We start from the raw sequence: 447,302 nt of genomic DNA, 5'->3' as shown, positions 1-447,302 counted from the left end.
ACGGTGGGCCGTCGTCGAGCACGATCGAGAGCACCCCGAATTCGGCGGTGCCACCGCCGATGGCCACGACGAGCCTGCCCCCACCGATCCCGCCGCAGTTCCAGGGCGCACCGGAGACCGTGTACTCCTACGCGATCACCCGCACGTCCGGCTGAACCCTGGCGGCCGCCGGAGCCCGGGGTCAGCGAGCGTGGCTGGCCGCGTTCAACGCGTCCGCGACGTTCGCCACCTCCAGCACCCGGATCCCCGCCGGCGGCTTCCCCGAATCCGGCGGCACCAAGGCGTGCGTGAAGCCCAGCCGCGCCGCCTCCGCGAGCCGGCGGGTCACGCTCGGCACCCGGCGGATCTCCCCCGCCAGCCCGACTTCGCCCACCGACACCAGCCGTGGCGACAAAGCGACGTCGCCGAACGAAGACGTCAGCGCCAGCACCACCGCCAGGTCGATGCCCGGCTCGGTGATCTTCATGCCGCCGACCGTGGCCGTGTAGACGTCCTTGTCGCCCAGCTTCAGCCCGCCGCGCTTCTCCAGCACCGCGAGGACCATCGCCACCCGCGCCGAATCGAGGCCGCTGACCGCGCGCCGCGGCTGGGGTGCCGATGTCGACGACACCAGCGCCTGGACCTCGCCCAGCAGCGGCCGCTTGCCCTCCATGGACACCGTGATCGCCGTGCCCGCGACCGGCTCCGCCGTGTGGCTGAGGAACAGCCCCGACGGGTCCGGGACGCCGACGATGCCCTCTTCCTGCAGCTCGAAGCAGCCGATCTCGTCGGAGGCGCCGAAGCGGTTCTTGATGCCGCGGAGCATCCGCAGCGTCGAATGCTTGTCGCCCTCGAACTGCAGCACCACGTCCACCAGGTGCTCCAGCACGCGCGGGCCGGCCACCGAGCCGTCTTTCGTGACGTGCCCCACCAGCACCACCGGCAGCCCGCGCTCCTTGGCTACCGCGACCAGCCCGGACGTCACCGCCCGGACCTGCGTCACGCCCCCTGGCGAGCCTTCGACCTGCGGCGAAGCCATGGTCTGCACCGAGTCGACGATCAGCACGCCCGGCTTGACGTCGTCGATGTGCCCGAGGATGGCCGAAAGGTCGCTTTCCGCGGCGAGGTACATCCGGTCGTGGATGTTGCCCGTGCGCTCGGCGCGCAACCGGACCTGGCCCGCGGACTCCTCGCCCGTGACGTACAAGGAGCGGTCGACCGTCTTCGCCCACTGGTAGGCGACCTCGAGGAGCAGCGTCGACTTGCCGACGCCCGGCTCACCCGCGAGCAGCACCACCGCGCCCGGCACCAGGCCGCCGCCCAGCACCCGGTCGAGTTCCGAGACGCCGGTCTTGCGGGCTCGCGCGGCTTCGACGTCGACTTCGCCGATCGGCCGCGCGGGTGCGCTGGGCGCCCCGGCCGCGACGCGCTGGATGGCCGGCCTGGCCGGCACCCCGCGTTCCTCGAACGAGCCCCATTCCTGGCACTCCGGACAACGGCCGAGCCACTTGGCCGCTTCGTACCCGCAGCTCCCGCAGCGGTAGGTGGTCCCTTTCTTCACCCCGCGAGGCTAGCGGCGACCACCGACAAAACCGGGGACCTACTCCTTGGCGTGCGCCGGGGCCGCCACGGGCAGCTCGACGGTGACCGGCCCGGCGTTCTTGAAGACGAACGTGACCTTGAGGACCTGGCCCGGCCACAGCGGCTGCTTCAGCGCGGGCAGGGTGACGGTGGCCTGGCCGACCTTCTCCGGCGCGGTCGGCGTCGCGGCCGGGCCGGACGACGGGACCTCGGAGGTGGCGGTCGCGGTCAGGTTGCCCGGGCTGGCGGTCGCCGAGCTGCTGCCGGTCGCGGTCGACGTCGACGAAGACGGCGCTCCCGACGAGGACGGCGCGGCCGGGGCCGAGGTCTGCACCTCGTCGGTCGATTCGACGGCGTCGTCCGGGCCGATGACGAGCGAGTGCGCCGCGACGACGTCCTTGGAGCCGCCGATGGTGGCCTGGGTGCCGTCTTCGGTCGTGACCGAGACGAGCGAGTCGTCCTGGGTGCCCTGGTTCACGATCGTCAGCGTCAGCGCCGGGGTCGCGCCCACCGGGTAACCGGGACCGGACTTCGGGTACTGGACCGCGGCGTCGCGCAGGACAAGGGTCTTGACCTGGGCGTGCGTGCCGTTGACGGCGGGCTGCTGCGTGTCGGTCTGGGTGATCTGGCCTGCCCCGCACCCGGCGAGCACGAGCGCGGCACCGAGCGCCAGCACGCCCGCGCCGAGCACGCGACGATTCTGCAGCCTCACGTCGCAGTCCTTCCCTTTTCACGGCCTCGTCCCCGCGAAGACTAGCCGGGGTCGATCTCCGGCACCGAACCGGTCCGCGTTGCGCCCAAGATCAACCGTCCAAAATGGATTTCGTGATGCCCCCCGAAACGCTTCCCCGCTACCTGCGTGAGCACGGGGGTCCGACGTTTGTCAACCCCCGCTCAGGGCGCTGACCTGCGAGGACGAGTCCGGCCCGCTAGGTGGGCACTGGCGGCCCGTGCTAGGATGGAGTCAGCGAAAGGGGCAGAGGACACATGGTTTTCAAGGTCGGAGAGACCGTCGTCTACCCGCACCACGGTGCCGCACTCATCGAAGCCATCGAGACCCGCGTGATCAAGGGCGAGGAAAAGAAGTACCTCGTCCTCAAGGTCGCGCAAGGGGATCTCACGGTTCGCGTGCCCGCTGACAACGCCGAGATCGTAGGCGTACGCGATGTCGTCGGGCAAGAAGGACTGGACAAGGTCTTCGACGTTCTGCGTGCTCCGCACACCGAAGAGCCAACCAACTGGTCTCGTCGGTACAAGGCCAACCTCGAGAAGCTCGCCTCCGGCGATGTGAACAAGGTGGCCGAAGTGGTGCGCGACCTCTGGCGGCGAGAGAAGGACCGCGGACTTTCAGCCGGCGAGAAGCGCATGCTGGCGAAGGCGCGGCAAATTCTGGTCAGCGAGCTCGCGCTCGCGGAGGGCACCGACGAGGACAAGGCTGAGGTCCTCCTCGACGAAGTTCTGGAAACCGCGACGGTCTGAGCCCAAGGCAGTCCGCTGGTGGCTGCCTCTACGATCGCGAACCGATGAACGTCGTCGTGATCGTGACCGTCGCACACCATGCCTCCGACTGGGAGCTCGCTCTCACGCCGGTCCATGGTGAGGCGCTACTCACGCACACCGTGCGGGGGCTGCTCGACGTACCGGAGATTTCTACGGTGCTCGTGGTGGCCCCCCAGCGGTGTGCGAAGTCGTATTCCGAAGCCCTCGAAGGGCTTTCGTGCCGGGTCGTCCCCGGCTCGCTCCGGCAGGCCTTCGCCGTCGTCGAGCCCGAAGTTCCCCGTGACTCAGTTGTACTCCTCCATGACGCTCTGCGTGCCTTCATTCCTGCGCAAACCGTGCGTGACGTGATCAACGCCGTCGGTGACGCCGAAGTGGTCGTCCCGGTGCTGCCGATGGCCGACACGGTGAAGGTGACCGACGACGCATCGCTGATCGTCGGCACGGAGGACCGTTCCCGCCTGCGCACGGCCCAGACGCCGATCGGCTTCACGCTCGACGCGTTCCTCGCGGCCGGCTTCACGACGGCGGTCCCCCCGGGCGCGGCGACCGTGCCGGGCCACCCGGACGCGATGCGCGTCACGACCGATTTCGAACTTTCCCTGGCCGAGGCGATCGCGGCGGCACCGAAGAACGAGGAGACGCTGTGAGGATCGGCAACGGGGTCGACGTCCACCCGATCGAACCGGGCCGCGAGTGCTGGATGGCCGGGCTGCTCTGGCCGGAGGCCGACGGCTGCGCCGGCCACTCGGACGGCGACGTCGCCTCCCACGCGCTCTGCGACGCCCTGCTGTCCGCAGCGGGCCTCGGCGACCTGGGCGCGGTCTTCGGCACGGGCGACCCCCGCATGGACGGCGCCCACGGCGCGGACATGCTCACCGAGGTCAGGGGCCTGCTCGAGGCCGCGGGCTGGCGCGTCGCCAACGCGACGGTCCAGATCGTCGGCAACGCCCCTCGGGTGGGCAAGCGACGCGAGGAAGCGCAGAAGGTCCTGTCGGAGGCGGTGGGCGGCCCGGTGAGCGTCTCGGGCACGACATCGGACGGCTTGGGCCTGACGGGCCGCGGCGAGGGCATCGCGGCCTTCGCGACGGCGCTGCTGCTGGCGGCGGACTAGCGCCCCCGCTCCGCACCGGTTCCGCCCACGCCCGGCTCTGCCGGCCCGACTCCACCCGCCCCGGCCCAGCGCCGCCCTCGGCTCCACGCGGCCAGCCCACCCAGCGCCGACCTGCCCCGCTGCTCTCGGCTCCACGCGGCCGGCCAGCGCCGCCCGGCCCGCCGCCGCGCACTCGCGCAGTCCGTCCACACCCGGCGCCGCCCCGCCGCACCCGGCACCGCCGCTCCGGCCTTCACGACCCGAGCCCCGCCCCGCCCGTCGCGAATGACTCATTCCCGGCCTCCGAGGTACCGGATGAGTCATTCGCGCCCTCGGCCGAGCCCGCCCCACCAGGAACCAGAGAGAACCAGCGGCGGAATAGGTCCCCGCCCGCGCCGGTTCGGCGTGATATGTCCCTCACCCTCCCGGCCGCCGTCCGCGCGCTGGTCGATGGCAAGAACTTCGCCACCGTCGCCACCCTCGATCCCGACGGCAGCCCGCAGACCTCCGTCGTCTGGGTCGGGCTCGACGACGGCGACCTCAGTCTTCAGCGCGACCGAGGACCGGCGCAAGGTCCGCAACCTGCGGCGCGACCCCCGCCTCGGCGTCTCGATCACCGACGCCGAAAACCCGTACCGGCACACCCAGCTGCGCGGCACCGCCGAGCTCACCCCCGACCCCGGCAAGGCGCTCCCCAAGGCGCTGAGCCACAAGTACCTCGCCCAGGACCCGCCGCCCGAGGGCCCCGAGGTCGAACGCGTGGTCGTGCGGCTGAAAGTCGACCGCATCGCGGGCAACGTGAAATAGGGTCCGGACCATGGGTGTGACATTCAACGAGGCCACCAAGGCCCTGCTCGACGGCCGGAACTACCCGGTCGTCGCCACCACCAACGCCGACGGCTCGCCGCAGAGCTCCGTCGTCTGGGCCAAGCGGGACGGCGACACCGTGCTCTTCGTGACCGTCCAAGGCCGGCGGAAGGAACGCAACATCCGCCGCGACCCGCGGGTGTCGCTCTCCGTCTTCGACCTGGCCGACCCCGAGAACTACGTCGAGATCCGCGGCCGCGCCGAGGTCACCGCCGAGGGCGGCCCCGAGCTGAACGACGAGCTGGCCCGCAAGTACACCGGCGACGTCTTCCCGCCCGAGCCGCCGGAGGTCGTGCGCGTGCTGGTCCGCGTCGTGCCCGAACACATCACAGGGCATTCGGCCTGACCCTCCCGTTAGGCTGGAAACCATGACGATCAGGGCGGTTTTGTTCGACTACTCCGGCACGCTTTTCCGGCTGGAACAGGACGAGTCCTGGCTCGCCGACATCACCGGCCACACCGGCTCGCCGCTCGACCTCGAAGCGCAGACCGAGCTGATGCGCCGGATGACCGCCCCGGTCGGCGAGGTCGTCGAGCTCGACGCCGAGCACCTGCACGCCTGGCAGCACCGCGACCGCGACCCCGGGCTGCACCGGAAGGTCTACCTCGAGGTGCTCAAGAAGTCGGGCGTCCCGCGGCGCGAGGAGGCCGTCGCGCTGTACGAGCGGCTCATCGATCCCAGCCAGTGGACGCCGTACCCGGACACCGAGGCCGTGCTGAAAGCCGCGTCCGAGCGGGGGCTCAAGGTGGGCGTGCTCAGCAACATCGCCTTCGACATCCGGCCCGCGTTCACCGCCCGCGGGTGGGACGCCTACGTCGACGAATTCGTGCTGTCCTTCGAGGTCGGAGCGGTCAAGCCGGAGCTGGAGATCTTCCGCAAGGCCGTCGAGGGTCTCGGCGTCCCGGCCACCGAAACCCTGATGGTCGGCGACAGCGAAGAGGCCGATGGCGGCGCCCGCGCGCTCGGCTGCGAGTTCGCGCTGGTCGACCCGCTGCCGACCGCCGAACGGCCGGACGCCCTGCTCACGGCGCTGCGCGCGCACGGCGTCGCCTGAGGGGCAGAGAGGTCCCTCACGCCCGACCCCGTACCCTTTCAGGGTGGCCCTACACCTTTTCGACACAGCGACCCGGAGCGTGCGGGAGTTCCACCCCGTCCGTAGCGGAACGGCGTCGATCTACGTGTGTGGTGCCACCGTGCAGGGCGTCCCCCACATCGGGCACGTCCGCGGCGCGCTGAACTACGACGTCCTGCGCCGCTGGCTCGTCCACAGTGGACTGGACGTGCGGCTGGTCCGCAACGTCACCGACATCGACGACAAGATCCTCGCCAAGGCCACCGACGCCGGCCGGCCGTGGTGGGAGTGGGCGGCGACGCACGAGCGCGCCTTCGAGCAGGCCTACGACCAGCTCGGCTGCCTCCCGCCGTCGATCAACCCGCGCGCGACCGGGCACATCACCCAGATGGTCGAGCTGATGCAGCGCCTGATCGACCAGGGCCACGCCTACGCGACCGAGGGCGACGTCTACTTCTCGGTGAAGTCGTTCGACCACTACGGCGAGCTGTCGCGCCAGGGCCTCGACGACGTCCAGCAGGGCGAGACGCCGACCCGCGGCAAGCAGGACCCCCGCGACTTCACGCTGTGGAAGAGCGCCAAGCCGGGTGAGCCGTCGTGGCCGACGCCGTGGGGCGACGGCCGGCCGGGCTGGCACCTCGAGTGCTCGGCCATGGCCACGGCCTACCTCGGCGCGGAGTTCGACATCCACGGTGGCGGGATCGACCTGATCTTCCCGCACCACGAAAACGAGCGCGCGCAGTCGAACGCCGTCGGCGACCCGTTCGCCCGCTACTGGCTGCACAACGCGTGGGTGACCATGTCCGGCGAAAAGATGTCGAAGTCGCTGGGCAACACCGTGACGATCCCCGCGATGCTGGAGCGCTACCGGGCGGTCGAGCTGCGCTACTACCTGGTGCAGCCGCACTACCGGTCCAACATCGAGTACTCCGACGCCGCGGTCTCCGAGGCCGCGCAGGGCTACCGGCGGATCGAGACGTTCCTGCGCCGCGCGGCCGGGGCCGGCGAAGTCACCACCGGCACGCTGCCCGCGGAGTTCGCGAACGCGCTCGACGACGACCTCGCCACCCCGCAGGCGTTCGCCGTGGTGCACACCACGGTGCGGGACGGTAACGCCGCTCTCGACGCGGGCGACACACCGAAGGCACTCGAACTCGCCGCGGCCGTCCGCGCGATGACCGACGTGCTCGGCCTCGACCCGCTGTCCGCGCGCTGGTCCGAGGCGGGCGGTTCCGACACGCCCACCAAGGAGGCGCTGGGCTCCCTCGTCGAAGGGCTGCTGGCCGAGCGCCAGCAGGCCAGGGCCGAGAAGGACTTCGCCCGCGCGGACGCCGCCCGTGACCGCCTCCAGCAGGCGGGCATCGTGGTGGAGGACACCCCCAACGGTCCGCAGTGGACAGTCAAGTCCGACTGAGCAACGCAAGGAAACTTTCACCATGGCAGGCAATTCGCGGCGCCAGGGCGCGATCCGCAAGACGGGCACCAAGAAGGGTGCCGTCGTCGGCTCGGGCGGTCAGCGCCGCAAGGCCCTCGAAGGCAAGGGGCCGACCCCGAAGGCGGAAGACCGCCCCGGGCACAAGGCGTACCGCCAGTCCAACGCGGCGGCCAAGCGCGACCAGGCCCGGCAGAAGAAGGCCGACAAGCCGGAGCTGATCGCCGGGCGCAACCCGGTGGTCGAGGCGCTGCGCGCGGGCGTCCCCGCGACCGCGCTGTACGTCGCGCTGAACATCGAGATCGACGACCGCGTGAACGACGCCGTCCGGCTGGCCGGCGACAAGGGCATCTCGATCCTGGAGATCCCGCGCGAGGAGCTGGACCGCAAGACGAACCGGGCCGTGCACCAGGGCCTGGGCCTGCAGGTCCCGCCGTTCGAGTACGCCCACCCGGACGACCTGATGGCGGTGGCTCGCAACTCGGGCGAGGTGCCCCTGTTCGTCGCGCTCGACGGCGTCACCGACCCGCGGAACCTGGGCGCGGTGATCCGCTCGGCGGCCGCGTTCGGCGCCCACGGCGTGCTGCTGCCGGAGCGGCGCAGCGCGGGCATGACGGCGGTGGCGTGGCGAACGAGCGCGGGCACGGCGGCGAAGCTGCCGATCGCAGTGGCGACGAACCTCACCCGCCAGCTCAAGTCGTGGGCGAACGACGGCCTGATGCTGGTCGGCCTCGACGCGGACGGCTCGGTCGGCATCGACGAGCTCGAGCTGGCGGCCGACCCGCTGGTCATCGTGCTCGGCTCGGAGGGCCGGGGCCTGTCCCGCTTGGTCCGCGAGACGTGCGACGCGACGGTGTCGATCCCGATGGCGGCGGGCGTGGAGTCCCTGAACGCTTCGGTGGCGGCCGGCGTGCTGCTCGCCGAGGTGGCGCGACGGCGGCGTCTCGCCGGTCGGGTCTGACCCCACCACCCGGTCGGGTTAAGGTCACCGTCGGATAAAACCGAGGGGACCCGATGTCGTTCGTATCGCCACTTTTCTTGTGGTACTTCCTGCCGGCGGTGCTCATCGCCGTGCTGGTGTGCCCGCGGAGCTGGCGCAACGGCATCATCGCGGTCGGCAGCCTGCTGTTCTACACGATCGGCGCCGGCGGCTTCGTGTTCCTGCTGCTGGGCTGCATGGTCGTGAACTTCATGGCCGGCCCGCTGCTGGCCCCGAGCCCGTGGGACGTCCAGGGCGTCCGGCGGCGCCGCATCCTCATCGCGGTGGTGTCGCTGGACGTCGCGGTCCTGCTGGTCTGGAAGTACGCGGGTTTCGCGACCCAGCAGATCGCGGCGGTGGCGCACTGGTTCGGCGGCAGCGTGCCGGTCGCGAGCCTCGTGGTCCCGATCGGCATCTCGTTCTACACGTTCCACCACATCTCGTACGTGGTAGACATCTACCGCGGCGAGCGCCCGGCCCTGCGCAACCCGGTGTCGTTCGCCGCGTACATCGCGATGTTCCCGCAGCTGGTGGCCGGCCCGATCGTCCGGTACCGGGAGATCGCCGACCAGCTCCCCCAGCCGCGGTCCCACCGCCTCGACGACATCGCGGCGGGCTTCCCGCGCTTCGCACTGGGCCTGTGCAAGAAGACGATCATCGCGGACTCGCTCAGCCCGTTGGTGGAAGCGTGCTTCAAGGTCCCCCCGGACCAGATGACGTTCGCGACGGCGTGGCTGGGCGCGATCGGCTACACCCTCCAGCTGTTCTTCGACTTCTCGGGTTATTCGGACATGGCGATCGGCCTCGGCCGCATGCTGGGATTCCGGTTGCCGGAGAACTTCGCGCGGCCGTACTCGTCGGTGACGATCACGGAGTTCTGGCGCCGCTGGCACATGAGCCTGAGCCGCTGGTTCCGCGACTACGTGTACATCCCCCTGGGCGGCAACCGCAACGGTGCGGCCCAGACGTACCGCAACCTCTGCATAGTGTTCGTCCTGACGGGTTTCTGGCACGGCGCCCAGTGGACGTTCCTGGTGTGGGGCTGCTACCACGGAGCCCTCCTGGTGATCGAGCGCCGCTTCGGACTGGACCTGGACCCGGCGGTCCCGTGGAAGCGCTACCTGCGCCGAGCCCTGACGATGCTGCTGGTGGTGTTCGGCTGGGTCTTCTTCCGCTCACCGGACCTGGGCCACGCGTTGTCGATGATCGGCCACATGCTCCTCCCCGACTTCGAGGGCATCGGAGCGGGCGTGGAGCAGGCGTTCACGAACCAGCGCCTGGTCCTGCTGCTGGCGGCACTGGCGGTCTTCCTCCTGCCGGCCCACCCGGTGACCGGCCCCCTGCTGGAGTCGTCCCGCAGCCGCCCGGCGACGGCGTTGCGCATCGGCGTGATGACGGTGGGCCTGCTGTACGCGGCCATCCTGATCGCGACGGGGACGTTCAGCCCGTTCTTGTACTACCAGTTCTGACGACCGCTCCTGGACGGGTGGCGCTTCGATAGCTTGAAGTGCCTTCTACCTGCGGCTTTACGTCTCGCGAGTTCTCCGGACTTCTCGCCGGTGCCCGTCGTCAGACGGCCTGGAGACGGCCTAAGTGGCCTCGACCACTCCTCCCTCATCGTCCGATAAGCAGCCATCCTCAGCGGCCGTCGCGCCGGGTCAAGGCACGCTTCCCAGCCTTGACCCGGTGCGACGGCCGTTGGACGATCCGGCGCTCGGGTCGGTGGGGCTGGTGACGGACGTCGAGTAGCCGGCCATCTGCCCGAGCTGGCCTCTTGGAGCTGAGGTAGACCTCTCGGCGGCGCGCTGTGCCCGGCTACGCTCGGCGGGCTCGGCCCGCGACCGGCGGCCGGAGCGGAGCGGCAGGCCGTCCGTGTCGCACGGGGCCGGAGCCCGCCAACGCAAGGTGACCAGCGCGCCGCCGCCGGCGGCGCGCCTTGATCCCATAGAGCCAAGTTCGGCAACGCGCTTACAAGCCAACCTGGCGGTTCCAGTCGCCCACGTACATTTCGAGTCTGGCGAACTCAGGGTCTGAGAGCATGCGATTATGGGCAACAAAGTTACGTGCTCGTTCCAGTTCGTCAAACCGCTGCTTTAGCCAATGCTGCGACGGGATTAGGTCTTCGAACTCAGGCCAGTTGCCCAGAATGATCGATGACAGTCCGCTGAAGTCAACAAATCCAAGAATGTCCGAAGCCGCGCCCTCCAGCCAAGAATTTTCGTCCGTATCCTTTTTTCTGGTTTCTGCGTTCTTTCGAATATTTCCTGGTACGCATTCGTCCCACCAATTGGAATCTTTCTCGGTTAGGCGAGACTTAATTAACTCTCGAACTGAATTCTCGAAGCAGTAGATCAGGGAATACAGTCGAGACATTCGCATTGATTCATTACGAGTTGCAAGAGGGAAAGGTGCAAGTGCCTCATTCAGAAGACTTCGCTCGGATTCGGTTTCGTCAACTCCTACTCGCACTCCGGCCTGCCTGAAGGTTTCCGCCTCTGCCTCGAACATCATGCTTCGAAATAGCCACGTTCGCAGGTAGTCAACCTCGCTCATGTTAAAAGATTCTCTCGTAGCGACCTGAATATTGCGTTGAAAACTTCAATGTCCTTGGTTGCAGGTAAGTGGACCTGAATGTTGTAGTGAAGCTGCGTGGCCAGCGGCTGCTTGTTCTCCTGCTTTTGCTCACCCTGTCCGTCGTTGCCGGTCGGCTCGTCGTCATCAGCCTTAGGTGCGTCAGGAGGCCTAACTGGAACTTGCGGCGTTGCGTTCAGGTCGGCGTGTTGAAGCAGGGCAAGGAAAGTCATAGCCTGCAGCTGTGCGACTCTGTCGCTAGAGTTCTGCTTGGACTTGAAGAGACCTTCGATTGCGGGGCGGTCGGCGTTTGTCGGCTGCTCGCGAATGTGAAATACGTCTCCATATGACTCCCGTAGCGCTTCCGCCATTACCGCTTTAGAGCGGGACCTGTCTCGAAATTCGTGGTAGCGGGGCAGCGGTGTGCCGTCGGGTGCTAGAAATTTCAGTTCTTTCAAAAGAGGAATTATGCCCCGATCATTGCTTCCCCTGAAGCCGATGCCGGCCAAGTGCTCAATATTGAACTTATCCGGCGCTGCTCCGACCTTGATCTTCTCCAGGATACTGTCGACATTCTTAATAGATGTCAAGTAGCGATTAGTTAGCATGTAGCAAGTCCTTGTGGTATGTGATTTGTTATTCACCTATGTCGATCAAACGATAAGGATGTTACGTACGCGAATGAAATTTCGCTCGTTAGGGGCAATTTGGACTCGCTCGCACTTTCGAATGCTGCCACTCAGCGTGAGATGTCGGGAGTGATCTCTGGCGCTGATAGCCTGCGCGCTCGCCGAACACCTCGGCCACAGCGACCCCGGGTTCACGCTGCGGACGTACACGCACCTGATGCCGTCGAGCAAGGGATCGGACCCGCCGGGCCGTCGACAACGTGCTCGGCTTCCGGCCTGAACCCCCGGCACGGCCTGATGACGGCCTGGCGGCATGATCTAGGTCATGAACCGCAGGTCAAGCGCGGTTCCATACCTTGTACTACCAGTTCTAGCGACCGCCCCTGGCTTCCCGTCCGCCGATGGGACAATCCACCCCATGACCGACCCCGTCGACCTGGCCAAGGTGCCCGGCGTGATCCCGTACGTCGACAACCACACCGGCCCCCGCCGCCTCCTCACCCTGGAGATCCCGCACCTGGGCCACACGGTCCGCGCGTACGCCCCGATCGCCAGCATCGACGGCCGCCAGTACGTCGTCTCCTGGGGCTCGGTCACGTTCGAAATCCCCGCCGATCGCAACGTCCACGTGAGCGCCCACCTCCACACGAACAGCGGACACGAGCACACGATCACGCCGTTCGCCTCGATGGTCCTGGTCCCGCACCCGGCCCCGATCAGGCTGAAGGCCCAGTTCGTCCCCACCCACGGCCCCGAAGGCACCCTCATCCCCGTGGGCTGAGGCGCGCCATCAGCGCAGCAGCAGGACGACGAGTACCACCACCACGGCCGAGAGGTTCATGGCGACCATGACCGCCAGGAGCCGCAGTTCCAGCGGTGCCTGCCGCCACGCCGTCGTCTGGCGGGTTTGCGGCACCGGCTGAGTGAGCCGCATCCTGGCGCCCACTTCGTCGACCGGCAGACCCCAAGCATTGAGCACCGCACGCACGAGCCGACGTCCGATGGCTGTGGCTTTCTGCATTGTCTCAACGAAACTGCCCGTAGTGCGGAACCTGACGCCCGACACCTTGAACCCCGGCCCCGCGACCTCAGCGATCACTCCGTTGAATGCCGTGACCAAGCTGCTCGCAACGACACGAAGACCGCCGTCCTTCGTGAGCCGGCTCCAGTCGAGTCGCAGGCCGCCGCGGCGTGTTACCCGGCCCGGCCGCGAGATCGGGACGTGAAAGCCTGAGACCGTGTTGACCACGCGGTACCTGTTCCTCACCCGGCACGGCGAAGCGACCCCAAGCGGCGAACTCACCGAAGCCGGCCGGCGGCAAGCAGTCCTCCTCGGGCGGCGGCTGCGAGACGTCCCGGTCACCGCGATCCACCACGGCCCCCTCCCGCGCGCCGCGCAAACCGCCGACCTGATCGCCGCCCAGCTCCCCGGCGTCCCCCGCAACGAGAACGAAGCCGCCGGCGACTTCGTCCCCTACATACCCCAGCGCGAGGAACTCCCCGAAACCGCGGCCGGCGTCCTCCTCGCCTTCGCCCGCAGCCTCCCCCCGGCCGACGAAGACCTCGCCGCCGAAGCCGAACGCAGGTTCACCGGTCCCGTGCCCGGGACCGAACCGAGGTACGAAGTCCTCGTCACGCACAACTTCCTCGTCGGCTGGCTCGTCCGCGCCTCCCAAGACGCCCCGCCGTGGCGGTGGCTCGCGCTCAACCACGCCAACGCCGCCCTCACCGTCATCCGGTACTCGCCCGCCCGCCCCGCCGCGCTGCTGACCTACAACGACCAGAGCCACCTGCCCGCCGAACTGTGCTGGACCGGGTTCCCGCCCGACTTCTACGTTCCGTAATCGGCAGGTGCGGAGCGTGTCCGCCGCGGAAAACACGTCTCGCCCGAATGGCCGCACCTGTCAGGATGGCCGGATGAGTCCCGGTCCCTCACCCACCTCCGATCGGCTCAGCGACTACCTCGTCGCCGACGCCGTCGTCGATCACCGGCACCCGCTGATCCGGGCGCGGGCCGACGCTTTGCGCGCCACCGGAGAAGATCCCGTCGAAGCCACCTTCCGGTTCGTGCGGGACGACGTCGAACACGTCATCGACGCCGCGGACCCGCGCGTCACCTGGCGCGCTTCCGACGTGCTCCGCGAGCGCGTCGGGATTTGCCACGCGAAGGCGCACCTGCTCACCGCTTTGCTGCGGGCACAAGGGATTCCGGCCGGGTTCTGCTACCAGGAGCTCTCCGCGCTGCACGGGCTGAATGCCGTGTACCTGCACGGCAAGTGGTCGCGCCTCGACGCCCGCGGCAACCGCACGGGCGCGCGCGGGGAGTTTTCGCTCGACGAGGAGAAACTGGCCTGGCCGGTCGACACCGCGCGCGGCGAACGCGATCTCCCGGAGATCCACCCGGCACCCGCACCGGTCGTCGTGGATTTCCTGATGACCGCCCGACCCGGCCCCGGCTGGTACGAAAACGGCCTCCCGGCCACGCTCTGACCCTGGGTTCCCGGCGTTTTCGGGAAACCAGGAGATCTGGTTAATTATTGCCCAGAGTGACGTCCGGCGGCCCGCGCTGTCCCCCGAACTTCTTATTTCGCACCTCCCGTCAGGCGCGTAAAGTGACTCCGCGCACTCGAACAGACACGATTTGCATACGTCCGTTCGGGTGGTTCGAGGGAGGTGAAGCAAGTGGCCGCGGATGGCGGATCCCGCCGCCGTACCCCACTGCAGGAGATCTTCTGGACCAGGACGAGCTTGCTCCTCACGGTGCTCGTCGTCGTCGCCGGCCTCAGCCTGTGGCTCGCCGGCCTGATGGACCCCGGCACCGGGAAGAACCTGGTGACGTCGCTGGGCACCGGCACCCTGATCTCCGCGATCGTGGGGTTCGGCACCACGCTGATCACCGCCAGCGCTTCACAGAAGGCGCTGGTGACCCCGGTGATCGAAGAGAGCAGGCGCGCGCTGGAAGACCTCAGCGCCGAATACCGCGCCCTGAACAAGGAGTTCTTCCCCACCGACGTGTTCGAGGCGACCACCGAGCCCGACCCCGCGTTCAACCGCGGGCTGATGGCCGACCTCGACCACACCCGGCAGTACTTCTTCCGCGGCTTCTCCGGGCGGCACGCCGCCGCCCGCCTCTTGCTTTCCCGCACCGAACGCGAACTGCGCGCCGTCATCGCCGATCCGCGCGACGCCACCTCGATCAGCGGGCGCGCCCGCTACCTGTTGCGCCGCGAAGCGGGCGACGTCGACTACGAACAGATCCAGACCCGGCTCGACGAAGAGATCCGGATCGGGCTCGTCGGCCTCTTCCTGGCGCGCAGCCGCTGCGCGTCGGTCGACATCACCGTGGTCGCCGACCCGCCGCTGGACCGGCTCGAGCTGTTCGACGACAGCGTGTGGGTGTCGCTCTACAGCGACGTCCGCGGCGCCACGAAGCTGTACCCGCGGTCACTGCGGTTCACCGAGGGTTCCTTCCTCTACAACATGGAGCGCGCCGAATTCGTGCGCGTCTCGCAGTCCCGGACCGGCCGCCACTTCCGCATCACGTCCGCGACGACGCGGACGGATTTCCTGGCGCTGTTCGAAAAGATCACCGGATCCCCGTTGTCCGAGGAGCAGTTCCGCGAGCTGGAGGCGAAGTTCCACGCCTTCCGCGCGGAGTTCTCCGAAGTCGCCGAGCTAGGGAGCTGACCTTGCTCACCCGCCTGTCCCCCCTCACCGAACTGGCCACGCGCCTGCGCACGGCCGGGTTCCCGCTCGCCGTGGACTGGCGCGCGGTCGACGGCTGGTTCCGGCCGTGGGCCACGCAAACCGGCCTCCGCGAAGAGCTGCGGACCCAGCTGCGCACGCTGTCCGGCGCCCAGGCCGCGAAGGTGCTGCGCTCGTCCAGAGAAACGACCACGCACTTCGCCTGGTGCCTGCTGGATTCGCCGTCCGACCCGTTTTCCTTCTGGCTGCACGAATACAAGGCCCAGGAGGACTGGCGGGAAGGCTACGCGGATTCGGTGCACAACCACAGGTACCACTTCTGCACCACCATTCTCCGTGGTGACTACCTTCACGAGCGGTACGAAACGACGATCGACCACGACACCGGGCTGATCGCGGCCGCGCGGCTGCGCCGCCGGACGTTGTGCCAGGCCGGCTCCTGCGCCACCATGCTGGCCGACGAATTCCACCGGATCCCCGAAGCGGCCGCCGGGACGATGACTTTCCTCGTCAAATCACGCCCCGTGAGCAGTTTCAGCCTTTCTTTCGACCCGGCCCGCGGAATCGGCCATCGTCACGTTCCGGTCGAGAGCCGATTGGGGGAATTGGCGGACCGCATCTAGCTACACACCGGCGTCAGCGGCGCTTACCATTGCTCCACCCGTCTGAACACCACGGCCGGGATGGGAGAGGTGTATGCGCACGCAGGAAAGCACGATCGACCACGTGATCGTCGACGCCGTCGAAGGCCGGGTCCGCCGGCTTTGCCGCCAGTACGCCGAGCGGCTGCAGTTCCACGGCTGGCACCACGTCAGTTTCGTCCGCGCGAAGGCAGGCGGCTTCGCCCGCCACAACGGGGCCGACCCCGCGGTGGTCGAAGTCGCCGCGCTGGTGCACGACGTCAACTACCTGGTGCTCCGGAACTCGCCCGCGTCCGCGGGCCGGAACCTGCGCCTGGAAATCCTCGCCGAATGCGGGGTGCCGCCGCACGTTTCGCGGTGGATCGACGAGATCGTCGACGAAGCGGAAATGGCCACGCGCGGCCGCGACATTTCGCTGGAGGCGCAGGCGTTGAGCGACGCGGACACGTTGTTCAAGGCGCTGCCGGTGACGCCGGTGGTGCTGGCCCACCGGTACCTGCGCGAAAACGGGCTGAGCCTGCGCGAGCTGGCGAACAAGATCGTCGGCGAGCAGTGCGACGTCCATGACGAGGGTTATTACTTCTACAACCCGGAGGCGGCCGCGACGTATTCGCGCTGGGCGACGGCGAACCTCCAGCTGTGGCAGTGCATCAAGGAGGCGGTCGACGACCCGACGGTGGTCGAGCTGCTGGACGCGGTGCACGCCGTGGACGCGCTGGCTTCGTAGTCAGCCCTGTCCGTAGCCGCGCAGCCGGTCGACCACCTTCGCCACCTCGGGCGGCGGGAGCAGGCTCGGCCGGCCGGCGCTCTGCGCGAGCAGCCACACGCGGCACGCCCACTCGAGCTGCTGCGCCCGCTGGTAGGCGGCTTCGAGGCCGTCGCCGTAGGTGAGGGTGCCGTGGTTGGCCATGAGGCAGCCCCGCCGCCCGTCGAGGGCTTCGAGCACGGCGCTGGCCAGCTCGGGCGTGCCGTAGGTGGCGTAGCGCGCGACGCGCACCGAGGGCCCGATGGTGGCGACGATGTAGTGGACCGGCGGCAGCTCCCGCACGAGCGTCGAGGCGGCGGTGGCGTGCGGCGAGTGCGTGTGGACGACGGCGGTCACGGGCTCGCCGTCGGGATCGCGCACGTCCCAGTAGACGGACAGGTGCATCGGGAGTTCACTGGTCGGCTTGAGCGACCCGTCGACCACCTGCCCGCCGAGATCGACGACGGCGACGTCGCCCGGGGTCATGCTCGCGTAGGGAACCCCGGTCGGCGTGACGGCGACGAGGTCACCGGCCCGCACGGAGACGTTCCCGGAGGTACCGACCACGAGGCCGTCACCGACCATCCGGCGGGCGTATGCGCAGACTGCGGCCCGCTCGGTCTCGAGGATCATGCGCACCACTCTGGTCTAGACACGCCCCCGCCCCTCCCTTGGGGGGCGGCCCCTGTCCAGTCTATCGGCTCTCACCTGCAAAAACGGTGCTTCCGGAAATCTGTGGACAACTCAGAGCGATGTGGATAAGTGGGCCCGGCGTCTCGACGAGACGCCGGGCCGGGTCGCGAAGTTCCGTGGGTCGCGTGCGCAGCTCAGCCCTTCGCCGCCGGAGCCGGAGCCTTCGAAGCGGCCGACGCAGGAGCGGGAGCAGGAGCCGGCTTGCGGTCCCCGCCAGCCGGAGTCTCCTCCACCGGCGCCAGCAACCGCATCGCTTCCTGGACCGCCACGTCCGTAGCCGCGATGCGTTCCGCGACCTTCTTCCGCAGGTCCAACGCCAGCTTCCGGTTCTGGTCCGCCTCCGCCTGCTGGGCCCGGGCCGAAGTCAACGCCGACTCCGTCTCCTGCTTCTTCCGCGACACCTCGTCATCGAACGCCTTCTTCTTCCGCGCCAGCTCCTCCGAAGCCACCCGGTCGGCCTCCTGCCGCGCGGCCGCCGCCGCGGCTTCGGCCTTCGCGTCCGCTTCCTTGCGGGCTCGCTCCGCCGCCGCGGCCTGCTCGACTCGCTTCGCGCCCGCTGCCGCGTTCAGCTTCTCGATCTCGCCCCTCGCCTCCGACAGCATCCGGGCGCGGTCCTCCTCCGCGTCCTTCGCCAGCTTGTCGGCCGTGCGGCGGGTCTCGTGCGCGTACTTGTCCGCCTGGTCGCGGGTCGACGCCGCGTCCGCCTCCGCCGCCGCGCGCAGGTCCGCGATCTCCTCCTCCGCGAGCTGCATCATCATGCGGACGCGCTCGGCCATCGCGCCGACGCCGGACGGGCTCGAGCTCATCCGGGCGAGGGCGGCCTTCGTCTCGGCCAGCTCCTTCTGCGCGTACGAGAGGGCTTTCGTGAGGTCCGAGGACGTCGCGACGGCTTCGTCGCGGCTGCGCGACGTTTCGCGCATCTCCTTGGTCAGCTCGGCGAGACGCTCGTCGACCTGGCGCTGGTTGTAGCCGCGGACACCGACCGCGAACTGGGTGGTCTTCGGGGCGGACTGGGGCTTCTCAGGCGCGACCATCGGCACACCTTAGTGAGCCGGGGACCGTCCGCACGTACCGCCAAACGGATGCATCACGGATATTGGAACCCCCGGTGACACCTGGCATCCTGAGCCTGTTGACCAGCGGTTGACGGCGAGGAGGCCATTGTGGACGTACTCGCCGACATCGGCGCGCACTGGCACGTCTACGCCACCATGCCGCTCATCGCCGCCTTGATCGGCTACCTGACCAAGCGGGTGGCCATCGAGATGATGTTCCGGCCTCTGGAGTTCGTCGGCGTCAAACCCTTTGGCTGGCAGGGCGTCATCCCGGCGAACGCGCGGCGGATGGCCACCACCGCCGTCGACCTGCTGACCCGCAACCTCGTCGACCCGCAGGAGATCTTCAGCAGGCTCGATCCGGAAGAAATGGTCAAAGAGCTCGAACCGCCGCTGCTCAAGGCCGTCGAAGAAGTCACCCGCGAAGTCATGGAGACCTACCAGCCACGTCTCTGGGAACTGCTGCCGACGCCGGCGCAGCGGCTGCTCGTCGAGCAGGTCCAGGCGCAGGCGCCGGCCGTCGTCAAACGGCTCGTGCGGGACGTCTCGGCCAACATCGACGACGTCCTCGACGTCGACGACATGCTGATCAGCGCCATGGTCCGCGACAAGTCGCTGACCTGCCGGCTGATCCGCGAGGTCGCCGCGCCCGAGTTCAAGTTCATCGCGCGGTCCGGGATCGGGTTCGGCTTCGTGATCGGGCTCGTCCAGTTCGTCGCGTGGGCGCTGACCAAGGAGCCGCTGATCATGCCGATCTTCGGTTTCGTCACGGGCTTCGTCACGGACTGGCTCGCCCTCAAGATGATCTTCTACCCGCGTGAGCCGCGCGGCTTCGGCTTCTTCCGCTGGCAGGGCATGTTCCAGAAGCGGCGCCAGGAGGTCGCCGCCGACTACGGCGCGCTGATCGCCGACGAGGTGCTCACCGTGCGGAACGTGCTGGAGGCCGTGCTCACCGGGCCGCGCGCCGACAAGCTGTTCGCGATGATCACGCGCGAGGTCCAGCGCACGGTCGACCGGCAGGCGAGCGTCGCCAAGCCGCTGGTCGCGCTCACCATCGGCGGCCGGCAGTACCAGGAGATGAAGCGCGCGGCGGCGGCGAAGGTCATCGCCTACCTCCCCGAAACGGTGAAGCACGTCGAGAGCTACGCCACCGACGCCCTCGACGTCCGGAACACGATCGTCGGGAAGATGCGGCAGCTGACGCCGATCGAGTTCGAGGGGATCCTGCGGCCGGCCTTCAAGCAGGACGAATGGAAGCTGATCGCCGTCGGCGCGGTCATCGGTGGCCTGGTGGGTGAACTCCAGGTGCTGCTCCTGCTGCACTGATCACGGGCCGATAGCGTGCTCGGGTGGACTTCGGCACGCACTGGCAGGTGTACGTCACCATGCCGTTCATCGCAGCGCTGATCGGCTACGTCACCAAGCGCGTCGCCATCGAGATGATGTTCCGGCCCCTCGAGTTCGTCGGCGTCAAACCCTTCGGCTGGCAGGGCGTGCTGCCGGCCAACGCCGAGCGGATGGCGGCCACCGCCACCGAGATGCTGACGACGAACCTCGTCGACCCCAAGGAGATCTTCGCGCGGCTGGACCCGGCGCAGGTGGCGAAGGAGATCGAGCAGCCGCTGCTGCGGGTCGTCGAGGACGTCACCCGGGACGTGATGGAGACCTACCAGCCCCGGCTGTGGGAGGTGCTGCCGAACGGCGCGCAGCAGCTGCTGCTCAAGCGCGTCCAGGCCGAGGCGCCGAAGGCGATCACGAAGATCATGCGGGAGATCGCCGACAACATCGAGGACGTCCTCGACCTCAAGCACATGGTCGTGACGAACCTGGTCCGCGACAAAGCGCTGCTGAACCGGCTGATCCGCGACATCTCGCGGCCGGAGATGCGGTTCATCGCGCGCTCGGGGATCTGGTTCGGGTTCATCCTCGGCTGCGTGCAGCTGGTCGTCTGGGCGCTGACGAAGTCGCCGATCGTGCTGCCGCTGTTCGGCCTCGGCATCGGCTGGCTCACCGACTGGCTCGCCCTGAAGATGATCTTCCTGCCGCGCGAGCCGCGCCGGTTCCTCGGCCTCTACACCTGGCAGGGCATCTTCCAGAAGCGCCGCGACCAGGTCGCCGCCGACTACGGCGACATGATCGCGCGCGAGATCATCACCATTCCCCACCTGCTGGAAGCCGTGCTGCGCGGGCCGAAGTCCGACAAGCTGTTCGCGATGATCACCCGCGAAGTGCAGAAGACGATCGACGCGCAGGCCAGCGTCGTCAAGCCGTTCGTCGCCATCGCCGTCGGGACGAAAAAGTTCCAGGAGATGAAGCAGACGGCGGCGGCGAAGGCCGCGGAGCGCGTCCCGGAGACGATCCGGTACGCCGAAAACTACGCGATCAACGCGCTCGACGTGCGCAACACGATCGTCGACCGGATGAAGAAGCTGAGCGCGCTCGAGTTCGAGCAGCTGCTGCGCCCGGCGTTCCGGCAGGACGAGTGGAAGCTGATCGCCGTCGGCGCGGTGATCGGCGGGCTCGTCGGCGAGCTGCAGGTGCTCGCGCTGCTCGGGTAGCCGGTACGGTTTCGCTCTCGGCATGAGGAGGTCGGATTGGACGCTGTCCTGAACGACCTCGCCGCGCACTGGCCGGTCTACGCGGCGATGCCGTTCATCGCGGCGCTGATCGGGTACGTCACCAAGCGCGTCGCCATCGAGATGATGTTCCGGCCCCTCGACTTCGTCGGGATCCCGCCGCTGCTCGGCTGGCAGGGCGTCGTCCCGAAGCACGGCGGCCGGATGGCGGCGGTCGCTACCGAGCTGCTGACCGAGAACCTCCTCGACCTGCGCGAGGTGCTCGACCGGATCGACCCGGTGATCATCACGACCGAGCTGGAGCAGCCGCTGCTGCGCGCGGTCGACCACATCGCGCGCGAGGTGCTCGCCGAACACCACCCGCGGCTGTGGGAGGTCCTGCCGACGCTCGCCCAGGAAATGCTGATCAAGCAGGTCCAGGCGTCGGCGCCGAGGATGGTGCGGGAGTTCCTCGACGACGTCCGCGAGAACCTCGACGAGGTGCTCGACGTCCAGCACATGACGGTCCAGCGGCTGACGCGCGACAAAGCGCTGCTGGTCCGGCTGATCCGCGAGACGTCCCGCCCGGAGATGGCGTTCATCGCGCGGATGGGGATCTACTTCGGCTTCGGGCTGGGCCTGGTCCAGACGATCGTGTGGGCGCTGACGCGCGAGCCGTGGGTGCTGCCGGTCTTCGGCGGCGCGATCGGGCTGTTCACCGACTGGCTGGCGATCAAGCTGATCTTCGTCCCCCGCGAGCCGGTCCGCGTCGGCCGGGTGATCTTCCAGGGCAAGTTCCAGCGCCGGCGCGCGGAGGTGGCGCGCCAGTACGGCGAGCTGATCGCGACCGAGGTCCTGACGGTCCAGAACCTGCTGGACGCGGTCCTGCGGGGCCCGCGCGCCGACCGCCTGGCGGCGTTGGTGGAGCACCTGGTCTCGGAGGCGGTCGACAAGCAGATGCCCCTGTCCCGGACGCTGGGCGGCACGCGCCTGAAGGACATGAAGCACGCGGCGACGGTGAAGGCGCTGGAGCAGCTGCCCGACACGGCCCGGTACGCCGAGGGCTACCTGACCGAGGCGATGGACGTCGCGAAGGTGATCGAGCAGCGGATGCTGGCGTTGACGCCACTGGAGTTCGAGGGGTTGCTACGGCCGGCGTTCCGGCAGGACGAGTGGAAACTCATCGCCGTCGGCGGGGTGATCGGGTTCGTGGTGGGCGAGCTGCAGGTCCTGCTGATGCTCGGCTGACGCCGGCACTGACCCCGCTGCCCTTCGGCGGGCTGCTGCGGCCCGTGTGGCGGCAAGACGAAGGGAAACTCATCGCGGTGGGCGAGTCGTCGGGGAGCTGCAAGCCCTGCGGATGCTGGCGTTGACGCCACTGGAGTTCGAGGGGTTGCTGCGGCCGGCGTTCCGGCAGGACGAGTGGAAACTCATCGCCGTCGGCGGGGTGATCGGGTTCGTGGTGGGCGAGCTGCAGGTCCTGCTGATGCTCGGCTGACCGGGTGACCGCGGCGACGCGCCTAAACCCGGCGCCGGGGTTCGCGCGTGTCCTGTGCGGCCAGCCGGCCGATCAGGGCAAGCAGAGGGGAACTCATGAAACGGTTCGTCACCGCGGTCGTTCTTTCGCTCACCGGCCTGTTCGCGGGTGCGGGTGTCGCGTCCGCCGACGTCATCGTGCCCCCGGAGCAGTTCGGGCACGTGTGCAGCGGCTACCAATACCTGAAAAACGACCGCACGCGGTACTGGCAGGCCTGCGCCTGGGCGGACAACAACGAGGTGTACTTCACCGTCGCCCTCGGGAACGCCGGCGACATCACCTGGGCGCCGGGCGAGGTCAACATCGGCTTCTACAAGTCCGGTGTCTACACCTTCTGCAAATCCGTCACCAGCGTCCGGATCTCACCCCATTCGGTCGGGCACACGGCGAGCAACGAGTGCGTCCGGCCCCGGGTCCGGGCCGCCTACCAGGCCATTGGTTACCCGAACTCGGACAGCACCGCGAAGAGCGACACGCTCCAGGTGCAGTAGCTCAAGCCGCGACGAGGTCCGGGGCCGGGTCCACCGTGCGGACCCGGCTCCGGCGGTCGCGCTGCCAGGCGATGACCCGGCACACGACGTAGATCAGGAACGAAATCGCCGTCACGAACGCGCTCACCGGCAGGCCCGGGGCCAGGGACAGCACGATCCCGCCGATCGCCGCCACCTCCGCGAACACCACCGAAAGCACCGTGGCCTTCCACGGCGACGCCGTCACGCGCGCGGCCGCCGCGGCCGGGGTCACCATCAACGCGACCACCAGCAGCGATCCGACGACCTTCACGCTCAGCGCCGTCGAAACGCCCACCAGCAGCGCGAACACCACGGTCAGCGTCTTCACCGGCACCCCGCGCGCCACCGCCACGTTCCGGTCCACCGAAGCGAACAGCAACGGCCGGTACACCAAAGCCAGCACGGCGAGCACGACCACCGAAGACACCACGAACAACGTCAGGTTCGTCGAATCGATCGTGATGATCTGCCCGGTCAAGATGCCGAACTTGTTCCCGGACCGTCCTTTGTAGAACGACAGGAACAGCACGCCCATGCCGAGGCCGAACGACAGGATCACGCCGATCACCGAGTCGCGGTCCGCGTCGCGCGCGCCCAGGATGCCCAGCAGCAGTGCCGCCGCCACCGCGCCGATCAGCGCCCCGTACTCGACGCCGATGCCGAGCAGCAGGGCCGCCGCGCCGCCGGTGAAGGCCAGTTCGGACGTGCCGTGCACCGCGAACGACATGCGCCGCATCACGATCAGGGGGCCCATCACGCCGGCCACCAGGCCGAGGATCACCGCCGCCACCAGTGCGGTCTGCACCCCGGACAGCTCGGTGATCAGCTCCCAGGTCTTGCCGAAGTCGAACAGATCCAAGACTCAGCCCACTTGCTCTTCGACGTCGTGTTCGTGGTGGTGCGGCTCCTCCTCGCACAACGCGCTCTGCGCGCCCGCGATGTGGATCTGCCCGCCCACCTTCAGCACCTCGACGCGGGTCCCGTACAGCTCGGACAGGGTGGCCGTGGTCATGACCTCGTCCGGCTTGCCGATCCGGAACGAGCCGTTGACCAGGTACAGCACGCGGTCGACGAACGGCAGCACCGGGTTGATCTCGTGCGTCACGAACAGCACCGCGGTGTCGGCCGTGCGCCGGCGGCGGTCGATCAGCTCGCTGATCGCGCGCTGGTGCGCCAGGTCGAGCGACAGCAGCGGCTCGTCGCAGAGCAGCACCTCGGGGTCGCCGACCAGGGCCTGCGCCACCCGCAGCCGCTGCTGCTCACCGCCGGACAGGCGCCCGACCGGCTGCTTCGCGTACCGGGTCGCGCCCACCGCGTCGATCGCTTCGGCCACAAGTCGGCGCCGGGCCGCCATGCCGAACAGGCCGGGGCCCCAGCGGTGGCCGTCGAGGCCCAGCCCGACCAGGTCGACGCCGCGCAGCGTCAGCGACTCGTCGATCGCGCGCTGCTGCGGGATGTAGCCGATCTTGCGGTTCGCGCCGCCCGGGCGGCCGCCGGCGATCTCGACCGTGCCCGCCGAGAGGTCCTGCATGCCGAGCAGCGCCTTCAGCAGGCTGCTCTTGCCGGACCCGTTCGGGCCGAGGACGGCGAGGAACTCGCCCGGCTCGACGACCAGGTCCAGGCCCGACCAGAGGGTCCGGGGGCCGAACGCCAGACCCGCCCCGCGGACCCGGACCGCGGGGCGTACGTCGTCGGAGACAGGAGACATGGCTACTTCAACGCTCCTGCCAGCGCATCCACTTCCCCGGTCATCCAGCCAATGTAGTCCGTCACACCTTGCGGCAGCGTCTCGGTCACGTCCACGACGCCGATCCCGGCGGCCTTCGCCCGCCCGACGACGTCCTGGGTCAGCGGGGTGACCGTCTGCGCGTTGTTGATCAGCGCCTTGACCTGCTTGGTGGCGATGAGCTGCTGGTACTCGTTCACCGCGCCGGCCGGGACGTCGGTGTCGTTCTCCACCGCGTCCGAGAACGCCTTGGGCGTCGCGTCGGTCAGCTTCGCGCTCTCGAGCAGGTAGTGCGCGACCGGCTCGGTGACGACGACCTTCGTGCCCGGGTGCGACGCACCCAGCTCGCCGAGGCGCTTCTCCAGCGCGCCGACCTTCGCCTTGAACGCGGCCGCGTTGTCGGTGAACGCCTGCTTCGACGCCGGCTGGAGCTCGCCGAGCTGCGCCGCGAGCTGGTCGGCGACCTTGCCGACGCCCGGCAGGTCGTACCAGACGTGCTCGTTCTCGTCGCCGGTCGCGGCGATGTCGTACGCGACGAGCTTCTTGGCGTCCCCGGCCTGGCCGGTGAGCTTGTCGAAGAACTCGTCGTACCCGCCGCCGTTGGACAGGAGCAGCTTCGCGTCCTTCGCCGCGAGGGCGTCGTCGGCGGTGGTCTCGTAGGAGTGCGGGTCGGCCGACGGGTCGTGGATGACCGACTTGACCTCGACCTTGTCGCCGCCGACGGCGCTGACGACGCTGCCCCAGACGTCCGTCGAGGCGACGACCTTGATCTTTTCGGAGCCACCGGACTGCGCGCCGCCGTCGGAACCGGATGTCCCGCCGGAGCACGCGGCCAGCGCGAAGAGGGACAGGGCTGAAGCGGCGGCGAGCACGTTCCTGGTGCGGCGGGAACTCATGCGGAACTCCTGGAGACGCTAATGGAAACCGTTGTCAGATTCACCTTACCCCATCCGGATGACTTCCTGGCCATCCGATCCCGGTTTGGTGTATGCGTCTTCGTGCATGCGGATCGAGACATCGACCACGCGGGGTGTCTCTTCATGAATTCGATCTGAACCGTTACGGTTTGCTGATGGGACGTCCTATTCGCACCCGGAGGCAGGCGACGCTGGCGTCGCTCGCGGCGGAGCTCGGTGTGTCCAGGACCACGGTGTCCAACGCCTACAACCGGCCGGACCAGCTGTCCCCCGAACTGCGCCGCCGGGTCCTCGAGACCGCGCGGCGCCTCGGCTACCCCGGTCCCGACCCGGTCGCCCGCTCCCTGCGCACCCGCCGGGCCGGCGCCGTCGGGCTGCTGCTCACCGAGAACCTCTCCTACGCCTTCCGCGACCCCGCCGCCGTCGGCGTGCTCGAAGGACTGGCCCTGGCCTGCGAAGATGCCGGTGTCGGCCTCCACCTGGTGCCGGCGAGCCCGGGCCGCGAGGACGTCGCCGCGGTGCACCGCGCGGGCGTCGACGGCTTCGTCGTCTACTCCGTGCCCGACGACGACCCGAGCCTGGCCGCCGTGCTGGAGCGCCCGGTGCCGACGGTGATCATCGACCAGCCGAGCATCGAGGGCATCGACCGCGTCGGCCCGGACGACGCCGCCGCCGTCGGCAAGATCGCCGAGCACCTGGTCGGCCTCGGCCACCGGCAGGTCGGCGTCATCTGCATGCGGCTGGCCCGCGAGCGCAACGACGACTTCGTGTCCCCGGCGCGCCAGAGCGGCGCGCACTTCCACGTCCAGCGCACCCGCCTGGAAGCCCTGGCCGTGGCGTTCTCGGCGGCCGGCGTCGACTGGGCCGGCGTCCCGGTGGTCGAGCGCTTCGACCACACGGTGGACGACGGCGCTTCGGCGGCCCGCCAGCTGCTGGACGCGTACCCGCAGATCACGGCCGTGATCTGCACCTCGGACATCCTCGCGCTCGGCGCCATGGCCGAGGCCGAACGGCGGGGGCTGCGCGTACCGCAGGACCTGACCGTCACCGGCTTCGACGGCATCGCCGAAGCCGAGCGGATCGGGCTCACCACGGTCCACCAGCCGGTGCTCGAGAAGGGCAAGACGGCCGGGCGCCTGCTGCTCGGTTCCGCCGAGCGCAGCGCGCCGAAGGTGATCACGCTGCCCACCGAACTGCGCGTCGGGCGCACGTCGGGGCCGCCGCGGACGGTCGAGGAGCCCTGGTTCGGCGGGTAGAAACCCGTGACATTGCTCGTACTGCATTGCTCGATCGCGCACCGCCCGGTCCAATGGGGTGGACAAGCCCGCGCCGCGGGGCCACTGGCCGGAAGGTGACCGATGACCTCGATCGACGTACTGCTCAAGCGCAACCAGGAACTCGGCGAGGTGACGCCCGGTGACCGGTCGTCCCCCAAGCCCTCGCTCCAGGTGGCCATCCTGACCTGCATGGACGCCCGGATCCGGGTGTTCGAGCTGTTCGGCCTCCTGCAGGGCGAGTCGCACGTCCTCCGCAACGCGGGCGGCGTCGTGACCGACGACATGATCCGTTCGCTGGCTCTCTCGCAGCGCAAGCTCGGCACCCGCGAGGTGCTGGTCGTGCAGCACACCGAGTGCGGCCTCTCGATGGTCACCGAGGACGACTTCAAGGACGAGCTGGAGACCGACACCGGCCTGCGCCCGACGTGGTCGGTCGAGGCGTTCCGCAACGTCGAGAACAGCGTCCGGACGTCCGTGGAGCGGGTGCGGCGCAGCGCGTACCTGCCGCACACGGAGAACGTGCGCGGGTTCGTCTACGACGTGAAGACCGGGAAGCTCACCGAGGTCCAGTAGGCCTTGCGAGTCCTTTTCGCCGGTCTGGCGTCGGCCGGCCACACGTACCCGATGGTCCCGCTCGCGATCGCGGCGCGGGACGTCGGGCACGAAGTCCACTTCGCCGCCGGCGAGCACGTCCACGCGCCGCTGCGCCGGCTCGGGCTCGGCCCCTTCCGGCCCGCGGACGCGTTCTACGAGATCTACGCCGAAGACCTGGCGCCTGACCTGGCGCGGCTGCGGCCGGACCTGGTCGTGCACGGGTGGGGTGTCCCGGAAGCGGGCGTCGCCGCGCGGCGCGCCGGGATCCCGGCGCTCTGGCACGGCTTCGGCAGGCTGGTGCCCGAGGGCATCGGGTTCGAGCGCCCATCCGGTGGCGTGCACGTCGACATCTGCCCGCCTTCGCTGCAAGATGCGGGCTTCCTCGCGACCGCCGAGCGGATCGCCCTGCGCCCGGTCCCCTTCTCGGAGCCGGCGCCGCCCGTGGCCGGCGGACCGCTGATCTTCCTGACGCTCGGCACCGCGTTCGGCACCCCGGAGGTGCTCACCACGGCGATCCGCGGCCTGGCCGCGCTCGGCGAGCACGTGGTCGTCGCCACCGGCCGGGTGCCGCCGGCAGACCTCGGCGAGGTGCCGGGCAACGTCACCGTCCGGGCGTGGGTGGAGCAGACCGAGGTCGTGCCGCACGCGGACCTCGTCGTGCACCACGGCGGCAGCGGCACCACCCTCGGCGCGCTCGCCGCCGGTGTCCCGCAGCTGGTCCTGCCCCAGGGCGCCGACCAGTTCGCCAACGCCGAAGCGCTCCTCGCCGCCGGTGCCGCGGTGCGTCTCCTGCCCGGCGAGCTGAGCGCGGACGCCGTCACCGAGCAAGCCCGGAAGGCGGCCGCCTGCCGCGGCGCCGCCCAAGCACTGGCTGAGGAGATCGCCGGGATGCCGTCGCCCGCCGAGGTCGCTCGCGAGCTGCCGAAGCAGGCGAAGTAGCCTCCCGGCGTGGCTGTGGACGCTGACGTACTGCTCGACTGGTTCTCCGCGCACGGCCGGGACCTGCCCTGGCGCGAGCCGGACTGCTCGGCCTGGGGTGTGCTGGTCAGCGAAATCATGCTGCAGCAGACCCCCGTCGTCCGGGTGCAGCCGATCTGGCACGAGTGGCTGGCGCGCTGGCCGGTGCCCTCGGCGCTGGCCGCGTCGTCGCAGGGCGAAGTCGTGCGGGCCTGGGGCAAGCTCGGCTACCCGCGCCGCGCGCTGCGGCTGCACGAAGCCGCCGGCGTGATCGCGCGCGACCACGGCGACGTCGTCCCGTCCGATGTGGACACCCTGCTCGCGCTGCCCGGGATCGGCGCCTACACCGCCCGGGCGGTCGCCGCGTTCGCCTACGGGCGGCGGGCGCCCGTCGTCGACACCAACGTGCGGCGGGTCGTCGCGCGGGCCGTGCACGGGGCCGGGGACGCCGGGCCCGCGTCGAACACCCGGGACATGAACGACGTCGAGGCGCTGCTGCCGGCCGAGGACGCGCCCGCCGCGAAGTTCTCCGCCGCGATCATGGAGCTCGGCGCGCTGATCTGCACCGCGCGCTCCCCGAAGTGCGCCGACTGCCCGATCTACGACGAATGCGCGTGGCAGCTGGCCGGGCGCCCGGAGTACGCCGGGCCGGCCAAGCCCGTGCAGAAGTTCGCCGGCACCGACCGGCAGGTCCGCGGGCGGCTGCTGGACGTCCTGCGCGGCAGCGAAGGGCCGGTCGAGAAGGCGAGGCTGGACCTCGTCTGGCACGACGCCGGGCAGCGCGACCGCTGCCTGGATTCCCTGCTGACGGACGGTCTCCTCGAACAAACCCGCGACGGTCTCTTCGCACTACCGGGTGAACACTGACGCACTACGACCAAAGTTGGTCAATAGTTGTCATCGGCGCGATGCGGAGTTACCTTTCTCCGCATGGTCACTGTTGACCGCCGGACCCTGCTCAAAGCGGGGGTGACCGCGACCGCGGCCGGCGCACTGGGGATGACGACCACCGGGACGGCTGCGGCGGCCGTGCCGACACCGACGATCCACCCGACGTCCGAGTGGGGCGCGCGGCCGGCGAGCGGCGCGATCGTGGTGGAGAACCACAGGCCGACGTACATCGTCGTGCACCACACGGTGGACCCGGGCAACAACACCGACTACTCGCTGGCGCACGCCCTCCAGATTTCGCGCGACATCCAGAACTTCCACATGGACACGCGCGGCTGGATCGACACCGGCCAGCAGTTCACGAACAGCCGCGGCGGCTACGTCACCGAGGGCCGCCACCGCAGCCTCGAAATCCTGCGCGGCGGCACCCAGCACGTCCAGGGCGCCAACGTCGGCAACCACAACAGCGAGTGCATCGGCATCGAGAACGAAGGCCTCTACAGCACGGTCGACGTCACGACGGCGCTGTGGAACTCGCTGGTCGGGCTGGTCGCCTACATCGCGCACCAGTACTCGATCACGCCCGAGTTCATCAAGGGCCACCGCGACTTCAACTCGACCGAGTGCTGCGGCCAGGTGCTCTACGACCGGCTGCCGGAGCTGCGGACCGCGGTCGGCCGCGTCCTCGGCGTCTCGGTCGCGCGCACCGAGGCGGAGTGGCCGCTGCTCAAGCCGGGTGCTACCGGCAAGAAGGTGCAGCTGGCGCAGCAGTTCCTGCGGTCGTCGGGCTTCGACGTGCCGACCGACGGCGTCTTCGGGAAGTCCACGACGGACGCCGTGGCCGCGCTGTCCGCCCGGGCCGGCCTCGAGCAGGACACCTGCACCGCGGCGAAGGCGGCGGACGAAACCGGCTTCCTCGGCGCCGACGTCTGGCCGCTGATCGTCCCCGCCGACCGTTCGACCGCCGCTTGGCGGGCAGACCTGTCCCGCACTTAAAGCGCACTTTCCCTATGAAAGCTCCGCTTTGTGGCGCAAAGTGGAGCTTTCGTAGGGAAAGTGGCGTTTCAGCGGGCGAGGACGCTGCTCAGGAAGGCCTCGACCGCGCCGCGGTAGGTCTCCGGTGCCTCGTCGTGCGGTAGGTGCGCGGACCCGGGCACGACGAGGTGCTTCGCGCCCGGCACGCGCGCCGCGACGGCGGCCTGCTGGCCGGGCGGCATCGCCGTGTGCTCGCCCTCGACCAGCAGCAGCGGGCAGCGGATGGCGTCGACGACGTCCCAGTAGTCGCGGCGGCCCCACTCGGCCGCGATGACGTAGAGGTCCTCCAGGTCGGCGACCAGGTGGTAGCCGTCTTCACGCTCCTCGACGCAGTCGGCGAAGTACTCGCCCGCGTCGCCGAAGAACTCGCGGACGTGGTCGAGCGACTTGAACGGCACGGGCCAGCTCTCGAAGTACCCGCGCCAGGTCTCGACGGTCCGGCCGCGCTGGTCCGGCGCGAAGTCCTCGGACACGACCGCGCGCACCAGCTCCGGGTAGCGCGCGGCGGTCGTCCACGCGTGCAGGCCGCCCATCGAATGCCCGATGAGCACGGCCGGGCCCGCGTCGAGGGTCCGGAGCGCTTCGGCGACGTCGTCGGTGAAGCGCTCGGTCGTCCACGGGCCGACGCGCGGGGCGCTGCCGTGGCCGCGCGCGTCGAGGCCGTACACCGCGCCGTAGGGGCGAAGCCATTCCGCGACCCGCCGCCACGTTCGCGCGCGGCCCATCAATCCGTGGAGCAGAACGATCGGCACGCCGGTGCCGCCGAAACAGAGCACGCGGCCACCTAACCACAAAAGGCCTGGTGCGGAACGTGACCGAGTGATCGCTTTCCATCACCTATGGTGTTCGTATGCGCCGCCGACTCGCTGCCCTCGCCGTCTGCGCCGCGGTGATCCTCGCCGCGGCCTGCGGCGGTGACGCCGTCCCCGGCGTGCCCCAGCCGCCGCCGATGCACCCCTTCCCGGGTGCGGCCGGCGCCGGTGATCCGTATTACCCGGACGACGGCAACGGCGGCTACGACGCACTCGGCTACCAGGTGGGCGTCACGTACGACCCGCCGAGCGGCCACCTCGACGGCGACACGACGGTCACCGCGAAGGCCACCCAGGACCTCAGCCGCTTCGACCTCGACCTGCGCGGGCTGACCGTGCGGGGCGTCGAGGTCGACGGCCAGCCGGCCCGCTTCAGCCGGGAGAAGGCGCACGAGCTGGTGATCACGCCGTCGTCGCCGATCCGCGCGGGCGCGACGTTCCGCACGCGGGTGATGTACGGCGGCGAGCCGGCGAGGACCCCGCACGAGGGCGGCAGCGAGAACGGCTGGCAGCGCTCGGCCGACGGCGGCGCGTTCATGGTCGGCGAGCCGCACTCGGCGGCGTTCTGGTACCCGGTCAACGAGACCCCGCGAGACAAGGCCACCTTCACGCTCACGGCGCACGTCCCGGCCGGCTGGACGGTGATTTCGAACGGCCGCGAGGGCCCGCCGGGCACCTGGACCGAGCCGAACCCGGTGGCGAGCTACCTGACGACGATCGCGATCGGCAAGTTCAGCGTCGACAAGTCGACCCTGTCCGACGGCACCCCGGTGGTGTCGGCGTACGCCCCGGGCGCCGAGGCCCACCGCGCGATCGGCGACCGCCTGCCCGAGGTGCTCGGTTTCCTGACCGCCGAGTTCGGCCCGTACCCGCAGTCGGCGGCGGGCGGCGTCTTCCTGAACGAGGACGTCCACTTTTCGCTGGAGACGCAGACGCGGCCGACGTACGCGAAGTGGGCGGACCTGCCGACGCTGGTGCACGAGAACGCCCACGAGTGGTTCGGCGACTCGGTGTCGCTGCGCGATTGGTCCGACATCTGCCTGAACGAGTGCTTCGCGTCGTACGCGCAGTGGCTGTGGGCCGAGCGCGAGGGCCAGAGCCTGGACGACCGCTACCGCGCGGCGATCGAAATCACCCGCGGCAGCACGGACTTCTGGTCGCAGAAGCTGGTCGGGATGGGGCAGGGCCACGAGTTCGAGGGTGTCTACAACAAGGGAATCCTGGCGCTGCACGCGTTGCGCCGCGAAATCGGCGACCCGGCGTTCGGCCGGCTGCTGAAGGAGTGGCCGGCCCGCTTCCGCCACGCGAACGCGACGTGGCCGGACTTCGAGGCGATGGCGGCGAAGGTGAGCGGCAAGGACCTGCACCAGTTCTTCACGGCGTGGTTCCACGGCACGACACTCCCCGCGGACGCCGACCTCTTCCCCGGCTCACTGCGCAGCTGAGCTGCCCAGCAACGACCGCGTCAGTGCACTCCGCGCGTCCTGCATCTCCCGCAACGCCGTCGTCAGCTCCTCGTCCCCGACCACCACTTCCTCGTCCGGACGCGCGGCCAGCGACAGCAACGAAGCCCGACGCAACAGTTCCTTCGCGAACGACGCCGTAACCCCTTCCGTCGCCTCGACGATCGGCGCGAGATCCGCCGTCAACCGCAAACCGCGGCCGTACAAGCGAAGCAGCGCTTCACGGCCCACCGCGTCCGGCAGCGGGATCTCCACCGCCAGGTCGACCCGGCCCGGGCGGTCCGCAAGCGCTTTCTCCAGCTCGCTCGCCCGGTTGGTCGTCAGCAGGAACGTCACGTCCGCGTCGCCGCCCACGCCGTCCATCGCGTCGAGCAGGGTGAACAGCAGCGGCTGCACCTGCGGGCCGTAGCTGCGGTCCTGGGCGATCAGGTCGACGTCCTCGAGCACGACCACGCTCGGCTGCAGGCGGCGGGCCAGCTCGGCGGCCTTGCCGACGAAGCGCATCGCCGTGCCGGTCAGGATGATCACCGTGGTGGCCGGGAGGCGGCCCATCAGGTAGCGGACCGTGTGCGTCTTGCCGGTGCCGGGCGGGCCGTGCAGCAGCAGGCCGCGTTTGAGGTGCTGCCCCGCTGCCAGCAGCCGCCCGCCGTGTTCGGCGATGCCGACCGTGTGGCGCTCGATCGCGTCGAGCACGCCCTCCGGCAGCACGACCTCCTCGTCGGTCAGGGTGGGCCGCGGGAGGAACGTGAGCAGTTCGTTGGCGCGGTGCTCGCTGGTGCCGAAGGCCAGCACCTGCCCGCGCAGGAGGTCGTGCTCGGCCATCAGCCGCTCGACGCGGTCGCGCACTTCGGTGGCGGTCGCCCGTGACGTCGAGAGGACCTCCAGCCGGCACTGCTCGAGGCCCCACTGCGGGGTCGCGCCGCGGATGGCCACCAGCACCGGCTCGCCGCCCGGCGCGCTCGTGCCGACCAGCCCCAGCTGGACGGCTTCGGTCGCGTCGTGCGGGCCGGTCGCCGTGGTGGTGTAGTCCACCGAGCCCAGCTCGTACATCCCTTTGCTGCGCGCGGTGGCGAGCATCCCGATCAGGTCCTCGTGCGTGCGCTGGCCGCCCGCGATGCCGAACCAGCCGACGGCCGTGCCGTGCTCGGCGAGGTAGGCGTCGACGCCGCGCTGGATGTTGGCGTGCTCCCACATCGGCCAGTTGCGCGTCACGACCACCACTTCCGGCAGCGGCGCCCCCAGGTGGCCGGTCACGCGGTCGATCAGCTCGTTGCCCGCGCCGCCCGCCACCTCGTCGGCGGTGGCGCGGACGATCCGGGCGATGTCGGTGGCCAGGTCCCGCTCGGTGCTCCCCATGACCCCAACAGTGGCACGGGTCACACCGCGGAGCCAACTACGCTGGGGCCATGAGTGTCGTGAAGATCAACGCTATCGAGGTCCCCGAAGGTGCCGGCCCCGAACTGGAGAAGCGCTTCGGCGCCCGCATGCACGCGGTCGACCAGCAGCCCGGGTTCCTCGGGTTCGAGCTGCTGCGCCCGGTCTCCGGTGAGACGCGCTACTTCGTGTACACGAAGTGGGAGACCGAAGAGGCCTACCAGGCGTGGGCGAAGGGCGGCCCGGCCGCGGCGGCGCACTCCGGCGAGCGCGCCAAGCCCGTTTCCACCGGCGCGAACCTGCTGGAATTCGAGGTCGTCCTCGGTTCGAAGCCGGGTGAGTGAGCTCGCTCGCGCGGCGGAGCTGCTCGACGGCGCCGGCGCACTCCTGATCTGCGCCGGCGCCGGCATGGGCGTCGACTCCGGCCTGCCGGACTTCCGCGGCGGCGAAGGGTTTTGGCGCGCGTACCCGCCGTACGCCCGGCTCGGGCTGCGGTTCGAAGAACTCGCCGACCCGCGGCACTTCGCCGATGATCCCGAGCTGGCTTGGGGTTTCTACGGGCACCGGCTGGCGCTGTACCGCGAAACCGTGCCGCACGAAGGTTTCCGGCTGCTCCTCGACATCGGCGAGAAGCTGCCCGGCGGCACCCGGGTGTTCACGTCCAATGTGGACGGACAGTTCCAGGCAGCGGGTTTCGCGCACGTCGCCGAGGCGCACGGCTCGATCCACCACCTGCAGTGCCTTTCCGGGTGCACCTCCGAGATCCGGCCCGCGGCCGGCCTCGACGTCGCCATCGACGAAGAGACCATGCGCGCGGTGCCGCCACTCCCGTCGTGCCCCCGCTGCGGCGGGCTCGCCCGCCCCAACATCCTGATGTTCGGCGACTACGACTGGGTCCCGGACCGCAGCCAGGCCCAGCTCGACGAGCTGACGGCGTGGCGGCGCACCGCGCACGACCTCGTGGTGGTGGAACTGGGCGCGGGCCAGGCGGTCCCGACGGTCCGCCGCTACAGCGAACTGGCCAGCGCGGCGACCGGCGGGTTGATCCGGATCAACCCGCGCGAACCGCAGATCCGCCACAACCGCGGCGTCTCCATCGCGGCCGGCGCACTGGAAACCCTGCAAGCCCTCGTGAGCGGGAAGCAAAGCTAGTTGACCGAGCCCACCGAGGTAGCGATCGTGACCGATTTGACAGCAGCCCTGACCTAGCCACAAGTAGGACTGCTTCGCGTGATCGCCGAGCCGGCCTTCTCCAGACGAGTTCGCCCCAAGTGGCGCTACGTCGAAACGGAAATGCGCCGGCTCGGGTACCGCGGCCCCGAAGTCGTCAAGACCCTGCCGGTTGCAGGGGCCCGGCAGATAGTCGGCCCAGAGCTACAGCACCGTGTGGTACGACCGCCACAACCTTCAGCCACAGAGCGAAGTGTTCTTGACCATGGCTGCCACGCTTCACCTGCCGGAGTACAGCGATGCGGGCGTCGGCTTCATGTCCTTCCTGCGAGCGTGCGCCAGGAAGATCCACGAGGCGCCGAATGCCCCTGTCGAACGCTCTTCTTCCGATGATCTTGCAGCACGAGCCCTGCAACATCGCCACCAGGGTCGAAATTCCCACCGAATCGTCGAACTGGGCTATCGCCATCGACCAGCACGTCCTCGACTACGAAGACATGACCGAGCTGCGCCAGTACGTCGAACACGTAACCGAAACCATCGATCGAGAAACCAGCTACCTGGATTTCTCGGGACCGATCTACGCGGGGTCGAACTTCATCGGAGTCGCAGCGCAAGAGTCGACCACTGCAGAAGTCGACACGAAGCCTGACAGCTCCAACAACTATGTGAGCAGCCGCTTCACCGAATCACTCAAGGCGAAAAGTGAAGCCAGTTCATTCGACCTCGACAAGCTTTTGCGGCTCACAAGCGAGCTGAACCAGAACTTCGCCCAACGGAACCCGTACGCCTGCCACGCGCTGCTTCGAACCATCCTCGATCACATCCCCCGATTTTCGGTCAGCGGAATTTCGATGCGGTGGCCGCGAACCACAGCTGGTCGAGGAGCGACAAGAAGTACATCAAGTTCCTCGCCGAGTTCAGGGGACAGGCGGACGATGTGCTGCACCGGCAGATCGGCAGCTCACCCAGCTTCATCGAGATGGAAGACCTTCCGCCGAGGGCTCGCGTAAATGCCCTGATGGCCGAGGTCCTCCGTCTCCTTTGACGGCGTGGGCCGTCGGCGCCGGCGCACTGGAAACCCGCGAGCCCTCCTGACCTAAGGCAGGCGCACCTCGGCGAACACCGCCCGATGGTCGCTGCCTGGGACGTCGAACACGCGGTAGTCCTGCACCGCCGCGCGGTTGTCGACCACGACGTGGTCGATCGTCACCACCGGCAGCGGCGAGGGCCACGTCGGGGTCAGCGCCGAGCCGTGCTCCTCCGCCGCGTCGTTGTAGCCGCGGGACAGCACCGTGCGGAACGCCGCGTGGTCCAGCGTCGCGTTGAAGTCGCCGGCCAGGATGCGCAGGCCGTGCTCGCCCGCCGCCCGGGACAGGTCCTTCATCTCGCGCTCCCACTGCGGGGTGTCGACGTCCGGGGAGATCGGGTGGACCGCGACGATCTCCGCCGTCACGCCGTCGCCGAGGTCGGCCTGCGCGCCCGGCTGCTTGGCCGCCGAGTCGCCGGTCAGGTTGACCTCGCTCAGCGGGAAGCGCGACACGATCCCCGAGCCGAACGCGCCCGGGGCCGGGTGCAGCACCTTGTACGGCAGGAGCTGGAACAGCCCGGCCGCGGTCAGCCCGTCGACCACCCGCGGCGTCATCTCGACCAGGTTCAGCACGTCGATCCGCTGCTCGCGCACCAGGTCGACGATCGCCTTCGGGTCCGCCTGGCCGTAGAGCAGGTTCGACGAGAGCACGCGCAGTGTCTTGCCGTGCACTTCACGTTGCTCGCTCGCCGACAGGCGCGGGACCACGAGCACGGCCAGCGCGATCGCCAGCACCAGCGCGACCCCGCCGACCCACCAGCGCCGGCAGGCCAGCGCCAGCCCGCCGGCGAGCACGCCCGCGGCCGCCGCGTACGGCGTCAGCGACAGCGCGACCAGGGTGTACCAGTCGCCGTCGAAGCCGATCAGGCGCAGCGCCGCCAACCCGGCCAACGGCACCACCGGTACCACCAGCAGGGCCGTGACCAGCGGATTCTTCCGCCGCGACCGCGTCTCTTCCGCAACCACCATGCCGCCGAGTATGCCCAGCCCCGGCGCGGACGGCTCGGGCACCGGCAACTCCTCCACAAGATCTCCACCAGCGGCTGCCAGCGCCTGCCAGCGCGCTGTGCGCGGCCTGCCAGCGCCGCCGTCCACAGTGGTGCCAGAACCCGCGACGAGCGAAGGAGGACGCCCATGTCGCACGCGATCCAGGCCGAGGGCCTGGTCAAACACTTCGGGGAAACCAAGGCGCTGGACGGGGTGGACCTCGAAGTCCCGTTCGGCAAGGTCGTCGGGGTGCTGGGGCCGAACGGCGCCGGCAAGACGACCGCCGTCCGGATCCTGGCGACCCTGATGAAACCCGACGGCGGGAGAGCCACCGTGGGGGGCTACGACGTCGTCAAGGACCCGGTCCGGGTCCGCGGCCTGATCGGCCTGACCGGGCAGTACGCGTCGGTCGACGAGGACCTGAACGGCACCGAGAACCTGGTCCTCATCGGACGGCTCTACGGGATGCCCCGCGCGCACGCCAAGAAGCGGGCCGCCGAGCTGATCGAGCGGTTCGAGCTGACCAAGGCGGCCAAGCGGCCGGTCCGGACGTACTCGGGCGGAATGCGGCGGCGGATCGACCTGGCCGCGAGCCTGGTCGGCGGCCCGGAGGTGCTCTACCTCGACGAGCCGACCACCGGGCTCGACCCGCACGCCCGCAACGAGGTCTGGGACGTCGTCCGCGGCCTCGTCGCCGAGGGCGCCACGGTGCTGCTGACCACGCAGTACCTCGAAGAAGCCGACCAGCTGGCCGACAAGATCACCGTGTTCGACCACGGCCGCGTCGTCGCCGACGGCCGCGCCGACGAGCTGAAGCGCCGCGTCGGCGGGCAGACGCTGCAGGTGCGCCCGACGCAGCTGTCCGACATGGACGCCGTCGACCGGATCCTCGCCGACCTCAGCGGGGTACGGCCGTCCCGCGACACCGGGACCGGGCTTCTCACCGCGCCGGTCAGCGATCCGGTGCTGCTGTCCACCCTGGTCCGCAAGCTGGACGAAGCCGGGATCACCGCGGATGAGCTGGCGCTGCGGCTGCCCAGCCTCGACGAGGTGTTCCTCGCGCTGACCGGACACGCGGCCGAACCGTCCGCTGAGGACACCACCCGCGACCTCGAAGGGAGCCTGGCATGACAACGCTGGCGCTCGACCGCCCGGCCCCGCCGCGGCACATCAGCCCCGTCAAGGGACTCCAGCACTCGCTTTCGCTGGCCTGGCGCGGCATCCTGAAGATCCGCAAGAACCCCGAGCAGCTCGCCGACGTCACGTTGATGCCGATCGTCTTCCTGGTCATCTTCGTCTACCTGTTCGGCGGCGCGCTCTCCGGCTCGACCGACGCCTACCTGCAGATGGTCGTGCCCGGCATCATCGTGATGAACATCCTGCAGGCCTGCCTGACCGTCGGCGTGCAGCTCAACACCGACGTCACCAAGGGCGTGTTCGACCGCTTCCGCAGCATGCCGATCGCCCGCTCGGCACCATTGGTCGGCGCCGTGCTCGCCGACGTCGTGCGCTACCTGGTCTGCCTGGTGGTGCTGATGGTCGTGGCGACGCTGATGGGCTACCGGATCGCGACCAGCCCCGGCGAGTTCGCCGTGGCCATCCTGCTCGCGCTGGCGTTCGGCCTCTGCTTCTGCTGGGGCTCGGTGTTCGTCGGCATGCTGATGAAGACGCCGGGTTCGGCGCAGGCGCTGATGTTCGTCTTCATCATGCCGCTGACGTTCGGCAGCAACGTGTTCGTGCAGACGTCCACGATGCCGGGCTGGCTGCGGGCGTGGGCCGACATCAGCCCGGTCAGCCTGATGGCGAACGCGTTGCGCGGCTTGATGAACGGCGGCGCCGTCGCCGGTCCGCTGGCCGGCGCGCTGGCCTGGATGGCCGGTGCCGTCGTGGTGTTCTTCCCGCTGGCCACGTGGGCCTACCGCCGGCGGGTGTGAGGGCGCGGAGACACGGGGGTGTTCCGCACCAGGGGAAGGTCGTGAGTGGTCAGGCGGGTTCTAACCCGCCTGACCACTCACGACCGGTTTCAGTCCAGTTCGGCCAGGAGCCAGGCGATCGTGTCCTTTTTGGACACGGCCCTGGCTTCTTCGTACTTCGCGTCGTAGTCGGGCAGCACCGCACGCAGGTCGTCGATGAGCGCGCGGACCTCGGGGCTGCCGAGGTCGAGCCGCCCGCGGATGACGGCGGACGCGGCGAGCACCCGGGCCGCCGTCTCGTGCTCGCCCTGCTGCTCGCGGATCATCGCCAGCAGTTCGACCGCGCCGGCCATGTCCGGCATGTCACCGCGTTTGCTCGTCGCCCGGACCGCGGCGACGGCGTGCGGTTCCGCCTCGTCGGCCCGGCCCTCGGCCAGCAGGATCCGCGCCTCGAAGGCGTGCACGAACTCGTCGCCGATGCCGCCGGGGAACCAGTCGTCGCCGCCCATCGCGGTGACGCGGTCGAGCAGCGCCCGCGCTTCGACCAGCTCGCCCGTGCGCAGCAGCAGTTCGAGCCGCCCGAACATCAGGATCGCCCGGTGCTGCAGGTTCGTGATGCCTTCGCCGTAGCGCTCCGCGGCTTCCTGGTCGCGCCAGGCCCCTTCGAAGTCGCCGGTGCGCGCCCGCTCGACGGCCAGCCGCCACCAGTGCTGCACGGCGTCTTCGAACGACCGCAGCTCGATCGAGAGCGCCAGGCCCTCCTGGTAGGTCTCGATGGCCTTCGCGCTGTCGCCGTCCTGGGACAGCGCGTACGCCTTGAAGCTCAACGTCATCGCGGTGCCCCAGCGGTCGCCGACCTCGGCGAACCCGGTGTGCGCCAGATCGCGCGCCCGGTCCGCGCCCGCGACGTCGCCCGCGTCGTCGAGGAGGAAGCTCTCCACCCAGTGGCCCCCGGCACGCGTCCAGGTGTCCCCGCTCGCCTGGGCCCGGCGCACCTCGCGGATCGCGATTTCGCGGTCGCCACCGAGGAAAGCGAGCATCGGCAGCGCCACCGCCAGCCCGGGGTACCGCTCCACCGCGTTCGTGCGCACGCACTCGTCGACCAGCCGGAGGATCTCGCTCTGCTCGGACCGGACCGGGATCGCGTCCATGAGGTAGAAGAGCGCCCGGTAGGCCGCCCCGACCGCGGGCGGCAACCGGTCGCCGAAGTCGAGGGTCTCGCGGATCAGGCCGCCGACCCGGTGGCCCTGGCCGAGGATGGTCAGGTACCAGAACATCCCGTCCAGCAACGCGACCGCGTTGTCCACATCGGACATCTCGATCGCACCGCGCAGGGCGTCGATCATGTTCGCGTTCTCGGCCTCGTACTGGTCGATCGCGCGCAGCTGCTCGGCGGTGCGCAGCGTCGGCTCCAGCCGCTGCGCGAGCTCGGCGTAGCAGGAGGCCATCGCGCGGCGCGTCCGGTCGCGCTCGCCCGACTCGACCAGCCGCTCGGTGGCGTAGGCGCGCAACGTCTCCAGCATCCGGTACCGCGGCTCGCCGAACCCACCGTCCACGGTGTCCACAATGGACTTTTCGACCAGGCTACCGAGCACGTACGGGACGTCGGCCGCGGGCAGCAGCTCGTCCGCGCAGACGGCTTCCACCGGACCCAGCTCGGCCCCGCCGGCGAACACCGAAAGCCGCCGGGCCAGCACCAGCTCGGCCTCGGTCAGCAGGTCCCAGCTCCATTCGACCACCGCGCGCAGCGTCCGCTGCCGGGGCAGCGCCGTCCGGCTGCCCGAGGTGAGCAGCCGGAACCGGTCGCCGAGCCGCCCGGCGATCTGGGCCACGGTCATCGACCGCAGCCGGGCCGCGGCCAGCTCCAGCGCCAGCGGCATCCCGTCGAGCCGCCGGCAGATCTCGCCGACCTGGTCCACAGTGGACTCGTCGAGCACGAAGTCGGGGCGGACGGCCGCGGCCCGGTCGAGGAACAACCGCGTCGAGTCCAGCTCGGCGGCTTCGGCGGGCGCGGCGCGTTCGGCGGGCACCGGCAACGGGCCGAGCGGGCACAGCGCTTCCCCGGTGATGGCGAGCGGCTCGCGGCTGGTGGCCAGGATCCGCAGCCGCGGCGCGCGCTGCAGCAGCTCGTCGGCCAGCCTCGCGGCGGCGTCCACGACGTGCTCGCAGTTGTCCAGCACCAGCAGCGCTTCCGCGCCGCCGAGCACCTCGAGGGCCTGGTCGAGCGGGTCCAGCGGGCGGCGCATCTCGGTGTCGGTGCTGCGGATGTCGCGGATCTCCAGCGCGCCCAGCAGCGCGCCGCCGAGGTCGTCCGGGTCGCGCACGCCGGCCAGCGCGGCGAACCACACGCGGCCGCGCTGCTGCGCCGGGTGCCGTGACGCCGCTTCGGTGGCCAGCCGCGTCTTGCCCGCCCCGCCCGGCCCGGTCAAGGTGACCAGCCGGGCGCCGCCGAGCAGTTCGGCCAGCAGCTTGAGCTCGTCGTCGCGGCCGATGAACGTCGTCAGCCGGGTCGGCAGCCGGTCGGCCACCGGGGCCGGCGGCGCGAGCTCGCCCCGCAGCGCGGCGACGTGGATCTCCTGCAGCTCGGCCGACGGGTCGACGCCGAGCTGGTCGGCCAGCGTGCGGCGGATCCCGGTGTAGACCGACAGCGCCTCCGACTGCCGCCCGGCCGCGCAGAGCGCCCGCATCCGCAGCCCGGCGAGCCGTTCGCGCAGCGGGTCGGCCTCGGCCGCGGCGGTCAGGTCGGCCAGGACCCGGGCGTGCTCACCGAGCCGGATCAGGGCTTCGAACCGGTCCTCGGCGGCCTCGGTCCGCAGCCCGGTGAGCCGCCGCGCGGGAGCGTGGGCGAAAGGCGCGTCGAGGACGTCGGCGAGCGCGTCGCCGTGCCAGAGACCGAGTGCCTCGGCGAGCAGCTCCGCCGCGTAGGCGTCCCGGCCCGCGGCCAGCTCGCGGCGGCCGTCGGCGGCGAGCCGTTCGAACCGTTCCGCGTCGACCTCTTCGCGCGAGACCGCCAGCCGGTAGCCGCCCGGCCCGGATTCGACCGCCACCGGCAGGGCTTTCCGCAGCCGCGAGACCAGCGACTGCAGGGCGTTGGCCGCGTCGGACGGCGGTTCGCCGCCCCACAGGCCGTCGACGAGCGCGTCCGCCGGCACCGCGCGCCCGGCGTCCAGGGCGAGCCTGGCCAGGAGCATGCGGAGGCGGGCACCGCCGATGTCGATCGGGGTGCCGTCGTCTTCCGCCGCACGCAGCGGGCCCAGCAGGGCGACGCGCATGCGTCCAGCTTTCCAGACGGCGGCACGGCACCGGGGCGGGCGGGGCCGGACGGGCCGACGTAAGTGCTGATTATCCGGACAAATGCGACGCGAGCCCCCCAGTGCCCACGTTCGTGGCGATACGTTGCGGGCGAGGTCCACCTGACACCGACAGGAGCGTTCATGAGGGTGAAGAAACCGGTCGTGGTCGCGGCCGCCGTGGTCGCGAGCCTCTGCCTGGGCACCGGCGTCGCCGCGGCCGGCGACGGCTGGGGCGCGAAGCCCGGCAGCGACGGCGCCGGGGACAGCTACTACCCGCAGGACGGCAACGGCGGCTACAACGTCGCGGACTACAACCTCAAGGTCACCTACGACCCGGCGTCGCACCAGCTCACCGGGAACCAGGACATCACCGCGCGGGCGACCCAGTCGCTCAGCTCGTTCGACCTGGACTTCAAGGGCCTGACCGTCGACTCGGTGAAGGTCGACGGCCGGGACGCGAAGTTCAGCCGGACCGGCGACCACGAACTGGTCGTCACGCCGGCGCGGGCGCTGTGGCGCGGCCAGAACTTCAAGGTCAAGATCGCCTACCACGGTGTGCCCGCGCCGATCAGCGACCCGGCGCTCGGCGACAACGGCTGGCAGTACGCCAAGGCGGGCGGCGCGTTCGTCGCCGGCGAGCCGCGGTCGGCGACCACCTGGTACCCGGTCAACGACACCCCGCTCGACAAGGCCACGTTCCACCTGGCGATCACCGTGCCGGACGAGTGGGGCGTGATCGCCAACGGCCGCGAGAAGCCGTCCTTCAAGGCGCCGGGCGGCACCACGCACGTCTGGGCCGAAGAGACGCCGATCGTGCCGTACATGACGACGGTCGCGATCGACAAGTGGACCTTCGACCGCCAGACCCGCAAGGACGGCACGCCGATCGTCAGCGCGTTCGCCCCCGGCGTGCCCGACACGACGAAGCAGGCCGAAGGGCGGCTGCCGGAGATCCTCGACTTCCTCGAGTCGAAGTTCGGCAAGTACCCGATCGACGCCGCCGGCGGCATCTTCCTCAACGAGCAGATCGGCTTCTCGCTGGAGACGATGAGCCGGCCGATCTACTCCGCGGGCTGGGCCGGCACGGTGCCGACGATCGTCCACGAGAACGCCCACCAGTGGTACGGCGACTCGGTGGCGGTCGAGCACTGGAAGGACGTCTGCCTCAACGAGTGCTTCGCCTCCTACGCCACGTGGCTGTGGGACGAGGGCAAGGAAGGCGTCGACCTGAACAAGCAGTACGCGGACGACGTCAAGAAGGCGTCGACGGCGTTCTGGAACGGCAAGCTCTACGACATGGGACAGGGCAACGAGTTCACGTACGTGTACTCGAAGGGCCCGGTGATGCTGCACGCGCTGCGCAACTACGTCGGTGAGCAGGCGTTCTCCCGGGTCCTGAAGACCTGGCCGTCGCTGCACCGCGACGGGAACGCGAACATGCAGCAGTTCCAGCGGTACACCGAAGCCGTCTCGCACAAGAACCTCCAGGGGTTCTTCGACGCGTGGGTGTACGGCACCGGCAAGCCCGCCGACCAGTACCTGTACCCGGGCGGCCTCAAGCCCACCGCCTGACCCGCGTTCCGTGAAGGCCACCTCGGGGAACGTAAGGTTCCCGGAGGTGGCCTTCACGGCGTTTCGGAGGTGGCATGGCCAAGGTGCTGATGACGGGGTTCGCGCCGTTCGGCGGTGAGCCGGTGAACCCCTCGTGGCAGGCGGTTTCGCGGCTCGGCGGGCGCCGGGACGACGTCGCCGCGGTCGAGCTGCCGTGCGAGTTCGCGGCGTCGCTGCCCGCCCTGCGCGCCGCGGTCGAGGAGCACCGGCCGTCGCTCGTGGTGTGCGTCGGCCAGGCCGGCGGGCGGTCCGACGTCACGCCGGAGCGGGTCGCGATCAACCTGGTCGACGCCCGCATCCCCGACAACGCGGGCGCGCAGCCGGTCGACGTCCCGGTGGTCCCGGACGGCCCGGCGGCCTACTTCTCGACGCTGCCGGTGAAGGCCTGCGTGGCGGCGATCCGCGCGGCCGGCGTGCCGGCGTCGGTGTCCCACACCGCCGGGACGTACGTGTGCAACCAGGTCTTCTACGGCCTCATGCACCTGCTGGCGACGGAGTTCCCCGGTGTGCGCGGCGGGTTCGTGCACGTGCCGTTCAGCCCCGGGCAGGTCGCCGCTTCGGGCAAGCAGGCGCCGTCGCTCGGCGTGGACCGGATCGCCGACGCGCTGGACGTCCTGGCGGACACGGCGTTGAAGACGACCGTCGACCTGGTGGTCAGCGCGGGCGCGGAGCACTAACCGCCGCGGCCGGTCAGCTCCACGAACGCCGCCGGGCCCGGGACGTTGTGGTGCACCGTCAGGTCCGCCACCCGGTCGCCGCTCCACGCCGGCGTGAAGCTGACCACCAGCGTGCACCGGCGGCCCGGGGCGATGTCCCGGTCCACGCAGCCGCGCGCGTCCACCGCGAAGTCGGTGCTGTCCAGCTCGATCCCGCTCACCCGCAACGCGCTGGCGCCGACGCTGCGGACCGCCACCGTGCACGTCGTCGTGGTGCGCACCGGGGTCGTGCCGCAGGCGACCGACTCCGGCACGACGACTTTCGCCTCCGCGGCCGCGTCCGGCACCACCGGGAACGTCGCCGGCTTGCCGCGCACGAGGTCAAGTACGGTCACCCCGGTCACCGTCAGCACCAGCGCACCCGCGGCCAGCAGCACGATCGCGATCGCCTTGATGCCGCGGGCGGCGCCGTCCTTGGCGGTGAACCCGCCGGCCGCCAGCACGGTGACCACCAGCGTCGAAACCAGCGTCGCGCTCGGGCCGGCGCCGATCGCGGCCGGGACGAGCGTGCCGAGCAGCGACGCCGCGACCGTGACGGCGAACCCGGTCCAGGAGAAGCGTTTCGCCTCGCGCAGCTGCCTCCGCACGGTCGGCGGCCGGGGCTTCGTCGCGGTGCTCATGCAGGTAAGAGCGCCGAGCACCCCGCGCACGGACGAGGTTCCCCCGTTCGGCGGTACGGCGGGCCGTTCGTGATCTGGGGCACACCGCCGTCGAATCCCCCAGCCGGGCGAGCGAACGGTGTTTACATGTCCCGATGATCGGATTCGAAACCGACCTGCAGGACCTGCGGGATTCGGCCGGTGCTCTGCAGGGCGCGGCCGACGCCGCGGAAGCCGCCTCGAACGGCCTGCGTGGCACCGACGTCCCCGTCTCCTCCGGTGGTGACGGCTTCTTCGGGGGCATCGCCGGGAGGCTCCCCGTGGCCAACGCCTTCGGCCGCACGCTCGGCATGCCGGCCGTCGCGAAGGCCTACAACGACCACCTGGTGAAGATCCAGAAGCTGGTCGCGCAGCTGCACCAGACGACCGCCGACACCAGCCACGCGCTGCTGCGGGTCGCGGAGCTGTACGAAACGGCCGACGAGGACTCGAAGCAGCGCGTCAACCGCGCGGCGGCCGGCCTGGAGGGGAACTGACGTGGACGGCTACTTCGACTCCGGGCTCGACGCCCAGCGGATGTCGAACGGCGACGACCGCCGCGCGGAACTGCTCGTGGGCATTTCGGAGGACCTGGAGGAAGGCGCGAACGACGCCCTCGACGCGCTCGAGATCCTGCGGGTGACCGACTGGATCTTCGGCATGGGCAGCGACGACTCCGGGTTCAAGCAGATGCAGGACGAGACCGCGGGCGTCTACCGCGAGTTCTCCGACGCCGACATCGACCACGAGTCGGCCGAGGGCCTGCAGAGCCTGATCATGAAGCACGACGCCGTCTGGAAGGCGCTGCAGCGCGATTCGAAGCCGAAGCTCGACGACGCCCGGCAGTTCCTCGACGTCTGGCGCGGCTCCGCGGCGAACGCCGTCAAGGCGTACCTGAACGAGCTCGCCGACGCTTTCACCGAGGTCGAAACCAAGATCACGGTGCTGGAGAGCGACATCGTCGCGGCGCGCGAAGCGATCGCTTCGGCCCGGCAGGACCTGAACAACCTCGGCTCGACGTTCAAGCAGACGGCCGAGGACTACCAGAAGTCGCAGGAGCGCAAGCGCGAAGCGGCGATGTCGAAGGTGCTGGCGGCGACGTTCGCGGGCGCGGTCACCGGTTTGCTGACCGTGGCGACCGCCGGCGCGGGCGCGGTGGCGGGCGCGTCGATGTTCACCGCCGCCAACGGGGCGCTGATCGCCGGGAACGCCGCCGGCGGCGCGATCACCGCCGTCGTGGCCAACCAGGCGGAGATCACCGGCGACAACGCGTTCGACCTGTACCAGAGCTTCGCCGAAAGCGCGGGCAAGATCCGCGGCGGCGCCGAAGACGCGGCTCGGACGTTGGCCGACCGCATCGGTGACGAGGCCGTCGACCTGCCGAAGATCCCGGACGCGCCGGACGTCAGCCCGGGTGCGAACTTCGACCCGTCGAACTTCGAGACCGACCACACTTCGCGGCAGACGGAGAAGAACGTCCGCGACGCGAACGTCGACATCGCGCCCGACGGCCAGGTGTCCAGCGGCGCCACGCACGCCGGGAGGCTGGGTGGCTGACGGCCCGGACCGCGATGCCCTGCTGGCCGAGCTGTCCGCGCTCTCGGCGACGGCGACGTCCGACGACGGCGCGGTTTCGCTGGCGGTCAACACCGACGGCGTGCTGACCCGGCTGCGGCTGAGCGACGCCGTCTCGGGGATGTCGCCCGCCGAGATCGCGGACGCCGTCCTGCGGACGTACGTCGAAGCGCAGCGCGAGTCGGCGAAGCGGACCGGGCAGCTGCTGGCGCCGCTGGGCAGCGGCGGCTACCTGATGGACCGGCTGCGCTGGCGGGTGCAGTTCGAGCCGGCGCCGGTTCCGGTCGCGCCGCCCGCTGTTCCCCGTGCGGCGGACAGCACCGTGCTCAAGGACCGGTCGTCGGAAGCGCCGGCCGCGGCACCCCCGCCGTCCGGGCCGGTGCCGGACGACGACTACTACGGCAAGGGCATGCGGTTCGAGCAAGCCTGGTGAAGCTCCACTGTGGACTGGTCACCGCGACCACCATCGTTTGCGCGGCGGTTCCGGTTGTGGCGCGTACCGCGGCGGTGGCCGGAGGGCTTGCTGCTGCCACGGCTGGGGCCGCGGCAGCGGCACCGGCGGCCGGACGGGCGCGAACGCGGGCACGGTGAGGTCCGACGTGTCGAGCGGAACGTGGTGCAGCCCGAAGGCGACGGCCGTCTCGGGCCGGTCCTGCGTGGTCGGCGTGACCCCGAGCTGCCGCCCGAGCAGCGTTGCCAGCAACGGCATCCGACTCGGCCCGCCGACGAGGTGGATCCCGGCGAGCTGCCCGGGGCTCAGCCCGGCGCGGCGGATCGTCGTCCCGAGCAGTTCGGCGCTGCGCAGCAGGCTGGGCCGCACGAGCGCTTCGAGCTCGTCCCGGCTGACGAGGACGTCCCCGAACGGCTCGGGCATGGGGACGTGGGTCTGCGCGTGCCGGGAGAGGCTTTCCTTGGCGTCGCGGACGTCTTGCAGGAGCGCCCGCCGCGCCCGCCGGTCGGCGGTGGTCTGCGGCCGCAGCAGCCGTTGCCACTGCGCGGGATCGGCGTGCGACACCGCGCGTCCGATGTGCACGAGCAGCGCCTGGTCGATGTCGAGGCTCCCGAGATCCGGCAGCCCGTCCTCGGCGAGCACGGCGAACCCCTGGCGGTTCACCCCGACGACGGCGCAGTCGAAGGTCCCGGCCCCGAGGTCGTAGACCCCGATCGGCCCGTTCCCGGATTGCCCGAGACTCGCGTAGTGCGCGGCGGCGGCGACGGGTTCGGGAATGAGCCGCACATCGGCGAGCCCGGCTTTACCCGCGGCGGTGCGAATGGCCTCCTGCCGCGCGGCCCCCCACCCGGCGGGGTGCGAGATCCGCGTCTGCCCGGCGGGCCGCTGCAGGAGCCGTTCGGCTTCTTCCCGCATCCGCCGCAGAACGGCGGCGAAGGCGTCGGTGACCGGGACATCGGTGTCGCCGAGCCTCAGCGAGCCTTCGTCGATGCGGCGCTTGGGATTGGCTTCGAACCGGCTGGGATCCAGCCGCGCCCGCCGCTCGGCTTCCCGGCCGACGACGAGCAGCCCGTCATCGTTGAGGAAAACAGCGGAGGCCATGGTGGCGGCCCCATCGACCTCGACGGCCCGCGGCCCGTGCCCGGCGCCGGAGAGCACTCCGACGGTGCTGGAAGTCCCGAAGTCGATCGCCAGCACGTCCACGCGGATTCCCCTCCCAAGGCCCGCGGGCATCGTCTCACGGGCGGAGGAAGCGGCTCAGGCCCCGGCCTCGGGAGCGGAGACGGTGACGTCGTGGTCGTCGAAGTCCGCGACCACGCGCAGCCGGCCGCCGAGAGCCGAGATGTAGCGCCGCAGGGTGTCCAGCTCCATCTGCCCGGGGTCCCCTGCCCGAGCTGACTGATCCTCGGCTGGCTGACGCCCATGCGCTTGGCGAGCTCGGTCTGGCTGAGGCCGGCGTCCTCGCGGAGCTGAGCCAGGCGGAACCCGAGCACGAACGCCTCGGTGGCTTCGCGCGCGGCGGCCCGAGCACCCCCGACGTCCCGGCCGGCGTCCCGGTCGATGGCGGCCTTGTCCGCCTTCACGTCCTTCCAGGATCGGCTCATCGCGTCAGCCCTCCGCTCTGTGACTCAGGTGTTCGCGAAACCGCAGCTCCGCGACGGGGATGTTCCGGTCGTACCAACCCTTCCAGTTCCCGGCCTTGTCGCCGGCGGAGCCCGGCCCCAGCTCCTTCGAGTTCTGCAGCCTCGAACCGTGAACCGGTCGACCAGCGGCTGTCCCGAGACCAGGACCCTCCCGGGCGAGCACACAAGAAAGGGCGGCTCCCCCCTCAAGGGGAACCGCCCTTCCTACGTCGTAGCTAAAGCCCGATCACTCGGCTTCGGCTTCGCCGCTCTGCTCCTCGTGGCCCGCGCCGATGCTGACCGGCGGGGCGTCCGGGATCGAGGACGGCCGGCGCTCACCGCGGAAGGTGAACTTGGCCTGGTCGTCCTTGTCCTCCGGGTTGCCGCTCCAGCCTTCGACGTCGACCAGGATGATCTGGCCCGCCTCGACCTCGCCGAACAGGATCTTCTCCGACAGCTGGTCCTCGATCTCGCGCTGGATCGTGCGGCGCAGCGGCCGGGCGCCCAGCACCGGGTCGAAGCCGCGCTTGGCCAGGAGGGACTTGGCCTTCTCGGTCAGCTCCAGCTCCATGTCCTTGGCGCGCAGCTGCGTCTCCACGCGGCCGATCATCAGGTCGACCATCATGATGATCTGTTCCTGCGTCAGCTGGTGGAACACGATGATGTCATCGATCCGGTTCAGGAACTCCGGGCGGAAATGCTTCTTCATTTCCTCGTTGACCTTCTGCTTCATCTTCTCGTACCGGTTCGTGGTGTCGTTGGCACCGGCGAACCCGAGGGAGACGGACTTCGAGATGTCCGACGTGCCCAGGTTGGACGTGAAGATGAGGACCGTGTTCTTGAAGTCGACCGTGCGACCCTGACCGTCGGTCAGGCGGCCGTCTTCCAGCACCTGCAGGAGCGTGTTGTAGATCTCCTGGTGCGCCTTCTCGATCTCGTCGAACAGGACCACCGAGAACGGCTTGCGACGCACCTTCTCCGTCAGCTGGCCGCCCTCTTCGTAGCCCACGTAGCCCGGAGGGGCACCGAAGAGCCGCGAAGCGGTGTAGCGGTCGTGGAACTCGCCCATGTCGATCTGGATGAGCGCGTCGTCCTCGCCGAACAGGAACGCCGCCAGCGCCTTCGAAAGCTCGGTCTTACCCACACCGGACGGGCCGGCGAAGATGAACGAGCCCGACGGGCGCTTCGGGTCCTTCAGACCGGCACGCGTACGGCGGATCGCCTGCGAGACGGCCTTGACCGCGTCCTCCTGGCCGATGATGCGCTTGTGGAGTTCGTCCTCCATGCGCAGCAGCCGGGTGGTCTCCTCCTCGGTCAGCTTGAACACCGGGATGCCGGTCCAGTTGGCCAGCACCTCCGCGATCTGCTCGTCGTCGACCTCGGCGACGACGTCGAGGTCGCCGTCCTTCCACTGCTTCTCCCGCTCGCCCTTCTGGCCGAGGAGGGTCTTCTCCTCGTCACGCAGGCGGGCGGCCCGCTCGAAGTCCTGCGCGTCGATCGCGGACTCCTTGTCGCGGCGGACGTTCGCGATCTTCTCGTCGAACTCGCGCAGGTCCGGCGGCGCGGTCATCCGGCGGATGCGCATCCGGGCGCCGGCCTCGTCGATCAGGTCGATCGCCTTGTCCGGGAGGAACCGGTCGTTGATGTACCGGTCCGCCAGGGTCGCGGCGGCGACCAGCGCCGAGTCGGTGATCGAGACGCGGTGGTGCGCCTCGTACCGGTCACGCAGGCCCTTGAGGATCTCGATCGTGTGCTCCAGCGACGGCTCGCCGACCTGGATCGGCTGGAACCGGCGCTCGAGGGCGGCGTCCTTCTCGATGTACTTGCGGTACTCCTCGAGGGTGGTCGCGCCGATCGTCTGCAGCTCACCGCGGGCGAGCATCGGCTTCAGGATCGAAGCCGCGTCGATCGCGCCCTCGGCGGCACCCGCCCCGACCAGCGTGTGCAGCTCGTCGATGAACAGGATGATGTCGCCGCGGGTCTTGATCTCCTTGAGCACCTTCTTCAGGCGCTCTTCGAAGTCACCGCGGTAGCGGGAGCCGGCGACCAGGGAGCCCAGGTCCAGCGTGTAGAGCTGCTTGTCCTTGAGTGTCTCGGGCACCTCGCCCTTGACGATGCTCTGCGCGAGGCCTTCGACGACGGCGGTCTTGCCGACGCCGGGCTCGCCGATGAGCACCGGGTTGTTCTTGGTCCGGCGGGACAGCACCTGCATGACCCGCTCGATCTCCTTGCCGCGCCCGATGACCGGGTCGAGCTTGCCCTCGCGGGCGAGCACGGTCATGTTGCGGCCGAACTGGTCGAGGACCAGCGACGACGACGGGGTGCCCTCACCGCGGCCGGAACCGGTTTCGGTGGACTCCTTGCCGCCCTGGTAGCCCGAGAGCAGCTGCAGCACCTGCTGGCGGACCCGGTTGAGGTCCGCACCCAGCTTGACCAGCACCTGCGCGGCGACGCCTTCGCCCTCGCGGATCAGGCCCAGCAGGATGTGCTCGGTGCCGATGTAGTTGTGGCCGAGCTGCAGCGCTTCGCGCAGCGACAGCTCCAGCACCTTCTTGGCGCGCGGCGTGAACGGGATGTGCCCGCTCGGCGCCTGCTGGCCCTGGCCGATGATCTCTTCGACCTGCTGGCGCACGCCCTCCAGGGCGATGCCCAGCGACTCCAGCGCCTTGGCGGCGACACCCTCACCCTCGTGGATCAGACCCAGGAGGATGTGCTCGGTGCCGATGTAGTTGTGGTTGAGCATCCTGGCTTCTTCTTGAGCCAGAACGACCACCCGCCTCGCGCGGTCGGTGAACCTCTCAAACATGTGCACTCCCTCGACTGCTGCGCCGGCGGCCCGTTTCCATCGTGCTTTCACCGCGATGGATTCAGCACCGTGAGACCACTCTAGTAGCCAAGTCGTCGCGCTGGCGTACCACTACGGCTGACAGTGGCCTTTTCCGCACCCGGACGTGGCATCTCCCGGGCACTTCCATCTTCGTGCTGCCCTGCACCTTTACGTCAAGCCCAACGTGCGGAGGGCCATCCGGATTCCGCCATCCGCGCGGTGTCCGCTCACCGCGAACAGTCCGCAACCTGGGAGTGCCGGATCACCCCGCCACCCGATTGGCGCAGCCGCCGTCTGCCTGTAAGGTTAGGCACGCCTAATCCACTACGCCTGCGAGGAGGGCCGCGGTTGAACCACCAGCGGTCCTTCCGTGACGCACGCGAGGTCGGAGACGGCCTCGCGTCGTCGTTGCGGCGGGTCTCCGGCCGCCAGGAGCGCACCGAACTGCGCCGGGACGTCCCGGCGGGCTGGATCCGCTGCTCGGAGCTGCTGGAGACCCCCGCGTACTTCGCCGAGTGGCGCGGCCTCCTCGGCGACTGGCTGCTGCGCGAGCACGACGCGACCCCGCCGCGGACCACGGCCAGCTGGGTCATGACGTGGTACCTGCACGTGCCGGCCTACGTCGGCGCGCTGCTGCTGCACCACGAGCGGCGGGTGCCGTCGCTGAAGCCGGCGGAGCTGGCGTTCCGGCTGGCCGACGACCGCCCGCACCCCGACGGCATGGCCGTGCTGGGTGACGCGTTCCACTGCCTGCCCACCGACCCCGGTTCCGCCCGCCCGGAGGCCACCGTGGTGCGCGACGAGCGCGCGCTGGCGGCCGTCCTGCGAGCGCGTTACCTGGCTCACGCCGCCCAGTTCGTCCAGGCGTACGCGCCGGTCAGCAGGCTCGGCAAGCGGATGCTCTGGGCGGCGGCGACCGACGCGCTGGAGAACTCGCTGTGGTGGGCGGGCCGACAGGGCGGGACCGCGGAAGCGGAGGGCGCGGGCGTCGCCGACGCGGCACTGGTCCTCGACGCGCGCTACCCGCCGCTGACGTCGGCGTCGACGTTGCGCCTGGCGGAGGGCCCGGACGGCCACCGCGAGTGGACGCGGCGCCGCGAGAGCTGCTGCTTCTCCTACCTGCTCCCGGCCGAGCCGGAGTGCGACGGGTGCCCGCGCACCTGCTCGCCGCGGGCTCAGGGCGTCCAGGACGGGTCGCGGCCCGACGCACCCAGTGCCCGGGCGAACGCCGGCGCGGCCGCCGGCACCTCGACCTCGGGCCCGTAGACGCCCATCGAGCGCGCCTGCGCACCCATCAGCACCGCGGACTCGTACACCGCTGTCGCCGCTTCAGGCGCGACAGCGAGCTCCTGGCCGCTCGCCCGGGCCAGGTCCCAGCCGTGCAGCACGAACTCGCCCAGCACCATGTCGCCGACCACCGAGGCGGGCAGCCGCGTCGTCCCGAGCGCCGTCACGCCGGTCCACGCCGACGGCGTGCCGAAGACGTCGACGAGCGTCTCGGCCTGCTTCTCCAGCGCCGCGCGCCAGTCTTCGCCGACCAGCGCCGCCTCCGCCTCGGCGCCGCCGGGAGGCGGGTCCTCGCGGCGCCCCGCGGCCAGCAGCCACGGGCCCCAGAACAAGAGGTGGTTCAGCAGCCCGCGCACGGCGTACCCGGCGCACGGCGTCGGCGCGGTCAAGTCGGTCACGGCGGTGGCGACCCGGAGGAATTCGCTCGCGGCGGGCCGCAGCAGCTCGGCAGTCATGCCGGAGAGCCAAGCGGGTGCCCGCTTCCCCGTCTTGGACGAACGCGACAGCTACCGTGGTGACCGTGGCGCACCGGATCCCGCGCGGCATCGTGGCCGAGGCCACCGCGCGCACGATGTTCACGCTGACGAGACACCCGCCCGCCCCGGAGCTGGCGGATTTCGTCGAATACCACTGGGTCCTGCGCTGGGACCGGCGCGGTGAACCACCCCACGAGCAGCGGGTATTGCCCAACCTCTCGGTGCACGTGACGTTCTTCCCCGGCGCGTCCGGCGTGTACGGCCCGTCGCGCGACGTCTTTTCGCACCGCTTGTCGGGACGCGTGCAGGGCTTGGGCGTGCGTTTCCGGCCCGGCTGCTTCCGCGTGTTCCTCGACGGCCCGGTGAGTGACATCGCCGACCGATCCGTCCCGCTCACGGACGTTTTCGGGCCGGCGGCGATCCCGGCCGCGGAATCGGTGCGCGCGGCGGCCGGCGACGCACAAATGGTCCGTGCGATCGACAACTTGCTGATCGCAAATCCGGTACGCCTGTCCCCGGCCGCGCGACAGGCGGCCGAGGCGGTGGAATCAATCGCGCGTGATCCGGGAATTACCCGGGTGGTGCAACTGTGCGCGGATACTGGACTAACCACCCGGTCCATCCAGCGGTTGTTCGCCGAACACGTCGGCTGCCCGCCCAAGTGGGCGATCCGGATATACCGGCTCAACGACGCTGCGCAGCGGTTGGTCACGGAAGGAGAGCCGGATTACGCCGGACTGGCGGTTCGACTGGGCTATAGCGACCAGTCGCACTTCATCCGCGATTTCCGGACCGTGACCGGCCAGTCGCCCGCCGACTACGCCCGAACGGCTCGCGCGCCCGAACCGGACAGAGATCGGACATGAAGAAAGCCGCCGGGCGAATTCGCCCGGCGGCCACCGCTGGAAAGCCCGCTTCGAGGGATTCCGTCGAACCGGCGCGGGGGTCACCGCTGGTCAGCGACCCGCGACCACCCGCACCGGTGTGAACGTTCCTCAGTTCTTCTTGTGGTAGGCCTCGACGACCTCGGAGGGGATCCGGCCCCGGTCCGAAACCGCGTAACCGTTCTTGCGCGCCCAAGCACGAATGGCCTGGTTCTGCTCGCGGTCGACCGCGGCCGGGCGCGCCGATCCCTTGCCGGAGACCGGACGCACGGTGGCGCGCTTGCGGCCACCCGCGCGCCGCGCGTGCTCGACGTACTGGGCGAGTGCGTCCCGCAGCTCCTCGGCGTTTTCCGAGGAGAGATCGATCTGGTAGCTGACGCCGTCCAAACCGAACTCGACGGTCTCTTCGGCCTCGCTGCCGTCCAGGTCGTCCACCAGCGAGACGAGCACCTTCTGCGCCATCTGTTTCCTCCTGCGGGGCTTACTCAATGATCTGGTGACGGGGCGAGCCCCGGGGACAGAAGACTTTGTCTAGAACATTAGTACCCGCTCCGGGAGTGCAGCGCAAATCTCTATGCGATAACCGACCGCTATCCTCACACGGGCGGGTTATTCAGGTCGCACGAGCGGGAAGAGGATCGTCTCCCGGATACCCAGACCGGTCAGCGCCATGAGGAGCCGGTCGATCCCCATTCCGACGCCGCCGCTCGGCGGCATTCCGTACTCCAGGGCCCGCAGGAAATCCTCGTCCAGCCGCATGGCTTCGCTATCACCCTGCGCGGCCAGCAGCGACTGTTCGGTGAGCCGTTCCCGTTCGACGACCGGATCGACCAGCTCGGAGTATCCGGTGGCGAGTTCGAATCCGCGCACGTAGAGGTCCCACTTCTCGGCGACACCGGCCCGCGAGCGGTGCTGCCTCGTCAATGGCGACGTCTCCAGCGGAAAATCACGGACAAACGTCGGTGCGTGCAGGTGATCTCCGACGAGGTGTTCCCACAGTTCCTCGACGAGCTTCCCGTGCCCGAGCTTCGGGTCCACTTCGAGGCCCCTGGCCTGCGCGAATCCGTGCAGTTTGGCGGCGGGTGTCTCCGGCGTCACCTCTTCGCCGAGTGAATCGGACAACGACTCGTACATTCCGAGTGTGGTCCATTCGCCGGAGAGGTCGTACTCCGAACCGTCGGGCAGCGTGACGACCTGGCTGTCCAGCACGGCCTGCGCGGCCTCCTGGATCAGCTCCCGCGTCATCACGGCGTTCGTGTCGTAAGTCGCGTAGGCCTCGTAGTACTCGAGCATCGCGAACTCCGGCGAGTGCGAAGAGTCGCTGCCCTCGTTCCGGAAGTTGCGGTTGATCTCGAAGACCTTTTCGATGCCGCCGACGACGCAGCGCTTGAGGTAGAGCTCCGGCGCGATGCGCAGGAACAGCTCCATGTCGAAGGCGTTCGACCGGGTGACGAACGGGCGGGCCGCGGCGCCGCCGTGCAGCGTCTGCAGCATCGGCGTCTCGACCTCGGTGAACCCGCGGCGGTGGAACGACTCCCGCAGCGACCGGACCACGCCGGCGCGGGTGCGCACGACGTCCCGCGCGCGCGGGCGCATGATGAGGTCGACGTAGCGCTGGCGGATCCGCGTTTCCTCGGCGAGTTCCTTGTGCGCGTTGGGCAGCGGGCGCAGCGCCTTCGACGTGAGGCGCCAGCCGTCGGCCATCACGGAGAGCTCGCCGCGCTTGGAGGTGATGACCTCACCCTGCACGAACACGTGGTCGCCGAGGTCGACGTCGGCCTTCCACGCGGCCAGCGCGTCTTCGCCGACCTTCGCCAGGCTGATCATCGCCTGCAGCTCGGTGCCGTCGCCCTCGCGGAGGCTGGCGAAGCACAGTTTGCCCGTGTTGCGCAGGAACATGACCCGGCCGGTGACGCCGACCTGCTGCCCGGTGGCGGTGTCGACGGGCAGCCCGGAATGCGCCGCGCGCACTTCGGCGAGCGAGTGCGTGCGGGGTACCTCGACCGGGTAGGGATCGATGCCTTCGGCGAGGATCCGGTCGCGCTTCTCCCGGCGCACCCGCATCTGCTCCGGCAGTTCGTCTTCGGCGGGGTCGCTGGTGGAAGCGGGGTTTTCGGTCATGGCCCATAGGGTACGAACCCCGCCGCGCGCTACGCCAACCGGATTACCTTTACTTTCCCTCCATTAACCTGGCCCGGTGAGTGATCCCACACGCGCCCGCCGGGCTTCTTCCTTCGGCAGCCGAGCGGCCGCGTACGCCGAGCACCGGCCCGATTACCCGCGGGCAGCGATCGAGTGGGGCCTTTCCGGCGCCACCGGAACCCCGCGGCGGGTGCTCGATCTCGGCGCCGGAACGGGCAAACTCACCCTCGGCCTCACCGAGCTCGGCCTCGACGTCACCGCGGTCGAACCCGACCCGGAAATGCGCGCGGAACTGGCGCGCCGGGTGCCGTCGGCGACGTCACTGGCCGGCCGGGCGGAACGGATCCCGGTACCCGACGCCGAGGTCGACGCGGTATTCGTCGGCCAGGCGTTCCATTGGTTCGACGTACCGGCGGCGATGACCGAGATCGGCCGCGTGCTGCGTCCCGGTGGCGTGCTGGTGCCGATGTGGAACTACGAAGACGAATCGGTGCCGTGGGTGGCCGAGTTCACCGAACTGGGCCGCGACGGCGCCCGCAAGCCGGCGTCGACCGACGATTTGCGCGCGGTGGCGCACCCGGCCTTCGAGCCGTTCGACGACGAACGGTTTCACCATGTGCAACGGCGGACCGCAGAGAGCCTCGTGGAAACGATCGCGACCTATTCCCTCGTGATCGTCTCGGACCCGGCGGAGTCGTCAGCGCTCCTGACGCGCCTTCGCGAGTTCCTCGCCGCGAACCCGGCGACGGCGAATGGTGAGTTCGACCTCCCGCTGGTCACGTGGGGCCTGCGCGCCCGCCGCCGCTAGCTTTCCGGCGTGCTAGCTTCGGAAGTGGCCCCCGCACCCGCGGCCGGCCCCGGACGAGCGCGTCGTACCCGGTGCGGACAAGACGGCGCAGTGGTTCCCCACACTGCGAAAGGCTCGTCATGTCTTGGCTCGTCCTTGTCCTGTCCGGCGTGTTCGAAACGATCTGGGCGGCCGCGCTCGGCGCGTCCAAGGGGTTCTCCCGCCCGGTTCCCACGGTGGTGTTCGCCCTCGCGCTCGCACTGAGCATGGGCGGCCTGGCGTACGCACTGCGCGAAATCCCGCTGGGCACGGGTTACGCGATCTGGGTCGGCATCGGCACGCTCGGCACGGCGGCGTACGGCATGCTCGCCCTCGGCGACCCGGCGACGACGGCGCGGATCACCTGCCTGGCGCTGATCGTGGCGGGCGTGGTCGGGCTGAAACTGCTGCATTGACCTCGATCAAGCTGGAGGTTCGATACTGGCGGGATGAGCAGGAAATCGTTGGGGCGAGCCCTGATCTCGCTGACCTCACTGGTGACGGCGGTGGGCCCGTACCGCGCCGACTGGAACGAGACCCACGTGTACAACCCGGCTTGGCCACCGCACGCGAAGTTCCACAACGGGCAGACGATGAGCCTGGGACTGGCGCTGGGCGCCACCAGCCTGTGGCAGCTGTGGCGGCCGTCGTCGGCTCGGGCCGGGCTCGACGCGGGAGCCGCGCTGGCGTCGTTGTACTGGCTGACGCAGATCTCGGCGCTGGCGTATCCCGGGTCTCGGGCCGTGGACCCGCCGGGCACGGCCCGGTTCCCGCAGGGGAAGGTGGCGATTCCGGCACTGGCGGTGACGGCGCTGGGGTACGTGCTGGAGCGACGCAGGCTGACCCGCGGCTGACGGCTGTCTTCAGGTCCGCAGCGAGGTCGCGGCCGAACGTTCGCGCGGGATCGCGACCGGACTGGACTCGGCGCCGACGCGGTGAAGCCGGCTTCCGCAGGAACCTCTGGCTGCGCCGGGCCGGCAAGTGTGTCACGCGTTCGGGTGGGCCCACCCAGGCGAAGGTTTCGCGGGGGCGGTCGTTGAGCCCGGCCACCTCCGGCCACAAGCCGGGAAAGCGCGACTGCAGCCCGGTTGTCCACAGCCCACCCGAGTTGTGGACAACCGCGCGTCAGGGGCGGATGTTCCGCTCGTAAACCAGCCGCAGCCCGAGCAAAGTCAGGTCCGGCACGTGGTCCGTGATCGTCTCCGACTCCTCGAGCACCAGCGGTGCCAGCCCGCCCGTCGCCAGCACCGCCACCGGTTCCGCGCCGCCGGGCGAAAGCTCGCGCACGATCCGCTTCACCAGGCCGTCCACCTGCCCCGCGAACCCGTACAGGATGCCCGACTGCAGGCACTCCACGGTGTTCTTCCCGATCACCGACCGCGGCGGCACCAGCTCGACCTTCCGCAGCGCCGCCGCGCGCAACGCCAGTGCGTCCACCGAAATCTCGATGCCCGGCGCGAACGCGCCGCCCAGGAACTCGCCGCGCGCGGAAATCGCGTCCACGTTGGTCGACGTGCCGAAGTCGACCACCACGCACGCCGTGCCGCTGTGGAGGTGGTGCGCGGCCAGCGTGTTCGCCAGCCGGTCCGCGCCCACCTCCTTCGGGTTGTCCACCAGCAGCGGGACACCCGTGCGGACACCCGGCTCCACCACGATCTTCGGCACGCCGGCGTAGTACCGCGAAAGCATCACGCGCAGTTCGCGCAGCACCGCGGGCACCGTCGACAGCGCGCTGATGCCCGTCACCGCATCCGCGTGCGGGCCCAGCAGGCCGCGCACCGTCAACGCCAGCTCGTCGGCCGTCATGCGCGCGTCCGTGCGCATGCGCCAGTCGCCCACGAGCGACTGACCGGACCAAAGCCCCAGGACGATGTTCGTGTTGCCGACGTCGACGGTGAGCAGCAAGCGGGTCAGCTTTCCGCGTGCAGCAACGCGTCGAGGCGGCGGGCGTCCGCCGTCTCCGCGACCGGGAAGATCGCCGTCTCGTCGTCCGGCAGCGTCACCGTGCCGGACAGCAGGCCCGAACCCTCCGGCGCGTAGCCGGGGTCGCTGTGCCGGTGGACGATCCGGTTGTCCGCGTCCACGAACACCACGCGCGGTTCGTACGTCGCGGCCTCGGCGTTGTCCATCTGGCCGTACGAGATGAGGATGACCAGGTCACCCGGGTGCACCAGGTGCGCCGCGGCGCCGTTGATGCCGAGCACGCCGCTGCCGCGTTCGCCCTTGATGACGTAGGTCTCCAGCCGGGCGCCGTTGGTGACGTCCACAATGGACACCTGTTCGCCCGGCAGCAGGTCCGCGGCCTCCATCAGGTCTTCGTCGACCGTCACCGAACCGACGTAGTGCAGGTCGGCCTGGGTCACGGTGACGCGGTGGATCTTCGACTTGAGCATCGTGCGGTACATCGTGGACTCCTATTCCCCTGCGTCCAGCCGCTCCGGGTGCTCGACAGCCGCGCCGAGCAGCACCGGAACGTTGTCGATCAGCCGGGTACTCCCCACCCGGGCCGCGATCAACAGTCGTGCCTCACCGTCGACGGGCGCGGGCCCGAGGTCGGTTCCCCTCAACTCCAGGTAATCCACCTCGACCGCCGGCCGCGCGGCGAGGGTCTTCCACGCGGTCTCGAGGACCGCGTCGGCCCCGTCCCGGCCGACGAACGCCCCCGCGGTGAGGGCGGCCGACAGGACGATGGCGTCTTCGCGCTGCTCGGGCGTCAGGTAGACGTTGCGCGACGACAGCGCCAGCCCGTCACGTTCCCGCACGGTCGGCACGCCGATGACGCGCGTGTCGATGTTCAGGTCCCGGACCATCCGCTTGATCAGCACCAGCTGCTGGTAGTCCTTCTCCCCGAAGAACGCGTAGTCCGGGCGCACCAGGTTGAACAGCTTCGCGACGACGGTCAGCACGCCGGCGAAGTGGCCGGGCCGCACTACGCCCTCGAGCTCGTCGCCGAGCGGGCCCGGGTGCACGGTCACGGCGGCGCCCTCGGCGTACAGGGCGTCGGCGCTCGGGGTGAACGCGATTTCGACGCCGTCCTCGCGCAGCACCGACAGGTCGGCCTCGAGCGGCCGCGGGTACGCCTCGAAGTCCTCGCCCTCGCCGAACTGCAGCGGGTTGACGAAGATCGAGGTGGCCACGACGGTGTTCGGCAGCCGCTTCGCGCGGCGGATCAGCTCGCGGTGCCCGGCGTGCAGCGCGCCCATGGTGGGCACGAGCGCGAGCTTGCGGCTGACGCCGTGCAAGGCCCGGCTGACCTGGTTCATCTGCTCGGGCGAGGCGAACGCGTTCAGGGTGCCGCGGCTGAATTTCGGTGTGGTCACTGGTCTTGGTGCCCTTCGGCGGGATCGTCGAGGAGTTCGGTGAGGTCTTTGGCGGCCGCGGTGTCCAGCAGCCCGGCAGCCGCGGAACGCGCTGCCGTGCGCTTGGCCAGCGCCCGGTAGGCCGGCGCCACGTCCGGCGCCCGGTCCGCGAGCACCGCGAGGTGCTTGCGGACGGTGCCGAGATCGCCACGCGCGACCGGGCCGGTGAGCGCGCGGTCGCCGTGTCGGAGCACATTATCCAACGCCGCCGAAAGCAGTGGTGCCACCAGGCGTTCGGAATGCCCGATTCCCGCTTCCCGCAAGACTTCCGTGCAATCGGCGACCAGCGTCATCAGGTGGTTCGCGCCGTGGGTCAACGCAGCGTGGTAGAGCGCTCGCGCGGAGTCGGGGATGCGCACCGGCTCGGCACCCATCTCGACCGCCAGCGCCTCGCCGACGTTCCAGGCCGCCTCGTCGTCGGCGGCCGCGGTGACGCCGATGCTGCACGCCGCCAGCCGTTCGAGGTCCTCTTCGCGGCCGGTGAACGTCATCACCGGGTGCAGCGCGAGCGGCAGCGCCCCGGCTTCGGCCGCGGGGGTCAGCACGTCGATGCCCTGCGCGCCGGAGGTGTGCACGACGATCTGCCCCGGCCGCAGCGACCCCGTGGCGACGAGCCCGCGGACCATCCCGGCCAGCGCGTCGTCGGGCAGGGCGAGCAGCACCAGGTCGGCCCGGCCGACGGTCTCGTCGGGCGGCAGGATGGGCACGTCGGGGAGGAGGCGTTCGGCCCTGGCCAGCGACGCGGCGGACAGGCCGGACGCGGCCACCACGGTGTGCCCCGCCCGGGCCAGCGCGGCGCCGAGCACACTGCCCACCCGGCCGGCGGACACGACGCCGACCGCGAGGCGGGCGGGCCTCATCATGGCGTGCGCCTGTGGAGGCTCATGGCTGGCAGACTCCCTCTGCTCTCGTTCCAGTCCCGCTCCGGGTACCGGACGAACGGCGCGAGACTAACTCGATTGAGCGCGCCGCGTTGAACCCGGGTGACCAGCTTCACCCGGACCGGGTCACCCGCGGGCGGCCTCGTCGGCGAGGCGCGTCGCCTCCGCGCGAGCGGACTTCAACGTGCGCAGCAGCTCGCGCTGGCGCTGCCGGTCGGCGTCGCTGCGCAGCTCACGCCGGTCGAGGAAGGCGAGCTCGGTGACGCTCGCCTGGTAGACGGCGACGGCCCTCGCGGCTTGCTTCCCGGACTGCCGCTTCGCCTGCCGCCGCCAAGCCCGGCGGCCGGGCAGGCTGGCCAGCAGATCGACCTCCGACGGCGCGATCCAGCGCGCCGACGCCATGTGCGGCAGCGCGGTGGCGATGATCCGCTGCTCCCGCCGTCGCTGCAGGACGACCAGGTAGACCACGCCGAGGAACAGCGGCAGCATGATCAGGAAGTAGACGGTGAGGAACTTCGACCCGCCGAGCAGCGCGGCGCTGTTCCACAGCGCGTGCAGGCAGACGGCGGCCAGGTAGCCGGCGACCGGCGCGATGACCTTGAGCGCCTTGGTGGTCGTCCGCGCGGCGATACCGATCCCGATGCCGGTGAGCACCGCGAACAGCGGGTGCGTGAACGGCGCGAGCACGCCACGCAGGAAGAACGCCGTGATGACGCCCTGGCTGTGCCCGTCACCGAAGCCGTAGTCGGCGAACGCGCGGCCGAAGTAGTAGATGTTCTCGGTGAAGGCGAACCCGGCGGCGCTGAACCCGGCGTAGACGACCCCGTCCACGACGCCGTCGAACTCGCTGGAGCGGCGCCAGGCGATGAGCACGACGAAGAGCGCCTTGGCGGCCTCCTCGACGACGGGGGCCGAGACGAGCGCGGCGAGCGTGTTGCCGTTGCCGGACCCGAGCAGCTCGTCCCCGACCGCCTCGGCGGTGGTGTTGATGAGCAGCGCGGTGATGGTGGCGATGCAGGCGCCCCAGGCGAAGGCGAGCAGCAGGAACTTCGCGGGCTCGGGCTCCCACCGGTCCACCCAGAGGAACCCGGCGACGACCCCGGCGACCGGCACGAGCGCGGCCAGCACCCCGATGGTGACGGCGAGCGGCCCGACCCGCGCGGTGGCCAAGCCGAACAGGAACAGGCCGCACAAGGCCACCACGATCAGTCCGAACACCGGCAGCAGCACGGTGATCCGGCGAGGCCGCCGTCCGCGATCAAGTCCCGTCGCGGGCGAGAGGGTTCCGCTCACAGGCGGTCACCCTACGCAGACCGGACACGAGACGGAACGCCACCTCGCCCCACGGCGTGCCGCTCCTGCTCCGCCTGCGCGCTCCGATGTGGCCTTGGTGCGCTTGGAGCCTGGCTCAGTCCTCCGCGCGTCGGCGGCGGCGCGGGGTCGAGCCCGTTCCGCCGTTCGCCGCCAGCAGCTCGCTCACCGAGCGGCCGGCCGCGTGCGAACCGCTGCCCGGCTGTGGCTCCGCGGACCGGTGGCCGTTGCGCCCGTTGCCGTTGTGGCCGTTGCCGTTCTGCTGCTCGACGTCCGCCGGGTCGACCGGGGCCATGTTGCGCCGGGACATCGACGCGCGCTCGGCGACCATGCCCTCCCACGCCGGGGGCTCGCCGTCCGGACGACGGCGGCGGCCGCCTCCCGTGGGCTCCGGGGCGGGGACGGGCGGCATCTGCTGCGACTCGTCCGGCTTGCGGCGGCGCCCGCCGGACCCGCCCTGGAAGTTGCGGACCGACTCCGGGAGCGTCGGGTTCGCCATCGGCGCCTCGCCCTGGGCGGCCGCCGCCGGCGCGCGGTGCGAACCGCTGTGCCGCGACGACGGCTCGTCGAGGATCGGCGACATGTCGGCCCGCGAGAACTGCTCCAGCCGCGACGGGCGGCGGCCGTCGGCGGCCGGGACCGGGGTCGTCGGCGGGACCACCGGCGGTAGGTCCGTGCGCGACGGCTGCTGCCGCGACGAGGGGCCGGTGCTCGGCACCGGCGTCGTCGGCGGGACGACCGGGAGGTCGGTGCGCGACGCGGCGGCGTCCCTGTTCATCGGCGGGGCCTGCTTCGGCTCGGGCGGCTTCGGCCGGTTCGGGCGCTGCCGCTCGGCGAAGTCGTCGCGGTTCTGGAAGGCCGCGCTGAGGTCCTTGACCGGCCGGATGTCCGACCGCGACATCTCGGACGGCTTGGGCGGCGCCGCCGCGGGGCGGCCCGGCGCCGGACGCGGCGGCTCGGGCGCCTTGCGCCGCTCGGGCCGGGCACCGTTCGGCTTGGGGTTGACGCGCGGCAGGTCCGGCCGCGACATCTCCACCCGGGGGATGTCCGGGCGCGACATCTCCACCCGCGGGATGTCGGGACGCGACATCTCGACGCGCGGGATGTCCGGGCGCGACATCTCGACGCGCGGGATGTCGGGGCGCGACATCTCGACCCGCGGGATGTCCGAGCGGGACACCTCGGCGGGCCGCATCGCCGGGCGCGACAGCTCCGCGCGGCGCGCGGGCGGCGGCTCGGGACGGCGGATCTCGGTCTTCGGCTCCGGCGCCCGCCGGATCTCGGTCTTGGGCTCGGGCCGCGGGACCTGGCGCGTCGGCTCGGCGGCGGCTTCCGGACGTCGCTCAGGCTGCTTCGCGACCTCTTCGGGCTTCGGGAGCCGCATCGGCTGCGACTCGGCCTGGCGGCGCGCGGCTTCGGCCCGCAGCTCGGCGGCCTTCATCTCGCGCTGCGCGGCGTTCAAGGCCGGGTCGACGGCCGGCACCGGCGGGCGGCGGTCGCTCAGCGGCTTCGGCCGCGCCATCTGCTGGGTGCTCTGCACCGAGACGTTCGCGGGGGTCTTCGGAACGGCCTTGCCGCCGAAGCCCTTGCCCAGGCCCTTGCCGTTCGCGGGCTTGCCGTTCGACGCCTTGCGGCGGCGCTCGTCGAGGACGCGGTCGATCAGCTCGGTCGGCCGCTCGCCGCCCTCGGGCATCGGCTTCTTCGCGGCCATCAGCTGAGCGGGCCTCTTCTTCGGCGCGCTGTCCGGGATCATCCGGTTCTCGTCGGAAAGCTTGCGCATCCGGGTCGCCTGCGCGGTCAGCGCGACGCGTTCGAGCAGCACCTCGCCACCGAACAGCGACTGGAGGCTGTCGCGCAGCGCCGACACCTCGGCCCGCAGCGCCTCCAGCTCCTCGCGCCCGCGGGAGTCGGCGGCGGTGCGGTTGTCCGCCTCCATCTCCAGCTCGTACTCACGCCGGGCCGCGATCTCGCGTTCCAGCTCCAACTCGTACACAGCCTGCGCCTCGGCGACCGCGTCCTCGCTCTGTGCCGCGTGCTTGCGGTACTTCACGGCGAGGAAAGCGCCGATCAGGGCAGCCCAGAGGGCCGCGACGATCCCCAGGCGGAGATAACGGAGATCGTCGCTGAGCACCAGTGCGAGGGTGGCTCCGATGGCGAGGACGAATCCGACGACTAGCCACGGCCTGCCCAGAAGGCGGCCGCGCGAGTCGTCACCCACGCCGGTCATGACTGACACCGTACCTGCTCGTAATCCGAACGAGACCTACTCGGTCCAGCGAGCGGTGGGATTCCAGCGCTAACCGGTCGTCCCGCGGGTGTGCTCCCGGTCTTGGTCGCGCGGGGTCCGGCAGCAGTGTTCGAGCCACAAACCCGCTGCTACCAGGGCCGCGGCGGAGGCGACGCCGACGACCGCCGCCCGGGTGTCGAGAACGGCGGCGACGAGTTCGTCACGTCGCGGGAAAAGGTAGGCGAGCGCGGCCAGCCAGGCACCGGCCATGAACGCTCCGGCGAGTGACGAAGCCTTGGCCAAGGCCACCGATCGGGCGATCCCGATCGCGGCAACGACCCGGCCGTTCTTGATCCGCGACCGGATGGAGAAGGCGAGCACGCCCTCGATCACGGCCAGGACGGCGAGGGTGACGCCGGCGAGCAGCGGCAGCTGGGGCAGCGAGCCGTAGGCGATCTGGAACAGCAGGTAGCCGACGGCCAGGCCGAGCAGCCCGGCGACGACCAGGTCACGGGACCGCGTGAAGTGCATGACCCAACCGTACCGAGCTGTGACAGCCGGGGCTGCGCCCCGGGCCGGGGGCTCCGCCACCCGGAACCCCCGAAGTAGTCTTGACTCTCCCCCGACTGGAGACTTCACCATGCGTCTAGTGGGCACCACCGCGACATTCACCATCGGCGAGCTGGCCAAGCGGACGGGCCTGCCGGTCAAGACCATCCGCTTCTACTCGGACGAAGGCCTGTTGCCGCCGACCGAGCGGACGGACGCCGGCTACCGCCTCTACGACGCGGCGGCGATGGCCCGTCTGGAACTGGTCCGCACGCTGCGGGAGCTGGGCCTCGGCCTAGCCGACGTCTCCGCGGCGTTGGCGAGGCCGGCGACGGTCGGCGAGCTGGCGACCCGGCACGTCGAGGCCCTGGACGAGCAGATCCGGCGGCTGCGGCTGCGCCGGGCGGTGCTGCGCGCGGTGGCGAAGCGCAATTCCGAACTGGAGGAAGTGAACCTGATGAACCGTCTCGCGTCGATGTCGGACGAGGAGCGCAAGCGGCTGGTGGACGAGTTTTGGGACGAGATGGTCGCCGGGCTCGAGGTGAACGAGGAGTTCTACGAGCGGATGCGCGCGGGCAAGCCGGAGCTGCCGGACGACCCGTCGCCGGAGCAGCTGGAAGCGTGGATCGAGTTCGCGGAGCTGGTGCAGGACCCGTCGTTCCGCGCCCTGATCAGGGGCATGAGCGAGCAGCAGTCCCAGCAGATCAAGGCGGGCGAGTTCGAGCAGCCGGCCGAGGCGTGGCAGCAGAACTGGCCCGGCTGGGTTTCCCGCGCGGAAGCCGCACTGGAGGCGGGCGATTCGCCGACGTCGGAGGCAGGGCAAACGCTTGCGTCCGAGATCGCGACGGCGACGGCCCGCCCGGACCAGGACCCGGCGTCACGGGAGTTCCGCACGGAGATGGCGGACCGCTTCGAGACGAGCGGCGACCCGCGAGCGGAGCGCTACTGGCAGTTGCTCGCGACGATCAACGGGTGGCCCCCGGTCCCGACGGCCCAGCCGGCGGTCCGTTTCATGGTCGCGGCCCTGCGAGGCTGACAGCATCCTGTCACCGACCGCCAGCCACAGCTCGGCGATCGATGGCCGGGCGGGGCTTGACTTGCTCGGCGCGCCTGCGCTGGTCGGTCGTGAGTGAGAAACAGGGTTAGAACACTGTTTCTCACTCACGACCGGCGGCGTGGGGCGGAGATGGTCGACGCTGCTGAGGGCGGTCGCGCCGGCCGCGGCGGCGCCCGGCGGGCGGGGTGGCAAGGGCCGGCTCAGCCGAGGCGGGCGGGGCGGAGTTGGCCGGCGCCGCCGAGGCGGCGGGCAGGCCGAGCGCGCGCCGGGCGGGCGGAGTTAGCCAGCTCGGCCAAGTCGGCGGCTAGGCCGTGGTGGCGCCCGGTGGGCGGAGTCAGCCAGCTCAGCCAAGTCGGGCGGCACGGAGTTGGCCGGCGCTGCCCAGGCGGCGGGCAGGCCGGGCGCGCGCCGGGTGGGACGGAGTAGCCAGCTCCGCCAAGCCGGCGGCAGGCCGTGGCGGCGCCCGGTGGGCGAGGCCGGAATTAGCCGGCTTACCCAAGCCAGCGGGCAGGTCGTGGCGGCGCCCGGTGGGAGGAGTTGGCCGGCGGTGCCGAGGCGGCTGGGCGGCTCAGGCGAGTTCGAGCGTCGTCCGGCGGACCGTTGCCACCTCGGCCGGGGGGCGGGCGGCCAGCAGGTCCGTGATCGGGCCGTGGCCTGGCAGCACCGCCTCCGGGGCGATCTCCGCCCACGGGACCAGCACGCTGGCTCGGTCCGGGGTTCCCGGGTGCGGGAGCAGCAGCTCGGGGTCGTCGGACGTCACGCCGTCCACCGTGACCACGTCGACGTCCAGGGTTCGCGGGCCCCAACGGAGCTCGCGGACCCGGCCCGCTGCCCGCTCTGCCGCCTGGCCCGTGCGCAGCCAGGCCCAGTGGTCGCGGGCCGGGTCGTCGACCACGCAGACCGCGTTCAGGAAGTCCGGCTGGTCTTCGACGCCCCAGGCCTTGGTCTCGTACACGCTCGACACCGCGACCAGCGCCGGGCGGACCGCGGCCAGGGCCAGCTTCAGGTAGCCAAGCCGGTCGCCCAGGTTCGAGCCGAGGGACAGGACCGCGCGGGTCACCGGGCGCGCCGGACCGTCACCGCGACGTCGTCGAACGTCAGCGGGATCGGGGCCGACGGCTTGTGGACCGTCACCTCGATCGCGCTCAGGCGCTCGTCGCGCATGACCTCGTCGGCGATCTTGCCCGCGACGCTCTCGATGAGGTCGTACGGCTCGCCCGCGACGATGCCCGCCGCCAGCTCGGCCAGCTCGCCGTAGTGCAGGGTCTTGGTCAGGTCGTCCGACGCGGCGGCGGGCCCGAGGTCGAGCCACGCCGTGACGTCGATGACGAACTCCTGGCCGTCGCGCTTCTCGTGCTCGAACACGCCGTGGCGGCCGAACACGCGCAGGCCGGTCAGCGTGATCCGGTCAGACATCCGGCGAACCCTTTCCCCACGCCGCGGCCACCGCGACCGCGTCCAGCGAAGCTCCGACCTCGTGCACCCGCACGCCCCAGGCGCCGGCCGCGGCGGCGAGGGCGGAAATCGCCGCCGTCGCGTCTTCGCGGCCGTCCGGGGGCCTCGGCGTTCCGTCCTTTTCGGACAGCAGGCGGCCGAGAAAACGTTTTCGGGAGGCGCCGACGAGCACCGGGAAGCCCAGGGACAGCACCGAGTCCAGGCCGCGCAGCAACGCCCAGTCGTGCTCGGCGTCCTTCGCGAACCCGAGCCCGGGATCCAGCACGATCGCGCTCTCGGCCACGCCGGCCGCCAGCGCTTCGTCCACCCGGGACAGCAGCTCGGACCGGACGTCGGCGACGACGTCGGAGTAGGACGCCAGTGCCTGCATGTCCTTGCTGTGCCCGCGCCAGTGCATCAGCACCCACGGCACCCCGGTTTCGGCCGCGACCCGGGCCATGTCCGGGTCGGCCAGGCCACCCGAGACGTCGTTGATCACGTGCGCGCCGGCTTCGAGCGCCGCGGCGGCGACGGACGCCCGCGTGGTGTCGACCGACAGCGCGACGCCTTCGCCGGCCAGCGTCCGGATCACCGGCAGGATGCGGTCCCGCTCGGTTCCGGCGTCCACCCGGGCCGCACCCGGGCGCGTCGACTCGCCGCCGACGTCGATCAGGTCGGCGCCGCGCGCCCACATCGCGCGGGCGTGCTCCAGTGCCTGGTCGAGCCCGAGGTAGCGGCCACCGTCGGAAAACGAATCGGGCGTCACGTTCAGCACACCCATCACGACGCACCGGCCGGGAGCGGGAAGCCCCACGCTCACCGGCGCGCCTTGATCAGGTCGAGCGCCTCCGCCCGCGACGACGGCGAGGTCTTCAGCTGCCCCCGCACCGCCGAGGTGGTGGTGCGGGCGCCGGGCTTGCGGATGCCGCGCATGGCCATGCAGAGGTGCTCGGCCTCGATCACGACGATCACCCCGCGCGGCTCGAGCTTCCGCACGATCGCGTCGGCGACCTGGGAAGTCAGCCGCTCCTGCACCTGCGGGCGCTTCGAGTAGAGGTCGACGAGCCGGGCCAGTTTGGACAGCCCGGTCACCTTCCCGGCGGCGTTCGGGATGTACCCGACGTGCGCGACGCCGTGGAAGGGGACCAGGTGGTGTTCGCACTGGCTGAACATCGGGATGTCCGTGACCAGCACCAGCTCTTCGTGGGACTCGTCGAAGGTGCGGTCCAGCACCGAGTCGGGCTCGGTGTACAGGCCGGCGAACATCTCGTGGTACGCGCGGGCGACCCGGGCCGGGGTGTCCTTCAGGCCATCCCGTTCCGGGTCTTCGCCGCACGCCAAGAGGAGTTCGCGGATCGCCTTCTCCGCCCGGTCTTGGTCGAAGACCGGGCGGTCGGCGTCACTGGGGCTTGTCCGGTCCATCCACGTCACGTCGTTCTCCCTCGTTCTGCTGGTTGCCCGCCTGATCGGCGAACCAGCCGTGCTCACGAGGGCGTTCTTCACCACCGGGCCGCCACGACTGGCCCGGCTGACCGCCGGGGGAGGTCGCGGGGGTCCAGCCCGGAGGGGCACCGTAGTTCGGCGGGCCGCTCTGGCCACCGGCCGGGCCGCCCGGGTAGCTGCCGGGCTGCTGGCCGCCGCCGTAGGACTGCGGCCAGTGCGCCGTGCCGTTGGGGCCACCGTTCGGGCCGCCGTAGGGACGGCCGCCGTTCGGGTAGGCGCCCGGCTGCGGTGGGGCGTACGGGTTGGCGTTCGGGTCCGCCGGCGTCGGCGACGGGTACGGCGGGCCGCCGGGCAGGTCGCCCGCGCCCGGGGCCGTGCCGACCGGGGTCGGCTCCGGCTTCAGGGCCGGCTTCGGCTCCTTCTCCGGCGGCGGCCACGGCTCGCCGCGCTCCATCGCCAGCTCGCCCGGGGTCTTGATCGGCGGCTTGTCCGACGGCGTGCGCTCGCCGAACTCGTTGAAGACGGTGATGTGCGGGCGCTTCTCGACGGTCGCGAAGATCCGCTCGAGGTCCTTGCGCTGCAGCGTCTCCTTCTCCAGGAGCTCGATGACCAGCTCGTCGAGAACGTCGCGGTAGGTGTTCAGCACGTGCCACGCCTCGGTGTGCGCCGTCTCGATGAGCTTGCGCACCTCCTCGTCGATCTCGTGCGCCACCTCGAGCGAGTAGTCCGCCTGCCGCCCGGCCGACCGGCCGAGGAACGGGTCGCCCTGCTCCTGGCCGTACTTGACCGCGCCGAGGCGGGCGCTCATGCCGTACTCCATGACCATCGCGCGGGCGATCTTCGTCGCCTGCTCGATGTCCGCGGACGCGCCGGTGGTGGGCTCGTGGAAGACGAGTTCCTCCGCCGTGCGGCCGCCCATCGCGAAGACCAGCCGGCCGATCATCTCCGAGCGGGTCATCAACTCCTTGTCGTCCTCCGGGACGATCAAGGCGTGCCCGCCGGTGCGGCCGCGCGGCAGGATGGTCAGCTTGTAGACCGGTTCGATGTCCGGCATCGCCCACGCGGCGAGCGCGTGCCCGCCCTCGTGGTAGGCCGTGATCTTCTTCTCCTTCTCGGAGATGATCCGGCTCTTGCGGGCGGGGCCGCCGACAACGCGGTCGACCGACTCCTCCAGCGCGACGTCGGTGATCACGTGCCCGTTCTGGCGGGCGGTGAGCAGCGCGGCCTCGTTCAGCACGTTGGCCAGGTCCGCGCCGGACATGCCGACGGTCCGCTTGGCCAGGCTGCCCAGGTCGGTGCCCTGCGCGATCGGCTTGCCCTTGGCGTGCACCTCGAGGATCGCCTTGCGGCCGCGCAGGTCGGGCGCGGACACCGGGATCTGCCGGTCGAACCGGCCCGGGCGCAGCAGCGCCGGGTCCAGGATGTCCGGCCGGTTGGTGGCCGCGATCAGGATGATGCCGCCGCGGGCGTCGAAGCCGTCCATCTCGACGAGCAGCTGGTTCAGCGTCTGCTCGCGCTCGTCGTGCCCGCCGCCGAGGCCGGCGCCGCGCTGGCGGCCGACCGCGTCGATCTCGTCGACGAAGATGATGCACGGCGCGTTCTGCTTGGCCTGTTCGAACAGGTCACGCACTCGCGAGGCACCGACACCGACGAACATCTCGACGAAGTCCGAGCCGGAGATCGTGTAGAACGGCACGCCCGCCTCGCCGGCGACGGCTCGCGCGAGCAGCGTCTTGCCGGTGCCGGGCGGCCCGTAGAGCAGCACGCCCTTCGGGATCTTCGCGCCGAGCGCCTGATATCGCGCCGGGTTCTGCAGGAAGTCCTTGATCTCGTACAGCTCTTCGACGGCCTCGTCGGCACCCGCGACGTCCCCGAAGGTCGTCTTGGGCATGTCCTTGTTCAGCTGCTTGGCCTTGGACTTGCCGAAGTTGAGGACGCGGTTCCCGCCACCCTGGGCGTTGTTCATCATCCACATCAGCAGGCCCAGGACGAGGGCCAGCGGGATGGCGAAGATGAGGATCTGCGTCAGCACGCCCTGCTGAGTCACCTTGGTGGTGAACTTGATCGGCTGGCCGCCGGTCTTCGCCGCGATCAACGAGTCGTAGATCGGGCGGGTGGCATCCGCCGGGTACTGCGAAATGATCTGGGTGACCTGCTGGCCGTCCACGTCCACGGGCTTCGAAAGCAGCAGCTTGAGCTGCTGTTCCTTGTCCTCGAGGCTGGCTTCCTTGACGTTGTTCGAGGAGATCTGGGAGTTCGCCACCGAGATGGGTGCCTGGGTGTACCCACGATCACTGTCGAAGATCGTGTTGTACGCGAACAACGCCAGCAACCCCGCGACGATCCACAGCAGTGGGTTCCTGAGCACGCTCTTCCGGTTCATACGACTCGGCCCTGGTGGCCTCGACCCTCCCTGGTTGGGCGGCTCCTGTGATACCCGCCATCACGATCTTGACAAACGCGTGGTGCCTGGACACCCGTCCCATCAGGGTACCGTCCGCTGCCGCGTTCATCCCCTGTGAGCCTCTCGCAGGTCAACGGGCGATACCGCGCCCGGGTTCCCGCCCCGCGTCCTCGGTGGTCACGCTATCGCGTGCCGTCCGACACACTGCTCACCATCTCGCCCAGCCGGGTCCGCAAAGTCTTCTGGTCGGCGGGGGCCACCGTGACCCACTCCCGACCGTCCGTACCTGCGCGGGAGAGGCTCAGGTAGCGGCCGCTGGCGGTGTCGAACCAGGCCAGGACGCGGGACCGCTGCTTGGCCCCGACCTGCGAACGGCTGTTCGCTGCCAGCTGACCGCCGCGCTGCCGCGGCTGCCCGGCGAGCCGGCCGTACGCCTCCCGCGGGTCGGCGGTGACGCGCTCGCTCAGCGGGGTCCGGCGGGCCTTGCCCCGGCGCTTGTCTTCTTCCTCACCCGCCGACGGCAGCGACACGGGCACCCGGATCGGGGCCGTGCGCAGGGCGTCGTCCAGCGGGAGTGTGACCGACGCCTCGCTGCCGCGGGGGCCGGCGGGCAGCACGTCGACGACCGCGGAGACCAGCGCGTCCGGTGGGACGTCCCGCAGCCAGATGCCGTCGGCGTCCTGGACCGCGAGCACGCCCTTGGTGTCGTCGGCCGCCGCGAGCACGCCGACCGTCGGCGCCTCGAACTGCGGGATGTGCAGCGCGTCGATGGTCAGCGGGGCGAAGGCGAGCAGGTGGAGCGCGTCTTCGATCGGGGGCGCCAGCCTGCCGCGCGACTCGCGGATGCCGCGCGCCTTCAGCTCGACGTCGACGCGGTGGCGCAGCGAAACGCGCTCGTCCTCGGTCGCGCCGTGCGACCGGACTCGCAGCGGGTACGGCAGCTCCCCGACCTGCGCCGACTCCCAGAGGAAGTCGAACGCCAGTGGCGAGAAGAACTCTTGCATCATTACTCTCCCGGATCGGACTCTCGCTCAGCGTAGCCCGCACCACCGACAAAAAGTGATCGTCGGACGGGGCACCTTCGAAGAAGCCGGAGCCCGATCTTGGCAGAGGTGACGCTGGTGCCCGAAGGAGGGATCAGACGGGCGCGGTCGAGTTCGCCGCCGTCGCCAGCATCTCGCCGATGCGGTGGCGCAGCGTCGCCGCGTCCGCCGGGGCGATCGTGATCCAGTCGCGGCCGTCGCGGCCCTGCGTCGCCTGGGTGAAGTAGCGGCCCGTCTCGGTGTCGAACCAGCTCAGCACCGGGGTCCGGGTCCGGCCGCCGACGCGCGAGCGGGCGTTGGCCGCGATCTGGCCGCCACGCAGGCGCGGCTGGGCGTGCAGCCGGGCCAGCGCCTTGCGGTCCTCGTCCGCCGACGAACGCTCGTCGCCGGTGCCCCGCCGCTGCAGGAAGTCGACGCCGTGCGCGCCGACCAGCTGCTCCAGCGGGACCGTGATCGACTTCTCGGTGCCGCGCGGCGCACCCGGCAGCAGCGAGACGATCGCACTGGCCAGGCCGTCCGCCGGGCACGGGTTCAGGTGCAGGCCGCGGCGGTCCTGCACGGCCAAGAGGCCCTGGCCGCCCAGCACGCCGGCGATCGCGAGCAGCGGCTCGGCGTCCGGGGCGATCAGCTGGACGGCGTCGAGGCTCAGCTCGGCGCCCGCGAGCACGCCGAAGTAGTCCTCGACGTGCGGTTCGGGCCGCCCGCGGCCGTCGGCCAGCCCGCGCGCGACGAGCCCTTCCAGCGTGCGGCGGCGCAGCAGCGACCGCTCGTCGACGGTCTCGCCGTGCGAGCGGATGCGCAGCGGGTACGGCAGCTCGCCCAGCCCGGCGGACTCCCACAGGAAGTCCACCTCGACCGGGGTGAGCAGCTCAGCGTTCGGCATCGAGCCACCCCCAAGAGAAACCGGGCCGGGCACACCGTCGGCGTGCCCGGCCCGAAAGGATCAGCGGTCTTCGTCGTCCTCGGACCACGCGCCGATGACCGGCGGCGGGGTCGCCTGGTTCGCACCGAAGGCCTCGTCCGGGTCCGCCTCGATGAGGAAGGACGCGTGCGTGTGCTCCTCGTCCTGCTCGCCCTGGGCACCCTGCGGGGCCATGCCGCCCATGCCGGCCGGGTTCATCGGCGGCGGGGCCTGCTGCCCACCGATGGTGCCCGCGGGCGAGACGACGCCCTGCTGCGGGGCCTGGGCCGAAGCGGCGCTCTGGCCCTCGGCCGACGCCAGCGTCGTGTCGTTCTCGGCCTTCGAGCCGGACTTGGTGCCCGCGCCGAGCGCCCGCGAAGCCAGCGCGCCCAGGCCACCGGCGACGCCGCCGATGCCGAGGCCCATGCCGATCTTGCCGAGCGGGCTGGTGCCCCCGGCCCCCGCGCCGCCCGGGGCGACCTGGCCGGCGCCGGTCACGGAGCCGGCACCGGTACCCGTGCCCGGGACCGAACCGCCGGGTGCGTCGCTGCCGAGCGAAGCCGCGTCGGCCCCGAAGCCACCGGGCACGCCGTGGCTCGCCCCGGTCACGCCGGCCGCGTGCTGCGCGCCGAACGCGCCGTTGGCGCCGAAACCGGAGGTACTGGAGGCGAAGATCGCGTCACCCGCGCCACCGGGGAGCCCCTGGACCGGGCCGGTGCTGCCGACGGAGTTGACCGCGTTGAACGAGATCGAGTTGTGCGAGCCCGTCGGCTTCATGCCGAGCGACTCCGGGCCGAAGCTCGGGGTCGAGCTGTCGACCTCGCTCATCGACTTGGTGTAGGCGTTGAAGAACGCGACCTGCTGCGCCTTGACGTCGTTGGCCGCGTCCGCCTGCGCCTTCTGGTCGGCGATCAGCGCCGCCGGGCCGCCGGCCAGCGCCGCCGCCATGGACTGCTTGGGGTCGTAGTCCTTGGGGGCCGGCATCTTCTTGACCTCGGCGGCCGCCGCGGCCTGCCGGGCGAGCCGGTCGGACATCGTGTGCGCGGCCTCGGAAGCCTGCGAACCGGAGTTGGCGATGGCCACCAGCGCGCCCTGCGCACCGCCGGCACCCTGGCCGACCCACGCGTTGCCGAGCTCGGCGATCGCGTTGTACAGGTGGTCGGACGCCTGCTTCAGCTCGGTGCCGTGGTGCGCCCAGGCGTGCCCGGTCGCCTCGGCCGTGCCGGGGTCGTTGTTGTTGACCGCGCCGGCGTAGAGCTGCTGGCTTTCCTGCGCGTTCCAGTTCGGCGGGTTCGCGATCGCGCGGTCGCTGCCCATGTCGAAGCCGTCGGAACGGCCACGGGCGGTGTCGACGATGTTCTGCGACGACGAGTTGTCCCCGAGCGGGACGAGCGAGCCCGGGTCGGTCGAGCCCCCGGTGGTCGACGAAGGCTGGTCGCTGCGGTTCGGAGCCATGACTGCGAAATCCCCCTCGGACTCAGGCGTTGCGGAACGGTTCGGCGGCGGCGTTGTCGATCTCGTGGTAGCGGGACATCGCCGTGACGATGCCCTCCTCCGCGGCCGAGTACTGGTCGAGCAGGTTCTGCAGCGCGGCGGCGTAGGAGTCGCCCCCGCCGTCCGCGCGCTGCACGAACTTCGCGGCCATCGCGTTGCCGACCGGGTTGTCGCCGAGCTTCGGCGGCTGGGCGAGCGTGCCCGCGCCGCTGAGCAGGGCTTCGACCGCGTCCTTGCCGGTGCGGATCTTGTTCAGCACGGTCTGCGCGGCGTCCGGGTCGATCCCGACCTGGCCCGCCGCGGCCGCGGCCTTGAAGGCGTTCGCGTCGGCAGCGCTGCTGTTCCCCATCAGAACTCTCTCCCGTTCCCCCGACCCGGTCACCGCGGGCACGAATGGTCTTCGCATAGGTTAACGCACGTGATCAGAGCCTATGACGCAAACTTCGCCACCGGGGTTCCGCGAATCCGGTAGTTGCGGTGAACGGTCGGTGAACTCCGCCGGCGCACTACGCGGTGTAGACCTTCGGGTCCAGCGTCCCGATGTAGGGCAGGTCCCGGTAGCGCTCGGCGTAGTCGAGGCCGTAACCGACGACGAACTCGTTCGGGATGTCGAAGCCGATGTACTTGACCGGCACGTCCACCTTGACCGCTTCGGGCTTGCGCAGCAGCGAAACGACCTCGAGCGACGCGGGGTTGCGGCTGGCGAGGTTCTTCAGCAGCCACGACAGCGTGAGGCCGGAGTCGACGATGTCTTCGACGATCAGGACGTCCCGGCCCGCGATGTCGCGGTCGAGGTCCTTGAGGATCCGCACGACACCGGACGACGACGTCGCCGAGCCGTACGAGGAGACGGCCATGAATTCCAGCTGCGTCGGCAGCGGCAGCGCGCGGGCGAAGTCGGTCATGAACATGACCGCACCCTTCAGGACACCCACCAGCAGGAGTTCACCCTGCCCGTTGGCCGGATAGTCGGCGGCGATCTGCTCCGACAGTTCCGTGATCTTGTCCTTGATCTGCTGCTCGGTGACGAGCACGGAGGCGATTTCGCCCTCGTACACGGGTCATTCCCCTCGTGTGGTGGGTTGGGAGCTGACGCAGAGCCTGCCATGCGCCCGCCGCGCCTCCAAGTTGCCGGGCAACCAGACACCACCCTGACCACGCCACCGGGCGACCAGCCGGTCGACCGCACGGAGGTGCGCGTCGGTGAGCTCGCGCACACCCGATTGCAGCAACCACCTGCGAAGAACCCGCCGCCGCAGTGCCGCGGGCTCGGCCTCGATGAGTCCGACATCCAGCCCTTCGGCGCCGCCCGCGCGGGTGAAGATCACGTCCGCCATTGTGTCCAGCGCCTCATTGTCTTCACGCAGCTGCGCGGCCGTGCGGGCCAGCGCGCCCGCCACCCCGCCGTTGAGGACGTCTTCCAGGAGCGGCAGCACTTCGGTGCGCAACCGGACGCGGGTGAAGCGCGGTTCGGCGTTGTGCGGGTCGTCCCACGGCTCGACGCCGAGCTCGGCGCACGCGGCGCGGGTGGTGGCGCGCGCGACGGCCAGCAGCGGCCGTCCCCACGGCGGGTCGTGCGGCCGCATCCCGGCGACGCTGCGCGGGCCCGAGCCGCGGCCGAGGCCGAGCAGGACGGTTTCGGCCTGGTCGTCGAGGGTGTGGCCGAGCAGGACGAGCCCGTGCCCGGCCAGCGCCCGGTAGCGGGCCTTGCGGGCGGCGGCTTCCGGGCCGCCGGCGCCGGTCACGTCGACCCGGCGCACCTCGGCTTCGTCGACGCCGAGCGCCTTCGCCGCGGCCGCCGCGTCCCGCGCGATCTTCGCCGAGCCGTCCTGCAGGCCGTGGTCGACGACCAGCGCGCGGACGACGTGCCCGGCGCGGTGCGCGGTGTACGCGGTGGCTTCGGCCAGCGCGAGGGAGTCGGCGCCGCCGGAGACCGCGACGCAGATCTCGGGTGGCGCCTCGACGACGTCCAGGAAGGCACGGACGGCCCGGCGGACGGCCGCGACCGCCGGCCCGGTCATCCGTGCAGGCGCCGGACCCACGCCGCCGGATCGGCGATCTCGGCGCGCGACGGCAGGGTGTTCGGCGAGCGCCAGACGGCGTTGAAGCCGTCCATGCCGACGGCGTCCACGACGTGTTTCGTGAACTTCGCGCCTTCTTCGTACTGGCGGATCTTCGCGTCGACGCCGAGCAGCGCGCGCAGCAGCCGGTCGAAGACGCCGCCGCCCTTGCGCCGCGAGGTGAACCGCTCGCGGATCGTGTCGACGCTCGGGACGACCTGCGGCCCGACGGCGTCCATCACGTAGTCGGCGTGGCCTTCGAGCAGCGTCGAGAGTGCCAGCAGCCGGTCGAACACCGCGCGCTCCTTCGGCGACTGGAGCAGCTCCGCGAGGTTCAGCTTCGGCCCCTGCTTGATCGCCTCGGGCAGCCGGCCGAACAGGTCGGACAGGCTGTCGCTGCCACCGCCCGCGAGGCCCGAGACGAGCCGCTCGACCTCGTCGGCGAAGTAGTCGCGCAGCCACCGGACCGCGGTGAACTGCAGCCGGTGGGTGCATTCGTGCAGGCAGACCCAGAGCCGGAAGTCGTGGCCCGGCACGTTCATCGCCTGTTCGGCGGCGACGACGTTCGGCGCGACGAGCAGCAGCTGCCCGTCCCGCTCCGGGCCGCCGAAGGGGTCGTACTGGCCGAGCACGCGGCTGGCGAGGAACGCGAGCACCAAGCCGGTCTGGACGCCGGCGCCCCCGGCGAGGATCGGCCCGAGCGGACCGCCCTGCTGCGGCAGCGCGCGCCCGGTCAGCGCGCCGAGCCCGGCGGCGGCGGACCGCACCCAGCCGGGCCGGTCGACGACTTCGCCGGGCAGCAGCGGCAGGTCGAGGCCCAGGTTCGTCAGCTGCCGGACGTGCCCCTCGGCCTCCATCGTCAGCTCGCGGAGGTCGGTGACGGCTGCTTCGGCTTCTTCGCGCGGGACCTGCGGGCCGCCGCGCACGAGCAGCGCGCCGGTCTGCGCGGCGATCGCCCAGTCGACCATGGGCCGGGTCTCGGTTTCCTGACTCACCCTTCCGACGCTACCTGGCCCGGGCCGGTTTCCGGCCACGATCTCCGCACGCTTCGCACACGGAGAGGTACGCGGTGCGGCAAGCTGGCGTCCGTGATCGACGACGACGCCAAGGCGTACCTGCACGACGAGCTGCGCTGGATCCGCGAAGCGCTGCTCGCGAAGCTCGACGGACTCGGCGAACACGACGTCCGCCGCCCGCTGACCGCGACCGGGACCAACCTGCTCGGCCTGGTCAAGCACCTGTCGACCTGGGAAGCCCGCTACTTCGGCGAGGTCTTCGGCCGGCCGTTCCCCGAGCCGCTGCCCGAGCGCGGCACCGACCTGTGGGCGACCGAGGACGAGACCCGCGCGGAGATCGCCGGCCGCTACCGGCGGGTGTGGGCGCACACCGACGCCACGATCGGCGAGCTCGCCCTCCACGCGCCGGGCCACGTGCCGTGGTGGCCGTCCCCCGACGTGACCCTCTTCAAGGTCCTCGTCACCTTCCTGACCGAGATCAACCGGCACGCCGGGCACGCCGACATCCTGCGCGAGCAGCTCGACGGCACGACCGGGCTCGACGCGGAAGCCATGGCGCGGGAACCCGACGCCGTCGCGCGGGAAGCGCGCCGGGCCGAGATCGAACGGGTCGCCGAGGCGGCCCGGCGCTAGGCGCACTGCCCTGTGAGGTTGTTGACTCGGGTGATGGGTGGCCTTCCGCCGAGTGAGGTGTGGGCTCGGTGGTGGTTGTAGCGGTGCAGGAACTCGGCTAGTGCTTCGGCGCGGTGGTGTGAGCTGGTGAAGGGTTGGGCGTAGGCCCATTCTTCGGCGAGGGTGCGGTTGAAGCGTTCGGCTTTTCCGTTGGTTTGAGGTCGGTAGCGGCGGGTGAAGCGGGCTTGGGCGCCGAGGTCGGCGAGGGCGGTGGTGGCGCGGCGGCGAATCCATTTGTGGCCGGTCGCGCGGGAGATTCCCAGCTCAGCGGCGACGTGGGCAACCGGGCGTCCAGCGGTGACACGGTCGATCAGCAGCCTGCGTCCGTGCAGGGTCAACCGGGCATCAACGGTGGGACACGAAGGCCTCCGTTGTGATCGGTGATGGCGTCAGACACCAGCACCACACACGGAGGTCTTCGCTCTGATCAACCCGACGCGCCGCTCAACCGTCAACAACGTCCATGGTCACTACAGCTAGGCGCACCCGCACTTGCGGAGGCTGGTGGCCAGCACGTCGATGGCGTCCCGGCCGGGATCGGTGTCCGAGCCGTTGGACATGAACGCGAACACGAGCACCCGGCCGTCCTGGTCGAGCACCAGCCCGGCCAGGGTGTTCACCCCGGTCAGCGTGCCCGTCTTCGCCCGCACCCAGCCGCGGCCCGCCTGCGACGCCGGGGTGTCGAACCGCTTGTCGGCGAGGGTGCCGGAGCCGCCCGCCACCGGCAGGCCCGCCAGCACCGGGCGCAGCTTGCCGGTGCCCGGGTTCTTGCCCTCCGGTGCCGCCGCGGCCGCGAGGAGCTGGGTCAGCAGCCGCGCCGGGATGCGGTTGAGCGACGAGATGCCGCTGCCGTCGGAGAGGTCGACGCCCGAGACGTCGAACCCGTGGTCCTTCAGCACCTTGATGGTCGCCTTCGCACCGCCCGCGTAGCTCGCTTCCTCGCCGTTCGCCAGCGCCACCTGACGGGCGATGGCCTCGGCGAGGACGTCGTCGGAGAGCACCATCAGGTCGGACACCAGCTCGGTCAGCGGGGCCGACTTGACCTCGCCGAGCACCTTCGCGTCCTTCGGCGCGGTCGCCTGGCCGGCGGCCGACGCACCCAGCTTCGACGCGATCGACGAGGCCAGCGCGCTGCCCGCGTTCGCCGTGCGCTGCGAGTTGTTGTCCTTGGGGCTGATCCGGCCGCCGTCGGCCATCACGGGGGCCATCTGCGTCGCGTACGTCGACGGCGCGTCGCCCGCTTCCCAGCCCGGCGCGGTCGTCGCGCCCTTGAACAGGGTCAGGTCGACCTGCACCTTCTTGACGCCGGGCGCGGCCTTCTTGACCTGCGCGACGAGGTCGTCGACGTGCGCGCCGGCCGGGTACAGCGGCGAGTCCGTGCCGAGCGGCAGGTTGGTGATCGTCGTGTCGCCGCCGCCGACCAGGATGACCGTGCCCGGGTCCGCGCCCTGGACGATCTTCGTCGACAACCGCAGGTTGTGGTCCAGCGAGAGCAGCGCGGCCGCCGACGTGAGCACCTTCGTCGTCGACGCGGGCGTCACCGGCGTCGAGGAGCTGCGGTCCCAGAGCACGGTGCCGCTCACCGGGTCGATCACGCTGCCGGTGAGCTGGCCGAGCGCGCCGTTCCCGGCCGCCGAGGCCAGCACGGACTTGACGCCGTTGGCGGTCGGCGCCGTCCCGGCGGTGTCGGGCCCCTGCAGCTGGCGCGTGGCGGCGACCGGGTCCGGGCTGTCGCCCTTCGGCGCGTTGGGCGCCCACGGCAGGCCCAGCCGGTTCGACACCTTCGGCATCGCCGCGGCGACCCCGCCCCCGGCCAGCACCAGCAGGACGACCACGACGAGCGCGATCAGCTTGCCCTTCTTCCGCTTCTTCGGCGGCTCCTCTGAGGGCGGCGCTTCGGCGGCGGGCGGCGGCTCGGACGGCGGCCGCTGCTCGGGCCGCGGCGGCTCGTTCCGCGGCTGGGGCTGCTGCTGGAAGGCGGCGGGGAACTGGGTGGGCCGCTCGATCCCGACGGTCGCCTCGGCGTCGAACCGCTGCCCGTCCGGCTCGATCCGCTGGGGCCGGGCGAGGGAGCCGGCGGACGCCGACGGCACGACCCCGCGCGGCGGCTCCGGCGGCAGGCTGGGCCGGCGCTCACCCGGTTCGGCCGGGCGGTCGCCGCCGCGGTTCTCCCGCAGCTCGATGCGCTGGGCCCAGGGCTGCTGGGGCTCTTCCGGGCGCTGCGGCTCGTCACGGCGCTGGTCGTCCGCGCGCTTCAGCTGCTCTTCGCGGCGCTGCTGCTCGTCGCGCCACAGCTGCAGTTCCTCACGCCACTGCTGCTGCGGTTCCTCGCGGCGTTCCGGCTGGTCGGCGGGCCAGACGTCGCGCTCGACCGGCACGACCGGCGTCCGCTCGGACTGCTTCACCTCGATGAACTGGGTGCTCTCGGCGACCGGCGGCTCGGCCTGGATGTACTCGGTGCCCGCCTCGGCCGGCCGCTTCGGCTCGCGGCTGCCGAGCCGGTCGGCCAGGTCCTGCTTGGCCGGGGGCGGCGGGGACGGCGGCTCCTCGGCCGGCGCGCTGAGGCCGGGGACCGGCTCGGGCGCGACGTTCGGCGCGAACCAGGACCCCTTCGGGGCTTCGCTGCTTGTGACCTTCGGCACGCCGGACTCCCCCGGCGCGCCCGGCGGCGGGTCGGGCAGCGACATCGGGGTGGTCTTCCGCGCGCCCGACGACGAGCGGTCTTCGTCCGACGAAGGCCACATCGGCTGGTCGTTTTCCGGCACCCACCACTCCTTCTCACCTGCCCCGGAAGGGGCCAAGGTCACATGCCGCGTGGCCGACATCGATGCGGACCCGCGGCAGGCCGTAGTCCACACTAGGAGACGTCAAGACAGTCATGAAGGTTGCCGCCCGCGAGCCGCGGGCACGCCCGGATCTATAAAGAAGCAGCGAGGACGCCGTGGAGTTCGACGTCACGATCGAAATCCCCAAAGGGGAGCGCAACAAGTACGAGGTCGACCACAAGACCGGCCGCATCAAGCTGGACCGGACCCTGTTCACGGCCACGCAGTACCCGGCCGACTACGGCTTCATCGACGACACCCTCGGCCAGGACGGCGACCCCCTGGACGTGATGGTGCTCGTGCAGGAGCCCACCTTCCCGGGCTGCCTGATCCGCTGCCGCGCGATCGGCATGTTCCGGATGACCGACGAGAAGGGCCCGGACGACAAGGTCATCGCCGTTCCGTCGAACGACCCGCGCCTCGAGCACCTGCGCGACATCCACCACATGAACGAGTTCCACCGCCTGGAGATCCAGCACTTCTTCGAGGTCTACAAGGACCTCGAGCCCGGCAAGAGCGTCGAAGGCTCGTCCTGGGTCGGCCGCACCGAGGCCGAGGCGGAGATCGCCCGGTCGTACGAGCGCGAGACCGACCGGCTGGCCAAGGAGAAGGCCAACGGCGGCGCCGACCACTGACGGCACGCGGAAGAGGCCCCTCGGATTCCGAGGGGCCTCTTCGTGTTCCAGCGGGTCAGTGCGCCAGTGCCAGGGCCGGGGCGGCCTCCGCCTCGGCGTCCGCGCGCTGCTCCATCGCCGACTTGTCCGAGAGCGGCTTCTCCTTGAGGAACCACACCAGGGCGAACCCGACGGTCAGCACGATCCCGCCGACCAGGAACACCGTGCTCATCGACTCGGCGAAGCCCTGCAGGATCGGCCGGGCCAGCGTCGGGTCGAGCGAGGACAGGAACGACGTGTCGTTGACGTCCAGCCCGCCGCTCTTCAGCTGCTGCGCGAACGCGGGGTTCTGGGCCAGTGCCGACACGTAGGCCGGGCTCGTCATCGCCGAGCGGATGGCGTTCGCGATCCGGTCGCCGACCGTGCCGAACAGGATCGACAGGAACACCGCGGTGCCCGCCGTGCCGCCGATCTGCCGGAAGAACGTCGCCGCCGAGGTGGCGACACCGATGTCCTGCGGGCGGACGTCGTTGGTCGCGGCCAGCACCAGCGTCTGCATCGAGGCGCCGAGGCCGAGGCCGATCACGAAGGCGATCACCATGACCAGCGCCAGCGAGCTGTCGACGGTGATCGTCGAGAGCGCGAACAGCGCCGCCGCCATCAGGCCGATCCCGGCCACGGCGAACATCTTGTAGCGCCCGGTCTTGGCGATCAGGCGGCCGCTGGTCAGGCTGGCGACCATGATGCCGAGCGTCAGCGGCAGCATCTGCAGGCCGGCCTGGGTCGGCGTCGCGCCCTTGACGATCTGCAGGTAGAGCGGCAGCGACATCATCGCGCCGAACATCCCGGCGCCCTGCACGACGGTGACCAGCGTGGCCATCCGGAACACCGGCCGCTTGAACAGCCGCAGCGGCAGCAGGGCGGCGTCGCCCATCCGGCGTTCGATCCAGACGAACGCGGCCACGCCCAGGCCGCCGACGACGTACATGGCGATCGAGGCGGCGGAACCCCAGCCCCACTCGCGGCCCTGCTCGGCGACGATCAGCAGCGGCACCAGCCCGGTGGCCAGCGCGACGGCACCCCAGTAGTCGACCTTCTGGTCCACGCGGGTGTGCGGGAGGTTCAGCACCTTGGTGACGACGACGAGCGCGGCCAGCGCGATCGGGACGTTGACGAGGAAGACCCAGCGCCAGCCGGTGATGCCCGCGAAGGTGTCGATCCCGGCGAAGAACCCGCCGACGACCGGCCCGGCGACGCTCGAGATGCCGAAGACGGCCATGAAGTAGCCCTGGTACTTGCTGCGCTCACGCGGCGCGGTGATGTCGGTGATGATCGCGAGCGCGAGCGACATCAGACCACCGGCGCCCAGCCCTTGGAAGGCGCGGAACGCGGCGAGCTCGTACATCGACGTGGCCATGCCGCTGGCCAGCGAGCCGATCAGGAACAGCGAGATCGCCGTCAGGTACATGGGCTTGCGGCCGTAGAGGTCGGACAGCTTGCCGTACAGCGGCGTGGAGAGCGTCGCGGTGATCAGGTAGGCGGTGGTGGCCCAGGCCTGCAGGGACAGGCCGTGCAGCTCGTCGGCGATGGTCCGCATCGAGCTGGAGACGATGGTCTGGTCGAGTGCGGCCAGGAACATGCCGAGCATCAGGCCGGACAGGACGGTGAGGATCTGGCGGTGGCTCAGTTTGCCGTTCGTAGCGGCTGCTCCTTCCGCCGTGGAGGTGTCGCTCATGGTGGTCTCCCTCGGTTCGCGTAGTTGCTTGTACCGCTCAACTACTTGTCTCGACCAAGTATTCCCCGGAAGCTTGTATGGTGCAATCAACTTTTTTGTGAGCCCGGTCTCCCGGCTCGCTTGACGGCCCTCGCGACGACGGTGACCTCGGCGGAGGGGACGTCGAGGCCGATCACGAAGGTGTAGAGGTCGCCGAGGTCCCGGCACCAGACGGCGGCCATCAGGTTGGTGACGCCCGTCGTGGCGAGGGTGCCGTGGACCATCGGGTGCCGCCCCAGCCCCCGTCCCACCTCGTCGAGCCGCCCCGGCGGAACGGTCATCCAGACGTTGGCGTCGACTCCCAGACCGAGCGCCGCGACGTCGACGTTCGCGTAGGTCCGGATCCGCCCGGCCGCGGCCAGCCGGTCGATCCGCCGCCGGACGGTCGACTCCGGCGCCTCCGCGTCCAGTTCGCCGGGCCCGAGCCGCGCGTCGACGGCCAGCCGGTCCAGCAGCCGGCGGTCGAGGTCGTCCAGGGTCACGTCTTCGCCGGGCGGAGGCGGGGTGAGCGCGGCGACTTCGGCGTCGGTGAGCAGGCCGGTGCGCCACTGCGTCGCGTCGGAGAAGACGTGCAGGACCGAGTGCGCGCGCAGCTCGGTGACGGCCGAGGTCGACGGCAGTGCGTCGTGCACGAGCCGGCCGTCGAGCCCGCCGAGCGCGACGGCGCTGATCTCCTCACCGCCCGCGAGGATGTCCACGAAGAGGACGTCGTCGCGGGCGGCGAGGGCGTCGGCGATCACCGGCGTCCGGCCGCGGAGGACCCTGACCCGCAGCAGCATCGCGCCGCGCAGGCCGTGCGCGGGGTCGGGGACGCAGACGACCTTCAGCCGGCCGTCGGCGCGCAGCCGGGCGATGGCACGGGCGACCGTGCGCGGCGAGAGGCCGAGCACTTCGGCGATCCGGCCGGGCCCGGAGCGGCCGTCGAGCTGAAGAGCGGAGACGACCCGCTGTTCGATTTCGTTCATCAGCTGCACCACGCAGTCCAGTTTCGCTCATCGCGGCGCGCTGGAGTACCTCGAACAGCCGGCCTGGCTCGATCCTGGGCGCATGCGGAAATCAGTGATCGACATCGTGGAAACCCTGGCGACCGGCGTGCGGCGGCCGGCGCACCCGCCGACCTCGCTCGACGAGCTCGCCACCACCTTCTCGGCCGTCGACGGTCCCCTGGGCGTGAGCCTGCGCGCGGCGCTCGCGGAGATCCGGCCGGCCGCGGGCTGGGTCGGCGAGTTCGAAGACGTGCCCGACGGTGAGGTCTGGGTGGTCGACGCGCTCGACGGCGCCGTCCAACTGCTGCAGGGCCTGCCGCAGTACTGCCTCACCGTGACGTTGCTGCGGGACGGCGAACCGGAGCTGGCCGTGTTGCACGCGCCGCGGCTCGGCGAGACCTATTCGGCAGAGCGCGGCGCGGGCGCGTGGCGCAACGGCGTGCCGATCTCGCCTTTACGCAAGACATCCCTGGACGCGGTCGTCGCGGCCACCAGCCAGCCGCCGTTCGTCGCCGGACAGCCGGGCGTCGCCGAAGCCGCCGGGCGGTCGCTGACCGCCGTGCTCACCGAGGTCGCCGCCGTGCGGAACCTCGGGCCGACGTCGTGGCAGGTCGCCGATGTCGCCGCGGGACGGCTGGACCTGTTCTGGCAGTACGGCCGTGACGCGACCAACCTCGCCGGCGCGGCACTGGTCGCGCGCGAGGCCGGTGCGGTGGTCACCACCGCCGACGGCGCCCCGTGGACGCCGTCGGCCGGCAGCTTCCTCGCCGCCGCGCCCGGCCTGCACGCGGCGGCGGCGAAAATCCTGCGTCAGGCGGAGTAGCCCGGGATCGGGAACGGCGCCAGGAACTCGCGGATCTCCGCCGCGATCGCGTCGAGAGTGGATTCGTTGGCCGCGGCCGCCGCGGTGATCGTGCGGTCGATCCAGTCCGCCACCTGGGCCTGGTGCTCCGGCCGCAGGCCGCGGGTGGTGATCGCGGACGTGCCGAGCCGGATGCCGGACGGGTCGAACGGCTTGCGGGGGTCGAACGGGACCGTGTTGTAGTTCAGCTCGATGCCCGCGCGGTCCAGCGCCTTCGCCGCCGGCTTGCCCGCGACCGCCTTGTTCGTCAGGTCGATCAGCAGCAGGTGGTTGTCCGTGCCGCCGGAAACCAGGTCGTAGCCCTTCGCCAGCAAGGCGTCCGCCAGCGCGCGGGAGTTCGCGACGATCGTGTGCGCGTACTCGCTGAACGACGGCTGCTGCGCCTCGCCGAGCGCGACCGCGATGGCCGCCGTCGTGTGGTCGTGCGGGCCGCCCTGCAGGCCGGGGAACACCGCCTTGTCGACGGCTTTCGCGTGCTCGGCGTCGGACAGGATCATCGCGCCGCGCGGTCCGCGCAGGGTCTTGTGCGTGGTCGTCGTGATGACCTGCGCGTGCCCGACCGGCGACGGGTGCGCGCCGCCCGCGACGAGGCCGGCGATGTGCGCGATGTCGGCGACGAGCACCGCACCGACCTCCGCGGCGATCTCCGCGAACGCCGGGAAGTCGATCGTGCGCGGGATCGCCGTGCCACCGCAGAAGATCAGCTTCGGCCGGTGCTCGCGGGCCAGGTCGCGGACCTGGTCGAGGTCGACGCGGCCGGTCTCCTTGGTGACGCCGTAGCGCACCGGGGTGAACCACTTGCCGGTCGCGGACACGCCCCAGCCGTGCGTGAGGTGGCCGCCGTCGGGCAGCCCCATGCCCAGCACGGTGTCGCCGGGCTCGGCGAAGGCGAGGTAGACCGCGAGGTTCGCCGGCGAGCCGGAGTACGGCTGGACGTTCGCGTGGTCGGCGCCGAACACGGCCTTCGCGCGGTCGATGGCGAGTTGCTCGACCTGGTCGATGAACTGCTGGCCCTCGTAGTACCGCTTGCCCGCGTAGCCCTCGGAGTACTTGTTGGTGAGCACGCTGCCGGTCGCCTCGAGGACGGCCTGCGAGACGTAGTTCTCCGAGGCGATCAGGCGGATCTTGTCGTGCTGGCGCTTCGCTTCGTCCTCGACCAGCCCGGCGATCTGCGGGTCGGCGGCGGTGAGCGCGTTCAGTTTCGGCTGGTGGGTCATGGCGTGCTCCGGCTCTGGAGTGGCCTTCACCCAGGCGCGCGGTGCGGGCCTCGTCGTCGCTTCCCGGTGGTGCTCCACCTCGATGGCGCCAGTCGCTGCTGCGGGGAAGAGCCTAGTCCACCCAGCCAGTGCCCCGGCGGTGCTCGGCGCACCACTTGCGGGTGCAGCCCGACGTCCGGTCGCAGAACGGCCGCGCGCAGGTGGCACAGCGCTTCAGCCGCCGCCAGCCGCCGACGGCGACGAGTTCGGCCAGCCCGGCCGCGCCCGCGGCCAGCTCGCCGGTGCCCGCGTACGGCGTCACGTAACCGATCCGCCACGCCGTCCCGGTCGCGACGAGCCGCGGCCGCGCACCCGCCTCCGCCAGGACGGCGTTGAGGCGGCGGGCGGCCGCGGATTCGTCGGGCAGCCGCGCGACGATCGCGCTCAGCTGCGGATTTCCCTGACGCAGCAACCGTTCCGCGACCCCGAGCTCGGGGTCCAGCGCGTGGAACGGCGGCACCACCGCGTGCTTGCGCACGTCAGTCCACGACCACGACGCCCATGGAGCGCGCCGTGCCCGCGATCGTGCGCATCGCCGCTTCGACGTCGGAGGTGTTCAGGTCCGGCAGCTTGCGCTCGGCGATCCCGCGCAGCTGGTCGGTCGTGAGCTTGCCGGCGACCTCGTGCCCCGGCCGCGCGGAACCCTTGTCCCCCAACGCCTTCTTGATGAGGAACGACGTCGGCGGCGTCTTGAGCCGCAGCGCGAACGAGCGGTCCTCGAACACCGAGACGACGACCGGCACGACGTCGCCGCGCTGGGCCGCCGTCGAAGCGTCGTACGCCTTCTTGATCTCGACGAGGTTGACCCCGGTCTGCCCCAGCATCTTGCCGAGGTCGACGACCGGGGCGTTGCCCGCGGTGAGCTCGAGGGTGACCTGGTGGGTGAGTTTCTTCGGAGCCATGCCCCGAAGCTAGGGTCTCCAGTTACTGGAGGGTCAACTTCAATCGATCGGCTTGGTCCCGGCGCGGTGCCGGCGGGCCAGCTCCTGGTAGATCGCCGCGTTGTGCTCGACCCACATGCGCGCGGAGTCGGTCAGCGGCACGAACTTCTTCGCCGGGCTGCCCATCGCGATGACCTCGTCCGGCACTTCCGTCGCCGGCGTGACGGTGGCCCCGGCCGCGACCAGCGCCCGCGCGCCGATCTTCGCCTTATCGAGCACCGTCGAGCCGTTGCCGATCAGCGCCTGCTCCCCGATCGTGCAGTCGTGCACGAGGCACTGGTGGCCCACGGTGACGTTCTTGCCGACCTCGCAGACGCCGTCGTTGACGTGGATCACCGAGTTGTCCTGGATGTTGGCGCCCTCCCGGATGACGATCCGGCCGAAGTCGGCCCGGATCACCGCGCCGAACCAGATCGAGGCGTCCTTTTCGACGACGACGTCGCCGATCAGGGTGGCGGTGGGGGCGATCCAGGCGTCCGGGTGGACCTGCGGGCTGAGCCCTTCGAACGAGAACAGAGGCATGCCCGCACCCTAAACCGCGAGGGCCTCCTTCCCCGGTCCACGGGGAAGGAGGCCATTCGCGCGCCGCGTACCTGGCCGCTGGGGGTCAGCCGGTGATCGCGGCGTTGATGATGATGTCCACGGCCTGGTCGTTGCGGGTCGTCTGCGGCACGATCTGGGTGTCGCGCGGGTAGAAGCCCGGGCTGCTGCCCTTCGGGTACATCTCGAAGGTGAAGCTCCAGATCTTGTGCTGCGCCCACATCCAGTCGTTGACACTGCCGTCGGTGATGTAGAGGTCACTGGACTGCTGCGGCGTGTAGCCGTTGGTCGCGGCCATCTGCCTGCCGAGCGACTGGAACTTCTGCGCCTCGGCCGCGGTCAGGCCCGGCGCGGTGTCGGCGTAGGTGTAGCCGAACGGCCAGAGCACCAGCTCGGAGTAGGTGTGGAAGTCGATGTGCGTCTTGATCTGCTGGACGCCGCCGACCACCCGCGAGTTCACCCAGTTCGACAGCGACCGGGTCTCGGGCGCGGAGAACGCCGCCGTGCCGCGGTAGGTCTCGCTGGACGTCGAGCCCGACGAGCCGCCGCAGCAGCCCCACTTGTAACCCCAGTTGCGGTTGGTGTCGGTGCCGGGACCCTGGCGGTTCTTGCGCCAGCTGTGGAACGTGCCGCCGGAGATGTCGTACTCGGAGCCGTCCGGGTTGACGCTCGGGACCACCCAGATCTCGGCGCCGTCGACGAGCCGCTTGATCGCGGGATCGGTGGCGTACCCGCTGGTCAGCCGCTGCACGATGCGCAGGCACATCTCGGTCGTGAGGTGCTCGCGCGCGTGCTGGTTGCAGGTGAAGAGGACCTCGGGCTCGTTCTCGTCGGTGCCGGCGTTGTCGCTGATCTTGAGCGCCGACAGCGCGCGGCCTTCGTACGACGTGCCGACGCTGCTCAGCTTCGCGAGCGACGGGTAGTTCGCGACGGCCTTCTGCAGCTCCGTCTGCGTTTCGGCGTAGGTGTGGTAGCCGGTGTAGCCGGCCGGGAAGTCCTCGACGGTCGCGGTGCCCTGCGGGCGGTTCACCTTGCCGACCGCCTTGACGCCGAAGCCGAGCGCGCGCAGCCGGGCGACCTCGCCGGGGTTGGCGATGATCGTCGTCGTCGCGCCTTCGACGTCGAGGATGTCGGCGCCGGTCCGCGCGACCTCGGTGCGCTGCTGGGCGGTGCCGGTGCCGCTGACCTCGTAAACCTGCGGTCCGTCGGGCTGGGCGGCACCGGCCTGGCCGCCGACGGTGAGCACCAAGAGGACGGCCGCGGCCGCTGCCATGCACGTTCGTGTGCGCATCACGTCTCCTGCTCTCGGGGGTTCCTCGACCTTGGCCGGAGCCGGACGTACCGCACAATCCGTACCTCTACGGATCTATTGGGTGTTACTGGCCGTAGTTCGCGAAGCAGAGCGCCTCGATGTCGGCACGCAGCGTGGCGAACGGCCGAGGGCGCACCCGCTGCTGGACGACGGTGCCCAGCAGGTACGACAGCAGCGCCCGGGCGCGGGCCCGAGGGTCGTCGACGTCGAGCGGCGCGAGGAGCTCGGCGAGCAGTTCCGTGAGCGACGTGAGCATGACGTCGATGGCCTGCGGGTGCTGCGCGCGCCCGGCGGCGATCCAGTACTCGAACCACAGGAAGGCGGCGTTCGGGTTGGCGGCGAAGACGCGCAGGTACTCCTCGAGGACGGCGAAGAGCCGCCGGCGGGGTTCGTCGTGCTTCGCGGCCACCTCGCGCAGCCCCGCCGCGAAGGCGGTGATGTGGGCGGCCATCGCGCGGTCGATGAGGACGTCGATGTCGGCGAAGTAGTAGTGGATCGCGCTCTTGGTGAGCGGTCCGGCGTCGGCGATGGCCCGCACGGTGCACCCGGCGAGGCCGTCGCGGGCGAGGACCACGCGCGCGGCTTCGACGATCTGCTCCTGCTTGGCCAGCTGGTTGGGAGAGAGCCGGTCGCTGCGACCGGGGACTGCGCTCACGGTGATTCTCGTTACCTTCTTACTGGACGGCAGCCCCGAATCCTAGGGCAGACGTCCCGCGGATGACCTTCGGGTGAAAAACCGGATTGGCCACCCCGGTCCGCGCAGCGGACAATGCGCGCATGGTGATCTCAGGGGACAAGGGGCTCAGCCCGGCTGCGCGCAGCCAGCTGGAGAAGGAAATCGCGAACTTGCGCGCACAGCGGGAGGCCCTCGCGCCGCAACCCGGCGAGCAGGAGCGCACCGGCGACGCGGCGGACCAGGCGGACGTGATCGACCGCGCCGAAGCGGCCGCCCGGCTCGACCGCCAGATCGCCGACCTGGCCGCGAAGATGGAACACGGCGGCTACGGCAACTCCCAGCTCCCGGACGGCACAACGGTGACCCTCCGCTTCTCGGACGGCGACGAAGAGACGTTCCAGGTGGTGACGGTCCCCGGCGAGGACGCCGACGCGATCACCTCCGACAGCCCCCTGGGCCTGGCCCTGGTAGGCGCCAAAGCGGGCGACGAGATCACCTACCGAACCCCCCGCGGCGACGCCAAGGCAACGGTCGTGAAGGTGGTCGCCCCGAAGTAGTTCGTGCTCCCCGAAGGCCCCCGGCTCATGGCTGGGGGCCTTCGCCATCTCCAACTTGACCCGTAAGAGTGGTTCCCCCGAACAAAGTTTCGCGCACCCTCCGGCGCCGGACTCGGCAACGCAACCACGACGGGGGCCGGGGCAGAGCCCCGGACGGGGCGTGGGGCGAAGCCCCACAAGACACGCGAGGCCAAGAAAAAAAGGCCCCTGCCCTCGAGGGGCAGAGGCCTTCCACTTGGACGAGCCGCCTAGGGGAATCGAACCCCTGACCTATTCATTACGAGTGAATCGCTCTGGCCGACTGAGCTAAGGCGGCATGTCTCCGGCTCGCGCTGGCGACGGGAGTAAGTGTAGCGGAAGCTCGTGCCGTCACTTTCCGGGGGGACCGTCGTTAGGGCCCTATGACGCCGGTCTCACTCACCGGTCGACCTATCTGGAGGCTCTGGCACATGCGGCGAAGACTGCCCCGTTCGGTGGCCCTGCCGGCGGCCGCGGCGTTGTTGCTGTTCAGCGCGGCGCCGGCGAACGCCGACCCGACCTATCCGACGACTCCGATTCCGCAGCCGGCGAGTTCCGGGCAGGCGCCGATCTCGGCGCCGATCGGGCCGCAGCCGCTGGGGCAGGCCATCGGGGATGCCGGGACCGCGCTCGGGATCGTCCGGTTGCTGCCCAACGCCGTGCCGACGAAGACGATCCTGCCCGGGTTCGGCGACACCCTGCCGAAGCAGTCGGCGCTCGAGGCCGGTATGGGTCTGTCCAGCGCGTTGGCGAACTCGGACGCCTACCTGAGCTACGAGAAGTCGATCGCGCAGGCGTCGCCGTTCGGGCTGTCGGTGGGCGGGAACGCGCCGCAGACGCCGGGCAGCGTCGTGCAGACCGCCTTGCCCGACAACCCGCAGCCGATCAGCGGTGGGCTCAACGGGCCGGCCAACCCGCTGCTCAACGTCGGGGTGCTCAACGGGAGCGCGCACGCGCGGTGGAGTCAGACGCTCGGGCCGTGCGTCGACACCATCGCCGACGCCAGCACGTCGGTGGCGAGCCTGTCGCTGCTGAACGTCATCCCGTCGATGCCGAACCTCGGGCTGGACGCGCTCAAGCCGAAGCTCGACCCGGGCTCGCTCGCGAGCGGGTTCGACCTGACCAAGGGCCTGCAGAGCCTCGGCGGCCTGCTGCAGGGCGGCGGCCAGACCGCGGCGAACGGCACCGGCTCGCTGCTGAGCCTGCCGAACACGCTGTCGTCGCGCTCGCAGGTCAAGCTGGTCGACATCCCGGGCTCGAAGAACAAGGCCGTGCAGTCGACGTCGACGCTGCAGGGCGCGGACATCGAGATCCTCAAGGGGACGCCGCTGGCGCTGAGCATCAAGGTGGCCAGCCAGCCGACGCTCAAGGTGACCTCCACCGGTGACGCCAAGACGTCCAAAGTGGACTACACCGCGCCGGTGCTGACCATCGCGGCCGGCGGCAAGACGCTCTACACCCTGGACGCCGCGCACCCGACCAAGGACATCCCGATCGGGCTGCCGCTGAAGGGCCTGAGCGACCAGTTCGGGCAGCTGAACGACATCCCGGTCGTCGGCGGGCTGGTCTCCACGCTCTCCCAGGGCGTCCAGCAGGTCGGCAGCACCGCGGGCACCGTCCTCGACCTCGGCGTGCTGCGGCTGAGCATCGCCGGGCTGGACCAGAAGTCCGCGAACATGACCACGCCGTTCAAGGGCTTCCAGCTGGGCGCGTCGGCGCGCCTGTTCGACCTGCAGCTGCTGCCGACGACCAAGCTCAAGGGCCTGCTGCCGGACGACCAGGCCAAGAACCTGCCGTCCTCGCTGGCCCAGCTCTCGCTCGGCGAGCAGGTCGCTCGTGCCTACGCGCCGACCGGCGGGGTGGTCTGCGGGTCGACGTCGACGCCGCCGCCCGCGGGCGGTCAGGCGCCGAAGGGGCCGGTCAAGAACCTCGCCTACACCGGGGGCGCGTACGACACCGTGCCGCTGTTCTGGTGGGGCACCGCGATGCTGCTGCTGGGCGTCGTGATGGTGGCCGCGATGCCGGGCGGCCGCCGTCGTCCGCTGGCCGTCGCCGTGGAAGAGAAGCCGTTCAAGCCGTCACCGCGACCGCGCGAGTGACACGAGGGCTGTGAAGGAACCCCGCCGGGAGCTTCCCGGCGGGGTTCTTCGCGTTTCAGCCCTGGCGAAGCGTCGTGACCATCGCCTCGACGGCGATGCGCGGCTTGACGTTCAGGTCGATCGCCTCGCGGCACTCCAGCACCGCTTCGAGCCGGCGGAGCGTCGATTCCGGCGTCCACGACGAAGCCGCTTCGCGGATCTGGTCGGCGTGGTCCGGGTGGTTGAGCGTGACGCCGGAGCGGGTCACCGTCACCAGGACGTCGCGGTAGAAGCCGACGAGGTCGACCAGCGCCAGGTCGAGCGTGTCGCGCTGGGTCCGGGTGGCGCGGGATTTCTGCTTCTTCTCGAGCTGCTTGACCGCGGCTTCGGCGGCCCGCTTGGCCCCGGCAACGCCCTTGCCGATGCCGTCGCCGCCCATCGCCGTACGCAGTTCGTTGCGTTCGTCCTCGTCGCGGGACTTGCTCGCCTCGCCCGCGTCCGCCTCGGCCGCGCTGATCAGCTGGTCGGCGCACGTGAAGACGTCACTGGGCCGGCGCAGTCCCAGCGGGATCCGCAGCACGGTGGCCCGGCGCTGCCGGGCGGCCTCGTCGGTGGCGAGCCGGCGCGCGCGGCCGACGTGCCCGCCGCAGACCGAAGCCGCCCAGTGCGCCCGCTCCGGGTCGACGTGGTCGCGGCGCACCAGGACGTCGGCGATCGCCTCCGGCGGCGGCGTCCGCAGCGTCACCAGGCGGCAGCGCGAGCGGATCGTCACCGAGACGTCCTCGGGGTGGTCGGACGGCGCGCAGAGCAGGAAGACCGTGCGGTCCGGCGGCTCCTCGACGGCCTTCAGCAGGGCGTTCGACGCGCCTTCGGTGAGCCGGTCGGCGTCCTCGATGACGACGACCTGCCACTTGCCGGTGGTCGGGCGGCGCGCGGCGGCCTGGACCAGCGACCGCATCTCGGCGACCGAGATCGACAGGCCTTCCGGCACCACGAGCCGGACGTCGGCGTGCGTGCCCGCCATCGTCGTGTGGCAGCCGGGGCAGGCGTCGCAGCCGGTACCGGTGCTGCACTGCAGGGCCGCCGCGAACGTCCGCGCGGCCACCGAACGACCGGAACCGGGCGGACCGGTGAGCAGCCACGCGTGCGTCATCGCCCCGGGCGGGGCGGGCTCGCCGGCGACGATCTTCGCGGCGGCCGAAGCGGCCGCGGTCAGCGTTTCGACCGCGGCTTCCTGGCCGACCACCTGGTTCCAGACACCGATGCGTTCGGTCGTCGTCACTTCGCCTCCACGCGAGGCTCTTCCGGGGTCTCGACGGGCAGGGGTTCGTCGATGTCCATCGGCAGCGTCACCGGCTTCTCGGTCGTCGGCGCGAGCGCGGACAGGCGGCCGACGAACACGGCGCGCAGCGCGGTGCGGATGCGCTCGGCGACCTCGGCGTCGGTGCCGTCGGCGTCGATCACGACGTACCGGTCCGGGTCGGCCGCGGCCATCTCGGTGAGCAGGTGCTGGACGCGCCACTGGTCGTTCATGGCGGTCGACTTGTCGCGCGGGACGCCGTTCGGGGCGGAGTCGAGCAGCACGGTGAGGTCCGGGCGCAGCCGCCCGGTCGCCCAGTCGGCGAGGCCCTCGAGCTCGTCGCTGTCCAGGCCCGCGACAGCGGACAGGTGCGCGAGCGGCGAGTCGACGAACCGCTCCATCACGACCACCGAACCGGCGTCCAGCGCCGGCTGGACGTGCCGCTCGACGATGTCGGCCCGCACCGCGGCGGCGGCCAGCGCCTGGGCGCGCGCCCCGGTCAGCGAGGCGCCGGAGACCAGCGCGGTGAGCCGCTGGTCGTCGAGCGCGGGGTCGGCGGCGACCACGACCGGGCGGGTGCCGCCGCGCATCCAGTCGGCCAGGTTGACGGCCTGGATCGCGGTGTTGATCGCGGTGGTGCCCTCGACGGCGATGAGGAAGCCGTTGACGCGCCGCGGGGTGCGGCGCAGCGCGTTGCGCAGATCGGACAGGATCGGCTCGGTGCGCTTGTCGTCCATCTGCCGGTAGGCGAAGAGGCCGGCGACCAGCGCGATCGCGGCGCCGCCGAGCATGACCGGGCGGGTGCCGTCGATGGTGAGCGGGCTGCCCCAGACGGTGACCGTGTGCCGCTGCACGAGCCCGACCAGCACCGGCACCGTGACCGTGGTGCCGAACAGGACCAGCTTCATCATCAGCTGGTAGATGGCGTTGATCCGGCCGCGGATGGCGTCCTCGACGCGCGAGCCGATGATCGTGACGCCGGTGAGGAACGCCGTCCCGGCCCAGACGCCGACGGAACACACGGCGATCAGCGCGACCGCCAGGTGCGGCGACAGCGCCACCACCAGCAACGAGAGCGCGGCGGCGATGATGGAGATGCCGAACAGCCGGTCGTGCGCCAGGCGCCGGGCGAGCTTCGGCGCGAAGGCCATGCCGGTGGCCAAGCCGAGGAAGACGGCCAGCACCAGCAGGTTGAACGCCGAGTCGCCGGCCAGCAGGCTCGAGGAGTACGGCTTGGCCGAGCCGATCACGGCCCCGCCGGCGGCGAACGCGCCGAAGGCCCCGACGAGCAGGCCGCGCACGAGCGGCGTGCTGCGGATGAACCGGAAGCCGTCGGCGATCATCTGGCCGATGCCGAACTTCTCTTCGTCGGCCGGCTTGACCTTCTGCTCCGGCAGCTCGTGGACGTTGCGCAGCGAAAGCTCGGGGATCCGGGTGGCGATGAGGATCGCGCTGGCCAGGTAGAGCAGGCCGGTGATGATGACGACGAGCTTCGCGATGTTGAGGCTCGGGTCGCCGGGGAACAGGTGGAACGTCGTGTTGACGCCGGTGATGGCCGCGTTGGCGCCGGCCGCGGTGATGACGGCGAGGCCGTAGGTCATCACCATGCCGAGCTGGTTGGCCGTCTCGACCTGGTCGGGGCGGCGGAGCAGGTTGGGGACCGCGGCCTCTTTCGAGGGGATCCACATGCTCGACGCGCAGCCGACGAGGAAGTTCCCGGCGAGCAGCCACCAGGGTGCGCTGACGATCGCGATGGACAGCAGGAAGCCGCACCGCAGCAGGTCGGCGACCACCATCACCTTGCGGCGGTCGAACCGGTCCGCGAGCAGGCCGCCGATCGGGGCGAACAGCAGCCCCGGCGCCAGTCCGGTCAGCACCACGCCGACGAACGCGAAGTTCTGGGCGAAGTAGTTGTCCGTCAGCTTCGTGGCCAGGCCGGTGAGGGCGAGGATGTTCAGCCAGTCGGCCACGCTGCACAGGTACGTGACGCCCCAGAGCCGCCGGAACGGTTTGATCGCCAGTACCCGCCGGACCCGGTTGATCGTGGACGCCTCGGCACCCGACGACGCACCCGGGCCGGACCCGGGCACCGATCGCAAGCCCTCGCTGATACGCCCACCCCACTAGTCACCGCGGTGCCGGACGCCCTGGTGGGGTCGCCCGACCGTGAAGCCAGGGTAGCCCGATCGGCCCTTGCCTCGCGGACGACCCCGAGGTGCCGGTGGGGTGGGGAACAGCGAGCGAACGCTAGTCGAACAGTCCGGTCACGCTGCTGACCAGGCTGGAGACCATCTCGATGGCGACGAAACCGAACACGATCAGCAACGCCACGGCGAGCATCACGCCCGCCGCGCTCGACGACGGCCGGTTGAACGCCGGCATCGACACCGCCGGCATCTTCGGCAGCTTTCGCCGCTTGACCGGCACGACGTCGACGTCGTCGAGGTCTTCGTCCGGCAGCGCCTCCTGCCGCACGGGCCGGAGCAGCTGCGGCGGCCTGGTCGGCCACGTCCGCTGCCGGTTCCGCTGCCGTGGCAGCACCCCGAGCGGCGGGGTTTCCCCGTTCGCCGCCAAGGTGCCCGCCGGCGGGATCGTCTCCGGGGCCCTGGCCCCGATTTCGCCCTCCTCGCGGAGTGTCTCCTCGACCATCCGGCGCACGACCTCTTCGTCGGGTTGCACCGGCCCGGCCACCGGGAAGGCGGCGGGCTCGTGGCCGTCCGGAGCCGCGGCGCGCGGCTCCGGCGCCGCGGTGACCAGTCCGGAGACCGGGTCCGCGAACGTCTCGCCTGGTGCTTGGGACAGAGTGCCGTCGCGCTGAGTGAGCTCGGGGGCATTGAAGAAGGGAGCCTCACCGTTCGCGCTCATGGTGACCACCTCACTACTGAATGTCCTCGCCTTTCCAGGGTAGCGACGATGGCGGATAACGCATCCGCCCAATGGCTCTGTCTGCTGTGGAGGGTCGGTCACGCAGCGCAAGCCCGCACCCGAACCCCCTGCAGTGTCCAGCCCGCCGGTGGCCCGGTCGACCGCCGTTGGTGACAGATCGTAGTGAGTCCGATCACACGGGCCTTGAAACGGCCCCGCGGAACAGGCCACACCCTGGGTGTCAAGATGGCCAGTTTCGCGGACGGCGATCGTGCCCGGATGGAGTACCGGTCAGGGCACCTCCTCCTGTCCGAGGTCGATCATCTTCCGGCACCAGTCGCGGAGCATCCCGCGGCTGAACGGGCTCAGGACGAGCTGGCGCCGCCCGTCGCCCCGATCCAGGGCCGCCAGCGCGAAGCGGCCCAAATCGGTGTCGACGAGGACGAAGCCGTGGTCGGGGAACTCCGCACACAGCCCGCCGAACGCGAGCATGTCGAGCACCGCCGTGCCCGAGCGCGGCCGGGCCAGCAGCTCCCGCATCGCCCAGAGGTCGGCGTCCTGGCCGTCGTGGACCAGGCCGTCGGCGTCCACCGACAGCCAGATCGCCCGCGGCGAGGCCCCGAACGGGACCTCCGGCAGCTCCGCGATGAGCATCTCCGGCAGCTCTTCGAAGTCGGCGAGGTGGATCGCCGTCCGGCCCGGCAGCGAGCCCATCATGAACGCCCGCTCGCCGTCGGCGTAGCACCGGATGTCCGCGATCTCGGGCCCTTCGTCAAAGACGCCGCACAGCGCCGCCCGCACCGAACCCCGCAGCATCAGCGAGACGACCTCGAAGCCGAGTTCGTTGAGCTCCCCTTCCTCCCCGAAGGGTGTGCCGTCGATCCAGGCGGCCCAGGACATGTGGCGTTCGACCTCGTCGATCAGGTCCGCGGGGTCGTCGGAGACCGGGCCGTGGACGAGGATTTCGTGGTCGCTGACGTCCGGGTTGTAGAGCCGGTCGACGGGCTCCCGGTCCGGCATCGCCGCCAGCACCGGCCCGGCGGCGAGCTCCAGCAGCTCGCGCGCCGCCGTGCGCTCAGCCATGGCCCTGCACCTCCTTCTCCGTCTCGTCTTCGGTCTCGTCACCGGCAGTTCCGCTACGAGGGATCGGAACGTCGCTGATCAGCTCGGCCGCCGCCAGGATCGCGTCACGGACCGTGAGGCCCATGAGCGCCGGCTCGAGCGCTTCCCCGCGGGCCGGCGGGTTCGCCGCGGGCTCACGCATGGCTCTGGACCGCCTCGACGATCCACTGCTCGGCGGTGCTCCTCGACGCTGGACCCCACGTCACCGTCCAGCGGCCGGTGCGATCCACCGCCGCGCTGAACTGGTAGCGGCCGAGGTCGTTGTCGACCAGCCCGAACGCTCCGTGCGGGTATTCCGCCAGGATCGCGTTGCGGACCGCCAGGTCCACCAGCACCGTGCCCAGCCGCGGGCGGGCCGCGCACTCGCGGATCAGCTCGACCGCCCGCTCGCAGCCGCCCGGGATCAGGCCGCGCTCGTCCGTCTCGATCCGCACGGCCCGGCCCGGCCCCGGCGGCCGGTCCGGCAGGCCGTCGAACACCCAGCCCGGCAGCTCACTGAGGAAGCCCGACCGCAGCCGCGCGCGGTTGCCCAGCTTGTGCAGCACCGTGGTGTAGTCCTCGTCGCCGAAGAACCGGACCTCCCACGGCTCGTCACGGGCCGGGAAGACCCCGGTGACCACGCCGCGAATGAAGCCGCCGCGCAGCGCCCGGTACAGCCCGACCGCCTCGGCCGTGACCTCGCCGCCCGGGGCGAGGCCGATCGCGGCCATCCCGGCGACGAACCGGGTGTACTGCTCCACCTCGTCGGCCAGGCTCAACGGCGGCGAGGGACGACGACCCGGGAGCGGTCCGGTGTCCGCGAGCACCGGCGGGATCTCGAACTCGGGGTCGTAGAACTCCATCACCGACGGCCGCCGCGGCACCTCGGCCGACAGCGGGGCGATGACCTCGTCGATGACGTCGAAGACGGCGACTGACTTGTTCACCCCTTGATTGAACACCCTGGCACCGACAATTTCTCGCACAGGTGTTCGACCGGGTGACATCGGTCGGCGAGCGGTCGGCGAGCGGCTCAGGCATGCGCCGGTACCCGCCCTTCGACGACCTCGGCCAGGCCGTCGACGCTCCCCGGCAGCCACCAGAGCCGGCGGCCACCGCCCCGGCGCCGGCCCAGGACCGCCAGGTGCCGGCCGCGGTCGTCGTCGACGAACGCCACCGCCTCCCACGGCCGCCGCGAACCGCGGGCGATGTCCACCTGGACCGTGCCGAGCCGAGGTCTTCGGAGGTCCTCCAGCAGGTCGAAGACCAGGCACTCCTGCTCGGGCTCCAGCACCCCGCGCTCGTCGGCGTCCAGGTACAGCCCCCGGCCCGGCACCGGCGCCCGCACCGGCAACCGCGCGAAGGCCAGGCCGAGGAGTTCGGCGATCGAGCCGGACGACGGCCCGGACCGCCGCAGCCCGTCACCGGCGACGCCGAACCGCGTGCCGTCGTCGAAGAAGGCCGACGTCCACGGCTCGTCGAACAACGCGACGGCCACGCCGCAGACGCCGTCACCGGCGAAGCCGGGGAGCGAGTCGTGCAGGTCCAGCGCGGAGGGACTGCCCGCGGCCGCGGCGCGGACGGGCTTGAGGATCTTGGCGAGCACCGTGTGCACGGTGCGTGGTGTTGTGGTCACGCGTCCAGCAAACCCGGGACCACCGACAATTTCCCGAACATCCGTTCGAGGTGTCACCCGAAAGTGTGGCCGAACGCCGTGAAGGCCTCCTCACCGGGCACAACCGCCGGCGAGGAGGCCTTCACGGCTTCCTGAGGTGCTACTTCGTCTTCGTCGCGGTGGACCTCTTGGCCGCGGTGGCCTTCTTGGTCGTGCCCGCCTTGACCGTCTTCGCCGTGGTCGAGGCCGGCTTCCGCGCGGGCGCCTTCCGCTTCGGCGCCGGCCCCTTCGCCCGCTTCTCGGCCAGCAGCTCGGACGCGCGCTCCGCGGTCAGCGACTCGATCTCGTCGCCCTTCCGCAGGGTCGCGTTGTACTCGCCGTCGGTCACGTACGGGCCGAACCGACCGTCCTTGACCACCATCGGCTTCTTCGACACCGGGTCTTCGCCGAGCTCCTTGAGCGGCGGCTTCGCGGTCGCCGACCGGCCACGCTGCTTCGGCTCCGAGTAGATCTTCAGCGCTTCTTCGACAGTGATCGAGAACAGCTGGTCCTCGGTCGAGAGCGACCGCGAGTCCGTGCCCTTCTTCAGGTACGGCCCGTAACGCCCGTTCTGCGCCGTGATCTCCTCGCCGGACTCCGGGTCCTTGCCGACCACGCGCGGCAGCGAGAGCAGCTTCAGCGCGTCGTCCAGGTCGATGGTCTCGATGTCCATCGACTTGAACAGCGAGCCCGTGCGCGGCTTCGGCGCCTTCGCCTTCGCGGCCTTCTTCTGCGCGGCCGTGGCGTCCTCGGGGATCTCCACTTCCGGCAGCAGCTCGGTGACGTACGGCCCGAAGCGGCCTTCCTTGGCGACGATCTCGTGGCCGCTCACCGGGTCGGTGCCCAGCGAACGCCCCTCCTGCGGCGTCGCGAACAGCTTCTCCGCGATCTCCCGCGAGAGCTCGTCCGGCGGCAGGTCCTCGGGTAGGTTCGCGCGCTGCGAGTTGCCGTCGACCTCGCGCTCCAGGTACGGCCCGTAGCGGCCGACGCGGACCACGACGGTGTGCCCGTTCTCGTCGCTGAACAGCGGGATCGAGTTGATCTCGCGCGCGTCGATGTCCTCGACGCTGCCCTCGACCAGCTTCTTCAGCCCGCCCAGCCGGCCGATCGAGCCGTCGACGCCCATGTCGCCGCCGAAGTAGAACTTCGACAGCCACTGCGCGCGCTGCTCGTTGCCCGACGCGATGCGGTCGAGCTCGTCCTCCATGCCGGCGGTGAAGTCGTAGTCGACCAGCCGCTCGAAGTGCCGTTCCATCAGGCCGATCACGGCGAACGCGACCCACGACGGGACGAGCGCGGAGCCCTTCTTCCAGACGTAGCCGCGGTCCTGGATGGTCTTGATGATCGACGCGTACGTCGACGGGCGGCCGATGCCCAGCTCTTCCAGCTTGCTGACCAGGCTCGGCTCCGAGTACCGCGCCGGCGGCGAGGTGGTGTGGCCGTCCGGGTTCAGGTCCGACGCGGTGAGCGCCTGGTCCTTCTCCAGCACCGGCAGGCGGCTCTGCTTGTCGTCGGCCTCGCCACCGGTCTCGGTGTCGACCGCCTCGACGTACGCCTTCAGGAAGCCCGCGAAGGTGATCGTGCGGCCCGAAGCCGCGAAGGTGCACTCCTCGCCCGAGGTCGCGTTGCCGACGATGCGCACGGACATCGTGGTGCCCTTGGCGTCCGCCATCTGCGACGCGATCGTGCGCTGCCAGATCATCTCGTAGAGGCGGTACTCGTCGGTGTCCAGCTCGCTCGCGACCTGGCCCGGCGTGCGGAAGACCTCCCCCGACGGCCGGATCGCCTCGTGCGCTTCCTGCGCGTTCTTGACCTTGCGCGTGTACTGGCGCGGCGACGGCGAGACGTACTCCTTGCCGTACAGCTGCGTGGCCTGGCTGCGCGCGGCCGAGATCGCCGACTCCGACAACGTCGTGGAGTCGGTACGCATATAAGTGATGTAACCGTTCTCGTACAGCTTCTGCGCGATCCGCATGGTGCGCTCGGAGGTGAACCGCATCTTGCGGCCCGCCTCCTGCTGCAGCGTCGAGGTCATGAACGGCGCGTACGGCTTCCGCGTGTACGGCTTCTCTTCGACGCTCGAGACCTTGAAGTCACGCTGCTTCAGCGCTTCGGCCAGACGCCGCGCGTCGGCCTCGACCAGCACGCGGACCTCGTTGTTCGACGCCTTGAGCTGCCCGTCCGAGCCGAAGTCGCGGCCGGTGGCCAGGCGCGCGCCGTCGACGGCGACGAGCCGGGCCGAGAAGTTCCGCGGCGAAGCTTCCTCACCGGCGTCCATGGTCGCCGAGATGTCCCAGTACGACGCCGAGGTGAAGCGCATCCGCTCGCGCTCCCGCTCGACCACGATCCGGGTCGCCACGGACTGCACGCGGCCCGCCGAAAGCTTCGGCATGACCTTCTTCCACAGCACCGGCGAGACCTCGTAGCCGTACAGGCGGTCGAGGATGCGGCGGGTCTCCTGGGCGTCGACGAGGTCGGCGTCCAGCTCACGGGTCGAGTCGGCGGCCGCGAGGATGGCCTGCTCGGTGACCTCGTGGAAGACCATCCGGCGGACCGGGACCTTGGGCTTCAGCGTCTCGAGCAGGTGCCACGCGATGGCTTCGCCCTCGCGGTCGGGGTCCGTCGCGAGGTAGAGCTCGTCGACGTCCTTGAGCAGGCTCTTGAGCTCGGTGACCTTGGACTTCTTGTCCGGGGTCACCACGTAGAGGGCCTTGAAGTCGTTGTCGACGTCGACGCCGAGGCGTGCCCAGGACTCACCCTTGTACTGGGCGGGGACGTCGGCAGCGCCCCGCGGCAGGTCGCGGATGTGCCCGACGGAGGACTCGACGACGTAACCGCCGCCCAGGTAGGGGGCGATCTTGCGGGCCTTCGTCGGCGACTCGACGATGACCAGCCGCCGGTGCCCGGCGCCGTTGTCCGCCGAGGCTCCGTTCTTCTTCGTCCGTGCTCCTGCCACGCTGTCCTGCTCTCCGCTCATCTCGTCCCGCGACCGGGACCAGGCCCTGCCCTGGGGCGTCGGGCCCGCGTCTTCGACCTGCCAGTGTGCACGCTCTCCCGGGCCGGACGGCGCGGAGGTGACCCAACACGCCGCCGTTCCCGTGTCCAGCGCATCGCCGCTGACCTCGGCGATGTTTCCCCAACGTACCTGCCACGTGATTTCGGCCACGTCCCGCGCAGCCTAGCGCGTGACCGTGCGGATACCCTCCGTTCGACGGTGGTGGGCGCGGGGACGTGACCGCTTCACTGGTTTCCCCGCTCAGCCGAAAGGATCCGCCATGACCCGACGCCTCCTCGGCGCCCTGCTCACCGCCGCGACCGCCACAGTATTACTGGGGACCACTCCGGCGAGCGCGGCCGCGGCGAACTTCGCCGGCACGGTAGCCCTCTCCAACTGCTCGGGCTCGGTGGTGAAGCCGGCGGCGACGCCGGACACCGCACCCGCGCTCGTCATGTCCAACGGCCACTGCCTCGAGACCGGCTTCCCGGCTCCCGGGCAGGTCATCACCAACCGCTCGTCCAGCCGGACGTTCACGCTGCTCAACGCCAGTGGCGGCAACACCGCGACGCTGCGCGCCAAGAAGATCGTCTACGGCACGATGACCGACACCGACGTGTCGCTCTACCAGCTCACCACGACCTACGCGCAGATCAAGTCCAGCTACGGGATCTCGCCGCTCGAGCTGTCCAACGCCCACCCGTCGGCGGGCGCGGCGATCGACGTCGTCTCCGGCTACTGGAAGCGCATCTACTCCTGCAACGTCGACGGGTTCGTCTACCGGCTGAAGGAGGGCAGCTGGACCTGGAAGGACTCGATCCGCTACACCTCCGCCTGCCAGACCATCGGCGGCACGTCGGGCTCGCCGATCGTCTCCGGCGGCAAGGTCATCGGCGTGAACAACACCGGCAACGAGGACGGCGCGCGCTGCACGGACAACAACCCGTGCGAAGTCGACCAGGCCGGCAACGTCACCGTGCACTACAAGACGAACTACGGCCAGGAGACCTACGGCATCCCCGCCTGCCTGACCCCGGCCAACGAAATCGCCCTCACCCAGGCCGGCTGCACGCTGCCCCGGCCCTGACGCTGCTCCCGCACCCGGTCAGGCCGTGCTCGTCGCGGCCGCCGGGTGCGGGACCGGCAGCGGCTCCGCGCCCGGCCACGCCGCTTCGGCGCCCGGCGGCGGCTCCCCGATCAGTTCCAGCAGCGCCTCCAGACGGCGTTTCCCGGTGACCTTGACGGCCGGGACCTCGGCCTTCGGGCCGGTCAGCTTCGCCGCGACTCCCAACGGCGTCAGCGCCTCGACCAGCCGCTCGTGCATGGTCGGCGCGAGCGGGTCGACACCCAGCAGGTAGCCCTGCGTACCGGGGCGGCCACTGGCCAGCGCCCACATCCGCAGCATCGCGCCGCTCAGCCGGAAGCCGTCCGGCACCGCCTTGCCCGAGTCGTCCTCGACCGGCCCCGCGCAGCCCTCACGCAGCCACCGCAGCGCCAGCGGGAGCAGGTCGACCCGGAACGACGTGCGCACCTGCGGACGGCCGCAGTCGGCCTTGGAGACCTGCGCGTCCGCGCCGCGGCAGCGGAACTCGCGCGCCAGGATGTGCGCTCGCCACGGCTCCTCGACGACCACGGACAGCCGGGCGGCGGTGCGCCCGAAGCCGGTGATCTGGCCGTGGCAGCACAACAGGCCGGCCAGGTCGCCCAGGCCCGGCCCGCTGGCCTCGGCGGAGAAGAGCGAGATCGTCCGATCCACCGCGCCATACTAGAACACAAGTTCGATTAACGGCAGACCTCGGCGCGATCTTCAGCCAGGCGGTTGATCCAGCTGGCGGCAGGACGGGGCGCGCTGCTCCGCCGCCGTCAACGCCGGGGCGTCCTTGAGGCCCTTGAGGTAGTCGAGCGCGTCGATGCGGTCGAGCGTCGCCCTGGCTTCGCCCAAGGCGGCCTTCGTCGCCGTGGCGTCGCCGCGGACGGCGTCGATGCGCTGACGCGCCTGCTCGGCCTGTGCGCGGATCTCGGTGAACTGCCCGATGACGTCCGCGCGGCCGCCGTCTCCCGACGGCACCGGGGGCGCGCCGAGCGCGTTCAGCCCGGCCAGGCTCTGGTTCAGCCCGCCGACCACAGACGAGAGCAGGTCACTGGACGTCCGGGACGCCTGCTGCGGCGTGCTCGGGTCGACGGTGGGCAACTCCGCCAGCGCGCGGACCAGGTGGGTCACCGCGGCGCAGTAGCCCTCCGCCCATCTCGCCGCCGGATCGGCCTGCGGCACCACGGTCGTCACCGACAGACCCTGGTCCCGCGCCGGGGACTGCGTGGCGGCTTGCCCGCACCCGGCGAGGCCGATCGTGATCGTCGCGGTCAGCAATCCGGCCGAAAGCAGGCGGACACGGTCCGCAGCCGATCTGCACGGCGCAATGGTCTTCCGCCGTGGCTGCCGTCGGATTGATGACCAACGGCACAGTAGGGCGGCGAAAACGGTTGACCGCGGCCGCACCTGTGCACCTCCTGCTCGACGACGTCCCGGAAGGGCCGACGGTACCGACTCGGTGCCGCTTCGCAAGTCGCCGAGCCTGTGTGGGATGCCCCGGGCCCGGCACGCGACGCTGCGTGCCGGGCCCGGGAACGAGTGCGCGTCAGGCCTTGATTTCCGTCGGGGTGTCGGAAAGAACCGTTCCCCGGCGCTTCGAGACCACGATCGCCGCCACGATCACGGCGACCGCGACGAGCGAGATGATGATGCGGACCGCGGCGTTCTCGTCCGGACCGATCGAGAACTGGACGACGGCGGGCGCGATCAGGACCGAGACCAGGTTCATGACCTTGATCAGCGGGTTGATCGCCGGGCCGGCGGTGTCCTTGAACGGGTCACCGACGGTGTCACCGATGATGGTGGCCTCGTGCGCGGACGAGCCCTTGCCACCGTGGTTGCCGTCCTCGACGAGCTTCTTCGCGTTGTCCCACGCGCCACCGGAGTTGGCGAGGAAGATCGCCATCAGGGTGCCGCAGGCGATCGCGCCGGCCAGGTACCCGGCGAGCGCGCCGGTGCCCAGGCCGAAGCCGACCGCGATCGGGGCGAAGACCGCCAGCAGACCCGGCGTCGTCAGCTCACGCAGCGAGTCGCGCGTGACGATGTCGACGACCTTGCCGTACTCGGGGCGGGTGGTGCCCTCCATGATGCCCGGGATGTCGCGGAACTGGCGGCGGACTTCGTAGACCACCGCGCCGGCCGCGCGGGAGACCGCGTTGACGGCGAGACCCGAGAACATGAACACCACGGCCGCACCGATGATCACGCCGACCAGGGTCGCCGGACCGACGATGTTGGCGACGAAGTCGGCGCCGTCGCCGATGGCCTTGGTGATCGCGTCCGAGTAAGAACCGAAGAGCGCGGTTGCCGCGAGGACCGCCGTCGCGATCGCGATGCCCTTGGTGATGGCCTTGGTGGTGTTGCCCACCGCGTCCAGCTCGGTGAGGATCTGCGCGGCCTTCTCGTCGACGTCGCCCGACATCTCGGCGATGCCCTGCGCGTTGTCCGAAACCGGGCCGAACGTGTCCATCGCGACGATGACGCCGACGGTGGTCAGCAGACCGGTACCGGCCAGCGCCACGGCGAACAGCGCGACACCGCCGCCCACCAGGTATGCGCCGAACACTGCTGCGCCGATCACCAACGCGGTGTACACAGCGGACTCGAAGCCGACCGAGATGCCCGACAGGATCACCGTCGCGCCACCGGTCTCCGACGTCTGCGCGACGTCCTTGACCGGCTTGTACTCGGTACCGGTGTAGTAGCCGGTGAGCTTCAGGATGATCGCGGCGAGCACGATGCCGATGATCACCGCGACGGTCGCGATGACCGCGGGGTTGCCCGCAGTCTTCTCGAAGCCCGCGCCGAAGTCGGAGAACCTGCTCGGCAGGTACACGAACGCCGCGATCGCCGACAGGACGGCGGAGATGACCGCGGAGATGTAGAACGAGCGGTTGATCGTGACCAGACCGCCTTCGCCGGCGCGCGCCTTGGTGATGTAGACACCGATGACGGCGGTGATGACACCGATGGCCGGGACGATCAGCGGGAAGATCAGGCCGTGCACGCCGAAGGCGGTGCTGCCCAGGATCAGCGCGGCGACGAGCATGACGGCGTAGGACTCGAAGAGGTCCGCGGCCATACCCGCGCAGTCACCGACGTTGTCGCCCACGTTGTCCGCGATGGTCGCGGCGTTGCGCGGGTCGTCCTCCGGGATGCCCTGCTCGACCTTGCCGACCAGGTCCGCGCCGACGTCGGCGGCCTTGGTGAAGATGCCGCCGCCGACACGCATGAACATCGCGATCAGCGCGGCGCCGAAACCGAAGCCCTCCAGGACCTTCGGCGCCTGACCGGTGTAGACCAGCACGACGACCGCGGCACCGAACAGGCCGAGGCCGACGGTGATCATGCCGACCACGCCACCGGTGCGGAAGGCCACGCGCATCGCGATCTCGCGGCCGCCTTCCTCGCGCGACGCGGCGGCCACGCGCAGGTTCGCCTGCGTGGCCAGCCACATGCCGAGGTAACCGATCGCGAACGAGAACGCCGCACCGACCAGGAAGAAGATCGAACGACCGATCTTCTCGTTCCAGTCGTCGGCGGGAAGTGCGAAGAGCAGGAGGAACACGATCACGCCGAAAATCGCGAGGGTGTTCCGCTGCCGCTTGAGGTAAGCGGCCGCGCCTTCCTGCACCGCCTTGGCGATGTCCTGCATCTTGGCGGTGCCCTGGCCTGCGGCCAGCACCTCCTTGAGCAGGACGTAGCCGATGACGAGTGCGGCAAGCGCGACCACGGCGACTACACCGACAATCGTGTAGCCAGCTCCGGAGAGCGTGATGGAACCGCCCTCCGCGAGGAACTGCCGTGACATTCGTCCTCCAGGAGACGTCGCCGATCGCCAGCGTCGACGGCAAGCCGAGGGTTCGACACGGCCGACGCTGGCATGGACCCTGTACCGAGCGACACGCTAGCCGGGACGCAATGCACGTCTCACATGACGCTCACCACAGAGGGTGTGGATTGCGGGAGTGTATTGGTATCGCAACCAGCGTCTTCACGCCGTCCCGGTGACGGCACATTCCGTTACCTTGTGAGCCTCCTCACTTGATCGATCACCCTTTCGCCGATCCGTTGGCGCAGTTGGGGATGCGAGAACTGTCGGACCCCTGTGCCAAGCTCGCCTGGTGGACGACTCACGAGGGCGGCGGCTGCTGGGGCGGGTGACCGCCGGCATCCCGTCGCGCGAGGACCCGGTCACCCACGTCGCGGACTTGCCGGGCCGCGAAGCGGGTTACGCAGAGTGGCCGTCGTGGGTGGATCCGGCGGTCGTCGCTGCGCTGCGTGACTGCGGTGTCTCGGCCCCTTGGGCGCACCAAGCCGAGGCGGCTTCGCACGCGTACGAGGGTCGGCACGTCGTGGTTTCGACCGGCACGGCGTCGGGCAAGTCGCTGGCCTACCAGCTGCCGGTGCTGTCGCGGCTGGCCGCGGGCGAGAAGGCGAACGCGCTCTACCTGTCGCCGACCAAGGCGCTGGGCGCCGACCAGCTGCGGTCGGTGTCCTCTTTGGACGTTCCCGGCGTGCGGGCGGCGGCGTTCGACGGGGACACCCCGATGGCCGAGCGCGACTGGGTGCGCGCGCACGCGAACTGGGTGTTCACGAACCCGGACATGCTGCACCGCGGCATCCTCTCGGCGCACGGGCGGTGGGCGTCGTTCTTCCGGCGGCTCAGCTGCGTGGTGGTCGACGAGTGCCACAGCTACCGCGGCGTGTTCGGCTCGCACGTGGCCTTGTTGCTGCGCCGGCTGCGGCGGGTGGCCGAGCACTACGGCGCTTCGCCGGTGTTCGTGCTCGCTTCGGCGACAACGGCTTCGCCTGCTTCGTTCGCTTCGCGGTTGACTGGAGTGCCTTGCGTCGCCGTGACGGACGACGCTTCTCCGCGCGGTTCCCGCACGGTGGTGCTGTGGGAGCCGCCGCTGCTGGAGGAGCTGACCGGCGAAAACGGCGCACCGGTCCGGCGTTCGGCCGGTGCGGAGACGTCGCGGATCCTCGCCGACCTCGTCGTCGAAGGGGCGCGGTCGCTGGCGTTCATCCGCTCGCGGCGGGGCGCGGAGCTGGCCGCGCTGGGTGCACGTCGCATTCTGTCCGAAGTGGACCCCGCGTTGGCGGAAACCGTTGCGGCGTACCGGTCCGGCTACCTCCCGGAGGAGCGGCGCGCACTCGAGGCCGCGTTGCTGTCGGGGCGGTTGCTGGGCGTCGCGACGACGAACGCGCTGGAGCTGGGCGTCGACATCGCGGGACTGGACGCGGTCGTGCTGGCCGGCTACCCGGGCACGCTCGCTTCGTTCTGGCAGCAGGCCGGGCGCGCCGGCCGCTCCGGTGATTCCGCGCTGGTGGTGTTCGTCGCGCGGGACGACCCGCTCGACACGTACCTGGTGCACCACCCGGCCGCCCTGCTCGAGCGGCCGGTGGAGACGGCGGTGCTCGACCCAGCGAACCCGTACGTGCTGGCGCCGCAGCTCGCGTGCGCCGTGGCCGAGTTGCCGCTGACGCTTTCCGAGCTCGAGGTGTTCGGCGGTGCGGCGGCGCTGGAGGTGCTGACCGAACTGGCGGAGCAGAAGCTGCTGCGGCGCCGGTCGAGCGGCTGGTACTGGACTTCGCGGGACCGGCCGCACGCCGAGGTCGGGATCCGCGGGACGGGCGGCGAGCAGATCGCGGTCGTCGAATCGGACTCCGGCCGGATGCTGGGGACGGTCGACCCGGGCTCGGCGTGCTTCGCCGTCCACCCGGGCGCGGTGTACCTGCACCAGGGGTCGTCGTACGTCGTCGACGAGCTGGACCTGGAGACCGGGCTGGCGCTGGTGCACGCGGAAAACCCCGACTGGACGACGACACCGCGCGAAGTCGTGGACATCTCGGTGCTGAGCACCCAGGAGAAGCAGGACTTCGGCGGGGTGAGCGTCTGCCTCGGCGAGGTGGCCGTGACGTCGCAGGTCGTCGGGTACCTGCGACGCCGGCCGTCCGGGGAGGTACTGGACCACACGCCGCTCGACCTGCCGGAGCAGAGCCTGCGCACGCGGGCGGTCTGGTACACGGTTTCCGCCGAGCTGCTCGGCGGCACTTCGGCCGATGGCGAGGCGGGGACCGGGGGCCATCGGGTGGGGACCGAATCTGCGGGGCCGGTGGGGACCGGGGAGGAAACCCTGGCAAGCGGTCGGGGGCCCGCTCACGAGGGTGGCAGGGCACCGGGGGGTGCCGGATTGGTTCCGGCACGGGTCCCCGGTGCCCTGCATGCCGCCGAGCACGCGGCGATCGGCCTGCTACCGCTGTTCGCTACGTGCGACCGATGGGACATCGGCGGGGTGAGTACCGCGTGGCACGAAGACACCGGGGAGGCGACGGTGTTCGTGCATGACGGCCATCCCGGGGGTGCGGGATTCGCCGAACGCGGTTATGCCGCGATTGTCCCGTGGCTGGTCGCTACGCGGGAGGCGATCGTCTCCTGCGAGTGCCCGACGGGATGCCCGTCCTGCGTTCAGTCGCCGAAGTGCGGGAACGGCAACGATCCGCTGGACAAGGCGGGTGCGATGGCTGTTCTGGAAACCGTGCTCGGGGCATTGCGTCAACACGGGAACTAGAACGGCCACTGGTGGTTCATGGAGTTGTGTCCTGCTCCGCCGCGGCCGGGCTGGGACCGGCCGCGGGCGGTGGTTCGGGTGGCTCAGGCCGCGGTGGTCTGGACCAGCTGCGGGGCTTCGGCACCGGCCAGCGCACGGACGAGCACGTCGTGCACCTCGGCGGCGTCCGGCAGCTGCCAGCCGCAGACCTCGGGCTTGACGCGCCAGTGCACGACACCGTGCTGGAACGGCGACGGCGGCAGCGGGATGTAGCTGTCCTTGCCGTGCCACTGGATGGCGGCGCGGGTGGCCAGCTCGGCCGGCACGCGGTCGGCGACGGTGGTCAGGAAGAGCCAGCGGCCGTTCGGCAGCGCGATGATCGGCGCCGGGTGGCCGAGGGCACGGAGCAGGCGGCAGGCGCGCTTGCCGAGTTCGTCGTCGACCTCGATGGCGTCGAGCACGGTGCCGGTCGCGACGAGGAGGCTGTGGGTGCGGTCGGAGAACCAGGTGGCGACGTCGTGGGCGTGGGTGCCGATCTCCTCGCGCCAGGCGTCACTCGCCGGCACCGGACGGCGCCAGGTGAGGTCGTCGCCCTCGGTGAGCGGAGCGGGGTTGACGCCCGGGAGCACCGGCCAGCCACGCCAAGCGAGTCCGATCGCCTCCGCCCGCAGTTCGATGCGGAAGGCGCCGCGCCAGCTGTCCGGCCAATTCGCGTCCAACATTGTCTTCCTGCCTTAGAGGTTCCGGTTCTCCGCGACCCGCTTAAACCCTGCCGTGGTGTCGCACATCTCACTTAACGGCAAGTTGCACATTGCCCGGAACCCCCGCGCGACAACCGGTGGTTACGGGGCGATGAACGCCCGGTGATCCGTACGGCCCGACCGAACCCGACGGCACGGATGGACGGCGAACGGCGACCGGTTGCGGACCGTTCGTCGTACGAATCCCCAGGACAGGACGGCCCTGGAGCAGGCGTGCGGCGGCCGCGACGCAGCTGTTCGGCCCAGGTGAGCGGGGTGTTCGACCGCTCACCGTGCATCAACGACCGCTGCCCGTGACGATGGGCCGCTCATCGTGAGGTCGAGGGGAACAGCCGGTCATCGCCGCATACCGACCGGTCGGCGCGGACGAACGGCAACGGCGGCCAGTGGCGATGAGCGGCTCGTCCGGCCGGCCGTCGCGCGGTGCGCCGCGGGATGGGCGGCGGTGGCCGGCCAGCTGCTGGCCACCGGGCCAGTCGGTGAACCTCCAGCGGCCACGCCGCGGCGGCCAGCCGACGGGACCGGCGCGCACCTCACGCGAGCAGGCCGGTCACGGTGGCTGGTCGGCGCGACCGGCACGGTCTCGAGCGGTCAAGCCCGGGTCGCGGTGACCACCCGGCGGACCGGCGCAGGCTGGTCACCGGCGGCCAACCGATGGGACCGGTACGGCCTCGATCAGGCTGGGTCACGGTATTTGGCCTGTGGGACCGGCGCGGGCCGGCGCAGGCCGGTCACCGCGGTCAGTCGGTGGGACCGGTACCCGCTCGGACGGGCTGGGTCACGGTGGTTGGCCAGTTGGACCGGCGCGGGCTCGGGCTGCTGGGGCGGGTAGGCCGGCGAGGGCTCCTGTTGGGGACTCGACCTCGATCAGGGCGTCCAGGCGTTGCCAGCGGCACGTCAGGAGCTTTACTCCCATCCGGTCGGTGACCCACCTGGCGCGTTCGCAGGCCTGCGTCGGCCCCTCCGCCGCGTGGGAGGCCGCTGCCAGGGCTCCCAGGTCGGCTGCTGTCTCTGCTCGGTGGCGGGCGATCGTCGCGGCTCCGAGCCAGATGCCGAGGGTGGCCACGCTCGTCAACGCCGCCACGGCCAGTGCCGACCAGATGGTGGCCGCTCCGCTGTCCGGGCGGTGGTCAGCCATCTTCGGTCCTGGTGCCCGGCTCGGCCACCGCGTAGGCCGTCGCGTTCAGGTGGAGTGCCGGGAGCAGGTTGCCGGCTGGTTGGGCCGTCACCTTCACCGTTATCGCGTCGCCTGCTTGCTCGATGGACAGGTTCGCGCCCGCTGGGGCGATCTGGTGGACGGCCGCGGCCGCTCGCTCGGGTTGGCCTCTCGAGAGGAGCCTGGCCGCCTCGCGGGCTGCGTCCGTGCAGCGCAGTTGGCTCGTCAACGCCGTCAGGGCCGCTACCAGCAGCACTGTCGTCACCGTCAGGCCGGCCAGGCCGAGGGCCGCTTCGACCGTCACCGTGCCTTCGTCGCGGCGGGTCACGATGGCACCGTCAGGGCCTTCATGACCAGGTTCGTCAGCCACGAGACCACCGAGTCTCCGGTGAGCAGTGTGTAGAGGACGGCCGCGAACGCCGCGACGGCCACGGTGACGATCGCGTATTCGACGGTCGTCGAGCCGTCGTCCGAGCGGGAGCGGCGGGTGAACGCGCGCATGGGTTCTTCCCTTCAGTACTGGTGGTCAGAAGAGCGGGCCGAGGTGGCCGGCCAGGCCGAGGACGACCGGCAGCACGCCCAGGCAGAAGAAGGCCGGCAGGAAACACACGCCCACCGGCAGGGCGAGCGCCACCCCGGCCCGTTCGGCGCGTTCCTCCGCTTCCGCGGCCAGCTCGTCGCGGAACCGGCCGGCGAGGTCGGCGGCCGCCGCGGCAAAGGCCGCGCCGGAGCGGGACGTCCGGATGGCCGCGCCCGCCAGTTCGGCGAGGCCAGGAGCGGTACGCACCGGTTCCCACGCCTCTTCCGGACGGGAACCGAGGGCCAGGAGGCCGGCGGTCGAGCGCATCACCGCACCCGCTTCGGTGGGCGCGGTGCCGGCGACGGCTTCGAGCGCCGACGGAACCGGCAGCCCCGCTCGCAGGCAGGCCGCCAGGAGGTCGAGCGTTCCCGCGAGCCGGAGCCTGGTCGCGATGTCCGCCGTGGGTGCGCGTGGACGGCGCGTGCGGTGCATCGCCCACCAGCCGGTGGCGGTCACGATCGCGCCCAGGGCCACCCCGGCCACTCCGCCGATCAGTACGGCTGTCGATACCCCGGCCGACGCTGTCGCGATGGGGACTACCGCGCGTGGCCACTTCCGGACGGAGTGGGATTGGCCGAAGCGCCTCGCCACGGTGTCGTCCGGCCAGATGAGCAGGGCTGAGGCCATGAGGACCAGTGCGGCCGCGTTCATCGGATGCGCGTCCGTCCGGTCAAGGCGCGGCACCACGCCGTTCCTGCCCAGAGCAGACCGCTGCCCGCGATCAGGAGCAGCTGGCCGGGGGTGCTCCCGGTCAGCACCGTCAGCGGGGCCGCGCCCATGGCCTGACCGAGCAGCAGGCACAGGACCGGGAGGCCGGTCAGCACCGCCGCGCTCGCTCGGGGGCCGGCCAGCTTCGCACGCATCCGGCGGGCGAACGCCAGGCTCGCTTCGGCGTCGCGGCGGGTCGCGTCGAGGACGTCGGCCATCGGCAAGCCGTAGCGCTTGCCCAGACTCCAGGCCGCGGCCAGCTCGGGCAGGGCTGGTGCGCGCGGTTCGCTGTCGAGCCGGGCCGCCGTCGCCAAGGAGCGGAGGTCGTTCGCCAGCGCCGGGACGACGTCCGCGGCCGCTTCCGCCGCGGTGACGGGGTGGGCGCCGGAACGCAGCTCGGCCACCATCGTCCGCAACGCGGTCGCGGTGTGCGCCGCCATCGCGAGCTCCGCGCCGGCGCGTCGGTGGGCTCGCCACTCCTGGCGCCAGGCCAGCGTCAGCATGCCCGCAGCGATCGCACCGCCGATTCCCGCCACCAAACCCGCGAGTGCCGTGGGGAACAGCCAGCGGACGACGCGCCACACGTCGGGGACGCGGATCGTCGTCGGTGGCTCGATCACCGCTTGGAGCCGGTTCGGTGGTGCGGGCCAGCACGCCAGCGCCGCGCCGACGCACAGCGGGAACCACGCCGTGATCATCGGCGTCTCCTTCGCTCGCGCGGGAAATCGTTTGACAGCAGGAGGTTCAGCACGCGATCGCCCCCGAGTTCACGAACAGGTGGCGGTCGATCGTCCAGCGGCCCGCGCGCCACACCGGCACCACCCGGGCCCGGCCGTGTTCGGTGCGGAGCACGCCGACCTCGGCGAGTCGACGTCGGCCGCCCAGCTCGCGGCGCATGTGCAGGACCACGCGGATCGCCGCGACCAGCTGGCTGTGCACGGCTTCGCGGCCGAGACCGCCCAGCGCGGCGAGGGCCTCGATGCGGGCCGGGACCTCCGCCGGGGAGTTCGCGTGAACCGTGCACGCACCGCCGTCGTGACCCGTGTTCAGCGCGGTGAGCAACGCGCCGACCTCGGCGCCGCGAACCTCACCGACCACCAGCCGGTCGGGTCGCATGCGCAGCGCCTGGCGCACCAGCTCGGGCAGGCCGACCGCGCCCGCACCCTCCACATTGGCCGGACGGGCGACGAGGCTGACGAACTGCGGGTGCGCCGGCTGCAGCTCGCCGGCGTCCTCGACGCAGACGATCCGCTCGCCCGGGTCGACCGCGCCGAGCAACGCGGCGAGGAGCGTGGTCTTGCCCGCGCCGGTGCCGCCCGTGACGAGGAACGCCATCCGCCTGGTGACGACGGTCTGCAGCAGCTTCGCGCCTTCGGCATCGAACGCGCCGAGTGCGCGGAGAGCGGTGAGGTCGTGCGTCGCCGGGCGGAGGACGCGCAGGGACAGGCAGGTGCCGGCCGTCGCGATCGGCGGGAGGACGGCGTGGACGCGGATCCGGCCGTGCGGGCCGGCGCCGGGGAGCCAGCCGTCCACATAGGGCTGGGCGTCGTCGAGGCGGCGGCCCGCCGCGAGGGCGAGGCGCTGGGCCAGGCGGCGGACGGCTTCTTCGTCGGTGAAGCGGACGGAGGTGCGGGTGAGGCCGGTGGGGCCGTCCGTCCAGACCTCTTCCGGGCTCGTCACGAGCACGTCGGTGGTGTTCGGGTCCTCGAGGAGTGGGGCCAGCGGGCCGGCGCCGATGAACTCGTCGCGGGCTTGGCGGGCCGCGTCGAGGACGGCGCTGTGGCCGAGGGCGCCGCCTGCCTCGGCGCGGACGGCGGTGGCGACGGCGACCGGGTCGGCCTGGCGGCGGTCGCCGGCCAGGCGGTTGCGGACGCGGTCCACGAAGTCGGTCGTCATGGGCTCACCGCCTTGGTCGGAGGGTGGATCGGGGTGGCTGGGGCTGTGACGTGGGTGCCGGTCGGTGGCGGGAAGGGCTCCGTCGGGGCGCACGTCGAGGTGGCTTCAGCCGTGACGCGGGTACCTGGCCGTGCCTGGGGCGGCGGTTGGGCGGGAGTGGCGTTAGCTGTGACGCGGGTGCCTAGCCGTGCCTGGGGCGGCGGCTGGGCGGGAGTGGCGCTGGCCGTGACGCGGGTGTCGGTCGGTGGCGGGAAGGGCTCCGTCGGGGCACGCGTCGGAGTGGCTTCGGCCGTGACGCGGGGGCCTGGCCGTGCCTGGGGCGGCGGCTGGGCGGGAGTGGCGTCGGCTGTGACGCGGGTGCCCCGTCGTCGCGGGGGTGGTAGCAGTGCGAGGAAGTTCTTGGCGCTTGCCGGGCTGCGGGTTGCCAGCGTCAAAAGAGCGGGCAGGAGGAGGTCGCGCACTCTGGTCGGGGTGCTCATCGGGTGGCTGCCCGGGCTTCGCGGCGGGCTGCGGTCAGGACTCGGGCTGCCGCCTTGGCCACCGGGCCGGTTGATTTGGCCGGGAACTCGCCGCGCTCCACTGCGGCGGGGAGGCCGCGTTCCGGGGGCATCGAGGCCAGTACGGGTGGGCCCAGGAGGCCGGCCGCGTGGGCTTGGGGAGCGTCGGCTCTCGAACGTCCACATGCGACCACCCCCGTTCGGGCCGTCAGCTCCGACAGGCGGCGCAGGACCTGCTTCGCCGCCAGGCAGGCGCGGAGTTCCACCGGGACCACCAGCACCACCAGGTCGGCGACCGCCACCGCTTCCGCGGCCGCGTCGGTGAGGGTGCGGGGGAGGTCGCACACCACCGTGCGGCCCGAGCGGCGGCCCGCGGAGAGGACCGCCGACAGGGATTCGACCGAGGGGCCTTCGCCCTCGGGGCCGCACGCCAGCACCGGCAGGCTGCCGCCGCGGTGTCTTCGCCGTGGGAGGGTCGCGGCCAGCGATGGCAGTGAGACGCGGCCGGTCAGGCGCACGTCCGACCAGCGCGGGCCGGGTGCCTTTTCCAGGCCCAGCAACACATCCAGGCCGCCGCCGAGTGGGTCGCAGTCCACCAGCAGGGCGCCGCCCGGCTCCCGGTCCGCTGCCAGCGCCAGCGTCGCCGCGAAGACGGACGCGCCCGCGCCTCCTCGACCGCCGACGACACCGAGCACCAGGCCGGGTTCCTCCGCCGGTGTTTCGACGACGTCGGCGAACGCGCCGGCGAGTTCGGTCTCCTCGTCGGGCAACGAGATCACGCGCTCGACGCCGCCGCGGAACGCGTGGCGCCACGTCTCCGGTCCCGGGCTGCCCTTGCAGACCAGCAGGATCCCGGGGCGCCGGGGCAGGGCCGGTGGCAGGCGCACGGCTTCTTCGTCGAGGACCACCAGGGGCGCGCGGGCCCAGTGGCCGTGTGCCGCGGTCAGGTCCGGTGCCCGGTCCAGCTCGCAGCCCGCGACCGCCGCCACGCGCAGTATCTCGTCGAGCACGGTTTCGTCCGCGGCGACCACCAGCGGTCGTTCCCCCGTCATGCGTTCCTCCCCCGTCGTCGGTGCGGGCCGTGGGTGGCCCGGCTTCCACCGTCGCGGGCGGGGGCACGGAGGCACAACGGGTCGGGCGGCGGGCTGTGGACAACCCGGGTGCTGTGGACAACTTCGGCCCGGGGAACCGCTCGCGAACCGGTTTTGTCGGTGGGCCGTGGCAGGATCGCGCCCACCCGTGACGCACGTGCGGTGGAAAGCGGCGTGAACCGCCGCAGCCGGCGAGCCGCCGCGACCGGAAAGCGGATTCCTCGCTGGCCAAAGAAAATCGGCGAAGGTTAGCGGAAGGTAAGAGGGCGGCCCTCGCCAGGGGGGAGGGACGAGGGCCGCCGTGGGTTCAGCCCCGGGGGGTCGGACTGAACCGGCCCGGTTGGACACCGGGCTCCCTCACTGTAACTCCGCCGGGCGCCGGTTCGCGCGCCGGACGAGGCACACAGTTCGGTAACGGCACAGCGCGCCGGAAGTGCCTTCCTGTCATGGAATTTCCGGCGGCGCGGCGCGTCCGTGGTGGATCAACGGGACGCGCCGCGATCAAGCTCTTATCCTGGGCACGTGGCCGAACCGAGCAGTGCGCCGTCGCGCACCCGGAAGCCGGGCCCGGAGCACGCGGTGGCCGCGTTCTTCGACCTGGACAAGACGATCATCGCTTCGTCGAGCGCGCTGGCGTTCAGCAAACCGTTGCTGAGGGAGGGTTTGATCAACCGTCGCGCCGCGTTGCGAAGCGCCTACGCGCAGCTTGTGTTTTCGCTCGCCGGCGCCGACGAAAACAAAACCGAGAGGTTGCGCGCCGAGGTTTCCGCGCTGTGCGCGGGCTGGGACGTCGCCCAGGTTTCGTCGATCGTCCGCGAAACCCTGCACGACGTCGTCGACCCGCTCGTGTACGCGGAAGCGGCGGAACTGATCGCGCGCCACCGCGCGGACGGCCACGACGTCATCGTGCTTTCGGCGACCGGCGAGGAGGTCGTCGCGCCCGTCGCCGAAATGCTCGGGGCGACCCGCAGCGTCGCGACGCGGATGCAGATCGTCGACGGCCGCTACTCCGGCGAAGTCGACTTCTACTGCTACGGGGCTAACAAGGCCGTCGCGGCGAAGCAGCTTGCCGCGACCCACGGCTACGACCTCGCCGAGTGCTTCGCCTACACCGACTCGAGCACCGACATCCCGCTGCTCGAGGTGGTCGGGCACCCGCACGCGGTCAACCCGGACAAGCTCCTGCGGCGCGAGGCGCTCGACCGCGGCTGGCCGATCCTGGCGTTCGACCGGCCGATGTCGCTGCGCACCCGGATCCCCACCCGATCGGCGGGGATCGTGGCCCTCGGCGTCGGCGCGGTGGCCGCCGGAGCGACCTGGTACGGCCTCAGCCGTCGCCGTCGGTCCCGGTAGCCGGCGGGCCTCGCCACCCACACGGCCGTACGGCCGCCACTTTGCTTGGCCCAGCCCCGAATTGTCCGTCGCGCTGGGTGCCTGTGTCACCCGATCCAGCCTCTGTACCGGTGCACCCATCCGCGCACTTGAAGTGACCGGGCTCACGGCGTAGAAAGTAGGTGCGGACGTTCGGTCGGCCAGGGAACAGGTAGAAGAGAAGCCTGTTCCACCCCGGCAAACCTCCGTGCGCGGACTCCGGGTACCCACGCGCAGCGCGCCGCGGGAGGCTCGTCGTCTAGGGACTGCGTAGTGGGACGCCACACGCCGAGTCCATGTAGGTACGACCAGAGTTGCACGCTTGGTCGCCCGAGAAGTTCGCGCTTGCAGGCGGCGCCCGTGGCCCTTGGCCACGGGCGCCGCCTCGTCTATTTGGCGAGTGGGTGCGTGCGCGGCACGCGAGCCCGGGCCACGCCACCCGTTCGGACCTCTGTGCACGTTGCGAACGGCGACTTTCCTACCGATCCGGGTACGAACGGTCCGTTGGTGCGGTCGGTCGATGGACATCACCGGATTCGGTGAGTAGCTTCCCGATACTGGCGCCTCCGAGTGGACTTCTCACGTCCGCCGGGCGCCCGCAACTTTCTGGGAGGCTGGTCGTGACGACCCGAAATCGGAGGTTCCATGCGCTCGCCCTGCCCGTCGCGGGGGTGCTCGCGTTCACCGGTGTGGGTGTCGCGACCGCGGCGAGCGCGCCGCGGATGAGCGTGGACGCGCAGGCCGAGGCCGCCGCCACGCAGGCGCTGCGGGGGCTGACGCTGGAAGAAAAGGTCGGGCAGCTGTTCATCACCTGGGTGAACGGCAAGACGGCCGACGAGGTGAACCCGAAGAACCAGACCGACTTCGGCGTGGACACCCCGGCGCAGGTGGTCCGAAAGTACCACCTGGGCGGTGTCATCTACTTCAACAACGACACGCGCGACAACTTCGACGACCCGGTCCAGGTCGCCAAGCTGTCCAACGGGCTGCAGAAGGCCGCCATCACCAGCGGGGCCCACATCCCGTTGCAGGTCGCCGCCGACCAGGAGGGTGGCACCGTCACGCGGATGGGGGCGCCGGCCACCGAGTTCCCGAACGCCATGGCCATCTCCGCCGGGCGGGACACCGGGCGGGCGACGAAGGCCGCCACCATCCTCGGCCAGGAACTGCGGGCCGTCGGGATCAACCAGGACTTCGCGCCCGATTCGGACGTCAACTCGAACCCCGCCAACCCGGTCATCGGCGTGCGGTCCTTCGCCGGCCAGCCCGGGCTGGCCAGTGACTTCGTCACCGCCGAGCTCAAGGGCTTCCAGAAGTCCGTGGCCGCGACCAGCAAGCACTTCCCGGGGCACGGCGCCGCGCCGACCGACAGCCACACCGGGCTGCCGCGGATCGACAGCACCGAGGCGCAGTGGCGGGCCACCGACGTGCCGCCGTTCAAGGCCGCCATCGCGGCCGGTGTCGACTCGATCATGAGCGCGCACATCCAGTTCCCCAGCCTCGACCCGTCGCTCGAACCCGCGACGCTGTCGAAGCCGATCATCACCGGCAAGCTGCGCAACGAGCTCGGGTACAACGGGGTCGTCGTCACCGACGCCCTCGAGATGCAGGGCGTGCGCCAGCTGCACAGCGACGCCGAGATCCCGGTGCTCGCGCTGAAGGCCGGCATCGACCAGCTGCTCATGCCGGTGCACCTCGACCTCGCCATCAACTCGGTGCTCACCGCTGTGAAGACCGGCGACATCCCGGTGCAGCGGATCGACCAGAGCGTGCTGCGCGTGCTGAAGCTGAAGTTCAAGCGCGGCATCCTGTTCTCGCCGTTCGTCGACACGAACCGCGTCATGAAGACCGTGGGCATCCCGGCGAGCCTCGCCACCGCGCAGGACATCGCCGACCGCGGGATCACGGCCGTAGCGAACGACGCCGGGGTGCTGCCGCTCAAGCAGAAGCCCGCGACCGCGCTCGTCACCGGCTGGGGTGTCTCGACCACCGCGACCCTCGCCCAGAAGCTGACCGCGCACGGTACGGCCGCGACCGCCTACCAGACCGGCCAGGCCCCGACGGACGCGCAGATCGCGCAGGCGGTCGCGAACGCCAAGAACACCGACCTGGTCGTCGTGCTGACCAACAACATCGCCGCCTTCCCGCTGCAGACCAAGCTGCTCGACGCCCTGCAGGCCACCGCGAAACCGGTCGTCGCGGTCGCCGCGCAGATCCCGTACGACGCCGGCTACCCGAGCACCGTCAAGACGTGGCTGGCCACCTACGGCTACATCACGCCGACTCTCGAAGCGCTGGCCAAGGTGGTGCTCGGCGAGACGAAGCCGGTCGGGAAGCTGCCGGTCGACATCCCGGCGGGCGCCGACCTGACCACGGTCAAGTACCCGTTCGGCCACGGGCTGACCTGGTGACGCTCAACCGGCGCCACTTCCTGGGCGCGAGCGCGGCCGCCGTCCCGGTCCTGGCGGGCGGCTCGGCCGTCGCGGGTGCCCAGCCGGAGCAGCCGGCGCAAGCCGAACAGAACCACGGACGGGTGCTCACCGGTGCGGAGCAGCTGGCCGCGCAGGGCTGGCGGCCGCTCAAGGGCCGCAAGCTCGGGGTGCTGTCGAACCCCACCGGCGTGCTACTCAACGGCGACCACATCGTCGACTCGATGGTCGCGGCCGGCGTCAAGCCGGTCGCGGCCTTCGGGCCCGAGCACGGCTTCCGCGGCAGCGCGCAGGCCGGCGGCTCCGAAGGCGACTACACCGACCCTCGCACGGGTGTCCCGGTGTACGACGCGTATGGCGTCGACGCGACGAAGCTCGCTTCGCTGTTCACCAAGGCGGGCGTCGACACGGTGGTGTTCGACATCGCCGACGTGGGCGCGCGCTTCTACACCTACATCTGGTCGCTCTACACGGCGATGGTGGCCGCGGCGCAGGTCAAGGCCGCTTTCGTCGTGCTCGACCGGCCGAACCCGATCGGCGGCCGGGCGGCCGGCCCGCTGCTCGACCCGAAGTTCTCCTCGGGGATCGGCAGGAAGCCGATCGTCCAGCAGCACGGCATGACCGCGGGTGAGCTGGCGCGCTACTTCGCCGAGGAGTTCCTGCCCGGCGACGGCGTGCAGCTGGATCGCCTCGAAGTCGTCCAGGTCCGCGGCTGGCAGCGCGACACGCTCTTCGCGCAGACCGGGCTGAACTGGGTGCTGCCGAGCCCGAACATGCCGACCCCGGACACCGCGCTCGTCTACCCGGGCACCGGGATGTTCGAGGGCACCGTGTTCTCCGAAGGCCGCGGGACGACCCGGCCGTTCGAGATCATCGGCGCGCCCGGGCTCGACTGGCGCTGGCGGGAGAAGCTCGAGGACCTCGCGCTGCCGGGCGCGAAGTTCCGCGAGACCTACTTCGTGCCGACGTTCAGCAAGTTCGTCAACCAGACCTGCGGTGGCGTGCAGCTGAGCGTGAGCGACCCACGGGCCTTCGACGCGATCCGGACCGCGGTCGCCATGCTCGTCACGGCGAAGGCGCTGCACCCGGACGTCTTCGCGTGGCGCCCGGACAACTACATCGACAAGCTCTCCGGCTCCGACCGGCTGCGCACCATGGTCGACGCCGGGGCGGGCGTCGACGAGGTCACCGGGGCCTGGCGGGCCGAGCTCGCCGAGTTCGACCGCAGACGTCGCCACTACCTGCTCTACCGCTGAGGGGGAAGCTCGTGCGTGCTAGGAAGGTCCTCGCCGCGGCCGCCGGAGTGCTGGTCGCGCTGACCACGTTGACCGTGTCGGATTCGGGAGCCAGCGCCATCACGGGACACCACGACGCCGGCCGTTTCGACCGGCCGCAGCGGGGGTTCGCCCCGGCGTGGACGACCCTGCGCGCCGGACCCCCGCAGCAAGTGGGCCTCGACCCGGCGCCGATGAAGGCGGCCGAGGACTTCCTGGCGAGCTGGACCAAGCCGGACGCCACCGGGCACCCGCACTTCTCCGGCGCGGTGGGCCTGCTGGCGCACGACGGCGTCGTCGTCGACCGGTACGCGGTCGGCGGCGCGCTGCGGTACGCCGACGCCGCGGGCACCGAACTGCCCGCCGACCAGCAGGTCCCCATGAAGAACGACACGATCTTCGACATGGCTTCGATCTCGAAGCTGTTCACGTCGATCGCCGTCCTGCAGCTCGTCGAGCGCGGGCAGCTGACCATCGACACCCCGGTGTCCCGCTTCTTCCCCGAGTTCGCCACCGGCGACAAAGCGGCCATCACGGTCAAGATGCTGCTCACGCACGTCTCCGGGTTCGACGCCGACCCGATCCCCTCGCTCTGGGCCGGCTACCCGGACATCCCGTCGCGCCGCCAGGCCGTGCTCGACAGCCCGCTGAAGAACAAGCCGGGCACGACGTACCTCTACTCCGACATCAACCTGCTCACGCTCGGCTTCATCGTCGAGAAGCTGACCGGGCAGACCCTCGACAAGGTCGTCCACGACCGGATCACCGCGCCGCTCGGAATGGTCGACACCGGGTACAACCCGCCCGCGTCGAAGCTGAACCGGATCGCCGCGACGGAGTTCGAGGCGAACCCGCCGCGCGGGATGGTCCGCGGCAGCGTGCACGACGAGAACGCGTGGTCGCTCGGCGGCGTCGCCGGGCACGCCGGGGTGTTCAGCACCGCCGGCGACATGGCCACCCTCGCCCAGACGATGCTCAACGGCGGCAGCTACCGCGGGCACCGGATCCTGGGCGAAGAGACCGTGCGGCAGATGATGCTGACGAACTACAACCAGCAGTTCCCGGACGACGCGCACGGCTTGGGCTTCGAGCTCGACCAGCCCTGGTACATGGGCGCGCTGGCGTCGCCGGTCACCGCGGGCCACACCGGCTTCACCGGGACGACGCTGGTCATCGACCCGGAGTCGCGTTCCTTCGCGATCCTGCTGACCAACCGGGTGCACCCGAGCCGCGGCTGGGGCTCGATCAACACCGCCCGCCAGGTGTGGGCGACGTCGCTGGCCAGGGCCATGGCGGTGCGGCCGGCGGTCGGGAAGGACGCCTGGGCGAGCACGCTGGGTAATGCGAGCGTCGCCACGCTGAGTACTCGGCCTTTTACCACGGAGAGCGATCAAGCCCGCGTCTCGTTCTACGCTTTCGTGGACACCGAAGGCCCGACTGATCCACTTCAGCTGCAAGCCAGCACCGACGGGGTGAACTGGCAACCGATCGCCGTATCGGTATCCGGACCGGGGGCACCCTCCGGAAGCGTGACGTCGCTCTCCGGACACGGCCACCGTGCCTGGTGGAAGGTCATCGGGACGCTGCCGCACGCGGCCTCGATCAGCCTCCGCTGGCGTTACAGCACCGATCCGAACTACACGGGACGCGGAGTTTCGGTCGACGGTGTGAAAGTCACCGAGAGCGGCCGATCACTCCTCGACGGTGAACGAAACCCGGCCGCTTTCGTCGCGGAGGGTTGGCAGTTGAGCGCTCGGTGAGCGATCTGTCGCCGAACGTCGACCACCAGCCCGAGTTTACCGTCCGCTTGCCGCTTGCACCGCGACACTAAGTTGCCAAGTCGTTAGCTTGACCTCGTTAACAAGACCGACCTGGTTGGCGACTTTCTGGTCAGTGATTAATCGCAAATCCAGATCCGCAGACACGGATGGGTTGCGATAGGACTGAAGGGTGTGGGTAGCCTTGTCGCAGATGCCAACGGTTAGTAACTTTCCGACGGTGAATGATACCGAATCCGTAGTCGGCACGGCACCGTCCGAGCCCGTATCGGTCCAGATGGCCGCACGGGACGCGGACTCCAGCCCGCTGGTGCGCATTCGGTCGTTGCTCCCCGGCCTGGCCCGCGCCGAGCAGCGCGTGGCGAAGGTCGTGCTGGAGGATCCCGCGCACGTCGCGAGACGCAGCATCACCGAGGTGGCCCTGGCCGCCAACACGAGTGAGACGACGGTGACGCGCTTCTGCAAGGCCGTCGGCGTCGGCGGGTACCCGCAGCTGCGCATCGCGCTGGCCGCGGACACCGCCCGCACCGAGGCGCGCACCACGCGCAATCTCGGCGGCGAGATCGGCCCGGAGGACGACCTGGCCGCCGTGATCGGCAAGGTCAGCTTCGCCGACGCCCGCGCGGTCGAAGAGACGGCCGACCAGCTCGACGTCGCCACGCTGGAGCGCGTGATCGAGGTCGTCGCGAGCGCCGGCCGCGCGGACGTCTACGGCGTGGGCGCCAGCGCCTTCGTCGCCGCGGACCTGCAGCAGAAGCTGCACCGCATCGGCCGCGTGTGCTTCGCGTGGTCGGACACGCACATCATGCTGACCTCGGCCGCGGTGCTGAGCCCGGGCGACGTCGCGATCGGCGTCTCGCACACCGGCGCGACCACCGACACCGTCGAGGCGCTGCGGGTGGCCCGGGAGCACGGCGCGATCACCATCGCCGTGACGAACTTCCCGCGGTCCCCGATCACCGAGGTCGCCGACTACGTTTTGACGACCGCGGCACGGGAAACCACGTTCCGTTCGGGGGCGACGGCGAGCCGCATCGCCCAGCTCACCGTCATCGACTGCCTGTTCATCGGCGTCGCGCAGCGGCACATGGACGCGTCGGTCAACGCCCTGGACGCCACCAGGGACGCGGTCGGCTCGCACCGCCTGGGGGTCAGGCCGGACGGTCGTCGCCGTCCGCGGGAAACCGGCAAGTAGTGACCGGAGAAAATGTGAGGCGCATGATGACCGTCCCCGTGCAGGCGGTGCACGTCGATTCGCCGACCGAGACCCGCAATCCCCGCACCACGGACATCGACCTGATGTCCACCGCGGGGATCCTGGGTGCGATCAACGCCGAGGACCGCACGGTCGCCGGCGCCGTGGCCGAGGTGCTGCCGCAGGTGGCCCGTGCGGTGGACTACGCGGTCGACGCCCTGCGGGCCGGTGGCCGGGTGCACTACGTCGGTGCGGGGACGTCCGGACGCCTAGCCACGCTGGACGCGGCCGAGCTGGTGCCGACGTTCAACGTGCCGGCCGACTGGTTCATCGCGCACCACGCCGGTGGCGAGCGCGCGCTGCGCCAGGCCGTCGAAAACGCGGAGGACGACGACGGGGCCGGCGCGGCCGAGATGGCCGCCATGGTCCAGCCGGGCGACTTCGTGCTGGGGCTGACGGCGTCGGGCAGGACGCCGTACGTCTTGGGTGCGCTGCTCGCGGCCCAGCGCCAGGGCGCGCACACCGGCCTGGTGTCGGGCAACGCGCGGGCCGCCAAGCCGGCGGGCGTCGACGTGCTCATCGCCGTCGACACCGGTCCGGAGGCGATCGCCGGGTCGACCCGGATGAAGGCGGGCACGGCGCAGAAGATGATCCTCACGTCGTTCTCGACGGCGACGATGATCAAGCTGGGCCGGACCTACTCCAACCTGATGGTCAGCATGCGGGCGACGAACGCGAAGCTGCGCGGCCGGACCATCCGGATCCTGCAGGAAGCCACTGGCATGACGATGGCGGACTGCTCGGACGCGCTCACCGAGGCCGGGGGCGACCTCAAGGTGGCGCTGGTGCACCTGCTTTCGGGCACCGACGTCACGAGCGCGGCCAAGGCGTTGCACACCGCCGGCGGACACGTTCGCAAGGCGCTGGACATGGTGCGCGTGCGCGCTAGCTAGGACGCATTGCCGTTCATCTGTTCACCTGTCTAACCTCTCAGATGAGGAAGGCTGGTGGGCGATGGCGGGCACGGAAGAGGACTCGCGGCGTGGCCTTTCGCGCCGCGAGTGGGTGTCGATCGGCGGGATGGCGGGGTTCGTCCTGCTGCTCAACGTCGTGGGCTGGGTGGTGCTGGCGGTCTTCGTCGCACCCCGGCACTACGCGCTGGGCGCGTCCGGCGTCTTCGGGATCGGCCTCGGCGTCACGGCCTTCACGCTCGGCATGCGCCACGCCTTCGACGCCGACCACATCGCCGCGATCGACAACACGACCCGCAAGCTGATGGCCGACGGCCAGCGGCCGCTGTCGGTCGGCTTCTGGTTCTCCCTCGGGCACTCGACGATCGTCTTCGCGCTGTGCCTGTTGCTCTCCCTCGGTGTCCGCGCGCTGGCCGGGCAGGTCGAGGACGACTCCTCGGCGTTGCACACCGCCACCGGCCTCATCGGGACGTCGGTGTCCGGCGTGTTCCTGTACGTGATCGCGATCCTCAACCTCGTCGTGCTGATCGGCATCCTGCGGGTGTTCAAGCGGATGCGCCACGGCGAGTTCGACGAAGCCGCGCTGGAGCACCAGCTGGACAACCGCGGTGTCATGAACCGGCTGCTGCGCGGCGCGACGAAGTCCGTGCGGAAGCCGTGGCACATCTACCCCGTCGGCCTGCTGTTCGGCCTGGGCTTCGACACCGCGACCGAGATCGGCCTGCTGGTGCTCGCCGCCGGCGCCGCCACGTTCGCCCTCCCCTGGTACGCGATCCTCGTGCTGCCGATCCTGTTCGCCGCCGGGATGAGCCTCTTCGACACCGTGGACGGCTGCTTCATGAACTTCGCCTACGGCTGGGCGTTCGCGAAGCCGGTGCGCAAGATCTTCTACAACATCACGGTGACGACGTTGTCGGTCGCCGTCGCGTTCGTCATCGGCACGATCGAGCTCGTGTCGATCCTCGCCGAGAAGCTGGACATCACCTCGGGACCGCTGGCCGCGATCGCGTCGGTGGACCTGGACTACGTCGGGTTCGGGATCGTCGGGCTGTTCGTGCTGACGTGGGTCGTCGCGCTCGCGGTGTGGCGGTTCGGGCGGATCGAAGAGAAGTGGGCGGCGAAACTGACCACTTAAGAAGCCGCGTCCGAAATGCTCTTCGCTTCGCGCGCACCCGCTTCGAACGCTTCGCAGCAGAAGAGCAGCCACTCGCGCACCGCTTCGGGTTTCCCGCTCGCGAAACCTTCCGCGGTTTCGAGATAGCGCGGGACCCGCCGGAAGAACGCCACTTCGGGGACGCTCAGCGCCTTCGGGTCCAGACCGGTCGCGACCATCGTCAGCCGGGCGGCCGCCCGCGCGACGACGCCGTCCGCGCTGCCGAACGGCTTGAGCGCCAGCAGTTCCCCGTGCACGACCGCCGTCAGCACCGGGCCCGGGACCGACGTCGCGCCGGTCACCAGCTGGGCCAGCAGCTCGAGCCGGCCGCCGCCGGAATGCGGGCGCCCCAACGCGTCCAGGTCGTCGACGAGGTCCGCCGCGGCGAGGACGTGCAGGCGGGCCAACGCTTGCAGCGGCGCGCGGCGCCACGTCGGGAGGAGCGTCTCCAACGTCTCGGCGACGCGCAGCGCGCCGGCGAGGACCGGGTCCGCCACCGCGCCGTCAAGAGGTAGTTCCGGGTTCGCGCCCTCGATGCCGGCGGACGCACGCGCGGCGCGCACCGACGCTTCGGCCGCCGTCGCCGCGCCGCCGCGGAGGTTGGCGGGCAGGCGGTGCACCTTGAAGACGGCGTCCTGCGCGGACTTCGCCGCCGCGGCGACGCCTTCGAGGTCGAGGAGGGGCTTGAGCGGATCAGGCATCGAGCACCTGGCCTTCTCGGGAGACCACGGGCGGCAGCACCGACCACGGGAAGTTGATCCAGCGGTCGGTGTGCCGCCAGACGTACTCGCACTTCACCGTCGAGTGCGGTTTTTCGTAGACGACGGCCGAGCGCACCTCGGCGACGTGGTCGAGGCAGTAGTCGCGGACGAGCTTGAGGGTGGCGCCGGTGTCGGCGACGTCGTCGGCGATCAGCACCTTCTTGCTCGTCAGGTCGACGACGTTGGGCACCGGCGGCAGCATCACCGGCAGGTCGAGGCGCTGGTCGACGCCGGTGTAGAACTCGACGTTCATCACGTGCAGGTTCTTCACGTCGAGCGCGTAACCGAGCGCGCCGGCGACGAAGAGGCCGCCGCGGGCGATGGAGAGGATGAGGTCCGGCGCGAAGCCGTCGTCGGCGATGGTGTGAGCCAGTTCACGGCTCGCGGTGCCGAACAGCTCCCAGCTCAGCTCTTCGCGCTCTTCGGCCATCGATCTCGCCCTTCGTCGTGGTCAGCCGAGCATAGGCAACGCCGAAGTGGCCTGTGAAGATGCTTGAAAATTGGCTATCCGAGACAGCCATTGCCGGCCTTACGGTGATCACGTGAGCGACTGGAACACGCAACCGACGCTGGCCGGCGAGCACGTCCGCCTGGAGCCGCTGACACACGGGCACGCCGAGGGCCTCCTCGAAGCGGGCACCGACCCGGGCATCTGGGCCTGGCTGAGCATCCGTCAGCCGGGGGATCTTCCGGCGGCCCAGCGGATGGTCGAGCAGGCCCTCGCCGACCCCGCGCGGCGGGCCTTCGCGCAGATCGACGTCACCTCCGGCCGGGTCGCCGGGACGACGTCGTACTACCAGGTCGTCGAGCAGCACCGGATCCTCTCGATCGGGCACACGTGGATCGGCGCAGACTGGCAGCGCACCGGGCTGAACACCGAGTCGAAGCTGCTGCTGCTCCAGCACGCGTTCGAAACCCTTGACGCGCAACGGGTCTCCTGGGAGACCGACATCCGGAACCTGCGCTCGCAACGCGCCATCGAACGGCTCGGCGCGCTTCGCGAAGGTATCCTGCGGGCGCACCGGATCCGGCCGGACGGCTCGTCGCGCGACACCGTCACCTATTCGATGGTGGCGCCGGAATGGCCGGCCGCCAAGGCCCGGCTGAACGAACGCTTAGTCACCGCGGCTCGCCTGCCTCGGTGAAACGGCGGGGCAACGTGGGTGCAACCTTTTACAAGGCGGACTAACGTCGCTAGCGTGCCGCTAGCCGTCGTTTCGGCGCACTACAGGAGGCCTTGCAACCATGACCGAGCAGTCCCCAGCACTGGACAACCTGCTCACCGAGAGCCGCACCTTCCCGCCCAGCGACGAATTCGCTGGCCAGGCCAACGCGAAGGCCGACCTCTACGCCGAGGCCGACGCCGATCGCGAAGCGTTCTGGGCCAAGCAGGCCGAGCGGCTCACGTGGGACACGAAGTGGACCACGGTACTGGACTGGACCAATGCGCCGTTCGCGAAGTGGTTCGTCGGCGGCAAGCTGAACGTCGCCTACAACTGCGTCGACCGGCACGTCGAGTCCGGCCACGGCGACCAGGTCGCGATCCACTGGGTCGGCGAGCCGGGTGACACCCGGGACATCACCTACGCCGAGCTGAAGACCGAGGTTTCCAAGGCCGCCAACGCACTCGCGTCGCTGGGCGTGAACGCGGGCGACGTCGTGGCGATCCAGCTGCAGATGGTCCCCGAGGCCATCTTCGCGATGCTCGCGTGCGCGCGGATCGGCGCGCTGCACAACGTCGTCTTCGGCGGCTTCTCGCCGACGGCGCTGCGGGCCCGCGTCGACGACGCCGCCGCGAAGGTCGTGATCACCTCCGACGGCCAGTTCCGCCGCGGCAAGGCCGCGCCGATGAAGGCCAATGTCGACGAAGCGCTCGAAGGCGCCGAAACCGTCGAGAAGGTCATCGTCGTGAAGCGCACCGGCGAGAAGCTCGAGGGCGACGTCCCGTGGACCGACGGCCGCGACCTGTGGTGGCACGAGCTCGTCGACGGACAGTCCGAAGAGCACACTCCCGAGGCGTTCGACAGCGAGCACCCGCTGTTCATCCTCTACACGTCCGGGACGACCGGGAAGCCGAAGGGCATTCTCCACACGTCGGGTGGCTACCTGACGCAGACGGCGTACACGCACCACAACGTCTTCGACCACAAGGCCGGCGAGGACGTCTACTGGTGCACCGCCGACATCGGCTGGATCACCGGCCACAGCTACATCGTCTACGGCCCGCTGGCGAACCGCGTCACGCAGGTCGTCTACGAAGGCACGCCGAACACCCCGCACGAGGGGCGGCACTGGGAGATCGTCCAGAAGTACAAGGTCTCCCTCTACTACACGGCGCCGACGCTGATCCGCACCTTCATGAAGTGGGGCGCGGAAATCCCGGAGAAGTACGACCTCTCGTCGCTGCGCGTGCTGGGTTCGGTCGGCGAGCCGATCAACCCCGAGGCGTGGATCTGGTACCGCGAGAACATCGGCGCGGGCAAGGCGCCGATCGTCGACACGTGGTGGCAGACCGAGACCGGCGCGATCATGATCTCGCCGCTGCCGGGCGTCACGTCCACCAAGCCGGGTTCGGCGCAGAAGGCGCTGCCGGGCATCTCCGCGAAGGTCGTCGACGACACCGGCACCGAGGTCGGGCACGGCGGCGGCGGGTACCTGGTGCTCGACAAGCCGTGGCCGTCGATGCTGCGCGGGGTCTGGGGCGACGAGGAGCGCTTCCGCGACACGTACTGGTCGCGCTTCAAGGACCAGGGCTTCTACTTCGCCGGCGACGGCGCGAAGTACGACAACGACGGTGACGTCTGGCTGCTGGGCCGCGTCGACGACGTGATGAACGTGTCCGGCCACCGCATCTCGACGACCGAGGTCGAGTCGGCGCTGGTTTCGCACCCGACGGTGGCCGAGGCCGCGGTCGTCGGCGCGACCGACCCGACGACGGGCCAGGGCATCGTGGCGTTCGTGATCCTGCGCGGCAACGCGGTCGACGGCGGCGAGGAGGCCATCCAGGCGCTGCGCAACCACGTCGCGAAGGAGATCGGGCCGATCGCGAAGCCGCGGCAGATCATGGTCGTGCCGGAGCTGCCGAAGACGCGCTCGGGCAAGATCATGCGCCGGCTCCTGCGCGACGTCGCGGAGAACCGGCAGGTCGGCGACGTCACCACGCTGGCCGACTCGTCGGTGATGGACCTGATCTCGTCGGGCCTGAAGTCGGGCAAGTCCGAGGAGTGAGCTAGCGTTCTCCCCGTCAGAGCCCTTCCGGCTTCGCGCCGGGAGGGCTCTGTCATGGAACCCCCGAGCGGCGCGCGTCGAACGCATGTTCTACACTGTGCCGCGAACCACACCCACTTCCCGGGCAAGGAGACGACACGACGATGACCGTGGATGTCCTGACGCACGACGAGGAAACGGCTTCGGCCACCACCGAGGCGCCGGCCGTTGCCACCGACGAGGCGACCGTCACCGAGTCCGCGTCCCCCTCCGCTTCGGAAGGCTCGCCCGAGCCGGCCGAGGAAGAGGCCCCCAAGCCCAAGCGCGGCCGCCCCAAGGGCGCGGCGACGGCGTCGACGGCGAAGAAGACCCGCACGGTCGAACTGATCCTGACGGTCACCGGCACCGCCGACGGCGAGTGGCAGGCCGAGCTGAAGAACGGCTCCAAGTGGGTCGCGAAGGGCCTCGAGATCCCGGCGGCGGCGGTCTCGCGTGCGGCGAAGGAGCTGCACAGCGAACTGTCCGGCCCGATCGACGAGGTGATCAACCAGGCCCGCGAAGCGCAGGCGGCGAAGGTCGCGGCGCTGGAGGCCGAGCTCGAGAAGGCCAAGCAGGCCCTCGCCGAGCTGGACGCCTGAGCTTTTTTCCAGGAGACGCCCGGGTCCGCTTCGCGCGGGGCCGGGCGTTTCCGCTATCCGGCCGCGGCCCGGGCCGCCCGTTCGACCTCCGCTCGCCGGTGGTCCCAGAAGGCCGCGTCCCGCCCCGCCACCTCGACCTCGCCGTCCAGCTGTTCCCGCAGGATGTCGGCGTGCCCGGCGTGCCGGCTGGTCTCGGTGAGCACGTGGACCAGGATGGTGAACAGCAGTACGTCCGGACGCGGCCACCACGGCACGTGGCCGGGCGAGTCGATGGCGAGCGCGGTGATGGTCGCGTCGGAGTGCGCCCAGGCGCGCCGGTAGCGGCCGGTGATCTCCTCGCGCGTCTCGTGCTCGGTCGCCCACATGTCGGTCCCGCGCCGGCCGAGGTCGTCCCACCGGGGGACGGGCTCGGGGGACGGCCGGTCGAAAACCTCGCCGAAGTACCGGGCCTCCGTCACCGACAGGTGCTTGACCAGGCCGAGGAGGTTCGTCCCGGTCGTGGTCAGGGGACGGCGGACGTCGTACTCGGAAAGCCCGTCGAGCTTCCCCAGCATCGCCTCGCGGATCTCTCGCAGGTCACTGTGCAGGTACTGTTTCGCAAACTCGTCGATCACGAGGTCCAGCATGCCCGGGTCAGGCGATCGGCGGCCGCTCCGGCAGCGGGGACTTGAACTCCACCCACATCGCATCCGTCAGCGCTTCCACGTGGTGGACGACCCCGCGGGGGTGCACCGCCGAATCGCCTGGTTCCAGCTCCGACTCCACGCCGTCCACCTCGCCGCGCAGGCGGCCCGACAGGACGTACACGATCGAGTCGTGGTCGTGCGTGTGCGGGGGCGAAGCCACGCCCGCCGGGTAGTGGATCAAGTACGCCAGGCCGCCCGGTGCCGTCTCCAGCAGCCGGAACCGGCCTTCGCCGCCGGTGATCGGGAGGCCCTCCACCGTGCGCAGCGGCTGCCAAACCTGCTCGTCCATCCGACCATGATGACCCAGGATCGCTGAGAGTCCACACAGGACCGACTTAGGCAAGGCACGCGTTAATTAGGCGTACCTGACAAAAAGAACAAGTCTCGCCACGATTCCCCGTTCGTGTTTCACTTGTCCGGTGACCGAAACGATCGACGGCGACGCCGTGGGGCACGCCCACGAACCGCACCAGGGCGTGGGCGGGAAGCTGAACTGGCTGCGGGCCGGGGTTCTCGGGGCGAACGACGGGATCGTGTCCGTCGCCGGGATCGTCGTCGGGGTCGCGGGGGCGACCACGGAAAGCACGACGATCCTCACCGCCGGAATCGCCGGGCTCGTCGCCGGGGCCTTTTCCATGGCCGGCGGGGAATACGTCTCCGTGAGCACCCAGCGCGACACCGAACAGGCCTTGCTCCGGCTCGAAAAGCAAGAGCTCAAGACGATGCCGGAGGCCGAGGAGCGCGAGCTCGCCGGGATCTACGAGAACAAGGGGCTTTCGCCGGAGCTCGCGAGCCGCGTCGCGCGGGAGCTGACCGAAAAGGACGCGCTGCAGGCGCACGCGGAGGCCGAGCTCGGCATCGACCCCGACAACCTGACCAGTCCGTGGCAGGCCGCGTGGGCGTCGCTCATCGCGTTCTCGGTCGGCGCGCTGCTGCCGATCCTCTCCATCGCCTGGGCCGGCGTCTCGCTGCGGGTGTGGGCGTGCGCGGCCGCGGTCGTCGTCGGCCTCACGCTGACCGGGTGGCTCAGCGCGCGGCTCGGGGACGCCAAGGTGGGGCGCGCGATCCTGCGCAACGTCGGGGTCGGCGCCCTCACCATGGTCGTCACCTACTTCGTCGGGGTGCTCTTCGGGGTCACCGTCGGCTAGCTAGTGGACGCCCTTCATCAGCTTGCGGATGAAGGGGATGGCCAGGAACAGCAGCACGCCGACCCCGATCGCGACCCCGCCGACCGTGCTGAAGTACGGCGCTTCGTCGTCGACCGTGTAGTACTCGGCGAGCTTGCCGGACATCGCCGTGCCCAGGGAGATCGACAGGAAGTTCAGCGCGACCATCTGCGTCCGGAACGCTTCCGGCGCCAGCTTCGTCGACAGCGACAGCCCGACCGGTGACAGGCACAGCTCGGCGATCGTGAAGACGAACAGGATGCCGACCATGGCCAGCAGCGGGCTGGCGTTCTTGCCGCTGCCCACCATCGGCAGGAACAGCAGGAACGCGCACCCCATCAGCACCGTGCCGATGACGAACTTCATCGGCGTCGACGGCTGCCGGTCGCCGAGCTTCGTCCACAGCGCCGCGAGGATCGGCGCGAACACGATGATGAACACCGGGTTGATCGAGTTGACCCAGGACACCGGCATCTCCCAGCCGAACAGGCTCCGGTTCAGCCGCTGGTCGGTGTAGGCCGCGACGACCGTGAACTGCTGCTGGTACAGCGAGAAGAACGCGGCGCTGGCGATGAACATCGGGATGAACGAGAACACCCGGCTGCGCTCGACGCCGCTGATCTTGCGGCTGGTCAGGATGACGAGGAAGTAGATCACCGAGATCACGGCGACCACCCACACGACGACGTCGGCGAGGTTGCCCGGGTTGACCACGCCGGTCGTCACCAGCACGACGATGGCGGCGACCAGCAGCACCGCGGCCGCGATCGCCAGCAGGCGCTGCGACGACGGCAGCGGGTTCGGCACCTCCTTGGCCTTGTCGCCGAGGTTCTTGCGGCCGAGCGTGTACTGGATCAGGCCCAGCGCCATGCCGATCGCGGCCAGGCCGAAGCCGAGGTGGAAGCCGACCGCGGTCTGCGCGAGCCCGGTCAGCAGCGGGCCGACGAAGGCGCCGAGGTTGACGCCCATGTAGAAGATCGTGAAGCCGGCGTCGCGTCGCTCGTCGCCTTCGGCGTAGAGCGTGCCGACGATCGCCGTCGCGTTGGACTTCAGCCCACCGCTGCCGATCGCGACGCACACCAGGCCGACGCCGATCCCGGTCAGGCCCGGCAGCAGCGCCAGGCTGATGTGGCCGACCATGATCAGGACGGCGCTGTAAAACAACGTCCGTTCGGAGCCGAGCAGCCGGTCGGCCACCCACGCACCGACGACCGCCGACAGGTAGACCAGGCCGCCGTACGCGCCGACGATGCCGAGCGCGGACTCCTGCGCGAGGCCGAGACCGCCCTGGTCGGCCTGGTAGTAGAGGTAGATGGGGAGGATGCCGAGCATCCCGTAGAAGGAGAAGCGCTCCCACATCTCGACGCCGAAGAGGTTCGCCAGTCCTCGTGGGTGCCCGAAGAACCTCGTGTCCTGCTGGACCTCGGTGGAGGTGCTCACAACTCTGTCTTCCTTTGTCTCGGACTTCGTTGTCGCTTGGCATGCTATGAGGACACCGCGTGACCCACCACCGCCACCCCGTGTGGCGGTGGCCATAACGATCCGTGACAAAGAGTATTAAAATACCGTCAAAGGTGCGCCGGGAAGTCTGGTCGGCAACAGTGATCAGCGACCCCAGGAGCCGCCCCGATGACCCGCCCGCTCAGTGACTTCGCCCGCTACCTGCGCACCGAGACGACCGGCGGCCTGATCCTGCTCGGCGCGACCGCGGTCGCCCTGCTCTGGGCCAACTCGCCGCTGCGAGACAGCTACCACGCCCTGCGCGAGTTCCGGATCGGCCCGGAGTTCCTGCACCTGAACTTGACGCTCGGCGACTGGGCCAAGGACGGCTTCCTCGCCCTGTTCTTCTTCGTCGCCGGGCTGGAGCTCAAGCGCGAGCTCGTCATCGGTGAGCTGTCCCGGTTCAAGCAGGCGATCCTGCCGGTCGTGGCCGCGCTGGGCGGCATGATCGTGCCCGCGCTCGTCGCGCTGTCCGTCGGCTGGGGGACGCCGGGCATCGAACGCGCCTGGGCCATCCCGGTGGCCACGGACATCGCGTTCGCGCTCGGCGTGCTCGCGCTGACCGCGTCGAACCTGCCCTCGAGCGCGCGGGTCTTCCTGCTGTCGCTGGCCGTGGTGGACGACCTCGGCGCGATCCTCGTCATCGCCCTGCTGTTCACGACCGGCTTCGACCTGGTCGCCATGGCCGTCGCCGTCGTGGCGCTCGCGCTCTACGCGTTCCTGCAGCACAAGCGGGTCCGGACGCCGTGGATCTACGTGCCGCTGGCGCTGCTCACCTGGGTCGCGGTGCACTCGGCGGGCATCCACGCGACGATCGCCGGCGTCGCGCTCGGCCTGCTCACCCGCGTCCGCGCCGACGAAGGCGAGGCCGAGGCGCCGGCGCTGCGGCTCGAGCACCGGCTCCAGCCGTGGTCGGCGGCGGTGGCCGTGCCGGTGTTCGCGTTGTTCGCGGCCGGCATCTCGGTCAACGGCGCCGCGCTGGGCGCGGTGTTCACGACGGCGTTGCCGCTCGCGGTGCTCGTCGGCCTGGTCGGCGGCAAGTTCGTCGGCATCCTGGGCGCCAGCCTGCTCGCCGTGAAGCTGCGCGCGGCGGAGAAGCCACGCGGGATGAGCTGGCGCGACCTGGCCGCGTTGTCCGTGCTCGGCGGGGTCGGGTTCACGGTCAGCCTGCTGATCGCGGAGCTCGCGTTGCCCGAGGAGACGAGCGAGCTGGCGAAGGCCGCGGTGTTGATCGCGTCCGCCGTGGCGTCCCTGCTGGCGGCGGCCCTGCTACTCCGCCGCAGCAAAGTGCACGCCCGAATCTCCGACACACTGTGACGCCGCCGCGCCCAGTTTCCGGACACATGGCACGATGACCCGGTGAGCAGCCCCAAGCACGAACGCACCGGCCCCGACGGCGTGGGGGCCGTGCCTTACCTCCCGCTGTCCTCCGCGAACGACGTCCCCGGCGACCAGTCGCTCGGCCGGCTGGTCGGCGACGCGACCCAGCACATCTCGACCCTGGTCAGGGCCGAGATGGAGCTCGCGAAGTCCGAACTGGTCGGCGAGGTGAAGAAAGGCCTCAAGGGGGCCGTCTACTTCCTGATCGCGCTGACGGTCTTCCTGTACAGCACGTTCTTCCTGTTCTTCTTCGCCGCCGAAGGCCTGGCCGAATGGGTGCGCTACCGCTGGATCGCGTTCGGCATCGTGTTCTTCCTGATGGTGCTGGTCGCGGCCGGAGCCGGCTTCCTCGGTTACCGCAAGGTGAAGAAGTTCAAGGCCCCCGAGCGGACCATCGCCAGCGTCAAGGAGACCGCCGCCGCGCTCAAGCCGCAGCGCGCGCCCGAAGACGACTTGACGACCACCCGCGACTGAGGCGTTGCCCGCTTCCCCCGACCCGTCGAGTGTCCGGCTCGACGGCCCGTGGGCCCACCGCGACGTCTCCGCGAACGGCATCCGGCTGCACGTCGCCGAGCTCGGCGACGGGCCCGTCGTCGTGCTGCTCCACGGGTTCGCCGAGTTCTGGTGGACCTGGCACCACCAGCTGCGGGCGCTCGCCGACGCCGGGTTCCGCGCGGTCGCCGTCGACCTCCGCGGTTACGGCGACTCGGACAAGCCACCCCGCGGCTACGACGCCTGGACGCTCGCCGGCGACGTCGGCGGGCTGATCAAGTCGCTCGGGGCGCGCCGCGCGCACCTCGTCGGGCACGCGTGGGGCGGCCTGCTCGCCTGGACGGTCGCGGCGCTCCACCCGCGGCTGGTGTCCTCGGTGACGGCGATCGGCGCCGCCCACCCGCTCGCGTTGCGCTCGTCGGTCCGCCCGTGGCGCGGCCAAGGACGCGCGGCCGGGCACCTCTTCCGCTTCCAGGTCCCCGTGGCACCGGAGAAGTGGCTCGTGAAGGACGACGCCCAAGCCGTCGAAGACCTCTTCGGCGGCTGGGCCGGCCAGGACTGGCGGTCCACTTCGGACTTCGCCGACAGCGTGGGCGCGTTCCGGCGGGCGATGCTCGTGCCCGGCGTCGCGCACAGCGCGCTCGAGTACTACCGGTGGGCGTTCCGGGCGCAGTTCCGCGGCGAAGGCCGCCGGTTCACCGACGCCGTCGGCGCCCGGATCGCGGCGCCGACGTTGCAGCTGCACGGCGCCGACGACACCTGCATCCTCCCCGAGACGGCGACGTCGTCGGTGCGCTGGGCGGGCCCGCACGCCGAGCCGGAGCTCTGGCCGGGCGTCGGGCACTTCCCCCACCTCGAAGTCCCGGACCGCACGTCGGCGGCGCTGGTGGACTTCCTCAAGCGAGACTGATCGCGTTCTTCGCGCGATCGACCGACTCCTCCGAAGGGCCGCCCTCCGGGTTCTCCGTCGCCAGCGCCTGGTTGAGCGCGACGAACGGCCGCATCCGCCGCTCGTAGGCCGCGAACGCCTCCTCGTGGCCGGCCCGGCCCAGTTCCTGCGCGAGGACGTACGCGCCGACGAGCGCGAGGCTCGTCCCCTGCCCGGACAGCGCCGACGCGCAGTAGCCGGCGTCCCCGACGAGCACCACGCGCCCGGACGACCAGCGGTCCAGGTGGATCTGGGCCATCGCGTCGAAGTAGAAGACGTCGGCGCCGGCCATGGCTTCCAGCAGCTTCGGCACCTCCCAGCCGACGCCGCCGAGCCGTTCGGCGATCAGCCGCTTCTGCTCCGGGACGGTCAGCCGGGGCAGCGGCTCCGAACCGAACCCGAGCGTCACGCGCAGCTCGGTGTTGTCCCGCACGGGGTACGCGACGCCGCCGGTGTGCTCGTGGCGGAACCAGACCTGCCAGTCCTCGAGCCCGAGGAAGTTGGGCGCCGGGAAGATCGCCAGGTACTGCCCGAGGTGACGGGCGAACCGCTCCTCCGGCCCGAAGACGAGCCGCCGCACGGCCGAGTGGAGGCCGTCGGCGCCGACGACGAGGTCGAACGTCCGGAAGCCGCCGTGTTCGAACTCGACGCGCACGCCGTGCGCCTCCTCGGTCAGCGCCGTGATCGAGTCGCCGAAGACGTACTCGACGTCGGCCGCCTCCTGCAGGATCGCGACGACGTCGTCGCGCAGCACCTCGAAGTCGGCGTTGTCGAGCCGTCCGCTGCTGTAGGTGAACTCCTCGGACCGGAACAGCTCCCGGCCCTCCCCGTCCACCACGGTCATCCCCCGCATCCGGGTGCGCAGCGCGCGCATCCGGTCGCCGAGGCCCATCTCGTCGACGACGTCGAGCGCGACACCGCGCACGTCGATCGCCTGGCCGCCGGTGCGCGGGCCGGGTGCGCGCTCGAGGACGGTCACCGCCCAGCCGTCGCGGGCCAGGAACCAGGCCAGGGTGCCGCCGGCGACGCCGGCGCCGGAGATCAGGACGTTCCGCATGGTGCCTCCAGGGTCGTACACTTGTGCGTCCCACAGTGGGGTTCACGCAGGTGTACGGCCAAATCTGTGCTAGCACAGACAGCCCGCTGTACTAGGTCAGGAGGCAGCGGTGAAGTACGTGGCCATCGCCGAGGAACTGCGCGGCCGGATCACCCGCGGCGAGCTCCCGCCGGGCGCGCGGGTGCCCTCGACGCGGCGGCTCGCGACCGACCACGGCGTCGCGATGGCGACCGCGGCCAAGGCGCTGGCCCTGCTGGGTCAGGAAGGGCTGGTGCGCGCGGAGCCGCGGTCCGGCACGGTCGTCGCGGGCCGGGAACGCCGGTCCGGTGGCCACCGGACCCTGACCCGGGACCAGATCGTGCGGACCGCCATCGCCGTCGCCGACGCGGAAGGCCTGGCCGCGCTCTCGATGCGTGGGATCGCGGCCCGCCTCGGCGTCGCGGCCATGGCGCCGTACCGGTACGTCACCGGCAAGGAGGAGCTGGTGCTGCTGATGGCCGACGCCGCCTACGGCGAACGCGGCTACCCCGCGAACCCGGTGGGCGATTGGCGGGAGCGGCTGACGCTGAGCGGCCGCACGCTCTGGTCGCTCTACCGACGGCACCCGTGGCTGGCCCAGCTGGCCCCGCTCACCCGACCGCTGCCGCTGCGCAACCTCGGCATGCACGGCGAGTGGGCGCTGGCGGCGCTGGCCGAGCTCGGCGTCGACGCGGCGACGCTGTGCGACCTGCACGTGCTGTTCTTCACCCACGTCCAGGGCCTCGCGATCCACCTCGAACGCGAGCAGCACGCGCTGGCCGCGTCCGGGCTGTCCGAGGAGCAGTGGATGGACCGCCAGGCGCCGCTGATGGGGACCATGACCAGCGGCCGTCCGGTGTTCACGAAGATGCTCCGCGAGCTCGGCGAGACCGGGTACGACCTCGTGCTCGACGACATCTTCGAGTCGGGCATGCGGGCGCTCCTGGACGGCCTCGCCCTGCGGTACGGCCGTTAGGCGGCGCAGGACCCGGTCGAGACGTTCGACGTCTGCGACGGTGCCGCGTCGACCTCGGCGCGGACCTGCTCGGCGGTCAGCGTGAAGCCCGTTTCCGGGTCCTCCACCGCCGCGCCGAATACGACGCCGATGACCTTGCCGTCCGGCGTCACCATCGGGCCGCCCGAGTTGCCGCTGCGGATCTCCGCGCGGACCGTGAAGACGTCCCGCTGAACGGTGTTGGCCTCGTAGATGTCCGGGCCGCGCAGGTTGATCCGGCCGCGCACGCGGGCGGGCGTCGCCCGGTACGGGCCGTCGAGCGGGTAGCCGAGCACGATCGCGCTGTCACTCGCCCGCGCCGTCTCCGGGGCGAACTGCAGCGGCTCGGCGCGCAGCCGCGGCACGGCCAGCACCGCGATGTCGACCTCGGGGTCGAAGTAGACGACGCGCGCCGGGTAGTCGCCCTGGGTCGTCTCGATGCCGACGGTGTCGGTGCCGGCCACGACGTGGGCGTTCGTCATCACCCGCTGCGGCGCGATCACGAACCCGCTGCCTTCGAGCGACCGCGAGCACGAGCTGGCGCTGCCGCGGATCTTGACCACGCTGCCGTGCAGCTGCTGGACGGTGGCGCTGCTCTGCAGCGCGGGGTCCGGCGGCGAGGTGTCCGCCGTCGGCGCCTTCTCGAACGGATCCATGATGGACGGGAAGCCGGACGCGTCGAGCAGCTTGCGCAGCTGGCTCGGGAAGCCCTGGGCGGCGGCCGGCATGGTGTCGTTGACCTTGCCGAGCACGACCGAGCCGTTGATCGCCTTGGCCAGCCCCGGCAGGCCGGACACGGTCGTCAGCGGCGTCGCGATCAGCCACGCCACCACGAAGACGACCAGTGCCTGCACGATCGCGCCGAGCGTCTTGTCGACGCCGGAGAGCTTGTCCGGCCGGATCTTCTGCCGGAGCTTGCGGCCGACGTAGACGCCGATCGCCTCGCCGAAGGCGACGAGGAAGACGACGGTCGCGACCGCGAAGGCGACCTTCCACACCGGGTCGTCGAAGAACGAGACCACCACCGGCGCCAGCTTGATGCCGACGACCGCACCGAGCACGACGCCGACCAGCGACGGCAGCGCGATGAGCACGCCCTGGTACGCGCCGGACACCGCCGCCAGCAACGCGAGCAGCAGCACCAGCACATCGACCCAGTTCACCGTGTCACTCCCCGTTTAGTACCCGCGCGCGGTAGGCGGCCAGCGCTTCGTCGAGGTCCCGGACGTCGCCCGGGTCCCATTCGCGCTCCCAGCCTCCCAGGCTCAGGAGGACCGACAGCAACCCGGCGGTGAACCCCCACACGAACAGGCCGCTGACCTCGAAGGCGGGCCCCTTCCAGGGCGCGCCGGCCTTCTTGACCGTGAACCGGTTCGCGGGGTCGACCAGGTCGGCGATGGCGACGCGGGCCACGGACGCCGTCTCGGCCGGGTCCACCGCGCGCACCGGCGACGGCTCCGCCCAGTGCGCCAGCACCGGCGTCACCGCGAAGCTGGAGACCGGGACGAACAGCTCCGGCAGCACCGCGACCGGCCGGACGCCGGCCGGGACGACCCCGGTCTCCTCTTCGGCCTCGCGCAGCGCCGTGCCGATCGGGCCGCCGTCGCCCTCCTCGGCGCCGCCGCCGGGGAACGAGACCTGCCCCGCGTGCGAGCCGAGCGTGTCGGCGCGGCGCTGGAGCAGGACGTCGGGTTCGCCGTCGGCTTCGCGCTCGCCGAAGAGGACGAGGACCGCCGCGGCGCGCGTGTACGCGGCTTCGGGCGGGCTGAACCGGGTGAACGTCTTCGCGTCGACGTCGCCGCTGACCTTGACCAGCGGCCGCAGCCACTCGGGCACCGACTCCGGCTCGACCAGTGGTCCGATCACGATGCCCCCTCGACTGCCGCGCGCACCTGGTCAGTGTTCCCGAAGGTGCGGGGATTCGCGATGAACCGGACCTCGCCACCGGCGGTGACCAGGTAGGACGCCGGGAGCGCCGAGGGCACCTTGAGCGCGGCGCGGACCGGGCCGCTGCCGCCGTCCCCGTCGAACACCGACGGAAGGTGCACGCCCAGGCGGGCCAGGAGGTTCAAGCCGTCCTTCGCCGGGCTCTGCACCTGGACGCCGAGGACGCGCACGGCGCCCGGCTGCTTCGCGTACTCCTGGAGCACGGGCAGCTCGGTCCGGCACGGCTGGCACCACGACGCCCACACGTTGACCAGCACCGGAGCGCCGGCGAGGGCCTGGCCGACGTCGACGCTCGCGCCGTCGCCGAGGCAGTCCGCCTTGACGCCTTCGAGCTGCTTCACCGGCGGCGCGGAGCCCGGCGCGGGACACGGCTGGAGCGCCGCCGCGGACCGGTCGGGCGCGAGGTCCTCGGACGGCTTCGCGGCGCGGTCGTCACCCCCGCGCGGCAGCAGCGCGACGATCAGCGCCACGGCCAGCACCGCGGCGGCCAGCGCCCACTTGGTGACTCTCGTCACCGGGGCGCCGCCAGGGCGAGGATGTGGTCCTTTTCGACACCCTTGACCAGCTTCGCGGCTTCCTCGAACCCGGTCGGGCCGGTGCCGTACGACGGGCAGTCCCTGGCCAGCGGGCAGGCGCCGCACGCGGGCTTCTTGGCGTGGCAGACGCGGCGGCCGTGGAAGATCACCCGGTGGGAGAGCATCGTCCACTCCTTGCGGGGGATCAGCTCGCCGATCGCGTGCTCGACCTTGACCGGGTCCTCTTCGGCCGTCCAGCCCCAGCGCCGGACCAGCCGGCCGAAGTGCGTGTCGACGGTGATGCCGGGGACGTCGAAGGCGTTCCCGAGCACCACGTTGGCGGTCTTGCGGCCGACGCCGGGCAGGGTGACGAGGTCGTCGAGCTTGGCGGGCACCTCGCCGTCGAAGCGTTCGACCAGCGCCGCGCCGAGCCCCATCACGGAGTTCGCCTTGGCCCGGTAGAAGCCGGTGCTCCGGAGGTACTCCTCCAGTTCGGTGCGGTCGGCGCCCGCGTAGTCGGCGGCGGTCCGGTAGCGCTTGAACAGCGCCGGCGTGACCAGGTTCACCCGGACGTCGGTGGTCTGCGCGGACAGCACGACCGCGACCAGCAGTTCCAGTGGCGTGGTGAAGTCGAGCTCACAGTGGGCGCCGGGATACACGTCGTCCAAGCAACGCTTCATCCGCCTGGCGCGTCTCACCAGAGCCAATCGGCTTTCACCAGCGCCCTCACGGGGGGCGTTCGTGGTGGCAGGAGGCACCCCGATAGCCTACGGGCGCCGTCGGACGGGCCGGTCAGTGCACCGGTGGACACCGACACGCCAGAGCACCACCTCGGCGCAGTTTTCCGGCCGCCATGAGCGAGGATCTGGAGTAGATGCTTTTCACTGAGTGTTTCGGGGTCCGGTCATGACTGTCTGGTTCGTCATCCTGGTCCCCCTCGTGATCATGTTCTTCGCGCTCTTCATGGAGCGCGTCGAAAGCAGGCTCAAGCACGTCGCGGTGCAGGAGAACGAGGTCGAAGAGTTCCTCGAGCAGGCGCAGCCCAACGAGGTCAGGGCGCTCTACGGGCACGGCATCGGCCGGGCCCTCGAGCTGTTCCGGCTCCGTAGGCTGGGCGGACGGGCAGCCAGGCTACGCGCGCGTCGCGTGCGGAGTTAGGCTCCACGTTCGAACGAGATCGTTTCGGCGGGCCGCGCGTCCGACGGGCGATCTCGGGAGTACGCCCTAGACTGACGCGCAAGTGATCGGCGTCACGCTCCTCCAGCCAAGGGAGGGGCGTGAACGTTTCTCGACGAGGAGGCACCCGAGGTGGACGAAACCCTGGCCCGTGCGGGCATTTTCCAGGGTGTGGAGCCGGCAGCGGCGGAGGCGCTGGCCCAGACCTTGGAATCCGTGGAGTTCCCCCGCGGCCATGTCATCTTCAACGAGGGTGAACCCGGCGACAAGCTGTACATCATCCAGTCCGGCAAGGTGAAGATCGGCCGCAAGTCGCCGGACGGCCGCGAGAACCTGCTGGGCATCTTCGGCCCGTCCGACATGTTCGGCGAGCTGTCCATCTTCGACCCCGGCCCCCGGACGTCGAGCGCGACCACGGTCACCGAGGTCCGCGCGGTCACCATGGACCGCCCGGCCCTGCGCCAGTGGATCTCGACCCGCCCGGAGATCGCCGAGCAGCTGCTGCGCGTGGTCGCGCGCCGCCTGCGCCGGACGAACAACATGGTCGCGGAACTGATCTTCACCGACGTCCCGGGCCGCGTGGCGCGCGCGCTGCTGCAGCTCGCGCAGCGGTTCGGCAGCCAGGAGGCGGGCCTGCTGCGGGTCACGCACGACCTGACGCAGGAAGAGATCGCCCAGTACGTCGGCGCCTCGCGCGAGACCGTCAACAAGGCCCTCGCCGACTTCGCCCACCGCGGCTGGCTGCGGCTCGAAGGCAAGAGCGTGCTGATCCTGGACCCGGAGCGCCTGGCCCGCCGCGCTCGCTGAGTCTTTTCACGGCGAAGGCCCCTCACCTCGGTGAGGGGCCTTCTTCGCACCCGGAACACAGTGCTTGCCCAAAACAAAGAGCCGGGCGCCACCCCCGACGTGGCGCACCGGCTCTTCGTTGTCGCGCGGACCATCCCCCGACGATCCGCGCTCCCCGCCCTCCGGGCCAGGCCCCGACCCATATGCCGGAGGGAGCTGGGTTCTGTGCTGTTGTTCAACCATCACGGCCCATACCCACGAATTCAAGGCCATTCACTCTCAAGGACGCCACCTGGGCCGTTTCGTTGCACGAGTTCACGGAGAATATCGTGACTGTTACCGGATCGAGACCAGTCATGATCCACTTGCAGTCGCCGGTGACGCACCTGACCGCCAAATAACTGGTACTCACGTACCACTCTGCGGCATACTGGCACGCGTGTCCCAGTCTGCCTCGAACCACGAAAGCCGCACGTCCCTCGCCGACTACCGCACCGCGCTGACGACCCGCGCGGCCCGGCGGCCCGCCGTCGCGTCCGTGCTCGCCCGCCTGCCGATCGCCATGATCGGCATCTCGGCCCTGCTCTACGTCCAGCGCGAGACCGGCTCCTTCGCCGCCGCCGGGCTCGTCTCGGCCGGTTCACTCGTCGGGGTGTCGGTCGGCGCCGTGGTGCAGGGCAGGCTGATCGACCGGTTCGGGCCCACACGGCCGCTGCTCGTCTTCGCGCTGCTGTCGGCGCTTTCGATGGCGGCGCTCGTGACGGCGATCGAGTCGCACGCGGCGACGGCCGTGCTCGTCGCGCTGGGCGCGGTCACCGGGCTGTCGGAACCGATGGTCGGGTCGGCGTCGCGGGCGCTGTGGACGCGACTGCTCCCGCCGGGTGGCGCGCGCAACGCCGCGTTCTCCTACGAGGCGATCAGCATGGAGGTCTTCTTCATCCTCGGCCCGGGTGTCGCCGGGCTGCTGGTGCTGGCGCCGTGGGCGGGGACCGGGCTGGTGCTGGGCGTCGCGCTGCAGTTCACCGGCGCGCTGCTGTTCGCGCTGAGCCCGGCGGTCCGGGACTGGGGTCCGGCTCCGGGTCCGTCCGGCTCCCTGCTGGGCGCGCTCTCGAGCCCGGGCATGCGGACGCTGGCGCTCGCCGCACTCGGCTTCGGCGTGGTGATCGGGTTTGTCGAGGTCGCCGTGCCGGCGTCGGCCACCGACGCCGGTTCTCCCTCGTTCGGGGGGTTGCTGCTGTCGGCTTGGTCGCTGAGCTCGGTCGCGTTCGGCGTCGCGTACAGCCTGCGGCCGTGGCCGCGCCAGCTGGGCCTGCGGCTGCCGGCGCTGCTCGGCGGGTTCGGCGCGCTGGTGGCGCTGCTCGCGTGGCCGTCGTCGCTGTGGGGCCTGGCGCTGATGATGCTGCTCGCGGGCGCGCTGATCACGCCGCAGTCGACGGCGCACTCGGCGGCGATCGAGCTGGTCGCCCCGGCCGGGACCGCGGCCGAAGCTTTCGGCTGGGTGCTGACGGCGGTGACGCTCGGGTTGGCGGGCGGCCAGTCGGTGAGCGGCTACCTGGTCGAGCACGCGGGCCCGGGCGCCGCGTTCCTGGCGGCGAGCGTGGCCGGGCTGGTGCTCGCGGTGGGGGTCTGGCTGCTGCGCGGGACGATGCGACCGGCTTCGCCGCCGGCGTCCGTCGGCTCGCCCACGCTGGTCGGCGCCGGTCAGTAGGTCTGCCGCGGCTGGTCGTGAGTGGGAAACCGTGTTCTACCCCTGTTGCTCACTCACGACCCCTGAGCTGCGGGTTTGCGGTTTTTGTCGGTGGTCGCCGCTAGCTTGGCGGGCATGGACGTCACCGCTCCTGCCCACCGCCTCTCGGCGGCCGTCTCCGCCGCGTCGCGGCTGCTGCCCGCGCGCGCCGGGCTGCGGCTGCGTGCCGGTTCGGCGGGGCTGACGGTCGCCGGCAGCGACCCGGATCTCACCGTCCGGTTCGACTGCCCGGCGACCACGCACACCGACGGCTCGGTCGTCGTCCCGGCGGCGCCGCTGGTGGAGACGCTCAAGGTGCTCGACGCCGAGCTGGTGCGCTTGGTCGTCGAAGGCAGCCGCCTGGCCCTGCGGCTGGACAACGCCCGCTTCGCGCTCCCGCTCCTCCCGGACACCGAGGCGGCCGCCGGCCCGCCCGCCCAGGTGTCCGAAGTGGACGGTGCGGCGTTCGCCTCGGCGTTGCGGATCGTCGCGGGAACGGCGGCGAAGGACGACCCGCTCCCGCTGTTCACGGGCGTCCGCCTCCAGTCGGCGGGCAACCGGCTGACACTGACGGCATCGGACCGCTACCGGATGGCGGTGGCGCGCCTGCCACTGCTGTCACCGGGTGCGCTGGACGTCCTGGTCCCGGCGGCCCTGCTGTCGGAAGCGGCCCGCCAGGCCCGCGGCCGCGTCGGCCTGCACGTCGGCCCGGGCCGGTTCGGGGTCAGCTGGCCGGGCGGCCTGGTCGGCACGGCGGTCCTGGACGCGGGCTTCCTGTCGGAGGACTCGATCCAGTCGGGCGCGGTGGACACAACGGTGACGTTGACGGCGGACGCGCTCGCGGCGGCCGTCCGCCGCGTGGGGGTGTACGCGGAGGATCGGCGGGTCCTCACGCTGGAGGTGGGCGACGCCCAAGTCCGCCTGGCGAGCGCTCGCCAGGACACGGGCGAGGCGGAGGAAACCCTGAAGGCGGACGTCACCGGCGACCGGACGTCACCATCGTTCCAGGCGCGCTACCTGCTCGACGCACTGCAGGCGTTCGACGGGGAGCGGGTGGTGCTGTCCATCCAGCCGGGGATGCGGGCATGCATCCTGCGGGCGGCGGAACCCGGGGAGGTGGAACTGACGTACTACCTGATGCCGATGCTCAGCCGATGATCTCGGCGATCCGAGTGGTTCGGGCTGTTGGCGCTACACCGGCGGCACCGTGCCGAAGCGCTTCAGCGTCCTGATCATCGGGGCCGTCTCCACCTGGCGTACGCCTGGCAACCCGCCCATGTCGTCGGCCAAGTACGAATACAGGGCCGCGTCGTCGCGGCAGCCGACGTTCGCCACCAGGTTCGACGGGCCCGTCGTGGCCGCCGCGAAGGCGACCTGCGGGTGGGAGGCCAGCGCCTGGCCGGCCGACTCCAGGGCTGACGGAGCCACCGTCAGCCAGAGGGTTGCCGTCAGGGGGTAGCCCAGCAGGGCCGCGTCCACCTCGACGTCGAAGTACAGCGCGCCTGACGTGCGCAGGGCCTCCAGGCGACGGCGGACCGTCGACTCCGAACGACCCGAAGCCGCCGACAAAGTCGACATGTCGGCTCGGCCGTCGTGGGCCAGCGCGGTCAGGAGGGCCGGGTCGCCGGGTTCTGGGCGGTAGGTCGTCGGCGTCGAAGGGGGAAGGAGCGCGGCCGCTTCCGAAGGGGACAACGCGCTCGAGCGGCCGGACCAGCCCGCCGGGCCGCCGGCGAAACGGCGCAGCAGGCGGTACGCCGTCATCGAGACCACCCGGGGTGTCTTCGGCAGCTGACCCAGCAGCAGGCCGTCCGCCTGCTCGCGCAGTGGGGCGCGGATGAAGCACACGATCTCCGTGCCGCCGGACATCAGGCTCACCCACTGGGTGTCGTCGCGGCGGGCCAGTGCCGCGGCGATCGGGGCGGCCGCGTCCGGGACGCAGCCCAGGCGGATCAGCCAGTGGACCTGGCCGAGCGGGGCCGCCTCCGGGACGCCGACCACGCGCAGCACCCCGGACGAGCGCAGCTTGCGGTAGCGGCGGGCCACCGTCTGGTCCGAGACGCCCAGCACCGACGCGATCGTGCTGAACGACGCCCGGCCGTCCAGCTGCAGCGCGTGCGCCAAGCGTCGGTCGAGCTCGTCGAGCAAGCCGGATTCCACCAGCCGAGCCTAATTCGTGTCGGATTCCGGGCACAAATACTCGACGAACGGAGAAAAGGCCGGCCGGAGACCAGGCTCGGGGGCATGAACATCGACCACACCGTCTTCCTGACCAGGAAGTACGCCGAAACCTGGCGGCGCTACGAAGAACTCGGCTTCACGCTGAGCCCGCCGTCGCCGCACTTCGCGTCCCGTCCCGGCGACGGCGCACTCGTGCCGAGCTGCACCGCGAACCGCTGCGCCTACTTCGGGGACTCGTTCCTCGAACTGATCGGCATCGTCGACGAAACCGCCGGTGATCCGTGGCGGGTCCTGCCCATCCTGGACGCGCGGGGCGACGGTCTGCACGGCTGCTCCTTCGGCGTCGACGACTCCGAGGAAGCCGAACGCCGGCTGCGCGAAGCCGGGCTCTCGAACTCGGGCGTGCTGAAGCTGCAACGGGACGTCGAACTGCCCGAAGGCACTCGCACCGCGCGCTTCCGCAGCGTCCACGTCAGCCGGGACCGGACACCCGAAGGCATCCTGCACACCGCCGAGCACCTGACGCCGGAGTACGTCCACCAGCCGCGCTACCTCGGCCACCCCAACGGTGCCCGCGGGGTCGCCGGGATCTTGCTGGTCGTGCCCGACGACGAAGTCGCCGCCTTCGAGAAGAGGTACGCCGTGATCACGCAAGGCCGGCCACTGGCCGACATCGTCGGCGTCAGCGACCTCGACGCCGTTTTGCCCGGCGAACTCCCGAAAGAACTCCCGTTCTTCGCCGCCCACGGCGTCGCGGTTGCCGACCTGGCGAAAGCGCGGAAGCTGGTCGAGGAGCACGTCCCGACCACCACCCGGGCCGACGGGTTCTTCGTCCGCGCCGAGGACGCGGGTGGCGCCGCACTGTACTTCGAGGAGGCACGATGATCGTCGAAACCACCACCGGACCGGTGCGCGGCGCACAGGGCGCGTTCAAGGGAATCCCTTACGCCACCGCGAAACGCTTCGAAGCACCCATGCCGCCGAAGCCGTGGACCGAGGTGAGGGACGCGCTCGAACCCGGTCCCGCCGCGCCGCAGCCGCCGTCGCGACTGGAGCACGCGCTCGGGCCGATGCCCCTGCCGCAGAGCGAGGACTGCTTGTCCCTCAACGTCTTCACGCCGTCGGCCGCCGGGAGCCGGCCGGTGCTGGTGTGGATCCACGGCGGTGGGTTCTCCAGCGGTTCGGGCGGTCAGGTCTGGTACACCGGCACGCGCTTGGCGCGCGAGGCCGACGCCGTCGTCGTCACGCTCAACTACCGCCTGGGCGTGCTCGGCTTCCTGTGCGCCGAAGGGATTCCGCCGAACCTCGGGATCGCCGATCAGCTCGCCGCGCTCGGATGGGTGCGGGACAACATCGCCGCGTTCGGCGGGAACCCGGCCGAAATCACCCTCGGCGGGCAGTCCGCGGGTGCGCAGTCGACGCTCGCGCTGTGGTCGTCGCCGCGCGCGCACGGCCTGATCAAGCGGATCGCGTTGCAGAGTGCGCCGCTCGGGATGCGACCGTCCACAACGGACGAAGCCGCGGTGGCCGCCGGGCGGTTCGCCGAGGCGTTGGCGGGCGAGGACATCCGGACCGCGCCGGTCGAGCGGGTGCTGGCCGCGCAGCTCGCGGTACCCGGGAAGCCGGGCTCGATCGAACCGCCGTTCCAGCTGGTCGCCGACGACGACCTCGTCGCGGCCGACCTCATCGAGGCCGCACCACGCGGGCCCGCGCTGATCAGCTGGACGCGAGAAGAGCTACGCGCCTTCGTCCCCGATGCGCCGCGAGAAGCGATCGAGACCGCCAACAGCTTCTTCACCAGCGAAAAGCTGATCGAGAAGCTCGACGCCGTCACCTACCGCTTCGACTGGCAGGCGCCCGGCAACCGGTTCGGTGCCTGCCACTGCATCGACATCCCGTTCCTCTTCGGCACCCACGACGTCTGGCCCGCGCCGATGCTCGAAGGCGCCCCGGAAGGCCTCGAAACGGAACCCGGGTTGCGCGAAGTGTGGGCCGCCTTCCTGCACGGAAAGCGGCCCAGCACGATCAGCCCGCCGAAGCTGCCTTGACGGCGGCCTCGACCTCGGCGAAGGACGGGTTGACCATGGCGGTCGACCCGACGATGACGGTCGGGACCGTCTCGTTCCCGTTCGCGACTTCGCGCACGCGCGCGGCCGCGGACGGGTCCTCCCAGATGTTGATCTTCCGGACGTTGAAGCCGCTCTTCGACATCGGCCGGTCCAGCGCGGCGCAGAACCCGCACCCCGGGCGCCAGTAGAACTCGACCTCGACGTTGCTCATCCCTGTTCCTCCGACCGCAAGTAGTCCAGCTGCGCCTGCACGCTCAGTTCGGCGGGCGCCCACAGCGCCCGGTCGACGTCGGCGTACACGACCTCGACGACCTGGCGCGGGGTGGCGTCCGACCCCAGCGTCCGAAGAGCCGAACGCACCTGGTCGAGCCGCTGTTCCCGGTGCGCGAGGTACTCACGCGCGGTAGCCGGCAGATCGGGGAGCTCCGGGCCGTGCCCGGGCAGCCCGGTCGTGCCCGCCGGCAGCTCGATGAGCTTCCGCAGCGAGCGCAGGTAGTCGCCGAGGTCGTGCAGCACCGTGGTGCCGCGGCCGAGGATGGTGTCGCCGGTCAGCACCTGGCCCTCGAGCACCAGCGACACCGAGTCGCCGGTGTGCCCGGGGGTGTGCAGGACACGCAGGTCGAGGCCGCCGGCCGAGATCACTTCGCCGTCCACAAAGGACGACGCGCCGACGCACAGCGCAGGGTCGAACGCCCGCACCGGCGCACCGACGCGCTCGGCGAACCACGGCGCACCCTCGGCGTGGTCGGGGTGGAAGTGCGTGAGGAGCACCAGCTCCACCGCGCCGACGCCGGCCAGCAGCTCGAGGTGCTCGAGGTCGCGGTACCCCGGGTCGACGACGACGGCCGGGGTGCCCGGCGTCGCCCGCAGCACCCAGCTGTTGGTGCCTTCGAGCGTCATCGACGACGGGTTGTTCTCCAGCAGCACCGAAGCCGTCGCGGTGACCTGGCGCAGCACGCCGTACGCGGGGGCGCTCATCGCTTCTCCAGCACGACGCGGACGTGGTCGTTCTCGCGGATGAGCGTCGGCGCGATCCGGACGATCTCGCGCGGCGCGTTCAGCACGTCTTCGGCGGTCGCGAACTGCGCGAGCTCGCTCAGCGTCAGCCACGTCGGCGGCATCAGCATGCGGCGGCCTTCGCGCGCGTCGGCGATCGCCTCCTCGGGACGCTGCCAGCCGGAGCTCGACGCCTCCGACGTCGCCCCGTCGGCCTGCTGGCCCTCCGGCAGCTTCGCGACGTAGAAGCGGGTGTCGTAGCGGCGCGGCTCCTGCTCCGGCGTGATCCAGTGCGCCCAGGGGCGCAGCAGGTCCGCGCGCAGCGTCAGGCCCGCGTCGGCGAGGAACCCGGCCAGCGACACCTCTCGCGTCTCCAGCGCCTGGCGCGCGGCGGCGTACGGGACGACGTCGGTGAGCACGGTCTCCGAGCTGCCCGCGAGCAGCACCCCGGACTCCTCGAACGTCTCGCGCACCGCCGCGCAGGTCAGCGCCCGCGCGAGGGCTTCGTCACAGCCGAAGCGCGAGGCCCACCACGACGGGGCCGGGCCGGCCCAAGCCACCGACGCGTCGGCGTCGCGCTGGTCCACCCCGCCGCCCGGGAACACGGTCATCCCGCCCGCGAACGGCATGCCCTTGACCCGGTGCTGCAGGAAGACCTCGACGCCGTCGGCGCCGTCCCGGACCAGGATCACGGTGGCCGCGTCCTTCGGCGTCGCCGGCGGGCCGTCCGAGTTGGCGCGGGTGGCTACCCCGGCGCCGACCGGGATGTCGAAGACGAACTCCTTTGGCTGCTCCACCCGGGCAACATACCTCCGCCGCCCGACGTTCCGTCGCCCAGTTGTGGCATCCCGGACACAGCAAAAGCCGCACTTTCACGTGAAAGTGCGGCTTTGTGCTGCAAAGCCTAGGGAGCGGTCCAGCCGCGCTGGTCGCCGCCGGAGCGGGAAGCGCCGTTGAGCCGCATCTTCGCCGCCTCGGCCCGCTCGCGCTCGGCCAGCTCGGCGTGCAGCTCGCGCAGCAGCGCCCGGTCGCGCTCGCTCAGGCTCGGGTCGTCGAGGTCCAGCGCCGGCAGCTCGACGACTTCGTGCATCGACGGCTTGCCCGCGGCGATCTCACGGCCCTTCTCCGGGTCTTCGGCCAGCGCCTGCCGCAACTGCGCGACTTCGGCCGGCGTCAGGTCGGCGGTGCGCTCCGCGCGGGTCTCGGACCGTTCGGCCCGGATCTTGCGGGGCGGTTCCGGGGCCGGTGGCGGCGGCGACACGATCGGCACCACCGGGGCGACCGGCTCGACCGGCGCCGTCGTGGGGCTGCTCGAGCGCATGCTGTGCCTGCTGCCCGACTCCGCGACCGGCTCCGGGCTCACCGGGGCCGGCGGCTTGACGACCGGCTCCGGCCGAAAGGACGACGTGCTCGACGTCGTGCCCCCCGTCACCCAGGCCGGCGACGCGGCCGCCGAAGCGGCCTGGTGGTACTCGGAGTGCGCCACCCCCGGACCGCTGACCTCGACGACCGAGTGGATCCCGGCCCGGCGCAGCGCCGTGTCGACGCGGAACGCGACGGCGGGCGGGTTGCCGTCCGGTCCCAGCTCGACCAGCACCACGCGCTGCGGCAGCGCGCCCGGCACGCTGCCGGCCGGCGTGTTGCGCCACACCGCGTGCACCGACCGGACGTCCGGCAGCACCTGCAGCGTCCGGTCGAGCGCCTCGGCGATGCCGAACTCCGGGGAGTTCTCGCCGGTGAACCGGTGCGCGTTGACCGGCTCGGCCTCGTCGACCAGCAGATCGTTGGCCAGCGTCGCGTCCGAACGGCTCATCTCGAGCACCAGCGCGAGCTCGCGCTGTTCGGCGGAGCTGACCGGGATCCGGCCCGCGATGAGCGTGCCGGTGGTCAGCTCGACCGCCTCGTCGATGTGGGCACGGGCGATCAGCTCCCGTGCTTCGGTGAGTGCGCTGTCGTCGATCCGGCCCGCCAGGGCCAGTAACAGGTTGTGCAGGCGCAGGGGCACCGAGAACCCGTCCATGGGCGGGCCGTCGTGGACCTCCACCATTGCCTTGCTCCCTCCCAGCTCGCTGGCGGGCGAGCGTTATGCGGCTACTAGCCGGCTTCCCGTCACCGCGCCCACGCAGACCAGCTCTGAGTCGGCCAGCGCGGCCCGGTGGTAACCCGGCAGGTCGAAGCGCGGCGGGATGACTTCGACGCTGGGCTCTTCGTCGCCCAGAACGCGCAGCACCCGCTGCAGCTCGCCGGTCAGCCTCGGCAACCCCGCCTGTGCGGTGATCAGCAGGACGCGCTTGGCGGTTCCCTGCCCGACCACACCGACGTGTCGCCAGCTCTGCCGCACTTCCCCCACGTCCGGGCGTCCCCGCAACGTTGCGTGGATCAACACGGACACGGAGTCGACCGAGTTAACCCATTCGGGCGCACTCGACGTGAATGTGTACCGGTTCTCGGTGACGTCGTCTACCCCCAGCGTCGAACTGACCTGGTGCCAGTCCGCGCCGTGCGGGATGAGACCGGCCACGAGCAGCCGGTACTCCGTCTGGTCGAGATCGATCCTGTGCTTAAGCAAAGACCTCGGCAGGGTCCGGGCGAGCGTGCCCATGGCGCCCTCGCCGAGCCAGTCGCGGAACCGCCACAGCAGCTGGTCGGGCAGCCGCCCGGCCAGCCGGAGCAGCAGTTCGTGCGTGGACTGCTCGATGTCCGGATCCATCACTGCACCTCCACGATCAGTTCGACCTCCACCGGCGAGCCGATGGGCAGCTCCGCGACGCCGACGGCCGAGCGGGCGTGGATGCCCGCGTCGCCGAAGACCTCGCCGAGCAGCTCGGACGCGCCGTTGACGACCGCGGGCTGGCCGGTGAAGCCCTCCGCGGAAGCCACGAAGCCGACAACCTTGACGATCCGCGCGACGTTGTCAATGCCGACCAGTGCGTGCACGGCCGCGAGCGCGTTGAGCACCGACGTGCGGGCGTGACCCTTCGCCTCTTCCGGGCTGATCTCCGCGCCGACCTTGCCGGTCGCGGCGAGCACGCCGTCGACGAAGGGCAGCTGGCCCGAGGTGTAGACGTGCTTCCCGCTCTGGACGGCGGGCACGTAGGCGGCCAGCGGAGCGGCCACGCCGGGCAGCTCGATGCCGAGTTCCTTCAGCCGTTCGCTCCAGCTCACGGATCAGCCCTTCGGACGCTTGAGGTACGCGACGTGCTGCTCGCCCGTCGGGTTCGGCAGCACGGTGACCAGTTCCCAGCCGTCCTCGCCCCACTGGTCGAGGATCTGCTTCGTCGCGTGGATCAGCAGAGGGACGGTCGCGTACTCCCACTTGGTGGCGCTCATAGGTCGGGAGCGTAGCCAAGCGGGCAAGGGCGCCGGGTGCCACCGCCGGAAAACGGCGCGCGACGCGCCGTCGTGTGGTTCATCTCACGTCGCTAGCGTTGGCCCGTGGATACCTGGCGCGTGATCGCGACGGCGCTGCTCGCGGCGGCCGGACTCCCCCTGGTGCTCGTCGTGATGGCGAAGGTGCGCGATCGGACGCAGAGCTCGGGGCAGGTGGCCGTCGGCGGCGTGATCACCTTCACCCTGCTGCTCGTGGTGGGCGTGCTCACCCTCACGGTGCTGCCCGGCGCCGTGGCCTGGGCACTGGTCGCGGCGGTCGCCGCTGCGGTCAGCGTCATGCTGCTGGCCAGCTGAGAGCTGATTTAGGGTGAAGAAGTGACCACTTCCCATGCCGGCTGGACCGACGAGCTTGCCCGCGCCCGGCTGCACTTCGTCACCGGCAAGGGCGGGACCGGCAAGACGACGCTCGCCGCCGCGCTCGGGCTCGCGCTCGCCCGCGAAGGCCGGCGCGTGCTGCTCATCGAAGTCGAAGGCCGCCAGGGCATCGCCCAGCTCTTCGACACCGAGCCGCTGCCCTACGCCGAGCAGCGCATCGCGTCCGTCCCCGGCGGGGGCGAGCTGCGCGCGCTGCACATCGACGTCGAAGCCGCGCTGCTCGAGTACTTCGAAATGTTCTACAACCTGGGCTTCGCCGGCCGGACGCTGCGGCGGATGGGCGCGATCGAGTTCGCCACCACCCTCGCGCCGGGCCTGCGGGACGTCCTGCTCACCGGGAAGGTCAAGGAGTGCGTCGGGCGCACCGAGTCCGACGGGCGGCACACCTACGACGCCGTCGTCGTCGACTCGCCGCCGACCGGCCGGGTCGTCAAGTTCCTCGACGTCACCAAGGCACTGACCGACCTCGCGAAGACCGGCCCGATCCGCGGCCAGGCCGACGGCGTCGTCAAGCTGCTGCACTCCGGCGAGACCGTGATCCACCTCGCCACGCTGCTGGAGGAGATGCCGGTCCGCGAGACGGTCGAGGCCGTCGCCGAGCTGGACGGCGCCGACCTGCGCCCCGGCGCGGTGCTGGTCAACCGGGTCAGACCGCCGCGGCTGCCGGCCCGTTCGGTGACCGCCGCCGCGGACGGCCGCGTCGACGCCTCGCGCGTCCGCGACGGGCTCGCGTCGGCCGGGCTGAAGCTGCCGCAGGAGACGCTGGAAGCGCTGGTCGACGAGACCGTCGAGCACGCCGTGCGGGTCGCCGCCGAGCAGCGGGCGCGGGAGCAGCTCGCCGAGGCCGACCTGCCCACCCTCGAACTGCCGGACCTGACCGACGGCATCGACGTCGCGGCCCTCTACGAGCTGGCCGAGGCCCTGACCGAGCAGGGGGTGCGGTTGTGACCACCGTCGACATCGACGCGTTGCTGGACGACCAGGAAAGCCGTGTGATCGTCTGCTGCGGCTCGGGCGGTGTCGGCAAGACCACGACGGCCGCGGCGCTGGCGCTGCGCGCGGCCGAGCGCGGCCGCCAGACAGTCGTGCTGACCATCGACCCCGCGCGGCGGCTGGCCCAGGCGCTGGGCTTGCGCGAACTCGGCAACCACCCGAAGCAGGTGCAGGTCGACGGCTTCGAGCCCAAGGGCGAGCTGTGGGCGATGATGCTCGACATGCGCCGCACGTTCGACGACATGGTGCGCGTGCACGCCGGGCCGGAACGCGCCGAGCAGCTGCTGAAGAACCCCTTCTACCAGACCATTTCCACGTCGTTCTCCGGCACGCAGGAGTACATGGCGATGGAGAAGCTGGGCCAGCTCGCGGCGACCGGCGACTGGGACCTGATCATCGTGGACACCCCGCCGAGCCGCTCCGCGCTGGACTTCCTGGACGCCCCCACCCGGCTGTCGTCCGCTTTGGACGGACGGATGATCCGCCTGCTGACCGGCCCGGCGAAGGCCGGCGGCTGGGGCCTGCGCAAGGTCGTCAACGCCGGGTTCTCGATGTTCGCGAAAGCGGTGTCGACGATCATCGGCGGCCAGCTGCTGACCGACGCTTCGGCGTTCATGCAGGCGTTCGACAGCATGTTCGGCGGCTTCCGCGAGCGCGCCCGCAAGACGGCGGAGCTGCTGCGCTCGTCGGGTACGTCGTTCCTGGTGGTGGCCGCCCCGGAGCCGGACGCGCTGCGCGAGGCGTCCTACTTCGTCGAGCGGCTGTCCTCGGAGTCGATGCCGCTGGCCGGCCTGATCGCGAACCGCACGCACCCGGTACTGGCGTCGCTCTCGGCCGCGGAGGCACTGGCGGCGGCCGAGAACCTGCAGAACGCGCCGTTGGCCGAGGCGGTGCTGCGGCTGCACGCGGACCGCGTCGCCCTGGCCGCGCGCGAAGAGCGGCTGCTGGCGCGGTTCACCCGGGCGCACCCGGAGGTGGCGCTGGCGAGGGTGCCCGCGCTGGCCGGCGACGTGCACGATCTGGAAGGGCTGCGCGACATCGGCGTGAAGCTCGCCGGCTGACGCGTCACTTTCATAGGGAAAGTTGCGCGCTCGAGCGGTCGAGACGGAACTTTCCCTACGAAAGTGACGGCCTGCTCAGCCGACTTCGACCCGCTCCAGTGCGTTGCGCTTGGCCGCTTCCAGCAGTTCGGCCCAGCTCTCCACGTCGGGGCGGCGGCGCAGCAACGCCCGCCGTTCCCGTTCGGTCATGCCACCCCAGACCCCGAAGTTGATGCGGCCGTCGAGTGCTTCGGCGAGGCATTCCGTGCGGACCGGGCAGCCCAGGCACACGGCCTTGGCCCGGTTCTGCTCGGCACCCCGGACGAACAGGCCGTCCGGATCGGCGTCCCGGCAGGACGCGTTGATTCGCCAGCTCGACTGGTTGGTTTCCATACCCCCAGCTCCCTACCCTGGTGATCGACGCACCAGCGGGGAAAGGCACTGCGCTCCTTGCCCCCGCGAGCGTGTCTCCCTCAGCTCACGTCGGTTACCCGGGCACCTCCCCGGTGCCGGTGCCGCCGAACGGAGCAGGCGAGCTCCCACTCGCGTTGATCCATCCGACGGCTTTTCTTCGTGAGACGTTGACGGACTGTAGGGGCCCTCGGTTCCCCCCGTCGAGACCTAGAATGCCTTCCGTTACCAGAAGTCACCGAAGGGGGTCGGTTTTGTCACTGATTTCACACTTGCGGAGACAGGGCGTCACCGTCGCCTGAGTCGTTCCGGGTAGCCTGGCCCTCGTGCGAAAAGCGGACGGTTTGTTCAAGCTCATCGGCCTCTGCCTGCTCGCCGGGGTGCTCGTCGCCGGCATGCTCTTCCCGGTCGTGGGGGCCGCCGGTGTCATGTCCAACCAGGCCAGCGAGACGGTGGAGAAGACTTCGTCGGACCTCGCCGACATCCCGCCGCCGCTGGTGACGACCGTCACCGACAGCACCGGCAAGCCGATCGCGACCCTCTACGACCAGTACCGGCTGCCGATCACGCCGGACCAGATCAACGAGGCCATGAAGTGGGCCCTGGTCTCGGTCGAGGACAAGCGGTTCTACGACCACCACGGCGTCGACTGGCAGGGCACCCTGCGCGCGGCCGTCAGCAACACCACCGGCGCGGACACGCAGGGCGCGTCGACGCTGACCCAGCAGTACACCAAGAACTACCTGATCAACGTCGTCTACCGGAACGACCCGGTCGGCCAGAAGAAGGCCCAGGAGCAGTCGATCGCCCGCAAGCTCAAGGAAGCGCGGATCGCGATCCAGCTCGAGACGAAGCTGTCCAAGCAGCAGATCCTCGCGGGCTACCTCAACATCGTCGAGTTCTCCCGGCAGATCTACGGCATCGGCGCCGCCGCGCACGCGTACTTCAACACCACGCCGGAGAAGCTGACCGTGCCGCAGGCCGCGCTGCTGGCCGGGCTGGTGAACAACCCGATCAACAACGACCCGTGGAAGCACGCGGACAAGGCGACCGCGCGCCGCAACCTCGTCCTCGACCGCATGGTGGAGAACAAGAAGCTGGCGAAGACCGACGCCGACCGCTTCAAGGGCGAGCCGCTGGGCGTCGTGCCGGACTTCCCGGCGAAGCCGCCGGCCAACTGCATCGGCGCGGGCCCGGAGTCCGGCTTCTTCTGCCAGTACGTCGAGGACTACCTGCTCAAGTCCGGGATGACGAAGGACCAGCTCTACACCGGCGGCTACACGATCAAGAGCACGCTGGACGAGCGCGCGAACCACGAGGCGAAGGTCTCGGCCGAAGCGCAGGTCGACAAGACCCAGAAGTACGTCGCGAACACGCTGTCGCTGATCAGACCGGGCAAGAACCGGCACGAGGTGGTCGCGCTGGCCGCGAACCGCGACTACGGCCAGGACCAGGACGCCGGCCAGACGACGTACGCGCTGCCCGCGGGCGTCTACAACACCGGTGGCGCCGGGTCGACGTTCAAGATCTTCACGTCGGCGGCCGTCCTCGACAAGGGCATCGCGGGGATCTACTCGCCGGTCGACATGCCGGACTCCTACACGTCGCACGTGTTCTCGACCGGCAAGGGCGGCTGCAGCACCACGCCGACCGGGAAACCCGCCACCTACTGGTACTGCGTCGGCAACGCGGGCGACTACAGCCGGGTGGGCGCCAACGCGACCCTCCAGACGGCGCTGGCGACGTCCCCGAACACCACGTTCGTGGCGCTGGAGGACCAGCTCGGCAGCACCGGCCCCGCCATCGACATGGCGAAGCGGCTGGGCCTGCGCGAGACGATGGCGAGCAACACCGGCGGCGGCCCGGTCGACCCGAACGTCAAGGGCAAGAGCCAGAGCCAGGCGGAGGCGTACGGCCCCAACGGGAACAGCCCGGGCTTCGGCGCGTTCACGCTCGGGTTCAGCCCGGTGAGCGGCCTGGAGATGGGCAACGTCGCCGCGACGATCCTCTCCGGCGGGGTCTGGTGCCCGCCGACCCCGATCGCCGGGGTGACCGACCGCAACGGCAAGCCGGTGCCGGTCAAGGAAGCACCGTGTGAACAGGCCGTGCCCGAGGGCTTGGCGAACACCCTCGCCGTGGGCATGAGCAAGGACGACCAGCCGGGCGGCACGTCGGCCAAGGCCGCCGCCGACGTCGGCTGGGACCGCCCGATCATCGGCAAGACCGGCACGACGCAGGGCAACGTCTCGGCGGCGTTCGTCGGCGGCACCCCGCAGCTGGCGGGCGCGGCGATGACGTTCAAGTTCGGTGGCGGGCAGGGCGGCATCTGCGACGCCGGCCCGGGCAACGTCCGGGTCTGCGGCGGCGGCGGGAACATCTTCGGCGGCAAGGCCCCGGCCCGCACCTGGTTCGGCGCGATGAAGAACATCATGGACGCCAGCCAGCCGAGGATGGAGCTCCCGCAACCGGATCCGCAGTACCTGGGCGGCGGTCGCCGGTAGCCAGGACGACGAGGAGGGCCCGCGGGGAACCGCGGGCCTTCTTCAGTTCTCGGGCATCTCCGACAGGACCTCGGTGTTCCACCACTGGTAGAGCTTGTCCAGCTCGTCGTTGTCCGTCACCTTGGTGGAGAGCAGGATCCCCGCCACGAGGGTCTTCTTCTCCGTCCACACCAGCTGCGCCGGGTCGCCGAGGAAGCAGGTCAGGAACTCGCCGGGGACCGGGTTCGGGACTTCCGCGCGGTAGTACGTGCCCCAGATCTTCGGGTGCGTGTCCGGCCGGCACGCGCCGTGGGCGTCGTCGCGGGTGAGTCCCTGGGTCTTCACGATGTCCTGGAAGAACGCGTCCATCGCCGCCGCGTCCGGGAAGCGCACGAACTTCGCCCCGGTCGGCTGCTGGAACACCACGTTGCCGATCTTGACGTCGCCGACGTTCGAGTCCGTGCACTCCGCCGCCGCGGCCGTGCCGGCCGGCGCCGCCGCGGGCACGCACGTGTACCCCTTGTAGACCGCGGGGAGCGCGGCGAACAGCTTCGTGTCGGGCGCGCTCTTCGATTCCGAAGTGGACGGTGCGGTCTCCGGGCTCTTCTCCGGCGTCGGCGAGGGCGGTGGCGTCGAGACGACGGTCTTCGGGGTGATCGGGCCGGGCCCCGCCGTGTTCCCCTTGTCGCCGTTGGTCACGACGTAGGTGATCACCAGCGCGACCACGACGACGCCGGCCAGCGCGGCGCACAACGCGATCCAGCGGTTCCGCTGGGACTTCGGCGGCGCGGCCGGGCCGACCTTGCCCGCCGGGCCGGTGAACCGGACGGGCTGCGGGCCGGTCGGCGGGCCCGGGTGGGGACCGGTCGGCGGGCCGGCGTACGGCCCGGTCACCGGGGCGGCCATCGGGACCGGCCCGGACGGCGGGTTCAGCGGGCCGGAGAACGTCGGCGGCGGCGCGGCCAGCGTGGGCCGCGGCGGGGTCGGCGGACCCGGCACGGCCATCGGGCCCACCGGACCGACCGGGCCCGGCAGGGTCTTCTGCCACGTCGGGGCCGGCGGCGCCGGCGCGGTCACCGCCGCGCGGACGGCGTCGGCGAACGCCTTCGCCGTCGGGTAGCGGGCGGCCGGCTCCTTCGCCATCCCGTGCGCCACCACGGCGTCCAGGGCGGCCGGCAGGCCCGGCCGCACCTGCGACGGCACCGGCGGCGGCGCGGTCAGGTGCGCGCCCATCTGCGCGGCCGCGCCCTCGCCCAAGAACGGCCGGCGGCCGGTGACGCACTCGAAGAACACGCACGCGAGCGCGTAGACGTCGACCAGGCCGGTGATCGGGGCGTCGCCGAAGCGTTCGGGCGCCATGTAGTCGAGCGTGCCGATCACGTTGCCGGTGCCGGTGATCGACGTGCCCTCGGCGGTCATCGACCGCGCGATGCCGAAGTCCACGAGGTACACGAAATCGGCGCTCGTCACGAGCACGTTGGACGGCTTGACGTCCCGGTGCACCAGGCCGTCTTCGTGGGCGGCGTCGAGCGCGCCCGCGACCTGCTCGACGATCCCGGCGGCCCGCTCCGGCGTCAGCGGCCCGTCCTCGAGCAGTTCCTTGAGGTCCTTGCCTTCGACCAGGCGCATGTCGAGGTAGAGGCGGCCGTCGATCTCGCCGTAGGCGTGGATCGGGATGACGTGCGGCTCCCGCAGCCGCGCCACGATCTGCGACTCGCGCCGGAACCGCGCGCGGAAGGCTTCGTCGCCCGCGTTCGGACCGGACAGCAGCTTCAGCGCGACCACGCGGTCGTGCGCGGTGTCGTAGGCGCGGTGGACCTCGCCCATTCCCCCTCGGCCGAGCAGGCCTTCGATCTTGTACGGCCCGAACTGCTCCATCGTTCTCCCCAACCCCCCGGCTGGTCACCCTTGTACGGGCCGACGCAGATGCTAATCGGCAGGTTCCCCAGAACGGCGGCGAGTTCATCCAACCGTTGAGCACGTATCCTGGAGCCCGTGAGCACGCTCAGTAACACAAGCACGTCGGGGGCGACCGCGAAGCGCCTCGCCGCGGGGACGGTGGCGCTCGGCGTCGCGACCCTCGGTTACGCCGTCGGCATCGAACGGCGCCACTGGACCCTGCGCACCGCGGAGCTCCCGGTGCTCGCGCCGGGCTCGCGGCCCTTCACCGTCCTGCACGTCTCGGACCTGCACATGCTGCCGGGCCACCGCAGCAAGCAGCGCTGGGTCGCCGCGCTCGACGAGCTGAACCCCGACCTCGTCGTCAACACCGGGGACAACCTGTCGCACCGGACGGCCGTGCCGTCCGTGCTGCGCGCGCTGGGCCCGCTGCTCGACCGGCCGGGGGTGTTCGTCTTCGGGAGCAACGACTACTACGCGCCCAAGCCGAAGAACCCGGCCCGGTACCTGATGCCGCGGGGCAAGAAGAAGCGCATCCACGGCGTTCAGCTGCCCTGGCGCGACCTGCGCGCGGCCTTCGTCGAGCACGGCTGGACCGACCTGACGCACGTCCGCCGCACCGTCGACGTCGGCGGGCAGGCCGTGTTCGCGGCCGGCGTCGACGACCCGCACCTGCGCCGCGACCGCTACCCCGACATCGCGGGCCCGGCCGACCGCACCGCCGCCGTCCGCATCGGCGTGACGCACTCGCCGGAGCCGCGGGTCCTCGACACGTTCGCCACGGACGGTTACGACCTCGTGCTGGCGGGGCACACCCACGGCGGCCAGCTGCGGCTCCCGGGTTACGGCGCCATCGTCACCAACTGTGACCTGGATCGCAGCCGCGCGCGGGGCGCTTCGCGGTGGGGCGCGCAGATGTGGCTGCACGTCTCGGCCGGTCTGGGGACGTCGCCGTGGGCGCCGGCCCGGTTCGCCTGCCCGCCGGAAGCGAGCCTGTTGACGCTGGTCCCGCGTGGATCGGAGCCCGCCAAGCCCCGAAAGCTGGCCCCGCGGAAAGCCCGAAACACCGTCCGCTAGACTTCTCCACGACCCGTTAAGCAGTACCTCGGGGTGTGGCGCAGCTTGGTAGCGTGCCTCGTTCGGGTCGAGGAGGTCGTGGGTTCGAATCCCGCCACCCCGACGAGTAAGAGCCGGTGTCTTCGGACACCGGCTCTTCTGGTTTCAGCGCCGGTTCAGCGGGTCGCCGTCACTTCGACCCAGCACTGGCTGAAGTCGCCGTCCCCGCCGCGGGTCCACACCGACGCCGAACGCGCCGCGCTCGCCAGCTGGTCGCGGTCGCGGCCCTCCCCCTCGAGCGCCGCTTCCAACCGGGACTCCACGTACTTCGCCAGGTCCCGGTAGCTCATGTCCGAGCGGTAGCGGGCTCTCGACACGATCTCCGTGAACCCCGCCGACGCGCACTGCTCGGCGATCACCCGGCCCGCGAAGGGGTTGCCGCCCGCCTGGCGGCGCAGCAGGTAGTGCCCGCGCAGGGCCGCGTCGACGTTCGCCGTCTTCGGGCGCAGGCGAGCCTTGCTCCAGTCCGAAGTGGACAGCGCCAGGCGACCGCCGGGGCGAAGCACGCGGCGCAGTTCCGCGAGTGCGTCCAGCGGAGCGGCCAGGTGCTCGAACAAGGCGTGCGAGAAAGCCACGTCCACACTCGCGTCCGCGAACGGCAGGTCGTACGCCGACGCCACCAGGTAGTCCACTGTGGACCTTCCGGCGCGGCGGGCGGCGGCCCGGGCGAGCTCGACCTGACCGGCGTCGAGGTCCACCCCCGTGACGCGGGACTCCGCCGCCAGGCCGAGCGTGATCGAGCCCGGGCCGCAGCCGAGGTCGACCACCCACCTGCCCGGGGCGAACAGGGGCTGGGCGAACGCCGCGCGCTCGGCAGCCGTGCGCGCGGACATCATCGAAACCGCGTCTCGCCCGTAGCCCGGCGCGTAACCCTCCAGCACCCCGCACACAGTACGGCCAGAAGGTGGCAGGATCGAGGGGTGAGCACGCAGTCAGCGAACCAATATCCGCCCGCGGTGGTCCCGGACCGGCTGTTCGACGACGCCGAAGCCGAGAACCGCTGGCGCGCCCGCTTCCACGCGCCGCGCATCTCCACGCCCGACTGGGCCCGCGACGCGCCCGACGCCAACATCTACGTGTCCAATTCCAGTGGCGTCTGGGAGGTCTACGCCTGGAACCGCGCGACGGGCGAGCACCGCCGCGTCACCGACCGGCCCAACGGCACCCTGCACGCGACGCCGTCCCCGGACGGCGAGTGGATCTGGTGGTTCGACGACACCGACGGCGACGAGTTCGGCTCGTGGGTGCGCGAGCCGTTCGCCGCGACCGAGGGCAGCAAGCCGGAGAAGGGTGTCCCGGACGTCCACGACGGCTACCCGGCCGGGCTCGAGATCGGCGCGAAGCTCGTCGCGGTCGGCGTCTCGACCGACGACGGCAGCGAGCTGTTCGCCCGGGTCGACGGCGAAACGCACCGCTTCTACAGCCACGCGGACGACGCCGGCATCTCCTCGCTCTCCCGCGACGAGAGCCTGATCGCGATTTCGCACTCCGAACACGGCGATTCGCGCCACCCCGCGCTGCGGGTGCTCGCCACCGACGGCTTCGGCGTGGTCGCCGAGAAGTGGGACGGCGAGGGCAAGGGCCTGTCCGCGCTGGAGTTCTCGCCGCTACCCGGCGACCAGCGGCTGCTCGTCCTGCATGAACGCCGCGGCCGCGAAGAACTGCTCGTCTGGGACGTCCGCGCGGACACCGAGACCGAGCTCGAGCTGGACCTGCCCGGCGAGGTCGTCGCGGGCTGGTACCCGGACGCGCGCGCCCTGCTGGTCGTGCACTTCCACGAGGGCCGCAGTTCCTTGTACCGCTACGACCTCGACACCGCCGAGTTGTCCTCTGTGGACACCCCGGCCGGCCGGATCGGCGGCGCGGGCGTCCGCCCGGACGGCACGGTCGAGTACTCGTGGTCGAGCGCGGCCGAGCCCAGCGCCGTGCGCTCGCGGACCACCGACGGCGCCGACGCGATCCTGCTGGAGCCGCCGGGTGACCGGGCGCCGGGGTCCGAGCCGGTGACCGACGCGTTCGTCGAAGGCGTCGGCGGCCGGATCCACGCGCTGGTCTCGCGGCCTTCGAACGCGGCCGACGGCCCGCTGCCCACGGTGTTCTCCCTGCACGGCGGCCCGCACGCGGCGGACGAGGACCGCTTCTCGGCCTACCGCGCGACCTGGCTCGACGCCGGGTTCGCCGTGGTCGAGGTCAACTACCGCGGCTCGACCGGCTACGGCTCGGCCTGGCGCGACGCCATCGAAGGCCGGCCGGGGCTGACCGAGCTGGAAGACGTCGCTTCGGTGCACGACTGGGCCGTCCAAAGTGGACTCAGCGACCCGGCCAAGTGCGTCGTCAACGGCGCTTCCTGGGGCGGTTACCTGTCCCTGCTCGCGCTCGGCACGCAGCCGGCGCGGTGGGCGGCGGGTGTCGCCGGGGTGCCGGTGGCGGACTACGTCGCCGCGTACGAAGACGAGATGGAGCAGCTGCGCTCGTTCGACCGCGCGCTGTTCGGCGGCTCGCCGGAGGACGTGCCGGCGGTGTACCGGGAGTGCTCGCCGCTCACCTACGTGGACGCCGTCACGGCGCCGGTGCTCGTGCTGGCCGGCGACAACGACCCGCGCTGCCCGATCCGCCAGATCGAGAACTACCTGAACCGGCTCGGCGGCCGCGACCTGCACCACGAGTTCTACCGCTACGACGCGGGCCACGGCTCGCTGGTGATCGCGGAGACGATCAAGCAGACGTCGATCGAGGTCCACTTCGCCCTGCGAGCCCTCAACCTGCGCTGACCCCAACCCCCGCACTTTCACGTGAAAGTGCGGGGGCCAAGGCCGCACTTTCACGTGAAAGTGCGGCTTCAGCGTTCGGAGTGCAGGACGCCGCCGGTGGCCCAGTGGTCGGCGCCGATCTCCACCAGCGTCACCTGGACGCCTTCGGGCTTGCCGCCGCACGTGCGGACGAAGGCGTCGGTCAGTTCGCGGACCAACGCGCTCTTCTGGGCGGGCGTGCGGCCGGGGAACAGGGAAACGCTGATCATGGGCATGGCGGGAAGCTAACACCAGACCGGGACGGCCGCCGCGAACTGCGGGACGAGCCGCGCGCCGAGGGTCGCCTTCATCTCCGTCATCTTCTTGCCGAACACCACCGACGCGCGCCCGTTCGCGATCGCCCAGCGCACCGCCTCGCCGTAGAAGTGGAAGTACAGGTTCGGCCGGCCGCCGTCCGACGGCGGCAGGGCGCCCCAGTGCCGGGCGATCGGCAGGTCCGGGTGGTCGAGCAGCGTCGCCAGCGCGATCAGCCGCCCGGTCCGGGTGTCGTGGTAGGAGATCACCGAGACGTCGGGTTGCCGCAGCAGCGCCGCCAGGTAGCCGGTGAAGTGCGGCAACGGCACGATCGGCACGTCGTGGTGCTTGCGCTCGTTGTGCCGCAGCACCTCGGCGACGGCGACCGGGTCGGCGTCCTTCCCCGGCACGAACCGCACCTCGACCGACGGGTCGGCGTCGAAGGTCCGGAAGATCTTGCGCAGGTTCTGCTTCCGCTTGCGGGCCAGGGAGTTCATCCAGTCGTCGCGCGAGCCGAACGCGGCGACGTCGAGCACCGCGATGTCCTCGGTCCGGCGCACCAGCCGGAACCGGCCGTCGACGGCGGGGACGCCCGGCTCGCCGACCTGCCGCACCAGCAGCCCGCGCAGGCCGCGGCCGAGCTCGGCCCGCATGGCCGGGACGTACGCCTCGAGCAGCCGCGTGACGCCGCCGTCGCCGCCCGCGTCGGCGAACCACCAGCCCGGCTGCGAACCCGAGCCGGGCCCGCGGACGTCGAGGCCGCCGACCCGGCCCCGGCCGGTGCCGGCGAACCGGTGCCGCCGCGTCCGGCCGGTGACCCACGCGGCGCTGACCACCCCGGTCGGCTCACCGCCCTCGCGCAGCACCGTCACCGGTTGCGGGGTCCGCGCGGCCCAGGCCTGGGTCGCGAGCACCGCCCAGCTCCAGTCCGCGCGCAGGCCGGCCCGCTCGCGCAACGCCGTCCAGTACGCCGGTTCCGCGTCGTGGCGCGGGTCGAGCACGTCGATCACCACCGCGTCACCGGCCTCGGCACGACCACGCCGGTCATCGGGCTCGGGCTGAACCCCAGCGAGGCCTTGAGGTCGGTGACCCCGCGGCCCAGTGACAGGAACTTCCGGTTGTTCTCGATCATGTGCCGCACTCCCCGCACGACGACGTCGAAGTAGAGGTGTTTCGGCCGGCCACCGCCGGGCGGCAGCGCGGCCCAGTGCTGGTGCAGGGGCATCACCGGGTGGTCGAGCAGGTCGGTGAAGGCGAGCAGGCGGCCCTCGGCGTCGTGGTAGGTCGTGGTGACGACGTCGGGGCGGCGGACCAGCTCGCCGAGGTACTCGGCGGTCACCGGGCCGCGCTGGTCGAACTTCACCGGCCCCTTGGTCGCGCGGTGCGCCCGCAGCATCGCCGCCAGCTCCTCGGGGTCGAGGTCGTCGCGCGCGGTGCCCTCGCGGACGACCACCCCGGGGTCGGCGGCGATCTTGCGGATCTGGCCGCGCAGGCTCGAGCGGCGGTTGCGGCTCAGCGACGCGAGCCAGTCGTCGAGGTCGCCGAAGGTGTTCTCCAGCACCAGGGCCGGCTGGATCCCCCGGACGAGCCGGCCGCGCCCGGCCACCAGCCCGGCGGTGTCGGGGGTGGCCGCGCGGTAGACCACGCCGAGGCAGCCCGGCCCGGTGCGCCGGCAGGCGGCGCGTTCGAACCGGTGCAGGATCTCGCGGCGCGCGGCGGCGTCGAGTGCTTCGGCGAACAGCCACGCCGGGTAGCACGACAGCCAGGCGTGCTGGACCTCCAGCCAGCGCGGCGTCCACCGCGCGACACCGCCGACCGCGCCGGGTTCGCCCGAGCCGCCGGGGTGGCAGACCATCGCGAGCACCGCGGCGACGAGCTCGTCGCCGTCGCTGACGACGGTGAGCAGGTACGGGCTGCGCGACGGCCGCGACTCCGTGCACAGCAAGCCGTAGTCCCAGGTCAGCGGGGCTTGCTGGGCTTCGAGGAACGCGGCCCAGCCGGCGGGTTCGGGATCGGTGCGCGGGTCGAGCACCCGGACGGTCCAGGTCATCGGCCCAGCACCGGCCTCGGTACCGCCACCGAGAAGAGGCTTCGCGTGCCGAAGCCCAGCGCCTCCTTCTCCGGCAGCATCGCGCGGCCGGCGGTCAGCTCCGGCCGTCCCGCGGCGATCATGTGGGCCACGCAGCGGGCGTAGCAGTCGACATAGAGACCCTTCCGGCCGCCTTCCGCGCTCGGTAGCGCGGCCCAGTGGTGGACCGCGCACCCGCGGTCCTGGTCGATCATCGTGTTGAAGCCGAGCAGCTTGCCGTCCGCGGCCCGGTAGGTCCGGGTCACGACGTCCGGGCGCCGGACGAGCGCGTCGAGGTAGGCCGGCGCGATCGGGCTGCGGGTGTCCAGGTGCAGCCCGCCGACGCGGGAACGCTGCCCGCCGGCCCACGCGCGGTCGTCCTGCCGCGCGCGGTGGGCGTTGAGCAGCACGGCCAGCTCGTGCGGATCGAGGTCGGTGCGCCCGGCCGCCGCTTCGGTGGCGACGTCCGGGTCCAGGTACCGGCGGACGTCCGGCGCGAGCGCCGCCGCCCATTCGTCCACAGTGGAATAGCGGTTGACGAGCACGGCGGCCGGGTCGATCTCGCGGCTGATCCGGGCCCGGCCCGCCAGCGCGGGCACCAGCTCCGGGTTCATCGCCCGGTAGACGACGCCGAGCAGGCCGGGGCCGACATACTCGCGCAGCGCCCGCTCGAACTGGCGGATCGCGGTGCGCCGCTCGGTGAAGCCGTCGTCGAACACGCACGCCGGATAGCCGCTCAGCAGCGGGAGGTAGACCTCGGCCCAGCGCGGCCGGAACCGGCCACCGGAGAGCGGGCCGAACGTGCCGGCGCCCCAGCCCCGGCACACCATCACCGACAACGCGCCGACGACGAGCGAGCCTTGGCGGACGACGGCGAGCACCGGCGGGTTCTTCGCCAGCCACGCCTCGCGGCGCAGCAGCTCGTAGTCCCACACCGGCGGCAGGCACCGGGCACGGAACGCGGCCCAGCCCTCCGGCGGCGGGTCGGTGCGGGGGTCGTGGACGTCCACCCGCGACACCGCGGTCACGGTCTTCACCGGCCCAGCACCGGCCTCGGCACGGCGGCCGTGTAGACCGGCCGGGGCCGGAACCCCAGCTCCTGCTTCAGCTCGATCATGCCGCGCCCCGCGGACAGCTCCCGGGCGCCGCGCTTCGCGGTGAAGCGCACCGCGCGCACGTAGGAGTCGAAGTACAGCCACCTCTTCCCGCCCGCGGCCGGCGGCAGCGCCGCCCAGTGCTGCAGGACGGGGGTGTCCGGGTGGTCGAGCATGGTCTGCACGGCGAGCAGCTGCCCGCCGGTGCCGGTGTAGGTCAGGGTGTGCACGTCCGGCCGCCGGACGAACCGGTCGAGGAACCCCGCCGACGGCGGCGTGCGGGTGTCCAGCGCCAGCCGCCCGTACCGCTCGCGGTGCGCCTGGATCAGCCCGGCCAGCTCGGCGCCGTCGAGGTCGGTGCGGCCCGCGCCACCGCGGATCACCAGCGACGGGTCTTCGGCGAGCCGGCGCCGCTGCCGCCGCAGTCCCGCCCGCCGCGACTTCGACAGCGACGCGATCCAGTCCTCTTCGGACTCGAACCGGTTCTCCAGCACCGCCACCGGGTCCACGCGCTTGACGAGCCGGCCGCGGCCGGCGAGGCCGGTGGCGAGCTCCTCGCCGAGCGCGCGGTGGACGATACCGAGCAGGCCCGGCCCGAGGTGGCGGCCCAGCTCCCGCTCGAACTCCCGCACCAGCGCCGCGTGGTCGCGCACCCCGGGCGCGAACGCGATCCCGGGGTAGCCGCTGAGCCACGGCTGGCAGACCTCGGCCCAGAACGGCCGCAGCAAGCGCTTCCCGGGCCGCGGCGCGAACCGCGGGGCCAGCCGGGGACGGCAGACCAGCACGGACACCGCGGCGACGAGCGCGTCGCCGTCGGCCGCGACGACCAGCAGCTGCGGGTTGCGGGCACCCCAGGCTTCGAGACCCATCACGCCGTAGTCCCACACCGGGTGCAGCCGGGCGGCCCGCGAAAACTCCGCCCACCCCGCGGGCGCCGGGTCGGCGCGGGGGTCGTGGAACGTGAACCTCATGCCAGGACGACCGGGGTGCCGTGCCGGGGGCAGAACGCGATCTCGCCGCGCACCCCGCCGGCCGGGACGACGTCGACGAACCGCGGGGAAGCCTGGCGCAGCAACGTGAACGCGAGCCCGGCGGCGGTCGGGCGCGCGTAGACGTGCGGCCAGTCGAGGTGCCACCGCCCGCAGTCGCCCAAGGCGCCGAGGTACCCGAGCACCGGGTCGTGCAGCACGCCGTACGGGCCGGCGTCCAGCGAATCGAGTTCGCGGTGCGGCACGGCCTCGACGCGGTGGTCCTCGGCGAACGCCGCGATCGCCTTGTCGTCACCGACGGCGAGCACGCGGCGCCCGCGGTCCAGCACGGCCGCGACTTCGCGCAGCACCGAGGCGCTCGGCGCGTCCGGATCGGCGACGCAGCCCCGCACCCCCTTCGGCAGGTCCGACGGCGGCCGCAGGTCGTCGGGTCCGAGCACCACGACCAGGCTGCCGGGGTCCGGCCGGCGAGCCGTCCGCAGCACCCGCCCGAGCCCGCGCGCCGGCTCGGGCCGCCGGGCGCCGCCGGCGAGCGGGACGAGGTCGACCAGTTTGTGCACCGCTTCCGCGAGGGGTACCGCGCCGCCGTTCGTCCCGGTGCGCCCGGGCACCACGACCGGGTCCTCCCGGCCGTCGAGCGCCCAGCGCTCGCGGTAGAACGGCACCGTCGCGAACGCCGAGCGCACCGCCCGCGTGTAGGCAGCGCGCCACACGACCCCCGCCCCCAGATTCCACATGGCCGGGGAGTCTGCGCCACCGACCGGCCCGTGGGGAAGGACTTGGCCGTCAGGTCACCCCGAATGCCGGATGGGTTACTACTTTGGTCTGGGTCTGAACGGAGGAATTCGCCGAAGTACCGTCGCCGTTCTGCGATCCGTCTGCTTATAACTCCCGCCACACCGCAATCGGCAAGCGGCCTTATCGGATCCGGCTGGGGGATTCATGATCACCATTCGCACTGTCGGTGACCGCGCGGACACGAAATCGCTACACAGACCTGGACGGGGTAGATGACCAGCCCTTTCCCGAGTCCGGCCCATAGTGGACTCACCGTAGTCATTCCGTGCTTCAACGAAGTCGAGAACGTCGAACCGTCCTATCGGGAAATAACCAACGAACTAGGCCACTACTCACTCGAATTGTTTTACGTCGATGACGGGAGCGTCGACGGAACACTGGACAAGATCCGCGCACTCGCGGCCGCCGACCCGCGCGTGCGGTATTTGTCCTTTTCTCGGAACTTCGGTTTCGAAGCCGCATTCTCGGCGGGCTACCGCTACGCGGCGCAACCGTGGATCCTGCACGTCGACGCCGACCAGCAGTTCCCCGCCGCCGAAGCGGAGAAGCTCGTCGCGGCGGCGGAGCTGGGCAACGACGCGGTCTTCGGCGTCCGCACCAACCGCCAGGACCCGCGGCTGCGACGGTGGGGCACCGCCGCGTTCCACTTCCTCGGCCGGCGCGTCCTGCGGATCGAGATCCCGCCGGGCGCCACGGCGTTCCGGCTGGTCCGCGCGGAACTGGCCCGCAAGATCGTCGACCTGCGGCTCGGCACGCCGTACTTCCTGGCCACGGTCCCCCGGCTGACCAGCCGGTACACCTGCGTCCAGGTCGCGCACCGGGCCCGCGAGCGCGGCGAGTCCAAAGTGGGCTTCGGGTTCCTGGCATCGCACGCCATCGAACTCTTCGTCGGGTTCACCCGGCGGCTCACGACCGCGGCGTCCGCGACGGCGTTGCTGGCCGCGGGGATCGCGGTGCTCGCCGGTGGCGCGGCCGCGTTCGGCCTGCTCGGCGCGGGGGTCACGGCCACGCTGCTGTTCGCGCTGCTCGCGGTGCTCCTGCTGGTGGCGTCGCTGACCGTGCGCTACCTCGTCGTGGTCGGCGCGGGCCAGCCGCGGCCGCGGCAGTTCTACGTCCGGGAAGCGAACGTCGTCGTCGACGCCGAGGACCGGCTCTTCACCCCGGCGGACCCGGCGGGTCCCCGGCTCATCGATGTGCACCTGGGGAAAGGCGTTTCGGCGTGACGAGTTCGAAGAAGGACCCCGCGAGAACCCTGGTGATCCTGGGGGGCGCGGACGGTTCGGTCAGCACCTACGAGCGGGCGCGGGAGCTGGGGTTCCGCACGATTTGCGTCGACGTCCGGCCGGGCGCACCGGCGGTGGCGTACGCGGACGAGTTCCTGCAGGTCAGCGTGCGCGCACCGGAGCAGATCGCGGCGGCGCTGGAGGGCCGCCGCGACCTCGCGGGGGTGCTCTGCCCGGCCAGCGACGTCGGCCTGCCGGCGCTGGCGTGGCTGACCCGCCACTGGGGCATGCCGGACCCGCTGCCGCAGTACGCGGTGGCCGCGTCGACGGACAAGTCGGTGTTCCGCGCGCTGTGCGACCACCTGGGCCTGCCGAGCTACCGCAGCGTCGACGGCCGTCCGGGGCCGGAGCTCATCCACGCCGCCCAGCAGCTGCGCTTCCCGACGCTGGTCAAGCCGGTCGACTCCTCGGGCAGCCGCGGGGTCGTCTCCTGCCCGGGTCCGGGCCGGCTGACCAGGGCGTTCACCGAGTCGCTCGCGTTCTCGCCGTCCGGCCGCCTGGTCGTGGAGGAGCACCTCGACGGCTCGCACTTCACCATCGAGGCGCTCGTCGTCGACGGCCGGATCGTCTTCCACGCCGTGACCGAGCGGGTGCTCACGCCGCCGCCGTTCTTCGTGACGTCGTCGCACCTGCTGCCCGCCGAGCTGCCCGCCGACGTCGAGCTGAGCCTGATCGAAGCCCTCGACCAGATCTGCACCGAGCTCGGCTACCGGACGGGACCGCTGACGCTCGACGCCGTGCTCGGCCGGGACGGGCGGCTCTACCTCATCGAGATGGGCGCCCGGATGGGCGGCAACGGGCTGGCGGAAGCGATCGCGCACTGCCACGGCGCCGACCTGATCGGCGCCGGGATCGCCGCCGCCACCGGCGACGAGGTGCGGCTGGACCTGCACCAGCCGAAGCCGACGCTGGTGCACATCCTGGCGTCCGACCGCGGCGGTCACCTGTCCCGGGTGGACGGTGTCGCGGACGTGCGCGCGCTGCCCGGGCTGGTCGGCCTGCACCTGTTCGCCGACGAGGGCTCGTTCGTCCGGCCCTACGAGCAGGCCGGGCACAAGCTCGGGTACGTCGTGCTCACGGCCGGGTCGGTGCCGGAACTGCTGTCCGCGGAGAACGCCGTGCGCGGCACGCTGAAGTTCCTGCTGAGCGACCAGGACATGGCGGTACCCCTGCCGTGACGGGTCCTCCCTCGGTCAGCACCGCCCCGGCCGTGGCGCCGCCGCGGCCGGCGGTGGTGCTGCGCCTGCTCGCCGGCCGGGGCGTGTTCCGGCTTTCGGTGCAGGTGATGGGGCTGGTCCTGATCACGGCGTGGGGCGCCCGCGACTACGGGCGTTTCGCGAACGCGCTCGGCCTGATGACCTGGCTGAACTTCGTGCCGGCCGCGGCGGAGAAGTCGGCGTTGAAGAGCCTGCCGCGGCTGCACCGGACCCGGGACGCCGTCGCGGCGCTCGCGGTCCGGCTGGCCGCGGTGCCGGTGCTGGCCGTGCTGGCCGCGACCGTCGTCGCGCTGGTGGTGGCCCCGCGGTCGGACGCGGCGCTGTACCTGACGGCGGCGGCCTGGTCGATCTCCGGCGGGCTGCTGATGACGGTGTCCGGCCTGCACCGGCTGCGCGACAAGTCCACTTTGGACGCCTTGGCGTTCGCCGCCGGCTCGGTCGTGGTCGGCGTCGTGACGTGCGTGACGTGGGCGGTGGGCTGGCCACCCGAGACGCACCTGGCGTTGCTGCTGGGCGGGATCCTCGTCATCCTCGGCACTTCGGTCGCGCTGCTGCCCCGGCCGTGGCTGCGCGGGGGCGGGGTGCCGGGCCACCGGCTGCTGCCCGCGTTCGGCCGCAGCACCGTCCTGCTCGGCCTGACCGAACTGCTCGACGTCATCTCGACGTCGGTCGTGTTCGCGGTGCTCGCGTTGTCCGGCCGGACCACCGACAGCGGCCCGTTCTACCTGGCGCTGCTGGTGTCGAGCGCGTTCTGCTCGCTGCTGTACTACCAGCTCAAGCTGCACCAGCCGGCGGCGTCGCGGCGGATGCGCGGCACGGGCGCGGCGGCCGGGCGGGCACGGGCGGTCGCGCTGCTGCGGCTGGTCGAACGCGCCGGGATCGCCGTGGTCGTCCTGCTCGGCGCGGGTCTCGCCATCCCCGGGACCCGCGCCTCGCTCACGGCCGAAGACGCGTACGTCGTCCTCGGGCTGCTCGTGCTCGTCGAGACCGCGTTGTACGCGACCGGGCTGTACGCGGGCTTCCTCATCGAAAACACCAACAGCAAGGTGCTGACGCTGACGTCCGGCACCGCCGTCGTCTCGCTCGTCGCCACCGCCGCCGCCGCGGCGCTGCTCGTCCCCGTCCTCGGGCCGGTCGGCGGGTTCGCCGCACTCGTGTTCGCGCTCGCGGTGAAGGCGGCCGTCCTGCGGCGCCTGGTCCGCCGATTCTGAACCACTGGGAGAAATCATGTACGTACTGGGCATCAGCCGGGTGCACGACTCGGCGGCGGCACTCGTGCGCGACGGCGAGATCATCGCGTTCGCCGAGGAGGAGCGCTTCACCCGCGTGAAGCACGACGGCGGCTTCCCCGCCGAGGCCATCAAGTTCTGCCTGGAGCGGGCCGGGATCACGCTCGCCGACGTCGACCACGTGGCCTACTACTGGCAGCGCTGGAAGGAAGGCATCCACGCGGCCAAGGTGTTCGCGCGGTACTTCCCCGGCACCCTGGACGTCTTCCGCAACACCAACGGCGACGAGGGCGGCAAGTCCGCGGGCATGGTCGACACCTTCCTCACCGGCGGTGGCAAGGGACACGACGACTACCACGTCGGCGGCGCGGTCCTCGCGCACATCAAGCGGTCCTACACGCTGGCGAACGACGTCAAGGAGGCCGTGGGCTGGACCGGGCCGACGAAGTTCAAGACCCACCTCGTCGACCACCACCGCGCGCACGCGGCCAGCGGCTACTTCATCTCGCCGTGGGACGAGTCGGCGGTGCTCACCTTCGACGGCATCGGCAGCGACGGCACGGCGACCTACCTCGCGCACGGGCGCGGGAACAAGATCGCCGACCTGCGGCGGATCAAGTTCCCGCACTCCCTCGGCGCGATGTACGCCGGCGTCACCGGCTACCTCGGCTTCTACCCGACCCGCGACGAAGGCAAGATCATGGGTCTCGCGCCGCTGGGCGAGGACACCTACGTCGACGCGTTCAAGCAGCTCATCCACCTCGACGACGACGGCGGCTTCGAGCTGGACCTGAGCTGGTTCGGCCACCACCGCACCGGCAAGCACGTGATGGCGAAGAAGTTCACCGACGCCTTCGGTCCCGCCCGGCCGAAAACCCGCGTCACGGCCGAGAACCCCGTTCCCCAGCACTACTGCGACATCGCGTACGCGCTGCAGGTGACGCTCGAAGAAGCGGGCCTGCACCTGGCGCGGTGGCTGCAGCGCGAGACGGGCTCGAAGCGGCTGTGCGTCGCCGGCGGGGTCGCGTTGAACAGCGTCATGAACGGGCGGATCCTGCTGGAGACGCCGTTCGAGGACTTCTTCGCCCAGCCCGCGGCCGCGGACGACGGGTGCGCGCTCGGCGCGGCCCTCGACGTGTCGGTCGCCAAGTACGGCAAGCCGCGCCCGCGCGACGGCTACACCTACACCGGGCCGGACTACACCGAGGCCGAGATGGAGCTGGCGCTGCAGGACGCCGGCGTCGAGTACGAGCGCGTCGACGACATCGCGGCGCACACCGCGGCGAAGGTGGCCGACGGCAAGATCGTCGGCTGGGTGCAGGGCCGGATGGAGTGCGGGCCGCGGGCGCTGGGCAACCGCTCGCTCGTCGCCGACCCGCGCGACCCGGAGTCGAAGACGCGGATGAACGAGAAGGTGAAGCACCGCGAGGCGTTCCGGCCGTTCGCGCCTTCGTGCCTGGAGGAGCGGGCGGGCGAGTACTTCGTCAGCGACTACCCGTCCCCGGTGATGCTGCTGGTGTTCGACGTCCTGCCGGACAAGCGCGCCGAGGTTCCGGCGATCACGCACGTCGACGGCACCGCGCGGGTGCAGACTGTCAGTCGTACCGACAACCCGCTGTACTACCGGATGATCAGTGAGTTCGAGAAGCTGACGGGGGTGCCGATGGTCGTCAACACCTCGTTCAACGACAACAACGAGCCGATCGTGGCCAGCCCCGCCGACGCGATCGCGTGCTACCTGAAGACCGACGTCGACGCGCTGGCCCTCGGACCGTTCTGGGTGGAGAAGGAACTGTGACGCTCTTGGAATCGCCCGGCCTGGTCGCCGCCCTGTACCGGCGGCGGCAGTGGCTGTGGCTGGTCGCCGCCGTGCCGGCGGTGGTCACCGCGCTGCTGATCATGGTGGTGCTGCCGCCGGACCAGACGCTGGACAACGTCGGTGACTGGGCGTTCAAGCTGTGCCCGTTCGTCTTCGCGGTGCTGACGGTTTCGCTGTTCCCGCGCGGGCGCTTCGGGCCGGCCTTGATCGTGTTCGCCGTGTTCGTGTACATGTCCTATTTGGACACCGAACTGGTGATGCGGGTGCAGGGGTTCGCGCGCTCGCCCGACCAGGACTTCCAGCCGGTGTACCAGTTCGAGCTGTTCGTGACGACGTTCATCGTGCTGTTCGCGCTGCTGGCCTACCGCCTCGGCGGCGGCCGGACGGCGAACGTGCTGAAGGTCGGGATCGCGTCGATCCTGGTGGTCATCTCGGGCGTGAACGACCTGACGTTCTGGGCGCTCAACGACGTCTGGGCGGCGGGCACGAAGCCGGCCGAGCTGAAGTGGGCGTCGCACATGATCGTGTTCCTCGGCGGCCCGCCGAGCGTGCCGGCCGCGGTCGCGTTCATGGCCGTGCACCTGGTGCTGGCCGCGATCGTGGTCGCGCTGCCGGTGGGCCGCTGGGTGACGCTCAGAGTCCGCGGTTCACACCCTGGAGCTTCGTGACGGCGGCCGCGTCGCCTTCGAACTCTAGGCGGACGGCGTCGCGGCCGAACACGAAGAGCAGCAGGTCGATCGGGTCGCCGATCACGGCGACGGGATCGGGCCCGGTCTTGACGGCGGCTTCCTGCCCGGTGCGGGTCCGCAGGGTGACCCCGACGGGCGCCTTGCGCAGGTTGAGCTTGGCGGCCTGCTTGGCCGACTTCCACGCGGCGGCGTCCCTGGTGGCGTCGGCCGGGCGCGGTTCCCAGCCGGGCTGCGCCCGGCGGACGTCCTCGTGGTGGACGAGGAACTCGGCGGTGTTGGTGAGCTCGTCGAGGGGACCGATGGCGGTGGGCCAGAACTTCGACGGGCCCTTCCGCACCTGGTCGACGAGGGTGCCCCAGGGCTTGGCGGCGTAGCGGTCCTGCACCTTTCGCGTGTGCCCGGCGAGCGCGGGAACGATGATCCCGGGCGCGGCGTCGGGGCGGTGTTCCCGCACGACGAGGTGCGCGGCGAGGTCCCGCGTCGTCCAGCCTTCGCACAACGTGGGCGCGTCGGGCCCGAGGTCGTGGAGGAGGGAGCTCAAGGCCTGGCGTTCGTCAGCAGCGACACCCATGTGGTCGACGTTACTCGCCGGTAGAGCCCTTGGCGACGGGAAGAGACGGCGGGCACGTACCGGGGCCGGCTTCGGGTCGCGCGGGTCACCGGCAGGCCCACTCGGGAAGAGAGCGCGGGCGCGTGTCGTTGATCGAAGTGTGAGCCGACTCTTCAGCCCGATCACCGTCCGTGGACTTACCTTGCCGAACCGGGTCTGGGTTTCTCCCATGTGCCAGTACTCCGCCACCGAGGGACTCCCCGGTGACTGGCACCTCGTGCACCTCGGCCAGTTCGCCGCCGGGGGTGCGGGGCTCGTCATGACCGAAGCCACCGCCGTCACCCCCGAAGGGCGGATCAGCCCGCAGGACACCGGCATCTGGAGCGACCAGCACGCCGACGCCTGGCGCCGGATCGTCGAGTTCGTGCACGGGCAGGACGCCGCCATCGGGATGCAGCTCGCCCACGCCGGGCGGAAGGGTTCGACCAAGCGGCCGTGGGACGGGCCCGGCAGCGTGCCCGCCGAAGACGGGGGCTGGCCGACCGTCGGACCGTCCCCGACGGCCTTCGGCGAGTACGCCACCCCGCGCGAGCTGACCATCGACGAGGTCGCCGCGCTCCCCGAGGCCTTCGCCGAGGCGGCCCGCCGGGCGGAGGGCGCCGGGTTCGACGTGCTCGAGCTGCACTTCGCCCACGGCTACCTCGTGCACCAGTTCCTGTCGCCGCTGTCCAACTCCCGCACCGACCGCTACGGCGGCGACTTCGAGGGACGCACCCGGCTGGCGCTCGAGATCGCCGACGCGGTCCGGGCAACGACCGGACTCCCCCTCTTCGCCCGGCTGAGCGCCACCGACTGGACCGAGGGCGGCTGGACCGTCGACGAGTCCGTCCGGCTCGCGAAGCTGCTGGCCGAGCGCGGGATCGACCTCATCGACACCTCGTCCGGCGGCAACACCCCGCACCCGGACATCCCCGTCGGGCCCGGGTACCAGGTTCCGTTCGCCGGGCGCATCCGCTCCGAAGCCGGCCTCCCGACCGGTGCGGTCGGCATGATCACCGACCCGCACCAGGCCGAGGAGATCGTCGGGAACGACCAGGCCGACGTCGTGTTCCTCGCCCGCGCCCTGCTGCGCGACCCGCACTGGCCGCTCCGCGCGGCGAACGTCCTCGGCGCCGACGTGCGCTGGCCCGACCAGTACGCCCGCGCCAAGTCCTGGCACTAGTGGTGGAAGGCGGTCGCCTTGGCGGGATCCTTCGGGCGGCCGCCCTCCTCCTCCAGCTCCGGCAGGACCCGCGCGAGGTCGGCCAGCAGCAGGTCCGCGAGGTCGTGCGTGAAGCCGTTGCGGACGACGATCCGCAGCACCGCCAGGTCCGTCCGGTTCTCCGGGAACGTGTACGCGGGCACGAGCCAGCCCCGCTCGCGCAGGCGGCGTGACACGTCGAAGACGTCGAACCCCGCGTCCGCGCGGGTCGTGAACGCGAACACCGGCAGCTGGTCGCCGCGGGTCAGCAGCTCGAAGGGACCCAACGCTTCGACGCCCGAAGACAGGTGCGTCGCGACGTCCCGCGAAGCCTGCTGCACCGCGCGGAAACCGTCCCGGCCGAGCCGGACGAACGTGTAGTACTGCGCCGCCACCTCGGCGCCCGGGCGCGAGAAGTTCAGCGCGAACGTCGGCATGTCGCCACCGAGGTAGTTGACCTTGAACACCAGCTCCGACGGCAGCGCGGCCCGGTCGCGCCAGAGCACCCAGCCGACGCCCGGGTACACCAGCCCGTACTTGTGGCCGGACGTGTTGATCGACGCCACCCGCGGCAGCCGGAAGTCCCACTCCAGCCCGGGGTCGAGGAACGGCGCGATCATCGCCCCCGAAGCGCCGTCGACGTGCATCGGGACGTCCCAGCCGGTGCGCTCTTGCAGGGCGTCCAGCGCCGCGGCGATCTCCGCGACCGGCTCGTAGCTGCCGTCGAACGTCGAGCCGAGGATCGCCACCACGCCGATCGTGTTCTCGTCGCAGCGCGCCACGGCCTCCTCGGCCGAGAGGTGGTACCGGTCCCCCGCCATCGGCACCAGCCGCGGCTCGACCTCCCAGTACTCGCAGAACTTTTCCCAGCACACCTGGACGTTCACGCCCATCACCAGGTTCGGCTTCCCGGTGCGCCCGAGCTGGGACCAGCGCCGCTTCAACGCCATCCCGGCGAGCATGCACGCTTCCGACGACCCCGTCGTCGAGCAGCCCATGACGTCCGCCGGGTCGGGGGCGTGCCACAGGTCGGCGAGGATGTTCACGCAGCGCCGCTCCAGCTCGGCCGTCTGCGGGTACTCGTCCTTGTCGATCATGTTCTTGTCGACGCACTCGGCCATCAGCTCGCGCGCCTGCGGCTCCATCCACGTCGTGACGAACGTGGCGAGGTTGAGCCGGGCGTTGCCGTCGAGCATCAGCTCGTCGCGCACCAGCTGCAGCGCCGTGTCCGGCGGCAGAGAGTCCTCGCGCAGCTTGTCGTGCGGCATGACGAACCCCGCGGCCAGCGCCGGGTTCGCCCCGGCGTACAGCGGGTTCGTCCCGCCCGCGCGGTCCGGGTGGTCGGTTTTCCCCTGATGCAGCACCATGCCACCGAAGGTACTGACCCCCACCGACGAAAAAGGGCCGCTCCGCCGGAGAACGGCCCTTTCGTGGCGATAAAAAAGTCAGGCCTGCTGGGCCTGCCACATCCAGTGCGCCTCTTCGAGCGCGCGAGTGATCTCGATCAGCAGGTCCTGCGTCACGAGGTCGCTCTTGTCGGTCTCGTCGATGCGGGCGCGCAGCCGCTCGATCAGCGTCGAGAGGATGTCGACGACCGCGGCGACCGTGGACTCGACGGACTGCCAGTTGTCCGGGTAGTCCGGCGCGCCCGAGCTCTCGACGACGGTCTTGGCCTTGCCGTTCGGCGAGACGCCGATGGCGTTGGCGCGCTCGGCGACCTCGTCGACGTACTGGCGCGCGGTGTTGACCAGCTCGTCGAGCTGCAGGTGCGCGCTGCGGAAGTTCGCGCCGACGACGTTCCAGTGCGCCTGCTTCGCGATGAGGGACAGGTCGACCAAGTCGACCAGCGTCGCCTGCAGGGCGTTGCCGGTGATCTCCTTGTCGGCCTCGGAAAGCGGGCTCTTGATCGGAGACTTGCTCATCTCTGGTGGTCCTTTCCTCGGACTGGTTCGACGACGGGGGATCAGACGGTGGCGGAGAGCGCGACCTCGATGTTGCCGCGGGTCGCGTTGGAGTACGGGCAGACCTGGTGGGCCTGCTCGACCAGCTGGTCGGCCTGCGCCTGCTCGAGGCCCGGGAGCGACACGTTCAGCGCGACGCCGAGGCCGAAGCCGACGTCCTGCTTGAGCACGCTCACCTCCGCGGTCACCGTCGAGTCGGCCAGCGCGACCTTGGCCTGGCGGGCGACCAGCTGCAGGGCGCTGTGGAAGCAGGCCGAGTAGCCGGCGGCGAAGAGCTGTTCGGGGTTGGTCTTGTCCCCGCCGGGGCCGCCCATCTCCTTCGGGATGGCCAGCGATTCGTCGATGACGCCGTCCGACGAAGTGACCTCGCCGTTGCGGCCGTCGCCGCGCGCCGTCGCCACCGCGGTGTAGATCGCCTGACCCATGCTCAGCCCGCCTTCTGCTCTGGATGCTCTTCGATCGAGCGTCTCACTGGGCACAACATCCCGCACCCGCGGAACAGTGCCCGCACATGGCAGGCGTCACGTTCATCGACTACCCCGGACCCACCCGGGTGAAAACGTCAAGCGGTGCGCGTCACCGCGAATTCGGCGACCTGCCGCCCGATCAGGCGAAGCGTCCGGACACTCTTCTCGTCCGACGCGCCACCGCCTTCGTCGAACTTGGTCTCGGCCGAGTTGATCGAACCACCCAGTGGGGTGGCCCAGCCGCGCAGCGCGTGCGTGATCGTGCGCAGCTGCTCCAGCGTGGTCACCGCCGCCTGCCAGCCGTACGCGACGGCGGCAAGGCCGACCGCGCGGCCGTCGAGGTACGGGCGGCGGTCGTCACGCAGGTCTTCGACGTAGTCCAAGGCGTTCTTGACCAGGCCGGACAGCGCGCCGTGGTAACCGGGCGAGACGACGATGACCCCGTCCGCCTCCCGGATGGCTTCGACGAGCCGCGTGGCGCGTTCGTCGCGCTCCGGCACGCCGGCGTCGTAGAACGGGAGGACCAGGTCCGGGCCGGTCAGCAGCCGGGTCCGGACGCCGACTTCGGCCGCGCCGCCGAGCGCGATCTGCAGCGCGCGTTCGGACTGCGAGCCCTCCCGCAGAGAGCCGCCGATCCCGAGCACGTTGAGCGTCCTGGCTGAAGTCACGTTTTCCAGGCTAACCCCTCCACTTAACTGGAGGACCAGACTCTGGGACCGAGGACCCGGTCACACCTGGACCTGTTACCTACTGACAAGTAACGTCCGGGGCGGCACCGAAGCTCAGGAGGAACCCATGGCGATCCCGCTCCCGGTCCGCGTCCAGGCGGCCGCGTCCCAGCTGGCGTTCTGGCTGCCCGCGCCGGTCCGGCGCGCGGCGGCGGGCCGGACCGTCCGCATCGACGGCCAGGACCTCGCGCTCGACGCCCAGCTGCTGCTCCGGCTGCAGAAGATCGCCCGCGCCGAGCTCGTGCGCGGGTCGGTCGAGCAGTCGCGGGCCCTGCTCGACGTGGGCCGGCACCTGGTCAGCGGCCGGCCGGTCGAGCCCGTCTCGGTGCGTGAGCTCGACGTGCCGACACCGGAGGGGAATCGATCAGCGGTGCGCAGCTCCTCCGTTGAGGGTGGCGGCGGGGGCATGGATGGACTGCCGGCGACGCTCTACACGCCGGTCGGGCTGCCCGAGAAGTCGCCGCTGCTGGTGTTCTTCCACGGCGGCGGCTGGGTGATCGGCACCCGCGCGAGCCACGACAACGCCTGCCGCTTCCTGGCCAAGCACGCCGGGGTGCGGGTGCTGTCGATCGAGTACCGGCTGGCCCCGGAATTCCCCTTCCCGGCGGCGACCGGCGACGCGCTGGCGGCGTTCGACTACGCCGTGGCGAAGGCGGGCGACCTCGGCGCCGACCCGGCGCGGATCGCCGTCGGCGGGGACAGCGCGGGCGGCAACCTCGCCGCCGTCACCGCGCAGCAGGCGGTCAAGCGCGGCGGCCCGGCGCCGGCGTTCCAGCTGCTGATCTACCCGGCGACGGACTTCGCGCACCGGTACCGCTCGCAGGACCTGTTCGCCGAGGACCTGTTCCTGACCGACGTGCACATGAAGTGGTTCGAAGGCCACTACGTGCCGGAGGGCAGCGACCTGACCGACCCGCGGCTTTCCCCGCTGCGCGCGGACGACCTGAGCGGCCTGCCGCCGGCACTGGTCGTCACGGCGGGGTTCGACCCGCTGCGCGACGAAGGCGAGGCGTACGCGGAGAAGCTGCGCGAGGCGGGCGTCGAGGTGGCATTGCGCCGGCACGAGGACCTGATCCACGGGTTCATCAACTTCACCGGCGTCGGCACGCGGTTTCGCGAAGCACTCGCCGAAACCGCGGGCGCGCTGCGACAGGGACTGGCCGGAAAGGGCTGAACCGAATCCGGGGCCCGGCGCGGAGAAATGTCCGCGCCGGGCTCCGGATCCCCCTGTTTCCCGTGGCCGGAGTCAGCCCGCCGGTGCGGGCAGCGGGGGCACCGGCAGCGGCGGTACGGGCAGCCCGCCGAGCAGGCCGCCGAGGATTCCGGTGACGGCCGCGAGCAGCGCCTTCACCAGGTCGCTGACGATCTTCAACGGCCCGGGCAGGTCGGGCAGCGACGGGATGGGCAACGGCAGCGGCGGCAGCTGGCGCGCCTTCGCCGTCGGGTCGGTCAGGAGCCTGCTGGACTCGTCCGCCCGGCCTTTGGCCAGGCCGGCGAGCTGCTCGGTGTCGGTCTGGACGGTGTAGCGCTTGCCGGCCGCGATGTCCGCGAGCACCGGGCTGAACTGCCCGAGGTCGCCGCGCGTGGCACCGACGTTGCCCGCGTAGGCCACCTTGGTGAGGTCGTCACGCATCTGGAGCACCTGTGCGGCGAGGGCCTGGGTGCTGGAGGAACCCTTGCCCCCGTCCGGGCTCGCCGACGCCATACCCGCCGTTCCGACCGCGAGCAGACTGCCGGCGGCTACCAGGGCGATGACCCGCCCGATCTTGCCTTTCATTTTTTACCTCCTGGCCTCGGGAGACCTGACGGGTTAAATCGATACCCGCCGTATCGGAGATAAGCCACCCGATCACCGGTTCGAGACGTTTTCTAACCCTTACGTGCCGGATCCGGAAAAGGCGAACTGGCCCGCATCTGATTAACGTCGAAAGCTTGCCCCTCCCCCTGAAGATCACCCTTGCCGAGCACGGTCGTCACTCAGCGGTGATCACCGTCCACTATGGAACGATTGGGGCACCTACACGGGTGTAAACGGTGATCTTTTGGCTTCATCACTCCGTCGGACCGCGTGTCCTGACTGCTCCAGACGGGGTGTCCCCCACGTTCGCGCCGCCACCCACACAGGTCAGCGCGCAGATGCGAAGGCGATTCGCCGATTCAGAGCGGCAAACCCTCTTCCAGGTGGGCAACGGCTTCGTCGAGCACGGCCAGCGTGTCCGCCTCGGGATCCGCGGCCGACCCCAGGAACGCGGCCAGGACGACGCCGACCACCGCGCCCGCCCAGTTGCGGACCTCGAAGCCGCCCGGCTCGCGGCCGGTGCGCTGCGCGGCGAACCCGGCCAGCAGGTCGATCCCCTCGGCGAACTTGTCCATGGCCGCCGTGCGCAGCTCGGGTTCGCGCAGCACCAGCCGCTGCCGCTGGCGTTCACGCTCCCACTCGTCGGCGGGGAGCACCTCGCGGATGGTGGTCACGGTCGCCCGCAGCGCGCCGATCGGGCTGAGCTCGGCCGGCTGCGCCAGCGCCGCGGCGATGAGCAGCGGGTCGAAGGGGTCGTACAGCACCGTCGCCTCCTTCGTCGGGAAGTACCGGAAGAAGGTGCTGGGCGAGATCTCCGCCGCGGCCGCGATCTGGTCGACCGTCGTCGCGCTGTAGCCCCGCTCGTGGAACAGCCGCAACGCGTGCCGCTGGATCGCGGCGCGCGTCTTGGCCTTCTTCCGTTCGCGCAGTCCCTGCGGTTCAGATGGCGACGACGTCATGCCCCGATTCTCGCGGCTGCACCTCCGCGGCCGCCCGGCCGGGCAAGAACAGCGCCGCCAGCAGCGCGCCGGCCACGCCGAGCCCGGCGCAGCCCCACAGCGTCACCGCCATGCCGTCGGTGAACGCGACCCGCGCGGACTCGGCGAGCCCCGGCAGGTGGAGCTTCCCGGCGACGGCGATCGCGGCGGACGCGCTGCCCCGCGCCACGTCGGCCACCGGCCCGGGCAGGCCCGCCACCCCGACGCCATCGCGGTAGACGCCGTTGAGCACCGTGCCCAGCACCGCGACGCCGATGGTGCCGCCGACCTGGCGCAGCACCTGGATCAGTGCCGAGCCGGCGCCCGAGCGGCCCTCGGTGAGCGCGCCCATCGCCATCGACATCAGCGGCGGCAGCGTGCACCCGGTGCCGAGGCCGATGACGACCTCCCAGCCGGCCGTGCCGCCGTAGCCGTCCGACGGCGCCGTCGCCGAACCCCAGGCCAGGCCCACCGCGAGCACCAGGAACCCGCCGGTGACGACCACCCGCACGCCCACCGCGGCGACCAGCCGCTCGGCGATCTTGGCCGAGACCAGCATCCCGCCGATCAGCGGCAGGAGCCGCAGCCCGGTCTGCAGCGCGTCGGCGCCCTGCACGGCCTGGAACAGCTGCGGCAGCACGAACATCAAGCCCATCAGCGCGAAGGACGCCACCGTGGCGAGCACCGCGCCCCAGACGAACCGCGGTTCGCGCAGCAGCGCGAGGTCGGTGAGCGGCGCGGCCACCCGCGTCTGGGTCCGGCAGAACACCGCCACGAGCGCGACGCCGAGCGCGATCAGGCCGTAGGTCACCGGGTCGGCCCAGCCGTGCTCGCCGGCGTGGACGAAGCCGTAGGTGAGCGCGACCAGCCCGGCGGCCGAGAGGGCGATGCCCGCGAGGTCGACGCGGCCCCGGCCCGACCCCGGCGTGAGCGGCACGAGGAACACCACCGCGGCCACCCCGACGGCCGTCAGCGGGACGTTGACGAGGAAGACCGAGCCCCACGCGAAGTGGTCGAGCAGCCAGCCGCCGAGCAGCGGCCCGAGCGGGATGCCGGCGAACGTCGCCAGCACCCACGTCGTCAGCGCCTTCGCGCGCTCTTCGGGCGGGAAGAGGGTGTTGAGCAGCGAGAGCGACAGCGGGATGAGGAACGCGGCGCCGACGCCGAGCACGACCCGGGCGGCGATCAGCGCGCCCGGCGAACCGGCGTAGGCGCACGCCAGCGAAGCCAGCCCGAACAGCACGAGCGCGCCGAGCAGGAGCTTCTTCGGGCCGAAGCGGTCGCCGAGCAGGCCCGCCGGGAGCAGGAGGGCGGCGAGCGCCAGCGTGTAGGCGTTGCCGAACCACTGCAGCTGCGTCGTCGTGGCGCCGAGGTCGACCGCCAATGTCGGCACGGCGACGTTGAGCACAGTCAGGTCGAGGCCGACGGTCAGCAGGCTCACCGCGAGCGCACCGAGCGCCCACCACCTGCGCGGATAGGGCTGAGTCATAGCGACCCCCATTTGATAGTTGCTACCAAATGAGAGTAGCTATCAAATTTACCGAGCACCAGTGCCGAAATTTTGTTGCACGCGCGTACCAGGTTGGGTTCTCATCGGGGACGTGCCGCTGCAGCCCTACCGCCGGGTCCTCGCCGTTCCCCGTGTCCCCTCGACCATGGCCCTGATGTTCCTGGCGCGGCTGCCGATGACCATGAACGGCGTGATGATGACGCTGTACATCGTCACCGGGCTCGGCCGCGGCTACGGCGCCGCCGGGCTGGTCGGCGCCGGCGTCACCCTCGGGATGGCCCTCGGCGCGCCGCTGCTCGGCCGGTTCCTGGACCGGTACGGGCTGCGCCCGGTCGTCGCGGTCTGCGGGCTCGCCACGACGGCGTTCTGGATCGCCGCACCGCACCTGCCGTACGCGGCGCTGGCCGTGGTCGCGGTCCCGGCCGGCGCGCTCTCGGTGCCGGCGGGCTCACTGGCCCGGCAGGTGCTGGCCGCGCTCGTCCCGGTGGCCGAGCGGCGGGCGGCGTACTCGCTGGACACGATCTCGATCGAAGCGACGTTCATGATCGGCCCGGCGGCCGGCATCGCGGCGATGACCGCGCTCTCACCGACGTTCACGCTCAGCGCGCTCGGCGTCCTGTTCGGCGGCACGGCGTTCCTGATCTGGCTGGTCGACCCGCCGATCCGCGACGACCTCGAGCCGGTCGTCGACGGCGTCCGGCCGAAGCTGCGCACCTGGCTGTCCTGGCAGCTGGTGGCCACGCTCCTGATCGCGGGCGGCGCGCTGTTCGTGCTGGTCGGCACCGAGTTGGCGACGCTGGCGGCCCTGCGCGCGAACGGCGACATCGGCGTGACCGGCCTGGTCATCGCGGTGATGTGCGCGGCATCGATCCTGGGCGGCATCGTCCACGGCGCGGTAAAGCGGTCGTTGCCGCAGGGCGTGCTGATGCTGCTGATGGCGCTGCTGGTGGTGCCGGTCGGGCTGGCCGACCAGCCGTGGTGGCTGCTGATGCTGGTGCTGATCCCGACGAACCTGCTGTGCGCCCCGACCCTGGCGGCGACCACGGAGACGGTCAGCAGGATCGCGCCGCCCCGGGTCCGCGGGGAGGCGATGGGCTTGCAGGACGCGTCGACCCGGCTCGGGCTGGCCCTGGGCAGCCCGTTCGTGGGCTTCGCGATCGACCACTCGAGCCCGGCGTGGGGCTTCGCGGCGGCGGGCCTGGGCGGTCTGGTGATCGCGGCGGCGGGCTTGCTGCGCCGCCACACCCGCACGGTGGACCCGACCGCGGAGCCGGTCCCGGCACTGGCGGAGAGCTAGCCTGCCCGCCGCCGGGTCAACGGTGGACCCGACTGCGGAGCCGGTCCCGGCACTGGCGGAGAGCTAGCCTGCCCGCCGCCGGGTCAGCCGCAGGCCGCGCGGAGGGCGTCGAGCTTCGTGACGTTGCGCTGGACCCACCGGGCCACGACGCCGGCGTCCTCGATGCGTTCCTTCTGCACCTCGACGTACGAGCCCGCCATGCCGAGCAGCGCGTTCTTCACGTCCTGGTCCTGGACGTTCGCGGCCAGTTCGCGCAGCCGCTTCTCCTTGTCCGCGGCGCGCGCCTTGAGCTTGTCCGGGTCGACCAGCGGGTTCAGGTCCGCCAGCCCGAGCGCCTCCGTGCAGGCACTCACCTTGTCCGCCGTCCTCGACCCCTGGTCGACCGCGTTGCCGACCTCGGCGCACCCGCTCAGCAGCAGTGCGGCCCCGGCCAGCAACGCGGCCGTCGTTCCACCCCTCGTCATGGCGCCAAGGTACCGGTCAGCCCTTGACGCAGACCACCTGCTTGAGGTGCGCGACGACCTCGACCAGGTCCGTCTGCGCCCGGATCACCGAATCGATGTCCTTGTACGCGGCCGGGATCTCGTCGACGACGCCGGAGTCCTTGCGGCACTCGACGCCGGCCGTCTGGGCCGCGAGGTCGTCGGCCGTGAACAGCTTCTTGGCCTTGGTGCGGGACATCCGGCGGCCGGCGCCGTGCGACGCCGACTGGAACGACGAGTCGTTCCCGAGCCCGCGGACGATGTACGAGCCGGTCCCCATGCTGCCCGGGATGATCCCGAGGTCACCCGATCCGGCGCGGATCGCGCCCTTCCGGGTGACGAGCAGCTCGACACCGTCGTACGTTTCCTCCGAGACGTAGTTGTGGTGGCAGGAGATGGCGTCGTCGAACGTCGTCTGCGGCACGACGTCCTTCAGCGCCTGCTTCACCAGCGCGACCATCGTGGCGCGGTTGCGCGCCGCGTAGTCCTGCGCCCAGAACAGGTCGCGCCGGTAGGCCGCCATCTCCGGCGTGCCGGCGACGAACACCGCGAGGTCGCGGTCGGGCAGGTCGGCGTTGTGCGGCAGCTTGCGCGCGACCGCCATGTGCCGCTCCGCGAGCTCCTTGCCGATGTTGCGCGAACCCGAATGCAGCATCAGCCAGACGCGGCCGTCGTCGTCGAGGCAGACCTCGATGAAGTGGTTCCCGCCGCCGAGGCTCCCGATCTGGCGCGCGGCCCGGTCGTGCAGCTCCTGGACGCCGGTGTGCAGCTCGCCGAAGCCCCGCCAGAACGCGTCCCAGCCGCCGACGCCGTGCACCTTCGCGGGGTTGACGGGCGTCTTGTGCAGCCCGAACCCCACCGGCACGGCGCTTTCGACGCGCCGGCGCAGCTTGCCGAGGTCGTCGGGCAGGTCGGCGGCGGTCAGCGACGTCCGCACGGCGCTCATCCCGCACCCGATGTCCACCCCGACGGCGGCGGGCGAGACGGCGTCGCGCATGGCGATGACGCTGCCGACGGTCGCTCCCTTGCCGTAGTGCACGTCGGGCATCACGGCGAGCCCGTGCACCCACGGCAGGTTGGCGACGTTCTGCAGCTGCCGCATGGCCTGCTCTTCGACCGACGCGGGATCCGCCCACATCCGGATCGGGACGCGGGCGCCGTCGACAGCGGTGTACATGATTTCCTCCCCTGGAAATGTTTTCGCGGTGCCCAGGATCTCCTGAGCACCGCGAAACGCCAAGTGAGTTTCAGCTGTCCACTGTGGTCACTGCTGCGCGATCAGCTCCGCGATCTGCACCGCGTTCAGCGCCGCGCCCTTGCGCAGGTTGTCGTTCGAGATGAACAGCGCCAGGCCGCGGCCGCCCTCGATGCCCTGGTCCACCCGGATGCGGCCGACGTAGCTCGGGTCGTTGCCCGCCGCCTGGAGGGGGGTCGGGACCTCCGACAGCTCGACGCCCGGCGCGTGCGTCAGCAGCTCGGTCGCGCGCTCGGGAGTCAGCGGCTGCGCGAACTCCGCGTTCACCGAGATCGAGTGGCCCGAGAACACCGGCACCCGCACGCAGGTGCACGAGACGCCGAGGCCCGGGATGCTCAGGATCTTGCGGCTCTCGTTGCGGAACTTCTTCTCTTCGTCCGTCTCGAACTCGCCGTCGTCCACAATGGACCCGGCCATCGGCAGGACGTTGAACGCGATCGGGCGGACGTACTTCGCCGGCTTCGGGAAGTCGATCGCCGCGCCGTCGTGGGTGAGCAGCGACGCGTGCTCGGCCGCCGCGCGGACCTGGCCCGCCAGCTCGTCGACGCCGGCCAGCCCGCTGCCGGACACCGCCTGGTACGTCGACGCGATCAGGCGGACCAGCCCGGCCTCGTCGTGCAGCGGCTTCAGCACCGGCATCGCGGCCATCGTGGTGCAGTTGGGGTTCGCGATGATCCCCTTGCGCGCTTCCTTGATCGCCTGTGGGTTGACCTCGCTGACGACCAGCGGCACGTCCGGGTCCATCCGGAACGCCGAGGAGTTGTCGATCACCGTCACGCCCGCCTCGGCGAACCGCGGCGCCTGCGCCTTGGACGTCGAGCCGCCCGCCGAGAACAGCGCGATGTCCAAACCGGACGGATCCGCCGTCGACGCGTCTTCGATCGTGATTTCGGTGTCGCGCCAAGGCAGCTTCGAACCCGCCGAGCGCGCCGAAGCGAAGTACCGGAGCTCGGCGATCGGGAACTCCCGCTCCGCCAGCAGCTTGCGCATCACCGCGCCGACCTGGCCGGTCGCGCCGACCACCCCGACCCGCAGTCCCTCGGTCATCAGCGACCACTCCCCGCGTAGACGACGGCTTCTTCGTCGCCGCCGAGTTCGAACGCCTCGTGGATCGCGCGCACGGCTTCGTCGAGCTGCGCGTCCCGGATCAGCACCGAGATGCGGATCTCCGAGGTGTTGATGATTTCGATGTTGACGCCGGCGTTGGCCAGCGCTTCGCAGAACGTCGCCGTCACGCCGGGGTGCGAGCGCATCCCGGCGCCGACCAGCGAGACCTTGCCGACGTGGTCGTCGTAGAGGACGGACTCGAAGCCGATCTCCGCCTTGACCTTCTCCAGCTCCTTGACCGCCTTGGCGCCGTTGGCCTTCGACAGCGTGAACGTGATGTCGGTGCGGCCGGAGACGGTGCTGGACACGTTCTGCAGCACCATGTCGATGTCGATTTCGGCGTCGGCGATCACGCGGAAGATCCGGGCCGCGGCACCGGTGTGGTCCGGCACGCCGGTGACCGTGATCTTGGCTTCGGAGCGGTCGTGCGCCACACCGGTGATCAGGGCTTGTTCCACGGGGATCTCCTCGATAGAACCGGTCACCGTCGTGCCCGGCTTGTCACTGTAGGAAGAACGGACTCGGATCGGCACGCCGTAGCGCCGCGCGTACTCGACCGAACGCAGGTGCAGGATCTTCGAGCCGCTCGCGGCGAGCTCCAGCATCTCCTCGTAGGGGATGACGTCGAGTTTCTTCGCGTCCGGCACGATCCGCGGGTCGGCCGAGTACACACCGTCCACATCGGAGTAGATCTCGCAGACGTCGGCGTTGAGCGCCGCGGCCAGCGCGACGGCGGTGGTGTCCGAGCCGCCGCGGCCGAGCGTGGTGATGTCCTTGGTGTCCTGCGCGACCCCCTGGAAGCCCGCCACCAGCGCGACGTAACCCTGCTCGAGGGCTTCGGTGACACGGCTGGGCGTGACGTCGATGATGCGCGCGTTGCCGTGCACCGACGTCGTGACGACGCCGGCCTGCGAACCGGTGAACGACCACGCTTCGGCGCCCTGGGCCGCGATCGCCATCGCGACCAGCGAGTTCGAAATGCGCTCACCGGCGGTGAGCAGCATGTCCATCTCCCGCTCCGGCGGCGCCGGGTTGACCTGCTGCGCCAGGTCGAGCAGCTCGTCGGTGGTGTCACCCATCGCCGAGCAGACCACCACGACGTCGTTCCCCGCCTTCTTGGTGGCGACGATCCGCTCGGCGACGCGCTTGATCCGGTCGGCACTTTCCAGCGACGATCCGCCGTACTTCTGGACCACGAGGGCCACGCCCGAACCTCCTCGCGGGCCGGGCGGCTCCCTGGTGGGCACCGGAGAGCCCCCGCGTCCCATGATTTGAAGAGGAGCCTACCGGGGCTGGGACGGCCCGCCACCCTCTTGACGTGGGGCGGACCCTTTGCGTGGGTCACTCGGAAGTAAATCTTCCGCAACACCAACGAAATGCGCGGAGCCCTTCCTCCCGAGTGACACAGCGCACGCCTGGGTATCGTCGAGCTCGTGCGAAAGCCAGCTGTGACGAGCGTCCCGATCTCGACCCTGATGGCCGAACGTTGGAGCCCGCGGGCTTACGACGAGTCGGCCTTGGTCACCCCGGAGCAGGTCCGCGCCCTGCTGGAAGCGGCCCGCTGGGCTCCGTCGTTCGGCAACACCCAGCCCGCCCGGTACCTGGTGGGCGTCCGCGGGACCCCGGCGTTCGACGCGATCCTGGCGACGCTGAACTCGGGCAACCGGGCGTGGGCGCACCGCGCGGGCCTGCTGCTGATCGGCGTGGTGGTGACGACGAACGAGAAGGGCGACGTCCCGTACGCGGAGTACGGGCTCGGGCTGGCGTCGGAGAACCTCGTGCTGCAGGCGGTGGAGCTCGGGCTGATCGCGCACCAGATGGCGGGGTTCTCGCCCGATGCGGTGCGGGACGCCTTCTCGCTGCCGCCGGACGCGGTGCCGAAGGTGGCGATCGCGGTGGGGTCGGCGGCCGCGCCCGAGGTGCTGGAGGAGGACTGGCGGATCGAGCGGGAGAAGGCCGAGCGGGTGCGGGTGCCGCTGGCGGAATTCGCGTTCACCGACCAGTGGGGCAAGCCGGCGCTGTAACCGTGTCCGCCGATCCGCGACTTCACCGGCAGGAGGTGGCCGATGGACGAGCGGGAAGCGGTGCACAACGAGGCGTCCGGCGTCTCGACGGGCAGTTTCGGGCAGATCGGCGCGGTGCACGGGAACGTCATCTTCACCGGCGGGCCGCCACCCGAGCCACCCCCGCGACCGGCCGCCGCTTCCGGGCCGGGCCCGGCCGAGGCGGCCCGGACCGCCGTTCGCCTGATGGCCGAGCTCGGCAAGCAGCCGCTGGCCCGGATCCGCAAGAACGGCTACGCCGGGATCTACCGTGAATTGGCGAAGCTGGCTCCACCCGACGCCGCGGCCGTGCTCCGGTACCTGCCCCTCGAGGAGATCAGCGGCCTCCTCCACGAGATGCCCGTGCCGCTCGCCGCCCGGGTGCTGCCGCAGCTCGGCCTCGACCACCTGCGCGAATTGGCGGCCCGTCAGCCGCAGGCCTTCGCCGACGGCCGGCTGCTCTGCTACTCACCGGCCGAAGACGTCGTCGAACTGCTGCGCGAACTGCCGTCGTCGACCGCGATGGACCTGCTCGGGCAGCTGCGGCGCGGCTCGACCGGCAGCACCGACGGCGAGCACCACGCGCGGCAGGCCGCGGCGGCCCGGATCTGGGAAGGCCTGGCCCGGCGTTAGGAAGCGCCGGCCACCCGGCGGATCACCTTCGCGAGGATGCCCGACACCACGAGCCAGAAGATCGCCGCGATGCCGTAGTTCACCAGGACGCGCAGCTTTTCGTCACTCGGCGTGAACAGGTCGCTGAACCCCAGCGCCAGGCCGTCCGCCCAGGACTTCACGAACGAGACGATGCCGTTGTCCGGGTTGGCCGAGCCGACCGTGAAGATCACGTGGATCACCAGGAACGCCGCGAAGACCAGTCCCACCCAGCGGACGATCGACGCCACCGCGGAGGCGGCGCGGCCCCCGGTCCTGCGCCAGTCGACGGGAGCCCGGCGGGAGACCTCGGTCTCCTCCGACGACGACTCTGCGTGCTCAGCCATGCCCGCAGTTTCGCACGGCGACCGTCCAATTGCTACCCACAGGTAACCCCGGGAAGGGGCCGCCCGGCTTCCCTCGGGCGGCGTTGCCTGGTTATGGTGGGGTCGTGGCGCGTGCTCTCCTGCTTCGCTGCCGCGACGGGGCCTGACCGGACCGGCTCCCCGTCGCGGGGCTTCGTGGTGCCGGTCGCACCCGTCGAGCTGGAGACACCCCCGAACCCATGAGCAAGATCCGCAAGCCCTCTCGTCCCGCGCCCGCTGACCAGCCCGCTTGGAACACCCAGCGCGGCACGTCCATGCCGGTGCACCGCTACCGCCCCTGGTACGACGTCGTCGAGAACATCGACCTGCCCGACCGCACCTGGCCCGCCAAGCGCATCGACCGCGCGCCGCTGTGGTGCGCCGTCGACCTGCGGGACGGCAACCAGGCCCTGATCGACCCGATGTCGCCCGCGCGCAAGCGCAAGTTCTTCGACCTGCTGGTCCGCATGGGCTACAAGGAGATCGAGGTCGGCTTCCCGGCCGCGTCGCAGACGGACTTCGACTTCGTCCGCGAGATCATCGACGAAGGCGCCATCCCCGACGACGTCAGCATCCAGGTGCTGACCCAGTGCCGCCCGGAGCTGATCGAGCGGACGTTCCAGTCGCTCGAAGGCGCGCCGCGCGCGATCGTCCACATCTACAACTCGACGTCGATCCTGCAGCGCCGCGTGGTCTTCCGCGAGGAGCGCGAAGGCATCAAGAAGATCGCGACGCAGGCCGCCGAAATGGTCGTCGAGCTGGCCGACAAGCAGCCCGACACCGACTTCCGGTTCCAGTATTCGCCGGAGTCCTACACCGGCACCGAGCTGTCGTACGCGCTCGAGGTCTGCGACGCCGTCACCGAGATCTGGCAGCCGACGCCGGAGAAGCCGGTGATCCTGAACCTGCCGGCGACCGTCGAGATGGCGACGCCGAACGTCTACGCCGACTCGATCGAGTGGATGAGCCGCAACCTGGCCCGCCGCGACTCGGTGATCCTGTCGCTGCACCCGCACAACGACCGCGGCACCGGCATCGCCGCGGCCGAGCTGGGTTTCCAGGCCGGCGCCGACCGGATCGAAGGCTGCCTGTTCGGCAACGGCGAGCGCACCGGCAACGTCGACCTGGTCGCGCTGGGCATGAACCTCTACAGCCAGGGCATCGACCCGCAGATCGACTTCTCCGACATGGACGAGATCAAGCGGACGGTCGAGTACTGCAACCAGCTGCCGGTGCCCGAGCGCTCGCCGTGGGGCGGCGACCTGGTGTTCACCGCGTTCTCCGGCAGCCACCAGGACGCGATCAACAAGGGTCTCGACGCGCTGAAGGACGCCGCCGACAAGGCCGGCGTACCCGTCGAGGAGCACCCGTGGGAGGTCCCGTACCTGCCGATCGACCCGAAGGACGTCGGCCGCACGTACGAGGCCGTCATCCGGGTGAACTCGCAGTCCGGCAAGGGCGGCGTCGCCTACATCATGAAGGCCGAGCACCAGCTCGACCTGCCGCGGCGCCTGCAGATCGAGTTCTCGAAGGTCATCCAGCGCCACACCGACTCCGCGGGCGGCGAGGTCGACCCGACGACGATGTGGAACGCGTTCTCGGCCGAGTACCTGGAGCTGAAGACGCCGCTGGAGCTGGTCCGCCAGCACGTCCGCGACAACGGCGACGGCGAGTACGACATCACCGCGACGGTCCGCGTGGAGGGTGACGAGCACGAGGTCACCGGCAGCGGCAACGGCCCGATCGCGGCGTTCTTCGACGCGCTGTCCACAGTGGGCTTCGACCTGCGCCTGCTGGACTACAGCGAGCACACGCTCTCCCCGGGTGACGACGCACGCGCGGCGTCGTACATCGAGTGCGCGATCTCGGACCGCGTGTTCTGGGGCATCGGCGTCGACCCGTCGATCGTGACGGCGTCGCTGCGCGCGGTCGTGTCGGCGGTGAACCGCGCCAACCGCTGAACCTGTGGGCCGCCTGTCGGGTTCCTGTGAGTACCCCTTGATCAGGAGTTTCCGGGCCTGACCGGCGGTTGATGGGGATGTGGACGCGACTACGGCCGGACTGCTGGTGCTGTTCGTCGTCTCGCTGGTGCCGCTGCTGCCCACCGAGGTGACACTCCTCGGCATGGGCGTCGCGGCGGCGCAGGGCGGGACTTCGCTGGCCCTGGTGATCGCCGTGGCGAGTGCCGGGTGCCTGGCGTCCGACCAGGCGCTCTACGCCCTCGGCCGGTTCGGTGGCCGGGCGGCGCTGAACCGGCTGAGCCGGCGGCGGAAGATCGCCGCCGGCATCGGCTGGGTCGACGGGCGGCTGCAGCGCCACCCGCGTCCCGTGCTGGTGATCGCCCGCTGGCTGCGATGACATCCGGGGCTCCGCCCCGGGCCGGGGGCTCCGCCACCCGGACCCCCGAAGACGGTGTGGGCGGCACGGTCGGCGCGCTGCTCGCCGGCTCGCTCCGGTGGCCGATGGCGGAGTTCTTCACCGCTTCGGCCATCGGCGTCACGCTCTGGACGTCCTACGTGGCCTTCCTCGGCTACGCGGGCGGCCGGCTCATCACCGAACCCGGGATCAGTGTGCTGCTCTCCCTGGGCGTCGCCCTGGTCCTGGGTTCGGTGATCACCTACGGCGTGAAGCGCGGCGCTAAAGCGACTTGACCGCTTCGAGGATGTCCGCCGGTTCGGTCCGCGTGACGAAGTCCGGGTGGACGTCGACGAACCGCAGCACCCGGTCCCGGTCCACCACGACGACCGCCGGGTGGACCAGCTCCCAGGTGCCGTTGACCGCTTCGAGGTCGGTGCCGAGCGTCTCCATGGCCTCGCGCACGACGGCGGACACCGGGTAGCTCAGCCCGAGGCTCCGCGCGACCGTGCTCCCGACGTCCGACAGCACCGGGAACGCCAGCTCCGGCGCCGGGCCGTCCGGCCGCTGCGGGCTGATCGCGACCAGGCTCGCACCGGACTTCCCCAGCTCGGGCAGCACTTCTTGCTGGTAGGTGCGCAGGGTCAGGTTGCAGTACGGGCACCACTGGCCGCGGTAGAACACGAGCACCGCCGGCCCGTCCGCGACGAGCCGGCCCAGGCTCGTCGTCGCACCATCGGCTGCCGGCAGCGTGAAGTCGTCGATCTTGGTGCCGACCTCCGCGAAGTCCGTCGCGGCCCGGCGCCGGTCCGCTTCGAGCACGGCGAAGATCTCCGGCGGCAGCACGCCGCGGAGGTGGTCGTTCACGCCGGTCAGGGCGTTGTCGAGCGTCATGGATCCCCCTAGCTTGTTGTACTGATCGGTACAGTGTGCCGAACTGTACTATTCGGTACATGGAGACGCAAGCAGCGGCCTCGACCCCGCGCGGCAAGCGGACGCGGGAAGCGATCGTCGACGCGGCGGCGGGCCTGATGTACGTCGACGGCGTCGCGGGCACGAGCGTCGACAAGGTGCTCGCCGCGAGCGGGGCCGGGAAATCGCAGATGTACCACTACTTCAAGAACAAGGAACAGCTGGTCGAGGCCGTGATCGACCGGTACGTCGAGCAGATTCTCGCCAACCAGCCGGCGATCTTCACGCTGAGCTCGTGGGCCGACCTCGAGACGTGGACCGAGCAGCTGCTGGACGTCCACCGCCGCGCGGGCACGCCGGTCGCCTGCCCGCTGGGCAACCTCGCCGGCGAAGTCGGCGACAACCCGAAGCTCGCGCCGCTGGTCGACCAGGCCTACCGGCAGTGGGAGTCGCACCTCGTGCGCGGGCTGACCACGTTGCGGGACAAGGGAGAGCTCGCGCCCGACGCCGACCCGGCCCGGCTGGCGCAGGCGGCGATGACGTCCGTCCAAGGTGGACTGCTGCTGGCGCACATCCGGCACGACCTCACGGCGTTGGAGGACGCACTGGGCATCGCGCTGACGTACCTGCGCGGCTTCAAGCGGTGAGCTGGGCGACCTCCGCGGCCAGTTCCTCGATCACCTTGGCCACCGCCGGGCGCTGCAGCGCGCCCGTGCGGCACACCGCCTCCACCAGCCGCGCCGCGCGGATGCCGGCCAGCGGCCGGCTGACCAGCCCGCTGCCCCGCCGCGTGTCGATCGTGTAGCGCGGCACCAGCGCGATGCCGTGGCCGGCCGCCACCAGCCGTTCGGTGATCCGGAAGTCGTTGATCCGCTGGACGACGACCGGCCGCACGCCGGTGCGGACGGTCAGCGAGCGCAGCACGTCGTCCACCGGGAACCCGTGGTCGACGCCGATCCAGCGTTCGTCGGCCAGCTCCGCCAGGTCGACGCGCCGCCGGCTCGCCAAGCGGTGCCCGGTCGGCAGCGCCACGTCGAGCGGTTCGCGCAGCAGCGGCACGACGTCGAGGCGGTCCGAATCGAACTCCGGCGCGTGCTCGTCCCGGTGCGCCACGACGACGTCGTAGTCCGCGACCAGGCCGGGCACCTCCGGCGGCGTCATGTCGACGTCGCGGACGTCGACCTCCAGCCCCTCGTACGCGGCGACGCGGGTCAGCAGGCCGGGCAGCAGCATCAGCCCGGCCGACTGGAAGATCGCGACGCGCACCCGCCCGCGCGGCGCGCTGCGGTAAGTGTCCAATTCGGACTCCGCGCGCTCGAGCGCGGCCAGCACCTCGTCGGCGCGGGCGACCAGCGCCCGCCCCGCGTCGGTCAGCCGCAGGCCCCGCCCGGCCGGCTCGGTGAGCGGCAGCCCGACCTCGCCCTGCAACGCGCGCAGCTGCTGCGAGACGGCCGACGGCGTGCAGTGCAGCGCCCGCGCGGCCGCCGTCACGCTCCCGCGGTCGGCGAACTCCCGCAGCGTGCGCAGTCGTCCCAGGTCCACGGCGCCAGCATATGTGAAGCGGTGCTACAAAGTCCCTGCAGATATTCTCGCTGGTCCTTCACGGTCGACGTGGTCACAGTGGAGGCATGCCCGCTCGTGACCGCCTGCTCGCCGTGCTCGTCGCCGTCCTCTGGGGACTCAACTTCCTCGCCATCCACGCCACGCTCGGCCAGTTCCCGCCGGTGTTCGCGGGGGCGCTGCGGTTCGCCGTCATCGCCGTGCCGACGATCCTGTTCGTGCCGTGGCCGAAGGTGAAGGTGCGGTACCTGCTCGGCTACGGCCTCGGCTTCGGCACCGGGCAGTTCGCGTTCCTGTTCATCGCGATGGACACCGGGATGCCGACCGGGCTCGCGTCGCTGGTGCTGCAGGCGTCGGCGCCGTTCACGGTGCTGCTCGGCGCCGTCTTCCTGCGCGAACGCGTCACGCCGCACCAGCTGGCCGGCATCGGGCTGGCGGTCGCCGGGATGGTCGCGATCGCGTGGCAGCAGTCCGGGCACGCCGCCCTGCTGCCGATGGTGCTGACCCTGCTGGGCGCGCTGAGCTGGGCGTTCGGCAACCTGAGCACGCGCCGGGCCGAGCCGGACAACCCGCTGCACTTCACGCTGTGGATGTCGGTCGTGCCGCCGCTGCCGATGTTCGCGCTCTCGCTGGTCATGGAGGGCCCGGCCGCGCAGTGGCGGTCGCTGACGACGCTCGGCACCCCGACCGGCCTGACCGCGCTCGGCGGCCTGACCTACGTCGTGCTGATCGGCACCGTCGTCGGCTCCGGCCTGTGGACGACGCTGATGCGGCGCAACCCGGCCGGCGTCGTGTCGCCGTTCTCGCTGCTGGTGCCGGTGGTCGGGCTGTCGGCGTCGTTCATCTTCCTCGGCGAGCGGCCGACCGGGCTGGAGATCGGGGCGGCCGCCGTCGTGATCGCCGGCGTGCTGCTGGGCTCGCTGCGGTTCACGCGCAAGCCCCAGCCGGAGCTGGTGGCGGTCTAGGCCGCCGTCTCCTCCTGCTTCGGGGTCTCTTCTTCACCCTCGTGGGTGCGGCCGAGGCGCTTCTTCATGACGAAGAAGACGACGATGCCGATGACGACCGCGGCCACCAGGCCGAACTTCGAGAACCGGCCGAGCCACTGTTCGGCCACGACGCCGAGGTAGTAGACGAGCACGGTGGTGCCGCCGGCCCAGACGATGCCGCCGGCCGCGTTCGCCAGCAGGAACTTGGGGTAGTGCATGCGCAGCGACCCGGCGAGCGGGCCGGCGAGGATGCGCAGGAACGCGATGAAGCGGCCGAGGAAGACAGCCCACACACCGCGTTTGTCGAAAATGCGTTCGGCGTTGGCCAGGTGCGTCGGGCCGAAGTGCTTCGGGAATTTCCGCCCGGCCCAGGCGAACAGGCGCTGGCCACCGGTCTTCCCGATGAAATACCCGATGCTGTCGCCGATGATGGCGCCGGCACTGGCCAGCACCGCGATCCAAACCGGGCTCAGGGTGTCGTGCTGCGAGGCCAGCAAGGCCGCGCTGACCAGCACGATCTCGCCGGGGAGCGGGATGCCGAGGCTCTCGATCATGATCACCGCGCCGACGATCAGGTACACCGAGAGCGGCGGGATCGCCTCCAGCCATTGGTCGATGTGCACTGCTCGTACCCCCTGGTACTCCGGAATCTGCTTTCCGAAGGGTACCGGGGGCGGGGCGCTCGGGGCGGCCTACTCAGGTATTGCGGGGGGTCCTACTCAGGTCGGGGGTCAGTCGAGCGCGGCGAGGGCCGGCGCGACCGGGAATTCCCCGGAAACGACGTCGAACCCACGGTTTTCGGTGAGCGGCTCGGCCAGCGTCCCGACGAGCACGGCAGCGACGTCCTGCCTGGTGATGCGCCCCGGTTCGAGGTGCCCGGCGGCCTTGACCCGCCCGGTCGCGGGCCCGTCGGAGAGCGTCCCGGGCCGGACGATCGTCCAGGTCAGCGCCGACTTCTGCAGGACGCTGTCGGAGATCTGCTTGGCGAGCAGGATCGACCGGACGAGCCGATTGCCCTGATCGGGTGAGTCGGCGAACTGCGCGGAGAGCTGCACGAAGCGAGCCACCCCCGCTTCCTCGGCGGCCCGGATTGCGGTGATGGCCCCGTCCCGGTCGACGAGGTTCACCGATTCGGGTTCCGGATCGGGGGCCCCGATCGTGGTGATGACGACGTCGGAGTCCTTGAGGACCTCGACGAGATCGGCCGGATCGGCGGTGACGTCGGCGAGCACGGGTTTGACGTTCTCGATCCCGCGAAGCAACTCGGCCCGCTTCCGGCTGCGGAGGCCGGCTTTCACGGCGTGACCGCGCGCGGCGAGCAGGCGGACTACGTGAAAGCCGGTTCGCCCGGTCGCGCCCAGCACGGTGACCTGCATGGGGTGATCCTCCCGCAGATGGGGGTGGTTCGCCGGTCCACAGAGTTGTCCACAGGGTTCACCCCCATGTGGACAACTCGGGGAGCGGCCGGGTTTTGCCGGGGTGCGGCGATAGGCTGGAACGGGGATGGCCCCCTGGGAGGGTGGGCGCTGCGGTGGGGGCGGCGGGCACCCTCCCAGGGGGCGGGCGCTGCCGAGCGGGCACCAGCGAAGTCGCAACCTCCGCGCGAGCCGGCCGGTGCCGCGGGAACGTCATGAACGACCCTTTCATCGCGTCCGGCGAGGTGAACGACTCGTTCATGACATCCCGGGTCGGGGAGGGCGGGCGGGCACCGCCGAGCGGGCACCGCAGGCGGGCACCGCCGAGCGAGCACCGCAGGCGGGCACCGCCGAGCGAGCACCGCAGGCGGGCACCGCCGAGCGAGCACCGCAGGCGGGCACCGCCGAGCGAGCACCGCAGGCGGGCACCGCCGAGCGAGCACCGCGGGCGGGCACTGCCCGCGGCGAGTGCGGGCGCTGCGGTGCCGAGCGAGCGCCGCGGCAGGCACTGCCCGCGGCGCACCAGCGAAGTCGCAACCTCCCCGCGGGCCGGCCGGGTGCCGCGGGAACGTCATAAACGACCCTTTCATCGCGTCCGGCGAGGTGAACGACTCGTTCATGACGTCCCGGGTCGGACGGGCTCAGGCTTCGGCCAGTGCGGCCGCCCGGGACCGCAGGTAGCCCTGCTCCGGCACGCTCAACGTCCGTTCGGCCGCCGCCAGGTACGCCTCTCGAGCCCCGGTCACATCCCCCGACAGCTCCAGCAAGTGCGCCCGCACCGCGTCGACCCGGTGGTGCGCCGCCAACGCCGGGTCCGACGACGCCGCCGCCAGCTCCGCCAGTCCCGCCTCGGGACCCGCCACCTGCGCCAGTGCCACCACCCGGTTCACCGTCACCATCGGGCCCGGCGCCACCACGCGCAGCAAGTCGTACAGCGTCAGGATCTGGGCCCAGTCCGTCGTCTCCGTCGACGCCGCCTCGTCGTGCACCGCCGCGATCGCCGCCTGGAGCTGGTACGGGCCGATCGGCGACGACGACAGCGCGCCCGTGATCAGGGCGATCCCCTCCGCGATGAACTCGCGGTTCCACAGCGACCGGTCCTGCGAGGCCAGCGGCACCAGTTCCCCCGACGACGACACGCGCGCCGGGCGGCGGGCGTCCGTCAGGAGCATCAACGCCAGCAGGCCCGTCACCTCGCCGTCCTCCGGCAGCGACGCGCGCAGCTGCCGGGTCAGCCGGATCGCCTCCGTCGTCAGCTCGACCCGGTTCACCGCGTCGCCGGAGCTGGCCGTGTGGCCCTCCGTGAAGATCAGGTACAGCACCTCCAGCACCCGGTCCGGCGAGCCCGAAGCGACGAACCGCTCGCCGCGCAGGGAGCGCTTCGCGCGGCTGATGCGCTGGCCGATCGTGGCCTCCGGGACCAGGAACGCCCGCGCGATCTCCGCCGTCGTCAGGCCGCCGACCGCACGCAGCGTCAGAGCCACCTGCGACGGCCGTGACAGCGACGGGTGGCAGCACAGCAGCAGCAACGTCAACGTGTCGTCGACCGCGACCGGCGCCGGGTCCGGTGGCTCGGCCAGCGCCACCGCCGCTTCACGGCGCTGCCGGGCCGTCTCGCTGCGCAGCTGCTCGATGCGGCGGCGGGACGCCGTCGTGATCAGCCAGCCCTTCGGGTTGTCCGGCATCGCCGACGGCCACTGCTGCGACGCCGCCAGCAGCGCCTCCTGGACCGCGTCCTCGCACGCGTCGAAGTCGCCGTAGCGGCGGACCAGCGCCGTGACGACCTGCGGGGTCAGCGAGCGCAGGAGGTCGGGGATCACCGGAGCCCCATCACCGGCCGCACCTCGACCACCCCGAACGACGCCTCCGGGACGCGGCCGGCGATTTCGGTCGCGCGTTCGAGGCTCTCGCAGTCCAGCAGGTAGAAGCCGGCGAGGAACTCCTTGGCCTCGGCGAACGGGCCGTCCGTCGTCAGGACGCCGCCTTCGCCTACCCGCACCTGCTTCGTCAGCTCCGGGTAGGCCAGGCGCTCGGACACGACGCGCTCGCCGGACGCGTCGAGGTCGTCGTTGAGCTGCTGGTAGTGCGCGAGACCGGCCGCGCGCTGCTCGTCGCTCATGCCCGCCCACGCCGCGCGGGACTCGGGGTTGCCGTAGATCAGCACCACGTACTTCACGAACGCCTCCCGCTGGATGTCGAAATCCGCGCGGCGGCGCCTACGTCCCCTACGACAGGCAAGGCACCACCACTCCAGGAGGATGGCATGACCGAGCACGACGACAAGCTGATTCGCGAACTCGTGGCCGCCCGCGCCGAGGCGATGACCGAACGTGACGCCGAAGCGCTCGCCGCGCAGTGCGTGCCCGGGCTCCTCGCGTACACGCTGGCCCCGCCGCTCGCGCACCACGGCGAAGACGTCGAGTCGCGCAAGGCGTGGTTCGCGAGCTTCGACGGCCCGATCGAGTACGAGGTCCGCGACCTCGAAGTCGTCGTCGGGGGCGACGTCGCCTACAGCCACTCGCTCAACCGGCTGTCGACGACGCCGAAGGGCGTGCCCCGGAAGTTCGAGCTCTGGTTCCGCTCGACGACGGGCTTCCGCCGCGAGAACGGCGAGTGGCGGATCGCCCACGTCCACGACTCGACGCCGTTCTACATGGACGGCACGATGAGCGCCGCGCTGGACCTCCAGCCCTGACGCGCACTTTCACGTGAAAGTGACGTGGAGGGGGTACCTCCGGGTCACTTTCACGTGAAAGCTCCGCTCAGAGGATTTCGGCGGCCGTGCCGACGTCCGGCGGGCCCAGGTCGGGGTTCAGCGCCCCGGTGAGCTCCACCAGTTCCGGCTTCACCTCGTGCGGCTGGATGCGCCCGTCGCGGATGTCCTCCGCGTAGTGGCACGCCACCCGGTGCCCGGCGCCGATTTCGCGCAGCTGCGGGCGGTCGGTGTCGCACAGGCTCGCCTGCCGCCACGGGCAGCGCGTGTGGAACCGGCAGCCCGTCGGCGGGTTGGCCGGCGAGGGCAGGTCACCGGCGAGCAGGATCTGCTCGCGGGTGTCCTCGACCTGCGGGTCCGGCACCGGGATGGCCGACAGCAGCGCCCGCGTGTACGGGTGCAGCGGGTCCTGGTACAGCGAGTCCGCGTCGGTCTCCTCGACCAGCGCGCCCAGGTACATCACGCCGATGCGGTCGGAGATGTGCCGCACCACCGCGAGGTCGTGCGCGATCACCAGGTAGGTCAGCCCGAGCTGGTCCTGCAGGTCCTCCAGCAGGTTCACCACCTGGGCCTGCACCGAAACGTCCAATGCGGACACCGGCTCGTCGGCGACGATCAGGTCCGGCTCCACGGCCAGTGCCCGCGCGATGCCGATGCGCTGGCGCTGCCCGCCCGAGAACTCGTGCGGGTACTTCCGCAGCGCCGTCTCCGGCAGTCCTACCGAAGCCAGGAGCGATCGGAGTCGCCGCTGTGTTGATTCTTTGTCCTGGTCGAGCCCGTGCGCGTGCATGCCCTCCAGCAGAATGGATTCCACCGACTGGCGGGGGTCCAAACTGGACAGCGGGTCCTGGAAGATCATCTGCATCCGGCGCCGGGCCTTCCGCAGTTCCTCACCCTTCAGGGCCGCGACGTCGGTGCCGTCGAAGACGACCTGGCCGTTGGTCGGCTCGTTGAGCCGGAGGATCGCGCGGCCCAGCGTGGACTTGCCGCACCCGGATTCGCCCACCAGGCCGTAGGTCTCGCCGCGGCGGATGGCCAGGTCGACGCCGTCGACCGCGTAGACGTGCCCGACCGTCCGGTCGATCACGATGCCGCGCTTGATCGGGAAGTGCACCTTGAGGTCGGTGACCTCGAGCAGCACGTCACCAGCAGGACGGGTCATCGGGTTCCTCCTCCCGCCGCGACCGGCGGCCGCACGGGGTTGTGACAGCGCAGCAGCCCGCCGCGGTCGGGGACCAGCTGCGGCTGGACCTCGCGGCACGCGGGCACCGCGTTGGGGCAACGCGGCGCGAACGCGCACCCGTTGTCCCACGGGATGTTGTCGGCCACCGAACCCCGGATGGGGACCAGCTTCTCGCCGCGGCCCGCGTCGAGGCGCGGGATCGAGGCGAGCAGGCCGTGCGTGTACGGGTGCCGCGGTTCGGCGAACAGCTGGTGCCGCTGCGCGCGCTCGACGATCTTGCCGCCGTAGAGCACGTTGACCTCGTCGCACAGCCCGGCGACGACGCCGAGGTCGTGCGTGATCATGATCAGCGCGGTACCGGTGTCCTGCACCAGTTCCCGCAGCAGCGCCAGGATCTGCGCCTGGATGGTGACGTCCAGGGCCGTGGTCGGCTCGTCGGCGATGAGCAGCCGCGGCCGGCACGCCAGCGCGATCGCGATCAGCGCGCGCTGCCGCATCCCGCCGGAAAGCTGGTGCGGGTACTCGGAAAGCCGCCGCGACGGGTCGGGGATGCCGACCTTGTCGAGCAGGTCCACCGCTTCGACGGACGCCGCCTTGCGCGACATCCCGCGGTGGCGCTCCAGCACCTCGGTGATCTGCAGCCCGATCGGGATGACCGGGTTCAGCGAGGACAGCGGGTCCTGGAACACCATGCCGAGGTCGCGGCCGCGGCGGTCGCGCATTTCCCGGTCGGACAACGTGAGCAGGTCGGTGCCTTCGAAGCGCACCGAGCCGCTGACCTTGTTGCCGCGCCGGGCCAGCAGCCGCATGATCGCCAGCGACGTCACGGACTTGCCGCAGCCGGACTCGCCGACCAGACCGACCGTCTGGCCGGGTTCGACGTCGAAGCTGACCCCGTTCACCGCGGTGAACGACTTCTCGCCGCGCCGGACGAAATCGACCGTGAGGTCGCGGACTTCAAGGAGTGCCATGGGTTTTCACCGCCTGTTCTTCGGGTCGAGGGCTTCGCGGAGGGACTCGCCGAGCAGCGTGAACCCGAGCGCGACGATGATGATCGCGATGGCCGGGTAGTACGCGAGCTCGGGGCGGATGTCGAGGAACTGGCGCGCGGCCTTGCCGAGCATCAGCCCCCACTCCGCCCGCGACGGGTCCGGGTCGCCCAGACCGAGGAACGACAGCGCCGCGGCCTCGAGGATGGCGGTCGCCAGCGTCAGCGTCGCCTGCACGATGACCGGGCCGAGCGAGTTCGGCAGCATGTGCCGGAACACGATCGTCCCGCGCTTCACACCCAGCGACGTCGCCGCCAGCACGTGGTCGGCGTCGCGCTGGGCCAGCATGGAACCGCGCAGCAGCCGCGCGAAGATCGGCACGCCGACCATCGACACGGCGAGGATGACCGTCCACTGGCTCGGCTTCGAGAACAGCGCCGCGATCGAAATGGCCAGCAGCAGCGACGGGAACGACAGCATGACGTCGACCAGTCGCATGAGGACGGTGTCGACCCAGCCGCCGAACGCGCCCGCGAGGCCGCCGATGATGACGCCGAGCAGCACGCCGATCAGCGTGGCGAGCACGCCGACGATCAGCGTCTGCTGGGCACCGACGATCAACCGGGACAGGAAGTCGCGGCCGAAGTCGTCGACGCCGAGCGGGTACCCGGGCATCGAGCCGGGGATGATGCCCCGGCCGAGCTGCACCTGGTCCTGCATCGACCGGTCGAGCGGGTCCTTGGGTGCCAGCAGCGGCGCGAAGATCGCCAGGAGGAAGAACAGGCCGGTGATGACGCCGCCGGTGATCGCGACCGGGCTGCGCAGCATGCGGCGGAACGCTTCGCCGCCGATGCTGCGCCCGCTCGCCGCGGCGAGCTTGTCGATCGGTTCCTTCTTCTTGTTGAGCAGAGTGTTCATCGCACACGCACCCTCGGGTCGATGATCCCGTACGAGATGTCGACCAGCATGTTCACCAGGACGTAGACCACGGCCCCGAACAGCAGCAGCGCCTGCAGCCGCGGGTAGTCACGCCGCTCGATGCCTTCGGCCAGCAGGAACCCGAGGCCGCGGAAGTTGAACACCCGCTCGGTCAGCACCGCGCCGCCGAGCAGCGCGCCGGTCTGCAGGCCGATGGTGGTGACCACCGGGAGCAGGCCGTTGCGCAGCACGTGCCGGCGGCGGACCACCTGCTGCGTGAGGCCCTTCGAATTGGCCGTGCGGATGAAGTCTTCGTTGAGCACCTCGAGCACGGACGCGCGGGTGATCCGGGTGATCACCGCGAGCGGGATCGTGGCCAGCGCGAACGCGGGGAGGATCAGGTGCCGGATCGCGTCCCAGACGGCGTCCCACTCGCTCGTCATGATGCCGTCGAGGATGGCGAAGTTCGTGATGGCCGTGGCGTCGAGCCCGGTCGTCTGCCTGCCCTGCGACGGCAGGCCCAGCGGCGAGGCCAGCAGGTCCTGCATCATGTAGCCGAGGAAGAACACCGGCACCGCGACGCCGATCAGGCTGAGCAGGATGACACCGTTGTCGACCGGCCCGCCGCGGTAGCGCGCCGACAGGTAACCGGCCGGGATGCCGACGACGCACGCGATGAGCATGGCCGTGAAGCCGAGTTCGATGGTCGCCGGCAGGAACGTGGTGATCTCGCCCATGACGGGCTGGGTCGACACCAGGGAGTTACCGAAGTCGCCGGTGAAGGCGCGGCCGAGGAACCCGAAGTACTGCAGGATGATCGGCTGATCGAGCCCGAGTACGTGGTTGAGGTCGGCGATCTTCTCGGGCGTTGCCTTGTCACCCAGCAGCGCGGCTGCGGGACCGCCGGGCAGGGAACGCAACCACGCGAAGACCAGGATGGACAGGATGAGGAGCGTCGGGATCGCTTGTAGCAGCCGACGCACGAGAAAACGGAGCACGTGCAGTCCTTTGTCGCCAGCCCGGGATCAGGCGCAAGGGGTGGGCGCGGTAGCACCCACCCCTTGCCTTTGGCTGAAATCCGTTTGTCAGCTCACGGTCACGGTGTTGAAGCGCTCATCGGTGAGCGGGCTCGCCACCAGACCCTTGACCTTCGGGCCGACGACGATGGCCGGCGTCGGGTACGCGATCGGGACCGCCGGGAGGAAGTCCATGATCTTCTTGTTCACTTCCTGGTACGCCTTGGCGTGCGCGTCGCCGGCGGGCGAAGCGTCCGCGGCGGCGAGGGCCGAGAACAGCTCGGGGTTGTTGAAGCCGAACTCCTTCTTCTCGCGGCCGAAGAACGTGCCGACGAAGTTGCCGGCGTCGTTGTAGTCACCGGTCCAGCCGAGCAGGTGCAGGTCCTGCTTGCCGAACTTCTGGACGTCGTCCTTGTAGCCACCGTTCCACGGCTCGGCGTGGGCCTCGATGGTGATGCCGATCTTCTTCAGGTCCTCGGAGATCGCCGTGAACGTGTCCGCCGGGTTCGGCATGTACGGGCGGCTGACCTCGGTCGGGTAGTAGAACTTCAGCGTCATGCCCTCGGCGCCCGCCGCCTTCAGCAGGTCCTTGGCCTTCTGCTGGTCGTACGGGTACTTGGTGACGTCGTCGGTGTAGCCCGAGATGACCTTCGGGACGAACTCGCTCGCGACCTCGGAACCCTCGGCCAGCTTGCTCTTCACGAACTGCTCGCGGTTGATGCCGTAGGCCAGCGCCTGGCGGACCCGCGGGTCCTTCAGCTTCGCCGCGTTCGGGCCGGACTGGTTGATGCCCAGGTACAGCACGTTGAACGACGGGCGGATCAGGACCTGCTCGCCGTCGTTGCGCAGCAGGCCGTAGTCCGCCGGGTTCGGGTAGTCGTAGCCGTTGATGTCGCCGGCCTTGAGCGCCTGCTTGCGGGCGTTCTCGTCCGGGATGACCTTGAAGATCAGCTTGTCGAGCTTCGCCGGGGACGGGCTGCTGTCGTTGCGCACCAGGGTGATCTCACCCTTGCCCTGGTCCCAGCTGTCGAACTTGAACGGGCCGGTGCCGACCGGGTGCTTGTTCGCGTACTCGCTGTAGGTGAACGAGTCGCCGCTCTGGGTGACCGTGTCGCCGTTGTACTGCTTGATCGCCGTCGGGCTCTGGATCGCGAACGACGGGAGCGTGAACGCCGCCGGGAACGCGCCCTTGGCCTTGTTCAGGTTGAGGACCGCGGTCGCCGGGTCCTTCGCCTCGCAGCTCTTGTAGACCGGGTCGCCGGCCGCGTCGCCTTCGTTCTTGGCGAAGCCCTCGAAGACGTCGCCGTAGTAGATCATCTGGCTCTGGGCGGCGGCGCCCTTCATGTTGAACCAGCGGTCGAAGTTCGCGCAGACCGCCGTCGCGTCCATCGCGGTGCCGTCGGAGAACTTGACACCCGACTTCAAGGAGAACGTCCAGGTCTTGCCCTCGTTGCTCGACTCCCACTTCTCGGCGAGGGAGGGCTCGAGGTCAGCGGTGCCCGGCTTGTTCTGGATCAGCGTGTCGAAGATCTGCCGCGTGATGCGGAAGGTCTCGCCCTCGTCGTTGAACGCGGGGTCGAACAGCTTCGGGTTGCCGGCCGCACCGAAGATCATCGTGCCCCCGGTACCACCCCCGGCGCCTTCTTCACGCTTGGATTCCGCACAGGCGGACAGCGAAACCGCGAGCGCGCCGGCGAGCCCGATCAGGGCCACGCGGCGTGTTCGGGTCAGCCGCAATTGCTGCATCTGGCACCCCTTGGGAGATGTTTCGGGTTCAAAGTCACCGTCCGGTCGGTCAGGAACTCGACGGACGATCGTGTGTTCGCCGACACTAGCGGGAACTCGGCTCGCACTTAAGCACGTGAGGTTACGATCGCGCTACGTGGACGTCGATTTGACCGCAATGTGTCCGTAAATCACGACAGAATGTGACCGTTTGAGCGTTACGGATGCACCCGGTGCCGGATCACTAACTCAGATGGCGGTACCTATGTTAGTCCGGTCGTGATGCCGGGCTGGATCGATCCGGGTCCTTCGGACACGCTGGGTGACCGTTCCGTTCCCTACGAAAGTCGGGTTCCGGCCGCCGCGGGGGTGCCGTCCACAGCGAACCAGCCGCGCTCGAACCGTTGCCAGCGCCCCAATTCGGCCCGTGCGGCCTCCCCGTCCCGGCCGACGGCTTTGGCCAGCCGCACGGCTTCCGGGCCGCCGGAGAGCCAGCAGAGGTGCGAAAGCAGGGTTCTTGCCGAAGCCCGGCCGCTCGAGACGCCTTCCAGCACCAGCACGTCCGGCACGCTCACCCGGACGAGCTCACCCGGGCGGGGAACGCCGGAAGACCAGTCGGTGCACCGATAAGCGCCCGGAACGCCTTCGGCGAGGGGACGCAGGACGCCGTCGACCAGCCGCGGCCACCACGAAACCGGGTCGTCCCAGGTGGCGAAGGCGTCGGTGCTGACCAGTTCGGTGCGGCACCCGCGGGCGCGCAACGCTTCGACGACCCGGGCGGCCAGTGTGGACTTCCCGGCGCCCGAGGGCCCGTCGATCGCGAGCACGCGGACCCCGCCCAGCCGCGCGGGCGCGGCGAGCAGGGCTTCGATCAGGGCGTCACTTGCTGACGCGCTCGACCTCCGGGAGCCCTTTGACGTCGTCGGGAGCCGACACGCGGGTCTCGAGCCCGGCGATCCGCCGCTCCAGGTCGCGCCGGGTGTCTTCGAGCTCGCAGCGCAGCAGTGCGATCTCCTCGACCGACGTGCGGACCTCTTCTTCGAGGTGCCCGACTTCGGTGGACAGGTGCAGCGACACGAGCGCGAGCACGACGCCGGCCAGGAGGAAGACGAAGTTGGACGGGGTTTCCACCCCGGTCAGCTTGGCCAGGAAATCCGCGGCCGACGGGACCACGGCCAGGACGACGACGCCGGTGGCGACGACCAGCCACACGCCCGCGTACTTCTCGCGCAGCTTGCGCCGCCGCATCATCTCGATGACGACGAAGAGCACCAGGCATGCGATGACGATGCTGAGGATGCGCCAACCGACCATCTTCGGAAGCTCCTTAAGCCGAGTCTGAGGAGTCGACGGCCGGGCGGCGGCGGACCAGCGCCAGCAGCAGCGCGAGGCCGGCCCGGCCCAGGTAGACGGCCGACTTGACGGGCGAGTGGCTGGGCGTGCCGCCCGCGCGCTCGCGCATGACGACCGGGATCTCCTTGATGGTCAGCTTGGCCCGGATGGCCATCACCAGCGATTCCACCGTGTCGCCCAGGTACTCCGCCGGGTAGTAGCCGGCGAACAGCCGGATCGCCCGCGGGCCCATCGCCTTGAAGCCCGACGTGACGTCGGTGAGCTTGGTCTTCCCCAGCCGCGAGAACACCAGCGACAGCACGACCATCGCGTACTTGCGCGGCCCGCTGGCCTTGTAGGCGCCCTTGCCGGCGAACCGGGAGCCGATCACGATGTCCGCGTCGTCCAGGCCGCGCAGCAGCGCGTCGAGCTCGTCCGGGTCGTGCTGGCCGTCCGCGTCCACCTGCACGACGACGTCGTAGCCGCGGGCGGCGGCGTACCGGAAGCCGGTGCGCATCGCGCCGCCGACCCCGAGGTTCACCGCGAGCCGGGCCACGTCGGCCCCGGCCGCGCGGGCGAGCTTGGCGGTGTCGTCCACCGAGCCGTCGTCCACGACCAGCAGGTCGCCGTCCGGCAGGGCGCGCTTGACCTGCGCGATGACCGAAGCGACACTCGCCGATTCGTTCAGCGCGGGCATCACGATGAGCACCCGGCGGCTGGTCACGGAGGTGGTGGACACGCGATCACTCTAGCCTTTCACTGCCCGTTACCGGCTGCGGACCCGGGCGCGGCGCCCGCCGCGACAACGCCCTGCTGACCTTCGATCTCGTAGATCTTCGCGCCCGCGTTGCGGTAGACCAGCTTGAACCCGGGGCTGCTGTCGAGGTGCTGGAGGCCGACGTCGTTCTGCGTCGTCGGGGTCACCTTGCCCGACCCGACGAAGGCGTAGCGGACCTTCAGGTCGGTGAGCAGCTCACGCACCTTCGGGTACTTCTCGACGTCGTTGGCGAAGACGCTCAGGTAGCCCGCGTCGGTGTCGAACTCGGCGCCGTAGAAGTTCCACTGCGTCGGCATCACGCCGGCCAGCGCGTACATCCAGACGGACCCGTCGGCCTTGTCGTTCAGCACGCGCTCGCCCGGCGCGGTGTGCTGCGCGAGCCAGGTGAACGCGGCCTCTTCGTCCTTGCTGACCGTCGGGCCGCCGCTGTAGTTGAGCTGCAGGCGGGCGGCGTTGCGGCCGATGTAGCCGCCGCGGCTCAGGCCGCCGACGACCAGCGCGAGCACCACGACGCCGACCAGCGTGAGCGTGGCGGGCTTGAGGTTCGGCAGGCGCGGGGCGACCTTCTCGGCGAACCAGCCGGACGCCGTGTGCACGAACTCGCCGAACGCGACGCAGCCGGCCAGCGGCACCAGGGCCGCGACCCGCCAGTTGTCGTTGTAGAACGGGCTGCTGAGCGTGTGCACCAGGTCGGTTTCGAGGGACACGGTCGCGGCGAACAGCCCGCCGAGCACGACGTACGCGCCGACCATCCACAGCATCCGGCGGTGCTTCACCAGCAGGAAGACGCCGATGATCGCGGGGACGCCGATCCACCACTGCGGGAACGCGGCCATCGGCGAGAACGTGATCGTCTCGCCGACCGCGCCGCTCACGGTCGCTTCGTTCGCCCAGTACGCGCTGGTCACGCCGCCGGCGTTGTACAGCGACGGGAGCACCACCGGGATGCCGAGCGCGGCGGCCAGCACCACGGTCGCGACCAGCGACGGCAGCGACCGCCGCCAGGTGATCGCCTCGAAGCGGAACACCACCGCGGCGAGGATCAGCAGGAAGTAGACGATGACGACGAACACGACGCTGGTGTGCAGGCCGGCGAGCCCGGCGACGCCGACGCCGATGGCGACCGGGCCGGCGATCCCGCGGGGCTCCAGTAGGTGCCGGGCGACCGCGAGCATGGCCGGGATCAGCGCGACGCCGGCGACGAACGGCCACAGCGGGCCGCGCCACAGCGAGTCGTACGGGAACACCGTGAAGCAGGCCGACACCGCGGCCGCCGCGGCCACCCCGATCGGGGGCATCCGCCAGGCGTGGCACATCGCGGCGACGCCGAGCGGCACGGTCAGCACGACCGCGAGCGCCGCCAGGTTCAGCGTCGGCATGATCGTCAGGCCGCCCTTGCCGAAAACCAGGGCGAGCAGCGCGTGGTAGGTGTCCGGGTAGAAGTAGTGCGTTTCGTTCGGCAGGTTCGCGATGGTGCCGACGGTCGAGGGCCGGGCGTCGCCGTGCTCGGCGATCCAGCGGACCAGGTTCGCGTGGAACGGCGCGTCCCAGCCCTGCTGCACGTTGCCGACGTCGCGGATGCCGCGCAGGAAGGTGACGGTGCCGATGCCGAGGCCGGCGAGGACGCCGAGGCCGATGAGCAGGTGGTCGCGGAGGCGGCGCTCGGGCCGCTCCGGCTCGGTCCAGTCCGGGTGGCGGCGGCGCGTGGAGCGCGTCACGGCGAAGGCCAGCGCGAACCCGACGGCCGAGAGCACCAGCGTCCACAGCGCGACGTTCGGCATCGACCAGCGGATGCCGAACCGGCCGAGCACCGGGATGCCGATGGCGACGAGGCCGAAGGTCAGCATCGGCGCGGCCGCGGCCAGCGTCCAGCCGCGCAGCCGGATCGCGGCACCGAACACCAGACCCGGCAACCAGAACGCGAGCAAAACGAGTAGCACGTTCATCGAATTCGCAGTCCAAACCTTACCGGCGTTTCACGCCGTTTCCCGTCCCCACCGGCGGGTTCGCAACGCACCTTACTGGGCCGCTACGAAGACGTTCCACCGGTGCCCGGGGTTGTCCCCGAAACCGATTCCGGTGCTTTCCGGAGAACGAACGCGAGCACCACGGCCAGGCCCAGCGTCGGCGCGGCGGCCAGCGCGACGACCGCGCGGAACACGGTTTCGCCGGGCAGCAGCACCAGCAGCAGGGACGCCGTGCCGGTGACGATCGCCCAGGTGACCAGCACCAGCCGGGCCTGGGTGCGGGCCACGAGCACGGCCGTGAGCAGCTGCATCGGCACCAGCAGCACCGACGACCAGACGAGCCCGGCGACCGACCAGCCGTCGATGTCGTACTTCGGCCCGCTGACGAACCGGACCGCCCACGGCCCGAGCCACAGCCCGACCAGCGCGCCGAGCGCGGCCAGCACCAGCGACGCGGCGGCGCCGAGGGCGAGCACGCGGCGGAGCTTGTGGCGGCCTTCCTCGGTGACCGAGAGCCGGACGACGAACGGCACGGCCAGCGACTGCACCGGCCCGATCAGGGTCAGCGGCAGCCGGGCGATGACCAGCGCGGCGAACAGGGCGCCGACGCGGTCGCGGTCGCCGCCCGGGGCCAGCAGGCCGACCAGCGCCGGGTAGCCGGTGATGACCGCGGCCGTCAGCGCGGCCCCGACCAGCAGCATGCCCATCCGGCGGCCGGTGACGCCCCAGCCGTCGCCCTCGACGTGCGGGTCGAGCAGCTGCCGGGCCGGGCGCGCGAACAGCAGCCACGCGAACGAGCCGGCGGCGACCGCGATCGCGAGCGAGACGACGTTGTAGGCGACGGAGACGAACAGCACGCCCAGGACGAGCGCGCGGATGGCCGGCTCGGCGACCACGAGCAGCGAGAACGCCTTGACCTTGTGCTGGCCGATCAGCAGCCCGCGGGTGCCGAACTGGCAGGCGAACGCGACGCCGCCGGCCAGCACGATCAGCGGCAGCGCGAGGTCACCGCCGAACAGCCGGTCGTTGACCGGTGGGATCAGCAGCGCGAGGGAGAACACGGCCGCGACGAGCACGCCGACGGCGACCGCGCGCAGGGCCGGGCGCCCCGCCTTGCCGCCGGTGAGGGCGGCCACCGCGGACTGGCGCGAGAGCTCCTGCTCCAGCGGCGAGAGCGCGCTGCCGAGACCCATCACCAGGCCCCAGAAGGTGACGAAGACGGCGTAGTCCTGCGGGGACAGCAGGCGCTGGCAGGCGACCGTGAGGACGTAGCCGAGGCCGATGGACACGATCAGCGAGCCGCCGAGGCTGCCCGCCGTCGTGCGCCCGCTGCGGGCGGCGGCCGGGGTTTCCACGTCCGCGCTGCTCATCGGCGGCGGAGCCGGGTCCGCACGGCCATGGCCAGTCCACGCAGGACACCCGCGCCGAAGCCGCCGGCGAACACCGGCAGCAGCTTGGTGACCGCGCGGGCCTCGGGGCCGGTCGCACCGCACTTCTTGACGACCTCGCCGGCCGCGACCGCGCCGAGCACGCCGGCGGCCAGCGTCGTCTTCGGCTTCTTCGCGGCGAAGGCCAGCCCGATGACGCCGGCCGCGAGCGCGCCGAACAGGGCGTTGCGGGCCGGGCCCGGCGAAGCGATGTAGGAGTCCACGTACGTCGTGCCGCGGAAGTACGCCTGCTGTGTGAACTTCTTGAAGGAGTCGCGCCCGTTGTAGGTCGCGGACAGCTCGGGGGCGAGCCAGATCTGCTCGCGCTCGGCGATCCACCGCAGCATGCGGGTGTCGTCGCTGGCGAAGCGGATGTCGTCGAACAGCGACGCGAACGCCGTCACCGAGCCTTCGAGGAGACCGCGGCGGGCGCAGAAGAAGGTCGTGCCCTTCGGGTAGACGTCGAACTCCTCGATGCCGTACGACATCAGCCGCGGGTTCGCGCAGTACTTGCGCCACGGCACCTTCACCAGCCCGGCCATGAAACCGGCGTACGGGTTGTGCTCGGAAGCGACGTTGATGTGGCCGTTCCAGACCGCGCGCTCGGGGTGGTCCACGAGCTGGTCGCGCAGGAACGTGAGGGTGTGCTCGTCGACGATGACGCGGCTGTCGAGCAGCGCGATCCACTCGCCGGAGGACTTGGCGATGCCCGCGCTCCTGGCCTCGAACCGGCCGCCGTTGGCCTGGCTGAGCACCGTGATGCCGTGGCGTTCACGCAGGTCGTCGAGCCGGGACGGGGTGGCGTCGGTGCTGCCGTCGTCGACCACGACGACCTCGATCGGCCAGCTCGCGGCCGACGCCGAAGCGAGCAGCGCGCCGACACTGCGTTCGATCCAGTCCTGCTCGTTGTAGACCGGGATCACGACGCTGAGCGAGGGGAGGAGCGGGTTCGCACTCACCGTGCCGAGGCTACCCGGCGGCCCCCGCGGGGGGTCGGCCAGTATCCTTACGCCACCGCACCCGACCGGAAATGGGCTCCTCTGGTGATTTCCTTCATTCTCGGCACCACCGCGGAACTGATCAAGATCGCGCCCGTCTACCACGGGATCCGCGAGCGCGGGATGCGGCCGAAGATCTGGTTCACCGCCCAGCACGTCGACGAGGTCGCGGACGTACTGGCCGACCTGGACATGCCGGCGCCCGACGTCTGGCTGGTGCCGGAGGACAAGGCCCACAACCTCGAGTCGCCGGCGCAGGTGCCGGGCTGGGCCGCGCAGGTGCTGCGCACCGCGTGGAGCCGCCGCCACGAGCTGCGCGCCGCGCTGAACGAGGACGGCCGTCCCCCGCTGGTGCTGGTGCACGGCGACACGTTCACCACGCCGTACGGCTCGCTGATCGGGAAGCGCATCCTCAAGTCCCGCGTCGGGCACGTCGAGGCGGGCGCGCGGTCGGGCAGCATCCTGTCGCCGCTGCCGGAGGAGCTGAACCGCAAGATCGCGGCGAAGATCGTCGACATGCACTTCGCGCCGAGCATCCGCGAGGTCAACAACCTGCGGCACGCCCGCGGCGTCGTCGTCGACACCGAAGCGAACACGGCGATCGACGCGATGCGCCTGGCCATCAACCAACCGCTGGACGTGCCGAACCTGCCGGAGAAGTTCGGCCTGGCGACGCTGCACCGCTTCGAACTGGTCTCGCGCCCGGACAAGTACCGCGAGGCGCTGGAGATCCTGCGCGAGCAGAGCCGCAAGATGCCGATCCTGTACATGGCCGGCGCGCCGGAACGCGAGAAGATCCGCGCGCTGGGCATCGGGAACATCTTCGACGACCAGTTCATCGTCCAGCCGAAGATGCGCTACCTGAAGTTCCTGCCGCTGGTCGCGCGCGCGGAATACGTCGTCACCGACTCGGGTGGCCTGTCGGCGGAGTGCTACTACCTCGGCCTCCCCTGCGCGGTGCACCGCGAGCGCACGGAAACCCCGCAGCACCTGGGCGAAACGGTCGTGCTGACCGAGATGCGCGGCGACAAGCTGCAGAACTTCCTCGACACGTACCAGAACCGCCGCGGCGAGTCCTGGATGGACAAGTACCACCCGTCCGAGATCATCGTGGACACGCTGGCGCAGCTCGGCTACTGCTGAACCGGACGGCTTCGGCCGTTCGAGTGTTTTCCCCTCCGCACGTGATCAGGCGTGACTAGGGTCCGAAGCGAGGTCACCTGAACGTGTGATCTCACGGGACTGGGGGGATCTCGATGCGGTTTCAGCTGTTGGGGGCGGTGACCGCGCGGCGAACCGGGGCCGATGTCCCGCTGGGCGGGCCGAAGCCCCGCACGCTGCTCGCGGCGCTGCTGCTGGCGGAAGGCCGGGTGCTGCACGCCGACCGGCTGATCTCGATCATCTGGGACGAGACGCCGCCGGACAGCGCGTCCGCGTTGCTGCACACCTACGTTTCGACGCTGCGGCGGGCGTTCCAGCAGCCCGACGGCGCACCGGGCGCGATCCTCACCGAGCAGAGCGGCTACCGGATCGAGCTGACCGGCTGCACCGTGGACCTGCTGGAGTTCGCCCGCCTGGCCGCCGAAGGCGATGCCGCCGCCGGCGCGGGCGACCACGAAACCGCCGAACAGCGCTACGACCAGGCGCTCGGCCAGTGGCAGGGCCCGGCCCTCGGCGGCCTCAAGTCCCGGTTCGCCGCCGCGGAAGCCGCGCGGCTGGCGGATCAGCGGCTGGACGTGCTGGAGAAGCGCGTCGACTGCGCGTTCGCGCTGGGCCGCGGCGCGGGGCTGGTCAGCGAACTCACGGCGCTGGTCGCGGAGCACCCCCTCCGTGAGCGCCTGCGCGGCCAGCTGATGACCGCGTTGTGGACGACCGGGCGGCAGGCCGACGCCCTGCGGTGCTACCAGACCGGCCGCGAACTGCTCGTCGAGGAGCTCGGCGTCGAACCCGGGCCGGAGCTGCGAGCGCTGCACCAGCGGATCTTGCGCGGCGACGCGGGCGTGCCGGAGGCGGGTGCACCGGCGGTGCCGAAGGCCGACGAGGAACCGGAAGCGCCCGGCGGCCCGTGCCTGCTTCCCCCGGACATCACCGACTTCACCGGCCGGCGCACCGAGACGGCGACGCTCACCAAGCCGTCCGCGCGCCGGGTGGCGATCTCCGGGAAACCCGGTTCCGGCAAGAGTTCGCTGGCCGTGCACGTGAGCCACCTGCTGCGGGCCCGGTTCCCCGACGGCCAGCTCTACGTCGCTCTGCGCGGCGCCCAGCAGTCGCCGGTGGACCCCGGCGAGGTGCTCGGCCGGTTCCTGCGCGCCTTGGGCGTCCCCGACGGGGAACTCCCGGTGGGCCTCGACGAACGCGTCGAGCTGTACCGGGTCCTTTCGGCGTCGAAGCGGCTGCTCGTCGTGCTCGACGACGCCGCGGACGAGCGCCAGGTGCGGCCGCTGCTGCCCAGCGGGGACGGCTGCCTGTGCGTGCTCACCAGCCGGGTGCGGCTGGCCGCGCTGGACTCGACCGAGCACATCGACCTGCGGGTCCTCGACGACGAGACCGGGCTCGCCCTGCTCACCCAGATCGTCGGCGGCACCCGGATCGCCGCCGAACCCGACGCGGCCCGCACGCTCGTGCACCTCTGCGGCAACCTGCCGCTGGCCGTGCGCATCATCGGCGCCCGCCTCGCCGCGCGGCCGGACTGGCGGCCGTCGCGGCTGGTGCCGAGGCTGCGCGAACAGCGGAAGTTCCTGAACGAGCTGGCGATCGGGGACCTCGAAGTCCGCGGCAGCCTCGCCCTCTCCTACCGCGGGCTCGACGACCCGGAACGGTCCGCGCTGCGCCGGCTCGGCTGGCTGGGCGTCCCCGACTTCGGTGCCTGGCTGGTGAGCGTGCTGCTGTCGGTGCCGCCGGACGACGCCGAAGACATCGTCGAAGGTCTCGTCCGCGCGCAGCTGCTGGACGTGGTCAGCAACGACGGCTCGGCCGTCACCCGGTACCGCCTGCACGACCTCATCCGCGTGTTCGGCTGGGAACGCGCGGAAGCGGAGGAGGACGCCGAGCAGCTGCGGCTCGCGGTCCGGCGGGCCGCCGACGAGTGGTACCGGCTGGTCGAGTGGGCGTCGGGCGGCACGCCGGTGCGCGCGCTGCGCCCCGCGACGCCGAGCCCGGCGGCGACCCCCGAGCTGGTCCGCACCGACACCCTCGGCGAACCGCTCGCCTGGTTCGACGCCGAACAGGCGGCACTCGTGCACATCGTCGAGCGCGCCAGCGAACTCGGGCTGGCCGACGCGGCCGTGCGGCTGGCGACCGCGTTGTGTTCGTCGTCCTTCGCCGTGGAGAACCACTTCCACCACTGGTGGCGGACGCACACGGCGGCGCTCGAAGCGGCCCGGCAGGCGGGCGACCTCTCCGGCCAGGGCCTGCTGCTGGCCGGGCTCGGCTGGCTGCGCAGCGAACAGGACCGGCTCGACGAAGCCGCCGACTACTACGCGCAGGCCCTCCAGGCGTACGCCGACGTCGACGACGTCCGCGGCAAGGCGGTCACGCGGCTGATGCTGAGCAGCGTCCGGCGCGAGCAGGCCCGGCTCCCGGAAGCGCTGGAGCTGCTCGGGGAAGCGCTCCCCGTGCTGAACGAGCTCGGCGACCCGCGTGCGGAGGCCAGGGGGCACCACGGCCGCGGCATGGTGCTGACCGAGCTCGGCCGGCTCCCCGAAGCGCTGCTCGAGCTGGAGCTCGCCCTCGAGCGGTACCGGTCGCTGCCGGACGACCACGGCGTCGCGCTCGTCCTGCGCTCCACCGGCATCGTGCACCGCGCGGCCGGCCGGCTCGTCGAGGCCGAACTGGCGTGCGCGCGGGGATTGGCCCTGCTGCGGGACGTCGGCGACCGGCTGATGATCGCCTACGCCACCCAGGCGCTGGTGAAAGTCCACATCAGACAGGGCAGGCGGGACACCGGCGAGCTGCACGCCGAACTCGAGGACGCGCTGGCGACGTGCCGCGAGATGCAGGACGGCTTCGGCCAGGCGCTGATGCTCCGGACCCTCGGCGAGCTCGACCTCGTCCGCGGCGAACCGGACGCCGCCCGGCGGCACCTCGAGCTCGCCCTCACCTGGTGCGACGCGCTTTCCCTCCCGCTGTGGCGGGCGCGCAACCTGCGTGACCTCGCGGCCGCCCAGCGGGCGCTGGGCAGGCGGGCGGAATCCGATGCCACCCACGCCGAGGCGCAGGCCCTGTTCGCCCGCTACGGCGCCCGGGAAGCCGGCGAGCCCCGCGCCGAACCGGTCGTGGGTGTGAAACAGGGTTAGCACCCTGTTTCACACTCACGACCGGCCTGGGCACTAGCAGCCGTTGAAGTCGCCCGGCGGCACCCAGGGGATCCCCGGCCAGAAGATCCGGCCCTCCGGCCGGTACTGCTTGCCCATCACGTTGTCCCACGACCAGGGGCTGATCTGGTAGTCGAACGGCTTGTAGGCGTTCCAGATCTGCTGCTTGCGGTCCCGCCAGTACCCGCCGACGTTGTCCGCGTAGTCGGTGATGACGTACCCCTGGTACTCGTCCCGGCGGATCCAGGTGTTGCCGGCGCCGTCGACGTCCGCGTCGGCCGCGAGGATCGCTCCGGCGACGTGGTCGACGTTGTCGGCCACGCCGTCCCCGCGCCTTTCCCGGTGCCCGATGGTGCTCTGCGTGCGCAGGTAGTCGGGCTGGACGTAGTCGATGATCGACCGCAGCATGCCGACGAACGAGTCCTTCGTGTACGTCGGCCGGTAGTCGATCGGCTGGGCCACGTAGTCGTCGTCGTGCACCATCCGGTACAGGTCGCCGCAGTTGTCCTCGGGCCCGGCGGCCGCGTGGATGTAGGTGAAGACGAGGTGGACGTTCGTGCCGTCGAGGTGGTCGACGGCGACCGGGTGGCCGCCGAACCACATTTCCTCGTACGTCCAGGAGTTGGGCACCCCGGCCGTCTCGGCGTAGGCAGCGTGCTCGCCCTGCACCCGGTTGTCGGCGTAGTCCATGCCGCACGGATCGTGGCTCTCGCACGGGATTTCGCCCGCGGTGAGGTAGGTGACCCACACGTTGTACCCGGCTTCGACGTCGGAAGCGATGTCCGGGTTCATGAACAGGAGGTCGTCGTCCTGGTGCGCGGAAAAGCTGAGCGTCGTGGTGGTGTCGGCGGCGGCGGGGCTGTGCACCGCGGCGACGGTCGCCGCGGCCAGGACCAGCGCGGCGAGCGGCCGCGCGATCTTCGTTCGCATGACGTGCTTCCTTTCGTTCACCGGCCCCAGTTTTCGATGTCCGGGGCGCCCATGTCGGTGTTCCAGTACCAGTGGGTCAGCGTGCCGTTGGTGGAACGGCCGTAGATGTTTTCCTGGCTGTCGGTGGCGAACCCGGTGGGGTTGGCGCCGAGGTTTCCGCCCCAGTTGTCGTGACGCGGCTGGTTGTCCTCAGGGGTCCAGTACCAGTGGCCGAGCTGGTTGTCGGGGGTGCGGGCGAAGACGTGCTGCTGGTCGTTCCACACGTAGGCGACCGGGTTGCCCTGGATCGCCGCGCCCAGCGGTTCGTCGACAACTTCTTCGTCGGGGGTCCAGTAGAAGTGCTTGAGAGTTCCGTCGGTACCACGCGCGAAGACGTGCTGCTGCTCCCCGAACGCGTACCCGGTCGGGTCGCCGGCGATGGTGCTGGTACCCCAGACGCCGTAGTTGGGGTCGGCGTCGGTCGGGGTCCAGTACCAGTGGGCCAGGTGCCCGTCGGTGGTGCGGCCGAAGACGTGCTGCTGGTCGCCCCAGACGTAGGCCACCGGGTCGCCGGCGACGCTCTGCGTCTGGGTTTCCTCGACCACGCCCGTGTCGGGGGTCCAGTAGAGGTGCTTGAGCTTGCCGTCGGTTCCCCGCGCGAAGATGTGCTGCTGGTCCCCGAACGCGTAGCCGGTGGGGTTGCCCGCGATGTCGTCGGCACCCCACTGCTCGAAGTTGGGGTCGGCGTCCGTCGGGTACCAGTACCAGTGCCCGATGGTGTTGTCGGTCAGCCGCGCGAAGACGTGCTGGGTGTCCCCGGCGACGAACGCGACCGGCTCACCGGCCAGAGCACCGGGGTAGGACTCCGATTCGATCGACTCGCCCGCGTTGTACGAGTGCAGCAGCGAGCCATCCGCACCCCGGGAGAACATGTGCTCCTGGGTGCCGTAGCGGTAGGACGCCGACGCCGCGATGCCCTCGTCGCCGAGGGTGGCGCCCGGCGCCGTGCCGGAGTCGAAGCGGTAGAGGTCGTAGGTGTTCATCAGCGAGATGACCTTGTCCGCGTAGCTCGGGTCCGTGGCGTAGTGCCGGCCCACCTCGCGGATGAACGCCGCCGGGTCGTGGCGGTACGGGAGCGCGCTCGAGTAGGTCGAGCTGGTGGTGAGGAGCCGCCCGTAGTCGCGGAACGAGTTCTCCATCGAGTCGTACGAGCGGAAGTACGCGTTGACCGTGTGGCAGGGCGCCGGCACGCACTCGGTGGTCGGGTACGGCGCGCAGCCCTTCGCGAACGGGCCGGGGTTGGTCGGCGACGTGCACTTGAAGCCGAAGTAGTTCCGGTCGTTGACCGAGAGGGTGCTGCGGCCCCAGTTCGACTCCAGGATCGACTGGGCCGCGGTCACCGAGGCCGGGATGTCGAAGTCGTCGCGGACGCGCTGGGCGGCGGGGCCGGCCGCGGCGACGTAGTCGTCTTGGGCGCCGTCCTCGACGGCCGCGGATCTCATCGCGGCCGACCGCTGTTGTTCCTGCGTGGTCGTGCTCGTCCCCGGGTCGCCGGTCGTCGGCTGCCCGGCCGAAGCGGGCGCGACGAGAGCCAGCGTGCTGATCAACGCGCCGAGCCCGCCGACGGTGATCCGGGTGGTGGTGCGGGTCATGGTGTCCTCCAGGTCGTGGCGATGGGCCAAGCCTGGAAGCCCGGTCTCCAAGTCGACTCCAAACCGCCTGCAAGTCCCGTTGAAGCGGATTTGGGGCGGACTTGAAGCCTGCCGCGACACGGTTTCCCGGCGAGTCCGCCGCACCGAGAACGGCGGAGCGTTCACCCGGGAGGAAACCCATGACCGTCCAGCGCACCGGTGCCGTCGTCGCCGCCGTGCTCACCTCGCTCGTGCTCGCCGGCACCGCCCCCGCGATCGCCCAGGCCCACCCGCTCGGCCCGGCGGCCGCGGCCGCCTACTACGACCCCGCCCACCCCGGCGCGCTGCCGCACGAAGGCACCGCCGGCGTGCCGAGCCACCCGAAGACCGCCGCCCGGGCGATGACCTCGGTCGAAAACGGCCAGATCACGCGCTCCGAAGTGCTGACCAGATCGAGGTCGTGGATCGACGAGCACGTGATGTACAGCCAGTCCGCGTACCACACCAACCAGTACGGCACCTACCGCCAGGACTGCTCCGGGTTCGTTTCGATGGCCTGGAACCTCAGCACGAGCCTGACCACCGCGACCCTGCCGTCGCGGATGGACGCCATCGGCTGGGCGGACCTGCGGCCCGGCGACGCGTTGTGGCGCAACGGCCACATCGCGCTCTTCCTCGCCTGGAACGACGCCGCCAAGACGCAGCCGATCGTCCGCGAGGAGTTCGACTACGGCAACCCGGCGGTCGAGCGGGCCTGGACCACGCAGTCCTACATCCGCACCTTCACCCCGATGCGCTACCGCAACATCGTCGACGACATCGGCCAGCCGGCCCCGATGGGCGACGAGGGCATCGCGGCGTCGGCGTCCTACCGGTACGGGACCCAGGAGCACATGTTCTCGAAGGGCGCCGACGGGTCGCTCTTGCACTCCTACAACGCGGGCGAGTCCATCGAATCGGAGTCCTACCCCGGTGCTCTGGCCGGTGAGCCGGTCGCGTTCGTCGCCGGGGACACCCAGCACGTCTTCGCGCGGCTGACCGACAACACCATCGGGCACTGGTACTGGTACCCCACCGACGCCGACCCCAACTTCGAGCAGTGGGGTGCCGACGACATCGCGGGCAACCCCACCGGCTACGCGTTCGGGGACCAGCAGCACATCTTCGCCCGCGGGACCGACGGCAAGCTCAAGCACCTCTACTGGACCCCCGACACGGGCGTGGTCGAGGAAACCCAGACCCAATCGGTCGCGGGTGACCCCGTCGCGTACGTTTGGGGCGACCAGCAGCACGTCTTCGGCCGCACCACCGACGGGCACCTGGCCCACTGGTACTGGACCCCGACCGACGCCGACCCCAACTACGGCGTCTGGGGTTCCAGCACCATCGCCGGCGACCCGACGGGGTACGCGTTCGGGGAGCAGCAGCACGTCTTCGCGCGTGGCACCGACGGAACTCTCAAGCACTTCTACTGGACCCCCGACGAAGAAGTTGTCGACGAACCCCTCGGTGCCGCGATCCAGGGCAACCCGGTCGCCTACGTGTGGAACGACCAGCAGCACGTCTTCGCCCGCACCCCCGACAACCAGCTCGGCCACTGGTACTGGACGCCGGAAGACAACCAGCCCCGTCACGACAACTGGGGCGGCAACCTCGGCGCCAACCCCACCGGGTTCGCCACCGACAGCCAGGAAAACATCTACGGCCGGTCCACCAACGGCACGTTGACCCACTGGTACTGGAACACCGACATGGGCGCCCCCGACATCGAAAACTGGGGCCGGTAACGAGAAAGCGGGCCGTTCACGAGAACGTGAACGGCCCGCTCCGGCTCAGCCGGTCAGAGGAACACGGCCTGGGCCGCGCTGAACGTCCCGTTGCTGTTCCACTTGCCGCCGCGGTCATCGAGGGCGCCGTTCTGGGCGGTGTGCCAGTAGAACAGGCCGGTGTTCGAGTTCCCGTAGTCGTAGCTGGCGATCACGTCGGCCCGGCCGTCACCGTCGATGTCCGGCGCGGTCCACTGCGACTTGGCCCACGACCAGGTCCCCGCACCGCTGTCCCACTTGGTGACCGGGGCGTCGAACCCGTCGCCCGTCGCGTGCCAGGTCGAGAACGTGGTGTCGGCGTTGCCGTTGTCGTAGGCCGCGCCGATGTCGATGCGGCCGTCACCGTCGAAGTCGCCGGTCACGAACCGCGCCTTGGCCGGGGTGAAGGTCAGGCCGTTCCACTTCACGCCCTTGTCGTCGAACTTGCCGGCCGCGTTCGCGGTCCAGAGGAACAGGTTCGCCGTGTTGTTGCGGTAGTCGTAGAACGACGCGAGGTCGGCGCGGCCGTCCCCGGTGAAGTCGCCTGCCACCCACGTCGACTGGGCGAGACCCCAGACCCCGGCGGCGGTGGTCCACTGGGTCACCGGGGCGTCGATCCCGGTCGCCGTGGCGTGCCAGGTGAGGAACGACATGCTGGCGTTGCCGTTGTCGTAGGCGGCGCCGATGTCGGTGCGGCCGTCACCGTCGAAGTCGCCGGCCACGAACCGCGCCTTGCTCGGCGAGAAGTTCGCGCTGTCCCACTTGACACCCTGCGCGTCGAACCCGCCCGCGGCGTTGGCGTACCAGAGCCAGATGGTCGAGCTGTTGTTGAGGTAGTCGTAGACCATCGCGAAGTCGCTGCGGCCGTCGCCGTTGAAGTCACCGGTCAGCCAGCGCGCCTGGGCGGCGTTCACCGCGCCGTTTCCGCTGTCCCACTTGAGCGCGGGAGTGCCGAGGATCGGGGATTCGGCCGAACCCGGGCCGAGCGAAGGCCAGACGTAGAGACCGGTCCGCGCGTTCTTGAAGTCGTACACCGCGCCGACGTCTTCGAGGCCGTCACCGGTGAAGTCGGTGCCCTTGGACAGCGGCGTCGTGGCGGAGACGACCGCCGTCGGCGCGCTGGCCGGGCCGGCCGCCGGGGTGGCGACGACGCGGTAGTACCGCGTCTGCTTGGCCGGCAACTGCGGCTGGGTGAACGACAGCGAAGACGTCGTGGTGAGCCGGTGGGCCGCGTCGACCGGGACGTCCGCGGTCGTCGAACCGTAGACGGCGTAGCTGGCGTTGTCCGCCGCAGGCAACCCGTTCCAGCTCACGACGATCGTGTGCCCGACGCCCTTGGCCACGGGCGCGAGCACGGTCTGCCGGATCCAGGACACGACGTCGTCGGTCCGGGCCGCGGTGCTGCCCTGCCTGGTCTCGGTCTCGCCGAAGCAGCCGTGCTGCCAGGAAGCGCTGCTGACGCCGACCAGTTCGGCGCGGCCGGAGACCTCGCGGAACGCCGGTCCCCCGGCGTCACCGCGGCAGGTGTCCGCGCCGGCGTCCCCGGTGAGGCTCGCCGTGGTGGCGGTGTTCGCCCCGGCGGTGAAGACCGCGCTGTGCAGCTTGTCGGGCACCCACTCGGTGTCGGTGCGGCCGAACCCGGCGACCCGCAGCTTTTCCCCCGCCGCGGGCGCGGTGGCCGACAGCGAAATCGGGACGACGTCGGTGATCGGGGCGGCGAGCCGGGCCAGCGCGAGGTCGCGCCCGGCGGCGAGCACCAGCCCGGTGACCGCGGCGGAGTGGCCGGCGGACCCGGTGAGGTCGGTCCGCCCGACGACGGCCGTGGTCGCTTTCGCCGGCGCCCCGCCCTGCGGGTTCTCCGGGAAGCAGCTGGCGGCCGTGGCAACCCAGTCGGGCGCGACGAGCACGCCGCTGCAGGCCCGGCCGTCCATGGTGAGCTTGGCGGTGAAGCCGTAGGTCCCGTCGGCGGCGACCGAGCTGTGCGACACCGCCGACGCCGGAACGGCGGCGAGCAGCCCGGTCACCAGCAGCACACCGCCGATCGCGGTTCTTCCCGCTGTTCGTGTGCGATCCACCAGAGTTCCCCCTCTTAAGTTTCGCGAAGCAGTTCCCGCCCCTCGGGGCTCATCGCGAAAGATAGACAGTTTTTTACCACACCAGCCGGTGACACATGTCACATTTTGGCTATCAGGTGGTCAAGTAACATCCGTACCTGAATTCAGGGGAGGACATTCGTGAAATCTGTCAATAGTGCATTCGGCGCAGTCGTTCTGACCGCCGCCGCGCTCGTCGCCGGCCCCACCGTGGCCACCGCGGCCGCCGACGACACACCCCCGCCCATCGTCGAGGACTACGACTACCCGGGCGCCGACCAGATCTTCGCCGAGCACGGCATCCGCCTGCTCAAGGGCGACGGCCACATCCTGTTCACCGACTGCGCCACCAGCGGGAACCGCATCGAGGTGTGGAGCCGCACGAACGACGCGACGTTCTGCTTCCACGTCACGGCGAACAAGGGCTACCTGAGCCTCGACCTCGCCAAGGTCTACCTCATCAAGGCCGACGACCACTCCCTCAAAGCGACGATGCTCGTGAAGGGCACTCCGAAGGTGGTCGACATCGAAAGGAACTCGTGGACTTCGGTCGGCGAAGGAGCGGACCCCCAGAACGGGCCTTCGTCGCTCCTGGAACTCAATTCCGGCCCGGCCTGATCGCATTCTCACGGGCGGCTCACCGGTCAGGGACCGGTGAGCCGCCTTATTGCTGCCGAAAAGTTCCGATCGGACAGTTCGGTCATCTTCTCGAAGAATTCGAGCCCCCCGGTGACGATGGCTGAAAGCAACTCCTCTTCACCGGCGACCGAAGTGCGGCGGAAGTCCTTCCCGGCCACCGTGATCCGAAGCAGTTTCCGCGGGACCGGCTCGAGCGAAATGTCGATCGACTGGTCCGGGAACGACGTCACGGCTCGCCCGTCCCGGCGGTAGTCGCCGACGAGCTGAGCCACGAAGATCCACAACAGCTCGATGGTCGAGTACAGGTCTTCGTCGAGCAGGGCGACCCCGTTGACAGTCAACAGGATCGCGCCGCCCGGATCGTCGACCCGCCGTTTCGGCGGCAACTCGGTGCAGTCGAGAACGTCGACGAAGCAGAAATCCCGCTGCCCGACGTCGAGTACGGTCCGTACCCGCTCCACCGTGCCCATCACACCTCTTACTTCGGGTAGAACTGCACGACCTTGCCACCGTCGACCGTACCTCGGTAGGTCACGCCGTTGACGAGGCCTTCGATCTTGGTACTGGCGTTGGTACCGCCGTTCGCGATGATCTTCGCTTGGTTCTGGGTGAGCACCTGGCGGATCGCGTCCTCGATGTCCGGGATGGTCATCCGCGTGTCGAAGAAGCTCTGATCTTTCTTGAAGCTGCCGTCCCAGTACTTCGGGTGGTGTCGTTCGAGGATGTGCTTGAGGTAATCCTGGTTCAGCCTCGCCTCTTGACCGCCGACCTGGAACGCCTTGCTCGTCCAGCCCGACAGCACACCCAATGAGCGCCCGGGAAGCACCCCGATCTTGTCGGCGACCACCCCGGCCGCGCGAAGCTTCAGCATCCGTTGCAGCAGCCGGCCGAACGGCTTCCCGATGCCCGCTTCCTTCTTGACCAGCAAGAAGCCGGTGAGGGACTTGAGCTGGTTCTTCAGCTCCGCGCTGCACGCACCGCCCTTGTTGCAGTACTCCCGCAGCAACAGGTCCGAAAACTCGCCTCCGACGGCATCCGCGCTGTCGTACTCGTCGCCGTGCTCGGTGATCCACGAGTCGAAGTTGCGCCCGATCGCCTCGCACGCCGACAGCCCGTAGTCCGCGAACGGCAGCACCAGCCCGTTGACCAGGCAGGTGCCGTCGGTGAACAGCACCATCACGCCGTTCTCGAACTCGGCGACCCGGAAACGCTGCGGTGGTCCGTTCAGCTGCTCGTTGTTGTGCGTCCGCAGGAACGCCTCGACCGCTTCGGCCGCGGCGTCCGCGGCCTCCGACGCGCTCTTGCCTGCGTCTGCGGCTGCCCTCCGGGCGTCTTCGGCCTCGCTCGCGGCCCACTGGGCCATCGAGCGGGCGACCGCCGCCGAGTGCGCTGCCTTCGCCGCGGAGTCCGCCGCCCGGGCTGCGGCCTGCTGGGCCGTCGCCGCCGCCTGACGCGCCTGCTTCGCGGACAGTGCCGCCTGCTCCGCCGATGCCTGCGCCGAGGCGGCGGACGCCTTGGCCTGGTTCGCGTAGTTGCCTGCATCGGTGGCCGACTGGCGGGCCTGCGCCGCGTACCCGGCGGCCTCGTCGGCCGCGTGGCGGGCGGTCGCCGCCGCTGCCGCCGCCCACGACGCCGACTCCCGCGCCGAGGCCGCGGAGGCCGCCGCTTCGGAGACGTAACGCTGGACGACCGCGACGTGTGCGGCGGTGTCCTGGTCCCGGCGCTGCGCCTGGGCCTTGCCGACCTGCAGGAACTCGCGCAGCTCGTCGTCCGGGCCGGCGAGGGTGATCTGCGCCGCCGCCTTCACCTCGGCTCCGCCGGTCGCAAGCGCCTGCGCGACGGCGATGCGGTCGTCCTTCTTCGCGGCGGAGAACTGGCCGGTGCGCAGGAACGCCCGCCGGTCGGCGGCCGAGCCGTTGAGCGCGGCCTGCGCCGCCTCCTTCGTGGCCGGGCCGCCCGCGGCGAGCAGCTGCGCGATCGCCGTGCGCTCGTCGTGCTCCTTGCCCTCGTACGGCTGGGTCTTCAGGAATTCGTTGACCTGGACGTCGGTCCCGCCCAACGCGGCGAGCGCGGCCTGCGCCAGCGCGGTGTTCTCGCTCTGGGCGAGGTGGCCGACCCGTGCGCGGTCGTCCTGGTAGGCGGCCGCGGTCAGGCCGCCGGTGACGTACTCGACGACGTCGTCGTCGGAGCCGCCGAGCACCGCTTCGGCGCGGGACCGGCTGATCGGCCCGGCCGCCGCGAGCTGTTCGACGGCGATCTTGCGACCGTCGGTGACCACGGTCGCCCGAGGGGCGCCGGGCGCCGAAGCTTCGGCCAGCAAGCGCTTCGCTTCGGCGTTCATCCGGTCGGATTCCGGGGTGTCCCAGAGGGTTTCGGCCGGAATGGTCTCGGTTTCGGTGCGCAGGGCCTGGGCGAGCTCGACCGCTTCCTCGGTTTCCGTCGCCAGGCGCTCGGCCTCCGCCTGGCGGGCCACCTCCTGGGTCCGGCTCGCCTGCGCGGCCGCCGCTGTCGCCGCATCGGCGGCTTCCTTGGCGGCGCGGGCGTGCGCTTCCGATTCCGTCGCCGCCTTGTCGGCTTCCCCGGCGTGCGCGGCCGCCTCGTCCGCGGCTGCCGCGGCCGCTTCGGCGTGCGTGGCCGCGCTGAGGGCGGCCGTTCGCGCTTCCTGCGCGGCCGAAGCGGCTTCGGCGGCCAGCGCACCGGCCGCGTTCGCGGCGCGGGTGGCCCGCGACGCCGCTCGCTTGGCGTCGGCCGCGGCCTTCTTGGCCCGCTCGGCCTGCGCACCGGCCGCGGCGGACTGGTTGGCGGCCGCGCCGGCCGCATCACCCGCCTTCTGGGCGTTCGCGGCGGCCGAAGACGCCGCCTGCACCGCGGCGCCCGCGGCACGGGCCGCGTCGCCGACCGCCACCGCGGCGTCCGCCGCGAGCCGGGCGCTGGCCGCCGCCTGACGAGCCCCGATGGCCGCCTTGCGCGCGTCGTCCGCCTTGCCGGCGTCGGTCCGCGCGTCCGCCGCCGCGCGCTGCGCCGCACCCGCGGCCCGGCCGGCGAGCACCGCCGCCACGGCCGCGCGCTGGGCGGCGGTGGCCGCGACCTTGGCCGCCTGTGTCGCATCGTTGGCCGCGCCGATGGCCTCCCGCGCGGCCGCGGCGGCCCGCGTCGCGGCGTCGGCCGCCCGGCCCGCCGCGTTGGCCGCCTTGACCGAGTCGTCCTTGGCCGCGGCCGTCTCCGCCGCCGCCGTTTCGGCAGCTTGGCGAGCCAGGTCGGCGGCCTGGACCGCCCGCTCCGACGCCTGCTTCGCGAGCGTCGTTTCGGTCGCCGCGCGCTCGCTTTCTTCCTTGGCCGCCGCCGCGAGGCCGGCCACGGTCGCGACTTCGCCGTCCCGTTCCCGGGCCGCGTACTGGCCGGTCTCGAGGAATTCCTGCAGCTCTTCGCGCGTGCCGGACAACGCGATCTGCGCGGCACGCTTCACTTCCGCCCCGCCGACCGCGAGGATCTGCGCGGCCAGCACGCGCTCGTCGTGCGCCAGCGCCGTGTCGTGGCCCGACAGCACGAACCGCGAGAGGTCCGCGACGGTGCCGTTCAACGCCGCCTGGGCCGCTTCCTTCACGCCGGGGCCGCCGACGGCCATCAGCTGCGCGATCCGGACCCGCGTGTCCTGTTCCCACGGCGCGCGGATGCCGGTGGTGAGGAAGGCCTTGATCTCCTCGGGGGTGCCGGACAGCGCGGCCTGCGCGGCCGTCTTCAGCGCCGGTCCCGCGGTGGCCAGCAGCTGCGCCACCTGCACCCGGTCGTCCTGCGCGGTGGTGCTCGCGAGGCCGGTGGACAGGAACTGCCGGACGGCGTCGTCGGTCCCGGCCAGCGCGGCCACGGCCGCTTCCTTGACGCCGGGGCCACCGGTGCGCCACGCCGCGACGGTCCGGGCCCGGTCGGTCAGGACCGCCGGGGGGTCGTCGGGGTCGGCGGCGAGCGCCGGTGGCGAGACGAGCCCCGCCAGCAACGAAAAGAGGAACACGACGATCGCCGTGTTCCTCCAGAGCCCGATTCCCCGTCTCGACGACGATCTCGGCTTCATCGCGGTCCATCCCCCCGGTCGGCGAACGTCGTTCGCCCGGGGAAAACGGTGCCACCGAAGGGGACCGTGCAGCCGCTACGGCATCCCTCCCCGGACGCCGCGATGGACATTAAGCGCGCATCAGCCGCAGGTCAATGATTCTTTACCCGTGGCACCGGGTTCCGGGTGATCTTCCGTCGATCGGCCTAGAGCACCCGGCGGCCCGAAAGCGCGCGGCCCAGCGTCAGCTCGTCGGCGAACTCGAGGTCGCCGCCCATCGGGAGACCCGAGGCGAGTCTCGTCACCGACAGGCCGGGGAAGTCGCGCAGCATCCGGACGAGGTACGTCGCCGTGGCCTCGCCCTCGGTGTTGGGGTCGGTCGCGATGATGATTTCGCTGATGTCGTGCTCGCCGAGCCGCTTGAGCAGCTCGCGCATCCGCAACTGCTCCGGGCCGATGCCCGACAACGGGTCGAGCGCGCCGCCCAGGACGTGGTAGCGGCCCTTGAACTCGCGCGTGCGCTCGACGGCCAGGACGTCCTTCGGCTCCTCGACCACGCAGATGACCGTGAGGTCGCGGCGCTCGTCGCGGCAGATGCGGCAGGTCGGCTGCTCGGAGACGTTGCCGCAGATCTCGCAGAACTGCACGCCTTCCTTGACCTTGCCGAGGACGTCCTGCAGCCGCGAGATGTCCGCCGGGTCCGCGGCCAGCAGGTGGAACGCGATCCGCTGGGCGCTCTTCGGCCCGACCCCGGGCAGCCGCCCGAGCTCGTCGATCAGGTCCTGGACGACACCTTCGTACAAGTTCGTCAGCCGCCGAAGCCGAGGGCGCCGAGGTCCGGCATGCCGCCACCGCCACCGAGGCCGCCGGCCAGCGGGCCGAGCTTCTGCTCGGTGAGCTTCTGCGCGCTCGCCGACGCGTCGCGGACCGCCGCCACGATCAGGTCGGACAGCGTCTCGACGTCGTCCGGGTCGACCACCTTCGGGTCGATCTGCAGGTTCTTCAGCTGGCTGTCACCGGAGACGGTCGCGGTGACCAGCCCGCCACCGGCCGTGCCGGTGACCTCGGTGTTGGCGAGCTCCTCCTGGGCCTCGACGAGCTTCTGCTGCATCTGCTGGGCCTGCTGCATCAGCTGGGAAATGTCGAAACCGCCGCCGGGTTGCACCATGATCGCACTCGGTCCTCTCTGCACGCCTGTGTCCCCACCAGGGTAGTCGCGCCACGCGGGGCGCCGGGCTGTGGCACCGTGGTCGCCGTGCGACGCGCGATTGCCCCACCCCTGCTGGCCGGTGCCCTGCTGCTCACCGGCTGCTCCGACGGCACCCCGGCGGCCCCGGCACCCGCTCCCGTCACCACGCGGACGGTCACGCCGACGCCGACGACGGTGACCCCACCGCCCCCGCCGTCCACCTCGGCGCCGTCTTCGGTGGTGGCCCCCGCGCCGGGGAAGGTCGTCGTGCTCGACCCGGGGCACAACGGCGGCAACGCGTCCCACCCGGCGGAGATCAACCGCCCGGTGCCCGCCGGGCGCGGCCAGACCAAGCCGTGCAACACCACCGGCACCGCGACCAACGCGGGCTACCCGGAGCACGCCTTCACGTTCGACGTCGCCCACCGGGTCGGGGATGCGTTGGCGGCCAAGGGGATCCGGGTCGTCTACACGCGACAGGACGACACGGGCGTCGGCCCCTGCGTCGATCGCCGCGCGGCGATCGGCAACGAGGCGAACGCGGACGCCGTCGTCTCGATCCACGCCGACGGCTCGACGGCGGCCGGCGCGAACGGCTTCCACGTCGCGTATTCGTCCCCGCCGTTGAACGAGTCACAGGGCCCGCCCTCCCTCCGGCTGGCGGAGGTCCTGCGCGACACGATGCGCACGGGCGGCTTCAGCACGGCGAACTACATCGGCGGCAACGGCCTGTCGGCCCGTGGGGACCTGGGCGGCTTGAACCTCTCCACCCGCCCGGCCGCCCTGGTGGAGTGCGGCAACATGCGCAACGCGGCGGAAGCGGCCCGGATGACGAGCGCGGCGGGGCGTCAGCAGTTCGCCGCCTCGATCGCCGCGGCGATCGAGGCTTACCTGGCTTCCTGAGCCGCCACGACGGCTTCGCCGTGGTCGGTGGCCACCGGGTGAGGACACCGATGGGCTCGACGAGCGTCCGGCCGAGGCCGGTCAGCGAGTACTCGACCCGCGGCTCAGCGCGAACACGACCGCCTGCCTGATGGCGATGATCTCGATCGTCAGGCAGGCCGGGGAGGTGGCGAGGAAGACGTTCCGCGCCCTAGCGTCGAGGGCATGGAACTCCCCGAAAGCAGCCACCGCTGGTCTGGGCCAGCCGGGAGGGGCCGAGATCGTGATGGGCATGGAGGGGGCGCCGGCCCAAGGTGCGCAACATCCGCCGCGACCCGCGGGTCACGGTGCTCGTCGAAGACCGCGACGGCGTCGACGCCCGCGGGCTGCCGCAGTACCTGCTGGTCCGCGGGACGGCCCGGATCGAGGGACCGGACATCGCCGACGAGTTCACGGCGCTGATGGACCGCCAGGCGCAGCGCTGCCTCGGGGTCGAGAAGCACCTGCTCGGCAACCAGGGCTCGCCGACGGCGGTGATCGTGCGGATCACCGCCGACCGCGTCACCGGGATCGGTCCCTGGGCGTCCTGACGGCGGTCAGTCCAGCGGGCGGGCGCCGAGGTGGTCGGAGATGAGCTTGCGGGCCAGCTCGTCCGGGTCCTGGTCCGGCGGCGGTGGGGGCGGCGGCGGGGCCGGGCTGGCGTCCTCGTTGTAGAGGTCCTCGTCGTCCTCGTCGGCCGGTTCCGGGGGCAGCGGGATGTCCGGTTCGCTCGTCGCGACCTTGAGGCGCACGGGCGGCGGCGGGGTCGCGGGCCGGGCCGGGGCCGCGGCGGCGGGCGGAGCGGCCGTTGCCGCGGACTGGCGGGTGAACGAGCGCTCCGGAGCCGGTGCCGCCTGCTGGGCGCGGGCGGCGGGGGTCGCCGGGGCGTTGCCGTGGATGCAGCGGACCTGCCAGTCGCCGCCCAGGACGTCGGACAGCGCGCCGGCGATCTTGCGCGCGTTGTCCTGGTCGGAGAGGCGGCGGGACAGGGGCTCGGACTTGTGCGTGAGCGTGAGGGCGTGCCCCTCGACGCTCGCCACCGTGGCCTGCGTCAGCATCGCTTCGAGGCTGCGCCCGCCGGTGAACTTGCGCAACGCGGTCATGAGCTGCGGCCAGATGTTCCGGATCGCGGCGGCGTCCATCGCGCCGTCCGCCGCAGGAGCGGGCGCGGCGGGTGCGGGCGTGCCGCCGCCGGGGGTGCGCGGGGTGCTCCAGCCGCCATCGGAAGGCGGCGCGGCCGGAGTGCCGGACGCGGCGGGGGCGGGGGTGCCGCTCTCCGCGGACTGAGGGCCAGCCGCCGAAGCTGCGGCAGCCGAAGTCACGGCACCAGCGCCCGCCGAAGCAGCGGCACTGCCGGCCGAAGCAGCCGGAGGCGCGGCCGACGGCGCGGGCTCAGCCGCCTCCGCCACCGGCGCCGGCCCGGCCGAAGCCGCGCGCTGCGAAGGACGGGAGAACTTCCCCTCCGCCGTCGCCCGCATCGGCGGCTCGACGCCGCCCTCGACCGGGGCGGCCGGAGCCGTCGCGCGGCGCTCCAGCCGTTCGATGCGGGCCAGCAGCGCCTTCTCCGCGTCCGTCACCGACGGCAGCAGCATCCGGGCGGCCAGCAACTCCAGCACGAGCCGCGGAGAAGTCGCGCCCCGCATCTCCAGGAGTCCATTGTGGACGATGTCCGCATAACGCGACAGCGTCCCCAGGCCGATCCGCTCGGCCTGCGCCACCATCCGCGTGAGTTCCTCCTCCGGCGCGGACACCAGCCCGCCCGCGGAATCCGGGACCGCGCGCAGCAGCACCAGGTCACGAAGCCGGTCGAGCAGGTCCGTGGCGAACCGGCGCGGGTCGTGGCCGGCTTCGGCGAGCTTCTCGACCGTGCCGAACACCGTCGCCGCGTCCTCGGTCGCCAGCGCGTCCACCATGTCGTCGATCAGCGCGACGTCGGTGACGCCCAGCAGTGCCACTGCCCGGCTGTACGAAACGCCTTCGGGCCCGGCGCCGGCGAGCAGCTGGTCGAGCACCGACTGCGTGTCCCGCGCCGACCCGCCGCCCGCGCGGATGACCAGCGGGTACACCGACGGCTCGACCTCGACGCCCTCCGCGGCGATGTTGCGCTCCAGCAGCGCGCGCATCGAGCTCGGCGGGATCAGCCGGAACGGGTAGTGGTGCGTGCGCGAGCGGATGGTGGTGAGCACCTTGTCCGGCTCGGTGGTGGCGAAGATGAAGATGACGTGTTCCGGCGGCTCTTCCACGATCTTCAGCAGAGCGTTGAAGCCCTGCGTGGTGACCATGTGCGCCTCGTCGATGATGAACACGCGGTAGCGCGACTCGGCCGGCGCGTAGAACGCCTTGTCCCGCAGCTCGCGGGCGTCGTCGACACCACCGTGGCTCGCCGCGTCCAGCTCCGTGACGTCGACGCTGCCCGACCCCTCGGGCGCGAGCGCCTTGCAGGAGTTGCACTTCCCGCACGGGTCCTGGGTGGGGCCTTCGACGCAGTTCAGCGAGCGCGCCATGATGCGCGCGCTCGACGTCTTGCCGCAGCCGCGCGGGCCGGAGAAGAGGTAGGCGTGGTTGATCCGCCCGGCGGACAACGCCGTGCGGAGGGGATCGGTCACATGCTCCTGACCGACGACCTCGGCGAAGGTCGCCGGACGGTACTTGCGGTACAGCGCGAGAGCCACGCCGCGAGACTACCGGGCACCACCGACAACCTTCGCCGTGCGGTCAGGGCAGCTGCGCCAGGAGCGCGTTCACCTTGGCGACGTGCTCGGTGGTGAAGGCGTCACGCGCCCGCGCCTTCGCCAGCCCACCGTCCAGGTACGGCTGCAGGAACGAGTCCGGCCCGTCGAGGACGCCCTGCGCGACGGCCTCGACCTCGGGGCCCTCGGACAACGTCCGGGTCGCGTAGACGCGCAGGTCGATCAGGTGCGCGACGTACTGCCCGTGGGCGAGGAACTCGCGGACGTCGGCGACGGTGCCGTCCAGCGCCCGCTGGGCCGCCGACTTCGTCGCGGAACCACCGGCCGCCATGATCCGGTTCACCTCGACGCGGTCGTCGGTGTCGCGGCCCGGGTAGTCGCCGGTGCGCAGCAGCGCGGCGACGCCGGCGTACGGCCCGGCGAGCGCGTCGCGGGCGGCCTGCCGCAGCCCGGGGCGGGCCTTCGGGTCGGCCGCGATCGCCGCCACGGCGGCGCGGTCGTCGGTCTCCTGCGCGGCCGCGAGCCCGCCGCGCACGAAGGTGACGACGTCGTCGTCGGAACCGCTCAGCGCGACGCGGGCCGCGTTCTTGACGGCGGCGGCGCCGTGCCGCAGCAGGTAGGCCGACGCACGACGGCCGTTCGGCACGGTCAGCGCCGGGTCGGCCGCGTCGGTGAGCAGCTTGTCGTTGTCGGCTTCGGCCTGCGCCGCGCGGGCGGCGGCGTCGCGGGCCTGCTGCTCGGCGTCGGCGGCCGCACCGGCCGCGACCTGCGCGTCGTGCTGGCCCTGGGCCCGCTGGCCGGCGAGCCGGTCGGTGTTCGCCTGGCGCGCGTCCGAGGCGATGGTCGTGGCCCTGCTCTTGGCCAGCTGGACGCCGATCGCGCTGTGGTTGGCCGCGGCGGCCTTGCCGTAGTCGACCTGCGCCTGGAGCGCGGCGAGTTCGGCGTCCCCGTTCGCGGCGACCTGGCGCCACAGCGAGAGGAAGTACCGGACGTCGTCCGGGGTGCCGTCGAGCGCGGTCTGCGCGGCGGCCTGGACCTCGGGACCGCCGGCGGCGAGCGCCTGGTTGGCGGTGATCCGCTCGTCGGTGTCGCGCGCCTGCTGCAGGCCGGTCTCGAGGAACGCGCGGACGTCGGCGGGCGTGCCGTCGAGGGCCTTCTGGGCCCGGGCGTTGACGGTCGGGCCGCCGGCGCTCATGGCCTGGCCGACCGCGATCCGGTCGTCCGCGATCCGCGCCTGGGGCAGCCCGGTGGCGAGGAAGGCCCGGATGTCCTCGACGGTGCCGTCCAGCGCCTGCTGCGCGGCGCGCTTGGTGACCGGGCCGCCGCTCGCCATGGCCTGGTTGACCAGGACGCGGTCGTCGTCGTTCTTCGCCCGGAACTGGCCGGTGGCCAGAAAGGTCTGCAGGTCGGCGGGTGAGCCGAGCAAGGCCGCTTCGGCGGCTCGGCTCACGCCGGGTCCGCCGGTCTCCAGCAGCGAGACGGCCTGGGCCCGGTCGGGCAGGACGTCCGCGGCGGCCGGCGTCGCCCAGGCGACGGCGGCGAGTGCCACAGTGGCGATTACTGCGTTCGCACGCAAGAAAAACCCCCTCGATCGATGATCGTTCCGCTCACTTATCGCCGGGCCGGGCGGAATGTTTCCGATAACCTCCGGGTTCGTGAGTCGTTCGCGGAAGACCGGGCCGGTGCCCGGGCGGTACCCGGTGCGGTTCGGGACCGCGGAGCTGGTCCGGGACGCCGACCGGGGCAACGCGTGGCTGCTGTCGGTGGACGGCGTCGCGCAGTCCTACGTCGACCTCGACGATCCGGCCGACCTGGAGTTCGACTACGTCCGCCGGTTCGGGGACGTGGTGGACCTGCTGCCGCCGGGGCCCGTCGACGCGCTGCACATCGGCGGCGCGGCGTGCACGCTGCCGCGCTACGTGGCGGCGACGCGGCCGGGCTCGCGACAGCTGGTGTTCGACGCCGACGGCGAGCTGGTCGACCTGGTCCGCGCCCAGCTGGGCCTGCGGCTCCCGGGCCTGCGCGTCCGGATCACCGACGGCCGCACGGGCCTGGCGACCCGCCGCGAGGACACGGCGGACCTGGTGGTGGTCGACGCGTTCGAGCGCGCGAAGCTGGCGGGCGGCCTGGCCACGCTGGAGGCGACCCGCGCGATCGCCGGCATCCTCCGCCCCCCGGGCACGTACCTGGCGAACATCACGGACGGCTCGGGCCTGCCGTTCGCCCGCCGCTTCCTGGCGACGCTGCTGGCGGTCTTCCCGGAGGTCCTGGTGCTGGCGGACCCGGCGGTCCTGAAGGGCCGCCGCTTCGGCAACCTGGTCTTCGCGGCCTCGGCTTCGGCACTGCCGACAGCGGAGCTCGAGCGCCGAACGGCCTCGGCGGCGTTCCCGGCGAGGTGCGTCCACGGCCCGGAGCTGCACAAACTGGCAGGCCGAGCAGCGGTGATCACGGACGCGGACACCCCACCGCCCCCGAAACCCCCGGACGACGTCCTGGGCCTGTTCTAGGGCAAAAAAAAGGGGACCCCGCGCACCCGTCAGAGCCTGCTTATCCTTGCTGCCTTCCGGCCCTGGGGAGGTTCACAGGGTGGACGCCGCGCGGGGTCCGTGGATCAGTGTAGTCGGGTAGTCCCGGGTACGTCTCGGGAACCCCTCTCTGGAGCTCTCCAGACCTGCCGAGAACCCTTCACGCCCCCGCGCCCGCCTGGGCTCGGGCCTTCTTGAACGTGTTGTGCAGCACCGCGAGCAGCGCGTCCCGCACCGAAAGCTTCTGCCGCGCGTCGAACGTGATCAGGGGGACGTCGTCGCCGACCGCGAGGGCCCAGCGGATGTCCTCCAGGTTGTGGCCGAGCGATCCGTTGAACATGTTCACCCCCACCACGAACGGCAGGCCGGCCTTCTCGAAGTAGTCGACCGCCGGGTAGCAGTCGTCCATGCGGCGGGTGTCCACGATCACCAGTGCGCCCAGCGCGCCGTGGACCAGGTCCTGCCACATGAAGCCGAAGCGGTCCTGGCCGGGGGTGCCGAACAGGTACAGCTTGACCTCGTCGTCGATCGTGATGCAGCCGAAGTCCAGCGCGACCGTCGTGGTGGTCTTGGCCGGGACGTGGCCGGTGCGGTCCACCGAAGCCGCCACCGAGGTGATCGCCGCCTCGGTCGTCAGCGGCTTGATCTCCGAGATGGCGCCGACCGCGGTCGTCTTGCCGACGCCGAAGCCGCCCGCGATGACGATCTTGACCGGGGCCGGCGGGCGGGCCGCCGGTTCAGTGAATGGCTTCGAGTCCACGAATGACCCTTTCGATCATGCCGAGGTCGTGCTTGTTGTGGTTGCCCGGGCGCCGGACGACGACGTACCCCAGCTCGGCGAGGTCGGCCACCAGCACGCGGGCGACGCCGATGTGGAGGCCGAGCATGGCGGCCACCTCGGCGACCGACATCGTGCTCCGGCAGAGGGAAACGATTTCCTGCCGCTCGAACGTGAGCTTCGGGTGCGAGGCCGCGCCCAGGCGGGACGTCATGACCTGCGCCTCGATCTCGAGGGTCTGGTCCACCGGCTGCGCCCGCCCCGAGGTCATCAGGTACGGCCGCAGCAGCGAGATGTCCGGCTCTTCGGCCATCACGCACCCACGGTGTTCTTGAGCTCCTCGATCAGGCCCGGCGTGAGGACTTCGGTGGCGCGGTTGGCGAACATCGCCATCTCGTAGGCGATCGTGCCGAGGCTGGCCTGCTTGTTGGCGAGGACGCCGAGCGAGCAGCCGATGCTGATGGTGCAGACCAGCAGGTAGCCGTGCTCCAGTTCGATGATCACCTTGTCCGGCGAGCCGAGCGGGTGGCTTTCGGAGACGCCGTGCGCGAGGCCGAGCATGGCGGAGGAGATCGCGGCGAGGCGGTCGGCGTTGGAGCGCTCGAGCTCCGAGGACACCGCGATCAGCAAGCCGTCGGCCGAGACCGCGATGGCGGCGATCGCGCCCGCGGTGTGCTGCGCGAAGCGGCTCACCAGCCAGTTGAAGTTCTGGGCTTCGACACTGACGCCAGGTGCGGGGATGCTCATTTCCTGCTCTCTTCTCCTCGTTCCATCACACGACCGGCGACCACGCCTTGGGGCGGGCTGTCTGCCGTAACCGCGTCCGCCTTGGCGAGGCCGGCGGCGAACGCGTCGAACGCCGCTCGCTCGGCCGCCGGGTCCCGCTTGCTGCGGTTGACGACGGCTCGGGCGATCGGCCGCCCCGCGGGCTGCTGGCGCAGGCCGGGGGCGAGCTGGGCACCGGGGACGCGGCGGACCAGGCCGTCCCGGGACTGCGGGGCCGCGGCGGCCGGCGCCACGGCGGGAACCGCGCCACCGGGCATCGCCGACTCCCCGGGAACGCGCACCGGCAGCGACGCGCCATCGCCCGGCAGCAAAGCTGCACTTTCACGTGAAAGTGCAGCGCCCAGGTCAGCACTTTCACGTGAAAGTGCGGGGGCGACGGGTGCGGTCACCACCGTCGGCGGGGCGGACGGCGGGTCGGTGTCCATCGCGCTGACCTCGGCGGCCCGCGCGAAAGCGCTCTGGAAGCCGTCCATGGCGAGCTTGGTCGCGTCCGGGTCGTGGCGCGGCTTGTCGTCGCCGGCCACCGCCGCCGTCGTGCCCGGGTCGGGCAGCTGAGCTCCGCGGACGCGGCGGCGCAGGCCACCCCGGGTCTCGGGCTCCGGCTCGGCGACGGGCGCCGCGGGCGGGTCGGCGGGTTCGGCGTCCGGCCACACCGGTTCGAGCTGGTTGAACCAGCGGAAGCCGTTGCCGTGGCCGAGCAGCGCCGGGATCGCCGGCGCGGGCAGTTCGGCCGGGCGCGCCACCGGCCGCAGTTCGTCCAAAGTGGACACGGAGGTCACCGCGACGGCTTCCGCCGGACGCGGTTTCGGCGTGGGCGCCACCTGCGCCGGGATCGCCGGCACCGGCTCGGTCTTCGGGAGCAGCCCGGTGCGGTGGCTGAACAGCGACGGCGGGACGGTCAGCCGCGCGGTCACGCCGCCGGTGGTCGGCGTCGCGAGCAGCTCGACGCCCAGGTCGTGGCGCCGGGCCAGGCGGCCGACCACGAACAGGCCGAGCACACTCGTCGGCGCCAGCTCGAGGCGTTCGCGCTCGACGAGCCGCTTGTTCTCTTCGGCCATCTTCTCCGCGGTCATGCCGATGCCGTGGTCGACGACGTTCACCAGGCACGAGCCGTCGTTGAGGATCATCGTGTCCACTTCGACCATCGACCCCGGCGGCGAGAACGACGTCGCGTTCTCCAGCAGCTCGGCGAACACCAGCACCAGGTCGGCACCGAGCGCCGAGGACAGCAGGATGTCGGCGACGACGCCGAGCTTGACCCGCTGGTAGTCCTCGATCTCCGCGAGCGCCGAGCGCAGGGCCGTGGACAGCTCGATCGGGCCGGCGATGCGGGTCTCGTCGCGGGTACCGGACACCACGAGCAGGTTGTCCGCGTTCCGGCGGAGGCGGGTGGAGAGGTGGTCGAGCCGGTAGAGGCTGGCCAGCAGCCGGGTGTCCTGCTCGTTGCGCTCGACCTCGTCGATCAGCGCCAGCTGGCGGCCGACGAGGTTCTGCGTGCGCTTGGCGACGTTCGCGAACATCAGGCCGGTGTTGCGCCGGGTGAGCGCCTGCCGCTCGACCAGCTCGGCCGCGGTGGTCTGGACCCGGTTGAACGCGGCGGCCAGCTTGCCGAGCTCGTCGCTCGAAACGACGTCGATGGTGGCCAGCCGCGGGACCTGCTCCTCGGCCTCCTCGGTGTCGGTCACGCGGACGAGCTCGGTGCCGGCGAGGTCGGCGACCGACGTCGCCGCCGTGGTCAGCCGCCGCAGCGGCTGCGCGATCGAGCGGGCGACCGCGACGGCGAGGAAGGCGACCAGCAGGAACAGCGCGGCCGCGCCGATGCCGACCGTCCAGGCCAGCCGGGTGCCGGCGTCGGCGCGGCCGGTCGCCGCGTCGGCGATTTCGCCGGTGACCTTCTCCTGCACCAGTTTCCGCTGCCCGGCCTGGGATTCCGACGCGCTCAGGACGTCGGCGACGTACTGGGTGGTCCCGGCCTCGCTGCGGGGGTTGTCGATCTGGACGGCGAGGTCGTTGAGCCGGCGGCCCGCTTCGCTCTGCTCGACGTTGACGACCAGCGCGGACTGCGAGCGGTCGGTCTCGTCGTCGGCCTGCTGGACGAACCGGTCGGTGAAGATCGGCGCCTGCTGGGTCGCGTCGTCCAGGATGGACCGGCCGGCTTCGGGCGAAACCGCCGTCACGATCAACGCCATGCCGCGCAACGAGTTCTCCTCGTTCGCGCGCAGCAGCGCCTCCAGCGCGGTCAGCTCCCGCGTGCCTTCGGCGTCACTGGTCAGCTGCGGGACGAGCCGCAGCGAGTCGATCACCGCGCCGATCACCGCGTGGTAGGTGCGGGCGACGCTGTCGAGCGCGACGCCGCGGCGCTGCGCGTTCTGCCGGAGCTCGTTCAGCGAGCCGACCCGGGTCAGCGCGGCGGCCAGCTCGTCCGGCGCGTCGGAGCCCAGTGACGACCGCACGTTCTCGACGGCCGCGTTCACCGCCTTCTGCTGCTGCAGCATCTGGTCGGCGGGCATCGACGGCGTGGCGACGAAAGCGCCGGTCAGCAGCCGCTCGCGCTGCAGCTGCCAGACCAGGCCGCCGAGCTGCTGGGTGTGCCGCGCCACCGTCGCCGACTGCGTCGCGGCCACGGCGCTGCTCGCCTGCGTCAGCACGAACGGCACCGACACCAGCACCACCGCGACCAGCGGTGGCAGGAGCAGCAGGTTCAGCTTGCCGCGAATGCCGAGCCGGGTGAGAAAACCCCCGCTGCCCGTGCGTTCCGCGGTCGCCCCGCCGTGCTTCATCCCGCCACCTTCCCGTCTTGCGTTCTCACTCGACCGCGGCCACCCGGCTCACGTGGCTCCGGTGCTGCTCCCGGACCAGGTCCTCGATCCGGGCGCGCAGCGCGAGGAACCGCGGTTCGCGCTTCACCGCCAGGTCGCGCTCGGCGGGCAGCTCCACCTCGACGTCGGCGGCGATCCGCCCCGGGTCGGAGGCGAGCACGACCACCCGGCCGCCGAGGAACACCGCTTCCTCGACGTCGTGGGTGACCATCAGCACCGTCGTGCCCGTGTCGGCCCACACCTGGCGGATCAGCACCTGCATGTCCTCCTTGGTCTGGACGTCCAAGGCGCCGAAGGGTTCGTCCAGCAGCAGCACATCCGGCTCGCACGCCAGGGCGCGCGCGATCGCGACGCGCTGCTTCTGGCCGCCGGACAGCTGTTTCGGCAGCGACTTGCGCACGGTGGCCAGGCCGGTTTCGGCGAGGTACCAGTCGACCCGCTCGGCGCGCTCGGCCGCGTCGAGCGCGAGCAGCTCCAGTCCGAACGCGACGTTCTTCTCGACGTTGCGCCACGGGTAGAGCGCGCCGGACTGGAAGACGAGCCCGCGGTCCGGTCCGGGGCCGGTCACGGGGACGCCGTCGAGCACGATCTCGCCGTCGGTCGGCCGGTCGAGCCCGGCCACCAGCGACAGCAGGGTCGACTTGCCGGAGCCGCTCGCGCCGACGACGCAGACGAACTCGCCGCGCAGCACCTCGAGGTCCACGCCGTCGAGCGCGCGGGTCACCCGGCCACCGGCGTGGTAGTCCTTGGCGACGTTCCGCAGTTCCAGCGTCATGCCGCCCACTTCCCCACCTGCGTGCGCAGCAGGCGCAGCAGGACGTCGATGACGAGCCCGGCGACCCCGATGACCACCAGGACCGCGAAGATCTTGTCCGTCTGCAGGAACCGCTGCGCGCGGACGATCCGGTAGCCGAGGCCCGCCGAGGAGTTGATCAGCTCGGCGACGACCACGAAGTTCCACGCCGCGGCGGCGTTGACCCGGATCGCGTCGATCATGCCCGGTAGCGAGTGCGGCACGACGACCTTGCGCAGCACCTCGCCCCGGCGCGCGCCGAGCGTGTAGGAGACGTCGAGCAGCGAGGCCGGCACGCCGCGGACGACGTCGGCGGTCATCAGCGTGTTGAAGAAGACCGTCCCGATGAAGAGGATGGCGATCTTCGACGGCTCGCCGAGGCCGAGCCAGATGATCAGCAGCGGGATGAACGCGCTCGCCGGCAGGTAGCGCAGCAGGCCGATCAGCGGTTCGAAGAACGCCTGCCCCGCGGCGAAGGTGCCCATCAGGATGCCGAGCGGCACCGAGACCAGCACGGCGAGGCCGAAGCCTTCGAGGACGCGCTGGGTGGTCGCCCAGAGGTCGTCGAAGAGCTCGCCGCTGCCCGCCATGTCGAGCCCGGCCTTGAGCACCGCGGCCGGGGACGGCAGGAACGTCGAGTCGACGGCGCCGCTGACGCTGAGCACGACCCACGCGAGGAACGGGATCGCGAACGACAGCACCGCCAGCGTCCAGCGGGCGGTCGCGGAAATGGGCTTGCGCAAGGAGAACAGCGCCGAGCCGGGCTTCGGCGCCGTCCGGCGGGGCAGCGGCGCCCAGGCGGGACGGCCCCGCCCGGACTCCTGCTGTTCGGCGAGCCGCTGCTCGGCTTCCAGTGCCTCGGCAGCCCGTTCGTCGGCCGGGCTCGCCGAGGTGGTGCGCTGGGTCGGACCGGTCACTGCGGCGCGGCCTTGACGAACTGGTCGTCGAACAACCCGTCGAGCGACGGCCGCTGCTGGGCGAGCCCGGTGTTCACGATGAAGTCGATGATCTTGTTCGCCTGGAAGTCGAGGTGCTGCGCGGTGACGCCGGGGGTGAACGCGTCGAGGTTCTGCTGGCGCGTGAAGATCGTGGTGCCGGCGTCGTAGGACTTGTAGTCGGCGTCGGAGACGCCACCGCGCTTGGCCATGATCCCGACGGCCGCGTCCTTGTTGTTCTTGATCCAGGTCAACGTCTCGAACCAGGTGTTGACCAGCGCCTGGACGTCCTTCGGGTGCTCCTTGACCAGCTTCTGCGACGTGACGAGGTGGTCCGGGATGGCGCCGGGGAACTCCGCCGACGTCGAGATCGCGCGGCTGCCGGGGCGCTCCAGCGCCTTCGAGGTGAACGGCGCGAACGCACCCACCCCGTCGACCTGGCCGGCGACGAACGCGGCCGCGGCGGCGTCGGTCGGCAGGTTGACGAGCTGGATGTCCTTTTCGGACAGCTTCGCCGCCTGCAGCGCGAGCAGCAGCAGGTAGTGGTCCACCGTGCCCTGCTCGACCGCGACCTTCTTGCCCTTCAGGTCGGCGATCGCGTTGATCCCGTCCCGCGCGATGATCTTGTCGTTGCCGGTGGAGTTGTCGTTCACCAGCACGATCGACAGCTTGGCGCCGCCGGACGCCGAGGACAGCGTGTCGTTGAGGGTCTGGCTGTTGGCGTCGATGGCGCCGCTGGAAAGGGCGTTGATGCTGTCGGTGTAGTTGTCGAAGTACTTGAGGTCGACGTTCACGCCGTTCTTGGCGAACAGGCCCTGTTCCTGCGCCACCTGCCAGGGGAACCACCCCGGCCAGGCGCTGAACCCGAGCGTGATCTTGCCGCCGCTGCCCGAAGCGGAACTGTCGCTGCACCCGGAGAGCGCGGTGACGCCCGCGAGGGTGAGCAAGGTGAGGAGCACCGTCAGCAGACGGGGTCGAGGACGGGAAATCACAACGAACTCCAGAGTGCGGGGGAAGTGGAGTGGTGCCGTACCTATCGGGGGAATTGCGGTGCTCGGGGCTACAGGTCGTGACGAAGCGGGGGCGGACAGGGCAGAGCTGCGCCACCGCGCACGGTCATCGCTGCTCTCTTCCAGCCGCACCTGATCGGGTCATAGCGAGAGAACGCGAGACAAGGATTACCCACCACGATGTGAAACGCGGCACTGAGCGTGCCAAGCCTGCCCACCCCTTGTCCCTCTCCCGGCGGACACCCTAGCGAGTGACACAAGATCACCACAACGCCCCAACAGTGCATCCGAACGAGTGACCATCAACCTTGTCAACCAGCAACATCAGCCCGGTTGAAGATCAACTTCCGGCCGGTTTCTGTCGGCCGCCCGGCCAAGATCGGGTCGTGGACCGGCGTCGGCCGCGTGCAGTTGCACGGGCAGTAGTCCTCCGGCGTTACACCGCAGGACGTTGATCACCGAGCGCTACTTCGCCTCGTTGAACAATCGTCCAGCGTTTTCCGGCCACCGGAACGGGAGTCGAACAGGTGTACGATCACGCCGATACCGCATCGATCTCGGATCCGCGAATGATTCCCCGGTCGTTAACACGATCGAAACACAGTGGCGCATTTCGATCAATTGATAGATTTTGTCAGGTCGTAAACCGTCGTGCTCCCGGCGGTGACCGGTGCGAAGTTCTGCTCGACCCAGGCCTGGATTTCGCCGGCGGTCCCCCGGCCGCCCCCGAAGCCACCGCGCCCGCCCGCGACGTAGTAGTGGACGTCGCCGCTCGCGACGTACCGCTGGAACTGCTCGAGTGTCGGCGCCGGGTCGCTGCCGCTGAAGCCGCCGATCGCGAGCACCGGCCGTCCACTGGCGAGCGCCAGCCCGGCCGACTCCATCGCGCCGCTCTGCGCCGCGGCCCACTTCGTCGTCGTGCCCTTGAGCAGGTCGATCACCGCGGTGTCGGTCTGCCCGCCGCCGAAACCGCGGGCACCGCCACCGAAGCCGCGTCCACTCGCGACGGCCGGCCCGGACGACGGCGTCCCGCCCGAGTGCGCGGTCGCCGCCGTGGCCAGCGTGAAGGCCGACGTCCCGAGCAGCGCGCCGCACAGGCCGAGCACGGCCACGACCGGGCCGAGCCGCCGGAGCCGGTCGGCGCCGAACAGCAGCGCGAGCACGGCGGCCGCGCTCAGCACGAGCAGCGCGTAGCGCACCCACGGCTGCCAGTCCGGCGTCCGCGCGAGGAGCAGGAAACCCCACACCGCGGTCACGGCGAGCAGGACGGCGAGCACCGCGCGGGCGGCGAAGTTCGCCCGGCCGCGCCACAGCTCCCGTGCGGAAATCCCCAGCGTGGCGGCGATCCCGGGCGCCAGCGCGACCGTGTAGTACGGGTGGATGATCCCGCTCATGTAGCTGAACACCAGCGCGGTGACGACCAGCCAGCCACCCCACAGCAGCAGCGCCGCCCGCGTCCGGTCGGTGCGCGGCGCGCGGCGGGTGAACCACAGGCCGGCGACCAGCCCGATGACCGCGGCGGGCAGCAGCCACGACGCTTCGCCGCCGAACTCGCCGCTGAACAGCCGCGTCAGCCCGGTTTCCCCGCCGAAGCCACCGCCGAAGCCGCGCCCGCCCGCGGGCAGTTCCAGCCCGGCGGGCGGCGTGACGGCCCCGCCACCGCCGCCACCGCGGCCTTCGCCGAAGATCCGGCCGAGGCCGTTGTAGCCGAACGCGAGTTCCAGCACGGTGTTGTCGGTCGAGCCGCTGATGTAGGGCCGGTCGGCGGCCGGCCACACCGCGACGACCGCGATCCACCAGCCCGCGGAGACGAGCACGGCACCGGCCGCGGCAGCCAGCTGCCAGATCCGGCGGCCCAGCGACGTCGGCGCCGCGACGGCGTAGGCGAGCACGAACGCGGGCAGCACGAGGAACGCCTGCAGCATCTTGTCGAGGAAGCCGAACCCGATCGCGACCCCGGCGAGCAGCAGCCACACCGTGCTCCCCCGTTCGAGCGCGCGCACGACGCAGTACGCGCCGGCGACGAGCAGCAGCACGAGGAAGGCATCGGGGTTGTCGTAGCGGAACATCAGCGCGGCGACCGGCGTCAGCGCGAGCCCGGCCCCGGCCAGCAACCCGGCACCCGGCCCGGACAGCCGCCGCACGGCGAGGTAGACCAGGCCCACCGAGGCGACGCCGGCGAGCGCGTTCGGCACGAGCAGGCTCCAGCTGGAGAAGCCGAAGAGCCGCCCGGACAACCCCATGACCCACAGCGAGAACGGCGGCTTGTCGACGGTGACGACGTTGCCGGGGTCGAGCGAGCCGAAGAACAGGGCCTTCCAGCTCCACGTCCCGGCCTGCGCGGCCATCGCGTAGAAGTCGTTGGCCCAGCCCGTTTTCGCCAGGTCCCACAGGTAGAGCAGCCCGGTGCCGAGCAGCAGCACGGCCACGGCCGGCTTGACCCACCGGGCTTCACGCGCGGCTTCGGGAACGGGCTGGGCGAGCGCGGGCGCCGACAGCGTGGTCGTCATGGGCTTCACCGTGTCGGCGCCGCATGTGGTGAAGATGTGCCGAAGCTGTGCGTGCGCTGTGCATCCGCCCCGACTGGGTCACCACCCCGGCCCGCCCGCCGTGCACGCCGCTCTGAGTTCAGTCTCCCGAGGGGCTTCGATAGTCGATCGGCCGCTCGATGCCGTAGTAGCTGATGGGATCCACGGGAATCTCGTCGACCGTGCCGGTGGCCCGGCGGATCCAATGGACACCATGCCTGTCCGAACCTGAGATCTCTACACCTGCGCGCCCCTGCATGATACCGGTGTCAACGTTCATGACGATTTCCCACCTACCGGGCGGCAAGGCCGCGATCACCGCACAACGCTGATTACCGTACTCCGGCTCATCGTCCGACAACCACTCTTCGCCCGTACGAGGCGCCGCACCTTGGATAAAAACGGGGAAGACCACAACATTGAAGAATGGCTCGTTCGAGGTATTCAGCAGCTTCATGGGAAACTGAAGCTGGTCGTCCGCGCGGTGCGAAACGGGCCAAGCCGACAAGTGTGAGACATGCTCACGCCGCTCTCGCTCTGCGCGAGCACCAGCCTCGGCTCTCCCACGCCGCCCATCCCTGATGGCGATCCCGAGAGCGACAACGACCGCCGCGATGGTTCCGATCGCCCCGGCCCACTGCCCAGCGGCCCCCCACCACTCCGGCGTCCTCGGCCGGAAAAGCCAATTCCAAAATCCGTTGATCACCGCATTGAATACGATGTATACCTCGCCGCCGATCAGAACGACCAGCGCAAAGGTTCTCACACTTCGTAGCACACGCTCGGACACCGGCACGCCCTTCATTGATTTCTCGGCTCGGATGCACGCGCCCCAGAATCATACTGAGCGAAACGCCCTCGTGCCCGCGGCGAGCGGTATAGAGTTCGAGGCGCAACCCGTCACGAGGGCGTCGGCGCCGCCGGGAACGTGATCTCGAACTCCGTGCGGCCCGGCCGGCTCTGCACCGCCACCCGGCCGTCGTGCGCGCTGACCACCGCGGCCACGATCGCCAGCCCGAGGCCCGTGCTCCCCGCCGCGCGCGATCGCGAATTGTCGCCGCGGGCGAAGCGCTCGAAGACGTCCGGGAGGATGTCCGGGGGGATGCCGGGGCCGTCGTCGGCGACGCGGAGGCGGACCGTTCCGTCCGAAGTGGACAAAGTGGTTGTCACCGTCGTGCCCGCCGGGGTGTGCGTGCGCGCGTTGGCCAGCACGTTGATCACCACCTGGTGCAGCTGGCCCGCGTCGCCGCGCACGCCGATCGGCTCGCCGGGGACGTCCATCAGCCACTTGTGGTCCGGGCCCGCGACGTGCGCGTCCGCGACCGCGTCGGCCACCAGCCGGCACAGGTCCACCCACTCGTGCACCACCTGGCGGCCGGAGTCCAGGCGCGCGAGCAGCAGCAGGTCCTCGACCAGCGTCGTCATCCGGCGCGACTCCGACTCGACGCGGCTCATCGCGAACGCGACGTCCGGCGGCACCTGCTCGCCGCTGCGGCGGGTGAGCTCGGCGTACCCGCGGATCGCCGCCAGCGGCGTGCGGAGCTCGTGGCTCGCGTCCGCGACGAACTGGCGGACGCGGTTCTCGCTCGCGTGCCGCGCGGTGAGCGCGTTCGCGACGTGCTGCAGCATCCGGTTCAGCGCCGAGCCGACCTTGCCGACCTCGGTGTTCGGGTCGGTGTCGGGTTCCGGGACCCGTTCCGACAGTGCTACTTCACCGCGGTCCAGCGGCAGCTCGGACACCCGCGTCGCGGTCGCGGCCAGCCGGTCGAGCGGCTTCATCGTGCGCCGGATCGTCGCCGCGCCGACCGCGCCCGCGACCAGGATCCCGGCGAGCGCGACGCCGCCGAGGATGAACCCGAGCCGCCACAGCGTTTCGTTGACGTCCCTCAGCGGCAGGCCGATGACCGTGCGCTCGCCGCCGGGCGACGCGGTCGACAGGACGCGGTATTCGCCGAGGCTGCCGCCGAGGTCGACGGTGTGCGGCTTGCCGTCGGCCGCCAGCGTGAGCAGCGTCGTCACCTGGTCGCGGCTGATCGGCTTGAGCGGTGGCCGTCGCTTGCCCTGCCCGGTGGCGGTGGGGACCGCGCCGGCGGTGAAGTCCAGGACGCTCGCCCGGACCAGCCCGGCGCTCACCGTGACCGCGAGGGTGCCGTCGCCCTGCCCGAGCACCCGCAGCGGGTCGGGCGGTGGCGTGTCGCCGTACACCCAGGGCGGGGGCTCGCCGTTGTGCTTGCCGCGGTCGTTCGTCGCGGCCAGCCGTTTGTCCTGCTGGCCGACGAGGAACTCGCTCAGCGCGAACTCCGTGACCACGCCGACGACCAGGCACACCAGCGCGAGCAGCGCGGCGAGCTGGACGATCAGCCGCCGCCGCAGCGACCACGGCCGCCGCGTCCGGAACCGCCGCCGCTCAGCCCGCTGGCTTGAGGACATACCCGGCGCCCCGCATGGTGTGGATCATCGGCTCGCGGTCGGCGTCGATCTTCTTGCGCAGGTAGGAGATGTAGAGCTCGACGATGTTGGCCTGCCCGCCGAAGTCGTAGCTCCAGACGCGGTCCAGGATCTGGGCCTTCGACAGCACGCGCTTGGGGTTGCGCATGAGGTAGCGCAGCAGCTCGAACTCGGTCGCGGTCAGCGGCACCAGGTCGCCGCCGCGGTGCACCTCGCGGCTGTCCTCGTCGAGGGTGAGGTCGCCGACGACCAGCTGCGACCCGCTCGCGCCGGTGACGCCACCCGCGCGGCGCAGCAACGCGCGCAGCCGCAACGCGACCTCTTCGAGGCTGAAGGGCTTGGTGACGTAGTCGTCGCCGCCCGCGGTGAGCCCGGCGATGCGGTCCTCGACCGCGTCCTTCGCCGTCAGGAACAGCACCGGCAGGTTCGGCGCCTCGGACCGCATGCGCCGCAGCACTTCCAGCCCGCTGAAGTCGGGGAGCATGACGTCGAGGACGACGGCGTCGGGGCGGAAGTCGCGCGCGATCCGGACGGCCTCCGTGCCGTCGCCCGCGCTGCGCACCTCCCAGCCCTCCATCCGCAGGGCCATCGACACGAGCTCGGCCAGCGTCGATTCGTCGTCGACCACGAGCACCCGCACCGGACTGCCGTCGGCCCGGCGCAGGTCGGCCTTGCCAGGGCCGGGTGACGTGGCGTTCATAGCGGTCATGGTGCCACCTTCCCGGCTCGCCGTCAGTGTTCGCTGTGCGGTCGCTGTGCGTTCCCTGTGAGAGTTCGCCCGGTCGAGGCACAGCACCCGCTGACGCCCCGCACAGCTCAAACACAGCCTCGGCGGCGAACCTGATCTCCGACCAGTGTGGGCACCACCGGAGGACACGATGACGACCGAGCCGACGCCGAACACGCCACCCCAGGGCGAACCGGCCCCCGCCAACTGGGGCGACCCAGCACAGGCAGCGCCGAAGAAGGGCTGGTCCGGCAAGAAGACGGCGATCGCGGCCGGCATCGCGGTGGTCATCGCGGCCGGCGGCGGCGCGGCGATCTGGGCGGGCACCAGCAGCGCCGACAACACCGCGCAGGGCCCCGGCGGCTTCGGCGGTCCGGGCGGCAACGGCCAGTTCCGCGGCCAGGGCATGCCGGGCGGCGGTTTCGGCGGTGGGCTGGCCGCGATGCGCGACGCCCTGCACGGCGACTTCGTCGTGGCCGACCCGAACGGCGGCTACACGACCGAGCGCCTGCAGACCGGCGACGTCACCGAGCTGAGCGCGACTTCGGTGACGCTGACCAGCAAGGACGGCTACAAGCAGACGTACACGATCGGCTCGTCGACGCAGAAGACGGGCGACGTGAAGCAGGGCGCGACGAACGTGACGGTGGTGGCGAAGGTCGAGGGCCAGACGGCGACGGCGACAACGCTGGGCCAGGGCTTCGAAGGCCAGCGCCAGCCAGGCCAGCGCCGCGGCGGCGAGTACTCGGGCCGCCCCACGAACTGACCGACCCAGCTCACCCCGAGCGCCCCGATGTGGCGTTGGGTGCGCTGGACGCACCGAACGCCACATTGGGGCGTTTCGGCGCCGACGGCCCTCCTGCCAGGGTTCGCCCCGATGCCGCGTACCCCTCCCGCCGCATCGGGGCGTTCCCGCCCACTCGCCCGCCGCTTGCGGCAAAGTGGCGGGTGTGCCGGACATCCGGGGGTCGCTGAGGCGCCAGTCGCTGCTGGTCGCGCTCGTCTGCGTGGTCTGCGACGCCGCCCTGTTCACCCTGCGCGGCTCGCTCGGCGAATCGGGCTGGCGGGGCTGGGCGGTGCTGCTCGGCGGCATCGCCGTCAACGCCGCGCTCGCCGGCGCCGCCCGCCACTCAGGCTGGGTCGCGCTCGCGCACGCGCTCCTGTTCGCCGGTGCGCCGCTGCTGCTCTGCACCTGCCAGGGGTACGTCATCGGCAACAACGCCGGGATCCTCATCGCCGGCTACCGCGCCGGGGCCTGGCTCCGGCCGAAACCCGCCGTCCTCGCCCTCCTCGCCCTGCTCCTCGGCGTCACCGCCGGCTGCATCGAAGGCGGCGGCCGGACCGCGGCCGACTGGCGGCTGACCGCCATCAGCGTCAGCGTCAGCGGGCTCCTGCCGTGGCTGGTCGGCCGGTACACGACCGCCCGCCGCGCCTACATCGCCGACCTCGAACGCGAAGCCGACGAACGCCGCCAGCACGAGGAAGAAGCCGTCAAGCGGGCCGTCCTCGAGGAGCGCACGACGATCGCGCGCGACCTCCACGACGTCATCTCCCACCACGTCAGCGCCATCGGCGTGCACGCCGGCGCGGCCCGGCTCGGCCTCCCCGAGGGCGCCGAACCGGTGCGCAAGTCCCTCGGCGCCGTCGAATCCGCCAGCCGTTCGGCGATGGCCGACCTGCGCCGGCTCCTCGACCTCCTGCACGCGGAAACCCACGCCGGACAACCCGGCCTGGACAACCTGGACGAGCTGATCGAGACCGTCCGCGCGGCCGGCCTCCCCACCCGGCTGACCCTGCGCGGCGAGCCCCGTGAACTGCCGGGCTCGCTCGACGTCGCCCTGTACCGGATCGTCCAGGAGGCCCTGACCAACGCGCTGCGCCACGGTGAAGGCCCGGTCGAGGTGGAGCTGAACCACGGCCGCACCGAAGTCGTGCTCACGGTGACGAACGGCCTGCGCCCGGACCGCGGCACGCACGACGAGCACGCGCACCGCGGCCTGGCGGGGATCCGCCAGCGCGTCACCCTGTTCGGCGGCCAGGTCTCCTACGGCGAAGCCGGCGGGCACTGGCAGCTGCGCACGACCTTCCCGGTGGAGAGCACATGATCCGCGTCCTGCTGGCCGACGACCACGCGATGTTCCGCTCGGGGATGCGCGCGCTGCTCGACACCCAGCCCGACTTCACCTGCGTCGGCGAGGCGTCCGACGGCCGCGAAGCCGTCGCCGAGACCGCGCGCCTGCGCCCGGACGTCGCGGTCCTCGACGTCCGGATGCCCCGCCTCGACGGCCTCGCCGCGACCGAAGCGATCCTCGCCGCGCCGGGCAACGACACGCGTGTCCTGGTGCTCACCACGTACGACGCCGACGAGTACGTCTACCGCGCGCTGCGCGCCGGGGCGAGCGGGTTCCTGCTGAAGAGCCTGGCGCCGGAGGAGCTGGTCGCGGCGATGCGGGTGGCCGCGCGCGGGGACGCGCTGATCGACCCGTCGGTGACGCGGCGGCTGGTCGCGAAGTTCACGTCGGTGCTCGAACCCGCGGCCGCCGAACCACCCGAGCTGGCCCGGCTGACGTCCCGCGAACGCGAAGTGCTGCTCCTGCTCGCCAACGCCTGCAGCAACGCCGAGATCGCGCGGCGGCTGCACGTCGGCGAGGAGACGGTGAAGACCCACGTGTCGCGCGTGCTGAGCAAGCTCGGGCTGCCCGACCGCGTGCACGCCGTGGTCTACGCCTACCGCAACAAACTCGTGCCGGACGGGCGACCGGCCTAAGCTGAGCCGATGAGGCGGTGGATCACCTTCGCGATCGGGGTCGTGCTCGTGCTGGTCGGCGCCGTCTGGGTGCTGCAGGGCATCGGCGTGATCACCGGCAGTTTCATGACCGGCCAGAAGCTGTGGTTCCTGATCGGGCTCGCCGCGTTCCTGGTCGGCGTGGTCCTGGTCGCGGCCAACCTGACGCGGCGGCGCAAACCTACTTCGTGAAGATCTCGAAGATCGGGTAGCCCGGCGCGATCTCGCGCAGCTTTTCGTCCGAGGCCTTGGCGTCGACGCCGTCGAAGAACACGCCGACCTCGAACTTCCAGCGCTTGAGGTACGCGCGGAGGATGCCCGGCTTCTCGTCGTCGGCCAGCTCCCGGAACGTGAACGCCTCGACGCGCTTCCCGACGCGCAGCGTGCCTTCGCCGGCGAAGCGCAGGTTCCGCACCCACTGCGTCTCGCCGCGCGGGGCGACGAGGTAGCGGACGCCGTCGACGGTCAGCAGGTTGACCGGCACCGACCGCGGCTCGCCGCTCTTGCGGCCGACGACGGTCAGCACCCGGCTGCCCCAGACGCTCACGCCCATCCTGGTCAGCTTCGCGACCAGCTCGTTGAAGGCGTTGGTGGACTTCTTCGGCTCGATGTAGCGGGCGGCGGTCATGGCGTCCTCCGGAAGTTTGGGAGAGCACTGCTCTCGACTAAGAGCAGTGAACACCTGAGCACTGCTCACTGTCAAGAGCACTGCTCTCGATTTTGTGCGCCGCTCTCGTCGTGGCACACTGATCGCATGACCGCGACCCGGACCGCCCGCGAACGCGCCCGCGCCGAACTGACCCAGGAGATCAAGGACGAAGCCCGCCGCCAGCTCGCCGACGTCGGCGCGCACGGGCTGTCGCTGCGCGCGGTGGCGCGTGAGCTGGGGATGGTGTCGTCCGCGTTGTACCGGTACTTCCCGAGCCGGGACCGGCTGCTGACGGACCTGATCATCGACGCCTACAACGCCATCGGCGAGGCCGCGGAGCAGGCGGACCCCGGCAAGGGCGAGCCCCGGGAGCGCTGGCTGGCGATCTGGCACGCGACCCGCGAGTGGGCCCGCGCGCACCCGCACGAGTACGCGCTGATCTACGGCTCGCCGATCCCCGGTTACCAAGCGCCGCAGGACACCGTCGCCCCGGCGGCCCGCGTCGCGCTCGCGCTGGTCAAGGTGCTCACGCACACGGAACTGCGGGCGGTCGGCGAGGTCCCGCCCGAGCTGCGCGCCCAGGCGGAAGCGCTCACGGAGGTCCTCGGGATCGTCGCCGGCCCGGAGACGGTGGCCCGCCTGCTGATGGCGTGGACCCAGCTGTTCGGCGCGATCAGCTTCGACCTGTTCGGCCAGTACGTCGGCAGCGTCGACCCGGCGGACGCGTTCTTCGCCCACTCGGCGCTGCGCATGGCGGAGTTCGTCGGCCTCTAGCCCGGCGCCGCCACGGCCGGGCGCGTTCCGCACCCACCCCGCGCGGCCGAGGTCACCGGCCCCAGCCCGCCCACCGCGGCCGTCCCCCGCCGGACCCGTCCCGCACCCACCCCCGCGCGGCCTAGCCCGGCGCCGCTCACCCACCACCAGCCGACACGATCCGCGCTCCGCGCAGCCGGGTTCGCCGGCCTCCAGGCGGTACCGTCACGCCAGAGGTCAACGGAAAGGCGGGGCGACGTGACGGGGTGGGCCGGGAAGGTCGGCAGGATCCGGGTGATCGGGACCGGGGTGATGGGCCGCGGGATCGGCCAGCTCGCCGCGACCGCGGGGGTGACCGTCGAGCTCGCCGACGTCCGGCCCGAGGCCGTCGCGCAGGCGATCGAGTTCGTCGGCGGGATGATCGACAAGCTGGCCGCCAAGGGCAAGCTGACCGAAGACCCGCGGGCGGTGAAGGACCGGCTCGTCGCGGTCGACGCGCCCGCCGCGCCGGCCGACGGGGTCGACCTCGTCGTCGAAGCCGTGCGGGAGGACCTCGAGACCAAGCGGGCGCTGTTCGCCGACCTCGAGCGCGTCTGTCCACAGGAGACGGTGTTCGCGACCAACACCAGTTCGCTGTCGGTCACCGAGATCGCCGCCGGGCTGGCCGAGCCCGGCCGGCTCGTCGGGCTGCACTTCTTCAACCCGGTGCCGCTGATGCGCCTGGTCGAGGTGGTGCCCGGCGCGCGCACGTTCGACTGGCTGCCCGGCCAGGCGCTCGAGCTGGTGCGCGGCTGGGGCCACGAGCCGGTGCTGGCGAAGGACGCGCCCGGCTTCCTGGTCAACCACGCCGGCCGCGGCCTGAACACCGAGGCGCTGCAGATCCTGGCCGAGGCGCTGGCCGAACCCGCCGACGTCGACCGCGTCGCCCGTGACGTGCTCGGCCTGAAGCTCGGCCCGTTCGAGCTGCTCGACCTCACCGGCCTCGACGTCTCCCACGCCGTCCTGGAAAGCATCTGGAGCGGCTTCCACGGCGACCCGCGGCTGCGGCCGTCGTGGCTGACCCGGCCGCGCGTCGCCGCCGGGCTGTTCGGGCGGAAGAACGGCGAAGGCTTCTACTCCTACGACGACGGCAAACAGCGGGTCGCCGACGAGCCGGCCGCGCCGCCGAAGCCGACGAGCCCGGTGTTCACCGCGGACGAGCACCTCGCCCGCACGCTTACCACGGCGGGCGTGCACGTGGTGTCCGACGCCTACCCGGACGCCGTCCTGCTCGTGCCGCTCTACGGCGAGTCCACAGTGGACGCCGCCACCCGCGCCGGGCTGCCGCTGGACCGGACCACCGGCGTCGACCCGCTCGGCGGCTACGAACGCCGGCTGACGATGTCGGTCCACCCCGGCCTCGACCCGGCGGCGGGCCGCGCCGCCTGGGGCGCGCTGGCGGCGACCGGCCACCCGGTGACCGTCGTGCGCGACGGGCCCGCCCCGATCGCCCAGCGCCTGCTGGCCTCGATCGTCAACACGGCGTGCTTCATCGCGGGCCAGCACCTCGCGACCCCGGCGGACATCGACACGGCGGTCCGCCTCGGCCTCGGCTACCCCCGCGGCCCCCTGGCCTGGGGCGACCTCGTCGGCGGCGACGTGGTGCTGCGCATCCTGCGCGGCCTGGCCTCGACGACGGGCGACCCGCGCTACCGCCCGAGCCCGTGGCTCACCGAGCGCGTCGCACTCGGCCTTCCCCTCACCTCAACCGGAACCACGCCCGCGGAGCTGCTCGGCTAGCGACACCGAAAAGGCGGGCCGCCCCCGGAGTTCCGGGGACGGCCCGCCTTTCACCGATCAGTTCACCAAGGACGGTCGACCGCTCCGCCCGCCAGCGTGAACGTGATGTAGCCGCCCTGGAAGTCGCTGCGGTACACCCCGTTCGTCACGTACTCGTCCGTCGTCGGGTAGCGCAGGTAGGACCGCTCCCACCCGAGCGCCGCCCACTTCTTCCGGATCTCGCCCTTCACCGCGTGCGCACCGGTCGCCACCGAGTAGTAGATCGAGTGCCCGAGGCTGAAGTGGTTGTACCGCCCGACCCCGTCCGGCGTCGCGCCTTCGTCGGTGATCGGGAACCCGAGCCCGCGCTCGTACCCCAGCTCCGCCCACTTCTTGCGGATCTCGCCGAAGATCGCGTGCGCGCCGTCCGCCGCCGTGTAGTAGATCGAGCCGACGTTGCCGCCCTTGACGAAGTGGTTGTACCGGCCGACGCCGTCCGGCGTACCGGCCTCGTCGGTCGTTGGGTACCCGAGCCCGCGCTCGTAGTCCAGCGCCGCCCACTTCTTGCGGATCTCACCGTAGAGCGCGTGCGCGCCCGTCGCCGCCGTGTAGTAGATCGAACCCACGTTGCCGTTGTTGACGAAGTGGCTGTACTGCGCCACCCCGTCCGGCGTGGTCGCGGTGTCCGACGTCGGCGGGCCGAGGACGCTGTGGCCGCCGAACGCGACGTACTTGTCGAGCACCGGGCCGGTCACGTACTTCGTGCCGCCCACGGCGCTCCAGTACAGCCGCCCGTTCGCGTAGACCCGGTAGTGGACCGGACCGTCGGTGACCTCGGGCGCCGCCGGCGCACCGAGCTTCGCCTGCAGCGCCGGGTCGGCGTTGTAGCGCTGGTCGATCGGCGTGGCGTAGTTCGCCGTCAGCGTCATGTCGCTCGTGCCGACGGTGATGATCCACTTGTTGTCGACCGGGCCGCCCTGCCAGCCGGTGAACGTCGAAACGCCGTCGATGGCCAGCGACTCGGCCACGACGTCGAACGACGCCCCTTCGGTGACGAGCGCCGTGTTGGCGTTGTTCGCGACCGAGATCTTCAGCACCGCGGGCTGCGTGCCGACCAGCGTGACGCGGTGCCGGCGCGGCCACGCCGTGTACGTCTTGGACGTCGTGACGCCCGCGCTGTCGGTCACCGTCGCGGTGAACTCCATCCGCGAATCCGGGTGCTCGGTGAACGGCGCCGCGAAGCTCGTCCCGGTGCCGCCGTCGCCCGGGTGCGAGTGGCAGGTCGCCTCACTGGGGCAGTGTCGCACCGCCGTGGTCCAGGTGATCGGCAGCGTGCCGTCTTCGGCGTCGGTCGCGGTGGCGCCCAGCGAAACCTGCTGGTCGACCGCGAAGGTCGCGGAATCACCCGGCGTGGTCAACGTGATCACCGGGGTGTGGTTGCCCGGCGCGACCGCGATGCTGGTCGTGTCGGCGGCACCCAGCGGGTCCCGGACGGTCAGCTTCGCGGTGAACGACTCGGTGCCCGCCGCGTAGGGGTGCGACACCTTCGGACCTGCGTCGGTGAGGGTGGCGCCGTCGCCGAAGTTCCAGTCGTACTTCAGCGTGTCGTTGTCGTAGTCGACCGAAGCGGAACCGTCGAACGTCACCGTGCGGGTGTCCGGGTCGGTCACCGACGTGGCCTTGGCGACCGGCGCGGTGTTGCTGGCCGAGTAGCTCAGGCGACGCAGGTTGCCGGTCAGGATGTCCGCGTAGACGATGTCGCCGTTCGGCGCCGCGGCGAACTTCACCGGGCCGCCGATGTCGGTGAAGACCGGCGGGTTCTCCGGTGCCTGCGTGAGCTGGCCCTGCTTGTCGTAGCGCATCGTCCAGATCTTGTGCGTCACGTAGTCGCCGAAGAAGTACGAACCGCGGTACGCCGCCGGGTAGCTGGATCCGTTGTAGACGATCCCGCCGCTGACGCTGTTGCCCTGCATGATGCCGTTGCCGTGCTGGTACTCGAAGATCGGCGGCTGGTTCGCCACGCCGGCGCAGCCCGCGAGGCCGCTGAAGCCCGGCGTCGGGTGGTTGCCTTCCCAGCACGGCCAGCCCTGGTTGGCGCCGCGCTGGACGACGTCGACCTCTTCCCACGCGTTCCAGCCGACGTCCCCGGCGACCGGCAGCCCGAGGTTCTGGTCGATGCTGAACCGGAACGGGTTGCGGAACCCGCGCGCGAACACCTTGCTCGCGGTGGAGCCCGGGTTGGCGGCGTCGTAGTACGGGTTGGTCGGCACCCCGCTGCCATCGGCGGCGAGGTGGAGGATCTTCCCGTACGGCTGGTTGATGTCCTGGGCTCGCAGCGAACCCGGGTCGGCCTGCCGGAAGTCGCCGTTGTCGCCGATGGACAGCCAGAGCGTCCCGTCGGTGGCGGCGACGACCTCGTCGAGGCCGTGCACGTTGAAGATGCCCGGCACCTCGAACAGCGTCTGCTCGCCGGTCAGCCCGCTCGGCACGCCCGCCGCGTCCACGGTGACCGTGAACCGCGCCATCCGCATCACGAAGCCGCTGGTCTGGTTGATCGACCGCGTCAGGTAGATGGTGTGCGACGTGGCGTAGTCCGGTGCGACGGCCAGCCCGACGAGGCCCAGGTCCTCGTTGGTCCGGACCGGCAGCTTCGCCAGCAACTGGCCGGCCGAGCCATCGGCCGACAGCCAGCGGACCGTGCCGTTCTTGCCGGTGACCAGCATCGAGTTGTCCGGCAGGTACCCGAAGTCGGTGAGTGGTTCTTGCCCCAGTCCGGAGCTGGTGTCCCGCAGCACGAACCCCTGCGGGAGCGCAGTCGCCGCCGTCGCCACCCCCGTGGCCACGACGGGCAGCATCGCCCCGGTCAATACTGCCGCCACCAAGGCGTGACGGAGTGCGCGAAGTTTTCGCAAGGCCATTTGGCCCCCCTTCCCAAACGATCACTTATCGTCTGAACAGGGGGGCCAGTTGCACTCGGCAGAATGAATTTATCGGACTGTGACCTACTGTCCGTATTGGCTGATAACGCGTTACGGGACCACCTGCACGACGTCACCGACGTGCAGGGTGTTGAAGAACTTCAGGGACGCGGCGGCCGACAGGTGGATGCAGCCGTGCGAGTACACCGAGAGGCTGCCGGTGTGGAAGGCGTCGCCCGGGTAGAAGAACACCGAGTTCGGCATCTCCGCGTTGTCGAATTCCTTCGACAGGTGCATCTTTTCCTTCGACAGCACGTGGAACGTGCCGGTCGGGGTCGGGTTGCCCTTGCGGCCCGGCAGCATCTTCACCGGCCCGTAGACGACCTTGCCGCCCTGCAGCAGCCACGCCTGGTGCGCCGAGATGTCGACGCAGGCCGCGGTGCCCGGCGCCGCGGCCGCCGCCGCGCACGGGACACCCGGGTTCGCCGCGGGCGCCGGCTTCGGCTTGGGCTTCGGCTTGGTCGTGGTGGGAGCAGGCTTCGACGTCGTGGGCGCCGGCGCCGGGGTCGCGCTCGACGTCGCCGGGGTGGGCGTCGGGGTCGGGGTGGCGCTCGACGTCGTCGGCGTCCCGCCGCCGGTCCCCGCGGCCGCGACGGCCCCGCCGCCCGCGTTCGGCCCGCCGGCCGCACCCCCGCCACCGGAACAGGCAGCCAGCACGAAGGCGGTGGCCAGCGCGGCCGCTCCCGCCAGAAGCCTCTTCACGTCCGGTACCCCCAGTGTCTCGATCATCGCGTTTGGACATCGGTAAAGACGGTGCTCACCCGGTCGAGGTTCGTCGGTGAAGGTCACGATTTGGGTCAACCCGGGGGTTGAGGCCGGAATCCACCCGGGACCGGCCCCCACGCCGACGAAACCGGGCCGCCGTTCGCCGAGGCTGGGAGCACCCGACGAACCGAGGAGCCGCCAGCCATGCCCACCGCAGCGAACGTCCTGCTCTACGCCGCCATCGCCGTGCTCGTCTTCTACCGGGTCGTCTACCGGCAGGTCCGCGGCACGCTGCTCGACCGCAAGTCGCTGGTCACGCTGCCGCTCGTCCTCACGGCGGCGGGTGCCTACCTGACGCTGAAAGCGCTGCCGGGCGCGTCCGCCGGCGAGTTCGGCCTGCTCGCCGCCGACCTGGTGGTGCTCGCCGGGCTGGGCGTCCTGCGCAGCACGACCACGACGCTCACCGAGCGCGCCGGCACGACGTTCCAGAAGGGCTCGCTGGTCACGGTCGGGCTGTGGGCGCTGACCGTCGCGGCCCGGGTCGGGCTGGTGGCGCTCGGGACCGCGCTCGGCGTCGCGGGCCCGCTGACCACTGCGTCGATCGCGCTCACCCTCGGCGTCAGCATCGCGGTGCAGAACGCGACGACCTACCTGCGCGTCCAGCGCCGCGGCCTGCCGCTGGCCGACCGGCGCCCGGCGGCCCTCAACCGCTGACGCGCCCCAGCATCCGCGCGTACATCCGGCCCGGGCTGGGCACTGACGCCGGCACCAGGAACCCGGGCAGCGGCGGCAGCCCGCCGACGAACCCGCCGAGCCGCTCGTACAGCTCGGCCGCGCCGGACGGCCGGGCCTCGGGCTCCTTCGCCAGCACTTCGGCGAGCAGGGTGTTGAGCTGCTTCGGCACCCCGCGCACCGGCGGCGGCAGCTCCTTGACCTGCCGTTCGAACACCGCGTACGCCGTGGGCCCGTCGAACAGCCGCCGCCCGGTGAGCATCTCGTGCAGCACGCAGCCGAGCGCGTAGAGGTCGCTGCGCGGTTCGGCGCCACCCCGCTGGATCTGCTCGGGCGCCATGTACGACGGCGTCCCGAGCAGCTGCCCGGCCCGCGTGAACTGCGCCGCGTCGGCTTCCCGCAGCACGGCGAGCCCGAAGTCCATCACCTTCACGCCGCCGTCGGGCCCGAGCATCAGGTTGGACGGCTTGAGGTCGCGGTGGCACACCGCGAGCGCGTGGGCGGCGGTCAGCACCGCGCACGCCTGCGCCGCGATCGCCGCGGCCCAGGGCACCGGCAGCGGCCCGTGCTCGGCGAGCAGGTCGGCCACGGTCACGCCTTCGACGAACTGCATGACCTGGAACAACCGGTCGTCGTGGGTGCCGTAGTCGTAGAGCGTCGGCACGCCGGGGTGGTCGAGCGTCGCCAGGATCCGCGCCTCGCGCGCGAACCGGGCTTCCAGCTCTTCGTCGCGGCCCGGCAGCCGGAGCAGCTTGATCGCCACGCGCCGGCCCAGCCTGCGGTCGAACCCGCCGTGCACCGCGCCCATCCCGCCGCGGCCGAGCGGCAGCTCGTCGAGCTCGTAGCGGTCGGCGATCAGCATCCGTTCCCCTAACGGCCCGGCCTGAGCCGTCCTTCGACAAGTCCCGCGAAGCCTAGCCGGACCAGCTCACGACCCGTTTCGGCCGCCTGCCGCAGAACGGCGTCGAACGAGGCGAGGTCGCGGAAGACCCGGCCGTGTTCGCGCTGGACCGCGATCGGGACCCGCGGGACCCGCACGCGCCTGCTGTCGATCCGGGTCGAGGCGGACGCGGCGGGCAGGTCGGCCGCGCGCAGGCAGCCGGCCAGGAAGTCCGCGTCCAGCCGCCCGGGGTCGACGCGGTACACGGTGAGCCCGGCGCCGACCGGTCCGGCCGGTCCACTGTGGACGTACGCGATCCCGGTCACCGACGCCACGACGTCGCCCGCTTCGGCGAGCGGGTGCTCGGCGTCCGCGCGGGCCGCCGCGTGCCGGACCTCGACGACCCCGGCCTTGACCAGCTCGCCGATCGTCGTGAACGCGGGCTCACCGTCGGCCGCTTCGAGCGGCGGCAGCTCGGGGACGAGCTCGGCGAACCGGCCGCGTACGGCCTCGAAGGCCTGCCCGGGATCCTCGTCGCTGGTGCGGCGGTGGGCCGGCGTCAGGTCGACGTCGTCGTCGAGCAGGTCGATGATCCGGGCGCCGGATTCCGGGTGCGCGCGGAACTCCCGCCACATTTCGTCCACTGTGGACAGCTCGTCGCCCGCCTCGCCGAGCAGCACCGTGGACGGCGGGCGTTCGCCGGGGACCGGCCGCCGCAGCAGCCAGAGGTCGGGCCCGGCCGGCGGCAGCGTGACGACCGCGCGGACCGCGCCCGCGCGCAGGAGGTTGCCGCGGATGCGCTTGCCGCTGCGCCGCCCGGCCGCCGCGCCCGGCATCAGGATCGCCACCGCGCCACCGGGTTCGACGTGGGCGAGGCAGTGCTGGACCCAGGCGAGCTCGGGTTCGCCGCGCGGCGGGAGGCCGTACTCCCAGCGTTCGTCGCCGACGAGTTCGTCGTGGCCCCAGGCGCGTTCGTTGAACGGCGGGTCGCACAGCACGGCTTCCGCGGTCCGGCCGGCGAAGGCGTCTTCGCGCAGCGCGTCGACCGGGTGGACCTCGGCCTCGATGCCGCGCAGCTTCAGCCGCAGCCCCGCGATCGACGCCGTCATCGCGTCACTGTCCTGCCCCAGCACGGCTTTCGCGCCGCTGGCCAGCGCGAGCGCGCCGAAGCCGCAGGCGGGGTCGAGGATCGTCGAGACCGGGCCGACGAGCCGCGCCATCAGTTCGGCGATCGGCTCCGGCGTGGCCGACAGCCGCCGCGAATGCGCCTCGAAGTACCGGCGGCACAGCAGTTCGAACGCTTCGACCGGGCCCGCGCGGTGCGTCATCTCGCTGAGCAGCGTGAGCAGCTCGGGGTCGTCGAGCTCGCGGTCGAAGGTGTCGACGAGGCCGGCCTGGAAGGCGAAGAAGACGCCGGCACGGCTCACGCGTTCGGCGAGGTCGAGGTCGTCGCCGAGGGCGCGCAGGCGCTGCCAGGCGCGTTCGCCCTCGCTCAGCTCGAACGGCTTGCCTCGGGCGGCGAACCAGGCGGCGACGGCGGACAGGCCGAACAGCGGGCTGGACGCCGTGCCGCCGACCGGCTGCGGGAAGTCCGGGTAGCGGCGGCGCCAGTTGCTCACCGCGGCCCGGCCGACCCCGGCGAGCCGCGCGATGTCGGCCGCGCTGACCGTGGCGTCGTCGTCCATGGCGAGGACTCTATCGGAGGATGCTCCATTCAGCCGACATGGTTGTGAACTCAGTCAACCAATGCTTACATGGGGAACATGACACACGATCGGTACGTCCTGCGGTACGCCGCGGGGTCGGACGTCGGGCAGCGTCGCCGGATCAACGAAGACGCGGTGTACGCGAGTTCCCGCCTGCTCGCCGTCGCCGACGGCATCGGCGGCCAGCCGCACGGCGAGGTCGCCAGCGCGACGGCGGTGGACGTGCTGCGCGAGCTCGACGTCGACCTCCGGCGGGTGGACCTCACCGGGGTCGACCTGGCCGCGACGCTGACCGGCGTGGTCAAGTCGATCGACGACCGCCTGCACGAAGTGGCGGCGCAGGAGCCGGAAACCACCGGCATGGGCACGACGTTGACGGCCCTGATGTTCGACGGCATCGAGTTCGCGGCGGCCCACATCGGCGACTCCCGGGGGTATCTGCTGCGCGACGGCGAGCTGCGCCGCCTGACCCGCGACCACACCCTCGTGCAGGCATTGGTCGAAGACGGCCGGGTCGCGGCCGAGGACGCGGACTCCCACCCCCGGCGTTCGTTGCTGATGAAGGCGTTGCAGACAGCGGGTTCCGGCGACCCGGACATCTGGACGTTCCCCGCCGCCGAGGGCGACCGCTACCTGCTCTGTTCGGACGGCCTGAGCGGCCCGGTCAGCGAACCGAAGCTGCGAGAAGTCCTGTCGGCGCCGACCGACCCGGCGGAAGCGATCCCGGAGCTGATCCGCCTGGCCAACGAGGGCGGCGGACCGGACAACATCACGTGCGTGGTGGCCGACGTCACGCGCTGACCCACCTTCGAGACGCGGGAAGGGCATCCGGTATCGTCTCCTGCGGAGGATTGGCCGAGCGGCCTAAGGCGCACGCTTGGAAAGCGTGTTGGGTTCACGCCCTCGCAGGTTCGAATCCTGTATCCTCCGCCGTTTGATCAGGCGAAACGCCGGGCCGCGCGCCCGGCGTTTCGTCGTTTCCGCCCCCGCGCCCCGAAAACCGGTAGCCTGCCCCGGATCCGCACCCTTGACGTCCGGCGAGTTCGACCGCGCCTTCACGGAAGCCCGCCTCGCCGAAGTCCGCCGCCTCCTCGGCGAGCCGTGGCTCGAAGAACCCGCGGGCCACCCCGGCGACGCCCTCGACGCAGCCTGCGGAACCGGGCGCTACTCGACCATCCTCGCCGCGCGCGGGCATCGGGTGATCGGCGTGGACAGTTCGCCCGGCATGCTCGCGCGTGCCCGGGAACGGGTGCCCGGCGCCGACTTCCGGCTCGGCGACCTCACCGATCTTCCCGTCGACGACGCCTCGGTCGATCTCGTCACCTGCGGCCTCGCGCTGACCCACGTCGCCGGCCTCGGTCCCGTGCTCGCGGAGTTCGCCCGCGTCCTGCGGCCGGACGGGCACGCCATCCTGTGCGACGTCCACCCCGAGTCCGTCGCCCGCGGCTCGATCCCGTCGCTGCGCGGCCCCGACGGCCGGCCCGGCCGCCTCGCCTCGCACCGCCACCTCGTCGGCGACTACCTGCGCGCCGCACTCGCGGCCGGGTTCACCCCGCTTCGGTGCGAAGAACCTCGCCTGCCGGCGAAGGACCCGGCCCCCGCGACGACCGAGCCGGGCCCGTGGGAGCTCTGGCCGTGGAGCCTCGCCGCCCTGGTGCCGGACGCGGCCCGCGCGGCGGCGCGGGACGTGCCGGCACTGCTCGTCTGGGATTTCCAGCTGCGCGACAGGTAACTCTCCGATCGGCGTCAAGGCGCAGTGCTCACCGCTAGGACAGCCATAAGGCAGACCCGTGATCGACCCGGCCCCGGACGTCCCACGTCCGGGGCGTTGCTGATTCCCGACCCCGACCACTCGGCAAAGTCGAATGATCACGCTGGGTAGTTGGATCCGTTTCAGCTCAACGGCGCCGACCTCCATCTCGCACAGCTCGACCGACGGGATTACCGAACGAGTGAGAAGGGTGAACCAGTCATGACCACGCAGCCCGCCCCGACCCCCAACCGGGAGCCGGACCGCGCTACGCCGCTTCCGTCCTCTTGGCGGTCGGGCTACTCGGCGTTCACGTCGACTTCGGGCCGTTCCACTTGAGCCCGAACGGCCCGACCACGGCGATCCACGCGCCGTCAACGCTGCTCACCGGAGATTTTCGGCGCCCGAAATGTGAAACCTCTTCGGTGCTGCGCTTTTCCGCTCGGGCACGTGGAGTCACGGGCAGGGCTGGGCGAAACGGGTTACTCCGCTCGCGCTAGTCTCAGCCCCACCTCGCCCGCCCCCTGTCGAGAAAGGCCAGCAGTGGTACGAAAACCGCTCTGACCTGGGGTGGCGCTGGCCAGCGACTTCAGTGCGCGGTACTGGTGCCGGGACGACCCCCGCACAGACCGTGATCGGCCCGGCCCCGGACGTCCCACGTCCGGGGCCTTGCTGATTCCGGACCCGCGATCACTCGGCAAAGTCAGATGATCACGCTGAGTCGTTGGATCTGTTTCAATGGAACCGTCCCGCACTTCACCAGAGATTTTCGAGGAGTAGAGGCCCGATGGCCGGAGTCGAAGAGATCCGCGCTGGCATCGCGCTCGCCAACGAAAAGGCGTCCGCGAGCATCGCCGCTCTGCAACAGGCAGCGCAGTCTCTCGAAGAAGCCCAGCAGTCGCTCGCACAAGCGACGCAGGGCAGCAGCCAGCACGAAGTGAGCCAGGCGCACGGACTGCTGGCGGAAGCCCTGCAAGGCATCAACGGTCTGCAGAGCACCGTCCAAGCAAGCATTTCCTCAGCTGACTCCTACTCGGCGCGTCTCTAGCCGGATGACGCTCGCCGAACTCCACCAGCTGCTGACCTCGGTCGTGGCTGGGCTCGCCGATGCGCGCGCCCACTCCGAGCGGGCCACGAGCCTGCTCGGGGAAGCCCGGCAGGCGCTCGTGGACGCCCAGGCCAAGGCCGATCCCTGGCTCCCTTCGCAGTACGCCCAGGCGGGCGAGGGGCTGGATCAGCTCCTCGTCCGCCTGGCCGCTGCCGAAGACCTGGTGAGCGGATACCGGTCGCGCCTGTAATCCTGCTAGGGACACTTTTTCTTGGGGACGCAGATGGCCAACAAGTCAGCCGAGCAACGCAACCGCGTCGAAACCGCACTCGACCGGGTCCGCCATCAGATCGGGTTGGTGCTGGGCGCGGCGGCCGGGGCGCGTCAAGCCGCCGAAGCCGACCTCGCCAAGCTCGAACTGGAACGGGACATCGTCCACGTCGGCATGAACCACGCCGGCGCCGAGCAGCAGAACGAATGGTCCCGCCACCCCGCCGCGCACGAAGTGTTCGGCGCGCTCGGCAGTGTGCGAAGCGCTTTCTACACCGACTGGAGCCAGGGGCCCGCGACGCTGCGGGACCTGGTCGCCCACAACGCACCCGGTGCGGCCGGCCTGCCGCCGGGCGACTGGCTCGGCACCGTCGGGCACAACCCCGGCCTGACGTCGCCGGGGCTGTGGCGCGTCGGTTCGGCCACGGCCGCCGGCAACGACCCGACTCGCACCTTCGACGTCGCCGTCCCGTTGCTCGACGAGTCGCACCTGGCGATCTCGTCGGCGCCCAAGACGCGGCCGGCGATCGACGGGATCGTGCAGAACCTGCTGGTCCGCGTGCTCTCGACGTTCGAGCCCGGCTCGGTGCGCGTGCACCTGTGGGACATCGGGCAGCTGACCGCGATCCTGCCCGACCTCTACCCGCTCAGCCACACCAGCGCGCTTTCGCTGTACGACCCCGGGCGCCTCGAGGACCTCCTCGACGAGCTGGCCGGCCACATCCGCCGGATCCACGCCAACAGCATGTCCGCCGGGTACACGTCGTTGCGGGAGATGCGGCAGAAGACGGAGCAGCGGGGCGAGCCGTTCCGGATCGTCGTGCTGTACGGCAACGGCGAAACCCTCGAACCCGAACGCGCGCGCGACCTCAAGCGCGTCGCGAGCGGCGCGCTGGCCGCCGGGATCTGCCTGATCATGGTCGACGTGCCGACCGCCGTGAGCGCGCCGGTCGAGACGCTGAGCCTCACCGACGACCGCCATGCGATCAGCAGCATGACCGGCACCGACCTCCTCGTCGACCTCGATCCGCCGATGCCGTCCGGGCAGGTCATCCGCGCCATCGACAAGATCGCGAAGGCGCTGATCGCCAAGCAGGGCGGCCCGCGTTCGTTCGACGACCTGCTGCCGGCGGAGCTGGGCCACGAGACCTCCGCGCGAGAACTCCGTGCCCCGGTCGGGTTCTTCGAAGGCGAGCCGGTCGAGGTCGTGATCGGCGACGCGAGCCCGCACGTCCTGATCGGCGGCCCGTCCGGTTCGGGCAAGACCAACTTCCTGTACGCGCTGCTCGGCGGCATGGCCGCGCGGTACACCCCGGACGAGCTGGCGCTGTACCTGCTGGACTTCAAGGAAGGCGTCTCGTTCGCCGGGCTGGCGCCGGGGCGCAAGGACGCGAGCTGGCTGCCGCACGCGCGGCTCGTCGGCGTCAACGTCAACACCGACCGCGAGTTCGGCCTGGCGCTGCTGCGCTTCCTGGCCGACGAACTGCGCCGCCGGTCCGCGGCCGCGAAGGAGCACGAGGTCACGAACCTCGCCGACCTCCGCGAAGCCGACCCCGGCGGGCACTGGCCGCGGATCGTCGCGGTGATCGACGAGTTCCAGTACCTGTTCGCGGGCCGCGACCAGGTGACGGCGACGGCCACGCAGCTGCTGGAGGACATCGCGCGACGCGGGCGATCGCAGGGCATCCACCTGGTGCTGGCCAGCCAGGACGTCGCGGGCATCGAGGCGTTCTGGGGCAAGCCGGCGGTGTTCGAGCAGTGCACGCTGCGGATCGCGATGCCGAAGGCGCGGCGCGTGCTGGCCGAGACGAACAACGCGGCGGTGTCGGCGCCGAAGTGGCACGCGGTGATCAACCACGACTCCGGCGTCGCACACGGCAACCAGCTGGCCCACGTGCCGGACGCGAGCAGCAAGAACGTGTTCGTGCGGCTCCAGCACCGGTTGTGGGAGCAGTACGCGGGCCACTTCCCGCGCCCCCGCCTGTTCGACGGCGCGCACCAGCCGATCCTGGAACAGTTCCCGGCGTACCTGGACCTCAAGCCGAACTCGAAGCCGCGCGCCCTGCTCGGCCAGTCGATCGACGTGACCGAAACGGCGTGCGGCGTGGACCTGCCGCGCGCGCCGGGCCGCAACGTCGCGGTGCTCGGCTCGGCCACCGCGGAGGCACTGTCCATCATGGACTCTTCCGCGCGTTCGCTGTCCCGGCAGTACGAAAACGGCGAGGTCGAGTTCGTGCTGAGCTGCCCGATCGAGGCGTGCGCCCCGGCCGCGTGGGAGCTGACCGAGCGACTGCGCGAAGACGGCCACGCGGCTTCGCTGGTGGACGACCTGACCGGCGTCCTGGAATCGATGACGGGCTCGATCTCCGGCGGCGCGAAGGTGCTGCTCCTGTACGGGGTGGACGCGGCGCTGCCGGCACTGGAGACGAAGGCGGTCGGCCAGCTGAAGAGCGGGCTGGACCACCTTCGCGTGATCCTGAAGCAGGGCCCCGGCCACGGCATCCACACGATCGGCTGGTGGCGCAGCATCGCCCGGCTCAAGGACACGCTGGGCTTCGGCGGCACCGACGACATCGGCACGTGGGCGGCTCTCGACGTCCAGGGCAACGAGCTGTCCCCGTTCGCGGCGGGCCAGGTGGTGCACTGGTCACCGCGCCCGGGCCGCGCGTTGTTCTTCGACCGCACGACCCACGGCGCCCCCGAAGTGATCATCCCGTTCCAGCGTCCGGAGAACGCCCAATGACCGACGACGGCGCCACCGCGGCCATGCGGTACAAGGAGATCATCGCCCTCTCCCGGGGCTCGGCGGAGAACCTGCGCGAGTGGGAACTCGCCCGCGAAGCGGCCCTGACCGCGGAGATCGAGGAAGCCCGGACGGCCATCGAGGTGGCCACCGAGCGCGAGAACCGCGCGGCCGAACGCGCGACCCGCTGGTGGAAGATGGCCCTGCACAACATCCAGGGCCTGATGTGGCTCGACCCGGGCGACGAACCACGTCCGGTCACGACCGCACGGGCGGCGTACCTGGAGCGGTACCTCGAGGAGGTCAAGCCGAGCTACCAGGAGCTGGTGCAGGCGGTACTGGCGTTGGGCTGGCGCGCCAAGCGGGCGGCGTCGAAGCAGCGGGGAGAGCAGCCCCCGCCGGCCTAGACGTCGAAGACGGTGTCGTAGGGCTCGTCGTCCTCCACGGGTTTCCCGATGGTTGCCCCGCGAATGGCAGCGGTGATGGCCCGGCTGAGCGTGGCGGCGTCCAGCCGCATGGCTTCGGGTGCCAGCCGCACTTCGCTGACTACTCCGTCCGGCCCGACGGCGACGGTGACGCACCGCTCCGGCGCGACGGCGCTCAGGAGGCGCTGGTTGTCGGCCCTGCGGTCTTCGATCTGCCTGAGCTGCCACCGCATTTCCTCGATCAGTTGCGCGTTGTCCATGGCCTCCCCTGGTGCGGCGCGTAGACGAACTCGTAGTACTTCCCGAAGTGGTGCTCGATCAGGCCGTAGCCCTTGCTGTTCGCGACCCCGTACAAGTCCGGCCTGCTCAACCCCAGCTCGACCATCCGGATGGTCACCCGCTCCCGGCCGTCGAGGCGCGCGGCCAGCTCCGCGATCTGTTGTTCGCGAGGCCGCCGGCCCCGCGTGACCCGGACGATCGTGATCGTCAGGACGAGGGCCATGAGGCCACCGCACAAGAACACGATCAGCAGGGCGAGCAGCGGCGCGGCCAGCTCGGTCATCGCCCCACCTCGCCGCTACGGAGGCTCCAAGCGACCTTTGCCGTGGCTTCGGCCACGGCGGGCCAGGCGTCCTCGGACTCCGCGACCACCGAAAGGATCACCACGGACCGGCCGTCCGGCAGCGGGATCTGGTACTCGGCCTTGGTCTGGGTGCGCACGTCCGCTTCGGGAAAGCGGAACTCGCCCCCGCTGAACGCGACGATCGCCGGCCCGATCGGCAGGCGCACCGGCTGCACCACCGCGTACTTGTGGCGGCTCCGGTACTGCTCGGCCATCGCCGCCACCAGCGCATCGGGGCTGCCGGGCGCCGGCTCGGGCCACTGGACGACGCCCAACGTCAGGGTCGCGACGTCACCCTTGCGCCGGCCGACCGCGAACTTGCCGAACACGCGGATGCCATTGGCCTGCATGGCCGGTACGAGAGCCATGAGGTAGCTGCCGAACTCCTCGACCGTGGTTCCGGCGCCGTCCGCCAGGTTTCCGGCGATGGTCCAGGCGTGGCCGCGGTTCATCTTGTCGTCGATGCCCACCGGCATCCCGGCGAACCCGGGCGGCAGGTCGATTTCCAGCGGCATCAGTTCCACACCTCGTCTTCCGCCCGCGCACGGCGACGATCCGGTGCGTTGTCGGCCTCGAGCCCGGCGTGGGCGGCGTTCCAGTACGCCAAGCCCGCCGGTGAAAGCCCGACCACGGCCAGCTGGTTCGCGTCCTTCGGCTTCCAGTAGTTGATGAAGTCGCCGATCGGGCCTTCGAACCCCTTGCCCATGGCATCGGCGGCGAGCTCACCGCCAACCTGTTCGCCGACCAGGCCCCATCCCCCGAACGTGACCACCTTGGCCGCCGAGTCCGGCACCACCAGTCCGGCGATGGACGTGACGGCACCGAGAGCGTCGAACGTGAGGGTTTCGGGAGCCACGTCGGCACCGGCGACCTTCGCCAGCGAATGGCCTTCCAGCGCCGCGACGCCGAAGCCCGCGGCCACCGCGCCCACGATCACGCCCGCGGGATCGGGCACGAAGTCGCTGGCCACACCGAGAATGTTGCCCACATCCCCGGTCACGTCCGAGAGCTTCGACAGCAGCTCAGCGTGGTCCTGGACGAAGTCCCACGCCTGCTCCGCCCCGTCGGCGAGGGTGTTCGACAAGTCGACAAGTGCCCCGCCGACCGCGTCGCTCAGCTTGTCGAGCACGTCCGGCTCGTCCGGCGCGAGCTCCTTCGCCGTCCGCAGCGCCGCCGCGACCCGGGCCGCCGCCTCCGTGTGCTCTTGCTGGAGTCGCTTCGCGGCGTCCTGGACGTTCTGGCAGCCGTCGATCGCCGTCTGGAGCTGCTGACCCGCGTTGTCCAAGAGCCGCTGCGCGATCCGCAGCGACGGCTCGTCCGGGAACGTCCGGTTCGCCAGCGCCAGGTCCGGGTTCGCGCGTGCCTGCTCCGCCGCCCGGGCCGCCGCCTCCGCGCGGGCCTCCAGGTCCGACGCGCGTTTCTGCAGGTCACCGAGGTGCCGCGCCCACTCTTCCAGCGCGTCGGCCGCCTCGCCCATCGAGCGAGCCGCGCCCTCGAGGTACTGCGGCAGCGGGCCCAGACGCCGGACGAACGCCTCGCTCGCCGCACCCTGCCAGACGCCCTGCTTGCGGACGATCCGACGGAGCGAGTCGTCAGCCTCGGTCAGGTCGGTGCTCACCGCCCGGTACTTGGCCGCCAGGTCGGTGACGCCGTCGAGGTCACCCGGCGCCGGGTCGAAGCCCAGGGCCGGGAAGTCGCGGGCGCTCACCGGCCGAGGCCGTTCAGGAGGTCGGTGATGCCGCCGGTCGCGCCGCCACCGGGCGGACCTTCGCCGCCCGGAGGCTCCGAGTCGCCGATCTCCGGCACACCGCCCCCGAGCACCGCCGAGCCGAACCTCCCCAGCTCGCCGCCGAACTCGGCTTCGATCCGCTCGTACCGCTCCTTCGCCCGCTCCAGCCGCTCGGTGACCCCCGAAGCCGCCTCCCCGAGCCGCCCGATGCCGAACCCCCAAGCGTCCTCGAACTCGATCCCCGCCTCGCCCAGTTCGGCCGTCCCCAACGACCCGAACGCCCCACCGCCCCCGAGCTTCCGGTTCGCGTCTGCCATCCGCCCCGCCACCGTGCCGAGATCGTCGATGAGCCTGCCCAGCTCACCCACCTTCACCGCGTACCCGTCCACGCCACCCTCCCCTGTGGTCCCGTCACCAGTAAAGACGGCAGCGCGCGCGATGCGGTTTCCTCGTCACCCGAAGGTGTCAAAACACAAAAGGCCACCTCCGGGCGATGCGCCCGAAGGTGGCCTCCTGCAAGGAGAACTACTTGGCGAAGATCTGATCCAGGTAGTCGAGCAGGTCGTTCAGCGCGTCCAGGACCGCGTTGCCCGCGCCCGGCCGGAACCGGATCACCTGCGGGTCGTGGTCGCTGGCCTGGTCGGCGAACTCCGCGTTGATGTGGACGACGTCGTAGTCCACCCCGCGCGGTGCCTTCGACGCCAGGATGTGGTCCAGCACCTGCGACTGGCCCTCGAACACGTAGCTGTACCGCTCGGCTTCCGGCACCGAAGCGATCAGGTCCTTCAGCGCGCCACCGGCGGTGAGCGTCTGGACCGCCGGCGAGAACGGGTAGTCGTTCAGGTCGCCCGCCACCACGATGTTCGCGCTGCGATCGGCCGCCAGCAACGAATCGACGAACCCGCGCAGCACCGTCGCCTGCTTCGCGCGCTGCACCTCGGAACTGCGCACCGGCGGCTGGAAACGGCCGTGCGTCGGCTGGTCGCCGCCCTTGGAGTTGAAGTGGTTGGCGATGACGAAGACCGTGCGGCCCTTGAAGACGAACTCGCCCGCCAGCGGCTTGCGGCTGGTCGTCCAGGCTTCGTTCGCCGGGTCGACGCGGCCCGGCGACGCCGTGAGGTGCGTTTTCCCGTGCTCGCGGACGACGCCCACCGCGGTCGTCGGCGTCCCACCCGGACGGTCCACAAAGGACACGCGCGCCGGGTTGAACAGGAACGCCACGCGGATGTTGCCGCCCGGCTGGCCGCCGTCCTGGTCGTTCACCGGGTCGATCGAGCGCCACTGGTAGCGTGGGCCGCCCTTGGCGACGATGGCGTCGGTGAACTTCTGGAGCGTCTGGTCCGCCGCGACGGTGCCGTCGTCGGTCGCGCCCGTGTTGTCCTGGATCTCTTCCAGGTTCACGATGTCCGGCGTCGCCAGGTGCGTCACGATCGCCTCGCCGAGCCGGTCGTACTTCGCCTGCGGGTCACCCGGGGCCAGGTTCTCGACGTTGTACGTCGCGACCGCGAGCTCGCCCGTCCGCTGCTTGCGCGTGGTCTCGCCCTGCAGCCCGTTGTCCTTTTCGGTCCCGAGCACACTGGCGAACAGCGTGTAGCCGCCGAAGTTGCTGTACTCGACGGGACCCGACGTCGTGCCGGTCAGCACGTCGCCGACGTTGAGCTTCGGGAACGGCCGCTGGTCGAACGGGATCAGCGACGACACCTTCAGGACGCCGCTGTTGAGCTGGTCGTAGCCCAGGTAGACGCTGCCGCCGCGGACGGACCGGTGCTGGTCCGGCTTGGACGTCACGTACAGCTCGTTGAAGGAGTTCGACGGGCCGACGACGCGGGCGTCGCTGACCGAAACGACCTCGCTCTCGTGCGACTCCCAGAAGTCGAGCGCGTACTTCGCCGGCTCCAGTGGAAGCGGCTCGATGTTCCCGCCGGGCGACGGCGCGTACGCCGTCGGCACGGTGTCCGGGTTCAGCACGGTCGGTGCCGGCAGGGCGTTCCCGTGCGAGTCGACCGTCCACTGTGCACTGCCCAGCTCGGTGAGCGACTGGTAGTTCGACGTCGCCGGCGCGTCCGGGTAGAACTCGCGGACGGTGCCGGTCGCGGTGACCGCGTCGCCGACCGCGACGGCCGGGCTGGTCGAACCGGTGAAGACGAACAGGCCCTCGCTGGTGCGCGGGTCGGTGTCCGGGTTCGGGTCGGTGAGCCAGAAACCGCGCGACGAACCGAACGCCCGGGTCGCGGTGACCACGCCGGTGACGCCGCTGACCTTCTGGTCCTTGAGCGGCGAAAGGCGCGTGGTGCCCTGGATGTCGTGGATCTTGGCGGGGGTGCCCGGTTCGCCCGGGTTGCCGCCACCGGTCGTTTCGCCCTTGGTGTTCGTCGGGGACGGGTCGCCGACGGTGAAGTCGGCGGCGTTGTCGTCGGTGTCCACGAGGGATGCGCCGCGCGCGACGGACGTCGAGTTGGCCGGCGCCGCCGTCGGGTTGCCTTCGCGCACGGTCGCCGCGCCGAAGCCGACGACGTCCTTGACCCGGGCGTCGGCCGCGCAGTCCGCGGCGGTCTTGCAGGTCAGCGCGGTGGTGCCGGAGACGAGGGCGATCGTGCCCGCGGTCGCGGACATCGCGATCGTGCCGGTCGCGTCCGGTGTGGGCAGCGCGACGGTGCCGCCGGTGCCCTTGCCCTCGGCCACGAGGTAGCGCCCGCCCGGGGCGACGCTGCCGGTCAGCGGCGTGACCTGCCACGTGCTCGACGGGCTGGCCGAAGCGGGCAGGTACTGGACGCTGAAGCCGTCGACGCTCGTGGCCGCCGCACCGCGGTTGGCGAGCTCGACGAAGTCGTTGGTCAACGTGGCGCCGGAGTTGCCACCACCGCCGTAGACCTCGGCGATGACCGCGTCCGCGCTGGGTGTGGCGAGCGCGGCCGGCGCGGCCACGCCGCCGAGCACCAGGCCCGACGCGACGGCCACCGTGAAGGCGGCCTTGGATCTGTGGGTCTTGGTCACCCTGAGTCCCCTTTGTGCTTGAACAGTCGTGGCATAGTCCCCCGGGCAAGTGAGGAGGAGGAAGACAAAGATGCAACGATTCGTAACAACTACTTTCGTCGTCACTCGTTCGGCAGAGCAGGTTTCGTGATCACGCTGGTACTCGGCGGAGACGTCAACATCCAGGGCCGGGCCACCCCGGCGACGGCGTTCGAGCGGCTGAGCCCGCTGCTCCAGGGCGCGGACCTCCGGTTCGTGAACCTCGAGGGGCCCGTCGACGCGCAGGCCGTCGAAGCGCTGACGTCGGCCGGTATCGACGTCGTCTCGTGCGCCAACGACCTCACCGCGATGGCGAGCCTCCCGGTCCTCGACCGAGCCGGGATCGCGCACTGCGGCGCCGGCGCGAACATCGACGCCGCGCACGCGCCCGCGGTGCTCGACCGGCCGGGCGAGAAGGTCGCGTTCCTCGCGTACACCTCGCTCCGCTCCCGCGGGCAAAGCGCGCTGCCGGACTTCCCGGGGTGCGCGCAAGCGTTTGCGACCACGGCCTACCAGCCCGATCCACGCGTTGCCGAGATCCCGGGCCGCCCGCCGCTCGTCCGCACGACGCCGGTGCCCGAGCACCTGGAGCGGCTCGTCGCCGACGTCGAACGGGCCAAAGCGGACAGTGCCCACGTCGTCGTCTCGATGCACTGGGGCCTGCCGGGGCCCGAGCTGACCGAGTACCAGGTCGCGTACGGGCGCGCCGCCGTCGACGCCGGCGCCGACCTGGTCGTGGGCCACGGACCGCACACCATCCAGGCCGTCGAGGTCCACCGCGGCCGGCCGATCCTCTACAGCCTCGGCAACCTCGTCTTCGACTGGCCGGCGATGCGCGGGCGGCACGTCAACGGGCTGCTGGCCGGCTGCATGTTCGGCGAAGAAGCGCGGCTCGAGCTCATCCCGGTCCGGCGGAACGCGGACAACGAGTGCGAACCGCTTTCCGGGGACGACGCCGGCAAGGTGCTGCGGTACTTCGCGGACGTCTCGGCGTTGCGTTCGACCAAGGTGTCCGTCCGGGATGGAATCGCCTCGGTGTCCGGATTGGGTGTTGGTGCGTAACGGATCGCGCGCGGTCTGTAATAGCGCGGCGCACAGCTGTCACCCATCCGGCGCATCTGCCTTAAATGAAGCTCAAGGGCCGGAACAACCTGCGTGAAGCGGCGGTACGGTCTGCGTGAGCCGCCGGAAAAGTGGCAAAGACCACTCCCCGACAGCTCGCGATCGGCACGGAAACGTGGGGGAGGGAGAACGATCATGTGGGGGCTGGTTGTTCTCAGCTGCGTGTTCGTGCTGGTGCTGGGGATAGCCGCGGTCGTGGACCTTCGGGACCACGACCGCGGCGAGCACCGGGTCTAGCGCACCGCCTGCCTCGCCTTGTAGCGGCCGAGGAGCGTGCGAGCGCCGGCCAACGCGACCCGTCCGGCTCCTTTCGCGCTCGCGGCCAGCACCGTCGTCCAGTCGAAGTAGTCGCGCCACAGCACGATCCGGCCGCCTTCGACTTCGAACGTGCCGCACACCCAGAACTCCGCTTCCCACGCGCCGCGGCGCAGCACGTCGGTGCGTTCGGTGAGCACGACGTTGCCGTCCGCGGCGATGTGGTGCGTCCGCGCCTCGAACCCGGAGCCGAACCGGGCCAGCAGCCTCAGCTGCTTCTCGACCGCCGCGACGCCGCGAGCGGGCGGCAACGGCACGTTCTGGTACACGATGTCGCTCGCCGCGAACGTCAGCGCGCGGTCGATGTCGAGGTCTTCCAGGGCCTTGAGGAAACCGGTCACCACGGCCTGGGGTTCATCGGTCATGACCTCAGGCTAAGGGTCAGAACGGCCGGTCGCCCGCGATGGCGACGCGCTCCGCGATCCGGACGTGCGGGTGGTAGTCGTTGACCGCGTAGTGCTGCGTGGCGCGGTTGTCCCAGAACGCCACCGAGTTCGGCCGCCAGCTGAACCGCACCTGGAACTCGGGCGTGTGGGCCTGCAGGAACAGGTACCGCAGCAGCCGGTCGCTCTCGTCGCGGTCCATGCCGACGATGTGCGTGGTGAACGCCTGGTTGACGAACAGCGTGCGCCGCCCGGTCTCCGGGTGCGTCCGGACCACCGGGTGCTCGACCGGCGGGAACTCGTCCTGCCAGCGCGCGAGGAGCGCCGGATCGGAGAACCGGTCGAAGCCCGGGAGGTAGTCGTGGACGGCGGTGAGCCCGTCGATGCGGGCGCGGACGTCCGCGGGCAGGTTGTCGTAGGCGGCGGCCATGTCGGCCCACAGCGTGTCCCCGCCGACCGGCGGCACCTCGATCAGCCGCAGCACCGAGCCGAGCGCCGGGCTGGGCCGCCAGGTGACGTCGACGTGCCAGATGTTCTCGTAACCGGGCATGGCCGCGGTGCGCTCGAAGCGCGTGACGGCGTCGTCGTCGCCCTTCGGGATGAACGGGTTGGTCTCCAGCTCGCCCCAGTTCGCGGCGAACGCGCGCTGCTGCGCCGACGTGATGTCCTGGTCGCGGAAGAAGAGCACCTTCCACTCGAGCAGGGCGCGGTTGAGCTCCTCGCGCAGCTCGGGGGTGACCGGCTCGCGCAGGTCGACGCCGTCGATCTCCGCGCCGATCACCCGGCCCAGCGGCCGGATCCGGAAGAGTTCGCACGGTTCGCTTTCGACGCGGTGCAGGACGCGCGGGCCTTCGACGATGCCGCCGTCGGGCGTGACGGCCTCGCGCAGCTGAATCCGGGCAGGGATGTCTACGGACATGGTTGTGCTCCAAGGGTTTTCGGGAGTGTTCGGACGCCGGGCTCGCGTCAGGCCGGAGGCGAGCCCAGGCGGCCGCGGCGCAGCAGGAGCTCCGCGACGCCCTCTCCGATCGACCGCTTCGAGGCGCGGTCGGGCCACCGGACGGTCTTGCGTTCCGAGGTGGCGGGCATGTCCTCATGGTCCGCGCCGTCCCGCCCCGCGGTCAAGACGTCCACTTGTTGGAACGTGCCGAACGGCGCAGGTCACCGCGATGCGGGCCGCGCGGGCGCATGAGGCAAGATCTTCCACGATCGGGTGAGCGCCCTTGACGACGGAGGTCCCCATGCCGGAAGGCAGAGGCTCGCGGATCGGCAGTGAGACCCTGGAGCTCCGCTCCGTGACCGGGGCCTTCACCCCGAAGCGGCCGGACCGGCTGCGCGAGGCGGCCGACCGGCTGGACCAGGCCACGGCCGCCGACGACAAGGCGGCGGGCCGGTTCGCCGAAGCCCGCGTCGACTCGACGCCGTTCGGCATTTCGCCCCAGGCCCGCGAGCTGGCGGCCCGCTGGGCGGCCGCGCTGGCCGCGCGCGAGGCCGACGCCCGCGTCCTCGGCGACGCGACGTCCGACCTGGCCGGCCGCCTGCGCATGGCAGCGGAGAGTACCCGGAGCACCGGCTTCCGGGGGCGGATCGCGGTGGCCCCGTGACCTCCCTCACCGAGGTCTTCGAACACCCGGCCCTGACGGCGGCGGCGTCAGCGCTGTCCTCGCTACGGCTGGCGGCGGGCCGCATCGGCGTCCCGGACCCGGTCGCGGCCCTGCGCCACCTGGACTGCGCCCCGGCCGCGATCCGCACGTCGGCGTCGACGGTCGACGAGGGTTCGCTGGTGGTGACCGCGGCACAGGAGGAGTTCCGCGCCGGCGTCGACCGCGCGGAAACCGGCGGCAGCGCCGAGACGTTCGGCACGTGGGCGGACACAGTGGACGGTCAGTACGGCGCCGCCGCCCGCGCGGCCGCCGAGACGGCCGCACTGGGCGCCCGGATCGCGTCCCGCTTGGACGAACTGGCGGAGTCGGCGGCGTCGGAGGTTTCGTCGATCGCCACGGCCGTCTCGCCCTCAGTGCACGCGGTGCTGACGGGCGACCGCTCGGCCGAGGTGGTGAGCGACGTCAGCACCGCGTGCACGGCGGTGCTGCGGACGGTTTCCGCGAAGGTGGCGTCGCTGTCTTCGCTGGCGGAGGAACTGGAGCCGTTGACGACTCCCGCTGTCCAGCTCAGCTGAAGTGTTCGCGAGCCCATTCTTCGAAGGGCCGCGCGGGATGCCCGGTCACGGTGGCGACGTCGAGCGAGACGGGTTCCGGATCGTCGACGAGTGATGCCCAGTGGGCCAGTGCCGCTGTTGCGAATTCCTCGCCGAGTTGTTGAGCCAGCTGCGTTTTCGCTTGTTCTTCCGGTTGTTCTTCCCATCGGACTGGTGTTTTCAGTGCCTCACCGATGATCTTGGCCTGGTCCGCCTGGCTCAGGGCTTCCGGGCCGGTGACGAGGTAGATCTGCCGGCGGTGGTCTTCGGTGAGGGCTTTGACGGCCATGTCGGCGACGTCGCGTTCGTGGACGAGTGAGCGTTTGGCTTGACCGTACGGGCCTTTTACGACGCCGCTTCGGGCCTGCTGCGCCCAGCCGAGGGTGTTGGTGGCGAGGCCGGTGACGCGGAGGAAGGTCCAGTCGTCGGTGACGGCTCGGATGGCGGCCTCGACGTCTCCCCAGACACCGCCGTCTTCCGCGGACATGGCGGAGAGGTAGACGATTTTCTTGCCCTTGAAGGGTTTTACGGCTTGTTCGATGCCTTCGGCGGAGAAGAAGGGCCAGAGGAGGTAGACGGCGTCAACGTTGTCGGCGGCTTCGCCGGGGTCCCTGACGTCGCCTACGACGACGTCGACGCCTTTCGGCGCCTTGGTGGGGTCGCGGACGAGGACACGAACGTCGGCGCGGGTCAGCCCGGCGACGACGTGCCGCCCGGAGTGACCGGTGGCTCCGGTGACGAGAACCTTCATGAAGTGCTCCTTGGTCAGCTTGTTCCGACCACGGTCACACTTCAAGTTCCCTTCAAGTCAAGCTTCAGCTCCCGTGTTTTCAGCAACGCTGTAACGATCTCGACTTGGCCGGCGACCCAGCACGCACAGCGAGGAGGCACGGGTGCATGAGAACTGCGGAAATCGCGAGCTTCCCCACAGCTCGCTTTGGGTACGCGCAACTGCTTCGTTCACGGCAGTGGTGCTACTGACAGCGGGCTGCGGCAACAATTCCCTGACGAACACCGAGCCAAGCGAAACCGCACCGATCACCTCGAGCCCGCCGACCGCCACCGCTTCCAAGCCGGACTTCAGGGGTATCGTGCTGGCGACCTGCACCGGGGGCTCGTCGGAGACGTTGACCAGTATCAACCCGGTGAACTCAGTCCAGACCACCCGGCATTTCACCTTGACCGCCGGGACTCCGCCGCCATGGACTGCCTCGCCTCGATTCCGACCGGCCAGGTGCTTCGCCAGCAGTTCAACCGGGACTTCACCCGCATGGCCGCGTCCACCATCGGCATGCCCGAAGGCGGCGTGCACATCGGTTATGTGAACAACGACATGACCGGCATCTTCACCAACCTGACGCCGTCGTCGTCCGGCTACACGGATCCGCCGAATCAGAACGTTCCGGTCTTCAACCCGGCCACCGGAAGGATTTGGTTCACAAGCCCAGCGGGCACGGGATCGGTCGATCCCGATCTCGGGTCAGGCAGTTCGAAGATCGAATCTCCCGCGTCGTCCCAAGGCACCGAAAGCGGAAACCAGCACGCGGAAATCTTCTACTTCACCCCGGACGGAAAGCTGCCGATCGGTTTGGGGACAGGCGCGTACAACATCTACTCTCTGGATGGGAAGACAGAAGTCGACTACTCGATCAACTACCGAGTCGGCGACGAGGGTAAAGTCGACAATTCGACACCTCTTGTCGAACTCTCGGCCGGCGCGGAAACCTGCTGGCCGAAGTGGTTCATGACCTCCAGCACGTTCCTCTGCCTGCCCACCGATCGCACCCAGATCTTCAAGATGACGATCAGCGCCGATCGCAGGAGGATCGTCCAGACCGCCCTGCTCCCGCGAACCAGGCAGCCGGTCAGTGATGTGGTCGCGAATCCGGACGGTACCGAGGTGGCATTCGTCTCTTCGGTAACCGGGACGCCGGCCCTCTACACGGTGTCCACGGCCGGGGGCAGCTCGCCCGAGAAAGTCGCGGACCTCGGCACCGAAGCCGGACGTCCCATCGACTGGATCCCCTGATCCCTGCCGATACCGAAACCCCCGGCCAGCTGGGCTGACCGGGGGTCCGGATGAGAGCGGTGGCGGTGGGATTTGAACCCACGGACGGGGATTAGCCGTCACACGATTTCGAGTCGTGCTCCTTCGGCCGCTCGGACACGCCACCGCCGAGAACAATACCGGAGGGTCCGGCCTCGGCTCACGAGGGGTCGCCCGGGTTGCCCGCACGCCACCTGACCTGGGCTTCCCGGAGCGCGCCGCGGGCTCGCGCGCGCAGGTCGTGGGCCGCCTCGCGGGCCTGGGCGCCGCGGCGTTGGGCCATGCCCTGGGCCTGGAGCCTGCGGTTGCCCGTCGCCGAGCCGAACTTCTGACGTGCGCTGCCGACCGCCTGCTGGATCTTGTGCTTCACCGTCATGGAACCTGAGTACCCAGAAACGTCAGCGCCGCATCGCGAAGTACGTCTCCAGCAGACCCGCGCACTCGTCGACCAGCACGCCGCCGTGGACTTCCGGGCGGTGGTTGAGACGTCGGTCACGGACGACGTCCCACAGCGAGCCCACCGCGCCGGTCTTGGGCTCCCACGCGCCGAACACCAGCCGGGAGATGCGCGCCAGCACCAGGGCGCCCGCGCACATCGTGCACGGCTCCAGCGTCACCGCCAGGGTGCAACCCTCCAGGCGCCAGCCGTCGCCCACCACGCCGGCCGCCGCGCGCAGGGCCAGGATCTCCGCGTGGGCCGTCGGGTCGCCGAGCTCCGTGCGCGCGTTGCGGGCCGCCGCCAACGGGAGGCCGTCGGGGCCGAACACGACCGCCCCGATCGGGACGTCCGCGCCGGGGGCGCGCGCGGCCTCCAGCGCCGCCTCCACGGCCTCGGTGTCGGACGGGCGTCTCAGAGCTCGTCCAGGAGCTTGGCGAACTCGCTGCCGAACCCGCAGCGCTGCGCGACCATCTGCAGCTGCTCGTCCGGGTAGAGGTCGACCTCGCCGACGATGACCTCCAGTTCCGGCCCCGGCAGCCCGAGGTCCGCCAACACCCCCAGGTCACCCTCGGGCCAGACGGAGTCGTCCTCCTCGTCCGGTGGATCGACGCGCAGGACGTCGAGGACGTCCGCCGCGATGTCGTAGTCCAATGCCGCCGCCGCGTCCGAAAGCAGCAACGACGGTCCACGCGGGCTCGGCCGGACGATCACGAAGAACTCGTCATCGACCGCCAGCAGCCCGAAGGCCGCACCGGTGGAACGTAGTTTGCCCAGTTCAGTGATCGCCGCGTCCAGTTCGGTCAGGGCCCCCGGGTCGAGCGCGCTGCACCGCCACCGACCGTCTTCCCGGACCACGGCCACCGCGAACCCCGTGACCGGCTCTTCCACCGCCATGCGCACACCGTATTCCGCTGCCCGACCGAACGCACGCACGGTGCGCCCGAAGCGCCGCATGGGGCACTATCGGGACCATGACCGGCCCCACTGACCTGCCCACCCTGCCCGGCGCGCCGTTCGCCGGCCTCCTCGACGACGCGCGCGCGTTGCAAGACCGCACGGTCGCGCTCCGCCGCGCCGTGCACCGCAGGCCGGAACAGGGCCTCCACCTCCCGCACACGCAGGCGGCGATCCGGGACGCGCTGGCCGACCTGCCGCTGGAGATCACCGAGGGCAAGGCCACGACGTCGCTGACGGCCGTCCTGCGGGGCGGGCGGCCCGGTCCGGCGGTGCTGCTGCGCGGCGACATGGACGCGCTGCCGCTGACCGAGGAGACCGGGCTCGACTTCGCCTCGGAGGACGACGAGTCGATGCACGCGTGCGGGCACGACACGCACGTCGCGATGCTCGCGTCCGCGGCGCGGCTGCTCGCCGGGCGGAAGGATCAGCTGGCCGGCTCGGTCGTGTTCATGTTCCAGCCGGGCGAGGAGGGCCACCACGGCGCCCGCTTCATGATCCACGAGGGCGTGCTGGACGCCGCCGGGACGCGGGCCGAGCGCGCGTTCGGCGTGCACATCCTCGCCAACGCGCCCAGCGGGCGGCTGCAGCTGCGGCCCGGCCCGCTGATGGCGTCGGCGGACTCGTTCACCGTGCGCGTCACCGGCAAGGGCGGCCACGGCTCCGCACCGCAGCACACGATCGACCCGGTGCCGGCGGCCGCGGCGATGGTCGGCGCGCTGCACACGATGATCACGCGCCGGGTGAGCGTGTTCGACCCCGCGGTGCTCTCGGTGACCCGGATCCAGGCCGGCACGACGTCGAACATCATCCCGGAGACCGCCGAGCTCGAAGGCACCATCCGCACGCTGTCCGAGCAGACGCGCGCGCTGGTCCGCGCCGAGCTGCCCAAGGTGTGCGAGCAGGTCGGCGCCGCGTACGGCTGCCGCGTGCTCGCCGACGTCGAGCCGGGCTACCCGGTGACCGTCAACGACGACCGGATCGCCGCCGAGGTGCTGCGGCTCGGCGCGACCGTGCTGGGCCCGGAGAACGTCGAGCTGCTCGCCGACCCGCTGATGGGCGCCGAGGACTTTTCCTACGTCCTGCAGCGCGTTCCCGGCGCGTACGCGTTCCTCGGCGCGTGCCCGCCCGGCGTCGACCCGGCCGAAGCGGCGGCGAACCACTCCAACCGCGTCGTCTTCGACGAGGACGCCATGCCGAGCGGCGTCGCGATGCTGGCTGCTTTCGCGCTGGACTCCCTCCGCTAAGGCCCGGTCCGCGACGGGCGGCCGTCTTCCAGGTGGCCGGCGAAGCGGCGACGCCACCCCGGGACCTCGAAAGCGACGTCGTACCAGCCGTTGCGCGTCGGCACGGGGAAGTCGCGCGAGGCACCCGGCGGGACCACGACGTCGTTCAGCGTGACCGGCCCCGGCCCGCTGTTGGTCACCGTCACGCGCAGCGCCGGCGTGCTCACGAAGGTGACGGCGGCATCAAGACCGGGCCCGCCCGAGGCCTCGACGACGAAGCCGTTCGGGCCGTGGATCGCGATGTCGTACGACCCGGCGTGCGGGATCCGGCCGGTGACCTCCCCGTTCGGGGGGACGTCGAAACGCTGTGGCGGCCCGCCCACGTGGTAGGCGTACGCGGCCAGCTGCAGCGCCTGCGTGCCGTGGTTGGCCAGGTGCAGCTTCAGCGCGCTCGGCTCGACGTCGGCCCAGGCGACCGGCTGGTACGGCAGCGGGCGCGCCTTGGCCGTGCCGGGCTCCTGCACGAGCGCGCCCGGCCGGACCCGGGGCTTCGGCAGGCGTGCCTGCGTCCGGTCGGCTTCGGCGCGCAACGCGTCGGCGTCCGGCAGCAGCGGGATCGTCGTGTCGTGCGTGCGGAAGTCGAAACAGCTGGTCAGGTCGCCGCAGATCGCGCGACGCCACGCCGAGATGTTCGGCTCGCGCACCCCCGTCCACGTCTCGAGGAAGCGCAGCACCGACGTGTGGTCGAAGACCTGCGAGTTCACCCAGCCACCGCGGCTCCAGGGTGAGACGACGGTCATCGGCACCCGCGGCCCCAGCCCGATCGGCGCGGGCGCCCCGGACGCGGCGCCCCGCTCCGGCCGGTTCCCCGGCAGGTACTCGCCGGGGGTGCCGGGAGGCGGCGCCGGCGGGACGACGTGGTCGAAGAAGCCGTCGTTTTCGTCGTAGTTGATGAAGACCACGGTGGATTCCCAGAGGTCCGGCTTGTCCCACAACCCTTTCAGCATCCGCTGGATGTAGGCGGCGCCGTCGACCGGCCGGGCGGCGGGGTGCTCGCAGTAGCCGTACGGCGCCACGACCCAGGACACCGCGGGCACCGTGCCGGCCGCGCAGTCGGCGAGGAACTCGGCCAGCACGTGGTCGACGTCCCGGCCCCGGCCCGAGTCGGGCTTGAGCTTCTTGCGCAGGTTCGCGCGCTCGGCCAGCCGCCGCTTCACGGGGTCCATCGAGTACAGCGCGTCGTGGTAGTTCTGGAACAGCCACAGCGGGTTGTCGCCGTAGTCGCCGACGAAGTGCTCGGGGACGCCGCGCTCCTCGTCGTTCGCGTAGATCCGCCACGAGACGCCCGCCGACTCCAGCCGTTCGGGGTAGGTCGTCCAGCGGAACGAGGGCTCGTAGTCCGGCGCGTTGCGCGTCGCGGGGCCGCCGGCGACGCCGTCCGGGTCGATCGTGCCGGTCCAGTGGAACAGCCGGTTCGGGTGCGTCGGGCCCTGGAGCGAGCAGAAGTAGTTGTCGCACAGCGTGAACGCGCTCGCCAAGGCGTGCTGGAACGGGATGTCGTCGCGCGTGAAGTACCCCATCGTCATGGGGCTCTTCGCGGTGATCCAGCCGTCGTACGCGCCGTCGTTCCACGCGCGGTGCGTGCTGTTCCAGTCGTGCGGCAGCTCGCCGAGGTCCTGACCGTCCACAACGGACGTGTCGATCCGGAACGGCAGCACCGGGTCGCCAACACCCCGCTGGCGGAAGACGTCGCGAAGCGCCGCGCGGTCGCCGAAGCCGCGTACGCCCGCCATGGTGCCGTAGTAGTGGTCGAACGATCGGTTCTCCTGCATCAGCACCACGACGTGGCGGACGTCGTCGATCGTGCCCTTCCGCGACGCGGGCGCGCACGCGGCGGACAGCGCGCCGGCCACGGTGACCGCGGCCGCGCCGCCCAGCACCGTGCGCCGCCGGATCCGGCCCATGTCCACCTCCTCATCCCCTGGTCAGCGGCCTGACCGGAGTACCTTTCGCGCCGAGAGAGGTGAAGCCATGCTCAACTCAGCGGAATTGGTCGCCTTCGCACCGTCGAGCGACCTCGAGCGCTCGCGCGCCTTCTACACGGATGTCGCCGGGCTCGAGTTCATCGAGCAAACCCCCTTCGCGTGCGTGTTCCGGAGTGGCCGGACGATGGTGCGCGTCACCGCCGTGGCCGAGTTCGCGCCGCAGCCGTTCACGGTGCTCGGCTGGGCGGTCGCCGACATCCGGGCGACCGTGGCCGAGCTGCGTGGCCGCGGTGTCGAGTTCCTGACGTTCGACACGCTGCCACAGGACACCGACAAAATCTGGACCACGCCGGGCGGCCGGATCGCGTGGTTCCGCGATCCCGACGGCAACGTGCTGTCGCTGACGGAGTTCACTGGCAATTAAACAACAGTGTTGCTTTAATGGCGGCATGACCGACGCCGACGCCCTCGCCCAGCTCGCCGAGCAGGAGGAACGCCTCCAGTTCACGAAGTTCGACAACGAGACGGCGCTCGCCCTCGGCCAGCAGCTGCTGACGGCCGCGCGCGACCGCGGCCTGCCGGTGACGATCTCCGTCCGCCGCAACGGCCAGCGCCTCTTCCACGCGGCGCTCCCGGGCACGTCGGCCGACAACGACGCGTGGATCGACCGCAAGAGCCGGGTGGTCGACCGCTACGGCCACAGCTCCTTCCTGGTCGGCGCCCAGTTCCGCGCGAAGGGCGGCTCGTTCGAGGAGGACAGCCGCCTGGACCCGGACGTGTACGCGGCCCACGGCGGGGTGTTCCCGGTGCTGGTCCGTGGCGTCGGCCCGGTCGGGACGGTGGGTGTGTCGGGGCTTCCGCAGGCCGAGGACCACGCGTTCGTCGTCGAGCAGCTGGAGCTGTTCCTCGGCGATTCCTGAGGCCGGGGCCGCGAGGCCGACGGTGCACCGAAAAGAACAGGCCCGGAACACTCCCGCTTGCTACCGTCGATCCCATGAAGCGCGCCTTGACGACGACGCCGGAGAGTGTCCCGGCGCGCTGATCCACGCATGCCAGCCCGGGGCGGTCGCCCCGGGCTTCGTCTTGTGGTGCTCCGCCTCGCCGTTCACGAGGAGTCCACGATGCACGACCACCGCAAGCTCGGCCGCGAACTCGGCCTGTTCGGTTCCGATCCGCTGATCGGCGCGGGCCTGCCCTACTGGCTGCCCGACGGCGCAGAAATCCGCCACAGCCTGGAGGAATACGTCCGCGACCTCGAACGGCACGCGGATTACCGGCACGTCCATTCGCCGGTGCTCGGCAAACGCGAGCTGTACGAGATTTCCGGGCACTGGGACCACTACCGCGACGACATGTACCCGCCGATGGACGTCGGCGGCGAGCAGCTCGTGCTGCGGCCGAGCCTGTGCCCGCACCACGCGCTGATCTACCGTTCGCGCGGCCGCAGCTACCGCGAACTGCCGCTGCGGATCGCCGAGCTCGGCGGGATGTACCGCAGCGAACTGTCCGGTGTGCTCGGCGGGCTGGGGCGCGTGCGCGCGATCCAGCTCAACGACGCGCACATCTTCTGCGCTCTCGACCAGGTCGAAGCCGAGGCGGGCGCGGCGCTGGCGCTGATCCGGCAGGCCTACGACGCGCTCGGCATCAGCCCGGCGCGTTACCGGCTTTCGCTGCCCGGTGAGGGCGGTAAGTACGTGGCCGGGAACTGGGACCGCGCCTCGGAAATGCTGCGTTCCGTGCTCGAGCGGAGCGGGCTCGCGTACGACGAGGCCGAAGGCGAAGCGGCCTTCTACGGGCCCAAGATCGACGTCCAGATCGCCGACAGCGCGGGCCGCGAATCGACCCTCTCCACCGTTCAAGTCGATTTCCACCAGCCCGCGCGGTTCGGCCTCGAATACGTCGGCGCGGACGCGGCGAAACACCGGCCGGTCATGGTGCACCGGAGCATCATCGGCAGCGTCGAACGCGCGGTGGCGCAGCTGATCGAAGTGCACGGCGGCGCGTTCCCGGCCTGGCTCGCGCCGGTGCAGCTCCGGCTGCTCCCGCTGTCCGAAGCCGAAGTGCCGTACGCGCGGGAAGTCCTCGATCGCTGCGGCGACCTGCGGGCCGAGATCGCAGCCGAAGGCAGCCTCGGCGCGCGCATCCGGGACGGCCGGCTGGTGCCGTTCCAGGCCGTGCTCGGTCCGGACGAGGTGGCCGCCGGACGGCTTTCGCTGCGGCTGCGCGACGGAAGCCGGCTCGACGCGCAGCCGGCCGGGGACGCACTGGCCTGGCTCAGGGCCGAGAGCTCGCCGCCGTCAGCCAGTCGAGGGCCGGGGTCAGGCTTTCCGGTGCCGCCCAGCCGTTGATCACGGCGAGCAGTTCCAGGTAGCGCTCACGGCGTGGGTCGTTGACGGTTTCGAGCCACTCCCGCAGCTCACGCGGGTCGCGGCCGAGGCCGTCGACGATCGACGTCGCTTCCGGCGTGTCCGGGGCGATCCCCGCTTCCAGTGCCGGCGTGACGGCGGCGCGCACCTCGGCGGCCAGGTCGCGGCGCAGGCCGACTTCGTGCCGGTCCGCGAGCCGGCGCAGGGCCGCGCGGAACTCCGCGTCCCGCGTCAGCTCGGCCAGCGCGATCCACGCGTCGAGCTGTTCGGGGCTCGGGTCTTCCGGCAGTTCCGGGGTCAGCGTCCTGGCGATCCCGGCCAGCTCGGGACGGTCGCCCAGCGCCTCGGCGAGGAAGTCGCCGACCAGGTGCCGGCGCTCCACTTCGGACAGTCGGGGCAGTTCGTGCAAGAGTCTCGTCTCCTCCGTGGTCGATCCGCGGCCGGCGATCGCCGTCAGCACCGCTTGGCGCAGCCGCAGCACGCGGATCTCCGCGTCCAGCGCCGCCGCGTGCCGGGCCGCGATGTCGGCGACCGCGACTTCCCCGTCGGCGATCCGGCGGATCGTGGCGAGGTCGAGGCCCAGCTCGCGCAGGGTGCGCACGAGGCCGAGCCGGGCGAGGGCGGCCTCGTCGTACCGGCGCTGACCTGCGGCGTTGCGCCCGGACGGCGGCACGAGGCCGCGATCCGAATAGAACCGGACGGCCTTGATCGTCAACCCCGTCCGCCGGGCCAGCTCGCCGATCGAATACCGCATGCCACCCAGCCTGGCAGCTCCCCTCGGGGGAGCCGCAAGCCTGTTTCACCCCATCGTGTCGATCACGTGTTCGACTATCCGCGGTAACGTGGATCACATGAGCGAACGAGCACCGCCGGCCCTCAGGTCTCTTCCCGGATCCGGGTGACCAGCTGGGTCGGGTTCACGAACCGCAACGCGACGAGGAGGAGCAGGAGCATGGAAGCCGTGTAGATGGTCGCCATCGCGTCCACGGACTGGTTGGCGCGGATGCCCGCGGCGAACACGGAGTTGTACAGCGCGACCACGAGGGTCGTCGAGTCCGGGCCGGCGGTGAGGAACGTCAGCTCGAACATCCCGACGGTGCGCACCAGCACCAGGATCGACGCGGCCAGGATGCCCGGCAGCAGCAGCGGGCCCAGGATGCGGGTGAACACCGACGTCGTCCGCGCGCCGGACATACGCGCCGCGGCTTCGATCTTCGGGTCGATCTGTTCGATGAACGGCGTCATGGTCAGCACGACGAACGGCACGGACGGCACCAGGTTCGCCAGGATGACGCCGGTGGTCGTGCCGGCGAGGTGGACCTTGTACAGCACCGTGGCCAGCGGGATGCCGTAGGTGATCGGCGGGATGAGGATCGGCAGCACGAACAGCAGCATCACCAGGCGCTTGCCGGGGAACGACCGGCGGGCCAGCGCGTAGGCGGCCGGGACGCCGACCGCCACCGACACGGCGATCACCACGAGCGCGACGACCGCCGTCGTCAGGAGGACGTCCGAGAGGCCGAACTCGCGCCACGCGTCGGCGTACCAATGAGTGGTGAAGCCGTCCGGGAGCCAGCTGCCGAACCACTGCGTGCCGAACGAGTCGACGACCACCGAGAGCACCAGGCCGGCGAGGTTGACGAAGAAGAACGCGACGACGGCCCAGACGACCCAACGTCCGGGACGCGCGACCCAACCGGTCATCCCTTGCCTCCGGTCGCTCCGCGGTAGAGCGTGGCGCGCCACGCCATGACCAGGCCGATCACGATCAGCATGACCACCGCCATGAGCATCGCGACGGCCGAGCCCATCGAGTAGTCGTACTCCTCGAACGCGGCGTGGTAGGCGGCGATCGAGATGACGCGGGTCTCGTTCGCCGGGTCGCCGACCAGCTGCGCCGAGGGGAACACCGAGAACGCCATGACGAACGACAAGCAGAAGGTGATCGCCAGGCCGGGAGCCAGCAGGGGCAGCGTGATGCGCCGGAAGCGCTGGATGCCGTTCGCGCCCAGCGTCGCGGCCGCCTTCTCCAGGGAAGGGTCGATGCCGGAGAGGTAGGACAACGTCAGCAGGAAGGAGAACGGGAAGCCGGTGATCACGAGCGACAGCAGCACGCCGGTGTAGTTGTGGATCAGCGGCAGCGGCTGGTCGGTGATGCCCAGGACGGTGAGCACCTTGTTCAGCCAGCCCGCCGGGCCGCCGTACATGATCAGGCCCTGCGCGGTGAGCACCGTGCCGAGCGTGATCGGCACGACCAGGATCGTCGTCAGGAGGCGCTTGCCGCGGACGCGGCCGCGCAGCACGTACGCGATCGGGATGCTGGCGAGGACGTTGATGAACGTCGCGGGCAGCGCGATGCCGAGCGTCGTCCAGATGGTGTCGCGCAGGTAGGGGTCGCCGAAGAAGCGGGCGTAGTTCGCGAAGACGCCGCCCCGGCGTGGGGCGAAGGACAACTGGAGGCCGTAGAGGAAGGGGTACAGGAACAGGCAGGCGATGACGAGCAGGCCGGGCACCAGCAGGAGCAGGGTGCGGTCGATGCCGCGTTCGGCCAGGCGGTGGCGCAGGGCCGGGCGGGCCGCCGTCGCGGCGGTCACGGTGCGAACACCAGGACCCGCTCGGCCGGGACGCCGATCTTCGCGGTGTCGCCGGGGGCGAGGCGCTTGTCCGTCCGGAAGTAGACCGGCGTCCCGGTCGGCAGCCGGGCGGAGACCGACAGCTCGCGGCCGTGGTACTCGACGATCTCGATCGTGACGTCGAGGGCGTTCTCCGCGCCGTCGCCGACGACGAAGTCCTCGGGGCGGATCGCGACCTTCGCGGGGCCTTCCGCGAGCGAATCGCGGTTCGCGCCGGTCAGGCGGACGCCGTCGCCTTCGACGGTGACCGAGGGGCCGGCGGCGGCGGTGACCGTTACGTCCAGGAGGTTGCGGTAGCCCATGAAGGAGGCGACGTAGCTGTTCACCGGCTGCGCGTAGACCTCCTCGGGGGTGCCGATCTGCTGGACCGTGCCCTCGCGCAGCACCACCAGTCGGTCGGCCAGCGACAGGGCCTCCTCCTGGTCGTGGGTGACGTAGACGGTGGTCAGCCCGAGCGTCTGGTGGAGGCGGCGGATCTCCATCCGCATCTCGAGGCGGAGCTTGGCGTCCAGGTTGGACAGCGGTTCGTCCATCAGGACCACCGGGGGCTCCAGCACGACGGCGCGGGCGATGGCGACGCGCTGTTGCTGGCCGCCGGAGAGCTGCGCCGGGAACTTCGCCGCGTGCTCGGTGAGCTGGACGAGGCGGAGGGCGTCGTCGACCCGGCGGCGGGCTTCGGCGCGGGCGACCTTGCGCATCTTGAGGCCGAAGCCGACGTTGGCGCGGACGGACAGGTGCGGGAACAGCGCGTAGTTCTGGAACACCATCCCGAACCCGCGCTGCTCGGGCGGGCGGCCGTCGATGCGGGCGTCGTCGAGCCAGATGCTGCCGCCGGTGAGCGGGAGCAGGCCGGCCAGGCAGTTGAGGGCCGTCGACTTGCCGCAGCCGGACGGGCCGAGCAGGGCCACGAACTCGCCGCGGGTGATCGCGAGGTCGAGGTCGCACAGGGCGTTCGCCGTGCCGAAGCTGCGGGAGACCCCGTCGAGGCGCAGCTGCTCGAACGTCACTTCTTGCCGACCTTCGAGCCGCCGATCAGCTGGTTCCACTTGTCGAACGCCTTGACCTGCTGGTCGGCGGGCAGCGACGTCTCCTTGGGGTACTGCGCGATCCACTGCTCGTACTCCGGGCGCCCGAACTGCTTGATCGTGTCCTGGCTCTTCTGCGGCGCCATCCGGAGGGTGACGTCCTTGACGGCCGGGCCGGGGTAGAAGTAGCCGTCGTCGTAGGCGATCGCCTGCTGGTCCGGCTTGAGCATCCACGCGATCAGCTGCAGGATCGCCGATTCCTGGTCGGGCGAAAGGCCCTTCGGCATCAGGGCGTACTGGGCGTCGGTGACCCAGTGCATCGGCTGCATGATCGCGGTCTTGACCGTGTTGGGCACCGTGCCGAGCTTGCGCGGGTTGATGTCCCAGCCGGTGGTGGACGTGATCATGTCGACCGAGCCCGAGGCGAGGTTCTTCATCGTCTCGGTCGTGCCCGAGGGGTAGTACTTCACGTACTTGCCCAGCTCCTGCAGGAACGCCCAGGTCTTGTCCCAGCCCTTGTCCGGGTCCTTCGGGTCCTTGTCGCCGAGCAGGTAGGGCAGGCCCATCAGGAACGTCCGGCCGGGGCCGGAGTTGGCCGGCTGCGCGTACTGGAACTTCTCGGGGTGCGCCTTGGCCCAGTCGAGCAGCTGCTGCGGGGACGCCGGAGCGGCGGGCACCGCGCCGGGGTTGAACTCCAGGAGCGGGCCCGAGGGGTAGTAGACGACCTCGACGCCGTAGCCGTTGGCCAGCTCCTGCATCTTGGCCGCGGGCTCGAGGTAGTTCTGCATCAGGTTCGGGAAGCGGCCGGAGAAGTCCGGGAGGACCTTGGCCAGGGTGCCGTTCGCGATGCCGGCGGAGAGGCCGTCGGTACCGCTGAGAACGAGGTGGGTCTGGGCGACGCCGCCGTCCTGTTCGGCCTTCAGCTTGCCCGCCATGCTCGGGGCGGGCGCGGTCGAGTACGTGACCTTCGCGAGCACTTCGGGGTGGGCGGCCTTGAAGTTCTCGATCATCTGCTTGGTGAGCTGCAGGTTCCCCGCGACGTCGAGGATGTTCAGCTCGACCGGCTTGCTCGGCTTGTCCGGCACGGCCTGGGGGTCCGCGGCCTGGCCGCCGCCGTCGGCGCCGGGGGCGCCGCAGGCCGCCAGCGCGGCCGTAACGCCCGCCGCCAGCACCACTCGTCGGAATCGGAAGCCGGTGCGACGGTGCATGGCTGCTCCCTGGGTCCGTGTTAATGTTGTACGCCGCATCGTATATCAGATAGGACATGTCAGTGGCGAGTGCGTTCGAGGAGCAGAAGCGACGACTCTCGGGCGTGGTGGCCATCCCGGTCACGCCGTTCGACACCGAAGGCGCCGTCGACGACGGGACGTACGCGAAGCTGGTGGACCGGCTGATCACCGGCGGCATCGAGGTCGTGACGCCGAACGGGAACACCGGCGAGTTCTACGCGCTCGACGCCGCCGAAGCCCGGCGGTGCCTGGAAGTGACCGTCGAGGCCACGGCCGGGCGGGCGAGCGTGCTCGCCGGGATCGGCCACGACGTCGCTTCGGCGACGCGGGCCGCCGCGCACGTGCGGGACGCCGGGGCCGACATGATCATGATCCACCAGCCGGTGCACCCGTACATCTCCGGTGACGGCTGGGTCGACTACCACGCGGCGATCGCCGGCGCGGTGCCGGAACTCGGCGTCGTGCTCTACGTCCGCAACCCCGCGATCGCCGGCGAGCAGCTGCGCGCGCTGGGCGAGGCGGCGCCGAACGTCATCGGCGTCAAGTACGCGGTGCCGGACCCGGTCCGGTTCGGCTCGGTGGCGCGCGACGCGGGGTTCGACCGGTTCGTTTGGATCGCCGGGCTGGCGGAGCTGTCCGCGCCCGGTTACTTCGCCGTCGGGGCGACCGGCTTCACGTCCGGGCTGGTGAACGTCGACCCGGCGACGTCGCTGGCGATGTTCCGCGCACTGTCCACAGGGGACTACCCGGCGGCGATGACCGTCTGGGAACGGATCCGGCCCTTCGAAGAGCTCCGCGCCGCGAACGGGAACGCCAACAACGTCAGCGTGGTCAAGGACGCGCTCGCCCAGCTGGGCCTGTGCCGCCCCGACGTCCGGCCGCCGAGCCGGTTGCTGACCGCGGGCGAACGCGAGCAGCTCTTCGGCATGCTCTCGTCGTGGGGGCTTTCGTGAAGGGTGGCGGCCCATCGGCGCGCCGGAGCACGATGACACCGAACCCGGCTCGCCGACGAGCCACCTGATGACCGGAACCGCGACGGAAGAAAACAAGCTGTAGCAACCCAACTGGGCGCCTCGAGTGTCGCTTTTGGCGGCTACGGGCGGCTGCTCGCCGGCTGATCAGCCGGCACGGTTGCGTACGAGCGGGTTTCCGACCCGGACTCGGCTCCTGTCCCCGGCCGGAGCGATCCGGGCGGGAAGTTCTCGGGTGTGTGGTGGGTCACCTTCATCCCGATGTGGCTGACTGTACACCGATCCGGCAGGTTTCGGGGAATTGCCACCAGGGCGGCGGAGTGGGAGGCTGGGGGCAGGACGCGGTATCCACCGCGTCGAGGCCCCAGTGCCCTTTTCCCGGACCGGACCCGGACCCCGTCGGGGCCGGAAACCGTTGCTGGACAAGCCTTTACGACTTACCCAGAGCGGTGATCCCGATGACTTCCACCCGAAATCCGGAGCTTCCGGCCACAACCGGAAGCGACTTCGCCGAGCTGTCCCGGCTCATCAAGGACGCCGGGCTGCTCCGACGGCGGCGGCGGTACTACGCGGTGCGGATCGGGCTCAACCTCGCCGCGTTCGGCGGCGGCTGGGTCGCCTTCGCCTTCCTCGGCGACTCGTGGTGGCAGCTCTTCCTCGCCGCGTTCTTCGCGATGATGTTCGCGCAGCTGTCGTTCATCGGCCACGACGCCGGGCACAAGCAGATTTTCCGCAGCCGCAAGGCGAACGACGCCACCGGGCTCGTCCACGGCGGACTGACCGGGCTGAGCTACGGCTGGTGGATCGGGACGCACTCGCGCCACCACGCCAACCCCAACAACGAAGACGAAGACCCGGACGTCGACATCGCCGCGCTCGCGTTCAGCAAGGCGCAGAGCTCCCGCAAGCGCGGCTTCCTGCGCTGGATGGCGAAGTACCAGGCGTTCCTGTTCTTCCCGCTGCTGCTGCTCGAAGGCCTCAACCTGCACGTGTCGAGCGTGAAAGCCGTGTGGCGCAAGGACGTCCGCCAGCACAAGCTCGAATCCGCGCTGCTGATCGCGCACCTGGTGGCCTACCTCGCCGCGGTGTTCATCGTGCTCTCTCCGCTGACCGGGATCATCTTCATCCTGGTGCACCAGTTCCTGTGGGGGCTGTACATGGGCTGCTCGTTCGCGCCCAACCACAAGGGCATGGAGATGGTTTCGGCCGGGCACAAGCTGGACTTCCTGCGCAAGCAGGTGCTGACCTCGCGCAACGTCCGCGGCGGCCCGGTGGTGGACTTCGCCCTCGGCGGGCTGAACTACCAGATCGAGCACCACCTGTTCCCGAGCATGGCCCGGCCGAACCTCAAGCACGCGCAGGTGATCGTCCGGGACTTCTGCGCCCGGCAAGGGATTTCCTACGCCCAGTGCGGCTGGGCGCGCTCCTACTGGTACGTGTTGCAGCACCTGCACGAGGCGGGTGAGCCGCTGCGGCGGCCGGCGAAGGTGGCGGCGTGACCGCCCCGGAGACGGCACCCGAGGTGCCCCGCGCCGGTGTCCGGTGCCCGAACTGCCCGCACCCGCTCGGCACGCACGACGCGATCGCCCGCCGCTACTGCGCCGCGACCACGGCCGGTCAGGGAACCGACCGCGGCTGCGTGTGCGGCTCGGCGCAGGACCACGTCGAAGAGGCGACCCGCTAGAGCGCGTCCGGCAGCCCGAACGCCGGGAACACCGACGGCACGAACGTCGTCACCTCGGTGACCCGGTCGCCGCCGATCGACAGCGCGTTGAGGCCGAACGCGCGGAACCGGCCGTCGTGACGCAGGTACGTCGCGACGGCCGGGCCGCCGTTCGCGCGGGTGGGCAGCATGCGCAGCTCCATCGTCGCGGCGCCGTGCAGCACCGGGGCCCAGCCCTCGAGGACCGCCGCCAGCCCGCCGTACCAGGTCGGGTCCGGACCGGGGTGGCCGCCGGCGCCCGGCTGGTGGCTGCACCGGACGTCGTCGCTCAGCACGGCCGCGATGGCCGTGTCGTCCGCCGCCGTGATCGCCGCGATGTAGCGGGAAACGACCGCCCGCTCTTCGCCACTCGACTCGACGCGCCACTCCGTGCGCCGCGAAGGCAGCTGCTCCTTCAGCTCGGCCCGCGCCCGCTGAAGCGAGCTGTTCACCGAAGCGGGGGTCGTCTCCAACGCGGCCGCGGTTTCCTTCGCCGACCAGCCGACGACGTCGCGGAGGATCAGCACCGCGCGCTGCCGTGGCGAGAGGTACTGGACGGCGGCGAGGAACGCCAGCTCGACCGTCTCCCGCGCGATCGTCACGTCCAGGAGGTCGTCCGGCGCCGGCTGCAGCCACGGGACGGCCGCCGCCGGCCGGGGCGCCAGGTGCGAGCCGGAAGCCACCGGCAGGTCCACCGAAGGAACCACGCGCGGTGTGCGGTCGAGGAAGTCGAGGCACGCGTTCGTGGCGATCTTGTACAGCCAGGCGCGCACGCTCGCGCGGCCCGCGTACTGCTCACGGCCGCGCCACGCGCGCAGGAACGTCTCCTGCACCAGGTCCTCGGCCTCGTCCAGGGAGCCCAGGAACCGGTAGCAGTGCGCCCGCAGCTCGCGCCGGTGCTGCTCGGTCAATGCGGCGAACTCGGTCTCGTCCATCGTGTCGGTAACCATGCCCGGTGTGACGGCGCCCGGCACGGAAAATCACCTCTTCGCAGGTCACGCGCACTGTGGCCGAAGTTACCCGCGCGTTAAAGACGAGTAAGCGAGCGACCGGAACCCGTCAGGACCGCATTCAGGGGGGACGCCCGGGGGCGCGGCCGGCGGTGTCCTGACGGGGTCCGATCCGCCGCGATGCCCGGAGGCACCCGTGACGCTCAGCGAGCTCCTTCCCAGCCTCGGCTGCGAAGCCGCCGATCACCTCGAGCCAGGAGTCTGGCCGCGAAGCACCCGACTCGGCGAAGACGGCGAGCTCCTCTTCGCCGGCGCGCGAGTCAGCCACCTCGCCGCCCGCTTCGGGACGCCCGCCTACCTCCTCGACGAGCAGCAGGTCCGCGACACCGCCCGCGAGTACCGCGAAGCGCTCCCGGACGTCGAAGTCGCGTACGCGAGCAAGGCGCTCTGCACGCGTGCCGTGCTGCGCTGGGTCGCCGAAGCGGGGCTGTCGCTCGACACCTGCTCCGCCGGGGAGATCGCCGTCGCCCGGTCCGTCGGCTTCCCCGCCGAGCGGATGCTGCTGCACGGCAACGCGAAGACGCCTGAAGACCTGAAGGCCGCGCTCGGCTACGGCGTGCGGCGGATCGTGGTCGACTCGCTCGACGAGATCGAGCAGCTCGGCGCGCTCGCCCACGGCGGGCAGCAGGTGATGATCCGGGTGACGCCGGGCGTCGCGGCCGGGGCGCACGCGGCCATCAGCACCGGCGCCGAAGGGCAGAAGTTCGGGTTTTCGCTGCTCGACGGCGTTCCCGACAACGTCGACGCCGCCGCGGCAGCACTGCGGGCGCAGCCCGGGTTGCGGCTGGCCGGGCTGCACTGCCACATCGGTTCGCAGGTCTCGCGGGTCGACCGCTACGAAGCCGCCGCGCGGCGGATGGCCGAGGTGCTCGTCCGGTTCCGCGACACCCACGGCGTCACGCTGCGGGAGCTCGACCTCGGCGGCGGGCACGCGGTCCCGTACGTCGGCGGCGAGCCGGCGTTCGACCTCGGCGGCTACTCGCGGCGCCTGCGCGTGGCGCTCGCCTACGAGTGCGCGGCGCACGACTTCCCCTTGCCCCGCTTGACGATCGAGCCGGGCCGGGCGATCGTCGGGCCGGCCGGGATCACGGTGTACCGCGTGTGCGCGGTCAAGCGCGGCAGCCGCACGTTCGTCGCGGTCGACGGCGGCATGAGCGACAACGCGCGCCCGTCGCTCTACGGCGCCCGGTACACGACGCGCCTGGTCGGCCGGCGCTCCACCGCGAAGCGCGTCCCGATGACCGTCGTCGGACGGCACTGCGAAGCCGGCGACGTCCTGGCCGACGGCATCGCGCTGCCCGCCGACCTGCGCGCGGGCGATCTGCTGGCCGTGCCGTGCACCGGCGCCTACCACCACTCGCTGGCGTCGAACTACAACCAGGTCGGCCGCCCGCCGCTGGTCGGGGTGAAGAACGGCGTCGCGACGCTGCTGGTGCGCCGCGAGACCGAGGAGGACCTCAGCCGCCGCGACCTCGGTTAGCCGCTTCGAGCCCGGCGAGCAGCACGCCGAGCGCGTACCGGAAGTCGTCCTCGACCGTCGAGCCGGCCCGTTCGCGCAGGCCGCGGGCCATCAGCGGGAACGGGAACGCCGCGGACGCGATCACCGCGGCCTCCTCCGCCGGCGGCAACCGCGTCTGGTCCTCGACGGCCCGGCCGAGCACGAAGTGCACCAGCACCCCGGACGCGCGGGTCGCCTCGCCGAGCGGGAAGCCCGCGTCGTGCAGGACGCCGGTCGCGCGCTCGGCGAGTTCACCGAGCGCGCGGGCCGCCCGGAGGTCCGCGCCGAGCGCGACGCGGGCGCCGTCGCGGTGCGCGAGCAACGCCGTGTGCAGCGCGAAGCCCGCTTCTTCGAGCCACGCGAGCCACGGCCTGGACGCCGGCAGCCCGGCGACGACCGGCGCGACGATCGCGTCCGCCATGTGGTCGAGCAGCGCGCGTTTGCCGCTGAAGTGCCAGTACAACGCGGGTGCCTTGACGCCGAGCTCGGTGGCCAGCCGCCGCACGGTCAGCTTGTCCAGGCCCTCGTCTTCCAGCAGCTTCAGCGCGACGCGGACGGCGTCGGTGACTTCCAGCGACATGCTCCTCCTTGACGCCTTAACTAGTTAAGGACATTCTAGCCCTTAACTAGTTAAGGAGAAAGCATGGATGCCGACGTGATCGTCGTGGGCGCGGGTCCGGTGGGCCTGTTCCTCGCGGCGGAGCTCAAGCTGGCGGGCGTCGAGCCCCTGGTCCTCGAGCGCCTGAAGACCCCGTCCGAAGAACCGAAGGCCCGCGGCCTCGGCGCGTTGGCGACCGAAGCGCTGTGGCGCCGCGGGCTCGGCGAACAGCTCGCGAAGGCCGACGTCGAAGGCACCAAGGACCTCGCCCGTGATCACGGAAGCACCCGCGGCCACTTCGCGAACATCTTCAAGATCGTCCCGCGCGAAGACCGCCCGCGGACCAACATCTGGCAGCCGGAGCTGGAACGCGTCCTCGCCGGCCACGCCGCGGGTGTCCGGGTGCTGCGCGGGCACGGGGTCACCGCGGTCGAGTCCGATGTGGACGGCGTCACGGTCACCGCGGAAAAGGCCTGGCGCGCCAAGTACGTCGTCGGGTGCGACGGCGGCCGCAGCACCGTCCGCAAGCTGGCCGGCTTCGAGTTCCCCGGCACGCCCGCGCTGCTGCGCACGATCGCCGGGCAGGTGCGCTTCGCCGGCGAAGTCCCGCCGGCCGGGCGCTACCCCGGCGGGGCGTTCCTGCACGGCGGCAGCATGGTCGGGATCACCGAGCCCGCGGCGAACCCGGAGCCCGTCACCACGGCCGACTTCGCCGCGAGCGTCCGGCGGATCACCGGCGCGGACGTCGTCGTCGAGGAGTTCCGCGAGGAACGGCGGTTCGGCGACCAGGCCCGCCAGGTGCCCGGCTACCGCCGCGGCCGCGTCTTCCTCGCCGGCGACGCCGCCCACGTGCACTCGCCGAGCGGCGGCCAGGGCCTCAACCTCGGCCTGCTCGACGCGGCCAACCTCGGCTGGAAGCTCGGCGCCGTCCTGCGCGGCGAAAAGCCCGAGACGTTCCTCGACACGTACACGCGCGAACGGCACCCGGCCGGCGAAGCGGTGCTACGCAACACGCGCGCGCAGTCGGCGTTGCTGGCGCCCGGTCCGCACGTCGACGCGCTGCGGGAGATCGTCGCGGAGATCATGGACCTGCCCGAGGCGAACAGGTACTTCGCGGACCTGCTGTCCGGCGTCCGCGACCGGTACGACTTCCCTTACCCCGCCCCGAAGCCGGCCGGCGAGCACTGCCCGGACGTCGAAATCGTCGATACCGACGGCCGCGAATCGCGACTGCACGAGCACACCCGCACCGGCCGCGGCCTCCTGCTGACCAGCGACCACGTCACCGAACCACGCGTCGACGTCGTGTCCGCCACGAACACCGGGCCGCTGCTGCTCCGGCCGGACGGCGTCATCGCGTGGGCCGGCGAAGGTTCACCGGCCACCGCCCTCGACACCTGGTTCTAGCCCGGTTCGATGACGTCGCCCCCGCGCCGCACCACCCCGCGTGGCAGGCGGCGCCCGGCGAAGAAGTCGCGGCAGGCGCGGTGCACCGCGAACATCAGCGGCACCCCCAGCACGATCGAGACCACCCCGATCACCGCCACGCCGCCGATGCCGAACACCGTCGTCTCGCCCGCGTCCGGCCGCGCGTACTCGACCAGCGCGAACCCCAGCACGGCCAGGAAGAACACCCCGCCGAGGAACGGCAGCAGCCCGCGCAGCAAGAAGTTGCGGGCACTCGCGAAGAGCGTCCGGCGGAACACCCAGACGCAGGCGAGCGCCGTCATCGTGTACTCGATCGCGATGGTCAGCCCGACCGCGTCGACCGAGTCCGCCAGCACGTTGTCGCTGACCAGCGCGAGCAGCACGTACACCGCGAGCGAGACCAGCCCGAACGTCCAGGTCGCCACCGACGGCGTCCGGAACCGCGGGTGCACGCGCCCGAAGACGCGGGGCAGCGCGCCGTGGCTGGCCATCGACAACGTCGTGCGCGCCGCCGGCATGATCGTCGCCTGGCTGGTGGCGGCGCCGCTGGTCAGCACCGAGACGATCAGGAGCACGCCCAGCACCTTGCCCGCGGTGCCGTCGCCGAACACCGCGCCGCCGAGCCCCGCGAGGACGTCTTCGGAATTGGCCGCGTTGCCCAGCCCGACGCCCTCGGTCCCGACGCCGGCGAAGGCCAGCGCGGCGACCGTGACGAGCAGGTAGTTCAGCACCAGCAGCACCGTCGAGAGCACCGCCGCGCGGCCCGGCGCGTGCCGCGGGTCCGCCGACTCTTCGTTGACCGACAGCGAGCTTTCCCAGCCCCAGTAGATGAACACGGCGAGCAGCACCGCCGAAACCGCCGTGCCGGCGCCGACCCCGCCCGGCCACAGCCAGTCGAGGCGCGGCACCGACGCCTGCGGCCCGGCCGTGCCCGCGAAGACGCGGACCAGCGCCACGACCGAGAAGAGCACGAGGACGACGAGCTCCACGCCCAGCAGGATCCACTGCGCCCGCGCGGAGACCTCGATCCCGCGGTAGCAGAGCCAGCACAGCGCCAGCAGCCACCCGGCGCCGATCGCCGTCGTGAGCCACCGGTTGTCCGCCGCGCCGGACGCGCCGAACAGCAGCAGCGTGTACCGGCCGGTGAGCGCGGACTGGCTGCTCATCACCAGCAGCTGCGCGACCGTGACGACCCAGCCGGTGAACCACCCCGCGTGCGGGCCGAACGCGCGCGCCGCCCACGTGAAGTTGGTCCCGCAGTCGGGTTCCGCGGTGTTCAGCTCGCGGAACGCGAGCGCCACGAAGAGCACCGGCACGAAGGACAGCAGGACGAACGCGGCCGCCTTGAACCCGGTACCGGCCAAGACGATCAGTCCGAGCGTCGCCGCGATCGAGTACGCCGGAGCGGTCGACGACATCCCGATGACCATCGACGACACCATGCCCAGGGCGCCGCCGCGCAGCCCCTTTCCGGGGACGGCGGGAGCGACGCCGAGCGCCACGGCCTCCGACATGCGTTGGTCCTCCTGGGGCAATGCGAGACGACAGAGCCGCCAGACGGTACCCGGCGGGGCGCACCGAGCGCGTGCGGCTGTGCGCGGGCGCACAAAACCGCCTCGGAAAGCCTCGTGATTTTCGTCCCCCGCCACCGATTCCTCGGCAGACGGCGACGTGCACGCCGGATCACGCGAAGCTGGCGCGGGGGTCTCGCTTTCTGGTCAGGTCTCGATACGCTGCGCACTTGACAAATCACATGCCGAAACACAGGGAGGGACGGCATGGGTGAAGATTCACGTGCGCGCGGACTGGACAACACGGACAGATCATTGATCGCCCTGCTCCAGCAGGACGGCCGCGCGTCGTTCACCGCGCTCGCGAAGGCGGTCGGGCTTTCGGAGGGGGCCGTCCGCCAGCGCGTGCAGCGGCTGTTGCGCGACGACCTCATGCAGATCGTGGCGGTGACCGATCCGGTCAACGTCGACCTGACGAGGCAGGCGATGGTCGGGATCAGCGTCGACGGCGCCGATCCGCGCGAGGTGGCGAACAAACTCGCCGAACTGCCGAACGTGCACTACGTCGTGTTGTGCGCCGGGCGGTACGACCTGCTGGCCGAGCTCGTCTGCCGCGACGACGACCACATGCTCGAGGTGCTCGGCGAGGAGATCCGGCAGATCCCGGGCGTTTCCGGGACCGAACTGTTCGTGTACCTCAAGCTGGCCAAGCAGAACTACTCGTGGGGCCGGCTCACGGCGTAGCGGTCGTGAGTGAGAAACAGGGTCAGAACACTGTTTCTCACTCACGAGGCACTAGACGAACCGCCGGTGCCCGGCCCGGGCGGGAGCCCCGGCTTCGGCGAGCCCGCTCAGCACCGCCGGCAGCGGTTCCCGGTGCAGCACGCCGAGGCGCTGCGTGGCGCGCGTGAGCGCGACGTACAACTCGGCCGCGCCGCGCGGGCCTTCGGCCAGGATCCGCTCCGGTTCGACGACGAGGACGGCGTCGAATTCCAGGCCCTTGGTGGCCGACGGCGTCACCGCGCCGGGCACGCCCGGCGGCCCGATCACCACGGCCGTGCCCGCACGGCCGTCCTCGTCGCGGGCGAATTCGCCGATGGCGGCCGGCAGTTCGCCGTCCGCAACTTGTCTGGACCAGGGCCGGACCCCGCTCGCCCGCACCGATTCCGGCGGCCGCGCGTCCGGGGCGAACCGCGCGAGCAGGGCACCGGCGACGGTCATGATCTCCGCCGGCGTGCGGTAGTTCACGGTCAGTTCGCGGTACTGCCAGCGGTCGCCGACGTAGGGCGCGAGCACCGGGCCCCACGCCGTCGCGCCGGCCGCCGACCGGCGCTGGGCGAGGTCGCCGACGATCGTGAACGAGCGGCTCGGGCAGCGCCGCATCAGCACCCGCCAGTCCATTTCGGACAGTTCCTGCGCCTCGTCGACGACGACGTGCCCGTACGTCCAGTCCCGGTCCGCCGCCGCGCGTTCGGCGAGGTCGCGGGGGTCGCGCTCGACGAACCGCTCGGCCAGGTCCTCGCCGAAGAGCAGGTTCTCGGCGCTCAGCAGGACGTCTTCGTCCATCTCCTCGCGGTCCAGCTTGAGGACGTCCAGGACGCCGGCGGAGTACTCGGCCTCTTCCGCCGCCTGCCGCCGCCGGGCCGCGCGGTCGGCGGCCTCGTCGCGGCCGAGCAGGTCGACGAGCTCGTCGAGCAGCGGCACGTCCGAGACCGTCCAGGCGCCGCCGTCCGCGCGGAACAACGCGGGGTCGGCACCGGCGGCCGCGAGCCGGCGCGGGGACATGTACAGCGGCGCCAGCAGCGTCTCCGGCGTCAGCTCCGGCCACAGCGCGCCGAGCGTGGCGCCGAGCTCTTCGTGCTCGGCCAGCTCTTCGCGGACGTCGGCGCGGAGATCGGCCCACGCACCGCGGTCCTCCCGGGTCAGCCAGCCTTCACCGATCTTCGCCACCGCGCGCTCGGTGAGGATCGTGACGACGTGCTCGCGGAACACCGCGCGGGCTTCGTTGTGCGGCAGGCCCGACCGGCGCGCTTCGAGCCGGGCCTCCGCCGCGACGTCCGCGTCGAGGTCGACGGTGACGTCGGCCAGCTCGACCGCCACCGGTTCGTCCGGCACCCGCTGCCGGTCGGCGACCGCCGCCGCGAGGACGCCGGTCATCTTCGAAGATCCCTTGAGCCGCGCCACCTCCGGCGCGTCTTCGGCGGTGACGCGCAGGCCGGGGACGAGGTCGCCGGTGGTCATGAAGACGACGTCCGATTCGCCGAGCGACGGCAGTACGCGGCCGATGTGGTCGAGGAACAGCGGGCTGGGCCCGACCACCAGCACGCCGGTGCGCGACATCCGCTCGCGCCGGGTGTAGAGCAGGTAGGCGACGCGGTGCAGCGCGACGGCGGTCTTCCCGGTGCCCGGGCCGCCTTCGACCACCAGGACGCCGGCGTGGCCGAGCCGGATGATCTCGTCCTGCTCGGCCTGGATCGTCGCGACGATGTCCCGCATGCCCTCGCCGCGGGGCGCGGTGACGGCGGCCAAGAGCGCCGCGTCGCCGCGTTCGCCGGCACCGGGACGGCCGAACACCTCGTCGGTGAACCCGGTCACCCGGCGGCCGAGGGAATGGAACTGGCGACGGCGGTGCATCTTTTCCGGCGTCGCCGCGGTGGCGACGTAGAACGGGCGCGCGGCCGGCGCCCGCCAATCCAGGAGAAGGGGTTCGTAGTCGTTTTCGCCGTCGAAGAGACCGATCCGGCCGATGTACCCGCGTTCGCCCGAAAGGGCGTCCAACCGGCCGAAGCAAAGGCCGTTGTCGACGACGTCCAGCCGGGCCGCTTCCCGGGCCCGCACGCGCACGTCGGCGTCCCGTTCCACCAGTGCGATCCCGGTTTCCCCCAGCGCGGTCCGGTAACGGGCCCGCGCCTGCTCGCGTTCGCGGTCGAGCCGCGCGTACAGCCCGGCGATGTACGCGCGCTCGTCCCGCAATTCCTCGTCGTACCCCTGATTTGACAATTTCCCCTCACAGCGGTTAGACTGGCTCCAGGTTCGGCGGGTTCTCCTTGTTGTTTCGGAGAGCACGCCGATTTTTTATTGTCCACCCGCTGTCAAGGGGTTCAGCCCAGCATGAATTCGCGCGGGTTCAGCGGCCGGTCGACCACCCGCACGTCACCCAGCAGCCCGGCGAAACTCCGGTCGACCTTCCCGTCGTAGGACGAGGCGCCGACCAGCCACGAGCCGCCCGGGTCGGCGAGCCCGATCGCCGGCGTCGAGGGGTTCCGCACCACCGGGCAGCCGTCGACGTACACGACCGTGCGGCGGCCGTCGTTGACCACGGCGACGTGCCACCACTTCTCCACCGCCAGCTCGTGACCCCAGTTCGTCGCGGTGCGGTCCTGGTTGAGCGGGTACACCGCCCACTGCAGCTCCCCACCGTCCGAAAGGGACAGTGTGGCGGCCGATTCCTTCGGGTCGTCGCCGGTCTTGCCCGCCGCCGCGCCGCTGCCCTGGCGGGCGAACAGGCCGCACCAGCCGTGGTGGCCGTCCTTGAAGTCCGCCGGCAGCCGGAAGAACGCCTCGACGGTGTAGCCGCGCTCGAACTTGAGCTTGTTCATCGGCGCCCGGTCGACGGTGCGCAGGTACGCGCCCCGGCTCGGGTCGCGGCCGCCGTCGAAGCTCAGGCTCGCCCGCGACGGCTGCCGCGGCGAGAACTCGCTCGAGTACTTCAGCTGGTCCGGCCCGCTGCCGGGCGCGGTGACGCGCGTGAGGTCGTTGCCGTGCCCGGTCTGGTCGCGCACGACGACGTCGGCCGGCACCGGCTTGCCGTCCTGCCCGCCCTCGAAGCGCCAGTAGGCGACGGTTCCCGGCACCAGGAGCTGCTTCGCCGGGCGCCCGGGCGGGACCGGCACCGGCGCGAAGCCCTTGAAACGCTCGGCGAAGTCGATCTCGAGGCTGAAGTAGTCGGCCGGCCCGCTGCGCTCGGCCTCGATCCGCTGCAGCTCGCTCAGGTGGTCCTGCGCGGCGAGCCACGGCGAGAACGTCCGGACGTCGACCACGCCGCGGGCGAGGTCGAACTGGTAGAGCCGGACCATCGCGCTGCCGCCGTAGTAGCGGTCCTGGTAGTTGGCGATGTGCACGTGGACGTCGTGGCCGGCGGCGTTCTTGCGGACCGTGCGGCCGGTCGGCCAGTAGTGGCCGTTGAGCGTCAGGAAGATCTGGTCGTTGCCGTCGACGAGCTCCTTCCAGACGAGCTCGCCGAACGTCGAGAACTGGGCCTGGTGGTCGTCGTCGGCCCAGACGAGTTCGTGGATGGTGAGGATCGCGGGCAGCGTCGGGTGCTGCGCGAGGACCTGCTTCGCCCAGTTCAGGCCGCCCGCGGAGGGCCGCCAGTCGAGGGCGAGCAGCAGCCATTCGCGGCCGCCGCCGCGGAAGACGTGGTAGCTGTTGTAGCCGTCCTCGGTGGCGCCGCGGAACGTCGGCGAGTTGCGCTGGCGCTGCGGGCCGAAGGCGTCGAGGTACGGCGACGGGCCGCGCTGGTCGTCCTTCGAGCCGTCGATGTCATGGTTGCCCGCGAGGGTGCTGTACGGGAACCGGCGGCGGTCGAGCGCCTGGAACGACCTGCTGATCCTGGCGAACTCGTCGGCGCGGCCGTTCTGGGTGAGATCGCCGAGGTGGGCGAGGAAGACAACGTTGTCAGCCGACTCGTCGAGGACGTACCGCAGCGAGGCGTCCAGCGGGGCCGCGTCGCCGCGGTCCTCGTCGAACAGGTACTGCGTGTCCGGCATGACCACGAGCGTGAAGCGCGGATCTTCGGCGTCGGGGCGGTGCCGGCCCTGGGCTTGGGCGGCCGGTGCGCCGAGAACGCCCGGCAGGGTCGCCGCGGCGGCGACGGCCGGTGCGCCGAGGAGGAAGGTCCGGCGAGAAGTGTCAGTCACGGGCCGGAAGCTACGGGCGCCGGCCGACCGCCCCGGCAACTGCTGCCGAACGCGGGATGAACAGCGGTACTGTTCGCCCATGAGCGGCCCGCGGGTGTTCCGGATGATCCAGCCCGTCGATGACGTCGAGGTCGCCGTCGCGTTCTACGCCTCCGTCCTCGGCCAGCCGGGTGAGCGGATCGCGCTCAACCGCCACTACTTCCGCTGCGGCGACGTCGTGCTCGCCTGCGTCGAGGCGCCGCCCGAGCACCGCGAGCCGCGCCCGGGCAAGGACCCGCGCATCGTCTACCTCGCGGTCGACGACGTCGACGAGACGTACGAGCGCGTGCAAGCCGCCCGGCCGCGCTGGATCGACGACGCCGTCGAGACGCAGTTCTGGGGCGAGCGGTCGTTCTACGCCGACGACCCGTTCGGCAACCCGCTCTGCTTCGTCCAGGAGGACACGCGCTACTCGGGCGGGCCCGTCGGCTGATCGTCGCCGCGCTGGTGCAGCCGGAACGGCATGACGAACCAGAGGATCCCGAAGATCAGCAGGCACAGCACGGCCATCACGCCCATCGCGATCCCGCCGTAGACGACCTTCGCGATCAGCGCGACCGTCGACGTGATCGCCAGGGCCAGGCAGACCAGCCCGACCAGGACGAGCCGGTTGCCGACGGTCAGGATCCGCTCCCGGCTCCCCGTGCGGAACAGCAGCCGGTGCCAGGCCGCGGGCGCGGTCAGCAGCGCCGTCGCCGCCACGGCGAGCGCCACCGCGGACAGGTGCAGCGACTTCTCGAACCCGCTGGCGTCGTGGAAGCGGTCGGTGAACACGACCGAAAGCAGGAACCCGAACAGGATCTGCACGCCCGCCTGCGCGACCCGCAGCTCCTGCAGCAGCTCGCCGACGTTGCGCGTCAGCTGCTCGTTGCGGCTCTCGCCGGTGTGTTCGGGCACTCGAAAACCTTAACCGCGCCCGCGATCTCCCACCGGATGGGAAGAACGTGACTTTCCCCCACAATCCGGTCACTCGTTCGTGTGAAGATCATGGTAACCACCGGCCGCGCTGGTTAGAGAGGGATCATGCGTCTTCTCCCGGCCCTCGCCGCCGCGGCCGCCCTCACCGCGTTCTTCCCCGCCGTCGCGTCCGCCTCCGCGTCGCCCGTGCACGTCGCGACCGCGCACGGCACGTTCACCGCGTATGCCCCCAGCGCACACGCGGTGACGTACCGGCCCGATCTCGTGCCCGTCGGCGCCCGGGCGCACGTGTTCAGCCTCTCGGCGGCGCACGCCGGCACGTCGACCACGCTCGTCGTCACCGGCCTGCGTCCGGGCCGCGCTTACGGCGCCCACGCGCACGCTCAGCCGTGCGGCGCCACCGGTGACGCCGCCGGCCCGCACTTCCAGCACGTGCCGGACCCGGTGAAGCCGTCGACCGACCCCGCGTACGCCAACCCACGCAACGAAATCTGGCTCGACTTCACCGCCGACCGGCTCGGCACCGGCTTCGCCCGGTCCACTGTGGACTGGACGTTCGACGCGCGGCGGCCCCGCTCGGTGGTCGTGCACGAGACGCACACGCACACCGATCCCGGCCACGCGGGCACGGCTGGTGCCCGGCTCGCCTGCCTGGACGTGGACTTCTAGTCACCACCCCCAGGAGCGCTCGGGCACCACGCGGATGCGCACGGAGTACTCGGCGTCGAAGGCTTCCGGTGTCTCGAAACCGATCGCCGCGTAGTGGGAGCGGTACTTGTCGAGGTACCCCGGCGCCTCGGAGGCCTTCGCCTCGTCGACGGTCGCTTTCCCGTTGACCACGAGGATCGCGCCGCCGTGCTCGTCGCCGTTGAGGTGGAAGCTCACCTCGGGGTTCGCCGCGATGTGCCGGATCTTCGCGGTGTCCGGCTTGCTGAACACGACGACGTCGTCGCCGTCGAGCACGAACCACACCGGTCGTGGTGCGGGCCGCCCCTTCGGCGTGACGGTGGTCAGCCACGCGATGTTCTCGCCCGCCCGGTCGGCGAGCTTCGGTTCTGCCATTGTCGGTGCCCCTTGGCTCCTCGGTCCTGTGACCCAGGTAACCACGAGGCACCGACAATTCTTCCCGCTAGCGCGAGGCGACCCGGCGCGCGTACCGCGTCCCGGCCGCCAGCAGCACCAGCCCGGCGCCGAGGAAGGCGCCGACCCGGGCGAGGCCGTCGAGCGCCGAAAGGTCGAACAGCACCAGCTTGAGCACCGCGGCGCCGACCAGGACCAACCCCGTCACGCGCAGCCCGACGACGTCGATCCCGCGCAGCAGCAGGAGGAGCGCGGCGACCGTCCAGGACACCGTGATCAGCGCGTGGCCGAGCAGGAAGCCCGAGCGGCCGGGGACCGCGAGCAGCGACCCGCACAGCACCACCCCGGCGGCGCCGTACAGCGCCGCGACACCGGCGAGGAGCCACACCGGCAGGTCGTCGGCCGGGCCGCGGAACACCGCCAGGCGCGCCGCCGCCCACGGCAGCGCGACCGACACGGCGAGGATGAGCGCGGCAACCGCGAGCGCCCCGGCCAGTTCGGCGGCCGAGCGGCCGCGCGGGACGATCAGCAGCGCGGGCGTGACGTCGAAGAACACGCCGATCAGCCCGCCGATCGCGGCGAACCCGAGCGCGGCGCCGAGCGCGAACCGGTTGCGCCCGGCGACCGCGGCCACGACCAGCAGCAGCGCCTCGCCGAGCAGGACTCCGGCGCGGGCCGCGCCGTCGAACTGCGTGACGGTCGCCTGCAGGATCGCGAGCAGGCCGGCCAGCCCGGCCAGGTGCCCGGCGACGCCCGGCCAGAAGCGGCGCGCGGCCCAGACGGCGACCAGGAGGACGCCGGCGCCCGCCGTGATCGGCACGGCCTGCGCCTTCGGCAGCAGCACGGCGGCGATCAGCGTGGGGAGCACGGCCGTCGCCAGCACCGAAAGCGCGGCGGGGTCGTTCTCGCGGCGGCGCAGCACGATCAGCGCGAGCACGATCCCGGCGACACCGGCGCCCCCGGCCGCGGCGGTGTTGGCCCAGCCGCCGCCCTGGCCGAGCACCGCCGTGCTGATCACGGAGGCGAACAGCGGCGGAACGCCGGCGGCGAGCGTCAGCGACGACCAGTCGCGGCGCAGCTGCACCGGCGTCGTCGCGAGCTGGACCATGAGCAGGAAGGTGACCAGTTCGGCGGTGAAGCCGCGGGTGATCATCGGCGCGCAGACGACGCAGCCGACGACGACAGCGGAAGCCAGCAGCGGCGATTCCCAGCGCACGGCCACGAGCAGCCCGCCGACGGTGATCGCCAGCCCGGCCGCGAGCCCGGCGAGCACCGGCAGGAACTCGTAGAGCGACGTCGCGGCGACGGCGTCCAGGTAGAGCGTCGCGATCCCGGTGGCGGCGAGGGCGAAGGCCCCGGTCCGGCCGGCGGGCTTGCGGTGCAGCCACACGCCGGTGCCGGTCAGCGCCAGCCCGAAGGCGGCACCGACGAGCACCCGCGGCAGCGGTCCGAGCCAGCCCCGCTGGACGGCCAGCACCAGCAGCAGGACGACGCCGAGCAGCGTGACGGCCCCGCCGACCCAGGCGAGCACCCGGCTCCCGGCGCCTTCCTTGCCGAGCTTCTCGCCGAGCGTCTGCCGGGGAACGGGCTGGTAGGGCGGCTGCGGCGGGGGCGGGAAGTACTGCTGCGGCGGCGGCTGCCACTGGTACTGCGGCCACGGCGGCATCGGCTGGGGCTGCGGTTGCGGCTGGGGCGGGGGTTGCGGCGCGGCTTGCGGTTGGGGCTGCGGAGCCGCTTCGGGCTTCGGCTGCTCGGTGCGCGCGGTCCGCAGTTCGGCGCCCACCAGGGCGAGGCGACGCCCCAGGTCGTCGATCTCGCCGGCGAGCCGGAGGAGCACATCCGCTTCGGTGGTCATACCGGACAGGGTCACGCACCGGCGCCCACCTGCGGATCCGTAGCACTACTCAAACCCGGGTCACGTCCTGGTCGCGGCCCGCACCTCGTCCATGGTGGTCATGATCGAAACGGTCTCGGCCAGCGGCATGTGGGGGCTCTCGACCTCACCGTTCGCCAGCCGGAGCGCGACCTCGTCGGCCTGGTACCGCAGGCCACGCCCCTCGTCGACGTACTCGAAGCGGCTCCGGTCGCCTTCGCGCGGGATGAGCGTGAAGGAGGCGGGCGCGTAGAAGGCGCCCTCGATCTCGATGCGCGCCTCGGTCCCGACGATCGACGCGGTGGTCGGCGACACCGCGCCGAGCGTGCAGCTGAGCACGGCCTGCGCACCGCCCGCGTAGCCGAACAGCATGGACATCTGGGCGTCGACGCCGGTGAAGGCGGGTGTCGCCATGGCCGCGACGCGCTCGGGCGCACCGAGCACCATCGAGGCGAAGGAGACCGGGTAGATCCCGAGGTCGAGCAGGGCGCCACCGCCGAGTTCGGGGGCGAACAGCCGGAACCCGGGGTCCTCGGCGAACCACTGCCCGTGGTCGGCGAAGACGGTGACGACGTCCCCGAGCCGCGGCAGCAGCTCACGGATGTGCCGGACGTGCGGGAGGAACCGCGTCCACATGGCCTCCATGAGGAAGAGGTTCTTGTCCCGCGCCAGCTCGACGAGGTCCCGCGCTTCGGCGGCGTCCATGGTGAAGGGCTTCTCGACGAGAACGGGCTTGCCGGCTTCGAGCGCGAGCCGCGCGTTGCCGTGGTGCAGGGGGTGCGGCGTGGCGACGTAGACGACATCGATGTCAGGATCGCCGGCGAGAGCTTCGTAGCTGCTGTGCCGGGTGGGGATGTTCCTCGGTTCGGCGAAGCGCTCGGCGCTCTCGGCCGTCCGGGACCCGACCGCGGCGACGACGCCGGAGGTGGTCAGCCGCAGGTCGTCGGCGAAGGCCTTGGCAATGCCACCGGTACCCATGATTCCCCAGCGCAGGGGCTTGTCGTTCATGACCGCGAGCCTAGGCGTCCTGGTCGGACATCGTCGTGTCGAAGACCTCGCCCCAGCGTCCTTCGTGGTCGGGGATCTCGGTGTCCGTCGACGTCACGAGCCGCCAGGTCGGCGGCCACGCGCGCTTCGCCGCCGTCTCGGTGATGTCGAGGCGGGCGTAAGGGAAGACGTCGGTCCCCTGGTGGAAAACGCATCCGCCGAACAACGCGTCGTCGCGGAAATCGGTGCGGCGGAACGTCGACGGACCCAGGAATTCGACGTCGGTGAACACGGCGCTGTCGAGGAATACGATGCCGGCCAGGCTCGCGAGGTCGTGGAACTTCGCGTCGTCGAAGACGGTGGCGTCGGCGAACCGGTTTCCCTGGAACAACGCCATGGATTCGATCCGGGCACAGCGAAAGCTCGCCCGGCCCCGGAACGTCGCCCGGTCGAAGGTCGCCTGCCGACCGGACGTGCTGCTCCTGCTCGTCGGGCACACCGGGGTTGCGCAGGTAGGCGCAGAACACGTGCACCACGGTCTGGCGCTGCCCGGGGTTGCTCTGCCCGAGCCGTTCGAGCGCGTAGACCCCGGCCAGCCGCACCGGAGCCGTGTCCGCGCCGAGCAGTTCTGCCGATTTGGTGTACAGCTCGGTGATCCGCCGCTCGACGGCGTCCCGGTTGTTGTCGGCGGCGACTTCCCGCTGCTGCTCCAGCGTCCGTTCCAAGGTCCGTTCGCGCTGCAGGTGATCGGCTTCGGTGGACCGCTGCCGCCGCCAGGCCAGGAACAGCGCGACCAGGAGAACGGTCCGCCCCGGCAACGGTCGCACCGGCTCGGGCGCGGCGGGTTCGGCCATGGTGGGCATGGTGCCGCACCGCCCTGGTCCGCGGGACGGGAAAACTGCGCAGCCACCTCGGTCGGTGCCCCTGGTCGACGTGATCGACACCACAAGCGACAATGGAGGACGTGACCGCCACCCTGAGCAAGCCCGCCCTGAAGATCGGCCCCTACCAGGTCGATCCCCCAGTCGTGCTCGCTCCCATGGCCGGCATCACCAACGTCGCCTTCCGGCAGTTGTGCGCCGAGTACGGCGCCGGCATCTACGTCTGCGAAATGATCACCGCCCGCGCCGTCGTCGAACGGCACCCCGGCACCATGCACATGATGACCTTCGGGGCGGACGAAAAGCCCAGGTCCATGCAGCTCTACGGCGTCGACCCGAAGACCATGGCCGAAGCCGTCCGGATCATCGTCGGCGAAGGGCTCGCCGACCACGTCGACTCCAACTTCGGCTGCCCGGTCGCGAAGGTGACGCGCAAGGGCGGCGGGGCCGCGCTGCCGTTCAAGCGGAAGCTGTTCGAAGCCATCGTGCGCGAGTCCGTGCGCGCGGCGGGGGACGTGCCGTTCACGGTCAAGTTCCGCATCGGCATCGACGACGACCACCGCACCTTCCTCGACGCCGGCCGCATCGCCGAAGCCGAAGGCGCCGCCGCCGTCAGCCTCCACGCGCGCACCGCCGCCCAGCGCTACTCCGGCCAGGCCGACTGGACGAAGATCGCCGAGCTGAAGGAAGCCGTCACCAGCATCCCGGTGCTGGGCAACGGCGACATCTTCAGCGCCGCCGACGCCCTGCGCATGGTCGACGAAACCGGGTGCGACGGCGTCGTCGTCGGCCGGGGCTGCCTCGGCCGCCCGTGGCTGTTCGGCGAGCTCGAAGCCGCCTTCGCCGACCGCCCGCTGCCGACCCCGCCGAACCTGGGCGAGGTGGCGCGCGTCCTGCGCCGGCACGCCGAGCTCCTCATCTCCCACGACGGCGAGACCAAGGCCCTGCGCGACCTGCGCAAGCACATGGCCTGGTACTTCATGAACTTCCCGGTCGGCGCCGAACTCCGCCGCGGCTTCGCGATGGTGTCCGGCCTGTCCGAGCTGGACGACCTCATCGGCCGCCTCGACCACGACGCCCCGTTCCCCGCCAACGCCGACGGCCCCCGCGGCCGCCAGGGCAGCCCGGGCAAGGTCACGCTCCCGCACGGCTGGCTCGACGACCCGGACGACGACTGCGTCCCGGAAGCGGAAGACATGCACTCAGGCGGCTGAGGCTCACCCCGAACAGCAGCACCCCCAGCGGCACGTGCACGACCTTGACGTGCGCGATCCCCAACGCCACCTGAGCGAGCACGAGCCCGAGAAAGACCACGGCGAACAGGATCGGCCGCTGCGAGCCACCTCCCGGCTTCCACGCCAGAACCGCCGCCACCACCTGCACCACCGCGACGCCGAACACGGTGTACGCGGCGGCGCTGTGCAGCGGGTGCCCGCTCCGGGTGGTCAGCAAGAGGCCGGCGGTGACGGCCGAGAGGAAGACCGCGAAGGTCTCCGAAGCACGCAAGAACGTTCCCATGCGAACCCGACGACGCAGCCCCGTGGAACGTGAGGCCGGATCAGCGTTCCGTCTGCTTGGCGACCGCGCCGATCGCCACCGCGGCGGCACCGCCCATGATCGCGTAGACCAGCGACCTGCGGTACTCGGCCAAGTCCGGCTCCGGTTTCAGCCGCCCGAGGTTGCCGAGGACGCCGAGCGCCGAAAAACCCACGACCACGAGGGCGACCGAGGTGTCCAGGCTCGGCGCGCCGTTGCTCCGCAGGTGCACCTGGAGCCAGGCCGCCATCGCGTCCGGGTACCAGTCGCAGGCGTCGAGGACGTTCCCGATGAGCATGAGCATCGCGAGGGCCGACCCCACGGCGATCGCCCCCATCACCACGCCCTTGCGGCCGCTGCCCGCGATCGCCGTGCTCCGCAGCTGGTCGACGAACAGCTGCCCGACCGTGGCGACGGCGAGCAACGCGAGCACCACCTGGACCACCACGACCACCACCGCGCCCAGTGCGTCCCAGAAACCCTGCGGCACCAGCCCCAAGAGCAGCCCGAGCCCGCCGAACACCGCGATCGCGCCGACCACCCACGCCAGCGCCACCGCGAGCGGCTTCACCCAAGTCGCGGACGGCACCGTGGCCACGAAGGCATCGACCTTGAAGACGACGAAACCGACGCAGCCGAGCAGGTGCGGCAGGACGGCGGTGAGGGCGGCGACCACGACGCCGATCGCGAACAGAGCGGGCCGCCAGTGCCGGAGCGAGACGAGCAGCAACGCACCGAGGTAGCCGAGGAGCGCGTAGCCGAGCCAGGTCAGCAGGCCGGGCACGCCGGACAACGCCGCGTCGAGCCACCGGCTCGGTCAGCCATCCCCAATCTTCGCGCTGGGAAAGCGCCGTCGCCCCCTTCGGCAAGCTGGCGAGGAGGAAGGCCGCGCCGACGATCAGCGCCAGCACCAGGCGTGCGAGCTGCGTTCCCACCGGTCGCCCCGGGGACACGACCTCTTACCGCACCTTCCGCGAAAGTCGTCCACGGCCGGGCCCGTGACATCTGTCAGGCCGAAGTCGTGGCGGACGACATCCGTCCCCGGACCCTCGCCGCGACAAGCTTTTCGCATGACGAAGAACGGTTCCCCGCTCCAGACCCTCGCCGTCGAGATCGCCGTCCCGATCGGCGTCTACTACGGGCTCCACGCGCTCGGCGCGAGCGTCTTCCTCTCGCTCGCCCTCAGCGGTGTCGTCCCGCTCGCCCGGACGCTCCACCAGTTCGCCAAGGACCGCACCCTGAACGGCCTCGCGCTCGTCGTCCTGGTCACGAACGTCGTCGGCATGCTGCTGACCTTCGTCTCCGGCGACGCCCGCATGATGATCGCGAAGGACTCGCTCGGCAGCGGCATCACCGGGCTCGTCATCCTCGTCTCCGCGTGCACCGCGGCGCCGATCATGACCAAGACGATCCAGCCGTTCCTCACCCGCGGCAAGGCGGAGAACGAAGCCGCGTGGGAACGCCTCAGCGGCACGCCGAAGTTCTCGCGGATCATGCGTCTCACCAGCGTCATCTGGGGTATCGGGTTCGTCCTCGAGTCCGCCGCCCGCGTCATCGGCGCCTTCACGCTGCCGATCGAAACCATGGTGTGGCTGAGCACCGTCATCTTCGTGGGCGCGTTCGCGGTGATGATGGTCGCCGGCGGCAAGGTCGCCGAGCAGGCGGGCAAGCTGATCGCCGCCGAGGCGAAGGCGGACGCCCGGCCGCTCGTCGCCGCTTGACCTGCGACGATGCCAGGGTGTACAGGTGTGTACATGTACAGCAAGCGGCAGCAGCTGGTCGGCGACCTCACCGGCCTGATCCGCTCCGGGCGCCTCGCCAACGGCGAACGCCTCCCCGGTGAGCACCAGCTCGCCCTGCAGTACCAGGTCAGCCGCGGCACGGTCCGCAGCGCGCTGTCCGAGCTGCAGCAGCTCGACCTCATCTCCACCCAGGCCGGCGTCGGGTCGTTCGTCACCTTCGACGGCGTCCAGCTCGACCAGCGGATCGGCTGGGCCCGCGCCCTCGCCGACGCCGGCGCGCCCGTCACCACCGAACTCCTCGGCATCGAAACCGTCCGGGACCAGGCGCTCCACGAGGAGTTCGGGCCGGAGACCTACGTCGCCGTCCGGCGGCTGCGGCGGGAGCACGACCGCGGGGTTTCCCTGGAAACCGCCACCGTGCCCGCCGTCGGGCCGCTCGCCGAACTCCCCGAAACCGGCCTGCGCGACGGCTCCCTCACCAAGACCCTCGAAGCCGCCGGCCTGGTCTCCGTCGGCGGCGACCAGTGGATCAGCACCGAACGCCTGGACGCCTGCGCCGCCGAACTCCTCGGCCGCAGCATCGGCGAACTCTTCCTCCGCGCCGAGCGCACCTCGGTCGACGCCGAGGGCAGGCTGGTCGAGCGGGTGGTCAGCCTGCTGGACCCGGACCGCTTCCAGTTCCACCTCACCTTCGGACACCGGTGAGCGCGCGGGACCGGGCGCTCGGCGCGTTCACCGGCCTGGCGGTCGGCGACGCGCTCGGCATGCCGACGCAGTCGATGTCCCGCGCCGCGATCGCCGCCACCTACGGGCCGGTCACCGGCCTGCTGACCGCCGTCGCCGAGCAGCCGATCGCGCCCTCGATGCCCGCCGGGTCGATCACCGACGACACCGAGCAGGCCGTCCTGCTGGCCCGGCTGCTCATCGACGGCCGCGGCACCGTCGAGCCGCACGTCTTCGCCGACGCCCTGCTCATCTGGGAAGCGGACATGGTCCGCCGCGGCTCCGCCGACCTGCTCGGCCCGTCGACGAAACGCGCGCTTTCCCGGCTGCAGAACGGCGTTCCGGCCGAGGAAGCCGGCCGCACCGGCACCACCAACGGCGCCGCCATGCGGGTCACGCCGGTCGGCATCGCCACGCCTTCGGAGGACCTGCACCGCCTGGTCGACGCCGTCGTCGCGACCGCGCGGGTCACGCACAACACCAGCCTCGGCATCGCGGCCGCCGCCGCGGTCGCCGCCGCCGTTTCCGCCGGGATCGACGGCGCGAGCCTGCCCGAAGCGCTCGACGCGGGTGAGCGCGCCGCCGTCGTCGGCGGGGAGCGCGGGCACTGGGCGCCCGGCGGGGAGATCGCCGCCCGGATCGGCTGGGCCCGCGGCTGGGTGCGGGGCATGGCGCCGGCCGCCGTCGCCGACGCGGTCGCCAGGGTGATCGGCACGTCGGTCGCGTCGCAGGAGTCCGTCGTGGCCGCGTTCGCGCTGGCCGAGGCCATGGGCGACGACCCGCCGGCGGCGCTGCGGCTGGCCGCCGGGCTGGGCGGCGACACCGACACCGTGGCCGCGATCTGCGGGGCGATGCTCGGGGCCGCGCACGGGGTCGACGCCTTCCGGCCCGACGTCGTCGAGACCGTGCTCAGCGTGAACCGGCTGGAATTCGGCCCGCTGGTCGACGAGCTCCTCAAGCTGCGCCGTCGATGACCGGGCGGCTGGTGCACACCGGGCAGGTCGTCCTCGACCTGGTCATGGCGGTGCCGGCCCTGCCCCCGCCGGGCGGCGACGTCCTGGCGACGTCGACGAACCTCTTGCCCGGCGGCGGGTTCAACGTGATGGCCGCGGCCGCGCGGTCCGGCGCGCGGGTGCTCTACGCGGGCACCCACGGCACCGGTGCGCTGGGCGACCTCGCACGCGCCGCGCTGGCCGCCGAGGGTGTCGAACTGGCCCACGAACCGACGCCGGAGCTGGACACCGGCGTCGTCGTCGCGCTGGTCGACGCGAGCGGCGAGCGCACCTTCGCGACCGGCACCGGCGCCGAAGGACGGCTGCGACCCGATCTGCTCGACCAAGTCCTCCCAAATGATGACGACGTGGTGTACGTGACTGGCTACAGTCTGTTGCACGAGATCAATCGCAGGGCTCTCGTCGAGTGGCTGCCCCGGCTGCCCGGCTCGAGGGTCCTGTTCGACCCCGGCCCGCTGGTGGCCGAAATCAACCCTGGAGAACTCCATGACGTACTGTCCATTGTAGACATTCTGAGCTGCAACGCCCGCGAAGCCGGCGTGCTGGGCGAGCTGCCACCGGTCGCCGTCGTCCGCGAGGGCGCGAAGGGCTGCCGCGTGCACGAACACGGCCGGACCACCGAGGTCCCCGGCTTCGCGGTCGACGCGATGGACACCAACGGCGCCGGCGACACGCATTGCGGCGTACTGGCCGCGGAGCTGCTGCGCGGCAGTACCCTCCTCGACGCCGCCGTGCGCGCCAACGCGGCGGCCGCGCTTTCGGTGACCCGGCCCGGCCCGGCGACGGCGCCGAGCCGGACGGAGATCGACCACTGGGTGGAGGCCACGACATGAGCGGTTCCCGCAGGCTCGAGGTGGAGACCAACGGCCTCGACGTGATCGACGACGCCGAGCGGCGCGGCAGGCCACGGCAGCTGTTCTGGCCGTGGTTCGGCGCGAACGTGTCGGTGCTGGGGCTGAGCTACGGCTCGTTCACCCTCGGCTTCGGCATCTCGTTCTGGCAGGCGCTGGTCGCCGGCGTCGTCGGCATCCTGTTCTCGTTCCTGCTGTGCGGGTTCATCGCGATCGCCGGCAAACGCGGGTCGGCCCCGACGATGCTGCTCTCGCGCGCGGCCTTCGGCGTCCGCGGCAACCGGCTGCCGTCGGCGATCTCGTGGCTGCTGACGGTCGGCTGGGAAACCGTGCTGACGGCGCTGGCGACACTGGCCACGGCGACGGTGTTCGACCGCCTCGGCTGGGGCGGCGGCACGGTGACGAAGGTGGTCGCGCTGGTGGTCGTCGCGGCGCTGACCGTCGCCGCCGGCGTGCTGGGCTTCGACGCGATCATGAAGCTGCAGACGTGGATCACGTGGATCACCGGCGTACTCACGGTCGTCTACGTGGTGCTCGTGGCCGGCGACGTGCACTGGCCGGCGGTCAGCGCGCTGCCGTCCGGCTCGGCGCAGCAGTGGGTGGGCGCACTGGTGTTCCTGATGACCGGCTTCGGCCTCGGCTGGGTCAACGCGGCCGCGGACTACTCGCGCTACCTCCCGCGCTCGGCGTCGGGCCGCGGGGTGGTCGGCTGGACGACGTTCGGCGCGTCGGTGGCGCCGCTGGTGCTGCTGGTGTTCGGGCTGCTGCTGGCCGGCTCGTCACCGGACCTGAACAAGGCGATCGCGGCGGACCCGATCGGCGCGCTGACGACGTTGCTGCCGCTGTGGTTCCTGGTGCCGTTCGCGATCGTCGCGGTGCTCGGGCTGGTCGGCGGCGCGGTGCTGGACATCTACTCGTCGGGCCTGGCGCTGCTTTCGGCCGGGCTGCGCGTGCCCCGCCCGGTGGCGGCGCTCGTCGACGGCGTGCTGATGGTGCTGGGCACTGTCTACATCGTGTTCTTCGGCGGCGAGTTCCTCGGCCAGTTCCAGGGTTTCCTGGTCACGCTGGGCGTCCCGGTGGCGGCCTGGTGCGGCGTGATGCTCGCGGACGTCCTGCTGCGCCGCCGCGACTACGCCGAGCGGGAGCTGTTCGACCCGGCGGGCCGCTACGGCGACGTCCGCGTCGGGCCGATCGCAGTGATCCTGGTGGCGACGGCGCTCGGCTGGGGCCTGGTGACGAACTCGTCCGCGGACTGGCTGAAGTGGCAGGGCTACCTCCTGGAGCCCCTCGGCCTCGGCGGCCGCGACGGCGCATGGGCGTTCGCGAACCTCGGCGTCCTGGTGGCGCTGGCGCTGGGCTTCCTGGCCACATTGCTGACGCGGCAGCGGGTCCGCACCCAGGAGGCGGCATGAGAGCGGTCCTGGCGGTCATCGACCTGCAGAACGTCTTCGCCGACCCGGCGAGCCCGTGGTTCACCCCACGCTTCGCCGAGGTCGTCCCCCCGATCCGCAGGCTGGTGACAGCGTTCGGCAACGACGTTGTGTTCACGCGGTTCGTCGCACCTTCGAGCCCGGAAGGAGCCTGGAAGCAGTACTACGCGCAGTGGCCCTTCGCCCTGCAGCCCCCGGACGCCCAGCTGTACCAGATCGTCGACGCGTTCCAGCCACCGTCCACAGTAGACGCGACCACCTTCGGCAAGTGGACCCCTCGCCTGGCAACCCGCGTCGGCGGCGCCCGGTTGGTTCTGGCAGGCGTCTCGACGGACTGCTGCGTCCTGTCGACAGCCCTGGCCGCAGCGGACGCAGGCGTCGCGGTCACCGTGGTGTCCGACGCGTGCGCGGGCGTGGACGACGAAAGCCACACCAAAACCCTCGACATCCTGCGGCTCTACAGTCCGCTGATCACAGTTGCTCAGGTCAGCGACGTCATCGACCAGAAGTAGCGCTCGAATGGAGCACTTGACCCTCGCTTAAGTGTAATATTACTCTTAACAACATGGCCGAGCAGCTTCAAGATCAAGGGCATCCTCTCCTCACAGAGGAGGAGATGCAGCACCTTGATGAGGTGGGTCAGGTCTTGAAGCGCGATGAGGGGCACACCTTCTTCCGCGAAGGCGAGGAGACCGACTTCGCGCTGCTCATTAAGAAGGGCCACATCAAGGTCGTCCTCGGCACGCGGCCACGCATCGTGGCGATCCGCGGGCCGCGGGAAACCGTCGGCGAGATGGCGGCCGTCCGCCCTCAGCCGCGCACGGCCAGCGCGATCGCCATGGACACCGTGGAAGTGCTGCTGCTGCCCGCTACGGCATGGCTGAAATTCCTCTACGACAACCCCCGCGCGATGCACGCCCAGCTCGTCGCCGCGGACGAGCGCGTATCGCAGGCGACGAACAAGGTCGTCGAGTCCGACCTCGCGGTCGAGCAGAAGGTCGCGAAAGCCATCCTCGAACTGGCGGGGAAAGGCATCGGCCGCTCCACCGACAGCGGGCTCGCCGTGCCGTTGAGCCAACAGGACGTCGCAGCGTTGACCGGCGCGTCTCTCGACTCAGTGAAGAAGATCATCCGCGCGTTGAAGGAGCAGGAGATGATCGGCACCGGTCGCCAGGTCCTCTACATCCTGAGGAACGAAGCTCTCGCGGAGATCGCCGAGGGCAACCGCACGGCGACGTTGTGAGCCCGCGATGCTGGCCAACCTGCTCGGTCACCTCGAATGGGTCACAGTCGCCGTCGTCGTCACCCTGTCGACGGTGACGAGGGCTTGGCTCAGGTTGCGGCGGACCGAAGTCCGGCAGCGGTTCGAGACCGATCGGCTCCACAAGGCATTGGAGGGCAGCAGCCCAACGGAACGACCGGAAATCATCCGCGCGCTGGCTGCCGTACCGGCGCCGGCCGAAGACTCCGACGAACCCGAACCGCAAGAACACACTCTGCTCGACTGGCTGCGCCGCCATCGACCGCTCGCACCACCGAAGGAATGATCGTGGTCATCAGCCTGTGCCACCACCCGCTCTTCCGGCAGCTGGCCGCGCTCGGGCTCGACACCCGCGACTACGTCGTATTCGGCAGTGCCCCCATGTTCGCGCACAACCTCACCGAGAGGCTCCACGACCTGGATGTTGTCGCGCGCGGCGAAGCCTTGCGCTACGCCGAAACGCACGGTGTGCCCGGAACAGGGTCTGTCACCGGAGACCGGCTCTGGAAGCTGTGCGATGGCCGCATCGAAGTCTCGGAGCGGTGGGTCTCACCCGAGTGGGACACCGACGACCTGATCTCGCGCGCGGAACTCATCGACGGCATCCCTTTCGCCCCGCTCTCCGACGTCCTCAAGTACAAGCTGATGCTGCGCCGGGCCAAGGATGGCGAGGACATCCGCGCCCTGTACCGCAGAACCGGAGCACCAACCCCGCCGGCCGAGTAGCCCGGGAACCACGTCGAGCTCCAAGTGACCGTGCCGCTCGGGGGGCACGCCCTGGACCGAAGCAAGTAGATTCGGCCCTGTGATCGACCACATCAGCATCCCCACCGAGGCCGGAACCTTCGACGCCATCGCCGCCGGGCCCGAAGACGGGCGGCCCGTGTTGCTGCTGCACGGCTTTCCCGAAGCCGCGGTCGAGTGGGAGCACCAGGTCGCCACCCTCGGGGTGCTCGGGTTCCGGGCCGTCGCGCCGGACCAGCGGGGCTACTCGCCCGGCGTGCGGCCGGAGCAGGCGACCGAGTACTCGATCGACCACCTCGTCGAGGACGTCGTCACGATCACGAAGGCGCTCGGCTGGGAGCGGTTCGACCTCGTCGGGCACGACTGGGGTGCCGCCGTCGCGTGGTGGACCGCCGACGCGCACCCCGATCGGTTGCGGAGCCTCGCCGTCATCTCCACGCCGCACCCCGCCGCGCTCGCCGAGGCCATGAAGACCGATGAGGACAAGCACCTGCGGACGCGGTACATGACCGAGTGGCGGCAGACGCGGGTCACCGAGAGGCGGATGCTCGAGAACGACGGCCGGGCACTGCGGGACATGTTCGAGCGGCGGGTGGCGCCGTCCAAGGTCGACGACTACGTCCAGCGGCTGTCCGAGCCGGGCGCGCTCACCGCGGCGCTCAACTGGTACCGGGCGGGGCGGCCGGGCGGGAAGATCGGGAAGATCGCCGTGCCCACGCTGTACGTCTGGAGCACCGAGGACGTCTCCTTCGGGTCGACCGCCGCGCTCGACACCGCGAACTGGGTCACCGGGCCGTACCGGTTCGAGATGCTCGAAGACGTCACGCACTGGGTTCCGGAGGAGGCGCCGGAGGCCGTCACCACGCTGCTCGTCGAGCACCTCCACGCGCGGTAACCGCCCGTCACCCCGCCGGGCGGATCACGGGTAACCCACCCACCTCGCGGTACGGCCGGTTCGGCGCGTTCGTGTTCACTGGGGCGCGTGGATACCGCGACCGAACCCGAGACCGAGCAGGTCGTCTTCGTCACCGAAGACGGCGTGCCCACCGGCGAAACCGGCCCGAAGCTGGCCAGTCACCACGAGCACACCCGGTTGCACCTGGCCTTCTCGTGCTACGTCCTGCGGCGAAGCGACAACGCCCTGCTGATCACCCAGCGCGCGCTCGACAAGAAGGTCTGGCCGGGGGTCTGGACCAACAGCGTCTGCGGCCACCCCGCACCCGGTGAGTCCCTCGAAGACGCCGTCCGCCGACGCGCGGGCTACGAGATCGGGCTGCCCTCGCTGTCCGGGCTGCGCTGCGTGCTGCCGAACTACCGCTACCGGACGCCGCCGTTCCAGGGGATCGTCGAGAACGAGTTCTGCCCGGTGTTCGCCGCGTGGACCGACGACGAGCCGGCGCCGAACCCGGCCGAGGTCGGCGACTGGCGCTGGATTGCCTGGAGCGACTACACGGAGCTACTGAACGACGTCACGGCTGATGTGAGTTACTGGGCCAAAGATCAGTTCGCCCAGCTCAAAGGCATCGAGCCGTTCTCGGGCCTCTGACCGGAACACTCCGCAGAGTCACCGGTACTGTCCCGTTTGAGCGAAATTCACCTTCGTCCGCACCGACGCCTCAAGGGTGGCCTCCGCCGCGACGACAACCAAGGGGTGGTGGAGGTGGGCATGGTCGCCGAGGGCGAAGGCGCGCTGAGCCGGACCGGCCGCCCACGGCCGCCGGACCTGCTCCGCCTGCACGAAGCCGTCGCGAGCCTCTTCGCGACCCAAGGCGATTGGCGCCGCGCCTACCAGCACCTGCGGTCCGCGCTGGACATCGCCCGCGACGGCAGCCTGCGCGACGCCCTGACGTCGAGCTACAACCGCCGTTACCTCGACGAGCGGCTCTACGGACCGTTCACCGACCGTCGCCCACTCGGTATTGCGCTCGTCGATCTCGACCGCTTCAAGCGCGTGAACGACACGTACGGTCACCTCGTCGGCGACCGCGTCCTCCGTCGGGTGGCCGATCTGCTGCAGGAGGAACTGCCGCCGGACGGCTTCTGCGCCCGCTACGGCGGCGAGGAGTTCGTGCTCTGGCTGCCCGGCGTCGACGCGGGGCACGCGATCGGCATCGTCGACGCGGCCCGCGTGCGCGTCGCCCGTCACCCCTGGTCAGAACTCCAGCCCGGGCTGCACGTGACGATCAGCGCCGGACTGGCGCACGAGGCCGGCGCGCCGTCGTCACCCGAACGCCAGCTGCGCAGCGCCGACCGCCTGCTTTATGCGGCGAAACGCGCGGGCCGCAACAAAGTGGCCTATCACGACGCGCAAAGCACGCAGTTAATAACCCACTCTGAGTAACGTAAACACCGCATTACTCCGGATTGCCGATCAGTGGCTTCACCCGTTTGTCGACGCCCACCGCCCGTTCGTCGACTCAAGGTGAAGAAATTTCCGGGAGGGTGTCGTCACGAACGGGGGGTATCCGTACGATAACGAAAACCTCCGGAGGAACGATCACCTCCTGCGGGGGAGGACGTCCTAGTCGAGATCGTGCGGAAGGAGACCGAGTGCCGGACGAGCACGACAGCCCGGGAACCGGTCGCCGCACCGATGGTCCGGCGCGGCCGCGGACGGGTAGACGCAGGTCGATGGAAGACCAGGGCGGCATCAGCGTCTCGGACGTCGTGGCCAAGACCACCGGGGTGCGGCCGACGCCGCCCCGCGAGCCGGACCAGCCGGGCCGCCGCGCGGCCGAGCCGCCGTCCCGGGCGCGGGCATCGCAGCCGCCCGCCGAAGACCCAGTACCCACGGACGCGAACCGTCAACCCCGCCCCCCGCGCCCCCGCCAGCCCCGCCGCACGGCAGCGGCGGCCCCGGCCCCCGAGGCGCCGCTCCAGCGCCGCCCCCCGGCGGCCAACCCGGGCCCCCAGCAGACCTCGGCGGCTCAGCAGCCCCCTCGCCGCCCGCGACGCCCGGGCGCGGACGCGACCCCGCCGGCCGAAGGCGGAGCCCCCCGACGAGCCCTCGACGGCCGCCGCGCGGTGACCCCCGACGACACGGCTCGGCGCAGCCCGGCCGCGGATCGGCGTGGCCCTGAGGACGCACCCACGCGCCACACGCCCGCAGCTGACGGACCAGCCGGTCGGCGCGCGGCCGCACCCGACGACACAGGTCCCCGCCACACGCCCGCAGCTGACGGACCCGGTCGGCGCGCGGCCGCCCCCGACGACACAGGTCCCCGTCACGCTCCCGCAGCCGACGGCCCCATCGGCCGACGCGCGGCCGCCCCCGACGACACGGGTCCGCGGCACGCTCCCGCAACCGACGGCCCCACCGGTCGACGCGCGGCCGGCCCCGAGGACGCCGGGCCTCGACGCAGCCCCGCTGACAGCCCCGCGCCGCGACGCTCGGCTGCCCCCGAAGACGCACCTACGCGCCACACGCCCGCAGCCGACGGCCGACGCTCGGTTGCCCCCGACGACTCAGGTCCGCGGCACGCTCCCGCAGCTGACGGACCCGGTTGGCGCGCGGGCGCCCCCGACGACGCAGGTCCCCGCCACGCTCCCGCAGCCGACGGCCGACGCGCGGCCGGCCCCGACGACGCGGCTCTGCGCCACGACGGACCCGCGGCCCGGCGTGCGGCTGCGCCCGAAGACTCAGGCCCCCGTCGCCCGATGGCGGCCGATGGCCCCGCCGGTCGGCGTGCGGCCGAGGGACCCGCGCCTCGCCGTGGTGCCGCGCCCGACGGGCCCGCGCCGCACCGTGCTCCCGACAGCGCTGCGATGCGGCGTCCGGCGACCGCGCGGCCGGTCGGCCCGCCCGGAACCCCGGACAGCCCGGCACCTCGCCGGGCACCGGCCCTCGACGAGAACACCGGCCGCGCGGCCACGCCCGACGGGCCCGCGGTTCGCCGTCCCGCCGCCGCACGGCCCGCCGCCACCCCGGACAGCCCCGCCGCTGCCCGCGAAACCGCTGCGCCCGAAGCCGGCGGCCGTCCGGCGGCCAACGGGGCCAACGGGATCTCCGCCGTGCCTCCGCGGTCCGCTCTCGATCCCCTCACCATGACCGACGAGATGGAAGCGATCGACGAGGCGACCCAGTACCGCCGCAAGATCGACCACACCCTCGCCCGGTTCTCCGCCGCGCACGACGAGATGAACGCCGAAGAAGAGAAGCGGCGGGTGCGGCGTGAGCGGCTCTCGCCCGCTTCGATCCTCGAGAGCACCCGCACCGCCCTTCAGCGGGTGGTCACCACCACGCCGCAGGGTGAAGACGAAGCCGTCTCCGAGGAACAGGCCGCGCAGACCCGGCTCCAGGAGAAGAAGGCCCGGAAGATCGAGCGCTCGGTGCGGTTCGGGCGGATCGCCGCCGCGGTCGTCGCCGGGCTCGTCTTCCTCGGGATCGGGGGTGCGTGGGGCGCCCAGACGTACTTCGACGCGAAGTTCACCCAGGTCTCCGCGCTCGACGAGAACTCCGCCGACATCCAGGACGCCGACGCGCAGGCCAACGACGAGAACTTCCTGATGGTCGGCTCCGACACCCGGGACGGCGCCTCCGCCGAGGAGGGCGTCGGCACCGCCGACAGCAATCCGGGCGCGCGCTCCGACACCGTGATGGTGGCGCACATCCCCGCGGACCGGAAGCGGGTCGTCGTCACGTCCTTCCCGCGTGACCTCGAGATCGACCGGCCCGAGTGCCAGCGCTGGGATCCCGCGCAGAGCAAGACGACCGACGAGAAGGTCCCCGAGCAGAAGATCGCGAAGCTCAACACCGCCTACGCGGTCGGCGGCCCGCCTTGCACCACCAAGGTGATCCAGCAGCTCACCGGTCTGCGGATCAACCACTTCGTCGGCATCGACTTCAACGGCTTCAAGGAAATGGTCGACGCCGTGCACGGCGTCACCGTGCACAACGAGACCCCGATCGACGACACGACCCTCGGCAAGGTGCTGATGGAGACCGGCGACGTGACGATCTCGGGCGACCAGGCGCTGAACTTCGTGCGCGCCCGGCACGTCAAGGGCGACCCGACGTCGGACTACGGCCGGATCAAGCGGCAGCAGGAGTTCATCGGCGCGCTGCTGCGGAAGGTCATGTCGTCGGACGTCGTGCTCGACCCCGGCAAGCTCAGCGACTTCATCACCGCCTTCGCGAAGGCCACCTTCGGCGACAACCTCGGCGTCAAGCAGATGATGACGCTGGCGCAGTCGATGAAGGGCCTCGACTCCTCGAAGATCACCTTCCTGACCGTGCCGACGGTCGGCCTGCCCAACAGCCGCGGCAACGAGGTCCTCGTCCGCAGCAAGACGAAGTCGCTCTTCGACGCGCTGCGCAACAACACCCCGCTGCCGGACGCGAACGCGCCGGTCCCGCCGAGCGAGCAGGCTCCGCCGACCAGCACGTCGAAGTCGAAGACGGGCAGCTCCAAGAGCACCACGACGAGCAAGAAGAACAGCACCACGGGCTGATCCGCGAGGATCGTTAGACCGGGTTCACGTGCGGTTCACCCGGCGATGCGGTGTTTGGTCACGGTTGGCCGTAGGGTTGGGCCATGCGTGAGGCTTACCATGTCGAACTCGAACAGCTCGCCGTCAACCTGGCCGCCATGTCGGTCCAGGTCGCCGACGCCATGGAGCGGGCCACGAGGGCACTGCTGGAGGTCGATCTCAGTCTCGCCGAGCAGGTGATCAGCGACGACGCCAAGGTCGACGACGCACGCGCCCAGTGCGAAGAGCAGGCGTACGCCCTGCTGGCCCTGCAGGCGCCTGTGGCGACCGATCTGCGCACCGTCCTCGCGGCGATCCACGCCGCGGAAAGCCTGGAGCGGATGGGCGATCTGGCGCTGCACGTGGCGAAGGCCGCGCGGCGCCGCCACCCCGACCCGGTGCTGCCCGACGCCGTGCGCCCGTACTTCGCCGAGATGGGCGAGGTCGCGGTCAAGCTGGCCCGCTCGACCGAGCAGGTCATCAAGACGAAGGACGTCGAAGCGGCGAAGACGCTCGAGTCCGACGACGACCAGGTCGACGACATCCACCGCCACCTCTTCACGGTCCTGATGGACCGCGAGTGGCCGCACGGCGTCGCCGCGGCGGTCGACGTGACGCTGCTGGGCCGCTTCTACGAACGCTACGCCGACCACGCGGTGTCGGTCGCGAAGCGGATGATCTTCGTGGTCACCGGCAAGATGCCGGGCTACGGCTCGGACGACGACATCTGAGCCGCACCAACGAGAAAGGCCCCCGGCCGGCGCCGGGGGCCTTTTTTGCGAAGACACCGCATTGCTCCACTTTGGACAAAAGAAAGGCCTTTCTCGCCGACCCCGAGCACCGGCGAGAAAGGCCTTCCCCGACAACGACTACTCAGCCGAAGCGGCCGGAAATGTAATCCTCCGTGGCCTTTTCGTCCGGGTTGGAGAAGATCTTCTCCGTGTCGTTGAGCTCCACCAGCCGGCCCGGCTGCCCGACGCCGGCGAGGTTGAAGAACGCCGTCTGGTCGGAAACCCGCGCTGCCTGCTGCATGTTGTGCGTGACGATGACGATCGTGTAGTCCTTCTTCAGCTCCCCGATCAGGTCCTCGATCGCGAGCGTCGAGATCGGGTCCAGCGCCGAGCACGGTTCGTCCATCAGCAGGACGTCCGGCTGGACCGCGATCGCGCGGGCGATGCAGAGCCGCTGCTGCTGACCGCCCGAGAGGCCGCCGCCCGGTTTGTTGAGGCGGTCCTTGACCTCGTTCCAGAGGTTCGCGCCGCGCAGGGCGCGCTCGGCGATGTCGTCGAGGGTCTTCTTGCCCTTGGTGCCACCGAGTTTCAGGCCCGCGACGACGTTGTCCTTGATGGACATCGTCGGGAACGGGTTGGGGCGCTGGAAAACCATGCCGATCGTGCGGCGGACCTGGACCGGGTCGACCGCCGACGCGTAGATGTCCTCGCCGTCGAGCAGCACCTGGCCGTCGACGCGGGCGCCGGGGATCACTTCGTGCATGCGGTTGAGCGTGCGCAGCACCGTCGACTTGCCGCAGCCCGACGGGCCGATGAACGCGGTGACGTTGCGCGGTGGCACGGAGAGGGTGACACCGTCCACGGCGTGGAACTTGCCGTAGTAGATGTCGACGTCCTTGACATCGAGTCGTTTGGCCATCAGGAACAGCTCACTTCTTCTTCGGGGCGACGAGGCGCGCGAACACGGTGGCGAGGAGGTTGATCAGCGCGATGATGATCACCAGGGTCAGTGCGGCGCCCCAGATCCGGTCGAAGCCGACCGAGCCGGGATCCATCGAGTTGGTGACGCGCTCGTTGTTCATCAGCAGCGGGAGCGCCGCCTGCTCGCCGCTGAAGATGTCCCAGTTCGTGTAGGCGGAGTAGCCGACCAGGACCAGCAGCGGCGCCGTCTCGCCCATCACGCGGGCCAGCGCCATCATGACGCCGCCGACGATGCCGGACATGGCCGTCGGGAGCACGATCTTCATGATCGTCTTCCACTTCGGCACGCCCAGCGCGTAGGAGGCCTCACGCAGGTCGTCCGGGACGATCCGCAGCATCTCTTCCGACGAGCGGACGACCACCGGGATCATCAGCAGCACCAGGGCCAGCGACACGGCGAAACCGCTGCGCGGCAGGCCGAACGTGGTGATCCAGAGCGCGTAGATGAACAGCGCCGCGACGATCGAGGGGACACCGGAGAGGATGTCCACCATGAACGTGGTGGCCTTGGCGAGCTTGCCGCGGCCGTACTCGACGAGGTAGATCGCGACGAGCATGCCGATCGGCACCGCGATGACCGCACAGACCAGACCCTGCAGCAGGCTGCCGATGATGGCGTGCAGCACACCGCCGCCGACCTCGTCGGACAGGAAGTTGCCCAGGTCCTGCGACCACCAGTTGGAGTACGGGATGCGCTTGATGCCGTTCGCGATGACCGTGTACAGCACCCAGACCAGCGGGACGACGGCGATCAGGAACGACAGCCAGACCAGCGTGGTCGCGACGCCGTTCTTGACCTTGCGGGCCAGGCTGACCTGCTGGAACGCGGGGGTCGTGGCCGGGGCTTCGAGCGTGCTGGTCATGCTCGGTCTCCCTTCTTGCCGATGACGGACCGGGCCGCGAAGTTCACCAGGAAGGTGAGCACGAACAGCACCAGGCCGGCCGCGATGTACGCGCCCGCCGAGACCTCGTTGTTGAACTCGCTGTAGTTGGCGGCGATCTTCGAGGCGAAGGTGGCGCCGCCGTCGAAGAGGCTCCAGTCGAAGTTCTTGCCCTGCGGGATCAGCAGGATCACGGCCAGCGCGATCGTCTCACCCAGTGCCCGGCCGAGGCCGAGCATGGACGCGCCCACGTACCCGGCCTTGCCGAACGGGAGCACCGTGGTGCGGATGACCTCCCAGCGGGTGGCACCGAGCGCGAGCGCGCCCTCCATGTGCGGGGTCGGCGTGCGCTCGAAGACCTCACGGGAGAGCGAGGTGATGATCGGCAGGATCATCACGGCCAGCACGATGCCGGCGGTGAAGATCGTGCCGCGCACGCTCGGCGCGACGTTGCCGGGGGCCAGCAGCGGGAACCACGAGAACGTGTCGTTGATCCACTGGGAGAACGGCTCGATCGCCGGGGCGAAGACGAGGATGCCCCAGAGACCGAAGATGATCGACGGCACGGCGGCGAGCAGGTCGATGACGTACGCGAACGGCCGCGCGAGCCGCTTCGGCGCGTACTGGGTCAGGAACAGGGCGATGCCCAGGGAGACCGGCATCGCGATGATCAGGGCCACGACCGAGGTCGCCACGGTGACCTCGAGCAGGTCGAGGATGCCGAACGACATGTTCGCCGGGTCGCTGGTCGACCAGCCGTGGTTGGTGAGGAAGTTGGCCTTGTCGGCCTGCAGCGCCGGGATCGCCTGGATGAGCAGGAAGAGCCCGATCAGGCCGATCAGGGCGACGACGAAGATCCCGGCCCCGGTGGTCAGGTTCTGGAAGATGCGGTCACCGGGCCGCACCTTCTTCGCTTTCTCGCCCGCGGGCGGCTGCGGCGCCGCCGGCGGGGCTGGTTGCTCCGAAATCGGGACCTCCGGGGGCGTCGTGGCGGACGACGAACGCCCACCGGGGTCGCCGGTGGGCGTTCGCGTCGAGGATGACTCGCTCATCAGCTACTTCTGACCAGCCTCTATCACTCGGATGTCAGTCGCAATGCCGGTTCAGGAGATCGCCTTGACGGCGGCCAGGACCTTGGTCTGCAGCGACTGCGGGATCGGCACGTAGCCCTTGGCGGACAGCGGCTGCTGACCGTCGGTGGCGGCCACCGTCAGGAACGCCTTGACGGCCTTCGCGACATCCGGGTTCGCGTACTTCGAGCAGACGATCTCGTAGGTCGTCAGCAGCAGCGGGTAGGCACCCGCGGTGTTGCTGGCGTAGATGCCGTTGAGGTCGAGCGCGAGGTCGTTCGAGCCGTCCTTGAGGAACTTCGCCGCGTCCAGTGACTTCGCCACGTTCGCCGCGTTGAGCTCGACACCGCCGGAGCCGCTGTCGATGAGGGCCGGGGTCAGGCCGTCCTTGGCGAACGCGCCCTCGACGTAGGTGATGCCGCCGTCGGAGGCCTTCACCGCGGTCGCGACACCGTTGGAGCCCTGCGCACCGTTGCCGACGCCACCGTTGAACTTCTTGCCGGCGCCCTTGGTCCAGTCCGCCTTCGCGGCCGCGCCGAGGTACTTCTGGAAGTTGTCGGTGGTGCCCGACTCGTCGGCGCGCGAGACGACCTGGATGGCCTTGTCCGGCAGGTTCAGGCTCTCGTTGCCCTTGACCGCCTTGATGGCCGGGTCGTTCCACTTGGTGATGCCACCGCTGAAGATCTTGGCGGTCACCGACGGGGTCAGCGTCAGCTTGTCCACACCGGACAGCTTGTAGGCGACCGCGATCGGGCCGACGACCAGCGGGATGTTCCAGGCGTCGCTGGCGCAGCGGGCCTTGGCGGCCGCGGCGTCGGCGTCCTTGATCGGCGAGTCCGAGCCGCCGAAGTCGATCTGGTTGGCGTTGAACTGCTTGACGCCGGCGCCCGAGCCACTCGGGTTGTAGTTGACCTGCTGGCCCGCGCACTTCTTGCTGTACTGCTGCGTGAAGATGTCGATGGCGTTCTTCTGGGCCGACGAACCTTCCGCGGAGAGCGGGCTCTTGCCACCGCATTCCACGGCGGCGGTGCCGGTCGCAGCGGGCGCCGAAGCCGAGTTCGAGCTGCCGCTGTTGGTCGCCGCGGGGTCGGAACCACAGGCGGCGAGCACGAGGGCGGCGCTCGCGACGATGCCCACCGCGCTCAGGGGCCGCATGATCTTCACTGCTGTTTCCTCCATCAGGAGCTTGACCGGGTCGTCGCGGCGTGCTGCCGCGCCGGATCCGGACATTAGGCAGCGCCGGTGGACGGTCACCCCTGTCCAGGTGAACGAAAAGTGAACAAGGCTCCGGATGTGAGCAGTGCTACTACCCCGATAGGGTGCCGTGTCCGCGCCGTGACCTGCGCGTTCGCACACCGTGACGGGGTGCTCGCACCCCGTCCACCGTGGTCACCGACCGTACTGGACGTCGGTTTCGTGACGGGAAAACCCGAGCTTCGTGTAGACCGCGAGCGCCGGGGCGTTGTCGCCCTCGACGTACAGGATGATCTGGCCCAGCCCCCGGCTCGCGAGGTACCGCAGCCCGGCGAGGGTCAGCGCCCGGCCGAGCCCGCCGCCCTGCGCCGCCGGGTCGACGCCGACGACGTAGACCTCGCCGACGCGCTCGCCGCCGAACCGGCCCGGGGTGGCCTCGTGCACCTTTGTCCAGTGGAAGCCGATGACTTCGCCGCGCTCTTCCGCGAGGAAGAACCCCTCGGGGTCGAACCACGGCCGGCGCTCGTCGGCGCGGATGTCGTCGGCGGTCAGCGCGCCCTGCTCGGGGTGCCAGTCGAAGGCCCGCGCGTTCACCCGGACCACGGCGTCCTCGTCCTGCCCCGGCACGAAAGTCCGCAGCGAGACGCCGTCGCGCAGCACCGGCTCGGGCCAGTCCGCGCCCTCGACGTCGGTGTGCAGGATCAGCAGCTCGCGCTTGCGCTCCAGGCCGGTCTTCAGCGCCAGCTTCCGCGCGGCGGGGTGGTCGCCGTGCGCCCAGATCCGGAAGCCGACCGCGGCACGCTCGTCGAGCGCCTGAAGCAGCTTCGCGCCGTAGCCGCGGTTGCGATGGGCCGGGTGCACGAAGAGCTCCGCGACCTGGTGCCCGAAGGAGTCACCGGTGGTGTCGACGTGGGCGTAGCCGACGACGTCGTCGTCGATGCAGGCGACGAGGTGTTCACCGCCGTCGAACTCGCCGGGTAGCGGCCCGCCGGGCGCCACTTCGGGCCGCCCGTCGGCCTCGCGGACGGCCAGCAGCAGCCCGCGGACGTCCTCGAGCTGCTTTTCGTCCAGTTCCTGCCGCCACTCGCCTTCACCACTCACCCTGCGACCGTACCCGCGGGAGAGGCAACGCGACGGTTCTCGCCGCGTCCTGAGAAGTGTGGTGGTGTCAGTGCGCGAGTTCGGGGGTCTCCGCCGGCGCCTCGGCCGGGACCGGCTGGCGGGGCACGCCGGCCTTGGCCGGCCGCTCGAACTTGTAGCCGACGTTGCGCACGGTGCCGATCATCTGCTCGTGCTCCGGACCGAGCTTGGCGCGCAGCCGCCGGACGTGGACGTCGACCGTGCGCGTGCCGCCGAAGAAGTCGTAGCCCCAGACCTCCTGCAGCAGCTGGGCGCGGGTGAACACCCGGCCGGCGTGCTGGGCGAGGTACTTGAGCAGCTCGAACTCCTTGTAGGTGAGCTCGAGGGTGCGCTTGCGCAGGCGCGCGGTGTAGGTCGCCTCGTCGATGACCAGCTCGCCGACCCGCAGCTCGGCGTCGACCTGCGCGGAACCGCCGTCGCGCGTGGTGACCAACCGCAGCCGGGCGTCGACCTCGGCCGGGCCCGCGGTCGGCAGGAGGATGTCGTCGGTGCGCCACTCGGCGCTGACCGCCACCAGGCCGCCCTCGCCGACGACGGCGATGATCGGCGTGGCCGCCTCGTCTTCACCCGCGCCCTTGAGCAGCCGGCAGAGGCTCTTCGCCGAGGCCAGGTCACTGCGGGCGTCGAGGACGATGACGTCCCGGTGGCCCGCGTCGAGCAGGGCCGTCACCTCGGGCGGGCGGACGCGTACGGTGTGCGGCAGCAGGTCCAGCGCGGGAAGCACCGCAGTGGCGTCGGCTTCCGCAGTCAGCACCAGAAGGTCCAGGCTCATGAGCCGCACCGCCTCCACAAATCGTCGCCGCTCGGTGGCGTTGTTCGGTGCTAAGTGAGAATAGCGGCTCGAACGCCCGGCACCTAACCCTTGCTGGATCGATCACACCTGGAGAAACCCCGGTGGACCCGACGAACAGGAGTACGGACGCGATGGTGAGCAGGCCCGTGACCCGGGACGACCGACCCGGACCGACGCCGGACGCGCGGCGCCGCGGACGCCGGGCCCGGCGCTGGGTGATCGCACTGGTCGTCCTGGTGCTGTTGCTGGTCGGCGCCGATTTCGGGGCCGCCGCGTACGCCGAGCACATGATCTCGCAGAAGGCCCGCACGCAGCTGCAGCTGACCGACGACCCGTCGGTGACGATCCACGGCTTCCCGTTCCTCACGCAGGCGCTCGGCGGTGACTACAGTCACATCAGCGTGTCCGCCGCCGGCATCCCGGTCGCGGACAAGCTCCAGGACGTCGCGGTGAACGCCGAGCTGGAGAACGTCTCGGCGCCGCTGTCCGACCTCACCTCGGGCAACACGAAGGCGATCACCATCGGCGAGCTGACCGGCGCGGTCACCATCAAGGCCGCCGACCTGGCCCGTCTCTCGCCGCTGGACAAGATCAAGGACCTGCGGATCGAGCCGTCGAGCACCGACTACGTCGAGAACGGCGACGCCGGCCAGAGCGAGCCGGCGCCGACCACCACGACCGGGGCCGACGGCCAGCCCGTCGACGAGTCGAGCACCGGTGTCCGCATTTCGGGACACCTTCAGTTCGCGGGCAAGGATCTGGAAATCTTCTGCTTCGCGATGATCGAAGCCGACGCGAAGGGCGGGACGATCAACTTCATCCCCAAGCGGCTGCAGTTCGGGAACGACCAGGAGACCACGGTCGTCCCCGCGGCGGTGCAGAAGGCGCTGCTGCCGAACTTCAAGGCGTCGATCAGCACGAAGGACCTGCCGCTGTCGGTCACCCCGACCGGCGTGCGGGTGCAGAGCGGATCGGTCACGATCAAGGGCGAAGCGACCAATGTGTCCTTCGCGGACCTGAGCAAGTAGAGGAGCGGTGCGGTGACGGGACTGTGGGTGCTCGCGGCGACGCTGGTGGCCGCCGCGGCCGTCGGTGTCCTGCTGAAGGCCCGCAACGGGCGCGTGCGCGAGGCGAAGCCCGCCGTGCGTGAGCTGCCCGGTCCCGTCGCCGCCGCCCTCGACCCGGCGTCCGCCGTGACGCTGGTCCAGATCTCCACCACCTTCTGCGCGCCCTGCCGGCACGCGAAGGCCGTGCTCGCCCCGCTCGCCGAGCGGACCGACGGCCTGCACCACGTCGAACTCGACGTCACGAACCAGCCGGAGGTCGCGCAGTCGCTGTCCGTGCTGCGGACGCCGACCACGATCGCGCTGACCCCGGACGGCCGGGAGCTGCTGCGCGTCGGCGGCGTCCCGAAAGGACCCGAGCTGCTGGCCGCGTTGCAGCCGCATCTCACGACTCGGACGCCCTGACCAGGGACCTTCCCATGAATTGGGATTTCTCCCAGAGTGTGAACGTGGTTCCCACCCTGAGGGAGAGCTGGGTACGCTCGCACCCGTGACCAGGCTGAGCACGTTCCTCACGCAGCGACGCGCAGTAGACCTCTGCCGCGTCCGCAGCAGCCTGTGTCGCGCGTCGTCCGACCGGCGCTGAACCACGCCCGTCCCCGCCAGCCCTGATGCCGCTGACGCGTGCCGTTCGCACGTAATCTCCCTGCTCCAGCTGGAGGATCCATGTCCGCCGGACCGGCCGTCGACCCGCGAGGCCCGCGGTTCGCCGCCATCCTGACCACGATCGTGCTCGCGGTCGTCCTGGTCACCGAGTGGTGGCCGCTGCTGGCGGTGCAGACCGTCGTGTTCGCCATCGGCGCCTTCGTCGGGCTCAAGCCGGCGCCCTACTCGATCGTGTACCGCACGCTCGTGGCCCCGCGCCTCGGCCCGACCGACGAGCGCGAGGACGCGGCGCCGCTGCGGTTCGCGCAGGCCGTCGGGTTCGTGTTCGCACTGGTCGGCACGATCGGCTTCGCCACCGGGCTCACCCCGCTCGGCATCGTCGCGACGGCGTTCGCGCTGTTCGCCGCCTTCCTCAACGCCGCCTTCGACTTCTGCCTCGGCTGCGAAATGTTCTTGCTCATCAAGCGCTTCACCCCCGCCCGCGCGTCCTGAAAGTTCAACCCCAGAAAGAGAGTCCGTTCCATGAGCCGTGAAGACGTCCTGGTCACCACTCAGTGGGCCGAGGAGAACCTGGACACCCCCGGCGTCGTGTTCGCCGAGGTCGACGAGGACACCACCGCCTACGACGCCGGCCACATCCGGGGCGCGGTGAAGTTCGACTGGCGGAACGACCTGCAGGACGGGGTGCGCCGCGACTTCGTCTCCAAGGAGGGCTTCGAGAAGCTCCTGTCGGAGAAGGGGATCGGGAACGACGACCTCGTCGTCCTCTACGGCGGCAACAACAACTGGTTCGCCGCGTACGCGTACTGGTACTTCAAGCTGTACGGCCACGAAAAGGTCGCGCTGCTCGACGGCGGCCGCAAGAAGTGGGAGCTCGACGGCCGCGAGCTGAACTCCGACGAGGTCAAGCGCGCCGCGACCGAGTACAAGGCGCAGGACCAGGACCTGACCCTGCGCGCCTTCCGCGACGAGGTCGTCCAGTCGATCGGCGCGAAGAACTTCGTCGACGTGCGGTCCCCGGACGAGTTCTCCGGCAAGCTGCTCGCCCCGGCGCACCTGCCGCAGGAGCAGTCCCAGGTTCCCGGTCACATCCCCGGCGCGCTGAACGTGCCGTGGGCGAAGGTCGCCAACGAGGACGGCACCTTCAAGACCGAGGAAGAGATCAAGGAGCTGTACAAGGACGAGGGCATCGACGAGGGCAAGGGCACCATCGCCTACTGCCGCATCGGCGAGCGCTCCTCGATCGCGTGGTTCGCGCTCCACGAGCTGCTGGGCTACGAGGACGTCAAGAACTACGACGGTTCATGGACGGAATACGGCTCGCTCGTCGGCGTGCCGGTCGAGTTGGGAGCTAAGTGATGGCGGTTGACGACAGCTGCGGCGCACCGGCCCAGGTGGCCACGCCGGCGGACTACGACACGCGCGGCCAGGTCGTGCTGGCCGGCAAGGTGACGGGCGAGAACGGGCCGGTCGGCGGCGCCTTCGTCCGCCTCCTCGACGGCGGCGGCGACTTCACCGGCGAGGTGGTCTCCTCGGCCGACGGCGACTTCCGCTTCTACGCGGCGCCGGGCGACTGGACGGTCCGCGCCCTGCACCGCACCGGCAACGGCGAAGCGTCGGTCTCGGCCGACGGCCCCGGCGTGCACCAGCTGGCGATCTCGGTCGCCTGAGTTCGTTCGTCGTGAGGGGCACCCTCATGGGCTTCGAGTCCATGAGGGTGCCCCTCACGGCTTTTCGGCCGTGGCGGTGGCCGGGCTGGTCCTGCTGTCGGTGACCGTGCTCACCGCGGCGACCCTGCGCCGGGCCGCGTGGGGCCGGTCGGACTATCCTCCGAGGCGTGGAAATCCTGTTTACGACCCTGCTGGTGCTGGCGGGCATCGCGATCACCTGGTTCGCCGTGTACGTCGTCTACCGGCTCTACGCGGACCAGCGCTGACCCATGACGGCCAGCGGCGACGAAGCCATCGCGGCAGCGGAGGTGCGCGCGGAGAGCACCCGGGCGCGCAACCTCCCGCTGTGGGACGACCTGCCCATCCCCAACGACACCGCGAACCTGCGCGAAGGGGCCAACCTCAACGACGCCTGCCTCGCGTTGCTGCCGCTCGTCGGCGTGTGGCGCGGTGAAGGCGAGGTCGACTACCCGACCATCGACGGCCCGCGCAAGTTCGCGCAGCAGCTCACGATCTCGCACGACGGCCGTCCGTTCCTGATCCACGAGGCCCGGGCCTGGCTGCTCGACGACGACGGCAACGTCGTCCGCCCCGCCGCCCGCGAGTCCGGGTTCTGGCGGCCGCAGGAGGACGACACCATCGAGCTGCTGCTCACGCACAACACCGGCATCGTCGAGCTGTACTACGGCAAGCCGCGCAACCAGACGTCCTGGGAGCTCGGCACCGACGCGGTGGTCCGCACGGCCACGGCGAAGGACGTCACGGCCGCCCAGCGGCTGTACGGCCTGATCGACGGCTCCCTCGGCTACGTCGAGGAGCGCGCGATGGTCGGCCAGGAGATGCAGCCCCACAGCTCCGCCCTGCTGCACCGCGTCGTCGGCTGACGCCGGTGCGCTGGCGGCGGTGCGGCGAGGACGCCGCCCTGCTCGACTGCGACTCCCTCGAGCAGCTGCGGGCCGCGCACGCGACCGTCCTGGCCGCCCGCCCCGCGGGGGTCGTCGACCTCGTCCCGGGCGCGCGCAGCCTGCTGGTCGTCGGGGACGTCGCCGCGGTGCGGGCACTGCTCGACGGCGCCGACCTGACCCACCCGCCCGCCGGCGAGCCGCGCGAAGTCACCCTCGACGTCCGCTACGACGGCGAGGACCTCGAGCTGATCGCGTCGGACGCCGGGATCTCCGCGGACGCCGTCGTCGAGCTGCACACCGGGGCCGTCTACACGGTCGCGTTCACCGGGTTCGCGCCCGGCTTCGGCTACCTGACCGGCCTGCCGGAACCCCTGCGCCAGCCGCGGCTGGAGTCGCCGCGGACCCGCGTCCCGGCCGGCTCGGTCGGGCTGGCCGGCGAGTTCACCGGCGTCTACCCGCGTGAATCGCCGGGTGGCTGGCGGCTGCTCGGGCACACGCCGGCGACGCTGTTCGACCCGCACGCGGACCCCCCGGCGTTGTTCGCGCCGGGCGACCGCGTCCGCTTCCGGAGCGTCCGATGAGGAGCCTGGAAGTCCTGGACCCGGGCCGGTACGCGCTGGTCGAGGACCTCGGCCGGCCCGGCTACGCCCACCTCGGCGTCGCCCCTTCGGGAGCCCTCGACACGGCGTCGCTGCGGCTCGCGAACCGCCTGGTGGGCAACGCCGAAGCCGCCGCGGGGATCGAAGCCCTGCTCGGCGGCCTCTCGGTGCGGTTCACGGCCCCGGCGACCGTCGCCGTCACCGGCCCGGCGGTCCCGGTTTCCGTCGACGGCCGGGCTTTCGGCTCCCACACGCCCGTTCCGGTCCGCGCCGGGCAGACGTTGGCGATCGGCACCCCGACGACCGGGCTGCGCTGCTACCTCGCGGTGTCCGGCGGCATCGCCGTCGAACCGGTGCTGGGCAGCCGATCCCGGGACGTCCTGTCCGGTATCGGGCCCGAACCGCTGCACGCCGGCGACGTGCTCCCGCTCGGCTCGCCCACGGGAATCCCGGCGGGCGCGGACGTCGTCGTCCCCGTGCCCGCGCCGGGCGAGCTGGTCGTGCCCGTGACGCTGGGCCCGCGCGACGACTGGCTCGACGACGCCGCCGGCGGGCTCTCGGCGTGGTGGACGGTCACGGCCGAGTCGAACCGCGTCGGCCTGCGCCTCGACGGGACCCCGCTGCGCCGCGCGATCGACGGCGAGCTGCCCAGCGAAGGCGTCCTCACGGGCGCGATCCAGGTGCCGCCGAACGGACGGCCGGTGGTGTTTCTCGCCGACCACCCGACCACCGGCGGCTACCCCGTCGCGGCCGTCGTCCGCGCGACGGCGCTGAGCGCGCTCGCGCAGACCCGGCCGGGCACCCGCGTCCGCTTCCGGATGTCCTGAAAGTCCGGTACCGCCAGGCAGGTGAGACCGGAGTCACCCGGTGCACCCGTCCGGGTAGGGGCTGGAACCATGTCGCGCCGTCACCCGTCCTGATAGCTGTGGAACAGGTGACGATCAGCGGTGGCACGGGTTTCCTCGACGTGAACACGCAGGCGCGCGCGGAGCTCCCGCAATCGCTGCGGATCGCACTCGCGACCGGGCAGCTGCGCCGCCCGCTGGCCACCACGCTCGGGCCCGTCCTCGACCTGCTCGTCGACGGCGACTACCGCGTGAGCGGCCCGGAACGGCTCGCCGCCGACCAGGAGCTGACGCCGACCGACGTCTGGCCGCCGTCCGACGAGGCCCGCGTCGGGTACTACCGGACCGCCATCCGCACCGGGCACCGGCCGGTCGCGGTGGTGCTGGCCGTCGGCGAACGCGAGCTGATCGTCGACGGCCACCACAAGATCGCCGCGTACCGGGCCGAAGCCGTCGCGCCGGCGGTCGTGCGGATCACTCAGGCGTACTCGCCCTCGTAAGCCGCCACGAGCTCGGTGTACACGGCCGAGGAGTCGGGCAGGCGCTCGCCGTCCAGCGTGTGCACGCGGGTCAGCTTCCGCACGCTGGAAGCCATGAAGACGCCGTCGCCCTCGACGAGGTCGCGGACCGCCAGCGGCTCCACCTTGGTCGTCCAGCCCGCCTTTTCGGCGCCGCGGAACAGCGCAGCCTGGGTGGTGCCCGGCAGGATGCCGATGCTCGACGGCGGCGTGTAGAGCGTCCGGCCCTTCGCCAGCACGACGGTCGACGTCGGCCCTTCGAAGATCGAGCCGTCGGCGGCGGTGAAAATCACATCTTCGGCACCGCGGCGGCCCGCTTCGCGCACCGCGGCCATGTTCATCGCGTACGACAACGGCTTCGCGCCGAGCAGCAGCCAGGGCGCGCGCTCGGCGAGGTCCGGCGGGAAACCGCGGTCGAGGGTGACCGCGGAGACGCCGTCCGCGCGGGCCTTCAAGATCGACGGCGGCACCTCGGCACCGAGCGCGAACCCGGTCGGCCGCGCGGCGGGGTCGCCGTCGGCTCCCCTGGTGTACACCAGTTTCAGCGTCATTTCGGGCCCGCCGGTCCACCTTTCGAGCACGGCCGAAACAACCCGCTCCCAGGCGTCGAGGTCGGGCTCCGGCAGGTCGAGCATGGCCGCCGACCGGGCCAGCCGCTCGAGGTGCGGGCGCAGTTCGCGGGGCCGGCCGCCGACGACGAGGATGGTCTCGAAGACGCCGTCGCCGCGCAGCAGACCGAGGTCGTCGACCTTGATCTGGGCGGCTTCGGGGTCGGCCGGGGTTCCGTCGAGGAAGACGAGCACGCGCATGCGGCCACGGTACTCACCTAGGCTGGGCGGTATGCCGTACCGCTCGCCGCTGCTGGACGTGCCCGGATCCATTCCTCCGCCTGACGATCACCCCGAAGCCGGCGTCCCCTGGCACTGGGGAGACCCCTTCGCGGAGCAGCGCACGGCCTCGCGCGGCGTGGTCGTGATCGACCGCTCGCACCGCGAGTTCCTCACCGTCACCGGTGAAGAACGGCTCTCGTGGCTGCACCTGGTCATCTCGCAGCACGTGACCGGGCTCGCCGAGGGCTCCGGCACCGAGGCGCTGGTGCTGGACAGCCAGGGCCGCGTCGAGACGCACATGGTGGTCGCGCACGTCGACGGCACCGTGTACCTCGACACCGACCCGGGCCCGCGCGTCACCAGCGCGCTCCCCAAGGGCGGCCCCCAGACGCTGCTCGAGTACCTCGAAGCGATGAAGTTCTGGTCCAAGGTGGACATCCGCGACGCGACCGGCGAGTTCGCGCTGCTCACCGTGCTCGGCCCGGACGCCGAGCGCGTGCTGAGCGCGGTCGGCGCCGAGGTCGGGCCGGAGCCGTACGCGGTCGCGGCGCTGCCGGGGGGCGGTTTCGTCCGGCGGATGCCGTGGCCGGGCCGCTCCAGCGTGGACCTGGCGGTGCCGCGCGCGGCGCTGCCCGACTGGTGGAAGCGGCTGACGGACGCGGGCGCGCGGGCGGCGGGCAGCTGGGTGTTCGACGCCCTGCGCGTCGAGTCGCTGCGGCCCCGGCTGGGCGTGGACACTGACGACCGCACGATCCCGCACGAGGTGGGCTGGGTCGGCTCGGCCGCGCACGTCGCGAAGGGCTGCTACCGCGGCCAGGAGACGGTGTCGAAGGTCCACAACGTGGGACGCCCGCCGCGGAACCTGCTGCTGCTCCACCTGGACGGCTCGCCCGAGGTCACACCGGAGCCCGGCGACCCGCTGCTGCTCGACGGCCGGACGGTCGGCCGGATCGGCACGGTCATCCAGCACCACGAGCTCGGCCCGATCGCGTTGGCACTGGTCAAGCGCTCGACGCCGGTCGGCGCGGAGCTGCTGGCGGGTGCGGAGGACAACCTCGTCCAGGCGGCGATCGACCCGGACTCGGTGCCGTCGGAACTCCCGGCCCCGGGACGGGCGGCGGCGGCGCAACTCCGTGGCTGAACGAAAGCCCCTGACAGCGAGATCACGCTCAACCGGGATAAACTGCGCTGTGATCGAAGTGCGGCCCGGCGGCAGGCGGCGGATCGACCGCGTGCTCGGCCCGGGGTACCTCAGCGGCTTGGGCGAACTGCCGTTGAAGGTGCTGCGCGAGCGGCGTGACGAAGCCGCGCAGGAAGAGACGGACCTGTCCTACCTGCGCCGGCTCCTGCACGCGCGGATCGACATCGTGCGCGCGGAGCAGACGCGGCGCAGTTCCGGCGGCGAGGCCAGCATCGTCGACCAGCTGGCGACGATCCTGGCCGACAACGCGCTGGGCCCGGCCGCTGGTTCGGGCCGCCACCAGCAGCTGGAGCCGTCCCGCGCGGGCGAGCACCGCCGGCACGCGGAAGCCCTGATCGGCGACACGGACCTGACCGACGTCGGGTCCCTCTCGGACGACAAGCTCGCCTCCGCTTTGGACACCTACGCGAGCGAAGAGCTGTCGGTGTCGTCCTTCCGGCGCGAGGTCCAGGGCGTGATGGACACGCTGAACGCGGAAATCGCGAAGCGCTACCAACAGGGATCGGCCACTGTGGACGAGCTGCTGGAGAGCGAGCGCGGACGCGGCGAGGCCCCGTGACCAACCCCGTCCTCGCCGAAGTCGTCCGATCCGGATTCGTCGAGAGCGTCCACCGCGGCGCGCTCGTGGTTACCGGCCCCGAGGGCGAAGCCCGCCTGGCACTGGGCGACGTGACCTCGCCGGTGTTCCCGCGCTCGTCGAACAAGCCGCTGCAGGCGGTCGGCATGCTGCGCGCGGGCCTGGACTTCGACGGCGAAGACCTGGCACTGGCGTGCGCCTCGCACTCCGGCGAGCCGGGCCACGTGAAGCGGGTCCTCGAGCTGCTGGAAGCGGCCGGCCTGCACGAAGACGACCTGGCGTGCCCACCGGACTTCCCGCTGCACGTCCCGAGCATGCGCGACGCGGCCGAGCCCCGCCGCGTGATGATGAACTGCTCCGGCAAGCACACGGCGATGCTGACGACGTGCCTCCGCGCGGGCTGGCCGACGTCGGGTTACGAAGCCCCGGACCACCCGCTTCAGCAGGAGATCGCGGCGGCGGTGGCGGAGCTGACGGCCGAGCCGATCGCCCACACGGGTGTCGACGGCTGCGGAGCCCCGCTGTTCGCGTTCTCGCTGACGGGTCTGGCCCGCGCGTTCGGCCGGGTGGCCTCGGCCCCGGACGGTCCTGCGCGTCAGGTTGCGACGGCGATGCGCGCGCACCCGTGGCTGGTCGGCGGCACCGGCCGCGAGGACACCGACCTGATGTCCGCGGTGGACGGTCTGGTGTCCAAGGCCGGGGCGGAGGGCGTCCAGGCCTTCGCGTTGCCGGACGGGTTCGCGGTGGCGATCAAGATCGACGACGGCACCAAGCGAGCGTGCGCCCCGCTGGCGGTGGCGGCCCTGCGCTACCTGGGGGTCGACGTTTCCGGGCTGCCGGAGCCGGCCACCGGGACGATCCTGGGCGGCGGCCGCCCGGTGGGCGAGATCCGGGTCCCGGAACTGCGCGGCTGACGCCCGCCGGTAGCGGCAGCGACCGAGGGCGGCGCGGCTGCGGTGGGCAGCGCGGCTGCGGTGGGCAGCGTCGCTGCGGTGGGCAGCGTCGCCGCGGCCGGTCCCGCGGCGCGCGCCCGGGTCAGTTCGAGTGTTCGCGGGCGGCCAGGTCGCCCCAGAACTCGCGCAGGTCCGAGAACAGCTCGGCCAGCTCCTCCACGTTGCCCGAGCGCAGCGCGTCCAGGATGTCGTGGACCTCGTCCGCCGTGTTGTCGGCTTCCAGGACCGCGTCCGCGAAGAGCTGGACCAGGCCGCCGTAGTCGAGCTCGATCACCGAATCGGGGTGGAAGTTGTCCAGCCAGCGGCGGGTTTCGAAGAGGACCCGGCCCGGTCCGGAGTCGCCGAAGGTCTGTTCCAGCAGCTCACCGGCCTCGCGGGCGCGGTGCTGGGCGTCGGCGAGCGTCGCGCGCCAGGAGAGTTCGCGCTTCGGGTCGTCGCGGCCGGTACCCAGGATCAGGCGGCGGTCGTCCGGGTCGATCAGCACGAACCAGGGCAGCGGGACCGTCCACGTCGTCGACAGCGTGTGGGCCGCCGACGTGCTCAGGTCCACCATCGCCGACTTGGTGCGGGCGCGGATCGTCTCCTGGGTGAAGCCGCCTTCGTCGAGGACGACGTTCTTCAGCGCCGGGTGCGCGTCGCCCAGGAAGGTGACCAGCGCGGCCGCCGAACGGGCGCGCAGCTCCAGCGGGCAGACGAGCGGGCCGGCTTCGGCCTTGCCGCCCGGGACGTCCGCCGGGTCGAGGACCAGGACGTCGGTCAGCAGGCTCGGCGCGGGACGGCCGTCGGCGAGCTCGGCGGGCAGCAGCCGCCGCGGGGCGGCGACCTGTGACTTGAGCCACATGGCCTGCTCGCGGACCCCCGCGTCCGTCCGCCGCAGCTTGGCCGCCGCGACGGCCGCGCGCAGCCGATCGTCCGGCGGGTCGCCCAGCGCGGGCAGGGGTTCGTACACCCGGAGGTAGGCCACGAAGGGACGGAGCACGGGTAGATCGTGGCACGTCTACCTGCACCGATCGTCAGCGACCGGCCGGTAACCGGTGTCCGGCCGACACTGTCACCACCGGCACACCGTGCCACGTCGCATCGAACCCCCCGGACACGGTACGGTGTGAGCAGGAAAGAATTGTCGAGACGATGCGGGGCCGCCGATTCCCCCGGCCGCCCCGCCCCTGTGCGAGGGGGTCGAGCCATGGGGCGCGGCCGGGCTAAGGCCAAGCAGACGAAGGTGGCGCGCGAGCTCAAGTACAGCTCGCACGAGACCGACTTCGATGCTTTGCAGCGCGAGCTGTCGAGTAACTCCTCCAGCGGTCATTACGAGGAGTCCGACAGCGATGATCAAGACCCGTACGACGACGGGTACGACGAGTACCGCCGTTGAGCACGCGTAACCGCGCGAGGGCGAAGCCGGACACAATCCGGCACCGCCCTCGCGCGCTGTGTGCTGCCCAAGAACGGGCCTGCGAAGCGATGAAGGAGTGAGCCGGTGGTAAGTCGGATTGGTGTCGTCGGAGCGGGACTCATGGGTTCCGGCATCGCCGAGGTGCACGCCAGGGCCGGGTTGGACGTGGTGGTCACCGAGGTGAACCAGCCGGCGCTCGACGCGGGCAAGGCCCGCATCGAGAAGTCGCTCCAGCGCGGCGTCAAGAGCGGCAAGCTGTCCGCCGAGGACGCCGACGCGGCTTTGGGCCGGGTCCGGTTCACGACCGACATCGCCGAGTTCGCCGACCGCGAGCTGGTCGTCGAGGCGATCCTCGAGCAGGAGCAGGCGAAGGTCGACGTCTTCCGCCAGCTCGACAAGATCGTCGAGGCCGAGGACGCGGTGTTCGCGTCCAACACGTCGTCGATCCCGATCATGAAGCTGGGCATGGCGACGAGCCGGCCGCAGCAGGTGGTCGGCATCCACTTCTTCAACCCGGTGCCGGTGCTGCCGCTGGTGGAGCTGGTCCCCTCGCTGCTGACGAGCGACGAGACCGCCCGTCGCGCGGAGGAACACGCGACGACGGCGCTGGGCAAGACCGTGATCCGCTCGCAGGACCGCGCCGGCTTCATCGTGAACTCGCTGCTGGTGCCGTACCTGCTCTCGGCGATCCGCATGATCGAGTCGGGCTTCGCCTCGGCCGAGGACATCGACCGCGGCATGGAGCTGGGCACCGCCCACCCGATGGGCCCGCTGCGGCTGTCCGACCTGATCGGGCTGGACACGATCAAGGCCATCGCGGACTCGATGTACGCGGAGTTCAAGGAGCCGCTGTACTCGTCGCCGCCGCTGCTGCTGCGCATGGTGGACGCGGGCCTGCTCGGCAAGAAGACCGGCCGCGGCTTCTACTCCTACGGCTGATCGAAGGTCACGGGCGCGTCGAAAGCCGCGCGCCGGGCCGCCCGCCGCAGGACGGCGAGGATGGCCGGCCCGAGCAGCACGATCGCGACGGCGTTGGTGATCGCGCGCCCGGTGTCCCAGCCGAGCGTCGAGGTCAGCACGGTGTAGACGGCGAACCGGTGCAGGTTCTCCGGTAGCGGCGCCCCCGGCACGAAGCCGAGCTGCGTGCTGTCCCCGGCGAGGAACGGCCACGACCACAGGCTCATCAGCAGCCCGAAGAAGTAGGCCGCGAACACGCCGTACGCGACGAGCATCGCGATTTCGGCTTTACCACGCGCCCGCGGCAGCAACCCGGCCCCGAGCCCGATGAGCGACGACGCGAGCATCTGGAACGGCAACCACGGCCCGACCCCGGCGGTGAGCAACGCGCTGGTGAACAGCGACGTCGAGCCCAGAACGAACCCGAACCCTGGCCCGAACACGCGGCCGGCGAGCACGAGCAGGAAGAACACCAGCTCGATGCCCCCGGTACCGGCACCGAGCGGCCGCAGGCCGGCGTTGACAGCGGAGAGCACGCCGAGGAGCGCGAGCGCTTTGGCGTCGATGCCGCCGCGGGACAGCTCGGCGAGGACGACGAGGATCAGCACCGGCAGGGTAGCCATGAAGACGAACGGCGCATCCGCGGTGTGGGCGGCGGCGGTGGGCCGGGGGTTGGCGAAGAGGGGCCAGCAGAACATGGCCAGCCCGAGGAGGCTCGCGGTGGTGAGGACCAGCGCGGGCCTGGGGGTGAGCCGGATGGTGCGGGGCTTCGGCGGGAGGAAGCCGGTCATGGCGCCGCCTTCGCTGCCGCTTCGGGGGCTCGGGCAGTTCGGGGCGGCTCTGCGTTGGTGGCCGCCCCGGCTCGGCCGCGGGTTGGTGCTGCGCCGGGCGCGCTTGGGTGGCCCGCCGCGCTGAATTGTGCGGGGGCCTGGCGCAGGCCACCTCTCGGCGCAGCGGATGGCGCGGTCGGCTCCGCAGCCCGCGCGACGGCACCGGGCCATGTTGCCGCGCCGGGCCCGCTCGGACGACCCGCGCTCGGTGCACCGGGTGGTGCGGGCCGCTCTGCGGCAGCCCGCGCCACAGCACCCGGCCATGTTGCCGCGCCGGGCCCGCTCGGACGACCCGCGCTCGGTGCACCGGGTGGTGCGGGCCGCTCTGCTACAGCCCGCGCCACAGCACCCGGCCGCGTTGCCGCACCAGGCCCACTCGGACGACCCGCCGCGCTCGATTCGCCGGATGGCGCGGGCAACTCCGCGGCAACCCGCGCCACAGCACCGGCCCGCGTTGCCGCACCAGGCACACGTGGTCGACCCGCCGCACTCGGTGCACCGGATGGCGCGGCCAACTCCGCGGCAACCCGCACCACAGCACCGGACCGCGTTGCCGCGCCGGGCACACGTGGTCGACCCGCCGCGCTCGATCCGCCGGATGGCGCGGCCAACTCCGCGGCAACCCGCACCACAGCACCGGCCCGCGTTGCCGCACCAGGCCCACTCGGACGACCCGCCGCGCTCGATCCGCCGGATGGCGCGGACAACTCCGCGGCAACCCGCACCACAGCACCGGCCCGCGTTGCCGCGCCGAGCCCGCCGGGGTGGCCAGCCGCGCTGAATCGCGCGGGGGTCGGCCGCAGGCCGCCGCTCGGTGCACCGGATGGCGCGGGCCACTCCGCAGGAGTCCGCGCGACGGCACCGGGCCGCGTTGCCGCGCCGAGCACACCTGGATGGGCCGCCGCGCTCCGTCCGCCGGGCGGCGCGGGCCGCGCTGCGGCCCGTGCGGCAGCAGCGAGCCACGTTGTCGCGCCGGATGGCAGGGACCGCTTCGAAGCGACCCTCGGGACCCACCCGAGCCGGGCGGCGGCACCGGGTGGTGCGGGCGGGCGCGAGGCGACCCGCGCGGCTCCGTCAGCCGGCCTCGAAGGTTCGTGTCTCCTCATGCCAGCGCTTCCGCGACCTCGTCCACCGTCAGCCATTGCTCCGGGGCCAGGATCTTCGCCACCTGGGGCGCGAACGCCGGGGAGGCGACGATCACCTCCTTCGTCGGGCCGTCCGCGACTATCTCGCCCTCGGCCATGACCACCACCCGGCTCGCCACCGTTGCCACGAACTCGACGTCGTGCGTGGCCAGCAGCACCGCTCGACCCTGCGAGGCCAGCTCTCGCAGGATCGCCGCGAAGCGTCGTTTTGCGTGGTAGTCCAGGCCGCGGGTGGGCTCGTCGAGGAGGACGACCGGGGGTGCCGCCGCCAGCTGGATCGCCAGGACCAGGGCCAGGCGCTGGCCCTCCGAGAGGTCGCCTGGGTGCGCTTCGCCGGCTATTCCCGGGGCCAGGCGGTCCAGCAGGGCACGTGCCGTCCCCGCCGGTACCTGCGATTCGGTGTCCGCCTGTGCGCACTCGGCTTCCACCGAATCGAGGTACAGCAGGTCCGCCGGTGTCTGCGGGACCAGCCCCACGCGCTGACGGGCCGCTCGTGGCTTGAGCGATGCCGGGTCCGCGCCGCCGACGTCGACCTTCCCCGCCGACCTCGGGCCGCTGCCCTGCACCGCCCAGAGAAGCGACGACTTGCCGGAGCCGTTGCGTCCCATCAGCGCGATCACTTCCCCCGGCCCGGCCCGCAGGTCCACCCCGCGCACCGCCGAGACATCTCCGTAGCGGACCACCACCCCTCTCACGTCCAGTGCTCGACCGGTCACCGAGAGACTAGAACCCACCACCGACAATTTCGGGATCGACGACAGGCGGGACCGCAGCGGACCCGCGACCCGCCGCGCGTCCCGGACCGACAACGGCAGCGGTGACCAGCCCGCGAGCCGGCCCAGCTCGGCGATCGGGGGTGCGATCGGCGACGTCGCCAGGATCTCCGCGGGCGTCCCCGACCGCACCGAGCCGTCGCCCGGCAGGTACAGCAGCCGGTCCGCGTACTGCGCGACGCGCTCCATCCGGTGCTCCGCCACGACCACCGTCGTCCCCAGGTCGTGCACCAGGCGGGTGATCGCCGCGAGAACGTCCTCGGCCGCGGTCGGGTCGAGGGCCGACGTCGGCTCGTCGAGCACCACCACGGACGGGTGGGCCGTCAGCACCGAGCCGATCGCCACCCGCTGCTGCTGGCCGCCGGAAAGTGTCCGGAGTGGACGGTTGCGCAGTTCCGCGATGCCCAGCAGGTCCAGCGTTTCCTCGACCCGCTTGCGCATGACGTCCGGCGGCACCGCCAGCTGCTCCATCGCGTACGCGAGCTCCTCCTCGACGGTGTCCGTCACGAACCCCGCCAGCGGGTCCTGCCCGACGACGCCGACGACCGAAGCCAGTTCACGCGGGGGGTGCGCGGACGTGTCCAGGCCGGCGACGACCACGCGCCCCGCCAGGCGGCCGCCGGTGAAGTGCGGGACGAGCCCGTTCAGCGCACCGAGCAACGTCGACTTCCCCGCCCCGGTCGGCCCCGCGACCAGGCACAACTCGCCTTCCTCGACCTCCAGCGAGACGTCCGAAAGCACCGGCCGCGAGGCGTCCGGGTAGGTCACCGTGACCCTCGAGAACTCGATCACCGGACGACCTCCGACAACGACGGCGGTGGCGGCGCGACGAACGCCGGCAGCACCGCGACCAGCACGGACAACGCGTGCACCCAGGAAACCTCCGGCCAGCGCAACGGGCTCAGCGACGGGAACAGCCGGCCCGGGTCGATCCGCGCGGTCGCGAACAGCAGCGCGCACGACCCGGCCCCGGCCACGACGACCAACGTCTCCGGCCAGCCCCACGGGTCCGGCCGGTACGCCGTCCGCCGCACGCGCCGGCCGCCGAGGACGAACCCCGCGACCGCCACCACCAGCCCCGCGGCCAGCAGCGGCACGCCGAGCCACGACGACGTCCCGTCGAGCACGCCGTAGACGCCGACGCACACGCCGGTCAGCCCGGCCAGGACGCAGGCCGCGATCAGCACCCGCATCCCGCCGCTCAGGTACGCCCGGCGCCCGTAGCCCCGGGAATCCATCGCGGCCGCCAGCCGCAGCGAGCGGTCCATCGCGTCCTCCAGCACCGGCACCACGATGCCCTTGACCGCCCGCAGCCCGCGAGTCCGGCCCGCTCGCAGCCGCCGCGCGCGCCGGACGCGTTGCACGCTCTCGACGAGCTGGGGCGCGACCGTCAGCGCCACCGTCACCGCCGTGCCGACCTCGTACAGCGCGCCCGGCACCGCCTTGAGCAGGCGTTTCGGGTTCGCCAGGGCGTTCGCCGCGCCGACGCAGACCACCATCGTCGCCAGCCGCAGGCCGTCGTAGAAGCCGCCGAGCAGTTCCTCGGCCGACGTCGGCCCGAGCAGGGACAACCCGGCGGCGAGCGGGATCCGCGGCAGCGAGAACAGCACGTGCCCGCCGTCTTCGCCGCCGACCAGGATCCGGAAGAGCACCCGCGAGGCGACGATCAACGCGCCGACGTACGCGTACAGCCGGAACGCCAGCGCCCAGGGCGCGTCACTCCGCCGGTTCGCGACCACGAACCCGGCGACGGCGATGATCAGGCCGAGCAGCAGCGGGTTCGTCGTGCGGCTGGCCGCGACGGCCAGTGCGAGCGCCCACGCCCACCAGGCGCCGGGGTGCAGCGCCCTACTGCGCACGCCGACGGCGGGCGACGACGATCCCGGCGCCGCCGACCACCACGATCACGACCGCGCCGATCACCAGGCCCCACGGGAACGAGCTGCCCTGCTCGGCGGGCGCGGGGGCGTTGGTGGCGGCCTGCCGCACCGGCGCCACCTTCGGCGGCGTCGGCAGGTCGTTCGCCGTCTTCGGCCGCGCGAACGCCCAGCCCTCGAACCCGCCGGCGACCGGCTTCGCGGTCTGCGCGCCCTCCTGGCTCGACGTCCAGCTGCCCCCGGCGGAAGCGTGCCAGTAGCTCCAGTACGCCGTCGCCGACGGCATCCCCGCGCACGACTCGACGTCGGGCCCGGGCTGCCCCGCGATCCGGCAGGCCACGGCCAGGCCGTACTTCTGCGAACCGGCGACCTCGACGCCGGCGTCCTGCAGGGCCGCGATGCCGTTCGCCGGCGTTCCGGGGGCGCAGCGGATCAGCGGCTGCGGGCCCAGGTCGCCGAAGTCGACGACCACCGTGACGCCGCCGCCTTCCGGGCAGGTCCCGGCCGTGCCCGCCGCCGACGCGGGCGCGGCGCCCACGAAGGCGGCGCCGAACAGGAGAGCGCAGACGACGGCGAAACGGGAGGCGATCATGCAGGCACTTTAGCCAGGACGGCACCCGCCGAAGGTGCGGTTCCGGCGCGACGAGCACCACACCTAGACTGCGGGCCGTGGGACAGCTCATCGCGGACGGACAGCTGCGCGTCGGCCTGATCGGTGCCGGCCCGTGGGCGAAAACGGTGCACGCGCCGGGCCTCGCGGATCACCCCGGCACGGCGCTGACCGCGGTCTGGGCCCGGCGGCCGGAGGCGGCGCAAGCGCTTGCGGAGACACACTGCGCGAACACCGCGGGCAGCGTCGAGGAGCTGTTCGAGCAGGTGGACGCGGTCGCGCTGGCCGTCCCGCCGTCGATCCAGGCCGAACTGGGCGTGCGCGCGGCCGAAGCCGGGAAGCACCTGATCCTCGAGAAGCCGATCGCCGCCGACCTCGAAGGCGCGCGACGGCTGGCCGACGCGGTCGCCGCCGCCGACGTGGCCGCGCTCGTCGTCCTGACGCTGCGGTACTCGGCGCAGACGCAGGAGTGGCTCGCCGGCCTCGCCCAGGCCGGCGGCTGGACGGGCGGTGGCGCGCGCTGGCTCTCCGGTGCCCTGCTCGGCGGCCAGTACGCGGCTTCGGAGTGGCGCCAGGACGACGGCGGCGCGCTGTTCGACATCGGCCCGCACGCGCTCGACCTCCTCGACGCCGCGCTCGGCCCGATCACCGGCGTCGTCGCCGCGCGGCGCAGCCCCGGCGACCTCTGGCACCTGATGCTGGCCCACGACGGCGGCGTTTTCAGCACCGCCACGCTCTCGTTGCGGCTCCCGGTGCAGCCGACCGTCGTCGAACTCGCCGTCTGGGGTCAGCACGGCTACCGGACGCTCGGGCGCAAACCGGGCTCGGCGCAGGAGTCCTACACCGCACTCCTGGACGACTTCGCGGCGATGATCGCCAGCGGTACGACGACCCACCCGTGCGACGTCCGGCGCGGCCTGCACCTGCAGACGCTGCTCGAACAGGCCCGGCAGCTCGCCGAGTAGTACACAGGCCCCTCTCGCGCGTTTCCGTTGTCCGACAACGGTTTCCGTCGGTGTCCCCCAGTTCTTCCACAGGGTTGTCCACAATCTCCACTGTGGACAGTGCGCCTCCTGACCGAACCACGGCGGGACAAACTCCGCCACCGGAAAGATCACCGAATAGTGCGGCTCGCTCGGACTGCCGAGTCGATCTTGCGATGCGAAGGTGATTTCGAGTGGAGGGGTTCCGAGAGAGGAGGCGCATGGAAGCCCTGCTTCGCGCCTTCTGGGGGATGATTCCGATTTCGGCGATCGCGCTGCCGTACGCGCTGCTCGGCTGGCCGCTGCTCGCGGCCCGGCGCCGCCGAAGACTCCCAGCCCGCTTCGCGACCGCGACAGCCGGCGTCGACTGCGCCGCGCTGCTCGTTGCCTTTCTGGTGTTCTGCCTGGTCATCATGCCGGTCGGCGGCTCTTCCGAGAGCACGCTCGACCTCGTACCCGGCTCCGACATCACCGCGGCTTTCGCCGACGGCGGGTCACTCTGGCAGGTGATCGGCAACGTCCTGCTGCTCTGCCCGCTCGGTGCCCTGCTACCGCTTCGGCTGCGCCGGCTGCGCACGCTCTTCCGCATCGCACTGGCCGCGCTGCTCGCGTCCCTACTGGTGGAAGGTACGCAATATCTGATCCACTCCGGTCGGGTCACCTCGGCCGACGACGTCTTGCTGAACACCGTCGGCGCGACGCTCGGCGCGGCCTTGAGCCGCCGCGGGTGGGGTGCGCTCGACCCGCCACCACCGGCGCCGGTGGCCATCCCGGCGCAACGGCGCCGGATCTGCGAGTCGCCCACGCTCCGGATGCGCGTGCCGCGTTCGGTGTGGGACACGCGCTACGCCGCGATCGCCCACCCGGAGCGCCGGTAAACCGGTTGCGGCCGGTGCGAAACTGGGGGCGAAGAGCCCTTCGAGTCGAGGAATGACCGCCTATGCCTGGCGCCGCGTTCGGCGTCGGCCCCCGCTAGGCCCGACGCCCGGCGATCTGCCCGCGTGCCCCGTTCGGCGGCCGCGGTTCCTCGGCGTGCTCTTCGAAAGGCTCGAATGTCTGCCATCCAGACCTATGTCCGCAAGACGGCACCGCACGGCCGTGAGACCGAGCGGGTCGGCCCGTTCCTGGCGACCTACTCGCCCGGTACGGCGCACCCGATGCTCAACTACGCGATCCCGGACGACGGCGCGAAGCCGGCCGCGGCCGAGATCGACGCGCTCACCAGCGCGTACCGGCGGCGGGACCTGCTCCCGCGGCTGGAGTACTTCACCGACGTCGCCCCCGACCTGGAGAAACTGCTGGTCGGGGCGGGGTACGCGCTCGAACGACGGGTGCCGCTGATGACCTGCGGCCCGGACGGGCGGGTCGACCGGCCCGTCCCGGCGGGGATCCGGCTGCGCGCGCCGGAGTCGGACGACGACTTCCGGCGGATGCGATCGGCGCAGAACACGGCGTTCGGCGACCCCGCGGAGATCGGCGACGACGAGGTCGAGCGGCTCAAGGCCGGCACCGGCGTGCGGCACCTCCTGGCGGAGGACGTCGCCACCGGAGCGGTCGTCGGCGGCGGCCTTGCGCTCGCGGTCGTCGACGGCACCACCGAGGTGGCCGGGATCGCCGTGCTCGAGCCGTACCGCGGGCGCGGGATCGCCGCGGCGCTCACCGCGCGGCTGACCGGGGAAGTCCACGAGGCCGGTGCCCACACGGCGTTCCTCACCCCCGGTGACCTGAAGATCGGGAACGTCTACGCCCGGGTCGGCTACCGGCCGGCCGGGGAGTGCGTGCACCTCTCCTTGGGTTAATCGTCGAAGCGGCCGGAGCGGCCTCGTTTCACGTCGCTCCGGCGCTTCTTCGACGCCAGGCGGCGCTCCTTGGAACCGCGGGACGGTTTCGTGGCGCGCCGCTTGGCCGGCGGCGGCGCCGACGCGTCGAGCAGCAGGTTCGCCAGCCGCCCGCGCGCCGCTTCGCGGTTCTGCAGCTGCGAGCGGTGCTCACTCGCCGCGATGGTCAGGACGCCGTCGACCAGCCGGGGGCCGAGCGCGGCCAGCACGCGGTCGCGCAGGTGCTCCGGGATCGACGGCGACGCGGCGACGTCGAACGACAGCTCGACGCGCGAGTCCGTCGTGTTGACGCCTTGCCCGCCGGGGCCCGACGAGCGCGAAAAGCGTTCGCTGAGCTCGGCTTCCGGGACGACGAACCGGGAGCCGACCACGACGTCCCCGGTCACCACCGTCAGAACCGCGGGTGGTCGCCCGAGAGCACCGCGCGCGGGCCGTCGACGTCGCCGGCCGGCTGCACGTCGCCCAGGATCCACGCCGGGACGTGCCGCGCGGTCAGCATGGCCAGCGCCCGGTCGACGTCCTCGGCACCGACGATCGCGACCATGCCGACGCCCATGTTGAACGTCTTCTCCAGCTCGGCCCGCTCGACCTTGCCGCGCTGCCCGATCAGGGCGAACACCGGCGCCGGCGTCCAGGTGCCGCGCTCGAGGCGGGCGACCAGGCCGCGCGGCATGACGCGGGCGAGGTTCGCCTCCAGGCCGCCGCCGGTGATGTGCGCGAACGTCCGGACCTCGGTCTCGGCGGCGAGCGCCAGGCAGTCCTTCGCGTAGATCCGCGTCGGCTCCAGCATCTCCTCGCCGAGGGTGCGGCCGAACTCCTCGACGTGCCCGTCGAGCGGCATCCGGGCGATGTCCAGCAGCACGTGGCGGGCCAAGGAGTACCCGTTCGAGTGCAATCCGGACGAGCCGAGGGCCAGAACGACGTCACCCGGACGGACCTTTTCCGGCGAAAGCAGTTGCGAAGCCTCGACGACGCCGACGCCGGTGGCCGACATGTCGTAGTCGTGCTCGCCCATCAGGCCCGGGTGCTCCGCGGTTTCGCCGCCGAGCAGGGCGCAGCCGGCCTGCACGCAGCCTTCGGCGATGCCGCCGACCAGCGCGGCGATCTTCTCCGGGTGCACCTTGCCGACGGCGATGTAGTCCTGCAGGAACAGCGGCTCGGCACCGGTCACGACCAGGTCGTCGACCACCATGGCGACCAGGTCGATGCCGACCGTGTCGTGCTTGTCGAGCGCCTGCGCGACCGCGATCTTGGTGCCGACGCCGTCGGTCGAGGACGCGAGCACCGGCTCCTTCCACTTGTCGAGCTTCAGGGAGAAGAGCCCGGCGAAGCCGCCGACACCGCCCATGACCTCGGGCCGCGTGGCCCGTTCGGCGTGCGGCTTGAGCAGCTCGACGGCTTGGTCACCGGCATCGATGCTGACACCGGCGGCGGCGTACGTGGCGCTCGTGGACTCGCTCACGGTGGAAGGACTCCCTACTGGAAGGAACTGCTAGGGACGCCGGACGGCGTCTTCGGCACCGTACCCGGCGGGGCTGACCGGGGTCGCCGCGCCATTGACCGAGTCGAGGCTTTCGAGCAGGTGCTTCCCGATCAGCGCGTCCTCCGGGAGCGCGATCGGGTACTCGCCGGAGAAGCACGCCGTGCACAGCCGCGACTTCGGCTGTTCCGTCGCCGCGACCAGGCCGTCCAGGGAAATGTAGCCCAGGGAGTCGGCGCCGATCGAGCGCCGGATGCCGTCGGTGTCGACGCCGTTCGCGACCAGTTCGGCCCGCGACGCGAAGTCGATGCCGTAGAAGCACGGCCAGCGCACGGGCGGTGACGCGATCCGGACGTGCACCTCGAGCGCGCCGGCCTCCCGCAGCATCCGGACGAGCGCGCGCTGGGTGTTGCCGCGGACGATCGAGTCGTCCACGACGACCAGGCGCTTGCCGCGGATGACGTCGCGCAGCGGGTTCAGCTTGAGGCGGATGCCCAGCTGGCGGATGGTCTGCGACGGCTGGATGAACGTGCGCCCGACGTAGGCGTTCTTCACCAGGCCGGTGCCGTAGGGGATGCCGGAACCCTGCGCGTAACCGATCGCGGCCGGCGTACCCGACTCCGGCACCGGCATCACGAGGTCGGCCTCGACCGGCTGCTCACCGGCGAGCCGCCGCCCGATCTCGACGCGGGTGGCGTGCACGCCGCGGCCGGCGATCGTGGTGTCGGGGCGCGCGAGGTAGACGTACTCGAAGACGCAGCCCTTGGGGTCGGGGTTCGCGAACCGGGAGGACCGCAGGCCCGCGGCGTCGATCGCGATGAGCTCGCCGGGCTCGACCTCGCGGACGAAGGACGCGCCGACGATGTCGAGGCCCGCCGTCTCGCTGGAGACGACCCAGCCGCGTTCGAGCCGGCCGAGCACCAGCGGGTGCACGCCGTGCGGGTCGCGGGCCGCGTAAAGGGTGTTCTCATCGGCGAACACCAGGCAGAACGCGCCCTTGAGCGTGGGCAGCAGTTCCATCGCCGCGGCCTCGATGCCCTTGTCGGCGGCGTTCGCCGCGAGCAGGCCGCAGACGAGGTCGGAGTCGCTCGACGAGCCGGTCAGCCCCGCGTGCGGCTTGAGCCCGGCGGCGATGGTGCGTTCGCGCAGTTCGGCGGTGTTGACGAGGTTGCCGTTGTGCGCGAAGGAGAGGCCGCTGCCGGTGTCGGTGGTGCGGAAGATCGGCTGCGCGTTCTCCCAGATGGTCGCGCCGGTGGTCGAGTACCGGCAGTGCCCGACGGCGATGTGGCCCTGCAGCGACTGCAGGATCTGCTCGTCGAACACCTGGCTGACCAGGCCGAGGTCCTTGAAGACCACGATCTGCGAGCCGTCGGACACGGAAATACCGGCGGCCTCCTGGCCCCGGTGCTGCAGGGCGTAGAGGCCGTAGTAGGTCAGCTTCGCGACTTCTTCCCCAGGAGCCCAGACGCCGAAGACGCCACACTCCTCACGGGGTTCCGGTTCGGGCTGGTCGGGCACGAGCTGCGGGTCGGAAACCACCGAGTAGCTCCAGGGAAGACGTGGTCAGGCCGGTTTCAGTGTAGACGGTGCGAACATGAGTCAGGCCCCGCCCGGAGTGGTTCTGACCACTTCGGACGGGGCCCGCAAGCTTGGGGTTCTTCAGCACGCATCCGGCAACGCGAGGATCTCGGAGAGCACCTGTGCGCCTTCGCCGCGGCGGCGCCAAAGCCACCGCTCCGGCTCGAAGATGTTGTCTTCGGTGCCGGGCATCCGGGTTGCCACCACGTCGTCCTCGGCGTTGAGCCGGACCACGTCCACCACGTCGTCGTGCACCCGCACGCCGACGACGGCGAGGACCTCGCCACGCTCGTCGGCGGGGTGGACGAACTGGTAACCGCGAGCCACCAGCTCCTGCAGTCCGGTCTCGATGTCGAAGACGGAGGCGACGGCCTCAGCCGAGGACATCGTCGAACTCACCGTCCTTGGCGCCGGCCAGGAAGGCCGCCATCTCCGCGCGCGTGTAGACGAGCGCCGGGCCGGTCGGGAAGCGCGAGTTGCGCATGGCGATCTCGCCGCTGGACAGCGGCGCCACCTCGACACAGTTGCCGTAAGCGCCGCTGTAACTGGCCTTGCGCCACTGCGCACCGGTCAGCAAGGTCGCCGGGATACCGTTTTCGAATCGCTCAGCCACGTTCCCACCTCTCGAAGCGGAATATGCCCCGGGCGCCGCGTCTGCATGTGCATTTGCCCGCGTGTCGAAGGCTAGCACGTGTGCCTGCAATGGTAAATGCACGTGCAGAAGTTCTTGCAAAGTTTTCGGACGGTAAAGAAGCGCTGGGGATGGGTTCACCTATCGGGTGATCGGTAGGTACTCTTTCGGGTTAACCACTACGAGTGGTTACCGGTGAGAGGGACGGGAATCGGCGGGCGGCTTCGAAGAGTGACGGTGGCGGGCGGCGGATGGGACGTGCGCCGTCGAGGTGGCGCACTCACCTGGCCGCCCGCGCGCGAGATGTCATGAACGGGTCGTTCATGACGTCTGGCGAGGTGAACGGGTCTTTCACTTGCACGGCCCCGGCAGCGGTTTGCAGCTCCGGCCGGGCGCGCCGCGGCGACTTCGCCGGGCCCCGGGCGGCGGAGACGGCGGGGCCGGACGTCATGAACGAGTCGTTCACCGCGCTGGACGTCATAAACGAGTCGTTCATGACGTGGGCAGGCACAGGTGAGGCGCGCCTTCCCGGGCGTCGCGAATGAGTCATTCGGGACAACAGAGGTCGCGAATGACTCATTCGCGACTGAGGGTGCGCAGCAGCGTCAGATCTCCGCGCGGCGCTTGGCCAGCAGGGCCCGGCTTCGCTCCGGGGTCTCCGAATCGACCGCGAGCATGTCGAGCGCGCGGCTGTACTTTTCGATCTCTTCGCGCTTCTCGATGTAGTGCGCGCCGGTCATGTACTCGACGTACGCGATGTTCGGCAGTTCCGGCTCGCCGAACCGCAGCAGGGAAAACGCGTGTTCCGCGGACAGGCCGCTGCGCGTGTACGGCAGGACCTGGACCGATACGTGCGGCAGTGCGCTCATCTCGAGCAGGAATTCGATCTGCTGCTTGAGGACCTTCACGCCGCCGATCGGCCGGTGCAGGACCGACTCGTCGAGGACCATCCATACGCGGGGCGCGTCCGGCCTGCTGAACATCTTCTGGCGCCGCATCCGCAGCGCGACCAGCTGGTCGACGCGCTCGCCGGCCATCTCCGACCGGCCGTGGCTGAAGATCGCTCGCGCGTACGGCTCGATCTGGAGCAGGCCCGACACGTAGATCGGCTCCCAGATCTGGATTCGCGCGGCGGCTTCTTCGAGGCCGACGAGGTCGGTGAACCAGTTCGGCATCGTGTCGCCGAAGCGGCGCCACCAGCCCGGCTCGTTCGACTGCTTGACCATGTCGAGGAACGTCTGGCGTTCCGTCGAGTCCTCGACGCCGTACATCGTCAGCAGGTCGGTGACGTCGCGTTCCTTGAAACCGACCCGGCCGAGTTCCAGCCGGCTGATCTTCGATTCGGACCCGCGGATGTTGTACCCGGCCTGCTGCCGGGTGATGCCGGCCTCTTCACGGAGCCGCCGCAGCTGGGAGCCCAGGATCATGCGGCGCGCCGTGGGGCCGATGTTCTGTTCTCCTGCGGACGCGTTCACCGCGTTCATTCCCGGACCTTCCGCGCTCACGTCACCAGGGGGTTCTAGCCCGACTACCGAAAGTACACGTTAACCCGTCCTGCGCAAAGAGGTGACCCGGTTTACCCCATGCGCGCGTCGGCCTACTCTACGTAGAGTACGAGACTTTCGACACAGAACTTGCGAGGTTCAAGATGCCCGACGCCGCGACCCGGACCGAACGAGTTCCCGTGGGGGTCGACCCGACCCGAGCGAGCATCGCGCGCGTGTACGACGCCTTCCTGCTCGGGAAGGACAACTACGAGATCGACCGGGAGGTCCTCGGCCAGGTGCAGAAGGCCGCCCCGGAAGCTCAGGACCTGGCGTTCGAGAACCGCGGCTTCCTCATCCGCGCCTGCCGCTTCCTCGCGAGCCAGACCGGCATCACCCAGTTCCTGGACCTCGGATCCGGCCTGCCGACCGCGGAGAACACCCACCAGGTCGTCCAGCGGATCAACCCGGAGACCAAGGTCGTCTACGTCGACAACGACCCCGTGGTCCTCGCCCACGGCCGCGCGTTGCTCGAAGAGAACGAGCACACCCACTTCGTCGCCGAAGACATCTTCGAGCCGGAGCGGATCCTCGAGAACGAGGTCGTCCGCGAGCACATCGACTTCAGCCAGCCGCTCGTGCTGCTGCAGATGGGCACCCTGCACCACTTCAAGGGCGACAAGGACCGGCCGAAGGCGATCATGAAGGAGTACGTCGACGCGCTGCCGTCCGGCTCCTTCGTGGGACTCAGCCACTTCTTCGACCCGCAGAACGAAGACTCCGAGACCGCGCGCCGCATGGAAGACTTCTTCGTGCACAGCCCGATGGGTTCCGGCACCTTCCGGACGCAGCAGGAGATCGAAGAGCTGTTCCCGGGGCTCGAAATGGTCAAGCCCGGCGTGACGCTGTGCGCCGACTGGTGGCCGGACGGCCCGCGGCTCAAGGAGCTCAACGTCGCGCAGCGGACGATCGCCGGCGGCGTCGGCCGCAAGCTCTGAACGCCCCGTCCGTCAGAGGCGGACGAGGGGGAGCCAGTGGGAAAGGTCGGCCCGGGTGCCCGATGCGGACACCCGGCCGTCCGCCACCGCAGTGGTCCAGTCCAGTACCCCGGTGGCCAGTTCGAGCCACGTGCGCGGGTCCGTCTCGATCACGTTCGGCGGCGTGCCGCGGGTGTGCCGCGGCCCTTCCACGCACTGCACCGCCGCGAACGGCGGCACGCGGACTTCGACCGTGCGGCCCGGCGCGTCGGCCGCCAGCGCGCGCAGGCTGAGCCGCACCGCCGCCGCGAGCTCGGGCCGCGCCGGGTCCGGCGCATCGCCCTGCAGCCAAGGGAAAACCGCCACCACCGCCGCACGTAACTGTCCGGGGTCGACCGAACGCGAAGAGGCCATGGGCAAACAGTAGAGTGGCGCACCAAGAGTTTTCAGAGACACCCGAGAACGTGGGGATGAGATGGCGCAGCGGGACGAGGCGGATCGGATGGTTTCGCAGCAGCCCACCGGAAGCGGGCCCGATCGCCCCGGCAAGCACAGCCGCGCGGCGCGGCGCAGCGGCCAGCAGGCCCGGCGTTCCGGGAAGCACGGCACGCCCGAGATCACCGCGGAGATGCGGGCGAACGCCCGCGCCAACCCCGACAGCTGGCTCTACGTCATCGACGAAGCCTTCGACCCCAACGGGCCGGTCCCGTCGTGGGCGGTCGTCGGGGCCTACCCGGTGAACGGCGTCGGCGACGTGGTCGCGGACTTCCACCCCAACGACCGCTACCGGCCTTCGCCGAAGGCGCTGGGTTTCCCGGAGCCGTCGAACGACCTCGAGCAGCTGCTGCAGCTCGTCCGCACCGAGCACCGGCCGCCGTCGGACCTGCCGAAGGTCGTCCTCGACTCGACGCTGTTCGTCTACGCGATGTCGCCGGTGCAGCGCACGGTCATCGGGTTCCACAACACCGACGGCCGCGTGATGGTGCCGGCGTACACCCGCAAGGCGCTGGTGCCGGGCGAGTGGCCGCACGCCCGCGCCGTGCTCGGCCGCGACATCGTCAGCCTGCTCGGCGGTCACCCGGTCGCGATCAACCCGCACGACCTGATCACCGCCGTCGTGCCGGCCGAACACCTCCTGAAGGCGATCGCCGACGAACAGCGCTGACCTGCGGGTTTAACCCCATCGAGTGACCACCCGAGTCGCCAGATCGGCGACTCGGGTGCATCGTGAGGCTGGATGAGACTCACGAGATCGGTGGGGAGCATGAGGGTGCTGCGTCGTTCACCGGAAGTTCGCTCCCTGCTACCCCTCGCCGTCGCGATCCTGCTCCTCGCGGGCCAGACGCCGGCGACGGCCCAGGACGGCTACGCCGGAGCCGAGGAGCACTACGCGGGTTCGCAGATCGCCAAGGTCGAAGGCGTCGGTGCGGTACCCGGCGTGCTCTACGGATCCGACGACCAGCAGCTCGGCCATGACGTCAGCGGGCACCAGGGCCCGGTCGACTGGCGGGGCGCGGCGAGCTCCGGCGCCAAGTTCGTCTACGTCAAGGCGACCGAGGGCACCGGCTTCGTCAACCCGCAGTTCGCCCAGCAGTACACCGGCTCGTACGACGCCGGCCTGATCCGCGGCGCCTACCACTTCGCGCGGCCGGACATCTCCGACGGCGCGTCGCAAGCGCGGTACTTCCTCGCCCACGGCGGCGGCTGGTCGGCCGACGGCCGGACCCTGCCCGGTGCGCTCGACGCGGAGTACAACCCGTACGGCGAAACCTGCTACGGCAAGGACGCCGCCGGGATGGTCCGCTGGATCAGCGACTTCTCCGAGACCTACCGCGCGGCGACCGGCCGCTACCCGACGATCTACACGTCGACGAGCTGGTGGAAGCGCTGCACCGCGAACAACGGCGGGTTCGGCGACAACCCGCTCTGGATCGCCCGCTACAACACCTACATCGGCGAGCTGCCCGCCGGCTGGGGCGTCCACACGATCTGGCAGTTCGCCGACCGCGGCACGCTACCCGGCGACCAGAACTGGTTCAACGGCTCGGCCGACCGGCTGCGCGCGCTCGCACTGGGCTGAACGGCGCAACACCCACGGTAATAGGTGTTAACCAGTCACCAATTGAAGATCGACTCCCCGAGAAAATCACCCACGCGTATACCCAATTTCACGGAACTGAGTGACAAACCGCCATCTCGTCCTCAACAATCGTGCCCGGGCGGCTACCTGCACATAGCCGCCCTCAGCGAGGGTTCTGTGAAGGGATTCGATCATGTCCACTTCCCGAAGAAGGCGGCTTTTCGCTGCCCTGGTCGTCCCGGCCACGCTGCTCCTGCTCGGCAGCACGGCGCAGGCGGCGACGTTCTCCCCCGAGGCCGACCCGGTCGCCGCGATCAACGCGGACATCGCCCAGCACAACCACGAACTGGGGTCGCAGATCCGGCGCGTCGAAGGCGACAAGTCGACACCGGACACGCAGAAGGCGGCGCAGCAACCGCAGCCCGCCCAGGCGATCCCCAACCAGGTGCTGGCCACCGTCGCCGGCATCGACGTCGCCAGCTACCAGGGCAACGTCGACTGGGCGAGCTGGTGGAACCAGGGCAAGCGGTTCGTCTGGACCAAGGCCACCGAGAGCACCAGCTACACCAACCCGTACTTCGCGCAGCAGTACAACGGGTCGTTCAACCAGGGCTTCATCCGCGGCGCCTACCACTTCGCCACCCCGAACACGGCGAGCGGCGCGGCGCAGGCCCGGTACTTCGTCGCCCACGGCGGCGGCTGGTCGAAGGACGGCAAGACCCTGCCCGGGGCGCTCGACATGGAGTACAACCCGTACGGCGCGACCTGCTACGGGCTGAGCAAGGCCGGGATGACGTCGTGGATCCTCGACTTCCACGACACCTACCACGCCCTGACCGGCCGGTACCCGGTGATCTACACGTCCACGAGCTGGTGGAGCAGCTGCGTGAGCGGTGACTTCTCCAGCACGGCCCCGCTGTGGGTCGCGCGGTACGCGTCGTCGGTGGGCACCCTGCCCTACAACTGGAGCTACTACACCGTCTGGCAGTACACCTCGAGCCCGCTCGACCAGGACACCTTCAACGGTGCCTACGACCGGCTCCAGGCGCTCGCCACCGGCTGACCCGCACCACCCGGCTCCCGGATCGTGACGACTTCGCGTCGGCCCGGCCGGGAGCCGGTTTCATGCCGTACCGTCCGAGCTTGCAGAATGCTGCTCACCACGTCCTGGGGGAACCGCACGGGCCTTGCGGACGTCGGAAGCGCACGAACACCCAGCGCCCGGAAGGCATGAAAGATGACGTACCCGCCTCAGCCGGGCCAGCCCGGTCAGCCCGACCCGTACGGCCAGCAGCCCCAGTCCGGTGGCTTCCAGCAGCCGTACCCGCAGCAGGGTGGGTGGGACCCCAACCAGCAGCACCAGCCGTACCCGACGCAGCAGTACCCACAGGGCTGGGACCCGAGCCAGCAGCAACAGCAGCAGGGCTGGGACCCGAACCAGCAGCAGGGGTACCCGGCGAGCCCGCAGCCGCAGTGGGGCGACCCGAACGCCCAGCAGCAGCAGTCCGCGTGGGCCGACCCGAACGCGCAGCAGTACGGCCAGCAGGCCTGGGACCCGAACCAGGGTGGCCAGATGTCCGGCTGGGACCCGGCGACCGGCGGGTACGCGCAGGGCTTCGGCGGGCCGCCGGCGCCGCCGAAGAAGAGCAAGACCGGGATGTGGATCGCCGTCGGCGCCACCGTGGTCGTCGTGCTGGCGGCGCTGGGCGTCACCGGCTTCGTCGCGCCCGGGTTCTTCCTTTCCAAGGACGACAACACGAACGTCGCGGCCCCGCCGTCGTCGAGCACGTCCGCGAAGCCGACTTCGCCGAAGACGACCACGCCCAAGAAGTCGACGACGCCGACCTCCAAGGCCCCGACGGGTTCCGGTGCGTCGGACGCCAAGGCGGTCCTGCAGGGCTTCATCGACAAGCTGAACTCCGGCGACAAGACCGGCGCGATCGCGCTGGGCTGCGCCGACTCGAAGGACCTGCTCGGCTCGTGGCTCGACACGTTCCTCAAGCCGCCGCTGAAGCTGGAGCTCGGCGAGGTGCCGGACGACGAGTACCTGGTCGAGGGCCAGGTCACCGGGACGTCCGCCGGCAAGAACGTCAAGGGCACGCTGAGCGCGACGAACTTCGACGACAAGGGTTTCTGCGTCAGCACCATGCTGGTTTCCTGAGCGGGTGAAGCTGTGGCGATCACCGCTGGCGTGGACGTTCTTCGCGTCGCTGGTGCTGCTGGTGGGGGTCGGCGGCTGGCTGCTGACCGACCCCGCCACCAGCCGCAGTGACGCGCTGAAGACGGGCGGCCTCGCCGGCGGCGCGATCGTGGCGCTGTACGCGCTGTGGCTCAACGACCGGCGCCGCCGGGTCGAGGAACGCCGCCAGGACATCGAGCGACGGCGGCACGAACTCGAGGCGCAGCGCGCCGAACAGGACCGCGAGCGGGTGGCGGACGAGCGGTTCGCGAAGGCGGTCGAGCTGCTCGGCCACGCGGCGGACCAGGTGCGGGTGGGCGCGCTGCACGCGTTGGCGGGGCTGGCGCGAAGCCGCCCGGAGTACACGCAGACGGTGCTGGACGTCCTGTGCTCGTACCTGCGGCGGCCGTTTTCCCGCACCCGGCCCACGGGCGCCGATCCCGACCCGGAGCAGGAACGCGAACTCACGGTCCGGCTCACCGCGCAACGGCTGGTCACCGACCTGCTCCCGGCGCGCGACGACGAAGCCCCGGCCTACGACCTGGACCTGACCGGCGCCCGGCTGGAGTACCTCGACCTCTCGGGCAAGCTGATCGGCGGCCTGCTGCTCCGGTACGCGTCGCTGCACAGCAGCACGAACCTGAGCGGCTGCCGCTTCAAAGGCCGGGTGTACTTGACCGCCGCCGGTACCGAAACCGGCCGCCTGGTGGGGTACTTCCGGTGCCGCGGCGCCGTTTTCGAAAGTCACGCGTGGTTCAGCGGAACGGCTTTCGCCGAGGACGCGGACTTCACGGACACGACGTTCGCCGGACCGACCACGTTCAAGGAGGCGGAGTTCGCCAAGGACGCGGTGTTCGCCGGGGCCGTCAGTTCAGGCTCGCTCGACCTTCGGCGGGCTACTTTCGCCGGGCAGACCGACCTGCGGTTCGCGTCGCTGCCGGAGTCGGTTTCGCTGTACAACACGCGGGTCCAGGCGGAGAAGGACGTGCAGCTGCCGGACGTTTGGGACGTCGAGCAGCTCCGCGACGGGGACCTGCGGATCGTCGCGAAGCACGGCTGAGCGGAGGGCACCGGCCGGAGCCGGCGCCCTCCGGTGCTCAGTCGAACAGCGCCGGCAGGGCGCCTTCCCAGGCTCCGCGCAGCTCGTCCAGCGAGAACTCCGTGATGCCCTGCAGTTCGAGCGTGCCCGATTCCGGGTCCACCACGCCGGTCTTGCGCCACGGGAGGCCGCGCGCGGTCAGCATCTCCGTGAAGCGCAGCTCTTCCGTGCGCGGGACCGCCACCAGGACGCGGCCGGCCGACTCGGAGAAGAGCTGGACGAACGGATCCTGGTCGCTGTCCAGGAAGACCCGGGCGCCGCACTGTCCGATGAGGACGGTCTCGACCAGGGTCTGGATCAGGCCGCCGTCCGAAAGGTCGTGCGCCGCCGAGATCATGCCGTCGCGGGAGCCCGCCACCAGGATCTCGCCCAGCAGCTTCTCGCGGGCCAGGTCGACCTTCGGGGGCACGCCGCCGAGGTGGCCGTGGAGCTCGCGGGCCCAGGCCGAACCGTCCAGTTCGTCGTGCGTTTCGCCCAGCAGCAGCAGGGTTTCGCCCGCTTCCGCGCCGATGCCGGTCGGGATGCGGCGGGTGACGTCGTCGATCACGCCGAGGACGCCGATCACCGGGGTCGGCAGGATCGCCGTCGAACCGGTCTGGTTGAAGAAGCTCACGTTGCCGCCCGTCACCGGGATGCCGAGCTCGACGCAGCCGTCCGCGAGGCCGTGGACCGCCTGCTCGAACTGCCACATCACGCCCGGGTCGGTGGGAGCGCCGAAGTTCAGGCAGTCCGACACCGCGACCGGGGTCGCGCCGCCCGTGGCCACGTTGCGGTACGCCTCCGCCAGCGCCAGCTGCGCGCCGCGGTACGGGTCGAGGTAGACGAACTTGCTGTTGCAGTCCGTCGCGACCGAGACGCCACGGCCACTCGACTCGTCGATGCGGATCATGCCCGAGTCCGACGGCTGCGAGAGCACGGAGTTGCCGCGCACGTACCGGTCGTACTGCGAGGTCACCCATTCCTTCGACGCCTGGTTCGGCGACGAGATCAGCCGCAGCACGTCCGCGCGCAGTTCGTCCGGAGTGGACGGACGCGGCAGCTTCGCCGACGTGTCCGCGATCAGCGCGTCCTGATCCGACGGTCGCTCGATCGGCCGGTCGTACACCGGGCCCTGGTGGGCGACCGTGTGCGCCGGGACGTCGACGACGACCTCGTCGTTCCAGGTGATCACCAGGTGCTCGCCGTCGGTGACCTCGCCGATGTCGGTGGCGATGACGTCCCACTTGCGGCAGACCGCCATGAACGCCTCGACGTTCTCCGGCGAGACGACCGCGCACATGCGCTCCTGCGACTCGCTCGAGAGCACCTCGGCGGGGGTCATCCCGGTGGCGCGCAACGGAACGCGGTCGAGGTAGATGTGCATGCCGCCGTCGCCGGCCGCGGCCAGCTCGGACGTCGCGCAGGACAGGCCGGCGCCGCCGAGGTCCTGGATGCCGACGACGAGCTTCTGCGCGAACAGCTCGAGGCAGCACTCGATGAGCACCTTCTCGGTGAACGGGTCGCCGACCTGGACGCTCGGCAGCTTCTTGCGCCCGCCCGAGGACTCGTCACCCGAAAAGGTGTCACTCGCCAGGACGGAAACGCCGCCGATGCCGTCGAGGCCGGTGCGGGCGCCGAACAGGATGATCTTGTTGCCGGTGCCGGACGCGAACGCCAGGTGCAGGTCTTCGACGCGCATCGCGCCGACGCACAGGGCGTTCACCAGCGGGTTGCCGGCGTAGGACGGGTCGAAGACGAGCTCGCCGCCGATGTTGGGCAGGCCGAGGCAGTTGCCGTAGCCGCCGACGCCGGCGACGACCCCGGGCAGCACGCGCTTGGTGTCGGGGGCGTCGGCCGGGCCGAAGCGCAGCGCGTCGGCGACCGCGAGCGGCCGCGCGCCCATCGCCATGATGTCGCGGACGATGCCGCCGACGCCGGTCGCGGCGCCCTGGTACGGCTCCACATAGGACGGGTGGTTGTGGCTCTCCACCTTGAAGGTGACCGCCCAGCCCTCGCCGATGTCGACGACGCCCGCGTTTTCGCCGATGCCGGCCAGCATCTTGGCCTTCATCTCGTCGGTGGCGGTGTCCCCGAAGTACCGCAGGTGCTTCTTCGACGACTTGTAGGAGCAGTGCTCGCTCCACATCACCGAGTACATCGCCAGCTCGGCATCGGTGGGCCGGCGGCCGAGGATCTCCCGGATGCGGGCGTACTCGTCGTCGGCGAGGCCCAATTCGCGATACGGCTGGGTGTGCTCCGGGGTCGCCCCGGCGCGCTCGGTGGTGTCAACGGTGCTGGTCACGGTGTCCGTGTCAGGGTTCGCCACGGCCGCCAGGATACGGGCAGGCCGGTGGCGCCCCGGACGGTGGGCCACCGAAATCGGACGGCCCCCGGCGGGTGTGAGCGGCGCGACACCGCGGCCCGGCATGGGGACAACCCGGGGCGCCCCCGAGTGCGCGGGCCCGGAATTGTCAGACCCCGCGGGTAACGTTGAAACCGGGGGTCCCCCGAGCCGCGCGGCGCGAAAATCGGTCGCCTTCGCCCGGGTGTCGGCTTACCGTCGACAATCGTGCTTTCCGCCACATACCCCCTTCCGCCGCTGCGGCTGCCCGCACGGCCGAGCGCGAGCCGCTTCCTGCTCGCCGTCTTCCGGGCCCGGCTCGGGACGGTGCTGGGCGCCGCCGCGATCGGTGTCGTCTGGGCGCTTCCCGGCGCGCTGCTGCCGCTGGTCGTCGGCCAGGGCATCGGCGCGATCACCGCGCACGACGGTGCCGCGGTCGGGCGCTGGGCGCTCGTCGCGGCCGTGCTCGGCCTGGTGCAGACGGTCTTCGGGACCTGGCTGCACTTCCTCAACTACGGCCTGTGGCTGCACGGCGCGGGCACCACCCAGCGGACCGTGTCGGCGCACACCACCCGCGTCGGCGCCGGCCTGCGCGAGCAGACGACGACCGGCAACCTGGTCGCCGTCAGCACCACCGACATCAACCACATCGGGAACACGGTCGAGATGACCGGGCGGGCGTTCGGCTCGCTGCTGGCGTTCGTCGTGGTCGCGGTCTGGCTGGTCTCGACGTCGCCGCTGCTGGGCGTGGTCGCGCTGGTCGGCGTGCCGGTCGCGGTGCTCGGCATCGGCCCGCTGCTCGCCCCGCTGCAGAAGCGCAAGGCGAAGCAGCGTGAGCAGCGCGGGGACGTCAACGCGCTGGGCGCGGACATCGTGTCCGGCCTGCGAATCCTGCGGGGCATCGGCGGCGAGCGACGGTTCTTCGCCCGCTTCCGGGAGACGAGCCAGCGGGTGCGGCGGGCCGGCATCGAGGTCGGCAAGGCCGAGGCGTGGCTGGCCGCGGCCGAGATCGCGCTGCCCGGCCTGGTCACCGTGGTGATCACCTGGCTCGGCGCGCGGCTGGCCGTGGCCGGCTCGATCGGCGTCGGGCAGCTGGTGGCGTTCTACGGCGTTTCGGCGTTCCTGATCTGGCCGGTCACCGCCGCGACGGAGGCGGTCGGCTCGATCACGTCCGGGCTGGTCGCGTCGCGGAAGGTCGTGGCGCTGCTGGCGATCCACCCGAAGCTGGCGGACCCGGAGACGCCGGAGCCGCTGCCCGACGGGCCGCTGGAGCTGGTGGACACCGAGTCCGGGGTGCGGGTCGCGCCCGGCAGGCTGACGGTCGTCGACTTCGGCGCCGACGGCGAAGCGGTGGCCGACCGGCTGGCCCGGTTCGCCGACCCGGCCGAGGGCGAAGCGGTGCTGGTCGGCGGCGTCCGGGCGGAGCGGGTCGCGCTCGCGGAGCTGCGGCGGCGGATCGTCTACGCGCACAACCAGGACATCTGGTTCTCCGGCGTGCTGCGCGAGCAGCTGGCGCCGGCGCGGACGTCCGGCGTCGACATCACCGAAGCGCTGTACGCGGCCGACGCCGACGACATCGTGGAGGCGCTGCCGGAAGGCGTCGACGAGGTGATCGGCGAGCGCGGCCGCGAGGTGTCCGGCGGCCAGCGGCAACGGCTCAACCTGGCCCGCGCGCTGGCGACCGACGCCGACGTCCTGGTGCTGGACGAGCCGACGTCGGCGGTCGACGCGCACACGGAGGCCCGCATCACCGAGCGCGTCGCGGCACTGCGCCGCGGCCGGACGACGGTGGTGTTCAGCCAGAGTCCTTTGTGGACACATGTGGCAGACGAAGTCTTCACGGTGAAAGTAGTGACGGTATGAAACGGCTTCCCACGGCGTCCCGGCGGGACGTCCGCCGCTGGGCGCGGCGCACGGTGGTGGTCAACAAACGCGAGTTCGGCCTGCTGCTGGGCGCGCTGGCGGTGGCCACGGTGATCGGGCTGGCCGGGCCGCAGCTGCTCGGCTCGCTCGTCGACGACGTCGCGGCCGGCACCACCACCGGCCACGTCGACCTGCTCGCGGTGGCGTTCGTCGCGATCATGGCGCTGCAGGCGCTGGCCAGGAAGATCGCGCGGATGCGCGGCGCGGTGTTCGGCGAGCAGGTGCTGGCCAACACCCGCGAGGAGTTCGTCGGGACGGCGCTGCGGCTGCCGCTCGGCACCGTCGAGGCGGCGGGCACCGGCGACCTGCTCAGCCGCGCCACCACCGACCTCGGCCGGATCGACCACGCGGCGCGGTTCGCGGCGCCGGAGATCCTGGTCGCGGCGGTGACCGTGGTGTTCACGGTGATCGCGATGGTGCTCACGTCGCCGCTGCTCTCGCTCGGCCTGCTGGTCGCGGTGCCGCTGCTGGTGCCGGTCAACGTCTGGTACCAGCGGCGGATCCCGGCGGTCATGCAGTGGATGCTGGACCGCTGGGCGGACCTGACCACCAGCGTCCACGAGACGGCGGAGGGCGCGCGCACGGTCGAGGCGCTCGGGCTGACCGAGCGGCGGGTCGGCGCGGCGTACGACGCGCTGGACCGCAGCATCCACGGCGAGCGCCGGATGCGCGCGCTGCAGCTGCGCTGGCTGCCGTCGCTGGAGATCAGCTACGTCGTCCCGCTGGCGGTCATGCTGCCGCTCGGGCTGCTCGCGTACACGCGGGGCTGGGCCGGGCTCGGCGAGATCACCACGATGCTGCTGTACATGCAGGCGATGGCGGCGCCGCTGAACGAGGCGCTGTTCTGGCTGGAGGACCTGCAGGTCGCGGCGGCCGCGGCGCGCCGGATCCTCGGCGTCCACGCGGTGGCCTCCGAGGAGGCGCCGAAGGTGCAGGAGGTGCCACGCGGGCGCGACATCGACGTGCACGACGTCCGGTTCGCCTACACCGCGGACCGCGAGGTGCTGCACGGCATCGACCTGCGCGTCCCGCGGGGCGAGCGGCTGGCGATCGTCGGCCCGTCCGGCGCGGGCAAGTCGACGCTCGGCCGGCTGCTGGCGGGCATCGCGGCGCCGTCGTCGGGCTCGGTCCGCATCGGCGGGCAGGACGTCTCGGCACTGGCCGACGACGTCCTGCGCGGCGAGGTGCTGCTGCTGACCCAGGAGCACCACGTCTTCTCGGGAACGCTGCGGCAGAACCTGGCGCTGCCGGCCCGTCGCGCGGGTGGCGACTGGACCGACGAGGAGCTGCTGGCGGCGCTGACGTCGGCGGGCGCGTCGGACTGGGTCGCCACGCTGCCGGCCGGGCTGGACACGAAGCTGGGTTCCGGCGAGCACCCGGTGCCGGCGGCGATCGCGCAACAGCTGGCGCTGGCCCGGGTGGTGCTGGCCGACCCGCACACGCTGGTGCTCGACGAGGCGACGTCGCTGCTGGACACGGGCTCGGCGCGGGACCTGGAGCGGTCGTTGAACAGCGTGCTGTCCGGGCGCACGGTGATCGCGATCGCCCACCGCCTGCACACGGCCGCGGCGGCTGACCGGGTCGCGGTGGTGGAGGACGGCCGCATCACGGAGCTCGGCCCGCACTCGGCCCTGCTGGCGGCAGGCGGCTCGTACGCCCGGCTGGTGGCGGCGGCTTCGTAGCCCGGAAGCCGCCTCAACCGCGAGGCCGGGTCGGGCGTGTCCACGGTGCCGGGCCCCCCGGCCCGACCCTGAGGAGATGCCCGATGACGTCGACAAGCCGAGCCCCACGAGCCGGGGCGGCCGCCGCCGGGATCGCGATCACCGCCGCTGCGATGGCGGCCACGCCGGCCGCGGCGGCGACCTGGCCGAACGACAGCTTCGACCTGTGTCCCACCACTTGCGCCGTCGGCGGCACCCTGGGCGGTGTCGCGTGGGGCAACCGGACCGCGACCGTGCAGGGCACCATGACCGACATCGAGGGTTCCGGCACGACCGTCTACTTCGAGGCCTACGCGGGCTCGGTGAAGATCGACAGCACGACCCGGAGCACGCCCGCCGACAAGACCGAGCCGTTCCACTTCACCATCGGGGACCCGGACCGCGTCGGCGGCTTCGACCGCCTCAAGATCCAGGTGTGCCAAGGCGGGCCCGACTGGTGCAGCAGGCCGGTCAACGCGGACCGCGACGGGGTGGCCGAGGCGCTGTTCAGCCTCTGAACGCGACCAGCCGGGACACCTCAGGAGGTGTCCCGGCTGCTTCGCGTCAGGCCTTGACCAGCGCGTCCACCGCGCTGAAGAACATCCCGAGCCCGTCGTCCGACGGGCCGGTCAGCGCGTCGATCGCGTGCTCCGGGTGCGGCATCAGGCCGACCACGCGGCCGTTTTCGCTGCGGATGCCCGCGATGTCGTTGCGGGAGCCGTTCGGGTTGCCGCCGACGTAGCGGAACACGACGCGGCCCTCGCCCTCCAGCTCGTCCAAAGTGGACTGCTCGGCCATGTAGCAGCCGTCGATGTTCTTCATCGGGATGAGGATCTCGGCGCCCTCTTCGTAGCGCGTGGTCCACGCCGTCGAGGTGTTCTCCACCCGGAGCCACTGGTCGCGGCAGATGAAGTGGAGGCCCTGGTTGCGGATCATCGCGCCCGGCAGGAGTCCCGCCTCGCACAGGATCTGGAAGCCGTTGCAGATGCCGAGGACCGGCATGCCGGCGCGGGCCGCCTCGATCACCGGGGTCATCACCGGGGCGAAGCGGGCGATCACGCCCGCGCGCAGGTAGTCACCGTACGAAAACCCGCCCGGGACGACGACCGCGTCGACGTCGTGAAGGTTCTCGTCCGCGTGCCACAGCGGGACCGCCTCGCCGCCGGCGTAGCGGACCGCGCGGGCCGCGTCGCCGTCGTCCAGGGTGCCTGGGAAGGTGATGACGCCGATGCGGGCGCTCACGCCTCCACCCGCTTGATGGTCCACTGCTCGATCACCGGGTTCGCGAGGAAGCCCTCGGCGATCTTCTCGAGCGTCGCGTCGTCGACCGTGTCGTCGACCTCGATCTCGAAGTGCTTGCCCTGGCGGATCTCCTTGATCCCGGTGAAGCCGAGGCGGCCGGCGGCGCCGAGCGCGGCCTGCCCCTGCGGGTCGAGGATTTCGGGCTTCGGCATGACGTCGACGACGACTCGGGCCACGGCAGGCTGCTCCTTATTCACGCAGGTCGTGGGTACCGGGCCAGCATAGTTGACCCCGTTCGCCGCCCTCGCGCCCAGGTGGCGAGGGCCACCGGAAAACCTAGACTGGCCGAGGGCGCGGCGCTGCGCCATGATGAGTCGTTGACATCTCGCCAACAGGAGGCACCGTGGCCGTCCAGGAGTCCTTCGACTACGTCATCGTCGGCGCCGGCAGCGCGGGCTGCGTGCTCGCCAACCGCCTGACCGAAGACCCGTCGGCCCAGGTCCTGCTGCTCGAAGCGGGCGGCGAGGACACCGCGGACGAGATCCACATCCCCGCCGCGTTCCCCTCGCTGTTCAAGACCAAGTGGGACTGGAACTACGAGACCGTCGAGCAGAAGCACACCGGCAAGACGTCCTACTGGCCGCGCGGGAAGGTGCTCGGCGGCTGCTCGTCGATCAACGCGATGATCTACATCCGCGGCAACCGCGCCGACTACGACGGCTGGCGCGATTCCCACGGCGCCGAAGGCTGGGGCTGGGACGACGTCCTGCCCTACTTCAAGCGCGCCGAGGGCAACCAGCGGCTCGGTGACCCGCTGCACGGCACCGACGGCCCGCTGCACGTCGAGGACCGGCGGTTCACCCACGAGCTGTCGCACGCCTGGGTCGACTCCGCCGTCTCGTGGGGCCTCAAGCGCACCGACGACTTCAACGGCGAGAGCCAGGAAGGCGCCGGCGTCTACCAGGTGACCTGCAAGAAGGGCCGCCGCTGGTCCACCGCGGACGCCTACCTGCGCCCGGCGCTCGAGCGGCCGAACCTCACCGTGAAGACGTCCTCGCCCGCGACCCGGATCGTCTTCGAAGGCACCCGCGCGGCCGGGGTGTCCTATTTGGACAACGGCGTCGAGCGCACCGCGCACGCGTCCACCGAGGTGATCCTGAGCGGCGGCGCGGTCAATTCGCCGCAGCTGCTGATGGTCTCCGGCGTCGGCCCGGCCGAGCACCTGCGCGAGCACGGCATCGACGTCGTCGCCGCGCTGCCCGGCGTCGGCGAGAACCTGCACGACCACCCGGCCTGCGGGATCATCTGGTCCACCCGCGGCACGACCGACCTGGTCGACGCGGCGACCCCGCGCGGTCTCGTCCGCTACCAGCTGACCAAGCGCGGCCCGCTGGCGTCGAACATCGGCGAGGCGGGCGCGTTCTTCCCGACCACGGACGGCCTGCCCGCGCCGGACATGCAGATCCACGTGGCGCCGACGTTGTTCTACGACAACGGCATGCGCGAACCGACGGTCCCCGGCTTCACGTCGGCGGCGACGCTGGTGGACGTCGCGAGCCGCGGCCGGCTGCGGCTGAAGTCGGCGAATCCCCTGTGGAAGCCGGAAATCGACCCGGCGTACTACTCGGAGTCGCGGGACATGGAGACGATGATCGCCGGGCTGCGCGCGCTGATCGACATCGGGAAGTCGGGGCCGCTCAAGCGGTTCCTCGACCAGCCCTTCCTGCCCGCGCGGCACGACCTGAGCGACTCCGAGCTGGCCGAGCACGTCCGCGAGAACACGCAGACGCTCTACCACCCGGTCGGGACTTGCTCGATCGGGTCGGTCGTCGACCCGAAGCTGCGCGTGAATGGCGTCGAAGGCCTGCGCGTGGTCGACGCGTCCGTGATGCCCGTGGTGCCGCGGGGCAACACGAACGCGCCGACCATCATGGTCGCGGAAAAGGCGGCGGACCTGATCCGGGGCCGCTAGCGCTTGCCGTGCAGGATGGTCACCAGCTTGGCGACCAGCGCGTCCGTCGAGTCCTTGCGGGTGAACGACGTCAGCGTCAGCGGGGCCGTGAAGCGCTGACGCGCGATCGCCTTCGTGCGGGCGAACTCGCGCAGCCCCTCCGGGCCGTGGATGCGGCCGAAGCCCGAGTCGCCGACGCCGCCGAACGGCAGGGACGCGATGCCCGCGAACGACAGCGGCGCGTTGATCGCCGTCATGCCCGTGCGGAGCTTCTCGGCCAGCTCGACACCGCGGGACTTCGAGAAGACCGTCGAGCCCAGGCCGTACTTCGTGCTGTTGGCCAGCTCGACCGCTTCGTCCATGTCGCGGACCCTCGCGATCGTCACGGTCGGGCCGAAGGTCTCCTCGGTGACCGCTTCGGAGTCCTCCGGGACGTCGATCAGCACCGTCGGCTGCGCGTAGCGGTCGCCGACCGCGTCCTCGCCGCCGAGGACCGCCTTTCCGCCGCGGGCCAGCGCGTCCTGGATGTGGCGCTTGATCACGCCGAGCTGCGAGGGCATCGTCACCGGGCCGTACTGCGCGGCCTCGTCCGAGCCCGCGCGGACGTCCTTCGACTTCTCGACGACCTTCGCGACGAACGCGTCGTGCACCTTCTCGTGGACGTACACGCGCTCGACGCCGATGCAGGTCTGGCCGGAGTTGGAGAACGCGCCCCACACCGTGGCGTCGGCCGCGGCGTCGAGGTCGGCGTCCGCGTCGACGAGCACCGGGTCCTTGCCGCCGGCCTCGATGACCACCGGGGTGAGCGTCTCGGCGGCCGCGGCCATGATGCGCTTGCCCGTCGCGGTCGAGCCGGTGAACGCGATCTTGTCGACGCCGGCGCCGACCAGCGCCGCGCCGGTCTCGCCGAAGCCGGTGATCAGCTGCAGCACCGGCTGCTCCGGGACGATCTCGGCGAACGCGTCGACCAGCCACTTCCCGACGCCGGGGGTGTACTCGCTGGGCTTGAAGACGACGGCGTTGCCCGCGGCGAGCGCGTACGCGATCGAGCCGAGCGGCGTGAAGACCGGGTAGTTCCACGGGCCGATCACGCCGACCACGCCCAGCGGCTGGTACTCGACGGTGGCGGCCTGGTTCGACATCAGCAGCCCGGCCGAGCGCTTCTGCTTGCCGAGGATCTTCTTCGCGTTCTTGCCCGCCCAGGCGATGTGCTCGATGGCCAGGACGCTCTCGAGTTGCGCGTCGGCGATCGGCTTGCCCGTCTCGTCGCGGACCACCTGGCACAGCTGCGGCAGCCGCCGCGTCAGCACGCCCTTCCAGCTCTTCAGCCGCTCCGCGCGCCCGGCGAAGCCGAGTCCTTCCCACCACAGCGCCGCGACGCGCGCCCGCTCGACGGCCGCCTGCACGTCGTCCGCCGTGTGGATCGGGTAGGTTCCGACCACCTCGTCGGTCGCCGGGCTGAGCGAGTCGAAGGTTTCGCCGACCGACGTCGGCTTCGGCTGGACGGCAGTCATCGGCGTCTCCCGTGGGTCGAGGTTCAGCCCAGGTTACGACGTTACTGACACTGTGCCAATAGCTCGCGCGGGCTTCACCACCAGCATTCCACCGGCGATCGCCGCGGCAAAGACACCGAACAGCGGGGCGAGCCACAACGGCAGCACGCCGACCGCCAGCGAGCCCAGCCCGAAGCCGCACGCCTGCACGGTGAAGCTCAGCGAGAACCCCGCTGACCTGCGGTTCTTCGGTAAGAGGCGCTGGAGGTTGACCGACGTCGCGGCGACCAGCGGGCCGGTGCACCCGCCGATGAGCGCGATCGACGCGATCAGCCCCGGCCAGCCGAGGTCGGCGGCGAGCGCGAGCCCGCCGGCGACGAACCCGCCGAGGAACAGCCGCGGGTCGCCGGTCTTGCCGCGCCACGCGTAGAGCGCGCTGCCCAGGATGCTCGCCCCGCTCAGCACGGCGATGACCACCGGCGCGGCCGTTTCCGGCGCGCCGAGGCGCTGCACGAGCGGCAGCGGCGCGACCTCGATCGTCGAGAGCAGCAGCCCGACGGTGAACGCGCAGCACAGCCACGGCAGGTAGGTGAAGAGCGTCGCGGGCGGGACGTCGTCAGCGGATTCCACCCGATCGAGCTCACCCGCGCGGCGCGGGACGAGCGCGGCGGCCGCCACGCAGGCCACGGCCATCGCGGCGATCGGGACGAACGTGCCGGCCAGGTCGAGCAGCGCGACCAGCGCCGGACCGCCGATCAGCACGCCTTCGAGGATCATCGCGTCGACGGAGATGGCGCGCGGCAGCAGTTCGTCGTCGACCGCGTCGGCCAGGAGCGTCCGGAAGCCGCCGGACAGCGCGCCGGCCGAGATCCCGGGCAGCAGGACCAGGGCGAGCAGCACGGCGTTCGGCGCCCCGCTCGCCGCGGCCGTCGCGAGGGCCGCGAACCCGGCGGCGGTCAGGAGCAGCAGCGCGGGGAGCCCCCTGGCCGGCCCGACGCGGTCGAGCAGCCGCCCGACCGGCACGGCCCCGGCCATCTCGGCCACGACGAAGACCGACATGAGCACGCCACCCAGCCGGTACGACCCGGTCGTGGCCGTCGTGAGCAGGGTGAACGCGAGCGGCGCCATGGTCGCGGGGAGCCGAGCGAACTGGACGCCCGCCGACCAGCGCCAGTAGGCGCGATGGGTGAACAACGACATGCCCACACGCTCTCCTGGCCGGTTCTTGCAGCACACTCATTCGGGTGAGAGCGAATCACCGATGATCGAGCTGGTCCTGACCGCGGCCGGGAGCCAGCGCGTCCGGTTCGCGATTTCGCCGTTGGAGGAGGTGCTCGGCGCCGTCCGGACGCTGCTCGGCGTCCGCACGCACCCGGCGCACCTGCCGTGGCTGTCCGGCGCGCCCGCCGTCGACGTGCCGGAGCTGGCCGCGGTGCTGAGCGCGCGGCACTACATCACCGAGTTCCTGAGCCCGCCGCCCGACGGCCCGGAGACGACGGCGGCGGCCCAGCTGCGGGCCGTGCGCGCGACGCCACCGTCGCAGGTGGCGCTGGAGCTGGGGATGGTCGACGCGGACCTGTCGCTGCTGCCGGCCGATCCGGCGACCGCCCGCGACCTGCTGGCCGACCAGCTGGAGACGGTCTGGCACACGCTGCTCGCCCCGGAGTGGCCCCGCCTGCGCGAACTGCTGGCGGCGGACATCGCGTTCCGGACGCGGCAGCTGGGTTCGGGCGGCATCGCGGCGATGTTCGCGGAGCTGCACCCGCGGGTCCGGCTCGCGGGGACGTCGGTGCTGATCGACATCCACGCCCGCGAGCGGCTGGAGATCGATTCCCGCGGCCTGCTGCTGATCCCGGCGGTGTTCGCGTGGCCCGGGGTCGGCGTGGTGACGGTGCCGCCGTGGCAGATTTCGGTGCTGTACCCGGCGCGTGGGGTGGCTTCGCTGTGGACGTCCGAGGTGGCGCTGCCGGAGGCGCTGGCGGAGGTGCTCGGCCGGACGCGGGCGTTGTTGCTGGCTGCGTTGGACCGGCCGGCTGCGACTACTGAGCTGGCCCGGCGGTGTGGCTTGGCGCCGGCGACGGTGTCGGCGCACTTGACGGCGCTGCGCGGGGCGGGGTTGCTGGCTTCGGAGCGGCGCGGGCACCGGGTGCTGTACCGGCGGACGGAACTCGGGGACGCCTTGCTCGCCGGGAAGCTTTGAGCAACAAGCGACAAGTTACCTGCAAGTCCTAACTTAAAATAATCATCTCATCGTGCGATAGGCGCTCATGATCGGCTTCGACGCGCTAGAGTCGCGAGTCTTCGGCAGGCTCGTCCGGCCGAAGACTTCCGTGATGCCCAACAGAGGATGAGAATGAATCACCAAGGTGGCGAAGGTGGAGACACGTAGTTCCGCCTGCAACAGCAGCAAGGTGCCCCCATCCTTCGGACGGGCTACCTCGTTTTCTTGAGGTCGAGGCGCATCCCGACGCGCACGCGTGGCGGGATGTTCCTCACCACCAGGCACACCTCGGTCGGCCCGACACCGTTGCGCCTGACCGACAGCGAGTAGTCGTGCTGGCCCTTCACCAGCCCGATCGCGTCGCACGCGACGTCGCTGCCCTCCGGTAGCTGAACCGCGTATTCCAGGTAGTCGGCAACGCACGCGAACGTCAACGCGAATTCATCCGGCTGCCGCTCCCGCATTAATGGCGCACACTTTCCCGGCCATTCCTTTTCAATCACCATGACGATTTCATCGCCACGCCTCGCCGGACTACCGAAATGCGCGATGATTTCCAGTCTGTCGTCATTCAGCCACGTGGAAGTCGCATCTCGTCGCGTGCCGCCGATGCCGTCCACTTCGACCGACTTGACGTCCACCTTGACCTTGCGGCGCGCCTTCTCGGACTGGTGCCAACCCGCCCCCGTGCGGACCGCGAAGAAGTCGAGCAAGTCGCATTCGACGATCGCCTTGACGGTGATCACTTCGCTCGCGTCGCCGTTGGCCCGCACCGCCGCGGACTCCACCCAGCTGGCGATCCGCCACGAGTGACCGTGCCGCTCCTTGAGGACGCTGCAGTAGTACTGGAGCAGGCGGCGGTCGAGTTCCGTTCGTGACCGCCATTCGACCCGGTTCGCGATCAGGAGGATGTACAAGCCGATCACCCCGAGGAGAACGGCGACGATGGCGCCCGCCTTTATCGCCGTATTCCCGAGCAATGCGCTGAGCAGCCCGCCGAAGGCCAGGATACCCAGCACCCCTTCCACCAAGCCCACAATGCCGGTGTAGACGACGTAGTCCCGGAGCCAGCCGAGGAAACTCTTGAGCATCTGGACGCCCGCTCCTCACCACGACGAGTGCCGGACGCACCAGAATAAGCCACCGAAGGACAATTCGACGAAGTTGCTCCGTTCGGGGTGGACAGATCAAGGACATTTACCGAGAACAGAAACCGAGCGTCACCGGTGGCGGGGATTCCGGCACGGCCGCCGAAGCGGGAGCGACGTCCGGCCACCGAGCGTGTTGGCGAGGTTACGGCCACTCGGGCTAGGCTGGAATCGTCCACCCGCAAAGGAGAACCATCGATGCGTATCGTCCATTTCGGACACGCCTGCCTGCTGCTGGAGACCGGCTCCGAGCGGATCCTGATCGATCCCGGCGCGTTCTCCACCGGCTTCGAAGGGGAGCGGGAGCTGTCCGCCGTGCTGGTCACGCACCAGCACTTCGACCACCTCGACGTCGAGCGGCTGCCGAAGATCCTCGAGGCCAACCCGGAGGCGAAGCTGATCGTCGATCCCGGGTCCGCCGAAGCCGTCCAGAAGCTGGGGGTGCAGTTCGACGTCGCCAACGTCGGGGACGCCTACGCCGTCGGGGACACCTCCGTCAAGGCGGTCGGTGGGGAGCACGCGGTCATCCACTCCGACATCCCGGTCATCCCGAACATCGGGTACGTCTTCGACGACGGCGCGTTCTTCCACCCCGGCGACTCGTTCTTCGTGCCGGAGCAGAAGATCGAGGTGCTGGGGCTGCCGACCGGGGCGCCGTGGCTGAAGGCCGGCGAAGCCGTCGACTACCTGCGGGCCGTCGCGCCGCGGGTGGCCGTGCCGATCCACGAAGCCGTGCTCGCCAACCCCGCCATGCACTACGGGCTGTTCGGGAACCTCGCGCCCGAAGGGACCGAGGTCAAGGTGCTCGAACGGGCCGAACCCGCGAAGTTCTAGGACATCTTCCCTCCGCCAGGCCCGCGGAAACTCAGGCGGCCACCGTGCGCAGCGAGCCGTAAGTCGCGCCGAACGCGCGGTTCTCCAACGACACGTCGACCGCGTCCAGGAGGGCCTGGCGGAGGCCGGGGCGGGTGAGGTCCGCGGCCTCCACCCCCAGCCGGACCAGGCCGCCTCGGCGGGCCGCGCGGGCCGCCGCCAGCACCAGGGCGAAGCAGCGCACCGTTTCCGTGCGGTGTGACTGGCTCGTGAACTCCTGGACGCGGGCGCGGCGCACCTCACCCGTGACGAGGTCCCGCACCGCGCCGAGGTCCGCGCACAGGCGGAAGCCGTGCTCGGCCAGTGCCTGCAGCGTGCCCTGGGACGCGACCCAGCGCGGCGGGGCGAAGCCGTCGACGGCGAGGCCCGCGGTGTCCAGCAACGCCTTCGCCGCGATCAGCCGGAGCCGGGCCTCGTGCGCCGGCAGGGTCGCGAACTCGGCCTTCTTGCCCAGGTACACCGTGCGGTGGGTGGGCGTGACGGAGTGGTCGTAGCCGTGCAGCAGCACCGAATCACCGGTGCGGGCGCGGGTGCGCACCCACTCCGTCACCGGGCCTTCGCCGGTGCGGGCCGCGTACAGCAGCGACAACGGCACCTTGCGGCGGTCGAGCTCGGCCGCGAGGTCGGCGCACCGGTGCAGCGTGCGCGGGGTGATTCCCGACAGCGAAACCAGCAAGCGAGCGTCCACGCCACCATTGGGACGCACGCGTCTGACGTCGCCGTGAACTGCGCAGAACGGGCGGACGACCGTTGCCGGAAGGGGCTGTGGCCTCCGGGGCCGAGCTTCGGACCCCCAAGGCGTCAGATGCCCTCACGCAGGAGCTGCAGGGCCATCGCGATCCGCCCGCGCAGGTCGGGGTCGGCGACCTGGCCGTCGGCGACGTCCGCGCGCGAGACCGGGATGCGGGCGCACGCCTCGTCGACGATCTTCGCGCCCGCGTACGTCAGCACCTTGCGCAGCGAGTCGTGCGCGTCGCGGCCGCCGGTCGGCGCGGCGATCGAGGACGCGTTGATCCACGCCACCGGCTTACCGTAGATCTCGCCGCCGCCGACCGTCCAGTCCAGGAGGTTCTTGAACGAGCCCGGCAGGCCGCCCGCGTACTCCGGGGTGCAGATCAGGATCGCGTCGGCCGCCTTGATCGCTTCCCGGAGCGACGCGACCGCGGGGTGCAGCGGGTCGCGGTCGTCATCGGGGTTGAAGTGCGGCAGTTCGCCGAGACCGGTGTACGTCGTGCTCGTGGTGAGCGTCGCGACGGTCCCCAGCACCGCCGCATTGCCCGAGCCTGCTCGCAGGCTGCCGCAGATCAGCAGGATCACGCGGCCAGTCTGCCAGGGAAAGCCCGGTCACGCGGTGGTACGCCTCGATGTACCGGTCGCGCGTCGCGGTCACCACCGCCGGGGGTAGTGCCGGCAGCGGGGCCACGCAGTTCCAGCCGGACGACGGGCCGACCAGCCAGTCGCGCACGTGCTGCTTGTCGAACGACGGCCGCGGGCGGCCGGGCCGGTGGTCGCCGTCGAGCCAGTAGCGCGCCGAGTCCGGGGTCAGCAGCTCGTCCGCGAGGACCAGCCCGCCGTTCGCCCCGATGCCGAACTCGAACTTCGTGTCCGCGAGCAGCAGGCCCTGCTCCGCGGCCCGCGCGGCACCCCGCCGGTACAGCTCCAGCGACGCCTCGCGGACCTCCTCGGCGAGCGCGCGCCCGAGGACCGCCGCGAAGGTGTCGAAGTCGATGTTCTCGTCCGGCTCGCCGGGCCGCGCCTTGGTGGACGGCGTGAAGATCGGCTCGGGCAGCCGGGCCGACTCGGGCAGCCCGGCCGGCAGCGCGAGCCCGCAGACCGCGCCGGAGCGGCGGTAGTCGGCGTACCCGCGCCCGGACAGGTACCCGCGGACGACCGCCTCCACCGGCAGCATGTCGAGCCGCTCGACCAGCAGCCCGCGGCCGCGGAAGGACGCGGGGATCAGCGGCCCTTCGCAGGCCACCAGGTGGTTCGGGAGGACGTCGGCGAGCTCGCGGAACCAGAACGCGCTCATCGCGGTGAGCACCCGGCCCTTGTCCGGGACGGGGGTGGGGAACACGCGCTCGAAGGCGGAAATGCGGTCGGACGCGACGATCAGCAAGTGGTCGTCGCCCACGGCGTAGAGGTCGCGGACCTTGCCGGAGGCGAGCCGCTCGGGGGTGGGGAGGGGTGTCACGCACTGAACCCTAACCGGCACCCTCCGCCACCATGGATGATGCTGGCATGGCGTACGACTGGATCTCGGTGACCACCGACTACGGCCTGCGCGACGGCTTCGTGGCGGCCTGCCACGGCGTGATCGCGCGGCTCGCGCCCGCGGTGCGCGTGCTCGACGTGACGCACGAGGTGCCGCCCCAGGACATCCGGCACGGGGCCATGGCACTGGCCCAGACGGCACCGTTCCTGCCGGAGTCGGTGCACGTCGCCGTCGTCGACCCCGGCGTGGGCACGACCCGGCTCGGCGTGGTCGTCGTCGCCGGGGACGGGCTGCTGGTCGGGCCGGACAACGGCCTCCTGCTGCCGGCCGCGCAGGCGCTGGGCGGGGTCCGGGCGGCGTACGAGCTGGCCGAGCCGTCGCTGCGGCTGCCGGTCACGTCGGCGACGTTCCACGGCCGGGACGTCTTCGCGCCCGCGGCCGCGCACCTGGCGCTGGGGGTCGCGCCCTCGGCGTTCGGCGACCCGGTCACCGACCTGGTGTCGATGCCGGAGCCGTTCGTCGCGGCCTTCCCCGGGAAGCTGGTGTCGGAGGTGCTGACGGTCGACCACTTCGGCAACGTCCAGCTCGCCGCGACCCCGGCCGACCTCGAGCTGTCCGGGCTGACCGGCGCGGTTTCCGTGCACAGCGAGCGGGTCGCGGTGACGACGGTGGTCGGCCGGACGTTCGCGGACGTCCCGGCCGGGGCCAGCGTCCTCTACACGGACTCGGCCGGGCGGCTCGCGGTCGCCGTCAACGGCGGTTCGGCGTCGGCGGTGCTGGGGCTCGGGCCCGCCCAGGAATGCACGATCACCTCGTCGCCGACCGCCACCTGACCCGGGCGCAGCACGGCGGCCTTCATCCCGAAGACCACACCGCCGTCGGGGTGCCGCCGGTAGGACGCCAGCGTGCGGATCGGCTCGGGGCCGGCCTTTTCGCCGGTCTCCTGGTCGACCATCGGCACGGTGCAGCGCACGCACTGCTTGGCGTAGCCGAATTCCGCGGTGCCTGCCCGCATCTCGCGGACCTCGTCTTCGGTGTGCGCTTCCGGCCAGCCGGAGATGACGACGTTGGGGCGGAAGCGATCCATCGGCACGGGCTCGCCGCCGCGTTCGAGGATGCGCGCGTTCAGGGCGTCCAAAGAGGACTCCGAGGCGACGAGCAGCGCGTGCCCGTCGGCGAAGGCGGCCGTGCCCGGGTGCTCGCCGCCGGTGACGCGTTCGTGGTCCGGCGCGACCCGGATCAGCACCGACGGCAGGCCGAGCAGGTCCGAGAACCACTCGGCGGCGGCTTCTCCTTGGTGGACGCCTTCGCCGTGCCAGGAGAACGTCGAGCCGGGGTGGCGGGGGCCGTCGCGGCGGACGTCGATCGTGAGGTCGTCCCGGCCGGGCGCGGACAGCGTGAGCGTTCCGTCCAGCACCCGCGGCCGGACGGCGGCCAGCGCCGGGTAACGGCGCTGGCTGCGGAAGTCACCGTCCGGCGCGACGACCTGGAAGACCCGGTCGTGCGCCAGCCCGGCGGGCCCGACCTCGGCGGCCGGTACCGAAGTGCCGGCACACCCCTTGACCGGGTAGTACGTCAGCCGCGCGATCCTCGCCATGCCCGCAGGTTACCCGCGGGCACGGCGAGCACGCGTGCCGTTTTCAGAGCACCTGTGACAGGAATCGCTGCAGGCGTGGGCTCTGCGGCTCGTCGAAGACCCGGGCCGGTGGGCCCTGCTCCACGATCTTCCCCGCGTCCATGAACGCGACCTCGTCGGCGACGCTGCGGGCGAACCCCATCTCGTGCGTCACCACGATCAGCGTGAGTCCTCGCGAAGCCAGCCCGGCCATCAGGTCCAGCACGCCCTTGACCAGCTCGGGGTCGAGCGCGCTGGTGGCCTCGTCGAAGAGCATCACCTCGGGGTCCATGGCCAGCGCCCGTGCGATCGCGACGCGCTGCTGCTGTCCGCCCGAAAGCGCGCTCGGCCGGTACGGCGCCTTGTCCGCCAGGCCGACCTCGGCGAGCCGGGCGCGGGCGATCTCCGCCGCTTCCTCCTTGCCGATCTTCTTCACGCTGCGCAAGGGCAGCACGATGTTGTCCAGCACGCTCCGGTGACCGAAGAGGTTGAAGTGCTGGAACACCATGCCGACCCGCTGGCGCAGCGCGTCCGGGTCGGACCTGATCACCGACTCGCCGTCGAGCAGGAGGTCGCCGGAATCGGGCTCCTGCAAGCGGTTCACGCAGCGCAGGAGCGTCGACTTGCCTGAACCGGACGGCCCGATCACGCACGTCGTCCTGCCGCTTTCGACCTTGAGGTCGACGCCGCGGAGGACTTCGAGCGTGCCGAAGCTGACGTGGATGTCGCGCAGCTCCACACTGGACGAACGCACCCGGGTCGCGGTCACGACGTCACCTTCCCGCTGGCGACCAGGTCCAGCTCGTCGTCACCCGGCTCGTCCGCGCGCACCTTGCGCCCGGTCCGGAGCTTCTTGTCGATGTAGTTGACCAGGTGCGTCAGCGGCACGGTGATCACCAGGAAGAACACGCCCGCGGCGACCAGCGGCGAGAGGTTCCCGGTGTTGGCCGCGAGGTCCTGGCCGATCCGGAACAGCTCGCGCTGGCCGGACAGCAGCCCGAGGACGTAGACGAGGCTGGAGTCCTTGACCAGCGCGATGAACTGGTTCACCAGCGCGGGCAGCACCCGCCGGACGCCCTGCGGGATGATCACCAGCAGCATCGACCTGGTGTAGCTCATCCCGAGCGCCCGGCTGGCTTCCATCTGCCCCTTGTCGACGCTCTGGATGCCGGACCGGAAGATCTCGCCGATGTACGCGGCCGCGATCAGCGACAGCGCCAGGATCCCCATCGGGTACGGGTTCGTCCCGACGACGTCCCGCGCGAGCGTGCCGAGCCCCTGGCCGATCAGCAGGATCGTCAGGATGGCCGGCAGCCCGCGGAAGACGTCGGTGTAGATCCGGGCCGGCCAGCGCAGCCACCACTTGGTGGACAGGCCCATGACGGCGAGCAGCATGCCGAGCACGGTGCCGATCAGCGCCGAGGACACCGACAGGACGAGCGTGTTCAGCAGACCGGTCTTCAGCAGGTCGGGCAGGACCTGGGTGATGTAGTCCCAGTTCAGGAACGTGTTGACGAAGTCGTCCATTGTGGACTACTGCCCCGCCTTGAACTCTGCCGGCACCGGCGCGGTCGGCTCGAACTGGTCGTGCACCTTGACCCAGGTGCCGTCCGCGATGACCTTCTTCAGGCCGTCGTTGATCTTGCCGATCAGGTCGGTGTTGCCCTTCTTGAAGGCGAACCCGTGCGGGATGGTCGTGGTGATCGCCTTGGTCACCTTGAGCTTCGCGTCGGCGTTGTTCTTCGCGTAGTCCTCGGCCGTGGCCTGGTCGAACACCGCGCCGTCGATCGCGCCGGTCTTGAGGGCGTTGAGGGTGGCCGCGTCGTTCGGGAAGCGGACGGCCTGCGCGGTCGGTGCGTTCGAGCCGAGCCAGGTGTCGGAGACCGTGCCCTGGACGACGCCGATCCGCTTGCCCGCCAACGAGTTCTCGTCGGTGATGCCGGCGGTCTCCTTGGCCTCGATGCCGAGGGACTGGTAGTTGTACGGCGCGGAGAAGTCGACGGTCTTCTTGCGGGCGTCGGTCTGGGAGATCGCCGAGCTGCCGATGTCGAAGGTGCCGTTCGCGACCTGGCCGAGCAGCGCCGAGAACTCCGTCGCGGCGAACTCCAGCTTCAGGCCCTCCTTGGCCGCGATGGCCTTGAGCAGCTCGTTGTCGAAGCCGGTGTAGTTGCCGTTCTCCTGGTAGGCGTTCGGCTTCGAGTCGCTCAGTGTGCCGACCCGGAGGGTCTTGCCGTCGCCGCCATCCGAGCCGCCGCACGCGGTGAGCGCCGCCAGCAAGGTCGCGGTGAGCGCCGTGACCAGTGACTTCTTCATGCTTCTCCTAACCCTGGAACCCGGCCGGCACCGGAGCGGTCGGCAGGAACTGCTGGTGCAGCTTAAGCCAGGTCCCGTCGGAGATCACCTGCTTGAGCCCGTCGTCGACCTTCTTGAGCAGATCGGCGTTGCCCTTCTTGACGGCGAAGCCGTGCGGCACGTCGGTGTCGAAGCTCTTCACGACGACGAGCTTGGCGTCGGCGTTGTCGGTGACGTTCTTCTCCGCGATGCTCTGGTCGAGGATGTACGCGTCGACCGAGCCGGTCTTCAACGCGGTCAGCGCGGCGGCGTAGTCGGGGAAGCGCACGGCCTGCGCGGTCGGAACGGTGCTGGTCAGCCAGTGGTCGCCAACGGTCGCCTGGATGACGGCGACCCGCTTGCCCGCCAAGCCCTTCTCGTCGGTCACCGGGGTGCCCTGCTTGGCCTGGATGCTCATCGTTTCGAAGTCGTAGGCCGCGGAGAAGTCGACCGTCTTCTTGCGCTCGTCGGTCTGCGCGATCGCCGAGCTGGCGATGTCGAAGCGGCCGGACGCGACCTGCCCGAGCAGCGCCGAGAAGTCGGTCGCGGCGAACTCCAGCTTCAGGTTCTGCTTGACCGCGATGGCCTTGAGCAGCTCGTTGTCGAAGCCGGTGTAGTTGCCGTCCTTCAAGTAGATGTTGGGCGGCGCGTCGCTCAGCGTCCCGACGCGCAACGTCGAGGAAGCGCTCTCGGAACCCCCGCCGCACGCGGTGAGCGTGAGGGCCGCGGCCAGCACGGTGACGATCAGCTTCTTCATGTCACGCACCCACGTTCTTGACCGGCAGCCCGGGGCCGCCCTGCTGGAGTTCCTTCGACAGCGGCGTGTTCTTGTAGAACTGCCCGTAGATCCGGGCGACCGTACCGTCGGCGACGGCTTTCCGCAGCCCGTCGTTGAGCTTGTTCAGCAGATCGGTGTTCGTCTTGGCGACGGCGAACGCCGACGGGGTGTCCTTGTCCTCGACCGTGTAGCCGAGCTCCAGCGGCACGCCCGGGTTCTGGTCCAGGTACTTCTGCCCGATGTCCTGCGGCACGACCCAGCCGTCGAGGGTGCCGTTCTTCAGCTGCGCGAAGCCCGCGTTGTAGTCGGGGAAGCGGACGACCTGCGCACCGGCGGTCTTGCCGGCGAGCTCGTCCTGCACCGAACCCTGGACCACGCCGAGGCGCTTGCCCGACAGCGCGGCGACGTCCTTGAGGTTGGCGCCCTTAGCCGTGACGACGGTGGTGAAGCCGGTGTTGTAGCCGTTGGAGAAGGCGACCGTCTTCTTGCGCGCCTCGGTGCTCGAGATCGTCGAGCTGCCGATGTCGAACTTCCCGGTCGCGACGCCGGCCAGCAGGCTGGAGAACTCGGTGCCGACGAACTCGACCTCGAAGCCCTCACGCTTGGCGATGTCGCGCAGCAGTTCGTTGTCGTAGCCGGTGAACCGGCCGTTCTCCAGGTAGATGGACGGCGGGGCGTCGCTGAGCGTCCCGACGCGCAGGGTGGTCGTCCCCGCGTCGGAACCACCGCAGGCGGCGAGGGTCAACGTCAGCGCGCCCGCGGTCAGGGCGGCGGCGATCTTGGACAGCGTGGATCTCATCGCTTCTTCCATGGTGAGGACCGGCGCTTCGCAGCGCCGGCGTGGGTCAGCGATCGAGATTAGGGATTTCGCCCGTTCGAGTGGATTCGTTCCATTCTGTGGACGGGTGCGTCAGCTCACAAGATCGGCTGCGGCGCGTAGCCCGCCGCTTCGGGGAACCGCTCGAGCAGCTGCGTGACGCGCTCGGCCACCTGTGCCACCTGGCGCCCGGCCGTCCCGGTGAACGAGATCCGGTCGGCGAGGAGTTTGTCCAGCTCACCGCGGTCGAGCGGGATGCGCTCGTCCGCGGCGAAGCGGTCGAGGAGGTCGTTGTCGGCGCGGCCTTCGCGCATCTCGAGCGCGACGGCGACCGCGTGCTCCTTGATCGCTTCGTGGGCCGTCTCACGTCCGACGCCGCCGCGGACCGCCGCCATCAGCACCTTCGTCGTGGTCAGGAACGGCAGGTAGCGATCCAGCTCACGCTCGATCACCGCCGGGAAGGCGCCGAACTCGGTGAGCACCGTGAGGAACGTCTCGAGCAGGCCGTCGAGCGCGAAGAACGCGTCCGGCAGCGCCACGCGGCGGACGACCGAGTCGGAGACGTCGCCCTCGTTCCACTGGTCGCCGGCCAGCTCGCCGATCATCGACAGGTAGCCGCGCAGCACGACGGCGAGGCCGTTCACGCGCTCGCACGAGCGGGTGTTCATCTTGTGCGGCATGGCCGACGAGCCGACCTGGCCGGGCTTGAAGCCCTCGGTGACCAGCTCGTGGCCCGCCATCAGCCGGATCGTCTTGGCCAGGCTGGACGGCGCCGCGGCGAGCTGGACCACGGTGGACAGCACGTCGAAGTCGAGCGAGCGCGGGTAGACCTGGCCGACGCTGGTGAACCGGCGGTTGAAGCCGAGGTGCTGCATCACGCGGTCTTCGAGCTGGTCCAAAGTGGACTCGTCGCCGAGCAGGTCGAGCATGTCCTGCGCGGTGCCGACCGGGCCCTTGATGCCGCGCAGCGGGTACCGCTCGATGAGGTTGTCGAGCCGCTCGAAGGCGACCAGCAGCTCGTCGGCCGTGGTCGCGAACCGCTTGCCCAGCGTGGTGGCCTGCGCGGCGACGTTGTGCGAGCGCCCGGCCATGACGGTGTCCGCGTGCTCGACGGCCAGCGCGGCCAGCCGCGCCAGCACCGCGGCGACGCGCGCGCGGACCAGCTCGAGCGAACGGAGCAGCTGCAGCTGCTCGACGTTCTCGGTGAGGTCGCGCGAGGTCATGCCCTTGTGGACGTGTTCCTGGCCGGCGAGATCGCTGAACTCCTCGATCCGCGCCTTGACGTCGTGGCGGGTGACGCGCTCCCGCTCGGCGATCGAGTCCAGGTCAACGGTGTCGACGACCCGCTCGTACGCCTCGACCACGCCGTCCGGCACCTCGACGCCGAGGTCCTTCTGCGCCTTGAGCACGGCGAGCCAGAGCTGCCGCTCCAGCACGACTTTCTGCTCCGGCGACCAGAGCGAGACCAGCTCCGCCGAGGCGTAGCGGGCGGCGAGCACGTTCGGAATGCGGGGCTTGTCCGTCACGCCCTCACGATACCTGTGCAGGTCAGGGACATCGACGCGCCCGGGTCCAGCGTGGTCAGCGGGCCGAGCACCTCCAGCTCGACGATCCGCGCGGGCGGGTCCAGGTCGCCCAGCTCCGCGAGCGGCGAGGGCAGCGGGTGCTCCAGCCAGATCTCCAGCGGCGAGCCTCGGTCCGGGTACTCGCCCGCCGGATCCACCGCGAAGGAGAGCGTCAGCGCGCCGTACGTCACCCAGCCCGCCGAGCCCGGCACGCCCAGCTTGCCGACGACGTCCTGGGGCGGGACGACCAGCCGGTCACCGTCCACTGTGTACTCCGGGAGGCCCGTGCCCGCCACCAGCGCGACGACCTCGGGCGTCCGGAGCCCGGCGGTGACCGCGCCGCCGCCCGGGAGCTGGGTCACGTTCCACAGCGCCCAGCGCACCGGCCGCCCGGACACGTTCTCCGCGCGCAGGTCCAGCCGGTAGCCGTCGTCGAGGATCGTGATCGCGCGCGTGAACCGAAGGCCGGTGCGCGGGTCCGGCGCGCTGGTCATGGTGGCCGTGTCGCCGTCGAGGACCAGGGCGTACGGGCCGGAGTCGAGGACCGGGTCGGGCGGCCCGGGCCACTGGTCCGGACCAGCCCAGCCCTGCGGTGCGGGCCACGTCTTGTCGCCGCCGTAGTTGACCCAGTCGCCCATCCGGCCGGCGTTCGGGGCGTACTCGCCGCGCAGGTCGTCGTCGAGCAGCGCCGGGTTGCGCCAGAGCAGTTCGGCGCCGCGGTGGCGCACCGACAGGAGCCGGCCGCCCAGCTCCGGGACCAGGCCGAGCCGCAGATCGCCGCGCTCGAGCCAGGTCACCATTCGGCGAGGCTCCCGTCGTCGTGGCGCCACACCGGCGAGCGCCACGCGTGCCCGGTTTCGTCGGCGCGGCGGACGGCTTCTTCGTCGACCTCGATGCCGAGACCGGGCTTCGGCGGCCGGCTCGCGTAGCCGTCCTGGAAAGCGAAGAGCGACGCGTCCACGAGGTACTGGTGTTCGCGGCCTTCGTGGTAGTGCATGCCCACGCTTTGTTCCTGGATCAGGAAGTTCGGCGTCGCGAACGCCACCTGCAGCGACGCCGCCAGCGAGATCGGGCCGAGCGGGCAGTGCGGCGCGAGCGAAGCGCCGTACACCTCCGCGAGCGCGCCGATCCGCCGCAGCTCGGAGATGCCGCCCGCGTGCGAGGGGTCCGGCTGGACCACGGCGACGCCGGCGTCGAGCACCGGCTTGAACTCCCAGCGCGAGTAGAGCCGTTCGCCGACCGCGATGGGCACGGTGGACGCCTCGACGACCGAGCGCAGCGCGCCGCCCTGGGTCTCCGGCAGGATCGGCTCCTCGACGAACATCGGCTGGACGTCTTCGAGCAGCTTGACCAGCCGCCGGGCCATCGCGGGCGAGACGCGGCCGTGGAAGTCGATCGCGAGGTCGCGGTGCGGGCCGAGCACCTCCCGCGCCTCCCACGCGCGCGCCACGGCGGCGTCGGCTTCGGCGGGGGACGCGATCGCCGCCAGCGGGCCGGCGACGTTCATCTTCACCGCGGTGAACCCGGCTTCGACCTGCGCGGACACGGCTTCGCGGATGCCGGACGGCCGGTCGCCGCCGACCCAGCTGTAGACGCGGACGCGGTCGCGGACCGGGCCGCCGAGCAGCTCGTGCACCGGCGCGTCGCGGACCTTGCCCGCGATGTCCCACAGCGCGTGGTCGTAGCCGGCCAGCGCGCTGGAGAGCACCGGCCCGCCGCGGTAGAAGCCGCCGCGGCGCAGCACCTGCCAGTGGTCCTCGATGCGCAGCGGGTCCTGGCCGATCAGCAGCTCGGACAGCTCGTGCACGGCCGCGCGTACGGTCTCCGCGCGGCCCTCGACCACGGGCTCGCCCCAGCCGCAGACGCCCTCGTCCGTGCTGAGCTTGAGGAACAGCCAGCGCGGCGCGACCAGAAACGTTTCAACCCCGGTGATCTTCACCCGTGTCCCCCATCTACGCGGAATCCTTGGCGGCGGACCAGCCGCCGTCGACGGTCAGCTCGGCGCCGGTGACGAACGACGCGGCGGCCGAGAGCAGGAAGGCGATCACGTTCGCCACTTCGGCCGGGTCGCCGAGGCGGCCCGCCGGCGTCGCCAGTGCGCTGCGTTCGCGGTCTTCCGGCGAGATGCGGTCCCAGGCTTCGGTGCGGACCGGTCCGGGCAGCACGGAGTTGACGCGCACGTCGGGGGCGTATTCCACGGCCAGCTGGCGGGCCAGCGCGACGAGCGCGCCCTTGCTCGCGGCGTACGCGGGGTGACCCGGCAGCCCGAAGTGCGCGTGCACCGAGGAGACCAGCACGACCGCGCCACGCCGTTCCCGCAGCGACGGCAAGCAGGCCTTCAGGCCGAGGTAGGTCCCGGTCAGGTTGACGTCGAGCTGCCGCTGCCACTCGGCGCGGTCGATCTCGTGCAGCGGCCCGGTGCTGGGGACGTAGGCGTTGCTGACCAGGGCGTCCACCTCACCGATGGCGGCCCAGGTCGTTTCGTCGGTGACGCTGCCCCGGATCGGGACGACGCCGTCGGGGAGTTCGGCGATGTCCACGCCCAGCACGCGGTAGCCGTCTTCCAGGAGCTTCCGGGCGGTCGCTTTCCCGATCCCGGACGCCGCTCCCGTCACCACCGCCGTGCGCGTGGACATCGCCTACCCCTTCGTCAGAACTTCGCTACGTGGACATGGTCGTCCGGACCGCGCGCCGCGAACCACAGCGACGCGCCGTCGGATGCCGCGCCCAGGGTGCCCACGATGCTCCCGCTCGGGTACTCCGGCCGGTTGAACCAGCCGGCCCAGGAGCCGGACCACGTGTCGGCCCACAGCGAGTAGTCGCTCGCGGACGCGGTGAGCGCGACCTTCGCACCGACCGCGACCAGCGTCGGGCTGCTGCTGACCGTGCCGCCGAGGGACGTCCAGTCCGACCAGGTGTCGCCGGTCCTGGTGCGGGCCCAGACGCTGTCGTCGGCGGTCCGGACGGCGACGACCGTGCCGCTGGTGGCCGTCGCGGCGCCGGGCCGGCCGTAGATCGGCTTGCCACCGGGTGCGCCGAGACCGGACCACTGACCGGCACCGGTCCGCTGCCAGACCTGGCCGTCGGCACCGCGCACGAAGACCGTTCCGTCGCCGGTGACGGACGGCGAATCGGTGAGCGTCCCGCCGAGCCGCTTCCAGTCGCCCCACTTCGTCGTGAAGCTGCGCTGGTAGAGGGCGTTGTCGAGACCACGGGCGTAGACGTCGATGCCCTTGGTGGTCGCGACCGCGGCCGGCTGGCCGAGGAACTTCCCGCCGACCCGGCGCGGCCCGTCGAGGCCGGTCTGCTGGAGGTTCCCGGCGCGGTCGCGGAAGAACGTGACGGTCTTCCCGCCGGCGCGGACCACCGCGGGACTGGCCGACGCGGGCCCGGCGACGTCGTCGCCCGGGACGAGGTCGGTGCCGTGCAGGCGGAGGAACGCCGTCCCGTGCGCGGGCACGGTGACCGAGTACGCCCCGGTGGCGCTGCCGCGGTCGGCGCGGGCGCGGAGATCGCGAACGGACACCCGCCCCTTCAGGCCTGCGTCGGCGAAGTCCAGCGTCATCTGCGTCGGAGTCTCACCGCGGTTGAGCAGCACGACCGCGCGGTCGCCGGTGCGGGAGAGGACCTTGCTGTAGGTGTCGGTGGTGCCGGTCGTCGCGACGCGGACGCCCTGGGTGCCGAGGCGGTCCTGGTTGACCCCGACGATCTCCGGGTTCTTCAACGTCTTCAGCATCGACGCGGGCAGCGTGCGCGGGTCGGAGCCGAGGATCAGCGGGGAGGCCATCTCCGCCCACATGACGAACTGGGTGGTCGACTCCTCCTCGTTCAGCTCGTAGGTGCCCTGCTCGGTCTTGCGCATCGGGATGAGGTAGTCGGGGTCGTTGTAGTGGCCCGGCCCGTTCGCCTCGGGGTGCGCGGCGTTGGCGTCCATGTTGCGCAGGACGTCTTTCCAGATGCCCTCGTACGGCGTGCCGAACGCGATGTCGGTGCTGGTGCGCCAGGAGTCGGCGACGAGCGGGCCGTAGCTGTAGGCGATGCCGGCGACCTGGTCCGGGCCGTGCGGCACGCCCCACTCGTCGGTGACCGGGTTGCAGATGTTCAGCACCATCGGGCGGCCCGCCTTGGCGAGGGCCTTGCTGAACTGCGTGAACGCGTCGGCGGGCTTGAGGTTCTGGGCGATGCCGCAGAGGAAGTCGACCTTGACGGCGTCGAACTTCCAGCTCGCGAAGCGCTTGGTGTCCTGCTCGTAGTACCCGCCGGAGCCGGCCGCGCAGTTCTTGCCGTCGGAGGCGCCCGCGTCGGTGTAGATGCCGGCCTCGAGACCCTTGCCGTGCAGGTAGCCGACCAAAGTGGACAGTCCACTGGGGAACTTGGCGGGGTCCTCGTGGAGGTTGCCGGCCTGGTCACGGGGATCGGGCGCGGTCCAGCCGCCGTCGATCCAGACGTAGCGGTAGCCGGCGTCGCGCAGGCCGCTGGAGACGAGGAAGTCCGCGACGGACTTGACCGACGCCTCGCTGGGCGCGCCGAGGCCGTAGTAGGTGTTCCAGCCCATGTACGGGGTCTTCGCGACGCCGCTGTCGTAGTAGTCGGGAGCGCCTTGATCTGCCGCCGGGGTCGCGTAAGCGGGTACCGCCGTGAGGGTGGCGGCGACCGCGGCGGCCACCGCGAGGGTTCTCTTCAGGAGCATGTGCCGGACGCCTTTCTCCGGTGAACTGCGAGCCGGGAGCAGCATGCCGGGACGCGTCGGGACACGTCAAGAATAAATCCTAAATTAAGATTTCACGGGGTAGGCTCGGGTGATGAGCTATCGATGGGAGATCACCGCGAACGCACTGCGCCAGGGCGTCGTCGGGATCGTGCGCACGCGTGACGCGGAGTCGGCGGTCGCCGCGGCCCGCGCAGTGCTGGAGGCCGGGCTGCGGTCGGTCGAACTGCCGCTCACCAACCCGGGCGCGCTGGACGCGATCTCGGGTCTCTCGGCGGCCTACCCGGACGCGACGATCGGCGCCGGCACCGTCCTCGACGAGGCTTCGGCGGTGCTCGCGATCCGCGCGGGGGCGCGGTTCCTGGTGTCGCCGTCGGTGGACGCGGCGGTGATCCGCACCGCTCACCGGTACGGCGCGGCGGCCTTCCCCGGCGCCGGTTCGGTGACCGAAATCGTGCGCGCGCTGGAGGAAGGCGCCGACGCGGTGAAGGTGTTCCCGGCTTCCGCGCTGACGCCGTCGTGGATCTCCGACGTGCGGGCCGCGCTGCCGCAGGCGCCGCTGGTACCCACCGGCGGCATCGCGCCGGAAGACGTGCCAGGCTGGCTCTCGGCGGGTGCGGTGGCGTGCGGGGTCGGTTCGGCGCTGACCCGCGGCACCGCGGCGGAGATCGCCGTCCGGGTCGAGACGCTGTTGAGGAGCGCGCATGGCTGAACTGGTCTTCGTCGGGTGCTACACCGGGGAAGCGGGGAACGGCACGGGGATCACGACGTTCTCCCGGTCCGCCTCCGGTTCGCTGACGGAAGTGGCTTCGCTGCCACTGGAGTGTCCTTCGTGGCTGGTCCGGCACCCGTCGCTGCCGGTGCTGTACGCGGTGAACGAGACCGCGACCGGGTCCGTGACGGCGTTGTCCTTCGACGCTTCCGGCTCGTTGTCCGTGCTGGGCACCCTGGAGACGGGCGGCGCGCACCCGTGCCACCTGGCGGTGACCCCGGACGGCCGGTTCCTGCTGTGCGCCAACTACACCGGCGGCAGCCTCGCGGTGTTCTCGCTGTCGTCGTCCGGTGCGCTGGAATCCCGGACCGCGCTGGCGCAGCATTCCGGCAGCGGACCGCACACCGACCGCCAGGAGGCGGCACACGTCCACATGGCGGTCCCCGGCCCGGGCATCGTGAGCGCGGTCGACCTGGGAACGGACGAAATCCGCAGCTACACTTTGGGACCGTCCGGCGAGTTGGCGCCGCTGGCGGTGTCCTCGCTGCCGCCGGGTACGGGCCCGCGCCAGCTGGTCCGCCGGCCGGGGACGGACCTCGCGTACGTCGTCGGGGAGCTGGCCGGAACGCTCGTGACGGTCCGGGAGACGTCCCCGGGCGCGTTTTCGGTGGTCGCTTCGACGGCGTCCACGGTGACCCCGCCGTCGGTGCCGAACCTGGTGGCGCACGTGGAGCTGACGGGAACGCGCTTGTACCTGTCGAACCGCGGCCCGGACTGCGTGACGGAGTTCGCCCTTGACGAGGCAGCCGCGGTGGCGGACCAGCCGTGCGGCGCGAACCCGCGGCACTTCGCTTTGGTGGACGGGACCTGTTACGTGGCGGCGCAGTCGGAGGACGCGATCACGGCGTTCACGCTGACCGCGTCCGGGGAGTCGGAACTGCGGTACTACCCGACGGGGTCGCCGACGTTCGTGCTGCCGGTTTCCCTGCCCTGACGGTGCAGGACCACGACGTCGGCGTCGTGGTCCGCCGTCCAGTCGAACGGGAGGCCCGCGTACTTCAGGTGCGCACCCGAGTACCGGGCCCCTTCCCCGTCCACGTAGGACGAATCCGGGTGCACGTCGAGGCGCACTCGCGACGAGCGGCCCGGTACCAGCGGTGCGCCCGTCAGCTCGCCGGTGTTCCACGCCAGCACCACCACGGTGTCGCCGTCTTCGGCGGTGTATTGGATCGCGCCCTCCCGGACCCGGGCGACGCCTTGGTGGATGACGTCGCGGACCGACTTGTACAGCGCCACCAGTGAGGCCGCTTCCGCGTGCCGGGCAGGCGTCCACCGCGAAAGGTCCGCGCCGATTCCCAGCACGCCCGCCATCGCCGTCACGAAGCGGAAGCGCAACGAACGCGGGCGCGGGTCGAACACGCCCGGGGAATCCGTCACCCAGGAACTCATCAGGTGCGGTGCGTGCATCAGCAGGAAGCCGTCCTGGATCGCGAGGCGGTCCAACGGCCCGGTGTTGTCGCTCGGCCAGACCACGTCCGCGCGGGCCACCGTCGCCAGGTCGGTCCGGCCGCCGCCGCCCGCGCACGCCTCCACCGTCACGTGCGGGTGGAACACGCGCAGGTGGTCCAGCACCGACAGGTACCCGGCCACGTGCTCGGCGTCCAGGTCCGCTGCCGGGGCACCCGGGCGGCCGCGTTCGGTCGGGGGGCGGTTCATGTCCCACTTCAGGTACGAGATCGGGTACGTCGTCAGCAAGGAGTCCAGAGTTAACTTGATGAACTCCACCACCGGCGGCAGGCCCAGGTCCAGCAGCAGCTGGTTCCGGATCAACGTCAGCGGGCGGCCGTCGATGCGGTACACCCAATCCGGGTGCGACGCGTACAGCTGCGACTTCGGGCTGACCGCCTCCGGCTCGACCCACAGCCCGAACTCCAGGCCCAGCTCCCGCACCGAGTCGACGAACTCGCCGAACGTCGGCTCCGCCGGCGTCCAGTCGCCCAGACCGCCCGTGTCGTCGTCGCGGCCCACGAACCAGCCGTCGTCCACCACGAACAGCTCGACACCCAGGTCCGCCGCCCGCTTCGCCAGCTCCAGCTGGTGCGCGCCACGGACGTCGAAGCCGGTCGCCTCCCACGAGTTGTACAACACCGGACGCGGCCGCTGCCACCGCGGACCCGCCAGGACGCGGTCGTGTTCGTGCCACACCGACGCCAGTCCCGCCAGTCCGTCCACACTGGACGCCAGAGCGACGCGCGGGGTTACCAGGGTGGCACCCGGCGCCAAGAGAACAGGGCCCGGCGAAGGCAGCCGCCCGGCCCGGACGCGGGTCAGGCCCGACGGCTCGACGTCCGCCTCGATCGACCACGAACCCGGCCACTCCAGCGAGACGCCGAAAGCGGGCCCACCGGACATGTCCTGCACCGCCAGCCACGGCACGTGCGTGTGACCCGGGACGCCGAAGCGGCTTTCCATCCGGAAGCCGCCCGCGGGCAGGTCCAGCGAGCGGCGGGTGAACTCCTGCGACCACTGCCCGGTCAAGTACGTCAGCCGGGCGCCGGACACCGTCGGCACGCAGACGCCCGCCGAGCCGAGCCGGTCGAACTCCAAAGTGGACGATCCCGTGTTCTCGAATTCGACCCAGCGCGTCAGGACGTCGGTCTCGGGCACCGGGTGGTAGCACAGCGCCGCACGCAACCCGACTACTTCGTCCACAAAGGTCAGTCGCAGGTCGGCGCCCGAAGACGCCGAATCGAACCGCCACCAGGAACCGCCGCGCACCGAGACGTCCGCGCCGGAAAACGGGCGCAGGCCCAGCGGGGCGTATTCCACCGGCGCCGCGTCGGCTTCGGTGATGAAGTGCACCTCGCCGCGGTTGGCGAACACCGACGGCCCGTCCTCGACACCCGAAGGTCCCCACGCGACGAGTTCCGCCCAGCGCCGGGACGGATCCAGCGCCACGGTGTACGAGGTGGTCGCGAGCCGAACCGTCCACGTCACTTGATCGCCCCGATCGCCAGCCCCGAAATGAAGTGCTTCTGGAACCGCAGGAACACGGCCACGGTCGGGACGGCCGCGATGACCGAACCCGCCGCGATCACGTTCCAGTCGGACACGTACTGCCCCTGCAGGCCGAGCAGCGCCGGCGTCACCGGCATCACGGTCCCGGTGCGCAGCACGGTGATCGACCACAGCAGGTCGTTGAACGTCCAGGTGAACGCCAGCGCGCCGAGCGCGGCCAGCGCCGGGCGGGTCATCGGCAGGATGATCCGCCAGAAGATCTGGACGACGCCGGCGCCGTCGATCAGCGCGGCCTGCTGGACCTCGTCCGGGATGGACCGCATGAAACCCTGCAGCACGAACGTGTAGAAGCCCAGCCCGAAGCCGACCTGCACGACGATCAGCGCGGTCAGCGTGTCGTAGATGCCGAGCAGCTCGGCCAGCTTCGCCACCGGCACCAGCAGGATCTGCGGCGGCAGCAGGTTGCCGGACAGCATCACCAGGATCAACGTGCGGCGGAACGGGATCGCGTACCGGCTCAGCGCGAACGCCGCCGCCGAGCTCAGCAGCAGCGCGAGCAGCACCGTCGGGACGGTCACCAGCAGGCTGTTCAGCATCGCGTGCCCGCCGCCGCCCTCACCCCACGCCTGGCCGAAGCCGTCGAGCGAGAACGACGACGGGAGCGCGCCGAGGCCGTTCGCCGCGATGTCCGAAAAGGACCGGACGCTCGTGGTCAGCACGAGCAGGATCGGCAGCAGCCACAGCACCGAGAGGCCGCCGGCGAGCAGGTGGAAGCCGAAGGTCCGCGTCTTCACGAGTCCTCCCGGAAGGCCCGCACGAGGTAGGTCACGATCACGCCGAACGCCAGCACGAAGATCACCACGGCCAGCGCGGACGCGTAGCCGAGCCGCAGCGACTGGAACGCCGTCGCGTACATGTACGTGCTGAGCAGCTCGGACGAGTGGTACGGGCCGCCCTTCGTCATCGACCAGACGACGTCGAAGGAGCGCAGCGAGTCGATGATGATCACCGACAGGACCACGGAGTTGACGCTGCGCAGCTGCGGCCACGTCACGCTGCGGAACTGCTGCCACGCGGTGGCACCGTCCAGTTTGGCCGCTTCGTAAAGCACCGGGTCGATGCCCTTGAGCCCGGCCAGGTACAGGACCATCACGTACCCGAGCTGCCGCCACAGCGCCGGGACGAGCACCGCGTACAGCGCGGTCTTCGGGTCGGCCAGCCACGAGTGCTGCCAGCTCTCCAGCCCGATGGCGCCGAGCACGTTGTTGAAGACGCCGTCCGGCTGGTAGACCACCTGCCAGATCAGCGACGTCGCGACCAGCGAGAACACCACCGGCGTGAACAGCGCGGCCCGGTAGAACCCGACGCCGCGCCGCTCGCGCTGGAGCAACGTCGCCAGCGCGAGACCGCCGGCCGCCGAGAGGCCACCGAAGAGCACCAGCCAGATCACCGTGTCCAGCGCGGCGGTCTTGAAGATGTCGTCGGAGAACATCTCGGCGAAGTTCCGCAAACCCACGAACGACGGCGCCGAGACGCCGTCCCAGTCCGTCAGGGCCAGGTAAAACCCCTGCAGCGCGGGCCAGAACACCCAGAACCCCTCGACCAGGAGGGGTACCAGGACGAACGCCAGCAGCGCGGGCGAGACGCGGCGACGGCGTTTCGGCTCCCGCGCCGCGGTCTTCGGCCGCTCGGCGGTCAGCACCGCCATGTCAGGACCGCCAGACCTTCTGCGCGGCGGTCTGCCAGTCGGCCAGGATCGAGTCGAGCTCGTTCGGCTTTTGGATGAACCGGATCAGCGCGGCGTCGGCGGTCGGCTGCAGCGCGTCGGAGGAGTCGCGGTTGAAGAACTGCGTGATCTCCTTGGCGTCGGCGAGCATCTTCCGTCCCTTTTGGACCAACGGTGTCCCGGTGTCCTTGGCCGACGGGTTGGTCGGCAGCACCGTGCCGGAGGAGTTCTTGATGTAGAGCTCCTGCGCCTCGGCCGTGGCGACGTAGGAGAACCACTCCTTGACCTCGGCGACGTGCGGCGTGCGCGCGCTGGCGAAGAAGCCGTCGGTCGGGCCTTCTTCGGCGACCGGCACGGCGGGGTCGAGGATCGGGAACTGGAAGAAGTCGAGGTCGTCGAGCGCGTCCTTCGGGGCGGCGTCGGCGAAGAACGTGCCGGTCAGCACCATGCCGGTGCGGCCCTGCAGCAGCACGGTGGTGGCGTCCTGGAACGCGATCGCGGTGCCGTTCGGGTCGAAGTACGGCAGGGCCTGGCGCCACGGGTCGAAGATCTTCTTGACGCGCGGGTCGTCGAAGCGCTGCTTGCCGGCCAGCAGCTCGCGGTGGAAGGGTGCGCCGTTGATCCGGATGTTCAGGTAGTCGAACCACGCCGACGCGGTCCACGGCGTGGTGCCACCGGCGCCGAGGCCGATCGGCGCGATTCCCTTGCCCTTCAAGGTTTCGCACAGCGCGAGGAACTCGGTCCAGGTCGTCGGCGGCCGCACACCCCACTTCGCGAAGTTGGACTTCCGGTAGAAGAAGCCCCACCAGTAGTAGGACGTCGGGATGAAGACCTGGTGGCCGGCGCCGTCGCCGGAGAGCGCGCGGAAGGCCGCGGTGTAGTCGCCCATGGTCTGCCAGACGTCGCCGACGTCGAGGAGCAGGCCCTTGCGCGCGTAGCCGGACAGCAGCGAGCCCGGGTACCACGTGAACGTGTCGGGCGGGGTGGCCGCGGTGAGGTAGCTGGGCAGCTGGGTGCGGAAGGTTTCCGACGCCACCGTGTTCACGGTCGCCGTCGCGCCGCCCTTGTCGCCGAACGCCTTGGCCAGCGCCTCGATCGCCTTCTTCGCCTCGGGCGAGGACAGGTTCGACTGGACGGTGACCGCGCCGGCGGCCTGCTTGACCGGGCCGCTGGAGGCGGAAGTGGCGCAGGCGGCGAGGAAGCTGCCCGAGCCGACGGCCCCCAGCCCGGCGAGGCTCGCGTTGCGCAGGAAACGACGGCGGGACAGGCCGGCACTCGTCATGTCGTGACCCCTTTGTCTTGGCGCGTGACTGCTGCCAAAGAGTGCAACCGGGCGCCGTCGCTGTCAAGATGTATTCATAATTTATGACGACTTCGGAGGCAGCGTAGGATGACCTTCCGCCAGTCCGCCAGCTGAGAGGGCCCTCCATTGACCGAACACCGGCCACGCGGGTTGCACGGCCAGACCGTGGAGGCACTGGCCAGCCGGATCCTCGCCGACGAGTGGGGCGAGGGCACCGTCCTCGACCTGCCCGGCCTTCGCGAAGAGCTCGACATCAGCCTGACCGCGCTGCGCGAAGCGCTCAAAGTGCTGGCCGCGAAGGGCATGATCGACGCCCGGCAGAAGCGCGGCACGTTCGTCCAGCCGCGCGAGAAGTGGAACATGCTCGACGCCGACGTCATGCGCTGGCAGACCGCGGCCGCCGACGACCCGGGCCTGCTCGACGAGCTCACCGAGGTCCGCGCGGTCGTGGAGCCGGCCGCGGCCCGGATCGCCGCCGGGCGCGCGTCGGAGGAAGACGTCGAGGGACTGCGGGAAGCGCTGGCGGACATGGCCGCGGCCACCGACCCGGAGGCGAGCGTCCAGGCCGACCTCGCCTTCCACCGGCGGCTGATGGCCGCCACCCACAACAACTTCCTGATGCGGATGGAGCGGGTGATCGCGATCGGGCTGGCCGAGCGCGACAAGCTGGTGCACGGCGCGTCGTCGGCGGAGGACCCGGTACCGAGCCACCGCAAGGTGTTGGACGCGATCGTCTCCGGCGACCCGGCCGCGGCGGAGCAGGCGATGCTGGCACTGGTCACCAAGTCCCGCGACGACCTGGAGAAGGCACAGCGCAAGTCGTGAGTGTTCAGGCGAGTGCGTTTTGGAGCATGCGGGCCGCGGCCGCGCGGGGTTCGGGGTCGATTTCGATCAGGGCGTTCACGACCGCGCCGTCGACCAGGGCGATCAGCCGCTCGAGTTCGGCGTCGGAGACCGGCGTGCCCGAGCGGGCGAAGATCTCCGTCAGCAGCTCGGTGAGCTGGGCCGACAGCGTCCGCATCAGCGGCCGCAGGTACGGGCGGCGGCCGGTCGCGACCAGCCGCTCGTACCGCAGGAGCACCGCTTCGGCGTCCGCCTCCGGGTCGCCGCTCTCCGGGCCCAGCAGCATCTCCAGCACCAGCTCGACCGTCGCCTGCACGCCGCGGTTGCGGGTCGCCAGCTCCTCCAGCCGCTGCCGGCCGGCCGCCAGCTCCGCGTTCGAGTGGTGCTCGACGGCCGCCGTGACCAGCTCCTCGAGCGAGTCGAAGTAGTACGTCGTCGACGCGAGCGGCAGGCCGGCCCGCTCGGCGACCGCCCGGTGCCGGACGGCGTCGAACCCGCCCTCGACGAGCAGCTTCGCGGCGGCCTCGACGAGCGCGGCGCGGCGTCGCTCCCCCTTCGGGGTGGTCGCTCCGGTCATGGCCGGTCATTCTGCCAACCGGGCGAACCCGGGTTCAGAAGCGGGGCGCGAGTGCGCGCGCGAACTGGTCCACTTGGCCCGCGTACGGCGCTGTTCCGCCGGCCGAAGGCACGCTGACCAGCAGGAGCTGTCCACCGGACGCCGTCGGGACCTGCGCCGTGACCGTGCCGGCGGGCTGGGACTTGAAGACCACCGGGAGACCCTTGGGGTACACCGCCGCGGCCACCTCGCCGCCCGGCACCGGGAACCCGGCGGAACGCGCCGCCGTCGAACAGGCGCCGCCCGGGGACGCCTGGGAAGTGGCGACGGGGACGGGGAGCTCGCCAGCGAGGGCGATGGCGAGCTCCCCGTCCACCAGTTCGCACCCGGAGGCGCCTTCGGCCAGATGGCCGGTCTTCCCGTCCCCGTCACCCCCCTGCTGGGGCGGCTGGGCCGGGAAGTTCGGTGACTCCCCACCGACTTGAGGACGCATCGAGCCGTCGCCGGGTTGCGCGGAGCCGGCATCCGATTGCGCCGACACGGCGTTGCCGTTCGCCGCGGTCATCTCCTTCGAAGTACCCCCGGAGAGCACTCCGTACGCACCGAACCCGACGACGACCAGTGCCGCGGCGCTCACCCCGGTCGTGATCCGGTTGCGGCGGCGCACGGTCTGGCGGCGGGATTCGCGGACGACGTCGTCCTGGGAGAACGTGGCCGCGGGTGCCTCCGGCGGCGCGGCGGAGAACAACGAGCGCAGCTCCTGCTCATCCATTGGTCTCCACCTCCCGTTCCAGCACCTGCTTGAGGTTCGCCAGCCCGCGTGCGGTCTGGCTCTTCACGTTGCCTTCGCTGCAGCCCAGCGCCTTCGCCGCGCTGGTGACGTCGAGCCCTTCGAAGTACCGCATGACCAGTACCGCCCGCTGCTTGGGCGGCACCTCCTTCAGCGCCGCGAGCAGGTCTTCCCTGGTCGCGACGAGGTCGTCGAGGCCCGGCGAGTCGTCGGCCGGTTCCGGCAGCGTCTCGGTCTGCCACTCGCGCCGCCACGGACGCCGCGATTCGTCGATCGACGCCCGCACGAGCGTCTTGCGGACGTACGCGTCGGTCGCCGCGCGATCCCTGATCTTCGTCCACCTCCGGTGCAGTGCGACGAACGCCGTCTGCGCGAGGTCGTCCGCCCGGTGCCAGTCGCCGCAGAGCATGTACGCGGTCCGGCGCACGGCGTCCCGCCTGGCGGCGAAGTACTCCGCGAACTCCTCCTCGTCGCGCTGGTCCACGCGCAGTCGTGCTCCGCTCTGTTGTCGTTCGCCCATGAGGACGGAATCAGGGGCGTCCACGGTTGCACGGACCGAGGGGGTTCGACCACCCGAGGGTTGATTGATCCCCGCGAGGTGGGTGTGATGTGATCGCTCCGTGACCTTCACCCTGCCGCCGCTGGACTTCCGCTCCGACACCGTCACCCGTCCGGATGAAACGATGCGCGCGGCGATGGCGTCGGCCGAGGTCGGCGACAACGTCCTCGAGCACGACCCGACGGTCGCCGCCCTGGAGGAACGGGCCGCGCACGTCCTGGGCATGGCGGCCGCGCTCTGGGTGCCGAGCGGGACGATGGCCAACCTGATCGCGCTGAGCCTGCACCTGCAGCGCGGCGACCGGTTCCTCGCCACTCGCGGCGCGCACGTGCTGTCCAACGAGCTGGGCTCGGCCGCCTGGCTGGCCGGCGGCATGCCGGACATCCTGGAGCACGACGGCGGCCCGGGCCGCCCTTCGCCTGACGCCCTCGCGGCCGCGATCGGACAACCCGGGCCGTACTTCACATTACGGACGTCACTGCTCTGCCTCGAGAACACCCACAACGCGGCCGGTGGCGCCGTGACCCCGCCGGACGAGCACGCGCAGCTGCTGTCCGTCGCGAAGGAAGCCGGCCTGGCCGTGCACCTCGACGGCGCCCGGCTCTGGCAGGCCGCGGTCGCGCTGGAGGTGCCGCCCGCCGCGCTGACCGTCGGCGTCGACACCGTGTCGGCCTGCTTCAGCAAAGGCCTCGGCGCGCCGGTCGGCTCGGTCGTCGCCGGCAGCACGGCGTTCGTGGAACGCGCCCGCCGGATGCGCCAGATGCTCGGCGGCGGCGTCCGGCAGGGCGGCATCCTGGCCGCGGCCTGCCTGGTCGCGCTGGACCGCGTCCCGGACCTGGCCGACTCGCACGAAAACGCCGCGCGCCTCGCCGACGGCCTGCGCGAGCACGGCTGGCCGACGAACACGCCGGACACCAACATCGTGCTGGCCGAGGTGCCCGACATCCCGACCGCGCTGGACTGGCTCGACTCGCTCGGGATCCGCGCGGTGCCGATGGCGGGCAAGGTCCGGTTCGTCACGCACCGGGACCTCAGCGCGACCGACGTCGAAGAAGCCCTGCGCCGGATCAAGACTGGCGCTTGACGCACTGGGGGACCCCGTGAACTGGATCGTGTTCGACTACGGCGACGTGCTGAGCAAGCCGAGCGCCGCCCGCCCCGACCTGGCCGCCGCGCTGGGCGCCCCGCTGCCGGAGTTCGAAAAGGCGTACTGGGACCTGCGGCTCCCGTACGACGCCGGCAGCACCCCGCTGGAGTACTGGCAGTCCGTCGGCGAGGCACTCGGCGTGCCGGTCGGCGAAGCGCTGTCGGCCGAGCTGACCCGCATCGACATCGACGGCTGGGGCTACCTGGAACCGTCGTCGGAAGCCCTGCTCGAGGCGCTTTCCGAAGCCGGCGCGGCGCTGGCGCTGCTCTCGAACGCGCCTTCGGTGTTCGGCGAATGGGCCCGCGCGCAGGACTGGATCCGGCACTTCCGCGTGACGCTGTTCTCGGGCGACGTCCGGTGCGTCAAGCCGGACGCGAAGATCTTCCGGCTGCTGCTCGACGAACTCGGCGCGGAGCCGGCGGACTGCCTGTTCTTCGACGACCGCGAGTCCAATGTGGACGGCGCACGGGCGGCCGGGCTGAAGGCCCAGCTGTGGAACGGCGCCGACGCGGCCAAGGCCTGGCTGGACTGACGGACTCACCCACCCCGCACGGCCGCCTACCCGCCGTGATCCCCGTGTCCTAGGCTGGGCGCGTCCACCGCCGACTTCCCCGGTAGGTACCCATGGCGACGAGCGAACGACCGTCGGCCCGCGTCGACTTCGACCGGCCGAGCCTCGCTCGTGTCCGGGACGCGTTGCTCGGCGGGCAGAACCACTACGAGGCCGACCGCGTCCTCCTGCGTGAGCTCCTGGACATCGCGCCGGCCGCCCCGGCGATGGCGCGCGAGACGCGGCAGTGGCTGGTCCGCGCCGTCCGGTACCTGACCGAGCGGCTCGGCGTCGACCAGTTCGTCGACCTGGGCTCGGGCTTCCCGACGGTGGAGAACACCCACCAGGTGGCGCAGAAGTACGACCCGGAAGCGCACGTCGTCTACGTCGACGACGACCCGGTTGTGGAGGCGCACGGACGGGCGTTGCTCGTCGACAACGACTTCACCCACATCTGCGGCACCGACCCGCTGAACCCCGGCGAGACACTCGCCGGGGTGGCCCGGTTCATCGACCTCGACCGGCCGGCCGGGCTCGTGCTGTGCGGGGTCGTCGACCACATCGCCGACCTCCAGCAGGCGCAGCAGGTGGTCAAGTCCTACGCCGGCGCGCTCGCCCCGGGCTCGTACCTGCTCCTGCTGCACCGCCACAACCCGCTCGACGCCACCGAAGCGGCCGTCGTCGCGGCCTCGCTGCAGGACCGGCTCGCCCGCGAGGGGCTCGACACGCGTTACCGCTCGCGTGCCGAGATCGCGTCCTTCTTCGACGGGCTCGAGCTGCTCGAACCCGGCCTGACCGAGCCACACCTGTGGTGGCCGGACGGGCCGCGCCTGGCGCCGCTGACGCCGGTCAACCGGACGGCGCTGGGCGGCGTGGCGCGGATCCCCTGAGTTCTCAGTAGCGGTTGATGCGCTTGCTGTCCTTGTTGCCGGTGATCGCCTTGTAGCCGGCCGCGCCGAGGAAGGCGATGCCGCCGATGATGGCGATCCACAGGACGGCCTTGAACACGAACCCGATCACGGCACCCAGCACCATGAACGCCACCCAGGCGACGATCAGGGCGCCGACGATCTTCCAGAACATGGTTCCTCCGCTGTGTCCCCGTGGCCCCACCGGCCCGGTCACTCCAATGTGCCATCCCCGGCGGGGAAACTCCCTCTCATCGCCCAACGTTCGGGGTTAAATCAGGGTTCCCCCTGGCCGAGCCACGCGCCGAGCCGCCGGACGCCTTCGTCGATGTCCTCGGCGCTGCCGGCGAAGGAGAACCGCACGTACTTGCCGCCGTCGACCGGGTCGAAGTCGACGCCGGGGGTGATCGCGAGGCCGGTGTCGGCGAGCAGCCGCTGGCACCAGCTCAGGCTGTCTCCGGTGTAAGCGCTGACGTCGGCGTACGCGTAGAAGGCGCCGTCCGCGGGCGCGAGCTCGGTCAGGCCGATGCGCCGCAGGCCGGCGAAGAGCCGGTCGCGGTTGGCGCGGTACCGCTCGACGTGCGCGTCGGCCTCCGCGTACGCCTCGGGCGTGAAGGCGGCCAGCGCCGCGTACTGCGAGACGGCGGGCGGGCAGATGGTGAAGTTGCCGGTCAGGACGTCGATCGCGCGGTGGAGGCGCTGCGGCGCGAGCAGCCACCCGAGCCGCCAGCCGGTCATCGCGAAGTACTTGGAGAAGCTGCCGAGCACGATCGGCTCGCGCCCGTACTGCCACGCGCAGTCGAGCTCGGCGCCGTAGGAGATGCCGTGGTAGATCTCGTCGCTGATCAGCTGCACGCCGTGCGACGCGCACCACCCGGTGATGGCGGCGAGCTCCCCGGGCGGCAGCACGGTCCCGGTCGGGTTGCTGGGGCTGGCGACGATCAGGCCATCGATCGGACCGAGCTCGTCGAGCAGGCCGGCGGTGGGCTGGAAGTTCGTCTCCGCGGTGGTGGCGAACTCGACGACCTCGCAGCCCAGGACGGAGAGCAGGTTGCGGTAGGCCGGGTAGCCGGGCCGCGCCATCGCGACCTTGGCGCCGGGGTCGAACGCGCTGAGGAAGGCGAGCAGGAAGCCCCCGGAGGACCCGGTGGTCAGGACGACGTCGTGCGCCTGGACGTCGACGTCGTACCGCTGCCGGTAGTGCCCGGCCACGGCCTCGCGCAGCTCGGGGATGCCGAGCTGTTCGGTGTAGCCGAGGGTGCTCTTCGCCAGCGCCTCCCGGGCCGCCTCGAGGACGGCCTTCGGCGCGGGCGCGGACGGCTGCCCGGCCGCGAGCGACACGAGGTCACCGTGACTCCGCTGCCGCGCACCGGCCGCGGAGAGGACGTCCATGACGTGGAAGGGCGGCACACCGGCCCGCAGCGCGGGACCGGCGAAGGCTCCGAGGTCGACCATGCGGCCAGGCTAGTTCTAGTAGCCCTGGTAGGCACCGCCGTGGGCCATGGCCTTGATGCCGGGCACGTTCCCGAGGCCGCCGTAGCGGTCGTAGGAGTACCGGACACCCGCGATGATGTTGTCGACCGGGTTGTAGATGTTGTCGTGCCCGGGCAGCTTGTGCGCGTTGAACGTCGAGTCGATGCACTGCATGAGCCCCTTGGACGGGTGCCCGGCAGCGGCGTTCGAATCCCAGTTGTTGATGGCGTTGGGATTCCCGCCCGACTCGTGCTGGATGATCGCCCAGATGTTGGGGATGTCGGCGTCGGTGACCGGCACCCCGGCGGCCTGCAGGGCCTTGATGGCTTCCTGGATCCACTGCTGGACGTTGCCCGGGGGCGGGGAGGAGGGCGGGCCGCCGCTGGGGCCGAGGCCACCGCCACCGCCGCCGCCACCACCGCCGCCTCCGCCACCACCGCCGTGGTGGGAGGAGCCGTTGCTGTGGATGCCGCCGGTGCTCTTGGGGGCCGCGGGGGTGCTGCTCGGGAGCGGAACCTGGTCGTAGCCGCCCTCGATCTGCTGGGACATCAGCTTCTGCGACGCCTTGATCGCGACGTCGGCCTGGGTCTGGAGGCCGGTCACGTCACCGTCGAAGCCCGCGGTGATGGTGTGGATGTCGGTCGCGGCCTTCGCCTTGATCTCCGCGGAGGTCTGGGCGGGTGCCGGCTTGTTCGGGTCTCGTTCGTGCTCGTGGGCCGCCGCGTCCGCCGCCTTCATCGCGGTCTCGGCCGTCGCGTTGCGCTCGTTGACCGCCTTCTCTGCGGCGAGCTGCTTGTCCCCGACGTTCTTCTTGACCTGCTCGAGGGTCGACGCGAGGTCGTCGAGGTCCTTGGCGACGTCCTCGAGGTGGGTCTGCACCTTGGTCCCGGCGTCGCGGACCTGGCGGACGTACTTGAAGAATTCGTCGGCCGCCGGGCCGGCCCACACGCCGCCGTTGAGCGCTTCCGTCGAATTCTTCAGGGACGCGGTGTGGTCACCCGCGTTCTTGCCCGCCTCGCGGAACTGCGCCGCGGCGGCGGTGATTTTTCCCAAATCGACCTTTTCGACCTGGTCGACCTTCTTCATGAAGGCTTCCCAGTTGTCCGGCGTTCCGGCGCCGCCCGGGTTCAATCCCACTCTGGTGCCCCCTGCTCAGTTCACTTGTCGACGTGCAGCTTGAGGTCGCTCGCCCCGACCTGGTCGGTCTCGGCGATCAACCCCGCGGCCTTGCGCATGGCGAACCCCAGTGCCTCCATGTGCTTGCCGGCGGCGTCGAACTGGCTGTGCACGCCGTCCTTGAACTTGCCGACGGCGCCGTGCGCGTCGCCCTTGTCGTCCATCCCGCCGAAGGGGCTTTCCTTCTCGTGGTCCAAGCCGGTGACCTTCTGCTTGGACTTTTCGAACTCGTCCTTGAGCTTCTCCACCTGGCCGGCCGCGATGGCCATCGAGTCGGCGTCGTAGACAGGCACGGTTCGTCATCCCCTTCGGAAATCTTGTGTCCGCCCGATCAGACGTCGTCATGACCAGGACGGTTCCCGCGCTTACTTTATGACTTCCCGCGGGGTGCGCGTACGGTTCCCCGTCAACTTCCACCCGGCGGGGCTCAGGCCTCCGCCACCAGTTCCCGGATCCTCGTCGCGAGCAGGGCGTTGTCCGCCGGGGTCACCGTCGCCCACTCGCGGCCTTCGCGGTCGGTCTCCACCTGGAACAGGTAGCGGCCGGAGTCCGTGTCGAAGAACGCCACCACCCGGTTCGCGCGGTGGACCACGCCGTCGCGGCCCACGCGCTCCGCGCCGAACTGGCCCCTGGCCTCCTGGCCGAGCAGCATGCCCGAGAGCTCCTGGGCCTGGAACAGCGGCACGCCGCGGTCCTCCAGCGCCGTCACCAGTGCCTTCGGGTCGCCCTTGGCGGCCGCGTCCGCGGCCTTCAGCGTCGGGTACGGGATGCTCACCGTCTGGCCGATGCCCGGGGCCAGGTCGCCCGCCACCGAGACCGCCGCCTCCGCGAGGGCGTCCTCCGTGGCCGGGATCAGCCACACCTCCGCGTTGTCCACCACCGCCAGCACCGCCTGGCTGCGGTGGCTGACCGCGCGGCCGCGGATCTCGCGTTCGGCCCACACCCAGACGTCGACGCCGAACTGGGGTCGGGCCAGCAGGTGGAGCAGGTCGGCCAGCTCGCCGGACGCCCGGCGGTTGCGGGCCAGGCGCCGCTCGCTCAGCGACGCCCACGCCGACTCCACCAGCGCCGACCGCTCGGTACGGGTGGTTCCCCCGCTCGGCACGTCGATCGCGACGTGCCGCCGAGGCAGTTCGAACGACTCCCAGAGCACGTCGAACTCCGACGCGGACAGCACCAAGGACACGGTCAGCGACCGTCCGAGCCGTGGTCGCCGATCACGTCGGGGGAAACCATCCGCTGGTCGGCGAACAGGTCCTGGTCGTCGACGCCGAAGCGGCGGACGTGTTCGGCGTCCTCCTCCTGCGGGGCCGCCTCCGACAGGAACCGCGCCTCGCCGCGCTGCTGCTTCGGGCTGATCTGCTCGGACTTCCGCAGCGCGACGGCTTCCTCCTCGGGCAGCTCGCCGACCGGCAGCGGCCGCACCGGGCCCTTCGGCTGGCCCTTCTCGCGCCGCTGGCGTTCCTTGTCGCCGCTGAGCGCGCCACCGGCGGCGCCCGCGCCGACCGCCGCCGCGCCCGCGCCGATTTCGCCCGGGGTCGCGCCCGGCTTCGCCACGAAGCCGCGTTCGGCCGTGTACTGGCCCGGTGCGAGCGGGGCCTGCGGCATCGAGCCGACCGTGCGGCCCTTGGCCAGCAGGCCGTCGGGGCCGCGGCTGAGCGAGCTGTCGACGGCGCCGGAGCCAGAGCCGGAGCCGGAGCCGGTGGACGTGCCACCGCCGCCCCCGAGGGACTTGATCGGCGCCGTCGCCGGGTTCGAGCCGGGCGGCAGGGAGCCGGGCGCGCCCGGCGGGACGAACTGCTCGCCCGCGCCGCCGACGGCCAGGCCGGGCGAAAAGTGGGTGGAGTCGCCGCCGGACGTGCCGCGGCCCGGGGTGGTGACCCAGCCGGGCCCGGGCGTCGACGTCGGGGGCTTCACGCCCGACGGCGTCGTCGACGAACTCGGCGTCGTGTGCTGCGCGGCGGGCGCGGTCACCGAGCCGGTCTGCCGCGACGACCCGACGGGCCGGGACGGCTGTTGCTGCTGCGCCGCGACGCCGTAGACCGGGGTCGGCGCGTCGGCGTGCACCTGGTGCGCCACCGGCTGCACCACCGGCGGGTCGACGTGCACCGACCGGACCTTGTCCGACGCGGGCCGCACGCCGCCGTCCGGCGTCACCGCGACCGCCGCGCCGGCGACGTCGAGCACGCCGGGCGTGACCCCCGGAGCGGCCAGCTTCAGCGACTCGGGGTCGGACAGCGACTGCGTCGAGAGCAGGTTCGTGCCGCTCTCCTGCGCGTACTCGTTCAGCGCCTGCTGCGCCTGCTCCTTGGCGTTGTTCGCCGCCTCGACCTGCCGGGCGTGGTCGGTCTCGAACCCGATGAGGGACAGCAGCAGCCCGTCGGTCAGCGTGTAGCCGCCCGCGCCCTTCCGGACCGTCTCGGCGTCCGGGAGCTTGTACTTGGTGCGGTTGAAGGACTCACCCTGCGCGAAGACCATTTCCGCGGCGTGCGCGACCTTCGTGGTGGCGTCCTGGGAGAACCCGGCCTGCTCGGTCAGCACCTGGCCGGCCGCGCCCCCGGCCTGGCTCTGCCACTCGACGCCGAGCTTCAGCAGCTGCGCGCGCAACGTCTGGTCGGTGTGGGCGAGCGCGGTCGCGACGGCCTTCAGCGCGTCGACGGCGGTGCCGATGCTGCCGGTGCCGTCGCCGGTGATCATCCGCGTGATCTGGTCGGCGATCGCGGTGTTGGTCCAGCCGTCGAACCGGTGGTTCTGGATCCCGGCCGCGAGCTCGGAGAATTCCACGCGCCCTCCCTAGTTGCGTGACTTCAAGGACTGCAGCGCCAGGTCGGCGGCGTGCACCGACATCTCGCACAGCTGCGGCTGGGTGAGCTTGCCGCGGGTGATGGGGAACGTCCGGATGGTCAGCGTCCGGCCCTTCGCGACGCCGACGAGGGTGCTGCAGTCGGCCGGGTCGGCGGCCGCGCGGTAGCTCGTCAGCGCCGGGTAGCCGGCGATGGCCTTCGGTTCGGTGGTCATGCTGTTCTTGCGGCGGGCGCCGGTGATCCACTCGTCGAGGTCCGCGGTCACCGAGCCCACCTGGTAGCCGTGGAACGGCTCCTCGCGGTCGGCGTCGAGCACGCAGACCGGCCCGTCGGCGCTGTCGGCCTGCCGGGGCGTGCTGCTGATCTTCATCGCGTCGAGCTGCACCTGCGGGAACAGGTCGCAGAGGTCGACGCCCTGCATCGGCAGATCGGCCGGGCGCTGGGGAAGCTGGGCGGCCTTCGCGCTCTGCGACGCCGCGGTGGCGGCCGTCTCGATCGGGTACGGGGTGCCGTCCTTGTCCGCGGAGCAGCCGGCGAGCGCCGCTGTCGCGAGCACGCCGCCGGTGATCAGCATCGCGCTGTTACGCACCGTGCTTGCCGCGGTCACCGAACACCGCCGCCTTTTCCTCGTCGCTGACCTTGTAGTCCTTCGCGGCGGCGCGCAGCTGCGACACCAGGCGCTTGAGGCCCGCGACGTACTCGCGGACCTGGCCGGCGTAGGACCGGTCGCCGTCGGCGATCAGGTGGTTCCACGCTTCGATCGACTGCGTGCTGACGACGTCCGCCGAGGGCGCGTCGACCCGCAGCTGGTCCAGGCGGGTGATCAGCTGGTCTTCGAGCGCGTTGGCCTGCTCTTCGACGATCCGGGCGACGTCGAGCAGCTTGTCCGGGCGGACCAGGACGTCCGCCACGGCCGGCGCCACCGGGACGGCCGGGCTCAGGTCGTACGAGGGTCCTGACATGCTCTCCCCTGACGTCATACGGACAGTGACCGGCCGGCTCCTCGTCGAGGCTACCAACGCAAGTGTGGCAGCAGCCCGGGTTTGGACGAAGTTCGTGCCCGGCCGGTTCCCCGTTCCCGTGAAATCAGGCGCGCTGCTTCGCGGCCGGAGCGCCGATCTCGCCGTTCGCCGCCTTCAGCGCGATGTCCGTGCGGTGGTGCGACCCGGCGAGGTGCACCTTTTCGACGGTTTCGTACGCGTGCTTGCGGGCCGACTTGAGCGTCTTGCCGGTGCCGACGACCGACAGCACCCGGCCACCGGAGGAGACGACGGCGCCGTCGTCTCGGCGGCGCGTGCCGGCGTGCAGCACGCCTTCCAGCTCGGCGCCGGTGATGATGTCGCCGGTGCGCGGCTTGCCGGGGTAGCCGTCGGCGGCGACCACGACGGTGACCGCGGTGCCGCCCGCCCACTCCAGCGGCGGGTGCTCGGCGAGCTTGCCGGTGGCGGTGGCGTGCATCAGCCCGGCGATCGGGGTGCGCAGCAGCGCCAGCACGACCTGGGTTTCCGGGTCGCCGAAGCGGCAGTTGAACTCGATGACCTGCGGCCCGTCGGAGGTCAGCGCGAGCCCGGCGTAGAGCAGGCCGGAGAACGGCGCACCGCGGTTCACCAGCTCGTCCGCGACCGGCTGGACGACCTTCTCGACCAGGTCGTCGACCAGGTTCTCGGGCGCCCAGGGCAGCGGCGCGTACGCGCCCATGCCGCCGGTGTTCGGGCCCGCGTCGTCGTCGCCGACGCGCTTGAAGTCCTGCGCGGGCAGCAGCGGCACGACGGTGGTGCCGTCGACGAAGCAGAACAGCGACGCTTCCGGACCGTCCAAAAAGGACTCCAGGAGCACCGGGTGGCCGCCGTCGAGGAGCATGATCGCGTGCTTGCGCGCGACGTCGTAGTCGGTCGTGACGACGACGCCCTTGCCGGCGGCGAGCCCGTCGTCCTTGACCACCCAGGTCGGGCCGAAGCGGGCGAGCGCGGCGTCGAGGCGGGCCGGGTTGTCGACCACCTCGCTGCGCGCGGTCGGCACGTTCGCCGCGGCCATGACGTCCTTCGCGAACGCCTTCGAGCCTTCGATGCGAGCCGCCGCGGCCGACGGGCCGAAGCAGGCGATGCCCACCTTCCGGACGGCGTCGGCGACGCCGGCGACGAGCGGGACCTCGGGCCCGACCACGACGAGGTCGGCCTGCCAGCTCTTCGCGAGCCCGGCGACCGCCTCGGGATCGGCCGCTTCGACGCCGAGCTGCTCGGCCACCGCGGCGGTCCCGGCGTTGCCGGGAGCGCAGGCCAGCGCCGTGACGGTGGGGTCGCCGGAAGCCGCGAGGACGAGGGCGTGCTCACGAGCGCCGGAGCCGATTACCAGTACGCGCACGCGGCACAGCGTATCCGGCCGGGTTCGCGCCGGACATTTCGCCGCCCCCGGGCACCGCGGGTGAGGGCCGTGCCGCCCTGGGTGACGGGAGGTGGCGGAGGGTGCTGCTGAATCGAGGTGACCGCTGCAAGGGGATCCGGGGGCGGCGCCGCGGGACACCGGCGCGAGTGGCAGTCCACGCGCCGCCCGCGGGAACCGGAGGCGGCGGCCAGCAGGCTCGTGCACCCACCCCGGCCCGCGAAGTCCTGCCACTGTCGAGCGCCCCCAGCCGTGCCGGGGACCACACCGTCGCGAGCAGGAGTCCACGCGTAGTTCACCGTCGCTTTTGCCCGGATACCCCCGCGCGACGCTTGCGGCATCGAGGGTGGCGCGAGTAGTCAGGGTCAACCCTGTGTGAAAAGAGGTCACCAGATGAAGCGCAAACGTGTCGGTGTGCTGGCGCTCGCCGGACTGGCGTTGCTGAGCGTCACCGGACTGGCCGTCGGGTCGGCCAACGCATCCGAAGCCGGGTCCGCCGATGCGGCCGCGCACGGGCGGGGCCACGATGACCCCGTGATCATCGGACACCGCGGCGCGCCCGGGTACCGGCCGGAGCACACGCTCGCCTCGTACGAGCTCGCCTACCGGATGGGCGTCGACTGGGTCGACGTCGATCTCGTGCCCACCAAGGACGGCCAGCTCGTCGCGCGGCACGAGCCCGAGATCGGCGGGACCACCGACGTCGCGAAGCACCCCGAGTTCGCGAACCGGAAGAAGACCGTCGTGCTCGACGGGGTCAGCACGACCGGGTGGTTCACCCAGGACTTCACCCTCGCCGAGCTGAAGACGCTGCGCGCGGTCGAGCGGATCCCGGCCAACCGCCCGCACAACACGCTGTACAACGGCCGCTACCAGATCGCCACCTTCCAGGAGGTGCTCGACCTGACCAAGCGGCTCGGCCGGGAACTGCACCGGACGCTGGGCACCTACCCCGAGGTCAAGCACTCGACGTTCTTCCAGTCCATCGGCAACCCGACCGAGCCGAAGCTGGTGTCGATCCTCAAGCGCAACGGCCTCGACCGGCCGGACGCGACGGCGATCATCCAGTCGTTCGAGGTGTCGAACCTGATCGCGCTGCACAAGCAGGTCCGCACGCCGCTGCTGCAGCTGACCTCGGCCACCGGCGCTCCGGCGGACTTCGTCGCGAAGGGCGACAAGCGGACGTACGCGGACCTCGTGACGCCGCAGGGGCTGCGTGACATCTCGAAGTACGCGAAGTACCTCGGGCCGGAGAAGGGGCAGATCATCCCGCTGGACGCCGCCGGGAACCTGACCAAGCCGACCGCTCTCGTCGCCGACGCGCACAAGGCGGGCCTGAAGGTGCAGCCGTACACGTTCCGGAACGAGAACCCGTTCCTGCCGGCGAACCTGCGCTCCTCGGCCGAGCCGGACGCCTACGGTGACGTCTTCACCGAGGAGGCGGCGTTCCTCAAGGCCGGCGTCGACGGCTTCTTCGCCGACCAGCCGGACACCGCGCTCGAGTCGCTGCACGCCTTCCTGGGCCGGTAATCGCGTTGCCGCGAAGGGCGCTTCCGTGAACGCTGAGTCCGTGGAAGCGCCCTTTTCCGGTGTGGTGCTGGTCAACCGCGGCGACGAGACGCTGCTCGCCGAGGCGTCCGGCTACGCGCACCGCGCCCACGGTGTCGAGAACACCGTCGACACGCGGTTCGCGATCGCCAGCGGTACCAAGGGTTTCACCGCGCTGGTCGTCGTCGGCCTGATCGCCGAGGGCCGCCTCGAACTGTCGACGAGAGCGCGTGCCGTCCTCGGCGACGACCTGCCGCTGATCGACGACCGCGTGACCGTCGAGCACCTCCTGACGCACACTTCGGGCATCGGCGACTACTGCGATGACGAAAACCCGCCCGAGACACCGCCGGGACTCGTCACGTCGGCCGACTACCTCGCCGCTCTCGACGGCTACCCGCAGCAGTTCCCGCCGGGCGAACGCTTCCACTACCACAACGGAGCCTTCGCGGTCCTGGCCCTGATCGCCGAACGGGTCGCGGGCGTACCTTTCGCCGACCTCGTCCGGACCCGCGTGACCGAGCCCGCCGGGATGGCGGACACGGCATTCCTCCGCTCGGACGCGCTGCCCGCCCGGACGGCCACCGGGTACCTGGAAGACGGCCGCACCAACGTGTTCAGCCTGCCGGTCGTCGGCTTCGGCGACGGCGGGATCTACAGCTCAGCGCCGGACTTCCGGAAGTTCTGGCCCGCTTTCCTCGACGGCAGGCTCGTCCCGGGCGAGTGGGTGGACCGGATGCTGCGCGGAGCCGGCTACGGGCTCGGCTTCCGGCTGCCGCGGCCCGGCGTCGTCCGGCTGGAGGGCGGCGACCACGGCGTCACGTTCGTGAGCCTGCACCAGCCGTCGTCCGGCGTCACCGCGACCCTGATCTCGAACGACCACCGAGGTGGCGGGCCCCTGCTCAGGCAGCTGGACGAGTTCTTGACGAAGGCTTGACACCCCCTGGTGGCGGGGCTACCTTCGGCGAATTCAATGGTCTGGCCGCATACCTTTCAAGAGGTGCCCGATGGACGTTTCCGACCAGCAGACCACTCCCGACCACGCTGACGAAGACAGCGCCCGCCTGCACCAGCTGGGGTACGCGCAGGAGCTCAAACGGACGATGTCGGCGTTCTCGAACTTCGCCGTCTCCTTCACGATCATTTCGATCCTCTCCGGCTGCCTGACGCTCTACGGCTTCGGCATGAAGACCGGCGGCCCGGCCGCGATGATCTGGGGCTGGCCACTGGTCGGGGTGTTCGTCATCCTGGTCGGCCTCGGCATGGCCGAGGTCTGCTCCAGCTACCCGACCGCGGGCGGCCTCTACTACTGGGCGGCACGGCTGGCGCGCAAGAACGGCGCCGCCTGGTCGTGGTTCACCGGCTGGTTCAACCTCATCGGTCAGATCGCCGTCACCGCGGGCATCGACTTCGGCGCGGCGCTGTTCCTCAACGCCTTCCTCGACCTGCAGTGGGGCTTCACCGCGACGCCGGGCCACACAATCCTGCTGCTCGCGATCATCCTCGTGGTCCACGGCCTGCTGAACACCTTCGGCGTTCGGATCGTCGCGATCCTCAACAACGTCAGCGTGTGGTGGCACCTCATCGGCGTCTTGGTGATCGTCGGCGTACTGGTCTTCGTGCCCGCCAAGCACCAGGACGCGTCATTCGTCTTCGGCAGTTTCGTGAACCAAACAGGCTGGGGCTCGACCTTCTACGTCTTCGCGCTCGGGCTACTGGTCGCGCAGTACACGCTGACCGGCTACGACGCATCGGCGCACATGACCGAGGAAACGAAGAGCGCGGCGACGGCCGGGCCGCGCGGCATCGTGATGTCGATCGTCGTCTCGCTGGTCGCGGGCTGGATCCTGCTGATCGGCCTGACGTTCGCGATCCAGGACTACGCGGGCGAGGTCGGCTCGACCACCGGCGTCCCGCCCGCGCAGATCTTCATCGACGCGACCGGCGCTGTCACCGGCAAATTCCTGCTGCTGATCTGCATCGGGGCTCAGCTGTTCTGCGGGATGGCCTCGGTCACGGCAAATTCGCGGATGATCTACGCGTTCGCCCGCGACGGCGCGATCCCCGGGTCGGGCTTCTGGCACAAGATCAACAAGCGCACGCAGACGCCGACGAACGCGGTCTGGCTCGCGGCAGGCGGCGCGCTGGTCCTGGCCCTGCCGTACCTGTGGAGCTACACGGCCTACAGCGCGGTGACGTCGATCGCCGTCGTCGGCCTTTACGTCGCGTATGTGATTCCGGTGTTCCTTCGCGTGCGTCAGGGTGACGAATTCGAGCGCGGGCCGTGGCACCTCGGTCGCTGGGGCAAGCCGGTCGGCATCATCGCGACGACGTGGGTCGTGCTGATCTTCATCCTGTTCATGCTGCCGCAGGCGTCGCCGGTGACGGTGGACTCGTTCAACTACACGCCGATCGCGTTCCTGGTGGTGCTCGGCGGCGCGGCGCTGTGGTGGGTGCTCTCGGCCCGGAAGTGGTTCACCGGCCCGAAGGTCCAGGGCTCGGAAGCCGAACTCGCGGCGGTGGAACAGGAACTGAAGGAGCTCGGCTGACGTCCGGCGCAAGTGGTCGTGAGTGAGGAACAGTGTTCTAACCCTCACTCACGACCCGCGCGGCACACTCAGGGAGTCGCGTGGCTTTCCGGGGCGGGGACGGGGTCGGGCGCCGGGGACTGGCGGCCGGGGCGGACCACCGTGACCGCGGCCGCGCCCAGTGCGCCGACGCCGGCGAACGCGTAGAAGCCCCACGGGTACGCGATTCCGGCCGTCAGCAGGGCGCCGCCGAGGAGCGGGCCCGAGATCGCGCCGATGCGGCCGATGCCGGCGGACCAGCCGAGGCCGGTCGCGCGGATCGCGTCCGGGTAGACGCGGCCGATGTACGCGTACACCAGCACCTGGGCGCTGAACACGAAGCAGCCGGTCAGGAACACCGCCGCGTACAGCCCGACGGCCGGCAGCTTGACGCTCAGCAGCGCCAGGAACACCGCGCCGAAGCAGAACCAGACGATGGCCGACGGGCGGATGCCGACGCGGTCGGCGACCCGGCCCGCCACGAGCAGCCCGGCGATGCCGCCGACGTTCAGCGTCAGCAACAGGCTCAGCGCCGCACCGAGCGGGTAACCGGCCTGGCGCATGATCTCCGGCAGCCACGTGTTGAGCCCGTACACCAGCAGCAGGCCCATGAACGACGTCACCCAGAACGCGATCGTCGCGCGCAGCAGGCCGCCGCGGAACAGGCCGGCGACGGCGTGCCCGGCCGACCGCTCGGTCTCGCGGACCCGCTGGAACGACTCGGACTCCGGCAGGAACTTCAGCATCAGCGGGATCAGCACCACGGCGGGGATCGCGCCGGCGACGAACATCGCGCGCCAGCCCAGCGGCGAGATGAGCACGATGCCCAGCAGCGCCGTCAGCACCGCGCCGACGTGGTAGCCGGTCATCACCGTGGTCGTCGCGCTGCCGGCCTTGCCCCGGCGCGCGTACTCCGTGACCAGCGTGATCGCCGTCGGCAGGCAGCCGCCGAGGCCCAGCCCGGCGACGAACCGCAGCAGGGCGAAGACGAACGTCGATGGCGCGAACGCGCAGAGCAGCGTGCACAAGGAGAACAGCGTCACGGAGATGATCAGGGACTTCCGGCGCCCGATGACGTCGGTGATCGTGCCGATCGCCAGCCCGCCCAGCATCATCCCGGCCAGCCCGACCGTCGACACGACCGACGCCGTGCCGGGCGTCAGGCCCCAGACGTGGTCGCGGAGCAGCACGGGCAGCACGGTGCCGAGCACGACCAGGTCGAACCCGTCGAGCAGGACGGCGGTCCAGGCCAGGGGCACGACCCAGGAGCGAGTGCCAGGGGACATGGAGAACCTCCGGATGTGCGTCGGTGCACGTGATCCGCACAAGTGTGCGTAGTGCGCACAAGTATGCATAGCGGGTCTAACGTAAGCCAGGTCACTTCCATTGGGCGGAAGCCGAGCGCAGGGCTCTCACCTGCGGGAAGATCACGCGCGTGGAGATCCTGACGCTGATGGCCGTGCTCGCGGGCTCCCTCGCGCTGACCGCCCTCGCCCGGCGCTACAACCTGTCCGCGCCACTGCTGGTGGTCGTCGTCGCGCTCGGGATCGCGCTGATCCCCGGCGTGCCGCGGTTCGAGCTCGAACCGGAACTGGTGCTCACCGTCGTGCTGCCGCCGTTGCTCTACTCGACGTCGCTGGAAAGCTCGCTGACGCACTTCAAGCGGGCGCTGCGGCCGATCGTCGCGCTCGGCGTGGTGCTGGTGGCCCTGACCGCCGTGGTCGTCGCCGTCGTCGTGCACCTGCTGCTGCCGGACGTGCCCTTCGCCTCCGCGCTGGTCCTGGGCGCGGTCGTGGCGCCGCCGGACGCGGTGACCGCGGTCGCGATCGGGCGCAAGCTCGGCCTGCCGCGGCGGGTGATGACCGTGCTGACCGGCGAGAGCCTGGTCAACGACGCCGCCGCGCTGACGCTGTACAAGGTCGCGCTCGCCGCCGTCGCGGGCACCGCGGGTTCGGCCGGGCACGGGTTCGCGGTGTTCGGCGTCGCGACCGTGCTGGGCATCGGGGTCGGCCTGGCGATCGGCGCGCTCGTCGTGCTGATCCGCCGCCAGCTCGACGACCCGCTGATGGAGTCGGCGTTCGGCATCATCGTGCCGTTCGCCGCGTACGTCACCGCCGAGCACCTGCACCCCTTCAGCGAAGACTTCAGCGGCTCCGGCGTGCTCGCCGTCGTCGCGGCGGGCCTGCTCCTGGGGCATCGCGCGCTCTACGCGTCCCCCGCGACTCGCATGCAGGACAGATCCGTGTGGGCCTCCATCGACGTCCTGCTGGAAGCGCTGGTGTTCGCGCTGATGGGGCTGCAGCTGCCGTTCGTGCTCGAAGGCGCGCAGCACGCGGCCCGCGACAACGGGACGCTCGCGCTGGTCGCGGTGATCGTGCTCGGGGTGACGATGTTCGTGCGGGTGCCGGCGGTGTTCGTTTCCGCGTACCTGCCGCAGACCGTCCGGCTCTTCGGCCGGGACCGCGCGACGCCGTCGTGGCGGACGCTGGCGGTCGTTTCGTGGACCGGCATGCGCGGCGTGGTCACGCTCGCCGCGGCGGCCGGCGTCCCGGCCGCGACCCCGGGCCGCGAGGAGATCCAGCTGTTCGCGTTCACCGTGGCGATCGGGACGGTGCTGATCCAGGGGCTGACGCTGCCGCCGCTGATCCGGCTGCTGAAGGTGGAGGACCCGGCGGAGGCGTCTCGGGACGAGGCCGAAGAACTCGCCGCGCGCGAGGTCGCGAAGAAGGCGGCCCAGGACCGGCTGCGCGAAATCAGCCACGAGCGGCTGGCTTCGCTGGACCTGCCCCAGGAGAAGGTCGACCGGCTGAAGGAGCGGCTCCAGCGGCTGATCGACACGCGCTACCGCTTCGCCAAGGCCGCGATCACGCTGTCCGGCGAAGACCGGTCCGGCAGCCCGCAGGCCCAGTTCGCGAAGGCCCGGCGCGAGCTCCTGATCACCCAGCGCAAGGCGATGATCGAGGAGAACCGCGCCGGGCGGCTCGACGACGAGGTCCTTCGGCGGGTGCTGCGGGAGCTCGACCTGGAGGAGCTTTCGGTGTCGGCGACCCTCACGAACCGGCTGAGCTGATCACTTCCCACGTCCGCAGCCGCTCTTCGGCGGAGCGGATGCCGGTCTGCGAGACGAGGACGTCGGTCGCGCCGGCGTCGTAGTAGCGCCGGAGTCCTTCGAGGACGGTCTTCTCGTCCCCGATGATCGCCAGCTCGGCCGCGTGCTCGACGCCTTCCGCGGCCAGGATCCGCTGGTAGGACGGGATCTGGCCGTAGAAGGACATCTGCTCGTAGGCCAGCGCGCGCACGGCGTCGGGTTCGTCGGTGACGATCGCCGGCACGGCCGCGAGGATCCGCTTGCCCGCGGGCAGGTGCGGCACGATCTGCTCGGAAAGCGCTCTCGGCCCGGCGAGGAACGGCAGCGTCCCGTCGGCGAGTTCACCGGTGACGCGCAGCGCCTGCGGTCCCATCGCGGCGACGACGATCCGCACGTCACCGCCCACAGTGGACGGTCCGGGCGGGTGCGCTTCGAGCGTCTCGCCGCGGAAGTCGACGGTTTCGCCGTCGAAGACCTGCCGCAGCACGGTGAGGTACTCGCGCAGGTGCCGGATCGGCGGCGGGTACTCGACGCCGTAGACGGGCCCGAGGAACCCCTTCGACCCGAGCCCGATCCCGAGCGTGAACCGGCCCCCGGTGGCGGCCTGCGCGGTCTGCGCCGCGCTCGCGACCAGCAGCGGGTGCCGCGGGTAGGTGGGCACGACGGACGTCCCGACCTCGATGCCGGGGACTTCGCGCCCCGCGAGCGCGGCGACGGTGATGGCGTCCTGGCTCAGCGGCAGCTGCGAAAACCAGACGGACTTCAGCCCGGCATCGGCGGCTTGTCGGGTCTGGGCGAGGAGCTCGTCGACGAGGTTCGCGGCGGATCCGGTGTCACCGGCCGGCAGCGTGACTCCGATGGTCATGGTCCCAAGCTAGCGAGCGGCGCCACTCATTTCCGGCTTCCCAGGACTTGAGAACCCGAGCGGGCCCGCCGGGATTCGCCCACCCTGTGGCACATCCCTCACGATCTTCAGGAGAGCCCATGTCGCTGACCGAAGTCATCGAAGGCACCCGCAAGGCCGTCGACGCCGATCCGCACAACGCCGCCGTTTCCTTCAGCGTCGACCACACCCTCAAGCCCGGTACCAGGACCGAGGTCGAGGTCAAGGTGCGGGACCACGCCTTCACCGTCGACGAGCCGCCCGCGCTCGGCGGGACGGACCAGGCCGCCAACCCCGTCGAGTACGCGCTCGCCGCGCTCGGGTCGTGCCAGGTCGTCACCTACCAGTTCTGGGCGGCGAAGCGCGGGATCCCCATCGACTCGATCAAGGTCACCGTCGACGGCGACCTCGACCTGCACGGCTTCTTCGGGTTCGCCTTCAACACCCGCCCCGGGTTCGGGGACGTCCGGGTGTCGGTCGAGCTGGAAGGCCCGGCGAGCCGGGAGCGCTACGAAGACCTCAAGCGCGAGGTCGACGAGCACTGCCCGGTGCTCGACCTGTTCCGCAACGAGACGCCGGTGACGACGAAGCTGACCTAGACGAAGCTGACCTAGACGAATTCGTGCCGGACGATGGTCTGCTCGCGGCCCGGGCCGACGCCGATCGCCGAGATCCGGGCGCCCGACAGCTCTTCCAGGCGCTCGACGTACGCGCGCGCGTTCGCCGGCAGCTCCTCGAACGTGCGGCACGCCGAGATGTCCTCGAACCAGCCCGGGAGCTCTTCGTAGATCGGGATCGCGTGGTGCACGTCGGTCTGCGTCATCGGCATGTCCTGCGTGCGGAAGCCGTCGACCTCGTAACCCACGCACACCGGCACCTTCTCCAGGCCGGACAACACGTCCAGCTTGGTGAGGAAGTAGTCGGTGATGCCGTTGACGCGGACCGCGTACCGCGCGATCACCGCGTCGAACCAGCCGGTGCGGCGTGAGCGGCCGGTGGTGACGCCGAACTCGCCGCCCTGCTTGCGGAGGTACTCGCCGGACTCGTCGTGCAGCTCGGTCGGGAACGGGCCCGAGCCGACGCGGGTGGTGTAGGCCTTGAGGATGCCGAGCACCGTGGTGATCCGGCCCGGGCCGATGCCCGAACCCGCGCTCGCGCCGCCGGACGTCGGGTTCGACGACGTCACGAACGGGTAGGTGCCGTGGTCGACGTCGAGCAGCGTGCCCTGCGAACCCTCCAGCAGCACGGTTTCGCCGCGCTCGAGGGCCTGGTTGAGCTGCAGCCGCGTGTCGGCGATGCGGTGCGAGAACTTCTCGCCCGCCGCGAGCACCTCGTCGGCGACCTGGTCGGCGTCGAGGGCCTTGCGGTTGTAGACCTTCACCAGCACCTGGTTCTTGAACTCCAGCGCCGCTTCGACCTTCTGGCGGAAGATCTTCTCGTCGAGCAGGTCCTGCACGCGGACGCCGACGCGGGCGATCTTGTCCTGGTAGCACGGGCCGATGCCGCGGCCGGTGGTGCCGATCTTGCGGCTGCCGAGGTACCGCTCGGTGACCTTGTCGATGGCCACGTGGTAAGGCATGATCAAGTGCGCGTCGGCCGAAATCAGCAGCTTGGACGTGTCCACGTCCCGCGCTTCGAGGCCGGAGAGCTCATCGAGCAGCACACCCGGGTCGACCACCACGCCGTTGCCGATGACGTTGGTCACGCCGGGGGTGAGGATGCCGGACGGGATCAGGTGCAGGGCGAAGTTCTCACCGTTCGGCAGGACGACCGTGTGACCGGCGTTGTTGCCGCCCTGGTACCGGACGACCCACTGGACGCGGTCCCCCATCAGGTCGGTGGCCTTGCCCTTGCCTTCGTCTCCCCATTGGGCACCGATGAGCACGATGGCCGGCATGTGACACTCCAGGTGTTCGACGACTGAGGTTAAGTGTCCCGGACGGACACCGGTGGCGCTGACGAAATGCCGGTGCATGACTTTAACGGAGGACCTGCGGGTGCGCGGAATCGTGGTGGCCTGTGGTGACGGCGCGGCGGACTTCGAAGAAGTCGACGACGTCGAGTCGATCCGCGTCCCGGGTCGCCCCGGCAAGGCGGAAATCGACCCCTTGCTGGGCGAACACGATCACCTGGTGGTGTCGGGCACGGACGCCGACCTCGCCGCCGTCGTGCTCCGGCTGCTCCGCAAGGACGCGCTCTCCGGCGTGTCGGTCGGGTTCGTCCCCGCGGACCCGGCCTCGTCGGTCGCCGCGCTCTGGAGACTGCCGAAGACGCCGCTGCAGGCCCTCGCGCTGGCGCTGCGCGGCGAAGTCGACCCGGTGCCGCTGATCCGCGACGACGTCGGCGGCGTGCTCGTCGGGCGCGGGCTGCTGCGGCTGGTCCGCGGGGTGGCCTACGCCGACGAGCAGGTGGCGCTGCGCGGGCCGGCCGCGTCGATCGAGGTGACGCCGGACCCGGACGGCCCGGGCATGGCGGTCCACGTGGTGAAGGGCACCCTCTTCAAGCGGCCGGCCACGCTGTACTCGCGGGCCTTCCAGATCGGCTGCATCCCGACCCGGCCGGTGCGCGACGACGTCGTCTTCGAGCGCGCGGTGAACAAGTGGACCTGGTACCGGCACACGGAAGACCTTCGACTGGTCCGCGGAGCCGTCTGACCTGCTATTTTCACGGTCGGGTGAGCTTCCGGCCACAGCGTGTTCACCGACGGACAGCAACATGTCACCTATACGTGTTGCACTCGCCACTCCCGTGTATCAGGGTTAGCTGTCCCCACACCTGACACGGAGGCAGCAAAATGCCAACCAGGCGTGCTGTTCGTCATTCGTTCACCATCCTCGCGGCCACCGCCGTGCTCTCCGGGACGCTGGTCAGCGTCGCGGAAGCCACCCCGCCGGGCATCCCCTCGGCGACCACGGCGAAGTCCGAGCTCGCGTCCCTCACGGTCAAGGCCGACGGTTCGCAGACCGGCTACAGCCGGGACAAGTTCCCGCACTGGATCGACCAGGGCAACAGCTGCAACACCCGCGAAGTGGTGCTGAAGCGCGACGGCACGAACGTGGTCACCGGCTCCGACTGCGCGGCGACGTCCGGCAGCTGGTTCAGCCCGTACGACGGCGAGACCTGGACCGCCGCGTCCGATGTGGACATCGACCACGTCGTGCCGCTGGCCGACGCGTGGCGCACCGGCGCGTCGTCGTGGACCACCGCGCAGCGCCAGGCGTACGCGAACGACCTCACCGACCCGCAGCTGATCGCCGTGACGGACAACGTCAACCAGGAGAAGGGCGACAAGTCGCCCGACCAGTGGAAGCCGCCGCTCACGTCGTACTGGTGCACCTACGCGAAGATGTGGGTCGCGGTGAAGTACAAGTTCAAGCTGACGATCAACACCGCGGAGAAGAGCGCGCTGACGGACATGCTCGGCCGCTGCTGATCGCTGTCAAGGGCGAATCCCCGTGGTGCCAGGGAATGGGACCGCGGTTCGCCTGCTGGGACGGCCTCCAGCGCGAGATTAGCGTCGCCGGTTGAAGACGCAACCACTCCCGCTGGAGGCCGTCCGGTGTCCCCATCCCCCCGTGCCCGCACTACCGCGGCCTTGCTCGCCCTGCCCCTGCTGCTGACCGCGTGCTCCGCGGCGGGCACCGAACAAGCCGCGTCCGGCCCGCCGAAACCCGGCGGCACGCTCCGGCTCGGCATCTCGTCCGCGCCCGACTGCATCGACCCGCAGCAGACGTCCACCAACGCCTCGATCAACGTGTCCCGGCAGCTGGCGGACTCGCTCACCGACCAGGACCCGAAGTCCGGCGAGATCAAGCCGTGGCTGGCCGAAAAGTGGGAGAGCACCGCCGATTCGACGGCGTTCACCTTCCACCTGCGCGCCGGCGCGACCTTCTCCGACGGCACCCCGGTCGACGCCACCGCGGTCAAGACCAGCTTCGACGGCCTCAAGGCGCTGGGTACGAAAGCGCCCCTCGGCTACGGCTACCTCGCCGGGTACAAGGGCACCACCGTCGTCGATCCGCGGACCGCGCGGATCGAGTTTTCCGCGCCCAGCGCCCAGTTCCTGCAGGCCAGTTCGACGGTTTCGCTCGCCGTCCTGGCGCCGGCGGCGTTCAAGAAGACGCCGGAACAGCGCTGCCAGGGCGACGGCCTGATCGCGTCCGGCCCCTTCGTCTTCAAGAGCCTCAAGCAGAACCAGGAGATCGTCCTGGCCAAGCGCACGGGCTACGCCTGGGGCTCGTCGCTGTTCAAGCACCAGGGCGAGGCTTACCTCGACGGGATCGACTACAAGATCGTGCCGGAGCCGGGCGTCCGCACCGGAAGCCTGGCGTCGGGCCAGCTCGACGCGAGCACCGACGTGCAGCCGGTCGACGAGCCGCAGTTCACCGGGAACGGCTTCAGCGAGAACGTCCGGCCGAACCCGGGTGTCGTGTTCAACCTGCACGCCAACACGACCCGCGGGGTGCTCACCGACGAGAAGGTGCGCCAGGCCGTGCTCAAGGGCGTCGACCGCACCGAGGTCGTGAACACCGTGCTGACGCCGAACTACAAGGCCGCCACGAGCATCCTGGGCTCGGCGACGCCGCTGGTCAGCGACCTGTCCGCGCAGCTCGCGTACGACGCGAAGGGCGCGGCGGCGCTCCTCGACGGCGACGGCTGGGTGCCCGGCGCCGACGGGATCCGCACCAAGAACGGGCAGCGGCTGAGCGCGGCCGTGGTGTTCTCGCCCGTGTTCAACCAGAACCGCAGCGTGCTGGAGCTGATCCAGCAGCAGCTGCGCAAGATCGGCTTCGACCTGAAGATCGAGCAGCACACCAACGCCGAGACCACGCAGCTCCAGCTGGCCGGGAACTACGACTTCCTCTGGTACAACGTCACCCGCGCCGACCCGGACATCCTGCGCGGCCAGTTCTCGACGAAGGCGGGCAACCGCAGCAAGCTCACGCCGGGCAACCCGCTCGACGTCGCGCTCGACGCGCAGTCGTCCACTGTGGACAAGGCCAAGCGCGAGCCGGCGGCCGAGGAAGCCCAGAAACTGATCATCGAACACGCCTACGCGGTCCCGGTGTTCGAACTGACCCAGGTGGTCGCGCTGAGCTCGAAGGCGCACGGCGTCGACTTCGAAGCGTCGTCACGGCTGCAGCTGTTCGACGCGTGGCTCTCGTGAGGCGCTACCTGCTCCGCCGCGTCGGGCAGGCGGTGTTCGTGCTGTGGGCGGCGTTCACGCTGTCGTTCCTGATCCTCTACCTGCTGCCGGGTGACGCCGTTTCGGCGAAGCTCGCCGGTGGGGAGGCCGGGGCGTCGATGACGGCGGAGCAGGTCGCCGCGGCCCGCGCGGAGTACGGCCTCGACTCGCCGTTGCCGGTCCAGTACCTGAACCGGCTGGTCTCGGCGCTGCACGGCGACTTCGGGCGCAGCGTCGCGACCGGCGACGACGCGACGCACATGGTCGTCACGGCGTTGCCGCCGACGCTCGCGGTGACCGGGCTGGCGCTCGTGTTCGCGGTGCTGTTCGGCGGGGGCACGGCGCTCCTCGGCACGTTCACGCGGTTCCGCTGGCTGCGGCAGGCGCTGCTGTCCCTGCCGTCGCTGGCGATCTCGCTGCCGCCGTTCTGGGTCGGGTTGCTGCTGATCCAGTTCTTCTCGTTCCGCCTGCGGCTGCTGCCCGCGCTCGGCACGCAGGGCTTCGCGGCGCTGATCCTGCCGGCGCTCACGCTGGCCCTGCCGACCGGCGCGATCATCGGCCAAGTACTGGCCAAGAGCCTGGCGACGCAACAGGAAGAGCCGTACGCCGAGATCGCGGCGGCCAAGGGCGCGAGCCGCTGGCGCGTCCACTTCGGACACCTGCTGCGCAACGCGGCCGTGCCGACGCTCACGGTCGCCGGCGTCGTCGCGGGCAACCTGGTCGCGGGTTCGGTGATCACCGAGACGGTGTTCTCGCGCGACGGCGTCGGCCGGGTCACCGCGTCCGCCGTCACCGCGCAGGACGTCCCGGTGGTGCAGGCGGTGATCGTGCTGGCCGCGCTGGTGTTCGTGGTGCTCAACCTGATCGTCGACCTGCTCTACCCGCTGCTCGACCCGCGCATCGCCCGGACGCCGGAGGTGGCCCGTGGTTGACCTCGCTCCGGCCCCCAAGCCGCACTTTCACGTGAAAGTGCGGATCCCGCCCGGGCTCGTGCTCGCGGTGGCGGTGCTGGCGTTCGTGCTGCTCGCGGCCTTCGTGCCGGGGCTGCTGACCGGCTACGACCCGATCACCGGCGTCCCGGCCGAGCGCTTGCAAGGCCCTTCGCCGCACCACCTGTTCGGCACCGACGAGACCGGCCGGGACGTCTACGCGCGGGTGGTCCACGGCGCGTCGCTCTCGTTGCGGGCCACCGCGATCGCCGTGCTCGTGGCACTGGTCGCGGGCTCGGCGCTCGGCCTGCTGGCCGGGTTCCGCGGCGGCTGGGCGGACACGGTGATCATGCGGGTCGTCGACGTCTTCCTGGCCATCCCGCCGATCCTGCTTTCGCTGGCCCTGGTCACGGCGCTGGGTTTCGGCACGACGAACGTCGCGATCGCCGTCGGCATCGCGAACCTGGCGTCGTTCGCGCGGGTCATGCGCGCGGAGGTGCTGCGCGTGCGCAACGGCGTGTTCGTCGAGGCCGCGCGGGCTTCCGGGGTGCGCTGGACGGGCGTGCTGCTGCGGCACGTCCTGCCGAACGCGGCGGGCCCGGTGCTCGCGCTGGCGACGTTGACGCTCGGCACGGCGGTGCTCGAGGTGTCGGCGCTGAGCTTCCTGGGCTTCGGCGCGACCCCGCCGACGCCGGAGTGGGGCGCGCTGGTCGCGGGCGGCCGCAGCTTCCTGGCCACCGCCTGGTGGATGACGACGTTCCCGGGACTGACGGTGGCGGCGGTGGTCCTCGCCGCGAACCGGCTGTCCCGCGCGCTGGACGGAGGAGACCGATGACCCTGCTGCGGATCTCGGAACTGGCGGTGTCGTACCGGGCGGTCCCGGCCGTCCACGACGTCGGCCTGCACGTCGACGCGGGCGAAGTGGTCGCCGTCGTCGGCGAATCCGGCTCGGGCAAGTCGACGACGGCGCACGCGGCGATCGGCCTGCTGCCCCGCGGCGGCCGCGTCACCGGCGGCTCGATCACCTTCGACGGCCGGGACCTGCTGGCGTTGCCGGAGAAGCGGTGGCGCGGGGTGCGCGGCCGCGAGATCGCACTGGTCCCGCAGGACCCGGCGGTGTCGCTGAACCCGGTGCACCGGGTCGGTGACCAGGTCGCCGAGGTGCTGAAGATCCACGGCCTCGCGGACCGCCGATCGGCTTCGCTGCAGGCGATCGAGCTGCTGGAACGCGCCGGCGTCCCTTCGCCGGAGTTGCGGGCTCGGCAGTACCCGCACCAGCTGTCGGGCGGGTTGCGCCAGCGGGTGCTGATCGCGTCGGCGCTGGCCGGCCGGCCGAAGCTGATCATCGCGGACGAGCCGACGTCGGCGCTGGACGTGACGGTCCAGCGCCGGATCCTCGACCACCTGACGTCGCTGGCCGCGGAGTCCGGGACGGCGATCCTGCTGATCACGCACGACCTGGGCGTCGCGGCCGATCGCGCGTCGCGGATCGTGGTGCTTTCGCAGGGGACGGTCGTCGAGGAGGGCTCTTCGGTCGTCAGCGCGCCGACGCACCCCTATACGCAGCAGCTGATCGCGGCCGCGCCGAGCTTGTCGAGCCCTTCTCGCCCACCCGCGCCCGCCGCCGAGCCCCTGGTGTCGGTGCGCGACCTGGCGAAGACGTTCGACGGCGGCATCCGCGCGGTCGACGGCGTTTCGTTCGACATCCCCCGCGGCCAGACCCTGGCGTTGGTGGGCGAGTCGGGCTCTGGCAAGTCGACGACGGCCCGGCTGCTGCTGCGGCTGGAGACCCCCTCGGCGGGCTCGATTTCCTTCGACGGCCAGGACATCACCGCGTTGAGCGGCCCCGAGCTACGCCGGCTGCGGCGGCGGATGCAGATCGTGTACCAGAACCCGTACGCGTCGCTGAACCCGAAGTTCTCGATCGAGGACGTCGTCGCGGAGCCGCTGCGGGCGTTCGGCCTGCCGCGCACCTCGGTGCCGTCGCTGCTCGATCAGGTGGCGTTGCCGGCATCGGTGGCCCGCCGCAAGCCGTCGGAACTGTCGGGAGGACAGCGCCAGCGGGTGGCGATCGCGCGGGCGCTGGCGCTGCGCCCGGACCTGGTGGTGTGCGACGAACCGGTGTCGGCGCTCGATGTTTCGGTGCAGGCCCAGATCCTGGCGTTGCTGGCGGAGCTGCAGTCTTCGCTGGGGTTGTCGTACTTGTTCATCTCGCACGACCTGGCGGTGGTGCGGCAGCTGGCGGACCAGGTGGGCGTCCTGCGCGATGGTGTTTTGGTGGAGCTGGGGCCGGCTTCCCGGGTGCTGGCGGAGCCGGAGGCGGAGTACACGAAGGAACTGCTGGCGGCGATCCCGGGCCGTTCGGTGCAGGGGGTGGGCTGAGACAGGAACCGGTTACCCCACCATCCCGGAATGCCTCGGGTGACCACATCCGCCGCGGGGCCGGCTTCTGCAGCCACGCCGCCTCGTTCGCGATTTTCCGGACCGGCGCGGGGAAGTCGCAGATCACCGGCCAAACCTCGGCTGGGCGGTAGCTCTTCGAAGGCCGGCCGTTCGCCCGCCGGAACCCCTCCGAGGTAGCGAGCTCGCACCCACGAGGGCTTGGCCTCCAGCACCTCGGCTTTGCGTCACCCACGACATCCGGAATTGCGCCGCTCCGCCCATGACCTGGTACTCGTCGGGAGTCATGAACGGCTCGACGACGAACGGATCCCACCGCGAGTCACGCCTCACGAGAGGTACGTCTTTCGCGTAGGAGACAAGAAACCGGACAGGATCGACGGTGCGTGTTCCCGCCGCCACCCACCGCGACGTATGGTCTGGACCATGCGGAGGATCAGTGTGGCCTTCGTGGCCTTGGTGCTGATGATTTCGGGTGCGGTGCCGGCTTCGGCCGCCGCCGGGCGCAGGGTTGTCGTCTACTACCAGACCATCTACAACGGCTCGGCCTACGTCTCGCCGCTCACCCTCCGCGGCACCGGGGTCACCGATGTCGTCGTCGGCGCGATCCACCTCGACACCAACAGTGTCGTGCACCTCAACGACGATCCGCCGAACGCCGCCAAGTTCACCCGGATGTGGCAAGACCTCGCCACGCTCCGGAACAGCGGTGTGCACGTGCTCGCGTTCGTCGGCGGGGCCGCCGCGGGGAGCTTCCAGCGGCTCGAGACGCAGTTCGACACCTACTACCCGTTGCTGCGCAACCTGATCCGGACCTACTCGCTCTCCGGCATCGACCTCGACGTCGAAGAGCACATGTCCAACGCTGCCCTCAACAGGCTCATCGACGCCCTGCGCGCCGACTTCGGCAGCTCGTTCCTCGTCACGCTCGCCCCGGTCGCGACCGAGCTCAGCGGCGGGGGCGGCCTCTCCGGGCTGAACTACGACACCCTCTACCGCGAGCGCGGCGCGCAGATCTCCTGGTTCAACGCGCAGTTCTACTGCGGCTGGGGCTCGCTGAGCACCACCACCGGCTACGACAACATCGTCCGCCGCGGGGTCGTGCCGGCGAGCAAGGTCGTCGCCGGGACCGTGACCAACCCCGCCAACTGCAGTGGTTACGTCGCCATGTCGACCCTCCAGTCGACCGTGCGCAGCCTCGTCTCCAAGTACCCGGACTTCGGCGGCGTCGACGGCTGGGAGTACTTCAACTCCCTGCCCGGCGGGACGTCGGCGCCGCAGCAGTGGGTGCAGCAAATCGCTCCCGTCGTCAAGGGCTGACCCAGTACGCTCGGCGCGGTGCGGATCCTCTTCACGTGCCGCCCGGCGTACGGCCACCTGTTCCCCTTGCTGCCGCTCGCGAACGCGGCCGCGAAAGCCGGGCACGACGTCGTCTTCGCCACCGGCGAGGCGTTCGTGCCGAAGGTGCGCGACCTCGGCTTCGAGGTCCACCGCGCCGGCATCGGCATCGGCGAAGCGGAGGCCGAAGCCAAAAAGCGCCACGGCGAGGACGCGGGTTTCCTCGACGTCGGCGTCACGATGTTCGCCGAGCTGCTGCCGCGTTCCCTGCTCGGCGACCTGACGCCGCTGCTGCCCGAACTGCGCCCCGACCTGGTCGTCTACGAGATGAGCGACGTCGGCACCGCGATCGCCGCGCGCCGGGCAGGGATCCCGGCCGTCTCGGTCGTGATCGGGCGGTCCATGCCGCCGGAGGTGCTGGCCGTCGCCGCCGAACGGCTGCGGCCGCTCTGGGGGACGCTGCCCGCGGACGCGCTGCTCGGCGACGCCTGCGTCGACGTCTGGCCCGACCGCGTCCGCGACCCGGGCACCGCCGGCGTGCCGAAGGTGTTCCGGATGCGCCCGACGCCGTACGACCCCGACGTCCCGCTGCCGCCGCTGCCTGCCGACGGCTTCGTCTACCTCACGCTGGGCACGGTCGTCTTCGGCGCGACCGACGTGCTGCGCGGCGCGATCCGCGCGCTGGAGCGCCTCGACGTCGACGTGCTGGTGGCACTGGGCCCCGGCGACCCGGCCGCGCTCGGGCCGCTGCCGGAGCGGGTGCGCGCCACCGGGTTCGTCCCGCAGGCCCAGGTCCTCGAGCACGCCGGTCTGGTCGTCCACCACGGCGGCACCGGCACGGTGCTCGCCTCGCTCGCCGCCGGGCTGCCGCAGCTGGTGCTGCCCCAGGGCGCCGACCAGTTCGCCAACGCCGAAACCCTCGAAGCGCTCGGCGCGGCGAAGGCGCTGGTGGGCGACGCGATCCGGATCCCCGCGCTCGAGACGGCGGCCCGTGCGCTGCTCACCGACCCGAAGCCGCGCGAGATCGCCCGGGGCATCGCGGCCGAGATCGCGGAAATGTCGCCGCCGGAACAGGTTCTCGACGAACTGGTCAGCTGGGCGGGTTGACCAGCGCCAGGATTTCGCGCGCGACGGCGTCGTTCTGGCGGAAGGACAGGGCGTTCGTCCGCGGCCGGGTGAACGCCGCCGCCGAGCGGGCGCTCGTGTGCGGACCCACGGCGAAGCGGTGCGGGTGGGCCCGTCCGGTGCCGTCGAGCAGGCGGGAATCCGAGACGCGCGTGTGGATCCGGCCGGACGGCAGGCGCGCGCCGGACACCGGGTCCGCCACCGTTTCCTCGGCCAGCTCGCCGCTGTCGCGCAGCTGGCGCAGCAGCCCGTCGGCCGCGCGGGTCACGCTCGGGCCCGGCAGCCGCGCTTCGACGAGCGTCCGGGCCTCGACGGTCCCCGGGAAGCTCGCGCTGGACGCGACGAACGCGTCGCGCTCCGCCGTCACCGCCATCTCCGCGCCCGCGAACGAGACGATCCCCGCGTCGTGCAGCGCGAGCAGTTCCTCCAGGCGCCGCGGCGGCGGACCGCTGGCGTAGTAGGAGAAGAACCCGTGGAACCAGCCGTCCATATCGGACACCTGCGAGGCCGCGTCCAGCCGTCCTTTTTGGACCAAGGCGGGCAGCTGGCTGTACACCGAGAGCAACGCCGAGAACGCGCCGAGGTCGGCGCTGAACTCCTGGCTCGCGCGGCGCGCCAGGTCGCCCTCGACGTATTCGCGCAGCTCCTTGCCGAACTCCTCGGGCGTGCCGAACACGCGGCCCGCCATCGGGCGGTCGATCCGGTCGAGGTCGAGCCGGTCCGCCTCGGCGGGCACCGCCCGCGCGACGAGGTCGTGCATGCCCGGCGAATCCCAGTCCAGGTCGGCGAAGGCGTCGGCGAACACCACGAAGTCCAGGCGCACGCGGTCCGGGTGGCCGGTGAACAGCTCGGTGTAGTAACCCCAGGCCAGTTCCTTCGCGATCAGCGGCCAGACGTCGGTGCGGAAGTCCAGCGCGCCGGGAGCGCCGGCCAGCGCATCGATGGCGTAGGCGTCGAAGAACCGGGGCAGCCGCGCCGGTTTCCCACGCGGCCGGTAGCCGATCTTCGCGTGGTAGGGCACCCCGCGCCGCGAGCCGACGTGCAGCACCGGCTCGGCGCCGCTCGGGTGGTAGCGGAGGCCGCCGCAGGCCAGCTCCTCGAACCGGCCGCCGCGGCCCTCGGTGAGCAGCAGCATCAGGTCGACGAACGCGAGCCCGAAACCCCGCACCAGCACCGTTTCCCCGGGTGCGATGGCGGAGTAGTCGACGTCGGCGGTGTAGCCGGCCGGGTAGTAGGCGAGCCCGTGCCGCGCGGCGAACGACACCAGCTCGCGCTCGCGGTCGTCCGGTTCCGCGTCGAGGTGCCCGACGGTGAACACGACGGCGTCCGCCCGCACCGCCGTCCCGTCAGAGAGGCTGACGGTGTACCCGTCCACGCCGACCGCCCGCGCGGCGTGCTCGACGACGTCGACGCCATCGGGCAGGCCCTCGACGACGTGCCGGTAGACCCAGGTCAGGTAGGCGCTCTGCAGGCGCCGGGTGGGGAAGTCGAAGGGGTCCAGCGCGGTCAGCTCGGCGACGACGTCGGGCGGGACCTCGGCGTCGAGGCCGCCGTCACGGACCTTGCGCGCCCAGTCGAGCAACGTCGGACCCGGGCGGACCGGGCCGGACATCTTCACCGACTCGTCGGTGTACATCGTGACGTCTTCGGGCATGGAGTTCATCCGCAGCAGCGGTGACTGGTCGTAGCGCCACACCCGGCCGGGGCCGGGCGGGAAGGGGTCGATCAGGTGCACCTCCAGCCGGCGGCCGCCCAGCAGTTCCGCGGCGTTGGCACCGAGCCGTTCGAGGACGCCGACCCCGCGGGGTCCGGCGCCGACGACGGCGAGGGTGAACGGCGGGGAATCGGCCACGAAACCGAAGCTACGCCGGGGTTGTCGCGGGGAAGTGCCTTCCCACAGAGCGGAACCGACCCGCGTGCTCCCGCGCCGGTCGCTGCCCGTCGTGTTCGACCGGCGCGGCAGCCGGGGTCCCGGCAAAGCCGGATCGGCGCGGTCGGCTCGTCCCGGCCCCGGTGCGCCGTTCCACCCTGCGGACGTCGTTGCCGCTCCCGGTGCGCCGGGCGTAGCCGTTGCAGTAGCTACGGGAGAGAAGGTGACGGCATGCCGGTGGAATTCCTGGGCATCGGGGGCACGCACGACGGGTCCGAAACGCACGCCCGCACGGGCGGGGTGTTCGACAAGGAGTACACGCTGCGCCTGGCCCGCGCGCACGAAGACTTCGGCTGGGACCGGGTGCTCTTCGCCTACGGCTCCGGCTCGCCGGACCCCGCGCAGGCGGCCGCGTACGTCGCCACGAAGCTCGACAAGCTGCAGATCCTGCTCGCCCACCGCGCCAACGTCTCGTACCCGACGTTCGCGGCGAAGACGTTCGCGACGCTCGACCGGATCTCCGACGGCCGCCTCACGGTCCACTTCATCACCGGCGGCAACGACCACGAGCAGCAGCGCGAAGGCGACTACCTCAGCAAGGACGACCGCTACGGGCGCACCCGCGAGGCGATCCAGATCATCAAGCGGGCCTGGACGTCCGACGAACCCTTCGACTTCGACGGGCGCTACTACCGCTTCGCGGACTACGTCAGCGACGTGAAGCCGGTCCAGCAGCCCCGGCCCGGTGTGTCGTTCGGCGGGTCGTCGCCGGCCGCGTACGCCGCCGGGGGCGCCGAAGCGGACATCTACTGCCTCTGGGGAGAGCCGCTGGCCCAGACCGCGCAGCAGATCGAGGCGGTCGCGGCCGCCGCCCGGACCGCCGGCCGCACCGACGTGCCGCGGATCCAGGTCGCGTTCCGGCCGATCATCGCACCGACCGAGGAGCTGGCCTGGGAAAAGGCGTACGCGACGGTGGGTGCGATCAAGGACCGCACCAAGGGCGGCCAGCCGCTGACCCGCCGCCACAAGCTCACCGAGCCGGAGAACACGGGCTCGCAGCGCCTGCTGGAGATCGCGGCGAACGGCGAGCGCTTCGACCGCGCGCTGTGGACCCCGACGGCGGCCGCGACCGGCGGCGCGGGCAATTCGAACGCGCTGGTCGGCACGCCGGAGACGGTCGCGCAGGCGTTGCTCGACTACTACGACCTCGGCGTGGAGATCCTGTCGGCGCGGGGCTACGACATGCTCGGCGACACGATCGACTTCGGGCGGTACGTGATCCCGATCGTCCGGGAAGAGGTCGCGAAGCGGGATGCCGCGCGGGCGGCGATCGCGGCCGGCCGGCCGGTGGCGGACGCCCTCACGATCGACGGCTGAGCACAGTTCCCCCCAGGTAGCCACCTCGCGAACGCGAGGTGGCTACTTTTGCCTCTGGTCCTCCGGCCATCGGGTACGGAATGATCCATTGGTGACTCCTGAGCCACCGGTCAGACACTGCGGGCTATCGTCTGACCCGTTCGGGAAAGCTCCGTGACACCTTGGATACCAGCGAAAGAACCTAGAGATTTACCAACAGTCACGGGACACTGGCTGGGGTAACTCACGTACCGTGACTGCCCCATGACCGACTGGTCGTCTCGTCACCGGCGGTCGTGGGACTGACGCGGTCTGCACAAGAGGTCGGGAGAAAACGCATGGCAGCACCGCCGGATCGAGTCACGTTCCGCGAGGTGTTCGGGATCGCCGAGTTCCGGGCGCTGTGGTTCGGGGAACTGCTGTCGATCGCCGGCGACCAGCTGGCCAGGGTCGCGCTGTCCATCCTCGTCTTCACCGGCACCAACTCCGCGACCCTGACCGGCCTGACGTACGCCCTGACCTACGCCCCGTCGCTGTTCGGCGGCATCTTCCTGACCGGCTTCGCCGACCGCTTCCCCCGCCGCACCGTGATGGTGGTCGTCGACCTGCTGCGGGCCGGGCTGATCCTGCTCGTCGCGCTGCCTGGCATGCCGTTCTGGCTGATGTGCGTGCTGGTCGGCGGCGTCTCCCTGGTCAACCCGCCGTTCAAGGCGTCCCAGCTGGCACTGCTGCCGCAGGTGCTCACCGGCGACCGGTTCGTCGTCGGCATGGGCATCCGCAGCATGACCGTGCAGAGCGCGCAGCTGCTCGGCTTCGCCGGCGGTGGCGCGCTGCTGATCGCCCTCGACCCGCACGTCGCCCTCGCCATCGACGCCGCCACCTTCCTGCTCTCGGCCGCCTTCGTCCGCTTCGGCGTCCAGGCCCGGCCGGCCGCGGCGAGCGGCGAGCAGCGCAAGTCCTTCTTCGCGACGCTCGGCGGTGGTGGCCGGACGGCGTTCGCCAGCTCGTCGCTGCGGACGCTCGTGCTCTTCACCTGGCTGATGGGGCTGCTGCCGGTCTACGAGGGCATCGCGGCGCCGTACGTCTCGGCGGCGGGCGGCGGCCCCGAAGCGATCGGCCTGCTGCTGGCCGCCGACCCGATCGGCAGCGTCATCGCGACCTTCGCCTACACGCGCTGGGTGCCCGCGCGGCTGCGGCCGCGACTGATCGGCCCGCTGGCGGCGCTGTGCGCGGTCCCGCTCGTGCTCTGCTTCCTGAACCCCGGCCCGGTGGCCTCGATCGTCCTGTTCATCGTGTCCGGCGGGTTCGGCACGGTCTGCCTGCTGCAGGCGACCGCGTCGCTGACCCTGGCCGTGCCCGACGAGCAGCGCGCGCAGGTGATGGGCCTGTCCAACACCGGCCTGACCACGATGATGGGCGTCAGCCCGCTCATCGGCGGCGTGTTGGCGGATCAGCTGACCCCGCACGGCACGGTCGGCATCTTCGGCGTCGTGGGCGTGGTGCTCACCGTGGCGCTGGCGGTGCTGTGGGCCCGATCGTTATCGAGCGAGCCGGAACGCTGGCACGACAAAGAAGCCGCACGCGCCGAACATGCATGACATGCCCCGCGCGTGGGCCCGACCTGCGCGACCTTGCGGTGCGCTGTGCGGTCACTGTTCTTTGCCGCGCATCGCTGGCCACCTCTCGTTCCGGTGTCACAGAAAAAGTACACACCGAAAGCCCTTGTGGACAGCGGGCGAACGGTCTGAAACTGTCCGTGAGTACTTTGTCACCGTACATTCACGCAAGGGTCTGGGGGAAAAATGGTCACATCGGGGGAACAGCGCGGCCAAGACTTGATTTCTCGCGCGCGGGGCTGGGCACTGTGGACACGCCCCCGCGACTGGATCATCGCGACGCTGACCGCCATCGCGGTCATGCTGAGCTGGACGGCCGTTTCGCTGTTGACCGTGCCGGTCACCATCGCCCAGCTGGGCACGTTTCTGCTGCTCACCGCCCTGGCGGTGGCGCAGACGGAGGTCAGCAGGCGGCTCGAGCGGCAGCGCCGCATCCTCAGCAACGGGCCCTACATCTCGATGACTTCGGTGTGGTTGCTGCCCGCCGGCCTGCTGCTGCCGGCCCAGCTGATCGCCGCCCTTGGTGTCGTTCTGTACGTGTACTTGGCCTTCCGGAGTTGGTCCGGCACCCGTCCGGGTGAATTTCACCGGGTGGCCGCGAACGCGACCACGATGATCCTCTCGGCCTTCTCCGCGGGTGTCGTCGGTCACATGACGATCGGCAGCGGCGTCGCGACCGTGACCCTGGCCGCCCTGGCCTTCTTCACCGTGAACACCGCGCTGACCGGGCTCGGCCTCTACCTGGCCGACCCGGAGAGCGCGACACCGGTGTCCTGCCTGGGGAACATGGACGACAACCTGCTCGAACTGTCCACCTTGTGCGTCGGCGCGCTGCTGGTGATGGTGCTCAACGAGGAGCCGCTGCTGTCGGTGCTGGTCATCCTGCCGCTCTACGTGCTGCAGCGGTCGGTGCTGATCAAGCGGCTCGAGGAGCTCGCCACGACCGACCAGAAGACGCAGCTGCTCAACGCCACCACCTGGCAGGACGGCGCGCAGCGCGAGATCTCGCGCGCGGAGCGGGAAAACGGCAGCTTCGGCGCGATGATGATCGACCTCGACCACTTCAAGCGGATCAACGACACCTACGGGCACCTCGCGGGGGACGACGTGCTCAAGGCGGTGGCCGCGGTGGTCAAGCAGGAGACGAGGGCGCACGACCTGGTCGGGCGCTTCGGCGGCGAGGAGTTCGTCGCACTGCTGCCGTCGACGTCCAAAGAGGACGCGATCGTGACGGCCGAGCGGATCCGGCAACGGGTCAGCGAGCTGATCATCAGCACCAAGACCAACGAGGGCGCCGCCGTCGACATCGAGCGGCAGACGGCGTCCATCGGCGTCGCCGCGTACCCGCTGGACGGGTCGTCGATCGAGGAAGTGATGTCGTCCGCGGACGCGGCCGTCTACGCGGCCAAGCACGGCGGGCGGAACCGGGTGGTCGGCTCCGTCTCGCTCCCGGAGATGGCCGTCGCTTAGCTGCCCCCCGGGTCAGCGCAGCCGGTCGATGACGTCGCTCGCCTTGGTCTGGAGGCGGGCGACGCCGCCGACGGTGAACTCGGTCAGCAAGTCGATCAAGGCCTCCTGGTCGGGCGGCTCGCCGTCCCAGGTGGCCTGGACCAGTGACTCGGTCATCGCGAAGAAGAGCGTGACGAGCGCGCGGTCCGCGCGGCCGGAGTCGATGCCGTGCGCGGCCCACCGCTTGCGGCTGGCTTCGGCGTAGACGACGGCCAGCCGCTCCCTCAACCGGGTGAGAGCGGGGTCGCCCGCGCGCTCGGCCGCGCGGAGCACGCCGTAGCCCTCGGGGTGGTCGGCGACGAAGGTGACCATGTTGGCGTAGTTGGCCCGCGCCCAGGCCCGCAGACCGGGCTGTTCGTCGGCCACCGAAGGGCCCGCGATGGCGGCGAAGGCGCTTTCCTCGGTAGCGGCCACGACCTCGGCGAACAGGGTCGCGCGGTCGCCGAACTGCTCGTAGACGGCCTGCCGCGAGACGCCGGCTTCGCGCGCGATCTGCTCGATCGTCGCGCCCTGCATCCCGTGCTGCGCGACGACCCTCGCGGTCGCGCCCAGCACGCGGGCGCGCTGCTCCCCGACCGGGAGCTTGCGCGGCCGCCCGCGCGGAGCGGGGCTTGACATGGTGGTCCACCTCACGTGATTCTTTTTCCGACACCTCTGTCTGAAAAGGTGTTCCCCGCGCACTCGTCTGCTCAACGAGGAGCAAGCATGCGTATCTTCCCCCGTCGCGCCCGCTTCGCGGCCGTCGCCACGGTTTCCGTGCTGGCGTTGACGACGCTCGGCCCGCCGCAGGCCTCCGCCGCGTCCTTCTACGACCCGCCGTCACCGCTTCCCGCGGGCAGCAACGGCGACGTCATCCGGCACGAGGCGTCGACGTTCTACATCGACCCGATCAAGCTGATCAAGGCCGACGCGGCCGTGCAGCGGATCATGTACCGCAGCACCGACACCCACGGCTCGCCGATCGCCGTCACCGGCACGGTGCTGACGCCGCGGTCGGCGTGGCACGGCGCCGGCGCGCGCCCGATCGTCTCCTACGCCGTCGGCACGCAGGGCGAGGGCGACGACTGCGCGCCCTCGAAAGCGCTTGCCGCCGGCTTCGAGTACGAAGGCCCGTTCATCGCCGGGCTCCTGACGCGCGGCTACGGCGTCGTCGTCACCGACTACGAAGGGCTCGGCACGCCGGGCGACCACACGTACGTCAACCGCGCTTCGGAGGGGCACGCGGTGCTCGACGCGGTCCGCGCGGCGCAGCGGCTGCCGGAGGCGGGCCTCCCGGACGACGGGCCGGTCGCGATCGCGGGTTACTCCCAGGGCGGCGGCGCGTCGGCCGCGGCGGCGGAGCTCCAGCCGAGCTACGCGCCCGAGCTGAAGCTGAAGGGCGCGTACGCGGGCGCGGTGCCGGCGGACCTGGCTTCGGTGGCGAAGAACCTCGACGGCCACTACGCGGTCGGCTTCCTCGGCTTCGCGCTGGTGAGCATGAACTACGCGTACCCGGAGCTGAACATCCCGGCGCTGCTCAACGCGCGCGGCAAGCAGCTGTTCGAGCAGGTCCGGACCGAGTGCACGGTGGAGGCGATCGCGGCGCACGCGTTCACGCAGTCCTCGACGCTGACCACCGACGGCCGCTCGCTGACCGCGTACCTCGGCGAGGAGCCGTACGCGTCACGGGTGGCGGAGCAGAAGATCGGGACGCTGAAGCCGGCCGCGCCGGTGCTGATCGTCCACAGCGCGCTCGACGACATCGTGCCCTACGCGCAGGACCGCGACCTGGGGCGGACGTGGTGCGGCAAGGGCGTGAAGGTGCAGTTCAGCACCTCGCTGGTGCCCACGCACGTGCTCACGGCGGTGCGGGCGTTCCCGGAGGCGTTCGCGTGGCTCGAAGGCCGCTTCGCCGGCCTCCCGGCCCTCTCCAACTGCGGCCTGTTCTGAGGTCTGCCGCGGCTCTCTTGAGTGTTCAGGGCGGTCGGAACCGCCCTGAACACTCACGAGGCGTCACTTCAGGCCGGTGGCCTCGGAAGCGGCGGGGTCGGAGTCGGCGAGGAACGTGCGGCAGCGGTCGTACTCCTCGGTCTCGCCGATCTTGCCCGCGGCCTTGCCCAGCACGGCGAGGGCGCGCAGGAAGCCCTGGTTGGGGCGGTGCGCCCACGGCACCGGGCCGAAGCCCTTCCAGCCCGCGCGGCGCAGCTGGTCGAGACCGCGGTGGTAGCCGGTGCGGGCGTACGCGTACGCGGCGACGGTCTCGCCCGCGTCGAAGGCCTTCTCGGCCAGCGACGCCCACGCCTCGCTGTAGTCGGGGTGTTCGGCCGCGACGGTGGCCGGGTCGCTCCCGGCGTCGAGCGCGGCCTGGGCGGCGGTGTGCTCGGGCAGCAGCGTCGGCTCGGGGCCGAGCAGGTTGTGCGTCATGCCGCCCATTCTGCCCTCAGAAGAGGAGCGCCCCGAGCACCCCGCCACCGGCCAGCACCAGCGCGCCGATCAGGACGGCGGCCACAACTCGTTTCGGCATCATGGCGGCACACCATGCCAACCGGCGCGCGCCGGAGGCAAATCCACCACCCCTACGGGTGAACCCCGGTTTTTGGCGGTCTTAGCCCGCTCGTGACCATGACCGGCCATGATGTCCGGCATGGCCAAGGCAGTCGACGTCCCCGTGGACGTGATCCCGCGCAGCCCCGTCGGCAAGACGCGGCTGTTCTTCACGCGGCACTGGCACCGCGGCGCCCCCGGGCAGCCGACGCCGGACTGGGTGCTCCGGTTCTGCTACGGGATGTGGCTGGCGGCGTTCGCGTTCAAGCTGGTCGGCTCGTCGTGGGACATGTCGTGGCACTTCATGTGGCTGCGCGACGACCTGGCGCCCCCGCACCTGATCAACACCGTGGGCACGGTGATCATCGTGGTGCTGGTGGCGATCCACAGCTACACGGGCCTGGGCGCCGATCGCCGCTCCCTGCGCCTGATGCAGATCGGCCTGCTGGTGTTCCTGGTGGCGGCACCGCTGGACGTCATCAACCACCGCGTCAACGGCCTGGACCTGACGGCGTGGAGTCCGTCACACATGATGCTGTACCTGGGCACGGGCATCATGCAGGCGGGCGTGCTGCTGGGCTGGCTCCGAGCCGCGCCCCCGGGAAGGTTCCGGACGGGCGTGCTGCTGGCGCTGTGGGCGTTCTTCCTGGAGAACACGTTCTTCCCGAACGGCCAGCAGGAGTACGGCATCCTGGGCCTGCGCGCGTGGGAGCGCGGCACCCCGGAGGCCGAGCCTTCGCTGCTCTCGTTCGCGGCCAACCAGATCGGCCACCCGGTCGACCGGACGGCGATCCTGCACTTCACGATGCCGATCCCGGAGTGGGTGTACCCGCTGTGGGGCATCGGCGTGATGGCGCTGATCCTGGCCCTGGCGCGCCGGACGTTGGGCTTCCGCTGGGCGGCGACTTCGGTGGCTCTCGCTTACGTCGCGTACCGGTCGGTGATGTGGCCACTGCTGCTGGGAATGGGCTTCCCGGTGTCGACGGTGCCGTTCTACCTGCTGTTCGTCGGGCTGGCGGTGGACCTGGCGTTCACAATGGGCGCGGGTGTCCTGCAGGCCGGCGCGGGGGCGCTGCTGGTGACGGCGTTCGGGTACGGGGCGCTGTGGGTGCAGTCCCAGTTCCGGCCGTGGGTACTGGGCGACGCGCACACGGAGTCGGCCCCACCACTGGCGTACTGGACGGCGGCGGTGGTGCTGGCGGGGGTGTTCGTGCTGTGGGCAGCGGCGGGCCCGGCTTCGCGGCGGTGGTCCGCAAAGCGGGTAACGGTGTAGCACGCGGTGCTACACTTGGCTGGTGAACGTCATCAGCCAGCGCGAATTCCGGAACAACTCCGCCGCGATCATGGACGCGGTCGAAGCCGGCGAGACGTATCACGTCACCCGCAACGGCGTGGAGATCGCCGAACTGCGGCCGGTGTCCCGCCGGCAGCGGTTCACCGCGGCAGAGCTGGTCGAACGGCACAAGCGGCTGCCCAAGGTCGACGCGGCCGAACTGCGGCGTGATGCCGACGAGTTCTTCGGCGACGATCGCATCAGCGCCGACGACAACCCGTGGGAGCGCGCGCGTGGCTGACCGGCACGCCACCGGCGTCCTCGACACCTGCACCTACATCGAGCTCGGCAGCCTGGACCCGGCGGTGCTCCCGGACTTCCCGGAGATCACCGCGGTGACCATGGCCGAACTCCACCAGGGCGTCGTCATGACCGCGGACCCGGCCGCGAAGGCCATGCGGAACGAGCAACTGGGCGCGGCCATCGTCGAATTCACCCCGCTGCCGTTCGACGGTGAAGCCGCCGCGCGATACGGCACGCTGGTCGCGCTGACCATCGCCGCGGGCCGGTCACCACGACCGCGCCGGCTGGATCTGATGATCGCCGCTATCGCGTCCGTCCACGGCCTTCCGCTGTACACCCGCAACGCGAAGGACTTCCGGGGTCTGGAAAGCCTGCTCGAAGTCGTCGAGGTCTGAACACGACGAAGGGGCGGCACTTTCCCTATGAAAGTGCCGCCCCTTCGCGCGAACAGACTTACTTGAGCTTCGTGCCTGCCGAGCCCAGGGCCTGGCAAGCCTCCACCACGCGCTGCGCCATCCCGGCCTCGGCGGCCTTCAGGTACGAGCGCGGGTCGTAGACCTTCTTGTTGCCGACCTCGCCGTCGATCTTCAGGACACCGTCGTAGTTCTTGAAGAAGTGGTCCACGATCGGGCGGGTGAACGCGTACTGGGTGTCGGTGTCGACGTTCATCTTCACCACGCCGTAGGACACCGCCTCGCGGATTTCCTCCGGCAGTGAGCCCGAGCCGCCGTGGAAGACCAGCTCGAACGGCTTCGCGCCGCTGTCGAGGCCGAGCTTCTTCGCTGCTGCTTCCTGGCCGCCCTTGAGCACGTCGGGGCGGAGCTTGACGTTGCCCGGCTTGTAGACGCCGTGGACGTTGCCGAACGTCGCCGCCAGCAGGTAGCGGCCGCGGTCGCCGGAGCCGAGGGCGTCGATGGTCTTGAGGAAGTCGCCTTCGGCGGTGTAGAGCTTTTCGTTGATCTCGGCTTCGA

Annotated in this window: 442 protein-coding genes, 4 tRNA genes, 1 other RNA gene, 4 pseudogenes and 1 riboswitch (1 of these 452 running past the window's edge); of the genes and pseudogenes, 203 read left to right on the top strand and 248 right to left on the bottom strand. The window is 71.1% G+C overall.

The features are described 5' to 3' along the window. A protein-coding gene (locus ACLJQM_RS07185; protein ID WP_410630503.1) for a hypothetical protein crosses the window boundary here: on the top strand, positions 1-155 show its 3' portion. Its footprint begins 1,000 nt before the window's first position; 155 of the gene's 1,155 nt are visible here — the last part of the coding sequence; its start codon lies off the left edge, out of view; its stop codon occupies positions 153-155. A gap of 26 nt (positions 156-181) precedes the next feature. Here the strand turns inward: ACLJQM_RS07185 and radA are convergent, their stop codons facing one another. Beyond that, complete coding sequence (gene radA, locus ACLJQM_RS07180) at positions 182-1,540, bottom strand: DNA repair protein RadA (RefSeq protein WP_247017567.1); 1,359 nt, start codon at positions 1,538-1,540, stop codon at positions 182-184. Positions 1,541-1,579: 39 nt separating this feature from the next. Beyond that, positions 1,580-2,272, bottom strand: a complete 693-nt coding sequence (locus ACLJQM_RS07175) for a hypothetical protein (protein WP_360777383.1) — start codon at positions 2,270-2,272, stop codon at positions 1,580-1,582. Positions 2,273-2,547: 275 nt separating this feature from the next. Between ACLJQM_RS07175 and ACLJQM_RS07170 the strand changes: the two genes are divergently transcribed. The 9 genes and pseudogenes from ACLJQM_RS07170 to ACLJQM_RS07130 all read left to right on the top strand — a co-directional run bounded on the left by ACLJQM_RS07170 (position 2,548) and on the right by ACLJQM_RS07130 (position 9,970). Next, positions 2,548-3,039 carry a CarD family transcriptional regulator gene (locus ACLJQM_RS07170; protein WP_004559016.1) on the top strand — a complete coding sequence of 164 codons (492 nt, stop codon included), beginning with the start codon at positions 2,548-2,550 and terminating at the stop codon, positions 3,037-3,039. Positions 3,040-3,083: 44 nt separating this feature from the next. Further along, on the top strand, positions 3,084-3,707 hold the full coding sequence (locus ACLJQM_RS07165; RefSeq protein ID WP_410630502.1) for a 2-C-methyl-D-erythritol 4-phosphate cytidylyltransferase: 624 nt from the start codon (positions 3,084-3,086) through the stop codon (positions 3,705-3,707). After that, positions 3,704-4,171: a 2-C-methyl-D-erythritol 2,4-cyclodiphosphate synthase gene (ispF, locus tag ACLJQM_RS07160; RefSeq protein ID WP_247017561.1), complete on the top strand. Its 468-nt coding sequence runs from the start codon at positions 3,704-3,706 to the stop codon at positions 4,169-4,171. The genes ACLJQM_RS07165 and ispF overlap by 4 nt, the downstream gene beginning before the upstream one ends. 389 nt (positions 4,172-4,560) lie before the next feature. Further along, positions 4,561-4,957, top strand: a pseudogene (locus ACLJQM_RS07155) (PPOX class F420-dependent oxidoreductase). A gap of 10 nt (positions 4,958-4,967) precedes the next feature. Further along, positions 4,968-5,363, top strand: a complete 396-nt coding sequence (locus ACLJQM_RS07150; RefSeq protein ID WP_290057966.1) for a PPOX class F420-dependent oxidoreductase — start codon at positions 4,968-4,970, stop codon at positions 5,361-5,363. A 22-nt stretch (positions 5,364-5,385) separates the two neighbouring features. Beyond that, entirely contained in the window at positions 5,386-6,072 is a 687-nt protein-coding gene (locus tag ACLJQM_RS07145; RefSeq protein ID WP_410630501.1) for an HAD family hydrolase, read from the top strand. Positions 6,073-6,115: 43 nt separating this feature from the next. Continuing rightward, positions 6,116-7,504, top strand: a complete 1,389-nt coding sequence (gene cysS / locus ACLJQM_RS07140; RefSeq protein WP_410630500.1) for a cysteine--tRNA ligase — start codon at positions 6,116-6,118, stop codon at positions 7,502-7,504. A gap of 22 nt (positions 7,505-7,526) precedes the next feature. Next, complete coding sequence (gene rlmB, locus ACLJQM_RS07135) at positions 7,527-8,483, top strand: 23S rRNA (guanosine(2251)-2'-O)-methyltransferase RlmB (protein ID WP_360777394.1); 957 nt, start codon at positions 7,527-7,529, stop codon at positions 8,481-8,483. A 53-nt stretch (positions 8,484-8,536) separates the two neighbouring features. Continuing rightward, positions 8,537-9,970, top strand: a complete 1,434-nt coding sequence (locus ACLJQM_RS07130; RefSeq protein ID WP_247017549.1) for an MBOAT family O-acyltransferase — start codon at positions 8,537-8,539, stop codon at positions 9,968-9,970. A gap of 499 nt (positions 9,971-10,469) precedes the next feature. Here ACLJQM_RS07130 and ACLJQM_RS07125 read toward each other — a convergent pair whose 3' ends face one another. Together ACLJQM_RS07125 and ACLJQM_RS07120 are read right to left on the bottom strand one after the other, a co-directional pair. Next, entirely contained in the window at positions 10,470-11,054 is a 585-nt protein-coding gene (locus tag ACLJQM_RS07125; RefSeq protein WP_410630499.1) for a Swt1 family HEPN domain-containing protein, read from the bottom strand. Continuing rightward, on the bottom strand, positions 11,051-11,680 hold the full coding sequence (locus tag ACLJQM_RS07120) for a DUF5343 domain-containing protein (protein WP_410630498.1): 630 nt from the start codon (positions 11,678-11,680) through the stop codon (positions 11,051-11,053). The genes ACLJQM_RS07125 and ACLJQM_RS07120 overlap by 4 nt, the downstream gene beginning before the upstream one ends. A gap of 439 nt (positions 11,681-12,119) precedes the next feature. Here ACLJQM_RS07120 and ACLJQM_RS07115 point away from each other — a divergent pair, with 439 nt between their 5' ends. After that, the gene (locus ACLJQM_RS07115; protein WP_360777396.1) at positions 12,120-12,482 is read left to right on the top strand and encodes a hypothetical protein; all 363 of its coding nucleotides are present in this window, start codon (positions 12,120-12,122) and stop codon (positions 12,480-12,482) included. A gap of 9 nt (positions 12,483-12,491) precedes the next feature. On the opposite strand, the gene ACLJQM_RS07110 is transcribed toward ACLJQM_RS07115, so the two are convergent. Next, the gene (locus ACLJQM_RS07110) at positions 12,492-12,950 is read right to left on the bottom strand and encodes a hypothetical protein (protein WP_410630497.1); all 459 of its coding nucleotides are present in this window, start codon (positions 12,948-12,950) and stop codon (positions 12,492-12,494) included. Between ACLJQM_RS07110 and ACLJQM_RS07105 the strand changes: the two genes are divergently transcribed. From ACLJQM_RS07105 to ACLJQM_RS07085, 5 genes are all read left to right on the top strand, one after another. Continuing rightward, the gene (locus ACLJQM_RS07105; protein WP_410630495.1) at positions 12,940-13,545 is read left to right on the top strand and encodes a histidine phosphatase family protein; all 606 of its coding nucleotides are present in this window, start codon (positions 12,940-12,942) and stop codon (positions 13,543-13,545) included. The genes ACLJQM_RS07110 and ACLJQM_RS07105 overlap by 11 nt on opposite strands. 73 nt (positions 13,546-13,618) lie before the next feature. Continuing rightward, complete coding sequence (locus tag ACLJQM_RS07100; protein WP_410630494.1) at positions 13,619-14,191, top strand: transglutaminase-like domain-containing protein; 573 nt, start codon at positions 13,619-13,621, stop codon at positions 14,189-14,191. Positions 14,192-14,374: 183 nt separating this feature from the next. Then, the gene (locus tag ACLJQM_RS07095) at positions 14,375-15,388 is read left to right on the top strand and encodes a hypothetical protein (protein ID WP_360777404.1); all 1,014 of its coding nucleotides are present in this window, start codon (positions 14,375-14,377) and stop codon (positions 15,386-15,388) included. Positions 15,389-15,390: 2 nt separating this feature from the next. Beyond that, positions 15,391-16,029, top strand: a complete 639-nt coding sequence (locus tag ACLJQM_RS07090) for a hypothetical protein (protein ID WP_247017537.1) — start codon at positions 15,391-15,393, stop codon at positions 16,027-16,029. Positions 16,030-16,102: 73 nt separating this feature from the next. Next, positions 16,103-16,774, top strand: coding sequence for an HD family phosphohydrolase (locus ACLJQM_RS07085; RefSeq protein ID WP_360777406.1), 672 nt, complete (start codon positions 16,103-16,105; stop codon positions 16,772-16,774). On the opposite strand, the gene ACLJQM_RS07080 is transcribed toward ACLJQM_RS07085, so the two are convergent. Then, positions 16,775-17,425: a class II aldolase/adducin family protein gene (locus ACLJQM_RS07080; protein WP_360777408.1), complete on the bottom strand. Its 651-nt coding sequence runs from the start codon at positions 17,423-17,425 to the stop codon at positions 16,775-16,777. Between the two features lie 194 nt (positions 17,426-17,619). Continuing rightward, positions 17,620-18,519 (bottom strand): hypothetical protein, encoded by a 900-nt coding sequence (locus ACLJQM_RS07075; RefSeq protein ID WP_410630493.1) that lies wholly within the window; start codon positions 18,517-18,519, stop codon positions 17,620-17,622. Between the two features lie 177 nt (positions 18,520-18,696). On the opposite strand from ACLJQM_RS07075, the gene ACLJQM_RS07070 reads away from it, so the two are divergent. The 5 genes from ACLJQM_RS07070 to ACLJQM_RS07050 all read left to right on the top strand — a co-directional run bounded on the left by ACLJQM_RS07070 (position 18,697) and on the right by ACLJQM_RS07050 (position 23,123). After that, a complete protein-coding gene (locus tag ACLJQM_RS07070) occupies positions 18,697-19,866 on the top strand; it encodes a DUF445 domain-containing protein (RefSeq protein WP_360777728.1) in 1,170 nt (389 codons plus the stop codon). 59 nt (positions 19,867-19,925) lie between these two features. After that, positions 19,926-21,098: a DUF445 domain-containing protein gene (locus tag ACLJQM_RS07065; protein WP_247025479.1), complete on the top strand. Its 1,173-nt coding sequence runs from the start codon at positions 19,926-19,928 to the stop codon at positions 21,096-21,098. Between the two features lie 36 nt (positions 21,099-21,134). Further along, a complete protein-coding gene (locus tag ACLJQM_RS07060; protein WP_410630492.1) occupies positions 21,135-22,343 on the top strand; it encodes a DUF445 domain-containing protein in 1,209 nt (402 codons plus the stop codon). A 112-nt stretch (positions 22,344-22,455) separates the two neighbouring features. After that, positions 22,456-22,593, top strand: coding sequence for a hypothetical protein (locus tag ACLJQM_RS07055; protein WP_410630491.1), 138 nt, complete (start codon positions 22,456-22,458; stop codon positions 22,591-22,593). A gap of 95 nt (positions 22,594-22,688) precedes the next feature. Then, positions 22,689-23,123 carry a hypothetical protein gene (locus tag ACLJQM_RS07050; RefSeq protein ID WP_360777414.1) on the top strand — a complete coding sequence of 145 codons (435 nt, stop codon included), beginning with the start codon at positions 22,689-22,691 and terminating at the stop codon, positions 23,121-23,123. Between the two features lies 1 nt (position 23,124). Here the strand turns inward: ACLJQM_RS07050 and ACLJQM_RS07045 are convergent, their stop codons facing one another. Genes ACLJQM_RS07045 through ACLJQM_RS07035 form a run of 3 tightly spaced genes read right to left on the bottom strand, consistent with a single transcriptional unit; the run spans position 23,125 to position 25,766 of the window. Then, positions 23,125-24,003, bottom strand: a complete 879-nt coding sequence (locus ACLJQM_RS07045; RefSeq protein WP_410630490.1) for a metal ABC transporter permease — start codon at positions 24,001-24,003, stop codon at positions 23,125-23,127. 3 nt (positions 24,004-24,006) lie between these two features. Next, positions 24,007-24,852 (bottom strand): metal ABC transporter ATP-binding protein, encoded by an 846-nt coding sequence (locus ACLJQM_RS07040; RefSeq protein WP_247017523.1) that lies wholly within the window; start codon positions 24,850-24,852, stop codon positions 24,007-24,009. 2 nt (positions 24,853-24,854) lie between these two features. Beyond that, a complete protein-coding gene (locus tag ACLJQM_RS07035) occupies positions 24,855-25,766 on the bottom strand; it encodes a metal ABC transporter solute-binding protein, Zn/Mn family (RefSeq protein WP_410630489.1) in 912 nt (303 codons plus the stop codon). A 176-nt stretch (positions 25,767-25,942) separates the two neighbouring features. Here ACLJQM_RS07035 and ACLJQM_RS07030 point away from each other — a divergent pair, with 176 nt between their 5' ends. The 5 genes from ACLJQM_RS07030 to ACLJQM_RS07010 all read left to right on the top strand — a co-directional run bounded on the left by ACLJQM_RS07030 (position 25,943) and on the right by ACLJQM_RS07010 (position 30,502). Then, on the top strand, positions 25,943-27,043 hold the full coding sequence (locus tag ACLJQM_RS07030; RefSeq protein WP_247017518.1) for a LacI family DNA-binding transcriptional regulator: 1,101 nt from the start codon (positions 25,943-25,945) through the stop codon (positions 27,041-27,043). Positions 27,044-27,145: 102 nt separating this feature from the next. Then, positions 27,146-27,637 (top strand): beta-class carbonic anhydrase, encoded by a 492-nt coding sequence (locus ACLJQM_RS07025; protein WP_247017516.1) that lies wholly within the window; start codon positions 27,146-27,148, stop codon positions 27,635-27,637. Positions 27,638-27,640: 3 nt separating this feature from the next. After that, positions 27,641-28,597 (top strand): glycosyltransferase, encoded by a 957-nt coding sequence (locus ACLJQM_RS07020; protein WP_410630488.1) that lies wholly within the window; start codon positions 27,641-27,643, stop codon positions 28,595-28,597. 9 nt (positions 28,598-28,606) lie between these two features. After that, the gene (locus tag ACLJQM_RS07015; RefSeq protein ID WP_247017512.1) at positions 28,607-29,482 is read left to right on the top strand and encodes an A/G-specific adenine glycosylase; all 876 of its coding nucleotides are present in this window, start codon (positions 28,607-28,609) and stop codon (positions 29,480-29,482) included. 63 nt (positions 29,483-29,545) lie between these two features. Next, complete coding sequence (locus tag ACLJQM_RS07010; protein WP_410630487.1) at positions 29,546-30,502, top strand: N-acetylmuramoyl-L-alanine amidase; 957 nt, start codon at positions 29,546-29,548, stop codon at positions 30,500-30,502. A 68-nt stretch (positions 30,503-30,570) separates the two neighbouring features. Here the strand turns inward: ACLJQM_RS07010 and ACLJQM_RS07005 are convergent, their stop codons facing one another. Next, a complete protein-coding gene (locus tag ACLJQM_RS07005; RefSeq protein WP_410630486.1) occupies positions 30,571-31,317 on the bottom strand; it encodes an alpha/beta fold hydrolase in 747 nt (248 codons plus the stop codon). Between the two features lie 74 nt (positions 31,318-31,391). Here ACLJQM_RS07005 and ACLJQM_RS07000 point away from each other — a divergent pair, with 74 nt between their 5' ends. After that, positions 31,392-32,798 (top strand): M1 family metallopeptidase, encoded by a 1,407-nt coding sequence (locus ACLJQM_RS07000; protein ID WP_410630485.1) that lies wholly within the window; start codon positions 31,392-31,394, stop codon positions 32,796-32,798. Here ACLJQM_RS07000 and ACLJQM_RS06995 read toward each other — a convergent pair. Next, the gene (locus ACLJQM_RS06995; RefSeq protein ID WP_410630484.1) at positions 32,784-34,172 is read right to left on the bottom strand and encodes an ATP-binding protein; all 1,389 of its coding nucleotides are present in this window, start codon (positions 34,170-34,172) and stop codon (positions 32,784-32,786) included. The two genes, ACLJQM_RS07000 and ACLJQM_RS06995, sit on opposite strands and share 15 nt — an antisense overlap. Before the next feature lie 50 nt (positions 34,173-34,222). Between ACLJQM_RS06995 and ACLJQM_RS06990 the strand changes: the two genes are divergently transcribed. The 3 genes from ACLJQM_RS06990 to ACLJQM_RS06980 all read left to right on the top strand — a co-directional run bounded on the left by ACLJQM_RS06990 (position 34,223) and on the right by ACLJQM_RS06980 (position 36,373). Further along, complete coding sequence (locus ACLJQM_RS06990; protein ID WP_247017502.1) at positions 34,223-34,534, top strand: antibiotic biosynthesis monooxygenase family protein; 312 nt, start codon at positions 34,223-34,225, stop codon at positions 34,532-34,534. Continuing rightward, a complete protein-coding gene (locus ACLJQM_RS06985; RefSeq protein ID WP_410630483.1) occupies positions 34,527-35,342 on the top strand; it encodes an SIR2 family NAD-dependent protein deacylase in 816 nt (271 codons plus the stop codon). The genes ACLJQM_RS06990 and ACLJQM_RS06985 overlap by 8 nt, the downstream gene beginning before the upstream one ends. A gap of 407 nt (positions 35,343-35,749) precedes the next feature. Further along, positions 35,750-36,373: a hypothetical protein gene (locus ACLJQM_RS06980; protein ID WP_410630482.1), complete on the top strand. Its 624-nt coding sequence runs from the start codon at positions 35,750-35,752 to the stop codon at positions 36,371-36,373. A gap of 86 nt (positions 36,374-36,459) precedes the next feature. Here ACLJQM_RS06980 and ACLJQM_RS06975 read toward each other — a convergent pair whose 3' ends face one another. Next, positions 36,460-37,419, bottom strand: coding sequence for an endonuclease/exonuclease/phosphatase family protein (locus ACLJQM_RS06975; RefSeq protein ID WP_410630481.1), 960 nt, complete (start codon positions 37,417-37,419; stop codon positions 36,460-36,462). Between the two features lie 165 nt (positions 37,420-37,584). Here ACLJQM_RS06975 and ACLJQM_RS06970 point away from each other — a divergent pair, with 165 nt between their 5' ends. Next, complete coding sequence (locus ACLJQM_RS06970; protein WP_247017491.1) at positions 37,585-38,568, top strand: ATP-binding cassette domain-containing protein; 984 nt, start codon at positions 37,585-37,587, stop codon at positions 38,566-38,568. Further along, positions 38,565-39,371: an ABC transporter permease gene (locus ACLJQM_RS06965; protein WP_410630480.1), complete on the top strand. Its 807-nt coding sequence runs from the start codon at positions 38,565-38,567 to the stop codon at positions 39,369-39,371. The genes ACLJQM_RS06970 and ACLJQM_RS06965 overlap by 4 nt, the downstream gene beginning before the upstream one ends. An 89-nt stretch (positions 39,372-39,460) precedes the next feature. Here the strand turns inward: ACLJQM_RS06965 and ACLJQM_RS06960 are convergent, their stop codons facing one another. Then, complete coding sequence (locus ACLJQM_RS06960; RefSeq protein ID WP_410630479.1) at positions 39,461-42,622, bottom strand: BTAD domain-containing putative transcriptional regulator; 3,162 nt, start codon at positions 42,620-42,622, stop codon at positions 39,461-39,463. A gap of 162 nt (positions 42,623-42,784) precedes the next feature. Between ACLJQM_RS06960 and ACLJQM_RS06955 the strand changes: the two genes are divergently transcribed. Next, positions 42,785-44,215 (top strand): M1 family metallopeptidase, encoded by a 1,431-nt coding sequence (locus ACLJQM_RS06955; RefSeq protein WP_410630478.1) that lies wholly within the window; start codon positions 42,785-42,787, stop codon positions 44,213-44,215. A 74-nt stretch (positions 44,216-44,289) separates the two neighbouring features. Beyond that, positions 44,290-44,931 (top strand): pyroglutamyl-peptidase I, encoded by a 642-nt coding sequence (gene pcp / locus ACLJQM_RS06950; RefSeq protein WP_247025477.1) that lies wholly within the window; start codon positions 44,290-44,292, stop codon positions 44,929-44,931. Here pcp and ACLJQM_RS06945 read toward each other — a convergent pair. Continuing rightward, the gene (locus tag ACLJQM_RS06945) at positions 44,928-45,590 is read right to left on the bottom strand and encodes a hypothetical protein (RefSeq protein ID WP_247017483.1); all 663 of its coding nucleotides are present in this window, start codon (positions 45,588-45,590) and stop codon (positions 44,928-44,930) included. The genes pcp and ACLJQM_RS06945 overlap by 4 nt on opposite strands. 134 nt (positions 45,591-45,724) lie before the next feature. Here ACLJQM_RS06945 and ACLJQM_RS06940 point away from each other — a divergent pair, with 134 nt between their 5' ends. Genes ACLJQM_RS06940 through ACLJQM_RS06930 form a run of 3 tightly spaced genes read left to right on the top strand, consistent with a single transcriptional unit; the run spans position 45,725 to position 47,616 of the window. After that, entirely contained in the window at positions 45,725-46,105 is a 381-nt protein-coding gene (locus ACLJQM_RS06940) for a hypothetical protein (protein ID WP_410630477.1), read from the top strand. A gap of 1 nt (position 46,106) precedes the next feature. Continuing rightward, positions 46,107-47,165, top strand: coding sequence for a hypothetical protein (locus tag ACLJQM_RS06935; RefSeq protein WP_410630476.1), 1,059 nt, complete (start codon positions 46,107-46,109; stop codon positions 47,163-47,165). Further along, positions 47,158-47,616, top strand: coding sequence for a YbaB/EbfC family nucleoid-associated protein (locus ACLJQM_RS06930; RefSeq protein ID WP_360777452.1), 459 nt, complete (start codon positions 47,158-47,160; stop codon positions 47,614-47,616). Before ACLJQM_RS06935 ends, ACLJQM_RS06930 begins: the two co-directional genes overlap by 8 nt. A 30-nt stretch (positions 47,617-47,646) precedes the next feature. On the opposite strand, the pseudogene ACLJQM_RS06925 reads toward ACLJQM_RS06930, so the two are convergent. From ACLJQM_RS06925 to ACLJQM_RS06915, 3 genes and pseudogenes are all read right to left on the bottom strand, one after another. Continuing rightward, positions 47,647-48,837: pseudogene (locus tag ACLJQM_RS06925) on the bottom strand (Hsp70 family protein); the annotation flags it as partial. A gap of 221 nt (positions 48,838-49,058) precedes the next feature. Continuing rightward, a pseudogene (locus ACLJQM_RS06920) lies at positions 49,059-49,238 on the bottom strand (transcriptional regulator); the annotation flags it as partial. Between the two features lie 265 nt (positions 49,239-49,503). Further along, the gene (locus tag ACLJQM_RS06915) at positions 49,504-52,062 is read right to left on the bottom strand and encodes an ATP-dependent Clp protease ATP-binding subunit (protein WP_360777454.1); all 2,559 of its coding nucleotides are present in this window, start codon (positions 52,060-52,062) and stop codon (positions 49,504-49,506) included. Positions 52,063-52,431: 369 nt separating this feature from the next. Here ACLJQM_RS06915 and ACLJQM_RS06910 point away from each other — a divergent pair, with 369 nt between their 5' ends. Beyond that, positions 52,432-53,349 (top strand): (2Fe-2S)-binding protein, encoded by a 918-nt coding sequence (locus ACLJQM_RS06910; protein WP_410630475.1) that lies wholly within the window; start codon positions 52,432-52,434, stop codon positions 53,347-53,349. Here the strand turns inward: ACLJQM_RS06910 and ACLJQM_RS06905 are convergent. After that, complete coding sequence (locus tag ACLJQM_RS06905) at positions 53,259-53,825, bottom strand: TIGR03086 family metal-binding protein (protein WP_410630474.1); 567 nt, start codon at positions 53,823-53,825, stop codon at positions 53,259-53,261. The two genes, ACLJQM_RS06910 and ACLJQM_RS06905, sit on opposite strands and share 91 nt — an antisense overlap. A 65-nt stretch (positions 53,826-53,890) precedes the next feature. On the opposite strand from ACLJQM_RS06905, the gene ACLJQM_RS06900 reads away from it, so the two are divergent. Next, entirely contained in the window at positions 53,891-54,712 is an 822-nt protein-coding gene (locus tag ACLJQM_RS06900; protein WP_410630473.1) for a DUF6597 domain-containing transcriptional factor, read from the top strand. 129 nt (positions 54,713-54,841) lie between these two features. On the opposite strand, the gene ACLJQM_RS06895 is transcribed toward ACLJQM_RS06900, so the two are convergent. After that, entirely contained in the window at positions 54,842-55,192 is a 351-nt protein-coding gene (locus tag ACLJQM_RS06895; RefSeq protein WP_247017463.1) for a histone-like nucleoid-structuring protein Lsr2, read from the bottom strand. 147 nt (positions 55,193-55,339) lie between these two features. Beyond that, entirely contained in the window at positions 55,340-56,851 is a 1,512-nt protein-coding gene (gene lysS, locus ACLJQM_RS06890) for a lysine--tRNA ligase (RefSeq protein WP_360777463.1), read from the bottom strand. Between the two features lie 76 nt (positions 56,852-56,927). Here lysS and ACLJQM_RS06885 point away from each other — a divergent pair, with 76 nt between their 5' ends. From ACLJQM_RS06885 to ACLJQM_RS06875, 3 genes are all read left to right on the top strand, one after another. Beyond that, entirely contained in the window at positions 56,928-57,680 is a 753-nt protein-coding gene (locus tag ACLJQM_RS06885) for a methyltransferase domain-containing protein (protein ID WP_410630472.1), read from the top strand. Between the two features lie 21 nt (positions 57,681-57,701). After that, positions 57,702-57,772, top strand: a riboswitch (guanidine-III (ykkC-III) riboswitch). A gap of 27 nt (positions 57,773-57,799) precedes the next feature. Next, positions 57,800-58,114 (top strand): DMT family transporter, encoded by a 315-nt coding sequence (locus tag ACLJQM_RS06880; RefSeq protein WP_410630471.1) that lies wholly within the window; start codon positions 57,800-57,802, stop codon positions 58,112-58,114. 33 nt (positions 58,115-58,147) lie between these two features. Next, the gene (locus tag ACLJQM_RS06875; protein ID WP_410630470.1) at positions 58,148-58,552 is read left to right on the top strand and encodes a DUF6640 family protein; all 405 of its coding nucleotides are present in this window, start codon (positions 58,148-58,150) and stop codon (positions 58,550-58,552) included. 271 nt (positions 58,553-58,823) lie between these two features. On the opposite strand, the gene ACLJQM_RS06870 is transcribed toward ACLJQM_RS06875, so the two are convergent. From ACLJQM_RS06870 to ACLJQM_RS06840, 7 genes are all read right to left on the bottom strand, one after another. Continuing rightward, a complete protein-coding gene (locus ACLJQM_RS06870) occupies positions 58,824-59,603 on the bottom strand; it encodes a type III pantothenate kinase (RefSeq protein WP_360777470.1) in 780 nt (259 codons plus the stop codon). A 5-nt stretch (positions 59,604-59,608) separates the two neighbouring features. Further along, entirely contained in the window at positions 59,609-60,103 is a 495-nt protein-coding gene (gene panD / locus ACLJQM_RS06865) for an aspartate 1-decarboxylase (RefSeq protein ID WP_247017451.1), read from the bottom strand. A 9-nt stretch (positions 60,104-60,112) separates the two neighbouring features. Continuing rightward, positions 60,113-61,018, bottom strand: a complete 906-nt coding sequence (gene panC / locus ACLJQM_RS06860; protein WP_410630469.1) for a pantoate--beta-alanine ligase — start codon at positions 61,016-61,018, stop codon at positions 60,113-60,115. Continuing rightward, positions 61,015-61,974, bottom strand: coding sequence for a Rossmann-like and DUF2520 domain-containing protein (locus ACLJQM_RS06855; protein WP_410630804.1), 960 nt, complete (start codon positions 61,972-61,974; stop codon positions 61,015-61,017). The genes panC and ACLJQM_RS06855 overlap by 4 nt, the downstream gene beginning before the upstream one ends. Before the next feature lie 90 nt (positions 61,975-62,064). Next, positions 62,065-63,168, bottom strand: coding sequence for a PrsW family intramembrane metalloprotease (locus tag ACLJQM_RS06850; protein WP_410630803.1), 1,104 nt, complete (start codon positions 63,166-63,168; stop codon positions 62,065-62,067). 178 nt (positions 63,169-63,346) lie between these two features. Continuing rightward, on the bottom strand, positions 63,347-65,476 hold the full coding sequence (locus ACLJQM_RS06845) for a DUF6779 domain-containing protein (RefSeq protein WP_410630468.1): 2,130 nt from the start codon (positions 65,474-65,476) through the stop codon (positions 63,347-63,349). A gap of 69 nt (positions 65,477-65,545) precedes the next feature. Next, positions 65,546-66,007, bottom strand: coding sequence for a DUF3180 domain-containing protein (locus ACLJQM_RS06840; RefSeq protein WP_360777476.1), 462 nt, complete (start codon positions 66,005-66,007; stop codon positions 65,546-65,548). 118 nt (positions 66,008-66,125) lie between these two features. Here ACLJQM_RS06840 and ACLJQM_RS06835 point away from each other — a divergent pair, with 118 nt between their 5' ends. Continuing rightward, the gene (locus ACLJQM_RS06835; protein WP_410630467.1) at positions 66,126-67,061 is read left to right on the top strand and encodes a MerR family transcriptional regulator; all 936 of its coding nucleotides are present in this window, start codon (positions 66,126-66,128) and stop codon (positions 67,059-67,061) included. A 589-nt stretch (positions 67,062-67,650) separates the two neighbouring features. Here the strand turns inward: ACLJQM_RS06835 and folK are convergent. The 12 genes from folK to ACLJQM_RS06775 form a co-directional block, all read right to left on the bottom strand. Further along, positions 67,651-68,142, bottom strand: coding sequence for a 2-amino-4-hydroxy-6-hydroxymethyldihydropteridine diphosphokinase (folK, locus tag ACLJQM_RS06830; protein WP_410630466.1), 492 nt, complete (start codon positions 68,140-68,142; stop codon positions 67,651-67,653). Further along, positions 68,139-68,498, bottom strand: a complete 360-nt coding sequence (gene folB, locus ACLJQM_RS06825) for a dihydroneopterin aldolase (protein WP_247017437.1) — start codon at positions 68,496-68,498, stop codon at positions 68,139-68,141. The genes folK and folB overlap by 4 nt, the downstream gene beginning before the upstream one ends. After that, on the bottom strand, positions 68,491-69,297 hold the full coding sequence (folP, locus tag ACLJQM_RS06820; protein WP_360777732.1) for a dihydropteroate synthase: 807 nt from the start codon (positions 69,295-69,297) through the stop codon (positions 68,491-68,493). Before folP ends, folB begins: the two co-directional genes overlap by 8 nt. A 35-nt stretch (positions 69,298-69,332) precedes the next feature. Then, positions 69,333-69,938 (bottom strand): GTP cyclohydrolase I FolE, encoded by a 606-nt coding sequence (gene folE, locus ACLJQM_RS06815; protein WP_360777482.1) that lies wholly within the window; start codon positions 69,936-69,938, stop codon positions 69,333-69,335. Further along, on the bottom strand, positions 69,916-72,342 hold the full coding sequence (gene ftsH / locus ACLJQM_RS06810) for an ATP-dependent zinc metalloprotease FtsH (RefSeq protein WP_247017435.1): 2,427 nt from the start codon (positions 72,340-72,342) through the stop codon (positions 69,916-69,918). Before ftsH ends, folE begins: the two co-directional genes overlap by 23 nt. Before the next feature lie 203 nt (positions 72,343-72,545). After that, positions 72,546-73,370 (bottom strand): ESX secretion-associated protein EspG, encoded by an 825-nt coding sequence (locus tag ACLJQM_RS06805; RefSeq protein WP_360777486.1) that lies wholly within the window; start codon positions 73,368-73,370, stop codon positions 72,546-72,548. A 130-nt stretch (positions 73,371-73,500) separates the two neighbouring features. Beyond that, positions 73,501-74,289: an ESX secretion-associated protein EspG gene (locus ACLJQM_RS06800; RefSeq protein WP_247017430.1), complete on the bottom strand. Its 789-nt coding sequence runs from the start codon at positions 74,287-74,289 to the stop codon at positions 73,501-73,503. A gap of 60 nt (positions 74,290-74,349) precedes the next feature. Then, the gene (locus tag ACLJQM_RS06795) at positions 74,350-75,762 is read right to left on the bottom strand and encodes a hypothetical protein (protein ID WP_360777488.1); all 1,413 of its coding nucleotides are present in this window, start codon (positions 75,760-75,762) and stop codon (positions 74,350-74,352) included. 22 nt (positions 75,763-75,784) lie between these two features. Further along, positions 75,785-76,150 (bottom strand): hypothetical protein, encoded by a 366-nt coding sequence (locus tag ACLJQM_RS06790; protein WP_247017425.1) that lies wholly within the window; start codon positions 76,148-76,150, stop codon positions 75,785-75,787. 157 nt (positions 76,151-76,307) lie between these two features. Further along, on the bottom strand, positions 76,308-76,859 hold the full coding sequence (hpt, locus tag ACLJQM_RS06785) for a hypoxanthine phosphoribosyltransferase (RefSeq protein WP_191312585.1): 552 nt from the start codon (positions 76,857-76,859) through the stop codon (positions 76,308-76,310). Positions 76,860-76,862: 3 nt separating this feature from the next. Beyond that, complete coding sequence (gene tilS / locus ACLJQM_RS06780; RefSeq protein WP_410630465.1) at positions 76,863-77,822, bottom strand: tRNA lysidine(34) synthetase TilS; 960 nt, start codon at positions 77,820-77,822, stop codon at positions 76,863-76,865. Next, a complete protein-coding gene (locus ACLJQM_RS06775) occupies positions 77,819-78,829 on the bottom strand; it encodes a zinc-dependent metalloprotease (RefSeq protein WP_360777734.1) in 1,011 nt (336 codons plus the stop codon). Before ACLJQM_RS06775 ends, tilS begins: the two co-directional genes overlap by 4 nt. Before the next feature lie 120 nt (positions 78,830-78,949). Here ACLJQM_RS06775 and ACLJQM_RS06770 point away from each other — a divergent pair, with 120 nt between their 5' ends. Further along, positions 78,950-79,510: a DinB family protein gene (locus ACLJQM_RS06770; RefSeq protein ID WP_410630464.1), complete on the top strand. Its 561-nt coding sequence runs from the start codon at positions 78,950-78,952 to the stop codon at positions 79,508-79,510. Here the strand turns inward: ACLJQM_RS06770 and ACLJQM_RS06765 are convergent. Together ACLJQM_RS06765 and dacB are read right to left on the bottom strand one after the other, a co-directional pair. After that, positions 79,507-79,731, bottom strand: a pseudogene (locus ACLJQM_RS06765) (integrase core domain-containing protein); the annotation flags it as partial. The gene ACLJQM_RS06770 and the pseudogene ACLJQM_RS06765 sit on opposite strands and share 4 nt — an antisense overlap. A gap of 294 nt (positions 79,732-80,025) precedes the next feature. Then, positions 80,026-82,314, bottom strand: coding sequence for a D-alanyl-D-alanine carboxypeptidase/D-alanyl-D-alanine-endopeptidase (dacB, locus tag ACLJQM_RS06760; protein ID WP_410630463.1), 2,289 nt, complete (start codon positions 82,312-82,314; stop codon positions 80,026-80,028). Between the two features lie 176 nt (positions 82,315-82,490). Here dacB and ACLJQM_RS06755 point away from each other — a divergent pair, with 176 nt between their 5' ends. Continuing rightward, on the top strand, positions 82,491-83,009 hold the full coding sequence (locus ACLJQM_RS06755; RefSeq protein WP_247017417.1) for an inorganic diphosphatase: 519 nt from the start codon (positions 82,491-82,493) through the stop codon (positions 83,007-83,009). Between the two features lie 55 nt (positions 83,010-83,064). Here the strand turns inward: ACLJQM_RS06755 and ACLJQM_RS06750 are convergent, their stop codons facing one another. Next, a complete protein-coding gene (locus ACLJQM_RS06750) occupies positions 83,065-84,723 on the bottom strand; it encodes an MDR family MFS transporter (protein WP_247017415.1) in 1,659 nt (552 codons plus the stop codon). Positions 84,724-84,809: 86 nt separating this feature from the next. Next, positions 84,810-85,727 (bottom strand): Lrp/AsnC family transcriptional regulator, encoded by a 918-nt coding sequence (locus tag ACLJQM_RS06745; protein WP_410630462.1) that lies wholly within the window; start codon positions 85,725-85,727, stop codon positions 84,810-84,812. Between the two features lie 82 nt (positions 85,728-85,809). On the opposite strand from ACLJQM_RS06745, the gene ACLJQM_RS06740 reads away from it, so the two are divergent. Further along, positions 85,810-86,571, top strand: coding sequence for an inositol monophosphatase family protein (locus ACLJQM_RS06740; RefSeq protein WP_410630461.1), 762 nt, complete (start codon positions 85,810-85,812; stop codon positions 86,569-86,571). Here the strand turns inward: ACLJQM_RS06740 and glyA are convergent. The 6 genes from glyA to ACLJQM_RS06710 all read right to left on the bottom strand — a co-directional run bounded on the left by glyA (position 86,559) and on the right by ACLJQM_RS06710 (position 91,314). Continuing rightward, positions 86,559-87,827, bottom strand: a complete 1,269-nt coding sequence (gene glyA / locus ACLJQM_RS06735) for a serine hydroxymethyltransferase (RefSeq protein ID WP_360777504.1) — start codon at positions 87,825-87,827, stop codon at positions 86,559-86,561. The two genes, ACLJQM_RS06740 and glyA, sit on opposite strands and share 13 nt — an antisense overlap. A gap of 112 nt (positions 87,828-87,939) precedes the next feature. Next, complete coding sequence (locus ACLJQM_RS06730) at positions 87,940-88,344, bottom strand: hypothetical protein (protein ID WP_410630460.1); 405 nt, start codon at positions 88,342-88,344, stop codon at positions 87,940-87,942. A gap of 1 nt (position 88,345) precedes the next feature. Then, a complete protein-coding gene (locus tag ACLJQM_RS06725; protein WP_247017405.1) occupies positions 88,346-88,768 on the bottom strand; it encodes an uL11 family ribosomal protein in 423 nt (140 codons plus the stop codon). Positions 88,769-88,807: 39 nt separating this feature from the next. Beyond that, positions 88,808-89,329 carry a gamma carbonic anhydrase family protein gene (locus ACLJQM_RS06720; protein ID WP_247017393.1) on the bottom strand — a complete coding sequence of 174 codons (522 nt, stop codon included), beginning with the start codon at positions 89,327-89,329 and terminating at the stop codon, positions 88,808-88,810. Between the two features lie 85 nt (positions 89,330-89,414). After that, the gene (locus ACLJQM_RS06715; RefSeq protein WP_360777736.1) at positions 89,415-90,620 is read right to left on the bottom strand and encodes a M14 family metallopeptidase; all 1,206 of its coding nucleotides are present in this window, start codon (positions 90,618-90,620) and stop codon (positions 89,415-89,417) included. 103 nt (positions 90,621-90,723) lie between these two features. Continuing rightward, positions 90,724-91,314, bottom strand: a complete 591-nt coding sequence (locus tag ACLJQM_RS06710) for a TetR/AcrR family transcriptional regulator (protein WP_360777511.1) — start codon at positions 91,312-91,314, stop codon at positions 90,724-90,726. 122 nt (positions 91,315-91,436) lie between these two features. Here ACLJQM_RS06710 and ACLJQM_RS06705 point away from each other — a divergent pair, with 122 nt between their 5' ends. Beyond that, positions 91,437-91,892 carry a GreA/GreB family elongation factor gene (locus ACLJQM_RS06705; RefSeq protein WP_247017389.1) on the top strand — a complete coding sequence of 152 codons (456 nt, stop codon included), beginning with the start codon at positions 91,437-91,439 and terminating at the stop codon, positions 91,890-91,892. A gap of 242 nt (positions 91,893-92,134) precedes the next feature. Here ACLJQM_RS06705 and ACLJQM_RS06700 read toward each other — a convergent pair. Then, positions 92,135-92,208: transfer RNA gene (locus ACLJQM_RS06700), tRNA-Thr, on the bottom strand. Positions 92,209-92,341: 133 nt separating this feature from the next. On the opposite strand from ACLJQM_RS06700, the gene ACLJQM_RS06695 reads away from it, so the two are divergent. After that, positions 92,342-94,009: a hypothetical protein gene (locus ACLJQM_RS06695; RefSeq protein ID WP_410630459.1), complete on the top strand. Its 1,668-nt coding sequence runs from the start codon at positions 92,342-92,344 to the stop codon at positions 94,007-94,009. A 55-nt stretch (positions 94,010-94,064) separates the two neighbouring features. On the opposite strand, the gene ACLJQM_RS06690 is transcribed toward ACLJQM_RS06695, so the two are convergent. From ACLJQM_RS06690 to topA, 8 genes are all read right to left on the bottom strand, one after another. After that, complete coding sequence (locus ACLJQM_RS06690) at positions 94,065-95,270, bottom strand: DNA polymerase III subunit delta' (protein ID WP_247017381.1); 1,206 nt, start codon at positions 95,268-95,270, stop codon at positions 94,065-94,067. Next, positions 95,267-97,387: a bifunctional MFS transporter/dTMP kinase gene (locus ACLJQM_RS06685; RefSeq protein ID WP_247017379.1), complete on the bottom strand. Its 2,121-nt coding sequence runs from the start codon at positions 97,385-97,387 to the stop codon at positions 95,267-95,269. The genes ACLJQM_RS06690 and ACLJQM_RS06685 overlap by 4 nt, the downstream gene beginning before the upstream one ends. Positions 97,388-97,535: 148 nt before the next feature. Beyond that, a complete protein-coding gene (locus ACLJQM_RS06680; protein ID WP_410630458.1) occupies positions 97,536-98,153 on the bottom strand; it encodes a hypothetical protein in 618 nt (205 codons plus the stop codon). Positions 98,154-98,444: 291 nt separating this feature from the next. Further along, positions 98,445-99,236: a hypothetical protein gene (locus ACLJQM_RS06675; protein ID WP_410630457.1), complete on the bottom strand. Its 792-nt coding sequence runs from the start codon at positions 99,234-99,236 to the stop codon at positions 98,445-98,447. After that, complete coding sequence (locus ACLJQM_RS06670) at positions 99,229-99,417, bottom strand: hypothetical protein (protein ID WP_247017373.1); 189 nt, start codon at positions 99,415-99,417, stop codon at positions 99,229-99,231. Before ACLJQM_RS06670 ends, ACLJQM_RS06675 begins: the two co-directional genes overlap by 8 nt. Then, positions 99,410-100,201, bottom strand: coding sequence for an ESX secretion-associated protein EspG (locus tag ACLJQM_RS06665; protein WP_247017371.1), 792 nt, complete (start codon positions 100,199-100,201; stop codon positions 99,410-99,412). The genes ACLJQM_RS06670 and ACLJQM_RS06665 overlap by 8 nt, the downstream gene beginning before the upstream one ends. Positions 100,202-100,287: 86 nt before the next feature. Further along, positions 100,288-100,890, bottom strand: coding sequence for a hypothetical protein (locus ACLJQM_RS06660; protein ID WP_410630456.1), 603 nt, complete (start codon positions 100,888-100,890; stop codon positions 100,288-100,290). A 139-nt stretch (positions 100,891-101,029) separates the two neighbouring features. Next, positions 101,030-103,885 carry a type I DNA topoisomerase gene (gene topA, locus ACLJQM_RS06655; protein WP_360777562.1) on the bottom strand — a complete coding sequence of 952 codons (2,856 nt, stop codon included), beginning with the start codon at positions 103,883-103,885 and terminating at the stop codon, positions 101,030-101,032. A gap of 298 nt (positions 103,886-104,183) precedes the next feature. Here topA and ACLJQM_RS06650 point away from each other — a divergent pair, with 298 nt between their 5' ends. After that, positions 104,184-104,990, top strand: a complete 807-nt coding sequence (locus ACLJQM_RS06650; RefSeq protein ID WP_247017365.1) for a serine protease — start codon at positions 104,184-104,186, stop codon at positions 104,988-104,990. An 18-nt stretch (positions 104,991-105,008) separates the two neighbouring features. Here ACLJQM_RS06650 and ACLJQM_RS06645 read toward each other — a convergent pair whose 3' ends face one another. The 3 genes from ACLJQM_RS06645 to ACLJQM_RS06635 form a co-directional block, all read right to left on the bottom strand. Further along, positions 105,009-105,659: a hypothetical protein gene (locus tag ACLJQM_RS06645; protein ID WP_410630455.1), complete on the bottom strand. Its 651-nt coding sequence runs from the start codon at positions 105,657-105,659 to the stop codon at positions 105,009-105,011. A 51-nt stretch (positions 105,660-105,710) separates the two neighbouring features. Further along, on the bottom strand, positions 105,711-106,271 hold the full coding sequence (locus ACLJQM_RS06640; protein WP_360777565.1) for a hypothetical protein: 561 nt from the start codon (positions 106,269-106,271) through the stop codon (positions 105,711-105,713). Positions 106,272-106,539: 268 nt separating this feature from the next. Continuing rightward, positions 106,540-108,804 carry a sodium-translocating pyrophosphatase gene (locus ACLJQM_RS06635; protein WP_247017359.1) on the bottom strand — a complete coding sequence of 755 codons (2,265 nt, stop codon included), beginning with the start codon at positions 108,802-108,804 and terminating at the stop codon, positions 106,540-106,542. 349 nt (positions 108,805-109,153) lie between these two features. Here ACLJQM_RS06635 and ACLJQM_RS06630 point away from each other — a divergent pair, with 349 nt between their 5' ends. After that, entirely contained in the window at positions 109,154-111,568 is a 2,415-nt protein-coding gene (locus ACLJQM_RS06630) for a DEAD/DEAH box helicase (protein ID WP_360777738.1), read from the top strand. Positions 111,569-111,651: 83 nt separating this feature from the next. Here the strand turns inward: ACLJQM_RS06630 and ACLJQM_RS06625 are convergent, their stop codons facing one another. The 8 genes from ACLJQM_RS06625 to ssd form a co-directional block, all read right to left on the bottom strand. Then, the gene (locus tag ACLJQM_RS06625) at positions 111,652-112,269 is read right to left on the bottom strand and encodes a bifunctional DNA primase/polymerase (RefSeq protein ID WP_410630454.1); all 618 of its coding nucleotides are present in this window, start codon (positions 112,267-112,269) and stop codon (positions 111,652-111,654) included. A gap of 817 nt (positions 112,270-113,086) precedes the next feature. After that, positions 113,087-113,446, bottom strand: coding sequence for an Rv3654c family TadE-like protein (locus tag ACLJQM_RS06620; RefSeq protein WP_360777571.1), 360 nt, complete (start codon positions 113,444-113,446; stop codon positions 113,087-113,089). After that, the gene (locus ACLJQM_RS06615; protein WP_360777740.1) at positions 113,439-113,768 is read right to left on the bottom strand and encodes a TadE family type IV pilus minor pilin; all 330 of its coding nucleotides are present in this window, start codon (positions 113,766-113,768) and stop codon (positions 113,439-113,441) included. Before ACLJQM_RS06615 ends, ACLJQM_RS06620 begins: the two co-directional genes overlap by 8 nt. A 20-nt stretch (positions 113,769-113,788) precedes the next feature. After that, entirely contained in the window at positions 113,789-113,965 is a 177-nt protein-coding gene (locus tag ACLJQM_RS06610) for a DUF4244 domain-containing protein (protein ID WP_410630453.1), read from the bottom strand. A 25-nt stretch (positions 113,966-113,990) separates the two neighbouring features. Next, a complete protein-coding gene (locus ACLJQM_RS06605) occupies positions 113,991-114,695 on the bottom strand; it encodes a type II secretion system F family protein (protein WP_410630452.1) in 705 nt (234 codons plus the stop codon). After that, positions 114,692-115,450, bottom strand: a complete 759-nt coding sequence (locus ACLJQM_RS06600) for a type II secretion system F family protein (RefSeq protein WP_410630451.1) — start codon at positions 115,448-115,450, stop codon at positions 114,692-114,694. Before ACLJQM_RS06600 ends, ACLJQM_RS06605 begins: the two co-directional genes overlap by 4 nt. A gap of 46 nt (positions 115,451-115,496) precedes the next feature. Next, positions 115,497-116,648 carry a TadA family conjugal transfer-associated ATPase gene (locus ACLJQM_RS06595; protein WP_410630450.1) on the bottom strand — a complete coding sequence of 384 codons (1,152 nt, stop codon included), beginning with the start codon at positions 116,646-116,648 and terminating at the stop codon, positions 115,497-115,499. Positions 116,649-117,123: 475 nt separating this feature from the next. Continuing rightward, the gene (gene ssd / locus ACLJQM_RS06590) at positions 117,124-118,197 is read right to left on the bottom strand and encodes a septum site-determining protein Ssd (RefSeq protein WP_360777579.1); all 1,074 of its coding nucleotides are present in this window, start codon (positions 118,195-118,197) and stop codon (positions 117,124-117,126) included. A gap of 561 nt (positions 118,198-118,758) precedes the next feature. On the opposite strand from ssd, the gene ACLJQM_RS06585 reads away from it, so the two are divergent. From ACLJQM_RS06585 to ACLJQM_RS06555, 7 genes are all read left to right on the top strand, one after another. Beyond that, positions 118,759-119,589 (top strand): HAD family hydrolase, encoded by an 831-nt coding sequence (locus ACLJQM_RS06585; RefSeq protein ID WP_247017343.1) that lies wholly within the window; start codon positions 118,759-118,761, stop codon positions 119,587-119,589. A gap of 740 nt (positions 119,590-120,329) precedes the next feature. Beyond that, positions 120,330-122,018: a glycoside hydrolase family 3 protein gene (locus ACLJQM_RS06580; protein WP_410630802.1), complete on the top strand. Its 1,689-nt coding sequence runs from the start codon at positions 120,330-120,332 to the stop codon at positions 122,016-122,018. Then, complete coding sequence (locus tag ACLJQM_RS06575) at positions 122,015-123,292, top strand: exo-beta-N-acetylmuramidase NamZ domain-containing protein (protein ID WP_410630449.1); 1,278 nt, start codon at positions 122,015-122,017, stop codon at positions 123,290-123,292. Before ACLJQM_RS06580 ends, ACLJQM_RS06575 begins: the two co-directional genes overlap by 4 nt. A 47-nt stretch (positions 123,293-123,339) precedes the next feature. Continuing rightward, the gene (locus ACLJQM_RS06570; RefSeq protein ID WP_410630801.1) at positions 123,340-125,070 is read left to right on the top strand and encodes a serine hydrolase; all 1,731 of its coding nucleotides are present in this window, start codon (positions 123,340-123,342) and stop codon (positions 125,068-125,070) included. Between the two features lie 295 nt (positions 125,071-125,365). Continuing rightward, positions 125,366-126,283 (top strand): MurR/RpiR family transcriptional regulator, encoded by a 918-nt coding sequence (locus tag ACLJQM_RS06565; protein WP_247025465.1) that lies wholly within the window; start codon positions 125,366-125,368, stop codon positions 126,281-126,283. Between the two features lie 23 nt (positions 126,284-126,306). Further along, on the top strand, positions 126,307-127,236 hold the full coding sequence (locus ACLJQM_RS06560; RefSeq protein WP_247017339.1) for an N-acetylmuramic acid 6-phosphate etherase: 930 nt from the start codon (positions 126,307-126,309) through the stop codon (positions 127,234-127,236). Between the two features lie 61 nt (positions 127,237-127,297). Next, entirely contained in the window at positions 127,298-128,389 is a 1,092-nt protein-coding gene (locus ACLJQM_RS06555; RefSeq protein WP_360777584.1) for a HoxN/HupN/NixA family nickel/cobalt transporter, read from the top strand. Here the strand turns inward: ACLJQM_RS06555 and ACLJQM_RS06550 are convergent. Together ACLJQM_RS06550 and ACLJQM_RS06545 are read right to left on the bottom strand one after the other, a co-directional pair. Beyond that, on the bottom strand, positions 128,386-129,108 hold the full coding sequence (locus tag ACLJQM_RS06550) for an oxidoreductase (RefSeq protein ID WP_360777586.1): 723 nt from the start codon (positions 129,106-129,108) through the stop codon (positions 128,386-128,388). The genes ACLJQM_RS06555 and ACLJQM_RS06550 overlap by 4 nt on opposite strands. Next, positions 129,101-129,598 (bottom strand): phosphoribosyltransferase, encoded by a 498-nt coding sequence (locus ACLJQM_RS06545; RefSeq protein WP_360777588.1) that lies wholly within the window; start codon positions 129,596-129,598, stop codon positions 129,101-129,103. Before ACLJQM_RS06545 ends, ACLJQM_RS06550 begins: the two co-directional genes overlap by 8 nt. Positions 129,599-129,710: 112 nt before the next feature. Here ACLJQM_RS06545 and ACLJQM_RS06540 point away from each other — a divergent pair, with 112 nt between their 5' ends. The 3 genes from ACLJQM_RS06540 (at position 129,711) to ACLJQM_RS06530 (ending at position 133,013) form a co-directional block, all read left to right on the top strand. After that, entirely contained in the window at positions 129,711-130,313 is a 603-nt protein-coding gene (locus tag ACLJQM_RS06540) for a GNAT family N-acetyltransferase (protein ID WP_360777590.1), read from the top strand. A 100-nt stretch (positions 130,314-130,413) separates the two neighbouring features. After that, complete coding sequence (gene acs, locus ACLJQM_RS06535) at positions 130,414-132,396, top strand: acetate--CoA ligase (protein ID WP_410630448.1); 1,983 nt, start codon at positions 130,414-130,416, stop codon at positions 132,394-132,396. A gap of 143 nt (positions 132,397-132,539) precedes the next feature. Continuing rightward, positions 132,540-133,013 carry a DUF6319 family protein gene (locus ACLJQM_RS06530; RefSeq protein ID WP_247017327.1) on the top strand — a complete coding sequence of 158 codons (474 nt, stop codon included), beginning with the start codon at positions 132,540-132,542 and terminating at the stop codon, positions 133,011-133,013. A 53-nt stretch (positions 133,014-133,066) separates the two neighbouring features. On the opposite strand, the gene ACLJQM_RS06525 is transcribed toward ACLJQM_RS06530, so the two are convergent. Together ACLJQM_RS06525 and ACLJQM_RS06520 are read right to left on the bottom strand one after the other, a co-directional pair. Further along, a complete protein-coding gene (locus ACLJQM_RS06525; protein WP_360777594.1) occupies positions 133,067-133,639 on the bottom strand; it encodes a DinB family protein in 573 nt (190 codons plus the stop codon). A 7-nt stretch (positions 133,640-133,646) separates the two neighbouring features. Next, complete coding sequence (locus tag ACLJQM_RS06520) at positions 133,647-133,988, bottom strand: cupin domain-containing protein (RefSeq protein WP_410630447.1); 342 nt, start codon at positions 133,986-133,988, stop codon at positions 133,647-133,649. Between the two features lie 130 nt (positions 133,989-134,118). Here ACLJQM_RS06520 and ACLJQM_RS06515 point away from each other — a divergent pair, with 130 nt between their 5' ends. Next, positions 134,119-134,847 carry a VIT family protein gene (locus ACLJQM_RS06515; RefSeq protein WP_360777598.1) on the top strand — a complete coding sequence of 243 codons (729 nt, stop codon included), beginning with the start codon at positions 134,119-134,121 and terminating at the stop codon, positions 134,845-134,847. Here ACLJQM_RS06515 and ACLJQM_RS06510 read toward each other — a convergent pair whose 3' ends face one another. Beyond that, a complete protein-coding gene (locus tag ACLJQM_RS06510) occupies positions 134,848-136,305 on the bottom strand; it encodes a peptide MFS transporter (protein WP_247017321.1) in 1,458 nt (485 codons plus the stop codon). A gap of 189 nt (positions 136,306-136,494) precedes the next feature. Here ACLJQM_RS06510 and nhaA point away from each other — a divergent pair, with 189 nt between their 5' ends. Genes nhaA through ACLJQM_RS06495 form a run of 3 tightly spaced genes read left to right on the top strand, consistent with a single transcriptional unit; the run spans position 136,495 to position 139,147 of the window. Beyond that, positions 136,495-137,682, top strand: a complete 1,188-nt coding sequence (nhaA, locus tag ACLJQM_RS06505) for a Na+/H+ antiporter NhaA (RefSeq protein WP_410630446.1) — start codon at positions 136,495-136,497, stop codon at positions 137,680-137,682. A 42-nt stretch (positions 137,683-137,724) separates the two neighbouring features. Continuing rightward, the gene (locus tag ACLJQM_RS06500; protein ID WP_247017317.1) at positions 137,725-138,219 is read left to right on the top strand and encodes a phage holin family protein; all 495 of its coding nucleotides are present in this window, start codon (positions 137,725-137,727) and stop codon (positions 138,217-138,219) included. A gap of 4 nt (positions 138,220-138,223) precedes the next feature. Next, the gene (locus tag ACLJQM_RS06495; RefSeq protein WP_247017315.1) at positions 138,224-139,147 is read left to right on the top strand and encodes an alpha/beta fold hydrolase; all 924 of its coding nucleotides are present in this window, start codon (positions 138,224-138,226) and stop codon (positions 139,145-139,147) included. Here ACLJQM_RS06495 and ACLJQM_RS06490 read toward each other — a convergent pair. Further along, entirely contained in the window at positions 139,134-140,222 is a 1,089-nt protein-coding gene (locus ACLJQM_RS06490) for an FAD-dependent monooxygenase (protein ID WP_410630445.1), read from the bottom strand. The genes ACLJQM_RS06495 and ACLJQM_RS06490 overlap by 14 nt on opposite strands. 109 nt (positions 140,223-140,331) lie before the next feature. Here ACLJQM_RS06490 and ACLJQM_RS06485 point away from each other — a divergent pair, with 109 nt between their 5' ends. Continuing rightward, positions 140,332-141,216 (top strand): GntR family transcriptional regulator, encoded by an 885-nt coding sequence (locus ACLJQM_RS06485; protein ID WP_410630444.1) that lies wholly within the window; start codon positions 140,332-140,334, stop codon positions 141,214-141,216. Here the strand turns inward: ACLJQM_RS06485 and ACLJQM_RS06480 are convergent. From ACLJQM_RS06480 to nth, 4 genes are read right to left on the bottom strand one after another with little or no spacing between them, the layout of a single operon-like run. Beyond that, positions 141,213-142,397 (bottom strand): MarP family serine protease, encoded by a 1,185-nt coding sequence (locus ACLJQM_RS06480; protein WP_360777606.1) that lies wholly within the window; start codon positions 142,395-142,397, stop codon positions 141,213-141,215. The genes ACLJQM_RS06485 and ACLJQM_RS06480 overlap by 4 nt on opposite strands. A 4-nt stretch (positions 142,398-142,401) precedes the next feature. Continuing rightward, positions 142,402-143,100 carry an NUDIX hydrolase gene (locus ACLJQM_RS06475; RefSeq protein ID WP_410630443.1) on the bottom strand — a complete coding sequence of 233 codons (699 nt, stop codon included), beginning with the start codon at positions 143,098-143,100 and terminating at the stop codon, positions 142,402-142,404. Then, complete coding sequence (locus ACLJQM_RS06470) at positions 143,097-143,696, bottom strand: TlpA family protein disulfide reductase (RefSeq protein WP_247017306.1); 600 nt, start codon at positions 143,694-143,696, stop codon at positions 143,097-143,099. Before ACLJQM_RS06470 ends, ACLJQM_RS06475 begins: the two co-directional genes overlap by 4 nt. Beyond that, on the bottom strand, positions 143,693-144,376 hold the full coding sequence (gene nth / locus ACLJQM_RS06465) for an endonuclease III (protein ID WP_360777612.1): 684 nt from the start codon (positions 144,374-144,376) through the stop codon (positions 143,693-143,695). The genes ACLJQM_RS06470 and nth overlap by 4 nt, the downstream gene beginning before the upstream one ends. Before the next feature lie 226 nt (positions 144,377-144,602). Between nth and ACLJQM_RS06460 the strand changes: the two genes are divergently transcribed. From ACLJQM_RS06460 to ACLJQM_RS06445, 4 genes are all read left to right on the top strand, one after another. Continuing rightward, positions 144,603-144,854 carry a hypothetical protein gene (locus ACLJQM_RS06460; RefSeq protein WP_013230551.1) on the top strand — a complete coding sequence of 84 codons (252 nt, stop codon included), beginning with the start codon at positions 144,603-144,605 and terminating at the stop codon, positions 144,852-144,854. 150 nt (positions 144,855-145,004) lie between these two features. After that, a complete protein-coding gene (locus ACLJQM_RS06455; protein WP_003081747.1) occupies positions 145,005-145,679 on the top strand; it encodes a Crp/Fnr family transcriptional regulator in 675 nt (224 codons plus the stop codon). A gap of 418 nt (positions 145,680-146,097) precedes the next feature. Then, positions 146,098-147,366 (top strand): MFS transporter, encoded by a 1,269-nt coding sequence (locus ACLJQM_RS06450; protein WP_410630442.1) that lies wholly within the window; start codon positions 146,098-146,100, stop codon positions 147,364-147,366. Positions 147,367-147,480: 114 nt separating this feature from the next. Next, positions 147,481-148,542 (top strand): DNA polymerase III subunit beta, encoded by a 1,062-nt coding sequence (locus tag ACLJQM_RS06445; protein WP_410630441.1) that lies wholly within the window; start codon positions 147,481-147,483, stop codon positions 148,540-148,542. Between the two features lie 33 nt (positions 148,543-148,575). Here the strand turns inward: ACLJQM_RS06445 and ACLJQM_RS06440 are convergent, their stop codons facing one another. Beyond that, on the bottom strand, positions 148,576-149,541 hold the full coding sequence (locus ACLJQM_RS06440; RefSeq protein WP_410630440.1) for an Lrp/AsnC family transcriptional regulator: 966 nt from the start codon (positions 149,539-149,541) through the stop codon (positions 148,576-148,578). Between the two features lie 84 nt (positions 149,542-149,625). On the opposite strand from ACLJQM_RS06440, the gene ACLJQM_RS06435 reads away from it, so the two are divergent. Both ACLJQM_RS06435 and ACLJQM_RS06430 read left to right on the top strand, forming a co-directional pair. Beyond that, positions 149,626-150,447: a VOC family protein gene (locus ACLJQM_RS06435; protein WP_410630439.1), complete on the top strand. Its 822-nt coding sequence runs from the start codon at positions 149,626-149,628 to the stop codon at positions 150,445-150,447. Further along, positions 150,444-151,610 (top strand): carboxylesterase family protein, encoded by a 1,167-nt coding sequence (locus ACLJQM_RS06430; protein WP_410630438.1) that lies wholly within the window; start codon positions 150,444-150,446, stop codon positions 151,608-151,610. The genes ACLJQM_RS06435 and ACLJQM_RS06430 overlap by 4 nt, the downstream gene beginning before the upstream one ends. Here the strand turns inward: ACLJQM_RS06430 and ACLJQM_RS06425 are convergent. From ACLJQM_RS06425 to ACLJQM_RS06395, 7 genes are all read right to left on the bottom strand, one after another. Next, positions 151,588-151,842, bottom strand: coding sequence for a glutaredoxin family protein (locus ACLJQM_RS06425; protein ID WP_247017290.1), 255 nt, complete (start codon positions 151,840-151,842; stop codon positions 151,588-151,590). The genes ACLJQM_RS06430 and ACLJQM_RS06425 overlap by 23 nt on opposite strands. Next, positions 151,839-152,609: an MBL fold metallo-hydrolase gene (locus tag ACLJQM_RS06420; protein WP_410630437.1), complete on the bottom strand. Its 771-nt coding sequence runs from the start codon at positions 152,607-152,609 to the stop codon at positions 151,839-151,841. The genes ACLJQM_RS06425 and ACLJQM_RS06420 overlap by 4 nt, the downstream gene beginning before the upstream one ends. Continuing rightward, complete coding sequence (locus tag ACLJQM_RS06415; RefSeq protein WP_247017286.1) at positions 152,606-153,424, bottom strand: NUDIX hydrolase; 819 nt, start codon at positions 153,422-153,424, stop codon at positions 152,606-152,608. Before ACLJQM_RS06415 ends, ACLJQM_RS06420 begins: the two co-directional genes overlap by 4 nt. A 107-nt stretch (positions 153,425-153,531) precedes the next feature. Next, on the bottom strand, positions 153,532-154,674 hold the full coding sequence (locus ACLJQM_RS06410) for a hypothetical protein (RefSeq protein WP_360777632.1): 1,143 nt from the start codon (positions 154,672-154,674) through the stop codon (positions 153,532-153,534). A gap of 36 nt (positions 154,675-154,710) precedes the next feature. Further along, entirely contained in the window at positions 154,711-155,337 is a 627-nt protein-coding gene (locus ACLJQM_RS06405) for a hypothetical protein (RefSeq protein ID WP_247017282.1), read from the bottom strand. Continuing rightward, positions 155,337-155,792, bottom strand: coding sequence for a RidA family protein (locus ACLJQM_RS06400; RefSeq protein ID WP_247017280.1), 456 nt, complete (start codon positions 155,790-155,792; stop codon positions 155,337-155,339). The genes ACLJQM_RS06405 and ACLJQM_RS06400 overlap by 1 nt, the downstream gene beginning before the upstream one ends. A 3-nt stretch (positions 155,793-155,795) precedes the next feature. Continuing rightward, positions 155,796-155,957, bottom strand: a complete 162-nt coding sequence (locus tag ACLJQM_RS06395) for a DUF4177 domain-containing protein (RefSeq protein WP_086679227.1) — start codon at positions 155,955-155,957, stop codon at positions 155,796-155,798. Positions 155,958-156,062: 105 nt separating this feature from the next. Between ACLJQM_RS06395 and ACLJQM_RS06390 the strand changes: the two genes are divergently transcribed. The 3 genes from ACLJQM_RS06390 to ACLJQM_RS06380 are packed head-to-tail and all read left to right on the top strand — an operon-like array spanning position 156,063 to position 158,446. Further along, the gene (locus tag ACLJQM_RS06390) at positions 156,063-156,311 is read left to right on the top strand and encodes a hypothetical protein (protein WP_360777634.1); all 249 of its coding nucleotides are present in this window, start codon (positions 156,063-156,065) and stop codon (positions 156,309-156,311) included. Positions 156,312-156,332: 21 nt separating this feature from the next. Continuing rightward, a complete protein-coding gene (locus tag ACLJQM_RS06385) occupies positions 156,333-157,340 on the top strand; it encodes an ArsA-related P-loop ATPase (protein ID WP_247017276.1) in 1,008 nt (335 codons plus the stop codon). Continuing rightward, positions 157,337-158,446 (top strand): ArsA family ATPase, encoded by a 1,110-nt coding sequence (locus ACLJQM_RS06380; RefSeq protein ID WP_360777637.1) that lies wholly within the window; start codon positions 157,337-157,339, stop codon positions 158,444-158,446. Before ACLJQM_RS06385 ends, ACLJQM_RS06380 begins: the two co-directional genes overlap by 4 nt. 75 nt (positions 158,447-158,521) lie before the next feature. On the opposite strand, the gene ACLJQM_RS06375 is transcribed toward ACLJQM_RS06380, so the two are convergent. Continuing rightward, positions 158,522-158,818 (bottom strand): WhiB family transcriptional regulator, encoded by a 297-nt coding sequence (locus ACLJQM_RS06375; RefSeq protein WP_247017272.1) that lies wholly within the window; start codon positions 158,816-158,818, stop codon positions 158,522-158,524. A gap of 344 nt (positions 158,819-159,162) precedes the next feature. Here ACLJQM_RS06375 and ACLJQM_RS06370 point away from each other — a divergent pair, with 344 nt between their 5' ends. Beyond that, on the top strand, positions 159,163-161,337 hold the full coding sequence (locus tag ACLJQM_RS06370) for a transglycosylase domain-containing protein (RefSeq protein WP_360777639.1): 2,175 nt from the start codon (positions 159,163-159,165) through the stop codon (positions 161,335-161,337). A 42-nt stretch (positions 161,338-161,379) separates the two neighbouring features. On the opposite strand, the gene ACLJQM_RS06365 is transcribed toward ACLJQM_RS06370, so the two are convergent. After that, positions 161,380-163,194, bottom strand: a complete 1,815-nt coding sequence (locus ACLJQM_RS06365) for a protein kinase domain-containing protein (protein WP_410630436.1) — start codon at positions 163,192-163,194, stop codon at positions 161,380-161,382. A 117-nt stretch (positions 163,195-163,311) separates the two neighbouring features. On the opposite strand from ACLJQM_RS06365, the gene ACLJQM_RS06360 reads away from it, so the two are divergent. Then, entirely contained in the window at positions 163,312-164,292 is a 981-nt protein-coding gene (locus tag ACLJQM_RS06360) for a metallophosphoesterase (protein WP_247017265.1), read from the top strand. A gap of 29 nt (positions 164,293-164,321) precedes the next feature. Further along, positions 164,322-164,395, top strand: a tRNA-Pro gene (locus tag ACLJQM_RS06355). Positions 164,396-164,447: 52 nt separating this feature from the next. Here ACLJQM_RS06355 and ACLJQM_RS06350 read toward each other — a convergent pair. Beyond that, positions 164,448-165,212 carry a class I SAM-dependent methyltransferase gene (locus tag ACLJQM_RS06350; protein WP_410630435.1) on the bottom strand — a complete coding sequence of 255 codons (765 nt, stop codon included), beginning with the start codon at positions 165,210-165,212 and terminating at the stop codon, positions 164,448-164,450. Positions 165,213-165,251: 39 nt separating this feature from the next. On the opposite strand from ACLJQM_RS06350, the gene ACLJQM_RS06345 reads away from it, so the two are divergent. Continuing rightward, positions 165,252-167,102, top strand: coding sequence for a prolyl oligopeptidase family serine peptidase (locus tag ACLJQM_RS06345; RefSeq protein ID WP_360777644.1), 1,851 nt, complete (start codon positions 165,252-165,254; stop codon positions 167,100-167,102). 68 nt (positions 167,103-167,170) lie between these two features. Here ACLJQM_RS06345 and ACLJQM_RS06340 read toward each other — a convergent pair whose 3' ends face one another. Genes ACLJQM_RS06340 through ACLJQM_RS06315 form a run of 6 tightly spaced genes read right to left on the bottom strand, consistent with a single transcriptional unit; the run spans position 167,171 to position 172,212 of the window. Continuing rightward, positions 167,171-167,356 carry a tautomerase family protein gene (locus ACLJQM_RS06340; protein WP_247017259.1) on the bottom strand — a complete coding sequence of 62 codons (186 nt, stop codon included), beginning with the start codon at positions 167,354-167,356 and terminating at the stop codon, positions 167,171-167,173. 9 nt (positions 167,357-167,365) lie between these two features. Then, positions 167,366-168,388, bottom strand: a complete 1,023-nt coding sequence (locus ACLJQM_RS06335) for a GNAT family N-acetyltransferase (protein WP_360777646.1) — start codon at positions 168,386-168,388, stop codon at positions 167,366-167,368. Continuing rightward, the gene (locus tag ACLJQM_RS06330; RefSeq protein WP_410630434.1) at positions 168,382-169,425 is read right to left on the bottom strand and encodes a GNAT family N-acetyltransferase; all 1,044 of its coding nucleotides are present in this window, start codon (positions 169,423-169,425) and stop codon (positions 168,382-168,384) included. The genes ACLJQM_RS06335 and ACLJQM_RS06330 overlap by 7 nt, the downstream gene beginning before the upstream one ends. Continuing rightward, a complete protein-coding gene (locus ACLJQM_RS06325) occupies positions 169,422-170,453 on the bottom strand; it encodes a hypothetical protein (protein ID WP_410630800.1) in 1,032 nt (343 codons plus the stop codon). The genes ACLJQM_RS06330 and ACLJQM_RS06325 overlap by 4 nt, the downstream gene beginning before the upstream one ends. Before the next feature lie 23 nt (positions 170,454-170,476). Continuing rightward, a complete protein-coding gene (locus ACLJQM_RS06320; RefSeq protein ID WP_410630433.1) occupies positions 170,477-171,508 on the bottom strand; it encodes a GNAT family N-acetyltransferase in 1,032 nt (343 codons plus the stop codon). Beyond that, a complete protein-coding gene (locus tag ACLJQM_RS06315) occupies positions 171,505-172,212 on the bottom strand; it encodes a hypothetical protein (protein ID WP_247025464.1) in 708 nt (235 codons plus the stop codon). Before ACLJQM_RS06315 ends, ACLJQM_RS06320 begins: the two co-directional genes overlap by 4 nt. A gap of 324 nt (positions 172,213-172,536) precedes the next feature. Between ACLJQM_RS06315 and ACLJQM_RS06310 the strand changes: the two genes are divergently transcribed. From ACLJQM_RS06310 to ACLJQM_RS06290, 5 genes are read left to right on the top strand one after another with little or no spacing between them, the layout of a single operon-like run. After that, a complete protein-coding gene (locus ACLJQM_RS06310; protein WP_410630432.1) occupies positions 172,537-173,547 on the top strand; it encodes a glycosyltransferase family 2 protein in 1,011 nt (336 codons plus the stop codon). Then, positions 173,544-174,785: an ATP-grasp domain-containing protein gene (locus ACLJQM_RS06305; protein ID WP_247017246.1), complete on the top strand. Its 1,242-nt coding sequence runs from the start codon at positions 173,544-173,546 to the stop codon at positions 174,783-174,785. Before ACLJQM_RS06310 ends, ACLJQM_RS06305 begins: the two co-directional genes overlap by 4 nt. Next, the gene (locus ACLJQM_RS06300) at positions 174,782-176,035 is read left to right on the top strand and encodes a hypothetical protein (protein WP_360777656.1); all 1,254 of its coding nucleotides are present in this window, start codon (positions 174,782-174,784) and stop codon (positions 176,033-176,035) included. The genes ACLJQM_RS06305 and ACLJQM_RS06300 overlap by 4 nt, the downstream gene beginning before the upstream one ends. A gap of 16 nt (positions 176,036-176,051) precedes the next feature. Next, a complete protein-coding gene (locus ACLJQM_RS06295; protein ID WP_410630431.1) occupies positions 176,052-177,851 on the top strand; it encodes a carbamoyltransferase in 1,800 nt (599 codons plus the stop codon). Beyond that, positions 177,848-178,540: a hypothetical protein gene (locus ACLJQM_RS06290; RefSeq protein ID WP_360777660.1), complete on the top strand. Its 693-nt coding sequence runs from the start codon at positions 177,848-177,850 to the stop codon at positions 178,538-178,540. Before ACLJQM_RS06295 ends, ACLJQM_RS06290 begins: the two co-directional genes overlap by 4 nt. Here the strand turns inward: ACLJQM_RS06290 and ACLJQM_RS06285 are convergent. Next, entirely contained in the window at positions 178,506-179,132 is a 627-nt protein-coding gene (locus tag ACLJQM_RS06285; protein ID WP_410630430.1) for a TIGR03085 family metal-binding protein, read from the bottom strand. The genes ACLJQM_RS06290 and ACLJQM_RS06285 overlap by 35 nt on opposite strands. Positions 179,133-179,271: 139 nt before the next feature. Here ACLJQM_RS06285 and ACLJQM_RS06280 point away from each other — a divergent pair, with 139 nt between their 5' ends. Beyond that, positions 179,272-180,333 carry an NADH:flavin oxidoreductase/NADH oxidase gene (locus tag ACLJQM_RS06280; RefSeq protein ID WP_410630429.1) on the top strand — a complete coding sequence of 354 codons (1,062 nt, stop codon included), beginning with the start codon at positions 179,272-179,274 and terminating at the stop codon, positions 180,331-180,333. Here ACLJQM_RS06280 and ACLJQM_RS06275 read toward each other — a convergent pair. The 4 genes from ACLJQM_RS06275 to ACLJQM_RS06260 form a co-directional block, all read right to left on the bottom strand. Beyond that, positions 180,330-181,718 carry a glutamate decarboxylase gene (locus ACLJQM_RS06275; RefSeq protein ID WP_410630428.1) on the bottom strand — a complete coding sequence of 463 codons (1,389 nt, stop codon included), beginning with the start codon at positions 181,716-181,718 and terminating at the stop codon, positions 180,330-180,332. The two genes, ACLJQM_RS06280 and ACLJQM_RS06275, sit on opposite strands and share 4 nt — an antisense overlap. 78 nt (positions 181,719-181,796) lie before the next feature. Continuing rightward, the gene (locus tag ACLJQM_RS06270) at positions 181,797-182,273 is read right to left on the bottom strand and encodes a Dps family protein (protein WP_247017231.1); all 477 of its coding nucleotides are present in this window, start codon (positions 182,271-182,273) and stop codon (positions 181,797-181,799) included. Positions 182,274-182,314: 41 nt separating this feature from the next. Further along, positions 182,315-182,737, bottom strand: coding sequence for an organic hydroperoxide resistance protein (locus ACLJQM_RS06265; protein WP_247017228.1), 423 nt, complete (start codon positions 182,735-182,737; stop codon positions 182,315-182,317). Positions 182,738-182,874: 137 nt separating this feature from the next. Further along, positions 182,875-183,423, bottom strand: coding sequence for an NADPH-dependent FMN reductase (locus ACLJQM_RS06260; protein ID WP_410630799.1), 549 nt, complete (start codon positions 183,421-183,423; stop codon positions 182,875-182,877). A gap of 151 nt (positions 183,424-183,574) precedes the next feature. On the opposite strand from ACLJQM_RS06260, the gene ACLJQM_RS06255 reads away from it, so the two are divergent. Beyond that, positions 183,575-184,681 carry an alpha/beta hydrolase gene (locus ACLJQM_RS06255; protein ID WP_410630427.1) on the top strand — a complete coding sequence of 369 codons (1,107 nt, stop codon included), beginning with the start codon at positions 183,575-183,577 and terminating at the stop codon, positions 184,679-184,681. Positions 184,682-184,753: 72 nt separating this feature from the next. Here the strand turns inward: ACLJQM_RS06255 and ACLJQM_RS06250 are convergent, their stop codons facing one another. The 3 genes from ACLJQM_RS06250 to ACLJQM_RS06240 all read right to left on the bottom strand — a co-directional run bounded on the left by ACLJQM_RS06250 (position 184,754) and on the right by ACLJQM_RS06240 (position 187,771). Then, a complete protein-coding gene (locus tag ACLJQM_RS06250; protein WP_247017222.1) occupies positions 184,754-185,284 on the bottom strand; it encodes a hypothetical protein in 531 nt (176 codons plus the stop codon). 380 nt (positions 185,285-185,664) lie between these two features. After that, positions 185,665-186,264, bottom strand: coding sequence for a TetR family transcriptional regulator (locus ACLJQM_RS06245; RefSeq protein ID WP_247017220.1), 600 nt, complete (start codon positions 186,262-186,264; stop codon positions 185,665-185,667). Beyond that, positions 186,245-187,771, bottom strand: coding sequence for a DHA2 family efflux MFS transporter permease subunit (locus tag ACLJQM_RS06240; protein ID WP_410630426.1), 1,527 nt, complete (start codon positions 187,769-187,771; stop codon positions 186,245-186,247). Before ACLJQM_RS06240 ends, ACLJQM_RS06245 begins: the two co-directional genes overlap by 20 nt. 166 nt (positions 187,772-187,937) lie before the next feature. Between ACLJQM_RS06240 and ACLJQM_RS06235 the strand changes: the two genes are divergently transcribed. Then, positions 187,938-189,089, top strand: a complete 1,152-nt coding sequence (locus ACLJQM_RS06235; RefSeq protein WP_360777748.1) for an MFS transporter — start codon at positions 187,938-187,940, stop codon at positions 189,087-189,089. A gap of 83 nt (positions 189,090-189,172) precedes the next feature. Here the strand turns inward: ACLJQM_RS06235 and ACLJQM_RS06230 are convergent, their stop codons facing one another. The 4 genes from ACLJQM_RS06230 to ACLJQM_RS06215 form a co-directional block, all read right to left on the bottom strand. Then, positions 189,173-189,553 (bottom strand): hypothetical protein, encoded by a 381-nt coding sequence (locus tag ACLJQM_RS06230; RefSeq protein ID WP_247017216.1) that lies wholly within the window; start codon positions 189,551-189,553, stop codon positions 189,173-189,175. 16 nt (positions 189,554-189,569) lie between these two features. Then, positions 189,570-190,748 carry an RtcB family protein gene (locus ACLJQM_RS06225; RefSeq protein ID WP_360777673.1) on the bottom strand — a complete coding sequence of 393 codons (1,179 nt, stop codon included), beginning with the start codon at positions 190,746-190,748 and terminating at the stop codon, positions 189,570-189,572. 87 nt (positions 190,749-190,835) lie between these two features. After that, entirely contained in the window at positions 190,836-191,873 is a 1,038-nt protein-coding gene (locus ACLJQM_RS06220; RefSeq protein WP_247017212.1) for an aspartate-semialdehyde dehydrogenase, read from the bottom strand. Next, positions 191,873-193,138, bottom strand: coding sequence for an aspartate kinase (locus ACLJQM_RS06215; RefSeq protein WP_360777677.1), 1,266 nt, complete (start codon positions 193,136-193,138; stop codon positions 191,873-191,875). The genes ACLJQM_RS06220 and ACLJQM_RS06215 overlap by 1 nt, the downstream gene beginning before the upstream one ends. A gap of 228 nt (positions 193,139-193,366) precedes the next feature. Here ACLJQM_RS06215 and ACLJQM_RS06210 point away from each other — a divergent pair, with 228 nt between their 5' ends. Both ACLJQM_RS06210 and ACLJQM_RS06205 read left to right on the top strand, forming a co-directional pair. Continuing rightward, a complete protein-coding gene (locus ACLJQM_RS06210) occupies positions 193,367-193,957 on the top strand; it encodes a nitroreductase family protein (protein ID WP_360777679.1) in 591 nt (196 codons plus the stop codon). Positions 193,958-193,999: 42 nt separating this feature from the next. Then, positions 194,000-194,608 carry a hypothetical protein gene (locus tag ACLJQM_RS06205; protein ID WP_247017206.1) on the top strand — a complete coding sequence of 203 codons (609 nt, stop codon included), beginning with the start codon at positions 194,000-194,002 and terminating at the stop codon, positions 194,606-194,608. On the opposite strand, the gene ACLJQM_RS06200 is transcribed toward ACLJQM_RS06205, so the two are convergent. Beyond that, entirely contained in the window at positions 194,605-194,973 is a 369-nt protein-coding gene (locus tag ACLJQM_RS06200) for a hypothetical protein (protein WP_410630425.1), read from the bottom strand. The genes ACLJQM_RS06205 and ACLJQM_RS06200 overlap by 4 nt on opposite strands. A gap of 218 nt (positions 194,974-195,191) precedes the next feature. Between ACLJQM_RS06200 and leuA the strand changes: the two genes are divergently transcribed. From leuA to ACLJQM_RS06185, 3 genes are all read left to right on the top strand, one after another. Continuing rightward, positions 195,192-196,952: a 2-isopropylmalate synthase gene (gene leuA, locus ACLJQM_RS06195; RefSeq protein WP_360777683.1), complete on the top strand. Its 1,761-nt coding sequence runs from the start codon at positions 195,192-195,194 to the stop codon at positions 196,950-196,952. Between the two features lie 79 nt (positions 196,953-197,031). Next, positions 197,032-197,349: a DedA family protein gene (locus ACLJQM_RS06190; RefSeq protein WP_410630424.1), complete on the top strand. Its 318-nt coding sequence runs from the start codon at positions 197,032-197,034 to the stop codon at positions 197,347-197,349. 56 nt (positions 197,350-197,405) lie between these two features. Then, positions 197,406-197,642 carry a hypothetical protein gene (locus ACLJQM_RS06185; RefSeq protein WP_410630423.1) on the top strand — a complete coding sequence of 79 codons (237 nt, stop codon included), beginning with the start codon at positions 197,406-197,408 and terminating at the stop codon, positions 197,640-197,642. On the opposite strand, the gene ACLJQM_RS06180 is transcribed toward ACLJQM_RS06185, so the two are convergent. After that, a complete protein-coding gene (locus tag ACLJQM_RS06180; RefSeq protein ID WP_410630422.1) occupies positions 197,629-198,240 on the bottom strand; it encodes a peroxiredoxin-like family protein in 612 nt (203 codons plus the stop codon). The two genes, ACLJQM_RS06185 and ACLJQM_RS06180, sit on opposite strands and share 14 nt — an antisense overlap. 59 nt (positions 198,241-198,299) lie before the next feature. On the opposite strand from ACLJQM_RS06180, the gene ACLJQM_RS06175 reads away from it, so the two are divergent. Beyond that, the gene (locus ACLJQM_RS06175; RefSeq protein ID WP_360777689.1) at positions 198,300-198,905 is read left to right on the top strand and encodes a TetR/AcrR family transcriptional regulator; all 606 of its coding nucleotides are present in this window, start codon (positions 198,300-198,302) and stop codon (positions 198,903-198,905) included. Here ACLJQM_RS06175 and ACLJQM_RS06170 read toward each other — a convergent pair. Further along, positions 198,895-199,800, bottom strand: coding sequence for a LysR family transcriptional regulator (locus tag ACLJQM_RS06170; protein ID WP_360777691.1), 906 nt, complete (start codon positions 199,798-199,800; stop codon positions 198,895-198,897). The two genes, ACLJQM_RS06175 and ACLJQM_RS06170, sit on opposite strands and share 11 nt — an antisense overlap. 86 nt (positions 199,801-199,886) lie before the next feature. Here ACLJQM_RS06170 and ACLJQM_RS06165 point away from each other — a divergent pair, with 86 nt between their 5' ends. Continuing rightward, complete coding sequence (locus ACLJQM_RS06165) at positions 199,887-200,783, top strand: EamA family transporter (protein ID WP_360777692.1); 897 nt, start codon at positions 199,887-199,889, stop codon at positions 200,781-200,783. Here ACLJQM_RS06165 and ACLJQM_RS06160 read toward each other — a convergent pair. The 4 genes from ACLJQM_RS06160 to ACLJQM_RS06145 all read right to left on the bottom strand — a co-directional run bounded on the left by ACLJQM_RS06160 (position 200,780) and on the right by ACLJQM_RS06145 (position 204,395). Further along, positions 200,780-201,427, bottom strand: coding sequence for a DedA family protein (locus ACLJQM_RS06160; protein WP_247017188.1), 648 nt, complete (start codon positions 201,425-201,427; stop codon positions 200,780-200,782). The genes ACLJQM_RS06165 and ACLJQM_RS06160 overlap by 4 nt on opposite strands. A 108-nt stretch (positions 201,428-201,535) precedes the next feature. Then, positions 201,536-202,180 carry an SDR family oxidoreductase gene (locus ACLJQM_RS06155; protein ID WP_410630421.1) on the bottom strand — a complete coding sequence of 215 codons (645 nt, stop codon included), beginning with the start codon at positions 202,178-202,180 and terminating at the stop codon, positions 201,536-201,538. Between the two features lie 680 nt (positions 202,181-202,860). After that, positions 202,861-204,039: an RNA polymerase sigma factor gene (locus tag ACLJQM_RS06150; RefSeq protein WP_410630420.1), complete on the bottom strand. Its 1,179-nt coding sequence runs from the start codon at positions 204,037-204,039 to the stop codon at positions 202,861-202,863. Further along, on the bottom strand, positions 204,036-204,395 hold the full coding sequence (locus ACLJQM_RS06145) for a YciI family protein (RefSeq protein ID WP_410630419.1): 360 nt from the start codon (positions 204,393-204,395) through the stop codon (positions 204,036-204,038). Before ACLJQM_RS06145 ends, ACLJQM_RS06150 begins: the two co-directional genes overlap by 4 nt. An 87-nt stretch (positions 204,396-204,482) precedes the next feature. On the opposite strand from ACLJQM_RS06145, the gene ACLJQM_RS06140 reads away from it, so the two are divergent. After that, positions 204,483-204,914: a YybH family protein gene (locus tag ACLJQM_RS06140; protein ID WP_410630418.1), complete on the top strand. Its 432-nt coding sequence runs from the start codon at positions 204,483-204,485 to the stop codon at positions 204,912-204,914. Positions 204,915-204,981: 67 nt separating this feature from the next. Here the strand turns inward: ACLJQM_RS06140 and ACLJQM_RS06135 are convergent, their stop codons facing one another. The 11 genes from ACLJQM_RS06135 to ACLJQM_RS06085 all read right to left on the bottom strand — a co-directional run bounded on the left by ACLJQM_RS06135 (position 204,982) and on the right by ACLJQM_RS06085 (position 217,226). Beyond that, complete coding sequence (locus ACLJQM_RS06135; protein ID WP_247017178.1) at positions 204,982-206,094, bottom strand: ABC transporter ATP-binding protein; 1,113 nt, start codon at positions 206,092-206,094, stop codon at positions 204,982-204,984. Continuing rightward, the gene (locus ACLJQM_RS06130) at positions 206,091-207,086 is read right to left on the bottom strand and encodes an ABC transporter ATP-binding protein (protein ID WP_360777703.1); all 996 of its coding nucleotides are present in this window, start codon (positions 207,084-207,086) and stop codon (positions 206,091-206,093) included. Before ACLJQM_RS06130 ends, ACLJQM_RS06135 begins: the two co-directional genes overlap by 4 nt. 6 nt (positions 207,087-207,092) lie before the next feature. Beyond that, positions 207,093-208,022 (bottom strand): ABC transporter permease, encoded by a 930-nt coding sequence (locus ACLJQM_RS06125; protein ID WP_247017174.1) that lies wholly within the window; start codon positions 208,020-208,022, stop codon positions 207,093-207,095. Beyond that, positions 208,019-209,020 (bottom strand): ABC transporter permease, encoded by a 1,002-nt coding sequence (locus ACLJQM_RS06120; protein ID WP_247017172.1) that lies wholly within the window; start codon positions 209,018-209,020, stop codon positions 208,019-208,021. Before ACLJQM_RS06120 ends, ACLJQM_RS06125 begins: the two co-directional genes overlap by 4 nt. An 87-nt stretch (positions 209,021-209,107) precedes the next feature. Beyond that, complete coding sequence (locus tag ACLJQM_RS06115) at positions 209,108-210,784, bottom strand: ABC transporter substrate-binding protein (RefSeq protein ID WP_360777706.1); 1,677 nt, start codon at positions 210,782-210,784, stop codon at positions 209,108-209,110. A gap of 317 nt (positions 210,785-211,101) precedes the next feature. Beyond that, positions 211,102-211,590: a uridine kinase gene (locus ACLJQM_RS06110; protein ID WP_410630417.1), complete on the bottom strand. Its 489-nt coding sequence runs from the start codon at positions 211,588-211,590 to the stop codon at positions 211,102-211,104. Between the two features lie 52 nt (positions 211,591-211,642). Continuing rightward, positions 211,643-212,077 carry a DUF2304 domain-containing protein gene (locus tag ACLJQM_RS06105; RefSeq protein ID WP_360777710.1) on the bottom strand — a complete coding sequence of 145 codons (435 nt, stop codon included), beginning with the start codon at positions 212,075-212,077 and terminating at the stop codon, positions 211,643-211,645. A 13-nt stretch (positions 212,078-212,090) separates the two neighbouring features. Next, entirely contained in the window at positions 212,091-212,792 is a 702-nt protein-coding gene (locus tag ACLJQM_RS06100; protein ID WP_410630798.1) for a glycosyltransferase family 2 protein, read from the bottom strand. Between the two features lie 59 nt (positions 212,793-212,851). After that, positions 212,852-214,819: a DUF6541 family protein gene (locus tag ACLJQM_RS06095; protein WP_410630416.1), complete on the bottom strand. Its 1,968-nt coding sequence runs from the start codon at positions 214,817-214,819 to the stop codon at positions 212,852-212,854. 83 nt (positions 214,820-214,902) lie between these two features. Continuing rightward, on the bottom strand, positions 214,903-216,210 hold the full coding sequence (locus ACLJQM_RS06090; protein WP_410630415.1) for a lipopolysaccharide biosynthesis protein: 1,308 nt from the start codon (positions 216,208-216,210) through the stop codon (positions 214,903-214,905). Continuing rightward, positions 216,207-217,226, bottom strand: coding sequence for a glycosyltransferase family 2 protein (locus ACLJQM_RS06085; protein ID WP_360777718.1), 1,020 nt, complete (start codon positions 217,224-217,226; stop codon positions 216,207-216,209). Before ACLJQM_RS06085 ends, ACLJQM_RS06090 begins: the two co-directional genes overlap by 4 nt. An 84-nt stretch (positions 217,227-217,310) precedes the next feature. On the opposite strand from ACLJQM_RS06085, the gene ACLJQM_RS06080 reads away from it, so the two are divergent. Both ACLJQM_RS06080 and ACLJQM_RS06075 read left to right on the top strand, forming a co-directional pair. Continuing rightward, positions 217,311-218,408 carry a UDP-N-acetylglucosamine 2-epimerase gene (locus tag ACLJQM_RS06080; protein WP_360777720.1) on the top strand — a complete coding sequence of 366 codons (1,098 nt, stop codon included), beginning with the start codon at positions 217,311-217,313 and terminating at the stop codon, positions 218,406-218,408. A 113-nt stretch (positions 218,409-218,521) separates the two neighbouring features. Then, positions 218,522-221,560, top strand: a complete 3,039-nt coding sequence (locus ACLJQM_RS06075) for an AfsR/SARP family transcriptional regulator (protein WP_410630414.1) — start codon at positions 218,522-218,524, stop codon at positions 221,558-221,560. A gap of 33 nt (positions 221,561-221,593) precedes the next feature. On the opposite strand, the gene ACLJQM_RS06070 is transcribed toward ACLJQM_RS06075, so the two are convergent. Further along, a complete protein-coding gene (locus tag ACLJQM_RS06070) occupies positions 221,594-222,508 on the bottom strand; it encodes a PIG-L family deacetylase (protein WP_410630413.1) in 915 nt (304 codons plus the stop codon). Positions 222,509-222,525: 17 nt separating this feature from the next. After that, positions 222,526-224,139 carry a glucosaminidase domain-containing protein gene (locus ACLJQM_RS06065; RefSeq protein ID WP_410630412.1) on the bottom strand — a complete coding sequence of 538 codons (1,614 nt, stop codon included), beginning with the start codon at positions 224,137-224,139 and terminating at the stop codon, positions 222,526-222,528. Between the two features lie 179 nt (positions 224,140-224,318). On the opposite strand from ACLJQM_RS06065, the gene ACLJQM_RS06060 reads away from it, so the two are divergent. Then, positions 224,319-225,905 carry a hypothetical protein gene (locus ACLJQM_RS06060; RefSeq protein ID WP_410630411.1) on the top strand — a complete coding sequence of 529 codons (1,587 nt, stop codon included), beginning with the start codon at positions 224,319-224,321 and terminating at the stop codon, positions 225,903-225,905. Between the two features lie 53 nt (positions 225,906-225,958). On the opposite strand, the gene ACLJQM_RS06055 is transcribed toward ACLJQM_RS06060, so the two are convergent. Then, the gene (locus ACLJQM_RS06055; protein ID WP_410630410.1) at positions 225,959-227,998 is read right to left on the bottom strand and encodes a trypsin-like serine protease; all 2,040 of its coding nucleotides are present in this window, start codon (positions 227,996-227,998) and stop codon (positions 225,959-225,961) included. A gap of 159 nt (positions 227,999-228,157) precedes the next feature. On the opposite strand from ACLJQM_RS06055, the gene ACLJQM_RS06050 reads away from it, so the two are divergent. Then, on the top strand, positions 228,158-228,634 hold the full coding sequence (locus ACLJQM_RS06050; protein WP_410630409.1) for a hypothetical protein: 477 nt from the start codon (positions 228,158-228,160) through the stop codon (positions 228,632-228,634). 26 nt (positions 228,635-228,660) lie between these two features. Here the strand turns inward: ACLJQM_RS06050 and ACLJQM_RS06045 are convergent, their stop codons facing one another. From ACLJQM_RS06045 to ACLJQM_RS06030, 4 genes are all read right to left on the bottom strand, one after another. Then, entirely contained in the window at positions 228,661-229,125 is a 465-nt protein-coding gene (locus ACLJQM_RS06045; protein WP_360779733.1) for a hypothetical protein, read from the bottom strand. An 8-nt stretch (positions 229,126-229,133) separates the two neighbouring features. Beyond that, entirely contained in the window at positions 229,134-232,664 is a 3,531-nt protein-coding gene (locus tag ACLJQM_RS06040; RefSeq protein WP_410630408.1) for a chemotaxis protein, read from the bottom strand. A gap of 245 nt (positions 232,665-232,909) precedes the next feature. Then, a complete protein-coding gene (recR, locus tag ACLJQM_RS06035) occupies positions 232,910-233,506 on the bottom strand; it encodes a recombination mediator RecR (RefSeq protein ID WP_247017140.1) in 597 nt (198 codons plus the stop codon). A 5-nt stretch (positions 233,507-233,511) separates the two neighbouring features. Then, positions 233,512-233,871 carry a YbaB/EbfC family nucleoid-associated protein gene (locus ACLJQM_RS06030; protein ID WP_247017138.1) on the bottom strand — a complete coding sequence of 120 codons (360 nt, stop codon included), beginning with the start codon at positions 233,869-233,871 and terminating at the stop codon, positions 233,512-233,514. Between the two features lie 78 nt (positions 233,872-233,949). On the opposite strand from ACLJQM_RS06030, the gene ACLJQM_RS06025 reads away from it, so the two are divergent. Next, positions 233,950-234,795, top strand: coding sequence for an N-acetylmuramoyl-L-alanine amidase (locus ACLJQM_RS06025; RefSeq protein WP_247017137.1), 846 nt, complete (start codon positions 233,950-233,952; stop codon positions 234,793-234,795). A 293-nt stretch (positions 234,796-235,088) separates the two neighbouring features. Beyond that, positions 235,089-235,364: a hypothetical protein gene (locus ACLJQM_RS06020; RefSeq protein ID WP_410630407.1), complete on the top strand. Its 276-nt coding sequence runs from the start codon at positions 235,089-235,091 to the stop codon at positions 235,362-235,364. A 6-nt stretch (positions 235,365-235,370) separates the two neighbouring features. Here ACLJQM_RS06020 and ACLJQM_RS06015 read toward each other — a convergent pair whose 3' ends face one another. Further along, positions 235,371-237,485, bottom strand: a complete 2,115-nt coding sequence (locus ACLJQM_RS06015; RefSeq protein ID WP_410630406.1) for a DNA polymerase III subunit gamma and tau — start codon at positions 237,483-237,485, stop codon at positions 235,371-235,373. Between the two features lie 43 nt (positions 237,486-237,528). Further along, complete coding sequence (locus ACLJQM_RS06010; protein WP_410630405.1) at positions 237,529-239,052, bottom strand: ALF repeat-containing protein; 1,524 nt, start codon at positions 239,050-239,052, stop codon at positions 237,529-237,531. An 82-nt stretch (positions 239,053-239,134) separates the two neighbouring features. Between ACLJQM_RS06010 and ACLJQM_RS06005 the strand changes: the two genes are divergently transcribed. Continuing rightward, positions 239,135-240,010 carry a spermidine synthase gene (locus ACLJQM_RS06005; RefSeq protein ID WP_360779717.1) on the top strand — a complete coding sequence of 292 codons (876 nt, stop codon included), beginning with the start codon at positions 239,135-239,137 and terminating at the stop codon, positions 240,008-240,010. 7 nt (positions 240,011-240,017) lie between these two features. Here ACLJQM_RS06005 and ffs read toward each other — a convergent pair. The 12 genes from ffs to ACLJQM_RS05945 form a co-directional block, all read right to left on the bottom strand. Then, positions 240,018-240,112: signal recognition particle sRNA small type (gene ffs, locus ACLJQM_RS06000), an RNA gene on the bottom strand. Positions 240,113-240,188: 76 nt separating this feature from the next. Continuing rightward, positions 240,189-240,788, bottom strand: a complete 600-nt coding sequence (locus ACLJQM_RS05995) for a GTP-binding protein (RefSeq protein ID WP_247017129.1) — start codon at positions 240,786-240,788, stop codon at positions 240,189-240,191. After that, positions 240,766-241,119 carry a DUF742 domain-containing protein gene (locus tag ACLJQM_RS05990; RefSeq protein WP_247025460.1) on the bottom strand — a complete coding sequence of 118 codons (354 nt, stop codon included), beginning with the start codon at positions 241,117-241,119 and terminating at the stop codon, positions 240,766-240,768. Before ACLJQM_RS05990 ends, ACLJQM_RS05995 begins: the two co-directional genes overlap by 23 nt. Beyond that, positions 241,119-241,553 carry a roadblock/LC7 domain-containing protein gene (locus ACLJQM_RS05985; RefSeq protein WP_086861817.1) on the bottom strand — a complete coding sequence of 145 codons (435 nt, stop codon included), beginning with the start codon at positions 241,551-241,553 and terminating at the stop codon, positions 241,119-241,121. Before ACLJQM_RS05985 ends, ACLJQM_RS05990 begins: the two co-directional genes overlap by 1 nt. Beyond that, positions 241,550-244,372, bottom strand: a complete 2,823-nt coding sequence (locus ACLJQM_RS05980) for a nitrate- and nitrite sensing domain-containing protein (protein ID WP_410630404.1) — start codon at positions 244,370-244,372, stop codon at positions 241,550-241,552. The genes ACLJQM_RS05985 and ACLJQM_RS05980 overlap by 4 nt, the downstream gene beginning before the upstream one ends. Before the next feature lie 25 nt (positions 244,373-244,397). Continuing rightward, positions 244,398-245,186: an ABC transporter ATP-binding protein gene (locus tag ACLJQM_RS05975; protein ID WP_247017125.1), complete on the bottom strand. Its 789-nt coding sequence runs from the start codon at positions 245,184-245,186 to the stop codon at positions 244,398-244,400. After that, the gene (locus ACLJQM_RS05970; protein ID WP_410630403.1) at positions 245,183-246,121 is read right to left on the bottom strand and encodes an ABC transporter permease; all 939 of its coding nucleotides are present in this window, start codon (positions 246,119-246,121) and stop codon (positions 245,183-245,185) included. Before ACLJQM_RS05970 ends, ACLJQM_RS05975 begins: the two co-directional genes overlap by 4 nt. Then, positions 246,118-247,131, bottom strand: coding sequence for an ABC transporter substrate-binding protein (locus ACLJQM_RS05965; protein ID WP_410630402.1), 1,014 nt, complete (start codon positions 247,129-247,131; stop codon positions 246,118-246,120). Before ACLJQM_RS05965 ends, ACLJQM_RS05970 begins: the two co-directional genes overlap by 4 nt. Before the next feature lie 635 nt (positions 247,132-247,766). Then, positions 247,767-249,659: a glycosyltransferase family 39 protein gene (locus ACLJQM_RS05960; protein WP_410630401.1), complete on the bottom strand. Its 1,893-nt coding sequence runs from the start codon at positions 249,657-249,659 to the stop codon at positions 247,767-247,769. 118 nt (positions 249,660-249,777) lie between these two features. Continuing rightward, on the bottom strand, positions 249,778-250,467 hold the full coding sequence (locus tag ACLJQM_RS05955) for a hypothetical protein (protein WP_360779704.1): 690 nt from the start codon (positions 250,465-250,467) through the stop codon (positions 249,778-249,780). Between the two features lie 110 nt (positions 250,468-250,577). Next, the gene (locus ACLJQM_RS05950) at positions 250,578-252,107 is read right to left on the bottom strand and encodes a sensor histidine kinase (RefSeq protein ID WP_360779701.1); all 1,530 of its coding nucleotides are present in this window, start codon (positions 252,105-252,107) and stop codon (positions 250,578-250,580) included. Further along, the gene (locus tag ACLJQM_RS05945) at positions 252,085-252,834 is read right to left on the bottom strand and encodes a response regulator transcription factor (protein WP_281506212.1); all 750 of its coding nucleotides are present in this window, start codon (positions 252,832-252,834) and stop codon (positions 252,085-252,087) included. The genes ACLJQM_RS05950 and ACLJQM_RS05945 overlap by 23 nt, the downstream gene beginning before the upstream one ends. 169 nt (positions 252,835-253,003) lie before the next feature. Here ACLJQM_RS05945 and ACLJQM_RS05940 point away from each other — a divergent pair, with 169 nt between their 5' ends. The 4 genes from ACLJQM_RS05940 to ACLJQM_RS05925 all read left to right on the top strand — a co-directional run bounded on the left by ACLJQM_RS05940 (position 253,004) and on the right by ACLJQM_RS05925 (position 255,829). Next, the gene (locus ACLJQM_RS05940; RefSeq protein ID WP_410630400.1) at positions 253,004-253,618 is read left to right on the top strand and encodes a hypothetical protein; all 615 of its coding nucleotides are present in this window, start codon (positions 253,004-253,006) and stop codon (positions 253,616-253,618) included. Positions 253,619-253,802: 184 nt separating this feature from the next. Next, the gene (locus ACLJQM_RS05935; protein WP_410630399.1) at positions 253,803-254,957 is read left to right on the top strand and encodes a sensor histidine kinase; all 1,155 of its coding nucleotides are present in this window, start codon (positions 253,803-253,805) and stop codon (positions 254,955-254,957) included. Next, positions 254,954-255,619 carry a response regulator gene (locus ACLJQM_RS05930; RefSeq protein WP_247017111.1) on the top strand — a complete coding sequence of 222 codons (666 nt, stop codon included), beginning with the start codon at positions 254,954-254,956 and terminating at the stop codon, positions 255,617-255,619. The genes ACLJQM_RS05935 and ACLJQM_RS05930 overlap by 4 nt, the downstream gene beginning before the upstream one ends. A gap of 9 nt (positions 255,620-255,628) precedes the next feature. After that, positions 255,629-255,829 carry a hypothetical protein gene (locus ACLJQM_RS05925; protein ID WP_247017109.1) on the top strand — a complete coding sequence of 67 codons (201 nt, stop codon included), beginning with the start codon at positions 255,629-255,631 and terminating at the stop codon, positions 255,827-255,829. Here the strand turns inward: ACLJQM_RS05925 and ACLJQM_RS05920 are convergent. After that, positions 255,819-256,265: a nitroreductase family deazaflavin-dependent oxidoreductase gene (locus tag ACLJQM_RS05920; RefSeq protein WP_247017107.1), complete on the bottom strand. Its 447-nt coding sequence runs from the start codon at positions 256,263-256,265 to the stop codon at positions 255,819-255,821. The two genes, ACLJQM_RS05925 and ACLJQM_RS05920, sit on opposite strands and share 11 nt — an antisense overlap. 126 nt (positions 256,266-256,391) lie before the next feature. Between ACLJQM_RS05920 and ACLJQM_RS05915 the strand changes: the two genes are divergently transcribed. Next, complete coding sequence (locus tag ACLJQM_RS05915) at positions 256,392-257,060, top strand: TetR/AcrR family transcriptional regulator (RefSeq protein WP_247017105.1); 669 nt, start codon at positions 256,392-256,394, stop codon at positions 257,058-257,060. Between the two features lie 237 nt (positions 257,061-257,297). After that, positions 257,298-258,818, top strand: a complete 1,521-nt coding sequence (locus ACLJQM_RS05910) for a 3-hydroxyacyl-CoA dehydrogenase (RefSeq protein ID WP_410630398.1) — start codon at positions 257,298-257,300, stop codon at positions 258,816-258,818. 62 nt (positions 258,819-258,880) lie between these two features. On the opposite strand, the gene ACLJQM_RS05905 is transcribed toward ACLJQM_RS05910, so the two are convergent. Next, complete coding sequence (locus tag ACLJQM_RS05905) at positions 258,881-261,715, bottom strand: PQQ-dependent sugar dehydrogenase (RefSeq protein ID WP_410630397.1); 2,835 nt, start codon at positions 261,713-261,715, stop codon at positions 258,881-258,883. 111 nt (positions 261,716-261,826) lie between these two features. After that, positions 261,827-262,477 carry a L,D-transpeptidase gene (locus tag ACLJQM_RS05900; protein ID WP_410630396.1) on the bottom strand — a complete coding sequence of 217 codons (651 nt, stop codon included), beginning with the start codon at positions 262,475-262,477 and terminating at the stop codon, positions 261,827-261,829. A 207-nt stretch (positions 262,478-262,684) separates the two neighbouring features. On the opposite strand from ACLJQM_RS05900, the gene ACLJQM_RS05895 reads away from it, so the two are divergent. Then, entirely contained in the window at positions 262,685-263,194 is a 510-nt protein-coding gene (locus ACLJQM_RS05895) for a hypothetical protein (RefSeq protein WP_410630395.1), read from the top strand. Here the strand turns inward: ACLJQM_RS05895 and ACLJQM_RS05890 are convergent. Both ACLJQM_RS05890 and ACLJQM_RS05885 read right to left on the bottom strand, forming a co-directional pair. Continuing rightward, positions 263,184-264,074: a serine/threonine-protein kinase gene (locus ACLJQM_RS05890; RefSeq protein ID WP_247017095.1), complete on the bottom strand. Its 891-nt coding sequence runs from the start codon at positions 264,072-264,074 to the stop codon at positions 263,184-263,186. The two genes, ACLJQM_RS05895 and ACLJQM_RS05890, sit on opposite strands and share 11 nt — an antisense overlap. A gap of 8 nt (positions 264,075-264,082) precedes the next feature. Beyond that, entirely contained in the window at positions 264,083-265,777 is a 1,695-nt protein-coding gene (locus tag ACLJQM_RS05885) for a class I SAM-dependent DNA methyltransferase (protein WP_410630394.1), read from the bottom strand. Between the two features lie 78 nt (positions 265,778-265,855). Between ACLJQM_RS05885 and ACLJQM_RS05880 the strand changes: the two genes are divergently transcribed. The 7 genes from ACLJQM_RS05880 (at position 265,856) to ACLJQM_RS05850 (ending at position 272,016) form a co-directional block, all read left to right on the top strand. Beyond that, positions 265,856-266,599: a PP2C family protein-serine/threonine phosphatase gene (locus ACLJQM_RS05880; protein WP_247017091.1), complete on the top strand. Its 744-nt coding sequence runs from the start codon at positions 265,856-265,858 to the stop codon at positions 266,597-266,599. A 44-nt stretch (positions 266,600-266,643) separates the two neighbouring features. Next, a tRNA-Ser gene (locus tag ACLJQM_RS05875) sits at positions 266,644-266,728 on the top strand. Between the two features lie 97 nt (positions 266,729-266,825). Beyond that, a complete protein-coding gene (locus tag ACLJQM_RS05870) occupies positions 266,826-267,530 on the top strand; it encodes a class I SAM-dependent methyltransferase (protein ID WP_410630393.1) in 705 nt (234 codons plus the stop codon). A gap of 805 nt (positions 267,531-268,335) precedes the next feature. Beyond that, entirely contained in the window at positions 268,336-268,596 is a 261-nt protein-coding gene (locus tag ACLJQM_RS05865; protein ID WP_003056176.1) for a hypothetical protein, read from the top strand. Between the two features lie 4 nt (positions 268,597-268,600). Continuing rightward, complete coding sequence (locus ACLJQM_RS05860) at positions 268,601-268,846, top strand: hypothetical protein (RefSeq protein WP_247017087.1); 246 nt, start codon at positions 268,601-268,603, stop codon at positions 268,844-268,846. 33 nt (positions 268,847-268,879) lie between these two features. Next, positions 268,880-271,609 carry an FtsK/SpoIIIE domain-containing protein gene (locus ACLJQM_RS05855; RefSeq protein ID WP_360779670.1) on the top strand — a complete coding sequence of 910 codons (2,730 nt, stop codon included), beginning with the start codon at positions 268,880-268,882 and terminating at the stop codon, positions 271,607-271,609. Then, complete coding sequence (locus ACLJQM_RS05850) at positions 271,606-272,016, top strand: hypothetical protein (RefSeq protein ID WP_247017083.1); 411 nt, start codon at positions 271,606-271,608, stop codon at positions 272,014-272,016. Before ACLJQM_RS05855 ends, ACLJQM_RS05850 begins: the two co-directional genes overlap by 4 nt. Here the strand turns inward: ACLJQM_RS05850 and ACLJQM_RS05845 are convergent. The 6 genes from ACLJQM_RS05845 to ACLJQM_RS05820 all read right to left on the bottom strand — a co-directional run bounded on the left by ACLJQM_RS05845 (position 272,013) and on the right by ACLJQM_RS05820 (position 277,379). After that, a complete protein-coding gene (locus tag ACLJQM_RS05845) occupies positions 272,013-272,294 on the bottom strand; it encodes a YbaB/EbfC family DNA-binding protein (RefSeq protein ID WP_410630392.1) in 282 nt (93 codons plus the stop codon). The two genes, ACLJQM_RS05850 and ACLJQM_RS05845, sit on opposite strands and share 4 nt — an antisense overlap. Continuing rightward, positions 272,276-272,596, bottom strand: coding sequence for a hypothetical protein (locus tag ACLJQM_RS05840; RefSeq protein ID WP_410630391.1), 321 nt, complete (start codon positions 272,594-272,596; stop codon positions 272,276-272,278). The genes ACLJQM_RS05845 and ACLJQM_RS05840 overlap by 19 nt, the downstream gene beginning before the upstream one ends. Next, positions 272,593-273,171, bottom strand: coding sequence for a hypothetical protein (locus tag ACLJQM_RS05835; protein WP_410630390.1), 579 nt, complete (start codon positions 273,169-273,171; stop codon positions 272,593-272,595). The genes ACLJQM_RS05840 and ACLJQM_RS05835 overlap by 4 nt, the downstream gene beginning before the upstream one ends. Then, positions 273,171-274,364: a WXG100 family type VII secretion target gene (locus ACLJQM_RS05830; RefSeq protein ID WP_410630389.1), complete on the bottom strand. Its 1,194-nt coding sequence runs from the start codon at positions 274,362-274,364 to the stop codon at positions 273,171-273,173. The genes ACLJQM_RS05835 and ACLJQM_RS05830 overlap by 1 nt, the downstream gene beginning before the upstream one ends. Then, the gene (locus ACLJQM_RS05825; RefSeq protein WP_410630388.1) at positions 274,361-274,774 is read right to left on the bottom strand and encodes a hypothetical protein; all 414 of its coding nucleotides are present in this window, start codon (positions 274,772-274,774) and stop codon (positions 274,361-274,363) included. Before ACLJQM_RS05825 ends, ACLJQM_RS05830 begins: the two co-directional genes overlap by 4 nt. 136 nt (positions 274,775-274,910) lie before the next feature. After that, positions 274,911-277,379: an endonuclease/exonuclease/phosphatase family protein gene (locus ACLJQM_RS05820; RefSeq protein ID WP_410630387.1), complete on the bottom strand. Its 2,469-nt coding sequence runs from the start codon at positions 277,377-277,379 to the stop codon at positions 274,911-274,913. A gap of 126 nt (positions 277,380-277,505) precedes the next feature. Here ACLJQM_RS05820 and ACLJQM_RS05815 point away from each other — a divergent pair, with 126 nt between their 5' ends. Then, a complete protein-coding gene (locus ACLJQM_RS05815; RefSeq protein WP_410630386.1) occupies positions 277,506-278,459 on the top strand; it encodes a CapA family protein in 954 nt (317 codons plus the stop codon). Between the two features lie 293 nt (positions 278,460-278,752). On the opposite strand, the gene ACLJQM_RS05810 is transcribed toward ACLJQM_RS05815, so the two are convergent. The 3 genes from ACLJQM_RS05810 to ACLJQM_RS05800 are packed head-to-tail and all read right to left on the bottom strand — an operon-like array spanning position 278,753 to position 280,351. Next, on the bottom strand, positions 278,753-279,199 hold the full coding sequence (locus ACLJQM_RS05810) for a limonene-1,2-epoxide hydrolase family protein (RefSeq protein ID WP_360779648.1): 447 nt from the start codon (positions 279,197-279,199) through the stop codon (positions 278,753-278,755). Between the two features lie 16 nt (positions 279,200-279,215). Next, positions 279,216-280,136 carry a TauD/TfdA dioxygenase family protein gene (locus ACLJQM_RS05805; RefSeq protein ID WP_410630385.1) on the bottom strand — a complete coding sequence of 307 codons (921 nt, stop codon included), beginning with the start codon at positions 280,134-280,136 and terminating at the stop codon, positions 279,216-279,218. A 47-nt stretch (positions 280,137-280,183) separates the two neighbouring features. Then, on the bottom strand, positions 280,184-280,351 hold the full coding sequence (locus ACLJQM_RS05800) for a hypothetical protein (protein WP_247017063.1): 168 nt from the start codon (positions 280,349-280,351) through the stop codon (positions 280,184-280,186). A gap of 107 nt (positions 280,352-280,458) precedes the next feature. On the opposite strand from ACLJQM_RS05800, the gene ACLJQM_RS05795 reads away from it, so the two are divergent. Both ACLJQM_RS05795 and ACLJQM_RS05790 read left to right on the top strand, forming a co-directional pair. Then, positions 280,459-280,821, top strand: a complete 363-nt coding sequence (locus ACLJQM_RS05795) for a hypothetical protein (protein WP_410630384.1) — start codon at positions 280,459-280,461, stop codon at positions 280,819-280,821. Further along, entirely contained in the window at positions 280,818-281,396 is a 579-nt protein-coding gene (locus ACLJQM_RS05790) for a hypothetical protein (protein ID WP_410630383.1), read from the top strand. The genes ACLJQM_RS05795 and ACLJQM_RS05790 overlap by 4 nt, the downstream gene beginning before the upstream one ends. Here the strand turns inward: ACLJQM_RS05790 and ACLJQM_RS05785 are convergent. Together ACLJQM_RS05785 and ACLJQM_RS05780 are read right to left on the bottom strand one after the other, a co-directional pair. Next, positions 281,389-282,165 (bottom strand): SDR family oxidoreductase, encoded by a 777-nt coding sequence (locus tag ACLJQM_RS05785; protein WP_410630382.1) that lies wholly within the window; start codon positions 282,163-282,165, stop codon positions 281,389-281,391. The two genes, ACLJQM_RS05790 and ACLJQM_RS05785, sit on opposite strands and share 8 nt — an antisense overlap. Positions 282,166-282,222: 57 nt before the next feature. Continuing rightward, positions 282,223-282,579, bottom strand: a complete 357-nt coding sequence (locus tag ACLJQM_RS05780; protein WP_410630381.1) for a hypothetical protein — start codon at positions 282,577-282,579, stop codon at positions 282,223-282,225. A 36-nt stretch (positions 282,580-282,615) separates the two neighbouring features. On the opposite strand from ACLJQM_RS05780, the gene ACLJQM_RS05775 reads away from it, so the two are divergent. Next, positions 282,616-283,443, top strand: a complete 828-nt coding sequence (locus tag ACLJQM_RS05775; protein WP_410630380.1) for a hypothetical protein — start codon at positions 282,616-282,618, stop codon at positions 283,441-283,443. 57 nt (positions 283,444-283,500) lie between these two features. On the opposite strand, the gene ACLJQM_RS05770 is transcribed toward ACLJQM_RS05775, so the two are convergent. From ACLJQM_RS05770 to ACLJQM_RS05755, 4 genes are all read right to left on the bottom strand, one after another. Then, positions 283,501-283,588: transfer RNA gene (locus ACLJQM_RS05770), tRNA-Ser, on the bottom strand. A 33-nt stretch (positions 283,589-283,621) separates the two neighbouring features. After that, positions 283,622-283,837, bottom strand: a complete 216-nt coding sequence (locus tag ACLJQM_RS05765) for a CsbD family protein (protein WP_360779632.1) — start codon at positions 283,835-283,837, stop codon at positions 283,622-283,624. 22 nt (positions 283,838-283,859) lie between these two features. Next, positions 283,860-284,288, bottom strand: coding sequence for a nucleoside deaminase (locus tag ACLJQM_RS05760; RefSeq protein WP_247017045.1), 429 nt, complete (start codon positions 284,286-284,288; stop codon positions 283,860-283,862). Positions 284,289-284,311: 23 nt separating this feature from the next. Then, on the bottom strand, positions 284,312-284,794 hold the full coding sequence (locus ACLJQM_RS05755) for a tRNA adenosine deaminase-associated protein (protein ID WP_247017043.1): 483 nt from the start codon (positions 284,792-284,794) through the stop codon (positions 284,312-284,314). A gap of 77 nt (positions 284,795-284,871) precedes the next feature. Between ACLJQM_RS05755 and ACLJQM_RS05750 the strand changes: the two genes are divergently transcribed. Next, on the top strand, positions 284,872-286,101 hold the full coding sequence (locus ACLJQM_RS05750; RefSeq protein ID WP_410630379.1) for a M20 metallopeptidase family protein: 1,230 nt from the start codon (positions 284,872-284,874) through the stop codon (positions 286,099-286,101). Here ACLJQM_RS05750 and ACLJQM_RS05745 read toward each other — a convergent pair. Continuing rightward, positions 286,098-288,044 (bottom strand): phosphocholine-specific phospholipase C, encoded by a 1,947-nt coding sequence (locus ACLJQM_RS05745; RefSeq protein WP_410630378.1) that lies wholly within the window; start codon positions 288,042-288,044, stop codon positions 286,098-286,100. The two genes, ACLJQM_RS05750 and ACLJQM_RS05745, sit on opposite strands and share 4 nt — an antisense overlap. Before the next feature lie 85 nt (positions 288,045-288,129). On the opposite strand from ACLJQM_RS05745, the gene ACLJQM_RS05740 reads away from it, so the two are divergent. From ACLJQM_RS05740 to thrS, 3 genes are all read left to right on the top strand, one after another. Continuing rightward, positions 288,130-288,489 carry a VOC family protein gene (locus ACLJQM_RS05740; RefSeq protein ID WP_410630377.1) on the top strand — a complete coding sequence of 120 codons (360 nt, stop codon included), beginning with the start codon at positions 288,130-288,132 and terminating at the stop codon, positions 288,487-288,489. 25 nt (positions 288,490-288,514) lie between these two features. Then, the gene (locus tag ACLJQM_RS05735; protein WP_410630376.1) at positions 288,515-288,985 is read left to right on the top strand and encodes a heme-degrading domain-containing protein; all 471 of its coding nucleotides are present in this window, start codon (positions 288,515-288,517) and stop codon (positions 288,983-288,985) included. A gap of 129 nt (positions 288,986-289,114) precedes the next feature. Beyond that, positions 289,115-290,413, top strand: a complete 1,299-nt coding sequence (gene thrS, locus ACLJQM_RS05730) for a threonine--tRNA ligase (RefSeq protein ID WP_410630375.1) — start codon at positions 289,115-289,117, stop codon at positions 290,411-290,413. Here the strand turns inward: thrS and ACLJQM_RS05725 are convergent. From ACLJQM_RS05725 to ACLJQM_RS05705, 5 genes are all read right to left on the bottom strand, one after another. Beyond that, complete coding sequence (locus ACLJQM_RS05725; protein WP_410630374.1) at positions 290,340-291,185, bottom strand: MerR family transcriptional regulator; 846 nt, start codon at positions 291,183-291,185, stop codon at positions 290,340-290,342. The genes thrS and ACLJQM_RS05725 overlap by 74 nt on opposite strands. 122 nt (positions 291,186-291,307) lie before the next feature. Further along, positions 291,308-292,135 carry an ABC transporter permease gene (locus ACLJQM_RS05720; protein WP_360779612.1) on the bottom strand — a complete coding sequence of 276 codons (828 nt, stop codon included), beginning with the start codon at positions 292,133-292,135 and terminating at the stop codon, positions 291,308-291,310. Beyond that, the gene (locus ACLJQM_RS05715; RefSeq protein ID WP_410630373.1) at positions 292,132-293,025 is read right to left on the bottom strand and encodes an ABC transporter permease; all 894 of its coding nucleotides are present in this window, start codon (positions 293,023-293,025) and stop codon (positions 292,132-292,134) included. Before ACLJQM_RS05715 ends, ACLJQM_RS05720 begins: the two co-directional genes overlap by 4 nt. Then, positions 293,022-294,071 carry an ABC transporter ATP-binding protein gene (locus tag ACLJQM_RS05710; RefSeq protein WP_410630372.1) on the bottom strand — a complete coding sequence of 350 codons (1,050 nt, stop codon included), beginning with the start codon at positions 294,069-294,071 and terminating at the stop codon, positions 293,022-293,024. The genes ACLJQM_RS05715 and ACLJQM_RS05710 overlap by 4 nt, the downstream gene beginning before the upstream one ends. Then, positions 294,068-295,297 (bottom strand): extracellular solute-binding protein, encoded by a 1,230-nt coding sequence (locus ACLJQM_RS05705; RefSeq protein WP_410630371.1) that lies wholly within the window; start codon positions 295,295-295,297, stop codon positions 294,068-294,070. Before ACLJQM_RS05705 ends, ACLJQM_RS05710 begins: the two co-directional genes overlap by 4 nt. Positions 295,298-295,353: 56 nt before the next feature. Here ACLJQM_RS05705 and ACLJQM_RS05700 point away from each other — a divergent pair, with 56 nt between their 5' ends. From ACLJQM_RS05700 to ACLJQM_RS05690, 3 genes are all read left to right on the top strand, one after another. Then, positions 295,354-296,271, top strand: coding sequence for a dihydrodipicolinate synthase family protein (locus ACLJQM_RS05700; protein ID WP_410630370.1), 918 nt, complete (start codon positions 295,354-295,356; stop codon positions 296,269-296,271). A gap of 476 nt (positions 296,272-296,747) precedes the next feature. Continuing rightward, positions 296,748-297,788 (top strand): fatty acid desaturase family protein, encoded by a 1,041-nt coding sequence (locus ACLJQM_RS05695; protein ID WP_360779598.1) that lies wholly within the window; start codon positions 296,748-296,750, stop codon positions 297,786-297,788. Continuing rightward, complete coding sequence (locus ACLJQM_RS05690; protein WP_410630369.1) at positions 297,785-297,973, top strand: RGCVC family protein; 189 nt, start codon at positions 297,785-297,787, stop codon at positions 297,971-297,973. The genes ACLJQM_RS05695 and ACLJQM_RS05690 overlap by 4 nt, the downstream gene beginning before the upstream one ends. On the opposite strand, the gene ACLJQM_RS05685 is transcribed toward ACLJQM_RS05690, so the two are convergent. Then, a complete protein-coding gene (locus ACLJQM_RS05685; protein WP_410630368.1) occupies positions 297,970-298,926 on the bottom strand; it encodes an RNA polymerase subunit sigma-70 in 957 nt (318 codons plus the stop codon). The genes ACLJQM_RS05690 and ACLJQM_RS05685 overlap by 4 nt on opposite strands. 211 nt (positions 298,927-299,137) lie before the next feature. On the opposite strand from ACLJQM_RS05685, the gene lysA reads away from it, so the two are divergent. Beyond that, positions 299,138-300,481, top strand: coding sequence for a diaminopimelate decarboxylase (lysA, locus tag ACLJQM_RS05680; RefSeq protein WP_410630367.1), 1,344 nt, complete (start codon positions 299,138-299,140; stop codon positions 300,479-300,481). Here the strand turns inward: lysA and ACLJQM_RS05675 are convergent. Continuing rightward, positions 300,459-301,079 (bottom strand): TetR/AcrR family transcriptional regulator C-terminal domain-containing protein, encoded by a 621-nt coding sequence (locus ACLJQM_RS05675; RefSeq protein ID WP_410630366.1) that lies wholly within the window; start codon positions 301,077-301,079, stop codon positions 300,459-300,461. The genes lysA and ACLJQM_RS05675 overlap by 23 nt on opposite strands. A 63-nt stretch (positions 301,080-301,142) precedes the next feature. On the opposite strand from ACLJQM_RS05675, the gene ACLJQM_RS05670 reads away from it, so the two are divergent. Beyond that, complete coding sequence (locus ACLJQM_RS05670) at positions 301,143-302,504, top strand: FAD-dependent monooxygenase (protein WP_410630365.1); 1,362 nt, start codon at positions 301,143-301,145, stop codon at positions 302,502-302,504. Here ACLJQM_RS05670 and ACLJQM_RS05665 read toward each other — a convergent pair. Then, on the bottom strand, positions 302,501-304,039 hold the full coding sequence (locus tag ACLJQM_RS05665) for an APC family permease (RefSeq protein ID WP_410630364.1): 1,539 nt from the start codon (positions 304,037-304,039) through the stop codon (positions 302,501-302,503). The two genes, ACLJQM_RS05670 and ACLJQM_RS05665, sit on opposite strands and share 4 nt — an antisense overlap. A gap of 264 nt (positions 304,040-304,303) precedes the next feature. Here ACLJQM_RS05665 and ACLJQM_RS05660 point away from each other — a divergent pair, with 264 nt between their 5' ends. Continuing rightward, a complete protein-coding gene (locus ACLJQM_RS05660) occupies positions 304,304-304,780 on the top strand; it encodes an Lrp/AsnC family transcriptional regulator (RefSeq protein WP_247017004.1) in 477 nt (158 codons plus the stop codon). A gap of 51 nt (positions 304,781-304,831) precedes the next feature. On the opposite strand, the gene helR is transcribed toward ACLJQM_RS05660, so the two are convergent. Together helR and ACLJQM_RS05650 are read right to left on the bottom strand one after the other, a co-directional pair. Continuing rightward, positions 304,832-307,036 carry an RNA polymerase recycling motor ATPase HelR gene (helR, locus tag ACLJQM_RS05655; RefSeq protein ID WP_410630363.1) on the bottom strand — a complete coding sequence of 735 codons (2,205 nt, stop codon included), beginning with the start codon at positions 307,034-307,036 and terminating at the stop codon, positions 304,832-304,834. A 101-nt stretch (positions 307,037-307,137) separates the two neighbouring features. Beyond that, a complete protein-coding gene (locus tag ACLJQM_RS05650; RefSeq protein ID WP_410630362.1) occupies positions 307,138-308,955 on the bottom strand; it encodes a LamG-like jellyroll fold domain-containing protein in 1,818 nt (605 codons plus the stop codon). Between the two features lie 79 nt (positions 308,956-309,034). Between ACLJQM_RS05650 and ACLJQM_RS05645 the strand changes: the two genes are divergently transcribed. Continuing rightward, entirely contained in the window at positions 309,035-309,427 is a 393-nt protein-coding gene (locus ACLJQM_RS05645; protein ID WP_410630361.1) for a VOC family protein, read from the top strand. On the opposite strand, the gene ACLJQM_RS05640 is transcribed toward ACLJQM_RS05645, so the two are convergent. Next, positions 309,403-309,891 carry a DUF6328 family protein gene (locus tag ACLJQM_RS05640; protein ID WP_410630360.1) on the bottom strand — a complete coding sequence of 163 codons (489 nt, stop codon included), beginning with the start codon at positions 309,889-309,891 and terminating at the stop codon, positions 309,403-309,405. The genes ACLJQM_RS05645 and ACLJQM_RS05640 overlap by 25 nt on opposite strands. A 126-nt stretch (positions 309,892-310,017) precedes the next feature. Between ACLJQM_RS05640 and ACLJQM_RS05635 the strand changes: the two genes are divergently transcribed. After that, complete coding sequence (locus tag ACLJQM_RS05635) at positions 310,018-310,581, top strand: superoxide dismutase (protein ID WP_410630359.1); 564 nt, start codon at positions 310,018-310,020, stop codon at positions 310,579-310,581. On the opposite strand, the gene ACLJQM_RS05630 is transcribed toward ACLJQM_RS05635, so the two are convergent. The 4 genes from ACLJQM_RS05630 to ACLJQM_RS05615 all read right to left on the bottom strand — a co-directional run bounded on the left by ACLJQM_RS05630 (position 310,582) and on the right by ACLJQM_RS05615 (position 314,249). Then, positions 310,582-310,974 carry a TIGR03667 family PPOX class F420-dependent oxidoreductase gene (locus ACLJQM_RS05630; protein WP_247016992.1) on the bottom strand — a complete coding sequence of 131 codons (393 nt, stop codon included), beginning with the start codon at positions 310,972-310,974 and terminating at the stop codon, positions 310,582-310,584. Between the two features lie 67 nt (positions 310,975-311,041). Continuing rightward, positions 311,042-312,847 carry a DUF2339 domain-containing protein gene (locus ACLJQM_RS05625; RefSeq protein WP_410630358.1) on the bottom strand — a complete coding sequence of 602 codons (1,806 nt, stop codon included), beginning with the start codon at positions 312,845-312,847 and terminating at the stop codon, positions 311,042-311,044. Between the two features lie 60 nt (positions 312,848-312,907). After that, on the bottom strand, positions 312,908-313,873 hold the full coding sequence (locus ACLJQM_RS05620) for a Gfo/Idh/MocA family protein (protein WP_410630357.1): 966 nt from the start codon (positions 313,871-313,873) through the stop codon (positions 312,908-312,910). 10 nt (positions 313,874-313,883) lie between these two features. Beyond that, positions 313,884-314,249: a pentapeptide repeat-containing protein gene (locus tag ACLJQM_RS05615; protein ID WP_410630356.1), complete on the bottom strand. Its 366-nt coding sequence runs from the start codon at positions 314,247-314,249 to the stop codon at positions 313,884-313,886. On the opposite strand from ACLJQM_RS05615, the gene ACLJQM_RS05610 reads away from it, so the two are divergent. Both ACLJQM_RS05610 and dusB read left to right on the top strand, forming a co-directional pair. Continuing rightward, positions 314,248-314,820 (top strand): hypothetical protein, encoded by a 573-nt coding sequence (locus ACLJQM_RS05610; protein ID WP_410630355.1) that lies wholly within the window; start codon positions 314,248-314,250, stop codon positions 314,818-314,820. The two genes, ACLJQM_RS05615 and ACLJQM_RS05610, sit on opposite strands and share 2 nt — an antisense overlap. Continuing rightward, the gene (gene dusB / locus ACLJQM_RS05605) at positions 314,808-315,947 is read left to right on the top strand and encodes a tRNA dihydrouridine synthase DusB (RefSeq protein ID WP_410630354.1); all 1,140 of its coding nucleotides are present in this window, start codon (positions 314,808-314,810) and stop codon (positions 315,945-315,947) included. Before ACLJQM_RS05610 ends, dusB begins: the two co-directional genes overlap by 13 nt. Here the strand turns inward: dusB and ACLJQM_RS05600 are convergent. Next, complete coding sequence (locus ACLJQM_RS05600) at positions 315,868-316,239, bottom strand: hypothetical protein (protein ID WP_410630353.1); 372 nt, start codon at positions 316,237-316,239, stop codon at positions 315,868-315,870. The genes dusB and ACLJQM_RS05600 overlap by 80 nt on opposite strands. Positions 316,240-316,291: 52 nt before the next feature. Next, positions 316,292-317,053 (bottom strand): hypothetical protein, encoded by a 762-nt coding sequence (locus ACLJQM_RS05595; protein ID WP_410630352.1) that lies wholly within the window; start codon positions 317,051-317,053, stop codon positions 316,292-316,294. Between the two features lie 286 nt (positions 317,054-317,339). On the opposite strand from ACLJQM_RS05595, the gene ACLJQM_RS05590 reads away from it, so the two are divergent. The 14 genes from ACLJQM_RS05590 to phoU all read left to right on the top strand — a co-directional run bounded on the left by ACLJQM_RS05590 (position 317,340) and on the right by phoU (position 330,233). Next, positions 317,340-317,990, top strand: coding sequence for a VC0807 family protein (locus ACLJQM_RS05590; RefSeq protein ID WP_360779552.1), 651 nt, complete (start codon positions 317,340-317,342; stop codon positions 317,988-317,990). A 33-nt stretch (positions 317,991-318,023) separates the two neighbouring features. Further along, complete coding sequence (locus tag ACLJQM_RS05585; protein WP_410630351.1) at positions 318,024-318,716, top strand: GntR family transcriptional regulator; 693 nt, start codon at positions 318,024-318,026, stop codon at positions 318,714-318,716. Beyond that, positions 318,713-319,708 (top strand): ADP-ribosylglycohydrolase family protein, encoded by a 996-nt coding sequence (locus tag ACLJQM_RS05580; protein ID WP_360779547.1) that lies wholly within the window; start codon positions 318,713-318,715, stop codon positions 319,706-319,708. The genes ACLJQM_RS05585 and ACLJQM_RS05580 overlap by 4 nt, the downstream gene beginning before the upstream one ends. Further along, positions 319,705-320,580: a PfkB family carbohydrate kinase gene (locus ACLJQM_RS05575; RefSeq protein ID WP_410630350.1), complete on the top strand. Its 876-nt coding sequence runs from the start codon at positions 319,705-319,707 to the stop codon at positions 320,578-320,580. The genes ACLJQM_RS05580 and ACLJQM_RS05575 overlap by 4 nt, the downstream gene beginning before the upstream one ends. Continuing rightward, entirely contained in the window at positions 320,577-322,010 is a 1,434-nt protein-coding gene (locus ACLJQM_RS05570; protein WP_247016974.1) for a purine-cytosine permease family protein, read from the top strand. Before ACLJQM_RS05575 ends, ACLJQM_RS05570 begins: the two co-directional genes overlap by 4 nt. Then, positions 322,007-322,540 carry a cysteine hydrolase family protein gene (locus ACLJQM_RS05565; protein WP_410630349.1) on the top strand — a complete coding sequence of 178 codons (534 nt, stop codon included), beginning with the start codon at positions 322,007-322,009 and terminating at the stop codon, positions 322,538-322,540. The genes ACLJQM_RS05570 and ACLJQM_RS05565 overlap by 4 nt, the downstream gene beginning before the upstream one ends. A gap of 53 nt (positions 322,541-322,593) precedes the next feature. Then, positions 322,594-323,271 (top strand): Crp/Fnr family transcriptional regulator, encoded by a 678-nt coding sequence (locus tag ACLJQM_RS05560; RefSeq protein WP_410630348.1) that lies wholly within the window; start codon positions 322,594-322,596, stop codon positions 323,269-323,271. Positions 323,272-323,278: 7 nt separating this feature from the next. Further along, positions 323,279-323,575, top strand: coding sequence for a hypothetical protein (locus ACLJQM_RS05555; protein ID WP_247016969.1), 297 nt, complete (start codon positions 323,279-323,281; stop codon positions 323,573-323,575). 2 nt (positions 323,576-323,577) lie between these two features. Beyond that, positions 323,578-324,015, top strand: coding sequence for a hypothetical protein (locus ACLJQM_RS05550; RefSeq protein WP_410630347.1), 438 nt, complete (start codon positions 323,578-323,580; stop codon positions 324,013-324,015). 79 nt (positions 324,016-324,094) lie between these two features. Further along, complete coding sequence (locus tag ACLJQM_RS05545; RefSeq protein WP_410630346.1) at positions 324,095-324,928, top strand: alpha/beta fold hydrolase; 834 nt, start codon at positions 324,095-324,097, stop codon at positions 324,926-324,928. Positions 324,929-325,015: 87 nt separating this feature from the next. Further along, complete coding sequence (gene idi / locus ACLJQM_RS05540; RefSeq protein ID WP_410630345.1) at positions 325,016-325,579, top strand: isopentenyl-diphosphate Delta-isomerase; 564 nt, start codon at positions 325,016-325,018, stop codon at positions 325,577-325,579. 120 nt (positions 325,580-325,699) lie between these two features. Next, complete coding sequence (locus tag ACLJQM_RS05535; RefSeq protein WP_410630344.1) at positions 325,700-326,374, top strand: GGDEF domain-containing protein; 675 nt, start codon at positions 325,700-325,702, stop codon at positions 326,372-326,374. A 1,424-nt stretch (positions 326,375-327,798) separates the two neighbouring features. Next, entirely contained in the window at positions 327,799-329,484 is a 1,686-nt protein-coding gene (locus tag ACLJQM_RS05530; protein WP_410630343.1) for an LCP family protein, read from the top strand. 83 nt (positions 329,485-329,567) lie between these two features. After that, positions 329,568-330,233, top strand: coding sequence for a phosphate signaling complex protein PhoU (gene phoU, locus ACLJQM_RS05525; RefSeq protein ID WP_247016962.1), 666 nt, complete (start codon positions 329,568-329,570; stop codon positions 330,231-330,233). A gap of 142 nt (positions 330,234-330,375) precedes the next feature. Here phoU and pstB read toward each other — a convergent pair whose 3' ends face one another. The 6 genes from pstB to ACLJQM_RS05495 form a co-directional block, all read right to left on the bottom strand. After that, a complete protein-coding gene (gene pstB / locus ACLJQM_RS05520; protein WP_247016960.1) occupies positions 330,376-331,152 on the bottom strand; it encodes a phosphate ABC transporter ATP-binding protein PstB in 777 nt (258 codons plus the stop codon). A gap of 10 nt (positions 331,153-331,162) precedes the next feature. After that, a complete protein-coding gene (pstA, locus tag ACLJQM_RS05515; protein WP_360779526.1) occupies positions 331,163-332,077 on the bottom strand; it encodes a phosphate ABC transporter permease PstA in 915 nt (304 codons plus the stop codon). Continuing rightward, positions 332,074-333,000: a phosphate ABC transporter permease subunit PstC gene (gene pstC / locus ACLJQM_RS05510; protein WP_410630796.1), complete on the bottom strand. Its 927-nt coding sequence runs from the start codon at positions 332,998-333,000 to the stop codon at positions 332,074-332,076. The genes pstA and pstC overlap by 4 nt, the downstream gene beginning before the upstream one ends. Positions 333,001-333,198: 198 nt before the next feature. Continuing rightward, complete coding sequence (gene pstS / locus ACLJQM_RS05505; RefSeq protein WP_247016955.1) at positions 333,199-334,329, bottom strand: phosphate ABC transporter substrate-binding protein PstS; 1,131 nt, start codon at positions 334,327-334,329, stop codon at positions 333,199-333,201. 225 nt (positions 334,330-334,554) lie between these two features. After that, positions 334,555-335,460, bottom strand: a complete 906-nt coding sequence (gene mshD / locus ACLJQM_RS05500) for a mycothiol synthase (RefSeq protein ID WP_410630342.1) — start codon at positions 335,458-335,460, stop codon at positions 334,555-334,557. Positions 335,461-335,527: 67 nt separating this feature from the next. Next, entirely contained in the window at positions 335,528-336,271 is a 744-nt protein-coding gene (locus ACLJQM_RS05495; protein ID WP_247016950.1) for a winged-helix domain-containing protein, read from the bottom strand. Between the two features lie 152 nt (positions 336,272-336,423). Between ACLJQM_RS05495 and ACLJQM_RS05490 the strand changes: the two genes are divergently transcribed. The 9 genes from ACLJQM_RS05490 to ACLJQM_RS05450 all read left to right on the top strand — a co-directional run bounded on the left by ACLJQM_RS05490 (position 336,424) and on the right by ACLJQM_RS05450 (position 342,481). Next, on the top strand, positions 336,424-337,320 hold the full coding sequence (locus ACLJQM_RS05490) for a DUF2993 domain-containing protein (RefSeq protein WP_247016948.1): 897 nt from the start codon (positions 336,424-336,426) through the stop codon (positions 337,318-337,320). 12 nt (positions 337,321-337,332) lie between these two features. Next, complete coding sequence (locus tag ACLJQM_RS05485; protein ID WP_360779519.1) at positions 337,333-337,761, top strand: TlpA family protein disulfide reductase; 429 nt, start codon at positions 337,333-337,335, stop codon at positions 337,759-337,761. A 261-nt stretch (positions 337,762-338,022) separates the two neighbouring features. Beyond that, a complete protein-coding gene (locus ACLJQM_RS05480) occupies positions 338,023-338,454 on the top strand; it encodes a DUF4395 domain-containing protein (RefSeq protein ID WP_247016944.1) in 432 nt (143 codons plus the stop codon). 30 nt (positions 338,455-338,484) lie between these two features. Continuing rightward, a complete protein-coding gene (locus ACLJQM_RS05475) occupies positions 338,485-339,321 on the top strand; it encodes a sulfurtransferase (RefSeq protein WP_247016942.1) in 837 nt (278 codons plus the stop codon). After that, positions 339,321-339,632, top strand: coding sequence for a DUF1416 domain-containing protein (locus tag ACLJQM_RS05470; RefSeq protein WP_247016940.1), 312 nt, complete (start codon positions 339,321-339,323; stop codon positions 339,630-339,632). Before ACLJQM_RS05475 ends, ACLJQM_RS05470 begins: the two co-directional genes overlap by 1 nt. A gap of 269 nt (positions 339,633-339,901) precedes the next feature. Next, a complete protein-coding gene (locus ACLJQM_RS05465) occupies positions 339,902-340,516 on the top strand; it encodes an FABP family protein (RefSeq protein WP_360779513.1) in 615 nt (204 codons plus the stop codon). A 5-nt stretch (positions 340,517-340,521) separates the two neighbouring features. Next, positions 340,522-341,118 carry a 5-oxoprolinase subunit B family protein gene (locus tag ACLJQM_RS05460; protein WP_360779511.1) on the top strand — a complete coding sequence of 199 codons (597 nt, stop codon included), beginning with the start codon at positions 340,522-340,524 and terminating at the stop codon, positions 341,116-341,118. Then, positions 341,115-341,963: a biotin-dependent carboxyltransferase family protein gene (locus tag ACLJQM_RS05455; protein ID WP_410630341.1), complete on the top strand. Its 849-nt coding sequence runs from the start codon at positions 341,115-341,117 to the stop codon at positions 341,961-341,963. The genes ACLJQM_RS05460 and ACLJQM_RS05455 overlap by 4 nt, the downstream gene beginning before the upstream one ends. A 98-nt stretch (positions 341,964-342,061) precedes the next feature. Beyond that, entirely contained in the window at positions 342,062-342,481 is a 420-nt protein-coding gene (locus ACLJQM_RS05450) for a hypothetical protein (protein ID WP_247016932.1), read from the top strand. Here ACLJQM_RS05450 and ACLJQM_RS05445 read toward each other — a convergent pair. After that, a complete protein-coding gene (locus tag ACLJQM_RS05445) occupies positions 342,460-343,308 on the bottom strand; it encodes an aminodeoxychorismate lyase (protein ID WP_410630340.1) in 849 nt (282 codons plus the stop codon). The two genes, ACLJQM_RS05450 and ACLJQM_RS05445, sit on opposite strands and share 22 nt — an antisense overlap. A gap of 31 nt (positions 343,309-343,339) precedes the next feature. On the opposite strand from ACLJQM_RS05445, the gene ACLJQM_RS05440 reads away from it, so the two are divergent. From ACLJQM_RS05440 to ACLJQM_RS05430, 3 genes are read left to right on the top strand one after another with little or no spacing between them, the layout of a single operon-like run. Continuing rightward, on the top strand, positions 343,340-344,470 hold the full coding sequence (locus ACLJQM_RS05440; RefSeq protein WP_410630339.1) for a YgfZ/GcvT domain-containing protein: 1,131 nt from the start codon (positions 343,340-343,342) through the stop codon (positions 344,468-344,470). A gap of 49 nt (positions 344,471-344,519) precedes the next feature. Further along, the gene (locus ACLJQM_RS05435; RefSeq protein WP_247016926.1) at positions 344,520-345,089 is read left to right on the top strand and encodes an aerial mycelium formation protein; all 570 of its coding nucleotides are present in this window, start codon (positions 344,520-344,522) and stop codon (positions 345,087-345,089) included. Next, the gene (locus ACLJQM_RS05430) at positions 345,086-346,021 is read left to right on the top strand and encodes an asparaginase (RefSeq protein WP_247016924.1); all 936 of its coding nucleotides are present in this window, start codon (positions 345,086-345,088) and stop codon (positions 346,019-346,021) included. Before ACLJQM_RS05435 ends, ACLJQM_RS05430 begins: the two co-directional genes overlap by 4 nt. Positions 346,022-346,142: 121 nt before the next feature. Here ACLJQM_RS05430 and ACLJQM_RS05425 read toward each other — a convergent pair whose 3' ends face one another. Next, on the bottom strand, positions 346,143-347,039 hold the full coding sequence (locus ACLJQM_RS05425) for a hypothetical protein (protein ID WP_247016922.1): 897 nt from the start codon (positions 347,037-347,039) through the stop codon (positions 346,143-346,145). Positions 347,040-347,246: 207 nt separating this feature from the next. Here ACLJQM_RS05425 and ACLJQM_RS05420 point away from each other — a divergent pair, with 207 nt between their 5' ends. Both ACLJQM_RS05420 and ACLJQM_RS05415 read left to right on the top strand, forming a co-directional pair. Next, on the top strand, positions 347,247-347,435 hold the full coding sequence (locus ACLJQM_RS05420) for a DUF3073 domain-containing protein (protein WP_247016920.1): 189 nt from the start codon (positions 347,247-347,249) through the stop codon (positions 347,433-347,435). Between the two features lie 105 nt (positions 347,436-347,540). Beyond that, positions 347,541-348,395 carry a 3-hydroxybutyryl-CoA dehydrogenase gene (locus tag ACLJQM_RS05415; protein WP_281506208.1) on the top strand — a complete coding sequence of 285 codons (855 nt, stop codon included), beginning with the start codon at positions 347,541-347,543 and terminating at the stop codon, positions 348,393-348,395. Here ACLJQM_RS05415 and ACLJQM_RS05410 read toward each other — a convergent pair. From ACLJQM_RS05410 to ACLJQM_RS05395, 4 genes are all read right to left on the bottom strand, one after another. Further along, entirely contained in the window at positions 348,386-349,204 is an 819-nt protein-coding gene (locus ACLJQM_RS05410; protein ID WP_360779491.1) for an ECF transporter S component, read from the bottom strand. The two genes, ACLJQM_RS05415 and ACLJQM_RS05410, sit on opposite strands and share 10 nt — an antisense overlap. 1,141 nt (positions 349,205-350,345) lie before the next feature. Next, positions 350,346-351,953 carry an ABC transporter ATP-binding protein gene (locus tag ACLJQM_RS05405; RefSeq protein WP_247016914.1) on the bottom strand — a complete coding sequence of 536 codons (1,608 nt, stop codon included), beginning with the start codon at positions 351,951-351,953 and terminating at the stop codon, positions 350,346-350,348. After that, positions 351,950-353,020, bottom strand: a complete 1,071-nt coding sequence (locus ACLJQM_RS05400; protein WP_410630338.1) for a CbiQ family ECF transporter T component — start codon at positions 353,018-353,020, stop codon at positions 351,950-351,952. The genes ACLJQM_RS05405 and ACLJQM_RS05400 overlap by 4 nt, the downstream gene beginning before the upstream one ends. Beyond that, a complete protein-coding gene (locus ACLJQM_RS05395) occupies positions 353,010-353,630 on the bottom strand; it encodes a hypothetical protein (protein WP_410630337.1) in 621 nt (206 codons plus the stop codon). Before ACLJQM_RS05395 ends, ACLJQM_RS05400 begins: the two co-directional genes overlap by 11 nt. A 77-nt stretch (positions 353,631-353,707) precedes the next feature. On the opposite strand from ACLJQM_RS05395, the gene ACLJQM_RS05390 reads away from it, so the two are divergent. The 3 genes from ACLJQM_RS05390 (at position 353,708) to ACLJQM_RS05380 (ending at position 356,430) form a co-directional block, all read left to right on the top strand. Continuing rightward, complete coding sequence (locus tag ACLJQM_RS05390) at positions 353,708-354,613, top strand: Gfo/Idh/MocA family protein (protein WP_410630336.1); 906 nt, start codon at positions 353,708-353,710, stop codon at positions 354,611-354,613. A gap of 239 nt (positions 354,614-354,852) precedes the next feature. After that, the gene (locus tag ACLJQM_RS05385) at positions 354,853-355,509 is read left to right on the top strand and encodes a VanZ family protein (protein WP_410630335.1); all 657 of its coding nucleotides are present in this window, start codon (positions 354,853-354,855) and stop codon (positions 355,507-355,509) included. A gap of 174 nt (positions 355,510-355,683) precedes the next feature. After that, a complete protein-coding gene (locus tag ACLJQM_RS05380) occupies positions 355,684-356,430 on the top strand; it encodes a GNAT family N-acetyltransferase (protein ID WP_410630334.1) in 747 nt (248 codons plus the stop codon). Here the strand turns inward: ACLJQM_RS05380 and arfB are convergent. The 6 genes from arfB to ACLJQM_RS05350 all read right to left on the bottom strand — a co-directional run bounded on the left by arfB (position 356,427) and on the right by ACLJQM_RS05350 (position 361,642). Beyond that, positions 356,427-356,855 (bottom strand): alternative ribosome rescue aminoacyl-tRNA hydrolase ArfB, encoded by a 429-nt coding sequence (gene arfB / locus ACLJQM_RS05375; RefSeq protein WP_410630795.1) that lies wholly within the window; start codon positions 356,853-356,855, stop codon positions 356,427-356,429. The genes ACLJQM_RS05380 and arfB overlap by 4 nt on opposite strands. Before the next feature lie 5 nt (positions 356,856-356,860). Then, positions 356,861-357,931 (bottom strand): phosphoribosylformylglycinamidine cyclo-ligase, encoded by a 1,071-nt coding sequence (gene purM, locus ACLJQM_RS05370; RefSeq protein WP_247016901.1) that lies wholly within the window; start codon positions 357,929-357,931, stop codon positions 356,861-356,863. A gap of 30 nt (positions 357,932-357,961) precedes the next feature. After that, complete coding sequence (gene purF / locus ACLJQM_RS05365; protein WP_247016899.1) at positions 357,962-359,488, bottom strand: amidophosphoribosyltransferase; 1,527 nt, start codon at positions 359,486-359,488, stop codon at positions 357,962-357,964. Positions 359,489-359,608: 120 nt separating this feature from the next. Continuing rightward, positions 359,609-359,914: a hypothetical protein gene (locus tag ACLJQM_RS05360; protein ID WP_247016896.1), complete on the bottom strand. Its 306-nt coding sequence runs from the start codon at positions 359,912-359,914 to the stop codon at positions 359,609-359,611. Next, positions 359,901-360,140: a DUF397 domain-containing protein gene (locus tag ACLJQM_RS05355; RefSeq protein ID WP_247016894.1), complete on the bottom strand. Its 240-nt coding sequence runs from the start codon at positions 360,138-360,140 to the stop codon at positions 359,901-359,903. Before ACLJQM_RS05355 ends, ACLJQM_RS05360 begins: the two co-directional genes overlap by 14 nt. A gap of 623 nt (positions 360,141-360,763) precedes the next feature. Beyond that, positions 360,764-361,642: a helix-turn-helix domain-containing protein gene (locus tag ACLJQM_RS05350; RefSeq protein ID WP_410630333.1), complete on the bottom strand. Its 879-nt coding sequence runs from the start codon at positions 361,640-361,642 to the stop codon at positions 360,764-360,766. 200 nt (positions 361,643-361,842) lie between these two features. Here ACLJQM_RS05350 and ACLJQM_RS05345 point away from each other — a divergent pair, with 200 nt between their 5' ends. After that, complete coding sequence (locus tag ACLJQM_RS05345) at positions 361,843-362,640, top strand: SAM-dependent methyltransferase (RefSeq protein WP_247016891.1); 798 nt, start codon at positions 361,843-361,845, stop codon at positions 362,638-362,640. 12 nt (positions 362,641-362,652) lie between these two features. Here ACLJQM_RS05345 and ACLJQM_RS05340 read toward each other — a convergent pair whose 3' ends face one another. Next, positions 362,653-363,033: a sterol carrier family protein gene (locus tag ACLJQM_RS05340; protein ID WP_360779464.1), complete on the bottom strand. Its 381-nt coding sequence runs from the start codon at positions 363,031-363,033 to the stop codon at positions 362,653-362,655. 61 nt (positions 363,034-363,094) lie between these two features. Between ACLJQM_RS05340 and ACLJQM_RS05335 the strand changes: the two genes are divergently transcribed. From ACLJQM_RS05335 to ACLJQM_RS05315, 5 genes are all read left to right on the top strand, one after another. Then, positions 363,095-363,784 (top strand): type VII secretion system-associated protein, encoded by a 690-nt coding sequence (locus tag ACLJQM_RS05335; protein ID WP_247016887.1) that lies wholly within the window; start codon positions 363,095-363,097, stop codon positions 363,782-363,784. A 99-nt stretch (positions 363,785-363,883) separates the two neighbouring features. After that, positions 363,884-364,699: a lysozyme gene (locus ACLJQM_RS05330; protein WP_247016885.1), complete on the top strand. Its 816-nt coding sequence runs from the start codon at positions 363,884-363,886 to the stop codon at positions 364,697-364,699. Positions 364,700-364,892: 193 nt separating this feature from the next. Beyond that, positions 364,893-365,762: a lysozyme gene (locus tag ACLJQM_RS05325; RefSeq protein WP_360779457.1), complete on the top strand. Its 870-nt coding sequence runs from the start codon at positions 364,893-364,895 to the stop codon at positions 365,760-365,762. Positions 365,763-365,936: 174 nt separating this feature from the next. Further along, positions 365,937-366,860 carry a hypothetical protein gene (locus ACLJQM_RS05320; protein ID WP_410630332.1) on the top strand — a complete coding sequence of 308 codons (924 nt, stop codon included), beginning with the start codon at positions 365,937-365,939 and terminating at the stop codon, positions 366,858-366,860. Positions 366,861-366,864: 4 nt separating this feature from the next. Further along, positions 366,865-367,938 carry a pentapeptide repeat-containing protein gene (locus ACLJQM_RS05315; RefSeq protein ID WP_410630331.1) on the top strand — a complete coding sequence of 358 codons (1,074 nt, stop codon included), beginning with the start codon at positions 366,865-366,867 and terminating at the stop codon, positions 367,936-367,938. Between the two features lie 37 nt (positions 367,939-367,975). On the opposite strand, the gene purL is transcribed toward ACLJQM_RS05315, so the two are convergent. Further along, a complete protein-coding gene (gene purL / locus ACLJQM_RS05310; protein WP_410630330.1) occupies positions 367,976-370,282 on the bottom strand; it encodes a phosphoribosylformylglycinamidine synthase subunit PurL in 2,307 nt (768 codons plus the stop codon). Between the two features lie 243 nt (positions 370,283-370,525). Here purL and ACLJQM_RS05305 point away from each other — a divergent pair, with 243 nt between their 5' ends. The 3 genes from ACLJQM_RS05305 to ACLJQM_RS05295 all read left to right on the top strand — a co-directional run bounded on the left by ACLJQM_RS05305 (position 370,526) and on the right by ACLJQM_RS05295 (position 374,438). Continuing rightward, entirely contained in the window at positions 370,526-372,160 is a 1,635-nt protein-coding gene (locus ACLJQM_RS05305; RefSeq protein ID WP_410630329.1) for an ABC transporter ATP-binding protein, read from the top strand. After that, positions 372,157-373,902 carry an ABC transporter ATP-binding protein gene (locus tag ACLJQM_RS05300; protein ID WP_410630328.1) on the top strand — a complete coding sequence of 582 codons (1,746 nt, stop codon included), beginning with the start codon at positions 372,157-372,159 and terminating at the stop codon, positions 373,900-373,902. Before ACLJQM_RS05305 ends, ACLJQM_RS05300 begins: the two co-directional genes overlap by 4 nt. 83 nt (positions 373,903-373,985) lie before the next feature. Continuing rightward, complete coding sequence (locus tag ACLJQM_RS05295; RefSeq protein ID WP_410630327.1) at positions 373,986-374,438, top strand: hypothetical protein; 453 nt, start codon at positions 373,986-373,988, stop codon at positions 374,436-374,438. A 46-nt stretch (positions 374,439-374,484) separates the two neighbouring features. On the opposite strand, the gene purQ is transcribed toward ACLJQM_RS05295, so the two are convergent. Together purQ and purS are read right to left on the bottom strand one after the other, a co-directional pair. Beyond that, positions 374,485-375,162, bottom strand: coding sequence for a phosphoribosylformylglycinamidine synthase subunit PurQ (gene purQ / locus ACLJQM_RS05290; RefSeq protein ID WP_410630326.1), 678 nt, complete (start codon positions 375,160-375,162; stop codon positions 374,485-374,487). Further along, on the bottom strand, positions 375,159-375,398 hold the full coding sequence (gene purS, locus ACLJQM_RS05285; RefSeq protein ID WP_086861396.1) for a phosphoribosylformylglycinamidine synthase subunit PurS: 240 nt from the start codon (positions 375,396-375,398) through the stop codon (positions 375,159-375,161). The genes purQ and purS overlap by 4 nt, the downstream gene beginning before the upstream one ends. 167 nt (positions 375,399-375,565) lie before the next feature. Between purS and ACLJQM_RS05280 the strand changes: the two genes are divergently transcribed. Beyond that, the gene (locus tag ACLJQM_RS05280) at positions 375,566-377,134 is read left to right on the top strand and encodes a GMC family oxidoreductase (RefSeq protein ID WP_360779439.1); all 1,569 of its coding nucleotides are present in this window, start codon (positions 375,566-375,568) and stop codon (positions 377,132-377,134) included. Here the strand turns inward: ACLJQM_RS05280 and ACLJQM_RS05275 are convergent. Further along, positions 377,131-378,627: an aldehyde dehydrogenase family protein gene (locus ACLJQM_RS05275; RefSeq protein ID WP_247016867.1), complete on the bottom strand. Its 1,497-nt coding sequence runs from the start codon at positions 378,625-378,627 to the stop codon at positions 377,131-377,133. The genes ACLJQM_RS05280 and ACLJQM_RS05275 overlap by 4 nt on opposite strands. Before the next feature lie 33 nt (positions 378,628-378,660). Then, a complete protein-coding gene (locus ACLJQM_RS05270; RefSeq protein WP_360779433.1) occupies positions 378,661-379,806 on the bottom strand; it encodes an MFS transporter in 1,146 nt (381 codons plus the stop codon). A 61-nt stretch (positions 379,807-379,867) separates the two neighbouring features. Between ACLJQM_RS05270 and ACLJQM_RS05265 the strand changes: the two genes are divergently transcribed. Beyond that, positions 379,868-380,806, top strand: coding sequence for a DUF5937 family protein (locus ACLJQM_RS05265; RefSeq protein ID WP_410630325.1), 939 nt, complete (start codon positions 379,868-379,870; stop codon positions 380,804-380,806). Positions 380,807-381,039: 233 nt separating this feature from the next. On the opposite strand, the gene ACLJQM_RS05260 is transcribed toward ACLJQM_RS05265, so the two are convergent. Then, positions 381,040-381,918, bottom strand: a complete 879-nt coding sequence (locus tag ACLJQM_RS05260) for a hypothetical protein (RefSeq protein ID WP_410630324.1) — start codon at positions 381,916-381,918, stop codon at positions 381,040-381,042. Between the two features lie 255 nt (positions 381,919-382,173). On the opposite strand from ACLJQM_RS05260, the gene ACLJQM_RS05255 reads away from it, so the two are divergent. Next, a complete protein-coding gene (locus ACLJQM_RS05255; protein WP_410630323.1) occupies positions 382,174-382,809 on the top strand; it encodes an MBL fold metallo-hydrolase in 636 nt (211 codons plus the stop codon). Between the two features lie 31 nt (positions 382,810-382,840). Here ACLJQM_RS05255 and ACLJQM_RS05250 read toward each other — a convergent pair whose 3' ends face one another. The 3 genes from ACLJQM_RS05250 to ACLJQM_RS05240 form a co-directional block, all read right to left on the bottom strand. After that, a complete protein-coding gene (locus ACLJQM_RS05250; protein WP_410630322.1) occupies positions 382,841-383,536 on the bottom strand; it encodes a DUF2334 domain-containing protein in 696 nt (231 codons plus the stop codon). Positions 383,537-383,649: 113 nt separating this feature from the next. Then, the gene (locus ACLJQM_RS05245; protein ID WP_410630321.1) at positions 383,650-384,114 is read right to left on the bottom strand and encodes an NADPH-dependent FMN reductase; all 465 of its coding nucleotides are present in this window, start codon (positions 384,112-384,114) and stop codon (positions 383,650-383,652) included. Then, positions 384,035-385,039 carry a phosphoribosylaminoimidazolesuccinocarboxamide synthase gene (locus ACLJQM_RS05240; protein ID WP_247016854.1) on the bottom strand — a complete coding sequence of 335 codons (1,005 nt, stop codon included), beginning with the start codon at positions 385,037-385,039 and terminating at the stop codon, positions 384,035-384,037. Before ACLJQM_RS05240 ends, ACLJQM_RS05245 begins: the two co-directional genes overlap by 80 nt. A gap of 47 nt (positions 385,040-385,086) precedes the next feature. Between ACLJQM_RS05240 and ACLJQM_RS05235 the strand changes: the two genes are divergently transcribed. Continuing rightward, a complete protein-coding gene (locus tag ACLJQM_RS05235; RefSeq protein ID WP_360779418.1) occupies positions 385,087-385,893 on the top strand; it encodes an S-adenosyl-l-methionine hydroxide adenosyltransferase family protein in 807 nt (268 codons plus the stop codon). On the opposite strand, the gene ACLJQM_RS05230 is transcribed toward ACLJQM_RS05235, so the two are convergent. From ACLJQM_RS05230 to ACLJQM_RS05180, 11 genes are all read right to left on the bottom strand, one after another. Next, entirely contained in the window at positions 385,776-386,657 is an 882-nt protein-coding gene (locus tag ACLJQM_RS05230; protein WP_410630320.1) for an MOSC domain-containing protein, read from the bottom strand. The genes ACLJQM_RS05235 and ACLJQM_RS05230 overlap by 118 nt on opposite strands. A 43-nt stretch (positions 386,658-386,700) precedes the next feature. Further along, positions 386,701-387,444, bottom strand: a complete 744-nt coding sequence (locus ACLJQM_RS05225) for an amino acid ABC transporter ATP-binding protein (protein ID WP_281506206.1) — start codon at positions 387,442-387,444, stop codon at positions 386,701-386,703. Beyond that, positions 387,441-388,202 carry an amino acid ABC transporter permease gene (locus ACLJQM_RS05220; protein WP_410630319.1) on the bottom strand — a complete coding sequence of 254 codons (762 nt, stop codon included), beginning with the start codon at positions 388,200-388,202 and terminating at the stop codon, positions 387,441-387,443. Before ACLJQM_RS05220 ends, ACLJQM_RS05225 begins: the two co-directional genes overlap by 4 nt. 6 nt (positions 388,203-388,208) lie before the next feature. Beyond that, positions 388,209-388,988 carry an ABC transporter substrate-binding protein gene (locus ACLJQM_RS05215; protein WP_410630318.1) on the bottom strand — a complete coding sequence of 260 codons (780 nt, stop codon included), beginning with the start codon at positions 388,986-388,988 and terminating at the stop codon, positions 388,209-388,211. A gap of 7 nt (positions 388,989-388,995) precedes the next feature. Continuing rightward, positions 388,996-389,763, bottom strand: a complete 768-nt coding sequence (locus ACLJQM_RS05210) for an ABC transporter substrate-binding protein (RefSeq protein ID WP_410630317.1) — start codon at positions 389,761-389,763, stop codon at positions 388,996-388,998. 1 nt (position 389,764) lies between these two features. Further along, complete coding sequence (locus ACLJQM_RS05205) at positions 389,765-390,583, bottom strand: substrate-binding periplasmic protein (RefSeq protein WP_247016844.1); 819 nt, start codon at positions 390,581-390,583, stop codon at positions 389,765-389,767. Between the two features lie 116 nt (positions 390,584-390,699). Continuing rightward, complete coding sequence (gene purB, locus ACLJQM_RS05200) at positions 390,700-392,127, bottom strand: adenylosuccinate lyase (RefSeq protein WP_410630316.1); 1,428 nt, start codon at positions 392,125-392,127, stop codon at positions 390,700-390,702. Continuing rightward, positions 392,124-392,966, bottom strand: coding sequence for a DUF4380 domain-containing protein (locus ACLJQM_RS05195; protein WP_410630315.1), 843 nt, complete (start codon positions 392,964-392,966; stop codon positions 392,124-392,126). The genes purB and ACLJQM_RS05195 overlap by 4 nt, the downstream gene beginning before the upstream one ends. Beyond that, positions 392,960-394,105: a galactonate dehydratase gene (dgoD, locus tag ACLJQM_RS05190; protein ID WP_410630314.1), complete on the bottom strand. Its 1,146-nt coding sequence runs from the start codon at positions 394,103-394,105 to the stop codon at positions 392,960-392,962. Before dgoD ends, ACLJQM_RS05195 begins: the two co-directional genes overlap by 7 nt. A gap of 13 nt (positions 394,106-394,118) precedes the next feature. After that, positions 394,119-394,802, bottom strand: a complete 684-nt coding sequence (locus tag ACLJQM_RS05185; RefSeq protein ID WP_410630313.1) for an SDR family NAD(P)-dependent oxidoreductase — start codon at positions 394,800-394,802, stop codon at positions 394,119-394,121. Positions 394,803-394,816: 14 nt separating this feature from the next. After that, positions 394,817-396,856 carry a hypothetical protein gene (locus ACLJQM_RS05180; protein ID WP_410630312.1) on the bottom strand — a complete coding sequence of 680 codons (2,040 nt, stop codon included), beginning with the start codon at positions 396,854-396,856 and terminating at the stop codon, positions 394,817-394,819. A gap of 112 nt (positions 396,857-396,968) precedes the next feature. Between ACLJQM_RS05180 and ACLJQM_RS05175 the strand changes: the two genes are divergently transcribed. Continuing rightward, positions 396,969-397,586 carry a bifunctional 4-hydroxy-2-oxoglutarate aldolase/2-dehydro-3-deoxy-phosphogluconate aldolase gene (locus tag ACLJQM_RS05175; protein WP_410630311.1) on the top strand — a complete coding sequence of 206 codons (618 nt, stop codon included), beginning with the start codon at positions 396,969-396,971 and terminating at the stop codon, positions 397,584-397,586. Further along, on the top strand, positions 397,579-398,580 hold the full coding sequence (locus tag ACLJQM_RS05170; protein WP_410630310.1) for a lactonase family protein: 1,002 nt from the start codon (positions 397,579-397,581) through the stop codon (positions 398,578-398,580). The genes ACLJQM_RS05175 and ACLJQM_RS05170 overlap by 8 nt, the downstream gene beginning before the upstream one ends. Here ACLJQM_RS05170 and ACLJQM_RS05165 read toward each other — a convergent pair. The 4 genes from ACLJQM_RS05165 to ACLJQM_RS05150 are packed head-to-tail and all read right to left on the bottom strand — an operon-like array spanning position 398,532 to position 403,612. After that, positions 398,532-400,583 (bottom strand): alpha-galactosidase, encoded by a 2,052-nt coding sequence (locus tag ACLJQM_RS05165; protein WP_410630309.1) that lies wholly within the window; start codon positions 400,581-400,583, stop codon positions 398,532-398,534. The genes ACLJQM_RS05170 and ACLJQM_RS05165 overlap by 49 nt on opposite strands. Beyond that, complete coding sequence (locus ACLJQM_RS05160) at positions 400,580-401,398, bottom strand: carbohydrate ABC transporter permease (protein WP_360779378.1); 819 nt, start codon at positions 401,396-401,398, stop codon at positions 400,580-400,582. Before ACLJQM_RS05160 ends, ACLJQM_RS05165 begins: the two co-directional genes overlap by 4 nt. Next, positions 401,395-402,312, bottom strand: a complete 918-nt coding sequence (locus tag ACLJQM_RS05155; protein WP_410630308.1) for a carbohydrate ABC transporter permease — start codon at positions 402,310-402,312, stop codon at positions 401,395-401,397. Before ACLJQM_RS05155 ends, ACLJQM_RS05160 begins: the two co-directional genes overlap by 4 nt. 1 nt (position 402,313) lies before the next feature. Continuing rightward, positions 402,314-403,612 (bottom strand): ABC transporter substrate-binding protein, encoded by a 1,299-nt coding sequence (locus tag ACLJQM_RS05150; protein ID WP_360779373.1) that lies wholly within the window; start codon positions 403,610-403,612, stop codon positions 402,314-402,316. A gap of 147 nt (positions 403,613-403,759) precedes the next feature. Here ACLJQM_RS05150 and ACLJQM_RS05145 point away from each other — a divergent pair, with 147 nt between their 5' ends. Next, positions 403,760-404,458: a FadR/GntR family transcriptional regulator gene (locus ACLJQM_RS05145; RefSeq protein WP_247016822.1), complete on the top strand. Its 699-nt coding sequence runs from the start codon at positions 403,760-403,762 to the stop codon at positions 404,456-404,458. 4 nt (positions 404,459-404,462) lie between these two features. On the opposite strand, the gene ACLJQM_RS05140 is transcribed toward ACLJQM_RS05145, so the two are convergent. Genes ACLJQM_RS05140 through ACLJQM_RS05130 form a run of 3 tightly spaced genes read right to left on the bottom strand, consistent with a single transcriptional unit; the run spans position 404,463 to position 406,306 of the window. Continuing rightward, positions 404,463-405,053 carry a TetR/AcrR family transcriptional regulator gene (locus tag ACLJQM_RS05140; protein ID WP_247016820.1) on the bottom strand — a complete coding sequence of 197 codons (591 nt, stop codon included), beginning with the start codon at positions 405,051-405,053 and terminating at the stop codon, positions 404,463-404,465. Positions 405,054-405,087: 34 nt separating this feature from the next. Beyond that, the gene (locus tag ACLJQM_RS05135; protein WP_247016818.1) at positions 405,088-405,804 is read right to left on the bottom strand and encodes a hypothetical protein; all 717 of its coding nucleotides are present in this window, start codon (positions 405,802-405,804) and stop codon (positions 405,088-405,090) included. Further along, a complete protein-coding gene (locus ACLJQM_RS05130; RefSeq protein WP_247016816.1) occupies positions 405,797-406,306 on the bottom strand; it encodes a SigE family RNA polymerase sigma factor in 510 nt (169 codons plus the stop codon). Before ACLJQM_RS05130 ends, ACLJQM_RS05135 begins: the two co-directional genes overlap by 8 nt. Positions 406,307-406,442: 136 nt before the next feature. Here ACLJQM_RS05130 and ACLJQM_RS05125 point away from each other — a divergent pair, with 136 nt between their 5' ends. The 3 genes from ACLJQM_RS05125 (at position 406,443) to ACLJQM_RS05115 (ending at position 408,968) form a co-directional block, all read left to right on the top strand. Then, the gene (locus ACLJQM_RS05125; RefSeq protein WP_410630307.1) at positions 406,443-407,465 is read left to right on the top strand and encodes a threonine aldolase family protein; all 1,023 of its coding nucleotides are present in this window, start codon (positions 406,443-406,445) and stop codon (positions 407,463-407,465) included. A gap of 16 nt (positions 407,466-407,481) precedes the next feature. Continuing rightward, entirely contained in the window at positions 407,482-408,060 is a 579-nt protein-coding gene (locus tag ACLJQM_RS05120; protein ID WP_410630306.1) for an HAD family hydrolase, read from the top strand. A gap of 92 nt (positions 408,061-408,152) precedes the next feature. After that, entirely contained in the window at positions 408,153-408,968 is an 816-nt protein-coding gene (locus ACLJQM_RS05115; RefSeq protein WP_360779363.1) for an SAM-dependent methyltransferase, read from the top strand. Positions 408,969-408,972: 4 nt separating this feature from the next. On the opposite strand, the gene ACLJQM_RS05110 is transcribed toward ACLJQM_RS05115, so the two are convergent. The 9 genes from ACLJQM_RS05110 to purD all read right to left on the bottom strand — a co-directional run bounded on the left by ACLJQM_RS05110 (position 408,973) and on the right by purD (position 416,800). Further along, a complete protein-coding gene (locus tag ACLJQM_RS05110) occupies positions 408,973-409,161 on the bottom strand; it encodes a hypothetical protein (RefSeq protein WP_247016808.1) in 189 nt (62 codons plus the stop codon). 101 nt (positions 409,162-409,262) lie between these two features. Further along, positions 409,263-410,441, bottom strand: a complete 1,179-nt coding sequence (locus ACLJQM_RS05105; protein ID WP_410630305.1) for a pyridoxal phosphate-dependent aminotransferase — start codon at positions 410,439-410,441, stop codon at positions 409,263-409,265. A 15-nt stretch (positions 410,442-410,456) separates the two neighbouring features. Beyond that, positions 410,457-411,596 carry a transglycosylase SLT domain-containing protein gene (locus tag ACLJQM_RS05100; protein WP_410630304.1) on the bottom strand — a complete coding sequence of 380 codons (1,140 nt, stop codon included), beginning with the start codon at positions 411,594-411,596 and terminating at the stop codon, positions 410,457-410,459. Positions 411,597-411,616: 20 nt separating this feature from the next. Next, positions 411,617-411,928 (bottom strand): hypothetical protein, encoded by a 312-nt coding sequence (locus ACLJQM_RS05095; protein ID WP_364610656.1) that lies wholly within the window; start codon positions 411,926-411,928, stop codon positions 411,617-411,619. Positions 411,929-412,062: 134 nt separating this feature from the next. Then, complete coding sequence (locus ACLJQM_RS05090) at positions 412,063-412,821, bottom strand: ESX secretion-associated protein EspG (protein ID WP_247016800.1); 759 nt, start codon at positions 412,819-412,821, stop codon at positions 412,063-412,065. 2 nt (positions 412,822-412,823) lie between these two features. Continuing rightward, entirely contained in the window at positions 412,824-414,419 is a 1,596-nt protein-coding gene (locus tag ACLJQM_RS05085) for a hypothetical protein (RefSeq protein ID WP_410630303.1), read from the bottom strand. Between the two features lie 9 nt (positions 414,420-414,428). Continuing rightward, positions 414,429-415,013, bottom strand: a complete 585-nt coding sequence (locus tag ACLJQM_RS05080; RefSeq protein ID WP_410630794.1) for a DUF3558 domain-containing protein — start codon at positions 415,011-415,013, stop codon at positions 414,429-414,431. Between the two features lie 7 nt (positions 415,014-415,020). Beyond that, a complete protein-coding gene (locus ACLJQM_RS05075) occupies positions 415,021-415,401 on the bottom strand; it encodes a hypothetical protein (RefSeq protein WP_247016793.1) in 381 nt (126 codons plus the stop codon). Between the two features lie 124 nt (positions 415,402-415,525). Beyond that, positions 415,526-416,800: a phosphoribosylamine--glycine ligase gene (gene purD / locus ACLJQM_RS05070; protein WP_360779345.1), complete on the bottom strand. Its 1,275-nt coding sequence runs from the start codon at positions 416,798-416,800 to the stop codon at positions 415,526-415,528. Between the two features lie 411 nt (positions 416,801-417,211). Here purD and ACLJQM_RS05065 point away from each other — a divergent pair, with 411 nt between their 5' ends. From ACLJQM_RS05065 to ACLJQM_RS05055, 3 genes are all read left to right on the top strand, one after another. Next, a complete protein-coding gene (locus tag ACLJQM_RS05065) occupies positions 417,212-418,348 on the top strand; it encodes a glycerophosphodiester phosphodiesterase (protein ID WP_410630302.1) in 1,137 nt (378 codons plus the stop codon). 25 nt (positions 418,349-418,373) lie between these two features. After that, positions 418,374-419,303 (top strand): serine hydrolase domain-containing protein, encoded by a 930-nt coding sequence (locus ACLJQM_RS05060; protein ID WP_410630301.1) that lies wholly within the window; start codon positions 418,374-418,376, stop codon positions 419,301-419,303. Between the two features lie 70 nt (positions 419,304-419,373). Next, entirely contained in the window at positions 419,374-420,915 is a 1,542-nt protein-coding gene (locus ACLJQM_RS05055) for an amino acid permease (protein ID WP_360779336.1), read from the top strand. A gap of 68 nt (positions 420,916-420,983) precedes the next feature. Here the strand turns inward: ACLJQM_RS05055 and ACLJQM_RS05050 are convergent, their stop codons facing one another. Next, positions 420,984-422,219, bottom strand: a complete 1,236-nt coding sequence (locus ACLJQM_RS05050) for an MFS transporter (protein ID WP_410630300.1) — start codon at positions 422,217-422,219, stop codon at positions 420,984-420,986. Between the two features lie 149 nt (positions 422,220-422,368). Between ACLJQM_RS05050 and ACLJQM_RS05045 the strand changes: the two genes are divergently transcribed. Next, positions 422,369-424,003: a Na+/H+ antiporter gene (locus tag ACLJQM_RS05045; RefSeq protein ID WP_360779330.1), complete on the top strand. Its 1,635-nt coding sequence runs from the start codon at positions 422,369-422,371 to the stop codon at positions 424,001-424,003. Here ACLJQM_RS05045 and ACLJQM_RS05040 read toward each other — a convergent pair. Next, on the bottom strand, positions 423,984-424,886 hold the full coding sequence (locus tag ACLJQM_RS05040) for a TIGR03564 family F420-dependent LLM class oxidoreductase (RefSeq protein WP_360779328.1): 903 nt from the start codon (positions 424,884-424,886) through the stop codon (positions 423,984-423,986). The genes ACLJQM_RS05045 and ACLJQM_RS05040 overlap by 20 nt on opposite strands. A gap of 119 nt (positions 424,887-425,005) precedes the next feature. On the opposite strand from ACLJQM_RS05040, the gene ACLJQM_RS05035 reads away from it, so the two are divergent. Then, positions 425,006-425,503 (top strand): OsmC family protein, encoded by a 498-nt coding sequence (locus ACLJQM_RS05035; protein ID WP_360779324.1) that lies wholly within the window; start codon positions 425,006-425,008, stop codon positions 425,501-425,503. Positions 425,504-425,514: 11 nt separating this feature from the next. On the opposite strand, the gene ACLJQM_RS05030 is transcribed toward ACLJQM_RS05035, so the two are convergent. Then, the gene (locus ACLJQM_RS05030) at positions 425,515-426,801 is read right to left on the bottom strand and encodes an adenylosuccinate synthase (RefSeq protein WP_247016776.1); all 1,287 of its coding nucleotides are present in this window, start codon (positions 426,799-426,801) and stop codon (positions 425,515-425,517) included. A gap of 112 nt (positions 426,802-426,913) precedes the next feature. On the opposite strand from ACLJQM_RS05030, the gene ACLJQM_RS05025 reads away from it, so the two are divergent. The 8 genes from ACLJQM_RS05025 (at position 426,914) to ACLJQM_RS04990 (ending at position 435,863) form a co-directional block, all read left to right on the top strand. Next, on the top strand, positions 426,914-427,558 hold the full coding sequence (locus ACLJQM_RS05025; RefSeq protein WP_410630793.1) for a hypothetical protein: 645 nt from the start codon (positions 426,914-426,916) through the stop codon (positions 427,556-427,558). A 140-nt stretch (positions 427,559-427,698) separates the two neighbouring features. Continuing rightward, the gene (locus ACLJQM_RS05020) at positions 427,699-428,337 is read left to right on the top strand and encodes an HNH endonuclease family protein (protein ID WP_247016774.1); all 639 of its coding nucleotides are present in this window, start codon (positions 427,699-427,701) and stop codon (positions 428,335-428,337) included. 162 nt (positions 428,338-428,499) lie between these two features. Next, positions 428,500-430,071: an ABC transporter substrate-binding protein gene (locus ACLJQM_RS05015; RefSeq protein ID WP_410630299.1), complete on the top strand. Its 1,572-nt coding sequence runs from the start codon at positions 428,500-428,502 to the stop codon at positions 430,069-430,071. Continuing rightward, positions 430,068-431,021 (top strand): ABC transporter permease, encoded by a 954-nt coding sequence (locus ACLJQM_RS05010; RefSeq protein ID WP_410630792.1) that lies wholly within the window; start codon positions 430,068-430,070, stop codon positions 431,019-431,021. The genes ACLJQM_RS05015 and ACLJQM_RS05010 overlap by 4 nt, the downstream gene beginning before the upstream one ends. A gap of 43 nt (positions 431,022-431,064) precedes the next feature. Next, positions 431,065-431,853 carry an ABC transporter permease gene (locus ACLJQM_RS05005; RefSeq protein ID WP_315863302.1) on the top strand — a complete coding sequence of 263 codons (789 nt, stop codon included), beginning with the start codon at positions 431,065-431,067 and terminating at the stop codon, positions 431,851-431,853. Next, positions 431,850-433,400 (top strand): dipeptide ABC transporter ATP-binding protein, encoded by a 1,551-nt coding sequence (locus ACLJQM_RS05000; RefSeq protein ID WP_410630298.1) that lies wholly within the window; start codon positions 431,850-431,852, stop codon positions 433,398-433,400. The genes ACLJQM_RS05005 and ACLJQM_RS05000 overlap by 4 nt, the downstream gene beginning before the upstream one ends. 444 nt (positions 433,401-433,844) lie before the next feature. Next, positions 433,845-434,738, top strand: coding sequence for a glycosyl hydrolase family 18 protein (locus tag ACLJQM_RS04995; RefSeq protein WP_410630297.1), 894 nt, complete (start codon positions 433,845-433,847; stop codon positions 434,736-434,738). Between the two features lie 18 nt (positions 434,739-434,756). Beyond that, positions 434,757-435,863 (top strand): glycosyltransferase, encoded by a 1,107-nt coding sequence (locus ACLJQM_RS04990; protein WP_410630296.1) that lies wholly within the window; start codon positions 434,757-434,759, stop codon positions 435,861-435,863. Here the strand turns inward: ACLJQM_RS04990 and ACLJQM_RS04985 are convergent. Further along, positions 435,847-437,733, bottom strand: coding sequence for an FAD/NAD(P)-binding protein (locus tag ACLJQM_RS04985; RefSeq protein ID WP_410630295.1), 1,887 nt, complete (start codon positions 437,731-437,733; stop codon positions 435,847-435,849). The two genes, ACLJQM_RS04990 and ACLJQM_RS04985, sit on opposite strands and share 17 nt — an antisense overlap. A 249-nt stretch (positions 437,734-437,982) precedes the next feature. On the opposite strand from ACLJQM_RS04985, the gene ACLJQM_RS04980 reads away from it, so the two are divergent. From ACLJQM_RS04980 to ACLJQM_RS04970, 3 genes are all read left to right on the top strand, one after another. Beyond that, complete coding sequence (locus ACLJQM_RS04980; protein WP_360779306.1) at positions 437,983-439,128, top strand: LLM class flavin-dependent oxidoreductase; 1,146 nt, start codon at positions 437,983-437,985, stop codon at positions 439,126-439,128. A 317-nt stretch (positions 439,129-439,445) separates the two neighbouring features. Next, positions 439,446-440,705 (top strand): MFS transporter, encoded by a 1,260-nt coding sequence (locus ACLJQM_RS04975; RefSeq protein WP_410630294.1) that lies wholly within the window; start codon positions 439,446-439,448, stop codon positions 440,703-440,705. 321 nt (positions 440,706-441,026) lie between these two features. Beyond that, positions 441,027-442,193: a GGDEF domain-containing protein gene (locus ACLJQM_RS04970; protein WP_410630790.1), complete on the top strand. Its 1,167-nt coding sequence runs from the start codon at positions 441,027-441,029 to the stop codon at positions 442,191-442,193. A 12-nt stretch (positions 442,194-442,205) separates the two neighbouring features. On the opposite strand, the gene ACLJQM_RS04965 is transcribed toward ACLJQM_RS04970, so the two are convergent. Next, positions 442,206-442,850 (bottom strand): TetR/AcrR family transcriptional regulator, encoded by a 645-nt coding sequence (locus ACLJQM_RS04965; protein WP_360779300.1) that lies wholly within the window; start codon positions 442,848-442,850, stop codon positions 442,206-442,208. A gap of 87 nt (positions 442,851-442,937) precedes the next feature. Between ACLJQM_RS04965 and ACLJQM_RS04960 the strand changes: the two genes are divergently transcribed. Continuing rightward, entirely contained in the window at positions 442,938-444,161 is a 1,224-nt protein-coding gene (locus ACLJQM_RS04960; RefSeq protein ID WP_360779296.1) for a lipase family protein, read from the top strand. Positions 444,162-444,224: 63 nt separating this feature from the next. Here the strand turns inward: ACLJQM_RS04960 and ACLJQM_RS04955 are convergent, their stop codons facing one another. Next, on the bottom strand, positions 444,225-444,635 hold the full coding sequence (locus ACLJQM_RS04955; protein ID WP_247016754.1) for a DUF3151 domain-containing protein: 411 nt from the start codon (positions 444,633-444,635) through the stop codon (positions 444,225-444,227). A 220-nt stretch (positions 444,636-444,855) separates the two neighbouring features. Between ACLJQM_RS04955 and ACLJQM_RS04950 the strand changes: the two genes are divergently transcribed. From ACLJQM_RS04950 to ACLJQM_RS04940, 3 genes are read left to right on the top strand one after another with little or no spacing between them, the layout of a single operon-like run. Further along, positions 444,856-446,028 carry a hypothetical protein gene (locus ACLJQM_RS04950; protein WP_360779292.1) on the top strand — a complete coding sequence of 391 codons (1,173 nt, stop codon included), beginning with the start codon at positions 444,856-444,858 and terminating at the stop codon, positions 446,026-446,028. 22 nt (positions 446,029-446,050) lie between these two features. Then, positions 446,051-446,329: a type II toxin-antitoxin system Phd/YefM family antitoxin gene (locus tag ACLJQM_RS04945; RefSeq protein ID WP_360779289.1), complete on the top strand. Its 279-nt coding sequence runs from the start codon at positions 446,051-446,053 to the stop codon at positions 446,327-446,329. Continuing rightward, entirely contained in the window at positions 446,322-446,726 is a 405-nt protein-coding gene (locus ACLJQM_RS04940; RefSeq protein ID WP_410630293.1) for a type II toxin-antitoxin system VapC family toxin, read from the top strand. The genes ACLJQM_RS04945 and ACLJQM_RS04940 overlap by 8 nt, the downstream gene beginning before the upstream one ends. A gap of 58 nt (positions 446,727-446,784) precedes the next feature. Here the strand turns inward: ACLJQM_RS04940 and ACLJQM_RS04935 are convergent. After that, positions 446,785-447,302: class II fructose-bisphosphate aldolase (locus ACLJQM_RS04935; protein ID WP_410630292.1), on the bottom strand; the 518-nt coding region annotated here is incomplete at its 5' end.

This window comes from Amycolatopsis sp. cmx-4-83, assembly GCF_046548815.1.
Classification (GTDB): Bacteria; Actinomycetota; Actinomycetes; order Mycobacteriales; family Pseudonocardiaceae; genus Amycolatopsis; species Amycolatopsis pretoriensis_A.
This window is presented reverse-complemented; position numbering and strand designations above follow the sequence as displayed.

Excerpts from the sequence above, each read along its gene's own strand:
- ACLJQM_RS07170 (WP_004559016.1), top strand. The coding sequence starts at position 2,548 with ATGGTTTTCAAGGTCGGAGAGACCGTCGTCTACCCGCACCACGGTGCC.
- ACLJQM_RS07165 (WP_410630502.1), top strand. The coding sequence starts at position 3,084 with ATGAACGTCGTCGTGATCGTGACCGTCGCACACCATGCCTCCGACTGG.
- ACLJQM_RS07150 (WP_290057966.1), top strand. The coding sequence starts at position 4,968 with ATGGGTGTGACATTCAACGAGGCCACCAAGGCCCTGCTCGACGGCCGG.
- ACLJQM_RS07145 (WP_410630501.1), top strand. The coding sequence starts at position 5,386 with ATGACGATCAGGGCGGTTTTGTTCGACTACTCCGGCACGCTTTTCCGG.
- rlmB (WP_360777394.1), top strand. The coding sequence starts at position 7,527 with ATGGCAGGCAATTCGCGGCGCCAGGGCGCGATCCGCAAGACGGGCACC.
- ACLJQM_RS07130 (WP_247017549.1), top strand. The coding sequence starts at position 8,537 with ATGTCGTTCGTATCGCCACTTTTCTTGTGGTACTTCCTGCCGGCGGTG.
- ACLJQM_RS07125 (WP_410630499.1), bottom strand. The coding sequence starts at position 11,054 with ATGAGCGAGGTTGACTACCTGCGAACGTGGCTATTTCGAAGCATGATG.
- ACLJQM_RS07120 (WP_410630498.1), bottom strand. The coding sequence starts at position 11,680 with ATGCTAACTAATCGCTACTTGACATCTATTAAGAATGTCGACAGTATC.
- ACLJQM_RS07115 (WP_360777396.1), top strand. The coding sequence starts at position 12,120 with ATGACCGACCCCGTCGACCTGGCCAAGGTGCCCGGCGTGATCCCGTAC.
- ACLJQM_RS07100 (WP_410630494.1), top strand. The coding sequence starts at position 13,619 with ATGAGTCCCGGTCCCTCACCCACCTCCGATCGGCTCAGCGACTACCTC.
- ACLJQM_RS07085 (WP_360777406.1), top strand. The coding sequence starts at position 16,103 with ATGCGCACGCAGGAAAGCACGATCGACCACGTGATCGTCGACGCCGTC.
- ACLJQM_RS07080 (WP_360777408.1), bottom strand. The coding sequence starts at position 17,425 with ATGATCCTCGAGACCGAGCGGGCCGCAGTCTGCGCATACGCCCGCCGG.
- ACLJQM_RS07075 (WP_410630493.1), bottom strand. The coding sequence starts at position 18,519 with ATGGTCGCGCCTGAGAAGCCCCAGTCCGCCCCGAAGACCACCCAGTTC.
- ACLJQM_RS07070 (WP_360777728.1), top strand. The coding sequence starts at position 18,697 with ATGCCGCTCATCGCCGCCTTGATCGGCTACCTGACCAAGCGGGTGGCC.
- ACLJQM_RS07065 (WP_247025479.1), top strand. The coding sequence starts at position 19,926 with ATGCCGTTCATCGCAGCGCTGATCGGCTACGTCACCAAGCGCGTCGCC.
- ACLJQM_RS07055 (WP_410630491.1), top strand. The coding sequence starts at position 22,456 with ATGCTGGCGTTGACGCCACTGGAGTTCGAGGGGTTGCTGCGGCCGGCG.
- ACLJQM_RS07050 (WP_360777414.1), top strand. The coding sequence starts at position 22,689 with ATGAAACGGTTCGTCACCGCGGTCGTTCTTTCGCTCACCGGCCTGTTC.
- ACLJQM_RS07040 (WP_247017523.1), bottom strand. The coding sequence starts at position 24,852 with ATGTCTCCTGTCTCCGACGACGTACGCCCCGCGGTCCGGGTCCGCGGG.
- ACLJQM_RS07035 (WP_410630489.1), bottom strand. The coding sequence starts at position 25,766 with ATGAGTTCCCGCCGCACCAGGAACGTGCTCGCCGCCGCTTCAGCCCTG.
- ACLJQM_RS07030 (WP_247017518.1), top strand. The coding sequence starts at position 25,943 with ATGGGACGTCCTATTCGCACCCGGAGGCAGGCGACGCTGGCGTCGCTC.
- ACLJQM_RS07025 (WP_247017516.1), top strand. The coding sequence starts at position 27,146 with ATGACCTCGATCGACGTACTGCTCAAGCGCAACCAGGAACTCGGCGAG.
- ACLJQM_RS07010 (WP_410630487.1), top strand. The coding sequence starts at position 29,546 with ATGGTCACTGTTGACCGCCGGACCCTGCTCAAAGCGGGGGTGACCGCG.
- ACLJQM_RS07000 (WP_410630485.1), top strand. The coding sequence starts at position 31,392 with ATGCGCCGCCGACTCGCTGCCCTCGCCGTCTGCGCCGCGGTGATCCTC.
- ACLJQM_RS06995 (WP_410630484.1), bottom strand. The coding sequence starts at position 34,172 with ATGGGGAGCACCGAGCGGGACCTGGCCACCGACATCGCCCGGATCGTC.
- ACLJQM_RS06990 (WP_247017502.1), top strand. The coding sequence starts at position 34,223 with ATGAGTGTCGTGAAGATCAACGCTATCGAGGTCCCCGAAGGTGCCGGC.
- ACLJQM_RS06980 (WP_410630482.1), top strand. The coding sequence starts at position 35,750 with ATGATCTTGCAGCACGAGCCCTGCAACATCGCCACCAGGGTCGAAATT.
- ACLJQM_RS06975 (WP_410630481.1), bottom strand. The coding sequence starts at position 37,419 with ATGGTGGTTGCGGAAGAGACGCGGTCGCGGCGGAAGAATCCGCTGGTC.
- ACLJQM_RS06970 (WP_247017491.1), top strand. The coding sequence starts at position 37,585 with ATGTCGCACGCGATCCAGGCCGAGGGCCTGGTCAAACACTTCGGGGAA.
- ACLJQM_RS06965 (WP_410630480.1), top strand. The coding sequence starts at position 38,565 with ATGACAACGCTGGCGCTCGACCGCCCGGCCCCGCCGCGGCACATCAGC.
- ACLJQM_RS06960 (WP_410630479.1), bottom strand. The coding sequence starts at position 42,622 with ATGCGCGTCGCCCTGCTGGGCCCGCTGCGTGCGGCGGAAGACGACGGC.
- ACLJQM_RS06955 (WP_410630478.1), top strand. The coding sequence starts at position 42,785 with ATGAGGGTGAAGAAACCGGTCGTGGTCGCGGCCGCCGTGGTCGCGAGC.
- pcp (WP_247025477.1), top strand. The coding sequence starts at position 44,290 with ATGGCCAAGGTGCTGATGACGGGGTTCGCGCCGTTCGGCGGTGAGCCG.
- ACLJQM_RS06945 (WP_247017483.1), bottom strand. The coding sequence starts at position 45,590 with ATGAGCACCGCGACGAAGCCCCGGCCGCCGACCGTGCGGAGGCAGCTG.
- ACLJQM_RS06940 (WP_410630477.1), top strand. The coding sequence starts at position 45,725 with ATGATCGGATTCGAAACCGACCTGCAGGACCTGCGGGATTCGGCCGGT.
- ACLJQM_RS06915 (WP_360777454.1), bottom strand. The coding sequence starts at position 52,062 with ATGTTTGAGAGGTTCACCGACCGCGCGAGGCGGGTGGTCGTTCTGGCT.
- ACLJQM_RS06905 (WP_410630474.1), bottom strand. The coding sequence starts at position 53,825 with ATGACTGCCGAGCTGCTGCGGCCCGCCGCGAGCGAATTCCTCCGGGTC.
- ACLJQM_RS06895 (WP_247017463.1), bottom strand. The coding sequence starts at position 55,192 with ATGGCGCAGAAGGTGCTCGTCTCGCTGGTGGACGACCTGGACGGCAGC.
- lysS (WP_360777463.1), bottom strand. The coding sequence starts at position 56,851 with ATGACCGAAAACCCCGCTTCCACCAGCGACCCCGCCGAAGACGAACTG.
- ACLJQM_RS06880 (WP_410630471.1), top strand. The coding sequence starts at position 57,800 with ATGTCTTGGCTCGTCCTTGTCCTGTCCGGCGTGTTCGAAACGATCTGG.
- ACLJQM_RS06875 (WP_410630470.1), top strand. The coding sequence starts at position 58,148 with ATGAGCAGGAAATCGTTGGGGCGAGCCCTGATCTCGCTGACCTCACTG.
- panD (WP_247017451.1), bottom strand. The coding sequence starts at position 60,103 with ATGTACCGCACGATGCTCAAGTCGAAGATCCACCGCGTCACCGTGACC.
- ACLJQM_RS06845 (WP_410630468.1), bottom strand. The coding sequence starts at position 65,476 with ATGACCGGCGTGGGTGACGACTCGCGCGGCCGCCTTCTGGGCAGGCCG.
- ACLJQM_RS06840 (WP_360777476.1), bottom strand. The coding sequence starts at position 66,007 with ATGCACTTCACGCGGTCCCGTGACCTGGTCGTCGCCGGGCTGCTCGGC.
- folB (WP_247017437.1), bottom strand. The coding sequence starts at position 68,498 with ATGTCTGACCGGATCACGCTGACCGGCCTGCGCGTGTTCGGCCGCCAC.
- folP (WP_360777732.1), bottom strand. The coding sequence starts at position 69,297 with ATGGGTGTGCTGAACGTGACGCCCGATTCGTTTTCCGACGGTGGCCGC.
- folE (WP_360777482.1), bottom strand. The coding sequence starts at position 69,938 with ATGGACCGGACAAGCCCCAGTGACGCCGACCGCCCGGTCTTCGACCAA.
- ftsH (WP_247017435.1), bottom strand. The coding sequence starts at position 72,342 with ATGAACCGGAAGAGCGTGCTCAGGAACCCACTGCTGTGGATCGTCGCG.
- ACLJQM_RS06805 (WP_360777486.1), bottom strand. The coding sequence starts at position 73,370 with ATGATGCAAGAGTTCTTCTCGCCACTGGCGTTCGACTTCCTCTGGGAG.
- ACLJQM_RS06800 (WP_247017430.1), bottom strand. The coding sequence starts at position 74,289 with ATGCCGAACGCTGAGCTGCTCACCCCGGTCGAGGTGGACTTCCTGTGG.
- ACLJQM_RS06795 (WP_360777488.1), bottom strand. The coding sequence starts at position 75,762 with ATGGCTCCGAACCGCAGCGACCAGCCTTCGTCGACCACCGGGGGCTCG.
- ACLJQM_RS06790 (WP_247017425.1), bottom strand. The coding sequence starts at position 76,150 with ATGGGGAACAGCAGCGCTGCCGACGCGAACGCCTTCAAGGCCGCGGCC.
- tilS (WP_410630465.1), bottom strand. The coding sequence starts at position 77,822 with ATGACCGGGCCGGCGGTCGCGGCCGTCCGCCGGGCCGTCCGTGCCTTC.
- ACLJQM_RS06775 (WP_360777734.1), bottom strand. The coding sequence starts at position 78,829 with ATGGTCGACTGGGCGATCGCCGCGCAGACCGGCGCGCTGCTCGTGCGC.
- ACLJQM_RS06750 (WP_247017415.1), bottom strand. The coding sequence starts at position 84,723 with ATGAGCGACACCTCCACGGCGGAAGGAGCAGCCGCTACGAACGGCAAA.
- ACLJQM_RS06745 (WP_410630462.1), bottom strand. The coding sequence starts at position 85,727 with ATGAACGAAATCGAACAGCGGGTCGTCTCCGCTCTTCAGCTCGACGGC.
- ACLJQM_RS06740 (WP_410630461.1), top strand. The coding sequence starts at position 85,810 with ATGCGGAAATCAGTGATCGACATCGTGGAAACCCTGGCGACCGGCGTG.
- glyA (WP_360777504.1), bottom strand. The coding sequence starts at position 87,827 with ATGACCCACCAGCCGAAACTGAACGCGCTCACCGCCGCCGACCCGCAG.
- ACLJQM_RS06725 (WP_247017405.1), bottom strand. The coding sequence starts at position 88,768 with ATGGCTCCGAAGAAACTCACCCACCAGGTCACCCTCGAGCTCACCGCG.
- ACLJQM_RS06720 (WP_247017393.1), bottom strand. The coding sequence starts at position 89,329 with ATGCCTCTGTTCTCGTTCGAAGGGCTCAGCCCGCAGGTCCACCCGGAC.
- ACLJQM_RS06715 (WP_360777736.1), bottom strand. The coding sequence starts at position 90,620 with ATGGCAGCGGCCGCGGCCGTCCTCTTGGTGCTCACCGTCGGCGGCCAG.
- ACLJQM_RS06705 (WP_247017389.1), top strand. The coding sequence starts at position 91,437 with ATGGTGATCTCAGGGGACAAGGGGCTCAGCCCGGCTGCGCGCAGCCAG.
- ACLJQM_RS06695 (WP_410630459.1), top strand. The coding sequence starts at position 92,342 with ATGCGGCGAAGACTGCCCCGTTCGGTGGCCCTGCCGGCGGCCGCGGCG.
- ACLJQM_RS06680 (WP_410630458.1), bottom strand. The coding sequence starts at position 98,153 with ATGAGCGCGAACGGTGAGGCTCCCTTCTTCAATGCCCCCGAGCTCACT.
- ACLJQM_RS06675 (WP_410630457.1), bottom strand. The coding sequence starts at position 99,236 with ATGGCTGAGCGCACGGCGGCGCGCGAGCTGCTGGAGCTCGCCGCCGGG.
- ACLJQM_RS06670 (WP_247017373.1), bottom strand. The coding sequence starts at position 99,417 with ATGCGTGAGCCCGCGGCGAACCCGCCGGCCCGCGGGGAAGCGCTCGAG.
- topA (WP_360777562.1), bottom strand. The coding sequence starts at position 103,885 with ATGAGCGGAGAGCAGGACAGCGTGGCAGGAGCACGGACGAAGAAGAAC.
- ACLJQM_RS06650 (WP_247017365.1), top strand. The coding sequence starts at position 104,184 with ATGACCCGACGCCTCCTCGGCGCCCTGCTCACCGCCGCGACCGCCACA.
- ACLJQM_RS06635 (WP_247017359.1), bottom strand. The coding sequence starts at position 108,804 with ATGTCACGGCAGTTCCTCGCGGAGGGCGGTTCCATCACGCTCTCCGGA.
- ACLJQM_RS06625 (WP_410630454.1), bottom strand. The coding sequence starts at position 112,269 with ATGTTGGACGCGAATTGGCCGGACAGCTGGCGCGGCGCCTTCCGCATC.
- ACLJQM_RS06620 (WP_360777571.1), bottom strand. The coding sequence starts at position 113,446 with ATGGCTGACCACCGCCCGGACAGCGGAGCGGCCACCATCTGGTCGGCA.
- ACLJQM_RS06610 (WP_410630453.1), bottom strand. The coding sequence starts at position 113,965 with ATGCGCGCGTTCACCCGCCGCTCCCGCTCGGACGACGGCTCGACGACC.
- ACLJQM_RS06605 (WP_410630452.1), bottom strand. The coding sequence starts at position 114,695 with ATGAACGCGGCCGCACTGGTCCTCATGGCCTCAGCCCTGCTCATCTGG.
- ACLJQM_RS06600 (WP_410630451.1), bottom strand. The coding sequence starts at position 115,450 with ATGATCACGGCGTGGTTCCCGCTGTGCGTCGGCGCGGCGCTGGCGTGC.
- ACLJQM_RS06595 (WP_410630450.1), bottom strand. The coding sequence starts at position 116,648 with ATGACGACCGACTTCGTGGACCGCGTCCGCAACCGCCTGGCCGGCGAC.
- ssd (WP_360777579.1), bottom strand. The coding sequence starts at position 118,197 with ATGACGGGGGAACGACCGCTGGTGGTCGCCGCGGACGAAACCGTGCTC.
- ACLJQM_RS06580 (WP_410630802.1), top strand. The coding sequence starts at position 120,330 with ATGAGCGTGGACGCGCAGGCCGAGGCCGCCGCCACGCAGGCGCTGCGG.
- ACLJQM_RS06565 (WP_247025465.1), top strand. The coding sequence starts at position 125,366 with ATGGCCGCACGGGACGCGGACTCCAGCCCGCTGGTGCGCATTCGGTCG.
- ACLJQM_RS06560 (WP_247017339.1), top strand. The coding sequence starts at position 126,307 with ATGATGACCGTCCCCGTGCAGGCGGTGCACGTCGATTCGCCGACCGAG.
- ACLJQM_RS06555 (WP_360777584.1), top strand. The coding sequence starts at position 127,298 with ATGGCGGGCACGGAAGAGGACTCGCGGCGTGGCCTTTCGCGCCGCGAG.
- ACLJQM_RS06550 (WP_360777586.1), bottom strand. The coding sequence starts at position 129,108 with ATGCCTGATCCGCTCAAGCCCCTCCTCGACCTCGAAGGCGTCGCCGCG.
- ACLJQM_RS06545 (WP_360777588.1), bottom strand. The coding sequence starts at position 129,598 with ATGGCCGAAGAGCGCGAAGAGCTGAGCTGGGAGCTGTTCGGCACCGCG.
- acs (WP_410630448.1), top strand. The coding sequence starts at position 130,414 with ATGACCGAGCAGTCCCCAGCACTGGACAACCTGCTCACCGAGAGCCGC.
- ACLJQM_RS06530 (WP_247017327.1), top strand. The coding sequence starts at position 132,540 with ATGACCGTGGATGTCCTGACGCACGACGAGGAAACGGCTTCGGCCACC.
- ACLJQM_RS06525 (WP_360777594.1), bottom strand. The coding sequence starts at position 133,639 with ATGCTGGACCTCGTGATCGACGAGTTTGCGAAACAGTACCTGCACAGT.
- ACLJQM_RS06520 (WP_410630447.1), bottom strand. The coding sequence starts at position 133,988 with ATGGACGAGCAGGTTTGGCAGCCGCTGCGCACGGTGGAGGGCCTCCCG.
- nhaA (WP_410630446.1), top strand. The coding sequence starts at position 136,495 with ATGACCCGCCCGCTCAGTGACTTCGCCCGCTACCTGCGCACCGAGACG.
- ACLJQM_RS06490 (WP_410630445.1), bottom strand. The coding sequence starts at position 140,222 with ATGCGGAACGTCCTGATCTCCGGCGCCGGCGTCGCCGGCGGCACCCTG.
- nth (WP_360777612.1), bottom strand. The coding sequence starts at position 144,376 with ATGAAGCGTTGCTTGGACGACGTGTATCCCGGCGCCCACTGTGAGCTC.
- ACLJQM_RS06460 (WP_013230551.1), top strand. The coding sequence starts at position 144,603 with ATGACTGTCTGGTTCGTCATCCTGGTCCCCCTCGTGATCATGTTCTTC.
- ACLJQM_RS06445 (WP_410630441.1), top strand. The coding sequence starts at position 147,481 with ATGGACGTCACCGCTCCTGCCCACCGCCTCTCGGCGGCCGTCTCCGCC.
- ACLJQM_RS06435 (WP_410630439.1), top strand. The coding sequence starts at position 149,626 with ATGAACATCGACCACACCGTCTTCCTGACCAGGAAGTACGCCGAAACC.
- ACLJQM_RS06430 (WP_410630438.1), top strand. The coding sequence starts at position 150,444 with ATGATCGTCGAAACCACCACCGGACCGGTGCGCGGCGCACAGGGCGCG.
- ACLJQM_RS06425 (WP_247017290.1), bottom strand. The coding sequence starts at position 151,842 with ATGAGCAACGTCGAGGTCGAGTTCTACTGGCGCCCGGGGTGCGGGTTC.
- ACLJQM_RS06420 (WP_410630437.1), bottom strand. The coding sequence starts at position 152,609 with ATGAGCGCCCCCGCGTACGGCGTGCTGCGCCAGGTCACCGCGACGGCT.
- ACLJQM_RS06410 (WP_360777632.1), bottom strand. The coding sequence starts at position 154,674 with ATGGTGGAGGTCCACGACGGCCCGCCCATGGACGGGTTCTCGGTGCCC.
- ACLJQM_RS06405 (WP_247017282.1), bottom strand. The coding sequence starts at position 155,337 with ATGGATCCGGACATCGAGCAGTCCACGCACGAACTGCTGCTCCGGCTG.
- ACLJQM_RS06395 (WP_086679227.1), bottom strand. The coding sequence starts at position 155,957 with ATGAGCGCCACCAAGTGGGAGTACGCGACCGTCCCTCTGCTGATCCAC.
- ACLJQM_RS06375 (WP_247017272.1), bottom strand. The coding sequence starts at position 158,818 with ATGGAAACCAACCAGTCGAGCTGGCGAATCAACGCGTCCTGCCGGGAC.
- ACLJQM_RS06365 (WP_410630436.1), bottom strand. The coding sequence starts at position 163,194 with ATGGAGCAGTTCGGGCCGTACAAGATCGAAGGCCTGCTCGGCCGAGGG.
- ACLJQM_RS06340 (WP_247017259.1), bottom strand. The coding sequence starts at position 167,356 with ATGCCCATGATCAGCGTTTCCCTGTTCCCCGGCCGCACGCCCGCCCAG.
- ACLJQM_RS06330 (WP_410630434.1), bottom strand. The coding sequence starts at position 169,425 with ATGACCTGGACCGTCCGGGTGCTCGACCCGCGCACCGATCCCGAACCC.
- ACLJQM_RS06320 (WP_410630433.1), bottom strand. The coding sequence starts at position 171,508 with ATGAGGTTCACGTTCCACGACCCCCGCGCCGACCCGGCGCCCGCGGGG.
- ACLJQM_RS06310 (WP_410630432.1), top strand. The coding sequence starts at position 172,537 with ATGACCAGCCCTTTCCCGAGTCCGGCCCATAGTGGACTCACCGTAGTC.
- ACLJQM_RS06295 (WP_410630431.1), top strand. The coding sequence starts at position 176,052 with ATGTACGTACTGGGCATCAGCCGGGTGCACGACTCGGCGGCGGCACTC.
- ACLJQM_RS06285 (WP_410630430.1), bottom strand. The coding sequence starts at position 179,132 with ATGGGTGTCGCTGCTGACGAACGCCAGGCCTTGAGCTCCCTCCTCCAC.
- ACLJQM_RS06275 (WP_410630428.1), bottom strand. The coding sequence starts at position 181,718 with ATGGTGCTGCATCAGGGGAAAACCGACCACCCGGACCGCGCGGGCGGG.
- ACLJQM_RS06270 (WP_247017231.1), bottom strand. The coding sequence starts at position 182,273 with ATGAGCAAGTCTCCGATCAAGAGCCCGCTTTCCGAGGCCGACAAGGAG.
- ACLJQM_RS06265 (WP_247017228.1), bottom strand. The coding sequence starts at position 182,737 with ATGGGTCAGGCGATCTACACCGCGGTGGCGACGGCGCGCGGCGACGGC.
- ACLJQM_RS06255 (WP_410630427.1), top strand. The coding sequence starts at position 183,575 with ATGGCGATCCCGCTCCCGGTCCGCGTCCAGGCGGCCGCGTCCCAGCTG.
- ACLJQM_RS06250 (WP_247017222.1), bottom strand. The coding sequence starts at position 185,284 with ATGAAAGGCAAGATCGGGCGGGTCATCGCCCTGGTAGCCGCCGGCAGT.
- ACLJQM_RS06245 (WP_247017220.1), bottom strand. The coding sequence starts at position 186,264 with ATGACGTCGTCGCCATCTGAACCGCAGGGACTGCGCGAACGGAAGAAG.
- ACLJQM_RS06240 (WP_410630426.1), bottom strand. The coding sequence starts at position 187,771 with ATGACTCAGCCCTATCCGCGCAGGTGGTGGGCGCTCGGTGCGCTCGCG.
- ACLJQM_RS06235 (WP_360777748.1), top strand. The coding sequence starts at position 187,938 with ATGGCCCTGATGTTCCTGGCGCGGCTGCCGATGACCATGAACGGCGTG.
- ACLJQM_RS06230 (WP_247017216.1), bottom strand. The coding sequence starts at position 189,553 with ATGACGAGGGGTGGAACGACGGCCGCGTTGCTGGCCGGGGCCGCACTG.
- ACLJQM_RS06225 (WP_360777673.1), bottom strand. The coding sequence starts at position 190,748 with ATGTACACCGCTGTCGACGGCGCCCGCGTCCCGATCCGGATGTGGGCG.
- ACLJQM_RS06220 (WP_247017212.1), bottom strand. The coding sequence starts at position 191,873 with ATGACCGAGGGACTGCGGGTCGGGGTGGTCGGCGCGACCGGCCAGGTC.
- ACLJQM_RS06205 (WP_247017206.1), top strand. The coding sequence starts at position 194,000 with ATGGACGAGCGGGAAGCGGTGCACAACGAGGCGTCCGGCGTCTCGACG.
- ACLJQM_RS06200 (WP_410630425.1), bottom strand. The coding sequence starts at position 194,973 with ATGGCTGAGCACGCAGAGTCGTCGTCGGAGGAGACCGAGGTCTCCCGC.
- leuA (WP_360777683.1), top strand. The coding sequence starts at position 195,192 with ATGAGCAAGATCCGCAAGCCCTCTCGTCCCGCGCCCGCTGACCAGCCC.
- ACLJQM_RS06180 (WP_410630422.1), bottom strand. The coding sequence starts at position 198,240 with ATGACGCTCGACAACGCCCTGACCGGCGTGAACGACCACCTCCGCGGC.
- ACLJQM_RS06175 (WP_360777689.1), top strand. The coding sequence starts at position 198,300 with ATGGAGACGCAAGCAGCGGCCTCGACCCCGCGCGGCAAGCGGACGCGG.
- ACLJQM_RS06165 (WP_360777692.1), top strand. The coding sequence starts at position 199,887 with ATGCCCGCTCGTGACCGCCTGCTCGCCGTGCTCGTCGCCGTCCTCTGG.
- ACLJQM_RS06155 (WP_410630421.1), bottom strand. The coding sequence starts at position 202,180 with ATGCAGGTCACCGTGCTGGGCGCGACCGGGCGAACCGGCTTTCACGTA.
- ACLJQM_RS06140 (WP_410630418.1), top strand. The coding sequence starts at position 204,483 with ATGACCGAGCACGACGACAAGCTGATTCGCGAACTCGTGGCCGCCCGC.
- ACLJQM_RS06135 (WP_247017178.1), bottom strand. The coding sequence starts at position 206,094 with ATGACCCGTCCTGCTGGTGACGTGCTGCTCGAGGTCACCGACCTCAAG.
- ACLJQM_RS06130 (WP_360777703.1), bottom strand. The coding sequence starts at position 207,086 with ATGGCACTCCTTGAAGTCCGCGACCTCACGGTCGATTTCGTCCGGCGC.
- ACLJQM_RS06125 (WP_247017174.1), bottom strand. The coding sequence starts at position 208,022 with ATGAACACTCTGCTCAACAAGAAGAAGGAACCGATCGACAAGCTCGCC.
- ACLJQM_RS06115 (WP_360777706.1), bottom strand. The coding sequence starts at position 210,784 with ATGCAGCAATTGCGGCTGACCCGAACACGCCGCGTGGCCCTGATCGGG.
- ACLJQM_RS06105 (WP_360777710.1), bottom strand. The coding sequence starts at position 212,077 with ATGGTCGGTTGGCGCATCCTCAGCATCGTCATCGCATGCCTGGTGCTC.
- ACLJQM_RS06100 (WP_410630798.1), bottom strand. The coding sequence starts at position 212,792 with ATGCCCGCGCTGAACGAATCGGCGAGTGTCGCTTCGGTCATCGCGCAG.
- ACLJQM_RS06095 (WP_410630416.1), bottom strand. The coding sequence starts at position 214,819 with ATGAACGTGCTACTCGTTTTGCTCGCGTTCTGGTTGCCGGGTCTGGTG.
- ACLJQM_RS06090 (WP_410630415.1), bottom strand. The coding sequence starts at position 216,210 with ATGAGCAGCGCGGACGTGGAAACCCCGGCCGCCGCCCGCAGCGGGCGC.
- ACLJQM_RS06075 (WP_410630414.1), top strand. The coding sequence starts at position 218,522 with ATGCGGTTTCAGCTGTTGGGGGCGGTGACCGCGCGGCGAACCGGGGCC.
- ACLJQM_RS06070 (WP_410630413.1), bottom strand. The coding sequence starts at position 222,508 with ATGCGAACGAAGATCGCGCGGCCGCTCGCCGCGCTGGTCCTGGCCGCG.
- ACLJQM_RS06065 (WP_410630412.1), bottom strand. The coding sequence starts at position 224,139 with ATGACCCGCACCACCACCCGGATCACCGTCGGCGGGCTCGGCGCGTTG.
- ACLJQM_RS06060 (WP_410630411.1), top strand. The coding sequence starts at position 224,319 with ATGACCGTCCAGCGCACCGGTGCCGTCGTCGCCGCCGTGCTCACCTCG.
- ACLJQM_RS06045 (WP_360779733.1), bottom strand. The coding sequence starts at position 229,125 with ATGGGCACGGTGGAGCGGGTACGGACCGTACTCGACGTCGGGCAGCGG.
- ACLJQM_RS06030 (WP_247017138.1), bottom strand. The coding sequence starts at position 233,871 with ATGGTGCAACCCGGCGGCGGTTTCGACATTTCCCAGCTGATGCAGCAG.
- ACLJQM_RS06005 (WP_360779717.1), top strand. The coding sequence starts at position 239,135 with ATGTTTCCGATAACCTCCGGGTTCGTGAGTCGTTCGCGGAAGACCGGG.
- ACLJQM_RS05990 (WP_247025460.1), bottom strand. The coding sequence starts at position 241,119 with ATGGCCGAAGAGCCGGACATCTCGCTGCTGCGGCCGTACCTGATGACC.
- ACLJQM_RS05985 (WP_086861817.1), bottom strand. The coding sequence starts at position 241,553 with ATGAGCATCCCCGCACCTGGCGTCAGTGTCGAAGCCCAGAACTTCAAC.
- ACLJQM_RS05980 (WP_410630404.1), bottom strand. The coding sequence starts at position 244,372 with ATGAAGCACGGCGGGGCGACCGCGGAACGCACGGGCAGCGGGGGTTTT.
- ACLJQM_RS05975 (WP_247017125.1), bottom strand. The coding sequence starts at position 245,186 with ATGACGCTGGAACTGCGGAACGTCGCCAAGGACTACCACGCCGGTGGC.
- ACLJQM_RS05960 (WP_410630401.1), bottom strand. The coding sequence starts at position 249,659 with ATGACGACCACGCTGTCGGCGCCCGCGCTCGCCCAGCCCGTTCCCGAA.
- ACLJQM_RS05950 (WP_360779701.1), bottom strand. The coding sequence starts at position 252,107 with ATGTCCTCAAGCCAGCGGGCTGAGCGGCGGCGGTTCCGGACGCGGCGG.
- ACLJQM_RS05945 (WP_281506212.1), bottom strand. The coding sequence starts at position 252,834 with ATGACCGCTATGAACGCCACGTCACCCGGCCCTGGCAAGGCCGACCTG.
- ACLJQM_RS05940 (WP_410630400.1), top strand. The coding sequence starts at position 253,004 with ATGACGACCGAGCCGACGCCGAACACGCCACCCCAGGGCGAACCGGCC.
- ACLJQM_RS05930 (WP_247017111.1), top strand. The coding sequence starts at position 254,954 with ATGATCCGCGTCCTGCTGGCCGACGACCACGCGATGTTCCGCTCGGGG.
- ACLJQM_RS05925 (WP_247017109.1), top strand. The coding sequence starts at position 255,629 with ATGAGGCGGTGGATCACCTTCGCGATCGGGGTCGTGCTCGTGCTGGTC.
- ACLJQM_RS05920 (WP_247017107.1), bottom strand. The coding sequence starts at position 256,265 with ATGACCGCCGCCCGCTACATCGAGCCGAAGAAGTCCACCAACGCCTTC.
- ACLJQM_RS05915 (WP_247017105.1), top strand. The coding sequence starts at position 256,392 with ATGACCGCGACCCGGACCGCCCGCGAACGCGCCCGCGCCGAACTGACC.
- ACLJQM_RS05905 (WP_410630397.1), bottom strand. The coding sequence starts at position 261,715 with ATGGCCTTGCGAAAACTTCGCGCACTCCGTCACGCCTTGGTGGCGGCA.
- ACLJQM_RS05895 (WP_410630395.1), top strand. The coding sequence starts at position 262,685 with ATGCCCACCGCAGCGAACGTCCTGCTCTACGCCGCCATCGCCGTGCTC.
- ACLJQM_RS05890 (WP_247017095.1), bottom strand. The coding sequence starts at position 264,074 with ATGCTGATCGCCGACCGCTACGAGCTCGACGAGCTGCCGCTCGGCCGC.
- ACLJQM_RS05885 (WP_410630394.1), bottom strand. The coding sequence starts at position 265,777 with ATGGACGACGACGCCACGGTCAGCGCGGCCGACATCGCGCGGCTCGCC.
- ACLJQM_RS05880 (WP_247017091.1), top strand. The coding sequence starts at position 265,856 with ATGACACACGATCGGTACGTCCTGCGGTACGCCGCGGGGTCGGACGTC.
- ACLJQM_RS05865 (WP_003056176.1), top strand. The coding sequence starts at position 268,336 with ATGGCCGGAGTCGAAGAGATCCGCGCTGGCATCGCGCTCGCCAACGAA.
- ACLJQM_RS05860 (WP_247017087.1), top strand. The coding sequence starts at position 268,601 with ATGACGCTCGCCGAACTCCACCAGCTGCTGACCTCGGTCGTGGCTGGG.
- ACLJQM_RS05855 (WP_360779670.1), top strand. The coding sequence starts at position 268,880 with ATGGCCAACAAGTCAGCCGAGCAACGCAACCGCGTCGAAACCGCACTC.
- ACLJQM_RS05850 (WP_247017083.1), top strand. The coding sequence starts at position 271,606 with ATGACCGACGACGGCGCCACCGCGGCCATGCGGTACAAGGAGATCATC.
- ACLJQM_RS05845 (WP_410630392.1), bottom strand. The coding sequence starts at position 272,294 with ATGGACAACGCGCAACTGATCGAGGAAATGCGGTGGCAGCTCAGGCAG.
- ACLJQM_RS05840 (WP_410630391.1), bottom strand. The coding sequence starts at position 272,596 with ATGACCGAGCTGGCCGCGCCGCTGCTCGCCCTGCTGATCGTGTTCTTG.
- ACLJQM_RS05835 (WP_410630390.1), bottom strand. The coding sequence starts at position 273,171 with ATGCCGCTGGAAATCGACCTGCCGCCCGGGTTCGCCGGGATGCCGGTG.
- ACLJQM_RS05810 (WP_360779648.1), bottom strand. The coding sequence starts at position 279,199 with ATGACCGATGAACCCCAGGCCGTGGTGACCGGTTTCCTCAAGGCCCTG.
- ACLJQM_RS05805 (WP_410630385.1), bottom strand. The coding sequence starts at position 280,136 with ATGTCCGTAGACATCCCTGCCCGGATTCAGCTGCGCGAGGCCGTCACG.
- ACLJQM_RS05795 (WP_410630384.1), top strand. The coding sequence starts at position 280,459 with ATGCCGGAAGGCAGAGGCTCGCGGATCGGCAGTGAGACCCTGGAGCTC.
- ACLJQM_RS05785 (WP_410630382.1), bottom strand. The coding sequence starts at position 282,165 with ATGAAGGTTCTCGTCACCGGAGCCACCGGTCACTCCGGGCGGCACGTC.
- ACLJQM_RS05775 (WP_410630380.1), top strand. The coding sequence starts at position 282,616 with ATGGACTGCCTCGCCTCGATTCCGACCGGCCAGGTGCTTCGCCAGCAG.
- ACLJQM_RS05765 (WP_360779632.1), bottom strand. The coding sequence starts at position 283,837 with ATGACGGTGAAGCACAAGATCCAGCAGGCGGTCGGCAGCGCACGTCAG.
- ACLJQM_RS05755 (WP_247017043.1), bottom strand. The coding sequence starts at position 284,794 with ATGGCGGTGGAAGAGCCGGTCACGGGGTTCGCGGTGGCCGTGGTCCGG.
- ACLJQM_RS05750 (WP_410630379.1), top strand. The coding sequence starts at position 284,872 with ATGACCGGCCCCACTGACCTGCCCACCCTGCCCGGCGCGCCGTTCGCC.
- ACLJQM_RS05745 (WP_410630378.1), bottom strand. The coding sequence starts at position 288,044 with ATGGGCCGGATCCGGCGGCGCACGGTGCTGGGCGGCGCGGCCGCGGTC.
- ACLJQM_RS05735 (WP_410630376.1), top strand. The coding sequence starts at position 288,515 with ATGACCGACGCCGACGCCCTCGCCCAGCTCGCCGAGCAGGAGGAACGC.
- thrS (WP_410630375.1), top strand. The coding sequence starts at position 289,115 with ATGCCAGCCCGGGGCGGTCGCCCCGGGCTTCGTCTTGTGGTGCTCCGC.
- ACLJQM_RS05725 (WP_410630374.1), bottom strand. The coding sequence starts at position 291,185 with ATGCGGTATTCGATCGGCGAGCTGGCCCGGCGGACGGGGTTGACGATC.
- ACLJQM_RS05720 (WP_360779612.1), bottom strand. The coding sequence starts at position 292,135 with ATGACCGGTTGGGTCGCGCGTCCCGGACGTTGGGTCGTCTGGGCCGTC.
- ACLJQM_RS05705 (WP_410630371.1), bottom strand. The coding sequence starts at position 295,297 with ATGCACCGTCGCACCGGCTTCCGATTCCGACGAGTGGTGCTGGCGGCG.
- ACLJQM_RS05700 (WP_410630370.1), top strand. The coding sequence starts at position 295,354 with ATGTCAGTGGCGAGTGCGTTCGAGGAGCAGAAGCGACGACTCTCGGGC.
- ACLJQM_RS05695 (WP_360779598.1), top strand. The coding sequence starts at position 296,748 with ATGACTTCCACCCGAAATCCGGAGCTTCCGGCCACAACCGGAAGCGAC.
- ACLJQM_RS05685 (WP_410630368.1), bottom strand. The coding sequence starts at position 298,926 with ATGGACGAGACCGAGTTCGCCGCATTGACCGAGCAGCACCGGCGCGAG.
- ACLJQM_RS05675 (WP_410630366.1), bottom strand. The coding sequence starts at position 301,079 with ATGTCGCTGGAAGTCACCGACGCCGTCCGCGTCGCGCTGAAGCTGCTG.
- ACLJQM_RS05670 (WP_410630365.1), top strand. The coding sequence starts at position 301,143 with ATGGATGCCGACGTGATCGTCGTGGGCGCGGGTCCGGTGGGCCTGTTC.
- ACLJQM_RS05665 (WP_410630364.1), bottom strand. The coding sequence starts at position 304,039 with ATGTCGGAGGCCGTGGCGCTCGGCGTCGCTCCCGCCGTCCCCGGAAAG.
- ACLJQM_RS05660 (WP_247017004.1), top strand. The coding sequence starts at position 304,304 with ATGGGTGAAGATTCACGTGCGCGCGGACTGGACAACACGGACAGATCA.
- ACLJQM_RS05645 (WP_410630361.1), top strand. The coding sequence starts at position 309,035 with ATGAGCGGCCCGCGGGTGTTCCGGATGATCCAGCCCGTCGATGACGTC.
- ACLJQM_RS05635 (WP_410630359.1), top strand. The coding sequence starts at position 310,018 with ATGCGTCTTCTCCCGGCCCTCGCCGCCGCGGCCGCCCTCACCGCGTTC.
- ACLJQM_RS05630 (WP_247016992.1), bottom strand. The coding sequence starts at position 310,974 with ATGGCAGAACCGAAGCTCGCCGACCGGGCGGGCGAGAACATCGCGTGG.
- ACLJQM_RS05625 (WP_410630358.1), bottom strand. The coding sequence starts at position 312,847 with ATGACCACCGAAGCGGATGTGCTCCTCCGGCTCGCCGGCGAGATCGAC.
- ACLJQM_RS05620 (WP_410630357.1), bottom strand. The coding sequence starts at position 313,873 with ATGAACGACAAGCCCCTGCGCTGGGGAATCATGGGTACCGGTGGCATT.
- ACLJQM_RS05610 (WP_410630355.1), top strand. The coding sequence starts at position 314,248 with ATGGATTCGATCCGGGCACAGCGAAAGCTCGCCCGGCCCCGGAACGTC.
- ACLJQM_RS05615 (WP_410630356.1), bottom strand. The coding sequence starts at position 314,249 with ATGGCGTTGTTCCAGGGAAACCGGTTCGCCGACGCCACCGTCTTCGAC.
- dusB (WP_410630354.1), top strand. The coding sequence starts at position 314,808 with ATGGAGGACGTGACCGCCACCCTGAGCAAGCCCGCCCTGAAGATCGGC.
- ACLJQM_RS05590 (WP_360779552.1), top strand. The coding sequence starts at position 317,340 with ATGACGAAGAACGGTTCCCCGCTCCAGACCCTCGCCGTCGAGATCGCC.
- ACLJQM_RS05585 (WP_410630351.1), top strand. The coding sequence starts at position 318,024 with ATGTACAGCAAGCGGCAGCAGCTGGTCGGCGACCTCACCGGCCTGATC.
- ACLJQM_RS05575 (WP_410630350.1), top strand. The coding sequence starts at position 319,705 with ATGACCGGGCGGCTGGTGCACACCGGGCAGGTCGTCCTCGACCTGGTC.
- ACLJQM_RS05570 (WP_247016974.1), top strand. The coding sequence starts at position 320,577 with ATGAGCGGTTCCCGCAGGCTCGAGGTGGAGACCAACGGCCTCGACGTG.
- ACLJQM_RS05565 (WP_410630349.1), top strand. The coding sequence starts at position 322,007 with ATGAGAGCGGTCCTGGCGGTCATCGACCTGCAGAACGTCTTCGCCGAC.
- ACLJQM_RS05560 (WP_410630348.1), top strand. The coding sequence starts at position 322,594 with ATGGCCGAGCAGCTTCAAGATCAAGGGCATCCTCTCCTCACAGAGGAG.
- ACLJQM_RS05555 (WP_247016969.1), top strand. The coding sequence starts at position 323,279 with ATGCTGGCCAACCTGCTCGGTCACCTCGAATGGGTCACAGTCGCCGTC.
- ACLJQM_RS05535 (WP_410630344.1), top strand. The coding sequence starts at position 325,700 with ATGGTCGCCGAGGGCGAAGGCGCGCTGAGCCGGACCGGCCGCCCACGG.
- ACLJQM_RS05530 (WP_410630343.1), top strand. The coding sequence starts at position 327,799 with ATGCGGCGTCCGGCGACCGCGCGGCCGGTCGGCCCGCCCGGAACCCCG.
- phoU (WP_247016962.1), top strand. The coding sequence starts at position 329,568 with ATGCGTGAGGCTTACCATGTCGAACTCGAACAGCTCGCCGTCAACCTG.
- pstB (WP_247016960.1), bottom strand. The coding sequence starts at position 331,152 with ATGGCCAAACGACTCGATGTCAAGGACGTCGACATCTACTACGGCAAG.
- pstA (WP_360779526.1), bottom strand. The coding sequence starts at position 332,077 with ATGACCAGCACGCTCGAAGCCCCGGCCACGACCCCCGCGTTCCAGCAG.
- ACLJQM_RS05495 (WP_247016950.1), bottom strand. The coding sequence starts at position 336,271 with ATGAGCCTGGACCTTCTGGTGCTGACTGCGGAAGCCGACGCCACTGCG.
- ACLJQM_RS05490 (WP_247016948.1), top strand. The coding sequence starts at position 336,424 with ATGGTGAGCAGGCCCGTGACCCGGGACGACCGACCCGGACCGACGCCG.
- ACLJQM_RS05480 (WP_247016944.1), top strand. The coding sequence starts at position 338,023 with ATGTCCGCCGGACCGGCCGTCGACCCGCGAGGCCCGCGGTTCGCCGCC.
- ACLJQM_RS05475 (WP_247016942.1), top strand. The coding sequence starts at position 338,485 with ATGAGCCGTGAAGACGTCCTGGTCACCACTCAGTGGGCCGAGGAGAAC.
- ACLJQM_RS05470 (WP_247016940.1), top strand. The coding sequence starts at position 339,321 with ATGGCGGTTGACGACAGCTGCGGCGCACCGGCCCAGGTGGCCACGCCG.
- ACLJQM_RS05465 (WP_360779513.1), top strand. The coding sequence starts at position 339,902 with ATGACGGCCAGCGGCGACGAAGCCATCGCGGCAGCGGAGGTGCGCGCG.
- ACLJQM_RS05455 (WP_410630341.1), top strand. The coding sequence starts at position 341,115 with ATGAGGAGCCTGGAAGTCCTGGACCCGGGCCGGTACGCGCTGGTCGAG.
- ACLJQM_RS05445 (WP_410630340.1), bottom strand. The coding sequence starts at position 343,308 with ATGCGCGTGCTCGTCTTCCTCGACGGAACCCCGGCCGACCCCGAAGCC.
- ACLJQM_RS05440 (WP_410630339.1), top strand. The coding sequence starts at position 343,340 with ATGCCGTACCGCTCGCCGCTGCTGGACGTGCCCGGATCCATTCCTCCG.
- ACLJQM_RS05420 (WP_247016920.1), top strand. The coding sequence starts at position 347,247 with ATGGGGCGCGGCCGGGCTAAGGCCAAGCAGACGAAGGTGGCGCGCGAG.
- ACLJQM_RS05410 (WP_360779491.1), bottom strand. The coding sequence starts at position 349,204 with ATGACCGGCTTCCTCCCGCCGAAGCCCCGCACCATCCGGCTCACCCCC.
- ACLJQM_RS05395 (WP_410630337.1), bottom strand. The coding sequence starts at position 353,630 with ATGATCGCCTCCCGTTTCGCCGTCGTCTGCGCTCTCCTGTTCGGCGCC.
- ACLJQM_RS05385 (WP_410630335.1), top strand. The coding sequence starts at position 354,853 with ATGGAAGCCCTGCTTCGCGCCTTCTGGGGGATGATTCCGATTTCGGCG.
- ACLJQM_RS05380 (WP_410630334.1), top strand. The coding sequence starts at position 355,684 with ATGTCTGCCATCCAGACCTATGTCCGCAAGACGGCACCGCACGGCCGT.
- ACLJQM_RS05360 (WP_247016896.1), bottom strand. The coding sequence starts at position 359,914 with ATGTCCTCGGCTGAGGCCGTCGCCTCCGTCTTCGACATCGAGACCGGA.
- ACLJQM_RS05350 (WP_410630333.1), bottom strand. The coding sequence starts at position 361,642 with ATGAACGCGGTGAACGCGTCCGCAGGAGAACAGAACATCGGCCCCACG.
- ACLJQM_RS05340 (WP_360779464.1), bottom strand. The coding sequence starts at position 363,033 with ATGGCCTCTTCGCGTTCGGTCGACCCCGGACAGTTACGTGCGGCGGTG.
- ACLJQM_RS05335 (WP_247016887.1), top strand. The coding sequence starts at position 363,095 with ATGGCGCAGCGGGACGAGGCGGATCGGATGGTTTCGCAGCAGCCCACC.
- ACLJQM_RS05330 (WP_247016885.1), top strand. The coding sequence starts at position 363,884 with ATGAGGGTGCTGCGTCGTTCACCGGAAGTTCGCTCCCTGCTACCCCTC.
- ACLJQM_RS05325 (WP_360779457.1), top strand. The coding sequence starts at position 364,893 with ATGTCCACTTCCCGAAGAAGGCGGCTTTTCGCTGCCCTGGTCGTCCCG.
- ACLJQM_RS05320 (WP_410630332.1), top strand. The coding sequence starts at position 365,937 with ATGACGTACCCGCCTCAGCCGGGCCAGCCCGGTCAGCCCGACCCGTAC.
- ACLJQM_RS05300 (WP_410630328.1), top strand. The coding sequence starts at position 372,157 with ATGAAACGGCTTCCCACGGCGTCCCGGCGGGACGTCCGCCGCTGGGCG.
- ACLJQM_RS05295 (WP_410630327.1), top strand. The coding sequence starts at position 373,986 with ATGACGTCGACAAGCCGAGCCCCACGAGCCGGGGCGGCCGCCGCCGGG.
- ACLJQM_RS05275 (WP_247016867.1), bottom strand. The coding sequence starts at position 378,627 with ATGACTGCCGTCCAGCCGAAGCCGACGTCGGTCGGCGAAACCTTCGAC.
- ACLJQM_RS05270 (WP_360779433.1), bottom strand. The coding sequence starts at position 379,806 with ATGTCGTTGTTCACCCATCGCGCCTACTGGCGCTGGTCGGCGGGCGTC.
- ACLJQM_RS05265 (WP_410630325.1), top strand. The coding sequence starts at position 379,868 with ATGATCGAGCTGGTCCTGACCGCGGCCGGGAGCCAGCGCGTCCGGTTC.
- ACLJQM_RS05260 (WP_410630324.1), bottom strand. The coding sequence starts at position 381,918 with ATGCTCAAGAGTTTCCTCGGCTGGCTCCGGGACTACGTCGTCTACACC.
- ACLJQM_RS05255 (WP_410630323.1), top strand. The coding sequence starts at position 382,174 with ATGCGTATCGTCCATTTCGGACACGCCTGCCTGCTGCTGGAGACCGGC.
- ACLJQM_RS05235 (WP_360779418.1), top strand. The coding sequence starts at position 385,087 with ATGGCGTACGACTGGATCTCGGTGACCACCGACTACGGCCTGCGCGAC.
- ACLJQM_RS05230 (WP_410630320.1), bottom strand. The coding sequence starts at position 386,657 with ATGGCGAGGATCGCGCGGCTGACGTACTACCCGGTCAAGGGGTGTGCC.
- ACLJQM_RS05220 (WP_410630319.1), bottom strand. The coding sequence starts at position 388,202 with ATGGACGACTTCGTCAACACGTTCCTGAACTGGGACTACATCACCCAG.
- ACLJQM_RS05215 (WP_410630318.1), bottom strand. The coding sequence starts at position 388,988 with ATGAAGAAGTCACTGGTCACGGCGCTCACCGCGACCTTGCTGGCGGCG.
- ACLJQM_RS05210 (WP_410630317.1), bottom strand. The coding sequence starts at position 389,763 with ATGAAGAAGCTGATCGTCACCGTGCTGGCCGCGGCCCTCACGCTCACC.
- ACLJQM_RS05205 (WP_247016844.1), bottom strand. The coding sequence starts at position 390,583 with ATGAGATCCACGCTGTCCAAGATCGCCGCCGCCCTGACCGCGGGCGCG.
- ACLJQM_RS05195 (WP_410630315.1), bottom strand. The coding sequence starts at position 392,966 with ATGGTGACCTGGCTCGAGCGCGGCGATCTGCGGCTCGGCCTGGTCCCG.
- ACLJQM_RS05185 (WP_410630313.1), bottom strand. The coding sequence starts at position 394,802 with ATGTCCACGCGCACGGCGGTGGTGACGGGAGCGGCGTCCGGGATCGGG.
- ACLJQM_RS05180 (WP_410630312.1), bottom strand. The coding sequence starts at position 396,856 with ATGCTCCTGAAGAGAACCCTCGCGGTGGCCGCCGCGGTCGCCGCCACC.
- ACLJQM_RS05175 (WP_410630311.1), top strand. The coding sequence starts at position 396,969 with ATGAGCTATCGATGGGAGATCACCGCGAACGCACTGCGCCAGGGCGTC.
- ACLJQM_RS05170 (WP_410630310.1), top strand. The coding sequence starts at position 397,579 with ATGGCTGAACTGGTCTTCGTCGGGTGCTACACCGGGGAAGCGGGGAAC.
- ACLJQM_RS05155 (WP_410630308.1), bottom strand. The coding sequence starts at position 402,312 with ATGGCGGTGCTGACCGCCGAGCGGCCGAAGACCGCGGCGCGGGAGCCG.
- ACLJQM_RS05150 (WP_360779373.1), bottom strand. The coding sequence starts at position 403,612 with ATGACGAGTGCCGGCCTGTCCCGCCGTCGTTTCCTGCGCAACGCGAGC.
- ACLJQM_RS05140 (WP_247016820.1), bottom strand. The coding sequence starts at position 405,053 with ATGACCGGAGCGACCACCCCGAAGGGGGAGCGACGCCGCGCCGCGCTC.
- ACLJQM_RS05135 (WP_247016818.1), bottom strand. The coding sequence starts at position 405,804 with ATGGATGAGCAGGAGCTGCGCTCGTTGTTCTCCGCCGCGCCGCCGGAG.
- ACLJQM_RS05115 (WP_360779363.1), top strand. The coding sequence starts at position 408,153 with ATGGCGACGAGCGAACGACCGTCGGCCCGCGTCGACTTCGACCGGCCG.
- ACLJQM_RS05110 (WP_247016808.1), bottom strand. The coding sequence starts at position 409,161 with ATGTTCTGGAAGATCGTCGGCGCCCTGATCGTCGCCTGGGTGGCGTTC.
- ACLJQM_RS05105 (WP_410630305.1), bottom strand. The coding sequence starts at position 410,441 with ATGGTCGACCTCGGAGCCTTCGCCGGTCCCGCGCTGCGGGCCGGTGTG.
- ACLJQM_RS05080 (WP_410630794.1), bottom strand. The coding sequence starts at position 415,013 with ATGCTGATCACCGGCGGCGTGCTCGCGACAGCGGCGCTCGCCGGCTGC.
- ACLJQM_RS05075 (WP_247016793.1), bottom strand. The coding sequence starts at position 415,401 with ATGTCAGGACCCTCGTACGACCTGAGCCCGGCCGTCCCGGTGGCGCCG.
- ACLJQM_RS05065 (WP_410630302.1), top strand. The coding sequence starts at position 417,212 with ATGAAGCGCAAACGTGTCGGTGTGCTGGCGCTCGCCGGACTGGCGTTG.
- ACLJQM_RS05055 (WP_360779336.1), top strand. The coding sequence starts at position 419,374 with ATGGACGTTTCCGACCAGCAGACCACTCCCGACCACGCTGACGAAGAC.
- ACLJQM_RS05050 (WP_410630300.1), bottom strand. The coding sequence starts at position 422,219 with ATGTCCCCTGGCACTCGCTCCTGGGTCGTGCCCCTGGCCTGGACCGCC.
- ACLJQM_RS05040 (WP_360779328.1), bottom strand. The coding sequence starts at position 424,886 with ATGACCATCGGAGTCACGCTGCCGGCCGGTGACACCGGATCCGCCGCG.
- ACLJQM_RS05035 (WP_360779324.1), top strand. The coding sequence starts at position 425,006 with ATGTCGCTGACCGAAGTCATCGAAGGCACCCGCAAGGCCGTCGACGCC.
- ACLJQM_RS05030 (WP_247016776.1), bottom strand. The coding sequence starts at position 426,801 with ATGCCGGCCATCGTGCTCATCGGTGCCCAATGGGGAGACGAAGGCAAG.
- ACLJQM_RS05020 (WP_247016774.1), top strand. The coding sequence starts at position 427,699 with ATGCCAACCAGGCGTGCTGTTCGTCATTCGTTCACCATCCTCGCGGCC.
- ACLJQM_RS05000 (WP_410630298.1), top strand. The coding sequence starts at position 431,850 with ATGACCCTGCTGCGGATCTCGGAACTGGCGGTGTCGTACCGGGCGGTC.
- ACLJQM_RS04995 (WP_410630297.1), top strand. The coding sequence starts at position 433,845 with ATGCGGAGGATCAGTGTGGCCTTCGTGGCCTTGGTGCTGATGATTTCG.
- ACLJQM_RS04980 (WP_360779306.1), top strand. The coding sequence starts at position 437,983 with ATGCCGGTGGAATTCCTGGGCATCGGGGGCACGCACGACGGGTCCGAA.
- ACLJQM_RS04975 (WP_410630294.1), top strand. The coding sequence starts at position 439,446 with ATGGCAGCACCGCCGGATCGAGTCACGTTCCGCGAGGTGTTCGGGATC.
- ACLJQM_RS04965 (WP_360779300.1), bottom strand. The coding sequence starts at position 442,850 with ATGTCAAGCCCCGCTCCGCGCGGGCGGCCGCGCAAGCTCCCGGTCGGG.
- ACLJQM_RS04960 (WP_360779296.1), top strand. The coding sequence starts at position 442,938 with ATGCGTATCTTCCCCCGTCGCGCCCGCTTCGCGGCCGTCGCCACGGTT.
- ACLJQM_RS04955 (WP_247016754.1), bottom strand. The coding sequence starts at position 444,635 with ATGACGCACAACCTGCTCGGCCCCGAGCCGACGCTGCTGCCCGAGCAC.
- ACLJQM_RS04950 (WP_360779292.1), top strand. The coding sequence starts at position 444,856 with ATGGCCAAGGCAGTCGACGTCCCCGTGGACGTGATCCCGCGCAGCCCC.